439 protein-coding genes, 3 tRNA genes and 1 pseudogene (2 of these 443 running past the window's edge) are annotated in these 461,373 nt (G+C 37.9%); 225 read left to right on the top strand and 218 right to left on the bottom strand.

Going from position 1 to position 461,373, the window contains the following annotated elements; all coding sequences use genetic code 11:
- Positions 1–208, bottom strand: the start of a protein-coding gene (locus AC6H0V_RS02435; protein ID WP_497562120.1) for a CinA family protein. 212 nt of this gene lie to the left of the window's left edge; the window shows 208 of its 420 coding nt (coding positions 1–208); its start codon is at positions 206–208; the stop codon falls past the left edge of the window.
- A 169-nt stretch (positions 209–377) separates the two neighbouring features.
- Between AC6H0V_RS02435 and AC6H0V_RS02430 the strand changes: the two genes are divergently transcribed.
- Both AC6H0V_RS02430 and AC6H0V_RS02425 read left to right on the top strand, forming a co-directional pair.
- Positions 378–1,280 carry an SDR family oxidoreductase gene (locus tag AC6H0V_RS02430; protein WP_497562119.1) on the top strand — a complete coding sequence of 301 codons (903 nt, stop codon included), beginning with the start codon at positions 378–380 and terminating at the stop codon, positions 1,278–1,280.
- A 157-nt stretch (positions 1,281–1,437) separates the two neighbouring features.
- Entirely contained in the window at positions 1,438–1,599 is a 162-nt protein-coding gene (locus AC6H0V_RS02425) for a hypothetical protein (RefSeq protein WP_497562118.1), read from the top strand.
- Positions 1,600–1,894: 295 nt separating this feature from the next.
- On the opposite strand, the gene AC6H0V_RS02420 is transcribed toward AC6H0V_RS02425, so the two are convergent.
- Positions 1,895–2,254: a response regulator transcription factor gene (locus AC6H0V_RS02420; protein WP_497562117.1), complete on the bottom strand. Its 360-nt coding sequence runs from the start codon at positions 2,252–2,254 to the stop codon at positions 1,895–1,897.
- Between the two features lie 103 nt (positions 2,255–2,357).
- Between AC6H0V_RS02420 and AC6H0V_RS02415 the strand changes: the two genes are divergently transcribed.
- From AC6H0V_RS02415 to AC6H0V_RS02375, 9 genes are all read left to right on the top strand, one after another.
- A complete protein-coding gene (locus AC6H0V_RS02415; RefSeq protein ID WP_497562116.1) occupies positions 2,358–3,905 on the top strand; it encodes an FAD-dependent oxidoreductase in 1,548 nt (515 codons plus the stop codon).
- 109 nt (positions 3,906–4,014) lie between these two features.
- Entirely contained in the window at positions 4,015–4,215 is a 201-nt protein-coding gene (locus tag AC6H0V_RS02410) for a KTSC domain-containing protein (protein ID WP_497562115.1), read from the top strand.
- 1 nt (position 4,216) lies between these two features.
- Positions 4,217–4,972 carry a DNA-formamidopyrimidine glycosylase family protein gene (locus tag AC6H0V_RS02405; protein WP_497562114.1) on the top strand — a complete coding sequence of 252 codons (756 nt, stop codon included), beginning with the start codon at positions 4,217–4,219 and terminating at the stop codon, positions 4,970–4,972.
- A gap of 137 nt (positions 4,973–5,109) precedes the next feature.
- Positions 5,110–5,649: a YciE/YciF ferroxidase family protein gene (locus AC6H0V_RS02400; RefSeq protein ID WP_497562113.1), complete on the top strand. Its 540-nt coding sequence runs from the start codon at positions 5,110–5,112 to the stop codon at positions 5,647–5,649.
- Positions 5,650–5,704: 55 nt separating this feature from the next.
- Positions 5,705–6,376 carry a DUF6766 family protein gene (locus AC6H0V_RS02395; RefSeq protein WP_497562112.1) on the top strand — a complete coding sequence of 224 codons (672 nt, stop codon included), beginning with the start codon at positions 5,705–5,707 and terminating at the stop codon, positions 6,374–6,376.
- Between the two features lie 183 nt (positions 6,377–6,559).
- The gene (locus AC6H0V_RS02390; protein ID WP_497562111.1) at positions 6,560–6,928 is read left to right on the top strand and encodes a SpoIIAA family protein; all 369 of its coding nucleotides are present in this window, start codon (positions 6,560–6,562) and stop codon (positions 6,926–6,928) included.
- 5 nt (positions 6,929–6,933) lie between these two features.
- Positions 6,934–7,377 carry a hypothetical protein gene (locus tag AC6H0V_RS02385; protein WP_497562110.1) on the top strand — a complete coding sequence of 148 codons (444 nt, stop codon included), beginning with the start codon at positions 6,934–6,936 and terminating at the stop codon, positions 7,375–7,377.
- 6 nt (positions 7,378–7,383) lie between these two features.
- Positions 7,384–7,944 (top strand): pyridoxamine 5'-phosphate oxidase family protein, encoded by a 561-nt coding sequence (locus AC6H0V_RS02380; protein WP_497562109.1) that lies wholly within the window; start codon positions 7,384–7,386, stop codon positions 7,942–7,944.
- Between the two features lie 176 nt (positions 7,945–8,120).
- Entirely contained in the window at positions 8,121–9,596 is a 1,476-nt protein-coding gene (locus AC6H0V_RS02375; protein WP_497562108.1) for a glycoside hydrolase family 130 protein, read from the top strand.
- A gap of 12 nt (positions 9,597–9,608) precedes the next feature.
- Here AC6H0V_RS02375 and AC6H0V_RS02370 read toward each other — a convergent pair whose 3' ends face one another.
- Positions 9,609–11,897, bottom strand: coding sequence for a glycosyltransferase family 4 protein (locus AC6H0V_RS02370; protein ID WP_497562107.1), 2,289 nt, complete (start codon positions 11,895–11,897; stop codon positions 9,609–9,611).
- A 93-nt stretch (positions 11,898–11,990) separates the two neighbouring features.
- Entirely contained in the window at positions 11,991–12,278 is a 288-nt protein-coding gene (locus tag AC6H0V_RS02365) for a hypothetical protein (RefSeq protein ID WP_497562106.1), read from the bottom strand.
- A 340-nt stretch (positions 12,279–12,618) separates the two neighbouring features.
- Between AC6H0V_RS02365 and AC6H0V_RS02360 the strand changes: the two genes are divergently transcribed.
- Positions 12,619–12,698: transfer RNA gene (locus tag AC6H0V_RS02360), tRNA-Leu, on the top strand.
- A gap of 450 nt (positions 12,699–13,148) precedes the next feature.
- Here the strand turns inward: AC6H0V_RS02360 and AC6H0V_RS02355 are convergent.
- On the bottom strand, positions 13,149–14,171 hold the full coding sequence (locus AC6H0V_RS02355) for a S41 family peptidase (protein WP_497562105.1): 1,023 nt from the start codon (positions 14,169–14,171) through the stop codon (positions 13,149–13,151).
- A 321-nt stretch (positions 14,172–14,492) separates the two neighbouring features.
- On the opposite strand from AC6H0V_RS02355, the gene AC6H0V_RS02350 reads away from it, so the two are divergent.
- Positions 14,493–15,965, top strand: coding sequence for a serine hydrolase (locus AC6H0V_RS02350; RefSeq protein ID WP_497562104.1), 1,473 nt, complete (start codon positions 14,493–14,495; stop codon positions 15,963–15,965).
- Between the two features lie 17 nt (positions 15,966–15,982).
- A pseudogene (gene chrA, locus AC6H0V_RS02345) lies at positions 15,983–17,022 on the top strand (chromate efflux transporter).
- A gap of 46 nt (positions 17,023–17,068) precedes the next feature.
- Here the strand turns inward: chrA and AC6H0V_RS02340 are convergent.
- Positions 17,069–17,980, bottom strand: coding sequence for a winged helix-turn-helix domain-containing protein (locus AC6H0V_RS02340; RefSeq protein WP_497562103.1), 912 nt, complete (start codon positions 17,978–17,980; stop codon positions 17,069–17,071).
- A gap of 159 nt (positions 17,981–18,139) precedes the next feature.
- Between AC6H0V_RS02340 and AC6H0V_RS02335 the strand changes: the two genes are divergently transcribed.
- From AC6H0V_RS02335 to AC6H0V_RS02310, 6 genes are all read left to right on the top strand, one after another.
- A complete protein-coding gene (locus tag AC6H0V_RS02335) occupies positions 18,140–18,457 on the top strand; it encodes a DUF6660 family protein (RefSeq protein ID WP_497562102.1) in 318 nt (105 codons plus the stop codon).
- A gap of 70 nt (positions 18,458–18,527) precedes the next feature.
- Positions 18,528–22,901, top strand: coding sequence for a CusA/CzcA family heavy metal efflux RND transporter (locus AC6H0V_RS02330; protein WP_497562101.1), 4,374 nt, complete (start codon positions 18,528–18,530; stop codon positions 22,899–22,901).
- A gap of 1 nt (position 22,902) precedes the next feature.
- Entirely contained in the window at positions 22,903–24,090 is a 1,188-nt protein-coding gene (locus tag AC6H0V_RS02325; RefSeq protein WP_497562100.1) for an efflux RND transporter periplasmic adaptor subunit, read from the top strand.
- On the top strand, positions 24,090–24,503 hold the full coding sequence (locus AC6H0V_RS02320) for a Fur family transcriptional regulator (RefSeq protein WP_497562099.1): 414 nt from the start codon (positions 24,090–24,092) through the stop codon (positions 24,501–24,503). The genes AC6H0V_RS02325 and AC6H0V_RS02320 overlap by 1 nt, the downstream gene beginning before the upstream one ends.
- 120 nt (positions 24,504–24,623) lie before the next feature.
- Complete coding sequence (locus AC6H0V_RS02315) at positions 24,624–26,624, top strand: heavy metal translocating P-type ATPase (protein ID WP_497562098.1); 2,001 nt, start codon at positions 24,624–24,626, stop codon at positions 26,622–26,624.
- Between the two features lie 202 nt (positions 26,625–26,826).
- Positions 26,827–27,684: a hypothetical protein gene (locus AC6H0V_RS02310; RefSeq protein ID WP_497562097.1), complete on the top strand. Its 858-nt coding sequence runs from the start codon at positions 26,827–26,829 to the stop codon at positions 27,682–27,684.
- A 102-nt stretch (positions 27,685–27,786) separates the two neighbouring features.
- On the opposite strand, the gene AC6H0V_RS02305 is transcribed toward AC6H0V_RS02310, so the two are convergent.
- From AC6H0V_RS02305 to AC6H0V_RS02295, 3 genes are all read right to left on the bottom strand, one after another.
- Positions 27,787–28,926 carry a hypothetical protein gene (locus AC6H0V_RS02305; RefSeq protein ID WP_497562096.1) on the bottom strand — a complete coding sequence of 380 codons (1,140 nt, stop codon included), beginning with the start codon at positions 28,924–28,926 and terminating at the stop codon, positions 27,787–27,789.
- 160 nt (positions 28,927–29,086) lie between these two features.
- A complete protein-coding gene (locus AC6H0V_RS02300) occupies positions 29,087–29,809 on the bottom strand; it encodes a LytR/AlgR family response regulator transcription factor (RefSeq protein WP_497562095.1) in 723 nt (240 codons plus the stop codon).
- Complete coding sequence (locus AC6H0V_RS02295) at positions 29,806–30,582, bottom strand: sensor histidine kinase (RefSeq protein ID WP_497562094.1); 777 nt, start codon at positions 30,580–30,582, stop codon at positions 29,806–29,808. The genes AC6H0V_RS02300 and AC6H0V_RS02295 overlap by 4 nt, the downstream gene beginning before the upstream one ends.
- 480 nt (positions 30,583–31,062) lie before the next feature.
- On the opposite strand from AC6H0V_RS02295, the gene AC6H0V_RS02290 reads away from it, so the two are divergent.
- The gene (locus AC6H0V_RS02290; RefSeq protein WP_497562093.1) at positions 31,063–32,514 is read left to right on the top strand and encodes a serine hydrolase; all 1,452 of its coding nucleotides are present in this window, start codon (positions 31,063–31,065) and stop codon (positions 32,512–32,514) included.
- A 172-nt stretch (positions 32,515–32,686) separates the two neighbouring features.
- Here AC6H0V_RS02290 and AC6H0V_RS02285 read toward each other — a convergent pair whose 3' ends face one another.
- Together AC6H0V_RS02285 and AC6H0V_RS02280 are read right to left on the bottom strand one after the other, a co-directional pair.
- On the bottom strand, positions 32,687–33,403 hold the full coding sequence (locus AC6H0V_RS02285) for a M15 family metallopeptidase domain-containing protein (RefSeq protein WP_497562092.1): 717 nt from the start codon (positions 33,401–33,403) through the stop codon (positions 32,687–32,689).
- A 197-nt stretch (positions 33,404–33,600) separates the two neighbouring features.
- A complete protein-coding gene (locus AC6H0V_RS02280) occupies positions 33,601–34,260 on the bottom strand; it encodes a response regulator (RefSeq protein WP_497562091.1) in 660 nt (219 codons plus the stop codon).
- Positions 34,261–34,358: 98 nt separating this feature from the next.
- Here AC6H0V_RS02280 and AC6H0V_RS02275 point away from each other — a divergent pair, with 98 nt between their 5' ends.
- From AC6H0V_RS02275 to AC6H0V_RS02265, 3 genes are read left to right on the top strand one after another with little or no spacing between them, the layout of a single operon-like run.
- On the top strand, positions 34,359–34,772 hold the full coding sequence (locus AC6H0V_RS02275) for a hypothetical protein (protein WP_497562090.1): 414 nt from the start codon (positions 34,359–34,361) through the stop codon (positions 34,770–34,772).
- Complete coding sequence (locus tag AC6H0V_RS02270; RefSeq protein WP_497562089.1) at positions 34,769–35,413, top strand: hypothetical protein; 645 nt, start codon at positions 34,769–34,771, stop codon at positions 35,411–35,413. The genes AC6H0V_RS02275 and AC6H0V_RS02270 overlap by 4 nt, the downstream gene beginning before the upstream one ends.
- Positions 35,403–36,185, top strand: a complete 783-nt coding sequence (locus tag AC6H0V_RS02265; protein ID WP_497562088.1) for a sensor histidine kinase — start codon at positions 35,403–35,405, stop codon at positions 36,183–36,185. Before AC6H0V_RS02270 ends, AC6H0V_RS02265 begins: the two co-directional genes overlap by 11 nt.
- On the opposite strand, the gene AC6H0V_RS02260 is transcribed toward AC6H0V_RS02265, so the two are convergent.
- Positions 36,174–37,043 (bottom strand): cyanophycinase, encoded by an 870-nt coding sequence (locus tag AC6H0V_RS02260; RefSeq protein ID WP_497562087.1) that lies wholly within the window; start codon positions 37,041–37,043, stop codon positions 36,174–36,176. The genes AC6H0V_RS02265 and AC6H0V_RS02260 overlap by 12 nt on opposite strands.
- A 196-nt stretch (positions 37,044–37,239) precedes the next feature.
- Between AC6H0V_RS02260 and AC6H0V_RS02255 the strand changes: the two genes are divergently transcribed.
- Positions 37,240–38,592 carry a sulfatase family protein gene (locus AC6H0V_RS02255; protein ID WP_497562086.1) on the top strand — a complete coding sequence of 451 codons (1,353 nt, stop codon included), beginning with the start codon at positions 37,240–37,242 and terminating at the stop codon, positions 38,590–38,592.
- A 490-nt stretch (positions 38,593–39,082) separates the two neighbouring features.
- On the opposite strand, the gene AC6H0V_RS02250 is transcribed toward AC6H0V_RS02255, so the two are convergent.
- From AC6H0V_RS02250 to AC6H0V_RS02190, 13 genes are all read right to left on the bottom strand, one after another.
- Positions 39,083–39,388, bottom strand: a complete 306-nt coding sequence (locus AC6H0V_RS02250; RefSeq protein ID WP_497562085.1) for a DUF3817 domain-containing protein — start codon at positions 39,386–39,388, stop codon at positions 39,083–39,085.
- 78 nt (positions 39,389–39,466) lie between these two features.
- Positions 39,467–39,988, bottom strand: coding sequence for a Fe-S protein assembly co-chaperone HscB (hscB, locus tag AC6H0V_RS02245; protein ID WP_497562084.1), 522 nt, complete (start codon positions 39,986–39,988; stop codon positions 39,467–39,469).
- A gap of 36 nt (positions 39,989–40,024) precedes the next feature.
- The gene (gene rseP / locus AC6H0V_RS02240; RefSeq protein ID WP_497562083.1) at positions 40,025–41,422 is read right to left on the bottom strand and encodes an RIP metalloprotease RseP; all 1,398 of its coding nucleotides are present in this window, start codon (positions 41,420–41,422) and stop codon (positions 40,025–40,027) included.
- A gap of 31 nt (positions 41,423–41,453) precedes the next feature.
- The gene (locus AC6H0V_RS02235; protein ID WP_497562082.1) at positions 41,454–42,608 is read right to left on the bottom strand and encodes a 1-deoxy-D-xylulose-5-phosphate reductoisomerase; all 1,155 of its coding nucleotides are present in this window, start codon (positions 42,606–42,608) and stop codon (positions 41,454–41,456) included.
- A 31-nt stretch (positions 42,609–42,639) separates the two neighbouring features.
- The gene (locus AC6H0V_RS02230) at positions 42,640–44,142 is read right to left on the bottom strand and encodes a GH3 auxin-responsive promoter family protein (RefSeq protein WP_497562081.1); all 1,503 of its coding nucleotides are present in this window, start codon (positions 44,140–44,142) and stop codon (positions 42,640–42,642) included.
- Positions 44,143–44,185: 43 nt separating this feature from the next.
- On the bottom strand, positions 44,186–45,061 hold the full coding sequence (locus AC6H0V_RS02225; protein WP_497562080.1) for a glycerophosphoryl diester phosphodiesterase membrane domain-containing protein: 876 nt from the start codon (positions 45,059–45,061) through the stop codon (positions 44,186–44,188).
- The gene (locus AC6H0V_RS02220) at positions 45,058–46,026 is read right to left on the bottom strand and encodes a glycosyltransferase family 2 protein (protein ID WP_497562079.1); all 969 of its coding nucleotides are present in this window, start codon (positions 46,024–46,026) and stop codon (positions 45,058–45,060) included. The genes AC6H0V_RS02225 and AC6H0V_RS02220 overlap by 4 nt, the downstream gene beginning before the upstream one ends.
- Positions 46,027–46,096: 70 nt before the next feature.
- On the bottom strand, positions 46,097–47,047 hold the full coding sequence (locus AC6H0V_RS02215; protein WP_497562078.1) for a glycosyltransferase family 2 protein: 951 nt from the start codon (positions 47,045–47,047) through the stop codon (positions 46,097–46,099).
- A 205-nt stretch (positions 47,048–47,252) separates the two neighbouring features.
- On the bottom strand, positions 47,253–47,828 hold the full coding sequence (locus AC6H0V_RS02210; RefSeq protein ID WP_497562077.1) for a DUF4199 domain-containing protein: 576 nt from the start codon (positions 47,826–47,828) through the stop codon (positions 47,253–47,255).
- Between the two features lie 18 nt (positions 47,829–47,846).
- A complete protein-coding gene (locus AC6H0V_RS02205) occupies positions 47,847–48,521 on the bottom strand; it encodes a hypothetical protein (protein WP_497562076.1) in 675 nt (224 codons plus the stop codon).
- Between the two features lie 98 nt (positions 48,522–48,619).
- A complete protein-coding gene (locus tag AC6H0V_RS02200; RefSeq protein WP_497562075.1) occupies positions 48,620–49,891 on the bottom strand; it encodes a dihydroorotase in 1,272 nt (423 codons plus the stop codon).
- The gene (locus AC6H0V_RS02195; RefSeq protein WP_497562074.1) at positions 49,888–51,927 is read right to left on the bottom strand and encodes a BatA domain-containing protein; all 2,040 of its coding nucleotides are present in this window, start codon (positions 51,925–51,927) and stop codon (positions 49,888–49,890) included. The genes AC6H0V_RS02200 and AC6H0V_RS02195 overlap by 4 nt, the downstream gene beginning before the upstream one ends.
- Positions 51,928–51,977: 50 nt before the next feature.
- Entirely contained in the window at positions 51,978–52,808 is an 831-nt protein-coding gene (locus AC6H0V_RS02190; RefSeq protein ID WP_497562073.1) for a TlpA family protein disulfide reductase, read from the bottom strand.
- Positions 52,809–53,107: 299 nt separating this feature from the next.
- Between AC6H0V_RS02190 and AC6H0V_RS02185 the strand changes: the two genes are divergently transcribed.
- A complete protein-coding gene (locus tag AC6H0V_RS02185) occupies positions 53,108–53,878 on the top strand; it encodes a murein L,D-transpeptidase catalytic domain family protein (protein WP_497562072.1) in 771 nt (256 codons plus the stop codon).
- A gap of 567 nt (positions 53,879–54,445) precedes the next feature.
- Here the strand turns inward: AC6H0V_RS02185 and AC6H0V_RS02180 are convergent.
- The 3 genes from AC6H0V_RS02180 to AC6H0V_RS02170 all read right to left on the bottom strand — a co-directional run bounded on the left by AC6H0V_RS02180 (position 54,446) and on the right by AC6H0V_RS02170 (position 58,270).
- Positions 54,446–55,984: a L,D-transpeptidase scaffold domain-containing protein gene (locus AC6H0V_RS02180; protein ID WP_497562071.1), complete on the bottom strand. Its 1,539-nt coding sequence runs from the start codon at positions 55,982–55,984 to the stop codon at positions 54,446–54,448.
- A gap of 96 nt (positions 55,985–56,080) precedes the next feature.
- The gene (locus tag AC6H0V_RS02175; RefSeq protein ID WP_497562070.1) at positions 56,081–56,554 is read right to left on the bottom strand and encodes a hypothetical protein; all 474 of its coding nucleotides are present in this window, start codon (positions 56,552–56,554) and stop codon (positions 56,081–56,083) included.
- Between the two features lie 138 nt (positions 56,555–56,692).
- The gene (locus tag AC6H0V_RS02170) at positions 56,693–58,270 is read right to left on the bottom strand and encodes a L,D-transpeptidase family protein (protein WP_497562069.1); all 1,578 of its coding nucleotides are present in this window, start codon (positions 58,268–58,270) and stop codon (positions 56,693–56,695) included.
- A gap of 268 nt (positions 58,271–58,538) precedes the next feature.
- Here AC6H0V_RS02170 and hisG point away from each other — a divergent pair, with 268 nt between their 5' ends.
- The 9 genes from hisG to AC6H0V_RS02125 all read left to right on the top strand — a co-directional run bounded on the left by hisG (position 58,539) and on the right by AC6H0V_RS02125 (position 67,180).
- Positions 58,539–59,390, top strand: coding sequence for an ATP phosphoribosyltransferase (gene hisG / locus AC6H0V_RS02165; protein WP_497562068.1), 852 nt, complete (start codon positions 58,539–58,541; stop codon positions 59,388–59,390).
- A 69-nt stretch (positions 59,391–59,459) separates the two neighbouring features.
- Complete coding sequence (gene hisD / locus AC6H0V_RS02160) at positions 59,460–60,767, top strand: histidinol dehydrogenase (protein WP_497562067.1); 1,308 nt, start codon at positions 59,460–59,462, stop codon at positions 60,765–60,767.
- Positions 60,768–60,855: 88 nt separating this feature from the next.
- Positions 60,856–61,911, top strand: coding sequence for a histidinol-phosphate transaminase (gene hisC / locus AC6H0V_RS02155; RefSeq protein ID WP_497562066.1), 1,056 nt, complete (start codon positions 60,856–60,858; stop codon positions 61,909–61,911).
- Between the two features lie 12 nt (positions 61,912–61,923).
- Positions 61,924–63,111, top strand: a complete 1,188-nt coding sequence (gene hisB / locus AC6H0V_RS02150) for a bifunctional histidinol-phosphatase/imidazoleglycerol-phosphate dehydratase HisB (RefSeq protein WP_497562065.1) — start codon at positions 61,924–61,926, stop codon at positions 63,109–63,111.
- Between the two features lie 285 nt (positions 63,112–63,396).
- A complete protein-coding gene (gene hisH / locus AC6H0V_RS02145) occupies positions 63,397–63,984 on the top strand; it encodes an imidazole glycerol phosphate synthase subunit HisH (protein ID WP_497563358.1) in 588 nt (195 codons plus the stop codon).
- 9 nt (positions 63,985–63,993) lie between these two features.
- The gene (gene hisA / locus AC6H0V_RS02140) at positions 63,994–64,743 is read left to right on the top strand and encodes a 1-(5-phosphoribosyl)-5-[(5-phosphoribosylamino)methylideneamino]imidazole-4-carboxamide isomerase (protein ID WP_497562064.1); all 750 of its coding nucleotides are present in this window, start codon (positions 63,994–63,996) and stop codon (positions 64,741–64,743) included.
- Positions 64,744–65,538 (top strand): imidazole glycerol phosphate synthase subunit HisF, encoded by a 795-nt coding sequence (gene hisF, locus AC6H0V_RS02135; protein WP_497562063.1) that lies wholly within the window; start codon positions 64,744–64,746, stop codon positions 65,536–65,538.
- A gap of 71 nt (positions 65,539–65,609) precedes the next feature.
- The gene (gene hisIE, locus AC6H0V_RS02130; RefSeq protein ID WP_497562062.1) at positions 65,610–66,209 is read left to right on the top strand and encodes a bifunctional phosphoribosyl-AMP cyclohydrolase/phosphoribosyl-ATP diphosphatase HisIE; all 600 of its coding nucleotides are present in this window, start codon (positions 65,610–65,612) and stop codon (positions 66,207–66,209) included.
- A gap of 71 nt (positions 66,210–66,280) precedes the next feature.
- Positions 66,281–67,180, top strand: coding sequence for a WD40 repeat domain-containing protein (locus tag AC6H0V_RS02125; RefSeq protein ID WP_497562061.1), 900 nt, complete (start codon positions 66,281–66,283; stop codon positions 67,178–67,180).
- A gap of 85 nt (positions 67,181–67,265) precedes the next feature.
- Here the strand turns inward: AC6H0V_RS02125 and AC6H0V_RS02120 are convergent, their stop codons facing one another.
- Entirely contained in the window at positions 67,266–68,000 is a 735-nt protein-coding gene (locus AC6H0V_RS02120; protein ID WP_497562060.1) for a carboxypeptidase-like regulatory domain-containing protein, read from the bottom strand.
- Between the two features lie 99 nt (positions 68,001–68,099).
- On the opposite strand from AC6H0V_RS02120, the gene AC6H0V_RS02115 reads away from it, so the two are divergent.
- The gene (locus tag AC6H0V_RS02115) at positions 68,100–68,750 is read left to right on the top strand and encodes a YceH family protein (RefSeq protein ID WP_497562059.1); all 651 of its coding nucleotides are present in this window, start codon (positions 68,100–68,102) and stop codon (positions 68,748–68,750) included.
- 337 nt (positions 68,751–69,087) lie between these two features.
- Here AC6H0V_RS02115 and AC6H0V_RS02110 read toward each other — a convergent pair whose 3' ends face one another.
- Complete coding sequence (locus AC6H0V_RS02110) at positions 69,088–69,870, bottom strand: C40 family peptidase (RefSeq protein ID WP_497562058.1); 783 nt, start codon at positions 69,868–69,870, stop codon at positions 69,088–69,090.
- A gap of 106 nt (positions 69,871–69,976) precedes the next feature.
- On the opposite strand from AC6H0V_RS02110, the gene AC6H0V_RS02105 reads away from it, so the two are divergent.
- Positions 69,977–70,423 (top strand): universal stress protein, encoded by a 447-nt coding sequence (locus AC6H0V_RS02105; protein WP_497562057.1) that lies wholly within the window; start codon positions 69,977–69,979, stop codon positions 70,421–70,423.
- Between the two features lie 96 nt (positions 70,424–70,519).
- On the opposite strand, the gene AC6H0V_RS02100 is transcribed toward AC6H0V_RS02105, so the two are convergent.
- Positions 70,520–70,870: a 4Fe-4S dicluster domain-containing protein gene (locus AC6H0V_RS02100; protein ID WP_497562056.1), complete on the bottom strand. Its 351-nt coding sequence runs from the start codon at positions 70,868–70,870 to the stop codon at positions 70,520–70,522.
- A gap of 76 nt (positions 70,871–70,946) precedes the next feature.
- Between AC6H0V_RS02100 and AC6H0V_RS02095 the strand changes: the two genes are divergently transcribed.
- From AC6H0V_RS02095 to AC6H0V_RS02045, 11 genes are all read left to right on the top strand, one after another.
- Positions 70,947–71,966 (top strand): acyl-CoA reductase, encoded by a 1,020-nt coding sequence (locus tag AC6H0V_RS02095; protein ID WP_497562055.1) that lies wholly within the window; start codon positions 70,947–70,949, stop codon positions 71,964–71,966.
- Positions 71,967–71,993: 27 nt separating this feature from the next.
- Complete coding sequence (locus AC6H0V_RS02090; RefSeq protein ID WP_497562054.1) at positions 71,994–73,904, top strand: T9SS type B sorting domain-containing protein; 1,911 nt, start codon at positions 71,994–71,996, stop codon at positions 73,902–73,904.
- Positions 73,883–75,793, top strand: coding sequence for a T9SS type B sorting domain-containing protein (locus AC6H0V_RS02085; protein ID WP_497562053.1), 1,911 nt, complete (start codon positions 73,883–73,885; stop codon positions 75,791–75,793). The genes AC6H0V_RS02090 and AC6H0V_RS02085 overlap by 22 nt, the downstream gene beginning before the upstream one ends.
- A gap of 48 nt (positions 75,794–75,841) precedes the next feature.
- Complete coding sequence (locus tag AC6H0V_RS02080) at positions 75,842–76,045, top strand: fructose-6-phosphate aldolase (RefSeq protein ID WP_497562052.1); 204 nt, start codon at positions 75,842–75,844, stop codon at positions 76,043–76,045.
- A 4-nt stretch (positions 76,046–76,049) separates the two neighbouring features.
- Positions 76,050–76,733: a cell division ATP-binding protein FtsE gene (locus tag AC6H0V_RS02075; RefSeq protein ID WP_497562051.1), complete on the top strand. Its 684-nt coding sequence runs from the start codon at positions 76,050–76,052 to the stop codon at positions 76,731–76,733.
- A gap of 151 nt (positions 76,734–76,884) precedes the next feature.
- Positions 76,885–77,466: a nucleotide exchange factor GrpE gene (locus tag AC6H0V_RS02070; RefSeq protein ID WP_497562050.1), complete on the top strand. Its 582-nt coding sequence runs from the start codon at positions 76,885–76,887 to the stop codon at positions 77,464–77,466.
- 42 nt (positions 77,467–77,508) lie between these two features.
- Positions 77,509–78,678, top strand: coding sequence for a molecular chaperone DnaJ (gene dnaJ, locus AC6H0V_RS02065; protein ID WP_497562049.1), 1,170 nt, complete (start codon positions 77,509–77,511; stop codon positions 78,676–78,678).
- Positions 78,679–79,312: 634 nt separating this feature from the next.
- On the top strand, positions 79,313–80,224 hold the full coding sequence (locus AC6H0V_RS02060) for an ABC transporter ATP-binding protein (protein WP_497562048.1): 912 nt from the start codon (positions 79,313–79,315) through the stop codon (positions 80,222–80,224).
- The gene (locus AC6H0V_RS02055) at positions 80,217–81,548 is read left to right on the top strand and encodes an ABC transporter permease (protein WP_497562047.1); all 1,332 of its coding nucleotides are present in this window, start codon (positions 80,217–80,219) and stop codon (positions 81,546–81,548) included. The genes AC6H0V_RS02060 and AC6H0V_RS02055 overlap by 8 nt, the downstream gene beginning before the upstream one ends.
- Positions 81,549–81,722: 174 nt before the next feature.
- On the top strand, positions 81,723–82,439 hold the full coding sequence (locus AC6H0V_RS02050; RefSeq protein WP_497562046.1) for an SDR family NAD(P)-dependent oxidoreductase: 717 nt from the start codon (positions 81,723–81,725) through the stop codon (positions 82,437–82,439).
- A 1-nt stretch (position 82,440) separates the two neighbouring features.
- Entirely contained in the window at positions 82,441–83,343 is a 903-nt protein-coding gene (locus AC6H0V_RS02045) for a Ppx/GppA phosphatase family protein (protein WP_497562045.1), read from the top strand.
- A gap of 6 nt (positions 83,344–83,349) precedes the next feature.
- Here AC6H0V_RS02045 and AC6H0V_RS02040 read toward each other — a convergent pair whose 3' ends face one another.
- From AC6H0V_RS02040 to AC6H0V_RS01975, 14 genes are all read right to left on the bottom strand, one after another.
- The gene (locus AC6H0V_RS02040; RefSeq protein WP_497562044.1) at positions 83,350–83,964 is read right to left on the bottom strand and encodes a peptidase associated/transthyretin-like domain-containing protein; all 615 of its coding nucleotides are present in this window, start codon (positions 83,962–83,964) and stop codon (positions 83,350–83,352) included.
- 178 nt (positions 83,965–84,142) lie between these two features.
- Positions 84,143–84,709, bottom strand: coding sequence for a Maf family protein (locus AC6H0V_RS02035; protein WP_497562043.1), 567 nt, complete (start codon positions 84,707–84,709; stop codon positions 84,143–84,145).
- A 188-nt stretch (positions 84,710–84,897) separates the two neighbouring features.
- Complete coding sequence (locus AC6H0V_RS02030) at positions 84,898–85,317, bottom strand: hypothetical protein (protein WP_497562042.1); 420 nt, start codon at positions 85,315–85,317, stop codon at positions 84,898–84,900.
- A gap of 157 nt (positions 85,318–85,474) precedes the next feature.
- Positions 85,475–85,999 carry a KdsC family phosphatase gene (locus AC6H0V_RS02025; RefSeq protein WP_497562041.1) on the bottom strand — a complete coding sequence of 175 codons (525 nt, stop codon included), beginning with the start codon at positions 85,997–85,999 and terminating at the stop codon, positions 85,475–85,477.
- A 59-nt stretch (positions 86,000–86,058) separates the two neighbouring features.
- On the bottom strand, positions 86,059–86,304 hold the full coding sequence (gene iscX / locus AC6H0V_RS02020; RefSeq protein WP_497562040.1) for a Fe-S cluster assembly protein IscX: 246 nt from the start codon (positions 86,302–86,304) through the stop codon (positions 86,059–86,061).
- A 64-nt stretch (positions 86,305–86,368) separates the two neighbouring features.
- Positions 86,369–86,701, bottom strand: a complete 333-nt coding sequence (locus AC6H0V_RS02015; protein WP_497562039.1) for a 2Fe-2S iron-sulfur cluster-binding protein — start codon at positions 86,699–86,701, stop codon at positions 86,369–86,371.
- A gap of 42 nt (positions 86,702–86,743) precedes the next feature.
- The gene (locus AC6H0V_RS02010) at positions 86,744–87,505 is read right to left on the bottom strand and encodes a Rossmann-like and DUF2520 domain-containing protein (RefSeq protein WP_497562038.1); all 762 of its coding nucleotides are present in this window, start codon (positions 87,503–87,505) and stop codon (positions 86,744–86,746) included.
- On the bottom strand, positions 87,502–89,970 hold the full coding sequence (locus AC6H0V_RS02005; protein WP_497562037.1) for a heme lyase CcmF/NrfE family subunit: 2,469 nt from the start codon (positions 89,968–89,970) through the stop codon (positions 87,502–87,504). Before AC6H0V_RS02005 ends, AC6H0V_RS02010 begins: the two co-directional genes overlap by 4 nt.
- Positions 89,970–90,386 (bottom strand): cytochrome c maturation protein CcmE domain-containing protein, encoded by a 417-nt coding sequence (locus AC6H0V_RS02000; RefSeq protein ID WP_497562036.1) that lies wholly within the window; start codon positions 90,384–90,386, stop codon positions 89,970–89,972. Before AC6H0V_RS02000 ends, AC6H0V_RS02005 begins: the two co-directional genes overlap by 1 nt.
- Before the next feature lie 178 nt (positions 90,387–90,564).
- The gene (gene msrA / locus AC6H0V_RS01995) at positions 90,565–91,212 is read right to left on the bottom strand and encodes a peptide-methionine (S)-S-oxide reductase MsrA (protein WP_497562035.1); all 648 of its coding nucleotides are present in this window, start codon (positions 91,210–91,212) and stop codon (positions 90,565–90,567) included.
- Between the two features lie 242 nt (positions 91,213–91,454).
- Positions 91,455–92,876: a Glu/Leu/Phe/Val family dehydrogenase gene (locus AC6H0V_RS01990; protein ID WP_497562034.1), complete on the bottom strand. Its 1,422-nt coding sequence runs from the start codon at positions 92,874–92,876 to the stop codon at positions 91,455–91,457.
- Between the two features lie 143 nt (positions 92,877–93,019).
- Complete coding sequence (locus AC6H0V_RS01985; protein WP_497562033.1) at positions 93,020–93,241, bottom strand: CcmD family protein; 222 nt, start codon at positions 93,239–93,241, stop codon at positions 93,020–93,022.
- A gap of 1 nt (position 93,242) precedes the next feature.
- The gene (ccsA, locus tag AC6H0V_RS01980; protein ID WP_497562032.1) at positions 93,243–93,899 is read right to left on the bottom strand and encodes a cytochrome c biogenesis protein CcsA; all 657 of its coding nucleotides are present in this window, start codon (positions 93,897–93,899) and stop codon (positions 93,243–93,245) included.
- A 64-nt stretch (positions 93,900–93,963) separates the two neighbouring features.
- A complete protein-coding gene (locus AC6H0V_RS01975) occupies positions 93,964–94,629 on the bottom strand; it encodes a heme exporter protein CcmB (protein WP_497562031.1) in 666 nt (221 codons plus the stop codon).
- 263 nt (positions 94,630–94,892) lie between these two features.
- Here AC6H0V_RS01975 and AC6H0V_RS01970 point away from each other — a divergent pair, with 263 nt between their 5' ends.
- Positions 94,893–95,384, top strand: a complete 492-nt coding sequence (locus AC6H0V_RS01970; protein WP_497562030.1) for a methylated-DNA--[protein]-cysteine S-methyltransferase — start codon at positions 94,893–94,895, stop codon at positions 95,382–95,384.
- A gap of 1 nt (position 95,385) precedes the next feature.
- Positions 95,386–95,901, top strand: a complete 516-nt coding sequence (locus AC6H0V_RS01965; RefSeq protein WP_497562029.1) for a DUF421 domain-containing protein — start codon at positions 95,386–95,388, stop codon at positions 95,899–95,901.
- A gap of 270 nt (positions 95,902–96,171) precedes the next feature.
- Here AC6H0V_RS01965 and AC6H0V_RS01960 read toward each other — a convergent pair whose 3' ends face one another.
- The 4 genes from AC6H0V_RS01960 to AC6H0V_RS01945 form a co-directional block, all read right to left on the bottom strand.
- The gene (locus AC6H0V_RS01960; protein WP_497562028.1) at positions 96,172–96,576 is read right to left on the bottom strand and encodes a hypothetical protein; all 405 of its coding nucleotides are present in this window, start codon (positions 96,574–96,576) and stop codon (positions 96,172–96,174) included.
- Positions 96,577–96,666: 90 nt separating this feature from the next.
- Positions 96,667–97,002: a gliding motility protein GldC gene (gene gldC / locus AC6H0V_RS01955; RefSeq protein ID WP_497562027.1), complete on the bottom strand. Its 336-nt coding sequence runs from the start codon at positions 97,000–97,002 to the stop codon at positions 96,667–96,669.
- Positions 97,003–97,165: 163 nt separating this feature from the next.
- Positions 97,166–97,432, bottom strand: coding sequence for a hypothetical protein (locus AC6H0V_RS01950; protein ID WP_497562026.1), 267 nt, complete (start codon positions 97,430–97,432; stop codon positions 97,166–97,168).
- Positions 97,433–97,506: 74 nt separating this feature from the next.
- Positions 97,507–98,850: a DEAD/DEAH box helicase gene (locus tag AC6H0V_RS01945; RefSeq protein ID WP_497563357.1), complete on the bottom strand. Its 1,344-nt coding sequence runs from the start codon at positions 98,848–98,850 to the stop codon at positions 97,507–97,509.
- A gap of 123 nt (positions 98,851–98,973) precedes the next feature.
- Here AC6H0V_RS01945 and AC6H0V_RS01940 point away from each other — a divergent pair, with 123 nt between their 5' ends.
- From AC6H0V_RS01940 to AC6H0V_RS01925, 4 genes are all read left to right on the top strand, one after another.
- A complete protein-coding gene (locus tag AC6H0V_RS01940; protein ID WP_497562025.1) occupies positions 98,974–100,308 on the top strand; it encodes a dihydroorotase in 1,335 nt (444 codons plus the stop codon).
- The gene (locus AC6H0V_RS01935; RefSeq protein WP_497562024.1) at positions 100,308–101,444 is read left to right on the top strand and encodes a DUF3810 domain-containing protein; all 1,137 of its coding nucleotides are present in this window, start codon (positions 100,308–100,310) and stop codon (positions 101,442–101,444) included. The genes AC6H0V_RS01940 and AC6H0V_RS01935 overlap by 1 nt, the downstream gene beginning before the upstream one ends.
- Before the next feature lie 153 nt (positions 101,445–101,597).
- On the top strand, positions 101,598–103,454 hold the full coding sequence (hscA, locus tag AC6H0V_RS01930; protein WP_497562023.1) for a Fe-S protein assembly chaperone HscA: 1,857 nt from the start codon (positions 101,598–101,600) through the stop codon (positions 103,452–103,454).
- A gap of 357 nt (positions 103,455–103,811) precedes the next feature.
- Positions 103,812–104,180, top strand: coding sequence for a hypothetical protein (locus tag AC6H0V_RS01925; protein ID WP_497562022.1), 369 nt, complete (start codon positions 103,812–103,814; stop codon positions 104,178–104,180).
- Between the two features lie 103 nt (positions 104,181–104,283).
- On the opposite strand, the gene AC6H0V_RS01920 is transcribed toward AC6H0V_RS01925, so the two are convergent.
- From AC6H0V_RS01920 to AC6H0V_RS01890, 7 genes are all read right to left on the bottom strand, one after another.
- Positions 104,284–104,751, bottom strand: a complete 468-nt coding sequence (locus AC6H0V_RS01920; RefSeq protein ID WP_497562021.1) for a hypothetical protein — start codon at positions 104,749–104,751, stop codon at positions 104,284–104,286.
- Between the two features lie 221 nt (positions 104,752–104,972).
- Positions 104,973–106,490 (bottom strand): RagB/SusD family nutrient uptake outer membrane protein, encoded by a 1,518-nt coding sequence (locus AC6H0V_RS01915; protein ID WP_497562020.1) that lies wholly within the window; start codon positions 106,488–106,490, stop codon positions 104,973–104,975.
- 20 nt (positions 106,491–106,510) lie between these two features.
- Complete coding sequence (locus tag AC6H0V_RS01910; protein WP_497562019.1) at positions 106,511–109,684, bottom strand: SusC/RagA family TonB-linked outer membrane protein; 3,174 nt, start codon at positions 109,682–109,684, stop codon at positions 106,511–106,513.
- Positions 109,685–110,230: 546 nt separating this feature from the next.
- Entirely contained in the window at positions 110,231–111,097 is an 867-nt protein-coding gene (locus tag AC6H0V_RS01905) for a helix-turn-helix transcriptional regulator (protein ID WP_497562018.1), read from the bottom strand.
- Positions 111,098–111,106: 9 nt separating this feature from the next.
- Positions 111,107–111,472 carry a VOC family protein gene (locus AC6H0V_RS01900; protein ID WP_497562017.1) on the bottom strand — a complete coding sequence of 122 codons (366 nt, stop codon included), beginning with the start codon at positions 111,470–111,472 and terminating at the stop codon, positions 111,107–111,109.
- 161 nt (positions 111,473–111,633) lie between these two features.
- A complete protein-coding gene (locus tag AC6H0V_RS01895; protein WP_497562016.1) occupies positions 111,634–112,260 on the bottom strand; it encodes a response regulator transcription factor in 627 nt (208 codons plus the stop codon).
- Between the two features lie 32 nt (positions 112,261–112,292).
- Positions 112,293–115,202, bottom strand: coding sequence for a ligand-binding sensor domain-containing protein (locus tag AC6H0V_RS01890; RefSeq protein WP_497562015.1), 2,910 nt, complete (start codon positions 115,200–115,202; stop codon positions 112,293–112,295).
- A gap of 219 nt (positions 115,203–115,421) precedes the next feature.
- Between AC6H0V_RS01890 and AC6H0V_RS01885 the strand changes: the two genes are divergently transcribed.
- The 9 genes from AC6H0V_RS01885 (at position 115,422) to AC6H0V_RS01845 (ending at position 124,035) form a co-directional block, all read left to right on the top strand.
- Positions 115,422–117,761, top strand: coding sequence for a DUF2339 domain-containing protein (locus AC6H0V_RS01885; RefSeq protein ID WP_497562014.1), 2,340 nt, complete (start codon positions 115,422–115,424; stop codon positions 117,759–117,761).
- Positions 117,742–118,974, top strand: coding sequence for a hypothetical protein (locus tag AC6H0V_RS01880; protein ID WP_497562013.1), 1,233 nt, complete (start codon positions 117,742–117,744; stop codon positions 118,972–118,974). The genes AC6H0V_RS01885 and AC6H0V_RS01880 overlap by 20 nt, the downstream gene beginning before the upstream one ends.
- A gap of 70 nt (positions 118,975–119,044) precedes the next feature.
- Positions 119,045–119,386 (top strand): YciI family protein, encoded by a 342-nt coding sequence (locus tag AC6H0V_RS01875; RefSeq protein ID WP_497562012.1) that lies wholly within the window; start codon positions 119,045–119,047, stop codon positions 119,384–119,386.
- Between the two features lie 40 nt (positions 119,387–119,426).
- Complete coding sequence (locus AC6H0V_RS01870) at positions 119,427–120,662, top strand: RNA polymerase sigma factor (RefSeq protein ID WP_497562011.1); 1,236 nt, start codon at positions 119,427–119,429, stop codon at positions 120,660–120,662.
- Positions 120,663–120,734: 72 nt separating this feature from the next.
- Complete coding sequence (locus tag AC6H0V_RS01865) at positions 120,735–121,238, top strand: DinB family protein (RefSeq protein WP_497562010.1); 504 nt, start codon at positions 120,735–120,737, stop codon at positions 121,236–121,238.
- 230 nt (positions 121,239–121,468) lie between these two features.
- On the top strand, positions 121,469–122,053 hold the full coding sequence (locus AC6H0V_RS01860; RefSeq protein WP_497562009.1) for a hypothetical protein: 585 nt from the start codon (positions 121,469–121,471) through the stop codon (positions 122,051–122,053).
- 1 nt (position 122,054) lies between these two features.
- Positions 122,055–122,453, top strand: coding sequence for a GNAT family N-acetyltransferase (locus tag AC6H0V_RS01855; protein WP_497562008.1), 399 nt, complete (start codon positions 122,055–122,057; stop codon positions 122,451–122,453).
- Positions 122,453–123,049 (top strand): hypothetical protein, encoded by a 597-nt coding sequence (locus tag AC6H0V_RS01850; RefSeq protein WP_497562007.1) that lies wholly within the window; start codon positions 122,453–122,455, stop codon positions 123,047–123,049. The genes AC6H0V_RS01855 and AC6H0V_RS01850 overlap by 1 nt, the downstream gene beginning before the upstream one ends.
- A gap of 29 nt (positions 123,050–123,078) precedes the next feature.
- Positions 123,079–124,035, top strand: coding sequence for a zinc dependent phospholipase C family protein (locus AC6H0V_RS01845; RefSeq protein ID WP_497562006.1), 957 nt, complete (start codon positions 123,079–123,081; stop codon positions 124,033–124,035).
- 42 nt (positions 124,036–124,077) lie between these two features.
- On the opposite strand, the gene AC6H0V_RS01840 is transcribed toward AC6H0V_RS01845, so the two are convergent.
- The 8 genes from AC6H0V_RS01840 to AC6H0V_RS01805 all read right to left on the bottom strand — a co-directional run bounded on the left by AC6H0V_RS01840 (position 124,078) and on the right by AC6H0V_RS01805 (position 131,389).
- Positions 124,078–124,731: a VTT domain-containing protein gene (locus AC6H0V_RS01840; RefSeq protein WP_497562005.1), complete on the bottom strand. Its 654-nt coding sequence runs from the start codon at positions 124,729–124,731 to the stop codon at positions 124,078–124,080.
- A 158-nt stretch (positions 124,732–124,889) separates the two neighbouring features.
- Positions 124,890–126,014: a DNA polymerase III subunit beta gene (gene dnaN, locus AC6H0V_RS01835; protein ID WP_497562004.1), complete on the bottom strand. Its 1,125-nt coding sequence runs from the start codon at positions 126,012–126,014 to the stop codon at positions 124,890–124,892.
- Between the two features lie 33 nt (positions 126,015–126,047).
- Positions 126,048–127,778, bottom strand: coding sequence for a gliding motility-associated ABC transporter substrate-binding protein GldG (gldG, locus tag AC6H0V_RS01830; RefSeq protein ID WP_497562003.1), 1,731 nt, complete (start codon positions 127,776–127,778; stop codon positions 126,048–126,050).
- Complete coding sequence (gldF, locus tag AC6H0V_RS01825; RefSeq protein ID WP_497562002.1) at positions 127,772–128,500, bottom strand: gliding motility-associated ABC transporter permease subunit GldF; 729 nt, start codon at positions 128,498–128,500, stop codon at positions 127,772–127,774. The genes gldG and gldF overlap by 7 nt, the downstream gene beginning before the upstream one ends.
- A 172-nt stretch (positions 128,501–128,672) precedes the next feature.
- Positions 128,673–129,200: a hypothetical protein gene (locus tag AC6H0V_RS01820; RefSeq protein WP_497562001.1), complete on the bottom strand. Its 528-nt coding sequence runs from the start codon at positions 129,198–129,200 to the stop codon at positions 128,673–128,675.
- A 210-nt stretch (positions 129,201–129,410) separates the two neighbouring features.
- Entirely contained in the window at positions 129,411–129,941 is a 531-nt protein-coding gene (locus AC6H0V_RS01815; RefSeq protein WP_497562000.1) for a hypothetical protein, read from the bottom strand.
- Positions 129,942–130,138: 197 nt separating this feature from the next.
- Positions 130,139–130,678, bottom strand: coding sequence for a hypothetical protein (locus AC6H0V_RS01810; RefSeq protein WP_497561999.1), 540 nt, complete (start codon positions 130,676–130,678; stop codon positions 130,139–130,141).
- Positions 130,679–131,389 carry an ATP-binding cassette domain-containing protein gene (locus AC6H0V_RS01805; RefSeq protein ID WP_497561998.1) on the bottom strand — a complete coding sequence of 237 codons (711 nt, stop codon included), beginning with the start codon at positions 131,387–131,389 and terminating at the stop codon, positions 130,679–130,681.
- A 385-nt stretch (positions 131,390–131,774) separates the two neighbouring features.
- On the opposite strand from AC6H0V_RS01805, the gene AC6H0V_RS01800 reads away from it, so the two are divergent.
- The 4 genes from AC6H0V_RS01800 (at position 131,775) to AC6H0V_RS01785 (ending at position 135,250) form a co-directional block, all read left to right on the top strand.
- A complete protein-coding gene (locus AC6H0V_RS01800; RefSeq protein ID WP_497561997.1) occupies positions 131,775–133,253 on the top strand; it encodes a glycine--tRNA ligase in 1,479 nt (492 codons plus the stop codon).
- Positions 133,254–133,270: 17 nt separating this feature from the next.
- Complete coding sequence (locus AC6H0V_RS01795; RefSeq protein ID WP_497561996.1) at positions 133,271–134,188, top strand: DUF6252 domain-containing protein; 918 nt, start codon at positions 133,271–133,273, stop codon at positions 134,186–134,188.
- 89 nt (positions 134,189–134,277) lie between these two features.
- Positions 134,278–134,766 carry a DUF6252 domain-containing protein gene (locus AC6H0V_RS01790; protein WP_497561995.1) on the top strand — a complete coding sequence of 163 codons (489 nt, stop codon included), beginning with the start codon at positions 134,278–134,280 and terminating at the stop codon, positions 134,764–134,766.
- A 1-nt stretch (position 134,767) separates the two neighbouring features.
- On the top strand, positions 134,768–135,250 hold the full coding sequence (locus tag AC6H0V_RS01785) for a hypothetical protein (protein WP_497561994.1): 483 nt from the start codon (positions 134,768–134,770) through the stop codon (positions 135,248–135,250).
- 86 nt (positions 135,251–135,336) lie between these two features.
- Here AC6H0V_RS01785 and AC6H0V_RS01780 read toward each other — a convergent pair whose 3' ends face one another.
- Positions 135,337–136,536 carry a C40 family peptidase gene (locus AC6H0V_RS01780; RefSeq protein WP_497561993.1) on the bottom strand — a complete coding sequence of 400 codons (1,200 nt, stop codon included), beginning with the start codon at positions 136,534–136,536 and terminating at the stop codon, positions 135,337–135,339.
- 475 nt (positions 136,537–137,011) lie between these two features.
- Here AC6H0V_RS01780 and AC6H0V_RS01775 point away from each other — a divergent pair, with 475 nt between their 5' ends.
- Positions 137,012–138,946, top strand: coding sequence for an LTA synthase family protein (locus AC6H0V_RS01775; RefSeq protein ID WP_497561992.1), 1,935 nt, complete (start codon positions 137,012–137,014; stop codon positions 138,944–138,946).
- A gap of 22 nt (positions 138,947–138,968) precedes the next feature.
- Positions 138,969–139,457: a GtrA family protein gene (locus AC6H0V_RS01770; RefSeq protein ID WP_497561991.1), complete on the top strand. Its 489-nt coding sequence runs from the start codon at positions 138,969–138,971 to the stop codon at positions 139,455–139,457.
- A 53-nt stretch (positions 139,458–139,510) separates the two neighbouring features.
- Here AC6H0V_RS01770 and AC6H0V_RS01765 read toward each other — a convergent pair whose 3' ends face one another.
- Complete coding sequence (locus tag AC6H0V_RS01765; protein WP_497561990.1) at positions 139,511–141,547, bottom strand: M13 family metallopeptidase; 2,037 nt, start codon at positions 141,545–141,547, stop codon at positions 139,511–139,513.
- A gap of 154 nt (positions 141,548–141,701) precedes the next feature.
- Here AC6H0V_RS01765 and AC6H0V_RS01760 point away from each other — a divergent pair, with 154 nt between their 5' ends.
- From AC6H0V_RS01760 to AC6H0V_RS01740, 5 genes are all read left to right on the top strand, one after another.
- Positions 141,702–142,406 carry a hypothetical protein gene (locus AC6H0V_RS01760; protein ID WP_497561989.1) on the top strand — a complete coding sequence of 235 codons (705 nt, stop codon included), beginning with the start codon at positions 141,702–141,704 and terminating at the stop codon, positions 142,404–142,406.
- A gap of 100 nt (positions 142,407–142,506) precedes the next feature.
- Positions 142,507–144,288, top strand: a complete 1,782-nt coding sequence (locus AC6H0V_RS01755) for an aromatic amino acid hydroxylase (RefSeq protein ID WP_497561988.1) — start codon at positions 142,507–142,509, stop codon at positions 144,286–144,288.
- A 99-nt stretch (positions 144,289–144,387) separates the two neighbouring features.
- The gene (locus tag AC6H0V_RS01750) at positions 144,388–145,089 is read left to right on the top strand and encodes an SDR family NAD(P)-dependent oxidoreductase (RefSeq protein WP_497561987.1); all 702 of its coding nucleotides are present in this window, start codon (positions 144,388–144,390) and stop codon (positions 145,087–145,089) included.
- A 97-nt stretch (positions 145,090–145,186) separates the two neighbouring features.
- Positions 145,187–145,720, top strand: a complete 534-nt coding sequence (locus AC6H0V_RS01745; RefSeq protein ID WP_497561986.1) for a C40 family peptidase — start codon at positions 145,187–145,189, stop codon at positions 145,718–145,720.
- A 73-nt stretch (positions 145,721–145,793) separates the two neighbouring features.
- Positions 145,794–146,207: a DUF1801 domain-containing protein gene (locus tag AC6H0V_RS01740; RefSeq protein WP_497561985.1), complete on the top strand. Its 414-nt coding sequence runs from the start codon at positions 145,794–145,796 to the stop codon at positions 146,205–146,207.
- 24 nt (positions 146,208–146,231) lie between these two features.
- On the opposite strand, the gene AC6H0V_RS01735 is transcribed toward AC6H0V_RS01740, so the two are convergent.
- The 5 genes from AC6H0V_RS01735 to AC6H0V_RS01715 form a co-directional block, all read right to left on the bottom strand.
- Positions 146,232–147,122: a flavin reductase family protein gene (locus tag AC6H0V_RS01735; protein ID WP_497561984.1), complete on the bottom strand. Its 891-nt coding sequence runs from the start codon at positions 147,120–147,122 to the stop codon at positions 146,232–146,234.
- 166 nt (positions 147,123–147,288) lie between these two features.
- Positions 147,289–147,579: a type II toxin-antitoxin system RelE/ParE family toxin gene (locus AC6H0V_RS01730; RefSeq protein WP_497561983.1), complete on the bottom strand. Its 291-nt coding sequence runs from the start codon at positions 147,577–147,579 to the stop codon at positions 147,289–147,291.
- A gap of 2 nt (positions 147,580–147,581) precedes the next feature.
- Positions 147,582–147,782: a DUF2683 family protein gene (locus AC6H0V_RS01725; RefSeq protein WP_497561982.1), complete on the bottom strand. Its 201-nt coding sequence runs from the start codon at positions 147,780–147,782 to the stop codon at positions 147,582–147,584.
- A gap of 62 nt (positions 147,783–147,844) precedes the next feature.
- Positions 147,845–148,840, bottom strand: coding sequence for a fumarylacetoacetate hydrolase family protein (locus tag AC6H0V_RS01720; RefSeq protein WP_497561981.1), 996 nt, complete (start codon positions 148,838–148,840; stop codon positions 147,845–147,847).
- Positions 148,841–148,956: 116 nt separating this feature from the next.
- Positions 148,957–149,412: a hypothetical protein gene (locus AC6H0V_RS01715; protein WP_497561980.1), complete on the bottom strand. Its 456-nt coding sequence runs from the start codon at positions 149,410–149,412 to the stop codon at positions 148,957–148,959.
- Between the two features lie 347 nt (positions 149,413–149,759).
- Between AC6H0V_RS01715 and AC6H0V_RS01710 the strand changes: the two genes are divergently transcribed.
- The 5 genes from AC6H0V_RS01710 (at position 149,760) to AC6H0V_RS01690 (ending at position 153,943) form a co-directional block, all read left to right on the top strand.
- Positions 149,760–150,926, top strand: a complete 1,167-nt coding sequence (locus tag AC6H0V_RS01710; RefSeq protein ID WP_497561979.1) for a homogentisate 1,2-dioxygenase — start codon at positions 149,760–149,762, stop codon at positions 150,924–150,926.
- A 68-nt stretch (positions 150,927–150,994) separates the two neighbouring features.
- Complete coding sequence (gene hppD / locus AC6H0V_RS01705) at positions 150,995–152,125, top strand: 4-hydroxyphenylpyruvate dioxygenase (RefSeq protein ID WP_497561978.1); 1,131 nt, start codon at positions 150,995–150,997, stop codon at positions 152,123–152,125.
- Between the two features lie 106 nt (positions 152,126–152,231).
- Positions 152,232–152,585 (top strand): DUF6970 domain-containing protein, encoded by a 354-nt coding sequence (locus AC6H0V_RS01700; RefSeq protein ID WP_497561977.1) that lies wholly within the window; start codon positions 152,232–152,234, stop codon positions 152,583–152,585.
- Positions 152,586–152,620: 35 nt separating this feature from the next.
- Positions 152,621–153,190 carry a hypothetical protein gene (locus tag AC6H0V_RS01695; protein ID WP_497561976.1) on the top strand — a complete coding sequence of 190 codons (570 nt, stop codon included), beginning with the start codon at positions 152,621–152,623 and terminating at the stop codon, positions 153,188–153,190.
- A 228-nt stretch (positions 153,191–153,418) separates the two neighbouring features.
- Positions 153,419–153,943 (top strand): glycosyl-4,4'-diaponeurosporenoate acyltransferase CrtO family protein, encoded by a 525-nt coding sequence (locus AC6H0V_RS01690; RefSeq protein WP_497561975.1) that lies wholly within the window; start codon positions 153,419–153,421, stop codon positions 153,941–153,943.
- A gap of 61 nt (positions 153,944–154,004) precedes the next feature.
- Here AC6H0V_RS01690 and AC6H0V_RS01685 read toward each other — a convergent pair whose 3' ends face one another.
- Entirely contained in the window at positions 154,005–156,998 is a 2,994-nt protein-coding gene (locus tag AC6H0V_RS01685) for a glycoside hydrolase domain-containing protein (RefSeq protein WP_497561974.1), read from the bottom strand.
- A 126-nt stretch (positions 156,999–157,124) separates the two neighbouring features.
- Between AC6H0V_RS01685 and AC6H0V_RS01680 the strand changes: the two genes are divergently transcribed.
- Entirely contained in the window at positions 157,125–158,054 is a 930-nt protein-coding gene (locus AC6H0V_RS01680) for a YihY/virulence factor BrkB family protein (RefSeq protein ID WP_497561973.1), read from the top strand.
- Positions 158,055–158,125: 71 nt separating this feature from the next.
- Here the strand turns inward: AC6H0V_RS01680 and AC6H0V_RS01675 are convergent, their stop codons facing one another.
- Positions 158,126–158,716, bottom strand: a complete 591-nt coding sequence (locus tag AC6H0V_RS01675; protein WP_497561972.1) for a porin family protein — start codon at positions 158,714–158,716, stop codon at positions 158,126–158,128.
- 130 nt (positions 158,717–158,846) lie between these two features.
- Here AC6H0V_RS01675 and AC6H0V_RS01670 point away from each other — a divergent pair, with 130 nt between their 5' ends.
- On the top strand, positions 158,847–160,610 hold the full coding sequence (locus AC6H0V_RS01670) for a sensor histidine kinase (RefSeq protein ID WP_497561971.1): 1,764 nt from the start codon (positions 158,847–158,849) through the stop codon (positions 160,608–160,610).
- 41 nt (positions 160,611–160,651) lie between these two features.
- Here AC6H0V_RS01670 and AC6H0V_RS01665 read toward each other — a convergent pair whose 3' ends face one another.
- From AC6H0V_RS01665 to AC6H0V_RS01645, 5 genes are all read right to left on the bottom strand, one after another.
- Positions 160,652–160,948 (bottom strand): hypothetical protein, encoded by a 297-nt coding sequence (locus tag AC6H0V_RS01665; protein ID WP_497561970.1) that lies wholly within the window; start codon positions 160,946–160,948, stop codon positions 160,652–160,654.
- Positions 160,949–161,057: 109 nt separating this feature from the next.
- Complete coding sequence (locus tag AC6H0V_RS01660; protein ID WP_497561969.1) at positions 161,058–161,516, bottom strand: DUF4268 domain-containing protein; 459 nt, start codon at positions 161,514–161,516, stop codon at positions 161,058–161,060.
- Positions 161,517–161,557: 41 nt separating this feature from the next.
- On the bottom strand, positions 161,558–162,142 hold the full coding sequence (locus AC6H0V_RS01655) for a riboflavin synthase (RefSeq protein WP_497561968.1): 585 nt from the start codon (positions 162,140–162,142) through the stop codon (positions 161,558–161,560).
- Entirely contained in the window at positions 162,143–163,660 is a 1,518-nt protein-coding gene (accC, locus tag AC6H0V_RS01650) for an acetyl-CoA carboxylase biotin carboxylase subunit (protein ID WP_497561967.1), read from the bottom strand. It lies immediately after the preceding gene.
- 2 nt (positions 163,661–163,662) lie between these two features.
- Entirely contained in the window at positions 163,663–164,688 is a 1,026-nt protein-coding gene (locus AC6H0V_RS01645) for a threonine aldolase family protein (protein WP_497561966.1), read from the bottom strand.
- Between the two features lie 1,023 nt (positions 164,689–165,711).
- Between AC6H0V_RS01645 and AC6H0V_RS01640 the strand changes: the two genes are divergently transcribed.
- The gene (locus tag AC6H0V_RS01640; RefSeq protein ID WP_497561965.1) at positions 165,712–166,569 is read left to right on the top strand and encodes an N-acetylglucosamine kinase; all 858 of its coding nucleotides are present in this window, start codon (positions 165,712–165,714) and stop codon (positions 166,567–166,569) included.
- Between the two features lie 46 nt (positions 166,570–166,615).
- On the opposite strand, the gene AC6H0V_RS01635 is transcribed toward AC6H0V_RS01640, so the two are convergent.
- Entirely contained in the window at positions 166,616–167,074 is a 459-nt protein-coding gene (locus AC6H0V_RS01635) for a T9SS type A sorting domain-containing protein (RefSeq protein WP_497561964.1), read from the bottom strand.
- Positions 167,075–167,221: 147 nt separating this feature from the next.
- Positions 167,222–167,911: an NUDIX hydrolase gene (locus AC6H0V_RS01630; RefSeq protein WP_497561963.1), complete on the bottom strand. Its 690-nt coding sequence runs from the start codon at positions 167,909–167,911 to the stop codon at positions 167,222–167,224.
- A 123-nt stretch (positions 167,912–168,034) separates the two neighbouring features.
- On the opposite strand from AC6H0V_RS01630, the gene pfkA reads away from it, so the two are divergent.
- Genes pfkA through gap (AC6H0V_RS01615) form a run of 3 tightly spaced genes read left to right on the top strand, consistent with a single transcriptional unit; the run spans position 168,035 to position 170,877 of the window.
- Entirely contained in the window at positions 168,035–169,021 is a 987-nt protein-coding gene (gene pfkA / locus AC6H0V_RS01625) for a 6-phosphofructokinase (RefSeq protein WP_497561962.1), read from the top strand.
- A gap of 6 nt (positions 169,022–169,027) precedes the next feature.
- Entirely contained in the window at positions 169,028–169,870 is an 843-nt protein-coding gene (locus AC6H0V_RS01620; protein WP_497561961.1) for a hypothetical protein, read from the top strand.
- A 5-nt stretch (positions 169,871–169,875) separates the two neighbouring features.
- Positions 169,876–170,877: a type I glyceraldehyde-3-phosphate dehydrogenase gene (gene gap, locus AC6H0V_RS01615; RefSeq protein WP_497561960.1), complete on the top strand. Its 1,002-nt coding sequence runs from the start codon at positions 169,876–169,878 to the stop codon at positions 170,875–170,877.
- 694 nt (positions 170,878–171,571) lie between these two features.
- On the opposite strand, the gene AC6H0V_RS01610 is transcribed toward gap (AC6H0V_RS01615), so the two are convergent.
- Positions 171,572–172,144, bottom strand: coding sequence for a hypothetical protein (locus AC6H0V_RS01610; protein ID WP_497561959.1), 573 nt, complete (start codon positions 172,142–172,144; stop codon positions 171,572–171,574).
- 153 nt (positions 172,145–172,297) lie between these two features.
- On the opposite strand from AC6H0V_RS01610, the gene AC6H0V_RS01605 reads away from it, so the two are divergent.
- Complete coding sequence (locus AC6H0V_RS01605) at positions 172,298–172,507, top strand: hypothetical protein (RefSeq protein ID WP_497561958.1); 210 nt, start codon at positions 172,298–172,300, stop codon at positions 172,505–172,507.
- A gap of 101 nt (positions 172,508–172,608) precedes the next feature.
- On the opposite strand, the gene AC6H0V_RS01600 is transcribed toward AC6H0V_RS01605, so the two are convergent.
- From AC6H0V_RS01600 to AC6H0V_RS01575, 6 genes are all read right to left on the bottom strand, one after another.
- Entirely contained in the window at positions 172,609–173,736 is a 1,128-nt protein-coding gene (locus AC6H0V_RS01600; RefSeq protein WP_497561957.1) for an alpha/beta hydrolase, read from the bottom strand.
- An 89-nt stretch (positions 173,737–173,825) separates the two neighbouring features.
- Positions 173,826–176,162, bottom strand: a complete 2,337-nt coding sequence (locus tag AC6H0V_RS01595; RefSeq protein WP_497561956.1) for a sensor histidine kinase — start codon at positions 176,160–176,162, stop codon at positions 173,826–173,828.
- Between the two features lie 286 nt (positions 176,163–176,448).
- On the bottom strand, positions 176,449–176,799 hold the full coding sequence (locus tag AC6H0V_RS01590) for a DUF6717 family protein (protein WP_497561955.1): 351 nt from the start codon (positions 176,797–176,799) through the stop codon (positions 176,449–176,451).
- Positions 176,796–178,766 carry a 1,4-alpha-glucan branching protein GlgB gene (glgB, locus tag AC6H0V_RS01585; protein ID WP_497561954.1) on the bottom strand — a complete coding sequence of 657 codons (1,971 nt, stop codon included), beginning with the start codon at positions 178,764–178,766 and terminating at the stop codon, positions 176,796–176,798. The genes AC6H0V_RS01590 and glgB overlap by 4 nt, the downstream gene beginning before the upstream one ends.
- 134 nt (positions 178,767–178,900) lie before the next feature.
- Entirely contained in the window at positions 178,901–181,375 is a 2,475-nt protein-coding gene (locus AC6H0V_RS01580) for a glycoside hydrolase family 31 protein (protein ID WP_497561953.1), read from the bottom strand.
- A gap of 367 nt (positions 181,376–181,742) precedes the next feature.
- Positions 181,743–184,646: a TonB-dependent receptor gene (locus AC6H0V_RS01575; RefSeq protein ID WP_497561952.1), complete on the bottom strand. Its 2,904-nt coding sequence runs from the start codon at positions 184,644–184,646 to the stop codon at positions 181,743–181,745.
- Positions 184,647–184,839: 193 nt separating this feature from the next.
- Between AC6H0V_RS01575 and AC6H0V_RS01570 the strand changes: the two genes are divergently transcribed.
- Genes AC6H0V_RS01570 through AC6H0V_RS01560 form a run of 3 tightly spaced genes read left to right on the top strand, consistent with a single transcriptional unit; the run spans position 184,840 to position 188,663 of the window.
- Positions 184,840–187,272 carry a penicillin acylase family protein gene (locus AC6H0V_RS01570; RefSeq protein ID WP_497561951.1) on the top strand — a complete coding sequence of 811 codons (2,433 nt, stop codon included), beginning with the start codon at positions 184,840–184,842 and terminating at the stop codon, positions 187,270–187,272.
- Between the two features lie 2 nt (positions 187,273–187,274).
- The gene (locus AC6H0V_RS01565) at positions 187,275–187,628 is read left to right on the top strand and encodes a hypothetical protein (protein WP_497561950.1); all 354 of its coding nucleotides are present in this window, start codon (positions 187,275–187,277) and stop codon (positions 187,626–187,628) included.
- Positions 187,629–187,682: 54 nt separating this feature from the next.
- Complete coding sequence (locus AC6H0V_RS01560; protein WP_497561949.1) at positions 187,683–188,663, top strand: LuxE/PaaK family acyltransferase; 981 nt, start codon at positions 187,683–187,685, stop codon at positions 188,661–188,663.
- Positions 188,664–188,900: 237 nt separating this feature from the next.
- Here AC6H0V_RS01560 and tyrS read toward each other — a convergent pair whose 3' ends face one another.
- Positions 188,901–190,217, bottom strand: a complete 1,317-nt coding sequence (gene tyrS, locus AC6H0V_RS01555; RefSeq protein ID WP_497561948.1) for a tyrosine--tRNA ligase — start codon at positions 190,215–190,217, stop codon at positions 188,901–188,903.
- A 122-nt stretch (positions 190,218–190,339) separates the two neighbouring features.
- On the opposite strand from tyrS, the gene AC6H0V_RS01550 reads away from it, so the two are divergent.
- The 4 genes from AC6H0V_RS01550 (at position 190,340) to dapA (ending at position 194,930) form a co-directional block, all read left to right on the top strand.
- A complete protein-coding gene (locus AC6H0V_RS01550; RefSeq protein ID WP_497561947.1) occupies positions 190,340–191,017 on the top strand; it encodes an ACP phosphodiesterase in 678 nt (225 codons plus the stop codon).
- A 59-nt stretch (positions 191,018–191,076) separates the two neighbouring features.
- Positions 191,077–193,095 carry an NAD-dependent DNA ligase LigA gene (ligA, locus tag AC6H0V_RS01545; protein ID WP_497561946.1) on the top strand — a complete coding sequence of 673 codons (2,019 nt, stop codon included), beginning with the start codon at positions 191,077–191,079 and terminating at the stop codon, positions 193,093–193,095.
- A gap of 121 nt (positions 193,096–193,216) precedes the next feature.
- Complete coding sequence (locus AC6H0V_RS01540; protein WP_497561945.1) at positions 193,217–193,600, top strand: GxxExxY protein; 384 nt, start codon at positions 193,217–193,219, stop codon at positions 193,598–193,600.
- Between the two features lie 448 nt (positions 193,601–194,048).
- Positions 194,049–194,930, top strand: a complete 882-nt coding sequence (dapA, locus tag AC6H0V_RS01535; protein ID WP_497561944.1) for a 4-hydroxy-tetrahydrodipicolinate synthase — start codon at positions 194,049–194,051, stop codon at positions 194,928–194,930.
- Positions 194,931–195,037: 107 nt separating this feature from the next.
- On the opposite strand, the gene AC6H0V_RS01530 is transcribed toward dapA, so the two are convergent.
- The 15 genes from AC6H0V_RS01530 to mraZ form a co-directional block, all read right to left on the bottom strand.
- Positions 195,038–195,214, bottom strand: a complete 177-nt coding sequence (locus AC6H0V_RS01530) for a BF3379 family histone-like protein (protein WP_497561943.1) — start codon at positions 195,212–195,214, stop codon at positions 195,038–195,040.
- A gap of 255 nt (positions 195,215–195,469) precedes the next feature.
- Positions 195,470–196,711, bottom strand: coding sequence for an aminotransferase class I/II-fold pyridoxal phosphate-dependent enzyme (locus AC6H0V_RS01525; RefSeq protein ID WP_497561942.1), 1,242 nt, complete (start codon positions 196,709–196,711; stop codon positions 195,470–195,472).
- Between the two features lie 307 nt (positions 196,712–197,018).
- A complete protein-coding gene (gene ftsZ / locus AC6H0V_RS01520; protein ID WP_497561941.1) occupies positions 197,019–198,677 on the bottom strand; it encodes a cell division protein FtsZ in 1,659 nt (552 codons plus the stop codon).
- A gap of 128 nt (positions 198,678–198,805) precedes the next feature.
- Entirely contained in the window at positions 198,806–200,161 is a 1,356-nt protein-coding gene (gene ftsA / locus AC6H0V_RS01515) for a cell division protein FtsA (RefSeq protein ID WP_497561940.1), read from the bottom strand.
- Between the two features lie 21 nt (positions 200,162–200,182).
- A complete protein-coding gene (locus tag AC6H0V_RS01510; RefSeq protein ID WP_497561939.1) occupies positions 200,183–201,337 on the bottom strand; it encodes a cell division protein FtsQ/DivIB in 1,155 nt (384 codons plus the stop codon).
- The gene (gene murC / locus AC6H0V_RS01505; RefSeq protein ID WP_497561938.1) at positions 201,330–202,682 is read right to left on the bottom strand and encodes a UDP-N-acetylmuramate--L-alanine ligase; all 1,353 of its coding nucleotides are present in this window, start codon (positions 202,680–202,682) and stop codon (positions 201,330–201,332) included. The genes AC6H0V_RS01510 and murC overlap by 8 nt, the downstream gene beginning before the upstream one ends.
- Before the next feature lie 135 nt (positions 202,683–202,817).
- Positions 202,818–203,921: an undecaprenyldiphospho-muramoylpentapeptide beta-N-acetylglucosaminyltransferase gene (murG, locus tag AC6H0V_RS01500; protein WP_497561937.1), complete on the bottom strand. Its 1,104-nt coding sequence runs from the start codon at positions 203,919–203,921 to the stop codon at positions 202,818–202,820.
- A 251-nt stretch (positions 203,922–204,172) separates the two neighbouring features.
- Positions 204,173–205,345 (bottom strand): FtsW/RodA/SpoVE family cell cycle protein, encoded by a 1,173-nt coding sequence (locus AC6H0V_RS01495; RefSeq protein ID WP_497561936.1) that lies wholly within the window; start codon positions 205,343–205,345, stop codon positions 204,173–204,175.
- Between the two features lie 3 nt (positions 205,346–205,348).
- Positions 205,349–206,692 (bottom strand): UDP-N-acetylmuramoyl-L-alanine--D-glutamate ligase, encoded by a 1,344-nt coding sequence (gene murD, locus AC6H0V_RS01490; RefSeq protein ID WP_497561935.1) that lies wholly within the window; start codon positions 206,690–206,692, stop codon positions 205,349–205,351.
- Positions 206,693–207,940, bottom strand: a complete 1,248-nt coding sequence (gene mraY, locus AC6H0V_RS01485) for a phospho-N-acetylmuramoyl-pentapeptide-transferase (RefSeq protein WP_497561934.1) — start codon at positions 207,938–207,940, stop codon at positions 206,693–206,695.
- Positions 207,941–209,398 carry a UDP-N-acetylmuramoyl-L-alanyl-D-glutamate--2,6-diaminopimelate ligase gene (locus tag AC6H0V_RS01480; RefSeq protein WP_497561933.1) on the bottom strand — a complete coding sequence of 486 codons (1,458 nt, stop codon included), beginning with the start codon at positions 209,396–209,398 and terminating at the stop codon, positions 207,941–207,943. It abuts the gene before it with no gap.
- Between the two features lie 56 nt (positions 209,399–209,454).
- Positions 209,455–211,554, bottom strand: coding sequence for a penicillin-binding protein (locus tag AC6H0V_RS01475; RefSeq protein ID WP_497561932.1), 2,100 nt, complete (start codon positions 211,552–211,554; stop codon positions 209,455–209,457).
- Complete coding sequence (locus tag AC6H0V_RS01470; protein ID WP_497561931.1) at positions 211,544–211,969, bottom strand: FtsL-like putative cell division protein; 426 nt, start codon at positions 211,967–211,969, stop codon at positions 211,544–211,546. The genes AC6H0V_RS01475 and AC6H0V_RS01470 overlap by 11 nt, the downstream gene beginning before the upstream one ends.
- A complete protein-coding gene (gene rsmH / locus AC6H0V_RS01465) occupies positions 211,966–212,871 on the bottom strand; it encodes a 16S rRNA (cytosine(1402)-N(4))-methyltransferase RsmH (protein WP_497563356.1) in 906 nt (301 codons plus the stop codon). The genes AC6H0V_RS01470 and rsmH overlap by 4 nt, the downstream gene beginning before the upstream one ends.
- Positions 212,861–213,331: a division/cell wall cluster transcriptional repressor MraZ gene (gene mraZ / locus AC6H0V_RS01460; RefSeq protein ID WP_497561930.1), complete on the bottom strand. Its 471-nt coding sequence runs from the start codon at positions 213,329–213,331 to the stop codon at positions 212,861–212,863. The genes rsmH and mraZ overlap by 11 nt, the downstream gene beginning before the upstream one ends.
- A gap of 205 nt (positions 213,332–213,536) precedes the next feature.
- Here mraZ and AC6H0V_RS01455 point away from each other — a divergent pair, with 205 nt between their 5' ends.
- Positions 213,537–213,989, top strand: coding sequence for a transposase (locus AC6H0V_RS01455; RefSeq protein WP_497561929.1), 453 nt, complete (start codon positions 213,537–213,539; stop codon positions 213,987–213,989).
- A gap of 43 nt (positions 213,990–214,032) precedes the next feature.
- Here the strand turns inward: AC6H0V_RS01455 and AC6H0V_RS01450 are convergent, their stop codons facing one another.
- From AC6H0V_RS01450 to AC6H0V_RS01415, 8 genes are all read right to left on the bottom strand, one after another.
- Positions 214,033–215,235 (bottom strand): phosphoglycerate kinase, encoded by a 1,203-nt coding sequence (locus tag AC6H0V_RS01450; protein WP_497561928.1) that lies wholly within the window; start codon positions 215,233–215,235, stop codon positions 214,033–214,035.
- 3 nt (positions 215,236–215,238) lie between these two features.
- On the bottom strand, positions 215,239–215,670 hold the full coding sequence (locus AC6H0V_RS01445; protein WP_497561927.1) for a GNAT family N-acetyltransferase: 432 nt from the start codon (positions 215,668–215,670) through the stop codon (positions 215,239–215,241).
- Positions 215,663–216,655: a type I glyceraldehyde-3-phosphate dehydrogenase gene (gene gap, locus AC6H0V_RS01440; RefSeq protein WP_497561926.1), complete on the bottom strand. Its 993-nt coding sequence runs from the start codon at positions 216,653–216,655 to the stop codon at positions 215,663–215,665. The genes AC6H0V_RS01445 and gap (AC6H0V_RS01440) overlap by 8 nt, the downstream gene beginning before the upstream one ends.
- Before the next feature lie 95 nt (positions 216,656–216,750).
- Positions 216,751–217,878 (bottom strand): MraY family glycosyltransferase, encoded by a 1,128-nt coding sequence (locus AC6H0V_RS01435; protein ID WP_497561925.1) that lies wholly within the window; start codon positions 217,876–217,878, stop codon positions 216,751–216,753.
- A 49-nt stretch (positions 217,879–217,927) separates the two neighbouring features.
- Positions 217,928–218,674: a glycosyltransferase family 2 protein gene (locus tag AC6H0V_RS01430; protein WP_497561924.1), complete on the bottom strand. Its 747-nt coding sequence runs from the start codon at positions 218,672–218,674 to the stop codon at positions 217,928–217,930.
- 136 nt (positions 218,675–218,810) lie between these two features.
- On the bottom strand, positions 218,811–219,317 hold the full coding sequence (locus AC6H0V_RS01425; protein WP_497561923.1) for a hypothetical protein: 507 nt from the start codon (positions 219,315–219,317) through the stop codon (positions 218,811–218,813).
- Positions 219,318–219,460: 143 nt separating this feature from the next.
- Entirely contained in the window at positions 219,461–219,787 is a 327-nt protein-coding gene (locus AC6H0V_RS01420; RefSeq protein WP_497561922.1) for a hypothetical protein, read from the bottom strand.
- 110 nt (positions 219,788–219,897) lie between these two features.
- The gene (locus AC6H0V_RS01415) at positions 219,898–220,248 is read right to left on the bottom strand and encodes a hypothetical protein (RefSeq protein ID WP_497561921.1); all 351 of its coding nucleotides are present in this window, start codon (positions 220,246–220,248) and stop codon (positions 219,898–219,900) included.
- A 642-nt stretch (positions 220,249–220,890) separates the two neighbouring features.
- Here AC6H0V_RS01415 and AC6H0V_RS01410 point away from each other — a divergent pair.
- The 45 genes from AC6H0V_RS01410 to AC6H0V_RS01190 all read left to right on the top strand — a co-directional run bounded on the left by AC6H0V_RS01410 (position 220,891) and on the right by AC6H0V_RS01190 (position 266,457).
- The gene (locus tag AC6H0V_RS01410; RefSeq protein ID WP_497561920.1) at positions 220,891–221,685 is read left to right on the top strand and encodes a polysaccharide biosynthesis/export family protein; all 795 of its coding nucleotides are present in this window, start codon (positions 220,891–220,893) and stop codon (positions 221,683–221,685) included.
- Complete coding sequence (locus AC6H0V_RS01405; RefSeq protein ID WP_497561919.1) at positions 221,682–224,078, top strand: GumC family protein; 2,397 nt, start codon at positions 221,682–221,684, stop codon at positions 224,076–224,078. The genes AC6H0V_RS01410 and AC6H0V_RS01405 overlap by 4 nt, the downstream gene beginning before the upstream one ends.
- Before the next feature lie 91 nt (positions 224,079–224,169).
- On the top strand, positions 224,170–224,394 hold the full coding sequence (locus tag AC6H0V_RS01400; protein ID WP_497561918.1) for a hypothetical protein: 225 nt from the start codon (positions 224,170–224,172) through the stop codon (positions 224,392–224,394).
- A complete protein-coding gene (locus AC6H0V_RS01395) occupies positions 224,391–224,897 on the top strand; it encodes a UpxY family transcription antiterminator (RefSeq protein ID WP_497561917.1) in 507 nt (168 codons plus the stop codon). Before AC6H0V_RS01400 ends, AC6H0V_RS01395 begins: the two co-directional genes overlap by 4 nt.
- A 107-nt stretch (positions 224,898–225,004) precedes the next feature.
- Positions 225,005–226,795: an asparagine synthase (glutamine-hydrolyzing) gene (asnB, locus tag AC6H0V_RS01390; protein ID WP_497561916.1), complete on the top strand. Its 1,791-nt coding sequence runs from the start codon at positions 225,005–225,007 to the stop codon at positions 226,793–226,795.
- Entirely contained in the window at positions 226,785–227,915 is a 1,131-nt protein-coding gene (locus AC6H0V_RS01385) for a glycosyltransferase family 4 protein (protein ID WP_497561915.1), read from the top strand. Before asnB ends, AC6H0V_RS01385 begins: the two co-directional genes overlap by 11 nt.
- Positions 227,916–227,923: 8 nt before the next feature.
- Positions 227,924–228,778 carry an ABC transporter permease gene (locus tag AC6H0V_RS01380; RefSeq protein ID WP_497561914.1) on the top strand — a complete coding sequence of 285 codons (855 nt, stop codon included), beginning with the start codon at positions 227,924–227,926 and terminating at the stop codon, positions 228,776–228,778.
- Positions 228,779–228,780: 2 nt separating this feature from the next.
- Positions 228,781–229,398, top strand: a complete 618-nt coding sequence (locus AC6H0V_RS01375; protein ID WP_497561913.1) for a class I SAM-dependent methyltransferase — start codon at positions 228,781–228,783, stop codon at positions 229,396–229,398.
- Positions 229,399–229,408: 10 nt separating this feature from the next.
- On the top strand, positions 229,409–230,653 hold the full coding sequence (locus AC6H0V_RS01370; protein WP_497561912.1) for an ABC transporter ATP-binding protein: 1,245 nt from the start codon (positions 229,409–229,411) through the stop codon (positions 230,651–230,653).
- Complete coding sequence (locus tag AC6H0V_RS01365) at positions 230,650–231,060, top strand: cupin domain-containing protein (protein ID WP_497561911.1); 411 nt, start codon at positions 230,650–230,652, stop codon at positions 231,058–231,060. The genes AC6H0V_RS01370 and AC6H0V_RS01365 overlap by 4 nt, the downstream gene beginning before the upstream one ends.
- The gene (locus AC6H0V_RS01360) at positions 231,057–231,809 is read left to right on the top strand and encodes a class I SAM-dependent DNA methyltransferase (RefSeq protein WP_497561910.1); all 753 of its coding nucleotides are present in this window, start codon (positions 231,057–231,059) and stop codon (positions 231,807–231,809) included. Before AC6H0V_RS01365 ends, AC6H0V_RS01360 begins: the two co-directional genes overlap by 4 nt.
- Positions 231,810–232,943, top strand: a complete 1,134-nt coding sequence (locus AC6H0V_RS01355) for a DegT/DnrJ/EryC1/StrS family aminotransferase (RefSeq protein WP_497561909.1) — start codon at positions 231,810–231,812, stop codon at positions 232,941–232,943.
- Positions 232,940–234,106, top strand: coding sequence for a glycosyltransferase family protein (locus AC6H0V_RS01350; protein ID WP_497561908.1), 1,167 nt, complete (start codon positions 232,940–232,942; stop codon positions 234,104–234,106). The genes AC6H0V_RS01355 and AC6H0V_RS01350 overlap by 4 nt, the downstream gene beginning before the upstream one ends.
- Before the next feature lies 1 nt (position 234,107).
- The gene (locus AC6H0V_RS01345; protein ID WP_497561907.1) at positions 234,108–234,956 is read left to right on the top strand and encodes an alpha-1,2-fucosyltransferase; all 849 of its coding nucleotides are present in this window, start codon (positions 234,108–234,110) and stop codon (positions 234,954–234,956) included.
- 3 nt (positions 234,957–234,959) lie between these two features.
- Positions 234,960–235,913 carry a nucleotide-diphospho-sugar transferase gene (locus tag AC6H0V_RS01340; RefSeq protein WP_497561906.1) on the top strand — a complete coding sequence of 318 codons (954 nt, stop codon included), beginning with the start codon at positions 234,960–234,962 and terminating at the stop codon, positions 235,911–235,913.
- 14 nt (positions 235,914–235,927) lie between these two features.
- Positions 235,928–237,139: a glycosyltransferase family 4 protein gene (locus tag AC6H0V_RS01335; RefSeq protein ID WP_497561905.1), complete on the top strand. Its 1,212-nt coding sequence runs from the start codon at positions 235,928–235,930 to the stop codon at positions 237,137–237,139.
- Positions 237,140–237,163: 24 nt separating this feature from the next.
- A complete protein-coding gene (locus AC6H0V_RS01330; protein ID WP_497561904.1) occupies positions 237,164–238,342 on the top strand; it encodes a glycosyltransferase in 1,179 nt (392 codons plus the stop codon).
- On the top strand, positions 238,335–239,102 hold the full coding sequence (locus AC6H0V_RS01325; RefSeq protein ID WP_497561903.1) for a class I SAM-dependent methyltransferase: 768 nt from the start codon (positions 238,335–238,337) through the stop codon (positions 239,100–239,102). The genes AC6H0V_RS01330 and AC6H0V_RS01325 overlap by 8 nt, the downstream gene beginning before the upstream one ends.
- On the top strand, positions 239,102–240,100 hold the full coding sequence (locus AC6H0V_RS01320) for a glycosyltransferase (protein ID WP_497561902.1): 999 nt from the start codon (positions 239,102–239,104) through the stop codon (positions 240,098–240,100). Before AC6H0V_RS01325 ends, AC6H0V_RS01320 begins: the two co-directional genes overlap by 1 nt.
- Complete coding sequence (locus tag AC6H0V_RS01315) at positions 240,100–241,266, top strand: glycosyltransferase family 4 protein (RefSeq protein ID WP_497561901.1); 1,167 nt, start codon at positions 240,100–240,102, stop codon at positions 241,264–241,266. The genes AC6H0V_RS01320 and AC6H0V_RS01315 overlap by 1 nt, the downstream gene beginning before the upstream one ends.
- Positions 241,253–242,407 (top strand): glycosyltransferase family protein, encoded by a 1,155-nt coding sequence (locus AC6H0V_RS01310; protein WP_497561900.1) that lies wholly within the window; start codon positions 241,253–241,255, stop codon positions 242,405–242,407. Before AC6H0V_RS01315 ends, AC6H0V_RS01310 begins: the two co-directional genes overlap by 14 nt.
- Positions 242,408–242,454: 47 nt before the next feature.
- Complete coding sequence (locus AC6H0V_RS01305; RefSeq protein WP_497561899.1) at positions 242,455–243,549, top strand: glycosyltransferase family 61 protein; 1,095 nt, start codon at positions 242,455–242,457, stop codon at positions 243,547–243,549.
- Positions 243,537–244,544: a glycosyltransferase family 2 protein gene (locus AC6H0V_RS01300; RefSeq protein WP_497561898.1), complete on the top strand. Its 1,008-nt coding sequence runs from the start codon at positions 243,537–243,539 to the stop codon at positions 244,542–244,544. The genes AC6H0V_RS01305 and AC6H0V_RS01300 overlap by 13 nt, the downstream gene beginning before the upstream one ends.
- A gap of 50 nt (positions 244,545–244,594) precedes the next feature.
- Positions 244,595–245,407, top strand: a complete 813-nt coding sequence (locus tag AC6H0V_RS01295; RefSeq protein WP_497561897.1) for an FkbM family methyltransferase — start codon at positions 244,595–244,597, stop codon at positions 245,405–245,407.
- Positions 245,394–246,539: a glycosyltransferase family 61 protein gene (locus AC6H0V_RS01290; RefSeq protein ID WP_497561896.1), complete on the top strand. Its 1,146-nt coding sequence runs from the start codon at positions 245,394–245,396 to the stop codon at positions 246,537–246,539. Before AC6H0V_RS01295 ends, AC6H0V_RS01290 begins: the two co-directional genes overlap by 14 nt.
- Positions 246,532–247,608, top strand: a complete 1,077-nt coding sequence (locus AC6H0V_RS01285; protein ID WP_497561895.1) for an acyltransferase family protein — start codon at positions 246,532–246,534, stop codon at positions 247,606–247,608. Before AC6H0V_RS01290 ends, AC6H0V_RS01285 begins: the two co-directional genes overlap by 8 nt.
- Before the next feature lie 30 nt (positions 247,609–247,638).
- Positions 247,639–248,343 (top strand): class I SAM-dependent methyltransferase, encoded by a 705-nt coding sequence (locus AC6H0V_RS01280; RefSeq protein ID WP_497561894.1) that lies wholly within the window; start codon positions 247,639–247,641, stop codon positions 248,341–248,343.
- A gap of 18 nt (positions 248,344–248,361) precedes the next feature.
- Entirely contained in the window at positions 248,362–249,330 is a 969-nt protein-coding gene (locus AC6H0V_RS01275) for a hypothetical protein (protein ID WP_497561893.1), read from the top strand.
- Positions 249,330–250,262 (top strand): glycosyltransferase family 2 protein, encoded by a 933-nt coding sequence (locus AC6H0V_RS01270; protein ID WP_497561892.1) that lies wholly within the window; start codon positions 249,330–249,332, stop codon positions 250,260–250,262. Before AC6H0V_RS01275 ends, AC6H0V_RS01270 begins: the two co-directional genes overlap by 1 nt.
- Positions 250,259–251,401 (top strand): glycosyltransferase family protein, encoded by a 1,143-nt coding sequence (locus AC6H0V_RS01265; protein WP_497561891.1) that lies wholly within the window; start codon positions 250,259–250,261, stop codon positions 251,399–251,401. The genes AC6H0V_RS01270 and AC6H0V_RS01265 overlap by 4 nt, the downstream gene beginning before the upstream one ends.
- Positions 251,398–252,609, top strand: a complete 1,212-nt coding sequence (locus AC6H0V_RS01260) for an acyltransferase family protein (protein ID WP_497561890.1) — start codon at positions 251,398–251,400, stop codon at positions 252,607–252,609. The genes AC6H0V_RS01265 and AC6H0V_RS01260 overlap by 4 nt, the downstream gene beginning before the upstream one ends.
- Positions 252,606–253,592 (top strand): glycosyltransferase, encoded by a 987-nt coding sequence (locus AC6H0V_RS01255; protein WP_497561889.1) that lies wholly within the window; start codon positions 252,606–252,608, stop codon positions 253,590–253,592. Before AC6H0V_RS01260 ends, AC6H0V_RS01255 begins: the two co-directional genes overlap by 4 nt.
- A gap of 13 nt (positions 253,593–253,605) precedes the next feature.
- The gene (locus AC6H0V_RS01250) at positions 253,606–254,616 is read left to right on the top strand and encodes a glycosyltransferase family 4 protein (protein ID WP_497561888.1); all 1,011 of its coding nucleotides are present in this window, start codon (positions 253,606–253,608) and stop codon (positions 254,614–254,616) included.
- Positions 254,617–254,643: 27 nt separating this feature from the next.
- A complete protein-coding gene (locus tag AC6H0V_RS01245) occupies positions 254,644–255,894 on the top strand; it encodes a glycosyltransferase family protein (protein ID WP_497561887.1) in 1,251 nt (416 codons plus the stop codon).
- Positions 255,881–257,104: an acyltransferase family protein gene (locus tag AC6H0V_RS01240; RefSeq protein WP_497561886.1), complete on the top strand. Its 1,224-nt coding sequence runs from the start codon at positions 255,881–255,883 to the stop codon at positions 257,102–257,104. Before AC6H0V_RS01245 ends, AC6H0V_RS01240 begins: the two co-directional genes overlap by 14 nt.
- Positions 257,101–258,396 carry a glycosyltransferase gene (locus tag AC6H0V_RS01235; protein WP_497561885.1) on the top strand — a complete coding sequence of 432 codons (1,296 nt, stop codon included), beginning with the start codon at positions 257,101–257,103 and terminating at the stop codon, positions 258,394–258,396. Before AC6H0V_RS01240 ends, AC6H0V_RS01235 begins: the two co-directional genes overlap by 4 nt.
- A complete protein-coding gene (locus AC6H0V_RS01230; RefSeq protein ID WP_497561884.1) occupies positions 258,386–259,204 on the top strand; it encodes an FkbM family methyltransferase in 819 nt (272 codons plus the stop codon). Before AC6H0V_RS01235 ends, AC6H0V_RS01230 begins: the two co-directional genes overlap by 11 nt.
- A gap of 8 nt (positions 259,205–259,212) precedes the next feature.
- Positions 259,213–260,097, top strand: a complete 885-nt coding sequence (locus AC6H0V_RS01225) for an FkbM family methyltransferase (protein ID WP_497561883.1) — start codon at positions 259,213–259,215, stop codon at positions 260,095–260,097.
- 3 nt (positions 260,098–260,100) lie between these two features.
- Positions 260,101–261,243 carry a glycosyltransferase family 4 protein gene (locus AC6H0V_RS01220; protein WP_497561882.1) on the top strand — a complete coding sequence of 381 codons (1,143 nt, stop codon included), beginning with the start codon at positions 260,101–260,103 and terminating at the stop codon, positions 261,241–261,243.
- Positions 261,230–262,684, top strand: coding sequence for an exosortase Y-associated Wzy-like protein (locus AC6H0V_RS01215; RefSeq protein WP_497561881.1), 1,455 nt, complete (start codon positions 261,230–261,232; stop codon positions 262,682–262,684). Before AC6H0V_RS01220 ends, AC6H0V_RS01215 begins: the two co-directional genes overlap by 14 nt.
- Positions 262,647–263,828, top strand: coding sequence for an XrtY-associated glycosyltransferase XYAG1 (locus AC6H0V_RS01210; protein ID WP_497561880.1), 1,182 nt, complete (start codon positions 262,647–262,649; stop codon positions 263,826–263,828). Before AC6H0V_RS01215 ends, AC6H0V_RS01210 begins: the two co-directional genes overlap by 38 nt.
- The gene (locus AC6H0V_RS01205; protein WP_497561879.1) at positions 263,815–264,438 is read left to right on the top strand and encodes a class I SAM-dependent methyltransferase; all 624 of its coding nucleotides are present in this window, start codon (positions 263,815–263,817) and stop codon (positions 264,436–264,438) included. Before AC6H0V_RS01210 ends, AC6H0V_RS01205 begins: the two co-directional genes overlap by 14 nt.
- Positions 264,439–264,441: 3 nt before the next feature.
- On the top strand, positions 264,442–265,311 hold the full coding sequence (locus AC6H0V_RS01200) for a glycosyltransferase family 2 protein (protein WP_497561878.1): 870 nt from the start codon (positions 264,442–264,444) through the stop codon (positions 265,309–265,311).
- Between the two features lie 10 nt (positions 265,312–265,321).
- On the top strand, positions 265,322–265,900 hold the full coding sequence (gene xrtY, locus AC6H0V_RS01195) for an exosortase Y (protein WP_497561877.1): 579 nt from the start codon (positions 265,322–265,324) through the stop codon (positions 265,898–265,900).
- A 2-nt stretch (positions 265,901–265,902) separates the two neighbouring features.
- Entirely contained in the window at positions 265,903–266,457 is a 555-nt protein-coding gene (locus tag AC6H0V_RS01190; RefSeq protein WP_497561876.1) for a WcaF family extracellular polysaccharide biosynthesis acetyltransferase, read from the top strand.
- Between the two features lie 101 nt (positions 266,458–266,558).
- Here AC6H0V_RS01190 and obgE read toward each other — a convergent pair whose 3' ends face one another.
- From obgE to AC6H0V_RS01165, 5 genes are all read right to left on the bottom strand, one after another.
- Complete coding sequence (gene obgE, locus AC6H0V_RS01185; RefSeq protein ID WP_497561875.1) at positions 266,559–267,557, bottom strand: GTPase ObgE; 999 nt, start codon at positions 267,555–267,557, stop codon at positions 266,559–266,561.
- Between the two features lie 40 nt (positions 267,558–267,597).
- Complete coding sequence (locus AC6H0V_RS01180; RefSeq protein ID WP_497561874.1) at positions 267,598–268,167, bottom strand: adenylate kinase; 570 nt, start codon at positions 268,165–268,167, stop codon at positions 267,598–267,600.
- A 60-nt stretch (positions 268,168–268,227) separates the two neighbouring features.
- A tRNA-Arg gene (locus tag AC6H0V_RS01175) sits at positions 268,228–268,301 on the bottom strand.
- An 84-nt stretch (positions 268,302–268,385) separates the two neighbouring features.
- Positions 268,386–268,850 carry a redoxin domain-containing protein gene (locus tag AC6H0V_RS01170; RefSeq protein WP_497561873.1) on the bottom strand — a complete coding sequence of 155 codons (465 nt, stop codon included), beginning with the start codon at positions 268,848–268,850 and terminating at the stop codon, positions 268,386–268,388.
- Between the two features lie 90 nt (positions 268,851–268,940).
- Positions 268,941–269,846 (bottom strand): SDR family oxidoreductase, encoded by a 906-nt coding sequence (locus AC6H0V_RS01165; protein ID WP_497561872.1) that lies wholly within the window; start codon positions 269,844–269,846, stop codon positions 268,941–268,943.
- A 187-nt stretch (positions 269,847–270,033) separates the two neighbouring features.
- Between AC6H0V_RS01165 and atpD the strand changes: the two genes are divergently transcribed.
- From atpD to AC6H0V_RS01080, 17 genes are all read left to right on the top strand, one after another.
- Positions 270,034–271,536 carry a F0F1 ATP synthase subunit beta gene (atpD, locus tag AC6H0V_RS01160; RefSeq protein ID WP_497561871.1) on the top strand — a complete coding sequence of 501 codons (1,503 nt, stop codon included), beginning with the start codon at positions 270,034–270,036 and terminating at the stop codon, positions 271,534–271,536.
- A 67-nt stretch (positions 271,537–271,603) separates the two neighbouring features.
- A complete protein-coding gene (atpC, locus tag AC6H0V_RS01155) occupies positions 271,604–271,849 on the top strand; it encodes an ATP synthase F1 subunit epsilon (RefSeq protein ID WP_497561870.1) in 246 nt (81 codons plus the stop codon).
- 133 nt (positions 271,850–271,982) lie between these two features.
- Positions 271,983–272,669 carry a TMEM175 family protein gene (locus tag AC6H0V_RS01150; RefSeq protein ID WP_497561869.1) on the top strand — a complete coding sequence of 229 codons (687 nt, stop codon included), beginning with the start codon at positions 271,983–271,985 and terminating at the stop codon, positions 272,667–272,669.
- Complete coding sequence (locus AC6H0V_RS01145; RefSeq protein ID WP_497561868.1) at positions 272,653–273,099, top strand: hypothetical protein; 447 nt, start codon at positions 272,653–272,655, stop codon at positions 273,097–273,099. The genes AC6H0V_RS01150 and AC6H0V_RS01145 overlap by 17 nt, the downstream gene beginning before the upstream one ends.
- Positions 273,100–273,552: 453 nt before the next feature.
- Positions 273,553–274,443 (top strand): branched-chain amino acid transaminase, encoded by an 891-nt coding sequence (locus AC6H0V_RS01140; RefSeq protein ID WP_497561867.1) that lies wholly within the window; start codon positions 273,553–273,555, stop codon positions 274,441–274,443.
- A 72-nt stretch (positions 274,444–274,515) separates the two neighbouring features.
- Positions 274,516–276,198: a dihydroxy-acid dehydratase gene (ilvD, locus tag AC6H0V_RS01135; RefSeq protein ID WP_497561866.1), complete on the top strand. Its 1,683-nt coding sequence runs from the start codon at positions 274,516–274,518 to the stop codon at positions 276,196–276,198.
- Between the two features lie 169 nt (positions 276,199–276,367).
- Entirely contained in the window at positions 276,368–278,035 is a 1,668-nt protein-coding gene (gene ilvB, locus AC6H0V_RS01130; protein WP_497563355.1) for a biosynthetic-type acetolactate synthase large subunit, read from the top strand.
- Positions 278,036–278,082: 47 nt separating this feature from the next.
- Complete coding sequence (gene ilvN, locus AC6H0V_RS01125) at positions 278,083–278,718, top strand: acetolactate synthase small subunit (protein ID WP_497561865.1); 636 nt, start codon at positions 278,083–278,085, stop codon at positions 278,716–278,718.
- Between the two features lie 145 nt (positions 278,719–278,863).
- Positions 278,864–280,345 carry a ketol-acid reductoisomerase gene (gene ilvC / locus AC6H0V_RS01120; protein ID WP_497561864.1) on the top strand — a complete coding sequence of 494 codons (1,482 nt, stop codon included), beginning with the start codon at positions 278,864–278,866 and terminating at the stop codon, positions 280,343–280,345.
- A gap of 53 nt (positions 280,346–280,398) precedes the next feature.
- Positions 280,399–281,799, top strand: a complete 1,401-nt coding sequence (gene leuC / locus AC6H0V_RS01115) for a 3-isopropylmalate dehydratase large subunit (protein ID WP_497561863.1) — start codon at positions 280,399–280,401, stop codon at positions 281,797–281,799.
- A 56-nt stretch (positions 281,800–281,855) separates the two neighbouring features.
- A complete protein-coding gene (locus AC6H0V_RS01110; protein WP_497561862.1) occupies positions 281,856–282,617 on the top strand; it encodes a class I SAM-dependent methyltransferase in 762 nt (253 codons plus the stop codon).
- A gap of 66 nt (positions 282,618–282,683) precedes the next feature.
- Entirely contained in the window at positions 282,684–283,265 is a 582-nt protein-coding gene (leuD, locus tag AC6H0V_RS01105; protein ID WP_497561861.1) for a 3-isopropylmalate dehydratase small subunit, read from the top strand.
- Positions 283,266–283,287: 22 nt separating this feature from the next.
- Positions 283,288–284,754 (top strand): ATP-binding cassette domain-containing protein, encoded by a 1,467-nt coding sequence (locus AC6H0V_RS01100; protein WP_497561860.1) that lies wholly within the window; start codon positions 283,288–283,290, stop codon positions 284,752–284,754.
- On the top strand, positions 284,751–285,845 hold the full coding sequence (gene leuB, locus AC6H0V_RS01095; RefSeq protein ID WP_497561859.1) for a 3-isopropylmalate dehydrogenase: 1,095 nt from the start codon (positions 284,751–284,753) through the stop codon (positions 285,843–285,845). The genes AC6H0V_RS01100 and leuB overlap by 4 nt, the downstream gene beginning before the upstream one ends.
- Positions 285,846–285,848: 3 nt before the next feature.
- Positions 285,849–287,009: a 2-isopropylmalate synthase gene (locus AC6H0V_RS01090; RefSeq protein ID WP_497561858.1), complete on the top strand. Its 1,161-nt coding sequence runs from the start codon at positions 285,849–285,851 to the stop codon at positions 287,007–287,009.
- Between the two features lie 96 nt (positions 287,010–287,105).
- Entirely contained in the window at positions 287,106–288,350 is a 1,245-nt protein-coding gene (ilvA, locus tag AC6H0V_RS01085; RefSeq protein WP_497561857.1) for a threonine ammonia-lyase IlvA, read from the top strand.
- Between the two features lie 411 nt (positions 288,351–288,761).
- A complete protein-coding gene (locus AC6H0V_RS01080) occupies positions 288,762–289,169 on the top strand; it encodes a hypothetical protein (protein WP_497561856.1) in 408 nt (135 codons plus the stop codon).
- A 40-nt stretch (positions 289,170–289,209) separates the two neighbouring features.
- Here the strand turns inward: AC6H0V_RS01080 and AC6H0V_RS01075 are convergent, their stop codons facing one another.
- The 16 genes from AC6H0V_RS01075 to hemA form a co-directional block, all read right to left on the bottom strand.
- Positions 289,210–290,202, bottom strand: coding sequence for an ABC transporter ATP-binding protein (locus tag AC6H0V_RS01075; protein ID WP_497561855.1), 993 nt, complete (start codon positions 290,200–290,202; stop codon positions 289,210–289,212).
- Positions 290,203–290,472: 270 nt separating this feature from the next.
- Complete coding sequence (locus AC6H0V_RS01070) at positions 290,473–291,273, bottom strand: outer membrane beta-barrel protein (protein WP_497561854.1); 801 nt, start codon at positions 291,271–291,273, stop codon at positions 290,473–290,475.
- 151 nt (positions 291,274–291,424) lie between these two features.
- Positions 291,425–292,174, bottom strand: a complete 750-nt coding sequence (locus tag AC6H0V_RS01065; protein ID WP_497561853.1) for a hypothetical protein — start codon at positions 292,172–292,174, stop codon at positions 291,425–291,427.
- Entirely contained in the window at positions 292,155–292,739 is a 585-nt protein-coding gene (locus AC6H0V_RS01060) for an RNA polymerase sigma factor (protein WP_497561852.1), read from the bottom strand. The genes AC6H0V_RS01065 and AC6H0V_RS01060 overlap by 20 nt, the downstream gene beginning before the upstream one ends.
- Before the next feature lie 99 nt (positions 292,740–292,838).
- On the bottom strand, positions 292,839–293,966 hold the full coding sequence (locus AC6H0V_RS01055; protein WP_497561851.1) for a lipid A deacylase: 1,128 nt from the start codon (positions 293,964–293,966) through the stop codon (positions 292,839–292,841).
- Positions 293,967–294,104: 138 nt separating this feature from the next.
- Complete coding sequence (hemJ, locus tag AC6H0V_RS01050; RefSeq protein ID WP_497561850.1) at positions 294,105–294,653, bottom strand: protoporphyrinogen oxidase HemJ; 549 nt, start codon at positions 294,651–294,653, stop codon at positions 294,105–294,107.
- 13 nt (positions 294,654–294,666) lie between these two features.
- Positions 294,667–294,948: a type II toxin-antitoxin system RelE/ParE family toxin gene (locus AC6H0V_RS01045; RefSeq protein WP_497561849.1), complete on the bottom strand. Its 282-nt coding sequence runs from the start codon at positions 294,946–294,948 to the stop codon at positions 294,667–294,669.
- Positions 294,949–295,164, bottom strand: coding sequence for a hypothetical protein (locus tag AC6H0V_RS01040; protein ID WP_497561848.1), 216 nt, complete (start codon positions 295,162–295,164; stop codon positions 294,949–294,951). It lies immediately after the preceding gene.
- 37 nt (positions 295,165–295,201) lie between these two features.
- Positions 295,202–296,227, bottom strand: coding sequence for a uroporphyrinogen decarboxylase (gene hemE / locus AC6H0V_RS01035; protein ID WP_497563354.1), 1,026 nt, complete (start codon positions 296,225–296,227; stop codon positions 295,202–295,204).
- Positions 296,228–296,231: 4 nt separating this feature from the next.
- Positions 296,232–296,750, bottom strand: coding sequence for a hypothetical protein (locus AC6H0V_RS01030; RefSeq protein ID WP_497561847.1), 519 nt, complete (start codon positions 296,748–296,750; stop codon positions 296,232–296,234).
- Positions 296,750–297,457 carry a response regulator transcription factor gene (locus AC6H0V_RS01025; protein WP_497561846.1) on the bottom strand — a complete coding sequence of 236 codons (708 nt, stop codon included), beginning with the start codon at positions 297,455–297,457 and terminating at the stop codon, positions 296,750–296,752. The genes AC6H0V_RS01030 and AC6H0V_RS01025 overlap by 1 nt, the downstream gene beginning before the upstream one ends.
- Before the next feature lies 1 nt (position 297,458).
- Complete coding sequence (locus AC6H0V_RS01020; protein ID WP_497561845.1) at positions 297,459–298,325, bottom strand: sensor histidine kinase; 867 nt, start codon at positions 298,323–298,325, stop codon at positions 297,459–297,461.
- Between the two features lies 1 nt (position 298,326).
- On the bottom strand, positions 298,327–299,718 hold the full coding sequence (hemL, locus tag AC6H0V_RS01015; RefSeq protein ID WP_497561844.1) for a glutamate-1-semialdehyde 2,1-aminomutase: 1,392 nt from the start codon (positions 299,716–299,718) through the stop codon (positions 298,327–298,329).
- Positions 299,719–299,785: 67 nt separating this feature from the next.
- Positions 299,786–300,751: a porphobilinogen synthase gene (gene hemB, locus AC6H0V_RS01010; RefSeq protein WP_497561843.1), complete on the bottom strand. Its 966-nt coding sequence runs from the start codon at positions 300,749–300,751 to the stop codon at positions 299,786–299,788.
- Positions 300,752–300,828: 77 nt separating this feature from the next.
- Entirely contained in the window at positions 300,829–302,406 is a 1,578-nt protein-coding gene (gene hemC / locus AC6H0V_RS01005) for a hydroxymethylbilane synthase (RefSeq protein ID WP_497561842.1), read from the bottom strand.
- Positions 302,407–302,535: 129 nt separating this feature from the next.
- Entirely contained in the window at positions 302,536–303,762 is a 1,227-nt protein-coding gene (gene hemA, locus AC6H0V_RS01000; protein ID WP_497561841.1) for a glutamyl-tRNA reductase, read from the bottom strand.
- A gap of 212 nt (positions 303,763–303,974) precedes the next feature.
- On the opposite strand from hemA, the gene AC6H0V_RS00995 reads away from it, so the two are divergent.
- Both AC6H0V_RS00995 and AC6H0V_RS00990 read left to right on the top strand, forming a co-directional pair.
- On the top strand, positions 303,975–304,373 hold the full coding sequence (locus tag AC6H0V_RS00995) for a DoxX family protein (protein ID WP_497561840.1): 399 nt from the start codon (positions 303,975–303,977) through the stop codon (positions 304,371–304,373).
- A gap of 39 nt (positions 304,374–304,412) precedes the next feature.
- Entirely contained in the window at positions 304,413–305,240 is an 828-nt protein-coding gene (locus tag AC6H0V_RS00990; protein WP_497561839.1) for an alpha/beta hydrolase family protein, read from the top strand.
- A 117-nt stretch (positions 305,241–305,357) separates the two neighbouring features.
- Here the strand turns inward: AC6H0V_RS00990 and AC6H0V_RS00985 are convergent, their stop codons facing one another.
- Positions 305,358–306,761, bottom strand: coding sequence for a sensor histidine kinase (locus tag AC6H0V_RS00985; RefSeq protein WP_497561838.1), 1,404 nt, complete (start codon positions 306,759–306,761; stop codon positions 305,358–305,360).
- 159 nt (positions 306,762–306,920) lie between these two features.
- Between AC6H0V_RS00985 and AC6H0V_RS00980 the strand changes: the two genes are divergently transcribed.
- Complete coding sequence (locus tag AC6H0V_RS00980) at positions 306,921–307,253, top strand: cupin domain-containing protein (protein ID WP_497561837.1); 333 nt, start codon at positions 306,921–306,923, stop codon at positions 307,251–307,253.
- A 184-nt stretch (positions 307,254–307,437) separates the two neighbouring features.
- On the top strand, positions 307,438–307,860 hold the full coding sequence (locus tag AC6H0V_RS00975; protein ID WP_497563353.1) for a secondary thiamine-phosphate synthase enzyme YjbQ: 423 nt from the start codon (positions 307,438–307,440) through the stop codon (positions 307,858–307,860).
- Positions 307,861–307,896: 36 nt separating this feature from the next.
- On the opposite strand, the gene ispG is transcribed toward AC6H0V_RS00975, so the two are convergent.
- From ispG to AC6H0V_RS00950, 5 genes are all read right to left on the bottom strand, one after another.
- Positions 307,897–309,903: a (E)-4-hydroxy-3-methylbut-2-enyl-diphosphate synthase gene (ispG, locus tag AC6H0V_RS00970; protein WP_497561836.1), complete on the bottom strand. Its 2,007-nt coding sequence runs from the start codon at positions 309,901–309,903 to the stop codon at positions 307,897–307,899.
- A gap of 118 nt (positions 309,904–310,021) precedes the next feature.
- Positions 310,022–310,630: an RDD family protein gene (locus AC6H0V_RS00965; protein ID WP_497561835.1), complete on the bottom strand. Its 609-nt coding sequence runs from the start codon at positions 310,628–310,630 to the stop codon at positions 310,022–310,024.
- A 125-nt stretch (positions 310,631–310,755) separates the two neighbouring features.
- The gene (locus tag AC6H0V_RS00960) at positions 310,756–311,721 is read right to left on the bottom strand and encodes a toast rack family protein (RefSeq protein WP_497561834.1); all 966 of its coding nucleotides are present in this window, start codon (positions 311,719–311,721) and stop codon (positions 310,756–310,758) included.
- A 78-nt stretch (positions 311,722–311,799) separates the two neighbouring features.
- The gene (locus tag AC6H0V_RS00955; protein WP_497561833.1) at positions 311,800–312,474 is read right to left on the bottom strand and encodes a PspC domain-containing protein; all 675 of its coding nucleotides are present in this window, start codon (positions 312,472–312,474) and stop codon (positions 311,800–311,802) included.
- Between the two features lie 24 nt (positions 312,475–312,498).
- Positions 312,499–313,191 (bottom strand): SDR family oxidoreductase, encoded by a 693-nt coding sequence (locus AC6H0V_RS00950; RefSeq protein WP_497561832.1) that lies wholly within the window; start codon positions 313,189–313,191, stop codon positions 312,499–312,501.
- A gap of 135 nt (positions 313,192–313,326) precedes the next feature.
- Here AC6H0V_RS00950 and AC6H0V_RS00945 point away from each other — a divergent pair, with 135 nt between their 5' ends.
- The 5 genes from AC6H0V_RS00945 (at position 313,327) to AC6H0V_RS00925 (ending at position 318,645) form a co-directional block, all read left to right on the top strand.
- The gene (locus AC6H0V_RS00945; RefSeq protein ID WP_497561831.1) at positions 313,327–314,061 is read left to right on the top strand and encodes an MlaE family ABC transporter permease; all 735 of its coding nucleotides are present in this window, start codon (positions 313,327–313,329) and stop codon (positions 314,059–314,061) included.
- Positions 314,058–314,810 (top strand): ABC transporter ATP-binding protein, encoded by a 753-nt coding sequence (locus AC6H0V_RS00940; RefSeq protein ID WP_497561830.1) that lies wholly within the window; start codon positions 314,058–314,060, stop codon positions 314,808–314,810. Before AC6H0V_RS00945 ends, AC6H0V_RS00940 begins: the two co-directional genes overlap by 4 nt.
- An 84-nt stretch (positions 314,811–314,894) precedes the next feature.
- Positions 314,895–315,782: a class I SAM-dependent methyltransferase gene (locus tag AC6H0V_RS00935; RefSeq protein WP_497561829.1), complete on the top strand. Its 888-nt coding sequence runs from the start codon at positions 314,895–314,897 to the stop codon at positions 315,780–315,782.
- A 245-nt stretch (positions 315,783–316,027) separates the two neighbouring features.
- Entirely contained in the window at positions 316,028–317,065 is a 1,038-nt protein-coding gene (locus AC6H0V_RS00930; protein WP_497561828.1) for a hypothetical protein, read from the top strand.
- 188 nt (positions 317,066–317,253) lie between these two features.
- A complete protein-coding gene (locus AC6H0V_RS00925) occupies positions 317,254–318,645 on the top strand; it encodes a hypothetical protein (RefSeq protein WP_497561827.1) in 1,392 nt (463 codons plus the stop codon).
- A 124-nt stretch (positions 318,646–318,769) separates the two neighbouring features.
- Here the strand turns inward: AC6H0V_RS00925 and AC6H0V_RS00920 are convergent, their stop codons facing one another.
- Both AC6H0V_RS00920 and AC6H0V_RS00915 read right to left on the bottom strand, forming a co-directional pair.
- Positions 318,770–321,760 (bottom strand): DNA gyrase/topoisomerase IV subunit A, encoded by a 2,991-nt coding sequence (locus AC6H0V_RS00920; protein ID WP_497561826.1) that lies wholly within the window; start codon positions 321,758–321,760, stop codon positions 318,770–318,772.
- A gap of 394 nt (positions 321,761–322,154) precedes the next feature.
- Positions 322,155–322,643 (bottom strand): cytidine deaminase, encoded by a 489-nt coding sequence (locus AC6H0V_RS00915; protein ID WP_497561825.1) that lies wholly within the window; start codon positions 322,641–322,643, stop codon positions 322,155–322,157.
- A gap of 45 nt (positions 322,644–322,688) precedes the next feature.
- On the opposite strand from AC6H0V_RS00915, the gene AC6H0V_RS00910 reads away from it, so the two are divergent.
- From AC6H0V_RS00910 to AC6H0V_RS00900, 3 genes are read left to right on the top strand one after another with little or no spacing between them, the layout of a single operon-like run.
- A complete protein-coding gene (locus AC6H0V_RS00910; RefSeq protein ID WP_497561824.1) occupies positions 322,689–327,782 on the top strand; it encodes a translocation/assembly module TamB domain-containing protein in 5,094 nt (1,697 codons plus the stop codon).
- Complete coding sequence (tamL, locus tag AC6H0V_RS00905; RefSeq protein ID WP_497561823.1) at positions 327,766–330,084, top strand: translocation and assembly module lipoprotein TamL; 2,319 nt, start codon at positions 327,766–327,768, stop codon at positions 330,082–330,084. The genes AC6H0V_RS00910 and tamL overlap by 17 nt, the downstream gene beginning before the upstream one ends.
- 4 nt (positions 330,085–330,088) lie before the next feature.
- The gene (locus AC6H0V_RS00900; protein WP_497561822.1) at positions 330,089–331,087 is read left to right on the top strand and encodes a YihY/virulence factor BrkB family protein; all 999 of its coding nucleotides are present in this window, start codon (positions 330,089–330,091) and stop codon (positions 331,085–331,087) included.
- 243 nt (positions 331,088–331,330) lie between these two features.
- Here the strand turns inward: AC6H0V_RS00900 and AC6H0V_RS00895 are convergent, their stop codons facing one another.
- The gene (locus tag AC6H0V_RS00895) at positions 331,331–333,223 is read right to left on the bottom strand and encodes a DNA topoisomerase IV subunit B (RefSeq protein ID WP_497561821.1); all 1,893 of its coding nucleotides are present in this window, start codon (positions 333,221–333,223) and stop codon (positions 331,331–331,333) included.
- 288 nt (positions 333,224–333,511) lie between these two features.
- Here AC6H0V_RS00895 and AC6H0V_RS00890 point away from each other — a divergent pair, with 288 nt between their 5' ends.
- The 6 genes from AC6H0V_RS00890 (at position 333,512) to AC6H0V_RS00865 (ending at position 341,102) form a co-directional block, all read left to right on the top strand.
- Positions 333,512–334,849: an APC family permease gene (locus tag AC6H0V_RS00890; RefSeq protein ID WP_497561820.1), complete on the top strand. Its 1,338-nt coding sequence runs from the start codon at positions 333,512–333,514 to the stop codon at positions 334,847–334,849.
- On the top strand, positions 334,849–336,009 hold the full coding sequence (locus AC6H0V_RS00885) for a trans-sulfuration enzyme family protein (protein WP_497561819.1): 1,161 nt from the start codon (positions 334,849–334,851) through the stop codon (positions 336,007–336,009). The genes AC6H0V_RS00890 and AC6H0V_RS00885 overlap by 1 nt, the downstream gene beginning before the upstream one ends.
- Positions 336,010–337,347 carry an MFS transporter gene (locus tag AC6H0V_RS00880; RefSeq protein WP_497561818.1) on the top strand — a complete coding sequence of 446 codons (1,338 nt, stop codon included), beginning with the start codon at positions 336,010–336,012 and terminating at the stop codon, positions 337,345–337,347.
- A gap of 161 nt (positions 337,348–337,508) precedes the next feature.
- Positions 337,509–338,492 (top strand): hypothetical protein, encoded by a 984-nt coding sequence (locus AC6H0V_RS00875; RefSeq protein WP_497561817.1) that lies wholly within the window; start codon positions 337,509–337,511, stop codon positions 338,490–338,492.
- Positions 338,493–338,706: 214 nt separating this feature from the next.
- Positions 338,707–340,059, top strand: a complete 1,353-nt coding sequence (locus tag AC6H0V_RS00870) for a DEAD/DEAH box helicase (protein WP_497561816.1) — start codon at positions 338,707–338,709, stop codon at positions 340,057–340,059.
- Positions 340,060–340,241: 182 nt separating this feature from the next.
- Positions 340,242–341,102, top strand: a complete 861-nt coding sequence (locus AC6H0V_RS00865) for a DUF6438 domain-containing protein (RefSeq protein WP_497561815.1) — start codon at positions 340,242–340,244, stop codon at positions 341,100–341,102.
- An 89-nt stretch (positions 341,103–341,191) separates the two neighbouring features.
- On the opposite strand, the gene AC6H0V_RS00860 is transcribed toward AC6H0V_RS00865, so the two are convergent.
- The 11 genes from AC6H0V_RS00860 to AC6H0V_RS00810 form a co-directional block, all read right to left on the bottom strand.
- Complete coding sequence (locus AC6H0V_RS00860; protein WP_497561814.1) at positions 341,192–342,430, bottom strand: class I SAM-dependent methyltransferase; 1,239 nt, start codon at positions 342,428–342,430, stop codon at positions 341,192–341,194.
- Positions 342,431–343,264 (bottom strand): DUF1365 domain-containing protein, encoded by an 834-nt coding sequence (locus AC6H0V_RS00855; RefSeq protein ID WP_497561813.1) that lies wholly within the window; start codon positions 343,262–343,264, stop codon positions 342,431–342,433.
- 11 nt (positions 343,265–343,275) lie between these two features.
- Entirely contained in the window at positions 343,276–343,635 is a 360-nt protein-coding gene (locus AC6H0V_RS00850; RefSeq protein WP_497561812.1) for a four helix bundle protein, read from the bottom strand.
- Positions 343,636–343,761: 126 nt separating this feature from the next.
- Positions 343,762–345,006, bottom strand: coding sequence for an NAD(P)/FAD-dependent oxidoreductase (locus tag AC6H0V_RS00845; RefSeq protein WP_497561811.1), 1,245 nt, complete (start codon positions 345,004–345,006; stop codon positions 343,762–343,764).
- Between the two features lie 214 nt (positions 345,007–345,220).
- Positions 345,221–346,255 (bottom strand): SAM-dependent methyltransferase, encoded by a 1,035-nt coding sequence (locus tag AC6H0V_RS00840; protein WP_497561809.1) that lies wholly within the window; start codon positions 346,253–346,255, stop codon positions 345,221–345,223.
- Between the two features lie 58 nt (positions 346,256–346,313).
- The gene (locus AC6H0V_RS00835) at positions 346,314–347,120 is read right to left on the bottom strand and encodes a DUF1295 domain-containing protein (protein ID WP_497561808.1); all 807 of its coding nucleotides are present in this window, start codon (positions 347,118–347,120) and stop codon (positions 346,314–346,316) included.
- A gap of 52 nt (positions 347,121–347,172) precedes the next feature.
- Positions 347,173–347,577 carry a DUF1475 family protein gene (locus AC6H0V_RS00830; RefSeq protein ID WP_497561807.1) on the bottom strand — a complete coding sequence of 135 codons (405 nt, stop codon included), beginning with the start codon at positions 347,575–347,577 and terminating at the stop codon, positions 347,173–347,175.
- Positions 347,578–347,596: 19 nt separating this feature from the next.
- The gene (locus AC6H0V_RS00825; protein ID WP_497561806.1) at positions 347,597–348,325 is read right to left on the bottom strand and encodes an acyl-CoA desaturase; all 729 of its coding nucleotides are present in this window, start codon (positions 348,323–348,325) and stop codon (positions 347,597–347,599) included.
- A 61-nt stretch (positions 348,326–348,386) separates the two neighbouring features.
- The gene (locus tag AC6H0V_RS00820; RefSeq protein WP_497561805.1) at positions 348,387–349,052 is read right to left on the bottom strand and encodes a DUF3667 domain-containing protein; all 666 of its coding nucleotides are present in this window, start codon (positions 349,050–349,052) and stop codon (positions 348,387–348,389) included.
- Positions 349,053–349,147: 95 nt separating this feature from the next.
- Entirely contained in the window at positions 349,148–349,645 is a 498-nt protein-coding gene (locus AC6H0V_RS00815; RefSeq protein WP_497561804.1) for a cupin domain-containing protein, read from the bottom strand.
- A gap of 125 nt (positions 349,646–349,770) precedes the next feature.
- On the bottom strand, positions 349,771–350,319 hold the full coding sequence (locus AC6H0V_RS00810; protein WP_497561803.1) for a hypothetical protein: 549 nt from the start codon (positions 350,317–350,319) through the stop codon (positions 349,771–349,773).
- A 169-nt stretch (positions 350,320–350,488) separates the two neighbouring features.
- Here AC6H0V_RS00810 and AC6H0V_RS00805 point away from each other — a divergent pair, with 169 nt between their 5' ends.
- Positions 350,489–351,151 (top strand): hypothetical protein, encoded by a 663-nt coding sequence (locus AC6H0V_RS00805; RefSeq protein ID WP_497561801.1) that lies wholly within the window; start codon positions 350,489–350,491, stop codon positions 351,149–351,151.
- Between the two features lie 29 nt (positions 351,152–351,180).
- Here the strand turns inward: AC6H0V_RS00805 and AC6H0V_RS00800 are convergent, their stop codons facing one another.
- The 3 genes from AC6H0V_RS00800 to AC6H0V_RS00790 all read right to left on the bottom strand — a co-directional run bounded on the left by AC6H0V_RS00800 (position 351,181) and on the right by AC6H0V_RS00790 (position 355,139).
- The gene (locus tag AC6H0V_RS00800) at positions 351,181–351,555 is read right to left on the bottom strand and encodes a glyoxalase superfamily protein (RefSeq protein WP_497561800.1); all 375 of its coding nucleotides are present in this window, start codon (positions 351,553–351,555) and stop codon (positions 351,181–351,183) included.
- 26 nt (positions 351,556–351,581) lie between these two features.
- Entirely contained in the window at positions 351,582–354,056 is a 2,475-nt protein-coding gene (locus AC6H0V_RS00795; protein WP_497561799.1) for a carboxypeptidase regulatory-like domain-containing protein, read from the bottom strand.
- A 219-nt stretch (positions 354,057–354,275) separates the two neighbouring features.
- Positions 354,276–355,139, bottom strand: coding sequence for a nucleotidyltransferase domain-containing protein (locus AC6H0V_RS00790; RefSeq protein WP_497561798.1), 864 nt, complete (start codon positions 355,137–355,139; stop codon positions 354,276–354,278).
- A gap of 364 nt (positions 355,140–355,503) precedes the next feature.
- On the opposite strand from AC6H0V_RS00790, the gene AC6H0V_RS00785 reads away from it, so the two are divergent.
- The 10 genes from AC6H0V_RS00785 (at position 355,504) to AC6H0V_RS00740 (ending at position 364,642) form a co-directional block, all read left to right on the top strand.
- Positions 355,504–357,423 (top strand): LTA synthase family protein, encoded by a 1,920-nt coding sequence (locus AC6H0V_RS00785; protein ID WP_497561797.1) that lies wholly within the window; start codon positions 355,504–355,506, stop codon positions 357,421–357,423.
- A gap of 240 nt (positions 357,424–357,663) precedes the next feature.
- On the top strand, positions 357,664–358,308 hold the full coding sequence (locus AC6H0V_RS00780; RefSeq protein WP_497561796.1) for a cytochrome b/b6 domain-containing protein: 645 nt from the start codon (positions 357,664–357,666) through the stop codon (positions 358,306–358,308).
- Positions 358,301–359,008 (top strand): VIT1/CCC1 transporter family protein, encoded by a 708-nt coding sequence (locus tag AC6H0V_RS00775; protein ID WP_497561795.1) that lies wholly within the window; start codon positions 358,301–358,303, stop codon positions 359,006–359,008. Before AC6H0V_RS00780 ends, AC6H0V_RS00775 begins: the two co-directional genes overlap by 8 nt.
- Positions 359,009–359,057: 49 nt before the next feature.
- The gene (locus AC6H0V_RS00770) at positions 359,058–359,495 is read left to right on the top strand and encodes a thioredoxin family protein (protein WP_497561794.1); all 438 of its coding nucleotides are present in this window, start codon (positions 359,058–359,060) and stop codon (positions 359,493–359,495) included.
- 40 nt (positions 359,496–359,535) lie between these two features.
- Positions 359,536–360,432, top strand: coding sequence for an FAD:protein FMN transferase (locus AC6H0V_RS00765; RefSeq protein ID WP_497561793.1), 897 nt, complete (start codon positions 359,536–359,538; stop codon positions 360,430–360,432).
- On the top strand, positions 360,429–360,662 hold the full coding sequence (locus tag AC6H0V_RS00760) for a DUF4266 domain-containing protein (RefSeq protein ID WP_497561792.1): 234 nt from the start codon (positions 360,429–360,431) through the stop codon (positions 360,660–360,662). The genes AC6H0V_RS00765 and AC6H0V_RS00760 overlap by 4 nt, the downstream gene beginning before the upstream one ends.
- A 14-nt stretch (positions 360,663–360,676) precedes the next feature.
- A complete protein-coding gene (locus AC6H0V_RS00755) occupies positions 360,677–361,867 on the top strand; it encodes a DUF3570 domain-containing protein (RefSeq protein WP_497561791.1) in 1,191 nt (396 codons plus the stop codon).
- A 40-nt stretch (positions 361,868–361,907) separates the two neighbouring features.
- Positions 361,908–362,585 carry a response regulator transcription factor gene (locus AC6H0V_RS00750; RefSeq protein WP_497561790.1) on the top strand — a complete coding sequence of 226 codons (678 nt, stop codon included), beginning with the start codon at positions 361,908–361,910 and terminating at the stop codon, positions 362,583–362,585.
- Complete coding sequence (locus AC6H0V_RS00745; protein WP_497561789.1) at positions 362,582–363,832, top strand: sensor histidine kinase; 1,251 nt, start codon at positions 362,582–362,584, stop codon at positions 363,830–363,832. Before AC6H0V_RS00750 ends, AC6H0V_RS00745 begins: the two co-directional genes overlap by 4 nt.
- A gap of 51 nt (positions 363,833–363,883) precedes the next feature.
- A complete protein-coding gene (locus AC6H0V_RS00740) occupies positions 363,884–364,642 on the top strand; it encodes a phosphatase PAP2 family protein (protein WP_497561788.1) in 759 nt (252 codons plus the stop codon).
- Here AC6H0V_RS00740 and AC6H0V_RS00735 read toward each other — a convergent pair.
- The 3 genes from AC6H0V_RS00735 to AC6H0V_RS00725 all read right to left on the bottom strand — a co-directional run bounded on the left by AC6H0V_RS00735 (position 364,639) and on the right by AC6H0V_RS00725 (position 368,717).
- Positions 364,639–365,238 carry an HD domain-containing protein gene (locus AC6H0V_RS00735; RefSeq protein WP_497561787.1) on the bottom strand — a complete coding sequence of 200 codons (600 nt, stop codon included), beginning with the start codon at positions 365,236–365,238 and terminating at the stop codon, positions 364,639–364,641. The genes AC6H0V_RS00740 and AC6H0V_RS00735 overlap by 4 nt on opposite strands.
- Before the next feature lie 624 nt (positions 365,239–365,862).
- Positions 365,863–367,365 carry a DUF4403 family protein gene (locus AC6H0V_RS00730; RefSeq protein WP_497561786.1) on the bottom strand — a complete coding sequence of 501 codons (1,503 nt, stop codon included), beginning with the start codon at positions 367,363–367,365 and terminating at the stop codon, positions 365,863–365,865.
- Positions 367,366–367,934: 569 nt separating this feature from the next.
- Entirely contained in the window at positions 367,935–368,717 is a 783-nt protein-coding gene (locus AC6H0V_RS00725) for a glycosyltransferase (RefSeq protein ID WP_497561785.1), read from the bottom strand.
- 91 nt (positions 368,718–368,808) lie between these two features.
- On the opposite strand from AC6H0V_RS00725, the gene AC6H0V_RS00720 reads away from it, so the two are divergent.
- Genes AC6H0V_RS00720 through AC6H0V_RS00695 form a run of 6 tightly spaced genes read left to right on the top strand, consistent with a single transcriptional unit; the run spans position 368,809 to position 373,341 of the window.
- The gene (locus tag AC6H0V_RS00720; RefSeq protein WP_497561784.1) at positions 368,809–369,375 is read left to right on the top strand and encodes a glycosyltransferase family 29 protein; all 567 of its coding nucleotides are present in this window, start codon (positions 368,809–368,811) and stop codon (positions 369,373–369,375) included.
- Positions 369,372–370,310: a beta/alpha barrel domain-containing protein gene (locus tag AC6H0V_RS00715; RefSeq protein ID WP_497561783.1), complete on the top strand. Its 939-nt coding sequence runs from the start codon at positions 369,372–369,374 to the stop codon at positions 370,308–370,310. The genes AC6H0V_RS00720 and AC6H0V_RS00715 overlap by 4 nt, the downstream gene beginning before the upstream one ends.
- Positions 370,307–371,083, top strand: a complete 777-nt coding sequence (kdsA, locus tag AC6H0V_RS00710) for a 3-deoxy-8-phosphooctulonate synthase (RefSeq protein ID WP_497561782.1) — start codon at positions 370,307–370,309, stop codon at positions 371,081–371,083. The genes AC6H0V_RS00715 and kdsA overlap by 4 nt, the downstream gene beginning before the upstream one ends.
- Positions 371,080–371,775, top strand: a complete 696-nt coding sequence (locus tag AC6H0V_RS00705; RefSeq protein ID WP_497561781.1) for an acylneuraminate cytidylyltransferase family protein — start codon at positions 371,080–371,082, stop codon at positions 371,773–371,775. Before kdsA ends, AC6H0V_RS00705 begins: the two co-directional genes overlap by 4 nt.
- Positions 371,776–371,797: 22 nt before the next feature.
- Entirely contained in the window at positions 371,798–372,640 is an 843-nt protein-coding gene (locus AC6H0V_RS00700; protein ID WP_497561780.1) for a creatininase family protein, read from the top strand.
- A complete protein-coding gene (locus tag AC6H0V_RS00695) occupies positions 372,637–373,341 on the top strand; it encodes a hypothetical protein (RefSeq protein WP_497561779.1) in 705 nt (234 codons plus the stop codon). The genes AC6H0V_RS00700 and AC6H0V_RS00695 overlap by 4 nt, the downstream gene beginning before the upstream one ends.
- A 5-nt stretch (positions 373,342–373,346) precedes the next feature.
- On the opposite strand, the gene AC6H0V_RS00690 is transcribed toward AC6H0V_RS00695, so the two are convergent.
- On the bottom strand, positions 373,347–374,351 hold the full coding sequence (locus tag AC6H0V_RS00690) for a glycosyltransferase family protein (protein WP_497561778.1): 1,005 nt from the start codon (positions 374,349–374,351) through the stop codon (positions 373,347–373,349).
- 713 nt (positions 374,352–375,064) lie between these two features.
- Between AC6H0V_RS00690 and AC6H0V_RS00685 the strand changes: the two genes are divergently transcribed.
- Positions 375,065–375,964 (top strand): type IV toxin-antitoxin system AbiEi family antitoxin domain-containing protein, encoded by a 900-nt coding sequence (locus tag AC6H0V_RS00685; RefSeq protein ID WP_497561777.1) that lies wholly within the window; start codon positions 375,065–375,067, stop codon positions 375,962–375,964.
- Here AC6H0V_RS00685 and AC6H0V_RS00680 read toward each other — a convergent pair.
- Positions 375,961–376,854: a nucleotidyl transferase AbiEii/AbiGii toxin family protein gene (locus AC6H0V_RS00680; RefSeq protein ID WP_497561776.1), complete on the bottom strand. Its 894-nt coding sequence runs from the start codon at positions 376,852–376,854 to the stop codon at positions 375,961–375,963. The genes AC6H0V_RS00685 and AC6H0V_RS00680 overlap by 4 nt on opposite strands.
- 142 nt (positions 376,855–376,996) lie before the next feature.
- Between AC6H0V_RS00680 and AC6H0V_RS00675 the strand changes: the two genes are divergently transcribed.
- Positions 376,997–377,743, top strand: a complete 747-nt coding sequence (locus tag AC6H0V_RS00675) for a hypothetical protein (protein WP_497561775.1) — start codon at positions 376,997–376,999, stop codon at positions 377,741–377,743.
- Here AC6H0V_RS00675 and AC6H0V_RS00670 read toward each other — a convergent pair.
- From AC6H0V_RS00670 to AC6H0V_RS00650, 5 genes are all read right to left on the bottom strand, one after another.
- A complete protein-coding gene (locus AC6H0V_RS00670; protein ID WP_497561774.1) occupies positions 377,740–378,015 on the bottom strand; it encodes a hypothetical protein in 276 nt (91 codons plus the stop codon). The genes AC6H0V_RS00675 and AC6H0V_RS00670 overlap by 4 nt on opposite strands.
- Positions 378,016–378,338: 323 nt before the next feature.
- Positions 378,339–379,004 (bottom strand): SEC-C metal-binding domain-containing protein, encoded by a 666-nt coding sequence (locus AC6H0V_RS00665; RefSeq protein ID WP_497561773.1) that lies wholly within the window; start codon positions 379,002–379,004, stop codon positions 378,339–378,341.
- A complete protein-coding gene (locus tag AC6H0V_RS00660) occupies positions 379,005–380,018 on the bottom strand; it encodes an adenylate/guanylate cyclase domain-containing protein (protein WP_497561772.1) in 1,014 nt (337 codons plus the stop codon). It lies immediately after the preceding gene.
- Complete coding sequence (locus AC6H0V_RS00655) at positions 380,015–380,512, bottom strand: Pycsar system effector family protein (RefSeq protein ID WP_497561771.1); 498 nt, start codon at positions 380,510–380,512, stop codon at positions 380,015–380,017. Before AC6H0V_RS00655 ends, AC6H0V_RS00660 begins: the two co-directional genes overlap by 4 nt.
- 1 nt (position 380,513) lies before the next feature.
- Positions 380,514–380,741 (bottom strand): DUF2188 domain-containing protein, encoded by a 228-nt coding sequence (locus AC6H0V_RS00650; RefSeq protein WP_497561770.1) that lies wholly within the window; start codon positions 380,739–380,741, stop codon positions 380,514–380,516.
- Between the two features lie 89 nt (positions 380,742–380,830).
- Here AC6H0V_RS00650 and AC6H0V_RS00645 point away from each other — a divergent pair, with 89 nt between their 5' ends.
- The 4 genes from AC6H0V_RS00645 to AC6H0V_RS00630 are packed head-to-tail and all read left to right on the top strand — an operon-like array spanning position 380,831 to position 383,633.
- Positions 380,831–381,478 (top strand): sigma-70 RNA polymerase sigma factor region 4 domain-containing protein, encoded by a 648-nt coding sequence (locus AC6H0V_RS00645; protein ID WP_497561769.1) that lies wholly within the window; start codon positions 380,831–380,833, stop codon positions 381,476–381,478.
- Positions 381,471–381,812 (top strand): hypothetical protein, encoded by a 342-nt coding sequence (locus tag AC6H0V_RS00640; RefSeq protein ID WP_497561768.1) that lies wholly within the window; start codon positions 381,471–381,473, stop codon positions 381,810–381,812. The genes AC6H0V_RS00645 and AC6H0V_RS00640 overlap by 8 nt, the downstream gene beginning before the upstream one ends.
- Positions 381,784–382,596: an ImmA/IrrE family metallo-endopeptidase gene (locus AC6H0V_RS00635; protein ID WP_497561767.1), complete on the top strand. Its 813-nt coding sequence runs from the start codon at positions 381,784–381,786 to the stop codon at positions 382,594–382,596. The genes AC6H0V_RS00640 and AC6H0V_RS00635 overlap by 29 nt, the downstream gene beginning before the upstream one ends.
- An 8-nt stretch (positions 382,597–382,604) precedes the next feature.
- Entirely contained in the window at positions 382,605–383,633 is a 1,029-nt protein-coding gene (locus tag AC6H0V_RS00630) for a restriction endonuclease (protein WP_497561766.1), read from the top strand.
- On the opposite strand, the gene AC6H0V_RS00625 is transcribed toward AC6H0V_RS00630, so the two are convergent.
- Genes AC6H0V_RS00625 through AC6H0V_RS00585 form a run of 9 tightly spaced genes read right to left on the bottom strand, consistent with a single transcriptional unit; the run spans position 383,591 to position 389,811 of the window.
- Positions 383,591–384,247, bottom strand: a complete 657-nt coding sequence (locus AC6H0V_RS00625) for a SagB/ThcOx family dehydrogenase (RefSeq protein WP_497561765.1) — start codon at positions 384,245–384,247, stop codon at positions 383,591–383,593. The two genes, AC6H0V_RS00630 and AC6H0V_RS00625, sit on opposite strands and share 43 nt — an antisense overlap.
- Positions 384,244–384,837, bottom strand: a complete 594-nt coding sequence (locus AC6H0V_RS00620; protein WP_497561764.1) for a 7-cyano-7-deazaguanine synthase — start codon at positions 384,835–384,837, stop codon at positions 384,244–384,246. Before AC6H0V_RS00620 ends, AC6H0V_RS00625 begins: the two co-directional genes overlap by 4 nt.
- Entirely contained in the window at positions 384,830–386,047 is a 1,218-nt protein-coding gene (locus tag AC6H0V_RS00615) for a PfkB family carbohydrate kinase (RefSeq protein ID WP_497561763.1), read from the bottom strand. Before AC6H0V_RS00615 ends, AC6H0V_RS00620 begins: the two co-directional genes overlap by 8 nt.
- The gene (locus tag AC6H0V_RS00610; RefSeq protein ID WP_497561762.1) at positions 386,044–386,385 is read right to left on the bottom strand and encodes a hypothetical protein; all 342 of its coding nucleotides are present in this window, start codon (positions 386,383–386,385) and stop codon (positions 386,044–386,046) included. Before AC6H0V_RS00610 ends, AC6H0V_RS00615 begins: the two co-directional genes overlap by 4 nt.
- Before the next feature lie 10 nt (positions 386,386–386,395).
- Positions 386,396–387,181: an 8-oxoguanine DNA glycosylase gene (locus AC6H0V_RS00605; protein ID WP_497561761.1), complete on the bottom strand. Its 786-nt coding sequence runs from the start codon at positions 387,179–387,181 to the stop codon at positions 386,396–386,398.
- Entirely contained in the window at positions 387,178–387,909 is a 732-nt protein-coding gene (locus AC6H0V_RS00600; RefSeq protein WP_497561760.1) for a DUF6088 family protein, read from the bottom strand. Before AC6H0V_RS00600 ends, AC6H0V_RS00605 begins: the two co-directional genes overlap by 4 nt.
- Before the next feature lie 32 nt (positions 387,910–387,941).
- Positions 387,942–389,006, bottom strand: coding sequence for a DUF932 domain-containing protein (locus AC6H0V_RS00595; RefSeq protein WP_497561759.1), 1,065 nt, complete (start codon positions 389,004–389,006; stop codon positions 387,942–387,944).
- A complete protein-coding gene (locus tag AC6H0V_RS00590) occupies positions 388,984–389,190 on the bottom strand; it encodes a hypothetical protein (protein WP_497561758.1) in 207 nt (68 codons plus the stop codon). Before AC6H0V_RS00590 ends, AC6H0V_RS00595 begins: the two co-directional genes overlap by 23 nt.
- Positions 389,191–389,241: 51 nt before the next feature.
- Entirely contained in the window at positions 389,242–389,811 is a 570-nt protein-coding gene (locus AC6H0V_RS00585) for a hypothetical protein (RefSeq protein ID WP_497561757.1), read from the bottom strand.
- Between the two features lie 463 nt (positions 389,812–390,274).
- Here AC6H0V_RS00585 and AC6H0V_RS00580 point away from each other — a divergent pair, with 463 nt between their 5' ends.
- Genes AC6H0V_RS00580 through AC6H0V_RS00570 form a run of 3 tightly spaced genes read left to right on the top strand, consistent with a single transcriptional unit; the run spans position 390,275 to position 392,256 of the window.
- Positions 390,275–390,610, top strand: coding sequence for a hypothetical protein (locus AC6H0V_RS00580; protein WP_497561756.1), 336 nt, complete (start codon positions 390,275–390,277; stop codon positions 390,608–390,610).
- Positions 390,585–391,547: an MvdC/MvdD family ATP grasp protein gene (locus tag AC6H0V_RS00575; protein ID WP_497561755.1), complete on the top strand. Its 963-nt coding sequence runs from the start codon at positions 390,585–390,587 to the stop codon at positions 391,545–391,547. The genes AC6H0V_RS00580 and AC6H0V_RS00575 overlap by 26 nt, the downstream gene beginning before the upstream one ends.
- Positions 391,510–392,256, top strand: a complete 747-nt coding sequence (locus AC6H0V_RS00570; RefSeq protein ID WP_497561754.1) for a hypothetical protein — start codon at positions 391,510–391,512, stop codon at positions 392,254–392,256. The genes AC6H0V_RS00575 and AC6H0V_RS00570 overlap by 38 nt, the downstream gene beginning before the upstream one ends.
- A gap of 74 nt (positions 392,257–392,330) precedes the next feature.
- Here AC6H0V_RS00570 and AC6H0V_RS00565 read toward each other — a convergent pair whose 3' ends face one another.
- The 18 genes from AC6H0V_RS00565 to AC6H0V_RS00480 form a co-directional block, all read right to left on the bottom strand.
- A complete protein-coding gene (locus AC6H0V_RS00565) occupies positions 392,331–392,507 on the bottom strand; it encodes a BF3379 family histone-like protein (RefSeq protein ID WP_497561753.1) in 177 nt (58 codons plus the stop codon).
- A gap of 60 nt (positions 392,508–392,567) precedes the next feature.
- On the bottom strand, positions 392,568–393,551 hold the full coding sequence (locus AC6H0V_RS00560) for a hypothetical protein (RefSeq protein WP_497561752.1): 984 nt from the start codon (positions 393,549–393,551) through the stop codon (positions 392,568–392,570).
- Positions 393,552–393,566: 15 nt separating this feature from the next.
- Entirely contained in the window at positions 393,567–394,610 is a 1,044-nt protein-coding gene (gene traM / locus AC6H0V_RS00555; RefSeq protein WP_497561751.1) for a conjugative transposon protein TraM, read from the bottom strand.
- Between the two features lie 24 nt (positions 394,611–394,634).
- On the bottom strand, positions 394,635–394,853 hold the full coding sequence (locus AC6H0V_RS00550) for a hypothetical protein (protein WP_497561750.1): 219 nt from the start codon (positions 394,851–394,853) through the stop codon (positions 394,635–394,637).
- 4 nt (positions 394,854–394,857) lie between these two features.
- Positions 394,858–395,472, bottom strand: coding sequence for a conjugative transposon protein TraK (gene traK / locus AC6H0V_RS00545; RefSeq protein ID WP_497561749.1), 615 nt, complete (start codon positions 395,470–395,472; stop codon positions 394,858–394,860).
- Positions 395,473–395,489: 17 nt separating this feature from the next.
- Positions 395,490–396,695 carry a conjugative transposon protein TraJ gene (traJ, locus tag AC6H0V_RS00540; RefSeq protein WP_497561748.1) on the bottom strand — a complete coding sequence of 402 codons (1,206 nt, stop codon included), beginning with the start codon at positions 396,693–396,695 and terminating at the stop codon, positions 395,490–395,492.
- Between the two features lie 6 nt (positions 396,696–396,701).
- Complete coding sequence (locus AC6H0V_RS00535; RefSeq protein ID WP_497561747.1) at positions 396,702–397,349, bottom strand: TerB family tellurite resistance protein; 648 nt, start codon at positions 397,347–397,349, stop codon at positions 396,702–396,704.
- The gene (locus AC6H0V_RS00530; RefSeq protein ID WP_497561746.1) at positions 397,333–397,980 is read right to left on the bottom strand and encodes a hypothetical protein; all 648 of its coding nucleotides are present in this window, start codon (positions 397,978–397,980) and stop codon (positions 397,333–397,335) included. Before AC6H0V_RS00530 ends, AC6H0V_RS00535 begins: the two co-directional genes overlap by 17 nt.
- On the bottom strand, positions 397,967–398,665 hold the full coding sequence (locus AC6H0V_RS00525) for a conjugal transfer protein TraI (protein WP_497561745.1): 699 nt from the start codon (positions 398,663–398,665) through the stop codon (positions 397,967–397,969). Before AC6H0V_RS00525 ends, AC6H0V_RS00530 begins: the two co-directional genes overlap by 14 nt.
- Positions 398,666–398,679: 14 nt before the next feature.
- Positions 398,680–399,048, bottom strand: coding sequence for a hypothetical protein (locus tag AC6H0V_RS00520; protein ID WP_497561744.1), 369 nt, complete (start codon positions 399,046–399,048; stop codon positions 398,680–398,682).
- Entirely contained in the window at positions 399,045–401,501 is a 2,457-nt protein-coding gene (locus AC6H0V_RS00515; RefSeq protein ID WP_497561743.1) for a TraG family conjugative transposon ATPase, read from the bottom strand. The genes AC6H0V_RS00520 and AC6H0V_RS00515 overlap by 4 nt, the downstream gene beginning before the upstream one ends.
- Positions 401,502–401,521: 20 nt before the next feature.
- Positions 401,522–401,842 carry a DUF4133 domain-containing protein gene (locus tag AC6H0V_RS00510; RefSeq protein ID WP_497561742.1) on the bottom strand — a complete coding sequence of 107 codons (321 nt, stop codon included), beginning with the start codon at positions 401,840–401,842 and terminating at the stop codon, positions 401,522–401,524.
- A 2-nt stretch (positions 401,843–401,844) separates the two neighbouring features.
- A complete protein-coding gene (locus tag AC6H0V_RS00505; RefSeq protein WP_497561741.1) occupies positions 401,845–402,159 on the bottom strand; it encodes a DUF4134 domain-containing protein in 315 nt (104 codons plus the stop codon).
- Between the two features lie 25 nt (positions 402,160–402,184).
- The gene (locus tag AC6H0V_RS00500) at positions 402,185–402,706 is read right to left on the bottom strand and encodes a hypothetical protein (protein WP_497561740.1); all 522 of its coding nucleotides are present in this window, start codon (positions 402,704–402,706) and stop codon (positions 402,185–402,187) included.
- 106 nt (positions 402,707–402,812) lie between these two features.
- Positions 402,813–403,706: an RteC domain-containing protein gene (locus AC6H0V_RS00495; protein ID WP_497561739.1), complete on the bottom strand. Its 894-nt coding sequence runs from the start codon at positions 403,704–403,706 to the stop codon at positions 402,813–402,815.
- Positions 403,707–403,941: 235 nt separating this feature from the next.
- Positions 403,942–404,736, bottom strand: coding sequence for a helix-turn-helix transcriptional regulator (locus tag AC6H0V_RS00490; protein ID WP_497561738.1), 795 nt, complete (start codon positions 404,734–404,736; stop codon positions 403,942–403,944).
- Between the two features lie 153 nt (positions 404,737–404,889).
- On the bottom strand, positions 404,890–405,465 hold the full coding sequence (locus AC6H0V_RS00485; protein ID WP_497561737.1) for a GNAT family N-acetyltransferase: 576 nt from the start codon (positions 405,463–405,465) through the stop codon (positions 404,890–404,892).
- A gap of 154 nt (positions 405,466–405,619) precedes the next feature.
- The gene (locus AC6H0V_RS00480) at positions 405,620–405,853 is read right to left on the bottom strand and encodes a helix-turn-helix transcriptional regulator (protein ID WP_497561736.1); all 234 of its coding nucleotides are present in this window, start codon (positions 405,851–405,853) and stop codon (positions 405,620–405,622) included.
- Between the two features lie 322 nt (positions 405,854–406,175).
- On the opposite strand from AC6H0V_RS00480, the gene AC6H0V_RS00475 reads away from it, so the two are divergent.
- The 3 genes from AC6H0V_RS00475 to AC6H0V_RS00465 are packed head-to-tail and all read left to right on the top strand — an operon-like array spanning position 406,176 to position 408,689.
- Positions 406,176–407,036 carry a HEPN domain-containing protein gene (locus tag AC6H0V_RS00475; RefSeq protein ID WP_497561735.1) on the top strand — a complete coding sequence of 287 codons (861 nt, stop codon included), beginning with the start codon at positions 406,176–406,178 and terminating at the stop codon, positions 407,034–407,036.
- A complete protein-coding gene (locus AC6H0V_RS00470) occupies positions 407,029–408,312 on the top strand; it encodes a hypothetical protein (protein ID WP_497561734.1) in 1,284 nt (427 codons plus the stop codon). Before AC6H0V_RS00475 ends, AC6H0V_RS00470 begins: the two co-directional genes overlap by 8 nt.
- The gene (locus AC6H0V_RS00465; protein WP_497561733.1) at positions 408,309–408,689 is read left to right on the top strand and encodes a LytR/AlgR family response regulator transcription factor; all 381 of its coding nucleotides are present in this window, start codon (positions 408,309–408,311) and stop codon (positions 408,687–408,689) included. The genes AC6H0V_RS00470 and AC6H0V_RS00465 overlap by 4 nt, the downstream gene beginning before the upstream one ends.
- A gap of 178 nt (positions 408,690–408,867) precedes the next feature.
- Here AC6H0V_RS00465 and mobC read toward each other — a convergent pair whose 3' ends face one another.
- Genes mobC through AC6H0V_RS00450 form a run of 3 tightly spaced genes read right to left on the bottom strand, consistent with a single transcriptional unit; the run spans position 408,868 to position 412,520 of the window.
- Complete coding sequence (gene mobC, locus AC6H0V_RS00460; protein ID WP_497561732.1) at positions 408,868–410,874, bottom strand: conjugal transfer protein MobC; 2,007 nt, start codon at positions 410,872–410,874, stop codon at positions 408,868–408,870.
- A gap of 6 nt (positions 410,875–410,880) precedes the next feature.
- The gene (locus tag AC6H0V_RS00455) at positions 410,881–412,128 is read right to left on the bottom strand and encodes a relaxase/mobilization nuclease domain-containing protein (protein ID WP_497561731.1); all 1,248 of its coding nucleotides are present in this window, start codon (positions 412,126–412,128) and stop codon (positions 410,881–410,883) included.
- Entirely contained in the window at positions 412,113–412,520 is a 408-nt protein-coding gene (locus tag AC6H0V_RS00450) for a plasmid mobilization protein (protein ID WP_497561730.1), read from the bottom strand. The genes AC6H0V_RS00455 and AC6H0V_RS00450 overlap by 16 nt, the downstream gene beginning before the upstream one ends.
- A gap of 301 nt (positions 412,521–412,821) precedes the next feature.
- Here AC6H0V_RS00450 and AC6H0V_RS00445 point away from each other — a divergent pair, with 301 nt between their 5' ends.
- On the top strand, positions 412,822–415,218 hold the full coding sequence (locus AC6H0V_RS00445; RefSeq protein WP_497561729.1) for a hypothetical protein: 2,397 nt from the start codon (positions 412,822–412,824) through the stop codon (positions 415,216–415,218).
- Positions 415,219–415,298: 80 nt separating this feature from the next.
- Entirely contained in the window at positions 415,299–415,586 is a 288-nt protein-coding gene (locus AC6H0V_RS00440) for a hypothetical protein (RefSeq protein ID WP_497561728.1), read from the top strand.
- Between the two features lie 8 nt (positions 415,587–415,594).
- On the opposite strand, the gene AC6H0V_RS00435 is transcribed toward AC6H0V_RS00440, so the two are convergent.
- On the bottom strand, positions 415,595–416,791 hold the full coding sequence (locus tag AC6H0V_RS00435) for a tyrosine-type recombinase/integrase (RefSeq protein WP_497561727.1): 1,197 nt from the start codon (positions 416,789–416,791) through the stop codon (positions 415,595–415,597).
- Between the two features lie 92 nt (positions 416,792–416,883).
- A tRNA-Ala gene (locus AC6H0V_RS00430) sits at positions 416,884–416,960 on the bottom strand.
- Between the two features lie 275 nt (positions 416,961–417,235).
- Between AC6H0V_RS00430 and AC6H0V_RS00425 the strand changes: the two genes are divergently transcribed.
- Positions 417,236–417,691 carry a response regulator gene (locus AC6H0V_RS00425; RefSeq protein WP_497561726.1) on the top strand — a complete coding sequence of 152 codons (456 nt, stop codon included), beginning with the start codon at positions 417,236–417,238 and terminating at the stop codon, positions 417,689–417,691.
- 130 nt (positions 417,692–417,821) lie between these two features.
- Here the strand turns inward: AC6H0V_RS00425 and AC6H0V_RS00420 are convergent, their stop codons facing one another.
- The 11 genes from AC6H0V_RS00420 to surE form a co-directional block, all read right to left on the bottom strand.
- Positions 417,822–420,116 (bottom strand): GH92 family glycosyl hydrolase, encoded by a 2,295-nt coding sequence (locus AC6H0V_RS00420; RefSeq protein WP_497561725.1) that lies wholly within the window; start codon positions 420,114–420,116, stop codon positions 417,822–417,824.
- A 48-nt stretch (positions 420,117–420,164) separates the two neighbouring features.
- Complete coding sequence (locus tag AC6H0V_RS00415; RefSeq protein ID WP_497561724.1) at positions 420,165–420,866, bottom strand: basic secretory protein-like protein; 702 nt, start codon at positions 420,864–420,866, stop codon at positions 420,165–420,167.
- 40 nt (positions 420,867–420,906) lie between these two features.
- Positions 420,907–422,328 (bottom strand): glycoside hydrolase family 125 protein, encoded by a 1,422-nt coding sequence (locus AC6H0V_RS00410; RefSeq protein WP_497561723.1) that lies wholly within the window; start codon positions 422,326–422,328, stop codon positions 420,907–420,909.
- Between the two features lie 15 nt (positions 422,329–422,343).
- The gene (locus tag AC6H0V_RS00405; protein WP_497561722.1) at positions 422,344–423,213 is read right to left on the bottom strand and encodes an ROK family protein; all 870 of its coding nucleotides are present in this window, start codon (positions 423,211–423,213) and stop codon (positions 422,344–422,346) included.
- A 410-nt stretch (positions 423,214–423,623) separates the two neighbouring features.
- A complete protein-coding gene (locus tag AC6H0V_RS00400) occupies positions 423,624–424,724 on the bottom strand; it encodes a formylglycine-generating enzyme family protein (RefSeq protein WP_497561721.1) in 1,101 nt (366 codons plus the stop codon).
- Between the two features lie 22 nt (positions 424,725–424,746).
- Positions 424,747–425,751 (bottom strand): LacI family DNA-binding transcriptional regulator, encoded by a 1,005-nt coding sequence (locus AC6H0V_RS00395; RefSeq protein WP_497561720.1) that lies wholly within the window; start codon positions 425,749–425,751, stop codon positions 424,747–424,749.
- A gap of 51 nt (positions 425,752–425,802) precedes the next feature.
- Positions 425,803–426,918, bottom strand: coding sequence for a hypothetical protein (locus tag AC6H0V_RS00390; RefSeq protein ID WP_497561719.1), 1,116 nt, complete (start codon positions 426,916–426,918; stop codon positions 425,803–425,805).
- A 262-nt stretch (positions 426,919–427,180) separates the two neighbouring features.
- Positions 427,181–427,825, bottom strand: coding sequence for a hypothetical protein (locus AC6H0V_RS00385; RefSeq protein WP_497561718.1), 645 nt, complete (start codon positions 427,823–427,825; stop codon positions 427,181–427,183).
- 204 nt (positions 427,826–428,029) lie between these two features.
- Positions 428,030–429,145: a lipid-A-disaccharide synthase gene (gene lpxB, locus AC6H0V_RS00380; protein ID WP_497561717.1), complete on the bottom strand. Its 1,116-nt coding sequence runs from the start codon at positions 429,143–429,145 to the stop codon at positions 428,030–428,032.
- A gap of 88 nt (positions 429,146–429,233) precedes the next feature.
- Positions 429,234–429,509 carry a stationary phase survival protein SurE gene (locus AC6H0V_RS00375; RefSeq protein WP_497561716.1) on the bottom strand — a complete coding sequence of 92 codons (276 nt, stop codon included), beginning with the start codon at positions 429,507–429,509 and terminating at the stop codon, positions 429,234–429,236.
- A 1-nt stretch (position 429,510) separates the two neighbouring features.
- Positions 429,511–430,350: a 5'/3'-nucleotidase SurE gene (gene surE, locus AC6H0V_RS00370; RefSeq protein WP_497561715.1), complete on the bottom strand. Its 840-nt coding sequence runs from the start codon at positions 430,348–430,350 to the stop codon at positions 429,511–429,513.
- Positions 430,351–430,530: 180 nt separating this feature from the next.
- Here surE and AC6H0V_RS00365 point away from each other — a divergent pair, with 180 nt between their 5' ends.
- Positions 430,531–433,464 carry a M16 family metallopeptidase gene (locus AC6H0V_RS00365; RefSeq protein WP_497561714.1) on the top strand — a complete coding sequence of 978 codons (2,934 nt, stop codon included), beginning with the start codon at positions 430,531–430,533 and terminating at the stop codon, positions 433,462–433,464.
- 318 nt (positions 433,465–433,782) lie between these two features.
- Here the strand turns inward: AC6H0V_RS00365 and AC6H0V_RS00360 are convergent, their stop codons facing one another.
- Together AC6H0V_RS00360 and acs are read right to left on the bottom strand one after the other, a co-directional pair.
- Positions 433,783–433,968 (bottom strand): CsbD family protein, encoded by a 186-nt coding sequence (locus AC6H0V_RS00360; protein WP_497561713.1) that lies wholly within the window; start codon positions 433,966–433,968, stop codon positions 433,783–433,785.
- Positions 433,969–434,161: 193 nt separating this feature from the next.
- On the bottom strand, positions 434,162–436,060 hold the full coding sequence (acs, locus tag AC6H0V_RS00355; protein ID WP_497561712.1) for an acetate--CoA ligase: 1,899 nt from the start codon (positions 436,058–436,060) through the stop codon (positions 434,162–434,164).
- Positions 436,061–436,173: 113 nt separating this feature from the next.
- On the opposite strand from acs, the gene AC6H0V_RS00350 reads away from it, so the two are divergent.
- From AC6H0V_RS00350 to AC6H0V_RS00315, 8 genes are all read left to right on the top strand, one after another.
- The gene (locus tag AC6H0V_RS00350; RefSeq protein ID WP_497561711.1) at positions 436,174–436,665 is read left to right on the top strand and encodes a hypothetical protein; all 492 of its coding nucleotides are present in this window, start codon (positions 436,174–436,176) and stop codon (positions 436,663–436,665) included.
- 90 nt (positions 436,666–436,755) lie between these two features.
- Positions 436,756–436,989, top strand: a complete 234-nt coding sequence (gene rpmB / locus AC6H0V_RS00345) for a 50S ribosomal protein L28 (RefSeq protein WP_497561710.1) — start codon at positions 436,756–436,758, stop codon at positions 436,987–436,989.
- Positions 436,990–437,029: 40 nt separating this feature from the next.
- Positions 437,030–437,212: a 50S ribosomal protein L33 gene (gene rpmG / locus AC6H0V_RS00340; RefSeq protein WP_015809322.1), complete on the top strand. Its 183-nt coding sequence runs from the start codon at positions 437,030–437,032 to the stop codon at positions 437,210–437,212.
- Positions 437,213–437,267: 55 nt separating this feature from the next.
- Positions 437,268–437,429, top strand: coding sequence for a DUF4295 domain-containing protein (locus AC6H0V_RS00335; protein ID WP_497561709.1), 162 nt, complete (start codon positions 437,268–437,270; stop codon positions 437,427–437,429).
- A 70-nt stretch (positions 437,430–437,499) separates the two neighbouring features.
- On the top strand, positions 437,500–438,462 hold the full coding sequence (gene ftsY, locus AC6H0V_RS00330) for a signal recognition particle-docking protein FtsY (protein ID WP_497561708.1): 963 nt from the start codon (positions 437,500–437,502) through the stop codon (positions 438,460–438,462).
- Between the two features lie 57 nt (positions 438,463–438,519).
- Positions 438,520–439,860: a 30S ribosomal protein S12 methylthiotransferase RimO gene (gene rimO / locus AC6H0V_RS00325; protein WP_497561707.1), complete on the top strand. Its 1,341-nt coding sequence runs from the start codon at positions 438,520–438,522 to the stop codon at positions 439,858–439,860.
- Positions 439,861–439,957: 97 nt separating this feature from the next.
- Positions 439,958–441,544: a bacillithiol biosynthesis cysteine-adding enzyme BshC gene (gene bshC, locus AC6H0V_RS00320; protein ID WP_497561706.1), complete on the top strand. Its 1,587-nt coding sequence runs from the start codon at positions 439,958–439,960 to the stop codon at positions 441,542–441,544.
- A 75-nt stretch (positions 441,545–441,619) separates the two neighbouring features.
- A complete protein-coding gene (locus AC6H0V_RS00315; RefSeq protein WP_497561705.1) occupies positions 441,620–442,705 on the top strand; it encodes an Ldh family oxidoreductase in 1,086 nt (361 codons plus the stop codon).
- A gap of 8 nt (positions 442,706–442,713) precedes the next feature.
- Here AC6H0V_RS00315 and lepB read toward each other — a convergent pair whose 3' ends face one another.
- From lepB to AC6H0V_RS00290, 5 genes are read right to left on the bottom strand one after another with little or no spacing between them, the layout of a single operon-like run.
- Positions 442,714–443,907, bottom strand: a complete 1,194-nt coding sequence (gene lepB, locus AC6H0V_RS00310; RefSeq protein WP_497561704.1) for a signal peptidase I — start codon at positions 443,905–443,907, stop codon at positions 442,714–442,716.
- Between the two features lie 46 nt (positions 443,908–443,953).
- Positions 443,954–444,694, bottom strand: a complete 741-nt coding sequence (gene dapB / locus AC6H0V_RS00305; RefSeq protein ID WP_497561703.1) for a 4-hydroxy-tetrahydrodipicolinate reductase — start codon at positions 444,692–444,694, stop codon at positions 443,954–443,956.
- The gene (locus AC6H0V_RS00300) at positions 444,691–445,359 is read right to left on the bottom strand and encodes a DUF5683 domain-containing protein (protein WP_497561702.1); all 669 of its coding nucleotides are present in this window, start codon (positions 445,357–445,359) and stop codon (positions 444,691–444,693) included. Before AC6H0V_RS00300 ends, dapB begins: the two co-directional genes overlap by 4 nt.
- Entirely contained in the window at positions 445,359–446,261 is a 903-nt protein-coding gene (locus tag AC6H0V_RS00295) for a ParB/RepB/Spo0J family partition protein (RefSeq protein ID WP_497561701.1), read from the bottom strand. The genes AC6H0V_RS00300 and AC6H0V_RS00295 overlap by 1 nt, the downstream gene beginning before the upstream one ends.
- A 10-nt stretch (positions 446,262–446,271) precedes the next feature.
- Positions 446,272–447,075 carry a ParA family protein gene (locus AC6H0V_RS00290; protein WP_497561700.1) on the bottom strand — a complete coding sequence of 268 codons (804 nt, stop codon included), beginning with the start codon at positions 447,073–447,075 and terminating at the stop codon, positions 446,272–446,274.
- 176 nt (positions 447,076–447,251) lie between these two features.
- Between AC6H0V_RS00290 and AC6H0V_RS00285 the strand changes: the two genes are divergently transcribed.
- On the top strand, positions 447,252–447,773 hold the full coding sequence (locus AC6H0V_RS00285; protein WP_497561699.1) for an NADPH-dependent FMN reductase: 522 nt from the start codon (positions 447,252–447,254) through the stop codon (positions 447,771–447,773).
- Between the two features lie 197 nt (positions 447,774–447,970).
- On the opposite strand, the gene AC6H0V_RS00280 is transcribed toward AC6H0V_RS00285, so the two are convergent.
- The gene (locus AC6H0V_RS00280; protein ID WP_497561698.1) at positions 447,971–448,426 is read right to left on the bottom strand and encodes a hypothetical protein; all 456 of its coding nucleotides are present in this window, start codon (positions 448,424–448,426) and stop codon (positions 447,971–447,973) included.
- A gap of 44 nt (positions 448,427–448,470) precedes the next feature.
- Here AC6H0V_RS00280 and AC6H0V_RS00275 point away from each other — a divergent pair, with 44 nt between their 5' ends.
- Complete coding sequence (locus AC6H0V_RS00275; RefSeq protein ID WP_497561697.1) at positions 448,471–450,102, top strand: ABC transporter substrate-binding protein; 1,632 nt, start codon at positions 448,471–448,473, stop codon at positions 450,100–450,102.
- A 204-nt stretch (positions 450,103–450,306) separates the two neighbouring features.
- On the opposite strand, the gene AC6H0V_RS00270 is transcribed toward AC6H0V_RS00275, so the two are convergent.
- Both AC6H0V_RS00270 and leuS read right to left on the bottom strand, forming a co-directional pair.
- A complete protein-coding gene (locus AC6H0V_RS00270) occupies positions 450,307–452,700 on the bottom strand; it encodes a TonB-dependent receptor (protein WP_497561696.1) in 2,394 nt (797 codons plus the stop codon).
- Positions 452,701–452,998: 298 nt separating this feature from the next.
- Positions 452,999–455,854: a leucine--tRNA ligase gene (gene leuS / locus AC6H0V_RS00265; RefSeq protein WP_497561695.1), complete on the bottom strand. Its 2,856-nt coding sequence runs from the start codon at positions 455,852–455,854 to the stop codon at positions 452,999–453,001.
- A 235-nt stretch (positions 455,855–456,089) separates the two neighbouring features.
- Between leuS and AC6H0V_RS00260 the strand changes: the two genes are divergently transcribed.
- The 8 genes in view from AC6H0V_RS00260 to AC6H0V_RS00225 are tightly spaced (at most 19 nt apart) and all read left to right on the top strand, a layout consistent with a single transcriptional unit that may run on beyond the window.
- Positions 456,090–456,968: a cell division protein FtsX gene (locus AC6H0V_RS00260; protein ID WP_497561694.1), complete on the top strand. Its 879-nt coding sequence runs from the start codon at positions 456,090–456,092 to the stop codon at positions 456,966–456,968.
- A complete protein-coding gene (locus AC6H0V_RS00255; RefSeq protein WP_497561693.1) occupies positions 456,968–457,195 on the top strand; it encodes a DUF3098 domain-containing protein in 228 nt (75 codons plus the stop codon). The genes AC6H0V_RS00260 and AC6H0V_RS00255 overlap by 1 nt, the downstream gene beginning before the upstream one ends.
- Positions 457,196–457,200: 5 nt before the next feature.
- Entirely contained in the window at positions 457,201–457,995 is a 795-nt protein-coding gene (locus AC6H0V_RS00250; protein ID WP_497561692.1) for an undecaprenyl-diphosphate phosphatase, read from the top strand.
- Positions 457,995–458,732 carry a tRNA pseudouridine(55) synthase TruB gene (gene truB / locus AC6H0V_RS00245; RefSeq protein ID WP_497561691.1) on the top strand — a complete coding sequence of 246 codons (738 nt, stop codon included), beginning with the start codon at positions 457,995–457,997 and terminating at the stop codon, positions 458,730–458,732. The genes AC6H0V_RS00250 and truB overlap by 1 nt, the downstream gene beginning before the upstream one ends.
- Before the next feature lie 10 nt (positions 458,733–458,742).
- Positions 458,743–459,603, top strand: a complete 861-nt coding sequence (locus tag AC6H0V_RS00240) for a YitT family protein (RefSeq protein WP_497561690.1) — start codon at positions 458,743–458,745, stop codon at positions 459,601–459,603.
- A 13-nt stretch (positions 459,604–459,616) separates the two neighbouring features.
- Positions 459,617–460,609: a bifunctional riboflavin kinase/FAD synthetase gene (locus AC6H0V_RS00235; RefSeq protein ID WP_497561689.1), complete on the top strand. Its 993-nt coding sequence runs from the start codon at positions 459,617–459,619 to the stop codon at positions 460,607–460,609.
- A gap of 19 nt (positions 460,610–460,628) precedes the next feature.
- A complete protein-coding gene (locus tag AC6H0V_RS00230) occupies positions 460,629–460,844 on the top strand; it encodes a cation:proton antiporter regulatory subunit (protein ID WP_497561688.1) in 216 nt (71 codons plus the stop codon).
- Between the two features lie 15 nt (positions 460,845–460,859).
- Positions 460,860–461,373, top strand: the 5' portion of a protein-coding gene (locus AC6H0V_RS00225; protein WP_497561687.1) for a YdeI/OmpD-associated family protein. Its footprint extends 92 nt past the window's final position; only the first 514 of its 606 coding nucleotides appear in the window; its start codon is at positions 460,860–460,862; the stop codon falls past the right edge of the window.

The raw sequence follows: 461,373 nt of genomic DNA, 5'->3' as shown, positions 1-461,373 counted from the left end.
GATCCATCAATTTTTGGGGAACACACAAAATATCCTCTTTTAAACCGGCATCATAGCATACTAAACCTCCCTTTAAAAATCTGCCTGCATTAGGAACCATAGCAAATTCAGCCACCATTCTTCCGGCTGATGCACTTTCGGCAAAAGCAATCGTCAGTTTCTTGGCAATTAAAACTTCACTGCACCTAATGATATCCTGGTTAAGCATTGGTTAATGATGATTGGCTTACAGCTAGTTAACAATTCACTAAATGAAATTGTTCGGCTAGACAAATTGTTGGATTGTTAAATTGTTAAATTGATGGGTTAACAATATAGCAATTGATTTAACTCGAAACAATTTTACCTACTTCGTGTTTTTTAGAAAAAACCTACCTATGGGAAAGATCAAGAAGCAAGAGTCGCCTAAAAAGCCAGATACAAAATATCCGGTTCCACCGTTTCCGAAACAAAAACAAGATCCGCCTGGCACAGAAGATCAAATGCGCCCCTTGGCCGATCATGGAGAAACCTCATACAAGGGATCAGGAAAACTAGCAGGTAAAAAAGCCATTATTACCGGTGGGGATTCGGGTATCGGGAAAGCCATCGCTATTGCTTTTGCAAGAGAGGGAGCTGATGTGCTGATCAGTTATTTAAGTGATGTAGAAACCAAAGATGCCAAAGATTCAGCAAGATACGTAGAAGAGGCCGGACAAAAAGCCGTATTGGTAAAAGGTGATATCCGGAAAGAAAGTCATTGTAAAAAAATTATTGAGAAAGCTGTAGCGGCATTTGGCCGAATAGACATTTTAGTTAATAATGCCGCATTTCAAATGGCAAGGGAATCCTTACAGGAAATCCCGAGCGATGAGTGGATCAAAACATTTGAAACTAATATCCATCCTATGTTTTATCTAAGTAAAGCGGCAGAACCACATATGAAAAAGGGAAGCAGCATTATCAATACTACTTCGGTAAATGCTTATAGTCCGAGCGAAGTACTACTCCCCTACGCTTCTACAAAAGGCGCAATCCAAAATTTTACCGCCAATTTGAGTCAGATTTTGCTTACATCAGGAAAAGGCATTCGTGTAAATGCGGTTGCACCGGGACCAATTTGGACCCCCTTAATACCATCAACCATGCCCGACGCCCATAAATTTGGAACGGATACCCCAATGGGGAGACCTGGGCAACCTGTTGAAGTGGCTCCAGCCTATGTTTTTCTGGCATCCGATGAAGCAAGCTATATCTCGGGAGCAACGATCCCGGTTACTGGAGGAAGAATAACGATTTAGAATGCCTGCCTGCCGGACAGGCAGGTAAAATGGAAGATGGAATGAAGATGGAAGATGGAATTAGAGGTTGAACTAGCCCCTCTCCTTCAGGAGAGGAGGAGGTGAAGCTGGGGCGAGGGTGACGTGAGAGTTGAAATTAATTTAAAAATTTACAGTTATGAAAAACGATAAAAAAGAAGCCGCTACTACCAAAACCAGTGGCGATGCAAAAGGAAAAGCCTCATTTGATCAGAACGGACAAGGTGCTGCTCCTAAATACGGTCAGGCAGGTGATAAACCTAACGAATCTAGCGAGAGAGTGAAGAAAGGAAAGAGTTAATTTGTAAGCCCTAGTCTCAACAGGCTATTAGTAGTCCGGTAAGACTGATGGCGGGTTAGACGCCATCCTCTCCCCCTTTGTCCCAAAGGGATTCCTTTGGAGGAGGGGTGTAGAAGAACGTGTAGTGGCAGGGGGAGGATCTGAAATCGTACTCCTGGTACTGTATTACAGTTTTTAGTCCTATAATTTGCTTACAGTTATCAACCCCTTTGATTCCCCCGCCAGCGGGAGACACAGGTCGCATATAGCGATGTCCAAAAATCTAATTAATTTTCTTTAAAAAAATCTGTTACTTCTATCCAATCAGTTGATGTACCCTTTTCAACAAATCATCTATATCAAATGGTTTGCTGATAAAATCATCTGCCAAACTTTCTGCACCAATATAAGCTACATTAGTATTCGCCGACATTAATAAAACGGGAATATCACTAGTAGCAGCTGAGGTTTTAAGCTCATTACAGATATCGACCCCATTACCGTCTGGAAGCATTACATCTAATACAAATACATCTGGTTGATCAACTATCTGGTGGTTTTTGAAATCAGTGGCGTTGGCGAAACTGCATACTGAAAAACCTTCGCTCTCAAATAGATATTCGACGAGTTCTCTGATATCATCGTTATCTTCTACAACGTAAATTATTTTCTTCAAAATTATAAGATTGTGGAGCGAATATAAGAATATAATTATTTCGAGCCACAAAAACTAAAACCATTTATTGGGATGCGTGTTCTCCAATACGTAAATTATTGTTATGGCAAATCATACAAAAACAAAAGTAGCAAGAGATAGCTATACCGAAAGTCTTTGGCAACAATTAGAGGATAATTCTTTAGTTGCACCATCTCCAAAATTAACTCCAGAAACCCCCTACGATGTGCTGATTGTAGGCGCTGGGATTACCGGTATAACCACTGCCCTACTCTTACAAAAAGCAGGCAAGAAATGCGTGATTGCCGAAGCCAATACCATAGGATTTGGAACAACAAGCGGAACAACTGCCCATTTAAATACCTTTTTTGATTTAACCTATCCTGAGATTGAAAGCAATTTTAATGCAGATGCAGCGAAGCAGGTTGCCCGAGCGGGGAAAGAGGCATTGGCTCTTATCAAATCTCACATGAACGAATACCAGATAAACTGCGATTTTGAAGAAAAGGACGGTTATCTCTTTTCTGAGAACGATACGGAAACAAAAGATTTGATCAAAATCCTACAATCCTCTCAAGAGGCAAATGTAATTGTGGAGGAAGTGGAAGATAATGGGGTTCCTATCCCATTTCAACACTCGATTTTATTTAAAAATCAGGCCCAATTCCATCCAACAAAATACATCATGGCTTTAGTAACCGAGTTTCAAAAACTTGGCGGAGTAGTGAGCGAACATACTTTTATTAGAGAAACAGAATTTAACGAAGGCATCCATACAGCAAAAGCAGATAATTTTACCATTAAAGCTAAACATATAGTGTACGCAACACATATTCCACCAGGAGTAAATGTATTTAGTTTTAGGTGTGCACCCTATCGAAGCTATGTTTTGGGCATAAAATTAACCGATGAAGCCTATCCTACCTGCTTATCTTATGATATGCAAGATCCTTATCATTACTTTAGAACGCATCAAATTGATGGAGAACCCTATTTAATTCTTGGTGGCGAAGATCATAAAACCGGTCATGGTGATCCAGAAGCAGCTTTTAAAAATTTAGAGGCCTATGCAAGAAAATACTTCAAGATAAAATCCATTCCTTACAAATGGTCTGCCCAGTATTATGTTCCTTCAGACGGGCTTCCTTACATCGGCCTCATGCCTGCTGCAGACGATAATATGTATGTAGCTACAGGTTTCAATGGAAATGGAATGCAGTTTGGAACATTAAGTGCCATGATCCTCTCAGACACTATTTTAGGCAAAGAAAATGAGCATGCCGAATTATTTAAAGCCTCACGAATAAAACCTATTGCAGGCTTTACTGATTTTATAAAGGAAAATGCGGATGTAGCCTTTCATTTTATCGCCGATCGCTTTTCTGCAGAAGAAATCAACTCATTAAAAGAAATTAAACCTGATGAAGGAATGCTGGTAGATTTCAAAAATCAAAAACTGGCTATCTATAAAAATAAAGAAGGAAAGGTTACCGCCCTAAATCCAGTTTGCACGCATGCCAAATGTATTGTAAATTTTAATTCATCGGAAAAAAGCTGGGACTGCCCCTGCCATGGTGGAAGATTTGACGTAAATGGAAAAGTGCTTACCGGCCCGCCCCGTAAAGATTTACAACAGATAGAGTTAGAATAAAAATTGTTTAATTGTTTAATTGCTTAATTGTTTCTAAATCCTACAAGCCTTTAATTCTATTAATCCTAGTCCTTATTAATCCTGGTCTCTATTAACCCTAGTCCTTGTTATGCCATCCTCAGTTATCAACCATTACCATTACGATGACAAGTCTCGCACCTTGACCATCACTTTTGTAACCGGAATGGTGTATCGATACCTTGAAGTACCAGAGAGGAGCTACAAATTATTTAAGGCATCAATATCTAAAGGCAAATACTTTAACTATCACATCAAAGATAAATTTGAATTCGAAAAAATAGAAGACTAATATGCCAGAAGGACCATCGATAGTAATTTTGCGTGAGCTAATTGAAGAACTTCATTTGGAAGGCTCAGAAATAATGGAGGTAACCGGTAATACCAAGATAGACAAAGACCGGATCCTTCATCAAAAGGTAATCGACTTTAAAAGTTGGGGCAAGCACTTTCTGATCTGCTTTGATGGCTTTGCGCTCCGCATTCATTTTATGTTGTTTGGCTCTTATAGAATAAATGAACAGAAAGACAGTACACCCAGAATTGGCCTCATCTTTAAACATGATGAACTCAACTTTTACGCCTGTTCGCTTAAATTTATAGAAGGAAAGCTCGAAGATACCTATGATTGGGAAGCGGATGTGATGAACGATGCCTGGAATAGCAAAAAAGCACTGAAAAAATTGGCAGACAAAGGCGACACATTAGTGTGTGATGCATTGCTTGATCAACAGGTATTTTCTGGGGTGGGCAATATCATCAAAAATGAGGTGTTGTACCGAATAGGTGTTAGTCCGCTAAATACTGTTGCACAACTACCAAAACCAAAATTAAAAGAGTTGGTTACAGAAGCACGGAATTATAGTTTTGATTTCTTAACGTGGAAGAAAGAATATACCCTAAGAAAACATTGGCTGGCACATACAAAAAGGGTTTGCCCTAAAGGACATGAAATGATTAAGGAATATTTGGGCAAAACCAATCGAAGAACTTTCTACTGCACTACATGCCAGAAATTGTATAAATCAAAATTAATCCCGGCAATGTAATCCCGAAGGTAGCCCTTTAGGCCAAGAGAGCAATCGTTAAAGCTCCCTGTTAAAGAAAATTTAAATTTAAAAAACATTATCTGTAAAAAGATGTTCATAGACTACAAACATCAAAATAAATACCTAAAAAAAATAGTATGAAAACAGGAACTAAAAAACCAGCTGGTAAAACTGGCAAAATGGAAAATTCAGAATTTCACGAATTTTTTGTTGATGAATTAAAAGATATCTATTGGGCAGAGAAACATTTAGCTACTGCATTGCCAAAAATGCAAAAAGCCTCAACAAGTGCAGATTTAGCTGCAGCTTTCCAAAAGCATGGCGAAGAGACTAAACAGCACATCGCAACTTTAGAGCAGGTTTTTGAGTTATTAGGAGAAAAAGCAGCAGCAAAAAAATGTGACGCAATGGCCGGATTACTTGAAGAAGCAAAAGGAATTATGGAAGACACCGATGCTGGTACCATGATCCGCGATGCGGGATTAATTTTAGCCGCCCAAAAAGTAGAGCACTATGAAATTGCTACTTATGGCACACTGCGCACATTTGCAGAAAACATGGGTCATACTGCAGTTCAAGATCTTCTACAACAAACTCTTGACAATGAAAAGGAAACTGATGTTGCTTTAACAGAAATTGCTTTAAACTATGTAAACGCAGAAGCAACGCAAGAATAAAATACACATTAGCTAATTAGCGTATTTGCTAATTAGCTAATTAACGCTTATCACCATGCCAAAAAATTACAAGAAAGGCTACTCTTTTTGGTATAGGAATAGCCTAACCATCGTTTTCATCGCTCTATTTATTGGAGCCTTGTGTGCACAAGCATTAACCGGCTTTAATGTACACAATCAAGAACTAAAGGAAGCAGGTAAGCCTGCTCTTCAATTAGGAACATACCTTTGTTCTGGTCACTTTATTTCTGCCACCTTCGAAAATTTTGAAAGTGAGTTTTTACAGATGTTTCTATATGTAATCCTTACCATTAAATTGAGGCAAATTGGCTCATCTGAATCTAAAAAGTTAGATGAGGCTGAAGAGGTAGATAGAGAACCTGTTAACAGTAAAGACGCACCTTGGGCAGTTAAACAAGGTGGATGGATTTTAAAAATCTATTCTAATTCCCTATCCATTTGTTTTGCCATTTTATTTTTTACCAGCTGGTACCTGCACTTTTATGGAAGTTGGCAAGATAATAATGTAGAGCAAGGACTAAAACATCTTCCAAAAGTAACGATGTTAAGCTATCTCTGCGATGCTAACTTTTGGTTCGAATCATTTCAGAATTGGCAGAGCGAATTTTTATCCGTTGCCAGTATTGTTTTCTTAACCATTTACCTCCGTCAGAAAGGTTCGCCAGAATCAAAACCCGTGGATGCACCGGATATGGAAACGGAATAAGGGTTGGGAGTTTGTAATCATCCGCAAAGCGTAATCTAATCGGTGTAATCTTTCAATCTATGTAATCATCCGCGAAGCGTAATATAAATCAGTGAAATCTTCAATTAATCTGTGCAATCATCCGCAAAGCGTAAAACATTAATCCCAAAATTGTTGTTATAAACATATACCAAGACGTATTATATGCTATCACCTATCGAAAATTTACCCCCCTATGTTTTTGGCGTAAAAGCCAATGGCGAAGTCTCTGCAGAAGATCTAAAGAATGTGCTATTACCGGGATTATCAGCTTTAACAAACAGATACAATGAGATCTATTATATCTTGGTTTTGGAAACGAATGTAGAGAATTTTACTGCCGGCGCTTGGGTTCAAGACGCTATGGCTGGTTTAAAACATCTCACACAGTGGAAAAAAATGGCCATCGTTAGCGACCAAAAAGCAGTTGAAAATTTTACTGATGTGTTTAGTTATGTTACCCCAGGCGAAGCGAAAGGATTTTCTTTAGACGAATTGGACGAGGCTATTGCTTGGGTAAGTTTAAAATCATAAAAGCTATGGGAGTAATTAAAAATATTGTTGCCGGATTTTTAGGCTCTGTAGCCTTAAATGTGCTGCATGAAACATTAAGAAAAAACGAAACGAATGTTCCGAAAATAAATCTGTTAGGTGAAGAAGCACTGAACAAAACCTTAATTGGGTTAGGTAATCAGCCTATCACAGATGATGAGGAACTCTACAAAGCTACGTTAAAGGCCGATCTGATAAGCAATACCATGTATTACAGTCTTATCGGCGGAAAATCAAAATACATTTGGCCAAAAGCTATCTTCTTCGGACTAACCGCAGGTATTGGCGCAATCAAACTGCCCAAACCCCTGGGATTAGATCCTGAGCCTGTTGCGGCTACCAATCAGATGAAAGCATTAACTGTTGGCTATTATCTCTTTGGGGCATTAGTTACCGGCCTAGTTCTTAAAACAATCACTAAAAAATCGTAATCTAATATGGAAAATAAAGAAAAATCACGCGATAGCAGTAACAATACACAAAATACGCAAGACCATATCAAAACATTAGAAGGTGCGGATGCAGTTAAAAAATTAAAGGAACTGGCCACGAGTGCCGAAAACTGTTTCTTTTGTACCAATATTAAAACCGGACTACCCCTTTCCGTTAGGCCAATGTCTGTTTTACAGGTAGATGAAGGCGGAAATTTATGGTTCATGAGTCAAAGTGATAGCAATAAGAATGGCGAAATTGCTGCAGATCCATTTACACATCTCTTTTTCCAAGAGAACAAAAATTCGGGTTTCCTAAATATTTATGGGATTAGTGAAATCGTAACCGACCAAGCTAAAATAGACGAATTATGGAATCCCCTATTAAAAGTATGGTTCCAAGGCGGAAAAGATGATCCAAAAATTAGCCTAATCAAAGTAGAACCTACTAATGTATATTATTGGGATACCAAACATGGTGAAGCAATCGCTTTCATTAAAATGGCCGCTTCCATTATTACCGGCAAAACGATGGATGATTCAGTTGAGGGCAATTTGAATTTTTAAACTAAGGTCAATTGCCTATGGTCGATAGTCCATAGATTGGATTCTAAAAAATTAGTTTAAAAAGATAACTTAGTTGATAATATTTTAAAACTGTGCTCAAACATCCAGGCTATCGTCTATTGACTATTAGCTATCGACCAATAAAAAAAATCGATTTTTAACGAAACCCACTACGAATGAGACTTCCCATAGAACGAAAACATGTTAAAGTTTATCCAGATCCAAAACGGGTAATTGCCCGATATTTTTTCAACGGGGAAGAACGTGCCAAATTGGTGATAAATAAGGTGATGGCTTTAACCGAAGTCCAGGTTTTCAACATCATATCCCCTCTTTTGCAGGAATACTCAAAAAGGCACCGAAATATTACCAAAATTTTAACTCGTCATTGTAAAAAGCTTAAACCTTTACTAGAAACGATGGATATCGATTATAAAGAAATCGATAACCATAGAAAACTGTTGATTGGTTCCTATTTCACACACGAATATTCCATCGAATCAGCTGCATTTTTTAATCCGTCTATTATTGAAGATCCCGATCAACGTGATTTAGAAGAAGGAGAAAAACGTTTAATTATTAGTTTTAGGGCCGTAGGCGAAGGGCACATTTCCTCCATCGTTTTCAGGAGAGCCTTAATTGATCGAAATAATAATATCACAGTAATCCCGGTAGGCAATTATATAGATGAAGCAGAGGTAATTAGAAACGCAACCTACAATAAAAAACTATTTTTAGAAAAAGGTCTATCCTCTTTAATTAGCGAAGAAGTTTTAAATGAGTTAAACGGTAGACTAGAGGATCAGTTTGATTATTTAACATTAAAGACCGTTATCGCCCAAACCCAGGAACAAGAACCGAGTGCTGCCAAAGATATAGAACTAGAAAAAGTATTGTGGCTGTCTGATTCATACTACGAGATCATCTTTTCTATGGATACCGATATTTCTGACCGGGTAATCTTTCCGATTTCAGAATTTGAAAGAAAGGGAATCGAAGATGCTCGTTTCACGAAATTCATTAATGATGAGGGCGCTATCACCTATTACGCAACTTATACCGCCTATGATGGTCAAATGATCCAGCCGAAACTCTTAAAAACAAAAGATTTTTACGATTTCAACGTAGGACCATTATTTGGAGCAGGTGCCCAAAATAAGAATTTAGCGCTTTTTCCACGGAAGATTAATGGAAAGTACGCCATGCTATCAAGAATAGATGGAGTAAACAATTACATCATGTATTCTGACAAGATCAATGTATGGGAAAATCCAATTAAATTACAGGAGCCGGTATACAGCTGGGAATTCGTACAAATAGGCAATTGTGGCTCTCCGATAGAAACGGAAGAGGGATGGTTAATGATTACACATGCCGTTGGTCCGATGAGAAGGTATTGTTTAGGTGCAAGTTTATTGAAACTGGATGATCCAACAATCGAAATTGGCAGATTAGAAGAGCCATTGTTAATTCCTAATCCAGACGAACGTGAAGGTTATGTACCCAATGTAGTATACTCTTGCGGATCGATAATCAATAATGGAGATTTGGTAATCCCATATGGCTTATCAGACTATTCATCTTCATTTGCTACCGTAAATTTGAAGGATTTATTGGATAGACTTAAATCTTCGTCAAGCTTTTCAATTTAGTCATCCGATGACTTAAGTCATCGGATGACTAAATGTATACTCTTTTTTAAGGCCTGTTAATTGTTGCTCATGTTTTAGCGCTTGTAAAACAACCAAGTGCGAAATTAAATACGCCAACGTACTTTCGGCACCTTGATTTCTATTCACGCCACCTGGCTGAAGACCATCTGCACATCCCTTGGTTTCTGAATCATATAACGGAATGCGCAGGGAATTTTCTCCTAAAAACCACAGGTAACTAGAGAACATTTTTTTCATGTATTCGCTTTCTCTGGTTACCATATAGGCTTGCGAATACATCAATACCATGGCCATAATTTCTATGGCTTGTTGATCATATAATGGCATCTTTCCTTCTCGACCACGAATATGCCAACCGTCATTTCCTACAGGATTAATCGAGTTTAAGCTAAACGTAATTTTTTCTAGGTAGATTAAAGATTCAAGCGCAATAGCTTTTACCTCTGGCTTTCCTGTTACTTCGGCCGCGTGAAATAAAGCCAATGGAAAAATAGCATTATCGTAGGTCATGTGATTCTCAAACCAGTGCCAGTCCTCACCTCTGGTACTTTCGTATGCTGAAATTAACTTATCGGTTAATAGATTTAACTCATTCAATACCCGCTCATCATAAGGATGGGTTTTAAGGTAGTAACTTAACCCAGTAATGGTGTTACATACGCCCCTTAAGTGAGTTAAATTTTTGAAATGTGGAATTGCTTTAAAAAATAATTCGTAGCCAAATTCTGCATAAGATCTATTTGGAGCAGCATTAATCAAATAACCGAGTGCCCAAATTGTTCTACCAAAAGAGTCATCTGTGCCTTCTTCGTCTAAAAACTGGCGACTAAAGCTCATGAAGTTTCTAAAGTTTCCATTCTCCAGTTGCATATCATGGATATAACTCAAATAAATGGGTAATAGATCCAATGCTTCCTGATCTTTGTTATTTTGATAGGCCATCAGTGCCAAAATCAGGGCCCTTGAGTTATCGTCTAAGCAATATCCTTCTTTACGGTTAGGGATTCCAAATTTAGCATGTTGAAAAATCCCCGTATCATCGGTTAGGCGCTTAACATAATCTAATTCAAAAGCAGGCATTAATCCCGGATCAATAATCTGGCGAAGAATTTTCTCGCTATAATCTGGGTGGTTAATCGCTTTTTCAGCAATGCTGATATAGGATTTACCAATTTTAGGCCATCTTAGCTGTAATCCATACTGATAGGCATTGTTTTTTAATGCAATTAACTTATCAGGATGATCTAACAACTGGTTCACAATTTCCGATAGGCCTAAATCATCTTTAAAATTAAACAGTCGACCACGGTTATCATCCAATAGTTCTTGCGCATGCCAATACGGTGTAGAAACCACTGCGGCACCAGCACCCACGGCATAAGATAACGTACCACTAGTAATTTGCGCTTCGTTAAAATAAGGGGTGATGTAAATATCAGCTGCAGTAAGGTAATTAATCAGCTCTTCTTCTTCAACAAATCGATTTAAAAATACTAAATGCTCGGATACATTTAAATCAGCTGCTAGTTGTTTTAGATATTCACGATATTCTTCTCCAGAATTTTTCACAATCCCAGGATGTGTATTTCCCAATACCACATATACCACATCCTTATGTTTAGCTATAATTTTTGGAAGCGCTTTAACTACGGTCTCCAATCCTTTGTTTCTACTTATTAAACCAAAGGTTAATAAGATTTTTTTACCTTTTAATGCAGGTATCTCCTTAACAGGATTCACAAGTGGCGCCTCTAAATTAGGTACTCCGTGTTCTATAACTTGTATCTTCTCTTTTGAAACTTGATAAATTTCGGTCAAAAAGCTTACTGCCCTATTACTCATCACCACAACTTTTGATGATTTCTTTGCTACCTCTTTAATGATTGCTTTTTGCAAGAACGTAGGCGAATTTAGGATAGTATGTAATATCGAAATGATAGGTTTTTCTATTTGATTAAGGAATGGCAATACATAAATACCGCTTTCTCCTCCATAAATCCCAAATTCGTGCTGCAGGATACAGGCATCTACATCGCTCTTATTTATAAAATCAGCAGCTGCACTATAATCTTCCTGAATATTTTGTCTAATTACGAATTTAACTTCTGAGGGATAGTTGTATTCATCCACACTATCAGAATTATTCATTGCTATTACAACGCTTGTTTCTGCTAGATCTTGATTAGGGAAATTAGCGTTAATGGCCTTAATTAGGTTATTATTAAATGTTGCTAAACCACATTCGCGAGGGGGATAAGTAGAAATATAGGCTATTTTCATAATAATATAATTAGGTAAAGTGCTAATAACTAGTCACGTAATACGAGAGCTAACCAATTAACAATGAAGCCAAAATGTTGTTTGGAATTATGCCTAAAAAGAGTAAACTTTTAAGATTTCTTGCCCAATTTTGACAATTGTGTCCGAGTTAAGCTCTATCTCAACCGCATCTTCATCCTTAATTCCAGTAAATGGCGGCAAATCTCCTGCAACTACCTCTGATGAATCCACTACACTCCACCTTTTGGTAGTTTTATCATAATTAATTGCCCCTAAAACCCCACCAAAGTATACAACCTTAAAATAATCATGATCGGTTGGTAAAATTGTTAGTGTTATTTCTTGGTCTTCAAGGGGAATTTTAATATTAAATGGTTGCATAAGGTGTAAACCATCTAATTAAGAAATTGTTTTATGAGGAGTGTATTGTTAAATTGTTGTATTGTGAAATTGTTGGCAATACGTACCATAATGTTCATATACAATAGGCTTTGATACACCTTCCCTCCTCTCTAATTGCTATTTTCAAATAAGTTTGCTAATTCGTTGCTTAATTGATAGATTTGCGTCCCGCTTAAAACAAATGCCCAGCTGGCGGTCCCGATAGCTATCGGGATGGTAGACGCGCTGGTCTGAAGAATGTTAAGTAAAATGCCCAGCTGGCGGTCCCGATAGCTATCGGGATGGTAGACGCGCTGGTCTGAAGAATGTTAAGTAAAATGCCCAGCTGGCGGAATTGGTAGACGCGCTGGTCTCAAACACCTGTGGGAAACCGTGCCGGTTCGACTCCGGCGCTGGGTACAAAGCCTCGACAATAGTCGGGGCTTTTTTTGTTTCGCAACTTATGGCATCAGTATATGTTTTATTTTCAGAAAAATTAGATCGATTTATATCGACAGTTGTAATGACATATCCTATAGGATACACCGACATCTAAACAAGGATTTTCCACTGAGTTTTACAACAAAAGCCGATGATCGGGCATCTTTTTTATTTATTGATAACCTTGATTATAAACAGGCAAGGCAAATCGAGGCCCATCTCAGGAAATGAAAAGCAGAACCTATGTCGAGAATCTCAAGAGGTTTTCTGAAATTAAGGACTAACTTATCGAGAAATATAAATAACTGGCGGTCCCGATAGCTATCGGGATGGTAGACGCGCTGGTCTCAAACACCTGTGGGAAACCGTGCCGGTTCGTCCCGATAGCTATCGGGACCGGCGCTGGGTACGGACAGAGTTAAACAATTATTATTGTTGCTTCATCCATTTTAGGGCAGCAATTACTTTGGTATCCTTGGATAAATCGTTAAAATTATCACCTTCAATAATACTGACGTCCGGAAATACCCTATCCAAATAGATTATTCCTTTGCGATCTGCCACAATACTTACTGCAATAACAAGTGTATTATTACCTAATTTAAAGGTGACATTCATGGTAGTAAGCCCAGCTGTAGGTTCTCCAATGAACAGTGTTTTTGATCTGCCTTTTAATCCCACCGCCATCATTTCACCAGCACTTGCGGTAATTTGGCTTGTTAGCACCACAATTTTAAGGTTAGCATTGGCCTTGCAGCGATTATAAATTTGATTTCGACCATATGCTCCATTCTCAACATTCCATTTCTGGAACACTTTTTTCTCAAGACTCATATTTGATCCAAAATATTTTGTGCCATATACTTGATTCAGCCCCCCAAATAAAGGATTTACACTCCCTCCCTCATGCAAACGGAGGTCTATTACCAACCCTTTCAAAGTTTCAATTCCTAAACTGCATAAGCTGTCTTGATATCGCTGGCAGGTTTCACGATCATATTTATTATTAGGTGGCAGAAGAATATAACCATAGCCCTCTTCAAGTAGTGTAGTTCTTAAATTTACTTTTTCAGGTAGATTTTCAGGTATTCGCAATGCTTTTGTCCATGACTGGTCCATACCTAGCCGCTCTCCATTATAAAAAAAAGCACCATGCTTGTCACCGATCGTTGTAAATATTAGCCTTATCTTATCCTTAAAATCTGCTTCAGTAATTTCTTCTCCATTAAAATCAAAAATCTTATGCTCTAATTGATCCCAACCTACAATTTTCCGAAAAACAGAGTATTGCCTCACTTTATCAAAAACTTCTTTCAATATGCCAGATAAACCATTTATTCCATGAGCCTGTTGTTGGCTAAAAGATGGTTTTGTACCGCATAAAATTATCATTAACAAAAATATTAGGGTTCGCATATGATAATTCCGTATCCATTGGTTTTTAGTACTCATTATGTAAAAATATACATTTCAATCTAATGCGAATAAAATTCTCATTCAACTCCTTTACTTCTTCGTGGGAAACTTCCTCATGGATTCAGAAACAAATATTTTATCGATTCAATCCCCGCAAGGGTATATGAAATCCAAGCCGTAGTAAAGTCTAACCGCCAGGGCGAAAACAATTTAAACTTCTATTTGATATTGCAATCTGCTTATAGCTTGAAATATTATTATTTACAAAGTTTACATTTTTATTTACAATCTAAATTCGTCGCGCCGAAATATATCAAAGTAATTTCGTTGGATCAATTTTACACGATATAAAAAAACATGAAAAGATTATTTGGCTTTATTCCGGCCATGGCGCTGGTGTTACTTCTACTAAATTCCTTTGTGTTATTTGGACAAAATAATAAAATCTATTCAAAAGAGGTACAGGCAAAAATCCAAGAGTTTGAAAACAATTTAGGTCTATGGGTGCAAATAGAGAATAAGCAATTTACACTTGCCGACAGAATGAAAAGTAATCATATAAATGGAGTAAGTGTCGCGTTGATAAAGGATTATAAAATCGAGTGGGCAAAAGGATATGGTTGGGCGGATAGTGCGGGGCAGCGACCTGTTACTACAAGCACATTATTCCAGGCGGGTTCAATCAGCAAATCATTAAATGGGGTCGGTATTTTAAAACTGATACAGCAAGGCAAATTGAGCCTTGACTCAGATATCAATCTTTATTTGAAATCATGGAAATTTCCTTATGACTCGCTATCAAAAGGAAAAAAAATAACGATAGCAAATCTGTTAAGCCATACAGCGGGATTAACAGTGCACGGATTTGACGGTTATGAAAATGGAGACACCATACCAACACTGATACAAATTTTAAACGGCGAAAAGCCGGCTAACAGTAAAGCCATCCGGTCAATGTATCAGCCATCTTTCAGGCATCAATATTCAGGTGGAGGAACAACCATATCGCAGCAAATATTACAAGATATAGTAGGGCAACCTTACGATACATACATGCGAAAAAATGTATTAAACCCAATGGGGATGAGCAATAGTTTTTATACCCAACCGCCGCCTGCAAACAAAGAAAAGTTATTAGCAACAGGTTATTATAATGATGGGAAAGAAGTGAAGGGTAAGTATCATGTTTATCCCGAACAAGCTGCTGCGGGCCTATGGACAAGCCCTACAGATTTGGCTAAATATATTATAGAAACGCAATTATCATTAAAGGGGAAAAGCAATAAAGTACTTTCATCAGCCACTACTACACTTAGGCTAACCCCTTATATTGATAAGTCTGCGGCATTAGGCGTATTTAATATTGAAAAGGGAAATGAAAAATATTTTAGCCATGATGGTTCTGATGAAGGCTTTGTGGCTGCATACTTCGGCAGCATGGAAAACGGGAATGGAGCCGTAGTGATGGCAAATACCGATAATTGGAGTATACTATCCGAAGTAATTAATTCGCTGGCTACTGTTTATAACTGGAAAGATTTTTATATCCCGAAATTTAAAAAGGTTGTTAACGTAAAAAACGAAATATTGCAATCATACGTAGGCAACTACAAACTATATAGAAATACATTTAATGTTACGCTGGAAAAAGACGGTTTAATGTTAAGGTTGAACAGTACAACTAAATACAAAATGTATTTTACTTCCGATACTGATTTTTTTATGTTGGAAATGGTCGGATCGGAAGTGAAATTTACAAAAGACAAAACCAATAAGATTACCAGCTTTGACATTGATGATAAAGGCAATAAGATGCAAGCGGGGATCTAGTTGAAAACAAAAAATGGATTACAGAGGAAGAATATAAAGAAGGACTCGCACTTGCACAACTTGCTCCTGGCCCATTGGCCGCGCATTAGGCATCTACATTGGTTTTGTACATTATGGGTTACTTGGAGCAACAATGGTGGGGCTCGCTTTTGTTCTCCCTTCCTTTTTAATGGTTGTACTATTGGGGATGGCCTACAAAATATATAGCGGGCTTCCATGGATGTTAGCTGTTTTTTATGGAGTAAGTGCATCAGTGATCGGTATTATTGCTATTAGCGCCTATCGGCTTAGCCTTAAATCAGTAAGCAAATTCACTATTACAGACTTCAAGGCAAAATGGCTCTTATGGGTTTTTTATTTTGTGGGTATCGTTGTAACTGTGGTTACTCAAAAGGAAGACATTCTACTTTTTGCTGGATGTGGAATTATTTATATGATCGTAAAAGCGCCACCAAAGTGGTTCAAAAAGCCTAGTACACTTTCTTTGGTACTTATAGTTGGAACAGGCTTTTGGCAATATGAAGGCAAAACCCTTCAAGAAATTGGGTGGTTCTTTTTAAAAGCAGGCGCCCTTGTTTTTGGTAGTGGACTTGCTATCGTTCCTTTCTTGCATGGCGGAGTAGTTGAAGAGTATGGTTGGTTGAGTGAGCGCGATTTCGTAGACTCAGTTGCAGTAGCCATGATTACTCCAGGGCCTGTGGTAATTACTGTAGCCTTTATTGGTTATCTTGTGGCAGGGTTTCCAGGTGCCTGTGTGGCTGCCATCGCTACCTTTTTGCCATGTTATCTTTTTACTGTGGCACTCGCCCCTACCTTTAAAAAGATTGCGAAGAACTCCAGCATCAAAGCATTTGTAGATGGCATTACATCGGTAGTAGTAGGTTCGCTGGTTGGCGCGGTACTAATTATAGCAACTCGCAGCATTGTTGATTTACCTACTGCTCTTATCGCGCTAACGAGTATAAGTGCATTAGTTTATAGTAAAAAAATAAAAGAACAACATATTATTGCTATTTCTGCATTTCTAGGTATCATCATCAAATTGTTTTTATTATAGCTTGATTTCATGTTTATTCCATTCAGTTCGAGGAAAAAGATTCTTCTTATTCACTAATTTCAAGCTTATAACCTTTGCCACGTATAACAACAATCCTAATATTCGGATCAAATTCCAGTTTTTTTCTAAGTTTTGATATGAACATATCCAAACTGCGCCCAACAATAACACCTTCATCTTCCCATATCTCTTTTTGAATTCGACTTCTCTCTATAATCTCGTTGGGAGACAAAGCAAAAATGAGCAATACACGGGTTTCGGTTCCGGTAAGGTTTATGGTCTTTTCCTCCCCGTTAGGCAGGTGGTTGTTCATCATCAGCTTCCGATTCTTCGCATCGAAAAACACCTCGCCTAAAGTTAACGTGTCGGGATACTGACCATCAGGCAAAGCTCTTCGTGGCTTAACAGACCTAAAAAAAATAAATCCAACAAATGCTAAAAATGGTAGGGCGCCCAAAAGATATCCATTCTTTGCTATATTTATGCCTGTCGGTTTAAATTTGATGTTGATCATGTAACATGCTCTGGGCTGAACTCTTCCCAAACATGATACAATATCATCTTTTTTATCGTTTGAAATAGCGTATCCGTAGGCTACACTGGAGTTGCCACAGTTCAGAACGTTAACAACATAATCACGGGAGAGCGGGTCTTTGGCCAATAAACGCCTGGTAGTATTAACCAATGAGTCGGATTGGAAGGTAAGCTCATTCTCAAACCCAATCTGGTACTCATTTTCTGCAATCTTTTTTACGGGTAGCACCCTCGATTTTTTATCGCCCGACTGTAAAAGCAATTCATGTCCGATCCTGCGGAGTAAAACTTCCCTTCTAGAGATCTCAAAGTTGTTATTGCCGGTTAAGCTGAAAGCCAAACAGATTACAGAGATAAACAACAGTGATATCAAGCCGAAAAAGTAGTATCGTTTTTCGGAAAGTACGTTCAGGCTATCTATCATGATGTCAGGATTTAATTTACAAAGTTTACATTTTTTATTCGTTTTAAGCAACTAAATTACCTCTAAGGTCAAGAATTGAGCACGCAACCCAACTAACAGAACTCTTTTTGGTTTAAATTAATAATAATCAATTCTTTAGTTTGTATATCTTTGCACCAGATGAAATACCTAATTATCATATTCAGTCTTTATATGACAATGCTTACCCTGCTTCCATGTCAGGATAGAGAGGATTCTGAAAAGAGTTCAATCGCAATTTCATCATTAAAAAAATCATCAAAAGACATCGAACACTATAATCAAGAAACTTGCACTCCCTTTTGTACATGTGCTTGTTGCTCAGTCTCGCGGCATTTTCCTTCTGTTAAAAATCAAGTGGCATTATTCTCTTACCACAGTATGTCCTATCCGATATACCGTATGCCTGTAATTAGCGAACAGCCAATTGATATCTATCAGCCTCCCAAAGTAGCTTAATACGTCTTTTTTAAAAAATGGTTTGCCGCAAATTTTTGTCGGCATTTTCTTCACGTATTAATAAATTTTCATGTTTGAAAAAATAATTTCGTTCTCCATTAAGAACAAAATAACGATAGGGCTGGCCACGCTTGTACTGATACTGGTAGGTATATATTCCGCCTATCATCTGCCAATAGATGCACAGCCCGACATCACCAACAATCAGGTGCAGATCATTACACAGGCACCAAGCCTTGGCGCACAGGAGGTGGAGCAGTTTATTACCGCACCTATTGAGCTCTCCATGGCCAATATCTCTGGTATCATCGAAAAACGTTCAATTTCTCGTTCGGGGATATCGGTAATTACCATCGTTTTTAAGGATGATGTAAATATCTACTGGGCAAGAACGCAGGTAAACGCCCAACTTAAGGAAGCGGAAGCCTCCATTCCATCAGGACTTGGCGAGCCGATACTTGCGCCAATTACGACCGGCCTTGGCGAAATCTACCAATATGTAATCCACACCAAAAAGGGCTATCATGATAAATATACCGCTACAGATCTAAGAACCCTTCAGGATTGGCTGGTAAGGACACAACTTGCCGGAACCGTTGGTGTAGCAGAAGTGAGCGGTTGGGGCGGTTATGTAAAGCAATATGAAATAGCGCTCGATAACGACAAATTAAATTCCCTAGGGCTTACCATTCCCGAAATCTATCAAGCACTGGAAAACAACAATGAGAATACGGGCGGCTCATATATCGAGCAACAAAAGAATGCATATTTCATCAGGGGACTTGGACAGGTTCAAAATCTTGATGACATCCGTAAGATCGTCGTAAAAAATAGTAAGGGAACACCAATTCTGATACGTGATGTGGCCACCGTTCAGTTTGGAAGCGCAACAAGATACGGTGCTGTTACCCGTAATGGCGAGGGCGAAGTTGTTGCAGGTGTGACGCTAATGCTAAAGGGAGAGAATTTTAGCGAAGTCATCCAAAACGTAAAGGAAAGAATGACACAAGTACAAAAATCACTTCCCGAAGGGGTGGTAATCGAACCCTTCATCGACCGTACAGAGCTAGTAGGACGGGCCATAGGAACCGTTAAGCAAAATTTGTTGGAAGGTGCGCTAATTGTTGTTTTTGTATTGGTACTGCTATTGGGGAATTGGAGGGCAGGACTTGTTGTAGCTTCTGTAATTCCACTAGCCATGCTTTTTGCCTTCTCTATGATGCAGCTATTTGGCGTTTCTGGAAATCTGATGAGCCTAGGAGCCATTGATTTTGGGCTAATCGTTGATGGGGCAGTGATTATTGTTGAGAGCGTGGTGCATCATATCACCACCGGAAGATATCGAAAGGAAGGAATCCTTAAACTAACTTCGGCACAAATGGATACCGAGGTAAAAGAAAGTGCCAGTAAGCTGATGAAGTCTGCTGCCTTCGGACAGATCATTATTCTGATTGTTTATTTGCCTTTGCTATCGCTTATCGGCATCGAGGGTAAAATGTTTAAACCTATGGCACAGACCGTAACATTTGCGATTTTGGGAGCATTTATCCTTTCATTAACTTATGTACCAATGGCAAGCGCTCTTTTTCTAAGTAAGAATACAACCCCAAAACGAAATATATCCGACAGATTGATTGAATTCCTGCAACGTATCTATCAGCGTGCACTGATCAACATACTTAAGGTTAAAAAACTGGCAGTGGCAATTGTTATATTGGTATTTGCCATTGCAATTTGGGCGTTTACCAATATGGGCGGAGAATTCATTCCCACCCTAGAAGAAGGAGACCTCACAGTAGAAATCTCAATGGCGCAGGGCACTTCACTTACCGAAGTAGTAAGCACTTTCGGAAAGGCAGAGAAACTGTTAAAGAACAAATTCCCTGAAATCAAACAAGCGGTAACCCGAATTGGGAGTTCAGAAATCCCTACCGATCCAATGCCAATGGAGCGAGGTGATATGATGCTTTCTATGGCACCAAAAAAGGAATGGAAATCAGCAGCTTCAAGGGAAGAAATGATGGAGAAAATGGAAGAAGAGCTTGCCATCATCCCAGGCATAAACGTAGAAATTTCCCAGCCCATGCAGATGCGCTTTAACGAACTGATGACAGGAATACGCCAAGATGTTGCCATTAAAATCTATGGCAGTGATTTGGAAGTGTTGGCTGCCCAAGCCAATAAAATCGCAAAAATGATCTCAACAGTTGATGGCGTAAACGAACCTTTTATAGAAAAAGTTGATGGTCTTCCGCAGATACAGGTTGCTTATGACCGTGATAAAATGGCGCAGTATGGACTCAATATCCGTGATGTGAATATGATCTTGAAAACTGCGTTCGCAGGCAGTGTTACCGGAGTTGTGTTCGAGGGCGAGAAACGGTTTGACATGGTCATTAGATTGAACAGGGATTTGCGGGAGAATATTTCAGGGGTTGAGAACCTATTGATCCCACTTCCATCTGGAAATAAAGTGCCACTTGATCAGGTCGCATCCATCGAATTTAAGGATGCACCGGCCCAGATTTCTCGCGAAGGCGGAAACAGACGGATTTATGTAGGCTTTAATGTTAAAGGTCGTGATATAGAAACGACGGTAAAAGAGATCCAGGCAAAAATAAATGAACTTCTCAAACTCCCCAGTGGATACTACATCACCTTTGGTGGACAGTTCCAAAACCTTCAGGCTGCTAAAATGAGATTGTCGATTGCCGTACCCGCTGCGCTAATCCTGATATTATTGTTGCTATACGTTACGTTCAGGTCCGTAAAAGATAGCCTTTTGATATTTACGGCGGTACCACTTGCTTCTATTGGAGGGATTGCAGCCCTATTATTGAGGGGAATGCCATTCAGTATATCTGCTGGTGTTGGCTTCATCGCGCTCTTTGGTGTTGCGGTTCTAAACGGCATTGTACTGATCGGATATTTCAACCAACTTAGGGACGAGGGTACTGAAAATATTTATGAGCGTGTTCTTGAGGGTACCAAAACAAGGCTCCGTCCAGTGCTAATGACTGCCTGTGTAGCGTCGTTAGGTTTTCTTCCGATGGCACTATCATCCAGCGCAGGTGCCGAAGTGCAAAAACCTTTGGCAACAGTAGTGATAGGTGGTTTAATAACGGCAACATTGCTAACCCTGTTTATCCTACCTTGCCTATATGTATTGTTCAATAAAAAAGAAACTATGAAAGTACCTTTACATAAGGGAATAACCACATTTTTGGTTATCTGTGTTCTAATTGTTGGTGGATCTTCAGCTTCAAATGCCCAACAATCTGGTGTATTGACTTTGGATAGTGCCATTTCAAGAGCATTGACCAATAATCTGCAATTGAAATCTTCTCGCCTTACTATAGAACAGTCCAGGGTGCTCCAAAAGTCGGGAACGGACATCGCAAAAACTGAGGTTTTATTAACCCAAGATCCTACTAGTGGGGGAAACATGGATAATTCAATCGGCATTAGCCAGAATATAGCATGGCCGGGTCTCTATAAGAACAATAAGAAACTACTTAATCAACAAACGATTTTAGCAGAAAAGGTAAACAACTCACTGGAATCAGAGATTATAAGGAATGTGAAGTTAGCTTGGTATAGTTATTTACTGAACAGGGAAACCTTGAGGGTGCTAAAGTTCCAAGATAGCATCTACAACAATTTTGTGAAAAAGGCAGAAATAAGGTTAAAGGCAGGAGAAACCTCAAAACTTGAACTCATCAGTGCAACTTCTAAATCACAGGAAGTGAGAGCGATGCTTGCCAATGCCGAAACAGAACTTAAAAACAGCGAATCTACCTTAAAGCAACTGTTAAATTTTGGCGGTCCGCTGATCATCGCTGAAAGCAATTTGATTGCCCCACTTGAGGTCGCATCTACCATTAACCCATCTAATAATGGGCAGTCAAAAATTGAACTCCAGCATATTGAGGTTGCTAGTGCAAGGCTTGCCGTAGAGAAATCAAAATCTCTCCCTGATTTTACAGTTGGGTATAGTCAACAACTTCTAATTTCTGGCTTTAATCCAGCCAATATTTCGAGAACCTATTCGCCGGGAACCCGAATTGCGGGTATCCAACTAGGAATTGCGGTGCCCCTGTTTAATGGTGCCAACCGTTCAAGAATAAATGCAGAAAAAATTGCGATCGAGGTCGCTAAATCTAATTACGAAAATACCCAATCGCAGATTAGTTTGGCCTACAGCCAAGAGCTGGAACATTATAGCACCTTCAAGACGCTTGTAGATTATTACAATAGTTCGGGCCTTAAGCTGGCTGATGAACAATCTCGGATTGCACAAGTATCTTTCAATCTGGGAGAAATCGGCTACCTAGAATACATTCAACATCTATCGGGTGCGATCCAAACTAAACTCGCCTACATCGAGGCATTGAGCCAACTTAATCAATCTGCTATTCAATTACACTATTTAAAAGGAAACTAAAATGTATCAATCTAAAATAAAATATTTCTTCTTTATCTTAATGCTTCTGTTTATTGCATGTGCAAATGATAGCAAGGACAACGCGAAAAGTGAGGCCCCAACCGAAGAGGGAAAAGAAGACACAAACGGTCTTGAACTTACTAGTGAACAGATGAAAACGGTTGGCATTACCATCGGCGAGATCGAACAGAAGAATCTAGACGCGGTGGTTAAAGCCAATGGACAGCTTGCCGTACCCCCACAGAACAAGGCCGATGTAAGTATACTTTCGGGAGGAATTATCACCAAAATTAACGTGCTAGAGGGGCAACAGGTTAGAAAAGGACAGATTCTAGCTACCATTAATAATCAGGATCTCATAAAAATCCAGCAGGATTATTTGGCAAGCAAGAACAGCTTTACCTATGTGCAAGCAGAGTATGAACGCCAAAAACAATTGCAGGCCGCTGATGCTGGAACGGGCAAATCATTCCAATCCGCACAGGCAACCTATAATGCCGAAAAGTCAAGATTGAATGCCTATGAAAGTCAGCTTCGGCAACTCGGGGTTTCTCCGGTAAGTATAGCACGGGGCAAAATTGCTTCTCAGTTCCCTGTATTATCTCCAATCAATGGTACAGTTGGCCAGATCACTGCAAATACTGGGGCATTTGTTCAACCTGGCACCTCCATTATGGAAGTGGTAGATAACTCTAAGATACATTGCGATTTAACTGTGTTCGAGAAAGACCTAATGGCGGTAAAGGTTGGACAAAAAGTAAGTTTCCAATTAACCAATCAAGAAAATCAATTGATCAGTGGCCGCATAAACGGTATTAATAAATCTTTTGAAAACGAGAGCAAAGGCGTAGTAGTCCATGCGGTTATCGATAATGCCAAGAACAAGAACTTGATCCCCGGAATGTACGTTACCGCATTAATCAGTACCGGAAGCAAACTTACTGCCGCACTACCAATTGATGCAGTAATCCGTTCTGAGGGTAAGCAATATATTTTTGTGGTAGTTGATGGAAGAGAAAACAAACCAGAAAATTTTAACTTTGCCAAAATGGAAGTTAAAACTGGAGTTGCTGAGCAGGGATACATTCAGATCATTTTGTTGGATGAGCTCCCAAAAAATGCAAAAGTTGTAACAAAAGGAGCATTTTATCTCCAATCAAAAGCAGCTGGTGGAGCGGAGGAGGAATAATGAAACATTTAGAACCAAAACTAATAGAAAAGAAAATAAAGCCCACCGCCATGCGGTTGGTTGTTCTGGATTTTATGCTGGGTCAATCTTCTGCCCAGAGCCTAACCGATATGGAGCTGAAAATGGAACGTACCGATCGCGTTACCCTTTACCGCACGATTAGAACCTTTGAAGAAAATGGTCTGGTACACCGGATTGAAGATGGAAGTGGCATTACTAAATTTGCCCTCTGTGCACCTGGCTGCGATATAGAAGGGCACCACGACCTGCACCTCCATTTCATTTGTATGGAATGTAAAGAGACCCATTGCCTTCCCAAAACCAGCGTACCTCATATTTCATTGCCAAGTGGTTATCAGTTATTTGAAACGCAACTAATTGCAAAAGGAATTTGCTGCAACTGTTCAGGCTAATGTTTGCAATACGATTGCAAAGGAAATCGGCGTAGATTTGAACATACGATAACAGCTTAATAAATAGTAAACACGGAGGCCGATTTTATTAACGGATCCCATTATAGTTATAGAATTGATATGAAAGATTGTTGCGACAGCGAAAATAAAGAGGTTTCAAAACCAAAAAGTGCCATAAAAGATGTTAAACCTTCATCTGTAAAAGGTAACCATACCCATGAAGATGACGATGATGGACATGATCACGATCATGGAAAATCTGAGGGACCCCAATGGAAACAACATCTAGGACTTTTGATTGGCCTATTTATACTAATTTGTGTGCTTGTTCTCGACTATGGATTTGGCATAAAACTTTCTAAATGGGTTTCTCTTGGAGTAAATAGTATCGCTTTCTTATTGGCGGGCTGGAATGTACTTGGTTTGGCCTTTCGTAAGGCTATAAGGGGCGATATTTTTAACGAGTTTGTGTTGATGAGTGTTGCTACTTTGGGTGCGTTCTATATTGGCGAATACTCTGAGGGCGTGGCTGTAATGGTGTTTTATTCAATCGGAGAATGGTTTCAGGATTCAGCTGTAGATCGGGCAACCGCCAGTATCAAGGCATTGCTGGATATCAGACCCGATGAGGTTACGGTTATCAGAGGCGGAAAAGCACAGGTAATCCCATCAGGTGACGTAAAATTGGAAGAAACCATTCAGGTAAAAGCTGGCGAAAAAGTGGCGCTTGATGGCGAACTTGTTTCTGACAAAGGTTCATTTAATACAGCCGCCCTCACTGGCGAAAGCCGCCCAGATAGTAAATATAAAGGCGAAGCGGTGCTTGCTGGAATGATTAACTTAAATACGGTTTCAGAGATTAAAATAACCGCGCTATTTAAAGATAGCAAGCTGAGCAAGATATTAGAAATGGTACAGGATGCTTCTGCGAGAAAATCACAGACCCAGCTTTTCATTTCAAAATTTGCGAAAATATATACACCCATAGTGTTCTTTCTTGCCTTAGCACTTGCACTGGTTCCCTACTTCGTGGTAGAAAATTATGTTTTCAATGATTGGTTATACCGGGCTCTAGTGTTTCTTGTAATAAGCTGCCCTTGCGCTCTCGTGGTGTCTATACCACTTGGCTATTTTGGTGGTATCGGACTTGCGTCTAAAAACGGAATTTTATTTAAAGGGGGTAATTTTCTAGATGTGATGACCAAGATCAACACCATTGTAATGGATAAAACCGGAACCCTAACCAAAGGTGTGTTTAAGGTGCAGAAAGTAATACCTGTTGGCTTTACCGAAAAGGAATTGGTTAGGTTGGTTGCCATCCTTGAGAAGAATTCAACCCATCCAGTTGGGCAGGCAATTATCGAGTATGCAGGAAAGGAGGCTGACGCTGATAAAGCAACTGCTGTGGAAGAAATCTCGGGACACGGATTAAGAGGAAAAGTGGGTGGTAAGGATGTGTTAGCAGGAAATCTGAAGCTACTGAAAAAATATAAAATTGAGTATCCCGCTGAGGTTGAAGAAATTGTAGACACTATTGTGGTGATAGCTGTAGATAATAAATATGCTGGCTACATTACCATTGCCGATGAGATTAAGGAAGATGCTGCTGAGGCAATTAAACAGATGCATGACCTAAATATTCGGACTGTAATGCTATCTGGCGATAAACAAACGGTTGTTGATAACGTAGCAAAGAAACTGGGTATAGACAGTGCTTTTGGAGACCTATTGCCAGAAGGAAAGGTCGAAAAAGTGGAGGCGCTGATTAAAGACGGAAGGCATATTGCTTTTGTTGGTGATGGTGTAAATGACGCACCTGTTATCGCACTCGCTGATGCGGGGATTGCAATGGGCGGGCTGGGCAGCGATGCGGCTATAGAAACAGCTGATATCGTAATCCAGAACGACCAGATTTTAAAAATCGTTTCAGCCCTTAAAATCGGAAAGCTTACACGTAATATCGTGTGGCAGAATATTATCCTGGCCATGGCAGTTAAGGTTGCCGTACTCTCTTTAGGTGCGTTCGGCGTAGCTAATCTTTGGGAAGCAGTGATTGCAGATGTCGGTGTTGCATTTTTAGCAATATTAAATGCGATAAGGATACAGAAGAAATCAATCTAATGTAGTGGTTAATAAAAGCGCAAAGGATCTACAGTAACCAATTAGCTTTTTTCTATGTTGGCTTGTTCCTTGCTCACCGCTAATTCGCGCTTTTTAGTTCGAGTATTCCTTGGCAGAAAAAAATCCGAGTGCATATACAGAATTAGTTAAAAGTTTCTTATTTTAGATTATCTCAAATAATTTAACCTTTAACGTTCTCATTATGAAACCTTTCTTGTATTGCTTAGGCCTATGTATCTTCTTTTTCGTTAATGAAGGCACAGCTCAGATTATTGATATCGATTACAACTTTAATCCCGAATTTTATCCCCAAAAGCCAACCACCCAAAAAGAAATTGGTACCGTACCTGAACGAAGTACCTCGAAAACACCACAATTACTAACGAGCGGCTTTGTTAACTACCTTAATAATGGCAACATTCAGGCTTCTGCAAATTTACTGCGCTTAAACATTGGCAATCCGAATAAATTTTATGTGCCTTTTTATATTTATACTGGGATTTCGGGTAATGGCTTAGGCGATGCCGATAGAGGGGCAACAAGCATCAACACTTTATTAAACCCGATAGGTGGTACGCTTAACCTATCATTTAATGGTTTGCAGCAAATTTTCCAACGCACAGGCTACACCAATTATAAGTTCACCTATCAACTTGGCGGCAGAATCAGCAGTGGTACAGACGCCTTGGCAAACAGCGATTTTACCTATTACAATACATTCGCCAATCTCGGACTTTTCTTTCAAACACAAGCTTGGAAAGAAGGATCAGCCGAAAATATGGGTATTTTCTTCGTGATGGCAAAGGCAATTGGTACCTATACTGAAAAAGGTAATTTTCAAAAGATATTTGGCAAACCAACTTTAGATAATCATTATTTGGTGGGCTTCTCAGTAGATGCTGGAATAGAAATCGACAAAGTAATCGATATGAAGATTGGTGTGTACAAATTTACAAACAGGCATATATCTCCTTTATTGAACAATCCAGTAGTTAGTTTTTCTTTGAACTATTCTTTTAACAAAAATCAACCTGCAAAAGCTAAATCCACAACCAAATAAGCAACAAATCCAAATTTAGTGATTAGGTTAATATGCTGTTGACATAGAAAATAGCATATAACCCACATCACGGCCAGGATAAGTAATAGGAGTTTGGAGGTTCTATTTTACCAATACAAATGCATTTTTATCATCGCCAACCCATTTGTATTTATGTAGGGTAGTTTCTTGTTGGCCATCTTTTGTTTTTTCGTTATGCGAAATATAAAACAATCCATCGCCCAATGGGCACAATCCTGTAGAGCCCCACTCAAAAGACCAGCCCCTAATACCCGATTTAGGATCTTTCGGACCGGCCTCTAGCAAAGAAAGAGTCTTTACCTTAATTTGATCGTTATCTGAGGTGATGTAGGCTTTTTCGGGTTTCTTTTTGCCATCAATTACAAATAGATCATAATTTGGAAATTGTGTTTTAGCTCCTTTATAAACCGCAGCAAATAAATTCCCTGTTGTGGGGTCATAGGCCATGTTCTGTACCCCGTATCGGCTATTGCCCGTTTTCACAAAATACTTTTCTAAAGGTTTTTTTGGTCCAGAATGATGCAGTTTGTCCTGTGATAGATTTTGCGCATATTTTGCCCAATCTGTAACATCGTATTTTAAAATAACTTGATTATCATTATCGTTTCTAGAAGTATCTCCATAAACACCGTAGGCTATGTAAAGAAACTTTTTACTAGAATTTGGGCTTCCTATCGACGGAGCAAAGGCTACTCCATCAATGCCAGAACAAGCAAACCTATGCTCAACTTTTTTATCTCCAACCTTTACGCTGGTAACATAATCATCTACAGCTTCTTTGATATATACGGTACGCAGCAAATCTTCTTTTTCTGCATTCATATTGGGGCGCACAATTCGCGATGGATCAAATATGGCGATGTAAAAACCATCTTCATTGTTGGTTTGAACCCCTAATTGTTTTTTTATCCCCTTGCCTATTGCATCATTTTTATATTCCAATGAACCATAGATCCTACCGTCATCTGCAAAATCCAAATCGCCCAAATGGCCAACAAAGCCGGTTACACTACCAATTAAATTTCCTTTTAGGTCCATTTTTATCAACTTATCCGTAAAAGAAAAATAAACAAATCCATTTACTTTATCTACCACTACCCCTTGAACATGCATCGGACCCTGTTTTCCCGAATAAATAGAGTTAGGCAGGTTTATAGTTTGCGCTTGGGCGCGAAGAACAAATCCTGAAATAATAAGGAGGGATATAATTAATTTTCTCATCTATCTATGGTTAAACTGAATTGGCAAATATGGAACTGTTTCAATAGAAAAGCAAATGTTTCAGATTTAATCCCTTTTTTTGTTTTTAATCTTTTCCGTCGCTGCCTAAAGATCGAGTATACGAATTGTTATCTCCCATTCAAGCTAAAATGATAGGAGATTAACGCTTTAAAAGACGGTTACTAATCTTATTTATTACTAATTCTTTATAATTTTTGCTTATAGGGAGAATAGTTGAACCAATCTTAACCTCCTTGGTGTCAATGCTGTCTATCTTTCTAATTGATACAATAAATGACTTATGGATCCTGATAAAGTCTTCACTGGGCAATGTTTCGAGCAAGCCTCCAAAAGTGAGGTAGGTTATAAATTTTTTATGTTCTGTATGTATGATCACATAGTTCGACATGCCTTCTATAAAAAGAATATCAGCTATTTCTACACGTTGGAATTTGAGATCACTCTTTACAAAAAAATAATTATCATTACTATTATATTCTAATTTTGAGGTTTGTTTTAATTCAAGCAATTCTTTAACCTTTATTGCCGCCTTCATAAAACGTTCGTACGAAACAGGTTTTAATAAATAATCAGATACATTCAGTTCAAAACCTTCCAATGCATACTCACTGTAAGCTGAAATGACGATAACTAATGGAGCATTATCTCCAAGAGATTTATAAAAATCCAGTCCATTCAACTTATGTAACTTAATGTCCAACAGCAATAGATCAATATTATCTTTATTTGGAAACTGAGAAAGTTTAACCGGGTTTGAATAAGAACCAATAAGCATTAGAAACTCTGTTTGCTCAACATATTTCTCCATTCCTTTTCTAGCAATGGGTTCATCATCAATAATAACCGTTCTGATACCTTTCATAAAATGATTTTTAGATATGCTTCATATATGCCGTTTGTATTTGCCATTTTAAGTTCATACTTGTTTATATACAACAATTCTAATCTTCTATTTAAATTTTTTAAACCAATGCCTCCTCTTTCATCCTTAGTTTCGTTATGAGAAAGTTTATCAACCGTGTTTGTTACTAGACATATTAATGTCTGGTTCTTCACGCTAACATTAATTGTTGCAATGTTAGGCTTGTCTGTAAATTGGGAAATATGTTTAAAGGAATTTTCGATTATTGGTAATAATAAAAATGGTGCGATGCTTGCATTTTCGGTTGATATATCAAAAACCGCTTCAATCTGATAGTCAGTATCGAAACGTTTTTTATGTAGTTCAATATATCCCTTAATAAATTCTATTTCTTTTGTAATCCCAACCTTTTCTCCATCAAACTCATAAAGTTGATAACGAAATATTTTCGCAAACTCTAACAAGGTATCTTTTGCCTGAGCTTTATCAAAATCAATCTGAAAGTAAATTGTATTTAAGATGTTAAAGAAAGAATGCGGGTTGATCTGATTTTTTAAAAACTCTAATTCTGTTTTTAGTTTTTCTTCGGATAATTTTCCAATTATTTGTTGACTACTGTACCAATCATTTGCCAATTTAAAGGTTGCTGCAGTTGAAGATAGAAAAAAAGTCAGTATATAACTCCCTGCTAAATCACGATAGTTTTTCCAAAAATTAGCTTTTTCTATTTTACTTAGGTAAGCATCCTGCATCCATAAATTTAATTGGAGCATAATGGTGGTAACTAAAAAAATTAATATCAGGTATGATGTTAAAAAGTTTAAATATTTTTTTTCGTAAACCAGCTTCGGTATTAAAAAAACGTTGGTGAGGACGGATACGACCCCAAAGCACATGAAATCTATGAAAGTGAAAAATGAATTAAATGACAGGTCATTAAAGGATTTCGAGTTAAATCCAAGCCAAAAAAGGTACATACTGGTCCAAAATAAAACAGTAGCACCCTTTTGATATGCACCTAATTTATCATCAACTATCCTTGTCGCCATTTTAATACTATGAGTGTTCAAATTAGCGAATTGCCACGAATTGGAATGACCTTTTTAAAAGTATACGCACTTAATAACTATGAATTCACATAAAAAACTCTTCAATTGGTGTAAAACATACTTTAATACAAAAATAACTAGCCATTTTAGACACTGATTTCTTTAGCGTACCCAATAAATTATTCAATTTTTAACAAAAATTATATGATGTATAATTCTAATCGCTTAAAATTAGTTCTTAAAATGTGCTTAATTCTAGCTGTGTTCAACTACTCCTCTTCTGCACAATCAAATAGCAAGAGCATTCAAATTAAAAAGATTCTATCCGCCTACCAAAAAGCTGGACAATTAAATGGTGCAGTATTGGTGGCAAAAGAGGGAAATATTCTATATGAGGGAGCTTTTGGCCTAGCAAATATGGAATGGCAAACTCCCTTAACAGTGAATTCAAAATTTCAAATTGCTTCGATAACAAAATCCTTCACTGCAATTTTGATTATGCAATTGGTAGAGAAAGGTAGGATCAATTTAAATGAATTCGCCTCCAAGTATGTTCCAAACTTACCTTCAGAAAACACCTCCAAGTTTACGATAGCTCAGTTATTGGAGCATTCGTCCGGCTTACAACGTGATATCGCGGATTTTCCTACTACAGGAAACAATTTTCCCGATGTAGTAGCAAAAATAAATGAGGAGTTCTATAATCTGGAAGAAATCAGTAAAATGATCGTTTCCAGAAAACTTGCCTTTGATCCGGGCTCAAGGTATGGTTACAGTAGTGATGGTTATACATTGCTTGGGTATATAGCGCAAGAAGTTACCGGCAAATCGTATGAGGAATTGCTTCAGAAGCAAATATTCGAACCTTTAGGAATGGTTCAAACCTTTTATAAAACTCCTTATGATATTATTAGCAGAAGAGCAGAAGGATATGTTTGGGATTTTGAAGGTTTAAAAAAGAGCAGGCAGTTGGCCATTGCACCATCTGGGGGGATACTTTCAACAGTAAGCGATTTATTGAAATGGGAACAGTCTTTTTATTCATCTAAACTACTTAACCAATCTTCGCGAAAAAGGATTTTTAAAGGCACTCCATTCATTGTTAGTTTTGGTTGGAAACATAGAAAAATGCCACTTGCACCAGGGGATACAGTGAATGTGCTAAGAACCGATGGAGCATTTCCCGGATATAATTCTCTAATCATTAGAGATACCCTATCAAAAACAACAGTGATAATCCTTGAAAACTTAAGGAAGGTGTCTTATAAACAAGAAGAAATTGCATTAAATATATTGAAGATATTGACTGGAAATAAAATTGAGATCCCAAAACCATCATTAGCTTTTGAACTATTTGATGAAAAAAAACTAACTACTGCGCAACATATCTTTGAAACAAGAAATGGGTATTATATTGATGAAATAGAAATCAATTCATTAGGATATCATTACTTAAAAAATGATCCGGCAAAAGCTATTATAATATTCGAATTAAATACCAAATTATTTCCAAATTCTGCAAATGCCTATGATAGTTTAGGAGAAGCTTATCTAAATAGTGGAAACAAGAGTAATGCCATAAAATGTTATGAAACCTGCTTAAAAATTGATCCTAAATGGGAAAATGCCAAGCTGATGTTGGAAAAATTAAGGTAAGCTTATCGCAAAACACTTATCGCCAAACGCTTATCGCTTATCGCTTAACCCCCATCGCCCTGCGCCAAACGCTCTCTGTCCCATGCCCCACGCCCAAAAAAAGCCCCCAGATTTCTCCGAGGGCCCAACGAGAGCATTGATAGGGATGGATCAATTTTTTTGGATTTATAATTTATAGAATAGCCAATAGATTGATGTTTTCTTTTTTTCTTCGGCAAAGCTCTTTTATCATTTCATTTTCTTTCATGCATACGGCCCAAGCGGGCCTGAGTTCGAATTGGGGCCCCGTACTAAATGTTTTGCGATCTCCTGCCCACGTTAGTCCGATTGATTCTCCTAAACGTGCTACCGTTGCATACAAAGGAGTGTTTGCTTTGTATGTATAGGTTCCATCTTCGCTTTCTTCATATATGCCAATGTTGAAATCTAGTCCGAAATCATGATTACAGCTGTTATCTTGTGGATCAGCTATTATTTTTCTCGCAGGGCGATGATCAATGGCATCGTCAGCAATAGTGGTCATTAATCGGATATGAATGCCTTCTTCTGCAGCCAACAGAATAAGCTCCTTTGCAAAAGGCACCACTTCTTTTGTCATGCTGCTTAAAATAATTTCATTATGGGGATCGCTACAATGTGCATTTTCTGTTCCATTATTTTCAACTACATGATTGTACAAGGCATCCCATGTTTTGGGCGATTCCCATCCATTTACCCTCGTATTAATTTTTTGTTGAATTGATTTAACCATTGATTGTATGTTTAAATCATATGGGATTGAGCCAAATAATTGATGATAAATAGCGATCCAAGTTTTAGAAGAGGCCACACCGTTTGCTTCAACTCCAACAACTTGTTGTATGGCTTTAATTTTGTCTGAACAGTCCATTGTTTTACAATTAGGGTTTTAATGCCAACACCTCCTAACCAAGACGGTGATGTTTAACAAGAGCTAATTGAGCACTTTTTTTATTCAGATTTTAGCGTGGTTTTGCCCGAAGAAAGAATCGGGTAATTTAACCCAGAGATCCAGGTAAAAATACGGGGTATGGGTTGGGAGTTTGGAGCTAAGAGTTTGGAGTGACCTTAATCCACAGTAATTTCGAGCAGGTTATGTTTCAGCGCATATAAAACCAATCCGGCTGTATTTCTGCTTGAGGTTTTGAGCAACAAATTATTGCGATGGCCTTCAACGGTACGGTGACTTAAAAATAACTTTTCGGCTATTTCCTGACTATTAAACTGTTTACAAATAAGCTGAAGCACTTCTTTTTCTCGGCCGGTTAAATTAACCTCATTATTTAGGGAAACCGGTTGGGCTTTTTTTATCAATCCTTTGCGCATAATTTCGAGCATCGGAAGGGTGAAATAAAAATCATTTTTAAACACTTCGCTGATGGCAATCTCTACCTCCTCTGGTTCAGCATTTTTAGCCAGATAACCATTTGCCCCTGCTTGGATAGTGGCCAGAATAAAATTATCGGCCTCATGGCTCGATAAAATAATTACCCGAATGGCCGAATACTGTTCTTTTAAAGTTTTTAGGGCCTCCAAACCATTCATCTCCGGCATCGAAAGGTCAAGCAAGATCACATGCGGTTTAGTGGCTGAAGAGGCACAACAGTCGAGGAGTTCTTTTCCATTTCCCGCTTCAAAAATAATCGACATGTTATCGAATGAATTAACAAGCGAAACCATTCCCTTTCTAAAGAGTTTTTGATCATCGGCAATGGCAATATTAATCATGAATAAAGTTTTTTGATGAGTTCAATGTATAAAAAAATGTTGTCAACCTTAGACATGATGCTGATTTTTTTTTAGATTTAAACAAAAAAATTAAAACCATGAAACCAATTAACGTTCCCAACATTCCCCTTCCTGCCGCAATAGAAAGGGTAACCCGTTTCAGACAAGAAATTATTCAGGAAATCCCAGGATTGCAAGCGCCAAGGGCTATTCTAATTCCGATTAATGACTTGATGGCAATTGTAGAAAAATATTCCTTTGTTGATGATAATGGAAACATTAGAAACACCTTAAAAGGAATACGTGCTTATTTTGCTATTAAAAGAGAAGAAGTTCCGAGTAGCGATAATGTAACCGCATTGATCGTAGCCGTTGACCTTAAAGGAAAAGACATTATCAATACAAATACAGACTTACTCGGGGAAGGTGATCCCTCTGAGATTTATGATTTCACAGTTCCTTGTCCGTCGGAATGTGATATAGAAAGTCCTTTATATGTGGGTCCTGAATGACACTAAAATTTATATATTATGGCATTATTGTTCCTTTAAGTATTCTATTTCCCATTTTTTTCGGAATATTAAATTGGAAAAAAGCTACACTAGGAGCTAGATTACTATTTATTTACTTAGTCATTTCCGGATTAATCAACTTATCTGGGATTATTTTAATTAAGCTTAAACATAATAACCTTCCACTATTACATTTATATACCATTGTAGAAGCAGTTTTCATTTTAAGCTATTTCAGAACCATATTTATAGATCCAATAGTAAAAAAAGCACTGCTGATCTCAACAGTGCTTTTTCCTATCTTATGTATTTTAAACTTCGTTTTTCTACAAAGCATCTATACTTTTAATACACATACAAGACCTTTAGAAGCCATCTTGATTACCTTTTTTTGCTTTTTATACCTTTACAAAAGCGAGTTTACAGAGAGTTGGCTCGAAAAATCTACAAATTGGTTTATTGCTGGAATATTAATTTATTTTCCAGCAGCTTGTATTATCTTCATTTTATCAAATTACCTCGTTTTTGTACAAGTAAACAAAGCCATGCTCTCACTGGTGTGGGTGGTGCATAGCACACTGGTTTTGATTATGTATTTATTATGGACAAAGGGTTTTAGTTTATTAAAAAATGAGCGATAACATATACCTACTTGTTTTTTACAGCATATTTGCCATTTTTTTATTGGTTACCTTTTTTCTGGTGCTCTACATCAGGAACCAAAATATGATCTGGAAACAACGGAGGTTATTCCAGGAAACCGAGATCGCCCAGCAAAAAGAATTACTTAATGCTGTAATCGAATCGCAGGAAATAGAACGAAAACGCATAGGGGAAGACCTGCATGATGAAATCGGCGGGACATTATCTGCCATAAAATTGATGCTTGGTTCGCTAAAAAAGCAAAACGAAACTGTTCAAGAGGTTATCGTTCCAGCAAAAGACCTTATCGACCAACTGATTTTGAATGTAAGAAGCGTTGCACATGATCTCTCCCCTCCCGGTTTAGCCATGTTCGGCCTTTTCCACGCTCTTGATAATTTTACAACATTGATAAGTGCTACCGGAGAAATTGAAATTATGTTGGCCCAAGGCGTGGGAGTTGCGGAAAAAAAATTACCTGAAAAAGAAGAATTGGCCCTGTTTAGAATAATCACGCAGTTAATTGCCAATACGTTAAAACATGCTGAAGCTACCAAAATTGAGGTTTTCTTTAAAATTACGGATGATCAATTAGAAATAGGCTACTTTGATAACGGAAAAGGATTTGACCAAACTATCCTTAAAGAAAGAAAAGGAATGGGTATGCAAAATATCACGAGTAGATTGCAAATGATAAATGCAACTTATAAAATAGAAACAAGCTTAAACAAGGGATTTAGGATGGATATTAGTGTGAAGTTAATTGGCTAATACCTCACGACTTTCCATATCAAAACTATTTCCCGGTTTTAAGATCAACCACCACCTTTCACCGTGTTTCTGGTTATCATAAATGGTTACTATACCTTTTCCAAAAATATGGAATTTGGATCCTTCAAAAACTAAACTGATATCATCATCCAAACCAATACCCAACAGATTTGGGAATCTGTCCAATACATTAACTAACTCGGTCTCTCTCTTTGCAGAGGTGAGATGTGGATTGATAGCGGTATTTTTCAAGTAACCAAAACCCGTATCGTGACCTTCGGCCATGAGAAGGGGTTTATCCGACCTGCCCCTTACAATGTAGGAACCTTGGATAATTGCTCCTGCAGAATTACCAGCAATGGTGCCACCTTTGATTAAAATGTTATCCAAGTATTTTTGGAATAATGTACCTAAAAATGCGTCGGCGTATCTACCTGCATTTCCGGGACCGAGCCAAACCGCATTTGCATCTTTAAGTGATTTTAGGTATGATGGCGAGTTTGCATTTTCTTTGGTTCTCGTATCTAGAACCGTAACTCTTTCTACTCCAAACGTCTTGGCCAGCTCCATTTCAAATTGATTTCTTTTTAAAATTGTACTATCGGTTTCTTGCAATGGAATATCATAAATAAATCCATTTTCTAATCTGATACTAGTTGATGCAGACGCTACAAATACAAAGTTTGCTTTAGTACCACCCGCAAATTCAACAAATTTAGCGATTGCTTCTTTGGGAAAATTAACTCCCCCACATAGGATTAAATGGCCCTTATATTTAGGGTCAAATCTACTTTGTGAAAAACTAGTTAACTCTAGAAACACTAATAAACAAAGTGATAGGAAAGATTTTTTAGACATGGTGCTAATCGTTCAATTAAGTTGTTAATGTTAAATTAAGAAACTCGTTACAAAAAGACATCTTTATTCAACAAATGTTGCATGTATATAGCGCAATGAAAACCTAAAGTCATTCAAACTATCTGTAATCTTGGCAAATAAGTTGCTTTTAAGCACACTATACCATAAATTTATAAAATCATAACTCTATCATTCTATGAAATTTGCAAGTACATTTTTAATTGCTTTGTTCTTTAGTATAAGCGCCTACACCCAACAACAGCAGTCGAGACCGAATATCATTTTTATCCTTACCGATGATCATAGAGCGGATGCTTTGGGAGTAGCTGGGAATAAGATTATTCAGACCCCAAATCTAGATCAACTTGCAAATAAAGGCAAATACTATAGAAATGCGTATGTTACTACCTCTATTTGTTGCGTAAGCAGAGCAAGTTTATTAACTGGGCAGTACGAATCCCGTCATCAGATCAACGATTTTAAAACAGATTTTAGTCCTCAAGCCCTCCAACAGACTTATCCCATTCTATTAAAAAAAGAAGGCTACAAAATAGGTTTTATAGGTAAATATGGGGTTGGCCTAAATCATCCTGTGGCAGAGTTCGACTATTGGTCGTGCTCAAAAAAAGAACAGCCGCCCTATACTTTCTTAGACAAACAGGGCAAACAAGTTCATAATACCGATAGTGTTGCCCATGATATTGAACTATTCCTTAATAAATTTGCCGGGAAAGCACCTTTTTGTTTGTCGGTTGGGTTTAAGGCCCCTCATGAATTGGATGGAAAACCACCCCAGTTTCCAACTCAAGAAAGATTTAACAGCTTATACCAAAACGTAACTATCCCTACTCCCGAAACAGCAAACCCTAAATATTGGAACTCTTTTCCTGATTTTTTTAGAACAGACCAGAATGTTGCTCGTGAAAGATGGATTCCCTTATTTTCTACCCCAGAACTCTATCAAAACACGGTTAAAAATTATTATCGGTTAATTACAGGAGTAGATGAAGCTGTAGGTAAAATGGTGGCCCAATTAAAGAAGTTGGGTATAGAAAAAAATACGATTATCATTTTTATGGGCGATAATGGCTTTTATCTTGGCGAGCATGGCCTAGAAGGAAAATGGTACGGTCACGAAGAATCGATTCGGGTTCCATTAATCGTATATGATCCACGCTTGCCCGCTGATAAAACCGGAAAGAAGATCGATGATATGGTGCTAAATATTGATATTGCTCCTACCATCCTTTCGTACGCAAATGCGGCAGTCCCTAAGACCATGCAGGGGAAAAGGCTAACTGACCCAACGGTTAGAAATGAATTTTTCTACGAACATACGTATGGTAAAAGTCCAAAAATCCCGAATGTTGAAGGAATTGTAACCAAAGATTTCAAGTACATGAAATTTATAGAGCACAATTACGAGGAGCTTTATAATATCAAAACAGATCCTAAAGAGAAGGTTAACCTGGCCAAAGACAAAAAATATGCGGCTAAATTAGCGGAGCTGAGAAAAGAATATGCGGCGCAGAAAAAAGCCGTAAAATGAACCACATAGGAACATAGAAGACATAGATTAGATTCATATTTCTATCCGCTGAAGGAGATATATGTGTACTATGTTTCTATGTGGTTAAAAATAGATAGAACTAAGGCTGAGAAAAGAGGATGCGGTGCAGAAAAAGGCCCTAAAATGAACCACATAGGAAAATAGAAGACATAGATTACATTCATATTTCTATCCGCTGAAGGAGATATATGTGTACTATGTTTCTATGTGGTTAAAAATAGATAGAACTAATGCTGAGAAAAGAGGATGCGGTGCAGAAAAAAGCCGTAAAATGAACCACATAGGAACATAGAAGACATAGATTAGATTCATATTTCAATCCGCTGAAGGAGATATATGTGTACTATGTTTCTATGTGGTTAAAAATAGATAGAACATAGAATATGGCATAGAATGAGGGAATTTCTCTTATATGCCCTTATATTTCTTATATGGTAAATTAACTCTGTTTCTATGTGGTTAAATGCAGCTAAAGTTCAGTATTTGAATATTCTTCTTCTAGCTTTAGTTTCTTATCCACTAAAAAAGGCGCATAGGGAAATAGCGATGCCAAGAAGATCAATAATGCTTTACCAAAAGTCCATTTCCTTTCTTGCCAAGCAAATATTAAGCACACTGCATATAAAATAAAGAGTAGACCGTGAACCCATCCCATGTACTTCACCGCTAAGGGTATATCCAACCAATATTTTAATGGCATTCCCACAACCAATAACAAAATGTAGGAAATACCTTCTGCTACTGCTACTTTTCTGAATATATGTAATGATGTCATAATTATTGATGTAAAATGGAATATGGAATATGGAATGTGTGTCTAAGCCCAACCATCTTCCATCTTACCTCTTCCATCTTACATTTTCTTAAGGCTTTCGTTTATCCTAGTTAAATATTTATTTCGATAATACAGGTCTTTAATCGATTTTAAGAGACTTTCTTGATCTGCGGCACTACTTGTATCATAACTAGCAGTTAATGCTTGTAGCTCGTCTATTAAGGATTTTTCTATTTGAGAAACTTCTTTACCTAGGGTAAGGAGTTTTTCTTCATCCTTATCAAACTCCAATTCCATTAAAGCTTCGTTAACATCCATCATCTCCATTAAGAAATCTTGGGGTAACGTATAGTTTTCGCCTTCCACTAGTTGTTCTTTTAACATAAGGATGTAGTGCAATCTTTTTTGGGGATCTTTTAAAACCTGGAATGCTTTATTGTTGAGAGTAGAAAGTTCTAAAACTTCTTCTTGTTTTTCTTCACTTTCGTTGATGTAAAAATCAGGATGATACTTTTTGCTCAGCTCGTAAAATTTTTGCTTTATCAAGTTTTGGTCCGGACTAAAGCTGATGGGCAAATCGTAAAGTTCGAAATAATTCATTTAAACGTAATTAATCTTATTAACGATTTTTGAGAGTTATATCCCGAATAGTTTTAAAATATCGCTACCAAAAGCGAAGACCATCAAACTCAATAAGATTACAAAACCTGCAATTTGTGCTCGTTCCATAAATTTATCGCTCAATGGCTTACCCTTAATCATTTCTATAATTAAGAAAACCACGTGTCCCCCATCTAAAGCAGGGATAGGCAATAAATTCATAAATGCTAAGGCAATAGAAATTAATCCAGTTAAGCCCCAGAATTTCTCCCATTCAAAAGTAGAGCCATAAGCTTGCGAAATTCCGATAGGGCTACTGATATTACGCGCATCTACTTTGCCAGTAATTATTTTCCAAATCCCTAATCCATTATCCTTAAAAGATGACCAAGCTTTAGTCGTTCCCACACCAAATGATTCGAAAAATGCATAATTCACATGTTGTTCGGGAAGTTCAACAGCGCTAAAGAAAATACCTAGGGTTCCATCTGGAGACACCTTTGGTAATAGCGTAAGGATTTGACCTTTACGATTTACATCTACAACAATTACTTTTTTCGACGATTTTGAGAGCTCGGTAGTAAATTCATCTCTAAAATGAATGGGTTTACCATTTACCGAGATCACCTTATCTCCAACTTTAAAGCCGGCATCAAAAGCGGGCGTTGGTAGTTTTTCCTCTTTTTTACCAAATAACCGCTTAATCCATGCAAAAATTCCTGTCTTAGGCTTATTAATTGTTGAGTCTTGTATAGATTCGATTTGCTTTAGAACAATACGTGGTGTTACAAAGTCTTTAATTCCATTCTTAGTGATGCTATTTAATATCGATTCTGGAACCTTAATATCGATTGCTTTCCCATCTCTAGAAATTGTTAATTTTGGACTACTTAACAGTACTTTTGCAGTAACCAGCTCTTCAAATTTGATAATCTTTTGACCATTAATAGCTAAAATCCTATCCCCTGTTTTTATCCCGATTTCTTTACCAACCTTGCCTGGACTTACGCCATTCACCAATTTATCATTAGGTGTATAGTTGTCTCCATAAACAAAAGTGAGCATCCAAAAAATAACTATACCCACAATAATGTTAACGATAATACCACCTAACATTACGATTAAGCGCTGCCAAGCTGGTTTAGCCCTAAATTCCCAAGGTTGTGGGGGTAAGGCCATTTGTTCGGTATCCATAGATTCGTCTATCATACCCGAGATTTTCACGTAGCCACCTAAGGGCAACCATCCTACTCCATATTCTGTATCTCCAACTTTGAAACTAAAAAGTTTAAATCCCCAAGCATCAAAGAAAAGATAAAATTTTTCAACTTTTATTCCGAAAGCACGTGCTGCTAAAAAGTGTCCTAACTCATGTAAAATAACCAGTATCGATAATCCCAGCAAAAGCTGGCCCGCCATAATCAGTCCGTTCATATAGTATGTAGTCTATTAATTCTTTTAGATGTTATAAAATTTGTTTTGTTACTTTTTCGTGTGCAAATATACGTGTATGCTTGTCGGTTTCTAAATAATTATTTAGCGTAGGTTGTGCAATAAATGGAATCATCTCCATACACTCCTCAATTACATCACTCATCTCCATGAAACCAATCCGGTCCTTTAAAAAAGCGTCAACTACTATTTCATTTGCTGCGTTAATTATACAGGGCATATTACCTCCTTTTTGCATTGCTTTAAAGGCAAGATCAAGGTTGCGGAAAGTACTTGTATCAGCTTTGGCAAATGTTAGTTCGGGATAGTTTAAAAAATTAAATCTTTCGAAATTGCTTTTTATGCGCTGCGGATAAGCTAATGCATAATGTATCGGCAGTTTCATATCAGGCAGTCCCATTTGTGCCTTGATAGACCCGTCTGTAAATTGTACCATAGAGTGGATGATAGATTGTGGATGCACAACCACGTCAATCTGATCACTTTCTAATCCGAAAAGCCATTTCGCTTCAATTGCTTCTAGGCCCTTATTCATTAACGATGCAGAATCTATCGTGATTTTAGCTCCCATCACCCAGTTGGGATGTTTTAAGGCTTCATTTTTGGTAACCTTTGCTAAAAATGAGTTGTCCTTACCGCGAAATGGTCCTCCAGATGCAGTTAAAAAGATTTTTTCAATTGCATTTTCTTCTTCGCCTACCAAACATTGGAAGATAGCTGAATGCTCAGAATCAACGGGGATAATTTTTACACCGTTTACCTTGGCCAATTGCATCACCAATTCGCCCGCCACCACTAATGTTTCTTTATTGGCAAGGCCGATGTCTTTTTTAGCTTCAATAGCCGCGATAGTGGGCTTTAAACCAACCGAACCCATAATTGCCGTCAGTACAAATTGTGTTTGCGGCAATTGCACCGCAGCAATCAAAGCCTCTTCACCACATAAAACATGGATGCCTGGAAGGGCCTGCTTTACTTTTTGATAATGATCTTCACAGGTAATTATTACCAATTCTGGCTTAAACTCCAAAGCCTGCGCAATTAAAAGCGCTGCATTATTCTGGGCTGTTAAAACATCAATTTTATATAAATTGGGATTAGCCCGCACCACTTCTAGAGCTTGCGTACCAATTGATCCTGTTGAGCCAAGTATGGAGATGTGTTTCAATATATAATTTGTTAATGGGCTAATTAGCTAATTAGCTAATAATGTATTTTTGAAGCCTTTCGGCTATCTTCCTATCATTACTCAATCGTGGTACTTTATTTTGCCCGCCTAATTTGCCTTCGGCTTTCATGTAATTTACAAAAGCATCTTTTTGGAGTGGACGAATAATTAATTGCTGCAATATCTTTCCTTCAATAAGGTCAAAATAGTAAATATTCTTTTGTTGTAAGGCTAAATCTACTTTTTTACTAAAATCTGTTAAATTGTTTGGTGCCTTTACAAACTCCACAAACCATTCGTGATAGGGAAGCTCGTTTTGTTGCGGATTAACTTGGGGAGCTACTGTAAACTCAGTAATCTCAACTCCTTCGGCATTTGCCACACTTAACATCGCCTGCTCTACCTCCTCACCTATAACATGCTCGCCAAATGCAGAAATAAAATGTTTGATGCGGCCTGTTACGAAAATCTTATAGGGGTTTTTAGAAACAAATTTAACTGTATCTCCAATGCTATATCCCCACAAACCGGCGTTCGTATTTAAAATTAAGGCATAATTTTTATCCAATTCTACTTCGGCCAAGCTTAAACGTGTGGGGTTATCGTTATAGTATTCGTCTGCCGGAATAAACTCGTAAAAGATCCCTGCTTTAACCAAGAGTAATAAACTTTTATCAGATTGAGAATCCTGGTAGGCAATAAATCCTTCAGATGCTGGATAGGTTTCGACGGCATCGATCTTTTTACCTATGCTGGCCTCAATTTTAGCTCTGTAAGGTTCGTAATTTACCCCGCCATATACGAATAGACTAAAATTCTTGAAAATTTCCTTGATTTTTTTCCCATTCGCTTTTTCGCTCAACTTATCAAAATACATTTGAACCCAAGGTGGGATACCCGAAATAAGGGTCATATCTTCAGTTAGTGTTTCCTCAACAATGGCATCTACTTTTTCTTCCCAATCTTCGATACAGTTGGTTTGGTAAGAGGGTAATCTATTTTTTTGGAGATAAGCGGGTACAAGATGGGCCACAATTCCCGATAGGCGACCTACATTTATCCCATTCTTTTTGGTCAACACTGGGCTACCTTGCAAAAAAATCATCTTTCCATTTACAAAATCGCTATTTCCTGTTTCATGAATATAGGTTAAAAGCGCATTTCGAGCAGCCTTAATATGTTCGGGCATCGATTCTTTAGAGATGGGGATGTATTTTACCCCAGAGGTAGTGCCCGATGTTTTGGCAAAATACTGGGGCTTTCCTTTCCATAACACATCCTCCTCTCCTGCTACAACACGATCTATATAAGGTCTTAATCCTTCGTAATCGCGAATAGGAACGTTTGCCTTAAAATCTTCATAATTTTTTATGGATGTGAAATGGTGGTCCTTTCCAAATGCGGTTGCCCTAGCTTCTTTTAAAAGCGATTGAAAAACATTCTCTTGTGCTTTTAATGGTTGCTTTTTCCATTTGTTAATCCCACTTATTACCCAAGCCGCAAAGGGTTTACTTAAAGCTGATTTTAGACCCATACCAATTAGCTAATAAAAAGAATGTGATAATTTGATGATGAGGTTAAACTATATTATGGATAATATCGGGGTGCTCTTCTCCTTTATAATCATTCATGATTTTACGATAGGCAACAGCAAAGAATGCCGTTGAAAAAGGTACGATTACAAACGAACTAAAGATGACAACAATTAATGATACATATTGGTTGATATCATAATCAAATAAATAATTAACCAATCTGAAACACATCAGTACCACAATATAGAAGAATGCAAAAACTGCTGCCTGTACCAGTACTAATCCCGCTAGAATAAATAAAAGTTTTACAAAATTGCCTTTAGTAGTAGCTAGGCTTAATTTTATCGATTCGAAGGGTGGGGAATGCTTATCAATTATAAAAAACGGAAAGAAAATAATTCTGATAAAGATAAAAAAGATGCTGAGCATAGCTATAGCCACGGCTATATTCACTATTAATTTTCCGGCTTCCGTAAAATTATTGATCAGGCCCTGACTAACAGCTAGATTTAACAGCCAATCCAATAGATAAAGGATCGGCATTAAAAAAATGGCGATCACAAATATGCTTATCCCAAAATATACGGTACCTACTAAAAATCGGGTTACCTCTACCCTGGTAGGCAAAGTTTCTATAATCTTTACTTCTTCAAGTTCGTGGTCTAATAAATGAAAAATATATTTAATCAAACACAGCTCAACAATACAGTAACTGATGATAAAAGTAATAAGCATAATTACCCTAATACCAATATTAAGCTCCTCCATAAAAAAGGCCATAAATGTTGATGTCGAAGCGGTTATGAATATGAGAAAGCACAAGGTTGCAATTGAAAAATAATTATCACGTGTTACTTTCCATGCCTGCACAATTACGTCTTTCATAGCGAAAGTACTCTCCTTCAAATAGTTGATCATGATCGCTTAAATATTATTCTTTTAATAAAATCTTGTATAAAACCCAAACCGTATGCTGTTAATTGAATAAATGAGGCTATAACACTCAAAAATGCAATTTTTATTGATTTGTTAACCTGCCATGCATGAAAAAATATCAACACAAAGAAACTCAGGAAAATAAAGTTACAAATATACGCCAAAGGCGGATAAAACACATTACATAAGAGCATAAAGCCCAGACCTAGAGTAAATAGTGCCGGAAAAAAATGTACAGCCTTTAGCTGGGAGGGAAAATGTGTGTAAATATTGATACGTGCTCTACCAAAAAAATGCAACTGTTTATAGAATTGAGAAAAACTGGTGCGTCTTTTATGGTAAACTTTAGCGTCTGGAATCAGTCCTATTTTAAACCCATTTTCGTGGATTCGAATACTATATTCAATATCTTCTCCCAATCGGGTTAAAATAAAACCGCCTACTTTTTCCCAAACTTCGCGAGATACACCCATATTAAAGCTCCGAGGATGGAACTGGCCAATGTGTTTTTTATTGCCACGAATGCCACCAGTTGTAAAAGGAGAAGTCATGGCATAGCTGATTGCCTTTTGCACCGGACTAAATGATTCATGCGCTGCATCAGGCCCTCCATACGCATCCAACTCGTGCTCAAAAAGATAATCTTTTACTATTTCGAGATAATCTGATGGGATTAAACAATCTGAATCAAAGATCACGAAGTAATCGCCTTTGGCATGTTCGAAACCAAAATTCCTAGAAAAACCTTGACCAGAATTAGGCTTAAAAAAATAGCTTACATCTAGCTTATTTGCGTATGAAGCTACAATTGATTTAGCATCATTTACAGAACCATCCTCTATTACCAAAACCTCAAACTGGGTATAAGTTTGTTTGGTTAGGGAATGCAAAAGCTCATCAATTTCTTGCGGGCGATTGTAGAGTGGGATAATGATGGAGAAAAACATGGTATGAGATGTAAAATGGTAGATGGAAGATGGAAGGATACATTTTCCCTCTTACCTCTTCCATCTTACATTATATTTCCTTTTCTATTAAATATTGATTTCTTTCTGGCGCGTTTCTACCCACTAATTCGGCGATAAATCCTGCCAAGAACATTTGAGAGCCTACTATTATAGCTACTAATGCCAAATAAAAGAGCGGCTGGTCAGTCGAATCCCGGTAAGGGAGGTGATTCCAGATTAGAATTTTCTTTTCGACCATGATGTATAAGGCCATGATTATACCTAACAAAAAACTGAGCACCCCCAGCAATCCGAAGAAGTGCATTGGGCGTTTGCCAAATTTGCCGACAAAGAAAATAGATAACAAATCGAGGAGTCCATTTATAAAACGACTCATCCCAAATTTGGTTACGCCGTATTTACGAGCTCGATGTTCTACAATTTGTTCGCCAATCTTGGTAAAACCAGCCCATTTTGCTATAACCGGAATGTAACGGTGCATTTCGCCGTACACTTCAATATTTTTAACTACTTCTTTACGGTATGCTTTTAACCCACAATTGAAATCGTGGAGATTATGAATTCCAGACATCTTTCTGGTGGCCGCATTATAAATTTTGGTGGGAATGGTCTTACTCAAGGGATCATATCGCTTTGCTTTCCAACCAGAAACCAGATCAAAATTTTCTTCAGTAATACGCCTGTACAATTCTGGGATCTCATCCGGGCTATCTTGCAGATCAGCATCCATTGTAATTACTACCTCACCTTGGACAGCTTCAAAAGCTACATTTAAGGCCGCCGATTTACCATAATTTCTCCTAAATTTTATCGCTCTGATGCTGGGGTAAGTTTCCTTGAGCTCGGAAATAACAGTCCAAGACCTATCATTACTGCCGTCGTCAATAAATAATGCTTCGTACGAGAAATTATGTTCTCGCATTACCTGGTCTATCCAAGCAATTAACTCTGGCAATGATTCTTCTTCGTTATATAAAGGTACTACTACTGATATATCCATTTTGTATTGCGTATAGCGTATTGCGTATTGAGACATGATGCCTAGCTAGATACGCTTTAAAAAACAAAGTGCAAATTTCATCAAATTATATGATAAAACCTGCACGGATATTTATCTTCGATAAAATTAATGTTTAAGATCTTTGGCTTGTTAACTTCGCAAGTTTAAAAAACTTGCGAAGTTTGTTTAAGAAGTTTTATTTTGATTATACCTGATCGCCTTCTACATAAAGTGGTCTATTTTTTTTGAAAATAGCTGCAAAGATCAAGGCGAATATAAAATAAAATATAGCTACAATACCAAAACTCATCACTGCCTGTCCAAATGTTGGATTGAATTGTTTATCCATACTTTTGGATGTTTCCTCCATAGCCTTTGCAATATCCTCATCTCCCATTCCAAGAGATTTAAGCATCGATTCGGTTTTAGTCATGGATAATTCTTTCATTTTAACAGGATAGGTCGTGTCGATAAATTTCCCGAAAAGAATGGTAAAGACAAAAACGATTAAACCTGAGAATATAAACATGACAAAAATATTCCAAAGCGCTTCGCCAAAACTCCAATAGCCTCCAGCCTTTTTTCGCATATCCATACAGAAAAATATGGCAAGCGCTAGTCCGATGGCGAATGATATTCCAGTTGAAATGTACCCCCCCATTAAATCGGGAACCACATACCAGGTAACTAAAAATATTACAATACTAATTACACCCCAAATTGCTCCGTTTTTTAAAGCTTCGGTTTTTAAATTTACTGCTGAAGTTGTTGTTGTTTCCATTTTAATTTAGTTTTTGGTTTATCTGTTTTTATTAAAGTTAGTAATTAAAGTATACACAGCAACATCAAAACTTTTATTGTTGCTATACTTAATTAAGTCTTGTTGTACCGCTTCACTTGTAGTAGGCTGTAAAAAGAAGGTCATAAAGGGAACAAAAAGCTCCTCCATTTCTTCGCTTAGTTCTAATAGATCAGCATTGCTACAAATATCTTCGACACTACTTTCGGCCAATTGTTGATTACTGATCAAATCTTCATAGATATGGAACTCATCCTGAAACTCATCCTCCTCTACCAATAAAAACTCTTTTAAAAAGTCTTCTAATCCGGGTTTAATTTCTTCGTCGTGACACTCATTGATATACAAAAGTAAGTTTAGGAGCTCGGTACCCCGATCAATGGTTTCTTCTTCAATACTTTCCCATTCTTTCGACTCCAAATAATCCTCTTCTAATTTCTTCACATCGCTTGTAAAAAAGTTGATCATTAACAGATCGAAATAAACTTCCTTTAGTTCATCAAAATTGGGATGCTCATCGAAAACTTCATCAAACTCCTCCACTTTTTCCAAAAAGTTCATATCCTTTCCAAAAACCTCTACTAATCTTTGTTCAATTGCTATCGAATCAACTTTGTTGGCTGCTGCATATTGATCCAATGATGCAATCAGCGCTTGTTCTACACTACTATTCATTTTATTTCTTTATTTTCTTTATGGTAAAGGAGTCTTTTTTGAAACCTTGTTCTATGAACTATTGGTTAAATGTTTGAATTGGTTAATTGTTTAAACTGTTAATTGGAGAGTTCAAATTGTTGAAATTGATTGTTATTACACACTAATTCGATTTTTCCCTTTAATATTTTACCTAATAATGGAGAATTACTAGATTTTGAAGCGTTATTAGAATTGCTATAAAGCCATTCTTTGGTAGGATGATAAACCGTAAAGTTTGCTTGCTCGCCCACTTTGAGAGTAGGAACTAACAAGTTTAGCAGCTTCCTTGGATTTATTGCGAGTTTCTCTGCAATTAAACCTGCATCCAACCCTCCCTCTAACACCAAAGGCAATACGGTTTGCAGCGCGATAATACCGAAAGATGCAATCTCAAACTCGACATCCTTAAATTCTATTTCGTGTGGTCGGTGCTGTGAAGAAATGGCGTCAATGGTGCCATCCTTTAAACCAGCAATTAGTGCCTTTTGATCTGCTTTACTGCGCAACGGCGGTTTAACTTTATAATTGCTATCGAAGTCATTTAATAGCTCTTCCGTAAACACCAATTGATGAGCAGCTACATCACAGGTAATTTTAATCCCATCTTTTTTAGCTTTTTTAATCAGTGCTACGGATCCCGCGGTAGAGATGTTGGCTATATGTATAGGAGCATTATGGTAGGTTGACAAGAAAATATCCCTTGAAATCTGCATTTCTTCGGCCAGTGCCGGAATACCTTTCATACCTAGCAGCACGTTATTTTTACTCTCGTTTACTTGGGCTTTTCCAGCAATTGCCTTGTTTTCGGGATATAAGATCAAGAGCCCATTAAAGCCTAAGCAATACTGAAGTGCCCTATTCACAAATCCATCATCGGCTAGGGCCCTACTCCCATCAGAAAAAGCAATAGCTCCTGCATTTTTCATGTCGAAAAGCTCTGCTAATTCCTTTCCTTCTAAATCTTTACTAATGGCTCCAATGGGATGGACATCAACCAGATTATTTTTAGCCTTATTTAGAATATAGGCTATTTCGCCTTTCGATTGTACAATCGGCTGGGTAATGGGCAATACCGCCAATCCGGTAAAACCCCCTGCCTTTGCAGCCGCGGTACCTGATTTAATATCTTCTTTGGTTTCTAAGCCAGGATCACCAATCATACAATTTAGATCGAAAAAACCAGGCGAGATTATAGACCCTTTGTATTCGAAAACGGTTTCGTTTTTAGTAGGATCTAATTTCTTTGCTATAGCTATAATCTTACCCTGTTCAACACGTATATCGCAGGTTTTCTGGTTAAACTCGCTATTTGGATCAGCGACGGTAATTCCCTTTACTAAGAGGTTCATGGATTTATAGGTTGAATATTAAAAAAACGGACCAAAACAATTTCAATGGCTAGAAAAACTATGCTCAAAATTAGACAAAGTTTCCATAACTCTATTCCGATATTCTTTCCAGCAATGCCTGAAGCAATGTGATCAGAATGTGGGTCTAAAAATGCCACCTGCTGTTTGCCAAATAATTTCTTGAGGTCCTTTTGAGCGGTATAATGCATATCTGATTCTAGTCTATTGTCGTTAAACGCAACAACGGCAAGGGTAGAATCGCCCTTTTTAACATCATAAAAACCAGCTCTTTTTACCTGATCGGCAATATATAACAGCGTTTTTCCATTTACTTGGCGAACAGCAGGTATAATTTCAAAGTTATCCGCCACTAATTTTAACGATTGATTTGCACCTAATTCTACTTTTTGGCTTTCCAAAACATTATCTTTCATTGCCGTATAGTATATAGGCTGTTCTTTGGCACTTGCAAAGGCTATTTTATACATCAAGGGAACAAATATTGGATGTTTAGCCAAATTACTATCCTCATTTGCCAAGCCCGTAGCCGAGAGATAGATTTGTCCGTTGCCCATAGAAAAACGGGCAAAGAACAATCGATTTGCTGGCAACTGCAATAAATTTTCTTTGCTGCTAGTATTGTTCTCATTAAAAGTAAAATACCGATTTACCTGTGGCAGATCAATGTTTTGGGGAAAGGTTTCGAAAACATCCTTAAATAATGGATGTTTAAGTTCCATTCGGCTAACTTTTGTGGGGTTTATATTTAGTTCGGCAACTGCCGGAAGATGGATTGCCGTTAAAAATTGAGTATAAACTGCGGGGCTCGTATCCAAATCGGGGAACACCACAACGGCACCACCATTGGCAACGTAAGATTTAAGTTCTTGCGCCAAGCCGCTTGATGGATTGGTTAGTCCATTAAGAACGATTACGCTAAACCGGGATAAGGCAGCATAATTGATATTTGATTCGGGCATTTCGGTAAGCTTAAAATAAGGATCGGCGGTAAATAATGCCCTAATGTATTTGCCTGCCCGAAATCCATTGATGCTTAGAACCTGTTGATCGGCACTTACTTTAAAGCTGAAATTGAGTTCATCATCAAAAGTTAGCGGAAAGTCTTTGATGCTAACCACCCCTTTCCGCCAACCATTTTTTAGGCCGCTATAAGAAATGGTATCACTTTTCGTTTTGCCAGCTTCGACGTTTAAACTGCTTATGGCCTTTTGCTGTTTATCTATGGTTAATTTTACGGGAATGTTCTTTGCATCTTCTTCACCATAATTACGCAATTGAACTACCAATTTTTCGGTAGCATTGGCTAAATGAACCGGAGATAACAGCCACACACTATCTACAGCAATATTTGGAAGATGGTTTGCATTTAATTTAACCAAAGATATAGTGGTATTAGGCTCTGTTCTAATAGGCTGATCTCCTGCAAAACCTTGTTGAAAATCTGAAATGATATAAGTAAACCGATTGTTTGCACCCGTAAAAACGCTCTGTTGTCTGTTAATTACTTGTTGCAATAAGCGGGTAGCCGCCGAAATTTTAACCTCATCCACTGCCTGCACCAGTTCATCGGCATTAAGCAATCGCTGATGCTTCCCCTCAAAATCATTGGTCAACAATTGAAAACGATCATTAAGTTTAAAGGCTTTCACCACTTCCTTGGCTTTGCGCTTCGCTTCATCCAGTAGGCTACCTTCTTTATTTACAGCTTCCATGCTATAAGAATTATCGATGTAGATACTAACCGTATTGCCTTTATTCTGGTCAATTTTACTTGTAGAAGGCAAATAGGGACGGGCAAATGCGAAAACCAAAAATATGAGGGCTAAGATTCTACTGAATAGAACGAGCAGGTTCTTCAGTTTTTCGCGAGAAGAATTCTGTTCTTTTATTTCTTTAAGAAAAGCAACATTGCTGAAATAAATCTTTTTAAATTTCCGGAAATTAAATAAATGGATGATGACCGGAATAGCGACCGTTAAAAGTGCAAAAAGAAAGCCCGGATAAAGGAAATTCATTAAAAATCAAAGATAGAAAAAATTAGCTAATTAGCTAATTAGTAAATAAGCTAATTAGCGGCAAGTTCTCTCTCGAGGTATTCTTCCAATAACTTCTCATCGTCCACTGCTTTTACCAATATTCCTTTTTTATTGATTATAAAATGAGTGGGGTAAACTTGCACATTCAGTTCATTTTCCATGTACTTTTTCTGATTTGGAATAGTTACATAATCAAACTTAGTAGTAGCTAAGAATTGTTTTAGGGGGTCTTTTTGATCAATCGTAAGACTGATGTAAAGTATGTCATCTCGATCCTTATATCGAGCTATAAGTTCATTTAATGCTGGCATTTCTTCTACACAGACCTGGCAAGTGATAAACCAGCATTTAAACAGTACAATTTTTCCCTTGGTACTTTCTGATGAATAGTATTTTCCATTTAGATCTTGGAAACTAAAGTGAGGGATTTTTTTCCCTTCCATTTGATAATAAACCATTTCTTTATTTGCATAGTTACTTAATGTTAATCCAATATCCTTAGGTGTTCCTTTGGGGATGAGAGCCAATTTAAAGTTCATCTCATCTTTACCATATACAACAAGCGGGAAATACTTGCCTGAATTTATCTTTTTTAGAAAAATACCCCGATCAATAGATTTTCCGTTTTCGTCTAGTGCTGCGAGCGGCTGACTTAGCTGTGCATATTTGGTATAATAATTCCAAAACACAGGAAAGCTTTTGGTTATGTCAACCAGTTTCATTACAGGAGTTCCAGTTAATTTATTTACTTGTTTTAAATTCTTAACTATAGGAGTACCCACTGATTTTTCTGCGCGCCGATTACAGGATTGGCCCATGGCAAATGTTACCAAATAACAAAGAAACAGGTATTTTTTCATTTTATTTAAGATTAATAAGGCAAGATAAATATTATCAACTAATAATTTAAGAGGATTTTAAGCCCTTTTTAAGGGGTGTAATTATGCGCTATACTCCTTTTGGGAATATATACTTAATATGCTATGTAAAGTATTGATTTACAGCACTTTACTTGTGTCATGGAAGCGTAATAAACAATTGTAAATTAGTATGGTTTGTAACTTTTTAGTATATTTGAATAGTAAATCATACTTAAACAAACAACTATTTGATAATACTCATACTTAAGATTATTGTGAACGAGATACCGAAAAAAACTATGAGAAAATACATTTTAGGACTAACAGGATTAGCATTTACTGCTTTAAGTTTAACATTTTTAAGTTGGAAACCAACTGAAGTAAACGTCCAAGCCCCAGAGAATCTTACTGTAAGTACCGATAGCCTTTACATTAACTATGTAAACTCGCTATACAGTGCAGCGCATTTAAAAGAAGCGGGATTAAGTTTTCGAGTATTTGAAAAAGCCGTTACAGGTTTTTATAACTTGAAGAAATCAGGCCACCTTTCTGAGAAATCAATTCTAACCATCGCTGATTTTGATCAGGCAAGCACTAAAAAGCGTTTATACATTATCGATCTTAACAAAAAGGAGATCTTATTAAATACCTGGGTTGCCCACGGACAACGTAGTGGAGATGATGAAGCGGTTAATTTTTCTAACAAAAATGACTCATTTACCAGTAGTTTAGGCTTTTACGTAACTGGTGAAGTATACAGTGGCGTACACGGTAGATCATTGAAACTAGATGGAATGGATTTTGGGTTCAACAATAATGCCCGCAGTCGCTCTATAGTTGTACATGGCGCGCCTTATGTAAGCTCAGGAACGATTAATGCTCTTGGCCGCTTAGGAAGAAGCCAAGGTTGCCCAGCCGTTGCGCCAGAAGTTGCAAACTTGGTAATTAACACCATAGGTGATAAAACAGTGTTGTTCATCAACAAAAGTACAGAACAGTATACATCAAAGTATTTAGACGAATCTTTAGCAGCAGGTTTTGCTGTTGACACTGCTTCTGCTTCAGAATAGAAAATTAATTTAGCGGGAAGTAATTAATCCCAATCGTCATCCGAATTTAACCACATAGAAACATAGTTAAGAAGCCTTATCTATGTTTTTATGTGGTTTTTATTATTAATAGATATTGCTTGAATTAACTACATAGCAATATAGTTAGTATGCTTTGGTTATGTAAGCTATATGCTAGTTGAACGATGCGTCTATGTGGTTTTAAATGATACGGCTGTTGCATCTGAAATAGAAATAACCACATAGGAACATAGCTCACATAGTTATGATGCCTTAGCTAAGTGTATATGTGGCTTAGATCTGCTTTAACTAACCACATTGAAACATAATTATATGCTTGGGCTATGTGCTATGAGAACTATGTCTCTATATAGTTTTATAAAATGATACGGCTGTTGCATCTGAATAGAAATAACCACATAGGAACATAGTTCACATAGTTTAAGATGCCTCAGCTACGTGTCTATTTGGCTAAGATCTGCTGGAATAAGCACATGAAACATAGTTAATATGCGTTGGCTATGTAAGCTATATGCTATGTGAACTATGTTTCTATGTGGTTTAATATTATGAGATAGCTATGGCTTTTTCTAAATAGGTGTACAACACAATATCCAACCCATAAACATCTTTCCGGTATTGCAATTTCCCTGCCTCGTCTGCCCAACAGGTAAAATACACCAAATAAACAGGAACCTTCTTAGGCAAACCAATATCTGTAGCTACAGGATCTTTGCTTTCCATTCCTTCTTTTATCTGATCAAATTTTGCGCCTCTGCCAAATAGCGCTTCAGCTAATTCCAATGGCCTTTCTACCCGCACGCAACCATGGCTTACTGCTCGCATGCTTCTGTTAAAGGCCGCTTTTGCGGGTGTATCGTGTAGATATACACTACTTTCATTATTAAATAAAAATTTAATCTTACCCAACGAATTATCGTCGCCAGGGCGCTGTTTAAAAGTATAGGTCTTACCTACAGATGCGCTACTCCAATCTATTGTTTCAGGGTCTTCTACTAATTTTCCGTCTAAAAAAACATCAATATTATTACTGGATAGGTAATAAGGATCTTTCGCAGCCAATTTACTAATTTCATTGGTTGCAATGCTTTCTGGGATGTTCCAAATCGGATTAACCTGAACGCTATGAATGATGCTTTTAAGTTGAGGTGTTTCTCTATTAAATGGTCTATCTTTCTTAAGGTCGTTCTCATCGTATTCCCTTAAACGATCAGCATTATCTTTATTTCTTCCCTCTCCTACACATACTTTCATATTTAAGACGGATTTTCCATTCTCTATAACGTCTAAGTTAAAATCGGGGATATTAACCCAAACATATTTTTCCTCAGTTGGTAGATTCTTCCAACGCAAGCGTTCAAGATTTACCTTTAAAATCCTTTCCGTTTCTTCAGGGGTGGAGCCTGGTATTTGAACATGAGCTTTTAGCGCCTCTTGTAAGGCCAAATATTGTTTATTTTTTGGTTGGATACTGTCTAAAAACTGTTTGATATCCTTGGTATTAAAAGCGGCTAAAAAACTTGCGCTATCTGGTCTCTTGGTGGCGGTGTAATATTGGGCAAATATTTTTCGTGGACTAACCACCCCAAACTGGATATCATCACTGTAGCTACTAAAGGCATTTGCTGAGGTAAGCTCCAGATCAACTAACAGCTGATAGGCCTCGTTTACATTTTTTATAGCTTTCTTATCGTAGATTTTAGCCGTTAGTTCATTTAATTTGGCTACATCAAACATTTTAGGGTCTAAACCATGCTCGCCAGCATTATTTAAAATCGCAATAGCATCTTTAAGCTTTTTCTTGGGCAAATTCTTCATCAGCATCACAGGCTCAAAGTCATTTGCCTCATAAAATGCTGCTAAAAATTTGGGATTTTTAAATTGGCTTTTCCTTTGCTCGAAAGTGCTTTTAAATTTTTCGACAAACAGCTCGGTTTCAATATCCTTGAAAACCTTGTTTCTTGTTTCCTTAAAAATGATTTGTCCGATATCAGAATGGCTTTTCTTACAGGATTGCGTTAAGCATAGCATAATAAATGCAGCTAACAGTATTGGGAGCCTTTGCGTTCGTAGTTTTAATTTCATAGTAGCTTAATGTTTTTTAAACTCATATTGTTTGAAAAAAATCAAATTTATTACGCAGCAAATGCTAATCTCCCAAAAATGACCATTTAGGCAATTTTAATCTTCTATATCATCTTCTAAATTAGGATCTACACAGTTGAAGTGCATCATCATCTCCGGCATACCTAAATCGTCTACTTGGAACTTAAAGAGTTTTTCGGTGATAAAAATATACTTATCCCTCGGGGTCTCATTTTTTGAGAAGGTAGTGAATATGCCATTTTTCGTAAATAAATTCTCCAACTCCAACTGCGCTATTTCAATTGCTGCATCATCAAGCTCACTTGCTTTCGCTAACGTTGGTTGTCCTAATTTATCAAACAGACTAATAGTTTCGCCATTAGCAAAAGCATGTTCTATGTTGATAATGTTTTTAAGGAAAAAATTTTCGATCTCGGGAGGAAGATCATTCACAGAGATATGCGAGGAACCAAATTCCGCTTGTATTTTCAATTTCAATAATTCATTTTCGAATGGAAGATCTCCTGAATTAGTGGTGCTAAAGTTTTGTGGGTTTTTATCGTTTTTCATCTTGTAAATTAATTAGCTTCATCACAAGATAGAGCGCCCCCATCAAACTTCAATTTTATTTTTTCAAACAGATTGAATTAGTTAATATTTTGTTATAAACTGATAATTAATTACTTACAAATAAAAATGAAGAATAATTTAGAGGTATTTTTTCATCGCTTCCCATAGGGTGCTATCATAATCATATACATCTGGTCTGACTTGTAGTTGACCATTCTCCGCCCATGCGGTATAATAGACTATAACTACTGCAACATTTTTTCTGGTTGCAAACCAAGAAGGCTTGAGCTGAAATGCGCGTAGCGTATCTGCTTTTTTAGCGAGTATCCTTTGGTATTGGGCGTTGCGACTGGTGTCAATGGGAGGGAGATTAACTTCCATCCTTAACTGATCGTATTGATATTTATCTCTTACCATCAGCTCTGCGAAGGCCAGGGGGTTTTCTATTCTAACACAACCATGGCTTATCGCTCTGTTTGATAATTTAAAGCCATTTTTATTATTAGTATCATGCAGGTAGATGCTAGAACTGTTGTCGAATATAAATTTGAATTTTCCAAGTGCGTTTCCCTCGCCCGAGCCCTGTTTAAACTGAAAGGGTAATTTCTCTCTGGGGTATCTACTCCATCTAATTGTATCGGGATCGCTAACCAGCTTTTCTTTATAATACACTTTAATGTTGTTGTTCGACAAGTAATAGGGATCTTTAACTACCTGATAATAAATTTCGCTCTTAGCAATACTTACCGGTATATTCCAAATGGGATTTACCTGGATAGAGTTAAAAATGCTTACTAATTGGGGTGTTTCATGATTTCTTGGTTTATCATCTAACTTACCCGATTTTAAAAAGGTTTTCATTTTATCGAGGTAACCTTCTTCACGTTTACCACCAACACAAACATTCATATGAGCCAATGTATCCTGTTTTCTGAACCATGTTAAAGAAAAATCAGGAATATTTACGACCACCGTTTCATCCATTTTTATGGGCAATTGCCAGCGCATCCGCTCCATATTTATTTTTATAAGTTTAATTGTGGGATCATTCTCGGTGGCCAATTTATTTCTATAATAAGCCAATAATTTTTTCATCTCCCGATAATTCGTATTGGTTTGCTGGGCATTTCTTAGCACCTTAATTAAACTTTCGCTATTGAGCATGGAATCTAACTTTGCACTATCCGGATGTTTGAGGTTAATGTAGAAACGGTTATTAAATTTCCGGGGATTAACTGTCCCAAATTTCATAAAAGTACTGTACTTGAGTAATGCATCCGCTGTTTTAATCTCTAAACCCGCAATAACGGGATAAACTTCATCAATGGTCTTAAAACGATTGGCGTTTAACGTATCCAGCAGTGCTGATATTTCCTTTAAGTTAAAAATAGCGGGATTAAATCCTTCTTCTCTGCTTCTAACGATGAAGTTCTTTAAACTGTCTAGTTCACCATTGCTATAAAAATGGGTAACCAGCACCGGATTACTTTGGTTGGCGCCATAAAAAGCAGTTATTACCTTCTTGTTTGAAAGATCTTTTAGCGAAGCGACCAGTAATTTATTGAAAATTGGATTATAAACTGCAGTGTCAAATTTTTTATAAAGTTTATTATCGAAATGTTTTGCCAACACTAAAGCTATTTCTGGCTTGGCATTAAACCAGCCACAAGAGCATATAAACAAACATAAGACCAGCAGAAATAGGGATTTTTTCAATTTTGGTAGAGCGTTATGTGAACAAAAGGTCACGAGCAATATTGTTTTAACTCAAATTAAATGCCATATATTTTTGAATTTACGTTTACAAAGCTATATTTGCGTCATCTTCTCCCCAAAATTACGGAAAGAATTAATATATGATCCAAGTTTTAAACCATCACGTACATTTACATCATCGCCATTGTGGCGATAGATAGATTAATCTTTTGTACGCAAAACGGTTTTTAAAACAGATACAATATTCTTATTCCTAATTTTATACAAAGTGAAAACACTTAAAATCGCTATCCAGAAATCGGGTAGGTTAAACGAAAAATCAGTAGAACTTCTTAAAAATTGTGGCTTATCTTTCGAGAACTACAAGAGCTCATTGATCTCAACAGTAACAAATTTTCCCTTAGAAATCCTATTTCTTAGAGATGATGATATTCCAGAATATGTTCAGGATGGCATAGCCGATTTAGGCATTGTTGGCGAAAACGTGATCGTTGAAGCAGGCGCTGAGGTGTCTTATTTGCAGCCTCTCGGATTTGGGAAATGCACCTTGAAAATTGCTGTTCAAAGCACTAATCCTATCACCGAATTAGCTGAGTTAAATGGCAAGGCGATCGCTACCTCCTACCCGATAATTCTAGAAAAATACCTGAAAGAAAATAACGTAAATGCCCAGATCAGAACGATCTCTGGATCAGTAGAAATTGGACCGGGCCTGGGGTTAAGTGATGCTATTTTCGACATTGTTTCTACGGGAGGCACGCTAAAAAGCAACGGGTTGAAACCATTCAAAAGTGTAATGGAATCCGAAGCGGTTTTAATCTGCAGTAAAGGTACCGAGGTAAATCCAGAAGTACTGGAATTGTTGCAGCGAATCCAATCGGTACTTAGGGCCAAAGCTACCAAATACGTTGTTTTAAATGTAGCAAAATCTAACCTACAAGCAGTGGTTGATTTATTGCCCGGTGTAAAAAGTCCTACCGTAGTTCCGCTCTTTGAAGAAGGTTGGGTAGCCGTCCATTCTGTAATTGCCGAGGAAGATTTCTGGGAAAAAATCAATGGTTTAAAATTAGCAGGTGCCCAGGGAATTGTAGTGATGCCGATAGAAAAAATCATTACTTAATTGTTACTATCTGTACTACATAAAGCAAAAATACATATTAACTAATAGTTAAATACAATACATAAAGCATTGAAAATCTATAATTATAAGGATTTAAATCAACTAAAAGTTGAAGAACTTTGTTCTCGTCAGGTTGAAGATGATAAATTGATCTTTTCGAAGGTACAACACATTATTTCGACGGTAAAATCTGAGGGAGATTCAGCGCTCCACTCCTACGCCCTTGATTTCGATAACATAAAATTAGATGCGCTATTTGTGGATGCCGATGAGCTATCTCTTTTGGCCGATGCTGTGCCGAAAGAAGTAAAAAATGCCATTGATGTAGCCTACCAAAATATCTATAAATTTCACGAATGCCAATTAAAAAAAGAAGATAAAATTGAGACTATGGCTGGGGTTACCTGCTGGCGCGAAGCTCGGGCAATTGAAAAAGTAGGACTGTATATCCCAGGGGGAACAGCAGTTTTGCCCAGTACTTTTTTAATGCTGGGGATCCCGGCAAAACTTGCGGGGTGCAAAGAAATTGTGGTATGTTCTCCTCCTCAAAGTAGTACCAATTTACCTAACGGCCAGGGGAAAATTAACGGGTATATTGCTTATGTTGCAATGCTTTTAAATGTTGAAAAAATTTATCTTGTTGGAGGGGCACAAGCAGTGGCGGCCATGGCTTTCGGAACAGAAAGTGTGCCTAAAGTAGACAAGATTTTTGGCCCTGGAAACCGATACGTAACCGAAGCAAAAAAGCAGGTTCAACACGCCGTTGCGATAGACATGCCCGCGGGGCCTTCGGAAGTTTTGATCGTTGCTGATGAAACGGCAAATGCGCTATTTGTTGCAGCAGATTTATTGGCTCAGGCAGAACACGGGGCAGATAGCCAATCCATTTTAGTTACTACTTCGCAACAACTTATTGCGGACGTAATTTGTGCCATTGAAAAACAGATAGCCCAACTACCTCGAAAAGAAATTGCTCAAAAAGCAATCGAAAATTCCTTTATTATTTATGCGTCAACGTTAAGCGAAGCGATGGCCTTTAGCAATACCTACGCCCCAGAACATTTGATTTTGGCGATAGATGATTTCGAGCCACTAATTCCACAGATTGTTAATGCCGGATCCGTTTTCTTGGGAAATTTAACACCAGAGAGCGCGGGCGACTATGCTTCGGGTACCAACCATACCTTACCTACCAGTGGTTTTGCAAAGTCCTACTCGGGAGTTTCGGTAGATACGTTCTTGAAAAAGATTACTTTTCAGCACCTAACAAAAGAAGGCCTACAAAATATTGGCAAGACAGTTGAAGTTTTGGCCACGGCCGAAGGATTATTGGCGCATAAAAATGCAATAAGTATTAGACTTACAAAGCTTGATTAGACTTACAAAGCTTGATTAGACTTACGAAGTTTGATTAGACTTGCGAAGTTTTACAAAACTTCGTAAGTCTATGTAAAAAATAACAAAAATGGATATTAAAGATTTACAAAGAGAAAATATAAAAACACTGAAGCCCTATTCTACTGCCAGAGATGAGTTCAAAGGGGAAGCAAGTGTGTTTTTAGATGCAAACGAAAATAGTTTCGGCTCTCCCCTTCCTGCCAAGTACAATCGTTACCCGGATCCTTTGCAATTGGATTTAAAAGATGCCATTAGCAAAATTAAAGGTGTGCCAATAGAAAATACGTTTTTAGGAAATGGAAGCGACGAAGCTATTGACCTTTTGTTTAGGGCATTTTGTAATCCAGGTAAGGACAATGTAATTGTATTGCCTCCCACTTATGGGATGTACGAAGTTTCGGCCAATATTAATGACGTAGAATTAAGAAAGGTAAATCTACTGCCCAATTTCCAGCTCGATCTAGAAAAAATTGCGGAGTCCATTGATGCAAACACTAAATTGATCTTTATCTGTTCACCAAATAATCCAACAGGAAATTCGATCAATAGAACCGATATTGAAACTATTTTAGCCAATTTCAACGGTCTAGTAGTAATTGACGAAGCGTATATCAATTTCGCGAAGCAAAAAACTTTCATTCAAGAGTTAACAGAATATGCCAATTTGGTTGTGCTTCAAACCTTTTCAAAAGCCTGGGGCTTGGCGGCTTTACGTTTAGGGATGGCATTTTCATCCCGTCAGGTAATTGATATTTTAAATAAGGTAAAACCGCCATATAATATTAATCAGGCTACGCAGGATTTAGCTTTAGCCGCATTAACAAATATTCAGCAAGTTAACGAGTGGATAAAGATTACGGTTGCTGAACGAGAAAGATTAAGTAATGCTTTAAAAAAAATACCAATTGTTAAATTGGTCTATCCATCGGATGCAAATTTCATTTTAGTAGCCGTAGATGATGCGATAGGCACCTACAATTTATTAGTGGGCAAAGGCATTATCGTACGCGACCGATCAAAAGTGTCACTATGTGAAGGTTGCCTTAGAATAACGATCGGAACTGTGGAAGAAAACAATCAATTACTAAATATCTTAACCCCTCTTGCCCCTACAGGAAGGTAGAAACCTTATATAATGATGGAGAATAATAAATTAGAAAATGCTTTACCTCTCCCTGTAGCGGGCGGGGGTGTGCGAGTTTTATTCATAGATCGTGATGGAACGTTGGATATAGAGCCTGAAGATGAACAGGTAGATAGTTTTTTAAAATTGAAATTTTATCCAAGGGCGCTGTATTTCCTTTCAAAGATTGCAAGGGAGTTAGATTTTGAATTGGTGATGGTAACCAACCAGGATGGTTTGGGAACAGCTGTTAATCCTGAAGAAAAATTTTGGCCCATACATAATTTCATCATTGATACTTTCGCAAATGAAGGGGTGGTTTTTAGTGAGGTAATTATAGATCGGACCTTCGCAAAGGATAATGCCCCAACCCGTAAGCCCGGAACTGCATTATTAACCAAGTATTTTGGAAAAGAGTACGACCTAAAAAATTCTTACGTAATTGGGGATCGGTTAAATGATGTGATCCTAGCAAAAAACTTGGGAGCCAAAGCCATTTTCTTGCGCCAGAATGATGCACTAGGATCAACAGAAGCTCTTGCGAAAAGAGAAACATTAGATGATATAATTGCACTAGAAACACAAAAGTGGGAAGACATCTATACTTTTTTAAGAGCTGGGGCGCGACAAGTAAACTATCAACGCAAAACCAACGAAACAGATATTAAGATTAAGCTTGATTTGGACGGGACAGGAAAGGCGACCATTAAAACGGGGTTAAATTTTTTCGATCATATGCTAGACCAGATTGCAAGGCACGGTAGTATGGACCTAGAAATTATAGCCAATGGCGATCTGCACATAGATGAACACCACACTATCGAGGATACAGGAATCGCCCTTGGCGAAGCTTTCGCCAAAGCATTAGGCAATAAACTAGGTATTGAGCGTTATGGTTTTTGTTTGCCAATGGACGATTGTTTAGCGCAAGTTGCCCTTGATTTTGGTGGTAGAAACTGGATTGTTTGGGATGCAGATTTTAAACGCGAAAAAGTGGGGGATATGCCTACTGAACTGTTTTTCCATTTTTTTAAGTCGTTTAGTGATGCTTCAAAATGTAACCTTAATATTAAAGCCGAGGGCGAGAACGAGCACCATAAAATAGAAGCTATTTTTAAAGCCTTTGCGAAAGCGATTAAAATGGCAGTTAAAAGAGACGCTGAAAAATTGGTTTTACCCAGCACGAAGGGGGTGCTATAATGGAAGATATAAAGGTAAAAGGGAGGATTGGGATTAATTATATACAATTGTCATCCTGAGCCTGTCGAAGGAAAGAGAATACTTAGGGCAACCTCACCTATAGAAAACAGGCTTCAGTTAATTAAACCCGATAGGACGAAAATATTTTGTTCAACAATAAATAAGTAAAAACACAAAATATTGTAGGGATAGCGGGGCTGCAGAAGCAATGAAAAACTGGCTTTCATTTTCGAATCAAATTAAAAATCAATGGAAGAAAATAATTTAGTTTCTAATCAGTTAAAAATCATCGGGATTATCAATTACGGTGCAGGAAATATTTTTTCGCTCACATCGGCTTTAGAAAGGCAGGACATCCCCTATGGTATGGTAAATACCAAAGAAGATTTGGAAAAATACAGTCATATCATTATTCCTGGAGTTGGGCATGCGGGTGCGGCAATGCAAAAATTATCAGGTACAGGTTTAGTTGAAGAAATCAAGAAACTGAGTAAGCCTGTACTTGGTATTTGCGTTGGCATGCAACTTTTAACCGAACATTCTGAAGAAGGTGATGTTAAAATGCTGGCCATTTTGCCCCTTAAAACTAAGCTTTTTGATAGTAAATTGGGCGTTAAAATCCCCCACATGGGTTGGAATACGATAGATTTTAAAAACAATCCCTTATTTAAGGATGTTCCAATTGGTACACAGTTTTATTTTGTGCATTCTTATTTTATCGAATATAACCCTATTTTTGATATTGCAGCTGTTAACTACGGAAATAGATTTTCGGCAGCAGTACAAAAAAATAATTTTTATGGCGTACAGTTTCACCCTGAGAAATCTGGCGAATCGGGCGAACGTTTATTAAAGAACTTCTCAAACCTATAATTTTTAAAAATGTACATTATCCCAGCAATAGATATTTTAGACGGAAAAGTTGTTCGTTTACGTGAAGGCGATTATAACCAGAAAACGGAGTACGATGTTTCTATTGAAGAAATGATCGAGCGTTACCGGTCAAATGGCACAGATTTTATCCACATTATTGATTTAAATGGAGCTAAAGGTGATTTTAGTAATCAAAAAACACTTTTCAGTATCATTAAAAAAACCGAAATGCGTGTCCAGTACGGCGGAGGAATCCGCACGATAGATCAGGTAAACAACCTGTTGGATTCAGGTATTCAGCGAGTAATTGTTGGGACACAGGCGGTTAGCAATCCAGATTTTTTACCAGCTTTAAGTGCAGCATTTGTGAAAAAGGCAGGATATGCCAATAGAATTGTAATTGCTATTGATGTATTGGATGAGGTAATTAAGTATTCTGGCTGGATGGAAAGTTCGCCAATTAAATTAATGGATTATGTTGATAAATGCCTTCAGTTGGGCTTTTTTAGATTTTTATGTACCGATATAGATAAAGATGGCAAATTGGAAGGGGCAGCTGTTGAGTTATACAAAAAGCTGTTAGACCATTCTCCTTTCATCAAATTAATAGCCTCTGGGGGCGTAAGTTCAATGGCCGACATCAAGGCATTGGCCAAACTCCCTATCCGAAGCGTTGTGGTAGGAAAAGCGATTTATGAAAATAGAATTTCCATTGAAGAAATAAAAGCGTGGAACTTGAAAGCGCTGAGTACAATTTAGATGGAAGAGGTAAAATGGAAGATGGAAGATGGGATGTCGACACTTTCTCGCCGGATAATCCCTTGCCTCGACGTTAAAGATGGCCGCACCGTTAAAGGTGTGAACTTTGTTGATTTGCGTGATGCCGGAGATCCGGTTGAACTTGCTGCCCAATATGCAGAGCAAGGGGCGGACGAACTTGTTTTTCTAGATATTACTGCTACGCACGAACGTCGTAAAACGATGATTGACATGGTCAAATCAGTTGCGCGTCAGTTAAATATACCTTTCACCATTGGGGGTGGCATTAGCGAAATAGCAGATGCTGATGCTTTACTAAACGCAGGGGCAGATAAAATAAGTATCAATTCTGCTGCAGTAAAAAATCCTCAACTGATCGAAGATTTGGCGAAGGCATTTGGGGTTCAGTTTGTGGTCTTAGCAGTTGACACCAAGCATATTAATGGTAAAAATATCGTTCACCTAAATGGTGGTCGCTTAATTACCGAACTTGAAACAGAAAGTTGGATCAAAAAAGCAGAAAATTTAGGCGCAGGAGAAATCTTGTTAACTTCAATGGATCATGATGGCACAAAACAGGGCTTTGATTGTGAGTTGCTTAGGGAAATAAATAAAATGATCAATATTCCGATTATTGCATCGGGCGGTGCGGGTAAAACCGCTGATTTTACTGAAGTTTTTCAAAAAGCGGGAGTTGATGCGGCATTGGCGGCTTCTGTTTTTCATTACGGAGAGATTTTAATCCCCGATCTGAAGCAGGAACTGAGAAAGAATGGGATTCAAGTGAGAATTTAGTTAAGCGTTTGGCGTCATGCGATAGGCGTACTGAACGCTTATGCCACGCGCCTAACTTAAAATAAAAGAAAATGATACAAGTTACATCCCTCGACTGGGAGAAATCAAACGGATTAATTCCGGTAATTGTTCAGGACGATCAGACTCTGGAAGTGTTGATGCTGGGTTATATGAACATGGAAGCCTTGGAAAGAACGCAACTAGAGGGAAAAGTCACTTTCTTTTCGCGAACTAAAGATCGTTTATGGACCAAAGGTGAAGAAAGTGGAAATTTCCTTTTTGTTAAATCCATTCATATTGATTGCGACAATGATACCATCCTAATCAAATCAACACCTGTAGGTAACACTTGCCACACAGGAAGCAGAAGTTGTTTTAAAACCGATTACAATCAAAACTTTATTTTCCAGCTCGAGCAGGTTATTAGTGATCGGTACCAAAATCCTACAGCCGACTCATATATCAATAGCTTACGCAAAAAAGGCATTAACAAAATTGCACAAAAAGTAGGCGAAGAAGGTGTAGAGACGGTTATAGCTGCACTAACGGAAGCCGATGAAGATTTTGTAAACGAGGCCTCAGACCTGGTTTTTCACCTTATGGTATTGTTAAAGGAAAAAGGGAAAACACTGGAGGATATAGCGTTGAATTTAGAGAAGAGACATAAGTAGTTAAGCGTTTTGCGTTAAGCGAGAGGCGGACTAAACGCTTTACGCCCTGCGCCAGACTTAATGCGAGAGAAATGATTACACACCTCCATACCCTTTCTGGCCACCAAAATCCAGTATATGCCTTGGCAAATGCGGATAATGATTCTACATTTTTTAGTGCAGGAAATGACAAGGGAGTGGTAGAATGGTCGCTCGAAACCATGGCTTTCGTTAAAGTTAAAATGCCGGTGCAAAGTTCTGTTTATTGTTTACACTATTATAATCAACATCTTTTTGTGGGCGAAAGAAGTGGGGCTTTTAGTGTTTACGATTTGATTGAGCAAAAAGTAACCCATAGAATAAACGCCCATACGAAGCCAGTTTTTGATATAAAGGTTAACAGGGGTAAGAGCGAACTAATTACTACAAGCGAGGACGGTACCGTTGCTGTTTGGTCATTAAGCGATTTCTCACTTATCTATAGGTTTCAGGCTGCTTACGATACGGTGAGATGTATGGCAATTTCGCCCGATGAAAGTGAAATCGCTTTTGGATGCAAAGATCATCTTATTAGAATCTATAATTTAAATGATTATAGTTTAAAGCAAACGTTAGAAGGGCATACTTTTGCTGTTACTTCTTTAGCTTATCATCCCTTAGGCAAATACCTCATTTCTGGGAGTAGGGATGCACAATTAAAAATTTGGAGTCTGCCCTCATATAGGCTTTTAGAAAACATTCCAGCGCATCTTTTTACGGTTTACACCATTGTATTTCATCCAACCCTACCCTATTTTGCTACGAGCAGCCAGGATAAGAGCATTAAACTTTGGGATGCTGAGAACTTTAAACTATATAAGATTTTAAGTTTAGAGAAAACGGGAGTTGGGCATAGCCATTCTATCAATAAATTAATTTGGAACACTAACGGAAAATACCTTATTTCTACTGGTGATGACCGGAAAGTAATGGTGTGGGAGATGGAGGGTTAACGTTTTTTTATTCTTAATATAACAGAAAAGCTGCTTAAAATTAAAATGTAAAGCCAACATCCATGTTAATCAATGCCGGATAGCATCACCGTATCCACTCTTTTAACTTGTAATATAAATTTAGAAAAAGATTTGGACTTCTTTTTACCACAACAATAGCCCCTAAAATCGTCTGCTCTGCTTCCATGGCAACCTCAATGTTGGGTTTTGTTAAATTGATTTCCTGTTCTATTGTATTGTAACCAATATAATTTAATACTAAGATTACTTTTTTTGTTTCGTTTGGTACCCTAATAGTAAATTGGCCTTTCTCGTCAGATATGGTACTTATATTTGTATCCTTAATTTTAATGACGGCTCCTGGTACAGGTAAGCCATCATCTTTATCTTTAACAATACCTTTTATCGTAATTAAAGAATCGAGATTAGGGCCATTTTTGTCATTAAAAGCATTTTTACCGATTTTACTTTCATAAAAATCAATAGGGTATTTGGGTGCAAGCGCATTTGCGGCACTGGTTTTTAAATGGGTTACCAAGGTTAAACAGGCGGCTACTGCAATCTTAGCTGCAATACCTCCTAGGTTATTTTTATACTCAGGTTGGCTATCTAAAGCGGCTAATTGTCGTGAAGTTATCCTACCACAAACCCTTCCTGTTGAGTTGCTGAACCAATCTGTTAATTGATGAGGCGACATCTTAGTAAAGTCGATTACTTCCTTTTCGCAATGACCGCAATATCTTCCACTTTGTGTGAGATCCATATCAGTCCATTTCTGGGAACAGGGTTCAGGAACAGTAATTTTTAGCGTTGAGGCCATCCGTTGTATTAAAGGTTATTACTAAGATACTTTTTTGGCTTATTTTCCATAAAAAATACTCATCATTTTATTTTTTGATGATTTGGATTACCTTTAGCCATGGACACACCGAAAAATTTACCACTACTTGATGCTGCACAGATTAGGGTTTTAGGCGCTTTAATGGAGAAATGCAAAACCACTCCAGACTATTACCCAATGACATTGAATGGGTTAACCGCAGCGTGTAACCAAAAAACTTCTCGCAAACCCGTAGTGCAATATGATGAATCTACAGTAATTGCCGCCTTGAATTCATTAAAAATTGCGGGATTAATTTCTACTGCTACAGGGGGGTCGATACGTAATATCAAATACAAACATAATTTCGCCATCGTATTTCCCGTCTTGCCATCAGAAGTGGCAGTGATGTGTTTATTGTTTTTACGTGGTCCGCAAACTCCAGGAGAAATTAATACCAACTCAGGGCGATTATATGAATTTGAGACCTTAGAAGAAGTACAAAACGTATTAGAAAAACTGGCCAATGAAGAAACTCCTTACCTAAAGCAGTTGGCTCGTAAGCCAGGTCAGAAAGAAGTACGTTATATGCATTTATTTGGGGATAATACTGAGGTTGTTGAAGAAGAATATCATACGGAACAAGCACCCAAAAACCATACAGATCTAGAACAACGCCTAGCTAAGGTTGAGGAAGAGTTAGCCGAATTGAAGGCAGCATTTGATGCGTTGATGAAGGAGCTTAGATGATTACACCGATTTATCGCTTCGCGGTTGATTACACAGATTAGATGATTACACAGATTAGATGATTACACTGATGAGATGATCACACAGATTACATTATTACACCTTTACCTGCCATCATGCAGAGATTTTACGTAACTTTATAATCCAAATTTTCCGGACTTCTGGACTTCTGGACTTCTGGACTTCTGGACTTCTGGACTTCTGGACTTCTGGACTTCTGGACTTCTGGACTTCTGGACTTCTGGACTTCTGGACTTCTGGACTTCTGGACTTCTGGACTTCCGGACTTTCCCTCTTCCATCTTCCATCTTCCCTCTTCCATCTTCCATTTTACATGTTACATCACAAATCGTTTAATGATCCTGAGCTTATGGGTATACCTCCCTAATTCGGGGTTAAAAATCCCTTGATCATCTATGGGATCAATGCGTACAAAGCCAGCGGAGTGGATAATTTTATCATTGCTTAGCATGAGGCCTACATGAGTAATTTTTCCCTCTTCATTATCAAAAAAAGCAAGGTCTCCTAATTGTGCCGAGGCCAAGAAATCTACCAACACCCCTTCTTCGGCTTGCTGGGATGCATCGCGTCTGAGCTGAATTCCATTGAGGCGATAGACCATTTGTACAAAACCCGAGCAATCTATCCCAAACAACGTTCTTCCACCCCATAAATAAGGGGCGTTTTCATAAAATTTGGCAATTTGTTCTACTTTTGTTTTAAAGTTTAATGGATCCGGAACAATAGGAATAAACTTTACTTCGTACTTTTTTGAGCCTAAAGAGCAAAATCCATTCTTATAAGATGGTAAGACACTGCCCGGACTTACATAATACTTCGTTCCATTTTCTCCAATCAAGGTATTATCAAGTTGGACCGGTGCAAGATGAGCGAAGTTTTGATCATCTGAATATTCAACTTTTGAAACTTTTTCCAATTGTTTATAGTCCATCCATCCCTCATAATTATCGGCTAAAGTTTTAACTAAACACCATTTCTCTGTCTTTTCTAGAACTTCAACACGATCTCCAAAAAGCAATTGGGATACGATCTCACTTCTGTCTGAAGGTTCTTTTCTTAAAGGTGCAATCGCTATGCGGCAAATATGGTAGATTTCCATTTTTTATCGTTAATTTCAAATTCTTCGAAAATACGGATTAACCTTAATAACCAAACATTCGGCATCAAAAATTGTTAATTTATATCATTAACCAATTGTTTTTATCATGGACTTTAAAAAGATTTTAATTGCTGTAGACAATAGTATCTGTTCAGAAAAAGCAGCAAAAACGGGTTATGAAATGGCCAAAAAATTTGGCGCTGAAGTAGCTCTTTTAAATATCATAGAACCTGTTCCACAAAACATAAATCCAGACTTTACATTGGCGCCTGTGTTTATGGAAGTGTATGACAATAGTGAAATCAATAGTCATGTTTTGCTTAAAGAAATAGAAAATAAGTACGCGGGAGGAATTTCGACAACTTACCTTACCATTTTAGATACAGCTACCCATGGAATTATTTCACAAGCTGAAGGTTGGGGGGCCGAACTCATTGTAACTGGAACCCACGGGAGATCAGGATTATACCACTTCTTAATCGGAAGCGTAGCTGAAAGTGTCGCAAACAGAGCAACTTGCCCGGTTTTGATCATACCGAATAAAGAGTCTTAAGTCTATAGTCCTTAGTCTGTTCTATACATTGCAAAAAAAAAGATCCACTTGTGAATCTCTTTTAAATTAACCTGACTAAAGACTTTGGACTCAGGACTAACCTTCTTGATGCAACCAAGCTTTTTTAGCCAACAATTCTTCTTCGCTTTCCCGTACATCTTCATCATCCACACAACAATCTACTGGGCAAACCGCTGCACACTGAGGTTCATCATGAAAACCTTTACATTCTGTACATTTATCAGAAACAATATAATATACTTCGTCTGATACCGCTTCTTGCGCTGCACCAGCATCTATTTGTTGATTGCCAAAATCTATGATGCCATCTAAATTGGTACCATCAGAAAATCTCCAGGCTGAACCTGCATCATATATTGCATTATTTGGGCATTCTGGCTCACATGCTCCACAATTAATGCATTCGTCTGTTATTTTAATCGCCATGTCTTCGTATAAATCTATTGCTAAGTTTACCTTTGCATGCAAATATAACACATAAACATTTATAATAGTTCTAAATATGTCATCACTTACTAAAGAGGGGTTAATTGTTGCGCTAGAAAAACTTGGGAAGTTTATGGCTAACCCTAGTATAAAATTTAACGAGACGATAGATTTGGCAAAACATAGCAATGCTTGGTTTACTAACGAAGAAGTAAAAAAAGCATTGGATTCATTAAGTAGAATGTTGAACCAAAAAGACTTGGCACATTGGTTTGAAACTATCCAATTTACAACTTCGCCCAAAAAAGTAGGATTAATTTTAGCCGGAAATATTCCCTTGGTAGGCTTTCACGATGTAATTTGTGTTTTAGCAACAGGGAATAAGGCACTCATAAAAATGTCATCATCAGATGATAAACTATTGCCTGCGGTATTGGATCAATTAATTGCTTTTGAACCGGAAATTGCCCAACATATCGAATATGTAGAACGATTATCCTCATTTGATGCAATCATCGCTACCGGAAGTAATAATACCTCTAGATATTTTGACTATTATTTTGGGAAAGTCCCGAACATCATTCGAAAAAATAGAAATAGTATTGCTGTTTTAAGTGGTAATGAAACTACAACAGAGTTGGAAGCTCTCGGACACGATATTTTCGATTTTTTTGGTTTAGGCTGTAGAAATGTAGCTAAGATCTATATTCCGAAAAACTATGATTTAAAACACTTTTTTGAGCCAATAGAGAGGTATAAGCCCATTATTAATCACTTCAAATACAATAATAATTACGATTATAACAAATCTATCTATCTTGTTAATGCAGTAAAACACTTCGACAATGGATTCGTATTGGTAAAAGAAGACGAAAATCTTGTGTCGCCGCTGGCTGTACTTTTTTATGAAGAGTATAATTCGATTGAGGAAATAGAAGAGAAATTAAACCATCAAGAAGAACAGATCCAATGTGTAGTTACCAATGTTGAATTAAAGATTGCCAAAGAAACCATCCCTTTGGGGCAAAGCCAAAATTCAAAACTTTGGGATTATGCAGACAACGTAAATACAATTCATTTCTTACAAACTTTGTAACTGCGAAACTTATACTTATTTTGTTGCATGTTGATTAAAGTGGCCTTAATTAGATCTTGCTTGTTGATACTTGCACTGGCTTTTTCTTTTGAAGAAATAAGTGCCCAAGTATGTCCAGGTGGAACTAGTACCCCTGTTATGGTAACAAATTTTGGATCTGGCCAACCGTATTATCGCGGCACTTTAAACCAACCTGTTCTATACCAATACGTTCCAGGAGTTCCTGCTGATGGTCAGTACACTATTGTTAAAAACACCTCTCTCATGGATATTTCCATTCATGGTTGGCACCAGGTATCAGAGCACACCCTTGAAAACCAAGATGGGTATATGATGATCGTAAATGGTGATCGAAATATAAATTCTTTCTTTGTAACTACGTCGATCGATGTTTGCCCTAACACAACCTATCAATTTTCTGCCTGGCTTCTTAACATGCTTACTTCTCCAGGTATCAAGCCAAATATCCGTTTTACAATAGAAACGATAGGTGGTGTGATTTTAAAATCTTATGATACTGGCGACATTCCTGAAACTGCTTCTGCAACATGGGCACAGTATGGGGTGACCTATAAAAACTTATTGGAGACGAAATTTATTTTAAGATTAACAACACTGGCACCCAAAGGCATAGGGAATGATTTCGCAATAGATGATATAGAATTTAGAGCTTGTGGGCCTCTAGCTACCGCATCAATTGATAACAATGGCCTTACTGCCGAAATTTGCACTAATACAACACACACGTTTACCTTAACAGGAAATGTAGGTCAAGGTTATGCAGACCCCGCCTATCAATGGCAGTACTTAGATGGGAACACGTGGATTGATATAAATGGTGAAACGAATCTCCAGACAACGGTAACTTTCGACAATAAAGCCCCTGGAATTTATAACTATCGGTTAACTGCGGCTGAACGCTTAAACATTGCTTCGATATTTTGCCGTACCTTATCTCCAGTACTTACCATAACCGTGAAAGAAAAGCCACTAGATGCCACAAATAGTGGTAGCGATTGTGAAGGAACTACGATCGAATTATTGGCAGGGCTTGGCGATACCTATCAATGGACGGGGCCCAATGGCTTTACATCTACCCTAAGAAACCCCAAATTAACCAATGTAACACTGGCAGACGCGGGTAGCTATGAAGTAACAGTAACCAATTCTCTTGGTTGTACAAGTACCAGTAAAACTGACGTAAATGTTTTACCAAAAGTTAATCCGGTTTTAAATTATACCACCGTTCAAATTTGTGAAAACCAAAGCATTCAGCTTAAAGCAAGTGGAGGAGTAACCTATCACTGGCTCCCTATTGATGGACTTTCAGATCCGTCTATAGCAGATCCGATAGCTTCCCCTAAACAAAGAACAACCTATACCGTAACGATATCTAATGGGCAATGTACTGAAAAATTGGATGTTACCGTGGATGTATTAACTAACCCTAGTGTTGATGCCGGATTGGATAAGAAGATTTTATTGGGTCAATCAACCTCGTTAGTTGGGAAAGTTGATGGAGATCAGATTAGTTATTTTTGGACCCCATCCACTTATCTTGATGATCCAACAAAATTAAACCCAGTGGCTAGACCCCCAGATAATATTACTTACACGTTACATGTAACATCAAATTGCGGAGATGTTAGTGATGAAGTGTATGTTAAAGTATATCAAAAACTTGAAATACCCAATTCTTTTACTCCAAATGGGGATGGCATTAATGATACATGGAACATTCCAGCAGTCGACTCTTTCGTTAATCCACGAACGCTTGTGGTAAATAGATATGGACAAACGGTTTTCGAAAGTTATGACAATAAGCCATGGGATGGAAAATCAAAAGGTAAGGACCTCCCCGCCGGGGCTTATTTCTATACACTTTACATTAATAAGGACTATAAAACATACGCAGGTTGGCTATTTATAATAAGATAAACCTAAGTTGGCTCGGCCTACTTGCTGTAATTTTTCTTTCTCAATTAGAAAGTAGGGCACAGGTATGTGCTGGTGCGCTAGGCGATCCGATAGTGTCAATTACCTTTGGCACGGGAGCAAATAGATTTGGAGCACCCATTCCCGAAACCAATTATACTTACATCGCTGGTACTCCTAATGATGGCCAATACACCATTGTACAAAGTACAGCAGGATTAAATAGTGGCTGGCACCAAGATGTTATTAATCATACGCCAAACGATGGCACTGGCTACATGATGGTTGTAAACGCAGATAACAATCCCGGAGTGTTTTATCAAACCACTATCAACAATCTCTGCCCCAATACCACTTACGAATTTTCAGCCTGGATCATTAATATCTTACGCAACAGCGGAATTAAACCGAATGTTAAATTTTCTATTGAAAACAACGCTGTTCCGATTAAAGAATTTTCTACAGGCGATATTCTTGAAGGAAGCAGCACTAATTGGATTCAATATGGAACTATTTTTACCACTCCGGCCAATGTTGGGGTAATTACGTTAAGAATAACCAATATAAATCCCGGAGGTAGTGGGAACGATCTTGCATTAGACGACATCACTTTTAGACCTTGCGGACCTATCGTTAAATCCGTGATTGCAAGTGTTGGAACCGATGCTTACTTATGTGTTAACGAAAGTGCTACTTACAATTTAACCTCAACAGTTTCTGCGGGATACACCAACCCAGCCTATCAATGGCAATTTTTTGATGGCCTAAACTGGAAAGATTTAACGGGCGAAAACAACCTTCAAACAACGGTTAATGTGTTAAGTGCAACCCCTACAATAATTAAATATCGCCTCGCAGTTGCCGAACAATCAAATATAGGATCTCCAACTTGCCGCGTAGTTTCACCAGAGTTAACTATTCGTATTAGCGACAAACCCACTCCTGTAGCAATGATAATAGGCCAAGCCTGCTTGGGCGGGACCTTAAAATTAGTTGCAACTGGGGGTACTACGTATTTATGGAAAGGTCCAAATGGGTTTTCGTCCACAGAAAAAGACCCGGTTATTCAAAACACTAGTTCCAATAATGCAGGTATTTATGAAGTTACCGTTACTAATGAAGGCCATTGTAGTGCTACGGCTCAATTAGAAATCAAACTATTGCCGCTTGTAAATGCTACCACAAATATCACCTCTGCTACCATTTGCGATGGATCTGCTCCGGTTCAGCTCGAGGCTTTTGGCGGTTCAGTTTATAGCTGGCTTCCTACAACAGGGCTTTCAGATCCAACTATTTCCAACCCAACTGCGCTCCCGTCATCAACTACCATTTACACCGTAAGTGTTTCAAATGGACAATGCGCTGTTGAAAAGCAAATTGAAGTTATTGTTTTAAAAGGAGGAGCAGTTTCGGCAGGGCCGGATAAAAAATTGCTTTCTGGCCAGGCAGTTACACTAGAGGGATTAGCCTCTGTTGCAAATGCGGCATATTATTGGACCCCACAAGATTATTTAGATGATCCAACATCTATTAATCCCGTTGCCACCCCCCCTCTTGATATCACGTATACACTTCATGTCGAATCGGATTGCGGGAGTGTAACTGATGATGTTTTTGTAAAAGTATATCCCAAAGTTGAAATCCCAAATACCTTTACCCCAAATGGTGATGGGGTGAATGACACTTGGTCTATTCCTTCAATCGCAGCATTTCCTAATCCTCGCATCGTAGTGGTAAACAGATATGGAAGGGTAGTTTTTGAAGGAAATAAAGAATCTAGTTGGAATGGTAAATCAGATGGGAAGGATGTTCCAATAGGAACGTATTATTACACACTTTACCTAGATAAAGATTTTAAATTTTATTCCGGATGGGTTTTAATTACCAGATAAATCAACATTTCAATTCAATTATCAGCTAGAAATGCTATTTTTGGACAAATGTATATCATCAAAGTTAAAGGCATAGCCAAAATACCAGATTACGTACAACTACGGGATGAAAAGTTTACGCTGCTGGCTTATTTTAGGGTAGATCGCCCAGATAAATCACTGATTAAACTAGGTTTTGAGGATAAACAAGATTACATTATGAATATTATTAATAATTTGCCTTTTGGGCAGGTTACCAAATTAGATCTATAAAAACATGGCAGAAAACGTAGTCATCAACTTACAAAACGTTGATGTTTTTCAACAAAAACATCTTGTTCTATCAAATGTAAACTTAGCTATAGCCAAAGGCGAATTTGTATTTTTAATTGGACAAACCGGCTCTGGAAAAAGCAGTTTACTGAAGATTATATATGGCGACTTGCACATTGGAAATGGAGATGGACAAATTGCAGGTTTTGACCTAAAAAAATTGGCGGACAAAGAAGTACCGTATCTCCGCAGAAAATTGGGAATTGTATTTCAGGATTTTCAGTTATTAAGTGATCGAACTGTAGAGCAAAACCTAGAATTTGTATTAAAAGCTACCGGGTGGACAGATAAAAACTTAATTAACGAACGGATCAAAGACGTGCTAGAAAAGGTAGGCCTACGATCAAAAATTAAGAAAATGCCACATGAAATTTCTGGTGGTGAACAACAACGTGTGGTAATTGCTAGAGCGTTGCTAAACAATCCCGAGATTATTCTAGCAGACGAGCCTACAGGTAACCTGGATCCTGATACTTCTGAAGAAATTGTATTGCTTTTAAAGCAAATTTCACAAAACGGCACCGCCGTGTTAATGGCTACGCACGACTATCATATCATTCGTACTTTTCCCTCTAGAATAATCAAATGCGAAAGCGGAATAGTGCACGAGGATGCACAGATAGCCTAGTAATAATTCTGACAAAATTTTAAATTTCAGCCATTCTGTTCAGCGATATTCATTTAAAACTGACAGCATGGCTGATTTTTGTTATTGGCAAAACTTTTGAGTTTGAACATTTCAAAGGAATCCCTTAGGGGCAAAACACGAGTATATAAACATGTTTAATAAGAAGAAAAAGGAAGAAGAACCGATTATAGAGAATAATCAGGCCGAGCAAGAAATAGAAAATTTACAAGGGGAAGAAGGGAAAATTGCTGATGATAGCAGTTCAGAACCTGTAGTAGAACTTTCTGTAGAGGAAAAGCTTAAACAAGATAACAGTAATTTAAACGATAAGTATTTACGCTTATTCGCTGAATTTGACAATTACAAACGTCGCACCCAAAAAGAACGGGTAGAACTCCTGCAAACCGCCGGAAAAGACGTAGTGGTATCTTTACTACCTGTTTTGGATGATTTTGAACGTGCCCTTAAAGCAACTGAAAATGCGACTGAAGTTAATGCCATACGCGATGGGATTATGTTAGTGCAAGCTAAACTTAAAAGCATTTTAAGTCAGAAAGGCTTAAAGGAGATGGAAAGTCTTAATACCGTTTTTGATACGGATATACACGAAGCTATTACAAAGATACCTGCACCATCCGAGGACTTAAAAGGTAAAGTGGTTGATGAACTGGAAAAAGGATATACCTTAAACGACAAAGTAATTCGCTTTGCGAAAGTGGTGGTTGGGGCATAATTAGCAAATTGGCTAATTAGCTAATTAGCAAATTAATACAAAATGAGCAAAAGAGATTTTTACGACATATTAGGCATTGCCAAAAACGCACCTGCGGAAGACATTAAAAAAGCTTATCGGAAATTAGCTATCAAATATCACCCTGATAAAAATCCCGATGACAAGGCTGCCGAGGAAAAATTTAAGGAAGCTGCAGAAGCTTACGAAGTTTTAAGCAATCCAGAAAAGAAACAACGTTATGATCAGTATGGTCATGCCGGTGTGGGTGCAAGCGGTGGCGGCGGCGGATATGGCGGTGGCGGAATGAATATGGAAGATATCTTTAGCCAGTTTGGTGATATCTTTGGTAGTGGCGGCAGCCCGTTCGATAGCTTTTTTGGTGGTGGCGGTCAATCTCGAGGAGGCGGCGGTCGTAGAGTGGCCAAAGGAAGCAATCTTCGAATCAAGGTAAAACTTACGTTAGAAGAAATTGCTAACGGCGCAGAGAAAAAAATCAAGGTTAACAAGCAAATTACCTGTAAAACCTGCGATGGAACTGGCGCCAAAGACAAATCCTCTGTAAGTACGTGTAAAACATGTGGAGGAAGTGGAGCTGTACGTCGGGTTACCAACACTATTTTGGGCCAGATGCAAACTAGTGCAACCTGTCCTACCTGTCAGGGTAGTGGCCAGCAGATTACTTCTAAATGTAATGCATGCCATGGAGAAGGAACTGTTCGTGGCGAAGAAACCATTACCATAAATATTCCTGCCGGAGTAAGTGATGGCATGCAATTAAGTATGGCCGGTAAAGGTAATGCCGCACCGAATGGTGGCATAGCTGGAGATTTGATTATCTTAATTGAAGAATTACCTCACGATACCCTAAAACGTGAAGGCAATAATATAGTTTATGATCTACATGTAAGCATTGTTGATGCTGCACTAGGCTACAGTGCAGAAGTGCCAACAATTGATGGAAAGGCCAAGATAAAAATCGAACCTGGTACACAAAGCGGAAAATTATTACGTCTCAAAGGAAAAGGTATTCCAGAAATTAATTCCTATCACCGAGGGGATGAAATTATTCATATCAACATCTGGACACCAAAAGTATTGAATGCAGAAGAAAGATCAATTCTGGAAAAATTACGGGAGTCTCCTAACTTTAAGCCACAACCCGGCAAACACGACAAGAGTTTCTTTGATAAAATGAAAGAATATTTCGAATAATAAAGGTCCTCATCGAAAGATGGGGATTTTTTTTTAAAAGATTACACCGATTTCGAAGTTTCGCTTCGCGTTTGATTACACTGATTAAAGGATTACACCGATTTTTGTTAACTTGTCTGGTTAAGCTTATTCGGACTTTCGGACTTTCGGACTTTCGGACTTTCAGACTTTCGGACTTTCTGACTTTCTGACTTTCTGACTTTCTGACTTTCTGACTTTCTGACTTTCGGACTTCTGGACTTCTGGACTTCTGGACTTCTGGACTTTTGGACTTTCGCTTCGCGTTTGATTACACTGATTAAAGGATTACACCGATTTTTGTTAACTTGTCTGGTTAAGCTTCTTCGGACTTTCGGACTTTCGGACTTCTTTGGACTTCTTTGGACTTCTTTGGACTTTTGGACTTTCGCTTCGCGTTTGATTACACTGATTAAAGGATTACACCGATTTTTGTTAACTTGTTTTGTTAAACTTCTTTGGACTTTCGGACTTTCGGACTTTCGGACTTTCGGACTTTCGGACTTCTGGACTTCTGGACTTTCGGACTTTCGGACTTTCAGACTTTTTTCTCAACACGTAACAATTCTCCAAAGCTTGTATCTTATATTTACTAAACTTAAAACAAACAACATCAATGCTAAGCGTAAGAAATATTGTAAAGCAATATGCCACGCACCGTGCTCTAGACCAGGTTAGCTTGGAAGTAGAACGCGGAAAAATATTTGGACTTTTAGGTCCAAATGGCGCAGGCAAAACCTCCTTAATCAGAATCATCACCCAAATTACCGCTCCAGATAGTGGAGAGGTGTTATTTAATGGACAGCGCTTAAACGCTAATCACATTTCACAAATTGGATACTTGCCCGAAGAACGCGGCCTGTATAAAAAAATGGAAATTGGAGAACAGGTACTGTATCTTTCTAAACTTAAAGGTTTAAGCACGGTAGAAGCTACCAAGCGAATTAAGTATTGGTTCGATAAGCTTGAAATGGGTAGTTGGTGGAATAAAAAAGTGGAAGACCTAAGTAAAGGAATGCAGCAGAAGGTACAATTTGTAGCCACAATTTTGCACCAACCAGAACTGATTATCTTAGATGAGCCATTTTCTGGTTTCGACCCTGTAAATGCCGACATCATAAAAAATGAAATCTTAGCATTAAATAAAGAAGGCGCAACATTTATCTTTTCTACACATAGGATGGAAAGTGTTGAAGAGCTTTGTGATCATATCGCATTGATCGATCGCTCTAAAAAAATCCTGGATGGAAGTGTAGACGAAATTAAAGCTACTTATCGAAATAATACGTATTGGATCGAATACGAGGGTGATTACAATCTAGCTACTGCAAGTTCCATTTTTGAGGTACTGCAAACCGAGCATATAAAAGGTAAAACATTAATTAAAGTACAATTGCAAAAAGATAGAACAGCTAATGAAGCTTTATCGACATTGCTTCCGTATGTAGCTATTAGTCGCTTTGATGAGGTTATCCCAACCATGAACGACATATTTATTGACAAAGTTAAAAGACAAGATTATGAATAAGATTTTACTCATCATACGCCGAGAATACTTATCAAGAGTAAAGAAAAAATCGTTCATTATCATGACTTTTTTAACGCCCTTGCTCATTGCAGGTATTTATGGCCTAATTGGTTATTTTACTTATAAGGGGATTAGCTCTACCCATGATAAAATTGCAGTGGTAAGCACCAATAAAACATTAACCGAGAAACTCGCTTCCGATAAAAATATCGAATACAAGTACGTAAGCGAATCGTTGGATGAAATGAAAAAAACACTCAAAAAGTCCGATTACGATTATGTGCTCTATCTTCCTGAATTTTCATTATCAGCGCCTAGTGGAATTGAATTGTTTGGCGAAAAACAGGCTGGATTGTCTTTAAATAGTAGAATTTCTGGTGATCTCGAAGAGTTGATTAGAAATCAGAAACTGAAAGAATCAGGCATTGCCCAAAAAGACCTCGATCACTTAAAAACAGAGGTTGATATTGATACCAAAAAAATAGCAGATACCGGTAAAGAGGAATCAAGTAGCGCAGGTGCAAGTACCATTATTGCTTTTATAGCCGGCATTTTAATGTTTATGTTCATTATGCTCTATGGAATCCAGGTAATGCGGGGCGTGATTGAAGAAAAGACAAGCCGTATTATCGAAGTGATGATTTCTTCCGTAAAACCTTTTCAGTTAATGATGGGCAAAATTATAGGTATCGCCCTAGTTGGTTTAACCCAATTCATTTTATGGATTGTATTAACCCTAACCATAAGTACTGTTGCGGCGACAGTATTTATCGATAAAGCCGATGTTAAAAAGGTGGTGGCATCCGCTAATGGACCGAGTAAAGTTGGTGCTAGTACAACGGTAACTGCACCTGCTCAAGGTCCGATGGCAGACATTCAGAAAAGTTTAGCGGGCTTAGATTTCGGTAAAATCATATCCGTATTTATCTTTTTCTTTATTGGGGGATATTTATTTTACAGCGCTTTATATGCCGCTATCGGCTCGGCTGTAGATAGCGAAACCGAAACCCAACAGTTTATGATGCCGGTAATGATGCCTCTGTTGTTAGGCTATGCCCTATCACTAAGCGTAGTTACCAATGATCCTTATGGTAATGTGGCATTTTGGCTGTCGATGATCCCTTTTACCTCTCCTATAGCAATGGTAGTACGTTTACCGTATGGTGTACCAACTTGGGAACTCGCACTCTCGATGGTGATTTTGGTACTTGGTTTTATCGCTACAGTTTGGGTGGCCAGTAGGATCTATCGCGTAGGGATTCTGATGTATGGTAAGAAAACTACTTTTAAAGAAATGTTTAAGTGGTTCACGTACAAGAATTAGCAGATAGCATGGGCGTGGAGCGAAAGTTTACCGTAGTGTAAAGCTATAATACAAAGCAAAATACTTGCTTCTGCATTCTAGGGAAGGGATTTATGGTGAATACGGTTTATACTAGATTTAAAGCTCCGCGTTCTTTGCGTAGTCTTTGCATCCTTTGCGTTTAAACATAGACAGATGAGAAAAGCAATCATTATTGGTGCGTCTTCAGGAATTGGTGAGGCTCTCGCTTTGTTATTAGCAAACGATGGCTTTAAGGTTGGAGTAACGGGCAGACGAGCAGATTTATTAGCTGATTTAGTTGGTAAAAAGCCCGATGATATCTATTCATCCGCATTTGATGTCACGGATAAAACTAACTTAAACCAAAATTTGTCGCAATTGGTAGAAAATCTTGGTGGATTGGACCTCCTCGTGTTTAGCGCCGGAATTGGTGAATTAAATGAGGCTCTTCTTATCGATCTCGAATTACCCACTATTGAGGTTAACGTAGCCGCATTAAATTCTGTTATTGTTTGGGCCTATCGATATTTCGAACACCAAAAACATGGCCAAATAGCCGTAATTACTTCTATCGCTGGCTTAAGAGGAGGTGCCGTGGCTCCCGCATATAATGCCAGTAAGGCCTATCAGATTAATTACCTAGAAGGATTGAGACAAAAAGCAAGAAAACAAAAACTAGAACTTACTATTACCGACGCTCGACCAGGATTTGTAGCTACTGCAATGGCCAAATCAGACCAAAAATTCTGGGTAGCCACACCCGAAAAAGCAGCCCTTCAAATTTATAATGCAATTAAAGCTAAAAAAAACGTTACCTATATAACTAAACGCTGGCGATTAATCGCTTGGTTGTTAAAATTGATGCCCCGATTTTTATACGAAAGAATGTAACATGAAGCTAGCCGTAATTGACCTTGGAACAAACACTTTTCACCTTATCATAGCAGAGCAAAATGCTACCGAACTGCAAGTAATCTATAAAACCAACCAACCCGTAAAGCTTGGAGAGGACATCACAAAAAACAATTTTATTATCCCCGCAGCATTCAAAAGGGGAATAACATGTTTGAAAGAATTTCGTACACTCATGGACAAGTATGAAGTGGATGCCGTGAAAGCAGTAGCAACTTCAGGTGTGCGCAGTGCGATAAATGGAATAGATTTTATTGAGAAAGCTAAAGCGGAAACAGGTATAGAGATTAATATAATTGATGGAGACGAGGAAGCACAGTACATTTACGAAGGCGTGAAATGGAGCGGTGCCATACAGGGGAAATCTCTTATTATGGATATCGGCGGAGGAAGTACCGAATTTATGCTCTGTGATGAGGAAACCTTGATCTGGAAAAAAAGCTACAATATTGGTGCGGCAAGGCTGATGCAGGCTTTTTTTAAATCAGACCCAATTAATAACGCTGATCAAAAATCTTTAACGCACCATTTAGCTCATGAACTAAAAGCGCTAAAAATTATTTGTGAGGAATTTGCCCCAATTACATTAATTGGATCTGCGGGGGCTTTCGAAACCTATGCCGAGATGATCAATCCAACCATTGATCTATCCTTAACAAGCAACATAGAAATACCTTATCCAGACTATAGAGCGCTGGCAGATCGATTAATCAACTCTACTCATAATGATAGACAAAAAATGGCGGGGCTCATCCCCTTGCGTGTTGATATGATTGTAATGGCGAGTATCTTAACCAATTACGTTTTAGACGAAACTAGGATTAAACAGATCCGCCTATCAACCTATGATTTAAAAATGGGGGTACTACAGAGCCTAAAATAACCCACCCTATTTATTTTTAGTTGCTTTTGGAGGAGTAATCATAACCATACCCATGGTTACGTAAGTTGATTCGGCTTTCAATTCATGTTGTGCAGCTTTGGTATAATCTAGAACAACAGAACCTTCCAAAGAACGCGAAGAAAGTCGAAGCAGATTGTTTGTAGTCGCAAGATTTTCATCAATTGTAAACTGATACCTTCCCATGCTATCGGTGGTTGCCAAAAGCTTGGTGTTTTCTATAACTACGTCTACTCCTGCAGCTGGAACGCCATAATCATCTATCACGTAGCCATAAATTGCCGAAACCCTTTCCGTATTCTCGGTTGACGCTTTTTTGGCCACATTTTCTACAGGTATACTAGTTTCTGCCTTTTCGCAACCCTGCATAAAAATACTCGAACCGATTGCCAGAACTCCCAAATATTTCATCCAGTTCCGTTGCGTAGGTACAACAATCAAATAATAATTTAACTCGTCCAATTGCCTTTTCGTTAATCTCCCGCAGATAGTGCTTGTTGCACTGCTTAGCAATTTTATAATTTCAGCATTGCTATGGTCAGAAAAATCAATAACCGATTTTTGACAAGATTCACAGAAGCGTTTTCCCTCTCGACGATCCATTGTTTCCCAATTTTGGGAACAGGGTTGAGGAATTGTAATGGATATGGAGCTAGTTTTCATCTAAATAATTTTATAGATGATGAAGGAATTACGGAAATTCCATAAGAGGAGTGCTGAGTACTTGGCGTTAAGTGGAAAACGTTTGGCGGAAAGCTAAAAAGCGTTTGCGTTGAGCGAATTAGAGCCTACTTAGTGCTTGATACAGTTTCTCCGTAGGCAAACCCATTACATTCGTATAAGAGCCATTAATTTTATTTACTACAGTTAACCCCCACCAATCTTGAATTCCATATGCCCCAGCTTTATCATAAGGCTTAAAATTATCAATATAGTAATCTATTTCTTCGGTGTTTACCTCATTGCAAAAGACATCTGATACATCGAAGAAAGAAAACATCACTTTATCGTTTATGATGGTAACACCCGTATACACTTCGTGGGTATGACCAGCTAATTTTTTCAGCATCTGCTGAGCATCTGCCCTATCTTTTGGTTTCCCTAAAATCTCTCCATTTAAGGCTACAATAGTATCAGCGGTTATAATAAGCTGATTATTGGAACCGCCAAAAGCCTTTGCCTTTTTTTCTGAAATATAAATGGCTATCTCCGACGGGCCTAATCCCTCAGGATAACTTTCATCAACCTCTTTTAGTTCGATGGTGAAATCTAGCCCCATTAATTTCATTAACTCTTGCCTCCGGGGAGATTTTGAAGCTAAAACGATAGGTTGCTGTTGAATGTACATGGATAAAATTTATACTAAATAACGATTTTTTGGTAAAAGTTTGGTTGGTAACCGTCTGATGTTTAACTGGTTAATTGTTTCATCGGTAACTGTCAATTGGTAACTGTAAACTGGCAATTGGCAACTGTTAAAATTAGTCATAAAAAAAGCGACTTAAAAGTCGCTTTTTTAAAACGTAGGTAAACTAATTATTGGTTACCACCACCGTTTGCTTGTCTTTCTTTCATTCTTTTCTCATTTGCTGCTTTAACTTCATCTTGCCAAGTTTTATAAGCAGTTTTTTGAGTATCAGTTAAGAATGCTGTGATTTTAGTATCAAGATCTGCTTGCATTTTTTGCATTTTAGCCATCATTGCATCTCTATCACCACCGCCACCAGCAGCCATCATTTCATCACGCATTTTTTTACGCTCTGCTGCAGCTGCAGTATACACTTCTGTAGCTTTGGTTTTTTGATCATCAGTTAACTTAACTTTTTCATCCAATTGTTTTACTCTGTCTTCAGGAGTTTGTTGCATTCTACCTTGACCACCTTGTCCACCTTGTTGTGCACTAGCGAAAGTTACTACACTGAATAATAATCCGCAGATAATTAATAATTTTTTCATGTTTTTTTTGTTTTTTTAATGTGTTGAAATTCTATTGCAGAATTTGGTTCGTTTTTATTTTGTAATTCTTAGAGCATAAATTTATCATTTAGTTTAATTGCTTGCAGTAACTTAATTGTTGCAATTTTAACTTCTTAAAACCCAAGGGAATAATTTACTATTTACTTGAATCCACCGCGGATGGATTGAGGTCGAACCAATTTTTTTGAACCTTTAACACTTTTTCGATCACATCGCGAACTGCACTATCTCCTCCTTTTTTTGGAGAGATGTAATGAGAGATCTGCTTAATTTCATCAATCGCATCGATTGGACAGGTTGCAACTCCAACCAGTTGCATCACATAATAATCGGGCATATCATCGCCCATATATAATACTTGATCTGGAGAGATCTTGTTATCTGTTAAGAATTGGTTAAAAACTTCAACTTTATCACTTACGCCTAAGTAAACATTGGGCATGCCCAAGTTTTCAAACCGTTTTTGAGTGGCCTGTCCGGTGCTTCCAGAAATTACACAAATGTGATAGCCTTTCTTCTTTGCCAACTGTAGCGCATATCCATCTTTGATATTAAAAGTACGCAACAGTTCGCCCGATTCTGATGCGATAGCCGTTCCATCGGTAAGAACCCCGTCTACATCGAAAATAAAGGTGCTAATGTTTTTAAGTTTATCTAACATAAGTTGAGTGCGGAGTTGGGAGTGGGGAGTTCGAAAATTCCAAACTCATTTCTCCAAACTCAATTTTGGTTATCCCTCCATTCGTATACCCATGCAGATTGGATCTGCTCTAGGTGGCCTTCATTGCTTTCCTCGCGGGTACCTTTAAAATTTGGCAAAGAAAGTACCCAATCTAGCAATTCGGTAAATCTGATCCGATAGATTTTACCTTCATTAAATTCATCTCCAAATTTTTCATAAAGTTCTTGGGCAATATCTTCGTGGTCGTTCCAGTAAATGGGTAGTGAGAATTTATCGTTGGTCATTGTTAATTGTTGAAATTGTTTGATTGTTGAATTGCTAACTGCAAAATGCCAATTGTAAACTGGATTAATGTCCTAAAAATTCAGATTGATCTGGGATCGTTACTTCAATATCTCCATCTAAAACCACGCACTGGCAAGCTAGCCTTGAGGTGATCCTAGGTCTTACCGCCCTATCAATAAAGTCTTCTTCCTTATCAGATATCTCTTGGATGTTATCCATTCCTTTATTCACATAAATATGGCAAGTACTACATCCACAAACACCTCCACAATTGTGCTGCAACTCTATCCCATTATCAAGGCAGATGTCTAAAACATCTTCTCCTGCGGCGATAGGCAGTTCGATTGGCGATTTACCTGTTTCTTCAAAATTTATTTTTAATTTAAAAATACTCATAATTAGTTGCAAAAGTAAGGAGCTAAAACCGCAATTGGGTAATTATCTTGTTTTTTTAATGCTCTCACTTAGTGTTTTATATATTTCTAACAGTTGAGGCTGTTCTATTAACAAAGCCTCATGTTTTTCCATGGTCAACTCGTCGTTTCTTATTGCCGGACCTGTTTGTACGTTTATAGGTAAAGCGTGTTGAACCTTAGCTGCAGTTTCACCGATCAGCGGTCTTAACATGTCGAAGTCTAACTGGTGCGAAGTTAAAATTTCATCCGCCAAAGCGTACAAATGATTGGTAAAATTACAGGCAAATACTGCCGCCAGGTGTAAGATTTTACGTTTATCGCTGTCAACTGTTACTACAGTACGGCTTAACTTATCACCTATAACTTTTAATTTCCCTAATGCCGTCCCGATATTTGCTTCGATACAAATGGGAATGTTCCCAAAATCTACTTCTTTTGTTTTTGAAAAAGTTTGAAGTGGGTAAAAAACTCCATAGCTTTCAAATCCCTCATTAAAAACCTCTAAACTAATTGCCCCAGAAGTATGGGCAATCAATCCCTTGAAACCTTTCAATTGATTTACTACTTCTTCAATGGCATCATCCTTAACCGCAATTAAACAAACATCAGCCGTTTGATCAAGCTGTGCCATATGTTCAATCGCCTCTGCATTTACCTCATTTGCAAGGAGCGATGCATTTTGATAATGAGCAGACCACACCTGTACTACTTGCATATTAGCCGCATACAATGCTTTAGCAAGATGGGTAGCTACATTTCCTGATCCTATAATTACGATCTTCATCTTGTTTGAGCCAGTTCTTTTTTTCTTCTAAAAATCGAAATCAAGAAACCAACAACCATAACGATCGTTCCTACCCAATATAAATTGATGAAAGGGAACTCAATAGATTTAAATACCAACCAATCTTTAGCCTGTTGTGGCTTTTCGTAAATATTAAATTCTACTTTTTGCTGTTCTGGAATAATCTTAACGAATCTAAATTTAAGGCCTAATTCTGGAATACTGCGATCAAACAAATAAGGTGTTGAGCCTTTTACTAAAATAAGAGGTTCTGCTGTATAAATTTTTCCAGCTACATTGATTTCCAGCTGCAAGCCGAACAACAAATCGCCAGCTGCTAATTTTAAATCTTTGATAGTAGGTTTATTGTTAATCGTTTTAACCGTTACAACACCATTGCTAGTGTGTACGGTATCCCCTACTTTTACTGATAAAACCCGTGGTGCCTTATAATTCTCTTCGTCAGAATGACCTTCGTGGTCGCCATGGTCGTCTTTAACCGCTACGGTTGTGAGGTGGGTATAGATATCGCTTGTTAAGTAATGTTTGGTATCGGGGCTAGCAATCATCCCCATTTTGTTATTTTCCTGAATGCTGGGATTTAACGAAAAATCTTCCTTTATTTTCCCGGTTTTTTCATCAATTACTTTAAAATTTATTTTATAAAAAGTATTTGGCGCTATACTGGTATCGCTAACATAGGTTATGGTGTACTTGCCCATTTTTTTAGGCTCATTCTTATACAGCATAATGTTCTCAGCAGGTTTTTCATTTTTTTCAAAGCCTATAACGGGAATAAATTTACTTTTGTTTATAGATACCGGAGTGCTTGTTGCTGCAGCTACCAAAGCTCCTAACAACAGAATGGCAAACCCAATGTGGGCTACTGCCGAACCTATCAATTTGTTTCCCTTACTTACAAATGCACCACTTAACAAGCGGGCATTAGACACTACGCCAAATACACAACTAAAAGTTAGGAAAATGTACATCAAATTAGTGTAGATGCCAGTTAGCCAAATAAATCCGGCTGAAATAACCAATGAAAAAATTAATGAGGATATTAAACTGGTATATAATTTTTTGGAATCTGTTCTCTTATATTTTAAAAATTGAGAAAATCCCATTATTAAAACTATTAAAACAGCAAAGGCAGATTGAATTTTATTGTAATACTGAACTGGATTGGGGATCAATTTTGCGGTGCCAAAAAGCTTGTTAAATACCGGATAAGAGGTGGTAATAATTACCTGCAAACAAGAAGTTGTAACAATTAAAGCGCCAATAAACATCCAAAATTCACGCGAATAGGTTTCCTCATCCTTATGGGTAATTGGTAACTGCTTCCACCTTGTGGCTACAAAGTAAATACAAATAACAACGAACACTAGGATGTAGGCAATTAAATGGCCAAACATCCCTAGATCTGTAAAAGCATGTACCGAAGTTTCGCCAAGAATTCCGCTTCGTGTTAAGAAAGAAGCATACAATACCAAAAGGAAACTAATTAATACTAAAGCCATAGCCGTAAAAAAGGCATGCCCGGTATTTTTAAATACGATTAATACGTGTACAGCAGCAATTAAGGTTAACCATGGAATGATGGAGGCATTTTCTACTGGATCCCAGGCCCAAAAACCTCCAAAATTCAAGGCTTCGTAGGCCCAAAAAGATCCCATGATAATCCCGGTACCTAAAATCATTACGGCAAATAATGCCCAAGGCAATACGGGTTTAACCCATTCTTTATACCTTCTCTGCCAAAGGGCAGCGATGCCATAGGCGAAAGGAACTACCATACTGGCAAAACCTAAAAATAAAGTTGGCGGATGAATTACCATCCAATAGTTTTGTAAAAGTGGATTTAATCCCTTCCCATCAGTTATAAACTTTAGGTAATTTTTAAAATTTTCCGGATCATTAAAAACAACAGGGGCCATTTCCTTTAGGTTAACCGCTTCTCTTAATAGAATGAAGGGAGAACTGCCAATCCGCTGTCCGAAAAATTCAACCCCAAGCAACATCGAGGTTAAAAAGACTTGAGAAAAAGCAACAACGGTCATTACTCCGTTTTCCCAAGTTTTGGCTTTCCATATCAGGATTGTGCCTAAAACCGATTGCCAAAATGCCCATAGCCAGAAACTACCCTCTTGTCCTTCCCAAAAGGCAGACACGATATAATAAATTGGAAGGGTTTTAGACGAGTGCGAATACACATAGTTGTACTCATTATAATGATTTAGGATAAGATAGAATAATGTTGATCCAATTCCGATTATACTGATTAGGTTAATCAAGAAGCCAATTCTACCTAATTTTGTCCAAGATTGATCTTGTAAATCTTTATTCTTTACGGCAAAGAAATAAGAGATCGTTGAAAGTAAAGAGGCAGCAAACGCCAAAACAATAAAAAACTGCCCTATTTTTCCAGGAAGGAGGTTTTCTCCTATAAATTGTATGTCCATTAAGATTTTTTGTATTGTTTTACCTGACCATCTTTGGTAATTTCTACCATTTCGTCGTTGTATTTAGAAGGGCATTTCATTAAGATTTTGGAAGCATAAAAGGTATCATTTTCCATTTTACCAATGATTACAAGTTTTTCTGAACGTTCAAAATCTTGAGGTTTGCTTCCGTTTAGCACTACTTTGTTTACTTTGCCTTTTTCATCCGTCACGTAAAATGCAAAATGATTTGGATCTTTTTGTGCATCATATTGTGTACCCTTGCTTTTTTCCCAATGGCCAATAACATGCTCTTCTTTATTTGATGTTGCTGCGTCAGTGAAGTTAGAATAGGTATCTGTATCTGCATTTAAGCTCACTAAAAAGCCTATGCAAATGGCAATGGTAATTAAACCAACGATTGCACTTTTTCTCATGGTGGTTTTAAATTAAAAATCCAGACCACAAAGATAAAAAAACAAAGCTAGCTGAGGTATTTTTGCAGCTAAGATATGCGTATCATGACAATTGGTTGATATAATTGACCATGGACGATGGACCATGGACGATGGACCATAGACTATGGACTATCGACTTTGGACTTTGCACTATCTACTATTTAAACTCATCTTTGAGCAACTCAGGCATGGCCGCCCTCAATTTCATCACTTTTGGTCCGCACACACTTTCTACATAGGCCTCATTAGGATGAAGGCGAAAATAGTTTTGATGGTAATTTTCTGCGGGGTAAAATACCATGATAGGTTTAACTTCGGTTACAACCTGTTGATCGGGTAGTTTTGAATTGTTAAACTTGGAGATTGCATCCTCAATTTGTTTCTTCTCTACATCATTACTATAAAAAGCGATTGACCGGTATGAGGTTCCAATATCAGGCCCTTGCCTATTTAATTGAGTGGGGTCGTGCATATGGAAAAATGCTTCTGTTAATTGCGCAAAGCTGATAACAGCTGGATCGTAGATCACTTGAACTGCCTCTGCATGGCCGGTTTGCTCTGAGCCAACCTGCTCGTAAGTAGGGTCTTTTGTGTTGCCTCCTGTGTAGCCACTGGTAGACTTGCTTACACCTTTTAATTCTGAAAAGGCTTCTTGGATAGACCAAAAACATCCACCTGCAAATATGGCGGTTTGTTGCTTGCCTGATGCCACAGGTAACTTCGCTTTTGTAGTATCAGTACCATCAGTACATGAGGTGTAAACCAGTAGGGTTAATATGAACCCAATAAAATTATAATTTTTCATGTCTATGAAATTTCAGTCTATCTATATACGCTATAAAAACCATAAAAGTTTGTTTTGGAATAATTAAGTTGGGCTTGGGGCAGGGAGCGGAGAGCGTGGAGCGGAGAGCGTGGGGCGTGGGGCGGAGAGCCGGTTTTAAATTAGAAAAGCTCACGATTAAGTCGTGAGCTTTTTTATGTGGTCTACTAATTGTTAACTGGAATCTGTTAACTGTCAACTGAAAACTGTTAACCGAAAACCGACTAAGGCCAAATCCCTAAGTTCATGTAAGAAATAGCTATTTTATCTATTGAATTAACAAAAGCCGCAGTTCTTAAGGTTTTGATTTCTGGCTTGTTCATCAACGTTTCTCTAATTTCGCGATAAGAATGGATCATGGTGTCTTCTAAACCAGAGTTTACCAATTCCATTTCCGATGCACCTTTTACAATCATTAAGCGATTTTCGGCAGGAATTTTCTTACCGGTTAGGCTCTCCAATGTATTGATCAAATTTGCATTAGAGTTTTCTGCGTATCGACTTTCCATGCGACCAAAAGCAACATGTGATAAGTTCTTTAACCATTCAAAATAAGATACGGTTACACCGCCCGCATTACAATACATATCTGGGATGATAATACCACCCATTTCGGTAAAGATCAATTCCGCTTCTGGAGTACACGGTCCATTTGCTCCTTCAGCAATAATTTTAGCTTTAATATTACGGATGTTTGTTTCGGTAATCTGATTTTCTAAAGCAGCTGGAACAAGGATATCACATTCCTGTTCTAAACCTTCCATAGAATTTTTAAAATCTGTAGCTCCAGGAAACCCTAAAATAGTGCCGTTATTTTTGCGATGAGCAAATACCTCATCAATATTTAATCCGTTGGCGTTGTAAACTGCACCTTCAAATTCGCAGATCCCTACTATTGTTGCACCAAATTCTGCCAAGAATTTTGCAGAGTGGTAACCCACATTACCCAAACCTTGTACAATTACCCTTTTTCCATCCAAACCTGCAGTTAAGCCGATTTTTTTCATATCTTCTGCAAATGAAACACACTCACGAACTGCATAAGCTACACCTCTACCGGTAGCTTCCTTTCTGCCACGAATACCGTGCAGAGCGATGGGCTTTCCTGTAACACAACCTAATGCATCCAAAGAACCTGGGTTCATCGTCATATAAGTATCTGCAATCCAGCTCATTTCCCGCTCACCCGATCCATAATCCGGAGCTGGCACATCGATGCCCGGGCCAATAAAATTCTTTTTAATTAACTCTGTGGTATAGCGGCGAGTGATCGTTTCCAATTCTGCAACGGTATAATTTTTTGGGTTGATACAAATTCCGCCTTTGGCGCCACCAAAAGGAACGTTAACGATCGCACATTTGTAGGTCATCAGCGCTGCTAATGCCATTACTTCATCTTCATTAACCATTTCGCTATAACGGATCCCACCTTTTGTTGGACTCATATGGTGCGAGTGTTCTACACGCCATGCATCAATTACTTCGAAACCATTACCCCTTCTGATTGGGAACTGAAAACGATAAACACTGTTACATGCTTTTATCTGAGCCAATAAACCTTCTGGATGAGAGGTAAATTGAGCGGCACTATCAAAGTTCTTACATACATCTGTAAAGAAACCTGTTTCGTTTGCTGTATTAGCCATTTTGTTTTTTTATATTTGGAATGTCTTCTTTTACGCGTGCAAAATTGCATTAAAATTAACCACTAATGCAAGTATAAAATTGCTTAGTGTAATAAAAACACAGTTAAAAAAGAGTTAAAAGATTAGGGTTATGGCATTTAAAATTAGTTTTTGCCGTTAGATTTTTTTTCTAACATTTTTAATCTTTTATCGAGAGTGAAGAGATAGATCAATAAACCAACCAAAATTACTACAACACAACCCACTACAACGTATATTTTTCCGTTGCTTCTTAGTGCATCGGCCATTTCAACTGTGTTGTTCTGGGCAAAGAGATTTAATGTTACCATTACTAACATTAAAGTAAAAACCATCTTTTTTGTCATTTTATAATTGTTTATCTATTAAAGTACGAATTCTAAAACGGATCGTATAAATCCAGTAGCCAATTATGATCCAACCTAAGCAGGCGGGATAGAACACCAATCGCATTCTACTATCAAGATCATAACTATTAAACCCAGGGTTACCCCCATTTCCAGGGTGCAGTGAGGCTTGCATCCGAGGTAATACAAAAAGTAGAACTACCATCATAGGAAAGGCAAATATGTTGTAAATGGCCGAAATCTTGGTTCTTTTTTGCTCTTCGTCTATCGCATTGCGCAATATTAAATAAGCAAAATACAATAAAATGGCTATAGCCGCAAAATTCTGTTTAGGATCAGAACTCCAAAATTGTCCCCATGTATATTTTGCCCAAATCGCACCAGTAATTAGTCCTAGTATACCAAAAATGATCCCAACATTTACACTTTCAACAGCTCGCCGATCATAGGCTTCATTTCTTGAATTTAATGACGCAATACTATTTACCACAGAAATTGCAAAAAGTGTAATCATTGCAAACCACATAGGAACGTGGAAATATAAATTTCTAATGGTTTCATTTAGGATATCCAGATGTGGAACCCCCATTAAAAAGCCCGCAACTGTTGAATAGATAACCAGCAATGAGCCTAAAATTTTCCACCAAGTTTTTTTCATACGTATTTTATTAGTTCCAAAGGAACGCCTTTGGCGCTAATTAGCTTATTTGATAATTAGCTAATTAATCGCGCCACAAATATGGGAATAATATTAAAGAAACACCCATTACAAGTCCATTTATCACTACCAATAAGCCAATATCATCCAGACTAACACTGGGATCTAAGCCATCTATTGCATTTTTCGACAACTTAATCAGAACAATAATCACCGGAAGGATCACCGGGAAACTTAAAATGGCCATCAGCATACTTCCATTCCCAGCCTTGGCAGCAATGGCCGAAACCATAGTAAAAATAGTGGCGAAGCTTAAACTTCCCAAAATAGTGGCCACCAGGTACATTAAAATATCAGTTTCTGTTGGAAATGGAAAAATAAAAGCATAGAAAAGTAAAGCAATTAATGTTAAGCTTACCATTAACAAGCTATTATAGATTGTTTTAGCAATTATCAAGGCAATCGGACTAACCAATGTATAAATGTATAAGTGCCTACCCTTACTTTCTTGCAAAAAACTTTTAGCAACTGCATTGATGGCAGCAAAAAGCATGATAATCCAAAATAGCGCATTCCACGTTAATTTGGCCGGGATGCTTAAAAAGGAAAGATAACACACAAAAATGGTTGAAACTACGTAGAGCAGTACCCCATTGATGGCATATTTAGAGCGCCATTCCAAGCGCATCTCTTTCTTAACAAGCTGAATAACCTGATTTGTTAGCTGCATCAGGGCAAAGATAAATAAAAGCAGAAAACAGAAAGGGCAAAGCGGAAAGATGGAGAACAAATGACATTTCAATAGTAGAACTATTCATAAACTTTAGACGATGGACAATGGACGATAGACTATGGATTGGATTCATAAGGAGAGATTAAAATTGAGCTTATGCATTTTGCATATTTACTTTGGACTATTGACTATGGACTATCGACTATCGACTGAAACAAATTCCCAATACAAGTTACTCCTAAATTCCTTAAATTAGCCTCATGGAAACCAGGTATTGCAGCATTTTAAAAAGTCCACTTGGCAATATTACGATCATAGCTGATGATAGCGCTGTCCACACCATTTCTTTCAGCGAAAAACAGGTGGAAGATTTAAGTTCTAATGAGATCAGTATAGTTGCAGCGACACAATTACAGGAATATTTTGATGGAAAATTGCAGGATTTTACCTTTCCGATTGCGCAAAAAGGCACTGATTTTCAGCAAACCGTGTGGGATGCATTAAGTACTATTAATTTTGGAGACACCCTTTCCTATCTTAAATTTTCTGAACAGTTAAATAATCCATTGGCCATTAGGGCGATTGCTGCAGCCAATGGTAAAAATAACTTAGCCATAGTGGTTCCTTGTCACAGAGTGATAGGTAGCGATGGTAAACTTGTTGGCTACGCAGGGGAACTCTGGCGAAAACAATGGCTGTTAGAACACGAAAAAGAGATCAGTGGGAAAGGTCAAATGATGATGAAGTTTTAATATGAATCCTTATTTAGAAATCGTAGGACGGAGCTTAGTTGTTTACCTATTTATCTTAGGAGCCATTAGGTTAACTGGAAAGAAAGAGTTATCACAATTAAACACAGTTGATGTAGTATTGATTTTACTGATCAGTAATTCGGTTCAAAATGCTATGGTTGGAAACAACACGAGTTTGCAGGGTGGATTATTGGCTGCAGCAGTGTTGTTTGTTCTAAATTTTGCACTTAAAAAAATTACTTTTAAGAATAAAAAAATAAGGGAATTCATCTTTCAACAACCTGAAATCCTAATTCATAACGGCAAACTAAATTTTGAAATATTAAGTCGCCTGGGTATCAATAACGACGAGTTGTTGGAAGCGATGAGAGAACATGGCGTTGAACACTTTAAAGACGTTAAGCTAGCTATTTTTGAGGTAGATGGGAATATCAGCATCATTAGCGGAACAGGGCAGTTAAGGGAAACGCATTACAAACGCAAGAAGGTTCATAAAACATTGGGGGTTAATTTATAAGAGTATGTTAGTTTTCACCACCTTAAACGCCTTAGCAACCTCAGGTGAAATTTTAGAAACTGACTTTGCGTCATTCGGGCTTTGGCGCTTATTTTTTTTTCACCATCCCTGCCTACCGGCAGGCAGGTAAGACATCTAAGAACATCTTAGTTTCATCACCTAAGACAGTTGATCTTCAAGTTTGTCAGTCTGAGCGTAGTCGAAGACTAGGTTGCACCCTTCGACAAGCTCAGGGTGACAAGATTTTCGGATCATACTGACTGGCAACTGTTAATTCTTAACTGTTAACTGTTCTTTCTTAACGCTTGAAATCAACAATAAAACAGCTACCAATAAAACTATCCAACCCCATTGGTAATGAATTGTTTTAGCCAAAACCTTATCAAAAAATTTAGACCCAAAGTAGTTGTTAGATTTAAAGTAGACCGCAGCGGCCATCAATAGGCTCCACACAAAACATACGATCGCAAAAAATCGAAAGGCCCTTAGCTGTTTCAAGAAAAGGCAAAATGCAGTAAGTGCAATAATGACAAATGAGATAAAAAATAATCTACTGTCGGTTTGGTATAAATTCCAATTGCCCTTAACTGGAACTTTTAAAATAGGTGAAATCGTGATGGCAATTATCGCTAAGATTAATCCTAGGTAAGCGTTGGTTTTCTTTACAATTAGCATTTGTTTCTAGTTCTTTTTAATACATGGTAAGTTAGTATTTATCGTTGAATTTTAAAACTCCAACCCCAACTCATTACTCCCAACTCAACATTATTTCCTCGGATCTATTCCCATTTTTTCAGCGAAGTGTGCACAGTAATCACGCAGGTCTTCCACGATATTTTCTTCTCCAGTAGCCTTTAAAAAACTGTCACCCATGGTTTGTAGGGTTTCGTAGAAAAAACGCTTCATTTCATCAACGGGCATATCTTTTGTCCACAAGTCTATTCGCATAGAATTTTTATAGCTATGGTCCCATAAGGCTAAAATCATCGACTTAACCGGCACCTGATCTTTTGTTTCTGCATCAGTACTTTCCCAGAGAATCTGTTCTGGCATATTTTGATCGTCTAATTCTACTGTTATTTTTATTTCTGCTTTCCTCATATATGATTACACCGATTTTGGATGATTACACTGTGCCGATAGCTATCGGGATTGATTGATTACAACCTGCCGGCAGGCAGGGATTATTTATTAATTGTACTGATTATAAATTTACGGTTGCAAAGATGCTATTTTTAAAAAGTAAAATTAAATGCACTCCGTTTTACTTTTGCAATATTAAAAATAATACAATGGTTATTGCAATTAATAGCATTTCAACTAACCAAATTCTTTTTAAATCTTTTAAAGTAAATCTTAAAATTAAATCGCTTATGAATGCTACTACAACAAGGGAGGCCAATATCAGCTCGTACATCCCACTCAAATCTATATGTCTTGGCCCGCTTGGTTTAGGTTGAAATAAAACCACGAAAAATAAAGCCAATCCAAATGCGGTGATAATGTTTAAAGGGGTTAATCTAAATTTCATTTGTCCTATTTTTATGCGTTCTTAACTCCAGACACCAACTCCCAGCTCCAATCCCGATAGCTATCGGGACTCAACTATTTCTTCTTATCGAACCTTTTTTTATTCTTAAACACTTTTTGCTTGTGCGCAGTAGATCTGGCTTTCTCTCTCTCTCGAGCTTCGATTTGTTTGGCATTTTTCTTTTCGTGAAAAGCCCCTTGAAAATCTGGATCTTCCTTACGTTTTTGAATATCGATTTCCTTTGCTATAAATTGTCGCTCATCATAAGGTGTTTCTTCTACAAAAACTCCTTCAGGAATGGGGGAAACCGGGATAAATTGTCTAATTAGTTTTTCAATTTTCCGAACATAGTATTTTTCTGCTTCGGTACAAAATGTGATGGCATCACCTGTAGCAAATGCCCTTCCGGTTCTACCGATTCTGTGCACATAATCTTCAATAATAATTGGTACATCAAAATTAATCACGTGACTAACATCGGTTACATCAATCCCCCTGGATGCCACATCAGTAGCCACTAATACCCTGATATTACCTTCTTTAAAACTATTGATGGAGTTGATCCGCGTATTTTGACCTTTGTTAGCATGAATAACCCTAACTGATTCTTCGCCAAAACGACGAACAATAAAACTATGGATATTATCGGCCACTGCCTTGGTTTTACAAAAAATTATAAGTCTATTAAACAGCTCATCATTCGAAAGTAAGTGTTGCAACAGATTGATTTTAGTCTTAAAATTTGGCACTTCATACAGCACCTGTGTAACGGTCTGTGCAGGAGTGGCCTGTTCTGAAGCCTCTATTATGGTGGGATGTTTTAAAAAATCTCCAGCAATTTTTTTTACCAGCTCGCTCATTGTAGCTGAAAAAAGCAAGTTCTGCCGTTTACGGGGCACTACTTCTAAAATGCGATGTATCGATCCGATGAAGCCCATATCCATCATTTTATCTGCTTCATCAAGCACCAAGAACTGAAGATATTTGGTATTGATATCCCCTGTTAAATACAAGTCTAAAAATCTTCCAGGTGTGGCAATAATAATATCAACCCCTGCTTTTAGCTGTTCTTTTTGACTTTTCGGTCCGATGCCGCCAAAAATCACAACAGAACGTAGATCAGTATAGGCAGCAAAAATTTTTGTTTGTTCGGCAATCTGCATGGCTAATTCGCGGGTAGGCGCCAAAATTAAGGCTCTGGCCGCATCACCCTGTGCATACTTAAGCTTCATCAGCATTGGCAAAACATAGGCAGCTGTTTTTCCTGTTCCGGTTTCGGCAATACCACAAATATCCTGACCGGATAAAACCGGAGCAATGGCTTTTTCCTGAATAGGTGTTGCAACAGTATAACCGGCATCGGCTACTGCATTTAGAATTTGCCTATTTAAATTGAATTCTTCGAAAGATTTTGCCATAACTGCAAAGATACGCATTTGCAAAGAGGTTAATTGTATGAATTGGTTAACTGGTTAATTGTTTACCACGATTAACCAATTCTACAATTTAAACAGTTAACCTAATTCACTATCTTTGAAATCATGAATACTTATCTCATTAAAGGGGCTACCCTAGTAAACGAGGGAATACAGTTTGTTTCGGATGTGTTGATCAAAAATGGCTTTATTGATCAGATTGGAAAAGATCTAACGAGTGCTGGGGCCCAAGAGATCAATGCTGATGGCTTGTATCTTTTACCAGGAATGATTGATGATCAAGTACACTTTAGAGAGCCTGGGCTCACGCATAAAGCGGATATCTTTACCGAAAGTATGGCGGCAGTTGCAGGCGGAATTACTTCCTTTATGGAAATGCCAAATACTGTTCCCAATACCTTAACGCAAGAATTATTAGCCGATAAGTATGCCATAGCGGCCGAAACCTCATTGGCCAATTATTCATTTTACATGGGGGCTAGCAACGATAATATCGATGAGATGCTCAAAACTGATCCAAAAAATGTATGTGGAGTTAAGGTCTTCATGGGATCTTCAACCGGAAATATGCTCGTTGATAATGAGCACACCCTTGAAAACATTTTCAGCAAGGTTCCGATGCTCGTAGCTACACACTGTGAAGATGAACAGACCATCAGGGAAAATCTTATCGCTTTTAAAGCAAAATACGGTGAAGATTTAACCATTGACATGCACCCTCTTATCCGCAATGCGGAAGCCTGTTACAAATCATCATCCTTAGCCGTAGAGCTAGCTAAAAGATATCAGACCAGGCTTCATATCCTACACATTTCAACTGCTAAAGAAATCTCTTTATTCGACAATACTATTGCGCTAAAGGATAAGAAAATTACTGCAGAAGCATGTGTTCATCACCTTTGGTTTAATGACCAGGATTACGAAAAAAAGGGTAATTTTATTAAATGGAACCCTGCGATTAAAACCGCTGATGATCAGAAGGGGGTGTTAAATGGAGTTTTATCAGATTATATTGATGTGATTGCAACCGACCATGCGCCACATACTCTGGCAGAAAAACAACAAGCTTATAGTATGGCACCATCCGGTGGCCCTCTGGTGCAGCATGCCCTACCTGCGCTATTAGAAATGCACCTGCAAGGAAAAATTTCTTTGGAAAAAATTGTCGAAAAAACCGCGCATAATTTGGCCATCTGTTTTGATATAGAAAAAAGAGGGTTTATCCGTGAAGGCTATTGGGCAGATTTAGTTTTAGTTAATCTTAATGATCCGTTTAAGGTTACCCCAATAAACATCTTCTATAAGTGCGGTTGGTCTCCTTTTGACGGAGATACTTTTAAAGCAAGTATTTCCCATACTTTCGTGTCGGGAAACCTTGCCTATCAAAAGGGAAGATTTACAACTAATGAGATTGGAAAAAGACTAACTTTCAATCGATAATGCGGCCCAATAAACAGCAAGGTCCATTACTTAGGACATCACTTATTTTAGTCGGAATTTCACTCTTATTGTTTATTTTCGGCCTATTTCCGAATTTGGTATTGGACCTTTATTCAAATCGCGTTTATCCAGTAATTTCTTCGGTTTTAAGATGGTTATCCTCTATTTTACCATTCGCATTAGGTGATATTTTATACGGATTACTGATTATTTGGGCCCTTATAAAGCTTTTTGGGTTTTTTAAAGGCCTTAAACAGAAAAAGTTGAAAAAGGAGGATCGCTGGATGGTTCCCGTTCAAATTTTCAACATCTTCTTGGTTTTATACATCAGTTTCAAACTCCTATGGGGCTTAAATTACTCTCGTCCCAGCATTTCGGAAGAGCTAAACATTAGCGACAAGAAATATACAGTTAAAGAACTTGTATTACTCGGCAACTATTTTATCGATAGATTAAATAAGCTGCAGCCAAAAATTGATCCCAACTTAACCTATACGATAGCTCAGGTTCGGGAAAAATCTATAGCGGAATACCATAAAATGGAGCAAAAAAATTCTTTTTTCCATTATAATCAACCTTCGGTTAAACCTGTTCTTAATAATTGGATGATTAGTAAAATCGGAATTGAAGGGTATTATAATCCACTTTCTGGCGAAGCAAACGTGAACATGGCGCTACCGGCATGGGTTTTACCTTTTGTTGCTTGTCACGAAATTTCCCACCAACTTGGTGTTGCTAGAGAAGATGAGGCTAATCTGGTGGCGTATTTAGTTGGCATTAATAGCACTGACGTTAATTTTCAGTATTCGGTAAACTACAATATGTTACGGTATATTTTATTCGAGATCAGATTTAAATCGCCAGACGATTACCTAAAAATGCGAGACCAACTTCATCCTGGGGTATTGGCAAATTTTAAAGCAGAAAACGAATTCTGGGAAAAATACAACGGACAAATGTCCAATTATATGGGTGTTGCATTCGATAAATTCTTAAAGCTTAACAATCAAAAAAGAGGCATAAAAAGCTATCAAAATATTGTGATTTGGCTGTGGAATTTACACAAGAACGAGATTATTAAAAGTCCAGAAGCCCAAGAGACGAAGAGTCCAATGTTTTACGGAGTGAAGAAGTGAGAGGGAAGAAAAATAAAGATAATGCGTTTTAGCAAAGCTATTATTTGATTCCCTGCCACTTTCTTTATTTGATCTATTGGACTCTTGGACTTCTGGACTTTGTTACATTTTACAGACTCTATCCTACCACATAAATTGTAAATTTGCGCTGTTATGGCAAAAATATCCATCAACCTGGCAACAGGTTCATTACAACAGGAAGAAATTATAGTTGGAATTGATTTGGGAACAACCAACAGTCTGGTTGCTTTTATAAATCCAGAAAAGAATCCCCAAGTTATAAATGACACTGGAAAAGGCCTGCTGGTACCATCAATTGTACATTTTAATGCCCAAGGTGATGCAGAAGTGGGTAATGAAGCCAAAGCATTTTTAACTACAGACCCATCAAACACTATTTTTTCAGTTAAACGTTTATTGGGCCGCTCGTACAAGGATGTAGCTGATCATCAATCCATTTTTAGCTATAAAATTATAGACGATGATACGGAATCTCTAGTTAAAATTAAAGCAGGAAATAAATTTTACACACCCATAGAGCTATCAGCTGAGATTTTAAAAGAGTTAAAGGCAAGAGCCGAGCATGCATTAAAAACACCTGTAAACCGGGCAGTAATTACCGTACCTGCGTATTTTAACGACAGTCAGCGGCAAGCCACGCGCGATGCGGGCAAATTAGCTGGATTAGACGTTTTGCGCATTGTTAACGAGCCTACAGCTGCAAGCTTAGCCTATGGTTTAGGTTTGGATCCTGCCCAGCAAAAAACTATTGCTGTATACGATTTAGGTGGTGGAACATTTGATGTTTCCATTCTTCAAATCCAAAATGGGATTTTTGAAGTTCTAGCCACAAATGGCAATACTTATCTAGGTGGAGATGATTTTGACCAGGCCATTTTACACTATTGGATAGAAAAAAATAAGCTTGATTTTAATGATATCGCTGCAGATCACGTACTGATGCAAACCCTACGTCTGCAAGCTGAAGCGGCCAAGAAAGCTCTTTCGACCCAAAATCTTTTTAACGAAAAAGTAGGCGAAATTTGGTGCACATTGGATAAACAAACCTTTGAGCAGCTAATTACTGCCAAGGTAACCGAAACCCTCGCCTGTTGTAAACAAGCATTAGCGGATGCAAATTTAACGATAGATGAAATTGATGAGGTGGTGTTGGTGGGCGGTTCTACCCGTACACCTTACGTAAAGAATGCGGTTAGCACGTTTTTTAACCGCAAACCCCATGATCAGATCAATCCAGATGAAGTTGTAGCCTTAGGCGCAGCAATCCAAGCTGATATCTTGGCAGGTAATCGTTCAGATATTTTATTACTAGATGTTACACCACTCTCTTTGGGAATTGAAACAATGGGTGGTTTAATGGATGTGATTATTGCCAGAAACAGCAAAATACCTACAAAAGCAGGCCGACAATATACTACATCTCTCGATGGACAAGTAAACATGAAAATTGCCGTTTACCAGGGCGAACGTGATCTGGTTAAAGAAAATAGAAAACTGGCCGAATTTGATCTGAAAGGAATTCCGGCTATGCCCGCAGGTTTGCCGAAAGTAGATATCAACTTTATATTAAATGCCGACGGGATATTAACCGTGCAGGCCATAGAGCTTCGTTCTGGTGTAAAACAAGAAATTGATGTGGTACCCAGCTACGGATTAAGTGATGAAACGGTTGAGAAAATGTTGATCGATAGTATTGAAAATGCCAAAAGTGATGTTGAACAACGGATGTTGATTGAGGCTAGAAGTGAGGGCGAACAGTTGGTTTATACGGCCGAACGCTTCATTGCTAAAAATGCACAAATTTTAACCGAAGTCGAAATAAGTGCTACCCATATCCATATCGAGGCGCTAAAGGAAGCATTGGCCAAAGGCGAAAAAGACCTTATCCTTAAAAAAGCTGATGAGCTAAATGAGTTTACCCGTCCATTTGCCGAGCGCCTAATGGATATGGCAGTTGGCCAGGCGATGAAGGGAAAGAGTGTGGAGTAATTTGACTTGGGAGTTCGGAGCTGAGAGCTGGTCTACTCCAAAGTGATGTCACCCCTGCCTACCGGCAGGCAGGCTGAGCCTGTCGAAGGGCATTAGATTAGCTGTTATCAAGAAGTTCAGAAAAGCAAAGACAATGCTGCTATCTTAATTCAGCCCTGCTTTTCGTTGCAATTAAAATTGTGGCTTTCTAAAAAATAAAATTCATTTCACAATTTTAATTTCCACTATAATCAGGTTTAGATAAGTGGGGCCTGTAGTTCATAGGAAAGGTCTTTGAGACAATTATGGAAATTTTTGGTTTCTGTCATCATTTTATTAGTTCATTGTTCCCTGGGACACTAACCGATGAACCAGATTATGAAACAGTTCAAAAATGTGGTGATTATCAATGCGATAGCGGTGATATTTGTGTTAATACCTGGCATTTTTAGCTTGGTTATTTTTTCAATACCGAATTATCGTAGAGATATCTATCAACTATATCTACAATGTAAAACCTGCCCAATAGCTAAGGAACAAGCCATAAAGGATTTCAACAGCTCAAAATTTAAAATCGTACGCTGGGGGCTCGATAGCGATTGCAGTAGTGATACTCTATTAAAAAAAGAGTTTAACATTAAGATAATACATGGCGGTTGCGTGCCTAACAAAGAAGTTGATTGTTACCGAATACAAATGATAGAACTCCTTCATAAGAAATTTGGAGATCGACTTTTCCCCTTATAATCATCTTCAATCTGGGGCTTTAATTCATCTAGAAGTGGTTTGGCTATCATAAAAAACAGCGCTCTAAAATAAAGCGCTGTTCTCCCCTATATTATCTAACAAATTATGATAATGTTGCTTTTTTATCTGCTTTAGAATTAGAATCAACAAACAGTTTATAGATTTGGGTAATGCGCCACTCGCCAACTTTATCTCTTTCAATCACTACAAAATTTTGTTGGTCGCCATTGTACAGGTCATATTTTACATCTACCCTAGCAATTACCAATGCATCTGTCTTTGATAAAATGGTAGCTTTAAGATGGCAATCCTGTTGCCTTGCTCCGTCATTTTTTTTCATCAGACCCAGTACATCAGCAGCATTGTTCTTAACCACATTAACGTCTCTATTTGATGTAAATACTGCGTCTTTGCTTAACACCTCCCTAAGCATCTTATAATCGGTATTGATATAACTTTCCATAAAGTAATCCAAAACTGATTTGTGACTGGCTGTAGGTTTAGTTGCAGCGAAAGATTGAGTTGTGATTGTAATACCTAGTAGTAAAATCACGAGGATTTTTAGTTTCATGTGCTTTTTTTTATTAAATATCGGAGCAAAGCCATTCGCAAAATATGCCAAATCCACTTTTAACATTCCGTTAACATATAGCCTTAAAACAACAACAGCCCCCAATTTCTGGGGGCCGGTGCGTTCGCCTTAAACTTACGAAGTTTTGAAGCCTTAAACTTACGAAGTTTTGAATGCCTTAAACTTACGAAGTTTTAAAAACTTCGTAAGTTTAGTTTAAGTTAAGGATTTTGCGGACCGATGTTTGGGTTGGCATCAATCTCAGATCTAGGGATAAACCACTCCCATCTCACATCACCTGCTGGCAAGGTTAAGAAGTTAGCCACCGAAGCAGCAACAAAGTTTGGCACGTTGGCCGTTGTTCTGTCTAATGGTTGATTTAAACGCTTCAAGTCTAAGTACCTGAACCCTTCGCCCCAAAGCTCAACTCGTCTATAAATTAAAGTCTCATTGATCAAAGCTGTACCCACATTTGATGACAATACATAGCTTGGGTTTCTTTTATTGTTTAAAGTAAACAATGCTGCTTGAGCCAAAGCGGTTTGAGGTACAGCAGATTTTGCATAGGCTTCGGCCAAGATCAAGTACATTTCAGAACTTCTCATCAACGGAACATCACCCAAAGATGGATCACCTACGGTTTTAACCGAAAATTTTCTGCTCATGTAGGGCTGTCTAACAAAAGTAGTTGCCGGAAGAGGAAAGTTAGCTGTTGTTGGCGCTGGCTCCCACATTTTAGCTCTTACATCAGTTGCAGGAATTTGGGCATATAAATTTTGGTTTATTCTCTTAGGCGTACCTCTTTCATAAGAAGTATTTGCATTATAGGCAATTTGCGCAAAGAATGAACCGAAAGTATCACCCTGCTCAAACGTTGGCATCATTGCCCACATCACTTCGGATAAAGCTGGTGCATTATTAAATCCAGATTGGTAGGCAGTGGCATCCATTAATGGATACTGGCCTCCATCTATCACCTGTTTAGCGTAAGTAATTGCCGTTGGATAATCCTGCATTGTCAAGGCAACCCTGGCTTTTAATCCTTTCGCAACCCAAACATCAGCATGACTTTTATTAACTTTAGAAGTAACATTTAACGCAATCGCCGCATCAAGGTCTGCGTTGATTTGGGCGTATACTGCTTCAACAGATACCCTCGGCATTTGGTTATCAGTTGATTTTAATACCAAGGGTACGGCTAATTGGTTATTTGGCTTTGCAGTTGCATCATATCTCTTGCCATAGAATTGCACCAGATATGAATAGGCATAGGCCCTTAATGTTAAGGCTTCGGCCTTAATTCTATTTTTCTCTGATGTGGTACCCGAGGCCGCCTCGATATTATCGAGAATGGCATTGGCATTACCGATCATTCTATAAAAGGTTCTAAATATCCAAAGGTTTGAAGAATGGGTATCTGTTCTAGGTGCAACATAATTGCCCTCACCTGTCGAGGTGTACCACGTTGCAGTTGCTTGATGCAAATCTTCGCCCATAAAATCTATGGCCAATAAAATGCCGCCAACACCAGGTTTATTTTGGACGTTTGTTGTTGTAGTAGTGGTTCTTTCGAACATGTATCTGTAGATGCCGTTTAACGCAATGTTTGCATTTGCGGTACTTGTAAATATCGCTGAATCGTCTACTTTATCGGTTGGCGAAACATTGAGGTAGTCTTTATTACAGCTAGAAACAGCTAATAATACTACCACACTTGAAAATAAAATAATTTTTTTCATCTCTTTATATATTAACTAGATTATAGTGAAAGACTTAAACCGAAACTATAAATCCTAGGAGCTAGATAGGTAGTATTATTTACCCCATCAAATGCTTCTCTTGGATCTAATCCTTTTCTTTTTGAAATCGTTGCTAAGTTCTCTGCGGTTGCAAAAATCCTTAAATTAGAAGCATCAAATTTGCTCAATAATGTTTTTGGCAAACGATATGACAAGTTCACGTTTGAAAAACTGATATAGGATGCATCAATCAACCATCGTGTTGAAGTAGCATTAATGTTGGTGGTATTACCGATATCAAGACGAGGAATCTGGCTTCCTTTATTTGTGGTTGTCCATGCATTTGCCGCATCAGCGTGAAGGGCCGAACCGTAACTTAAGCTCATCAATCCTTGATAGTTGGAATCATAAAACTTACCACCGATCTGATAATTTACCAAGAAAGACAATGATAAATCTTTAAACGAAAATGTATTGGTAAATGATCCCATCAGATCAGGAATTGCTGTTCCCGAATAGTCAAATTTAGCAAAGGTTTGGTTGGTTACGTATTGCACGCCGTTAACAGTTCTGATATTCGCCGCAGCAGTTCCATTATCAGGAATATACAAGGCAGATCCATCATTAGGGTCAACACCAGCATATTGTCTTAACCAAAACGCATAGAAATCCTTACCCACTTCTCTCCTTTTCGTTCCCGAAACAATGGTTGGTGTTTCTACAGGTAATTTGGTGATTTCGTTCTTAAAGATTGTCCAGTTGGTTACTAAATTCCATTTAAAATCTTTTGCCCTCAGCACATCTCCACCCAACTGTAATTCCCAGCCTCGGTTTTCCATAGATCCGATATTTTGAAGTACTGAAGTAACAGCATTCGATAAAGGTCTTGGAACACTGAAGAGTAATTTATCTGAACCTCTCTTAAAATATTCTAACTCTCCATTTAATCTGCCTTTAAACAAGCCAAATGACAATCCCAAATTCAAGGTTTTAGAAGTTTCCCATTGCAAATCTGGAGTGGCGACAGTTAATAACAATGCGCCTGGCTCAGTTCCGTTATTCCAACCAATATCATAGAACGCTTGATAGTCATAATAAGAATCTGTAGCATCTGTATTTAATATTCTATTGTTACCAACCTCACCGTAAGAAGCTTTTAACCTTAGATCGTTAACCCAGCTCACGTTCTTCATAAAATCTTCTTTAACGATACTCCATGAAGCACCCGCGGAGAAAAATGTACCCCACCTGTTCTGAGGTGAAAACCTTGAGCTTCCATCTCTTCTAAGCGATCCTTCTAAATAGTACTTCTCTTTGTAGTTGTAGGTTGCCCTTGACAGGAATGACTCGATTGTTTCGGCATCTCTATAACCACCCACATTTTGTGGAGTTACAAAGTTTCCAAACTCTGTGTTTCCTTGCAAAATTAACGAGGTTTTTGAGCCGCTAAAGTTCCTATAGGTGTAATCATAATTCTCGTGGCCAATTGTTGCCGCGATGTTATGGTTGCCAAAAGTTTTGTTATAGTTTAACAATTGATTAAGCGTGTATGATTTAATGGTCGTTGACGTATTAGACCCACGCCCCCCCAATGATGCACCATCACCTACCGTTGGATTTTGGTAAGTATTAGAGACATTATTTCTGATATCGATATTAATAGCAGGAATAAAGGTGAAATCTTTTAGGAATTTAACTTCAAAATACGTTCTGCCACCAATGTTATTTCTTCTGGCCAGGTTATCATTTAAAATGGTTTCATATACCACGTTTCTCCCTGGTGAAGCACCTGTTGGACGGTTAACGGATCCCGGATGTTGCCCATAATCGTAATATATTTCGCCAGTAGCTGGATTTAAGATAGTATTGCCAGCCGCATCTCTTGCAAATACGGGATAGATCGGTCCGATGCCCCTTGCAAAATTAAACGGATTGATGATACTGGTTGCACTACCCGCAGCCGCATCCTGTGCATTGTTCAGATCAGTAAATGAGGCCGATAGATTCAAGCCAGTTTTTAACCATGGCTTAACCTGACCGTTTACATTAACCCTACCGTTAAATCTTTTTAGATCAGATTTAAGAATGTATCCATTGTCATTTAGATAACCTAAAGACACGTAATAATCAGCTTTATCTGTTTTACCTGAAAAACTGGTATTTACATCCGTTCTTTTCCCGGTTCTTTGCAATGGCGCATACCAATCAAAATCATCATATAATAGAGATGCATTAGGATTAAGTTTTCCATCTATACCCACTATAGCGTTATTAGGAACATTAAATGGGTTATAAATCAAATTGGTTGCAACAGTATTTGTAGCATTTTGCGATGCAACAGCATCTGTTTGCGCAGGAGTTGCAGAGAACATCAGGTTATTTTTGATTGCTTGCCAATACGCAGGATAATAACCGTAGGCATCTAGACGATCATACTCTGGCGTTCCTCTTTCGGTATAGCCTTGATTAACGCTCGCATTAATGGTTCCCGCACCAAGGTTTTTTCCGCGTTTTGTAGTAATGATTATTACACCATTTGCTGCCCTAGCACCATATAATGATGATGAAGATGCATCTTTCAAGATAGAAATATTGTCTATATCGCTCACATTAATATCGCCGATACTTCCATCGTATTGCGAACCATCTAAAATTATAAGCGGACTGCTTGATGCTGCAAACGAACCAAACCCACGCAAACGTATGGTTGTACCCGAGCCTGGCTGACCATTTCCTGAAGTGGTAGCGATACCCGGCGAAGAACCCTGCAACAACTGAGTAGCATTAGTTACCGTACGCTTTTCGATATCAGCAGTGCCAATTGTGGCAATAGAACCCGTAATAGCTTCTTTCTTTTGTGTACCGTATGCAACTACCACAACCTGGTTTAAGTTGTTGGTTGATGAGGCCAGGGATACGTTAATTACAGATTGGCTCCCCACGGTTCTTTCAACTAGATTATAGCCAAGGGATGAGAAAATCAAAACCGCCGAACCTGGGGCGCTAATGGCATAATTTCCGTTAACATCAGTCTGGACGCCCGTAGTGGTGCCCTTAATTTTTACGGATGCACCGGGGATTGGGAGCCCATCATCGGCTCCGGTAACCTTACCTGCAATTGTCCTATTTTGCGCATCTGCGCTAAAACAAAACAGAACAGCAGCTACAAAAAGTAATAGTAATTTTTGTTTCATGTTCTAAAATAAATGTGAATAATTAGTTAATTTTTAGCTTATAGTGAAAGCTAAATCAATGCGCAAATTACCGTTAAGCAGAACCGAAAAATATGCGAAAATCACCATCTTAGCGCATTACATGCGAAAAACACCGATTTGAGTTGAGACGTTGGGCATTGGGCGTTGGGCGTCTATGGGATTGGATTCAAACAGCATGATGCGGGTTTAACTTAAAGACACAAATTGGAAGGTTGATCTGCGTATCTGCGGCTAAAAATACCAGCCTAACGCGCAGCTTATATGCCCTTATATTTCTTAGATGGTTAAAATCTTAGCTGCCCTAAGGCGTCTCAGGTGGTGAAAAGTAAAGCGTATACCCAGGGGAGTGCGTCGCGAAGGACTCGCAACAAAAAAGCAAACTCCAATCCTGGCAGTTTGCTTCTTTAATTAATCTATTAACTATAACTAACAGGTGAATAAAACTTGTACTAAAAATTTATCCTGTTTAATTATTCAAAATTAGCGGCCCCTTAGTAAAAAGAATATGCAAAAATCACTTTTAATCTAGTTAAGTCTGCTCTTTTTGTATTTTAAGGGCGTGATATTAAATGTAGATTTGAACAACCTGATAAATGAGCTTGAACATTCAAATCCGATCAGGCTAACAATCTCATGTAATGGGTAAGAAGTCGTTTGCAAGAGATATTTAGCCCTATTTAACCTCAGCTTCATTAAGAATTGATAAGGACTCATATCATAAGCTTCCTTAAATGTTCTTAACAAATGGTTTACAGAAAGACAGGCTTGATCTGCTATATCCTCCAGCGTTAATTTTTGGTTAAAATTACTACTGATGAATTCCTTTGCAAGCGTTAATCTTTTCAGGATTTCTTCCTTGGTTTTTGCCTTGGTAAAACTAAGCCGATCTAGCTTTTGTGTAAACTCTACATTATATATTTTATAGTAGTTGAATAAACAATGGTACATGTATTCGTTGATCAACATTTCATCGCTTTGCCCGTTATCTATTTGGGCTTTCAAATGCAACATATTAAAGCGCATATCACCTACAAAAGGATATAATGATTCTACAAACATGGGGCTAGATGAGCTTTGTTTATTATCCAATTGCTCTTCGTGGGTATTGCAATAGGTTTGATGAAAATCTGTTATGAATTGATGACCGAATGATACCGAAAGGGTATTAACGGGTGTAATGGAATCAACTCTACTTGAAAAATTACTTCCTTCATTAAAAACGGCAAAGGTATCTGGATAAATACTTAGCTTCCTTTTGTTGATTTCACAATCTTCAGAGCCTTTAAAAACAAATTTTAGGATACAACCTGTATTTTTTTGCTGATAGGCAGATTCACAGGTGGTTTCACTTATGATTTTGTTTTTATTTTTTAGTTCTTTAATAAGTTTCATGATCTGCAATTAAAATTCGCCATAACTTCTTTGCTCCAATAAGGTATAATCATTTCCGAACGGATCAGAAAACACAGCGCATAGCCCTTCGTTTAAATACACTGGTTCTTTTTTAAAAATGATACCCTTTGCTTTAAACCGGCAATAATCTTCTAGGCAGTCTTCGGTGTTTAAGGTAATCTGGCTGGTTTGGTTAGGGTTTTTAGTTTTCGATAAAAGAATTTGGGTCTCCGCATTTGGCTTAACCAAAATGCATTTCTCTTTATTAAGCAATAACGTATCTTCTACTGGCATCCCTAAGCGATCTTTAAAAAAAATCGCGGCATCCTCAAGCTGCCTTACCTTAACATAGAAAAATTTAGATGAGTGGTTCATAATCAGGTTAATTTGTGTATGATAAAATTAATCCTAATTATGCCTCAAAGAATCACCCCAAAAGGGGGATTTTTAATTGATATATCAATTAGTTTTGTGCTGGGATATGGTCGATTGCCGTAAAGCGTTGGAGTATCCAACCGAGCAACAAGTAACGCCGATTAGATAAATCGCTTTGCTTTGGCGGTTTTTATCGCGTCCGATTTGCTGTTTACATCTAGTTTGATGTAGATGTTTTTTACATGTGTCCTCACTGTTTCCTGATCGATAAAAAGATCATTTGCAATTTGGGCCTTGGTTTGCCCGTTCGCAATCCTATCTAAAATTTCGGTTTCGCGTTTAGTTAGGGGTGAGTTTAGGTTCTTCTGGAACGAATGCATCACAATTCTTGCCACATTTGTACTCATGGCCCCGCCCCCTGCACTTACTTCTCTGATGGCATCTATAATTTTGGCCGAGTTCATATCTTTGGTTAAATAGCCACTTGCTCCCATGGTTAATGCCTCAAAAACAAGTTCAGGCGAATCAAATACCGTAAGTATAATAATCTTGGTATGTGGTAAGGTCTTTTTAATAATTGGCAATGCCTGAAGGCCGTTTGTTCCCGGCATTTCAATATCCAACAAAATAATGTCTGGGCAATCTATTTCCAATTGCTTTTTGGCCAAATCAAATGAAGTGAAAACCCGGATAACCGAAAAGTCATCAATATCACCTAATAGGGATTGATATCCCATCCCTAAAATTTCGTCATCTTCAATAATTACAATTCGGAGCAGCTTATTCATATATGGTCTGTAATACTTAGATGCAATTACGGTTAATTTGTAACATTAATTTTTGTCCCAACAATGGATGTAGTACCTTTCCCTAGGGTAGAATTGATTTTGAAAGTTGCTTTGATCCTTTTGCAACGGGTTTGAATGTTAGTTAATCCACTGCCGTGCTCTACTGTTTTCACATCAAATCCGGTTCCATTATCAATTGTTAAAACATCTATTGTTTGTTCTGGAGTTTTAACCACCATAATTAAAACCTCCTCTGCTTTGGCGTGCTTTAACACGTTATTCAATATTTCTTTAAAAATCAGTGTAAAGTTTCTATTAAATTCCATCGATAAATGAAGGGATTGATATTCGCTTAAAATGCCTTCCATATTAAATTTTATGCCGGTATTTTGGAAAAGATCAATCCCAAAATTTTTGATATGCATCAGTATTTCAAACAGGTTATTGCTCTGTGGATTTAATGCCCATAAAATATCCTTGGTACCCGTATACAACAAGCCTGCATTCTCTTTAATTAGTCTGATCAGTTCTTTTTGCTCCACCTGATCCTTATCCATCTTTTTATCCAAAATCTCAGAAAGTAGGTTTATTCTGGTCAGTTTATTTCCGATATCATCATGGAAATCTTCGGAAGTTTGCTTTCTTATTTTATTCTGTTCATTATGCTTAATCTGCTCCAGCTGCCGTTTCTTACGCTCTTTAGATTTAAAGAACTGGTAAAATATAAGCCAAACCAAAAATAATATAGTTATTATAGCCAATAACATAAACCATAACGTATCATAAAATGGAGGCACAATAGTGAAGTTAAACTCGCTTACATTTGAACGTTGGCCATTGGCAATGGCATACACATAAAAAGTATAATTTCCAGGGCGCAGGGCCGAATATTCTACCTGGGTATTCTTAAGAGCCTTTCCATAGTCGGCATCAAGCCCTTTTAATCGATAGCGATAAACCACGCTTTGCGGATTGGTTAAAAAAACTCCCTTATAATTGATAGAAATGTGGTTCTGATTGTAGCCAAATTCAAAATCCTTCACCTCATCGGTAAAGAATATGGATTGGTCTTTCTTGTTATCTGTTTTATGGTAACTATTTACCTTGTAGATGTGAACAACAGGACGTTGAACCTTATCCTGCACCAGATTGGTCTTGCATTGGACTAGTCCGCTTATAGTACCAATTAAAATATTATCCTCATAATTTAATATGGCGCTTTGGTTGCATTCTATAATAATCGAATTATTACTAAAGACCTCATATCTATTTTCCGTTTTATTAAAGGTTAAGGTATTAATGCCTCTTCCTGTGCCTATCCAAAGTTTATTATAGTTGTCAACTGCAATGCTATATACGTCATTGGAGTTCAATCCATCGTTAATGGTATATTTTATTACTTTTTTGCTTTTAAAGTTCCAGGAGATCAGGCCATCCCCCAAGGTGGCAATTAATAAATTATCGCCCTGCTTAATAATGCTTAGGATACAGGCATTCTTAAGTTCAGGGATGACAAAACTTTTATCTAATTTTTTATTTTTCACCAGATATAGGCTGGTGGTAGTCCCTACTAAAATACTGTCTGTACTCATTTCGAACAAACACAAATTGTATCCTGAAAAACCAGAGATCTCCAGTTTTTTTCTCCCATTTATATAGCTACATGCGAAAGGGGTAGTAAACCAAAAACCACCTTGTTGATCCTCAAGCATCGAATTGAAATTATATCGATTTACTTTATAAACCAATGTAAAATTCTTTCCGTCAGTTTTCCAAATTCCACTGTCTTCAACAGAAAACCAGATATTTTGCTTCTTGTCTTTATATAAAAAATAAATATTACGGTCGGTAAACGCAGCGTTTTTAATAGCTTCAACATTATTACCATCATACTTTAGTAATCCGTTGTTAAATGTCCCAATAAATAGGTTATTGTTTTTATCTGCGCTAATTCCACTAACTGCGTACTCGAAATTCTGGCCCTTAAACTTATTGTATTTTATAAAGTTGTCTCCTTCATATTTAAAAATCCCACTGGCAAAACTTGAGATCCAAATGTTATTTTCCGCATCATTAAAAATTTCATAAACTGGATTATCTGCCAGCCCATTACTTCCATCAAAATAAATGGTTTCATTTTTCTTTAGCAGGTAAGCACCCTTTTCTGTACCTATCCACAAGTTTCCCTTAAAATCTTGTGCCAACGCATGATATCTAGTGCCAGATAAACGGAACAACGATCTAAATGCGGCACCATCATACACAAAAAGGCCATTAGAGAATGTGAGCAGGTATATCTTTTTTTGGTCTTCCCTATCAAAAACAACATTTAGGATATAATTTTTAGCAATTTCTGGTGTAAACCTTATAACCAATGCCCAACCATTCTTAACCTGTCGGTAAATTCCTTTGCCTCTAGCAACAATAAATAGTTCTCCACTAGCATTATCGCTTAAATTGATCAAATATTCACCATCAACGTTTACGAAAACCAACTTTCCATTTACCAGTTTAAAAAGCTTTTGGGAACTTAGTCCCCATATCACTCCTTGCTTGTCTTTTTTGAGCATGGAAATGGAACTATCAGAAAGGGTTTGGGTTACTTTCCCATCTTTTATAACATTAAGTCCGGCATCCGTACCTATCAGAATTTGGCCTTTTTTATCCTCCACGATGCTGGTGATCGAGTTTGAGATCAGCCCATCAGCTTTGCTGTAGGATTTAAAGTTTGCGCCATCATAATTGCTTACTCCTCCGTTAGTACCTAACCAAAGGGTTCTGTCTCTAGATTGATAGATAGTGGTTACCTGAGATTGTGGGAGGCCCTCTTTTAAGTTAAAATTTGAAAAATTATAGCTTTGGGCATAGATTAACTGGCCATAAAAAAGGGTAAACGAAAAGAAAATACCGATATATATTCTAAAAAGGAGTCTACTATGCATGTTAGTACAAATTAACCACAACCAACCATTTTTAATATCACCCTTTTGGGGGGATATTTTTAGGATCCATTTATTTTAAAGAAGAGGGCAAGCAAAAGAAGCTTTTTGTAAATATAGCTTTTGGATTGTGCAAAAAATAATCCTCTGGCCTTTCAATATATGCTTATATTTAAATATCAATAGATGCAATCTTTGCATGTAACCTGATAAACCTGAAGAATGGATAAAAACGAAAAAATAAACCTGCTTTTATTAAAGTTAGAAGAATTGCTGGCTAAACAGCAAGGTTTCGAAGCTGAAATTAATGCTTTAAAAGTTGAAGTTAAAAAATTACAATTTCCAGAAACCATTCTTCACCAACAGGAAAAACCAATTGAAGCCTTGCCTCCACTACGCGATACCACAACATATAGCTATCCGCCGCCGGCAAAACAACCAGCCTATAATTTTAGAGATAAATTTAAGCATTCAACTATCGGCAAATCTGATTTTGAGAAGTTTGTTGGAGAAAACCTCATCAGTAAGATAGGGATCCTGATTTTGGTAATTGGAGTGGCAATCGGAGCTAAATTGGCTATAGATACGGGTCGGATTGGTCCTCTTACGAGAATAATTCTTGGTTATTTAGTAGGCGTGGGTTTAATGGGATTCGCTATTAAGCTAAAAGCAAAATATGAAAGTTTCAGTGCAGTCTTATTAAGTGGTTCAATTGCAATACTGTATTTCATTACCTATGCAGCATACTCCTATTATAACCTCATACCCCAAATTTTAACCTTTGTATTGATGGTTATCTTTACTGGATTTACAGTCATTTCGGCCATTAAATATAATAAACAAGTAATTGCCCATATCGGTTTAGTAGGTGCCTATGCCGTACCATTTCTATTGAGTGATGGCTCTGGAAAGGTGGTAGTACTTTTTAGCTATATCGCGATTATAAATACTGGTATTTTAGTTTTAGCTTTTACGAAATATTGGAAACCTTTATTCTATACATCTTTTGCTTTAACGTGGATCATATTCCTGGGATGGAGAATTCCACTAGAGAGTGAACTGAGCTACCTTAAAGTTTCCCTGTTTTTCTCGGGAATCTATTTTGTTACCTTCTATGCTACCAATCTTGCTTATAAGGTTGTAAAAAAGGAGACGTTTGAACTTTCAGATGTAACCATCCTCTTGCTAAATTCCTTCATTTTCTATGGTGCCGGGTATTGGGTGTTACAGCAAAGTACAGAGGGAAGGGAGCTTTTAGGGATTTTTACTCTAGTTAATGCAATCATCCATTTTGTAGTTAGTTTAATCATCTATAAAAGGAAATTGGCCAATAAAAACCTCTTTTATTTTATTCTAGCGCTGGTTATCACCTTCATCACCATGGCCGTGCCGGTACAGTTAAATGGAAATTGGGTAACTATTTTTTGGGCTGTTGAAGCTGCAATTCTGTTCTCTTTAGGAAGAACGAAGCATATTCCTATTTACGAAAAACTTTCATTGCCATTGGTATTTCTGGCCTTTTTTAGCGTTACTCAAGATTGGGCGATTAATTATTTTAACGAACGAGGGTTTAATACCATTCAAAATGTTATTTTGATCAGACCTTTTTTAAACGTCAACTTTCTTACGGGATGTATTTTTAGTGTTGCCTTTTTAGCCATGTTTTTGGTAAGCAGAAAAAACAAAGGGCTAGCAGAACAAAAAGCTACCGCGATTAGTGCTACCTTATCTTATTTAATTCCAAGTATTCTTATTATCGTTGTTTATTTTACGTTTAGCATCGAAATTGCAAGGGTCTTTAATAATCTTTACGAACTTTCAAAAATTAAGTTTGATACGCAAGCTAAAGGCGTGTTAACCATATCAAACACTAACTATGAACTATTTGGAACCGTTTGGTTGTATATTTATACGCTTTTCTTTGCCACTTGCCTAACCTTATTAAATTTGAAAAGGATAAAGAGCATCACTCTTGCCATGGGCAATGTATTGATCAACTTAATCGTTATTTTATCTTTTTTAACTTATGGTTTATACATATTAAGCCAACTTAGAGAAGAATATATTTCACCTGTAAATACTCATTTTACGAGTGGGATAATGCTTATAGCAATAAGATATATCGCCTACCTATTTTTTGCTGCACTGCTTTGGGTATGTTACCGATTAAGCAAATCGGATATATTTCAATTTAAATTTAAAACAGCGTTTGATTATTTATTGTACCTAGCCGTATTGTGGATCTTAAGTAGCGAGCTCTTAAACATTCTTGAACTTAACGGACTTAAAACAGGCTATAAATTAGGTTTGAGCATTTTATGGGGCTCTTACGCGCTAATTCTGATTGTATTGGGTTTGTGGAAGAACAAAAAATACCTGCGCATCGGGGCGATTGTCTTATTTGGCATTACCTTAATCAAATTATTCTTTTACGATATTTCTTCTTTAGATATGATATCGAAAACCATTGTATTTGTTTCATTGGGCATATTGCTCCTTATCATTTCTTTCCTTTATAATAAATACAAACATTTAGTTAACGATGATGTTAAAGCGCATTAAGATATTAACTGTTCTGCTGTGTCTTGCCTTAGGTTTAAACGCACAGACTAACAAGTACCCCTATAAAAGGGTGTTAACAGGTGTTACCCAGAAATGGCATAGCCTGCCCATCCCGAACTCCGTTTTTAGTAAGGCGCAGCCGAGCTTAGCAGATTTTCGGATTTTTGGTTTTAAAGGGAAAGATACCATCGAAGTGCCCTATATCTTAGAAAAAAATGCCGACCAGATTATCGAGAAGGAAACACCTATCACCATTATTAATCAAAGTAATGAGATTAAAACAGGATCTTATTACACATTTCAGGCTGATAAAGAAACCATTATCAATCAGATCAGGCTTTCATTTAAAGATAAAAATTTCGACTGGCGGATTGCGTTAGAAGGCAGTAACGACCAAAACACCTGGTTTAGCATATTGAGTAATTACCGGATACTTTCTATTAATAATAGTTCAACAAATTATCAGTTTACCCAACTCAATTTTCCGGATTCGAAATATAAATTTTTCAGGATCTTGATCAATCAAATGCAGGTTTCGACATTAATTGCAGCTAAAATTTTAAAATCTGATACGTTAAGAGGAGTTGATACGCCAATTCTTTTCCAATCCTATAACTTAGAAAATGATGCTAAAAGCAAAGAAAGTATTATAAAAGTTAATTTGAAAGATATTACACCGATCTCATTTCTAAAACTAAATGTACAGGATGATGTGGATTTTTACCGGGCAATAAAAATAGAATATGCTGTAGATAGTTTTATCACGGATAAAGGCACCCAACATAATTACGCACTTCTTTATGAAGGCACCATAAGCTCATTAGAAAACCAACCCTTCAGGTTTAGCAGCAGGTTAACAAATCAATTAAAAATTACAATTAAGAATAACGATAATAAGCCACTGATCTTAAACTCTATAGAATTAAAAGGTCCAATTTATGAGCTAGTTGCTCGTTTTGGTAAACCCGATTATCACTATGCCCTCTATTATGGAAATCCAAAAGTAGAAGCACCGATATATGATCTAAAGAATTTTGAAAATAAAATCCCTATCAGTTTACTGCCATTAATTATTAATGATGAAGAGCATAATTCTGCCTTTATTCTTAAAATAGATAGACCTTTATTTGAGGCGAAGGCCTGGCTGTGGGTGCTGATGGGGATAATTATTGCCTTACTTGGCTATTTTAGCTATAAAATGTTAAAGAATTAATTAATGTTTTAAAAATGTCCAATTTCCAAATTTCAATCGTCATTGGTTTTTAAACATAAATTTAAACAACATGAAAGATTTTTTATTCGTATTCAGGGCTGATTTCAGTACTCAACCTAAAAGTTCTCCAGAAGAAATGCAAGCCTCCATGAAACTCTGGATGGATTGGATTGGTGGAATTGCAGCTCAGGGCAAACTAACTAATGCAGGCAATAGTTTGGCGGGGGCAGGTAAAGTTGTTAAGGCCGACAACACCATTACAGATGGCCCATACATGGAAATTAAGGAGGTATTGGGTGGATACACGATTGTACATGCCGATTCGCTCGAAGAAGCTGCCGAACTTGCTAAAGGGTGTCCGATATTTGCACTTGGGGGTACAGTAGAAGTTAGAGAAGTAAACAAAATGTAAATTACTGATGCCCTTGCTACAACGCAAGGGCATTTTTTTTATGGAACAGGCTACTTTAATTCCACAGTTATTTAGAACAGAATACAGAAAGATTGTTGCCGTTCTGTGCAAGGCATTTGGCATCGAGCACATTGAAATTGCCGAGGATATTGTGAGTGATATTTTCCTGTTGGCCTCTGAAGTATGGGGATTAAAAGGCCTTCCTGAAAATCCAACGGCATGGTTGTATGTTGCCGCCAAAAATAAGACCAAAGATTATCTAAAACGAAATTCTCTTTTCAACCAACGGATTTCTAAAGCAATCGCGGATCAAACCTCAGTTTATGAGGAAATGGAAATCGATTTATCTATCAAAAATATTAATGATAGCCAATTGGCCATGATATTTGTGGTTTGCCATCCCTGTAACTCGCCAGAAGCACAAATCGGATTGGCTTTAAACCTATTGTGTGGCTTCGGTGCCAATGAAATAGCCAATGCCTTTTTAACCCAAAAGGAAGTTATCTATAAAAGATTACAGCGAGCAAAGGAAAAACTTAAACTAGCAGAAGTAAAAATTATCCAGCCCACAGCTTCCGAAGTAGCCGATCGCCTACCAAATGTACTTACAACCTTATACTTATTATTTAATGAGGGTTATTACAGTGCAAATCAAAACATCACGTTAAGAAAAGAACTCTGCTTAGAGGCCATTAGACTTACCTACTTGTTGGTTGGGAGCGAACCAACCAATACAGCCCCCGCAAATGCATTACTTTCATTGATGTGTTTCCATTCTTCAAGGTTCGATGCCCGGATTAATGCAAATGGTGAAGTCGTTTTGTATTATGATCAGGATGTAACGCTTTGGAACCAAGAACTGATTGATAAAGGGGAATATTTTTTAAATCGTGCATCGCATGGAAATCAGCTTTCAAAATACCATTTAGAGGCTGGGATCGCTTATTGGCACACGATAAAAGCGGATACACAAGAAAAGTGGGAAAGTATTTTGCAATTATATAATCAATTATTGCTTATCGAATATTCTCCAATTACAGCGCTGAACAGAACATTTGCACTTTCTAAAGCAAATGGTAAGCCGTCGGCAATCCAAGAAGCTGAAAAAATAAAACTTGGAGATAACCATTTATACCACTCACTTTTAGGAGAACTCTATGAAGGTATAGATAATAAAAAAGCAATAACGCATCTAAAAATTGCGTTGAAACTTTCAAAATCAGAAGCTGAAAAAAAACTGATTTCAAAAAAGATTAAAACTCTTGTCGTCATTTAAGATGCGGACAATGATTCTATGTGCATATGTGGTAAAAAATAATGTATTTTTCAGTTTTAATTGTGTTGTGACATGTACAGAAAAAACGCCGTTGGCGCTATAATTGACATTTATGAGTGGGAAATTACTGCCTTACAACGTGTAATCGAAGTTATTCCAGATTCTAGATTAACCGTAATTATTTATCCTGAATCTACTAATGAATGCGAATCACTTCAGGCCATCTTATCGCACGTAGTGCATTCGGGCTATGGTTATGCCACAAGTATTCATAATTCTAAAGAAAATAATCTTATCCGTCCAGAAAAGAAATTTCATTTAACTATAAAGCAATACATAAGTGATTTATCGGAAATGTTTAAGTACACCGAAAAAATTTTTCAGGATATTAAAGATGAAGAACTGGAGCAATTAAATCCAGCGCTTAAAATAAAGACCAATTGGGGGCAATTGTATGATATAGAGCAATTAATGGAACACGCCATCACACATATCATGAGGCATAAACGGCAAATAGAACGTAGTATTAAGTTAACCGCAAAGGACGCGGGGAATGTAAACCTGGAGGCAGATTAGTAAACGCAAAGGACGCAAAGTATTTCGCTCCAAGGGAGACCCTTTGGAACAGAGAACGCAAAGCTGGATTCAAACGAGATGCAGGACACTAAACGCACAGTATGCAGAGTATATCGCTGAGAACGCAAAGCTGGATGCATAACTGCAAAGTAGCCGTGGTTAAAATAAATTATTTGAACACGATGAGGGAAAAGCAAGTAGCGGAAATAAAAACAACAAAATCTTCATTCATGAGAAAACTAAAGCTGTACTTAGTTGCCATATGTTGTTTAACCTCCTGCAATTTCACCGAGGGTGATAAAGTAATTGTATTGCAGCCGATGGGAAATTATCCAAAGCGTGAAGCCGAAAGGATACTTAATCAACTTCAGAGAATAAATTCCAAAACTACGTTAAGGAGTAATATCGATTTGCCAACATCAGCTTATTACCCGCTTAGAAATCGGTATCGTGCTGATTCCTTGATTAGTTTTCTACATCCCCTTGTGGGGATCGATACGGTAATTATCGGATTATCTGAGAAGGATATTAGCATTACGAAAGGAAAAATTGTTGATTTTGGTGTAATGGGATTAGGATATAGGCCTGGAAATTCATGTGTAATTTCTACTTTCAGGTTGTCGAAGGCCCAACTAGCAGATCAAACCTATAAACTGGCACTGCACGAACTCGGACATACCCAAGGTTTACCCCACTGCCTAAATAATACCTGCTTAATGAGAGATGCAGAAGGCAAAAACCATTTAAATCAGCTCATTGGCTTTTGTTCTTCGTGCAAAACATTCTTAAAAAACAAAGGGTTTAAATTAATATGATATGGAAATCACCTACAAAACCAACGTAACTCCAACACATCAACAAGTAATTGAACTCTATGAAAACGCTGCACTCCCTCGTCCGACGCAAGATGAAGAACGCATTAAATTAATGTACCAAAACTCTAATTTAATTGTTACCGCTTGGGATAATGAGCAATTAGTGGGTGTCTCACGGAGCATCACAGATTGGGTTTGGAGTTGCTATTTAGCGGATTTAGCGGTAAATAGCAATTATCAACAATTGGGCATTGGCAAGAAACTAGTAGCTATTACCAAAGAGAAAGTTGGGGAACAGACTATGATTTTACTCCTTTCAGTGCCAACAGCCATGACATATTATCCTAAAATTGGTTTTGACAAAGAAGATCGTAGCTTTGCCATACCTAGAACGAAGTAATGAAAAGAACCAGCTATTTTTATGGATTGATCCTATTTATTCTAATCTTCCCTTCCATTACATCTGCTCAAAAGAATGCACCAATAAAAGAATTATTCTTTAATCTGCCGATTGATTCTGCCGGCGAAATATTAATTAAGAGAATTAACGAAAATCCGATATTTAAAGATATCGTTAATCGTGACATTCGCTCTTCCGATCTACACGTAGGTTCCTATTATGAAGGTGAAATTAACCTAAAGGACTTCCCCGAAAACTTGCCGAAACCAGAAAAAGCAACAATAAAGTTAGAGGGACATATAGGTTTTAATGCTAAATCAAAACTGGATTTCACTTCTAGTGATTTAATCTTAGAATACCTCTTCGCTAATAGCCAATTAGCAGAAACTTACTTTTCTTATGCTTTTGATAAAATTAAATCGCTCTCCAAAGATACGAGTGATGCTCAATTTGGATTTCCAAGTGATGAAGATTATGCGTATGGAAAGTCAATATTATTACACAAAAGGAAAAAATTACCAGAGATCTATATACTTAAAAGAGATCTTGGAAACGGGCAATATGTTTCTATAATTTATCGAAGAGAAGGCTACTGATTGCGATCCATTTTTCCTAAATTGACGCTATGAAAAGATTAACGATCCTAACCGCGTTAATCATCCCTCTCCTATTTTGTACCGCTTGGGGCTTTTTCGCCCATCGTAGAATTAACCAACTGGCTATTTTTACCTTACCACCCGGTATGATCTCCTTTTACAAAAATGCCAACAAATATTTAATTGAGCACGCCGTAGATCCTGATAAGAGGCGCTACATTGATACACTTGAAGCTCCACGTCATTATCTTGACGTTGAAAACTACGAAGAAAATATAGATAGCATTCCCGAAAAATTTACTGATGCATTAGTTAAATACGGTCAAAAAAAATTAAACGAAAACGGCATCGTACCTTGGCAGATCCAGCGTATGTATTATGCATTGATCAAGGCCTTTAAAACGCACGATTCGCTTAAAATCCTAAAATATTCTGCCGAACTAGGTCATTACATTGGCGATGCCCATGTACCTTTGCACACCACCAATAACCATAACGGACAGTTAACCAATCAGGTGGGGATTCATGCCTTTTGGGAAAGTAGGATCCCAGAACTTTTTGCCAGCAAGTACGATTTTTTGGTAGGCAAAGCAATATACATAGACAATCCCTTAAAAGCGGCGTGGCAAATTGTTAAACACTCGCATAGTTTATTGGATACGGTTCTAAGTTTTGAAGCCGCTTTAAACCAAGTATTTCCATCCGACCAGAAGTATAGTTTTTCTAAACGCGGCAATGTAATGCTCAAACAATATTCTGAAGCATATTCAAAAGCTTACCAAGATAAAATAAATGGCATGGTTGAAAAACAAATGCGAGCTGCAATTTTAGCTGTTGGCTCGTTCTGGTTTTCGGCATGGGTAGATGCCGGACAGCCCGAACTGAAAAACTTAGTAAGAATAGATCCTGAGCCCTTCGAGAGAAAACAAAATGAGTTAACCGATAAGAGATATCAAGAGGGAAAAATTATTGGAAGAGAAAATTAATAAGACGACTAAGACTTACGTAGTTTCAAAAACTACGTAAGTCTACTCAGCTTTCTTCGGCGTAAATCTACTTGCAACCGCAGCATAGATGGCGGGTAAAAAAGTAACTACGGCAATAAGTACAATTACAATATCAAAGTTTTCTTTAAACCATGGAATTCTACCTAATAAGAAACCGGCAAACAACAAGCTAAAGATCCACGAAACTCCACCTATGATATTGAAGGTGGTATATCTCCCGAAAGGCATCTTTGCAATACCGGCCACAAAAGGTGCAATTGTTCTGAAAATGGGTAAAAAGCGACTAAAAATAATAGCTTTCCCCCCATGTTTTTCAAAAAACTCATGGGATTGATGGTAATATTTTAATTTTAGAATTCTATTTTTTTCTTTAAAAACACCTGCGCCTAACACGCTCCCAAGTTTATAGTTTAGGGTATTACCTAAAATTGCAGCGGCGGTAAGGATAAAAAACATTAACCAAATGTTAAGATCGGTTTTATCACCTGCGATTAGGGCTCCGGTAGCAAAAAGCAACGAATCGCCAGGCAAAAAAGGAGTAACTACAAAACCTGTTTCGGCAAAAATAATCAGAAATAAAATGAGGTAGGTTAACGTATGGTATTGATTAACAATTTCTGCCAGGTGTTTATCGATATGCAGAATAAAGTCAATGAGCTGTTGTAGTAAATCCAAGTTTTATAAAATTTTGCTCAAAAATAGGTATCTGAAACCGATTATCCACCACATTTTGAAATATGATTTTGAAATTAAAAAACAATGGCTCGGTAATAACCAAGCCATTGTTTAATTGTACCAAGCTTTTAGCTTTAGTCTTTTCGCTTTAAGTTTTTTTAATAGCTATTGTTTAACATAACCGGCATCACCAACATTAAAACATCTTCGTTTTCATCGTTGGTTTGTGGAATTAATAATCCGGCACGATTAGGGGTTGACAATTCCAAGGTTACTTCCTCGCCACTTAAATTGCTTAACATCTCAATTAAGAAACGGGCATTGAAACCTATTTCTAAATCTTCACCTTCATATTGACAGCTCAAACGTTCATGTGCTTCATTTGCAAAATCCAAATCCTCAGAAGAGATATTTAACTCGCTTCCGTTAATTTTCAATCGCACTTGATGTGTAGTTTTATTGGCAAAAATAACTACTCTACGTAGTGTATTTAAAAATAGTGCCCTATCAATTACCAATTTATTCGGGTTGTTGGCAGGAATTACGGCCTCATAATCAGGATAACGTTCGTCTATCAAGCGGCAAACCAAGTTGATGTTTTCGAATTTAAAAAAAGCACTTGTTGCATTATAATCAACCGATACATTTACGTCGGTACTGGGCAAAGCAGCTTTTAACAAGGTTAATGCTTTTTTAGGGAGGATAAATGATGAAGCTTTATCAGCTTTGCTATCCGTTCTACGGTAACGCACCAATTTATGGGCATCAGTGGCCACAAAAGTAATATGCTGAGGCGATAATTGACAATAAACACCAGTCATTGCAGGTCTAAGCTCGTCGTTACTAACAGCAAAAATAGTTTTAGTAATCGCTTCTGTTAAAACCGAAGCAGGTAAATTTACAGATGAGGCGTTTTCTACTACAGGTATTTTAGGGAAGTCATCACCGTTTTCGCCGCTTAACTTATATTTTCCATCACCAGCACTAATTTCAATAGAAAACGTATTATCGTCTATATGAAATGAAATTGGTTGATCTGGCAGTGTTTTCAACGTATCTAACAAAATCCTTGATGGAACAGCTACTTTTCCTTCTTCCTTAGATTCAACAGTTAAAGAGGTAGTCATGCTGGTCTGAAGATCTGTAGCCGAGATTGTTAAATTTCCGTCTTTAATTTCGAACAGGAAATTTTCTAATATTGGCAGCACAGTACTGCTACTAGATGCTCCATTAACAGTTTGTAAATGTTTTAATAACGTGGAAGTTGATACTATAAATCTCATAGTTTATTTTGTCGTTTCTCAAAAATATAAAAATTACTTCGCATACTTATGTTTACGGTAATAATGTTGAAAAATTGCGAAACATATTAACAATAAAAGAGGTACAAGTGCATTTATGAGCTGCCATTTTGTTTTTTCAGTTCTTAAGCGCGTCTTATCCAATAATCTTACTTTAATTTCTTTATTTCGCAGGGCGATTAGATTATCGTCGTCGGTAAAATAATCAGCAATGTTGAGCAAGAATGCCTTGTTTCCAAAATTTTGTTGGGTATAGCGATCATATCCCAACGGATAAGGAGAAGCATCTGATTGGTTTACTTGATTATTGAACATATCTCCATCGCCTATTACAATCATTTTAGTAGGTTTACTTAGCGCAGGAAGATCATATTTCTCGTTAATGCCTTCAGGCACTGGCCGATTTAAAAAAACCGACTTAAAGCTCCCCTCCAGCAATACTGCCGTTATTTGTGGTGCGCTAGTATATTCTTCGGGCCTGGGCTGCTCAGCTAAGCTCTGTAGCGAAAGCATTTTAGGGGTTTCGTAAATCTTATTGTATGGAGAAGTTTGGAGGAGAATTTTCTTACGCACATTGGGTATGGAAAGGGTGTCGACTGTACTGGCAAACTGACTTCTTATTCCATCTAGGTTTTTAACCACATTACTGTTGGTATCCGGTATAAAAACGGGATAATAAATCCATGGGGCAACATCTATCTGTGCCTGCTGACCAGGAGCGCCGGTAGCAAATGGGATCATGGCGCAGTTCAAATCGGTGATTAAGTTATAGTTAATCCTAGCACCATATTCAAAAAGCATATCATCTAGGTTCAGCTGCCTATTAACGGCCATGATTTGGCCTCTACCTTGCAAACTATCCAATTCGGCCTCTACCTGATCAATTGCCCACACCACTTTACCGCCGTTCATTACAAAATAGTTGATCTTATATTTTTCGGCTTCCGACATCGCTTTTTGCGGTTTGGCCACAATAAGTACGCTCAAAGCATCCAGTCCTTGCCTTGTAATCAGTTTGAGATCTACCCTCCCCACATAGAAATTTTGAGAAAGCGTTTTAATTGCATCGTATAAGTAAAGATTGGAAGGTTCGCCATTGCCTTCAGTAAAACCAATCCTTGGATTGTTCCCAATCAACAATCGTTTAATGGCTGAGGTAAAGGTATATTCTAAATTTTGAATAGAACTCGTAATATTTTCTTCATATCCACTTGCTGCACCGCCCGTTTTTTGCAAGAGGTTTACTGCAATCTGCTTTCCATCAGCTTCGATGAGCGCCATGGGGAAAATAATTTTTTGAGAATTCCCACCATCGCTTTTGATATTAACCTGGGTAGGATTAATCCCAATTTGAAGATAGCGATTAATCACCGTATCCTGTTCGTTTGCAGGCACATCTTTTAAAGGGTCTTCGAAAACTATTTTTAAATTGGCTTTAGAATAGGCCTTATAATCATTCAACAAATCTTTAGTCGCATTTTGCAGTCTTTTAAACGCAGCAGGCATTTCGCCCTCCAGAAAAACAGTGATGGTGATTGGTCCAGAAGTATTCCCTAAATTATCTTTGGTTTTTTGGGTTAAGGTATAGCGTTTTTCTTTAGTGAAATCAAATCGCGTATAAAAATATTGCGCTAACACATTAAACAAAATCAGAAAGGCTACGAAAGCCAAAAACCTCATTAGTTTAACACTCTTTGCACCCTGCCCATTGCCCTTTGTGCCCTGCTCTCTCCTCGTTCTCACCATTTCCTCCCTCCTATTGCCAATTTGGTTAAACCAAAAAATAAGACGATAAAAGTAATAAAGTAAACAAGATCCCTTGTATCTAAGACGCCTCTACTTATAGATTGGTAATGTTCGTTTATCCCCAAGTTAAGCAGTACGGTTTCTAAAGTTTGAAATTCGACTAGTTTACTCAACGAATCAAATCCGCTATACGCGAAAAAGCTAAGGAAAACAGCCACTGCAAAAGCAATAACCTGATTTTTAGTAATAGATGAAGCAAAAATCCCTATCGAGGTAAGAGCATTCCCTAGAAGAAACAGGCCTAAATAGGAACCTATAACCGCTCCTGAGTCGATATTTCCTTTCGGAAGACCGAGTTGATAAATGCTATAATAGTAAACTAAAGTAGGTACCAGTGCAAAAAGTAAAAGCGCTATACAAGCCAAATATTTACCCAAGATGATCTGAAGTATACTTAAAGGTCGTGTTGCCAGCAAGACATACGTTCCTTCTCTACGTTCTTCGGCAAAAGAGCGCATGGTGATGGCTGGAATTAAAAAAATAAATAAAAAAGGAACAAGGCTAAAAAATCCATTGAGTTCGGCATAGCCATAGTCTATAATAGAAGTATCCGGGAAAAACCAAAGCAGAAGTGCACAGGCCAACAAGAAAACACCTATAGTGATATAGGCCATCTGTGAATTTAAAAAACTAAATAATTCGCGTTTAAAAACTGCGTACATGCAATGTGATTAATGATGCCGAAGTTATGCAATAAAAAAGTCTCGACAAATATGTCAAGACTTTTCTTTGTTGTTAATTGTTCGTGGTCAATGTTTCATAGCCGAATTATTTAAACGTCCAAACAATGTTCCATGAACCATCAACTATGAACCATCAACTATGATCATTACCTTATAATCCAAACGCGTAAGCAGCACGCAAGCCAACAAATCTATAAGACGTACCTTTGGTCCACGTTTCGTATCGTAACCCAATATCCAAACTTGATTTTTCGCCTACAGAGAAAGAGCTACCTAAAGATGGAGCATATGCAAAAGCAGTATTACCGCCTGATGAGGTATTTATTCGGGCGCCTACTTCTCCGGCAGCATAAAAGTTTTTACCGAAATAATATTTTGCTCCAGCTTTTAAAACCACTGTTCCGAAAGTTGTTTTGGCCCCTATTGATTTAAAATAATCTTTGGCACTACCTGTCAAAATCGATGAAAAATAACCCGCCGAGACGGTGAGATTCAAAGATTTAGCGATGGGTTGTTCAAACTGCAATGAGCCTCCAACCATGTAATTCTTTGCATCTTTTTGAGCTGGTAAGCCAAATTCGGCTCCAATGCTTATTTTTCGAACTGCGCCTTCGGTTTGTGCGGAAGCCGCATACGTTAAGCCCAAAATAAGGGCGAATACTACTACTAGTTTTTTCATGTGCTGATAAATTATTTAATTATTTATAGCACAAGGTATACATCTTGCAAACTGCGAAAAGCATAATTAACGTTTTTTAACCTCATAATTAACATAATTTAACCACAAAAAAGCCCTAGCAAAATTGCTAGGGCATCTCATACCGGATAGGCCATGATTAAGTAGGTTTAGATATCCTAGTTATTAACCATGGTTCTAGAATCGAGCAATCTACAATCCAAAGGCAAAAGCTGCACGCAAGCCTACAAAGCTTGAGTTACTACCGCCTTTTGCCCAAGTCTCAAAGCGCACGCCGAAATCTAAACTAGACTTTTCTGATACCGAAAATGAAGCACCTAATGCTGGGGCAAAAGCAAAAGCTGTGCCGCCGCCTGTTTCTGTGCTAATCGTTGCACCAACTTCACCAGCGCCATAGAAATTTTTACCAAAATAATATTTGGCACCAGCTTTTAAAGGTACGAAGCCGAAACTGGTTTGAACCCCTAAAGATTCAAGCACATCTTTGGTATCACCGGTAACTCTATCAGAAAGGTAACCCGCATTTAAGGTTAGATTTAATGATTTAGCTACAGGGAGCTCGAATTGCAAGCTACCTCCAACTAATAGTTCATCTGAACCATTTGCTGTTGGGAAACCAAATTCTGCACCAACACTTAATTTTTTAACTGCGCCTTCAGTCTGAGCCGAAGCCGCAAACGCTAAACCTGCAATAAGGGCGAATGATAATACTAATTTTTTCATGTTTTTTTGTGGGATTTTTTTTGTGAGTAACTATTAATTTATTTCTGCTCCTGACACAATAACTCTGCCAAGTAGACCAAAAATTACAAAAAAGGAACAGAGATAAAAAATTACAAAGCCTAACGAGTTGACTTTCAGTAGATTAATTTCTAACAGAACACTTACCCAATGAAATGCAATAGAGGCCTTAAATTTCCTTAAAGGTTAAAGAAAGCATAGGCCACTCGTATACCGATAAAGCCGAACGTCGAATTACTAGAACCTAAAGTAGAAACGTTTTTGCTTGTCCACGATTCGTATCTAAGCCCAATATCGATACAGTTTTCAGAATTATTAGTTTTGATTAAAGTACCTAAACCAGGCGACCAAGCTACTCCTGAGCGACCTAAACCTTTAATTATTACATTACTTCCAGCCTGGCCTTCTATATAAAAATTTCTGGAAGTATAATATTTTAATCCTGCTTTTAAAGGTGCCGCAGTAATTTTTGCCCCTTTTAAGCCACCATTTCCATTTCCCGAAAACATAAGATAACTCCCATTAAAGGTAAGGGAGAACTTGTTCGACAAGCCAATTTCAAGCTTAGCCCCGGCACCATAACCAATAGTAGAAATGTTGGACGAGTTACCAGAGGGGATATCCAATTCTGCACCAATACCGAGATTGCTTTTCTGGGCACTAGCCTTAAAAATAAAGGATGCTAAACATATGGTGAGGATTAAGCTGTACTTTTTCATTTAATTTATAGTTAATTTTCTAAATATATCTTCCAAGGAATCCCCAGGGTAATGCGTTTTAAGTGTTTCAATTGGCGAATTTGCCACAATTTTGCCTTTGTTGATGATAATAACTTCGTCGCAGAGGGCTTCAACCTCTTGCATAATGTGGGTAGACAAAATAACCGTTTTAGCCCCTCCCAGACTTTTGATCAATGTCCTGATGTCAGTAAGTTGATTTGGGTCTAATCCTGAGGTAGGCTCATCCAAAATGAGTACTTGTGGATCATGGATAATCGCCTGCGCCAGTCCAACGCGTTGCTTATACCCTTTAGAAAGCATCCCAATTTTTTTATGCTGTTCCATTGTTAAACCAACTTGCTTTATTACTTCTTCTACACGATCATTAATGCGGTCGAGCCCATAAGTATGCGCAACAAAGGCCAAAAACTCCTTGATGTACATGTCTGTATAAAGTGGCGTATTTTCTGGGAGATAGCCAATCATTCTCTTCACTGCCATCTCATCGGTTAAGATACTCCTTCCACAAATAATAGCTTCGCCCGAAGTAGGTGTTAAATACCCGGTGATCATTCGCATAGAGGTAGATTTCCCAGCCCCATTTGGCCCCAAAAATCCTAAAATCTTACCTGGCCGGGCTTCAAAGCTTATTTGATCTACCGCTTTTTGCTTACCGAAATGTTTAGATAAGTTCTTTACGCTAATACTCACTGTAGGTGGATTGATTTAAGATTCAAAATTAACAAAAAATGTAAGAGGTAAGAGGTAAAATGGAAGATGTAATGAAAATTGTTGTATTGTTCTATTGTTAAATTGTTTGCGTGACGCTCAAACCCATTCCCAACATCAACTAAATGGGAAGAACGTTTTACTTTCATTCTTTTAACAATAACAAGGGCTTTCTGAATCATGCCCTTCAACAATACAACAATTTAACAATAAAGCAATCCCTTCTTAACCCTGCCCTTCAACAATACAACAATTTAACAATATAACAATCCATTTCTTAATATTCTCTTCAATCTAGCAATCAGTTCATCGCCATTTTACATCTTCCGTCTCTCCATCTTACATTTTTATTTATCTTTGCCCTACTATGGCTAAAACGAACGACGAACAATTTAAGAATGTAATCTCACACGCTAAAGAATATGGATTTGTATTTCAGAGTAGCGAAATTTACGATGGGCTTAGCGCTGTTTACGACTACGGACAATTGGGTGCCGAATTAAAAAATAACCTTAAAACATACTGGTGGAAGGCCATGGTACAGATGCATGAAAATATTGTAGGGATAGATTCCGCAATTTTTATGCATCCCAAAGTTTGGAAAGCAAGCGGTCATGTTGATGGTTTTAACGACCCGATGATCGACAATAAAGATTCGAAAAAAAGATATCGTGCCGATCAGTTATTGGAAGATAAAATAGCTCGTTACGAAAAAGATGGTAAAACCGATAAAGCGGCCCAATTACAGGCTGATATGGATGCTGCCTTAACGGCCGAAGATTTGCCTCAACTGAAAGTTTTAATAGAACAACATGAAATTGCCTGTCCGGTTAGTGGCACTAAAAACTGGACCGATGTACGTCAATTTAACCTCATGTTCAGTACACAGTTTGGGGCGATGGCCGAAGGAAGCGATGAAGTGTATCTTCGTCCGGAAACTGCCCAAGGGATATTCGTAAACTTTTTAAATGTACAGAAATCCGGTAGGATGAAAATCCCTTTCGGAATCGCCCAAATAGGAAAAGCCTTTAGAAACGAGGTAATTGCACGCCAGTTTATCATGCGCATGCGTGAGTTTGAGCAAATGGAAATGCAATTCTTTGTTCGCCCTGGCGAGGATAAAAAATGGTTTGCCTATTGGAAAGAGGCCCGTTTAAAATGGCATCAAGCATTAGGTACAGCCCCAGAAAAATACCGTTTCCACGATCATGTTAAATTGGCCCACTATGCAAATGCGGCTACAGATATCGAATTCCAATTTCCATTCGGATTTAAGGAAGTAGAAGGCATCCATAGTCGCACAGATTTCGATCTAACCCAACATCAGGAATATTCTGGCAAGAAAATGCAATATTTTGATAATGATCTGAATGAAGAAGGTAAACCATACGGCAATTATGTGCCATATGTGATCGAAACCTCAATCGGATTAGATCGTATGTTCCTTTTAACAATGATCAGCGCATTCGAAGAGCAGGATTTAAGTACTCCAGAGCGTGAGGATAGCAGAACCTTATTGCGCTTGCATCCTGCATTAGCACCAATTAAAGTAGCGATTTTTCCCTTGACTAAAAAAGACGGGCTACCAGAAAAAGCTCGCGAAATTATGGACCGGCTAAAATTTGATTTCAATTGCATATATGAAGAAAAAGATGCCATCGGTAAACGTTATCGCCGTATGGATGCAGTTGGTACTCCTTTTTGCGTAACAGTTGATCACCAAACCTTGGAAGATGATACAGTAACCATTCGCCATCGCGATAGCATGGAACAAGAGCGTGTGGCAATTACCGATCTAGAAAAAATTATTGGTGATAAAGTTAGTTGGAAAAATTTATTAGCTTAGTGTATACCCTTAATAAAATGAAAAAATTACGCGCTCTCCTCTCATTGGTTGCTATTTTGAGTTTAGCATTAAATTCTTGTCAAAAACCCATTGTATTTGTGGCGGGTTCTGGTCCGGGATCTGGCTCATCGGGCTCACAACAATTTAGTTTTAAGGGCAAAATTGATGGCGTATTGTTAGAATGCCCTATTTCTAACGCTACGTTTTATCCAGCTGCTGCAGGGGGCGGACTGCAAATTATGGGAAACAAAGGCGTGGAAGGCTTCGGTTTTACCATTATGGAATATAAGGGGGCTGGATCTTATGATTTAACAGACATCACCAAGGCATCTGGAGTATATTTAAAAGATTCGACGGATCCTATCAACGCTGCTTATACCTCTACTTCTGGAACCTTGGTAATTTCTATTGTTACCGATAAGGTGATAAAAGGAACTTTTAATTTTAAAGGTACTTCAATGGCTGGGCAAAGTAAAACAATTACCGACGGCTCGTTTGTGATTAACCTTGCGCCAGTAGTTGCACCTCCTCCTGCGGCTGGAGACAAAAGCATGAGTGCAAAAATAGATGGGACTTTAATGAGTTTTACAGCTGAAGGCCATAATATTAAAGGACCATTGATCGGCAATACAATGAGTGTGATTGGTACTAACGGCGTGAAAAGTATGGCAATCGCGATTGATGGCTATAATGGTGTAGGAACCTATGAATATCAAGGTGCTACTTCGGCTTCCTATAACATTGATTCGAGCTTTAGCGGAATTTATGAAGCTGAGTTTAAATCAGGAAAAATAATTATTACTAGTGCTACAGCAACCAATATCAAAGGCACTTTTAGTTTCTTGGGTAGAAATCCTGACCCTAGTATAAACGACACTAAAAATATTACCGAAGGCAAGTTCGATGTAAAAGTTACTACCATGACTATGCCTTAATAATTTAGGCAAAAACAATTGGAGCCTACAGCGCGATGGTGAAGTAAATATTTTAGCAAGAATTTCTGTACTATTTGTTAATTTAGTACATGAAAAAATCTAGGCTTTTCATTTATTTAGTTCTAATGTTAACTGCTTGCCTCAACGCATGTCAAAAAGATATAGACTTTATTGAAGGATCTGGCCCTGGCAGTTCATTACCACCCGTTACAATCAGCATGAGCGCAAAGGTTAATGGTACATTGGTAAGCTGTGATATCATAAATGCCACACTAGAAAATAGCACCAATTACCTCTCACTAAGCGGCGAAAAAGGGGTTGAATCCTTTCAGTTTCAATTTCAAGATTTTAATGGCGTAGGTGTTTACAATGCTGCAGATTTATTCTCATCAGCTCTCTATACCAACGGCATTGATCCAGTAACCCAAGTCTTTTTTGCCGATTCGGGAAATATAAATATTACGCTGTTTAACGACACTTCAATAAGAGGAACATTTGATTTTATTGCCATCAACTCTGTTGGGGATGTAAAAAATATTACAGAGGGAAAATTTTTGGCCAAGATTATTAAGAACTAAAATGAGCAAAAAACAGACAACTGATCTCCTTAACTTCTTGGCGCCATTCGATTTGGAAATTCAGGAAATCGCCTTATGGCTAAGAGATTTTGTATGGGATTTGTATCCAGATAGCAACGAACTTATCTACGATAATTACAATGCCGTTGCCTTTGGATGGTCGCCCTCAGATAGAATGAGAGAAATTTTTTGTTCCATTGCCGTTGGAAGCAATAAATATGTACATTTTGGCTTTTATTGGGGAAGCAAAATCGATGATCCAAAGAAAATTTTGCTGGGAAATGGAAACCAATACCGGTACATTAAAGTAAAAACCGAGCTCGATTTTCCTAAAGAAGATATTAAAAAATTGATTGAAAACGCTTACCAATACTCACTTTCCATCAGTAAAGATGATGCCCAAACCTTAAAAGGCGAAACCATAGTGAAATCAATCTCTCCTAATAAAAGGCGACCAGGGATGGTTATTAAAAAGAAGAAATAACAAGTTAACGGTAGGAGACTAACGTTTTAGTGAACTCTACACTGGCCCTTGGAACAAATTTTTTGTGGCAAATGGTTGTTTTAGGCTCAATTTTTCCCATACCAGTTATGCTCTTGCACACGTGTAATTTCTGGCTTCCCTATTTCCGTTAAAATTCTTCTTGCCCCAACCAATGTGCCGGTTTGTACACCATCATAATTAGGATCGGTAGCAATTATGCTACTTATTCTTACCATTCCCGCACTCTGAATAAATTGGCCATTACCCATGTATATTGCAGTGTGGGAAACTCTTCCCCCATTAACGCCACGTCTTTTTACGGCTGAGAAAAACAGCAGATCACCGGGCTGAAGATTCTTTAGGGATTTAGCAATGCTGATGGTATCACCTTCCAATACATCTACTGCGTCTCCAACCAGCGCTTGTTGTGAGGCGTCTCGTGGAATTATAATACCATTTAAAAAGTAGGCCGTTTTGGTAAATCCGCTACAATCAACTCCTTTGATAGAAGTACCTCCCCACAAATATGGAACACCCATTAAAGTTTGTGCGGTAGCTAATATTGATCTTGCGTCGGGATTTGGCCTTCTCACCCAGTGCTGATAAAGATCTAATTGCGTTTTTGGTACGAAAGCAACTCTACCATCGGGATAACCGACTTTATAAAACTCGCCCTCTTTACCTAAGAGCAACAAGATATTACCGCTCACCAAATCAGATAGTCTGTCAGAATTTACATCAGCTGCGCTAAATCCGTGTCCGTAATCTGCTGTAAATATTACTTTTTCTGCTCTTTGCCATGCTTCAAACTGTTGTTTATCCATTAATTTAATGGCACCCCCATCGGTCCATGAGAGATAACCATCAGGAGTTTTTACCAGATAAAATCCGCCTTGTTTTTTTAAGATCTGTATAGGAGTACCCAATAGCATTTGTGTCATCAGTTCTGCTGCATGCTGTGGATTTGCCCTATTATTGCCTACAGAAAGATTAGCTACTCCATATTCCAAACCATTTAAAGATTTGGAAGGCAATTGAATAGCTACAAATTTTGATAAGAGCATGGTAGATTTAAGCCCTTCAAAAGCACTGATAGCTTCTGGAGATGTGGTTTCGAGTATCAGTGAATCTTTCTTAACCTGAAAGTTAAAGTATACGGAACGTTTATCCGGCGCATATTTCTTTTGAAGTGCAAATACTTCAGCATTGAATGTTACCGTATCCGTTTGGGCGCAAACTGTTAATGTAAAAACACTAAAGATTAAGGCATTAACTAATTTCTTCATTTGAAAGGCTAAGATATAAAATGATTACACTGATTTTAAATGATTGTACCGTTTTTTCACTTTGTGGATGATTGCACCGATTAAAAGATTACACTGATCCTCACATTGTGGATGATTGTACCGTATTCTCACTTCGTGGATGATTACACCGATTAAAAGATTACACTGATTCCCACATTGTGGATGATTGCAACGTTTTTTCACTTCGTGGATGATTACACCGATTAAAAGATTACACTGATTTCTCACTTCGTGGATGATTGCACCGTTTAAAGAGGATTACACTGATTACCTTAGCTCAGGCTGTCCCTAAGAGAGGAGCTAGTTTAAGGTACGCGTTGCGGATGATTAACCAATTTCTGGATTAACTTATTGCTATTTTTGGACTTCTGGACTTCTGAACTTTCGTACCTCCCGACTTCCCGACTTTCGGACTCTATTTTCTTTTCCTTAAATTGCCCCGATATTTAGTGCAATGGTTAAAAAGCAGTTAAAAGAACAATCAATCTACGGGGTATTAGCCTATCATTTCGTGCTGCTGCTGGGCCTATATTCATTGTGTAGGTTAGGGTTTTATCTTACAAACCGATCTTTATTCGCTCATCTCAGTTTCAGCGATCTAGTTTCTATATTTATTGGGGGGATAAAATTTGATCTGGTTGCGCTCCTCTATATCAATTCGCTTTACATTTTGTTACAGGCCATTCCCTTTCCGTTTAAGTACCGACATGGATATCAACGCTTTTGCAAGTGGTTATTTATCGTTTCTAACAGCATAGGTTTCTTGGCAAACTTTGCAGATTTCGCCTATTATAGATACACGTTAAAACGGACCACGGCCAGTGTTTTTACCCAATTTAGCAATGAGCAAAACAAATTTAAATTAGCTCTGGATTTTTTAGGCGATTATTGGTATTTAGTGCTCCTTTTAGCTTTGTTTATTTATGTTTTCATTAAACTCTATCCATTTGTTAAGCTAAAAAAACAGCCGAATTTTTCTTGGAAAATCTATGTTTTCCAGACACTAATGCTAGTACCTATTGCTGGGCTGGCTGTTATTGGTATGCGGGGAGGCTGGCGGCATAGTACCCGCCCCATTACAATGAGCAATGCGGGCGACTATGTAAAATCTCCAAGTGATATCGGTTTGGTGCTCAATACTCCTTTTAGTATCATGAAAACCTTAAAGGCTGTGAGTTTAAAACCCGTACATTTCTATTCGCAGCAAGCGCTTGATAGTTTATATACTCCCATCCACCTACCCTCAAATAAAGCGCCTTTTAAAAAGTTGAATGTTGTTTTCTTAATCATCGAAAGCTTGGGCAAAGAACATATTGGTGCCCTTAATAAAGATTTACTTAACGGAACATACAAAGGCTACACTCCATTTATCGATAGTTTAGTGGCCAACGGTTTTACCTCATCGCATACCTATGCCAACGGCCGAAAATCGATTGATGCCCTACCGTCTATTATTTCTGGAATTCCTTCTATCCGGGAACCCTTTGTGCTATCTGCGTATTCGGGCAACAAAACCAGCAGTATAGCCAAAATATTAGGTGATGAAGGCTATCAAACCGCCTTTTTTCATGGGGCTCCAAATGGGTCTATGGGATTTTCTGCTTATACCAATCTGGCAGGCATTAAAAAATATTATGGTAAAACAGAGTATAATAACGATGAAGACTTTGACGGAATTTGGGGCATTTGGGATGAGCCCTTTTTACAGTATATGGCCCATACAATAAATACGTTTAAACAACCTTTTTTCTCTGCATTTTTCTCTGTTTCGTCTCACCATCCATTTAAGGTCCCTCAAAAATATATCGGAAAATTCCCAAAAGGGCCATTGCCAGTTCAGGAGCCAATGGGCTATACAGACATGTCTCTCCGCAAGTTCTTTGCAACTGCTGCTAAAATGCCTTGGTACAATCATACCTTATTTGTTTTAGTTGCCGATCATGCTACCGTTTCCTACCTTCCCGAATACCAAACTACACCCGGATTCTTCTCCATACCTATTTTGTTCTATTATCCTGGAGGTAAATTAAAGGGTACAACAGATAAATTGATACAGCAAATAGACATTATGCCAACTGTTTTGAACTATTTAAATTATAATAAATCATATTTTGCGTTCGGCTTTGATGCTTTTGACCCAAAAACAAATAATTTTGTAGTGAATAATAACGATGGTACTTATAATTTGTATCAGGGCGATTACCTTTTAATTAATGATGGGCTAAAATCACTCGTTTTGTTTAACTTAAAAACCGATCGCTTAACTAAAAACAATATCGTTAACAAAGCGCCAGAGGTACAAGCCGGCATGGAAAAATACCTAAAAGCATTTATTCAACAATACAATAACACAATGATTAACGATAAGTTAACCGTCGGCTCCCGATAACAGCAAGCACTAACCACATACAATGCGAAAAGTAATTTTAGCCCTGATAGATTTTTTCTACCCGCCTTTTGAAAAGTACATCTCCCTCCATAACTTCAGGTACTTGGCTACTGGAGGGAGCACGTTGGTTTTTGGATACGCTGTATTTTATTTATCATTTAAATTTCTTTTCACCACCGAAGAAGTTACTTTTTGGTTTGTAACACTAAAACGTGGAACCGCAGCCTTAGCCGTTGATTTTGCTTTTACAATTCCATACAGCTTTATTCTAAACAGGTATGTTGTTTTTACACATAGTGAAGTAAGGGGAAGGATCCAATTGTTTCGTTTTTTAAACCTACAGTTGATCAATGTGTTATTGAACATTTTTCTTTTTAAATTCTTTGTAGAAATACTTCAAATTTATGAAACGGTAACACGGTTGATAATTATGATATTAATTGCCGTTTTTAGTTATCTATACCAACATTACTTTACGTTTAGCGTAAAGAAGTTTGGCACAAAGAAATAAATCGGTTAGCTAACCTCGTAGGTTCTGTAGAACCTACGAGGTTAGCCACACACCTACCAAATCATCACCCTTAAACTATCCGGTTGGTACATCTTGTTTCCTGGTTTAACACCAAAAGCTTTATAAAATTCGGGAATATTGGCTAATGGCCCATTGATACGATACTGCTCCGGAGAATGTACATCGGTCATGATTTGATTTGCCAATGCCTCTTTTTTCCGTTGCACCATCCAGGCATAAGCGTAGCCCATAAAGTATCGTTGCGTTGGTGTTAGGCCACTAATCTTTTCACCTCCTTTGTATTGTGGGCTTTTCTTAAACGCTTCCAGTCCCATCACAACCCCGCCTAAATCGGCAATATTTTCACCTTGAGTAGCATCACCATTTACAAATTTTCCTGGCAGAGGTTCAAATTTGTTGAACTGTTTCACTATCAACTTTGTTTTTATCTTAAATTTCGCCAAATCTTCGGCCGACCACCAATTGTTTAAGTTACCCATTTCATCGTATTGGCTCCCTTGATCGTCAAATCCGTGAGTAATTTCGTGGCCGAACGTTGACCCTCCGATAATCCCATATAAAATGGCATCATCAGGCATTCTGTTTTCGAAACCAGGAACCAAAATATTACATGCCGGCACAACAATTTCATTATTGCTGGCATTGTAATACGCGTTATATGTTTGTGGATACATATTCCATTCGGTACGATCAACGGGTTTACCAAATTTATTTGCCATTTCTTGGTATGCCCATTTGTTGGCCGCCATTACATTGGCACAATAAGAGTTCCTATTAATAGCCATACTACTTAAATCTTTCCATCTATCCGGATAACCAACTTTCATGGTAATTTTACTGAGTTTTAGCAATGCTTTCTTTTTCGTAGCCTCGCCCATCCAATCCAGGTTTTTGATATGGTTTGCATACACATCACGAATATTGTTACCTATTTCTAGCATTTTCTCTTTTGACCCTTTTGGCAGATAGTCGCTAACGTACACCTGCCCAACAAGTTCTCCTAACGATCCATTGGTTTGCTCAACCACCCGTTTCCAGCGGGGCTTTTGCTCGGTTACACCGCCCATAATCGTAGAATAAAAATGGAAGTTCTGCTTATCCACAGCGCTGTTCAGGTAATCGGCATAAGAGTTTATCAAATTCCATTTCAAATAGGTTTTCCAACCTTCAATTGGACAGCTTTTTATCATTTTATTTAAGGCCACATAAAATTCTGGCTGACCAATAATAACCGTATCTGCTTTGGCAACACCCAATTCGGCTAATACGGCTGGCCAATTGATATTTGGTGCTAGAGCCTTGAACTGACCCACACTCATTTTATTGTAGTTCTTAATTGGATCCCTAAGTGCTTCCAACTTGCGTGAAGATTTGGCCAATTCTGTTTCTAATTTCATAATTATAGCCGCATTTTTTTGGGCTGTAACCGAATCATTTCCCATCAGTTTTAGCATCGCATTTAAATGCTTCACATATTCATTTCTTATGGTAACCGTTTCCTTGTCTGTGTTAAAATAATAATCACGGTTTCCCATTCCCAATCCTCCTTGATGAAAGAAAACGGCATATTTGCTGCTATTTTTATCATCCTGCCCTACACCATAATTAAAGGCTGCGGATACACCTATGGTATTGAGGTGGGTTATGGCAGTTAATATCGATGCTTCATCTTTAATCTTGTCAATACGCTCCATTTCAGCGGCTAAGGGCTTCAACCCTTCCTTCTCAATCGCAAGCGTATCCATTCCAGAAGCATAAAAATCGCCTATCTTCTGCTCATTGCTTCCATTTGCCGCATTGGTGTGCTGAGCAGATTTCTCGCAGATATTTTTTATTTGTGCATTTATCGTGTCTTGAATTGTTCTAAAAATCCCATTACTTCTTTCGGTACTTGGAATGGGATGGCTCTTAAACCATCCTCCGTTTACATAATGATAAAAGTCGTCGCTTGCACTTACCGTAGTATCCCGGTTAACTAGCAAGGGGTCTTTAAAATCTGCTTCTTTATTCTTACATCCAGCAAGAGCTGCAAAAGATGCAATTACAACGATTAATTTAATTGTCCTCATTATTTGTTTGTTTTAATTGTAAGTTAAATCAAATTCTATTCTTTTTATAATTCCTACATCTTTGATACAATCACAATAATTGATATTTTAATCTTAAAGTATTAAATTGTATAATCATTTTAAATCACTGCAGAAAGCGAGATACATTCAACTTATGAGACAATTTTTAATCTTACTACTTGTTTTAAACCCTGCTTGGGTATTCGGACAGGGCTTCTCTTATCCTATAATTAAATCGGAAGGAAAAGTTGCCTCTAACTTTATCCCAAACGGTTGGAAGGTGAAGGATTCAGTAAGTGGAGATTTAAATAATGATAAAATCAACGACCTAGTATTGATTATTCAACATAAGGATAATGTAAAGCTTGCGCTAGACGACGAATTTGCTGGTCCAGTAGTAACTCAGCCTAGGATTTTGGTGATTTTATTTAGGGATCAATCAACCCAAAAGCTATGGGTGGTAGAGCAAAGTAATTCATTTATCTTAAATGATGATAATCCAAACTCGGAGGATCCTTATCAATCCATTAAAATCGACAAAGGAATTCTGCAGATAAATTTCCAACTTTTTTACAATACAGGCAGTTGGATCATCAACAATTCGTCTTATAAATTCCGTTATAACGAGCGTCGTTTTGTGTTCATTAGCGCTGAAAATAATTCGTTTAATAGGGCATCCCACGCCTTCGAAAGTTACAGTTATAATTTTTTAACAAAACAATGGCAGCTGAGTAAAGGAAAGGGTTCGTTAGAAAAATTAACTACAAAATGGCATAAGCTGGAAATAAGGGAATTAAAAACTTTCCAAACATTTAAAAAACCATACTCTTGGGAAATTGCAAAAGACACTTATTTGTAAAAAGGGCCTCTTAAACAATCATTTAATACCCTAACCTCATACTTTTTTTGGATTAGAAGCAATAACAAGCTAATTTAGCCATAATCAATTCAAACTACCCATGAGTGATTTTAATGACTTTAACAATGCACAAGTAGCTAAATTGCCTAAACATTTGAGGCAGTTTATCGTTGAGCAGCATTACGAAAAATATACGCCCATAGATCAAGCAGTATGGCGTTACGTGATGCGTCAAAACTACAGTTATTTAAAACACGTAGCATTTTATCCATATATCAAAGGTTTACAGAGGGCGGGCCTTAGTATCGAATATATTCCGGATCTTCAAACGATGAATGATAACCTTGGTAAAATTGGCTGGGGTGCAGTTACGGTTGATGGCTTTATCCCTCCAGCAGCATTTATGGAGTACCAAGCTTGTAGGGTCTTGGTAATTGCAGCAGACATTCGTCAAATTAACCATATCGAATACACACCTTCGCCAGATATTATTCACGAAAGTGCTGGTCATGCACCAATTATTGCTGATACCGATTATAATAATTACCTCAGTTATTTTGGTTCAATCGGCGCAAAAGCAATGTTTAGCAGTAAAGATTACGAATTGTATGAAGCCATTCGAAAGCTTTCCATTTTAAAAGAAGCAGTGGGTGCCGATGAGGAAGAAATTGCCGCAGCAGAAAATAAACTACAGCAAACCGCCGAAAACATGGGCGAATCTTCTGAAATGGCTTTATTAGGACGCCTACATTGGTGGACAGTGGAGTATGGACTGATTGGGACCTTAGAAAATCCAAAAATATATGGCGCTGCATTGCTTTCATCTATCGGCGAAAGCGCAACCTGTATGGATCCAGCAATCAAAAAAATCTGGTATTCATTAGATACCATCAATTATCAATACGACATTACAAAGCAACAGCCCCAATTATTTGTCACCGAAAATTTCCAAAATCTAATCGATGTACTTGAAGCCTATGCTGATACCATGGCCTTTAGAAGGGGTGGTGCCGAAAGCATTCTTAAAGCAATCGAATGTAAAAACCCAAGCACCGCTGTTTACAGCTCTGGATTACAGGTTACAGGTATTTTTACAGATCTGGGAATGGATAAAAATGATGAGTTAACCTTCATCAAAACTACTGGACCATCTGCATTGGCCTTTAACAACAAGGAGTTGCCCGGCCATGGAAGAAACTATCATGCTGATGGCTTTTCTTCGCCGGTTGGCAAGCTTAAAGATAGTGATCTACCGCTAGAGGATCTTGGCTTAACTTTGCTTGAATCTAGGGGAATTAGTAAAGGAAAAGTAGCAAAGCTTGTTTTTGAAAGCGGAATTGAAGTGAATGGAAAGGTTATGGAAATTAACATTCAGGAAAAAAAGTTAATTTTAATCGCCTTTGAAGAGTGTACTGTTAAAGAGAGTAACGGAAATATATTGTTTAAGCCAGAATGGGGCACATACGATATGGCCGTAGGCGAAAAGATAGTTTCTGTATTTAATGGCGCTGCCGATAAAGATGCCTATGAAGAACTTGTTTTTGTAAGTAAAGAACAAACATATAAAGTTGTTTACGACGAAAAAACACTCCACCTGCATACTTTGTACCAAAAAGTTCGTGATATCCGCGAAAAAGAAAGTGGATATGAAGAGCTGCCCTCAACTTTCGAAACCTTAAAAACCGAACATCGTACAGATTGGTTGTGTGTACTCCAAATTTTGGAAATAGTACATCATAAAGCCTTGGACGCCGCATTTGAAAAAGAACTGCGCATCTATCTCGAAGTAAAAGCAGCTACAGAAAAAGAATATACAAAATTGATCAACGACGGACTGCATGTAATTGCTAACCCGGTAACACAGTTGATTACCGAAGAATAATTGCTTTATTGTTTGATTGTTGGCCGGATGGCGATACCGCAATTTAACAATACAACAATTTAACAATTTAACAATTAAATTCCTTGAGGGGTTTTAACTATGAACATCATCATCACCGGAGCAAGTAGTGGAATTGGCTTTGAAACTGCCTTAGAATTTGCGTTAGATAGCAAAAACAAAATTTTGTGCATTGCAAGATCTGCTGATAAGTTACGTAAGCTCCATGAAATCGCTAAAGGAATTAATCCTGATTGCACGTTATTACCTGTTGCCTTTGATTTGGTAAACGATGATTATTCGGTACTTATTCCATTTATTAAAGATCGATTGGGAACAGTGGACATCCTGATCAATAATGCGGGAAATCTTATTAACAAGCCTTTTACAGAAACTACGGAAGCCGATCTGGCAGAAATGTTAGAACAGAACGTAATGAGTCATTTTAAGATGATCCGTTATACCTTATCTTTTATGAAAAGCGGAAGCCATATCGTCAATATTGGGAGCATGGGAGGGTTTCAAGGAAGCGTTAAATTTGCAGGACTTGCTGCTTATTCGGCAAGTAAAGCCGCCTTACATACCTTAAGCGAGTGTTTGGCATTTGAACTTGCTGAAACCGGGATTAAAGTAAACTGTCTCGCTTTGGGTTCTGCCCAAACAGAAATGTTAGAAGCAGCATTTCCGGGATATGAAAGTCCGGTATTAGCATTCGAAATGGGCAAGTATATCGCAGATTTTGCCAAAACCGGGCATAAATTCTTTAACGGCAAAGTGTTGCCCGTTGCAGTAACAACCCCCTAGTTCAGTTCGCCGTGGGCAGTGGGCAGTTTTCAGCTAAGCTAACTGTCGACTGTAAACCGAGAACTGAGAACTTTTTATTATGTTTGTAATCCAAACAATGAAGAAAATTCTACTGATTTTTTGCTTCCTTACTTTCTTTGCCCTTGCAAGCCGAGCGCAAGATAACTTATCATTACCTGAGCAATATCAGAAAGCGATGGGGAAGATCTTAGGGAAGATACCTACTGTTACTACATCCCCTGCCTCACAATTGTTAGATTTGGCGAAATCAATGTTGGGTACTCCTTACCGATATGCATCAAGTAATCCAAGTAAAGGATTTGATTGTTCAGGCTTTGTGAGTTATGTTTTTAGTAGTTGCGGATTTAAAGTTCCACGCTCATCAACAGAGTTCGCGACAGCTGGAACTCCAATAAAACTAGAGGATGCTAAGGTAGGTGATGTGCTTATTTTTACAGGAACTAATCCTAGAATTAGGAAAATTGGTCATGTGGGGATTATTTATGCCATCGATAATGGGGAGATTAAGTTTATCCACTCTACTTCTGGAAAGGCAAATGGCGTAACAATTACTGACTTCAATGCCTATTACAAAAGTAGGTTTATGAAAGCGGTGAGTATTATGGAATAGCGATGAGCTTATTCGCAGAACGCTTTACACCATACGCTCTACTTTTCGTATCTTCATACTTCAGTTTTACACTATGGCCGAACTTAAAACCAGATTAACAGATCAATCTGTGAGCACATTTCTCAACAAAATTCCCGACGAAACCACCCGTATAGATTGCTTAAAAATTTGTGAGCTCATGGAAGGAATTACCCATGCCCCAGCCAAAATGTGGGGCTCGGCAATTGTTGGTGTTGGAGATTATCGTTATACGTATTCAACTGGACGTGAGGGCGATTGGTTTATGATGGGCTTTTCGCCACGTAAGGCAAACATTAGCCTTTATATCCTAGGCTGTAAAGCAGCAGAAAGAGAATCAGTTCTATCCCGGTTGGGCAAACATAAAACTGGTAAAGGTTGTATCTATGTGAAAAAACTTTCGGATATCCATTTCGACGTACTAAAGGAAATGTGTGAAATTTCTTATCAGAATCTGAAGAGGGATTAATTAGTGGATGCGATAAGGAGATAATCAGCCCATAAGCACTATTTTCAACGCATCAACCACATTGCCTACACCTAAAAACCGATGTGCTAATTCATGGAGTTCTCTTTCTTGGTTGATATGATCACCAATTGTTGCATCTAAAATATCTTTCACTGCACTGTTGGATCGCATCGCATCAATTTCGTCAGCTGTTGGCAATTGCTCTACATTACCCAATATACCTAGATCATTACCTGTTAATACATTTGAATTTCTAACTGAACTTGGCAAAGCATCTACTCCAATCCCCAAAGTAGTTAATGGCTTGGCGACTTTAAATAAACTTTCTGGAGTAACCCTACAGTACCAATCGCCTCCCAAACGGGCAACCAGATCTATTTTTGCCTGATCTATTTTGCCATCCACATCCAATATTTCTTCTCTAATGTGGATAAGCTTTATTTCTGCAAGGACCAAGTTTCCGGCACCATGTTGGTTGCCAAGGGCAATTACTTCTTTAACCGTGCATTCTAACTGAACGGGAGCTTCGGCAACCCGTGGCGGTTTAACCAACTGCGATGGGATCATTGTAAATCCAGCCTTTTCAAATTCATTAACTCCTTTTGCATATTCGGTACTGGCCAAACTGGTTTGCTGTACCATCGCGTAATTAACAATGTTGATGACACATTCCTTAACTTCTAATACATTTTCTAGGCTATGCTTCGTGGTATTATCCCTCACTCTCCTAGCCGGAGAAAAAATGCACATAGGTGGATTTGTGCTAAACATGTTAAAGAAACTAAACGGACTAAGGTTGATATTACCGGCTTTATCAATAGTTGAAGCAAAGCATATTGGCCTAGGCGCAATGGCATATTGTAGGTAGTTTTGGAGCTGGAGGGGTGTAAGATCTTTTGTGTTTAGGGTTAACATGGTTTAGTTGGTGGGTTGTAATGTTTTATGTTCCACCTCCGGCAGGTGGAGACACCAGCCGGCAGGTAAAAATTTATATTGGTAGGTGTCCTCACCTATAGCGGGTTATACTTATCTTCACTTCCGGCAGGTGGAGACACCAGCTGGTAGTTAAAATAAGTGTTAATCATTTAAATAGCGTTTCTTGGCGATTATCCCAAAAGAACAATAAGTTTATGTTATTTTCAATAATTTGATAAAATATGGCCGATTGTTTCGTGATGAAACCTACTCTTACATGTTCGTCAATTGGTGAAGATTTAAACATGTATGGATTTTGAGCAATTAATTGAATGGTTTTTTCCGCTTTTGAGATAAATTTATTAGCAGTAGCTTCACTAAACCTATTTCTTATCGAATTATAGATAACATTCAAGGTCTCCTTTGCAGTTGGTGTATAAAAAACAGTAAAAACCAAAACTAAACCAGCATGTCCTTCAACCCATTATAGGGCTTTAACTCTCCAGCTTTTGCTTGGCGCAGCGATTTCTTTACTCCATCAAGCACATGTTCAGGATACATTTCGGCCTTTTTTTCAAAAGCAATTTTCATGGCCTTCATCACTGCTTTTACCGCAATTAACTGCTCTTTATTTTCAGGATAAATGATAAGTGCTTCCATATACAAATTTAACATTTATACCGAACTTTTCAACCTTCGAACTATACAACATTTCAACATTTCTATTTCTTCAGCTCAAGTATTGAAAAATCCGTATCTATTTTCTTAATCACATTGGTTAAGCACCCGAGGCCTGTAACCTCCATTTCAACATCATCTCCATCTTGTAGCCATTGTGCCTTATAATTTGGATCGTTAAGTAAACCGGTCCCATTTAATTCCAAGAGGCATCCTGTACCAACCGTCCCCGAGCCGATCACATCCCCTGGTAAAATATCAACTCCGTAAGCGCAACGCTCGATAATTTCGGCAAATGTCCAATCCATATCAGCCATGTTTCCCGCTGAAAGCTCAATACCATTAACTCTACATGTCATTTTTAAATTATAGGCATTGCCCACATGATTAGGTTTTGGTGCAACTTTATATTTTTCAAGTTCATCTGGGGTAACCAACCACGGGCCAATCACCGTTGAGAAATCTTTTCCTTTTGCCGGACCTAAATTTAGCAGCATTTCTTCCATTTGTAAGGTTCTCGCACTCATATCGTTCATCACCATGTACCCAGCAATGTATTCATCAGCCTCTGCTGCCTTGATATTACGGCCCTTTTTACCAATAACCACCGCAACTTCCAATTCGAAATCTAATTTTTGAAAATGATCAGGCATGCAAGGAATTTCTCCTGGCCCTTGAATGGCATTATGATTGGTAAAATAGAAGATGGGATATTGGTCAAACTCGGTAATCATGTCTACCTTTCTATTCCGTCTGGCAGCAGCTACATGTTGTCTGAAAGCATATCCATCTCTGCACGAAGTGGGGTGGGGAACGGGAGCTAATATTTCGTAAAAGATCTCCTCCTTGGGTTTTAGTTTACCCTCAATAATATCCTGATTAATCAGCCTTGCCCTTTCCATCAGCGCGTCTCCACCTTGCAAAAAGGCATTCATTTCATCGGGGATTAACTTATTGCAAGAATTGAGATTATAAATGTGTCCATCTACAAACACGCCCAAGTGCTCTCTATCTTCAGTTTTATAAGATACTAATTTCATATAATAGTTGGCTAAATACAGACTAAAGCTAGTGTTTTACATTAATATACCTTGCTTTTGCATTAGAAAATTAAGAACAGCCTGACTATTATACAATTAGCCTAATTCCGAACAAACTATTTAATTTCGGTATATCTCTGCAGATCATCTTTGATATTCGGAAAATCTTTGGCTTCTAGATTTCTATAATTTTGTTTGTTTGAGACCAGCTCTCCAAGAACATAACCTAAACCGGTACCCACTGGAACAGTAAGTAAGACTAAATCACCCGCCCTGAAAAAACCGCTCCATTTAATCGCACAATAAATTCCTAGCGCAGCACCAACTACCATTAATGGAGCTATTATTCCTTTTCTTCGAATGTGTAGAGAAGAGATCTTCTCGGCAGCTAATTTAAGGGTATCTAAATTATTGGTCACTAGAGTTATACCATCATCGGCAGCCGCATAAAAAAAACCTCTAGTTACCAGGTGTCGTTTATCCTTTACTTTAATTTTATATTTCGCTTTACTTTGAGCATAACCGGAAAGACCGATCATCAGACTTAGCAAAAATATAAAGATAATTTTCATAAGAGCTTCAGTTTGGTTAAAGATAATAAAGTTTTTAGTTCTAAATTATATCCTTAAATTTATCAAAAATTATGAGGCTAATTGCATTATATATCAGTTTAATCAGAGACATGATCGCATGTTATCGGTATAAAATGCTCGCAAAATTAGTGCTCGCTCAATATTCTATTAAAAGACTACACCGATTTTAAAGATTACACCGCTGATAATAATAAATCGAGCAGATATCATTTCAAACAAATTTCCCAAAATAGACTTATTATATAAATAATTGTGTAGATAATCGTTAATCTGTATAATCAAATTAATCTGTGTAATTATAATTCTAACCAAATTACCCTAACGCTATGCCCATTTACCATACTTTAGGAACTATTCCTCCCAAAAGACATACGGTTTTTCGTAAACCTAATGGCCAGCTTTATGCCGAGGAACTGGTTTCTACCGAAGGTTTCTCTAGCCTATACTCACTGGTATACCATTGTCATCCACCAACCATTGTAAAATCATTGGGAGAACCCTATAGTGTGGAGCCTAAAATTGCCCGTGAAAAACATCTTCGCCACACGAGTTTAATTGGTTTTAATATCAAACCAGAAGATGATTATTTAAAAAGCCGTAAACCTGTTTTGGTAAATAGCGATCTACACATTTCTTTGGCAGCACCAAGGCAATCGATGACAGATTACTTTTACAAGAACAGTCAGGCAGATGAGGTTATTTTTATCCATGAAGGTACCGGCACATTAAAAACCGGTTTCGGTAAAATTAAATTTGCCTATGGCGATTATTTGGTGGTTCCCAGAGGTACAATTTATCAATTGGAGTTTGATACCACACAAAACCGCTTATTTATCATAGAAAGCTTTAGTCCCATTCGTACACCAAAGCGTTACCGCAATTCGTTCGGACAATTGGAAGAGCATTCTCCCTATTGCGAACGCGATATTAAGCGCCCGATGGATTTGGAAACGATAGATCAGCTTGGTGATTTTAAGGTTTTGATCAAAAAGCAAGGAATCATGTATCCATATACTTATGGTACACATCCATTTGATTTTGTGGGATGGGACGGCTTTCATTATCCATGGGCATTTTCTATTCATGATTTCGAACCCATAACAGGACGTTTGCATCAGCCACCGCCAGTTCATCAAACTTTTGAAGGACATAATTTTGTGATCTGTTCTTTTGTTCCACGAAAATACGATTATCATCCGCTTTCGATTCCCGCCCCATATAACCATAGCAACGTAGATAGTGATGAAGTCCTATATTATGTAGATGGGGATTTCATGAGTCGTAAAAGTGTAGTTAAAGGGCAGATTACCCTGCACCCAGGAGGTATCCCCCACGGACCACACCCCGGTACGGTAGAAAAATCCATCGGAAAGGAAAAAACAGAAGAGCTGGCCGTAATGATAGACCCTTTCAGACCATTGATGTTAACGCAGGATGCTGTTGATATCGAGGATGAAAGCTACCATACCAGTTGGCAAATTAACGTAGAATAGCGCAAAGCGCTTGGCGGTAAGCGTGCAGAACGCTATACGCCATACGTCAAACTTTAAAAATTTTAAAAATGAGCACACAAACATTCGCAGAAAAAATAGCAGCAGCACAAGATTTCCTTCCAATTAATGGAACGGATTATATAGAATTTTATGTGGGCAATGCCAAGCAAGCCGCACATTATTATAAAACAGCCTTCGGATTTCAATCCTTAGCCTATGCTGGTCCCGAAACTGGAGTAAGGGACAGGGCTTCTTATGTATTAAAACAAGGGAAAATCAGGCTGATATTAACTACCGCTTTAAAATCTGACCATCCAATTGCCGAGCACGTAAAAAGACATGGTGATGGGGTTAAGATTTTGGCCCTTTGGGTAGATGATGCCTATAGCGCATTCGAAGAAACCACCAAGAGAGGGGCAAAACCCTATTTGGAGCCACAAACCCTTACCGACGAAAACGGTGAAGTGAGAATGTCTGGCATCTATACCTATGGCGAAACCATTCATATGTTCGTTGAACGTAAAAATTATACCGGGATTTTTATGCCCGGCTATCGCGAATGGAGAAGCGATTATAGTCCAAGTGAAGCTGGGCTCCTATACATCGATCATTGCGTGGGCAATGTAGGCTGGAACAGGATGAATGAAACCGTAAAATGGTATGAAGAAGTAATGGGATTTGTAAACATTCTTTCTTTTGACGACAAGCAAATCAATACCGAATATTCTGCCTTGATGAGTAAGGTAATGAGCAATGGCAACGGATTTTCTAAATTCCCCATCAACGAACCCGCTGAGGGCAAAAAGAAGTCGCAGATTGAAGAATACCTGGAGTTTTATGAAGGTGAAGGGGTGCAACATATTGCCGTTGCCACCGCCGATATCGTTACAACTGTAAAAGAACTGAAAACCCGTGGAGTAGAATTTTTAAGTGCTCCGCCCGAGGCCTATTATGAGATGATGCCTAATCGCGTGGGTAAGATAGACGAAGAGATCGAACTGCTAAAAACTTTGGGGATCTTGGTTGATTGTGATGAAGAAGGTTATCTCTTGCAGATCTTTACCAAGCCAGTTGAAGATCGGCCAACCTTGTTTTTTGAGATTATCCAAAGAAAAGGTGCGCAATCTTTTGGGGCGGGTAACTTTAAAGCATTGTTCGAATCTTTAGAACGGGAGCAGGAACTTAGAGGAAATCTTTAAAATTGGGAGTTAGGAGTGGGGCGTTACTAGTTGAGCCGGAAGGATCCATTCGGGAGGAGTTGGGTTTAAACCAAACTAAAACTTTAAACCTTAGTAAATTATAATCATGGCATCACCATTTAAATTTATATTGGTTGCGTTTGTACTTTTACAGGCAAAAACCTGCAAAAAAGAAGATTTTGCAGGTATTCCGCCTTGCCTCTCCGAAAAAATTCAACAGACTAAAAGCGAAGAAGTCGCCAATCCCCCATCCAGCATATGGCAATATGAATATAACGGGAAAACTGTTTACTATATTCCCGCAAAATGCTGTGATATCCCCAGTTCGCTCTTCGATAGCGATTGCAACCTAATTTGCCAACCAGATGGTGGGTTTAGTGGCAAAGGTGATGGAAAATGCAAAGACTTCTTCGAAAAAAGAACAAAAGGAAGATTGGTTTGGAGGGATAATAGAAAATAAAGTATTGCAATTCTTAAATTATCAATCTTAATTGAATGAAAACTTCTTTTGATACAATTCGAAAAGTGTTAATAGGCTTGGTACTAATCTTATTAGCTATAGACGGCAAAGCGCAAAAATCTCCAGAAAAAGCAATTCAGAAGCTTGGCGCGAATCCAATATATATTATAGATAATGTAAAAGTGGGGAAAGATGAACTTTCTAAACAAGATGCAGAAGAAGTTACTTATGTGCAGGTTTTGTATAACAAAGATGCAATCAAACAATTTGGGAGTGAGGCCAAAGATGGTGTTGTAATTGTTGAAACCAAAGCATTTGCCAGAAAAAAGTATATTTCATATTTAAGAAAAAAATCACCTTCATTCGATAGTTTATATGTCAAAATCGGAGATGATAAGAATTTTGTCTATATACTGAATGACAAGATACAAACTGGTAATTATGAAGGTAATTTGGGTATTATTGATGATGCGATTTTTATTGATTTAGAAATTATTAACCAAGCAAACCTCATAGAAAAATATCAGGTCACCGATAAATTGTATGGCATTCTAATCAGGTCTAAAAAGCCAAAAGACCTTTACAATAAAAATGACAAGTTTTAAAGAGGCAATTGCATTAGCAATACCCCAGCGCGTAATAAATAATTACAAAGATTACAATAGTGGAAAGGCATCCCCCGCCTAATTTTTTTGCGCTGTATCCAGCGATGATGGTTCTGAAAAAGTTATTCATAATTGCGTTTTTTAATATAACCCATTTGGGATAAAAATGTTTGTTTTTGATTTAAAACTTACGAAGTTTTAAAAACTTCGTAAGTTTGGACAAAAAAAATGAAACGGACGATATTCCTTTATCACGCCATACCAAGTGTATTTTGGTCTATTGTGAACCTCGTTCCCATTTCAATTTATTGCTATCAACCCCAAAATCGTTCTTCTGTTTATTGGATTGTTGGACTAAGCTTTTTGGTTTATCTTTTACCAAACTCCTTTTTCAACCTAATTCAATTCAGTAAGAGTGTTCAGTTTTACAAAAAATTGGGTGTAAAAATTATAAGAAAATTTGCCCAAGAGGGCGATTTGGCAAACCAATTCCTCAGAAAAAAATATCCTGATTACAAGATTATTCAAACACCAAAATCAATAAAAAATTACCTCTCCAAAACCTATCATTTTGAAAGGTTTCACTTCCAACTTTTCTTAATCTTTCTATCCGTTGCTGTTATTGCGATTGTAAACAAGGATTATGCGTGGGCATCGTTAATTACAACCAACAACATTATTTTTAATGTTTATCCCAATTTATTGCAGCAATACAATAGGTTAAGGTTAGAGAAATTTACGAAGCTTTCTTAAAGAACTTTACGAAGTTTTCTTAAATAAACTTACGAAGTTTTAAAACTTCGTAAGTTGGGTTTTAGTTCTCCCTCACCACAATCATCAATCCCTTACCCTTAGGGATATTAACTTCACTTTGAACACTTAAAGACGCAGCCCCCTGGAAATTTTGGATCTCTGGAACACTGATCACTGCTTTTGCAGGGTCGATACCCAATTTACCCCAATCAATAGTTAGCGCAATTTTTGCATCCTTGTCATCCCAACTGGCAACAACAATTAACGCGGCACCCTGTTTTTTATAAACTGTTGCCAATATCTGCGGATTGTTGGTTTTAACCGGGCAGTTTTCAGACCAATACCCAACCATTTTCGTTCCTTTCATTCCAAAATCATCCCATGCCTTCCAAATGGGCCGTGGATCATTATTGCCCGACCAGGGTAATCGATTGGTCATGCCGTAGATCATTCCACGCCACGGATTACCTCCATCCTGAAGCATCTCACCCATTAAACCGAACGGAATTCCACTCACTTCAGTAAGATAGAAATCGGGTTTATTCTTTTCGTAATCAAAATATTCGCCAAACCATAAGCGGTTTAAATAGGGGAAATGCTCCATATATAGGTTGGCACTATTATTAAAACCATCACTCTTATTGTACTGATTGGCCGAATGGAGATCGATAATTCCAGGATGTCCATTTTGGGTTAATACTCTTTTTACCCGTTTCATCGTAATGCGATCAAATGCAACATCATCAAGGTAAATACCATCAATCCCTACGTTTTTCGTTAACCAGTTCATACCCTCTACATAATAGTTATGCCATCTGCTCATTCCGCTGTTTACAATGGCCGCATCTTTAATTTCAGGGACAAACCAGGCAGCAATATAATCGTCTTTTACATGTTCTTGCAGCCACGAGAAGCCCCCACCTTTACCTGGCGAATAAATCTCATGCCCTAGACTGCGCATTGGAAAAGTTTCGTAGGCCCGGTTAGAAAGTTCTCGAACCGTATTATAAATCTTTACCTTTAGTCCTTTCTGATGTGCTTCATCAATATAACTTTTCATCTTCGCATGCTCAATAAACGGATAATTTATCCAGGGGTTTATGGGCGTGGCATGATGAATATTTACTACCGTTGCCCCAGTAGCTTTTATGCTATCAACAGTACTGTATTTATGGTAAAACCGATTCTGCCATTGAAAGTCGGTATCTATGGTATGAAATGGAGTAATTAACAGAGTGAAATTATAATAAAGTACTTCTCCCTTTTTCATCTGCCGTTCGCCAGTATAATTATTGGCCAGCATTGAACTTCCTTTGATCGCGATCGTAACGCCCCCCTTATCTCCATTTCCCCATGAACTAGGCAATAACAACGGTTTTTGCAGATAAAAATTTGTATTTAAAGGCCTAATGTATTTTTCGTCCCTTAAGCTATATTGGAGTCCGGCATTAACATTACCCAACCAGGCTCCATCCTGATTTTTTGTAGCCACATCCCATTTCCATTCTACTTTTTCGGGGCGTAATCCCCCTTTTTCTCCGAATCCCATCATGTATGTGGCTGCAGTTTTATTAAAAGGGATATGCATGGTAACATCTTTCAAGTTTACCTCCTTTAAGGCTGTTACTTTAACGGTATAGGCTAAGAAACCATCAAATTCTAAACTACCAGTTACATCTACCTGTAGACTATCATTTGTGCTTTTAGTTTTCCATTGTGCTGTACCTGCTTCTTTTTTAGTAAATTCAACTCCCCCATCCGTAAATTTGATATTCTTGCCATCGGCTTTGCGCACAAAGTGGAAGTGGATATTTTCGGCAAGTAGATTATTCGGTATGGAGGTATAATCAGTCATTTCTGGACTGAAGAAGGTTTGGATCTGTTTTGGAAAGCCATTTTTATCCAATTCTATTTTCCTCCCTAAAAAACTGATCACATTCCCGTTTATTTGAAGAGGGGCATAAGGTTTAATCACCTCATTTTTTTGAGCTAATGTAGAGTTTAGCCAGTTTAAACGGGTTTGTTTCCAAGGTTCATTAATGCCATTTTCCTTGCTTAGTTGTGGATCAACCTGTAGATTTATCTGAATGGTTTGGGAAGGTGCATTGCCAACCGAAACGATTACATTTCCTGTATATTTCCCAGGTTTTGTTGAAGTAGGAATTTGCACCAAACACCATAAGGCCTGAACCTGGCTTTGGGCTACATTTACTTCTTTTTTTAGTATTGACCCATCATACGAAATACCATCGGTATTTAAGCAAGAAAATAGAGTTTCGCTAATTTTGTTTCCAGATCCATTCTTTAAATCACCAAACTTAAGCCTTACGTTTTGCAAGTCTTTGAGCGCCCATACCCCTAACTGAAAAGAAAAATTTTCTCCTCTTTGGGCCTTGTCGGCAAAAGTTTTTTGAATTCCTTTGAGAATCCATCGCTGTGGAATCTCATTTTTCATTACAATGGGAAAATTTCTTTTCTCAGGAAAAACCAAATATGCGGGCTGTAATTGCTTAATTTTTAAATTATTTAGTTCTGCAGCTGTGGCGATTACCTCCATGGGATAAACGCTATTAAAGGAGTTGATCGATTCTATCTGAAGTACGTCAGAGTTTACGGGCAATGCGTCTATTTCTTTTTTGGAAACCCAATCCAGAACTTTTTCTTGTTGTGGGTAAACACCTTTGGGATAATTAGATCTTCCTTCATTTTTGTAGGGTTGGTAATAAATGTAATACATGCCCTGTCCGCTTGTTGGCTCGAAAGCAATAATCCCTTTTTCATTGGTAATTGATAAGGGCAAAACACGATCAACTCTTTTTCCTGTTTTAGCATCCTCAACAATAATTGCTTTTAGTTCTAGATTAGGGTCACTACGTCTCCATAACACGTTAACCTTTGCAATTTTGCCGGTACCCACAAAGCTCACCAAGGCCCGTTGGTTCCCTAATGAATCGGCATTCCAATTGTTATGGGCATTAACATATTTAAGTTCCTGGCTAAAAGCAACCGAATGAAGGGCAATTAGAAGTAGAAAAAGGGAGTGTATTCGTTTCATGTGTTGATTTAGAATTTGTAGTAAATTTAATTTTTTTTCATGGTCCTTTTCGTATTCCGGGTAAGGAGTAGCTAAATATGGGGAAGATCTATAAAAATTTCGTAATTTTGTGGATTAATCCCTAAAATGTACGCAATAACCGTTAAAAGGACAACCCAATTTTATAAACACTTAAAAATAGCCTTCAAGTTATTAAGAAAAAATGATCCTTTACGTTTAGCGGGAGCTACAGCCTTTTTTGCAAATTTCGCCATCCCACCTATTTTATTAATCCTTATTCGTTTATTTGGTTTTTTTGTTGATCGGAAAATCTTAGTAAGACGTTTATTTGAGCGTTTAGCCAGTATTCTCGATGACAGCAGCATTTCTCAGATCCGCGAAACAATGAGAAATATTAGAGGGGTTGATTACAATTGGTGGGCTACAATCCTAAGTTTTGTTTTCTTTATTTTTGTAGCTACTACCCTATTTAGCGTAATTAAAAATTCGATGGACCAAATCTGGAGCATTGGGTTAAATGAAAAATTAGGGATTGTTTTTAACCTAAAGTTAAGAGGACGCTCGTTAATAATCATCTTGTTAGCTGGAATCCTGTTTTTTGTTGGATTATTAACAGATAGTATCCAGGCGCTTATAGGAGCTTACATTAATACCGCATCACCTACTTTCGGAAAGGTGTTTATCTCCATTTTAAACCAGTTAATATTTGTTATTATTGTAACTACATGGTTTACGGTATTGTTTAGATTTTTAACCAATGGAAGACCCGCATGGAGAACAGCGATAAAGGGTGGTTTATTGACTGGAATTTTATTCACTTTGGGTAAATATATCTTGCGGATCATGCTTCCGCTTAGCAATATCGGAAGTGTGTATGGAGCCTCAGGATCAATTGTATTGGTTATGCTTTTTGTATTCTATTCTTCCTTTATTTTTTACTTTGGGGCCTGTTTTGTAAAAGTGCTAAGCGATTGGAGCAAAAAGCCAATACGGCCAATCAAAGGTGCATTTCAATACGAACTCAAAGAAATAAAAAAAGAAAAGACGAGCACATAGGCCTTTCCGCTCAAAACAAAAAAAATGGACAGCCTTAAAAAGACTATCCATTTATAATTTAGAAATACATTCTAAAATAATTTATAAGCTAAGCCTAGCGTATATAGATTTAACTTCGTTGAAGAATAGTTACTAGAATTAATTTTTGATAGGCCTAATTCATAGCGCAAATCAATTCCCACTTTACCTAGATCAACTCCCGCCCCAAATTGCCATGCAATATTCTGGTTTTTGAAATCTCCCTTAAAAGCAGAGGATGCTGCCTGAGAAAAGTTCTGGTCATCACTAAGTACAAAAGAAATCACTGGCCCGGTATTCAACCGTAATCCAACTCCAGCGGCACCAAGTTTGGTACCCAACAATACCGGAATATCCAAACTGGTAAATTTAACTTCATTTTCAAAGCCAGTAGTAGGATCTACCAAGGTGGCATTTTTACCAGAGAGATAAAGTTCTGGTTGTAAATGAATACCTGCAGCGCCAATTCGAGTCCATACACCGACAAAATAACCTGCACGATTATCACTACTAAAAGTATTTGAAGTATTGAATTTCGATAAGTTAACGCCTCCTTTTAAACCAAATTGAAAAGAAGGAAGTACCTGGCTGAATGCTAAAAAACTGCAGCAAACGAGCAATAAGGATAAGCTAATTTTTTTCATAATCACTTAACAACAGGTCTTACCGGATTGTTTACGTAAATCTAATAATATTTTTAATTGAAAGCTAAATTGCGTAGTTTTATTTATTCCATAGAATAAAATTCATCCATATTGATTCCTTCCCCATTGAATGAACTTTACGTTTAACGCTTTTGCCCTTGTTCTGTTAGTTTGCGGATCGGCCACAATTCTCTTATCCAGTTACATTTATAAAAGAGGTGGCAATGCAGTGCGTTGGTTTACTTTAATGATGCTTTCGAATGCCGTATGGTCTATCGCCTATGGTTTCGAGTTGGCAAGTACTAGTCTAACACAGATCAAGTTTTTCATTAACATAGAATACATCGGGATAGCTACTTTGCCCTTAAATTGGTTCATATTTTGCCTCAATTTTTGTGATAAAGAATGTTGGTATAAAAAGCCATTAAATCTTGCTTCAATCCTTATTTTCCCTATTGCAACTATGCTAATGGTATGGACAAACTCCTATCACCATTTACATTACAAAAGTATCACTGTGGCCACCGACGGGCCCTTTCCAATGGCTGATATCACCCAAGGAACCTGGTACTATATATTTTTAGCTTATTTTTATTTGTTGTTAGCTTCTGGATGTTACCTGATTTTAAATAAATTCAGGAGATCAGATCCTATTTTTAAGAAACAAAACTACAGTATCGTTATCGCGGCTTTTATTCCATGGTTAGGAAATATCGCCTATTTACTAGATTTGAGGCCCTTAGGACATATTGATGTAACTCCTTTTGCTTTTATTATCACCTCGTTTTTTATTCTCATTGGGATCTATCGTTTTAAGCTCTTTGATATTATCCCTATTGCCAGAGAGAAGGTTTTAGAATTAATGAGGGATGGTTTTTTTGTACTGGATCAAAAAAATAGGGTTATCGATTATAATAGATCGATAACGCAGTACATTAATTTGCCGAAAAACAAAAGTCTGATTGGTGCTGACCTAGAAGAAATCTTTCCTGAACAATATGAATTTTTTGAGCGGATTAAAAATCACCAACATGGGAAAATGGAACTTAACCTGTTTCATCAAGGCAATCAGTTTTACGTAGAAGCAGATATTCTGTTTTTAAACGACAATAAAATAAATAATGATTTTAGTATCATTAAGCTCCAAGATCTAACGCATTTTAAGCAGGATGCGATAAAAAGCAGAGAACAAGCAAATGAACTCGAAAAACTAAATCAGCTAAAAGACAGGATATTCTCTATCATTGCGCACGATCTAAGAGGACCCTTGGTAAATTTATCCGAAGTTTTAAAAATGATTGCAAATGATCAAATTACAAACGACGAGTTTAAGAGTATTTCTCCAACGTTAAGTAAAGACATCATTTACACTACCGACCTTTTAGAAAATATCCTTCATTGGTCTAGAAGTCAACTGAAAGGCTTTGGCATTAAAAAGGAGTATTTTAACCTCCGCAATCTAATTATCAACGAAATAAATTATCATTTGCCGGCTGCAACTACTAAGAAGATTAAAATTGTTCATGATGTTTTTCCTGGTGAAATGGTATTTGCTGATATTCTGATGATCCAGATCGTAATGCGCAATATCCTTAATAACGCTATAAAATTTTGCAATGAAAATTGTGAAATCCACATCACGGCAGCTTACCAAAAAAATAGCACAATGTTAGTCTGCATTAGGGATAACGGCATTGGAATTCCTACCATTGTACTAAATAAACTCTTTAAGGATGAAAACATCACCACCCGAGGTACCTTTAACGAAAAAGGAACCGGCCTCGGATTAATGGTTTGCAAAGATTTTATGAAAAGAAATGATGGCGATATTACGGTAGAAAGTAAGGATGGTGAAGGAGCAAAGTTCTGTATTTCGCTGCCAACTAATAAATAACAAATCAGCCAATTAACACATTAGCTGATTTGTTAATGAGTTTAGCTCGTAGCATCATCAAATGCCTGTTGTTCTTTTAAAGCATCAACATTGTTTTTATTTCCAAAATTTTCGGTTTTTTCAGCAAAATACGCTAAGATATCCACAATTGTATCTAGATTATCTGCAACGCGCTGGTGCATATCTGGCAAGTCTGTATCTAGCTTTTTATCACCTAATTCAATATTATCTACTTCAATTTTTCCAAGCTTCTGGATAATTGCCTGTTGCGAATGTTGCAAATCTTCCAATTCTCTAACGATCTTCTCCATTAGATCAAATTTCTTTATCGTATCCATATTAATTATTTTAAACTATTTTATAGTATCGACCCAATTACCCTGCCAAGATTATTCATTTATCAATAATAGTTGGAATAGACTTACGAAGCCTTAAGATTTCGTAAGTCTACAAGGCCTCAAAGATAGGTTTTGCATCCTCCCAGAATTGATCTAAGGCGATAATCCGAGGCTTTAGAAATGAAATTAGTGCTGGCCAATCCTGTTGATTATAGACACTAACATTAGATAGGCTTTTCGAAATTTTTGTAAAAGGCACACCAACACTGGTCGTAGCATTTAACTCCCAATCCCACTCCTGGCCCATGGCTTCCACAAAAAGATCTTTTAATGATTCAAACTGCTCAATAAACTGATATCTAAGTGATTGATCAGCATGGGTAATGGCTATGGAAATAATTGCGTGCTTTTGATCAGCATCCATCCTAAAAAAAAGCTGCTTAACCCCAGTCTTATAGTTTATCCAATTTACGGGCAAACCATTTGCTGATGGAATTGGCTTCATGTACTTGCCAAAATTAATCCAGAACTGTTCACGAAGTTTTGTTGCTTCTAATTTACTATACATGGGCGTAGGGCGTAGGGCGTAGGGCGTAGGGCGAAATTCGATTATTTGCCGATTAATCTAGCCACATACTTTCCGATGATATCAAACTCTAAATTAACAGCATCCCCTACATTAACCTGATGTAAATTAGTGTGCTCAAAAGTATATGGAATTATGAATACAGAAAATTCATCCGCAGTAGAATTTACAACTGTTAAGCTTATTCCATTTACGCAAATAGATCCTTTCTCTACGGTAACATTTCCTAAAGAGGGATCATAATTAAAACGGTATTCCCAACTTCCATCAAGTTCATTAACTAAAATGCACGTAGCAACCTGATCTACATGGCCTTGCACAATATGACCATCTAAACGACCATTCATCTGCATGCAACGTTCTAGATTTACTTTACTTCCTACCTTTAATTTACCCAGATTTGTCTTTAGCAGTGTCTCTTCTATAGCGGTAACCTGATAGGTATGATCAGAAATGGCAACAACCGTTAAACACACACCGTTATGCGCTACACTTTGGTCTATTTTTAGCTCTGCACTAATTGCCGAGCCTATTGTAAAATGGATATTGCTTCCTTCAGTAACAATAGCTGTTACCTCGCCAAGCGTTTCTATAATTCCTGTAAACATTTAACTGTATTTCTTTCTGTTTTTGATCCAGCTCGCCCCATTACTGGTTATCTCTGCGCCGTTTGTGACCATCGTTTTCTGCTTTCTCAATTGTGTTACCGCAGTAAGCGCAGCCAACATTGCTTCAACTTCATCATCGGTTTTTAAGCTGTTTGCATTAAAATACTTACTTACAAAATGGGTGTCAAATTTACCTGATGTAAAAGCGTCATGTTGCATTACAAACTTACCAAAGCTCAGTGTGGTTTGTATGCCCGTAATGTCATATTCATCAATAGCGCGGATCATTCTAGCTATAGCCTCAGCTCTTGTTGCACCAAAGGCGATGAGTTTGGCTATCATCGGATCATAATAGATTGGGATTTCCATTCCTTGTTCAAAGCCATCATCAACCCTAACTCCATTTCCTTTTGGTGTTTGATAGGTCTGTAAGGTGCCAATATCGGGTAAAAAATTATTTAGGGGATCTTCGGCATATACCCTTAACTCTATCGCGTGACCAATTATGCTGAGGTCTTCTTGCTTATAGCTTAAGACTTCACCTTGGGCAATCTTGATCTGCTCTTTTACCAGATCCAATCCCGTAATCATTTCTGTTACCGGATGTTCTACCTGCAAGCGGGTGTTCATTTCTAAGAAGAAAAAATCAAGATTTTCATCCAATATAAACTCAACCGTTCCTGCCCCAACATAATTTACCGAGCGGGCAACATCCACAGCGCATTTTCCCATCTGCTCTCTAATAGCAGGGGTTAAAATAGACGATGGTGCTTCTTCTACAACCTTTTGGTGTCTTCGCTGAACTGAACATTCACGTTCAAATAAATGTACAATATTGCCATGGGTATCTCCTAATACCTGGATTTCGATATGCCTCGGTGAAGTAACATAGCGCTCGATAAATACGGCACCATCACCAAATGCCGATGTAGCTTCGCTTACCGCTAGATGCATCTGCTCTTCAAAATCATCAACCTTTTCTACAATCCGCATCCCTTTTCCGCCACCACCAGCAGCAGCTTTGATCAGGATCGGAAAGCCAACTTCAACTGCCCTTTCTTTAGCCTCGTTTAGATCGGTAATCGCCTCTTCAGTGCCGGGAACCATGGGAATATGGTATTTTAACGCCGCAGCTTTTGCAGAGAGTTTATTTCCCATAATTTCCATCGCCTCTGGTGTAGGCCCCACTAAGATAAGTCCGGCCGAGCGCACTGCCCTGGCAAAAGCCGCATTTTCAGATAAGAAACCATACCCAGGGTGAATAGCCTGAGCACCCGATATCCTGCAGGCTTCAATTATTTTATCGATCACCAAATAAGATTGATTGGAAGGTGCCGGACCTATACAAATCGCCTCATCAGCATACCGCACATGCAAAGCCGATCGGTCTGCTTCAGAAAATACCGCTACTGTTTTTATCCCCATTTCTTTTGCAGAACGCATAATGCGCAGGGCGATTTCCCCTCTATTGGCAATCAGTAGTTTGGAGATATGAGTTGGGGATTTTGAATGCTGCATTACTAGTTTAATTTTAACTTTGAGATAATTGCTACCGCTTCATCAATCATTGAAGAAGAGATATCTAAATGAGTTACAAATCTAATGGTCCGATCAGAGGTAGAATTGCATAAAATTCCCATATTGGCTAAGGCGTTAATAATGGTTTCTGCTTTTAGCGAAGGGATTACGTCAAAGAGTACAATATTGGTTTCTACCGGCATCACATCGTGTACAAAACTTGCTTTGCTCAATGCATCGGCCAAAGTCTGTGCGTGGAGATGATCATCTGCCAAACGATCGATATGATGATCCAATGCGTAGATGCCCGCAGCAGCTAAAAACCCAGCTTGTCTCATTCCACCACCCAATACTTTCCGGATCCTAACCGCCTTTTTTATGGTAGATGCGTTGCTCAAGAATACCGACCCAACTGGGGCTCCCAATCCTTTTGAAAGACATACAGAAATACCGTTAAAATAGCTGCCATAACTAACGGATTTATCTCCAGTAGCCACCAAGGCATTAAAAATTCTTGCTCCATCAAGATGGAGTTTAATTCCTTTTATTGCACACAAATTATGGATGGGCTCAATCTGATCTAACTTGTAACATTTCCCTCCACCCTTATTAACTGTATTTTCTAATACAACCAAGCTAGAATTTGGATAATGAATGTTATCTGAATTTATTTCTGGCTCTATCATTTCGGGAGTTAAAATACCCCTTTGGCCATTTAACAACCGAACAGAAGCCATAGAGTTATAAGCGATCCCCCCGCCCTCATAGCGATAAACATGGGCAGTTTGATCACAGATTACCTCATCCATTGGCTGCGTAAAACATTTAATGGCAATTTGATTGCTCATCGTTCCTGATGGACAAAAAAGTGCAGCTTCCATGTTAAATAATGCGGCTAACTTTTTTTCCAGCGCATTTACCGTTTCATCTTCTCCAAAAACATCATCACCAACCTTTGCGCTCATCATTGCATCAAGCATTCCTGGTGTTGGTTTGGTAACTGTATCGCTTCTAAAATCTATCTTCATTACTATTGATTATACCATTAAGAAATTAAGACAATTAAGCTATTTGTCTTTTAATATTCGAAAATAGTCATTAACAACTCTTCAATCTTAATACTGATTTTTATACCATTAAGAAATTAAGTTAATTAAGTTATTCGTCTTTTAACATTCGAAAATAGTCATTAATAAACGGTTTCATCTTAAATGAATTGTTTATACCATTAAGAAATTAAGTTAATTAAGCTACTCGTCTTTTAACATTCGAAAATAGTCATTAACAAATGGTTTCAAAGATTTTGTAATATTATCTGTAAAAAAATTACCAAACATATGAGAAAAAGACAAATTAAACGACACGATCGTTCAGTTGTTAGGAGTTAGCAATCGTCCACTCCTCAAGTATGTCACCCTTGTGGAAGTTAGGTAATTCGGTAATAGAATCTCAGCATGTGTTTGGATTAGATTATGGGTGGGTATGCGTCGTGCTGTCCCCCGCTGGAGGGGGGCGCGTTGGCCATTGTAGGGGCAGGGGGAGGATTAGAATGCTGTAAAGTTATTTTTGGACAAGCCAAATTCACATCCACCCCCTTTGATTCCCCCGCCAGCGGGGGATACTGGGCGCCTATAGCGATGTCCAAAAAACCTAAATTAATGCTCCTCAAAAACCTAATTCTGTTTACCGAAATATTTAACCTTTACAACCCTGAATTTGTAGAAGGGCTTAACTTGTCTTCGACAAGCTCAGACTGACCGCTTAGCCAACTTGTATAAGGGTTCTAAAGTTGATGAATACGAAAATAGATAAAATTATTTTGCCTTGTTTATTCCTTTATAGTAACCTATACCAAAGCTAAATTCGGTATGATTTCAGCGTTAATAGTGTAAAAGATACACTTTCTAAGAAATATTGCTCTAGGCTATTGTTTTAATAGCATCACATAAAGTTATTGTTAAGAAAATAAAAACTAAATTTTAATTTTTTATTTCAAAAAACCCACATATATTGGTAGACTTTTTACTTATATCAAACCTAAAAAATATAAAATGATAGTTATTGCAGATGGTGGATCAACAAAAACAAATTGGTGCTTAATCAATGAAGCCGGAAGGAAAATTCATTTTAATACCGAAGGCTATAATCCTTATTTTTCGGACAGTGAGTATATTGAGAGCTCTTTAAAAAGTTCTTTGCCAGATCACTTAGAACCAGAAAAGTTAACCGAAGTTTACTATTATGGTGCAGGTTGCTCTACAGATGCCAAAAGAAAAGTGGTTTCTGACGCAATGGAAAAGGTATTTGTAAATGCTAAGATTAACATCGGTCATGATCTATTGGCTTCATGCCGAGCTTTGCTGGGTGATAATGAAGGATTTGCAGCTATTTTAGGAACCGGTACCAATTCATGTTTATATGACGGGAATGATATTTCATTGAACATCGATTCGCTAGGTTATTTTTTGGGTGATGAAGGAAGCGGAAGTTACATAGGAAAACGAATTTTGGCCGATTACATGAAAGGTTATATGCCAAAAGGATTAAGAGAAAGCTTTTATGATAATTATGCCTTAACAAACGAAGATATTTTTGATCATATCTACAATAAACCCCTGCCCAACCGTTTCTGCGCAAGCTTTAGCAAATTCATTTATGATTTTAAGGAAAACTACGAAGACTATACCCACTCTGTTGTAGATTATGCCTTTACTGCTTTCTTCGAAAATTTAGTGGTACACTATCCCAACTATAAAAAGTACGAACTAAACTGCGTAGGTTCTGTAGGTTATAGTTTCAGAGATATTTTAAGTTTGGTTGCCGATCGCTATGAAATGGGTGTTGGTAAAATTATCCGATCACCAATAGATGATTTGGTAGACTACCATTTGAGTAAAAAAATTAGCTGATTGGCAAATTAGCTGATTAGTGCCAAAGGCATCACTTTGTGGCTAATTATTGTACGATCATCTTTCTGCTAAAAATCTTGTTATCCACCTGCAAAACTAGGATATACATGCCCGATGTAATGTTGTTTTTAGAAAATTCCCAAAAATATTCCTGTTTACCTGCCGCTTGATCCTGTTTAACCAATACGGTAAGCTGCTTGCCAGCAAGATCCACTACGCGCAAGTAAACGTTTGCTTTTGCCGTGAGCGTATAGCTTATGGTTGTACTACTGCTGGCTGGGTTAGGAAAATTAGTGAAATTTATGACTTCCTTATCGGCATAAAGATTAGCAATGCCTGCCCAATCCTTACCATTGGCGGAAATTTGAGGGAGGATTATGGATTTTGTACTGGCATTCGCTCCTACAAAAAAATATGAAGAATACCCTCCCAACTGCGCCTGAACAGTAATATTCATCGCAATTAGCCCAACAAAAAATAAGATACTTTTGTAGAGTTTCTCCATATATTAGGGTTGATAGTGTAAATATAACACTTCCAGCTATATTTTAACAAACAAATATATATAAATTTTACAATTCTAAATTTTTATGGTGGCGGGCATTAGGAGTAAAATGTTCGGAACGCCTCTCCCTTTGCGCCAATCGCTTAACTAAAAAGAAATTTCTTTGCCAAATAGTTTTGCATATTTCCTTTTATCAAATTTATAAAGGGTTGCCGCCCTAAAAGAAACACCTTTTTGTTTTTCATTAAGTTCTTTCAGCACACCAAAGCTCAGGATCTTTTTTCTAAAATTCCTTTTATCCAATTTTTTGCCTAAAATTAGTTCATAAACATTTTGAACTTGGGTTAACGTAAATTTTTCTTGTAAAAGTTCGAAAGCAATGGGCAAATGCTTAATTCTCCGTTTAATTTTCTCAAGGCCCTTATCAAAAATATGCTGATGATCGAACGCAAGTTTGGGCAATTCCTTTACATTAATCCATTGTGCCTTTTTTGCATAAGAGGTTAGGGGCTTAAGTGCCTTATCCCCTCCTAGGCGCAGCATTGCATAATAGGCTACTGTAATAACCCTACCCTGGGGATGTCGGTCAACTTCGCCAAAAGTATAGTATTGTTCCATATAAATGTCGCTCAAACCCGTAAGCTCGTGCAAAATTCGCGATGCAGATTGGTCTACACTTTCGTTCTCTCCAACCAAATTTCCTGGCAATGCCCACCAATCTTTAAAGGGCTCTTCATTCCGCTCGATCAATAAAATTTTAAGCTCCCCACTATCAAACCCAAACAGCACGCAATCAATAGAGACAGCAGAATTAAACACAGGTAGTACTTCTTTCAAGATAAATCAGTTTTATATGGTATAATATTAGGACAAAATAAATACACTTGTTCTGTTAATTCATAAAAATAATAAAAAAAAATTACTTAGTGTAAAAAATACACACTATATTCGTATATTATAATGGAGCCAAATATTAAAAATATTGCAGTACTAACTTCTGGCGGGGATGCCCCCGGAATGAATGCATGTATCAGGGCTGTAGTCCGTACCGGCATTTATCATGGAAGAAATATGTTTGGCATAATGCAGGGCTATCAAGGCCTTATCGATGACAACATTGTCCCAATGGATGCCCGTTCTGTAAGTAATATTCTGCATTTAGGAGGTACCATTCTAAAAACTGCCAGATGCCTAGCTTTTAAAGAGGATGCCGGAATGGAATTGGCGTTTAAAAATCTTAAGGCCAAATCAATTGATGCCTTGATAGTTATTGGCGGCGATGGAACTTTTACCGGTGCTAAACGCTTTGGAGAAAAATATAAGATCAATGTAATTGGCGTACCCGGCACAATTGATAATGATTTGTACGGATCGGATTTTACACTGGGTTACGATACTGCTGTTAATACCATCATAGAAGCCATAGATAAAATTAGGGATACCGCTAATTCGCACGATAGGCTATTTTTTATAGAGGTTATGGGAAGGGATTCAGGATGTTTAGCCTTGAGAACTGCCGTTGCCAGTGGTGCTGAGGCGGTATTACTTCCAGAAAAAGAAACCTCGTTAAAAGACCTCATAGTTAAGCTAAAGGAAGGAGCTTCTACCAAAAAATCGTCGAGCATTGTTATTGTTTCTGAAGGAAATAAATATGGTGGTGCCTACGATATTGCCAAAAGTGTAAAGAGAAAGTTTACGCATTACGATACAAAAGTAACTATCTTAGGGCACTTGCAACGTGGCGGGAGCCCTAGCGGTTTTGATCGTATTTTAGGAAGCAGATTAGGCTATGCTGCCGTGAAGGAAATACTTAAAGGAGAAACGATGAAAATGGTTGGACTTCGAGGCAACGAAATTAAATTAACCAGTTTAGAAGAAGCTTTACATGCTCATACTTATAAATTAGAAGATGATTTATTAGAAATGACGCATGTCTTATCAATATAAAATAAAATGATAGCAGTTGTGTATAGTGGGTCTAAAAGCGCTTTCTGGAAAATCTCCAATGAAGGGAAGACGGTTGCGGAATGTACGATCCCTGGTATCAATCCTACTTTTAACGACCATAAGCATATCCTTTATTTGCTGAACAAGAATATCGTCTTGATTAATTATGCCGAAAGCATCAAGAAAATCTATGTTTTTGCTGCTGGCGCTTCTTCTCTTGCGATGCAGGAATCATTGGCCAATACCTTGGGCGTATTTTTTAAAAACAGCAAAATTAAGGTCAAGGATGATATTTATGGCGCATCTATTGCCGCCTGCTTCAATCAAACCGGTATTGTCGGTATTTTGGGCAGTGGAGCTAATTGTGCCTATTACGATGGAAAAAGTCCCGAACAAAATAATTTCGGGTTAGGCTTTATCCTCGGAGATGAAGGTTCTGCTAATTATTTGGGCAAAATGTTGTTAAAGAATTACCTAGAAGGAAAATTGCCTGTCGAATTGGATAAGCAGCTAGAGGAAAAATATAATGTTGATAGGCCCATAATTTTAGAGCGCATTTACAAGAAGCCTAATGCCCAGAATTACCTAAGTTCCTTTTTAGATTTTTATATCGAAAATAGAACACATAAATTTATCGAGCAACTCATAGATCAAGGTTTTGAGAAGTACTTTAACACCTATCTATTGCCAACAGTTACTAAGCATCCAAATGAGGAAATCCATTTCGTGGGAACAGTAGCAGGTACTTTCCAGGACAGACTTAGGTTAGTGGCGAAACAGCACAACATACATATTATCACAATTACTAAAGAACCAATATATAATTTACTGAATTATTACTCAAATTAAATAAAATGACTAAAGTAGGAATAAATGGATTTGGCCGTATCGGCAGACTTGTTTTTAGAGCTGCATTAAAAAGAGGCTTGGATATTGTTGCCATCAACGATTTGATCGAGCCAGACTATATGGCTTATATGTTAAAATATGATACTACCCATGGACGCTTTGATGGTACCATTGAAGTAAAAGACGGCCATTTGGTAGTAAACGGAAAAACAATTAGAATTACGGCCGAAAGGGATCCAGCAAACTTAAAATGGGGCGATGTAGGTGTAGAGATTGTAATCGAATCAACAGGGTTGTTCTTAACCCGTGCGGATGCTGAAAAACATATTGCAGCTGGAGCTAAAAAAGTGGTGTTCTCTGCCCCTGCGAAAGATAGTGATATCCCAACTTATGTAATGGGGGTTAACCACCATAAATTAACTGCAGATCAAACTATTGTTTCGAACGCATCGTGTACTACTAACTGTTTGGCACCAATTGCTAAAGTGTTGAACGACAATTGGGGCATTGTAGAAGGCTTAATGAGCACCATCCACGCTGTAACTGCTACGCAAAAAACAGTTGATGGTCCTTCGGCAAAAGACTGGAGAGGTGGGCGTGGAGGTTTCTCTAACATTATCCCTTCTTCAACTGGCGCAGCTAAAGCAGTGGGTATGGTTCTTCCAGAACTAAAAGGCAAGTTAACCGGCATGTCGTTTCGTGTACCAGTTGCTGATGTTTCTGTGGTAGATTTAACTGCCCGTTTAGAAAAACCAGCTACTTACGAGGAAATCAAAGCGGCTATGAAAGCTGCTTCAGAAGGCGAACTAAAAGGTGTGCTAGGATATACGGAAGATGAAGTAGTTTCTTCAGACTTTATAGGTGATGATCATGCTTCTATTTTTGATGCTAAAGCAGGTATATCACTAAACGATAATTTTGTTAAAGTTGTTTCTTGGTATGATAACGAATGGGGCTATTCATCAGCATTAGCTAAATTTGTAGAGTACTACGGAACGTTAAAATAGCCGAATAAAACCTCATAGGTTTATACTAATTGATGGCAATAGCTTTAGGGTTATTGCCATTTTTGGTTTTTAGGGTTTGCGAAGGTATTCCTTCATGACTTGAACATCCATTTAGGACAATCTCTTTTTTAGATAAATATTTTAACGCAAAGACTGCAAAGACTGTCGAAAAGAACGCAAAAGCTTGCATCCGGAAAGAAAGACATTTTCTTATACAACATAAATTACAAAGACCTAAGCTAAAAGTTCTGCATTTTTCTTTGTAGAAATGATACCCGACCTTTAAATTTTTTAACTCATTTTAACAATTTGTACAAATTTTATCTCAAAAAGTACAAAGGTTTAACATAAATTTAACGTTCACTAATAAATTTATTAAAAATTTAAAACTAATTTTGCCCTATAAATGTTGGTTAATTAGCAATTCGGATAGGTTTTGTCATTTTAATAACATGAAATAAAAAATAAATTAATTTTCCTTAGTGTATTTTTTACACTATTAAAAAATAATTTCTATATTTGTATCATCATTAGCTGCTAACACAATTGCGCTAAGATTAAACAAGAAAAACAATCGCCGAAAGGAGATTAAAGAATAACCCGTTCATACAGGTTTATATTTGGTTAGAAAAAGAGATCAGTCTGGATGGATGATCTCTTTTCTTTTTTATTAAATATTCATCCGATGAGCATATTAGTTATCGGTCCTTGTTTTTTCGTCTATATAGATTAATAGTGTTTCTAAAATATTTTCAAAAACCAAGTCCAATTTTTCATGAATGGAACGGAAAAAATAATATGAATTAGTATCATTAAAAATAGATCCAAAATTTTCTTCGGAGTTTTCCTTCCCTTCATAAATTTGTTGCATTCGGATCATTAACTCCTTTCCCGTCTTTGTTTTACTGATACTATCAATAGCCTTCAAATCACCAGTCGTCAGTGCTCTCGAATAAAGAGAGAGGATGTAAATCGAAAACACTTTTTTATCTAGGGATTTTATTATACCGATGGGCACTGTTTTTAAAGTATCTGCTTCAAGATCTAATATCATATACAATGTTGGATCAAGACTTTTTTGCATGGGGTCAAAATTTTTCCTGAAACTTGAAATGCTTTTTTCGGCCGTCGTTTCAACAGCAAAAAAATCACTGAATTTAATTAATAGGATCTTTTTCTCCTTTGGAATGGTATCCAAAGGTTTGTATAATTGGGCATTTACATTAACATTCCAAAGGAGCAAAAATATACATGGGTATTTTATCATTCTATAGGTTTTATCAAGATATTATTATCCTTGGTGCATTGCATTACAATCTATGATAATTTTGTTTTAATCTAAAGATACAGTTACTTAGCTTCCAATTTTCTAAACTTCTTTATCCCTACATTGTTATTACCTTACACTAATCCTAAAGTTATGATAATTCCAGAAAACAATATTCCATTAGACGATTCGCAAAGCTCAGAAGCTGATGATCAGCAAAGTCAGAAAGATATTCATTCTAATGGCTTAGAAAGCACTGAGGAGGCTCCGAAGGAAGAGCAAGCAGACACATCAATGTTAGACCAAGCTTATGAAGCTTCAGAACCTTCGTTTACGCTTAAGATAGATGAAGATAAGTCGTAAGTCGATAGTCTAAAGTCAAAAGTCAAAAGTCCGTTTAACGTTAAAAAGGGATAAACTATAAAGTTTATCCCTTTTTTATGAGTTAGCTCAAGACTGATGACTTATTTACCAAACGCTTTTTTCAGTTGATCAGCCGCATAACCCATAGCATCCTTAGCTTGGGGAACTACGGCTCCCATTCCAAAAAATTCATGGGTAACACCATCGTAGTTTTTACTATCAACAGCTACTCCTACCGTTTTTAACATCTCGGCCAGGTGCATGCCTTCGCTTTGAAGTGGATCAAACTGTGCGGTGATTATTGTTGTTGCTGGTAATCCATTGAGGTTGGCCGCCAGTAAATTAATTCTTGGATCTTTGGCTTCAGCCATGTTGTTAAGATAATTTTTCACGAACCACATCATCATAGGTTTATCCAAAGGTTTTGCTTTTGCATTTTTGGTATATGATGGGGTAGCCATATCAGAGCCTGCAACAGGATAAACGGCCAAAATAGCTGTAGGTATCATCATTTTTTGGTCTCTTGCTCTAATTGCCGTGTTTATGGCCAAATTGCCGCCTGCACTTTCGCCGGCTACGGCGATTCTTTTCGGGTCGCCTTTAATTGATGCGGCATTTTTAACTACCCATTCATAGGCTGAGAAAGCATCGTTATGCGCAGTTGGAAACTTATGCTCTGGAGCTAATCTATAGGCTACGGAAACCACTACAGCACCAACCTGATCGGCCAATGCCTTTGCAGAAGCATCGTACACATCGATATTGGCAATTACGAATCCTCCGCCATGATAGTACACAATAACCGGAAATGGTGCATATCCACCTTGTGGAGTATAAATCCTAACATGAACGGTTCCGCCACTAACGGGAATTTCTTTGCCCATGGTATCTATTTTCATAACCGGCATTTGGATGTTATTTTCTGCCATTAGATCCATCACCGCATCAGTGGGAGTATGGTTTTTACGTGCTTCAACTGCGGTTAATGTAGGAATTGATTTATCGCCATAGCTCGCTAATTTTTCAATTACAGCTTGCATTTCAGGTTTAATTCCTGGCGCCCAATCTGGCTCAGGGCCTGTAGGTTTTATAGTTTTTGCGCTTGTGTCTGTAGCAGCTGGATTGGTAGAGGTACTGTCTGTTGCTGAATCAGTTTTAGTATTGCTTTGGCACGCTGCAATCATTAATAATGCACTAGTGGCCAAAGACAAAATAATTTTTGTTTTCATAGGGTTAAATGTTTTTAATTACATTAACAACCAACATGAAATGGATTTGTTTGTAATATAGTGATCGGATGACTTAAGTCGTCCGATCACTAGCCTTTAAAATAGATCTTAAAAGTGGTGCCCATACCTACAGAACTTTCTACTGCAATTTTACCACCCATGGCTTCGATTTGGTTTTTAGTAATAAAAAGCCCAAATCCACGTGCATCAGCGTTACCGTTAAATGTTTGATAAATACCAAACATCCTTTCGCCGTGTTTCTTTAAATCGATCCCTATACCATTGTCTGAGACCCTCAGTACCAATTGGTCGTTTTCTGTAAAACAGGTGAGGGAAATTACGGGCTTCCTATCGGGATGGCTATATCGAAGCGCATTAGAAATTAAATTGAGCAAAATACTTTCTAGGTAGGCCCGATTATAGTTAACCCTGATATCATTTGGTACTTTATTCACAATGGTGGCTTCCCGAAGCAGAATCTGAGAATTTTGGGTAGCTATTGTCTTTAACAAATATTCGTTCAGATTTAACGGCTCTACAATAATGTCGATGCTGTTTTGAATATTTACGATATTGTTGAGGTTAAATAGGGTTTCGTTTAAGTTTGTTGCTACTTTTTTCAACAATTGGATCATTTCATCTCTATCCTCTTCGCTTGATGCATTCTCTATTAAGACAGAAATTCCTTGGATATTGCTCGCATGCGACCTTAAATTATGGGAAACGATATAAGAAAAATTAAGTAATCGTTTATTTTGTTCGGTTACAAGATTAAAAGATTTATTAAGTGCGTCTGTAGCTTGGATTTTGCTGGTAACGTCAATCATTATACCCCGAAGCCTTAAAGGTTGACCAATTTCATCAATAACTGCAACGATGTCTCTAATCCACACGATTGATCCATCTTTAGCGATCATCCGATATTCAAAGTCACGTTGTGTTCTTTCCTCTGTAGACTTGGTGACATACTCATCAACCCAGTCCTTATCATCGGGATGTAAATGATTAAACCAGAACCTTGGGATTGTCATCCATTGTTTGGGAGTATAGCCCAAAATATCATATACTTTTTTACTGATAAAGGTGCAGGTATTTTCACTAATGTTCCCCTCCCATACAATTCCATCTATCGTATTAATTAATGATTCTATCCTTTGTTGGGATGCTATTAAGATCTGTTCTTCTGCTTTGCGTTTTGTTACATCTTCAACAATTATAATATGGTTACTGGGCTCATCTCCTTCGTTCCATAATGCCGTAATATTTACATTGCCCCAAAGAACACTGCCATTTTTATTTACATATCGCTTCTCCCTATCAAATTGTCTTATTTCTCCGGTTAAAAGTTTATTAAATAAAATTGCATCTTCTTCCAAATCTTCAGGATAGATAATTGATTTTATTTTTTTATCCATTAGCTCGGTTTTGGTATATCCTAAAAAAGCACACAGATGAGGGTTTACTTCTAAAATATCTCCTGTTTTAGAGTTAATCCTGGCTATTCCTATAGCTGCATGGTCAAAAATCTTTTTAAATTTACTTTCGGTATCAATTAGCGAGTGTTGCAATTGCGCCTGTTTTCTCAGTAATCGGGTAAGTAAATAACTCGATAAGCCCGTTAAACTTAATCCGAACACCAATGCGCCAATAATGGTAAACCAAGTGCTATGAGGCTCGATATTGATTACATATAATTTCCAATTGCCTTCCGGAAAAGTAATGGATTTAGACTGGCTAGCAGTGAAATTATTCCCGCCGGGAAGAAAAAATTCTTCCTTATGTGTTACTTGATTGATTTTGGAAAATTGGAAACGAAAATTTTCATATTTTTTATTATCGATTCCCGCTTGTTTAAATAGGGTTTCCAATTCAATAACAATAGCCGAAAACCCCCAAAATTTATTATTTATGAACAAAGGCAGCCTACCTACCACACCCATACCGCCCTGGGTTAGTTTAACAGGTCCTTGGTAATACATTTTGCGGGTATCAATAGCTTTTTTGGCCTCAAGTATAGTTACAGGCGGACTTTTAAAAAGATCTAGATTTATAACTTTCTCATTTCCTGCAATGGGGTAAACATATTTAATTACACCATTTGGAACTAGCTGTACCGCTTTTAAATCAGGATTGGAACGCACTAATTGCTCCGCTACCTTTTCGAAATTTTGTGGAACTCCATCATTATCAATAGTTAGCGCCAAGGTAAGTGCAACCGTGTACCCATTTTTTAAAGATTGTTCGATATTTTTTTCTACACTATTAGCAATATTGGAAATTTCACGCTCTTTATTTTCTTTAAAAATTTGGTAACGTTGGCTAACAATCAGAATGATAAGGCACAACAGGAAAAGAAAAAATATAAAGCCCGTGGTTCGAGGTCTGGCTAAAAACCAGTCGGATAACTTTTTGGATTTTTTCTCCATAATTAGCTAAACAGACTTATTTTCATGATCCACATGCGTGATTATTTAGAGCGTTAAAGGTTAAATATAGTAAAATTGATTATATGAATGTTATAACGCTTAAAAAATATGCAATGTGCCAATAGGCTTGCTATATAAATGAAATTTTAAAACAAAAGTGATAGGGGGGCGCTCTACAGTTCTAAAGCTAGAGAAGAGGTTAATTTTAAATAGTTAAGATAAAAGCTGGGCTAATATTTTCTTTTATTAGTTAAAAACTTCGAAATTAAAGTGAGTTATCTTCCTATTACAGTGCAAAATATAGGCGTTGTGGATAGGCGCCAAAAACAAACTCAGTGACATTGCAAAACCAAATTTTGAGCTCTATTTTCTGATTTTTGTAAGTTTCTAAATAATAGCTTCCCCCTCCACCTAAATTCTGTTCCCTAATGTGCAATAAGGTTAAAATTGAAGCCCCCTCAAAACTTTCATCAGACATCCAAACTGATAGCTTAGATGCATGGTTACTAATCAGATCCAACCACTTATCTCCTCCCTCTACCATCTGTAGATCTTCGGGATCACCATCCCATTCTGGAAGTGCTAAATACCATTCAGCTTTGCTGTTCTTATAGAAATCAAACTTTCTTTTGGTCATTTAGCAACACTAGATTTTTTGAAGATACACACTCCAAGAGGCGGAATGTTAACCGTAATAGACTGTTTCTGATTATGGGAAGGCTGATTTTCGGTTTTTGAAAGTCCATCATTCAATTTCCCTGAACCATAGAACAATGTATTGTCGCTATTAAAAATTTCCTTCCATTTTCCTTTCGAAGGCACACCAATGGTAAATGCAGTTCGGTAAACCGGGGTAAGATTAAGTACGATAATCAGGGTGTCTTTTGCTTTATCAGATTTTCTTGAATAGATAAATATCGAACTATCGGCATCATCGGCATCAATCCATTCGAAGCCTTCATAAGAGAAATTGTATTTGTATAAAGCTGGTTCCTTGCGGTAAAGTAGGTTAAGTTGCTTAACTAATTGTTGCATCCCTGCGTGGGGTGCGTGTTTAAGTAAATCCCAGTTTAAGGATTCCGTAAAATTCCATTCGGTGGTTTGGGCAAATTCGTTCCCCATAAAGAGTAGTTTAGTACCTGGATGGGTAAACATATAGGCGTATAAAACACGGAGATTTGCAAACTTCTGCCATTCGTCTCCAGGCATTTTATAGATCATAGACGACTTACCGTGTACCACTTCATCGTGCGAAAAGGGCAACATGAAATTTTCCGTAAAAGCGTAGGTCATGCTAAATGTAAGCTGATGATGATGGTGTTTTCTGGCTATCGGGTCATTTTTAAAATATTTTAGGGTATCATTCATCCAACCCATCATCCATTTCATGCCAAAGCCTAATCCACCGGCATATACTGGTCGGGTAACTCCATCAAACGTGCTGCTTTCTTCTGCAATGGTCTGCACTCCCTTGTAACTACTATAGATAGCTTCGTTCAAATCTTTGAGGAAAGCGATGGCACCAAGATTATCGCTTCCGCCAAATTCATTGGTGCCTGATTCCTCGGCTGTTCTCGAAAAATCGAAATACAACATTGAAGCTACAGCATCCACACGTAATCCATCAGCATGGTATTGGTCTAACCAGAACATGGCATTGCTGATCAGAAAAGAGCGTACCTCGTTCCTATCATAATTAAAAATATAGGATTTCCAATCGGGATGAAACCCCTTGCGCATATCTGCATGTTCAAACAAGTGTGTTCCATCAAAATTAAATAGGCCATTTGCATCGCCTGGAAAGTGTGAAGGCACCCAATCTAAAATTACGGCAATATCGTTTTTATGAAGTTCTTCTATCAGGAACATTAGATCTTGGGGCGTACCATGACGGGAGCTGGCGGCAAAGTATCCTGTAATCTGATATCCCCATGATGGGTAATAGGGATATTCCATAATAGGCATCAGTTCTACGTGAGTAAAACCCATTTCTAAAATATAGGGCACTAAGCTTGTAGCAATTTCGCCATAGCTCAATACTCTTTCTGGATTGCTAGGATCGCGCTGCCAAGAACCTAAATGGAGCTCGTAAACAGACATCGGCTGGTCTAATGCGTTTAGTTTTGGACGTTTTGTAAGCCAGCTTTTATCTTTCCAACTGTAATCTGTATCCCAAACAATGGAAGCTTTTTGGGGTGGATGTTCCCAGCGCAACGCATAAGGATCACCTTTTTCTATATCCGAGCCATCAAAACCTTTGATATAATATTTATAAACCTCCCCTTTGGCCACGTATGGAATAAAGCCTTCCCAAATTCCCGAAGCATCCCATCTTTTATATAATTGATGTTTTTGTCGGTCCCAATTGTTAAAATTGCCCATTACGGCTACTTCTTGGGCATTGGGTGCCCAAACCGAAAAGTAGGTTCCATTGGTTTTATTTACAGTGAGCAAATGCGCTCCCATCTTTTCGTATAACCGAAAGTGCTTTCCAGAAACAAAAAGTGAGATATCAAAATCCGTTAATATGCTATGGACCCAAACACTTTTCTGGTACGCATCAAAAGGGTTTTGCGCAATCTCTATGGGGTTTCTTCGTGCCATTTTAGGAGTTAAAATACATATTGTTGTATTGCTGTATTGTCCCAAAGGAATCACTTTGTGATTATATTGCTAGGTTGAATCCCATGCAACAATGCAACAATTTAACAATTTAACAATTAATAATGATTATCCTCCTATCCCCCTATTATCTTAATATGAATAAAATTCTTATTCGATTTAAATCTCAACCGTTTCTTATCATCAATATGGTATGTAGTAACTTCCTTATCGTCGACAAAAATTTTGGTGATTTCAAAAGGTAATCCGATTACATTATAATCATAGAGTTCATAATTCGGCGTATATAATCCTTCTGTAGCTTGTTGGATTACCAGGTTTTTTCCATCGCCTTTTACGCTAAACTTCTTTTCTAGGTAAATATCCTGTTCATAGGCGAAAGTATCGCCATGATCTTCAAAAAGGAAAGAGTTTACTTCAAAATCGGCATAATATACGTTTAACCAAACTTCATCTATTGGTTTTTCTCCAACATATTGCATTACAGGATACTCTGGAATTACAGATCCTGCCCTCACAAACAAAGGCATATCTTCTAAAGGCGCTTCCACATTATATTCGTTTTCTCCGTTTAACAGTTCGTGGGTCCAGAAGTTGTACCATTGGCCTTTAGGTAGATAAACGATTCTAGAAACGGCACCTTGTTCGAGCACGGGGCAAACCAAAATCTTATCGCCAAAGCTAAATTCGTCCTGTCTGAAATGATTGCTGATTTTATCCTGTTCTAACATCACCAAAGGCCTTAAAATAGGAAAACCATAGCGGTGATGCTCCCAAAATACCGAATAAATATAGGGCATTAAGCGATATCTCAATTCGATAAATTTCCTATTGATACTGGTATAAGGTTCTCCGAAACTCCAAGGTTCACGTTCTGAGGTATCTCCGGCAGAGTGAGCCCTCATAAAGGGTGAGAACGTTCCCAATTGGATCCAACGCGTAAATAATTCGCCATCAGGTTCGCCGCTAAAGCCACCTATATCGGTTCCACAAAAGGGTACTCCAGAAACAGACATCCGTTGACATTGGATATTACCCAATTTGAGGTGTTCCCAAGTTGCCACATTATCTCCTGTCCAAACACAGGCGTATCGTTGCATACCCGAATATCCTGCTCTTGTAATGGTAAATGGCCGTTTATTTCGTTGTAATTTTTTTAAACCTTCATAGGTAGAGCGCACCATTTGCATTCCATATACATTGTGTGCTTTTCGGTGCGAACCGCGATAACCATCATAATTATGCCTTACATCATTCGGGAAAGTACCTGCACCAAAAACAGCCGGCTCATTCATATCGTTCCAAAAGCCTGCTACTCCGATATCCACTAATTCTTTGTATAAACCGCCCCACCAATCTCTTACGGTTGGGTTGGTAAAATCAGGAAATTGACATCTTCCAGGCCAAACATGACCTTCCATAAAATAGTCATCACTACGGCGGCAGAAATAATTATTCTCCTTTCCCTCTTTAAATACCCAATAATTATCATCCACCTTAATTCCGGGATCGATCATCACAACGGTTTTCATACCGATATTTGCGAGATCCTTGATCATTTTTTTTGGATCTGGAAAGTATTTTTTATTCCAAGTAAAACAGCGATAGCCATCCATGTAATCGATATCAAGATAGATGGCATCACATGGAATATTGCGTGATCTGAATCCATCCGCTATCTCTCTTACCTTTTTTTCAGGATAATAGCTCCATCTACATTGATGAAATCCCAAAGCCCATTTTGGGGGTAATTGGTGGGTACCCGTAAGTGTTTGATAGCGTTTAACTACGTCCATCATATGCGGGCCATGGATATAATAGTATTGAAGTTCCCCACCATCGGCCCAAAAACTCGTTTTATCGTTGGCTTCCATCCCAAAATCAAAATAGGATTTGAAGGTATTATCAAAAAATATCCCATAGCTGGCCTCTTGGTGAATGCCTATGTAAAACGGAATGGTTCGATATAACGGATCTTGGTCCCAACCAAAAGAATAAGCGTCTGTATTCCAGTTTTGGAATTTCCTTCCACGCAAATTCATATTACCAGATTTATCTCCTAAACCGAAAAAGTTTTCTTCTGGAGAATTATCTTTAGTTGCATAGACATAATAGCCTCCGAACTCCACATTTTCTTCCCAGTGCATTGGGGATTCGTCTTTGCTCATTACCATACCAGAGGTGACATCAGTAAAAGAAATTAGAAAATCTGCTTTACTAACCTTACAGGTAACGGTATTGGTAGAGATGGAATAAAATTCTTCGTCTTCTTCTAATCTAAAAGTGGTTACCTTCTGGTCTACAACGGGAACCGCGTAAGAGAAATCGTCAAGGAAAACACCATGTGGGGCTAACCTCACTCTGATGATTTCATCGCTAACTATCCTTACTTCTACTTTCGCACTATCATCCGAAAAATAAAACTTATTGCCTTCTTTTTTAACTTTTGTTACTGAAGTTAAATATTGCTTAACTATAGGCTTAAGATCGGTTACAGGATTATTAAGATGCTGGATGATATCGTCTTGATGATGTTCTGATGCTGCGGCTGCTATAATTTCCTCTTTTTCGGTGTTATTTCCTTCTTCCATAAGTTAATTGTGTATAAATTAATTCAAATCTTGTTTGAGATTAATTTCCTATCTGATACGCTAAAAATATTAAAAATCCATTATAAAACACGATTTAATTAAAAGCAATTTTATAAAGGCCTTTAGAATCTGAGGATCATTGCCATAGCATTTCACTAAAGGTCGGATTTGATCTAATAATCAAGCTAAAGTTCAATATGAACTAGTATTAAAAGAAATAGTTTCAATAATTGTTTTATCTATGCACAAAAAGTTAAGAAATACCCTCAATTAATTCTATAAATCTTAAAATCCTTACAATTCTGTTAATCTTAGCGCAAAAAAAAGCCCCGACATTGTCGAGGCTCTCTTTCGAAATATAAAAATATTATGGATTAAATGTAAATGATAAATAGTAAAGTGCACCTACAGATGGGTTACCAAATGAGGTCTCATAATATTTATTCAAGATGTTTGATCCACCTAATTTAACAACAGATTTTACTGCAGGTAATTTTAGGTTAACTTGTGCATCAAATGTTGAGTATGATGGTACGGTTCCCGTAGCAAAGGTAGAGCTCCATAAGAACTCATCCTGCCAGCGGTACTGAACATTAAACCCAAAGTTTTTAATAATTTCTCTGCTTCCAATTCCTGCATTAAATCTCCACTCAGGGGTATTAAAGTTATTGTCGAAAGTAGCTGGGGTATCTCCAAGCTTGTTATATGACGTATTTCCGTTCACATTAAATTTACCCATCTGATAATCTAATCCGAAAGCACCACCATAAGCTTTAACTTCGCCTGGTACATTTACAGGTACGCTAAATTTAACGGCAGTAGTAGTAGGGTTCTGGAACAATTCTACACCACCGATAAAATCTTTGTAAATATTATAGTACGCATAAGTATCGATTAACAATCTACTAGTGGCCAGTCCTTTATAACCTAACTCAAAAGATTTAACGCTTTCTGGACGTAAACCTTCTGCATCAAAAGTATAAGGTTGTAGTAAAGTAGGGTTTGGTGCTCCAGCGGCAGCTGATGCCACGAATGCCCTATAACTTGCAGAGGTAACTCCCTTATTGCTATTTAATCCATATTTGTTAAGTGATTCAGGTAATCCACCTATTAAACGGGTTGAACCACCTCCTACCGCCAAATCTATATATTGATCTTGTGTAGTTGGGTTGCGGTAACCGGTTTGGAAAGATGCCCTAATGTTATTGTTTTTGGCAATAGTGTATACACCAGTGATACGGGGTGTAATTCTACCTTCAAAATTTTCGCTCTTATCATAGCGACCAGCAACAGTCATTTTAAACCTATCGCCCAATTTTTTGCCTAATTGAACAAATGCCCCGTATTCGCCAATAGTGATATCACGATTAGCATCATCGAAGATGGTACCATCAGAATGCAAGAAATAATCACGGTAAGAAGCGCCAACTTGTAGTTCAACTACATTATTTAATGCATTTGAAAAATTATACATTCCCTCATAGTGGAAGAGGTTGGTTTTATCACTGAATTTAGCACCATTAGCCGGGCCGATGTTAAGCTTGGTAATTGCAGTTTTAGCAGCGTTAAAACCTGCAGATCCTGGCTCTAGTCTGCCTTGGTCTGCAACACCTCTGGCGAAAGTTTGAGCAGCCGCATCACTTTGTCCGGCGCCTCTTGCACCAATATAATTACCAATATATTGAGGAAACCAAGTGGTTGATGGCTTCCAAGCTTCGTTGATAAACGTACCTAATATAGTTGCATTGTAAGCTTCACCAGAACGTTCTTGGGTGGTATATCCTCTTAAGAAGAAATCCTGGCCCTTAAGTTCCAATTTGTATTGCCCAATTTTAAAGTTTCTTAAAGAGTAACGATCAGTACCGGTATATACCGAAGTACCCATTCCCCAGTTAGCTTGAGCTATTGCTTCAATAGTATTATTAAATCTATAATGTAAAGAAGTTGACGTTTTTAATGATTTGGTATTATAATCCACAAGATCTGGTTCGGCATAGCCTGTTCTAGAAACAAATTGATTTGGAATTAATCCTGGAACCCTTAAACCTACATAAAACGGCAAATAATTCTGCACAGCTGGTCTTAAGGCTGCCGGCAACGCGCCTAAAGCAGCGGCTTGTTGGGCTGCACTTGGAGCTGCAGTTGCACCAACACCCATCGAACCAAATATAGCATCTAATTGCAGCTTAATATTCGGAATTGCGCCTCCTGTTGCAGTTGCAATCCCAGTAATGGTTTGATTTTGCACACTTTGTGAAACGTTGATCATATTCTGGCTGATCTCATCACCATAAATATTGATACCATCATAGTTTGGATCACTGTTTCTATCACCACCTTTTAGCTGACGGGCCGTTCTATCAAAATTTCTTGTATCTGTAGCAATCCAATCTTTAGCCTGTAAGAACCCAAAAGATGATTTAAAGCCAAATTTATTATTCCATGATTTAGCTACGCGCACATTTAACTCTTTATATTCTTGTAAACCCGCTGCGTCATCATTAACATGGTTAATCCCCGTTTTGTATTGAAAACTCGCACCTTGATATTGGTAAGGGTTTTTAGATGTCATTAATAACGTACCGTTAATACCACCGGCTCCATATAATGCTGATGCTGCGCCTGGCAATAGCTCTACATTGTCCACATCAAGTTCTGTCATACCCACTACGTTACCAACAGAAAAATTTAAACCAGGTGCCTGGTTATCCATTCCATCAATATATTGATTAAAACGAACGTTACCATTGGCATTAAAACCACGCGTATTAACAGACTTAAAGGTTAAACTTTGCGTGCTCATTTCAACACCTTTCAAATTATTTAAAGCATCATAGAATGAAGATGCCGGAAGTTCTTTAATAGCAGAAGCGCTAATACGTTCGATAGAAACAGGCGATTCGAGAATACGCTCAGGTGTTCTTGATGCCGATACTACTACTTCCTGACCTAAAATCGCACCACTTTCCAACTCAAAAGTTAAGTTAGACGCAGCCCCTGTAATTTCTCTTTCTATAGAAGTATAACCTATATAAGAAACCATTAAGGTAAATGGCGTTTTTTCGGTAGTGCTAAAAGAGAATTGCCCCTTCAAATCTGTAGAAGATCCAATGGTTTTCCCCTTTACAGTTACACTTACGCCCGGAATCGGCTCTTTAGTTAGCTTATCTGTAACAGTACCACTAACCACTATGCTTTGCGCATGCACTGCCAACCCCGTTGCCAGTAACATACAAAGCATAAAAATGACTTTTGTAAAGATTTTGTTCATACTTAAGTAGTTTATTTTTGTTTATTTAACATAAACTTACCACAAATTTTGATACTAACAAATTCTATATCGCATAAATTTTATTTGCCAAAATATAATTTCATTACGATTGAAATCAATTTAATAGTAAATTGCACAGATATGTTTCTGGTTTTGAAACAAGTAAATAACCAAATAAAAACTTTAATACATAATGAATAGAGTAAAAGCCCTCATCTGCATTGTTGTACCTATTTTATTGGCTTACGCATTAAACACCAAATTTGGAGATTTACCCCCAATTCTTAAGTTCTTGAATCCTTTTACCGGTTTTTGGCAAAATGCCGAAAGCAGTATGGTAAAATCTAACCATAAATTGGCGTTAAAAGGCGCCCAAGATAAAATTGAGATCTTTTTTGATGATAGGATGATCCCACATGTCTTTGCTCAGAACGACCACGATGCCTATTATGCTCAGGGCTATGTTACGGCTATGCATCGCCTTTGGCAAATGGATTTCCAAACCCGCTTCGCCGCAGGAAGGATCTCTGAAATCGTGGGCAAAAAAGCTATCGAAGTTGATCGTTATCAACGCCGGATGGGAATGGTTTATGGAGCAGAGAATTCGTTGAAAGGAATGATGGAAGATCCTAAGGCAAAAGAGATGATTTTGGCCTATACGCAGGGTATTAATGATTATATCCACTCGTTATCAAACGCTAAATTGCCTTTAGAATATAAATTACTGGATTTTAAGCCCGAAGATTGGACCCCTATTAAATGTGCCCTACTCTTAAAACAGATGTCTGCAGTTCTAGCAATGGGCTCTGATGAATTTTACATGACCAACATTCTCAAAAAATTTGGTCCTGAAGTAACAAAAGACCTTTTCCCGGATTATCCTTTTAAAGAAAGTCCGATCATCCCGGTAGGCACAAAATGGGATTTTACACCTCTACCCATCCCACCAACACCATCTGGGTATACCGAAATGCTTACCGGAAATGTGAAAACCAAGCAAAAAATTGAAGGTATTGGCAGTAACAACTGGGCATTATCTGGAGCAAAAACAGCTTCAGGCTATCCTATCTTAGCTAATGACCCCCACCTTGACCTTACTCTTCCTTCTATTTGGTATCAGATCCAACTCAATGCCCCGGGTTTAAATGCATACGGCGTTTCGCTTCCTGGTGCACCTGGAATTATAATAGGTTTTAATCAAAACATAGCGTGGGGCGTAACCAACGTGGCAGCTGATGTGCTAGACTTTTATCAGATTAAATTTAAAGATGATACGCACAATGAATATTGGTATAACAACAGTTGGAAAGAAACCCATAAACGAACAGAAAAAATTATAATCAGAGGGGCAGCAGATACTACAGAAACGGTGTATTATACGCATCAAGGACCAGTAGTGTACTTCCAGAAACCTAAGTACGCAAGGGCGAATAATGTGCCCATTGGTAATGCGTTAAGATGGATTGCACATGATAAGTCTAATGAATTAATGACCTTCTATTATTTAAATAGAGGAAGAAATTATGCCGATTACAGGAAAGCATTAACCTATTACACGGCACCTGCTCAAAATTTTGTATTTGCTAGCGCAGATAATGATATCGCGATTACGCCAAACGGTAAATTTCCGCTGAAATGGAAAGATCAGGGGAAATTTATTTTAGATGGGTCAGATCCTGGAAATGATTGGCATGGTTGGATTCCTGCCGCTCAAAACCCCACCGTTAAAAATCCTCCGCGCAACTTTGTAAGTTCGGCCAACCAATCTTCAACCGACCCTTCTTATCCTTATTATATCAATTGGGAGTTTGCCCCCTATGAGCGGGGCAAAAGAATAAATGATAGGCTAACGGTAATGAAAAATGCAAATGTGGATAGCATTCGGAACCTTCAAAGCGACAGTTACAGTATTACCGCTCAAGATTTATTGCCTAGTATTTTACCGCTAATTGATGCAGGCCAATTAAATGCGACCCAAAAAGAAGCATTAAGTATCACCACAAAGTGGAATAAATTTTTTGAAGCTAAAGAAGTTGCCGCAAGTATTTTTGATTTGTGGACCAAAAGGTTAAGTTTTGATATCTGGGATGATGAATTTACGATTGCCGATATTCCGATGCGTTACCCATCAAGGGATAGAACGGTAGAACTTATCCAAAAAGACCCCAACTCTAGGTGGTTTGATAATATTAAAACTAGTCAAAAAGAAACCCTTGCAAATTTGGTAAACGAATCATTCAAGTTTGCCTGTGATAGCTTAGAAAGAAAATACGGACCGATTGGAAAAAATTGGAATTGGGGAAAAGTAAAAAATACCAATATCCCCCACCTTGCAAAAATCCCGGGTTTTGGCTCTAAAAAATTATTGATCGGCGGTGGAAAAAGTACGGTAAATGCATTGAGCGAAAGTAATGGCCCCTCATGGAGGATGGTTATAGAGCTCGGCAAAACGCCTAAAGGTCATGGCGTTTATCCAGGTGGACAATCTGGAAATCCAGGAAGTCCATTTTATGACAATATGATCGACACGTGGGCACAGGGCAAATTATACGATCTGTTTTTTATGCAATCAAAAACAGATAAATCCGGAAAAATCATCTCTCACTATACCATCTCAAAAAAATAAATATGGTCTTTATAGTTATTATTATTGCTTCATTTTTATTACAGCTCGTTTTACCATGGTGGGTTGTAATTGTAATCTCATTCGCAACTTGTGGTATTATTGGTAAAACTGGAAAAATTTCATTTTGGCAACCATTTTTAGCAGTCAGCGTGCTTTGGCTCGGAATGGCACTTTTTAAAAGTTTCCCCAATCACCATGTGTTGGCCACTCGGGTAGCAGAAATGCTTGGTGTAAAAATGTGGCCCCTTGTATTACTAATTACAATACTTATTGGCGGACTAGCAGCGGGCATTAGTGGCTATTGTGGCTATCATTTCAGAAAAGCGATGATCAGCATGAAACCGCAGACAAAGTAAAGACTTACGAACTCTTAAGACTTCGTAAGTCTAATTTTTTCGTATTTTTGCGCAGTGATTACTGCCAAGCAAATTTTTTCTATATCCGACGAGAACTCTTTTAATGAAGCTGCATTGGCGGTTTTTAAACACCAAGCAAAAAACTGTAGCGTTTATAGAGATTATATTAGTCACTTAAATCTTAACCCCACTTCTTTAACACATTACAAAGAAATACCATTTTTGCCAATTGGTTTTTTTAAGACCCATGAAGTGTTAAGTACCACGGATAACCCAGCTATTATTTTTAGTAGTTCGGGTACAACGGGACAAACCACCAGCAAACATTTGGTTACCAATGTGGCCATATACGAAGAAAGCTATAACAAAGCATTCCAGCAGTTTTATGGTGATCCCAAAGAAAGCTGTATCCTAGCCTTGCTTCCATCCTATTTAGAACGAGAAGGTTCATCATTAATCTATATGGTTGATGATTTATTAAAGCAAAGTAAACATGCACTTAGTGGTTATTTTTTGCATGATCTTCATCAACTCTACTCAGTGCTAACAGCGTTGAAAAAAAATCAGCAAAAAACTATCCTGATTGGTGTAACCTATGCACTTTTAGATTTTGTTGAACAATTTCAGGTTCACTTCCCAGAACTAATTGTAATGGAAACCGGGGGGATGAAAGGCAAAAGAAAAGAAATGGTTCGTGAAGAGCTTCATGAAGCGCTAAAAAAGGGTTTTAGTGTGAAAAAAATCCACAGTGAATACGGCATGACCGAGCTTCTCTCTCAAGCATATTCTTACGGGAACGGCGTTTTTAACTGTCCACCTTGGATGCGGATCGTACTTAGAGATACCTCAGATCCACTTAGTCTGTTGCAAAACAAGCAAAACGGAGGCATTAATATCATTGATCTGGCCAACCTTAATTCTTGCTCTTTTATTGCAACACAAGATTTAGGTAGGAGCTATCCAGATGGAAGTTTCGAAGTATTGGGCAGGTTTGATCATGCGGATATCAGGGGGTGTAATTTGTTGGTTCAATAACCTTTATACCACCTAAGGCAACCTAGGAACCTAATTTAAAACCTCAGATTGTCAGTCTGAGCTTGTCGAAGACGATATAAGCCCTTCGACAATCTCAGGGCTACACACTTTAAAGACTAGCTAATTCTTAACTGTTAACCGATAACTGCCTTTGCGTTCTCTGCGTTAAAATATTTTCACCATCTTAGACATCTTAGAACACCTAAGTGCGGGTGAATGTACAACATCAAACAGCTACTAGCCAACCCAGTTCTCTAGCTCTTCATCGCTTTTAGCTACAATCAAAAAATAATTCTTTTTGCCTTTTTGCACTACAATAAACTGATCGTTAATTAAATCAGCTATGCTATAAACAGCTGTCATTTCTAAAACTTTAGTCCTATTTATGCTTAGGCCACCGCCTTGAATTGTTTTTTTCACTTCTCCCTTTGATGGGAATATGGTGCTTTTTTCGGCCAAAAGCGAGGCAATATCGATGCCGTTTGCCAGTTCTGATTTAGAGATGTTGAACTGTGGAACTCCCTCAAAAATTTCCATCACACTTTTCGAATCCAATGTTTTTAAGAATTCTAACGAACCATTTCCGAATAAAAATTCAGAAGTCTTAATGGCTGTTTCTAGGGCTTCGGCAGAGTGTGTTCGTATGGTAATATCTTCGGCCAATGCCTTTTGCAATATGCGCAAATGGGGAGCGGCATCATGTTCTTGCTCTAATTTCTCTATTTCTTGCTGGTGTTTAAGCGTAAAAATTCTGATCCATTTTTTAACATCATCATCGGACGCATTTAACCAAAATTGATAAAATTTGTAGGGCGATGTCCTATCCGCATTTAACCAAATTGCCCCACTCTCGGTCTTTCCAAACTTGGTTCCGTCTGTTTTTTTGATTAATTGTGTAGTTATCGCGTATGCAGTTCCGGCGTCTTTCCTTCTAATCAACTCTGTTCCTGTTACAATGTTACCCCACTGATCCGAACCGCCCATTTGGATTACGCAATTATAATGTTTCCATAAGTAATAAAAATCGTATCCTTGAACAAGTTGATAGCTAAATTCGGTAAAAGACATTCCTGTATCACCCTCCAAACGCTTTTTAACGCTATCCTTGGCCATCATATAATTAACGGTAATGTGCTTTCCAACATCACGGATAAACTCGAGGAAGTTGATGTTTTTAAACCAATCCGCATTATTAACCATTACAGCTCCGTTGCCAGCGTCTTCAAACGTTAAAAATTTGGAGAGCTCTTTTTTCATTCCAGCTAAATTGCGCTCAACCATTTCCTCGGTCTGCAGATTTCTTTCGTCTGATTTTCCGGAAGGATCGCCAACCATACCGGTAGCGCCACCCACTAGGGCAAAAGGTTTATGACCGGCATTTTGAAAATGAATTAAGGTCATAATTTGGGTTAGGTGTCCAATATGCAAAGAATCCGCAGTAGGATCAAAGCCGATATAACCTGCTGTCATCCCCTCCTTTAACTTTTCTTCGGTATTTGGCATGATATCATGCAACATTCCCCTCCAACGCAATTCATCAACAAAATTTTTCATTATTCGTAAACTTAGAGGGCAAAGATAATAATTAGCTAATTAACTAATTTGCTAATTACCTATGATTGGAAAATTAACCAATAAGCTTTGGTCTTTTGGCTTTAATCTTTTAGCTTCACAACATGAACTTCCTCTCGCATTTTTATTTTGAAAGAGAAAACCTTGATGAAAATAAGGTTATAGGAACCGTATTGCCAGATCTGGTCAAGAATGCGCATAAAGACTGGAACCTTTACCCACAGAAAAAGCCAGATCTCTTTACCGATAATCTGAAGCTAGATTCGTTATTACAGGGTTGGAAGAGGCACTTGGAAGTTGATCTTTTGTTTCACTCTTCTCTTTTTTTTGATGTCGAAACGGCTAGGCTAAAAAAGTTACTGCTCCCTATTTTAGGAGACAGTAAGGTAAGACCTTCATTTTTAGCCCACATTGGGGTCGAATTGGTTCTTGATCACTTATTGGTTGTAAATTCGAAGATAGATGTCAATGCATTCTATGGGCATTTAAACAAAGTTGATGACGAGGCGATTGATACTTTTCTTAAAAAATGTGGGATTAGCGATACCGATAAATTCTTTCATTTCTTAACGAGCTTCAGATCAAGCAGGTATTTGTTAAGTTATCAAAAAATAGAAAACATCAGCTATGCGCTGCAGCGAATCTGTATGCGTTTATGGCCTCATCCCTTTAGCGAAACTACTGTTGGATTGTTAACAGAACAATTAGAAATCTATAAAGTAAAACTGCAGGATAATTATTTGGAAATCTTTGACGAGATTGAAGAAAGATTAGTGAGTTAACTGGCTCAAATCTCACATCCCACATCTCATATCTCACATCTAATATTTATCTTTGTTACATGTCGATTTCTGCCGTAAAAGAACAAATGCACGCTTTGGTTGCTGAGTTAAATCAGCACACGTATAATTATTATGTTTTGGCCATGCCAACCATTGGAGATTATGAATTTGATCAAAAATTGGAAGTCCTGGCCAAATTGGAAAAAGAATATCCTGAGTTTGCAGATCCCAATTCGCCAACCCAAAAAGTTGGGGGCGATATTACCAAAAATTTCATCACGGTAAAGCATAATTGGCCTATGCTCTCATTGGGCAATACCTATAGTGAGCAAGACCTTCGTGATTTTGACGAACGCGTAAAGAAGGCCATTGGCGAGGATTTTGAATACGTGTGCGAACTTAAATTTGACGGATTATCTATAAGTTTAACTTACGAAAACGGCAGTTTAATAAGAGCCGTTACCCGTGGCGATGGTACACAGGGTGATGATGTAACAAGCAATATCAAAACCATCCATACCATCCCCCATCAGATAAAAGGGAAGGGAATTCCAGCAATCTTTGAAATTCGCGGAGAAGTTTTTATGCATCGGGCAGCATTCGAAAAATTAAACAGAGAGCGAGAGGAACTTGGAGAGGTAGCTTATGCAAATCCACGGAACTTTGCTGCTGGAACCGTTAAAATGCAGGATTCAAAAGAAGTAAGAAAACGCCCGCTCGACTGTTTTTTGTATGCGGTTAATAGCAACCACCAATTGTTTAAAACCCATTGGGAAAGTTTGCAAGCGGTGAAAGAATGGGGATTTCATGTATCAGAACATTCTAAACTAACCCATACCATAGACGAGGTGCTCGCCTTTATCTCCTATTGGGAGCAAGAACGCTTTAAATTGAGCTATGACATAGATGGTATTGTGATTAAGGTAAACAGCTATGCGCAGCAGCAAGAATTGGGCTTCACGGCCAAATCTCCACGTTGGGCCATCTCCTATAAATATAAAGCAGCAGAGGTTCAAACTGTGTTAGAGAAAGTTACCTACCAAGTGGGCCGAACCGGAGCGGTAACACCGGTAGCCAATCTTAAACCCGTTTTATTGGCCGGAACAACCGTTAAAAGGGCAACGTTACACAATGCCGATGAAATTATCCGCTTAGATCTGCATGAGCATGATACGGTTTACGTAGAGAAAGGGGGAGAAATTATCCCAAAAATCATTAAGGTTAATTTATCTGCCAGAAAGAAAAATGCATCACCAGTGGTATATGTGAGCCATTGTCCAGAATGTGGAGCTGCATTGATTAGGAAGCAAGGAGAGGTGGCTTATTATTGTCCGAATGATGAGGGTTGCCCCCCTCAAATTGTAGGAAAAATACAACATTATATTGGTCGCAAGGCGATGAATATTGATGGCTTAGGTGACGAAACTATTGAAGCATTCTATCAAAGAGGTTTGGTAAAACACATCAGCGATTTATATACGTTAGACCAAAAAGCTAACGAACTCAAATTAATTGAACGATTTGGGGAACGTTCTATTGAGAATATGCTCAAAGGGATTGAGGATTCGAAGCAGATGCCTTTTGAAAAACTTTTATTCGGTTTAGGAATACGATATGTAGGAGAAACGGTTGCGAAAAAATTGGCTCGAGGAGTAAAAAATATCGATAATCTGGCCAAAGCATCTATTGAAGAGCTTACAAGCATTGATGAAATTGGGGAACGTATTGCAGAAAGTATTCAAGAATATTTCAGCAAACCTGAGCACTTACAACAAATTGAACTTTTAAAGGCGGCCGGATTAAGATTTGAAGTGCAGGAAAATGCGATCACCCTACAGAGTGATGCATTAAGTGGAAAAACATTTGTAATTTCTGGGACTTTTGAAAAACATAGTAGAGAAGAGCTAAAGGCATTAATTGAAGAAAATGGAGGTAAAATACTAAGTGGTATTTCGGCCAAACTTGATTTTTTGGTAGCCGGCGATAACATGGGACCCTCGAAGTTAGAGAAGGCGACGAAGTTAAATGTTCCAATAATCAGTGAAAATAAAATTATCGATATGATTGATAAATTGTAGTTGTTCCATCACAACTCTTCTACTAAATGGTACATTTTAACCGTATGGGTTGATAAGGTCATTAAACCACAAAGACACAAAGGACACAAAGGGTAGAAATCTTATGTATTTTGTGTGAATTATGACAGAAAATGAAATTGCCACTATTGTTATAGATGTGGCTTATACAATTCATATGGCACTAGGGCCTGGCTTGCTTGAATCAGCATACGAGGCATGTATGATTTACGAACTGCAAGAATTGGGATTAAAAGTTTCCTCCCAGGTAAATTTACCATTAAAATATAGAAACGTTTTTTTAGATTGCGGTTATAGAATTGATTTACTAGTTGAAGATAAATTAATTGTTGAATTAAAGGCTGTTCAAGAATTAAATAATGTGCATTTGGCTCAGACCATAACTTATTTGAAATTGTCGGAATGCAAATTGGGATTGTTAATTAATTTTAATGTATACAAGATTAAAGATGGAATTAAAAGGATTATAAATGGTTATATAGAATAACATCTTTGTGTCCTTTGTGCTTTAGTGGTTAAAATAAAATGTTACACCTTTCAATGTATACAAGATTAAAGATGGGACGAAAAGATTATTAATGGTTATTTAGATTAATATCTTTGTGTCCTTTGTGCCTTTGTGGTTAAAGAAAGATAATGAATAATACTAATTTTAGCGATACCGCTATAGCCATTATTATGCCTTTCAATGTATACAAGATTAAAGATGGGACGAAAAGATTATTAATGGTTATTTAGATTAATATCTTTGTGTCCTTTGTGCCTTTGTGGTTAAAGAAAAGATAATGAATAATACTAATTTTAGCGATACCGCTATAGCCATTGTTACGCCTTTCAATTTATACAAGATTAAAGATGGGACGAAAAGATCATTAATGGTTATTTAGATTAATATCTTTGTGTCCTTTGTGCCTTAGTGGTTAAAAAAAAAGATAATGAATAATACTAATTTTAGGGGTACTGGTGTGGCGCTTGTTACACCTTTTAATGCAGATGGGACGGTAGATTACCAGGGATTAAGAAAACTGATTGATCATTTAATTGATGGCGGCATCGATTATATGGTTTCATTGGGTACAACAGGGGAAACCGCTACATTAAGTAAGGACGAGAAGAAAAAAGTATGGGAGTATACCGCGGAAGTTAACAACGGCCGCTTGCCCCTAGTTGCCGGTATTGGCGGTAATGATACTGCTGAGATTGGCAATACGATAAAAACATTTGAGAGCAATCAATATAGTGCGGTGCTATCCGTTAGTCCGTACTATAGCAAGCCCACCCAAGAAGGGATCTATCAGCATTACAAGTATTTAAGCGAGTTAAGTGCCTTGCCCATTATTTTATATAATGTTCCAAGTAGAACGGGCAGCAATATGAGCGCAGAAACCACATGTAGGCTTGCGCACGACCTTAAAAACATAATAGCAACCAAGGAAGCCTGTGGTAATTTTGAGCAGTTTAATCAGATCATGAGAGATAAACCTAATGAGTTTTTACTCATTTCTGGTGATGATCCTATAGCTATGCCCATGATGTCTATTGGGGCGGTCGGAGTGATTTCTGTAATTGGAAATGCCTTACCAAAACAGTTATCAACCATGATTGATCTTTGCTTAAAAGGAGATTATGCTTCGGCCTTGCCAATCCATTTAAATCTTTTGGAAATTACGAGGTTAATGTTTGCTGAAGGAAATCCTGCAGGTGTAAAAGCTACATTAAAGCGTCTAGGTATTTGTGATGATGTGGTAAGATTACCTTTGGTAAAAGCTTCTGCAGAGCTTACCAGTAGTTTGGTAGGGCAGCTTCAACTTATCTAAGTCATCGGATGACTTGAAGTCATCTGATGAGTAAACAAAAAAAGCGCCTTGGTTATGGGCGCTTTACAACAAAGATTCATCGGATGACGTGAAGCCATCCGATAAAACTATCCTTTGTTTTTAGTTTCTTGAATCTCTAAACGAATGCTTTGAGCTAAGTTTTTAAGATCTTGCATACCTTTACGTACACGTGTACCAGCAGCACTGTTTGCTTTGTTGTAGAATTTGTCTGCATCAGCTTCTAAAGCTGCAACAAGTGACTTCACATCGTTAAATTTTTTCATTTTTTAAATACTCCTTTTTAGTTTTTTTTAAGGTTTTGATTAATACTCTAATACTAAAGTAAGATGTTTATTTTAATAAAAAAATTTTTGCTACAATTAAAAAGGGCGCAAATAGCTGTTTTTTTCCACATTTTGAGAGGTTATGAACAAGTTCATATCACTTAAAATATGTTAAAATACTGATTTACAATTGCTTAACGGATTATATAATAAAAAATGCCCTCTAGCGTATTGTGAAGGGCATTTTTAATTTTTTTAGGTTGTTGGAATTTGAGCAGTTGCGTAATGACCGCTTTTTAGTTTTTCTGACACCTCACTAAACGCATCTAAAGTTTGCTGAACGTCGCTCATTGAATGCGCTGCCGTTGGGATTAACCTCAGTTCAATCATTCCCTTCGGGATTACGGGGTAAACCACAATTGAACAGAATATTCCGTAGTTCTCACGTAAATCCATAGTTAGTGCTGTAGCCTCTAACAATTCTCCTTTTAAGAAAACTGGAGTAACAACGGTATCGGTAACACCAAGATCAAAACCTCGATCGCGTAGTCCTTTTTGTAGGGTTGTAGCTACTTTCCATAGTTTTTCTCTTAGCTCAGGATTATTTTTGAGTAGTTCTAATCTCTTCAACAAACCAATTACCATTGGCATTGGCAATGCTTTGGCATAGGTTTGGGAACGGAGGTTATACCTAAAGTATTTGGTCAGTTCTTCTGTTGAGGCCACAAAACCCCCTATACCAGCCATAGATTTTGCAAAGGTTCCAAAGTAAACATCAACTCCATCAATACAATCCTGTGCCTCGTGCGTACCAGCTCCGGTTTTTCCCATTGTACCAAAGCCATGGGCATCATCAATTAATAAGCGAAAATTAAAATCTTTTTTAAGTTCAATAATCTCTTTTAACTTTCCTTGAGCCCCCGACATGCCAAAAACACCTTCGGTAATTACCAAGATTCCGCCACCAGTTTGCGCAACCAATTTAGTGGCTCTTTCTAATTGTTTTTTGCAGTCTTCAATGTTATTATGTTTGTAAACAAAACGTTTGCCCATATGTAAACGCAGGCCATCAATAATACAGGCATGCGATTCTCCGTCATACACTACAACATCGTTTCTATCTACAAGCGCATCGATAATAGAAACCATGCCCTGATATCCGTAATTTAGCACAAAAGCATCCTCCTTGCCTACAAACTCTGCAAGTTCCTGCTCTAATTGTTCGTGATACTTCGAATTACCCGACATCATACGAGCGCCCATCGGATACGCCATGCCAAAATCTGCAGCCCCTTGTTCATCAGCTTTTCTCACTTCAGGATGGTTAGCTAAACCTAAATAGTTGTTTAAACTCCAAACTAAAAGCGATTTGCCCCTAAAATCCATATGTGGTGCAATCTCCCCTTCTAATTTTGGAAAAGAGAAATATCCATGAGACCATGCATAATGTTCTCCAATCGGACCCATGCGCTTTGCTACTTTTTCGAAAATATCCAATGTTATTATATTTAGTTAATCTATTGTTACTTTGCCGCAAATTTAAGGTTAAAATAGGTATTATACAAGGCGTATTTTAGTCTTGGGGTGAGAGTTGTAAACTCTAAATTGATAACTCCAAACTGATAACTGAAAGAGGGCTAGCATGATTCCTAAGGGAGCCCAAAAGACCAAGAGTCCAAAGTCAAAGGATTTAAACATGTAATCCCTACTTCTGGTCTTCTGGACTTTTCGACTTCTGGACTTTTTTATAAAAAAAGCCCCAACAATTTTCATCGCTGGGGCCGCAATTTATATTTGGTTTGGTTTAATCTACGTTATCGTGCAGAAAAGAATTATTAGGTCTAATTTCGGTGGCACCATCTTCATCATTACTCAAGGTGAACCTAGAAACTTGTGATTCAGACGAATGTTGAACCTGTTGCAATTGCATTTGCTTACGTTTATAAGCAGGTTCATTTTCTAATTCCTGCAGGCCATTTGTAGTGCGCAATTTCATGCTAAGATCTTTTAATCTTAATATTCTTTCTTTAGATTTTTTTAGTTGATCTTCAATAGAATCATCATTCTTATCATCATCTAATCCTATTTCAGCTACAGGCTCCTCAATCGCTATTTCTTCTTCGATCTCAAATTGGGTAGTTGGAACTTCAAACACGAAATCTGTTTCCGACAATTTAACTTCAAACCCGATAGCTATCGGGTCAAAACCTGCTTCTTGGGCTTCTGCAACAGGGGTCTCTTCTTGTGGAGCCTCTTCCTCAACCAATTGGCGCATAACAGCTGTATTTTGTTCTGCCTGTACTGGTCTATTTGGATTAAAAAGGTCGCCAAATAGATCAGATTGTTTTGGTTCATCCTGCACTTTTAAAACAGGCTCGTTTGAAACCGGCGCAGGTTTAGCTTCAAAAAAGGAATTAATCGGTTCAACAGGTCTTACTAAAGGGGCTTCTTCAGGTGTTAATAGCGAGATTTTTTTAATGTTCTGTTTGTCTTTAGCACGTTGTTCTGTGGTTTGAAAACCAGTTGCAATAATGGTTACCGATAATTTATCTTCTAAACTTTCATCGATACAATTACCCCAGATCAGATCTGCAGAAAGCCCAGCTTTTTCCTGGATAAAATCAGTTATAATGGTTACTTCGTCCATCGTTACTTCACGCACGCCCGAACTGATATTTAACAGGATATACCTTGCACCTTCGATTTCGTTATCTTTTAGCAGGGGCGATGCCAAAGCACCTTCAACTGCCGCTAATGCACGGTTTTCGCCTTCGGCCGCATAACTTCCCATGATGGATACGCCACTGTCTTTCATCACAGTACGTACATCTTTAAAATCAACGTTGATATAACCAGGAACGGTAATGATTTCGGCAATCCCTTTGGCAGCAGTGGTCAAAATATCATCAGCTTGAGCAAAAGCAGAGCCGAGGGTTAGGTTTCCAAAAATTTCACGAAGCCTGTCATTGGAAATCACCAGGTAAGAATCGACGTATTTTTTAAGCTCATCTAAACCATCATCAGCTTGCATCTTACGTCTTTTGCCCTCAAAAGCAAAAGGGGTGGTAATAATCGCAACTGTTAAAATATCAAGCTCCTTGGCTGCTTGGGCAATGATCGGACTCGCACCCGTACCTGTACCACCACCCATTCCGGCAGTAATAAAAAGCATTTTTGTCGTGCTGCCCAACATGGCTTTTATGTCATCTATATTTTCTATAGCGGAGTTTTTTCCCACTTCAGGTATGGAGCCTGCGCCCATGCCTTCGGTTAAGCTAGAACCTAATTGTACCTTGTTAGGAATAGGACTAAACTCTAATGCTTGCGCATCCGTGTTACAAATGATAAAATCTACACCTGTAATTCCTTGACGGTACATATGGTTTACCGCATTACCGCCGCCACCGCCAACACCAATAACTTTGATGATGGATGACTTATCTTTTAACATTTCGAACTTCATATCGTTATGAATCAGTTGTTTAAAAATTGAAATTTGCTGTTCATCTCTTTTGTAATATTAACACTTTTTTAACAGGCGTTTTCCACAAGTGTTAATAATGTGGAAAAATCCCTTTTTGTGGAAAAATATTACGGCTTAATGTAATCTTCGTCGCTTACATTCATGTCATCCTTGATGAAATCTGTTGTTTTTTTAAGTAGCTTATCAAACAATCCTGCACGTTTTACCTTTTCCTTAGCGATGGCAGGTTGTTCAACAAAAACACCTGGCTGTTTCATTTCTTCCAACAGTTCTTCGGCTTTCTGGATTCCTTTGATCAACAATCCAACGCTTGTTGCATACATCGGACTTTTCAGGTCGTCATAAACTGTTTTAGGCATATCTTCATATTTGGATAAGTGCTCATTTGGATATCCCACTCTACAGTCTAATCCTGTAACATACTCAACCAATTGATTTAAATGTTTTAGCAAAGCACCGCCCCCTGTTATTACCACACCCCCAATTAATTTTTTCTCGTAGCCAGAAGATTTGATTTCGTAATATACATGCTCAACTATTTCTTCCATACGGGCCTGGATTACATAAGCTAAGTTTTTTACAGAAATCTCTTTGGGCTCTCTTCCACGAAGGCCTGGAACACAAATGATCTCATTTTCTTTATTTTCTTCGGCCAGTGCAGAGCCGAAACGAGTTTTTAATAACTCCGCTTGGTTACGCATTACCGAGCAACCCTCTCTAATATCTTCGGTTACACTGTTTCCACCGAAAGGGATTACCGCGGTATGGCGAATGATACCCTCATGGAAAATCGCAATATCTGTGGTACCACCACCAATATCAACCAAACAAACACCTGCTTCTTTTTCTTCGTCGCTCAACACCGATTCTGAAGAAGCTAAGGGCTCTAAAATAAGCTCTTGGGTTTGTAGGCCCGCATTGGTTACACAGCGCATAATGTTTTTTACGGCTGTTACCTGACCAGAGATGATATGGAAATTTGCTTCCAAACGTACTCCAGCCATTCCAATTGGGTCTTTTATTCCTGGCTCATTGTCTATGGTAAATTCTTGTGGCAATACATGGATAATTTCTTCGCCTGGTGGCATTACCAATTTAAACATGTCATCAATTAATTTATCGATATCTTTTTTACCGATTTCATAATTTTGGTCTCTACGCGTCAAAATTCCACGATGTTGTAAGCTTTTGATGTGTTGACCGGCGATCCCAACGTTAACTACGCGAATTTCTACGTTGGATTGGCTGCTTGCTAATTCTACAGCAGCTGCAATACCCTGAACAGTTTTTTGAATATTAGACACAACTCCGCGGGTAACACCAGCAGATTCTGCCTTTCCAATTCCTAAAACTTCAATTTTGTCGTGTTGTGTTCTGCGGCCAACAATAACACAAATCTTTGTGGTACCAATGTCTAATCCTACTACGATTGGAGATTGGATGGTAGATTTTTCTTTGCCCATAACTTTATTATTTTGTTGAGTTTACTTATTTGTTTTCTTGGTATCTGTATTATTTATTTTCTTGGTATCTGTTTTTTCCTTAGTTGTTGTAACTGGTTTCTGCTTAGCAGAACTAGGGGCAGTATTGGTTTTATTTGGTGTTGCAACCAATGGTTTTATCGTAACAGTAGGTTGTGTTTTGGGTGCTACTTTTACGGGTGTTTTAACATCCTTTTCTTTAACTATTGATTTTTGTGCGGGTGGATCTTGGATTGTTCCGGCTTTCTTTGGCCCGGCTGATGCTTCGGCCGCTTTTTTTATTTCATTGTTGATCACATCTTCAACCACAGAATCAACTGCTTGTTTAAGTACTGCAGTACTATCGGTTGCCACAACTGGAAGTTTACCTTTAACAACGAGCGAATCCTGTTTTTCGCAAACAATCTGGTTGATATATTTTAGGTTAATGGTCTTGTACATATTCCAGCCCACCAATGGCATAGCCTGTTTGTAAAAAGCCAACAGGTTATTCATTTTAGTTTGGAGCGAATCTGCATTACCTAGGATAATGCGCTGGCTACCTACTCTAGGGATGAGCTCAATATCAAATTTATCCGTTACGAAAATCTGTTCTATTTGTGCATCCCATAAGGTATCTTTCTTCATGAATACAGCTGTGCGATAGAGATTAACAGCTAGTGGGGTTAAGAGGGTATCAACCTTACCGCTAAAACCTTCTAAGATATTTCCTGTTGCCACCAGTACATCGGCGGTAAAATTAGGCGACATCGGCATTTTGAATCCGTCTCTATCTATATAATAGTCCTGTCCTCCTGCATTTAAAATTCTTAGCACGGGCTGACGCTGCTTCACCTCGATATGAATAGCGCCGTCCATATCCGTATATACTTTAGCAAATGCGATGTATGGATTGGATTTTAATGATTTCTCTATTTCATTGATATTGATCGATGCTAGATTTTTTCCGATCAATTGGCCATGGCCTTGTTTTAAAATAGCATCAATTTCTTCTCTTTCAATAAAATTATCTGCGCCTGGAATCAATATTTTTATGGTTGTACAGGTTACTTCGTGTTTTTTAACTTCGATAAAACTCATCAGCACAACCACACCCGCCAAGCAAACGAGCCAAGCAAAACCTTTAAATATAGCTTTCCAATTTATACGCTTAAGCATGGCTCAACAAGTTTTTTAGTGGTTCAACCAATGTATCAATATCTCCTGCCCCTACTGTTAACAGCAGTTCGGGATTTTTATCTTTAATTAATGCAAGCAAATTCTCTTTAGCACATATAGATTTTGCTGCAATTGTAATTTTATCCAACAACATTTGCGAGTTTACACCTTCAATTGGGAGTTCTCTTGCTGGATAGATCTCTAAAAGGATCACCTCATCAGCTGTGCTCAGTATATTGGCAAATCCAGGGGCAAAGTCGCGCGTTCTGGTAAACAAATGAGGCTGGAATACAACAGTTAGTTTTTTGTTTGGGTGCAATTGTCTAACTGCATCAAAACAGGCCTTCAGTTCTTCCGGGTGATGAGCATAATCATCAATATAAATGTGTGAAGGTGTATTTACTTGTGTTTCAAATCTTCTTTTTACACCTTTAAATGTGGCTAATGCTTTTTTGATGCTCTTAGGATGGATACCTAAGCTCAGTGCTACACCAACTGCTGCAACCGCGTTTTCTACATTATGTTTGCCGGGCATGGCCAGGTTTAACCCCGTGATTGTAGTAAAACCATCCTCAAAATCAAACACAAAGTTTCCGTTTTCAACGCTAATATTGCTAGCTTTTAATGCAGCATCTTCGCTAGAGCTATAGTTGATTCCGTAAATTGGCAAACCCTCTCTTACAAAAATCTTTCCTTCGGGCTTTAATTGGTTGGCAAACATATGGAACGATTCGTGAAGCTGGCTTTCATCTCCATAAATATCTAAATGATCTGCATCCATGGAGGTAATTACAGCCACATCTGGGTGCAGGGTCAAAAACGAACGATCGTATTCATCAGCTTCAACAACAACTACATTATTTTTACCAAAGAGCACATTGCTATTGTAATTACTTGTTATGCCACCTAAAAATGCTGTACATCCGAAACCTGTATCAGTTAGGATATGCGCAATCATGGATGATGTGGTAGTTTTACCATGTGTACCAGCAACGGCGATACAGAACATGCCCTCACTTATGATACCAAGTACTTCTGAACGTTTTTTTAAGCTAAATCCTTTTTTCCTGAAGTGGTTTAATATTTTCGAATCTTGAGGGATTGCAGGGGTGTACACCACTAAAGAATCATCGTGGCTTTCATGAAAACATGCAGAAACATTTGATTCTTCATCTAAATAGGAAATCAAAATCCCTTCCCGTTCTAACGCTATTGTTAAACTTGTTCGGGTTTTATCGTAACCACAAACTACCACACCCCGTTTAGCAAAATATCGCGCAATCGCACTCATACCGATCCCGCCGATACCTACAAAATACACTCTGTTTATTTTACTTAATTCCATTTTAGTATTGAGTAGTGAGATATGAGTATTGAGACAGGATGCATAGGCAAAGTTTCAATTTCATATTTCATTTTATCATTTTTCTAATTCTTGGCGCTTGCTTTTGGCAGTTGTCCCAATACGCTATACGCAATTCTACTTTATTAAATTCAACACTTCTTCTGCAATCACAATATCTGCATCCTGTAATGCCATCTTCCCAATATTTTCGCTTAGCTTTTCGCTACGTTCTGGATTGTTTAATAAATTTAAAGCCTCTATTACCAATGTATCTTCCGCAGAGCGATCACTGATCATTATTGCAGCATCGTTTTTAACCAATGCCAAGGCGTTTTTAGTTTGATGATCTTCGGCAACATTTGGTGACGGAACCAAAATAACAGGTTTTTCGATTAAGCAAAGCTCTGCGATCGTCCCGGCGCCGGCTCGAGAAATAATCACATCAGCTGCTGCATAAGCTAAATCCATGCGGTTTAAAAATTCCATGATCCTCACATTTGGATGAAAATTAGCTCCTAATCTTTCTATAATTCCATTGTAATAGAATTTCCCCGTTTGCCATATAACCTGTACATCTTGTTCGATAAATCGGCTAATGTGCTTCTCAATGCTTTTATTTAGTGTACCCGCTCCTAAGCTTCCACCGGTAACCAAAACTGTTTTCTTTAATGGATTAAGTTTAAGAAGTTCTGCACCTGCATGATGCTTATCTTTAATATCAACAATGGATGTTCTAACTGGGTTTCCGGTTTTTAGGATCTTATCTGCTGGAAAAAACTCGTCCATCCCATCAAAGGCTACGCAGATTTTAGCTGCATTTTTAGCTAAAAACTTATTGGTAATCCCCGCATAAGAATTCTGCTCTTGAATGAGGTAAGGGATTTTTTTTAACGAAGCCGCGTACAGCAAAGGTCCTGACGCGAACCCCCCAACTCCTACAACAGCATCAGGTTTAAAATCCTCGATTAATTTCATCGCCCTGCGCACACTAGCTATCACTTTAAATGGAAGTCCTATATTTTTAAGGATCGACCCTCTTTGTATTCCGCTAATATTTAAGCCCACAATTTTGTATCCGGCGGCTGGAACTTTTTCCATTTCCATCCTTCCCACTGCCCCTACAAAAAGGATCTCGCAATTTGGCGAAATGCTTTTCAGCGCATTGGCAATGGCAACTGCGGGAAATATATGTCCGCCTGTGCCACCTCCAGATATAATAATTCTTGGGAAACTATTCATTTTATTTATTATGATTACACCCCTGCCTGCCGGCAGGCAGGGATTAAAGTGATTTCACTGATTGATTTAAGTTTTTAGCCCCTCCGACATCCTCCCCATTTGGGAGGACTTTCGGCGAGACAGGGTGTTTATTTGTATTACGCTTCGCGGTTGATTTCACCGATTAGATGATTTCACCGATTTTTTAGTTAACTTATTGTTCTCATTTTTCTTCAACTCTCATCCCGATAGCTATCGGGACCCAACTCAAATTAGCCCATCGCTGGTATTTCTCCTACAATTACTTTTTCTTGTTTACTGCTATTTTCTTCTACATCCCGACTTACACTTAAAATAATTCCGAATGCGATACTTGTAAAGATCATGGAGGTTCCTCCCATGCTTACCAAAGGTAATGGCACCCCCGTTACCGGACCTAACCCTACTGCTACCGCCATGTTTGCAAATGCCTGGATGGTTAAACTAAAGCTTAGTCCCGCAGCTAAAAGGGCTCCAAATGCCTTCGGACTTCGGGTTACTATCCGTACGCATCGGTACAGTAAAACCAGGTATAGCACCATTATAACCAATCCGCCAACCGTACCATATTCTTCGATAATAATGGCAAAAATAAAATCAGAATACGGGTGCGGTAAGAAGTTGCGTTCAGTGCTATTCCCTGGACCTTTACCAAATAATCCGCCAGAAGCCAATGCAATTTTCGAATGGTCCGACTGGTATGTTTTATCAGAACTTTGTTGTTCTGGATGCATAAACGTATTAATCCTCGACTTATAGGTATCTCTTCGAGGCCCTAAAAACACGACAAACATTAACAGTACTATTCCGCCCATGCAAACAATGGCAATTTGTTTAATGCTGATACGACCGATGATCAGAAGTAGAATACTTACTCCAAATAACATTAAGGCAGTAGATAAATTGGCGTAAGCAATGAGTACAAATACCACGCACACAGAGCCCATAATAGGCAAAAAGGCATTCTTAACATCTTTTATGCTTTCTTGTTTTTTGGTTAACATCCTCGCCAGAAAAGTTATGAGTGCTAACTTTGCCAAATCTGAAGTTTGAAAGGTTAGCCCTATAACAGGAATTTTAACCCAGCGGGAGGCATCGTTTATATTACTGCCAAATACAAGCGTATACACCAATAAGGGCAGGGTGATAATCATTAAAACCTTCGAAATTCCAGAATAGTATTTATAGTCGAGCAAATGGGCGATGTAAATCATTCCAATGCCTAAGAATACAAATATCACGTGCTTAAAAAGCAAATACCTCTCTACGCTTACCCCTTTTCTATAGGCAATTCCTGCCGTTGAACTATAAACGGCCATAATAGAAATCATGGACAGCATAATAATGATTAGCCAAATCCAACGATCTCCTTTCGTTCTTGCGAGAAGTGCATTTATATTAAACATTGTCTATAATTCTTTAACCGCAGCTTTAAATTGATTACCTCTATCTTCGTAATTTTTAAATAAATCGAAACTTGCGCAAGCAGGAGAGAGTAAAACCGTATTTCCTTTTTTCGCTAAATGGTAGGCTACCTGAACCGCTTCATTTGCAGAAAATGTATTTACAATTATTTCCACATCATCTTCAAATGCTTCGTGGATACGTTTATTATCTTTGCCTAAACACACAATAGCCCTAACTTTACTCCGTACCAGATCCTTTAACATCGCGTAGTCATTTCCTTTATCAACACCTCCCATAATGAGCACCACATCGGTACCTACACTTTCAAGTGCATACCAGGTCGAATTTACATTGGTAGCTTTTGAGTCGTTGATATAGGTAACATCTGAGATCTTGGCCACAAACTCCAACCGATGTTCGATATTTTTAAAGTTGCCCATGCTTTCGCGAATGGTTTCATTACGTAACTCTAGAACTTTGGCAACTATGCCCGAAGCCATAGAGTTGTAAATGTTGTGCTTACCTTGTAAGGCTAACTCTGAAATTGACATGGTAAATGGTTTAGTTAGGTGTGTGTTAATGTGTATGGTATCATTTGATAAATAAGCTCCAATTGCAACTTTTTCTTTAATAGAAAATGGGTACTGTTGGGCAGCTATGTTAACTTGTTCCAACGCCTTTTTTGTTTCTTCATCATCGGCACAATAGATGAAACTATCAGCTTCTGTTTGATTCTGAACAATACGCATTTTTGATGCAGCGTATTTCCCCATCTGGTAATCGTATCTATCCAGGTGATCTGGAGTAATGTTCAAAAGCACTGCTATATCTGCTTTAAATTCAAACATATCATCAAGCATAAAGCTCGAAATCTCCAAGACGTACCAATCGAACTCTCCTTTGCTAACCTGAGCGGCAAAACTTTGTCCGATATTACCCCCCAAACCTACTTTTAGTCCCGCATTTTTAAGGATATGATACGTTAACAAGGTGGTGGTTGATTTGCCATTGGAGCCAGTGATACAAATGGTTTTTGCGTTGGTATATCTTTTGGCAAACTCAATCTCAGAGATTATAGGGATGCTCTGTTTAACCAACGCTTTAATTATAGGCGCAGTAGCAGGAATTCCAGGGCTTTTTATTACTTCAACAGCATTTAATATTAACTGTTCGGTATGCTGGTTTTCTTCAAAAGAGATTTGCAATTCTTGCAAAGCAGTTTTATAGCGATCGGCAATGCCCCCAAAATCAGACACAAAAACTTCAAACCCATGTTTTTGCGCCAACATTGCTGCACCCACTCCGCTTTCGCCGCCACCAAGAATTACTACTCTTTTTGTTTCCATTTAGCGTAGTTTTAAGGTTACGAATGTGATAATTGCCAACATTATTCCGATAATCCAAAAGCGGGTTACGATTTTTGCTTCATGGTACCCTTTTTTCTGGTAGTGATGATGCAATGGCGACATCAAGAAGATCCTTCTTCCTTCGCCAAAGCGCTTTTTCGTGTATTTGAAATAACTTACCTGCAGGGTAACCGATAAAATCTCAACCATGAAAATACCGCATAAAATAGGGATCAATAGTTCTTTACGGATCATGATCGCAAAAACCGCTATGATGCCACCGATGGTTAAACTTCCGGTATCGCCCATAAATATTTGGGCTGGATAGGAATTATACCACAGGAAACCTACACACGCACCCACAAATGCACCCGCAAAAATAATCAGCTCGCCAGAATTAGGGATATACATGATATTGAGGTAATCCGCAATTACCGTATTACCTGATACGTAGGCCAAAATACCCAGGGTGATGCCAATTATAGCAGATGTGCCCGTTGCCAATCCATCAATTCCATCGGTTAGATTAGCGCCATTTGATACAGCGGTAACGATAACTATTACGAAAAACAGGAATACGATTAGCGTATATTTCTCATATCCCGTTCCTAAAAACTTGAGTACTTTAGCATAATCGAACTCGTTATTTTTATAAAAAGGAACATTTGTTTTAGTTGATTTTACGTCTTGTGTATAATAATAATGACCATTTTTCTCTCTTTTGATCATAGGTGCTGTATGATCAGCAACCATATTAGTTTCAACCGTTTGCCTAACCACAATATTTTGGCTATTTAACATCGTTAAACCTACAATTATAGCCAATCCCACTTGTCCGATAATTTTAAATTTGCCGGCCAATCCTTCCTTATTTTTTTGAAAAACTTTGATATAATCATCTACAAAGCCTATTATGCCCATCCAAACTGTGGTTATGATCATTAGGATCACATACACGTTGGCTATATTGGCAAATAGTAAGGTGGGGATTAAAATCCCAAGCAAAATCATGATTCCTCCCATGGTTGGGGTACCTTGTTTTTGCATCTGACCTTCTAATCCTAAATTTCTAACGGTTTCTCCCACTTGTTTACGATGGAGATAATCGATAATTCGTCTACCATAAACCGTAGTGATGATTAGCGAAAGGATAATTGACAACGACGCTCTAAAAGTAAGGTACTGGAACAGCCTTAATCCCGGAAAATCATAGTGCTTATGTAGATATTCAAATAATAAATATAACATTTAGTTAATCTGGTTTAGTTGTTCGGTTAATACTTCTTTATCGTCAAAATGGTGTCTAACTCCATTTATTTCTTGGTACTTTTCGTGGCCTTTTCCTGCAATAAGAATAATATCTCCCGGATGTGCGAGGTGGCAGGCCGTTTTAATAGCTTCTTTCCGGTCTAAAATGCTCATCACTTTTCGCTGATTGGTGGGCGAAACGCCCTTTTCCATTTCAGTTATAATAACTTGTGGATTTTCTGTTCTTGGATTATCAGAGGTTAGGATTACCTTATCACTCCAGTCGCAGGCAACCTGAGCCATAATTGGCCGTTTGGTCTTATCCCGATCGCCACCGCAACCGATAACGGTAATTACCTGCTCTGTTCCTTTTCTAATATTGCCAATAGTGCTCAACACATTCTGTACTGCATCAGGAGTGTGCGCATAATCAACAATACCGATAATTCCTTTTGTTGAAACGGTATAATCAAATCTTCCCTCAGCTCCGGTTAAACTGCTCAAAATGGTAAGCACTGTTAATTTATCCTGGTCTAATAAAATAGCAGTCCCATAGGCGGCCAGTAAATTATAGGCATTAAATGAGCCTACCATTTTAAAGTAAACATCGATGTGGTCTACTGATAAATTGAGGCCACTAAATCTATTTTCTATAATTTTAGCCTTAAAATCAGCCATTTGCTTTAAAGCATAGGTTTTTTTGCTGGCCTTGGTGTTCTGCACCATCACTTTGCCATTCTTATCATCTGCATTGGTAAGCGCAAATGCTGTTTTCGGAAGGTGATCAAAAAATTCTTTCTTCGCTTTTAGATAATTATCGAAAGTGTGATGAAAATCCAAGTGATCGTGCGTAATATTTGAAAAAACACCTCCGCTAAACGTTAATCCCGCAATGCGATGTTGGACTACCGCATGAGAGCTCACTTCCATAAAGCAATATTGGCAATCGGCATTTACCATATCCTTTAATAAACCGTTTAGGGCTATCGGATTGGGTGTAGTGTGTGTTGCAGGTACAACTTCATCATTGATATGGTTTTCTACCGTCGAAATCAGTCCAACGTTAAATCCTAACCCCCGAAACAACTGAAATAACAGCGTAGCGATAGTAGTTTTACCATTTGTACCAGTAATCCCGATTAATTTAAGCTGTGCTGATGGATTTCCGTAAAAATTACTGGCTACTATTCCCAGCGCAACCGACGAATTTTGAACCTGTACGTAGGTTACTTCAGTTGATAACTGCTCAGGCATGGTTTCGCAAACGATTACGATTGCGCCATCAGCTATAGTCTGATCAATATAGAGGTGTCCATCCGCCTTTGTACCTCTAACAGCAAAAAACAAGGATTTTGGATTTATTTTACGCGAATCAAAAGCTAGAGCATCAACCTTTGGATTAGGTTTGCCTACTAAGCTTTGGATTGAAACACCGTAAAGTAAATCTTGTAATTGCATATGTTTTATGTGATAATGCGCTAATTAGCTAATTAGCTAATTACCACATCGTCTAATTATTGTAACTCTAACTCCACCATCAATCCCTTACCAATTCTACTCCCCGGTTGTATAGATTGACTTGTAACCTTTCCACTTCCTCTCACTCTTGCTTTTAATCCGGCATTGCCAATCAGATACATCGCATCTTTAAGACCCATACCATTTACATTTGGCATCACGCCTTTTACGGGCGAGCTTTCTTCGTATGCGATACCATTTACGGTATCAATAGAATTGAAATAAGGCGATTTTGCGGCGTAGAGTGCTTTAATACCAAAAGCATTATATACTTGTTTGGTGGCTTTACTTTGCCCGGCCTTAGCCTCTGGGGCAACGGTATTGCCAACTTCATTCTGTTTTACTTTGCTGTACATCTTTACGTCACTTGCATAAATGCGATCGGCAATTTCTCTGAAAACCGGCCCAGAAACCAGGGCTCCATAATACTCACCTATGGGATCATTGATTACTACAATCATCGAATATTTCGGATTTTCTGCCGGAAAGTAACCTACAAAAGAAGCTTGATATTGTTTCTTTGCCTTATAGCCCAAATTGCCATCTGCCACCTGTGCAGTACCCGTTTTTCCGGCAATTTTATAGAGTGGGTTATAAACAATTTGTTTTCCGCTTCCTTCTAATACCACGCCTTCGAGCATGTTCTTGATTTTACTGAGTGTTACATCAGAGCAAATTTTGTCTTTGATTACTCTTGCTTTAAACTGTTCTATGGGGTTACCTAATCGTCTAATTTCTTTCACAAAAAGCGGAGCGATATATTTTCCGTTATTGGCTACGGCGTTATAGAATGAAAGCATTTTTAAGGGAGTAAGCTGCATTTCATATCCATAGGCCATCTGAGGCAAGGTCATGTTCTTATTCCAGCTTTTAAACGTGTTGGGATTTTTGATCACCGGTTGCGCTTCCCCATAAATTTGCAATCCCATCTTCTCATTCAAATGCCAATCGTACAAGTGATCGGTAAATTTGGATTGATTTTCACGGTAGTTTGTATTTATCAAATAGGCGATAGCTGCATTAGAAGATTGTTCAAATGCTTTTTTAACGGTTACCCTACCAATGCTCCCATGCGAGTCCTTAATGGTGTGGTTTGGAATTTGATACTCTCCAGTGTTTACCATTGTATTGGTGTCTACCAGTTTATCCTCAAGCAATGCCATATACGAAGCCAACTTAAACGTAGATCCGGGATCCTGATTACCAGCGATGGCGTAGTTAAAGTTCTCTTTATACACACCCTCTTCAACTTTGGTGTAATTTGCGATCGCCCGTACTTCGCCTGTGGCAACATCCATAATGATTACGGCTCCATGGTGTGCTTTACTTCTGATCAATCCTTTTTGCAGGGCGCTCTGAGCCAGGTCCTGAATATTAATATCGATGGTAGAGATTACATCTGCACCGTCTTTGGGGGCAACTTCCGCATCGCTATTTACCGGCACCCAAAAGCCACCGCTAACCCTTTGCATCAATTGTTTGCCACTTTCACCATTGATATAATTTCCATATGCACCTTCTAAACCAACTACATTTTTTACATTTTCATTTGCGTAACCAATGGTTCTTGCCGCCAAATCTTTAAAAGGCAAAATTCGTTTGTTCTTTTGTGTAGCAATTAATCCTCCGTGCCTTCCCAGATTAAATAAGGGAAAGGTTTTAATGATTTTTAGATCCTGATAGGTAACGTTTTTCTTGATCAACAGGCTTCGCGACTTTTCTTGACGCGCCTTCCTGAGGTCACGTTCGTAATCCTTTGCACTTTTATTGCCAAAAAATGCGGATAATTTCATGGCCAACGAATCCACTTTCGCATTAAACACTTCGTCTTTGGCAATTCCACCCGCAATCATATCCATACGCAATTCATATTCGGGAACCGAAGTAGCCAGTAAGCTTCCATCATTAGAATAGATATTTCCTCTGGCCGCTTCGATTTCAAATTCCTTTGTAGAAAGACTATCGGCTTTCGCCCGCCATTTGGCACCTTGTATAAATTGCACATCTCCAAGCCTTAACACTACAGCTAGAGCGAAAAGCACAATTAACCCAAAGGCTAAATACACACGTAGTAATATGTTTGCTCTAATGTTCATTGCTGTTCACTATAATTTTTTTTGGTGGTTCTATCAATTGTTTTAATCCTAATGTATCAACCTTGGCCGCTACCTGGCTTAACTTGCTTTTGAACATCAGATCAGATTTTAACGATTTATATTCCCAACTTAATTCTTTAACCTCTTTACTTAACCTGTCTATATCACGCATATTTGTGGTGGCCATGTGGCTATTTGCGATATAAATCATTCCTAATACGCACAAAAAGATCAGATAGGGAAGCATGTCTGTAGCCGCTTCTTTGCTAACAACACCTTCCGTAAATAATTTTCTAAAAAAAACAGTCGCGCTTCCTTCTTTTTCAGGTTTTTTTGAAACTTCAACTTCTTCCTGATCTACAATTTCTTGCTCTTGTTCTTCTTCTTCGTATCGTTTTTTGAACTGGTTGTTCATAATCTCTCTCCAATTCTTAATTTTGCACTTCTCGCTCTGCTATTTATAGCTAATTCCTTTTCACCAGCAATAATCGCTTTGCGAGTTATAGACTTGAAAGGCTTTTCTTCATTCCCGTAAAAATCTTTATCAACTTCGCCCCTAAATTTTCCTTTTGCAATAAAATTTTTAACTGGCCTATCTTCTAATGAATGATATGACATCACCACTAATCTTCCACCTTGATTTAATACCACAGCACTTTGCTCCAAAAAGCTTTCTAAAACTTCTATTTCTGCATTTACTTCAATGCGAAGGGCCTGAAATACTTGGGCCATATACTTATTTTCTTTGCCTTTAGGGATATGTGCGGCTATAGCAGTTTTGAATTCTGCGAGGGTTGCGATGGGCTTTGTCATTCGGCCCGTTACAATTGCCCTTGCCAATGATTTTGCGTTCTTAACCTCCCCATAAATTCCGAACATTTTATGGAGTTTATCTTCAGTGTACGTATTTAAAATGCCGGCAGCGGTTACTGAACGCTGCTTGTCCATCCGCATGTCCAAATCTGCATCAAAGCGAGTCGAAAATCCGCGACTAGGTTCGTTAAACTGGTGGGATGAAACCCCAAGATCGGCTAAAATGCCATCTACGTGCTTATAGCCTAATAAACGCAGGTTATTTTTAAGGAAGCCAAAGTTTTGATCTACGAAAAGAAAACGTGGATCGTTGATTTTGTTTCTCTGTGCGTCGGGATCCTGATCAAATGCGATAAGCACGCCATCCTTCCCTAAGTTTTTTAAGATTTCTTTGGAATGGCCGCCCCCACCAAAAGTAACATCAACATATACTCCGGAAGGCTTGATATTTAATCCCTCGATGCATTCTTGCAACAGCACTGGAACATGGTAATTATTTTCCATCATCATCCCTCCTATTCTTATTGCCCATTACCTCTTCTGCTAGTTTCGCAAAATTTTCTGGCTCATTATCCAATAATTGATCATAGGCCACCTTAGACCAAAGTTCTATCTTATTGAATTGGCAAACCAGCACTACATCACTCTCAATTTTAGCCCAATCAAGCAAGCTTTTAGGCAAGAGCACTCTTCCAGAAGCATCTAAGGTTAATTCTGACACCCCACGCAAGAAAAATCGATTAAATTCTCGGGTTTTTTCCTCGAACTGATTGAGTTTACTTACTTCGGCAGCAATACCGTTCCACACTTGTTTTGGATAAATGGTTAAGCATTTTTCAAAGCCTCGGTTGATGATAAGACCCTCATCCTCAATCTTAGGCAATTGCTTTTTAAGGCCAGAGGGTACCATTAACCTTCCTTTGGCATCAATCTTACAAGCAAATTCTCCTAAAAGTTGAATCATTTTACCACCTACACATTTTATGTAGTGTAAAAATAAATACTTCTACCACAAATCCCCACTTTCTGACACAAAAAGTTTTCAACATACCCTTATAGTCATCGGATGACTTAAGTCATCCGATGACTATAAGAAAATTTTATTAAGTTTATGAGATCATAAACAAATGATTATCAAATAGTTAACTATATTAAGTTAAAATTAAATTATGAAATTTGAAGAAAACAAAGTTTATCATGTTTACAACAGGGGAAATAAACAGCAAAAAATATTTTTCAATGATGAAAATTATAGATTCTTTATAAAGAAGATTCAAAAAGAACTATTTCCACATTGTGAGTTACTAGATTATTGCTTGATGCCCAATCATTTTCATTTGATTGTAAACGTCAAGAACAAGATAGAATCAAGCACAGGCCTAAGAAAAAAAACCTTAAATGATGCCATTGCAATCTTATTAAGGTCTTATACCAGGGCCCTTCAAAAACAGGAAAATTTCACTGGGTCTTTATTTCAGCAGAAAACAAAGGCTAAAGAACTAGTTGATGAGTATGCTTTATTAGCCTGCTCAAAATATATTCATAACAACCCTTTAAAAGCAGGCTTAGTGAAAAACTTAAACGAATGGCCGTATTCATCTTATGCCAATCGGATGACTTAAACCGATACTCATCGGATGACTAAACCGATACTCATCGGATGACTTAAGTCATCCGATGAGTAAGTATCGCCTTAACCCCAGGCAATTCTTTACCTTCCATGTATTCTAATAGCGCTCCGCCGCCTGTAGAAACGTAGCTTACTTCATCTTCTAAACCAAATTTTGCGATGGCAGCGGCAGAGTCGCCCCCTCCTATCAGAGAGAAAGCACCATTTTTCGTAGCTTCAACTACTGCTTCAGCAATTGCTCTAGTACCCTGCTCAAAATTGGCCATTTCAAAAACACCCATTGGTCCGTTCCATAGTACTGTTTTTGATTTTTTTACGGTTTCACTAAATAAAGTGATGGTTTTTGGGCCAATATCCAGGCCCATCCAATCTGCCGGAATTTTACCCGTATCAACCTGATCTTTATTTGCATTATTGTCGAATTTATCAGCAATTATCGTATCAACGGGCAACAGAAGGTTTACCCCTTTTGCTTTTGCCTTATCGATTAACTGCAAGCAAAGCTCCATCCGATCTTCTTCCAAAAGGGATGTTCCAATTTCTCCACCCTGTGCTTTTGAAAAAGTATAGGCCATGCCACCTCCGATGATAAGGTTGTCTACTTTATCCAATAAGCTCTCGATCAGCAAGATTTTATCTGAAACCTTCGCGCCTCCCATAATGGCCGTAAAAGGTTTAACCGCGCCGTGGTTTACTTTTTCAGCATTTTTAAGTTCTTCGGCCATTAGATAACCAAAATATTTTGCATCAGGAAAAAATTGAGCAACGATAGTGGTCGAGGCATGTGCCCGATGGGCCGTACCGAACGCATCATTCACGTATATATCGCCCAGTTGGGCTAGTTTTTTCGCAAATTCAACATCTCCTTTTTCTTCTTCTGGATGAAAGCGTAGATTTTCTAGCAATAACACTTCCCCAGGCAAAAGATTTTTGGCTTGTTCGATCGCATCATTGCCTATGCAATCTTTCGCAAATTTCACGGTTAGCCCTATCATTTTAGAAAGGTCTTTTAAAATATGTTTCAACGAGTATTTCTCTTCTGGACCACCTTTTGGCCGCCCTAAATGCGACATTAAGATTACTGAACCACCGTCTTTTAATATTTTGTTGATTGTTGGCAAAGCCGCGGTCATTCTTTTGTCGTCGGTAATCTTAAAATCTTTGTCTAAGGGAACATTAAAATCAACTCTTACGAGTGCTTTTTTGGCTGAGAAATTACATTGGTCTATTGTGTTCATATGTTAGTATAAATTTAAAATCATTTCATAATGTGGTCCAACCCCAGCAATTTCAAACTCTTCGGAAACAAGTTCAAACCCTAATTTCTGATAAAACGTTAACGCTGATGTCCGGGCATTGCACCATAAATACAGTGCATTGGTTTTTTTTATATATTCAATGGCAAATGCAATTAATTTGCTTCCATACCCTTTCCCGGCATAATCGGCGTCGGTCGCCATTCCGCGAAGCTGATAGCCCAATTCACTTTTTTCTCTGTAATTTTTAGGAAAAAACGAGGCGATGGTTGCGATCTTATCATCAGTATAATAGGCTAAATGAAAAGCTCCGGGCACCTGATCTGTTGGGAAAATACATTCTCCAATGGGCAAGCCATTTCTCAAAATTTTACTTCTAAGCTCCAAAGTAAGCTCAAAGGGAATAAACTTAACCATGTGCTATTGCTATTTTTTCTACCAAGTCTACTAATCGGTTCGAATATCCAGATTCGTTGTCGTACCAACCCACCACTTTTACAAGATCGCCAACAATAGACGTAAGTAAAGAATCAAATATACAAGAATGGGTGTTGTTGATGATATCTACTGAAACGATGGGGTCATCTGTATATTCAACTACATTTATAAATTTCCCCTCAGCTGCTATTTTAAATGCGTTGTTAATCGCTTCAATGGTAGCTTGTTTTTTTAGGATGCAAGTAAAATCGGTTAAAGATCCATTCAAAACCGGGACCCTGATGCCCGCACCTCCCAGCTTGCCCTCTAAATGCGGGAAGATATGGGTGATGGCTTTTGCTGCCCCGGTACTGGTAGGGATGATGGATGATGACGCTGCTCTTGCTCTTCTCAGGTCATGGTGCGGCGAATCATGCAAATTTTGATCACCTGTCATGGAATGCACAGTGGTGATATAGCCCTCTTCAACTCCCCAATTATCATCAAGGATCTTAACCATTGGAGCAACATTGTTTGTGGTACACGATGCATTAGAGATAAGTGGCGATTTTAGGTCAACCGCATCATCATTTACCCCAATTACTACCATTGGAATTGAAGGATCACTAGCTGGAGCCGAAATTAGTACCTGTTTCGCTCCTGCCGATAGGTGTAATGCTGCATTAGTATCGGTAAATTTACCTGTTGATTCGATTACCAAATCAATTCCTAGTTCTGCCCATGGCAAATTTGCAGGATTTGCTTCAGCATAAATGTTAATCTTTTTGCCATCAATAATTAAAAAATCGCCGTCAAAAGAAACTGTACCTGCATAAACGCCATGTACCGAATCATATTTAAATAAATGGGCTAAGGTTGCAGGCGTAGTAAGGTCGTTAATGGCAACAACATTTAGCTTACGCTTTAAAGCAGTTCTCAGAAAAGTTCTTCCTATCCTACCAAAGCCATTGATTACTAATTTCATGGCACAAAACTACCTATATTCTTTTAAAGGAAATGTTATTTTTTGTCGTTTTTTGAAACTTAGGGTAGTTAAATGGGAGTAGTAATTAGATGTTCTTAATCGTTGGTCGCTTTAAACGTATCCCTAAAAAAAATATCAATTAAGCGATAATTAGGATTGGTTTTTCTTCCGATAGAGAAAGTGATAACGCCGTTCATCACCACACAAACCGCAATGAGCAATGAGATTAGTACAAAGTTACCCAAATGCTGAAGTCCAACAGCGAGAAAAATCATGGTAACAGTAAAACCACTTAACGAAATTACTATGGTATTAGGATTGAGGCCTATTCTTTGCAATCGGTGGTGGATGTGGTTTCTATCCCCCTTAAATGGTTGTTTTCTGTGAAGGATCCTGACAAAAAATATCCTTAGCGAATCAAAAATTGGCACCAGTAAGACCGCAACCGCAATGGAAGGTGCTGAATAGAAATTAGGCTTAGGCAAGGATCCAACTTTGTTAAGCTCAATAAACTTAATGGCTAAAATCACGCTAACGAGGCCTATTAGTAAAGATCCGGTATCGCCCATAAAAATTTTTGCGGGGAAAAAATTAAACATGAGAAACCCAGCAATAGCTCCAAACATGGCAAAAGCAATAAAAGCATAAGGATAGGCATTTGCTATGGCAAAAAATATCCCAAAGCTCAATGTGGCTAGTGCACCCAATGTACCGGCTAACCCATCAACCCCATCGATGAGGTTGAATGCGTTGTTAACGAATATTATTACAATTATTGAGAACAGACTGCCCCAAAATAAATTTACCTCCCAAATGTAAAATACACCGTATAAGCTCGATAACCTAAACTCGCCTGCAACCACCAAAATAAGGGCCACTACCAGTTGCAACAGGAACTTGGTGCTGGGATTTACGCCATATAAATCATCCTTGATACCAAGAGCAAAAAGAATAATAGAAGATGTAAGTAAAAAATTCGCTTGCTTATAATCAACCATTGCGGCAAACAATAGCGTTGTAATGGTAAAGCTGCAAAAGATGGCCACTCCGCCCAATCTTGATATATGAATACGGTGAGATTTTCGATATCCATCAGCTTTATCAAATAGCCGATGTTTAATGGCTGTAAATATAATAGAAGGAATACCAGCTATAGACAATAAAAATGCTAAGCCCACAATTGCGATGTAGTATATTAAGTGCCCTTGTAAAAAATCCCCCATAGATGTAAAGCCAAATGTAATATAATTATTACAAAATAATAAATAAAAGTTAGCCAAAAAACTGGGTTATTTTTCTGAGTTTTTTTAGCAGTACTGCCATAAATGCAAAAGGAATGCCATTATATTTTAGCGCATTATAATCATTTATGAAAGCCTTGTAACGTTGGTGATGGGATTCGTTACTCATTCCACCAATTCTCATATTAACGATCAGTTCATCCAAGTAAATTGCTTTAATGTTTGATTGATATAAAAGCCTCAGCATTAAGTGATAATCCGCCGCCGTTCCATAATCCAGTGCAAAGACCCCGTATTTTTGATAGACCTCTTTCTTTACATAAAATGTAGGATGGGCAGGCATCCAACCCCACTTTAGGCCTTGTCTGGTATGCGTTTTTCCAATCCATTTTCTGATGATGCGGGAAGGGTTTTCTGCATCCACATAATTGAGATTACCATAAACTGCATCAGGATCATACAACTCAAACGCCTCTACTATCTTTTCAATCACCTGTGGTGAAGCTAGCATATCATCAGCATTCAAGATCCCGATTACATCTCCAGTTGCTACCGCGATGCCTTTATTTAGTGCATCGTACATACCCTTATCCTTTTCCGATATAAAATAATGTATATGTTGCTTATAGGTATCGATAATCTCTAAAGTTCGATCAGTAGAGCCCCCATCAATTACTAGGTATTCGATGTTAGCATATGTTTGTGAAATGACAGATTCAATGCAATCTTTTAAATAGCGATCTGCGTTGTAAACTACCGTGATTAAGCTTAACTTCATGAAATAGATTATTGGGATGCCTCTTGATTAAATGGAACCCATCGCGTAAAGATAAATAATGTAAAGCTATTCTCATTAACCGCGGCGATAACCCATGGGTTTCTAACTTTTTTAGAAAAAAGCTGCAGGAAGAACCTTAAACTTGACTGATTACATTTCTTCTTAAAACATAGAAACCTAGTATACCAAGAGGTATTAGCATTAACCAAATATAATCATCAAGCGGTAGTGGCGCAGGGGGCACGATCGTACATTTAGAAGTCCTATTGTAAGTGTAGCCCACATAGTCGCCATTACTGATTACCGAGCCTCCTAAGGTTGTAGCAATTACACAAGAATTAAACTGGCTCGAAGTGATTTCGTTTTCAGCTGGGATAGGCACCTCATTTTGCCCATCGTAATAAGAGCTAGCCGGATAAATATTGATATAGCCACATTTATATCCTTGATTTTCACTACCATAATATATGGGAATGTAAGAGGTGTTACGGTAATATTTTGATGATGGATTTTCCGGACCGTAAGGGTACGCTGTTCCCAGGTATTCAGTATATACCTTATCCTCAATCCTACAGCCATTACCCGAGTCGGTTGCCAAGCATTGAGTAGAAATAAAAATTAAAAAAAGTATTAAATATTTCATTGAGCCCCCTTGGATATTCCTGTAAGTGTTCAATATTAACTCCAATATATGCAATTTAAGTTGAAACGATAACCTATTAACTTACAAACAACCCAGCCCAAATCCTGTTTGCACGGGATTCGCAATTATTCTGTTACTTTGATTTAGGAATTAAAAACGTATTTATTATTTCTAATAAAGAAAAAACCTATACCGCCCAAGGCAACTACAAGGTAGGGAATATAATCATCAATAGGGCAGGCCAAGCCGATATATCCTCCAGCTACTCCCCCATAGCTACTGCACTGGTTTTTTAAAGTAGTAGACCAAGTAGATCCAGTTACTGCCGGTGTACGCCAGCCGCAAGCGGTTGGGATGGTTGCACCTGTATTGTCATAAAGTACTCCACTCAAATAGCATCCCTGAGTTTGGGCATTTGCAATATAAAAAAATGGAACCAGCATTAACACTAGGAATAATCGCTTTAACATATAGTTAAAATACACAAAAATAAAGCCAATACTTATTATCCACAACTCTTTGTATAGCATACGATGGAGATAAGGGGCCTGAATGGATGGTAAGTCTTATTTTGAATAATTTAAAGTTGATTAGTTGAGGCGGCTAGATGTTGTTTCCTCAGATAAAACAATCCTATACTGGCTAGGATCCCTCCAAAAAAAGGAAGGTAATCATCAAGTGGGCATGCCGAGCCAATCCAAGATCCCGAAGTGCCGCCTCCACTGGTGCACATATTCTTCTGCGCCGTTGTCCAAGTACTTGCTCCTACAGCCGGGGTACGCCAACCACAAGCTGTTGGGACCAATGTTCCTCCCGTCGTGTAAACCCACAATTGGCCACTGATTAAGCATCCTTGCGTTTGGGCATTACCTGAATTTATTCCAAGAAAGAAAAAGAGTGTAGCGAGCAACCAGAAAGAGCGTTTTAGCATTTATTGTGCATTTATAACAAATTAACGTCCGTGATATAAAAACCTTGTGGGATAGATTCCAGTTAAGAATTAATTAAAATCAATTGAACTAAATTATCTTGAGGATTAAAATTTTTCATTTGACGAAACACTTCCTCTTGCAAGATCAATTTAAAATAAATAGACACTACATTAAACATAATGCAATCAAATTTACCAAAGCTACCTTATCACTGCTCAACACAAATTTCTGTGCATTGTCTTGTTCTTTTTAAATAACGGGGCTTAAAGTATAAGGCATTGGGACGTTTAGATTTGACCTATCAAACCCTATAGGCAAGCCTTTATTTTTCGGTTTTTCAAATTTAGCGTCCCGAACCACAATTCAAACCCGAACAAAAAATCACCACCCCTAGGCCATTGCTATTTAGCTCGATGTTGGCCTTTTCTATTTCGGTAAAATCTGTGTTTATAATTTTTTGAACTATTAATTAATTTTTAATTAAGGCCTTAAAAAAAAAGCAATTCTAGGGGTATGAAGGGGGAATTAATTCCCTACACTGTAGAAGCAATTGCCCAATTTATTAAATGAAAAATGTGGTTTTGTCACTTTGAAAAACTAAAATTAATGTACATCTTTAACTTTAAAATAATAATATCATTTTGAAGAAAATATTTAATCTTAGCATTCTATTTTTTGTCTTAGTTATTTCTCTTACCTCGTGTTCTGTAAGAAGAGAAAAAAGTCTGTTTAATTCGCCCTCCGATATCGTTACCGATACGATCAAACAAGTTTACGTGGTAAATGATAAGGGATTAAGTGATTTATATTACAGGATAAAAGTGGACGATCTGATTGCGGTCCGAAATCTTCAGGATTTTAATTTTAACGGAAAAGCAGCAACAACAAGCGCAAGCACCTCGTTGGGATCTGTAACTACCTATCAAGTTGATAAGGATGGAAACGTTACTTTACCCGCTATAGAAGGTAAGGTTAAGCTTTTAGGTTTAACGCGTAAAGAGGCCACTGCAAAAATCCAGCAACTTTATGAATCAAAGCAAATAAAGGATCCAATCATGGAGATCACCATTGTTAATACTAAGGTTACTCTCCTGGGAGAGTTTACCAATCAGGGTAATTATTTGCTAGAACGAGATAACACAACCTTGATTGATATTTTAGGAGAAGCAGGTGGGATTCCTAAAAGTGCAGATCCTAAAACATTAAAAATATTTAGAGGAGATAGAAGTGACCCAGAAATTATTTATGTAAACTTAAATGATTACAAAAGCTTGGCAAGCAAAAAATTAATCCTCCAAAACAACGACATCATTACCATTCAGCAAACTAAAAGCAATGCCTTGAGCGAAAAACTGCAAAGTTACAACAGCATCGTGCAGCCACTTCTCGTTCTGATTAATTTAGGCGTACTAATCTTCACATTTACAAGTAAATGAGTTCACAAGAAAATTCTTTTAACCCAAAAGCTATAAAGCAAGACATAGATTTCTATAAAATATTTAAGGTATTTTTTAGTAGGTGGTATTGGGTGGCATTTTGCATACTTGTTGCTTTAATAATTGGAAAAATTAATTTATTGTATACACCGCCAGTTTATCAAACTTCTGGCTCATTAAAGTTACAAGAAAGCAATCCCACTATAAGCACTGTTGGGCTCGCCGCTCAAAATTACAGCTATACCGATAAAATTCAGGCAGAAGGATTTGTAATTAAAAGCAACGATGTACTCTTAAATGCGATTTCAAATTTGGATTATAGAATCTCCTACTTCTTAAAAGGCAGGATCAGGACATCAGATATCTATCCTAACAAACCTTTTGCAATTGATATTATAGAACAGGATTCCGTTAAATTTGCAAGGAATACCTACAGTGTAGACTATATTAATGATAAAATCTTTGCGTTAAGGCAAACCGAGAATGGGCCCAAAAAAGAATACAAGTATATGGATACCATTTGGTTGGGGGATATGGCCTTTAGAATTAGAGGCAAAATTCCTCAACGTGGCGAGTATAGTTTTAAATTTAACTCAAAAGAGGATTTTATTGGACGCGCCAGCAATGTTGATATTGGTGAAGCTGCAAAGTTTACCAATATAATGAACCTAACTGCTAGAGATTCAAATCCCGTGTTTGCAGCTGATGTATTAAATGCCATCATGAAAGAATACGTGAAATATGATGTTATCGAAAAAAGAAAATCCGCCCAACAGACCATCGAGTTCATCGATAGGCAACTAGGATTAGTAAATAAAAAGGCAGACACGGCTGGAAACAATTTTGCAGACTATAAGGTAAAAAACAACATTATTGATTTAAACAGTAGTAACGCTGTTAATACGAGCAAGTTAAGCGATTTCGAAAAACAAAAAAATGATTTAACAATAGAACTGGTTGGAATAAACAAACTTGAGCAACAGATCCTTGATAATAGGAATAAAATTGATATAAATCTTAATTTGGAGGGCAATCTTTCAAATTTGCTAGGGAGCTTAATCTCCCAAGTTAATGCGCTGATAGCAGATCGAGAAAACCTGTTAAAGGAATATAAAACCACTTCTCTACCTGTGAAAGAGGTGGATAGGCAGATTAAAGAAGTTAAAACCTCCATTAGAAATAATATTAGCTCTATGAAAGATAGAGTTCAAAAAACGATGAAAGTAGTGGATGGTCAAATCGCCGCAGCCAACCAAGCGCTCAGCCAAATACCCGGAAAGACTAAGGATTATGTACGTTATGAGACAAAATTTGAGGTTAACAACAAAGTAATCACCTACCTTTCTGAGAAAAAATTAGAATCAGAAATGAATGCTGCCGCAATAGTACCCGGAGCAGCGATTGTAAATCTAGCCTACCCAAATTTCAATGAAATATCGCCACGACCGTATAGTGTTTATTCGTTTGCGGCCATGATGGGATTTGCATGTGGAATTGGATTAATTCTGCTTGTACGCTTTTTAAATCCTTACATTTATGATAAGGAAACGGTTGAATCACTAACCAATACTCCTATCATCGGCGTAATTCGAAAATTCCCTGAATTTATTGATAAGGATAGCAGACAAGCACTCTCATTAGCTAAACCAAAATCTGTTTTTGCTGAGTCTGTTCGTTCCGTAAGAACAAACCTGAGCTTTTTAGCCGCTAATAAAAAGAGCAAGACTATTTGTGTTACTTCAGAAATTTCCGGTGAGGGAAAATCTTTTGTTACGGTAAATTTGGCCGGTACATTAGCTCTCATTGATAAAAAAGTGATTTTAATTGCTGCAGATTTACGTAAATCCAAACTACATAAAGTTTTTGGTAGCGATAATAAAATAGGCTTAAGCAGTTTCTTAACTGGGCAAAAAACCCTTGAAGAAGTAATGATCCACGATAAGGTACACAATATAGATTTTATTCCTTCGGGCCCTGTACCTCCAAACCCTTCAGAGCTATTGCACACTGAAGCCATGAAAAAGCTCTTGGATCTGCTAGCGCCCCAATATGATTATGTATTGGTTGATACGGCTCCCGTTGGATTAGTATCGGATGCCATACCTTTAATCCGTCAATCTGATGTGAATTTATTTGTGATCAGGTCTGGCAAATCTCAATTTAGAGCCGCAGCCATCCCAGAAAGATTATCCAAAGAATATGGGCTAAGCAATTTGGCGATTGTACTTAACGCATTCGGCGATGATGCGCTCCACTCTAACTATTATACAACTGATTACTCAAGAGGAGGAGGCAATAGTACCTACTATTATTCTGATTATTCTGGTTATGCTGGCGCTGGATACTATGACAACGACCCTAAAAAATGGTGGGAATTTTGGAAGAAAAAGTAAGTTAGATGCAAAGTTTCGGATATAAATTTACTACCGCTCACAACGTTTAGGCAAGTTTGATTGAAAATGGTATAGCCTTTGTTTTAATGATGTGAAAAAGACCATCATAATCCCTGTAATGCATATCCATTCATTTGAAACGCCTGAAGTTTGGCAATTAAAAACAACCTGTAAGAAAAAAATCTACACTTTGGTTAAAAATTTCCCCATAGAAGGTCTATATCGTTTAACCACCAAAATAAAAAGATTTGCACGCATTAGTGGTGATGGCACCGAAACAGGTACAACGTTCTCAACAAACTTAATTTCCAAATGATCGATAACACCTATAGATGGTACCCACTTTATACCCGTTCTAGAGCAGAAAAGAAAGCACAATCTGAACTTACGAAAAAAGGAATAACCGCGTATCTTCCGTTAAGAAAGGTTTTAAAACAATGGAGCGACAGGAAAAAGATTGTAGAAGAGCCATTGTTAAAGTCTTATCTTTTTGTCTACATTTCTTCTAAAGAATATACCGAAGTTTTAATGACTGATGGAATTACCCGATTTATTTATTTCTCGGGCAAAATAGCTGCGATAGCCGATAAACAATTAGCAGATCTTAAACTTCTATTGGCAAATGCCGAAGATCTGGAAGTGATCGATCACGACATTTCTCCGGGAGAAAAAGTTTTAATTAAAGCCGGCCCATTTAAGGGAATTATAGCAGAATTAGTATCTTTAAAGAGCAAAAAAAGTATAGTTTTACGATTGCAGAACCTGGGCTATTCTATTCAAATAAATACTTCTATAGCTTATATTGAACCTATAAAGTAACTAACAAAGTATTAAGCAGTTACAAACTTTAATTGTGATTGAAAGGGCGAAGCTGTAGGCTGCCCAGAACGTATGTTGAATCCTAAACACCTTAAATCCACTCTATTATGTGCCGAATAGCGGGTATTATATCTAAAACACAAAATCCTGAAAAGATAAAAGACCAGGTGATTTTGATGTGCGATAGTATGGTGCATGGTGGACCCGATGATTTTGGGTGGCATATTGACGAAAATACGAACCTTTGCTTAGGGAACAGAAGATTATCTATTCTAGATCTGAGTGCTGCCGGTCATCAGCCCATGTTTAGTGATGAAAAAGATATTATTATCACTTATAATGGCGAAATCTATAATTTTTTAATCCTTAAGAAACAACTCATTAATGCAGGGATGCATTTCCATACAGGAACAGACACCGAAGTAATCATTAAATCTTACCAATACTGGGGCGAAGAGGCTTTTGAAAAATTCAATGGTATTTTTGCATTTTGTTTATTTGACAAGTCTAAAAACTGTTTCTATCTGGTTAGGGATCAGAGCGGCATCAAACCTTTGTATTACAGTAGACAGGGAGACCACTTTATATTTGCATCAGAAGTGAAAGCTTTTGATTTTTCTGGACTTACTCAATCTGAGAATGAGGATTGGAAAATTTATTACCTCGCTTTTGGCCATATTCCTGAACCCTTCACCACACTTAAAAATGTGTTTAGCTTACCAAAAGGGAGCTTTTTAAAATATCAGATCAACGACGGCTCTTACAAAATAGATGCTTATTTTGAGTTTAGCTCGGCAATTCAGATTGTTGAAGAAGACGAAGCCATTATCCGGATCCGTGAAGAGCTAACAAAAGCAATTAAGTTCCAGTTAATCTCCGATACGAGTATTGGTGTTCTTTTTAGCGGCGGACTGGATTCAAGTATCATCACCCTGTTAGCTGATACCTATGCAAAGGGCAATCTAACCTCGATATCAGCAAATTTTAACGAAATAGACTTTTCGGAAAGTGCACATCGAAAAATTATTTCTGAACGTGTAGAAGCCAGCCATCAAGAGCATATGATCACCTACCGGGATTTTGTGTATAATTTTGATGCCATCATGAAAAACATGGACCAACCCACTAATGATGGCATAAATACCTGGTTCATTTGTAAATGCGCTAAAGAAAATGGCATTAAATCAGTACTTTCGGGCTTGGGTGCCGATGAGCTTTTTGGCGGCTATCCCTCTTTTGATCGCATAAGAAAAATACAAAATCTTGGAAATGTAAGCAAAGAGCTGATTAAAGCGGCCCGCTTTTTAAAGGATACACGTTTACGGCGATTGTACTACCTCAGTTTCCAATCGCCTGTTGGCGAATATTTATGTTTAAGGGGGTTATATACGCCTGATACCATTGCTAAATTATTAGATATCGATATTAAAACCGTGATTGATTGCTTGCAAAACATACCTTTAGATAATAGCATAAAATATCTAAACGATGAAGAAAGAGCAAGCTGGTTCGAAATCAACATATACATGCAAAATCAACTATTAAAAGATACTGATTTCATGAGCATGAGCCATGGTGTGGAGGTGAGGGTGCCGTTTTTAGACATCAATTTTATTAATTTGGTTACCTCTATCCACCCGTCTATTAAGTTTGGTTTGCATCAGAAAAAACGCTTACTGATTGAAGCGTATAGAAAAGAATTGCCGGAAGAGACCTGGAACCGTTCTAAAATGGGATTTACGTTTCCTTTCCAAGAATGGATGATTAAATGTAAAGAAATATCTTCTCCAGATAATTATCAAAATAAAAAAGCAAAAAAATTAATCGAAGCCTTTAACAATAATAATCAGCATTGGTCATCGGCCTTTGCCCTCTATAAGATATTTCATGGCTCGTAAAGTATTGTTTTTAACCTTAAAGGTCTTCGGTTTTACCGGAGGGATAGAAAAAGTTTGCCGTACCATTTGCAGAAGCTTGTACGATCTAAGCGAAGAAGATATCGTAGAACCTTTGGTTTATAGCATGTACGACAAAAACCATGATAGGGATTCGCGTTATTTAAAAAAACAGCAATATCAAGGCTTTAACGAAAACAGAAAAATTTTTGTGCTCAAAGCATTTCTAAGAGGCGTACAGTCGGATACTGTAATCCTAAGTCATGTTAACCTGCTCTCTATTGGTTATTTTATTAAAAGATTTAGTCCAAAAACAAAGGTTTATCTTATCGCCCATGGTATAGAAATTTGGCGAAAATTTCCGGAGACTAAATTAAAGGCACTCAAAAGATTGAATAAAATTATTTCTGTAAGCCATTTTACGGCCGAAAAAATTAAATCCATACATGGAATAGATCCTTCTAAGATCGAAGTGCTAAATAATTGTCTGGATCCTTTCTACTATTTTCCAGAACATTTTAATAAACCCATAAATCTGTTAAAAAGATACGGACTAACGGAAGATAATGTTGTGCTGATCTCCTTATCACGGTTGTCATCATCAGAGAAATATAAAGGTTATGATAACACAATTGCCATTTTACCCCGTCTTGTAGAAAAACATCCTAACCTGATGTATCTTTTAGCGGGTAAATATGATGAGGAGGAAAAGATTAGGATTGATAAACTGATTTCAAAACACCAAATTTCAAAAAATATTAAAGTATTGGGCTTTGTAGATGAGGCAGAGGTTAGTGATCATTTTCTTCTATCGAATATATTTGTGCTTCCGAGTAAAAAAGAGGGGTTTGGCATTGTATTTATCGAAGCAATGGCTAGTGGACTCAGCGTAATTGCTGGCAATAAAGATGGAAGCGTTGATGCCTTGGATAATGGAAGATTGGGCAAATTGGTTGATCCCGATGATCTCTATCAAATAGAATCAACGTTAAGTAAACTATTAGAAGCGCCCGCGACCCACGAACAACGCGTTGAGCTGCAAGAAAAGGTTTATAAGGCTTTTAATTATGAAACCTATAAACATAGAATAAAGAATCTAATTTTAAACGGAACTACTTTGTAACCTACGAAATGAATAAAGAGCTCAGCACATGGGAAATTGCACCAACAAATAGCCTTTTTAAACTAAAGTTAAAAGATGTTTGGGAATATAGGGATCTATTAAGCCTCTTGGTAAGAAGAGATTTTGTGTCTTTTTACAAACAGACTATTTTAGGGCCACTCTGGTTTTTTATCCAGCCCTTATTCACCACCCTTACCTTTACTTTTATATTTGGTAATTTGGCCGGAATTTCTACGGATGGACTGCCAAAACCACTGTTCTACATGGCTGGGATCACTGCATGGAATTATTTTGCGGATTGCTTAACCAAAACGTCGAGCGTGTTTAAAGACAATGCGGCAATTTTCGGTAAGGTTTATTTCCCTAGATTGATCATGCCATTAAGCGTAGTGGTAAGTAATTTAGTACGGTTTGGAATCCAAATGTTATTATTCGTAGCATTTATGGTGTACTATTATTTAACTGGTGCACACTTTCACATCTCCTGGGCTATCCTGCTTTTCCCCTATCTCCTATTGATAATGGCCTTATTAGGCTTGGGTGCCGGAATGATTATATCTGCAATGACAACAAAATATCGTGATCTTGCTTTTTTGATCGGTTTTGGTGTACAATTATTAATGTACGCTACCACAGTAATTTATCCCTTATCAGAAGCAATAAAAAAGTATCCCGCATACAGCTGGATTATTGAATTTAACCCAATGACTCCCATCATAGAAACATTTAGATATGGTTTTTTAGGAGAAGGAGCCTTTACTTGGGCCAGTCTTATCTATGCTTCAGTGGTAACGCTTGTTTTGCTACTTATTGGAATAGTGGTTTTTAATAAGGTTGAGAAAAATTTTGTAGATACCGTTTAGTTATGATTAAAAGAGTGTTAAATTTTCTTGCTACGGCCAAATTTAAAGGATACAAGAAAATTAATGGATGGTTGTCGCAAAACGAAGCAATAGGCTTATATAAAATAGCAACTCTATTGCCCAAAAAAGCTATTGTGGTAGAAATTGGAAGCTGGCAGGGAAAAAGTACCTATTGCATTCTAAGCGGCCTAAAATCTGGAAGGCTATATGCCATCGACCCCTTCAACGCCTCTGGAGGAGATGATCTACAAAGTGAAAATGAATATCTGGAAAAAGCAAAAGACATCGATCTGCTGCAAATCTTCAAAAACAATTTGAATAAGTACCTTAAAAATGGAAGTGTTGAAATAAGGAAGGGGTACTCAAATCAATTTCACAACGAATTCCAACATATAGATTTTTTATTTATTGATGGTGATCATTCTATTAAAGGAGGTACAGAAGACTATAATTTATATGCGCACAAAATAGTGAAAGGTGGATTTATTGCTTTTCACGATTACTATGAAGACAGGTCGGACCTCGGTTCTACCTATGTGATTGATCAGATTATCCTAAAAGAAAACCTATTTACTTTTTTCGGAAGGCACGATTCTCTTTGGATAGCTAAAAAAAATTAGATTTTTTGATATGAGTAACCCAGTTATTATTGCTGAAAATATTTCCAAAGTGTACCAACTTGGACAGATTGGAACGGGCACCCTAACCAGGGATCTACAACGTTGGTATGCCCGAATGCGCGGTAAGGACGATCCTTTTTTAAGAATTGGGGAAACAAATGATCAAAATACAAAAAGTGAAAGCGATGTAGTATGGAGTTTAAAGGATATCAATTTTGAGATAGAGGAAGGTGATGCCGTGGGGATCATCGGCAGAAATGGCGCTGGAAAAAGTACCCTTCTAAAAATTCTAAGTAAGATTACTTCGCCAACCACTGGTAAAATTAGTGGAAGGGGCCGCATAGCCAGTTTATTAGAAGTTGGCACAGGTTTTCATCCCGAACTTAGCGGTAGAGAAAATATTTACCTGAACGGAGCAATTTTGGGAATGAGGAAAAAAGAAATAGCACGGAAAATGGACGAGATTGTTGATTTTGCGGGAATTGAACGTTATTTAGATACACCCGTAAAACGCTATAGCTCTGGAATGTACGTACGCTTGGCATTTGCCGTTGCAGCACATTTAGAAAGCGAAATCTTAATTGTTGATGAAGTTTTAGCCGTTGGGGATGCCGAATTTCAGAAAAAATGCCTTGGGAAAATGGGCGATGTTAGCAAGGGAGAGGGACGAACAGTACTTTTTGTAAGCCATAACATGGGTGCGGTAACAGAACTCTGCAAGTCTGGAATTGTTCTCGAAAATGGTGTAACCACCTTTATCGGGAAGGCACAAAAAGCGGTAGATTACTATTTAAAAAATCAAAGCCAATATCTGTTAAAGGTATACTCCACATCAGATCTTAACTCCAATCCGAAGTTTTCATATATCGAAATACAATTAATGGGCGATCAGCCATCCCATACGCTACAGGTAAAATTTAAGGTAAATAGAAGCATATATTCTACTTCAGCTTTTGCTGTATTTGGCATAAAAAATAGTGCTAGTGTTACCATCATGGAAGCTATTCCATCATTAGATAATTATATTAATTTCGATAATGAAGAAAAAATATATACCTGTTTAATACACTTGGATAACTTTATTCCGGATGAATACAGTGTATATGCCTGGATGGGTGCCAGTGAAGCAGAAACCTATGATTGGGTTGATGACAAGCTGGGTTTCGAAATTCATGATTCTCCAACCCCAAAACGGACCTTTCCATTCTCTACCAAAACAGGTTCTCAGATTGCTAATTCATATTTAATACGATGATAGAAGAAATTAGACATAATGCTAGGCTTTTATCTGTTATAATAAGAGCAAACTACCATAAAGAAGGGATTTCATTTTTTACGCCGAATGATTTTTCACAGCAATTAGGCTACATGAACAGACCTAGTGGTTATGTGATTGAGCCTCATGTACATAATTTGATCGAGAGAAAAGTTTCACTTACCCAAGAGGTGCTATACATCAAATCAGGAAAGGTAAGAGTAGATTTTTACAATGATGAGCAGGATTATTTAGAAAGCAGAACGCTTGAGAAAGGAGATGTAATTCTCTTAGCCGCCGGTGGGCATGGTTTTGAAATATTGGAAGATGCAGAGATGATAGAAATTAAACAAGGCCCCTATTGCGGGGACGAAGATAAAGTAAGATTTAATCCTACATCAAAATGAAAGATAATTTTAAACTGTATAGCGAATATTACGACCTGCTCTATCAGGACAAAGATTATCATGGGGAAGCAAAGTATGTGATCGATCTAATTAACCACTACCGACCGGGAAGTAAATCTATTCTTGAATTAGGTTCCGGCACTGGTAAACATGCCAAACTATTTTCTGCTCAGGGCTTTACGGTACTAGGACTAGAAAAAAGTGAGGAAATGGTTAACATAGCGAATTCCGAACACGCTAAAAATGTTGAATTTCGAATTGCAGACATTGCCGATTTTAAACTTGAAGAAGGATTTGATGTGGCCTTATCCCTATTTCATGTAATTAGTTACCTTACCGACAATGATAGCCTAATCAACTGCTTCAATAATGTAAGTGATAGTTTAAATGAAAAGGGACTTTTCATCTTTGATGTTTGGCATAGCGCCGCCGTTAATGATCAGGTGCCCGAAAAAAGAAATAAAACTTTTAATAACGAGTTAATTGAGGTTAATCGACAAGCAACTCCTACTATTTTTCATGAACTAAACACAGTTGATGTGGATTATACCATCCATATTAAAAACTTAGAAGATCAGACCACCAGTACCTTCCACGAAAAACATTCGATGAGACACTTTAGTAAACCAGAAATAGAACTGTTGGCTTACGCAACAGGCTTTAGCCTATTGGCTTACGAAGCGTATTTGACTAAAGACAAACCATCAACAGATACCTGGGGTGTTTGCTATATCCTTCAAAAAAAATAAATGGGAACCAATAAAATTGCAATTCCGGTAAATACCCCGCTGTTAAACGGAAATGAGCTTAAATACGTAACAGAGTGTATAGAAACTGGATGGATTTCTAGTGAAGGGCCCTTTATTACCAAGTTTGAAGAAAAATTTGCAAGCTATATTGGCCGCGAATATGGTGTGGCGGTTAGCAATGGTTCGGCGGCTTTAGATGTAGCCATTAAAGCCTTGCATATAGGAGAAGGAGATGAAGTTATCATGCCTACTTTTACTATTATCTCTCCTGCGCAGTCTGTAGTAACAGCTGGAGGGATACCCGTTTTAGTTGATAGTGATCCATTAACCTGGAACATGGATGTTAGCCAGATCGAAGAAAAAATAACTTCAAAAACAAAAGCGATATTGGTTGTCCACATTTATGGATTACCTGTTGATATGGATCCCATCCTAGCATTGGCCAAAAAATATAAGCTCAAAATTATAGAAGATGCTGCAGAAGTGCATGGACAAACCTACAATGGTAAGATGTGCGGGAGCTTTGGGGATATCAGCATTTTTAGCTTTTATCCCAATAAGCACATTACTACCGGAGAAGGCGGAATGATCTTAACGAATGATAAGGTTATAGCCGATCGGTGCAAATATTTAAGAAACCTGTGTTTCGAACCCAAAGGACCCCGATTTGTGCATCATGAACTAGGTTGGAATTACCGCATGACCAATCTTCAGGCTGCTTTAGGTGTGGCGCAATTAGAACAAATTGAAGGATTTATAAAAATCAAAAGAGAACATGGTTTAATGTATCAACATCAACTTTCTGCGCTAAAAGAAAGTGGCTATGTTCTCCCATTGGCAAAAACAGATTTTGCTGATAATATATACTGGGTATTTGGTTTAGTAGCACCATCCGAAAAGAAAAAAGACACGGTAACGGCCCATTTAACAGAAAACCAAATAGGCACACGCCCATTTTTCTGGTGCATACATGAACAGCCAGTTTTTCAAAAAATGGGATTATTTAAAAATGAAAGCTATCCCGTAGGAGAAAAATTAGCTAGAAATGGCTTCTATGTACCAAGTGGATTAGGTTTATCTGAAGACGCGATTAAAATTGTTAGTGAAATAGTATTAACAATATCGAATAAATGATTGGCCTGATAACCTACAATAAGGATACTTATTCGAACCCCACCCTATATGAACTTTTATTTCGCTTAAATTTATTAGGTAAAAAGGTTACCATTTTTTCTCCTTATCAAACCTATCATATCCCCAAACATTTCGATAATACAGGGCAATTCGTCATTAATCATTCGTTTATAAAACCCAAAAGGCCTATAAGACGCATAGCCTATTTGATTTCTTTTATCAAAACGGTGCTCTTTTTTAAACAAAATGGGATTAAAAATTTACTAGCAATAGACCCGGTCGGCTTACTTTGGGCTGGGAGATTGAAGAGAGTACTTAGATCAATAAATATTCATTATTGCTCATTTGAAATATTTTTTGAGGATGAATTTGGATCAGATATATTTTTAAAGGTAATCCGAGAAGATGAGATTAAAACTATCAATCAAGTTAAAAGCCTATTGATCCAAGACGAATATCGGAAGGCATTATTGATAGCCGAACTCCGCATTAAATCAGAAAAAATTAACTGGTTCTTAATTCCAGTAGCCCCTATCCCGCATAGGTCAATCCCCGAAAAAGTTGATTACAGAAAAGAATTGGGTTTATCCGAAACTGCTGTTGTGTATTTATATTCAGGCACCATTCAGGCTTGGTCCGGAGTATCAGATGTAATTGATGCCATTAAACAAGGTTTACCTGAAAATACATTTATACTGGTCCACAATCGTTACGGATTTGATGAGAATGATGTGCATCACAGCGAATTGATCCGCCTTCAACAAGAGGGATTTCCTGTTATACTTCACGGTAAGCATTTCGACATTGAAGAAGAATTACACTCGTTTGTTGAATGTTTCGACTATGGGATTGTTATTTATCGACCTGATCAAATTGGTGTAACAGGCAAAAATATTGTGGCCATTGGTTTGGCATCTGGAAAATTCTCATCTTATATGATGGCAGGGCTTCCTTCGCTACTTATTGCGTGCACAACATACGAAGAAATCTTAAAACGTTACCCCGTTGGAGAGCTGATTACAGACGTAAAGACATTACATTATCATATCATTAACAATACATTGGCAACTATTCCAAAAGATAATTGTAAAAAATTTTACAAGGAGGTCCTCTATCCAGAAGATACCATTAATGCATACGTAAATTTGATAACGAGCTCGTAATTTGATAGGGATTATCTTAAATGGTAGGTTAGGTAACCAATTGTTTCAATATGCATTTGCCTATACCGCTGCTAAAAAATTGAAAACAGGTTTTTATGTCGACAAAAGCATAGAACAGTTCTTACTTCCCAAATATTTTAACTTGCCCGATTCAAGGCTGCAATATTTAGATCAGCTTTTTACCATTAAGGGTTATAAAAATTTCTTCTCCTACTACGCAAGGCGAAGGTTCTACAAGTTAATCAGACAGATTTATAACCCGATGCATGTAAGATTTCATAATGAGCTTTATCCTGAAGATGAGTTAAAAAAAATTGGAGATAATGTGTTATTTGAAGGCTATTTCCAGTCAGAAAAATATTTTGAAGATGAAAAAGACTCCATCAAAAGAATTTTCAAAATCAAAGAAAACTACGTCGGCGATTACCTCACAATAAGAAGCCAACTTCCAAAAGACAAAAAGATAGCAGCTGTTCACGTAAGGAAAGGCGACTACAAAAATTTATCCTTTTACTTGCCGATGGCTTATTATCACGAAGCTATTAAAGCTATAGATCAGCAAGATTATCATTTTTTCTTTCTTTCTGACGAGCCTAAAGAAATAGAAAACGATTTTAATTATATCCTTAATAAAACCATTTCAAGTTATTCGGAAATTATAGATTTTCAATTTCTAATGAATGCCGATGTCTGTATCTTGTCCAATAGTAGTTTTTCGTGGTGGGCGGCCTACTTGAATGTTAAAAATCCACTTACCTACGTCCCCAAAAATTGGATGAATATTAATAATGAGGAATATCCCAAAGACGTAATCCCCAAAGAATGGAAGCAGTTAACCTATGAGATCTAATCCATGTTAGAGACACCTGTTCTTTTTCTAATTTTCAATCGGGCATCAACCAGTGCTATAGTATTTGAACAGATTAGAATTGCTAAACCTAAGCAACTTTTTATTGCTGCAGACGGACCGCGACCTGGAAATGAAAAGGACATCATAAAATGTGAAGAAACCAGAAATACCATACTAAACGCTATAGATTGGGATTGCGAGGTAAAAACCTTGTTTAGAAAAGATAACCTCGGCTGTGGTAGAGCGGTGAGCGGTTCAATAACATGGTTTTTTGAACAGGTAGAGCAGGGAATTATTCTCGAAGATGATTGTTTGCCAAGTCAGGACTTTTTTAAGTTTTGTGAGCTAATGCTCAATACACATAAGGATAATTTGAATGTTTATCACGTTTCGGGCTGTAATCAAAATGATAAAATATACGGAAATTCCCTCTATTATTTTTCAAAATACGCCAATATTTGGGGCTGGGCCACATGGAAAAGAGCTTGGCAAAACTACCGTTATCAAGTTGATCAAATTTTTGAAGACCCCATTGACCTAAAGCGTACTTTTAAAGACCCTTTCGAGAGGAAGTTTTGGCTCTCCGTTTATAACGTTCTCATAAATTACGGCTTAGATACCTGGGATTATCAATGGATTTTAAGCATCATCAGAGTTAAGGGACTATGTGTGAATACCAATTATAATTTGATCAGCAATATTGGCTTTAATGATGAAGCAACGCATACTACCTATGATGGACCACAAGCAAATAGGGAAATTAAAACTATACCTTGGAGCACCAATTTCGGTAAAGTAGAACAGAAGATTATAGAAGCGGCAGATATCGATTTGATGCGCAATATCCATGGTATAAAAAATCGGGGATATTTAGATCTTGTATTGCGAAAGTTTGTAAACCTGTTACATAAAATGAAATTGATTAAAAAATCACCTGCTTATTTTAAAAATAAATAAAATAAATGCCTAAAATGAAAATAGGAATTCCAATTGATGACTTGGACCCCCATGCAGGAGGAGGATATTCCTATACCCATCAATTGATTAATTCTATTGATGATTTTGAATTTGATGATCAATTAGAAATCATATTCATCGACATGTCTGGGAAATCTAGCCTAAATACAAAGAAAAAACTGCTGTCGTTCCATCCTTATAAAAACCCAACTATAACCGACCTATTTAGAAAGGTTTACATGTTGGGACTTCAAAAAATTAACGTGGGATGGTCAAATAGATGGCTGGAAGCGAAAGAAGTTCATCACTCAAAACGTAGAGATGTACTAATTACCCAAGAGCTAAAACTCAATCAAATTGATCTTCTTTTTTATTTGAGACCAGGCGGAAATGATTTTGATTATCCCTTTATAACCACCCATTGGGATATTGGGCATTATTCTACTTACATGTTTCCCGAGTTCGTTGAGGCATTCGAAAGCAGAAAACATTTTTATGAAACTGTTCTGCCAAAAGCACTAGCTGTAATTACCGAAACTGAAATGGGCAAAAAAGAGCTAATGCAGTATACCAAGTTAAATTCGGATAGAATAAAAGTAATGCCTCTCTTTCCTGGCAAGATTATTAATGAAAACGCTACTCTTACAGAACAAGTATCAATCTTGGAGAAATATGCACTCGAAAAAAACAAATTTCTATTGTACCCTGCCCAATTTTGGGCTCATAAAAACCACATGCTCCTATTAGAAGCATTTGATGAAGTAGGTAAAACACATCCTCTTTTAAAATTGGTTTTTACGGGTGCTGATAGGGGAAACTTAGCTTATATTCAAAATCAAATTTCAGCCAAAAATTTAGAGGAGAAAGTACATATTCTTGGTTTTATCCCAAATACTGAACTTTTCTCCTTGTACAAAAATGCCGCTGCACTAGTAATGCCTACATTTTTGGGACCATCAAATATGCCTCCTTTAGAAGCCGCCTATCTAGGTTGTCCAGTGCTTTTGAGCGATTTAGAAGGACACAGGGAATTAATGGGCGATTATGCTACCTATTTCAATCCTGTAAAGGTTGGCGAACTTACTACGGCCATCCTAACACAGTTATCAGTACCCAGAACAGAAAAAAACTTTGAGAATAGTGGACATTTTAGCACGGGTAATGCGATGAAAAACTTGCAAAAAGCACTTTTGAGTATTTCACACGTAAGAAAGACATGGAATTAACAATGATAAACCCAACGCTTAAGTTTGGCAGATAAGAAATTGAAAATTTGGTTGGTTGGGAGTATAACCCCAGTTAACGATGTGGCCGGCCCGTTGATTATTTATAGGCATTTCAAGTATTTTGAGGCCAATGGTCATACACTCAAAGTAATTACCCACCAAAAAGCAGGTTACCAAGCAGGTGAAGCATGGGAGACCATAAAACTTAAGCATACTTTTATCATTAGACTGATACGAAGAATTTTTTTTAGAAAATACTTGCATTGGATCGGTGAACTTATGATTTCTCGCCTTTTTTATTTCAAGGCAAAAAAAGAATTCGAAGGAAGCTTACCCGATATTCTTCTTACCACCTGGAGCGATTATCTGTTGCCATGTGCATATCGCATTGCAAAGAAAAACAAGATCCCTTTGGTTATATTCTGTCATGATGATATGGAAAACCAAATACGATCTGATTCTATCAACAATTTCCTTAAAAGAAAAAGCCTCAAAAAGATCTATCAGTTTGCCAACGTTAGATTATGCGTTGCCGAAGGAATGAATGAAGAATTCTTTAAAAGATACGATGCAATGGGAACTGTTCTTTATCCCATTGGTGGCGAGGTTAAATCATCCGATCTTAAACCTAGTGTGGATAAAAACCAGTTAACATTTGGTTATTTTGGTTCGATCAGCAATGGATATCTCCCTTTGCTTTTTTTTGCAAATTGTTTAGCAGAGGGACATCACGAATTACATATCAGCAGTACCGGTTTCCCACTAGAAGGGCCATATGTTAACACTGTTCAGATTAAAAACCTGGGCTTTTTTAAAAACCGTACTGATCTATTAAGCTATATAAAAAACCATATTGATGTTTGTGTTGTTGCCCAATCCTTTGATTTTAAAGATGAAATATTTCTTAAGACCAACTTCCCATCAAAATTAATAGACATGATGGGATTTAATTTGCCAATCCTAATTATCTCCCCTCCATACAGTAGTTCGGCAAGAATAGCGCTTGAAAATCCTGACACATTCGTATACATTAATTCTCTAGATGTAAATCTTATAAAGGCAAAAATTCTAGCGCTTCAAAATTCGACTACCCGCGAGGACTATGCAGAAAAAATAAAAATTTTATATCAAAAGAAATTTTCACCAGCTATTATACATCATCAATTGGAAACCATCTTACAAAACATCAGTATTCATGATTAAATGTAACCTCTGCAATAGTACAAACAACAGTAAATATCTGCAATTAGCCAGTAATCATGCGATTTATAATTGTAACAGTTGTTTAAATGGTTTTACCCAACCAGCCCCGAGTTACATTGAGTATACAGAAGAGGATTTTCATGAACAATTTGATTTCAAAAACATTGATGACCTACCTGCCCAATGGAAAGATGGCTTATACAAACAGTATGATCTGATCAAAAGGTATATCCCGGCAAATGGCAATATTTTAGAATTGGGGTGTGGACAAGGTTTATTTCTTTCGTTTTTAAAAGAAAAAGGGTATCAGACTTATGCCGTTGAACCTAGTCTCAGCGCATCCGCTATTGCGCAAAAAAAAGGATTGAACGTTAAAACAGGTTACTACCCTGAACAGCATTTTGAGGGGGTTAATTTTGATCTCATTATTATGGCACAGGTTTTAGAACATGTAGAAAAACCATTAACATTGCTTAAAGAAATTGCCGAACGAAATAAGGGAAAGTATCTCTTGTTAGTCCAAACAAATTTTAAAGGTATTGTTCCTCTTAAGTTAAAAACCATATGGTATGGATGGGTGCCCGATCAACATTATTGGCATTTTACTGCTAGTGGATTAAAAAATGTAGTTAAACAACTTGGCCTCAAGGTAGAAAAAATAGAGTACAGCACTTTAGAACATAATAATTACTGGCTTTCTAGGCTTTCATCATACATCCCTTTTGCGGGAGATCAAATGCATGTGTTAATTAAACTCTAATGGAAAGAAAAATAATTTGCCTTACCCCTGTAAAAAACGAAGCCTGGATCCTCCATACTTTTTTGAGTGCAGCAAGCTTATGGGCAGATCACATTATTGTCTCTGATCAAGGTTCAACGGATAACTCTAAAGAAATTGCTAAATCTTTTGATAAGGTAATACTGATAGAAAATAGCGGAACAAGTTACAATGAATCTGAGCGACAAAAACAGCTGATTGATGAAGCGAGAAAAATTCCAGGCGAAAACAATGTGTTTATGGCCCTGGATGCAGACGAAATATTGGTTAATTATCAAGAAAATCCTGAATGGGAACAGCTTAAAAATGAAAGTCCAGGCACTACAATTTGGCTACCTTGGTTAAACGTTTTACCGGGGTGCGAAACCTATTATGGTGCAAATGGAGGCGAAATGCTCTTTGGATACATCAATGACGGCAGGCCACATAAAGGAAATACCATTCATAGTCCAAGGGTTCCCTCAGATTTAACCGAAAATAGGGTCAAGTATAAAGAACTTAAAATACTCCACTTTCAATATGCTTTAAAGGAAAGATTATTAAGCAAACACAGATGGTACGAATGCTTCGAAAAAATAAAATTCCCCGATAGGAATAATATCGACATATATCGCCAGTACCACCATATTGATTTACCGATAAAGGACATCAGGAAAATTGAACCGGCTTGGTTAACAGATCTAACTACTCATCATATTTCGTTAAATGATATCAAAGACAATGGCGAGTATTGGTGGGATAAAGAAGTGTGTTTGTGGTTTGATAAATACGGAGTAAACTATTTTAGAAAACAGGCCATCTGGTATGTAGATTGGAAAAAGATTTATCAGCAACTTATTAGTGATAATAGTACACACATTTATGACCCCAGATCTAAATTTGACAAACTTGTTCATCAATGGCTTGCCACATCTCAGACCAATCGCTTTGGTTTCAAAAATAAAGTGATCAATAAATTATTAAGAAAGATAAATTGGTGATGAAGATTGTTTATTTAACAAACGGTAATCCTAATGATGTGCACAATTGGTCGGGCTTAACCCATTACATTTCAAAATCCCTGGTTAACGCAGGCAATGAAGTTGTTTATGTACATTCTTTTAATAATAAGCCTAGTTTCTTATTAAGGTTGATGCAGAAAATTGTCCCTAAGTTAACTGGTAAATTCCTGCAGCCGCATCGCTATCCATCTTACTATAACCAATATAAACCTCAAATTGAGGAGCAATTAAAAAAACATGATCATATAGATTTTATCTTCAGTAATTCTTCAGAGTTAATCGCTGTTGCCCCCTCATCAATTCCAAAAGCCTTCTGGGTGGATGCTTCATTTAACGCCATGCTGGGGTACTATCCCGAATTTTCTATTTTACACCCAGATACAATTAAAAAGGCTAATCAGTTAGAGCAAAAAGCGTATGATGCAGCAGAAGCTATATTCTTTGCTTCTAACTGGGCTGCAGAAACGGCAAAATCATTTTATAACATAGCCGAAAATAAAGTACATGTTGTTCCTTTTGGAGCCAATATGACCGAAGAATTAGCACAATCAGAAGTAGAAGAAATTATCGCCTCTAAATCTTTTGAAACCTGTAACCTGCTTTTTTCTGGGGTCGACTGGGAGCGTAAAGGAGGTTTAGTAGCCCTTAAAGTTGCTGAAGGACTGAACGAAAGTGGAATTAATTGTATACTCCATATCGTGGGCTGTACCCCTTTCTTAAATGGCGAAGAGCCAGCTTTCGTTAATCAGGTTGGATTTCTTTCCAAAAAAAATCCGGCCCATAAAAAGCAATATGAATCACTATTTAAACTTGCCCATTTTTTGATCGTTCCTTCAAAAGCCGAATGTTACGGCTTGGTATATTGCGAAGCCAATGCCTATGGATTACCAGCAATCGCTACCAAAACAGGTGGAATACCCACTATTATCGAAGATAATGTGAACGGAAAAACATTCGAATTAACGGCTTCGGCTAGCGAGTACATAACTTTTATTAAAACTTATTTTACCGATGTTGAAGCTTATCGTAAGCTTGCCAATAATTCATATATTAGTTATAAAAAAAACTTGAACTGGGATGTTGCGGGCAAAAAAGTCACTCAACTATTATCAAATCATCTAAAAGCAAAGATTGGAAACGCGTAAAAAATTATTGTTTATACATGATAGCCTACCAGCAGAAGGCATTTCTGGAATGATTGTTTTTTTAAGGCATTTTACTAGGCTAAAGGATTGGGAAATCCATATGCTAGTTCCAGAAAATGCTTATCGAGCTAATATTGTATCCAACTATCCCGAAAATTTTATTGTCCATACCTTTAAGCTAAGGAAAAAATGGTGGCCACCTTTCAGAGAAAACAGCCCTCTTTTAGTTCGCGTCCGACTTCTACTAATTGAAAAGGAATTTGCCAAACATGTAAAAATGATTCAGCCACAACTCGCCATTTCTGTATTATTTCATTATTACAGTGTGGCAATGGCACGGCTATCGAAGAAAACCAACATCCCTTTGGTATTATTTCTTCATGATCTATGGGATATTAAAAGTCCTGAGAAACAAATCCAACGTTTAAGGAAAGATTATGGCAAAGAGGCCATCTTAAAAAGTTCATTTATGCTGCCCGTAACCAAAGAGTTGGTCAATTATTATTTAGAGAGTCCAATCGGCAATTACGAGGTGCTATACCCCATACCCGATGGTTTTAAGCCACATGCAAAAAGGACCACAATCAAAAACATTGTATACGCTGGCACTATAGAGCAACATCACCTAAACCTATTTAATGATGTTTTAGATGTGCTTGAAGCACAAGGGTTTCGTTTAACGATAATTACAAATGAGCCTAAAAAGCTATTTCAACTTCAAGAGAAACACTCCAACCTAATTGTAAATAAACCATTTGAAACAAACCGGGATGCCTTATCCTATATTGCAGAAACTGCTACTGCAATTTTGGTAAACTATGGAACAAATAAAATTATTAACCCATTTGCCATGCATAGTTTTCCGAGCAAGTTTGTCGAGTTTTCGCATTTGGGATTACCTATAATTACCCTATCACCTACTGGAAGTCCTTTTTACAACTTCCTTGAAGAAAATAATTTTCCACTAATGGTTAAGGGTAATATTAAAGAAGGGTTAAATGCAATATTAACTAATTTACAAGATCCTCAACTTTATGCGGCCTACTGTAAAGCAAGTAGCGACTTAGCTGAATTACAATTTAATCCAGAGAAAATTCAAGCACAATTTGAAGCCGTTCTTTCGAGCATGATTAACAACTAATGCTTCAACATTTAAAATCAAGTTTCAAATCAGCTTTGCTCAAACTGTTGAGAAAGTTTAAAATTTATCATAAAATTTCAGGAGTTCCTATTGGCGAAGCTTCTCTAGCACAAGTGATAAATGATGTAGAGCTTATTTTATCAAAGAAAATCGCTCCCGAAAAAAATATACTACCCCTTTCCCTTAATGAACAAATCAATGCGAAATTTGCATTCTATAACAATTTAGATCCTTTCGAAAATTTTGTGATCAAAGCCAAAAATTGGAGGATCTGGGGTAACCAAGGGGCAGTAATTACAGCACAAAACTATCTCTTTAAGGATGTTTCTAGGGAGTACGACAACCCTAAGCATTCCATTTTTGAACAGGTTAAGCTCCAGCCAGATATAGCAATTAAGGAAACATTAGCCGTTCTAGCAGCTTCTGGTGCCGAAGTATATTACCATTGGATGCTTGATATCTTACCTAGAATTAATCTTTTGAAAGAAAGTAAACTAATAGATGATATCGACAAGTTTGTAATTAATTTTTCTCATCTTAATTTTCAAAAAGAAACTTTAGAAAGAGCAGGCATAGCCGAAAGTAAAATTATGCAAAGCGTTGATCATTGGAATTTCCACGTAGCCGCTCAAACCCTAATCATACCGTCACTGCCCTCTCCTATCAACCGCCCCTCATTAGAATCAGCCCTATATTTAAGATCTTTGTTTAGCAAAGAAATTAATAATGATGTTCAAGAAAAGCGAATTTATGTACAAAGGGCTCGCGGACGCACCATTATCAATGAAGAAGAATTGCTTGCAGTTTTACGGCCATTAAATTTTGAAATCATTGATTTGGAAGAGTTAAGTGTTGCTGACCAGGCTTCACTGTTTTCTAAAGCGGAAATAGTAATAGGCCCCCACGGATCTGGATTTACCAATATTGCCTTTTGTAAGCCTAAAACGGTAATCATAGATCTCTTTTCACCACTGTGGGTTAATCCCTGCTTTTGGATTTTATCCAATCATTTACAACTGAAATATGCGTATTTGATAGGTAAAAGCAATACTGTTAATGCTAACGAAATTAATAAAGGCGCAAATATGCACATCGAGGTAGAAGACTTTAAGGCCATACTTAAAAAGGCATGGATCAATTAAGTTTACAACCTCTAGTTTCGATTATTATACCCGTGTATAACGCTGAGCGATATTTGGCCCAATCCATCCAATCGGCCATAGACCAAACCTGGGGAAATAAAGAATTGATTATCGTAATTGATGGGGCTAGTGATCAATCCCTCTACATTGCCAATTCCTTTGCAGGTGAAAACATAAAAATAATCGAGCAAGAAAATCGTGGGGCATCTGCAGCCAGAAATAGGGGCATTAAAGAAGCTAAAGGTGCATATATGCAGTTTCTCGACGCCGATGACATATTAGATAAGGATAAAATTAAAGTACAGATTGAGCAGTTAAAAGATAAAAAGGGATGGATAGCTCTTGGTGCAACAACTTTTTTTAATGATGGAGAGCAACATTTTAAGGCCCACATCACGCATGGTTGGTTTAAAGGCCTGCACCAGCCTGTTCAATTTTTAACCAAACTCTACGGCGCAGAAATTGTGGGCGAAAATTTAGGTGGGATGATCCAGCCAAATTCATGGCTTGTTCCTGCCAAAATAATTGAAAAGGCAGGTTTTTGGAATGAAAATTTAACATTAGATGATGATGGTGAATACTTTTGCAGGGTTATCTTGAACAGTGAGGGGATAAAATATGTACCTGAAAGCATCAACTATTACCGAAAAATAAACCAGGTAACTACAAATCTAAGCGCATCAAAAAGCAAAAAAGCTTTCGAAAGTGCTATTTTATCAACTGATCTAAAGTATAAGCATCTAACTCCTTTTATTGAAAAAGAACTGTTAAATAAAATATTTGGTCGTTTGTATTGGGACGTAGCCGTTACACTCTATCCTTTACACCTTTCATTATTTAAAATAATAAGGAAAAAGATCAAATCTTTGGGAAATACCCAAGCAGAAAATTTTTATACGCATACTCCATTATATAGATTTACCACTAAATATTTTGGCTGGAAACTTTCAGCCTGGATAAGTTTTATAAAACAAGCAGTGTTTAAGCCTTCTTAAAATTTTTATCCTATGTTTGCCATCAAATTAACACTTACTTTCCTTCGTCCATGAAACATTTTATTGAAAGAGTTCTAATCTTTATCCTCAAAAAATTAGATGTTAGGTTACTTAGTCACGCCCACATTCAAATGGGTATTTCTGCTTTTAATAACTTTCAGGTAAGCGGTGAAGAACAGGTACTGAAATTTATAAAAAACAGCAACATAATTAGTGATTTAACCCTTATTGATGTTGGAGCAAATAATGGCGATTACAGTTTATTATTAGCAGGTATATTTCCAGAAGCTCAGATCAATGCATTTGAACCCATGCAAAATGTATATCAGGAAGCGAAAAAAGCATTAAGCATCCATCCAAATGTGAGGCTCTTAAACTGCGGACTCCATTCGCATGTGGGTAATATTACACTTTATAACAGCCTAGACCATCATAATGATCAGATTTCAACTTCGTATAAGGCCGGATTAGTTGATTTTTATAATGTAGAAAACCTGCAGGAATTTACAATTGAGGTTAATACCTTTGATAATTTCTGCGAGGAAAATAAAATCGATAAGGTTGGCTTTTTAAAAATAGATGTTGAAGGCGCCGAATTAGAAGTATTAAAAGGGGCGAAAAAAATGTTGGATAATGGCAAAATAAGAGTAATCCAATTCGAATTTAACGATTTCAATGTAAGTTCAAGAACGTTTTTTAAAGATTTCTACGATATCCTTCCTAACTTTAATTTTTACCGGATCTCAAGTAAAGGCCTTCATTATATGGGAAAATACAGCACATCACATGAGATATTTGTTTATCAAAATATTTTAGCCATTCAAGATTCTAAAGATCTATTTAAAAAGGATGTTAAATTCTAGTACACTTAAATATTTTTTAAAGCAATTCCCTTTTATTTATCCAAAGGGATTTTTGAGCTCTACAAAAAAATTTATCGATAAACAAAATTCTAAGTTAATTCCCTATTCAAAAAATAGGTATGCCCAATATTTTTTAATAGACGAGGAAGAAACTTACTTTTTACCAGCAGCAAAAGGTTTGCAACATGGAAAGTTAGCTGCTTTTACCATCAATCAGGCCTATAAAACCACAAAAAAATACCTATACTTTTTGCCAGATTCTTTTATCATCGGTAATGAAGGTATAACCGCGACCAATCGTAACTACATCTTCGAAGATTTTGCCCATTATTTTAATATCTCAACGATAAAAGGAAAACAGTACAATAAGCCATTTCAAAATTTTTCTCTTAACATTCTTCCCATTTCAGGTACAACGGCGTCTTTACTTTTTTCTAAGTCGGACAACATTTACCATTGGTTTTTTGACGTTTTAGCAAGGATTAGATTTTATCAACCTATCCTACATCAGCTTGATCATGTTTTGATCAGCGATACGGTACCCGATCATTTTATCTCCCTCTTGCCCCTTTTTGGGATCCCTATGGAGAAAGTGATTAAGGTGAAAGCAGATCAAAAATTGCATATCGAATACCTGTATATTAGCACTCTAGCAGGAAGTGAGGGAAGAAGTAGTGTGAAAGATGTAAACTACCTCATCCAAAAATTAAGTCCAACAACGGCCGGCACAGGGAATAAAAAATTCTACCTGAAAAGAGGCGAATTAGCCAAGCGAAATATCATTAATGAAAAAGAATTAATCGATGTATTAGAACAAAAAGGTTTTACTATTCTCGACCCAGGAAGCTTAACAATTTCCGAACAACACCAGTGTTTTAGTGAAGCAAGCATGATTGTTTCTTTCCATGGCGCAGCACTATTTAACCTTTTATTTGTGCCGCAAAATTGCCAGGTATTAGAATTGTTCTCTCCAGATTATTTTAGAACAGACTGTTATTATAACCTGGCAAGCCTAAGAAAGCTCAGCTATTGGTATCTAGTAGGGGAAAAAGATGATGCAAAATGGGGAAATGCACATATAGATATGGTCCTCTTTAAACAAACCATAGATCAAATGTTGGCCCGTGAATAAATTTATTGGGATAGATTTGTTAAGGGCCTTTGCTGCATTTGCTGTTTTTTATTACCATCAACAACTTGGTTTTATTGCTACAAAATACACTGGAATACAACTTTTAGGATATACGGATGTATTGGGTTCTACCTATGCGGTGCCCTTGTTTTTTTTACTTAGTGGTTTTTGTATTCATCTGTCGTGCCTAAAACAATTAACAGATAATAAACCTTTGCAACTTAAGAATTACTACTTGAATAGATTTTTCAGAATCTATCCTGCATATTTCTTTTCGTTAATCCTGTCAGTAATCATTATGTCCATAATTAATCCTAGTTTGCACATTTCAACTAGCGATTTAATTGTCCATCTATTTAATGGGCAAGGTTTTAGTAGGACTTACTTTAGTACGATCAACATTGTTTTATGGACAATTACTGTAGAAATGGCGTTCTATTTCATTTATCCTATTTATTATTACATTAATAGAAAATGGAACGCAAATATTGCCCTTCTTTTTTCTTTGGTAGTTACAGGTATAAGTATCGGCTTGTTTAATGCCAGTGGCAAAGAGTTAACTTTTCCGCAGTACCTTTTATTTACCAATTTATGGTTCGGTTGGTGTTTTGGCGCCTGGGCCTGTGATCAATATTTTCGAAATCCCCTGTTTTTTAAATCATTTAAGTGGGCCTTAATGGTAATTTTTATCATTAGTTTATTTATCGCTTTGCATTTTATCGATTACACCCAAGGAATTCTATTGAAGAATATATCTTATATTTTAATATGGTCGCCAATCTTAATCTTTGTAATGAAACAAGAAAATCATTTGGTTAAAATTAAAAAATGGCTAAAAATCCCCATTGCAATAGGTTTATCAAGCTATAGTTTATACCTTCTTCATGAGCCTCTAATAGCTATAAAGAACTATCTTATAAGCAGCTTTATAGATCAAAAATATAACTCATTGGTTATGGTTTTTGGAACGCTATTAATTCCAGTTATTTGTTACTTTAACTATCAATTAATTGAAATTCCATTTCTAAAACTGAGGAGAAATTTTACAAAGGCTAAGCCCCATAAATAGTTAGCTTTATAAATCGTTTTAAATAGAATAATGAATTTAAAAAATATTCCTTTCATCCATAAATTAGGAGTACAAGTTAAGCACAGCTTATGGGTACGAAACATGATCAAAAACCTATCATTATATTTAAAAAATGATGGATTAAAATCTTTGCAGCTCGGTGCGGGATCAAACGCCTTAAAAAATTGGTTCAATACAGATTATTTTGTTCGGCATAATATCTTTTTTCTTGATGTAACCAAAGTTTTTCCGATTCCATCAGATAGCTTCGACTATGTTTTTAGCGAGCATCACATCGAACACATCAACTATGTGGATGCTCAGTTAATGTTGAAGGAAATTTTTAGGGTGATGAAAAAAGGTGGGGTTTTGCGTATTTGCACTCCAGATTTAGAGCGATATATGAAAAGCTATTTTGAAGAAAATGCGATCAATACTCCGTTTGTTAACGAGGTATTAAACACATGGATCAAACCTGGATTTTACAATGCAAAAAACTATATTCCGGCTCCAGGACAAGAAAACATCTCGTTTTTTATCAACGACATATTTTTAAACTATGAGCATAAATTTATCTATGACGGGCCAACTCTTAGTAAGTTGTTGGCAGATACAGGCTTCACCAGATTTTATCTCTCAGAAGCAACGAAATCCACTATTCCTGCACTTAACCAAATTGAAGCACATCAGGGAAATGTGAGTCTATATACATTGGCCATTGAAGCAGTTAAATAAATTACGCCTAAATTAAAGATGGTAAAAAATGTTTTAACTATAGCTACCGGTAAAAAACTGTATGTTGATTTAGCAGTTAATCTGGCCAGGTCATTTTGGTACTGGAATAGGGATGCAGCGATCAATTTCTATTTAGTAACAGATGCTGAAGAATTTTTACCGGAAGATATCAAGTCTTTCACTAAAATCATTCCGGTAAAAAAAGATGAACTTGGCAAGGGTTTTACACCTAAACTATTCTTAGATCAGCTTGCCCCTGATGGGCAAACCTTGTTTATAGATAGTGATTGTTTGGTATATGGCAACCTCAACATCGTGTTCGAAAAGTTTAAGGGGCATGATGTATCCGTAGTTGGAACCTTAGTATCAAATACAGAATGGTTTGGTGATATTGCCAGTATCTGCAAAAAATTTAACATTGCCCATCTCCCAAAATTTAATGGCGGAGTGTATTACCTAGAAAATGGTGAAGTTGCAAGAAAAGTATATCAAAAAGCCCGAGAACTGGAGCAGCAATATGATGAAATAGGATTCGTAAGACTACGGGGCAGACCCAATGATGAGGTGCTGATGGCTTTGGCCATGCAACTCTATAACCAAAAACCAATTCAGGAAGATGGATCAATAATGGCCGAATTTGTGAACTTTCAGAGCGGAGTTAAATCTAATCTCCTTAAGGGTGAAGTGATATTGTACAATACCCCCACCCATAGCAAATACAATCCCCTTTGGCCGTTACAGCAGGCAAAACCCTTAATTGTTCATTACCTTGGAAACTACAACCAATTGCATCCCTACATTACAGAAGCAAAAATATTAAATCTACTAGCAAAAGGGAAAACCCTTAATGTTGCAAAGTCTCTAGCTCATTTGGGTGTGGCAATACCTTATAAAATGAAACAGTTTGCAAAAAGCATGTTCAGACCAGTTTATAGATTGTTCTTTGGATTTAGGCCCATAGAAAAATCAGAAAGGATTATAGATTAATGGACGTAAGCATCATTATACCCACCTATAACAGATTATGGAGCTTGCCCAAAGCCATTAGCTCTTGTTTTGACACCAAACTTAACATAGAGGTTCTCGTGATCGACGATGGAAGCAACGATGGTACTTTTGAATGGTTACAAACCCAGTCTAATCTTAAGATTTTCCATCAAAAAAACCAGGGTAAAGATTGGGCTATCAATAATTTTTTTGCTAAGGCAAAAGGAAAATATATTCGATTTCTGGATTCGGATGATTGGTTACTCCCTTTTTCAACCGATTTACTTTTCGCGGAAGCGGAAGCAAAAAACGCAGACCTGGTGGCTGCAGGGCACGAAGTATATTCGGAAGATGAAAAATTAATGCACCAAATACAATGGGCAAGAAATGATGATTTTATAGCCCAACAATTGGGCGAAACCGATTCTTCCCATTATTCGGCCTATCTTTTTAAAAGAGAATTTATTTGTGATATCCCCCACAGGCAAGAATTTGGGATACGCGACGACCGTCAGTTCATAATCGAAGTGGCATTAAGAGAGCCTAAGACCTCCTTTATAGATACCCCAACTTTAGCGCATAGGGCCCATCAGCAAGAAAGGTTACAAAGCGTATCAGGGCATAAGATGATGCTCGCTAATATGGCTAGTTTAAAAATTTACCAAAATGCATTTGCCCAATTAGAGAATTCCAATAAATTAACCCAAAGGAGAAAAGAGGCAGGAATTAAAATCTTATGGCCACTCTCTCATTGGGTAGCAAAGGATAATATTACAGATGGCAAACTTATTTACGATTGGATCAAAGTACTAGATCCAAATTTTGAGATCCCAGATCAAGGTTTGATGGGTTTCTGTTACAGGAATCTAGGCTTTAACGCTACGGAGAAATTACTTAAACTGAGAAGGATTTTACTAAAAGGAATAAATTGAAGATCTTCATTTCATTTTTACAATCAAAAGTACAACACCCCATTTCTGCCTATAGCTTCTGGCAATATTATATCAAAAATGGTATTGAAGAGGCCGGACACGAATGGTTGGAATGCGAGCAAATAGATTGGGCCTACGGATTGGTGCCACAATCTCAAGAAAGTTTAATGGAATGGAAAACCAACAGTTGGGAATTGACAATTGCCTACCTAAAAAAAAACAACGTATCGCTTTTTCTCAGCTACCTATACCCTCATCAAGTTGATGAGGGGGCCATCAAGGAACTCCAAAAAATGGGTATCTTCTGCGTTAATTTTTTCTGCGACAACGTAAGAAATTTCAGAAAAGCCCCAAAAGAATTTGGTGTTTTCGATTTAAACTGGGTTCCAGAATTTAAGGCCCTTAAAATGTACAACAATGCAGGGTTCCCGACCATACACCTGCCTATGCCGATGTGGGTTGAGCCCGGCCATAGGATACCAACAGAAGTAGAGAGCAACAAAGTTTCGTTTATCGGCTCAAAAGATATTCAACGACAATTATTTTTTGAAAACTTAGTTAAAGATTTTCCAAAGCTTGAAATTGATATTTACGGTTCAGGGTGGAAAAGTAAAATGGAAACAGAGACCAAAGTGGCCAGTTCAGCATTTGATAAAATTATAAATCAATTTAACTTTATCAGGGATTTCGGAATTAACGCCTTCATAAATAAAGTAAAAGATAACAACATCCCCACAACCTTATCAGAACAACTGGAATTATTAATTAAAACGAAACCAAGTTTTGAAGATTATATTAAAATTACCAGAGAAAGTTTAGTTACTATCGGAATAAACCGATATCCAAGCTTTCAGTTCCCATTAAACCAGCCTGACACCTATTCAAGACTTAGAGACATCGAAGCGCCTATGCTTGGAGCGTGCTATTTGACAGAAAACACTGAAGGTTTAGAGCAATTATATCAACTGGAAGAAGAGATAGAAACATATACTAACGGCGCAGAGTTGGTCGAAAAAATTAATATGTTAAAGCTGGATCCAAAAAAGAGAGCTAAATTACGCTTAAAGGGCCAAGCTGCCGCACTAAATGACCATTCTATAAAAGAAAGCCTGAGAAAGATAATGGAGCAAATGAAATGAGGTTTTTTCAGAAAAATCTTCAACCAAACTTAGTCGCCAGACCTTATAACGAAAATATCGAGTCGTACAGGGGCATATGTGCACTTTTCGTGATGTTAAATCATGGTACCGTACACAGCAGCCTGTTAATAGACGGCTTACACATGCCGCCATTCGTCTTTTATCTGAGTTCTCCATATTTATCGGTATTGGTTTTTTTCTGTATCTCGGGTTATGCTATAGGGGTATCTAACAATAAACCTCATTTCAGCATTTCAACTTATTTAAAGAAACGGGCCATCCGGTTATACCCCATACTAATTGCATCCATTTTATTATGTGTAGTTGCTACTCAACTATTCCCATGGAAAATCATTTTAGGTAATCTCTTATTCCTTCAAAATACACTGCCTTATTTTGGGCATTACTTTGCAATTTTTGAGAATTTCCCTATTTGGAGCTTAAATCATGAGGCGCTCTATTATTTGCTCTTTATCGTTATTGTTTTTATTAAACCCAGAATATGGTTATTATTAACTTTAATGATAATTGCAAGTATTCTTAGCATCCATACTCCCCCAGGTACAGAGTTTCTACCTTTCTACTTAAATGGGTTTTATTTTTGGTTAGTGGGTCTATTATTTGCTTGGGGCATAGTAGATCAAAAGCATTTTACAGGTAATAAAGTTAATTTAATCAGCATTGTGTTCCTTCATTTATGTTTAACACACCTAGCTTTGGGAAGTATTATCCTTAGCATTTTACATATTAATACGAACAATAACTTTTCCGCACTTTTTCACCTCCCATTTTGTGTAATGCTAATGGGCCAATTGATGGGGTATGAAAACAAATGGTTGAAGATAAATCGGATACTATGTTACGTACTCCCGACATTCCTTTTTGCCTATTTAGCATTCGCGGGAAGGATTTTCGATAATGAAAGATGGATCATGTGCTTCATATTTTGGATTATGGCTATTGCTTTCTATACAGAAACAAAATACTCTGCATGGGTTAACAAGAATTTACTGTTCTTTGGAAGAATTTCATATGGGCTTTATCTTTTCCATATCCCAATTGCAATGTTGGTTAAAAACTATTATCCGGTATCAAGCTTTGATGTTCCCGTAAAATATGCATTATGGATTTCGATCACTCTGTTATTGGCTTATTTTTTCGAATTAAAACTTCAAGATCGTATCAAAAATTATTTCTTTAAAAAATGATCGGAAGAATTTGCATTTACTATAAAAAAACACCAGATACCAACAGTTTTATTTATGGCGATAAATTTTTAAAGCCCATTTATCGTGCGCTATTTAAAAAAGAAAAAATTGGCAGCATAGAGCGGGTATTTTTGAACTTATGCAAGAGCTTTGATGAACTTAAAGTTGATTACATAAAAAATTTGCCTTTCAATCAGTTACAACCTAATGATGTAGTTATTGTACTTGGCTTAGGGAAAACTGTATTAGATGGCTACCGCAAAAAAAATAAAATCATAGCCGGAATTGGCTTAATGACACATCCCGCTGAGTGGCCCACACTATTTGATGATTATCCAATTGCAGTTTATCTCCAACACTCTAATTGGACAACGGCAATTTACAAACGTTGGTATGGAGAGGAGAAATGTACCCCCTGGCCTGCCGGAATAGATACCAATTTTTGGGCACCGCAACCGCGTGAAGAAAAAAATTATATTTTAATCTACGTCAAATTCTTATGGGATAAAGAAAGGAATAGAAAAGAAATGCTGGAGCCAATAATCCAATTATTAGAAAAACGTAACTGTAATCACGAAACGATAATTTATGGTAATTATGAGCTACACACTTACCAAAAGCTGTTGAGCAAAGCGAAAGGTATGATCTATTTGGCAGAACACGAGAGCCAAGGTTTAGCTTATCAAGAAGCAATGTCTATGGATATTCCAATTTTGGCTTATAATCAAGGTTATTGGCTTGATCCAAATCGTATTGAATGGGAAGGAGAAAAAGCAATAGCAGCCTCATCAGTTCCATTTTTTGATGAAAGGTGTGGAGAAACCTTTGCTAATTTAAGTGAATTTAAAGAAAAATTGCCCGTTTTCCTGGATAGCATAGCTGAAGGCAACTATAGTCCGAGGCAATATGTACTAGAAAACCTTAGTTTAGCAAAAAGCGGAGAACGCATGCTAGAATTGATTAACATCACCTATGGTAAATAAGTTAAGGTAAATTATGAGAATTGCGATTACTGCCGACCCATTTATTCCTGTTCCGCCTGTAAATTATGGCGGGATAGAGCGCATTATACATTTCTTAGCCGAAGGTTTGGAAAAATCTGGACACCAAGTTATTTTGGTTGCGCACGAAGATTCGAAGGCAAATGTAGAACTTGTCGCGTACCCAACTTTGCAAAATGGATTAACTGGTCATTTAAAAAATATGGCTGCCATCAATAAAATAAAAAAATGGAAGCCAGACGTTGTACATAGTTTCAGTCGATTAGCTTATTTATTACCATTATTGGGATCTAATCTCCCAAAATTAATGTCATACCAACGGGAACCTACCATTTCCCAAATTAAAAAAGCCCGATTCTTCGCCAAAAAAAATACGCTTTCATTCACAGGCTGTAGCGATTACATCAGTAGTCAAATTAAACCCTATGCACCCGCCTATACCGTTTATAACGGAGTTGATATAGAAATTTACAATTTTGTTAATGAGGTCCGTGCAAATGCACCGTTAATGTTTTTAGGGAGAGTTGAACCGATAAAAGGTCCACAAGAAGCGATTGCTGTAGCTTTGGCCACTGGAAAAAATCTCATCATCGCAGGAAATATTCCCCATGAACATCAGGGTTTTTTCGATAAAGAGATCAAACCATTCTTGGGAAAACAAATTGAATATGTAGGTCAGGTTAATGATCAGCAAAAAAACGAATTATTAGGTTCTTCGGCTGCGTTACTAATGCCTATATTTTGGAATGAACCTTTTGGTATTGTCATGGCCGAAGCAATGGCATGCGGAACTCCAGTAATTGGTTATCCAAAAGGTGCTGTACCAGAAGTGGTCTCACCAGGTATAGATGGATTTTTGGCTAAAGATTTCGAAGAATTGTGCAGTTCAGTTTTAAGGATTTCTGAAATTTCAAGATCAGCAACAAGAAACACGGCAGAAAAAAAGTTCTCAAGTAAAAAAATAGTTGATGATTATGTGGCTATTTACAAACAAATCAGTAGTTGAGCATATATTGGCCTAATTAAATGAAGAATGACAATTGAAAATTCTGATTTAGCTATAAAAATCGTGCTGATTTCTTCAGGGCAGCCCACATTAAATCCTCGATTAGTAAAGGAAGCCGATGCATTAACCGCTGCCGGATATAAGGTTGAAGTACTTTATCAATATTGGAATTATTGGGGGACCAAATTGGATGAGGCTCTTTTAACCGATAAAAAATGGACATACAAACGCATTGGTGGAAGCCCAATTCATGAGAAATTCGACTACCTCTATACGCGTATTCGCCACAAAATCGCTAAAAAATTAGTGAAGTACTTGGGTTTTAACATGAGTTTAGCCGAGCAGGCCATAGGGCGAAGTACCTATCTTTTAACAAAGGAGGCAAAACGTACAGAAGCCGCATTGTATATTGCCCATACCTTAGCCGCATTGCCTGCCGCAATAAAGGCTGCCTCAAAAAATAACGCCAAAAGTGGTTTTGATGCAGAAGATTTTCATCGATTTGAAGTTTCAGATAAAGACAACGCGCCAGAAGTTGGTTTGAGCATTTACATCGAAGATAAGTACATGCCCAAATTAGATTACTTAACCACGTCAAGTCCATTAATTTCTGAAGCATATCAAAATTTATACCCCGAATTAATTCCTGAAACCATTTTAAATGTGTTTCCGAAGCAAAAAATCCAATTAAAAACTGAAACTGGAGAAGCATTAAAATTATTTTGGTTCTCGCAAAGTATAGGATTTGAGAGAGGCCTCGAGGAGGTAATTACGGTGATGGGTTCTTTAAAGAATTATGCCATAGAACTTCATCTTTTGGGCGATTTTACTGAAAACACAAAATCAGCATTTGAAAAATTTGCAGAAGAGAAAGGTACAAACAGTAATATGCTCTTCTTTTACCCACCTATTGCGGCTTCAGAAATTTTTAATTTTGCCGCCCAATTTGATATCGGTTTGGCAACAGAAAGCGGCACCCCTAAAAACCGCGACCTTTGCCTAACAAACAAAATCTTTACGTACATACATGCTGGCTTAGCTATTGTTGCCTCGGATACCGCCGCCCAAAAACAACTCATGACAAAATATAACAAAATGGGCAAGGTATATGAGCGAAAAAATCTGGAAACGCTACAACAAATTTTTGTTGGGTATTTAGAGGACAAAGAACTATTGGCTAACCATAGAAATTGGGCTAAAACCATTGCCGATGAAGAATTAAATTGGGAGAACGAGCAGTATAAATTAGTCCAGGTAATTAAGAATGTCCTCAATTAATCCTGCCCAAACACATAAAAACAATCATCTAGAGGCGCTAAGGGGTATCGCTGCATCATTGGTTTTGCTTGGGCATATGCTTACCGCCTTCCCCGAACTTACCAGAAGGAAGGGTCATTTTACAAATCTGATCGGAAATTGGGGAACTGAATCTGTTATTATATTTTTTATACTCTCCGGTATTGTGATGAATGCCTCCATCCAGCACCGTCATCGCAGTACAAAAAGGTTTCTTCTAGAACGACTGATCAGAATCCACCCGATACTCATCATTACGCTGATATCCTGCCTAATCATAGAAAAATATGTGTTCAATACCTTGCCTGATTTAGCAACCGTTCTAGGGAATATCATCCCATTAGGAACGCTACAGGGGAACATTGTACCTATTTTCTGGAAAACAAATTCTCCAATGTGGAGTCTAAGTTTCGAAGTGTTCTTCTATGTCGTTTTTGCCATATTTGCCATTCGTGCAGTTAAATTAAATCAAATTAATATGGTAATCTGGCTTGGTTTAAGTTTAATCGGCATTTACTTTTATCATCATCCATTTACAGACCATGGGGTGATGAGTTATCTCATCATCATGTTGGCCTATTCTGCGTCTTGGATAGTTGGATTTTACATCTGGGAGTTTCGGCATAAATTTAACTCTTCATTTGCCTTAGGAATGTTAAGTCTTTGCTGCCTTCCCATCGTATCTAGAGCGCATTTTACGTCGAATTATTTCGATCCGGGCAGAAATTTAATTTTCGCGCTTTGCAGTATTCCGTTTTTTTTATTCCTAATCCAGGATAAGAGCAAACAAAATATACCTCGCAACACTAATCTTTGGCTATTTAGCTTCATAATAATCCCCTATTTTACTGCATTATTCTTTATCTATGATGATCCAACTTATGCGATGTCAATTAAAGCAATGTATATTTTATGTCCAACAGCAGTCTTACCGCTAATTTTTTTCAAACAGTTCATCATTAAATGTTATTACAATTATATAGGCAACTTTTTAGTTAAATTAGGTTCCATTTCTTATGCATTGTACTTAACCCATAATCCATTATTGGTTCTTTTAGCAAGTTTTTCATTTATACCCATAATTATTAGGATTATCTTATTTTTCCCACTTATTTATGGTGTAGCTTACCTACTGGAGAAAAAACTTCAGCCGGTATTCAATACCCTTTTAAAAAGAAGTAACATCCGTTGAAAAAAGTTTTAATCCTAACACCCTACTTTGCCCCTACAAATGCTGCTGATATGCAACGCATTAGGATGAGCTTGCCTTATTTTGAGAGCCAGGGTTGGGAAGCAGAAGTGGTTACAGTAGATGCGAGGTTTTCGGATTTGCCCACGGATCCGCTATTGTTAGAAACTATTCCTCCCCAAATTATTGTTCACAAAGTGGATGCTTTTTCAAAAAAATGGACAAGTAAATTTGGCCTCGGAAGCCTCGCATTAAGATCAATGTACTTTTATAAGAAAAAGGTTAACGAATTATTGAGAAACTCAACCTATGATCTGATCTATTTCTCAACCACACAATTTCCCATATGTATCTTGGGAGCTTATTGGAAAAATAAGTTTGGCATCCCCTATCTTATAGACATGCAAGACTTATGGCATTCTGAGTATTATAAGAATAAACCAAAAGCAGAAAGGCCTAAAAAGTACTGGCTTTCATACCGATTAAACAAATATTTGGAGCCAATTGCAATGAAAAATGTTGATGGAATTATCAGCGTTTCTAAAAATTACATCGAAATTTTAACGCAACGATACCCACATCTAAAGAACAAACCCACTGAAGTAATTACTTTCGGTGCATTTGATATCGATTATAAAATTGCTGCTCAGCATGCGAATGAACTCAAAACTGTATACAACACCCCTCCAGGACGCATCAATTTGGTATATATTGGTAGGGGCGGCTATGATATGAGGGAATCGCTCCAAATTTTATTTCAGTGTTTTAAACAATGTTTAAGCAGTGATGAAGATTTATTTAAAAGAATACACTTCAATTTTATAGGGACAAGTTATGCGCCAAACGGAACTGGAACCAAAACCATTAAACCCATTGCAAAAGAATGCGGTGTGGCTGACTTCGTTACTGAATTTACAGACAGAATAGGTTTTTTCCAGAGCATTGGAAATCTACAAAAAGCAGATGGCTTAATTATCATCGGTTCTAATGATGGCAATTATACTGCTTCCAAGTTATTCCCCTATATTTTAACACACAAACAAATCCTTGCCATCCTGCATTCGGAGAGCAGTGCGGGAGAGATTTTAGAATCCTGCAATGCTGGAGAATTAATTACCTTACAAGAAAATCTGGAAAGTAGTGTTAAGATTTTCAAAAATTTCGTGCATAAAATTATTCAACAAGAACCAGTTAATATAAATTTGCAAGAATTTGAGCCTTATACCGCAGCATATTTAACCGAGAAGCAAACAGATCTTTTTAATCGAATCATTAAATCTTTCCATGTCAATTAATCCACTAGTTAAAAAAATATTAAGGAGGCCCTTTTTCCATGGACAGGATAGGATTTTTAATTATTTTTTTACTCGCAACCAATTAAATGTTGGGGAGCAAGTGGTAAAACCGATTACTGGAAATTTTATAATCAATTGCGATACGAAAACGTGGATCGGTGCTAAAATTGCATTTCTTGGGGATTATGAGCCCCATCTAAAGGCAATTTTTAAATCTTTCATAAAAGTAGGAGATGTGGTGGTTGATATTGGGGCCAATATTGGATTTCATTCTCTATATTTTGCAGAGTTGGTAGGCGAAAGTGGGAAAGTAATTTCATTTGAGCCTGTTCCATATAATTTTTCCTCGCTTAACCACAATATATCACTCAATAAATTTAAGCAGATTGTCGCTCATAATATTGCACTAAGTGACAAGAACGAGGAGTTTAATATTGAAGCCGATCCCCAAAGTAAAAATCCTGGATCCTTTAATCTTTTCAAAAAAGGGGGAGATGCCATCGTGAAGAGCCGAATAGGCGATGAAATACTTGAAAATGAACGTATCAACTTTATTAAGATTGATGTAGAAGGTTATGAAAGTTTCGTATTTGCAGGGCTTTTAAAAACGATCGAAAAAAATGAGCCAATTTTAATCTTTGAGTACGACATTAATTATCACCATAAAACAGGACTTCCCAACGATTATATTTTTAACCTATTGAAACCTTTCGACTATTCCTTTTTCCAGGTTAGTAGAGATGGATTAAAACCTTTGGTACTAGAAAACGTACGATCTTGTAATATATTGGCCACACCAAATTCCTAAAATTGCTAATGATTTCAGCACTTAAAAGAACCTTAGGTTTTATACACCAGCACCCCTTGGCAAAAAGGCATTTGTTTAGTGCTTATTTAAAAGCTTTTTCATGGCAATTTAGAGCCATGATACTCAACAAGCCCGTGGCATTAAAATTTATTGGAGAGACAAAATTCTTTGCACAAAAGGGCCTAACTGGAATTACGGGTAACATTTATACGGGTTTGCACGAGTTTGAGGATATGGCTTTTTTACTTCATTTTTTAAGAGCTGAAGACATCTTTTTTGATGTTGGTGCAAACGTTGGATCTTATACGATTTTGGCTTCTGGCGTAAAAAAAGCCAAAACCATTGCTTTTGAACCTAGTTTGCAAACACACCGCATACTCGAAAATAATGTGATTCTAAACGGCCTGCAAAGTTTGGTTGATTGTGTAAATAAAGGCGTTGGTAAAAAAGAAGAAAAACTCAATTTTATTACCAATGAAGATACCACAAATCGCGTAGCAGAAGCTGATGATAACCAATCCACCACTGTAGATGTTGTACCCCTAGATCAGTTTTATCTTAGTTATAAACCAACATTAATTAAAATCGATGTAGAAGGCTTTGAGACAGAAGTATTGAATGGAGCACCAAAAATTCTAGCTGACCCTACGTTAAAAGCAATAATTATTGAGCTAAATGGAAGTGGCGAACGCTATGGTTTTGACGAAAAAAACATTCATTCAAAATTAACCTCTGAAGGTTTTGAACCCTATGTTTATAAACCCTTTAAAAGAGAACTTAACAAGTTGTCTTCTTTTGGTAGTTTTAATACCATATACATTAGAGACGTAGATTTCGTTAACGAAAGATTAAGATCTTCACCACCATTTATTGTTTTTAATGAAGCAATATAAAATGTGAAAAAGTTAGCCATCATTAGTACCCACCCCATTCAATATTATGCTCCAGTGTTTAAAATACTGGCAAAATTGGTACATTTAAAGGTTTTTTATAGCGGTGGAGAAAAACTTGTAAATCAATTCGACCGAGGGTTTAACAAACAGATCAATTGGGATATTTCTCTCTTGGGGGGATACGACTACGAGTTTTTAACCAACACTTCAAAAACGCCAGGAAGCCACCATTTTAAAGGCATAATTAATCCAAATGGAATAGCACAAATTAATTCATTTCAGCCCTCAGCACTATTAATTTATGGTTGGTCTTATCAAAGCCATTTAAAATTGATTAGGCATTATAAAGGCAAAATCCCGGTATATTTTAGGGGAGATTCTACCCTTCTCGATCAAAGTAAAGGCTTGAGAAGCCTGCTCAAGAATCTATTTTTAAGATTCGTATATAAGCATATAGACACCGCTTTTTATGTGGGAAATGCAAATAAAGCCTATTTTAAGGCCTATGGATTAAAGGATCATCAATTGATATTTGCCCCTCATGCAATAGACAATCATCGCTTTGCGGAAAATAAAAAGGAAGAAGCATTATCGATTAGAGAAAAAATAAAAATTTCGGAGAAGGACATATTAATCCTCTTTGCTGGAAAATTAGAACCTAAAAAAAATCCTACCTTACTGCTCAACGCCTTTATTGATCTAAATTTACCAAACCTACAGTTGCTTTTTGTGGGAAATGGGATATTAGAAGGCGAGTTAAAAGCCCAGGCTTCGAAAGAAAAACACGTTCATTTTATCGACTTTCAAAACCAAAGCCAAATGCCAAGTATTTATCAGGCCTGCGATCTATTTTGTCTTCCATCAAAAGGACCCGGAGAAACTTGGGGGCTGGCTGTAAATGAAGCAATGGCAAGCGGTAAAGCAATATTAGCGTCCGATAAAGTTGGCTGTGCCACAGATTTAGTGAACAATCAGAATGGCTTAATTTTTAAAAGCAATAACTTAGAGGATTTGAAGCAAAAATTGATAAATTTAACAGCAGATAGAGATGAATTAAAAAAGATGGGTGAGAATTCTTTTCAACATATTAAAAATTGGAGCATCGAACAGCAAGCAAAGGCAATAGCAAATTATGTTAACAGATAAATACCCCAATTTCTCTCGTCAAAAGGTGCTCATCTTAATCTATTGTCCATGGGTGGTATCTCTAATGGTTCAAATAGATCCCGTTGTATCCTATTTTATAGCATGGCTAGGATCCTTCTTCATCTTTTATTGGACACTTTTCTCAAGAGTTAAATACATCCCGCATGATTTGCCTTTAAGTAAAATGGTGATGCGCCCAATTGTATTGATCCAATTGATTTTTGCTGGATTTATGTGCTGTACTTCTGTTTTCTATTTTTTAGATCACTTGGGCTATGAGTATTTTACCAAGGTTACCATTGTTCCCTTCAGGGCTACAGAACTTACATACATCATTGCTAAATGTCAAAGAATGTGCCTATTAGCACACGCCGCTCTGGTAACGGGAATCATTGTACAAACCAACCAATTTCCGCTTACTAAACATAAGCTAAATCTGAATCTCGATTTTTTTTTAATCTGGTTATGCATTGTATCCTATATCTTAGGAGGAGTAACCTCCCGATTTTCAAGTATTATTCAATTCTCCTTCGGCTTAATTAATATTTCTATTACCTGTAGTGCATATGTCTTTGTAAGAGGTATTGTTCAAAAAAAAGTAGGTTATACGGCATTTGGAGGAGGCGTATTTCTTGTCAATTTCTTGGCCTCTACCTTAACGGGTTATAAGGAAAGTGTAATTATCAATGTGCTTATAATCGGCTTCCTACTCTTCCCTTATTACAAAAAATTGATCATAGTGCTTGCAATTCCAACACTTTACGTGATATTATATGTACTACCAACATTTGCAAGTATTGTTAGACATGAATCATGGTCTGGAGAAAAATCTGCTCATGAAGCTAGAACTGAGGCATTAGACGCTGTAATCCATAGTGAGGGGGGAGTAGACGAAACGAATTGGGATTTTTTAACTGGTAGGCTAAGTGAGCAATATATGTTTACTCAGTTTGTGAGATATATCCCCGAACAAAGGGGATATTATGGTTTAGAAATTGTCGAAAATTCTATCCTTGCCGTTATTCCGCGGGCATTTTGGCCTGGAAAGTTTATTACTGAAACCGTTTCAATGAAAAGGGTGTATGAAGCTGGGGTAGCTACAAGGTCTTCGAGTGTATCTGCTAAAACCCGCCCCGTGGTTGATGGGTATGTAAGTGCTGGGTTTGTTGGCGTGTTTATTTCCATATTTTTATATGGATATGTCACTCAGTGGTTGTGTAATAAGGCCGAGGAGTGGTTTGGAAGCTACGAGCTGGGCTGCATTGTTGTATTTAATGCTATTTTCCAAAACCTTTGGAGGGGTAACAATTTCGAATTTTTGGTTAACAATATCTTTTATGGCTACTTGTCCATGTTTGTTATCTACTGGGTCTTAAAAAGATCAAATACCATTACCGAATTAAATGTCTATAAAACTATTACAGATAACCGCAGCGTATAAGCCCGCGTATATTTACGGGGGGCCAACCATGTCTGTAGCGAAACTATGCGAAGCCCTGGCACATCAATCAATTGATATCCATGTTTTAACCACTACAGCCAATGGCAAAGAGGAATTAGCTGTGGCCGAAAATGAAACACAGGTGGTTGATGGGGTTAGCGTTACCTATTTTAAACGGTTAACAAAAGATCATACCCATTTTTCCCCCCAGCTACTTTGGGGTTTAAGACGAGAAATTAAACAGGCGCAAATAGAAAATACCCCTACACAAGCTATCGTAGTTCATATCCATGCCTGGTGGAATTTAGTTTCTATCTTGACCTGCAAAATGGCAAAATGGTATCATATTCCAGTTATTTTATCTCCCAGAGGGATGTTAACCAATTATACGCTGGGTAATAGAAACAGTGTGCAAAAAGGGATTATCCATTCATTATTAGGGAAAAATCTACTAAGATATTGCCATATACACGCTACTAGTGAAAAAGAAAAGGAAGATATTTTAGTGCATATTCATCCAAAAAGCATCACTGTGATCCCAAACTTGGTTGATCTACCAGTGCAACATATTTCGGCACCAAAACCTGACCACACTTTCTTTAACCTATTGTTTTTATCGAGAATTGAAGAAAAAAAAGGGTTAGAACTTCTCTTCGAATCGTTAAAAGAAGTTGATCTAAATTGGATATTAACCATAGCGGGATCTGGGGATGAAAGCTACATTAAAAGTTTAAAAGTCAAAATTGAGCACTTAAACCTAAAAGGACAGATTAAGTGGGTGGGCCAGGTAGATAATTCTATTAAATTTAATCTTTTGGCAGAAAATGATCTAACTATATTAACTTCATATAATGAAAATTTTGCCAACGTGGTAATAGAGAGTTTAAGTGTGGGTACAGCAGTTTTATTATCAAATGAGGTAGGCTTAGCCGAGTATGTAAGTGAAAAAGAATTGGGCTGGATTGCAGAGCTAAACATTGAGAGCATAAAGCAGGCCCTCTTATCCGCCTATCGCGATCGCCCAAAAAGAGATAACATCAGAAAAGAAGCACCCCAAATAATCAAAACCGACTTTAATTCGGATGCTTTAGTTCAAAAATATATAACCCTCTACAAACAAGTAATATCACATGTCAGCTTATAAAGATTTTGGTTTTAGAAACGCAGGACCTGTATATGTACATCAATACATAACGGCACCTCTCCTTAAATTGTTGAATAAGGATATAAACAAAAGCATTTTAGATTTAGGTTGCGGAAACGGGGCATTGGTTATAAAGTTAAGGGACCTAGGCTACAATGCCTATGGAACAGATGCATCGGTTTCTGGAATAGCACTGGCATCACAATCTTTACCTGAACATTTTGCCGTGCAAGACCTATCAACGGATGATCTCCCAGAAAAATTTGAGAAACTTAACTTTGATACGATTATTTCTACTGAAGTGGTTGAGCACTTGTATGATCCTAGGCAATTTATAGCGTTCTCAAAAAAAATATTGCTTAAAAATGGTGGTGGACAACTCATCCTTAGTACCCCATACCATGGCTATATAAAGAACCTGCTATTGGCTTTGGCCGGAAAATGGGACCAACATGCTAATCCACTGTTCGACGGAGGACATATAAAGTTATGGTCTAAAAACACCCTTACCCAACTCTTAACTGAACAAGGATTTAAAGTTACCGATTTTGTGGGTTGTGGCCGGGTTCCATATGTGTGGAAATCGATGATTATTAAAGCTATCATTTAAGCTATGAACAAGGAGTTTAGTTTCATCATTCTTACTTTCAACGAAGAACAACATTTACCACGATTGTTGAGCTCTATTGTAGGTTTAGAGGCTGAAATCTTTGTGCTAGATTCTGGAAGTACCGACCAAACTCTCGCTATTGCCCAAAGTTATGGCGCACATATTAAGCATAATCCGTTCGAAAATCACCCTAAACAATGGGATTTTGCGTTAAAGAATTTTGATGTCCAAACCCCATGGACCATAGGCCTAGATGCAGACCATGAGGTAACTCCCGAACTATTCAAAAGGTTAAAAGAATTCAAAAATGAAAACTTCACGAACATTAATGGGATTTATTTTAACCGTAAAAATTATTTTAGGGGCAAATGGATCCGGTTTGGGGGTTACTACCCTAAATATCTCCTAAAAATGATCAGAACCGATATCGGTTACTCTGATCTTAATGAAAATATGGATCACCGCTTTATCGTTAGCGGCGAAACAAAAATTTGGAAGGATGGCCATATTTTAGAAGAAAATCTTAAGGAAAACAAGATCAGCTTCTGGATAGAAAAACACAACAAATACAGCGATCTTATTGCACGCGAGGAAATTGAAAGAAGAAATCACCTAAGGCAACAGACCATAACGCCAAAATTTTGGGGTAGTCCCGACGAACGAATCGCATGGCTAAAAAGATTATGGTGGAAATTACCCTTAGGTTTAAGGCCTTTTATTTATTTTAGCTATCGCTTGTTTTTTAAATTAGGCATATTAGATGGATCAACAGGGATTTTATTCCACTTTTTGCAAGGTTTCTGGTTCAGGTTAATTGTCGATCTAAAAATTAAGGAAATTATAAAATCACACGAAATAAACTCAACTAATTAATTATCTCTCAATGAACGAATTACAGGATAAAAAGCAAGCAAATAGAATGGCTATCATCTTTGTGATTAAACTACTGTTTTTCTATTTTCTTTTTAGTCAGGGAAATCTTTTTATGAACAGTGTTCTAAATGGCGGAAAATATTATAACGAAACCCTCGCTACCCATTTTAATTATATCCAAGCCCTTAAATCAGCATTAATCGTGCCTGCAGCATGGCTGATCAAGCTATTTGGATTTTACACAATCCACAATAAAATGGACGTAATGGTTGTAAGCGGCCCTTATCTACGCATCAATTACGCCTGTCTGGGTATAGGCGTAATGTGTTTTCTTGTCGCTTTTGTTATCGCTTTTCCAGCTAAATTAGCATCTAAATGGAAACTACTTGTATTTGGTCTTTTGATGATCTATATGTTAAATATGCTCCGAATTGTAGCACTTGGCGTATTATTGGGACTGTTTAAATCGCAAAGGAGCAATTTCCAGTACCATCATGAAATTTTTAATATTCTGGTCTACATTTGTATTTTTATCGTACTTTATTATTGGATTAAGAAAAATACCACATTGATTGCTAAAGAGAAATAGAATTGAGTAATATAACCCAACTTAAAAAAGACTTTGATAAAAAAGATTTTGCTATCGGAGCATCTTCATTCAAGTTGTTTTGCTGGTACTTTACGAGTATGCTTTTTTTTCGTTCTGGATTAATTCCTTCAAGCAGCATCCTCATCGCTATACTTAAGCTTTATGGAGCTAAAATTGGCAAAGATGTACGGATTAAGCCATATATCTATATTCACTATCCTTGGAAATTAACTATTGGAGATCATTCATGGTTGGCAGAGTGCAGGATAGAAAACCTAGAACAGGTTACGATTGGAGCTAATGTTTGTATTTCGCAAAAGGCCATGTTGTTAACTGGCAATCACAATTATAAAAAATCAACTTTTGATTTAATAACAAAGCCCATTACGCTAGAAGACGGGGTATGGATTGGCGCAAATGCTACCGTTTGTCCCGGTATCACTGCATTTTCGCATGCTGTATTAACGGTAGGTTCTATTGCTACTAAGAATCTTGAAGCCTATAGCATTTATCAAGGCAATCCGGCAGTGAGGGTGAAAGACAGACTGATTGAATAAAAAATATACTTGTCACACTGAGCGTAGTCGAAGTGGAATCAAACTCAGTGGTTTGAACAAAGAAATTAAACTGGCTTCGACTACGCTCAGCCTGACAGTTTTTATTCCTCATTGATCGTTTTCCAAAGAAGATCTTTAAGTTCGGTGATGCCTTGTTGTGCTACCGAAGAAATAAATAAGGTGGGCACCTGTGGTAGATCTAAACTTATTTCTGCTTTTAGTTCTTCATCCAACATATCAGCTTTTGTGATAGCAAGGAGATGTGGTTTTTGCATCAACTCTGGATTAAACTGTTGCAGTTCGTTCTTTAAAATCTGGTATTCTTCTTTGATACTTCTATTGGTATCAGCCGGCACCATAAAAAGAAGCACAGAATTACGTTCAATATGACGTAAAAATCTAAATCCCAAACCTTTTCCTTTAGAAGCTCCTTCAATAATTCCTGGAATATCAGCCATTACGAAAGATTTGCCATTGCGATAGGAAACAATGCCAAGATTAGGGACTAACGTAGTGAAAGGATAATCAGCAATTTCTGGCTTAGCCGCAGATAATACAGATAACAGCGTTGATTTGCCGGCATTTGGGAAACCTACCAATCCCACATCGGCAAGTACTTTAAGTTCCAATACCATCCACTCTTCTTTCCCCGATTCTCCTGGCTGTGCAAAACGAGGGGTTTGTAAAGTTGGCGTTTTAAAATGCCAATTTCCAAGTCCACCCCTACCTCCTGGCGTTAAAATTTTGGTCTCCCCATCTTCGGTAATTTCGAAAAGGATATCCCCTGTTTCTGCATCACGGGCAATGGTACCCAACGGAACTTCCAAGATCTCATCTGCACCTGTCTTCCCGGTTTTCTGACTGCTTCCTCCGCTCTCTCCGTCTTTAGCTATAATATGTTTCCGGTATTTTAAATGCAATAATGTCCAGAACTGGGCATTTCCTTTTAGGATAATGTGACCACCTCTGCCTCCATCTCCACCATCAGGCCCGCCTGTAGATGTAAGCTTATCACGATGCAAATGTGCAGACCCTGCTCCGCCCTTGCCCGAACGGCAACAAATTTTAACGTAATCTACAAAATTTGATCCTTGTGACATTTCTTAATTAGCTAATTGGCTAATTAGCTAATTAGCTAATTTAGTACTTATCGATAACAGCGCAAAGCTTGTTAAAGATATCATCGATATTACCAATACCATTTATTTTGGTGAGTTTCTTTTGCTCGTCGTAATAAGGTAAAACTAGAATAATCTTATTGAAATATTCGTCAATTCTTTTTTGAGATTTAACAACTTGATCATCTACCCTACCTGTTTCTAATTGACGTTGAGCGATACGCTTAACCAATTCATCTTTAGCTACATCCAAAGCAATTACACCCGCAATGTTACTGCCTTTTCCTTCTAAAAATTTATCTAATTCTACAGCCTGAGGAATGGTTCTTGGAAAACCATCGAATACAAAACCCTTAGCACTAGGGTTTTTATCGATTTCTTCCTCCAACATATCAATTGTAATTTTGTCTGGAACCAATTCGCCCTCCGCAATCAGCTTGCTCACTCTCTTCCCTAAAGCAGTTTGATTTTTAATGTGTGCCCTAAAAAGATCTCCAGTAGAAATATGAACCAACTGATATTTATCAATCAGTTTCTGCGACTGGGTGCCTTTGCCTGCACCTGGAGGACCAAAGAGAACAAAATTTAGCATTAAGATTGGCTTTAAAATTTTAAAAGCCTTACCGCCTGTTGGCTGCAAGGCTTTAATTTGTGCACTTGTAGGGATTCGAACCCCAAACCTTCTCATCCGTAGTGAGATGCTCTATCCAGTTGAGCTACAAATGCGAAAGTCATTGTCCCGTATGGTTAACGGACTGCAAAAGTAACGCTTGAAAATCAATTTAACAATTTTTTTGAAGAATAAATCAATTAGGTACTTACTGCCTCTTTTATTTTCTCAAAATCCGGCAAATCTCCAGCATTTTCCAAGACCTCTGAATAAGTAATCGTACCCTTTTCATTTACAACAAACGCGGCCCTTTTAGATACCCCTTTTAAGTTAAATACAAATTGATCGTAAAGAGCACCATAGGCTTTCGAAATTTCCTTATTAAAATCAGATAACATTGGAAATTGATAAAATTGCTCTTCTTTAAACTTAGCTAACGTAAAAGGTGAGTCTACAGAAATGGCAACTACAGCTGCATTCATCCCTTCATAATACCCGAAACTATCCCGCATCGTACACAACTGCGTGGTACAGGTTCCAGTAAACGCCATCGGAAAAAAATGAATAACCAATTTCTTCCCTTTATAGTCGGATAACGAAATCTCTTTTAATTCTGAATTAAATAATGTAAAATCTGGGGCTTTATCGCCTGGTTGTAGAGACATATAATTAGGTTATAATTTCAATTGTTGCAAGGTTGGAAGGTTTGACGATACACTTCAGACTCGCGGACTTTCCGACTCTCGGACTGTTATTTAATTTCTCTCTAGCTGTTTCCTCACAATCTCCAATCCTTCCTCAAAGCTATGGGGTTGATAGTTTAATTCGGTCATGGCTTTGTCTAAAATAAATCCGGTTTTACCAGGACGTTTCGCTGCCTGATTTAATGTAGCTGCACTCACTTCATTAATTAAAGAATCATCCAGTTGCCAGAAACTGGCTACCCGAGCAACCAATTCGGAGATACTCATCATATCTTTCCCAGAAATATGGAATACACCCTGCGCTTCTCTCTCAACGCTCAACATACAGGCATCGGCCAAATCTTCTGCTAAGGTGGGAGTACGCCATTGATCGTTCACCACATTCAAAGAATCGCCTTTTTCTAATGCCCCTTTGGCCCAAACTACAATATTACTACGGCTCATGTCTCCTACAATACCATACACTAAAATGGTCCTCAAAATAGCCCATTTGCAAACAGCTTGCTTAACGATTTCCTCTCCAAGCAATTTGGTTTCCCCATAATAACTAACGGGATTTGGAGAGTCGTCTTCTACATACGGACCACTTGCCCCATCAAACACAAAATCGGTCGATAAGTGGATGAAATGTATAGAATAGGTTTCACAATAACTCACCAACGTTTGTACTGCAATTACATTTAACTGATAGGCCAACTCGCGTTGTACGTGGCAGGTATCAACGTTGGTCAGGGCTGCTGTATGGATAATTGCATCGGGTTTAAATTTTTCAATTACAGATTTCACCTGATCCGGATCCAGAATATCCATTTCGGCATACGTATAACCCTCGGCTTTAGGGTAACGATTTCTGCCTTTTGAAGTAGCGATAAGGTTTACACCTCCCTCCTTTATAATCTTTGCGGTAATTTTCTGACCTAAAAGCCCGTTGCTTCCTGTAACTAATACGGTTTTCATAGCCGCTAAATTACTGATAAAAAAACTGTTGAATTTTTTTTGATTTATGTATAATTTTTAACACGAAAAATCATAACTTTGCAAACCGAATTGCGGGCACTTAAAAATGCCTTAACTCCCGATAGCTCCGAGGGAGTCCCTGTGGGACTATCGGGATTGATTTTTATAATTTTACCAAAAACAATATATGCCTAACATTGGAAAGATAGCGCAGATTATAGGACCGGTAGTTGACGTAAGTTTTGCTAACGATGCTCATTTACCTAAAATTTTCTCTGCTTTAGAGATTACTAAAGAAAACGGACAAAAGATCGTTCTTGAAGTTCAACAACACCTTGGTGAAGACCGTGTACGTGCCATTTCGATGGATTCAACTGACGGTTTGGTTAGAGGTATGGATGCCATTGATACTGGCGCGCCTATCAAAATGCCTGTTGGAGATCAGATTAAAGGTCGTTTGTTTAATGTGGTTGGAGAAGCAATTGATGGTATTTCAGCAGTTGATAAAACTGGTGGTCGTCCAATTCATAATGCCCCTCCTAAGTTTGAAGATTTATCTACGGAAACTGAGGTACTGTTTACTGGTATTAAAGTAATCGATTTATTAGAGCCATACGCAAAAGGCGGTAAAATTGGATTGTTTGGAGGTGCGGGTGTAGGTAAAACTGTATTAATTATGGAATTGGTAAATAATATTGCCAAAGCATATGCAGGTTTATCAGTATTTGCTGGTGTAGGTGAGCGTACCCGTGAAGGTAATGACCTTTTACGTGAGTTTATTGAATCTGGTGTAATCAACTATGGTGATGAATTCCTTCATTCTATGGAAAAAGGTGGATGGGATTTAAAAACTGTTGATACCGAAAAATTAAAAGAATCAAAAGCAACCTTGGTATTCGGTCAGATGAACGAGCCTCCTGGTGCACGTGCACGTGTAGCCCTATCAGGATTAACAGTTGCAGAATATTTCCGTGATGGTGATGGCGAAGGCGCTGGAAAAGACATCCTTTTCTTCGTTGATAACATCTTCCGTTTTACACAGGCGGGTTCTGAAGTGTCGGCACTATTGGGCCGTATGCCGTCAGCCGTAGGTTACCAACCAACGTTGGCAACAGAAATGGGTTTGATGCAGGAACGTATTACATCTACAAAACGTGGGTCAATCACCTCGGTACAGGCAGTTTATGTACCAGCAGATGATTTAACTGACCCTGCTCCAGCAACAACTTTTGCCCACTTGGATGCAACAACGGTACTTTCACGTAAAATTGCTGAACTAGGAATTTACCCTGCGGTAGATCCATTGGATTCTACTTCTCGTATTCTTTCTCCAGCTGTATTAGGTGATGAACATTACAACACCGCTCAACGCGTTAAAGAAACTTTACAACGATATAAAGAATTACAGGATATCATCGCGATCTTAGGTATGGACGAATTATCTGAGGAAGATAAATTAGTGGTATCTCGTGCTCGTCGTGTTCAACGTTTCCTATCACAACCTTTCCACGTAGCTGAACAATTTACCGGCCTAAAAGGTGTATTGGTTGATATTAAAGATACCATCAAAGGTTTTAATATGATCATGGATGGCGAAGTTGACGAATATCCAGAAGCTGCATTTAACTTGGTTGGTAGCATCGAAGAAGCTATTGAAAAAGGCAAGAAATTACTAGCCGAAGCAAATTAAAACCTGTTTGGCGTTTGGCGTCTGGCGTTTCAGCACGCCCTACGCTCTACGCATAACGCTATAACATATGACATTAGAAATACTTACCCCGGATAAAAAAGTTTTCGAAGGCGATGTAACTTCAGTTACGGTACCTGGAACTTTAGGCTCTTTTCAGATTTTGAAAGGTCACGCTCCTATTATCTCCACTTTAGAGGATGGTCCGGTAATAATTAAAAGTGCAGCAGGCGAAGAAATCTTTAGCATTAAAGGTGGAGTTGTTGAAGTGCTTAATAATCAAATTATTGTATTGGCCGAAGCTGTAGTAGCTTAATAAAAGAAAAACACTATAAAAAAGCCTTTAGATTTTCATCTAAGGGCTTTTTTGATTCAGCCCCATTAGCTAATTCACTAATTAGCGAATTAGCTAATTGGAATTTCCTACTTTTACAAAAACGCTATTCTCAATGAAACAAGAAAACGAAGAAATTACCAAAGAGGAAATCAAGAAAGAATTCCAGCTAGAACGTATGATTTTATTTAGCGATGCTGTATTTGCTATCGTAATTACGTTAATGGCCATAGAAATCCATTTCCCCGAACATCCCAGATATCCAACAGATACCATGTTCTTTTCGGCATTGGGGCATATTGTGCCAACCATTTTCTGCTATGCGCTGAGTTTTTTCTTTATCGGGCAAATGTGGTACAAACACCTAAAAATGTTTAGCCTATTAAAAGATTATAACAAAGGATTAATTGTAAGAAATCTCATTTTTCTATTTTTTATAGGCCTCTTCCCCTTCGGTGCTTCTTTAATTTTTTCCAGCAAAAATGTCCTATCGCCCGCAATGATCTATTTCGTTATCTTAATTTCCTGTTTCGGCGCCCAACTTTTCTTGCACCATTACATCATCAATAAATCAAAAGGTATTATCATTCAAACAGATCTAACAGAAGAGAGACTGGACCTAAAGAAAAGAACCCTGATCATCATTTCCCTGATCATCGCGGCTGTGCTCGCTTACTTAACCGCTATGTTAATTGAAGACAAGGACGATAAACCGTTGGGATTTGCATGGATCTTAGTTTTTGTTATTATCTCCAGGGTAATTAATGCCAGGTTTAAGTCTCAACATGTTGGCAACAAATAGATCACTTGGCTTCGGGAAATGGGTTCTGATTGCTTTTTTGGCCTTTATTATTGGTTTCGACGGATATTTAGCCTTTACCGCACAAGCAGAATTTAATTACAGCAAAATCCTCCTACTTTTAACACTAATTGCCATCATTGCATTCAAAAATAAATTTACCTGGATTTTAGGAACCACCTTATTTGTATGGTCGCTCTATTATATCATTATAAAGACCATTAATACTCCAACACCTTCCTTTTACGAATTTACTTCTTCTCTTTACTTTTTAATTAATCAAGAAACCTACGCGAAAATTTATCTCTTCGTACACAGCTTTCCAGTTTATTTTAACTTCCTATCTTTACTAATATTCTCTACCTATCCCGTTCGAAGATGGTATGGTATCTCCGCTAAAAAAGCACCAAAAATAAAAACCTATCTGAAGTAGTTTTTGTCAATATTTTGTAAGCAGTCACAATTTTAAGCAGAAAAACTGTTATTTACAATGCATGCATAATATCTATACCGAATACCGATTCCATATTTAGTCTACTTATCACCATCTTTACGTCTAACAAAATAAGATTATTAAGAATTTAATACTGATATTAACTATAATTACAAAATTAAATTTTTTTTAAATTATTTTTCAATTACTATTGATAGTTTATGAACCAAAAACTAAATTGGTTTTTATAAACACGGACAATGTATAACCCAAGAATTTCAAGTTTAAGTAATGTAACTAACCTAGCGTACACCGCTTCTTTAGCTGTCATTCTTATTCCTATTCTGCTACTGCTAATCAAGCAGCAAGGGTCGCTATAAAATGAATATTTAATACTCAGATATAAGAAGCGTCCCCATAAAAAAGGGACGCTTTTTTTAAATAGAAAATAAGATGAACTACTACGATTCAAGCACTATTATTTACTTAAATGATCGGTTTGTGAAAGCCGAAGACGCTAAGACAGATTTGTACGGGCAATCTTTACATTATGGTTTGGCAGCCTTTGAAGGAATAAGAGCCTACAAAACCCACAATGCTACCCGTATATTTAAGATCAGAGAGCATTTTGAAAGATTGCAACGCTCATGCGAGTTGGTAGGCATACCATACCAATGGGATAACAATGAACTTATAAAGCAAACCTACAAGCTGCTGGAACTAAATAATCTTAAAGATGCATATATCCGTCCTATTGTATATAGCGAGCCAAATATGACTTTAATTGCACCAGAGAAAGTGTCGATTATGATCTGTGCTTGGGAATGGGGTGCCTATTTGGGCAATAAACAACTAAAGGTGGGCATTTCACCCTTTCAGCGTCCAAACCCAAAATCTACTTTCGTTGAAGCTAAAATCAGTGGGCATTATGTAAACTCGATATTAGCAACAACCGAAGCTAAGAAAAGAGGTTTTGACGAGGCTTTATTGCTTGATATGAATGAAAATGTTGCTGAAGGCTCTGGAGCAAATATCTTTATCGAAAAAGGAGGGAAATTGTTCACGCCATCCTTAGGAAATATTTTGGCTGGCATTACCCGGGCTACTGTAATAGAACTTTGTAAAGTACTGGATATAGAATTAGAAGAGAAAACCATCAGTGTTGCCGAATTAAAAAATGCAGATAGCGCTTTCTTTTGCGGCACCGCAGCCGAAGTAATCGGTATACACACCATAGATGATACGGTTTACAGACAAAAATGGAGCGATAGTCTTGGCTATACCATCCAACGCGCCTACAAGAACTTAGTACTCGAAAAAGTGAATTATGAAGTAATTATCTAGTCTGGGGCAGAGGGGATGGAGCACAAACGCTATGCCCCATGCGCCAAGCCTTAACGCCTAATCAAACCTTAAATGACCGAACTTAACAAGTATTCAAAAACCTTTACTCAAGACCCTACACAACCTGCCGCACAAGCTATGTTGTATGGCATCGGACTTACCGATGAAGACATGCAAAAAGCGCAGGTTGGTATTGCCAGCATGGGCTATGATGGAAATACCTGTAATATGCACCTGAACGATTTAGCTCAGATAGTTAAAAAAGGGGTATGGGAAACTGATTTGGTGGGCTTAATTTTTAATACCATCGGAGTAAGCGATGGAATGAGCAACGGTACCGAAGGCATGCGCTATTCTTTGGTGAGCAGAGATATCATTGCCGATTCGATCGAGGCGGTTTGTGGTGGTCAATATTATGATGGATTAATTACCATCCCCGGTTGTGATAAAAACATGCCCGGATCTGTGATGGCAATGGGACGATTAAACCGCCCCTCGATTATGGTATATGGTGGTACCATAAAACCTGGTCACTATAAAGGAGAAGATTTAAATATTGTTTCGGCTTTTGAAGCGCTAGGTAAAAAAATTGCCGGACAAATTGATGAAATAGATTTTAAAGAGATTATTAAACATGCTTGTCCAGGTGCTGGCGCCTGCGGAGGCATTTACACCGCAAACACAATGGCCGCAGCTATTGAGGCATTAGGCATGAGCTTACCATTTTCGTCATCCAATCCTGCGTTGAGCGACGAAAAACAGGCCGAATGCTTGGCTGCCGGGAAAGCTATCCGCGTTTTATTAGAAAAAGATATCAAACCCAGCGATATCATGACGAGAAAAGCTTTTGAAAACGCCATAGTAACGATTATGGTTTTGGGAGGCTCAACAAATGCCGTGCTACACCTTATTGCAATGGCAAAAAGTGTGGATGTCTCCTTAACACAAGACGATTTTCAGACCATCAGTAACAAAATTCCAGTATTGGCAGATATGAAACCAAGTGGAAAATACATGATGGAAGACCTCCATAAAATTGGTGGGGTGCCAGCAGTTATGAAATATTTGCTCAAAAAAGGATGGCTCCATGGAGATTGTTTAACCGTAACCGGAAAAACCATTGCCGAGAATATGCAAGCAATTCCTGACCTTGATTTTGAAACGCAAAAAATTATCTTTCCTGCCGAAAATCCGATTAAAGCCACTGGCCATTTACAGATTTTGTACGGCAACCTTGCCGAAGGAGGAAGTGTAGCTAAGATCAGTGGTAAAGAAGGCGAATTTTTTGAAGGTCCGGCTCGGGTTTTCAATGGTGAATTTGAACTGATAGCAGGAATTTCAAGCGGCAAAGTGCGTCCAGGTGATGTGGTTGTAATAAGGGATGTGGGCCCTAAAGGCGCTCCCGGTATGCCCGAAATGCTTAAACCAACTTCGGCCATTTATGGGGCTGGATTGGGGAGCAGTGTAGCCTTGATCACCGATGGAAGGTTTAGCGGAGGAACCCACGGATTTGTAGTGGGCCACATTACTCCAGAGTACTTTGATGGGGGCCTGATTGCTTTTGTGGAAGATGAAGACCGAATAGAAATCAGTGCAAAAACCAATAGCATAACCCTAAAAGTGAGCAGTGAAATTATTGCCGAACGCAAAACAAAGTGGAAGCAACCAGATCTCAAAGTAAGAAAAGGTGTGCTGTACAAATATGCGAAAACTGTAACTACAGCTGCAGAGGGCTGTGTAACTGATGCTCCCTAAACCCCTAAAAGGGAATTTGAAACCTAAAGTATTTGTTATGGAAAATAATATAACTGAAAAAGAAGAAGTAATGGCACTACCTACGACTAAGGAGATGGATATAAAGGATAAACGAACAAAGTCCTCTTCTGAGGATTTAAGAACGGGCTTTAAAGGTACTGGGTCGCAAATGTTATTAAACGGTTTAATTGAAGAAGGGGTCCATACCATTTTTGGTTATCCTGGTGGTGCAATTATGCCCATTTATGATGCACTTTACGATTATAACGATAAATTGAAGCACATCCTGGTTCGCCATGAACAAGGGGGAATACACGCTGCGCAAGGCTTTGCCAGAGCAAGCGGCGAAGTAGGGATAGTTTTTGCCACAAGCGGTCCGGGTGCTACAAATCTGGTTACCGGTTTGGCTGATGCCCAGATAGACAGCACACCACTCGTGTGTATCACCGGGCAGGTTTTCGCCCATTTATTGGGCACCGATGCCTTTCAGGAAACGGATGTTATCAATATCACTACCCCGGTTACCAAATGGAATTATCAGGTTACCGATGCTAAAGAAATCCCAGAGGTGTTGGCAAAAGCTTTCCATATAGCAAAAAGTGGAAGGCCAGGCCCTGTTTTAATAGATATCACCAAAAATGCACAATTACAGGTTGAGGAGTTTCCCGAATATGTGAAATGCAACCATATCCGGAGTTACAGGCCAAAGCCAAAAGTTAGGATTGAATTTATAGAACAGGCTGCCCAATTGATCAATGCGGCTAAAAAGCCATTTGTACTCTTTGGTCAGGGCGTGATTTTAGGCTCCGCAGAACAAGAATTTAAAACATTTATAGAGAAGAGTGGCATACCGGCAGCATGGACCATTATGGGCGAAGGTGCTATACCTACAAGCCATCCCCTAAATGTAGGTATGTTAGGCATGCATGGCAATTATGGACCAAACGTGCTCACCAACGAGTGTGATGTATTAATAGCTATTGGGATGCGTTTTGATGATCGTGTTACCGGTCGTTTAGACAAATACGCAAAACAGGCTAAAGTGATCCACTTGGATATTGATCCGGCAGAAATCGATAAGAATGTAAAAGCGGAAGTTGGTGTTTGGGGCGATTGCAAGGAAACTCTACCCTTATTAACCAATTTGGTGAAAGAAAATAAACACGAAGAATGGTTGGGGAAATTCAGGGCTTATAATCAAGAAGAAATAGATCAGGTAATTACGCCAGAGCTTTACCCTAGCAGCGATGAAATGACCATGGGCGAAGTATTGCGCAATATTAATGAAATATGTGGTGGCGAAGCTATTATCGTAACCGATGTTGGTCAGCATCAAATGGTTGCCTGTAGATATGCTAAATTTAACCATACAAGAAGCAATATCACCTCTGGTGGATTAGGTACTATGGGATTTGGCTTACCAGCGGCGATTGGTGCAACATATGGCGCGCCAAATAAAACTGTAATTGCCATTATTGGCGATGGTGGTTTCCAAATGACCCCACAAGAGCTTGGTACCATTATGCAGTTTGGTGCGCCAGTTAAAATCTTAATCCTAAATAACCGCTTTTTGGGAATGGTACGCCAATGGCAACAGTTATTCCATGAAAAAAGATATTCGTTCGTGAACATTACAAGTCCTGATTTCGTGGCGCTAGCAAAAGCCTATTACATAGATGGGCAAATGGTTAACGAACGTAAGAACTTAAGGGCTGCACTAGAAACGATGATCAGCCATGAAGGATCGTACTTACTAGAGGTAATGGTTGGAAAAGAGAACAATGTATTTCCGATGGTGCCACAGGGATGCAGCGTGAGTGAGATTAGATTAAAATAATTAGCACATTAACCAATTAGCTAATTAGCTAATTAAAGAGATTAATCATGACAGAAGACACCCTCTTACACAAGCCTGCAACTCCCGATTACGAAGGAAAGCAGGAATATAACATTATTGTTTATGCAGAAAACAGGATTGGTTTATTAAACCGGATCGCCATCATTTTCTCTAAACGAAAAATTAACATTGAGAGTTTAAATACATCACCTTCTGAAATAGACGGCATCCATCGCTTTAACATCGTGATTACAGAAAGTTACGAAGTGGTAAGAAAGTTGGCTCGCCAGATCGAAAAACAGATAGAAGTGCTGAAAGTTTATTTCAATACAAACGATGAGATAATTTGGCAGGAATTAGCGCTTTACAAAGTATCAACAGATGAAATTACCGAAAAAGTAACTGTAGAAAGGTTATTAAGACAATATGGGGCTAGTGCGGTTGTGATCAGAAAGGATTATACGGTTTTCGCTGTAACGGGCCATAAAGAAGAAACCGATGCCTTGGTTAAGGCGCTCGAACCCTATGATCTGATCGAGTTTGTTCGTTCGGCAAGGATCGCTATCATCAAAGATAGTGCTGGTTTCCACGAAAAGCTGAAAGAGTTCGAAGCGGTTGAACCTGGAGATGAATTAGTTGAAAATGAGTTTTTGAACAAGGGTCAGAAAGTATTTACAATGTGAGCGTTTGGCGTAAAGCGTCTTGCGTTAAACGAGAAAAACATAAAATAATCGAAAAATATAAATAGAAAGAACAGCGATAAGCGAGAAGCCAATGCGTTAAACCAACGCCAGACGCCGAACGCCAAACGCGAAACAAAATCAAGACATGGCAAATTATTTTAACACACTACCACTTAGAGAACAATTAAATCAACTGGGCGTTTGCGATTTCATGGATAGCGCTGAATTTTTGGATGGGGTAAACGCACTAAAAGGTAAAAAATTAGTAATCGTTGGATGCGGGGCCCAAGGCCTAAATCAAGGCTTAAATTTAAGGGATAGTGGGTTAGATGTTTCTTATGCCTTAAGAAAAGAGGCTATTGAAGGCAAAAGAGATTCTTGGAAAAATGCTACCGAGAACAATTTCAACGTAGGCACTTACGAAGACCTGATCCCGAATGCTGATTTGGTAATTAACCTTACACCGGATAAGCAACATACATCGGTAATAAATGCAATCATGCCCCTGATGAAGGAAGGAGCTACATTATCATATTCACATGGTTTTAACATTGTAGAAGAAGGAATGCAGATCCGTAAAGATCTTACGGTAATTATGGTAGCACCAAAATGCCCAGGAAGTGAAGTGAGAGCCGAATATGTTCGTGGTTTTGGGGTGCCAACACTTATCGCAGTACATCCAGAAAACGACCCCCAGGGCAAAGGACTGTCACAAGCGAAAGCGTATTGCGTAGGTACGGGCGGGCATAAGGCCGGCGTATTAAAATCATCTTTTGTAGCCGAAGTAAAATCTGATTTAATGGGCGAACAAACCATCTTATGTGGTTTACTACAAACCGGATCCATCCTATCCTTTGATAAAATGATAGAAAAAGGAATTAACGCCGGCTACGCATCTAAATTAGTGCAATATGGTGTTGAAGTAATTACAGAAGCATTAAAGCAAGGCGGAATTACGGCAATGATGGATAGATTGAGCAATCCCGCAAAAATTAAGGCATTTGAGATTTCGGAAGAGTTGAAAACAATTATGCGTCCACTTTTCCAAAAACATCAAGATGATATTATGAGTGGCGAATTTAGCAAAACCATGATGGAAGATTGGGCCAATGGCGATAAAAATCTCTTGGCATGGCGTGCGGAAACCGGAGAAACAGCTTTTGAAAAAACACCAGCGGGTGATGTAAAAATTGGTGAACAAGAATATTTTGATAATTATACTTTAATGGTGGCTTTTGTAAGGGCCGGAGTAGAATTAGCATTCGAAACTATGGTTGATGCGGGAATAAAGCCCGAATCTGCTTATTACGAATCGCTGCACGAAACTCCACTTATTGCAAATACGATTGCCCGTAAAAAATTATTCGAAATGAACCGTGTAATTTCAGATACCGCCGAATATGGTTGCTATTTATTTGATCAGACCTGCAAACCATTGTTGGGCGATTTCATGAAAAAAATTGATGTCGATCTGGTTGGTAAAAACTATAATGAAGGTAAGGATGGGGCTGTAGACAACAGAACTTTAATTGCGGTAAATGAGGCCATCCGCTCTCATCATGTAGAACAGATTGGGTCAAAGTTGAGAAAAGCGATGACAGCAATGAAGGCAATTAAAACAGCATAACGAGACTAGACTTACGAAGCCTTAAGACTTCGTAAGTCAAAAAAATACGAAATATGTCACAAACACTAGTAGAAAAAATTTGGGATGCTCACTTGGTCAAAAGCGAACCGGGCTTTCCTGATATTTTATACATTGATACACACTTAATCCACGAAGTAACTTCACCACAGGCCTTTGACGGTTTGCGCAAAAGAGGGCTGCCCGTTTTTCGTCCACAACAGACCGTGGCTACGGCAGACCATAATGTACCCACCTTAAATCAACTTTTGCCCATTAAAGAAGAATTATCGCGTTACCAGGTAGATATGCTTACCAAAAACTGCGCAGAATTCGGCATCGAATTATATGGTCTTGGGCATCCATTTCAAGGCATTGTGCATGTAATTGGTCCAGAATTAGGAATTACCCTGCCAGGCAAAACCATTGTGTGTGGGGATAGCCATACCTCTACCCATGGCGCATTCGGTGCAATAGCATTTGGAATTGGCACTTCCCAGGTAGAACAGGTGTTTGCTACCCAATGTTTATTGCAGCAAAAGCCTAAAACCATGAAAATTGAGGTTAATGGGGAGTTGGGAAAGGCGGTTGGTGCAAAAGACATTATTCTTTATATCATCTCTAAAATATCGGCTGCAGGTGGAACCGGTTATTTTATAGAATATGCAGGCTCCACGATCCAAGCGTTAAGTATGGAAGCGAGAATGACAGTTTGCAATATGAGCATAGAAATGGGCGCCAGGGGCGGATTAATTGCACCCGATCAAACTACATTCGATTATATCAAAGGTAGAGAGTTTGCGCCGGCGGGTGCCGAATGGGATAAGGCTTTAAACTACTGGAAGACTCTATATAGTGATGTTGACGCACAGTTTGATAGCGTATTAACATTTGATGCAGCTGACATTACCCCAATGATCACCTATGGCACAAACCCTGGAATGGGAATGGGAATCCAGGAGAGCATTCCATCAACCGGCGCACAACCCGAAACAGAACGGCGCTCCTATCAAAAAGCATTAAATTATATGGGCTTTGATGATGATAGCTCTTTGATCGGCAAGCCCGTAGATTATGTTTTTATTGGCAGTTGTACCAACTCAAGAATTGAAGACCTACGTGAAGTAGCAGAATTTGTCAAAGATAAGCGCAAAGCGGATAATGTTACCGTATGGATTGTACCGGGATCAAAACAAGTAGAACAACAGGCCATAAATGAAGGATTGGATAAAATTTTTGAACAAGCTGGGTTTCAATTACGTGAACCCGGATGTAGTGCTTGCTTAGGAATGAATGAAGATAAAATCCCCGCAGGAAAATATTGTGTTTCAACTTCAAATAGAAATTTTGAAGGAAGGCAAGGCCAAAATGCAAGAACATTATTAACCAGTCCGCTTACCGCTGCAGCAGCAGCAGTTACGGGTAGGATTACTGACGTACGTGAACTGATTAGCTAATTCACTAATTAGCCATCCCGATAGCTATCGAGAAGCTAATGATTTAAATAAAATTTATGCCACAAATCAATTGGGATAGCAACTTATACAACAAGCAACATCACTTTGTTTCAGATTATGGAGCGGATGCAGTGCAATGGCTTGCACCCAAAATGGGAGAACATATCCTTGATGTAGGCTGCGGAACGGGCCAGTTAGCTGCTAAAATTGCTGAAAGTGGGGCATTGGTTTTTGGAATAGATGCTTCATCAAGCATGATCGCAACAGCAAAAGCCCAGTTTCCCCAGTTGAAATTTGAAATAATGGATGGCACTAAACTGCCCTACCATGAAGATTTTGAGGCAATTTTCAGCAATGCTACTTTCCATTGGATAGACGATCAGGAGGCATTAACCAAAGGTCTTTTTAATAGCTTAAAAACCGGAGGCAAATTGGTAGCAGAGTTTGGAGGTAAAGGAAATGTTAAGAGCATAACGGATGCTATCGCTGTGGCGGCTGAAAACTTGGGTGTAACGTCGCAACTGAACAACGATTTTTGGTTTTTTCCATCTATCAGTGCCTATACCTCACTCCTTGAAAAAAATGGTTTTGAAGTAGAACAAGCTTGGCTTTTTGATAGACCTACCCCGTTAATTGGTGAAAATGGCATGTATGATTGGATTAGTCAATTTGCCCAACATGCCTTTAAAGATCTATCAATGGAAGAAGCAGAAGATATTAAAAATTTGGCTGTAGAAATATTAAGGCCAACCAATCTTGTAAATGCAATTTGGATGGCAGATTATAAACGACTTAGAGTTAAAGCTTACAAGAGATAGAAGCGTTGAGCGTTAGGCGATAAGCGCCCTGAACGCTATACGCCATTCGCCAAACGCAGTACTAATATGAAAAAATTCACAAACCTAACATCGGCCGTTGTGCCATTAAACATCGAAAACATAGATACCGATCAGATTATTCCTGCTCGATTTCTGAAAGCTACTACAAGGGAAGGTTTTGGAGAAAATCTCTTTTGCGATTGGCGCTACGATGAAAACCATGAGCCAAAACCAGACTTTGTATTGAATGATAAATCATATAGTGGTAAAATCCTATTGGCCGGAAAAAATTTCGGATGTGGGAGCAGCAGGGAACATGCCGCATGGGCAATCCAAGATGCGGGCTTTGATGCGGTCGTAAGTAGTTTTTTTGCGGATATCTTTAAAGGTAATGCATTAAACAATGGACTTTTGCCTGTGCAAGTAAGCGATGCCTTTTTGTTTAAACTGTTTACTGCCGTTGGACAAGATCATCAAACTCCCGTAGAAATCGACTTAGAAAACCAAACCATTACTTCGCTAGCTTCGGGCGAGCGAGAAACCTTTGAAATCAATCCCTATAAAAAATCATGCTTAATTAATGGTTATGACGACATTGATTTTATTTTAAACCAAAAACAGTTAATAGAAGAATTCGAAAAACGCTAATCGCCAAACGCTTACGCATAACATGAAACCATTAGTGCAAATCCATAACCTCAACATACAATACCAGTCGAAATTGGTATCGAAGGATTTGCATTGGGTAATAAACCCTGGCGAAAATTGGTTGTTAGATGGCGAAAGCGGAAGTGGTAAAACAACCTTAGCTAAAGCTATCGCGGGTTTGGAATATAAAGAGGTGAGCCTCCATTTCAATTTAGAAAGTTCATTGCCAGCAAAGGCCTTCTACGTGGAAAATTGGTATCAATTTAAAAACAAAGAAGGGGCCGCCAATTTTTATTATCAGCAACGCTACATCAGTATACAAACAAAAGATACCCATACCGTTAATACCGAATTAACCCACTATGGCCACGAAAATAAATTAGATTTTAAAGAGCTTGGACCCATTTTAGCTGGCTTAGGATTTGCTAATTTAAGGAACGCTACATTACTTGAGCTCTCAAGCGGCGAGCACAAAAAGTTGCAGCTGGCAAAGGCAATATGGTTAAAACCTCAGTTATTAATACTTGATCAGCCCTATACAGGCTTAGATCAGGTATCTCGTAAAAACTTGAATACATTATTAGATAAGGCTTCACAAATAGGTGTTCAGCTTATTTTGATCAGTAACGAAAAAGAACTCCCTACAAGCATTAATCAGTTCGCAACGCTTGAAAATGGAAGCCTGAATGTTTCAGCTAAAAGACCAGTTCATAATGTTCGCAAAAGAACCGTTTCAGCTATTCCTTCATTTTTATTTCATACCCCTAATTTTTTGTCAAATCCTATTGTTAGCATGACGGACGTGAATGTAAATTATGGCGATAAACAGGTTTTAAAGAACATTTCGTGGGAAGTTAATGCTGGCGAAAAGTGGTTATTACAAGGCCATAATGGGTCTGGAAAATCAACCTTGTTAAGTCTTATTAATGGCGATCACCCTCAGGCCTATGCCAATACCTTATCCTTATTTGGGAAAAAAAGAGGCACCGGCGAAAGTATTTGGGATATTAAAAAACAGATCGGATTAATTTCACCAGAGTTTCATTGGTATTTTGATCCCTCGGCAACGGTATGGCAAAGCATAGCCTCTGGACATACAGATAGTGTTGGCTTATTTAGCACGCTAACAGAGAGCAAAAAAAATCAGGTTAACGAACTCATCCGTTTTTTTGAATTAGGAATCTACAAAGACGAAATCCTAAAGGTACTTCCGTTAGGCAAGCAAAGATTGGTGTTGTTAGCCAGAACAATTATAAAAAATCCAGCTTTGCTGATACTAGACGAACCTTGTCAAGGTTTGGACAAGCAACAAACGGAAATTTTTAATCAGTTGGTTGATGATTTGTGCAGTTATGGCATCACCTTAATCTACGTGGCACATACCGATGATCAACTCCCAAAATGCATCACCCATAGGCTGGTGCTGGCCGAAGGAACAATTTTAAGCAGTACCAACAATTATCATAAACAAGAAGAATTAGTACAATGAAGAAGCACATTTTAGTTATCCCGGGAGATGGGATTGGCCCAGAAGTTACCCAATGGGGAAAAGCGGCATTAGAACATATAGCTGCAGCCTTTGATCATGATTTTACTTTTGATGAGGCCTTAATGGGGCATGCTGCTATTGAGGTGAGCGGCAATCCTTTACCAGACGAAACACTAACAAAAGCTAAACAAAGTGATGCTATTCTATTCGGTGCCGTTGGCCATGCAAAGTATGATAACGATCCTTCTCTAAAGGTTAGACCAGAACAAGGGTTGCTTAAAATTAGAAAAGAACTTGGTTTATATGCTAATCTTCGCCCTATCCTATTATTCGATGAACTTTTACATGCTTCGAGCATTAAGCCAACTATTTTAAAAGGAACGGATATCTTGTTCTTTCGAGAACTAACTGGTGATGTTTATTTTGGAGAAAAAACCCGTTCGGAAGACCGCAATACGGCCTCAGACCTGATGATATATCATAAATATGAGGTAGAGCGAATCGCGCACAAGGCCTATGCAGCCGCACGCCAAAGGAGAAAAAAACTGTGCTCGGTTGATAAGGCGAATGTATTGGAAAGTTCCCGTTTATGGCGAGAAACCGTACAGGAAATCGCAAAGCAGTACCCTGATGTAAAAACGGAACACATGTTTATCGATAATGCAGCTATGCAATTGATTAAAGACCCCAAACAGTTCGATGTTGTTTTAACGGCAAACCTTTTTGGTGACATCTTAACGGATGAAGCTTCCCAAATTGCTGGCTCAATGGGTATGTTGGCTTCTGCTTCTATTGGTGATGGAACTGGATTTTTTGAACCTATCCATGGTTCGGCACACGATATAACAGGCAAAGACTTAGCTAATCCTCTAGCTTCTATCCTATCGGCAGCACTAATGCTCGAGATAAGTTTTGGACTCAAAGCGGAGGCCCAAGCATTGGTATCAACAATAAATAAAGTGTTAAAAGAGGGCTTCAGAACCAATGATATTGCAGACCCCACCACAAATAGATATAAAGTGCTAGGCACCAAAGAAATGGGAAAACTAGTTTTAAAATTTTTATCACAGCAATTCACTATTAAATCATAAGCGATGTTACATGATCCGAATAAAGTTTACATTTTCGATACCACGTTACGTGATGGCGAACAGGTGCCTGGCTGTCAGTTAGACACCCATCAAAAAATTGAAATCGCTAAATCTTTAGAACTGCTAGGGGTTGATGTAATTGAAGCAGGATTTCCTATTTCGAGTCCAGGCGATTTTAACAGTGTAATTGAACTATCCAAAGCCGTAAAGGATCCAATAATCTGCGCGCTAACACGAGCAAATAAAAATGATATTGATGTTGCAGCCGATGCGTTACGTTATGCAAAACGTCCTAGGATCCATACCGGTATCGGTGCATCTGATATGCACATCAAAACTAAGTTTAACAGCACAAGAGATGAAATTTTAGCCCGCGGCATTGAAGCTGTCCGATATGCAAAAACATTTGTTGAGGATGTTGAATTCTATGCCGAAGATGCTGGCAGAGCTGATATTGAGTTTTTGGCCAAAATGATCGAAGCGGTTATTGCCGCTGGTGCAACCGTAGTTAATATTCCAGATACGAATGGCTATTGTTTGCCAGACCAATATGGATCAAAAATATTATACCTTAAAGAAAACGTAAAAAACATCCATAAAGCTATCATTTCGGTGCATTGCCATAACGATTTGGGATTAGCAACGGCCAACTCTATAGCTGGATTGCAAAATGGCGCTCGCCAAGTAGAATGTACCATTAATGGTATTGGTGAGCGGGCAGGAAATACATCAATGGAAGAAGTGGTGATGATCTTAAAAACACACAAAAGTTTAAATCTCCACACCCATATTAATACCCAGAGTTTCTATAACATTTCAAGGCACGTTAGCGAACAAATGCATATGCCGGTACAACCTAATAAAGCAATTGTTGGAAGTAATGCCTTCTCGCATAGTTCTGGAATTCACCAAGATGGCTTCTTAAAAAACAGAGAGAATTATGAGATCATCAAACCAGAAGATGTTGGTTTTCCATCAGCTGCAATTGTTTTAACCGCTAGAAGTGGTAGACATGCGTTAAAACATCATCTTGATAGGTTAGGGCATCAATTAGAAAAAGAAAACTTGGATAAAGTATATCAGCAATTTTTAATCTTGGCCGATAGTAAACAGGGAATAGATGATCAGGACCTTAACCAATTGGTATCGGTACATCTTGGGTAAGATGGAAGAGGGAGGATGGAAAATGGAAGATGGAAGGTGGAGATAATGGTCACAATCGGTGTAATCAACCACGAAGCGAAATGAATTAATGAACTAATGAACAACACTTATACATTTGATTTCCTAGCGGCCGCAGCAAGGCTGAAAGATACCGTGCTCCATACTCCCTTAGAGTATAACGAGCGGCTTTCGGAAAAATATCAGGCAGAAATTTATTTAAAACGCGAAGACAAGCAGGTTGTGCGTTCGTATAAATTACGAGGGGCCTATAACATGATGAGCCAGATACCTGTAGCGCAAATCCAGAATGGCGTAGTGTGCGCAAGTGCCGGTAACCATGCACAGGGCGTAGCCTATTCCTGCAAAAAACTGAAGATTAAGGGCACCATCTTTATGCCTGAAATCACTCCAAAACAAAAAATTAGTCAAACAACTTTATTTGGCAACGGTTGGATCAACATTGTGTTGGTAGGCGATACTTTTGACGATTGTTTAGCTGAAGCATTACGGTTCACTGCTGATCAGGGGATGATATTTGTGCCCCCTTTTGATAATTATCACGTAATTGAAGGTCAGGGAACAGTGGGTGTAGAGATTTTACAGGATCTACCAGAAACTGAAGTGGTAATTATGCCTATTGGCGGAGGTGGATTAGCGTCGGGCTCTGGTACATATTTGAAACAACAAAATCCTCAAATTCAATTAATAGGAGTAGAACCTGAAGGAGCTCCATCAATGGAAGCTGCGTTTAAAGCGGGAAGACCAATTAAATTGGAACAGATTAACCGTTTTATCGATGGCGCAGCCGTTAAGTCGGTGGGCTTACTCACCTATCCTATCTGTAAAGAAGTGTTGGATCAAATTTTATTAATCCCAGAGGGAAAAGTATGCACCAGCATTTTAAAACTATACAATGAAGATGCCATAGTAGCTGAACCTGCGGGAGCGTTGGCCGTGGCTTCACTAGATTTATGTGCAGCACACATTAAGGGCAAAAAAGTGGTTTGTATTGTGAGTGGGGGCAATAACGACATTGAGCGTATGCAGGAGATCAAAGAAAAGTCCTTGCTTTTTGAAGGGTTAAAGCACTATTTCATTGTTCGTTTCCCACAAAGACCGGGAGCGTTGAAACTCTTTGTTAATGATGTGTTGGGACCGCATGACGATATTACACGCTTTGAGTTTATTAAAAAAACGGAGCGCGAAAACGGACCTGCTTTAGTTGGCATCGAACTTAAAGACCCTGAAGATTATAAAGGTTTGCTAGAGAGAATGAAAGCTTTCAAATTTGATATTATCGAATTGAACCAAGACCAGACGTTGTTTGAGTATTTGGTTTAAGCAGGGGGCAGAGGGCATAGAGTGATAAGACACTGGCACAAATCTATGCATCTTTGGCCATTTGTTATCTGACTGTTTAATGTCCAAAGCGATCATAACAAATTTTTATCGGTCGGTTTCTCCACCGACAGAAAATGATTCATCGGCCGCCTAAATTATTAGTAATAGATTATGTCCACACCTTTGTAATCTGTGGTTTTCAATTTCAACCTACGTATCTTTTCCATTTATCTATCAATATCTATCTGACGGCGTTTCCTCCCACGAAAAACAAATTGTATACATGGCATGTGACACCAGCCTCTAGGTAATTCATTTTTAATGGAATATTGTAAAGGCTGTATTTTTTCTATGCATGCATATCATTTTTGGCAATAGTTTTGCATTAATATGAGCAAACACACACACAACATGAAAAAGTTAACTTTCCTATTCATTTGCATCGCCTCACTAGGTTTGGCGTCTTGCAAAAAAGACACTATTGTCTCCCAAACTACACCTAACATTACAATTGTTAGGGATGTATCGCCAAGTCAATGGATTTTAAGCCCAAATGGTCAGACTTACAGTGCAGAACTTTCAATTTCTGCAATTGATCAATACCACTTGGACAATGAGGGTACACTAGTTTACATCTCTTACAACAACGGAGGCAGCTATATCCAGTTGCCATTCGTATACAATGTAGATGCCTATAGTTATGAGATTTATCCAGGTAAACTTGCGATTGACATTCAAAGTTCTGATTTTCAGAACAGAAATCCACTTAGGCCAACTTCTAATGTTAGGATTAAAGTTGTACTAATTGCTTCGGAGTAAAGCGTTTGGCGAAAAGCATTGAGCGTTGGTTCAAATACGATTAAAACTCTAAAAAACGACTAATATTCGCTTGAATATAGTCGTTTTTTTTATGTTCTCCACTGTTGAGTTGGAGGGCCCTGATTTTTACCCCATTACGTTCCAATAAAAGCTCGTCGTAAAAACCTTTGTAATATACTTCTAGCACTTCAAACCTTTTACTATTCCAACTGCGCTTAAGTTCTACCCATTCTGGATAAAAAACTACACTTGGTTTGGTTGCTTTAATTCCTAGCTGCATCGCTTCCTGTGAGGTTAGACTTATGGCATTGCCTAAGATTTGTGCCGTATATAAATTAGAAGGATGCTGATATATGTTTTCTGGCCTATCATTCTGCAACAGTTTGCCTTCTTTTAAGATCAATAACTGATCAGCCAGGAAAAGCCCATCTGTAGGATCATGAGAAACCAATATAATGGTGAGCCCAGTTTCTTTAGCAAGGCGCTTGATATCGGCACGCAGCTGGTTTTTCAATAGATAATCTACCTGACTAAAGGGTTCATCCAGGAGCAGGATTTTAGTATCGCTCACCAAAGCCTTGGCTATCGCTACCCGTTGCTGTTCTCCCCCACTTAACTCGGTTATTTTTTTGTCTTTTAAATGGTGGATGTGCAGGTGGTGCATCACTTCCAACGTTTTAGATTCCTTTGCCGCTACATCTGTATTAGCCAACATTGATGCAATATTATCGTAGACCTTGGCGTAAATGTTTAGCGAAAAATCTTGGGTAACCATTTTCATTTCCAAGTTACCTGGAATGAGCTGTTCGTCTGGTCCCAAAACGCGATTGTTATTAAAAAGAACCTCCCCTTCATCAGGCTTTAGCAAACCATAAATACATTTTAACAATGTTGATTTACCACTCCCACTTTCGCCAATAATGGCAACAATATCTCCTCGTTTAATCGAGAAGCTAATATTTTTTACACCTGAAGCTTGTGTTTCCTGATACTGCTTTGTTAAATTCTGTACGGTAAGAAGTTGATCATTCACGTTGTAAATATAAAGAAGAAAGTTGAGAGTTTGCAGTTTGACAGTTTGGAGTTGGCAGTTTCAGTACACCAAAGGAAATCGCTGTAATCAATATATCTGTGAAATCATTTCTCCCGATAGCTATCGGGACGGTGTAATCATTTAAAAAAAATCCCGCAACTTGCGCTGCAGGATCTGGATTTATTTGTGTGTGTTTGGTTTATTGGTTCATTAGTCGTTTCAAGTCGCAACTACCAACTGAAAAATGAAAATTGATAACTGATAACTGGTTTAGTTCAACCCAAAGGTTAATCCGAATGCCATATTTTTCAAGCCTTTTTGTGGTGCACTATCAAACATATCGTTTGCGTAGTATTTGGCGAATACGGCTAGTCCATTGGTTCCCAAGCGCAGTGTGCCACCGTAACGGAAGGTTGTGAAATTATAATCATCATTAAATTTCTGTTTTCCATTCTCATCGCTGATCTGTTTAACCTTACCATCAATCAAGAAGCCAACTTCTGGACCAACTACTACGTAAAATCTTCTGCCCTTGTTGCTTTCTTTAGTCCTGAATTCGAAGTTCAACGGAATATGGAAATAGCTGCTTGAAAAACGATTTTTGCTAAAAATAATGTTTTCTGTTTTATAAGTCAGTACTGGTTGATCGGGCTGGATGGTAATGTTTTTCCTCAATCTAATTAAAGTCCAGTCGAAACCACCTGCTACATAAATTTTAAAGTTTGGATTAAATCTGTAGCCCATTTGGAGAACATCGAAAGATACATTACTTGTTTTCCATGATCTATAATCTAAAAAATCATTTGTTGGAGATAGCTTAAAGCTGCCGTTATCAACTAATTTGGCAAAACCAAGATCAAAGCGGGTAAAGGTTATACCACCTACAAAGTGCCCTTTACGTGCAACGTAATTTCCTGCACTATCTTTTTTTGTTTTACCTATAGAGATACTTACCCCATAGTTAATGTCCTTGTTTTTGCGTTTAACGCTATCCTGTTGTGCACTTGCACTTGTTGCTGCGAAGAAGGTAAGCCCGCTTACCATTACTGCTGTTAATATAAAGGTTTTCATCTGTGTGTTTGTTTGTTGGTGTTATATGTGTTTGTTGTAATGTTTAAATGTTGTAACGTTGAAATGTTAAGGCTACCCTCTCATCCTCAATCCTCTCATCCTTAAATCCTATTAATCCTAGTCCATCCTATTAATCCTAGTCTATCTTAGTCTATTTGTTCTTTTTGTTCAATTTTAAAAAACCAATGTTTATTCCAATTATCGATGAGTTATCATCATCATCAGTATTAAATCTTACTAGTTTTTTGTCTCTTTTATCCACTTTATCTACCACGTAATTAACCAAATCACCTACATTTCTAATTCCTTTTCGTTCAGAAACAACTTCGGTTCCTTTGCTAGCGATATCTTCATCCTCTTGTGCTATTGCTGCAATCACCACCTTATTCTCTAGTTGTGCTTCTTTGATCGGCAACACGTCTATTGGTTTTGGATCTTGTTGTTTAATAGGTAGACGCTCGGTTGCATTGTTCGGTTGCACGGCCAATTGATTATTTTTAAGGTTATTTTCGATCACATTGTATTTTGATGCCTCAGCTGGTTTAGCCTCCACTTTAGTGGCTTTAGCTCCAGTTTTGGCAACCAATGGTTTTACTGCACTGGGTGTTTCAGAAGCCACACCAGTGGTAATAAGTGTATCCTTTGGGGCAACTGGTGTTACTTGTGCAATTGGATCGGTGCCTCGCATATACTTCACCTCTTTCTTTTGTAGAACTAAAATTGCGGTAAACGCAATAGCTACTGTTGCCGCTGCCATCCAGTAAATAGGAAAGGTGCGTTTCTTTTTAGGCTCCAAATCTTTTTCTATACTGGCCCATAAATTTGTAGATGGTTCTATTTCTGCATCTTTGAATTTGTCTCTAAACAGATTATCGAATTCTTTATCCGGCATGTGTTGCATAACCAAAGCCCTCCATTTTAATAATTTCTTGTTGCAATATTGCTCTCGCTCTTGATAATTGCGATTTGCTGGCACCTTCTGAAATGCCTAGTGTTTCTGCAATCTCTTTGTGCGAATAACCTTCAATGATATACATGTTAAACACCATGCGATATCCATCGGCCAATTTTTGTATCACTTTCATTAAATCCTGCATCCCTAAGCTACTGTAAGCGTCCCGATAGCTATCGGGACCAAGCGACGGCTGTTCGTAGGCATCTTCAATAGGCACAATGCTTAATGTGCGCAAATTTTTTCTATAACTTTCTATTGCTGTGTTTACCATTATCCTACGTATCCAACCTTCAAAAGAACCCTCTCCACGATACTCCTTAACTTTCTGGAAAATTTTAACGTATCCCATTTGCAACACGTCCTCAGCTTCCATCCTGTCTTTGGCGTAACGCATACACACTGCTAACATTTTGGATGCAGTTTGCTTATACAGCAATTCCTGCATCTGCCTGTTGCCAGCCTTGCAGCCTTCCATCAAGTCGTTAATTGTATATGTTTTTGTCACCTTCATTTGTTGTTTGTATAAGGTAGATGAAGATCGGAAAGAAAAGGTTGCATGGTTGGAGAAAAAAATTAGCTTATTAGAAAATTGGCTTATTAGCTAATTATTTTATTTCCTCTTGAATAGTCGAAAATCTTCCTTATACGTTAAAAATAAACTATGATTAAATTGGAGTTGCGAATCAGAATGATCCAAATCAACATGCGGCTCAAAGCGTACATCCAGGTACAAATTCGGGATCAACTGTTTCTGGTACACATAGCGCAATGCCAAAATACTTCGACTCTGCTGTTTAAATCCAGCATCATACAAAGTTTCTGAAACAGATTGATAAAGTTGCATCCCTTTTATAGTGATAAAGTTATTGCCCTTCCAATAGGAGGCAATCAGATTTCCCCACTTGGTATCAACCCCGGCATTTAGCCAAATACCAAATCCACCCTGATAAGCACGTACTTTTGTGGGCGAAAAATCTTTATAAACAGCAATATAATTATCGGTGTACACTTCTTTTACTTTCGCGCCTATTGTTTTGTGCAGTTTAAATCCTGTAGCACCATTAAATAACGTACTAATTGGAATAGATTTCAATACATCAATCTGCCCCCCTTGATGGTAGGCCAGGAATTGGACAGGTATACTCAGTTTCAAGTTACCAGTCTTTAATACGGTCGATTCTAGGTTTACCCCACCAATAATTTCTTCTTTTTGGTCATCACCCTTGTAGATCATTTTTTGCCAGGCAATCCAACTATCCAATTTAAACTTCTCCCGATCAACCAGCAATTGCGTTCCGTATTCGATAGGCGTGGTTATTTTCCGTTCAAAATCATAAATAGGTTCTATATAATTGTGCTGGATATTTCCCTCCAAACTTCCAAAGATCAGTGTAAGGTTGCGTTTGTGATATTTAAGACTAAATAAGGGCTTGGCATCATAAATGCCTTCGTTACCAAAATCCTTGCGTAAATAAGCACCCGCAGTTAGTGCTAAATTGGGATTTGCATAGTAAACCACTTGGGGTTCGATCTGTGTACCATACAGGGTATAACCATCATGGAACTTGTTCGAATACTCGTAATTCCTAACGTAGTTGAAATTGTAAAAATTGAAATGAAGTTCTTGGCTTAGGGTATCTGATGGACGAATACGGTTAAAAAGGGACTCATTGTTTAATTGAGCTTTTGTAGAAACCGAAAGCAGAGAGATAAAAGCTAAAAGTAGTGTTTTCTTCATGACGCTAATTTAACTTAAATCTACAAGATTAATTCCTTGTATTGTCACGAACTAATAAGTTGTCAGTCTGAGCGTAGTCGAAGACCAAATTTTTCTATTTAACCATAAATCCTTCAACTACGCTCAGGATGACATCTTCTAACTGCTTTTTTTCTCTCTGTATCTTTTATAAATCTTTACAGCAATCATTATCACAGCCGAGAAAATAATCAAGCCCAACAATCCATAGATCCAGTTTACGGCACTTTTTAAAATTACGGTAAATACAATGGCTACCAATAGGATAGTGGCTACTTCGTTCCACAATCTAAGTTGGGTAGAAGAATAGGTAAAGATCCCCTTTCTCATCTGCTTCATGATGTGTTGGCAAATAAAATGATAGATTAACAATAAAACAACAAAACCTAGCTTTACCTGCATCCAATTTTGTTGTAATAGGAAAGGGCGGGTATAGAGCATCAATGCACCGGCCAAAACGGTTATGCACATTGCAGGTATAGTAATAATGCTCCACAAACGTCCTTCAATCTTCTCGAATTCTTTTTGGAGGATGTTTTTTTCTATTTCTGGCCTATCATTGGCCTCAGTATGATAAATAAACAACCGAACACTATAAAACAATCCAGCCATCCAGCTTACAACGAAGATGATGTGGGTAGCGAGGATGTAGGCGTAGTAGTCTTCCATTAACAGTTAAGCATTAAAAAAGGTCAGAATGTGAGCCAAGCCTCAATAGAATAATCTCTTTATTATCAATTATTTCAAACCAAATGATGAGTAGATCTGGCTTGATATGAGCTTCCCAATCATTATCATAATTACCACTTAATTTGTGAGGTCTATGTTTTTTGTCAATACCAGAAACTCCTTCGATTTGAAGCTTCTCTAAAAAATCAGTAATGTAGGTTGCATTTTTAGCAGAACGTTTTAAAATAGTCTTAACATCCTTCTTAAATTGGTTTGTTGGTCTTAAAACAAACATTTATAACGAATTTATAAAAGATTTGATGTCTTGGATAGGTTCCCCTATTTCCTTGCCATTATGAGCTTTTTCAATTGTTTTTAATGTTAGAGCATTTGGAGTTTTAGCATCTTTTTTTCCAACTGAATGGCTATGAATTTTAACACCAAGTTCAATTAAAAGTTGCTTCACGAGAGCGCTTTTTTTGTCCGGAATATTTATAATCAGCGTTTCCATATACAAATATAATAAATTTCGATTATTAGGCGTGGGTTTAATATTTAAATTCCTTCACCACCTCTATCGCATATTTAACATTATCGAAAGGAATATCAGGCATAATGCCATGACCTAAGTTAAAGATAAAACCTTGTTCGCCACGCATCCGTTCAAACAACTGTAAGATGTGCTTTTTAATCACTGGCTTATCGGCATACAGAATATGTGGATCCAGATTTCCTTGAACTGCAATTCCTTTTGGCAATGCATTTTTAATATTCAACAAGTCTGCATTCCAATCAACCGAGATTACATCAGGTTTCGATTCAGCCATGATCGGCGCAAAAACCGAGCTTCCTTTGCAGAAAGAAATCACTGGAATATTTGTTCTGTTTAATCCGGAAATTATCTGTTGGTTATATTGGTGCGAGAATTCCTGATAATCATTCCATGACAAGGCCAATGCCCAACTATCAAACAACTGCACGGCATTTACACCTGCTTCAATTTGCAAGTTCAAATAATCTGTAGTTACTTTTGCGATTTTTGCCAACAGGCGATGTGCAAGTTCAGGATGATTGTGAATTAATAATTTGGTTAACTTAAAATCTTTAGAAGAACCGCCTTCAACCAAATAGCTCATCACGGTAAAAGGAGCCCCTGCAAAGCCAATTAATGGAATACTTCCATTTAAACGTTGCTGGATAACCTTAATTGCCTCGGCCACATACTGTAAACGGTGCATTACATCAGTTTCTAATTGCTCGATGTCGTTTTCGGTACGAATTGGGTTGGCAAATTTTGGGCCTATACCTTGGGTAAAACTCAAATCGCCTCCCATGGCTTCGCCCGTTACCAGGATATCACAAAATAGAATGGCTGCATCGATGCCTAGTAAATCAACGGGTAACATTGTAACATCAGCAGCTATTTCAGGTGTTTTGCACATCTCTAAAAAGGAATATTTGTTTTTAATTTCCCAATATTGAGGCATGAAACGACCGGCTTGGCGCATCATCCACACAGGTGGACGTTCGGTAGTCTTAGAAAATGCGGCATCTAAAAATAAGTTGTTCTTCATCATGTTATGCCAAACTATTGGCTTCCTTCTCTATAATTTTAATAATTTCTTTCGCTCTTGACGTTACGGCCAGTTCTTTTGCCCTTTCTAAATAAGTTTTAGCACGTTCAACATCTTTTTTACGCAAGGCGAGATTAGCTAAATGGATCATTACAAAAGCTTTATCATTTTTTCCTCCCAAGGGGAAGCGGCTCGCAATCTGAAAATGAAATTCGGCGGTTTCAAAGTCCTCTCGTTGCAGTGCGATGTTCGCCTTCATAAATTCGTAATATCCGCGGCGATTTTTAGCCAATCGGTCTGGATTGCCAACCTCTGCTAAGATCTTTTCGGCCCTATCGTAATCTGCATCCTTAAAATGTTTGGAAGCCAACAATATAGAACTATGTTTAAAGTGGCTCCACAATATAAAAGCAAAGAGAAAACTGGATATCGCGGCGAGCTGATATTGTACATAAACTAAACTTACCAATGCAGAAATGGCAAAGATTGCCATCAAAACATACCTACTTTTTGTATTATACATTAATTGGCTACGTCTGTAAATTTATACCCTACTCCTCTAATCGAGTGAAAATATACTGGGTTTTTCTGGTCTGGCTCAAAATACTTACGGAAAGTGAGGATAAAATTATCTATGGTTCGTGTTGATGGATATACATCGTAGTTCCACACGGTTTCGAGAATTTGTTCACGGGAAACCGCATCATTTTTACGCTCAATTAAGAGTTTAAGCAACATGGTTTCTTTTTTGGTTAAAGGCACAATGGTTCCATCATCCTGTTTTAACTCGAAAGAATTAAAATAAATGGTTTTATCCCCAATCTTATACGAATTCAATTCTTTCAGGTCATCAGATTTTAGGCTACGCTTAACCAAAATCCCTACGCGTAAAATCAGTTCTTCTAAGTTAAATGGTTTAACAAGATAATCGTCTGCACCTTTTTTAAGGCCCATCACTCGGTCTTCACTTGTATTTTTTGCTGTTAGGAACAAGATCGGCACTTCGGTATTTTCCAAGCGAATGGTTTCACAAACTTGGAAGCCATCCATTTCTGGAAGCATTACATCCAAAATAATCAGGTTGAAACGCTCTTCCTTAAATACTTTTAATGCAGTTTTGCCGTCTTTAACAGCATGAACTTTATAACCCTCAAGCTCGAGGTTTAATTTTATGGCATCTAATAAATGATCTTCATCTTCTACCAATAATATTCTTAATTTTTGTGGCATATCAATTAAATGTTACTTCAAAAATTGCACCTTGCGGTACGTTATCTCTAACGCTGATGTCGGCGTCGTGGTTTTGTAATACTTCTTTAACAATAAACAAGCCAAGACCCGTACCTTTAGATTTACGTACATTTTCATCACCAACACGATAAAATTTATCGAAAATTAGCATTTTTTCTTCGTCGGGAATGCCAGGACCTTTGTCAGAAACGATTAAAAGAGGCTTACCGTCATTTTGACAGAGTTCTACTGCAACTTCGGCACAAGGTCCAGAATATTTCACCGCATTTTCTATGAGGTTAGTTACTACGGACGATAAGGCAAATTTATCTCCCATCACTTTAATTTTACCTTGAATTTTGGCATTGATAATTTGTTGGTTACCACAGGAATGAACCTGTAATCGATCGGTAATTTTAGCTACAAGTTCTGAGAAGTCAAATTCTTCTTTTGGAAAAGAATAGGTCCTACTTTCTATCTTGGTAGCCAATAACATATTCTCCACTAAATCATCCAATCGCTCTATGTCCTTTAATGAATTATTGAGCAAAGAAAGTTGCATGGACTTTTCTAGATCTCTTTTTACAATGGTTTGTAAAGATAATTTAATAGCCGCCAAGGGCGATTTAAGTTCATGCGTAACTGATAGTAGGAAATTTTGCTGTTGCTCATGCAATTTATCTTCTTTTTTAATTGATGCATGAATAAAATAAGCACCAACACAGAGCAAAAACAAAAATACAGAGCCCTCGCCCATAACCATCGCTAACTTCTGCGGTTGCAGGCCAATAACAACAGATCCCCACCAAAACATCTCTGCTAAGGCATAAAGGAGAAGGAAATAAAATATGAGAAGAGACTTTTTCATGTTAAGCGTTTGGCGTCTGGCGTTTGGCGTTGAAGACTAAATCTAACGAATCAAATATCGCTCTTTTTGCTTTTTCTAGTTCTATTTTTGTGTGGGCAGCCGAGATAAAACCTACTTCATAACCTGATGGCCCTAAATATATGCCTCTATTTAATAACTCACGGTGCAAGACCTTAAATTTTTCCATACTTGCAGGATCAATAGCTTCGGCAGTTTGGATCTGTGTTTGATCTGTAAATGCGAACCAAAAGATAGAACCAATAGTAAATACTTTAAACTTGTAATTTCTTGCGGTGGCGAAGCGTTGGATACTAGCTGTAAATTCCTGCGTTTTTAACGCTAGCTCTTTATAAAACCCCGAACGCAATAGTTCAGTTAAAGTAGCAATCCCTGCTGCCATAGCTACCGGATTGCCAGAAAGTGTTCCCGCTTGATATACTCCGCCATCAGGCGAAATGTGTCCCATAATTTCGGCCGATGCCCCGTACATTCCAACAGGTAAGCCTCCACCTATTATTTTGCCATAGGTTACAATGTCAGGCATAATACCGTAGTGTGCTGCTGCACCTTCGAAACCTAATCTAAATCCGGTAATTACTTCGTCGAATATTAATAGTGATTGATTTGCAGTACACGCTTCCCTTAAAAACTCGATATACACTTGATCCTGAATTAACAATCCATTATTTGCAGGAACTCCCTCAATAATAACCGCAGCGATCTGATCTTTAAATTGTTCAAAAGCAGTGCTGATGGCTGCTGGATCGTTCAACGGAATTACAATGGTTTCTGCAGCAAAAGAGCTTGGCACGCCGGCCGATGAAGTTTCTCCAAAGGTAACAAGGCCCGACCCAGCCTTTACTAATAGCGAATCGCTATGGCCATGGTAACAGCCCTCAAATTTGATAATTTTATTTTTTCCGGTAAAACCTCTAGCCAATCTAATGGCCGACATTACAGCTTCGGTACCAGAGCTCGTAAACCGAATTTTCTCTACAAAACTATTGTTCTTTATGATCAGTTCTGCCAATTCGTTCTCTAACGCTGTAGGCGCACCGAAACTCATGCCATTTTGCATTACTTCGATTACCTTCTCTCTAATTTTAGCGTTATTATGACCTAAAATTAATGGACCCCAACTTGCGCAAAAATCAATGAACTGATTGCCATCTGCATCCCAAATCATGCAACCGTCGCCTTTTTGAATAAATAATGGCGTCCCATATACTGATTTAAAAGCCCTAACGGGAGAGTTAACCCCACCCGGGAAATAGGTTTTGGATTTTGCATATAAAGCTGCCGATTTCTCCCTACTGATATCCGGTTTGCTCCCCGTATTAATAGGAAGCTCTTCTTCGTTGCCTGAAAATATTTTTTTTAATGATTCTAACATGCTGTGCGTTTGGCGTGGGGCGTGGGGCGTTGGCGCTCGTTTATCACAAGACGCTTAGGGCATTCGCCTACATCCACTTGTTCTCAACTATATCTCTAATATGATACGTAGTAATGATACTTGCTCCTGCTCTAGCAAAGGCATGCATGGTTTCCATTACCACCTTTTGTTCATCTATCCAGCCTTTTTGGGCGGCTGCCTTAACCATCGAATACTCTCCGGATACATTATAACAGGCAATGGGCAGATCTGAGTTCTGTTTTAATTTACTAATGATATCCAAATAGGCCAAAGCCGGTTTTACCATCAACACATCTGCTCCCTCATTTTCGTCTAATAATGCCTCTCTAACTGCTTCGGTGGGATTTCTGAAATCCATTTGGTAAGCTTTTCTATCACCTTTGTTTGGCGCACAATCTGCCGCTTCACGAAAAGGACCATAATATGCCGAAGCAAATTTAGTGGCATGGCTCATGATCGCGGTATTTACAAATCCAGCACCGTCTAATTTATGCCTTATGGCCCCTACTCGCCCATCCATCATATCTGAAGGCGCCAACATATCAGCACCCGCCTCGGCATGATTTAGCGCCATTTTTGCAATCAGCTCAACCGATAGATCATTTTGGATGTAATCATCCTTCATAATCCCACAATGCCCGTGGGTGGTATAAGAACACACACAAACATCTGTTACTACATATAAATCGTCGCCAAAATTTTTCTTTAGCGCTCTTACTGCAACTGGTACCAATGAGTTGATATCGTAGGCGGATTTTGCATCTTCGCTTTTCTCATCACCAACGCCAAAAAGCATGATTTTGTTAACCCCAAGTTTTAACCCTTTCTCTACATCATTTAGTAAAGTATCGGTCGAAAAATGGTTCACACCAGGCATGGCATCAATAGCTTTAACCACTCCAGTGCCGGGCACCACAAAGTAAGGATAGATAAACATATCCTTTGATAATCGCGTTTCGGCAATTAGTTCTCTTACAACTGGGTTCTTTCTTAACCTACGTGGTCTTTGCATACTATATGTGATTACACAGATTTTTAATGATTACACAGATTTTGGTTAATTTTGTTAGTTCAAACTCCTTCCAACCTTTAAACCTCTATCCCAAAAACCGCCTCAGCCAATCCAATCTCATCGGGCGAATAAGGTGTGATATATTTTACACCCATTTCCTCAAATTTTTTGCCCGTAGAATTACCTATGGCGATTACCTTTTGCTCTGGATCTAACAGATTGGCCACAAAGTACGCATCTACATTAGAGGGACTTGTAAAAATGAGCACTTCTGCAGTTGTACCATCTATTTTGTCTTCAATTAAAGTCTCGTAAATGGGTAGATCGATAATCTTAGTGTTTGGGCCTAAAGACTTTTGAATAGTCAATAGCGAATCCTGGGCTCTTGGAAACATTACCGTTTGGCCAATCACCAATTTTGCAAACTCTTCGGCAACTTCAACAATGTCGCCACTTTCGCCCACGAAATCTGCTAGATGCCCAAATTTCCTTAGCGTATCTTCAGAACCTCGCCCAACCACACCAAATTTTACTTTTTTGGCCAACTTCGGATTAAGTTTGAAGAAATATTCTACACCATTCCTACTGCTGAAGAAAATCCAATCTATATTTTTTAAATAAAATGGATCTAGGATATTTACGATGGGAAAGGTTCGGATTAATGATCTTCCCTCGATTTCGATATCGTGTTTTTCGAGAGCCTTTCTGAAATAGCTGTGCTCTCCAATTTCTCTAGAAATGAAGACTTTTGTTGGTTTCTTTCGTTCGGGATCAAATTTAGCAACGATTTTTTCTGCTAAACCCTCTGTATGCGCTGCCCTCAAAAACAAACGATCAGGAAAATCTTCATCAGTTTTGGCCTTCGAAGTCCATACCTCGAAAAACCCATTCTCTTTTTTACAGTAACAACCAAGCGGCATGTGGCATCCACCTTCAAATAGGTTCAATACCTTACGTTCAACCGCTATTTCTTCGGCCGTTGCCGCATCATTGATCTGTTGCAACGCAGTAAAGAGCTCAGTGTCACTCTCCCGTATTTGTATGGCCAAAGCACCTTGTGCGGGCGCCGGTATCAACTCAGTTGTATCTACAACTTCAACATGAAACTCACTTAGGTCGATATTTAACCTGTTCACACCAGCTTTTGCCAATAAGATGGCATCGTAATCTTCATCACGTAATTTTTGGATCCGCGTAGGTACGTTCCCTCTCAGATCTTCGATGTTAAGGTCAGAACGTAGGGAAAGCAATTGCGCTTTACGTCTGTTAGATGAGGTGCCCACCATTGCTCCTTTTTTAAGTGACAATTTCTGGCTGATATCTACGGTATCTTTTAAGATCAATAATAGTTCTGATGGATCTTCGCGTTCGCTTACAGCGGCGATAATCAACCCTGGCGGATTAGTGGTAGGCAAGTCTTTGTGAGAATGTACCGCAATATCAATCGTGCCCTTGATCAGTTCTTCTTCCAGTTCTTTAGTAAAAAAACCTTTTCCTTCCAGCTTATCTAACCTAAGATTTAAAATTTTATCGCCCTGCGTTTTTATTATTTTTAGCTCTGCTTCAATTCCTATGCCGGCCAACCTATCTTTGGTATGGTTAGCTTGCCATAAGGCTAAATCGCTGCCGCGTGTACCGATAATTATTTTCTTCACAGTTGTTTAGTTTTCTGCTAAATTAATAAAATTGAAAGAGATCTGCTTAGAATTAACCCCAAAGACAAAAGACAGAAAGATTTATTAGTAAAGCGTTTGTATTATCTCCAAACTCTAAGCTCCAAACTCCTAACTATTTTTTACGAGTATCTCTTTAGCCATTACCATCGGAATAGTAATACATTTTTTCTCCATATAATCCATCACCCGCTCTAACACTGCTCTAGAGTTATCGTCTAATGTATTAATCTCATTGGCAAAAACACCGTTAATAGCCGTATGTTTAATTTCTTTGATTTTTTTAGGTACATCGCTCATCGCGATCTCTATTTTACGCTGACGAAGCACAGATTCGAATTCTTTGATATTTTCATCGATAATATGTTCAGCATTGATCAGTTCATCATAGCGTTCTTGGATATTTTTACGGGCAGTTTCTTTTAGCGATTCTACCTCGATATAATGTATAGGGAAATTCTGAACAACTGCAGGCGCGGTATCATTTGGGATAGCTAAATCTACGATCACTTTTTTAGCGGTACATCCGTTTAGCAATTTGGCGTAAACTTCTTCGGTAAGAATCGGTTGTGTAGCACTTGTACAAGTAATAATTACATCAAAACCTTTAGTGTAATTTGCCAATTCGCTTAATGGATAAGCAGTTCCGTTGAGTTCTTTGGCAAGCAATTCGGCTTTTGCTAATGTTCTGTTAAATATAGAAAAATTAGAATATTTATGTTTTTTTAAATATTGGGCTATGTTTTTATTGGTTTCTCCGGCGCCGATAACCAACAACCTAGGGTTAGGGCACATGTTCAGCTCCCGCAGCTTACGGTAAGCTAAAGAAACTATTGAAACAGGATTTTTAGCGATATTGGTATTGGTATATACTTCTTTAGCGGTCTTAACAACCCTGTTCATGATCATTCTCATGTAATCGCCCGTAAAACCGGCTATTCGGCAACATTCGTAAGCCTTACGTACCTGAGCTAAGATTTCTTTTTCTCCAACAACTAAACTTTCTAAAGAACAAGAGGTGCGCAAGAGGTGGTTGAATGCTTCACCTTTTTCATATACAGAAACATTCTCTACAAACTGTTCCATGTATTCTTCGGGCAGTCCCATATCCAGAACACGCAAAAAGCGATAAATAAAATTCTTATCAATCTCCTCTCCCGAAGTAAAAATAAATTCAACACGGTTACATGTACCGACATAAAATATCTCTTTGATATTTAATTCCGATTGGATATTATTCAACCTATCATCCAGCGTATGCTCGCATATTACCAGTTTACCTAATGCTTTTAGGTCTATCTGCTGATGCGTAAATGCAATAATCTTTAAATATTCCAAAATGGTTACAGCGTATTATTTTTTGCGTAACAAAAGTATCAACCTAAAACCTCAAAACTGTCATTAGGCTGTAATTTAGGCTAATTTAGAAAGGTTTTAAATTATAATACGTGTTGACTAAGGCCATGGTAAATCTTTCAAAATGCTTTGACAATAAACTGACAAAAACTAACTAGCTTATTAACTAATTTGTAATTAGCTAATCTAGTTCAATGATCATCAAAAAAATAGCATTAGGTTTGCTTATCGGCTTTTATTTTCTTGCTGGAGTTAATCATTTCAGAAACCCTTTTCCCTATCTCAGTATTATTCCGCCCTATTTACCCGCACCAGTTGTGCTAAATTACTTGGCTGGTTGCTTCGAAATCTTATTTGCTTTATTACTTTTTCCGCCAACAACCAGAAAGTATGCAGGTTGGGGCATCATTTTAATGCTGATAGCTTTTATGCCCGCACATATTTATATGATTAGCAAAGCAAATCAGGGTCCTTACTTGTTAGGAAAATGGACGATAACTCCATTTTTAGCTTGGCTAAGAATCCCCTTTCAGATTTTATTCATCTTGTGGGCCTATTGGTGTTCGAAGTTTAGGTTTAAGTTGATTAACTGAGATAATTGGTTAATTGGTTAATTGTTGATTAAACTTGTTATGATTAAAGTAGAAAACCACCGCATTATTGGGAGTAGTGAAAAGCCCATTTTAATGGATCTCACCTTTGATGAAAGGCAACCAAATGCTCCTTTAGTAATTTTTGTTCACGGCTTTAAAGGTTTTAAAGATTGGGGAGCCCATCATTTAACTGCCCGTTATTTTGCTCAGAATGGATATCGTCACCTAAAATTTAACTTGTCGCACAGTGGTGTTCCTGCAGACAAACCAACAGATGTGAGCGATATGGAATCATTTGCATCAAACACCTTTTCTAAAGAAATGTTAGATATTGATGTTGTAATTGATTATGCGTTAAAAAATTTAAGTGCTGATGCGGTAATTTTAATCGGCCATAGTCGCGGTGGCGGACTAAGCATTCTGCAATCGGCTGAAAATCCTCACATTAAAGCTTTGATCACTTGGAGCTCAATTGCCGATTTTAGTAGCCTATGGGCGAAAGAAAAGGAAGAAGAGTGGAAAAAAGATGGAAAAATCTATGTGGTGAATGCCCGGACACAAGAAAAAATGCCCTTAAATGTTACGCTGCTAGATGATTTCGACTCAAATAAAGACAAACTAAACATTGTTGATGCCGCAAGAAGAATTACTATCCCTTGGTTAATTGTGCATGGCGATGATGATGTGAATGTTCCGTTCGAAACCGCAGAAAAATTGGCCAACGTAAATCCGAACAGTAAATTAATTAAAATTAAAGGCGCTAACCATGTATATGGTGCCTCTCATCCATATACCAGTGAAACTTTACCGCCACAACTATTTCAGGTCTGTGAGAAAAGTGTTGGTTTTTTGAACAAGGTTGAATAATTTTTAAAAATTCTTTATGTAAGTTTCCCTGATAGGAATAAGAATAGTAACTCCCGAAGAAAGAAAAATGTATAAAAAAGGAAAGGGATTCCTACAGAAATGCAAATGGCATATGAGCTAATCCAACTTAGGCAGATACAAAGAGAATTTGCTCCCTTTTCCTTTGGTAGATTCTAATTGAATTGTACCACCTAATTTTTCAACTGCTTGTTTAATAATGTACAACCCTAAACCTGTCCCTCTTTTCTTAGCATTTAGGATATAGAACATTTCAAAAACCTTATGATGATACTCCTTAGCAATACCAATCCCGTTATCCTCAATCTCAATAACAATTTGATTGTCTGAACTTCTAACCATTACTGTGATGTTTTGGGTCTCCTTTTCATGATCGCAATACTTAAATGCATTTGAAATTAAGTTGTTAATTATCATTTTAATAAAAACAGAATCACTATAAATCTCTTCTAAACCATCCTGGATTTTAATCTCAGATTTAACGTTCTGGTTAAGAACAAGATGGTTGTTTAAGGCAAATGAATCTTCAATGATAGCTTTTAAATTAATCTGCTTTGGTTGTGGTGATAGGTTCCTCCTCTGTAATAAAGAAATCACGTCTTTAATAAACAGATCTTGTTTGTCTAGTAAATTATCCATTAAAAGAATATTTTCTTTTATTGAAACCATATCTGTATCAAGAGATGCAATCTTAACAAGACCCTGCAGGGAGGTTAATGGTGCTCTTAAATCATGAGACAAACTATACACGAAAGTATCGAGTTCAAGATTTAGATCAGAGACTTTATCATAGCTTACTTTAAGTTCATTTTTTGATCTATGTAGTTTTGCTATTATCCACATTAGATAAGCAGACAGACTTCCCACGATTGAAATAGTTAAGAATACATTTAACCAATTTAATGACCTTTCAATGTCTCTGGCCAAATTGCTTAATGTTCGAGAAAAATCTATTTCTAATTCAGTTAGTTCAAAATTAGATCTAGAAATATTAAAATAAAGCTGGCTTTTCATCTCATTATCAACCGCGCCTTTGTCTATTGTAGCCTTAAGATTCACAGCCTGCTTTTTGATATCCGTAAGTAAGACCTCAGATTTGATCCATAAACCTACAGCGTGTTTAAACTCCTTAACGTTACTAAAATTCTTGAACAACCAAATGATGTTCGCAATATCATCAGGATGGATTTTACCGTGAATAAAATGATTATATGCAACCGAATCAGGTTCGTTTTTCGACATCGAATGACGAGCCAAATTATCACTTTCTGGTACTAGCAACGATACATTATATCTATCAAAGTAAAAAGGATCTTGAGTATTTAAGTAATAGGTTAAATTTAATAAAGCATCCTTTTGGCCTTTAGAGTAATTGGATTCGCCATTTATGTAGGACCTGATTCCCGACTTAACCTTAGAGGAGTAATAATTGGATAAAATAAGGATGATTGAAGCCAATGATACTAATAGTACAATTACCTTACTTTGAGCTTTAAAGGACATTATTAAGATGTTGAATATAGCAAGTTATATAACTATTTCTTTATATTTCATTTAAATAAGAATTTTAACTAAAAGACAATACTCTTTTCTAACCACGAATCAGTACTTATTTAGTGCTTAGATAATGAAAAATAGTATTTTTGGCATTATATTTTTATTATGAATAAAGAAATATTCCGCTTATTTAATGAGATTGAAGTAAAAGAAATGACCCCGGGTTTTTTTTCCAAATTAATCCACACAGATAATAATACCATCAATTTTCTGGAAATCAAGGCGGGAAGCGATTCGCCAATTCACAGCCATCCCCACCATCAATGTGCTTTTGTGTTGAAGGGCCAATTTGAAATGACGGTTGGAGACGAAACGCAAGTGTTAGATACAGGTAAGTTTGTTGTCATCCCTGGTGGCATCCTACACGGTGGAAGAGCAATTACAGATTGTACCTTGTTGGATATTTTTAGTCCGGGAAGAGAAGATTTTAAATACTAAAGGCGAGAGCCTTCGGCGTGGAGCGGAGGGCGTTGGGCGGGCAGCGTTTCGGGTTTCGTTAATAATCCCGGAGGATTATATATTTTAGATCATTTAATATGATATTCGACCCCAGCTGGGGTCGTACCAACAGGGATAGTTTTTATTAATATATGGCCTCTACGAGGTCTTTAGCTATACCATGATGCACATTTTTCAAAAAGAACTTACATTAAGACCCCGAATTCGTGGATTTCATCTTATTACCGATGAGATTTTAAGGGCTATTCCAGAAATCGTCTCTATAAAAGCAGGACTGATACAGGTTTTTATCCAACATACGTCAGCTTCGCTTACCATTAACGAAAATGCCGACCCCACTGTACGCCAAGATTTTGAAATGTGGTTTAACAAGGCGGTCCCTGAAAATGATCCAAACTATCGACATGATTATGAGGGAAGCGATGATATGCCGGCACATTTAAAATCAGCTTTGCTAGATACATCGATAACCATTCCCATCACTAACGGAAACTTAAATCTTGGAACTTGGCAGGGAATTTACCTTTGCGAACACCGAAACCACGGAGGTAGCCGGAAGGTGGTGATAACCGTTTGGGGAATTTGAACAGTTTTCTTCCGATAGCAATCGGGATCGCAGTTATCAGTGGGGGGTTTCCACCCAATTTCCATCTTCTTTGATAATCTCAATCAGCTCATCTAATGCAGATGGGGTATTCACATTCTTTTTGATCACTGATTTACCTCGGTACAGCGTAATTTTTCCTGGGCCTGTACCTACATAGCCGTAATCTGCATCGGCCATTTCTCCAGGACCATTTACAATACAGCCCATAATAGCGATCTTAATTCCTTTTAAATGATCGGTTTTGGAACGAATGTATTGAGTGGTTTCCTGCAGATCGAATAACGTACGGCCACAACTCGGACAAGAGATATACTCCGTTTTAGAGATCCTTGTACGTGTAGCCTGCAAAATACCGAAACTTGTGGCGTTTATAATGTTCAATCCAATGGTTGGGGCTGCGGCTATCCAAACACCATCACCAAACCCATCGGTTAGCAATGCCCCTAAATCAGAAGCTGCTTCAAGCATCAGTTGCTCTGGATTGTCGGAGAAATAGCTTCTTTTTATCAATATAGGAACATGGATCTGCCTTTGCTGTAAAGCATTAAACACTAATCGCTGTGCCTGTACCCCTACTTGTTGATTAGTTTCAAGAATTAATACGGTTGTGTTAGCAAATCCTAAAGTTGACAAATTGCTGAGGTCTATTTCATCAGCATTGATAAGTACAAAATTTAGCACATTATCCTTAAGCCCCACATTTTTATATTCAGCAAAATTTAATAGCGGATAACAATTGGTTTTATCTTTTAAGCTTAACCAAGTTTGATAATTATAGACCTGTTTTAAATTCCCTGGAAATGAAAAAGAGGGCAATGAGTCTCCCAGATAAACAAGATCGCAAGCCTGATCTGATAAGTTATATTTATCTAATCCCGCACTATAATTATACCCTACTGCACTTAAAAAATAAGGGTCTTTTAAATTCTGTGTACTAACATCAATCATTACTACGGGCGGGTGATGCCCTCCTATTTGCGCTATCGGAGTGGTTGTTCTTCGTGAATAAGAGTACGGATCGTAGGTAAGAGTGGAAGGTTGGAAGGTTAAAGGGTTGGAAGGTTGTATTTCATACGAACTGACTTCGGGCTTCTGACTTTGGACTTCCGACTGTTTTTCGTATCGATCTGCCAATGCTCTCGCTACTGGAGCCTCAAATTCTGGATCTTCGGTTAACGAAACCCTTATGGTATCTCCAAGTCCATCGGCAAGTAGCGTTCCAATGCCAACTGCCGACTTAATCCGACCATCTTCTCCATCTCCCGCCTCGGTTACACCTAAGTGCAAAGGATAATTCATACCCTCTTTAACCATCGTTTCTACCAAGAGCCGATAAGCTTGAACCATAACTTGGGTATTACTGGCCTTCATTGAGATTACCAGATTATAGTAATTTTGGTCTTCGCACATGCGGATAAATTCCATCGCAGATTCTACCATCCCACGTGGGGTATCACCGTAATGACTCATGATTCGATCTGAAAGAGAACCATGATTGGTACCAATCCTCATCGCCGTACCATATTCTTTACAGATCTTAACCAGTGGCGTAAATTTTTTATATATCCGCTCTAGTTCTTCCTGATAGGCACTAGAGGTGTAGGCTAAATTCTCAAAACGCTTTTTATCTGCGTAATTACCTGGATTTACCCTTACTTTTTCTACAATTCTAGCGGCTGATTCGGCTGCATTTGGGGTAAAATGAATATCTGCAATAAGAGGTACATCATAACCACGTAACCTCAGTTCTTTTTTAATGTTGGCTAAATTTTCAGCTTCTTTAATGCTTGGGGCGGTGATGCGTACATATTCGCAGCCAGATTCAACCATTCGAATGGTTTGTTCAACAGTGGCTAAGGTATCCATCGTATCAGTGGTAGTCATAGATTGGATCCGTATAGGATTTGATCCACCCATGGGGATATTGCCAATCGTTACCTCACGACTTAAAAACCTCGAATAATGGGTTAAACTATTGCAATATCCGCCCTCTAGCGCAAAAGATTTAATTTCTGGTAGCATCGATACAAAGATAGGTGAAAAGTTTGTGAAGTGGAAGGGCGGAGGGCATGGAGCTTAGGCTAGTAAGAATGCCCAACTGAAAATTGAAACCTAAAAACTGTCTAATTGCCAAACCGCTCTACAACAGCCGTTCTTTAACCACCAGCGCATCAGCAAATATATCATGAAAGCACTGTTGTTTCTTATTGAGGAAAAGATAAAAATAACCGAAACACAATGATAAAATAGAAATGAGTTTCCCAAAGTTCCTTCCAAAAGAGTTTCCCACAGACAATGGGCTTCCGAGTGTATCCGTAACCTTGATATTCATCATTCGTTTGCCAATCGTGGCTTGTTTTGAGGTGGCTTCGGCAACACTTCCATATATCAATTTTGCCCAGGGCATAATGATTAAACCTATTAATGCGCTGATCCGGAAGCCCGTCTTGTCTAATACAATGTATAGCAAAAACAGGATAATAAGATAACAGGCAAATAAAACAAGATAATCAATAACAAGTGCAACTGCCCGTTGATCAAAAGAAGCAAAATACTGGGGCATAACCTGTTGGAATTTAAACCCTAAAAGTTCACGGAGCTCGGGAAGTTCATGCGCCTCTTTATAGTCGTCCATTCCCGGTTTCCTTACAAAAGTACCAGCCTTAATGTTTATACTTTTAAGTTCATCGAAATGATATGGACCTGTGGGTTTACCATCAACAACTACGGTATATACTGCTTTCTCCAATGTTAGATGTGAGATATGAGATGTGAGATATGCGATTAAATTACAAAAAAAATGTGATCCTAACCTAAGAATCACATTTAATAGTCTTACGGTGCTTTTGGCTTACGCTTTCACCTATTGGTTTATTAATATTTGTTTACTTCGAAACTGGTTAATCCCCCATTAAAGTTTATAAAGACTTTATTTATTGAAGTACTATAATTTGGAGTTTCGTAGGTATCGTCGTTAATTTTAGTGAAACCATCAAAATCTCTAGAGGATAGTCCTGTTTTTGTTTTAATCCGGCATCCTGAACCTTCCGGGATTTGAACTTTAACACTGGTTACCCCACTTTTAACATTAACGTCTGTGATTGGCAATAGGCTTCCGATTTTAACATCAAGCTCTGCAACTCCTCCATCAAAATTAAAGGTTCTTACTTTATAGTTGGAGAGGTCAAAATCTACCGATCCGGCACCCATGTTCACATACATGCTCCAAATTGGGCTAGTATTTAAATGAAAGTCTACGTCGTTACCATTGCCCATAGACCATCTGCCTTTTCTATGGTCTTTTGTTCTAAATGTTAACACATTAGTACTGTCTGAAGTGGTATTTGTTAATGAAAAATCTCCCCTTCTTTTTTTTACATCAGCTGCAAATAAGCTATCTGTTGCTCCCTTAATTGAAAAAGAAGTTACTTCTCCGAAGACATTGAGCACCGCTTTTTTATCTGCATCACCTACTACGAAGGGTGTTCCAAATTTAAGTTTGGTATAGCTTTCATCGCTGTCATTGTCATCATCGTCATCATCATCACTTCTATACGTATGACTAATGCCATTACCCCACCAATATTTTCTATCGGGTCTTTGTTGTCCTTTCACAAATAGAAAAGAAAGTGCGATGATCAAAATACCTAAGGAAATGATATTTCCGGCTTGCGAATTATTTCTACTAAACAGGATATTGATACCTAAAATAATGATAAGCACGGGAATAAAACTCCAGGCATTACTCCAATAAAAATCAATTACATCAAAATTATCTAACAATACCACTCCGCCTATAAACAAAAGCAGTATGCCCCATATTACTCTATCTAATTTCATCTTTTTAATAATTTAATGGCTCGGTGTAGTTGCATGAAACCACTGACCGCAATTTTATTCATCATGCTATTTGGTTTACTATAGATTTGGTGTTGTCGAATCCTTGTTTTCTTCTATAATTACCACCTCATCAACTGGGGCAGCAGCGGTTGGTTGTTGTGCTTCTGCGGTGGTTTTTTTAAATTTTTCCCACTCAGATTTGCGTTGATTTCTAAAAATCAGGCTTATTCCGACAGCTACCAGAGCCAACGGCCATAATTTGTAGATATTCCAGATACTAAACCAATGTGGAATAACGCCAAATGTATATTTCAACAATAAATATAGGCCGAAGATCAAGAGAATTAATCCACCGATCGTTCTACTGGTATCATTTGTTTTAACTAGAGGCTTAAAATTGGTGGGATCTGCACTTTTAAAATCAGGGCCAACATTCTCAGTATTCCATTTAGTCTGATCGCCACTGTTTGAGGGGTTACTAAATGCATTTGGGGAATTAAACATGGCTGCATTTTGTTGATTTTTCTGATAAAAATCATTGAACTTTTTTAAACGTGCAGCCGGATCATTATTTACTGGGGCTACTATCCATATAATGATATAGATTACCAAACCCGTTCCGGCTAAAAAAATAGTGCTCAATACAAACAGTACTTTCATCATCGTAACGTCTATCTGCATATAATCAGCTAATCCCGAGCAAACACCTGCAATAACTTTATCGTGTTCGTTTCTATACAATCTCTTTTCCATAACAATATCTCCTTCTATTTCCTTTTAAAAATTTAAAGGCGTCAAGATCATTTCATCAACGTTTACCCCACTGCTCAAAGTTAAAATGGAGTATAAAGAATTGGCGATATCTTCGGGCTGTACAAACTTATCTGGACTAATCTGGGTACCTGACCAAGAAGCTGTTAGTGTTGAGCCTGGCAAAATTGCCGTTACCTTAACGTTGTATTCAGAAAGTTCCTTCCGCAATACATGATTAAGACTTAACATGGCTGTTTTTGTTACAGAATAGCTACCCGCATTATCTACAACCTGTGTACTAGCTACAGAGCAGATGTTAAAAATATGTCCGCTGCGTTGGTTACGCATAATTTTGCCGAAATATTTGGATAAATAATAAACAGAATTCACATTAACCATCCCTTGCTGCTCGAAATTTCTATCATCCTCATCGAGTAAACTCCCTGGCATAAATATTCCGGCATTATTGATCAATACATCAACGGTCTTAAACACACCGTTAACTTGCTCACAAAAAGAATAGGTTTCATCCTTGCTTCCCATATCCGCCTTGATGGCAATTATAGTGGTTTTATATTGGGCCAACTCAGCTTTAAAATCCGACAGATCTGCGTCGTTTCTGGCACAGATAGCGAGGTTGTATCCTTTAGAAGCTAGTTTAATTGCAATCGCTTTTCCGATTCCTTTTGTGGCACCTGTAATTATTGCGTTCATCATGTTCAATGTTATTTTATACAAAAAAGGATATTAATATTCGAAATCGATAATATTTTTGCTAATTACACAAAGCCAGAACATTTTTTGTTGTTTCTTTGTATAATATTGTAATATACTCTAGTAAATCTCAGTTAAATGAACTTTACCAATTTTGGCAAGTACATCCTGCTATTAAAAGCAGCTTTCAGAAGACCCGAAAAAACAAAAATATATTTAAAGGCCATTTTCCTTCAAATGGATTTTATCGGTATAGGTTCTTTAGGACTTATAAGCATTATTTCATCTTTTATTGGGGCTGTTATGACTTTACAGATCGCCTTTCAGTTAACCAGTGATTTTATTCCCAAAACAATTATCGGACAAGTTAACCGGGATTCGAGTATTTTAGAGTTAAGTCCAACCATTAGTGCGATCGTATTGGCCGGAAAAATTGGATCTGCAATTTCATCAGAGATTGGCACCATGCGGGTAACAGAGCAGATAGACGCACTAGAGATTATGGGGATAAATGCACCGGGATACCTTATCCTGCCTAAAATTCTTGCAGGTATTACTATGGTTCCTGTACTTGTGATTTTCGCAATGATCCTAAGCATTACAGGTGGTTATTTAGGAGGAACGTTATCAGGAGCTGTTACTGCCGCTGAATATATCCAAGGAATTACCACAGATTTTAATGCGTATACCCTTACGGTGATGTTGGTTAAAGCATTCGTGTTTGGTTTCATCATCACGTCAGTGCCTGCATACGAAGGTTTTTATGTAAAAGGAGGTGCTGTTGAGGTTGCACAGGCAAGTACAAGGGCAGTTGTGGTAAGTTGTATAAGTATTTTAGCGTGTGATTATATTGTAACCCAATTATTATTATGATCGAGATAAAGGATATCCATAAATCATTTGGCGAAAATGAAGTGCTACAGGGCATTTCAGGGAAATTTGAGGAAGGAGTTACCAATCTGATCATTGGGGGCTCTGGTTCAGGAAAAACCACATTATTGAAATGTATGATCGGACTGCACCAACCAGACAAAGGAACGGTGTACTATGATGGCAGAGAGTTTACCCAATTAAATTTCGAAGAACGAATAGAAATAAGAAAAGAAATTGGCATGCTGTTTCAAGGATCTGCATTGTTTGATTCGATGACAGTTGAAGAAAACATCATGTTCCCATTAAACATGTTTACCGATCAGGATCGTGCCGAAAAATTAGAGCGGGTTAACTTTTGTTTAGAGCGAGTTAACTTAGAGGGAAAAAACAAACTTTTTCCAGCGGAGCTTTCAGGAGGAATGAAAAAACGTGTTGGAATTGCCAGGGCGATAGCAATGAACCCAAAATATCTCTTTTGCGATGAGCCCAACTCGGGTCTGGATCCAAAAACATCCATTGTAATTGACGAACTGATCAAAGAAATTACCGAAGAATACAACACAACTACCATTGTAGTAACCCATGACATGAATTCGGTAATGGGTATTGGAGATTACATTATCTTCTTGCACGAAGGAAAAAAATTCTGGGAAGGCTCTAACAAAGAAATCTCTAAAACAGACATTCAAGAATTAAACGATTTTGTTTTTGCAAGTCGTTTTATGAAAGCAGCCAAAGGCAAATTATAAATGTAAGATGTGAAAGGGAAGATGGAAGATGTACTTCAACCTTCCCACCCTCCCACCTTAAAACCTTCCAACCTTCCAATCAATATGATACACCTCCTTACCCCCACCCACTGGAAAGATTATGAACTTCTCGATTGTGGCGACTTCGAAAAATTAGAGCGGTTTGGTAATTTGGTACTTGCTCGTCCAGAACCTCAAGCGGTATGGAAAAAGGCATGGTCTCCCCAAGAGTGGAAGAAGAGAACGCACATTATTTTTAAAGGCCGATCGGCAACAACAGGAGAATGGTTAAAAACCGATAAAAGTATTCCAGATCGCTGGAATGTAAACTATAAAAATGAAGATATCAGCATCAATTTACGATTGGGTTTAACCTCTTTCAAGCATGTGGGGGTTTTTCCAGAACAGGCTGTAAATTGGGATTATATTTCTTCATCTATTAAAAAATTTAAGACCAGCACACCAAAGGTGCTCAATCTCTTTGCCTATACCGGTGCTGCATCTTTAGTAGCTAAGGCCGCAGGTGCGGATACCACACACGTTGATTCTATTAAACAAGTGGTAAACTGGGCCAACGAAAACCAGGAACTTTCCCAACTGAAAGATGTACGTTGGGTAGTTGAAGATGCATTGAAGTTTGTGAAAAGGGAATTGAAACGGGGTAAAAAATACAACGGTATCATTTTGGATCCTCCAGCTTTTGGACACGGGCCTAACGGCGAAAAATGGAAATTAGAAGATCATATCCAAGAAATGATGCAGGATGTAGTCCAATTATTAGATGAACAAGAGCATTTCCTGATTTTAAATACTTATTCTCTTGGGTTTTCTTCTGTAATCGTTGAGAACCTGATCAAAACCTCCTTCCCTCAGGTTCAAAATCTCGAAACCGGAGAGCTATATCTACAGGCCACTTCTGGGGTTAAATTGCCCCTTGGAGTTTTTGGAAAATTTGGGATTTGGAAAAAATAACACCTCAGGCACCTGAAGTCACTAATTTTAACATTCCTTCCCACAACAGGTAAACAAGACATCTTAGAACAGTTAAGTTTTGCCGAGGCTTTATACACCATACAATAGGCATCCAAAACGCCAAACGCCAAACGCTAATCGCTCCATTTGCAAGCAAAATGTTAATCTGTTGATAATTATTAATACTTTGGGATTTGAATTGATGTACTTTTGAAAAAATAGAATACTAACAGCTAAACTTATCTATGAAATTCCCAAAAATTGCCGGCGCATTGCTTATCGGCGTGGCCACCCTAACTACTTTTGCGTACTGCACATCAGATGCTAAAAAGAAATCAACAAAAACTGTTGCTGCCGATGGAACGGTGGTTGAACAAGAAGATACCGTTCGTACTCCTGTTGATACTGCAAAATACGATGCGCTGATGAAAAAATTGGCCAATGGCGATACTACAGGAAAATGGCCAGTAAAAAAACAGCCGTATCCATTAGCAGGAGCAATTTTACCGTTCAAAAGAATAGTAGTTTATTATGGCAATCTCCACTCTAAAAAGATGGGAGCTTTAGGCGAATATCCGCCAAAAGAAATGTGGTCGCGCTTAAATAAAGAGATAAAGCACTGGGAAAAAGTTGATCCGAGCACACCCGTACAGGCAGGTTTGCATTATATCGCTGCAGTAGCTAGTGGTACAGCCGGAAAAGACGGAAAATACATTAACCGAATGGGCAATAAACAAATTGATTCGGTATTAAAAATTGCTAAGATGCGTCCTAATACGATCGTATTTTTAGATCTTCAAGTAGCATTGAGTACCATTAAAGCGGAGTTACCACATATCGAAAAATATTTACAAATGCCAAATGTTCATTTAGGTATAGACCCCGAATTTTCGATGAAAGATGGTACACTTCCTGGAAAAAAAATCGGCACCTACGATGCTGCTGATGTAAATTATGTGACAGGATATTTGGCAGACATAGTTAAAAAATATAACCTGCCTCCAAAAGTTTTCGTTCTACATCGTTTTACGAAGAAAATGGTAACCAATTCGCAAAACATTAAGTTAAGACAAGAAGTACAAATCGTAATGCACATGGATGGATGGGGCGAACCAGACTTAAAGCTTGGGACGTACCGCCACTTTATCTTCGGCGAACCGGTTCAATTTACAGGCTTTAAATTGTTCTACAAAAACGACTTGAAAAAAGCTCCAAATCGTTTAATGACCCCAGAAGAACTGATGAAATTAAAACCAATTCCTAGCTATATACAATATCAGTAAGCGGAGAGCTCAGAGCGTTTGGCGATAATCGCAAAGCGATAAGCGGAAAAGCTAAAGACTAAAGCAAGAGCTGGATTCAGAACTGAATTAGCTTTAAGCTTTGGTCTTTTTGCTTTTTATGGAAAAAACTTCGTTTTAACATCTAACTTTAAATGCTTTTTTTATATTTAAAAAATTGTTAATCTCCTATGAGAAACCTTTGCAAATTACTTTTCCTCTTCCTTGTTCCAATTAACTTATTTGCACAAAAAATTACTGTTGAAAGTAGTTTGGACAACGCATTTGAACTAGCAGCTAAGCAACACAAAAACGTGCTTGTTTGTATTGAATCTCCCAGTTCTGTTGTCGCAAATGTGGGTGGTTTAGCTGATCCCGAAGTTATTGCTCTGATCAATAAGAATTTCGTGGTTTTCAAAACCTCCCTTATCGAAAGCGATGCAAGAACTTTAATCAGAAGATATCCAAGTATAGACAAGTATCCCGCGTTTGTATTTCTACACCCGGATAAAGAACTGTTCTTCTACGATTTTGGAAGCTCTTCAATTAAGAACAAGTACTTAAAGATGATTAATGATGCTTTAATGGCATCCACTCAAAAAACATTAAAAGATTATGAGAGCGAATACTTAGCCAATAAAAATGATATCAAAAAATTAACTGCCTTTATTGATGCGCGAAAAAAGCAGGGCATAACCACTAACGCTGATCTTATAGAGCAGTATGTAAATTTGCTCACCATTGCGGATTTTAACAAATACGAAACTGTACTTTATATTTTAGAGGCTGGGCCCTACCTGGATGGTAACGCTTATAAGTTTAGCAGAACCAACTATAAGTTAATAGATAGCATCTACAAAAAGGAGCCTTTAGCCAAACGTGTTGTTATTAACAACGCGATGATGAGTAATACCATGGCAATGGCCATAAAAACAAAAAATATAAGCAAAGCAAATTCAGTAGCAAGCTTTGCAAGTACAAGTTGGGGAAAAGATTACACCAAAGGAACCAAAGCGTATGCCAGCGAAATGTTAAGGTTTTATAAGGCCATAAAAGATACCGCCCAATATTTCAGAAATGCTATTCATTATTATGATAGCTATTACATGACGATCAGCGCCGATTCTATCAAGAAACTTGAAGCCCAAAACAGAGTTGAAATGACTGAACGGATGAAATCGCAAATGCCTACTCGCCCGCAAACGCTTAGCAAAGAAAAAATAGATAGCTTGGTTAAAATTGGCAAGCTAACTAGAAGCGTTGAAAGCGTTGCCATAACAACGGGCGTAGCCTTAAGTTATGCAAATGAACTGAATAACGCCGCATCAAGCTTTTATGAGACTGGCACAAAAAACCTCAACCATTTATCTAAGGCATTAATTTGGAGCAAACGCGCGATAGACCTCAAGCCGGTATGGGCCTATTATGATACGTTAGCACACGTTTATTATGCCATGGGAATTTACAATGAAGCTTTGTCTACCCAAAAGATAGCCTTAGAAATGGCGGCTAAATCAAATCAGCCCAACGCTGTTGTGAAACTCCAAAAAGACTATGAGAAGATGAAAGATAGGACATTGTAGAATAACAGATTCTCGAGTTTCTAAATCATATTAGCCACATATTTAAGAGGGTTAATCGTCTTTTAATCTGTGGCTATAAATTAAATGCAGAAGTTGAATAGTGGTCCTGCAATTATATGATTTATCAAAACAACAAGGATTGCCCTTTATCATCTATCTTAATATCATCAGGGTTAGTTATTTCTAGGTCAATTTTTTGGATGGGTTTAGCCTCCTCAGCCTTTGGCTCAATGGCCCCCTCCTTTTTTGGTTTTCCTTTGGTGCCTGACTTTAATTCACCGCTTTCCGCTTTGCGCTTTTCGCTTTCAGCTTTAATAGCAGGCTCAGATTTAAAAGCAGGCTTCTTTTTTGGGGCTTCATCTAGTTCCGTATCTTCCTTTATTTCTGGTAATTCCGGAAGCTCAACTGCTTCAACGGCTTCAGGAACAACTTCCTCTATGGTCATTTCTTCAACAAAGTTATCTTCAGCAACATCGTTTTCACCTGCATCATCCATGCTTTGGGCACCTTTTTCTTCGGAAGTAGCTATTTTTTCATCGGGTGGTTCAATCGAGGTAGGTTCAGGTTTAGGTTTTTCTATTAACACTGTTCCGATCTCCGACTCGGCATTAACCAAACTTACATTTTTAACTTCATGCTGAGATAAGCGATTACCATTGGCCTTTAATCCTTTCACATCAATCAATCCCGCCAAGTCTACCACTAAGGTCTCCGGAGTTTTGGATTTTCCTTTTTCTACATCGATCTTAACTTGTGCATCAGCTTTGCCCGTAATCAATATTAATTTTGAGCCTGCTTCCTCGCTAATTATACTTACTTCTTTTCCGGCAGGTTGAAGTTCAAATACAAATCGTTTTACGAAATAATTTTTCGCCTTATTATCGAAATGTACCAATCCGTACACATGGTCTGGATCAAATTTTTGCATCAGCACGATTCCTGGATCGAAGTGGTTGCTTAAATCGAAGGAAGTTAGTTCATACCAACCAGCGGCATTTACCTGTAAGATTTTATCATCACCATCAAATTCTCCCAGGTATTTTCCTCTTCCGTCCACATTTAAGCGTTTCAACAATTCGTCATACCAAATCTTTAATCCCGACAGGGTAGAAACGCCCTTGCTCTTGAACACTACTTTTTTAATTGGATATTTGGATACGATATTACCCATCGAGCCACGTCCTTTAATGGCTATCTCGGCAAAATCCAGATCAAATTGTAATTTCTTTAATTTCGAATGTGGTTTAAGCTGTATGGTAATAACTTCTGCTTCCCCATTGGGATTTGCACTAAAATATAAAATTTTTGAGCCCTTGGTTCCTTTGGTAAGATCATATTCCTTATCACGGGTAACACCCAAAACAGAGAAGCGTTTAATGTACGTGGTGCCATTTGTGCCATCACGGTAGATAAGATTATACACTGTCCGGTCATCGTTCTTTTTAAACACTCGTGCATGAATAATGCCTTTACCTACAAATGTCTTCTCGGCCACTTTACTTACAATACATTTCCCGTCTTCCCTAAACACGATAATTTCGTCTATATCTGAACAATCGGCTACAAATTCATCCTTACGTAATCCTGTACCGATGAAACCATCCTCACGATTCATATACAATTTTACATTGGCAAGGGCTACCTTACTTGCTTCTACTTTATCAAATAAACGTATTTCCGTTTTACGTTCTCGGCCTTTGCCATATTTATCTTTTAATTTTTGATACCAAGCAATTGCATAGTCGGTTAAATGACGCAAGTTCCCTTTAACCACTTTTATCTCATCCTCTAAGGCTTTCATTTGCTCATCGGCCTTTTTCACATCGAAACGGGTGATGCTACTCATTGGTTTATCGATCAGCTTTTTAAAATCTTCGGGTAGGATTTCACGGTAAAGCGAGGGTTTAAATGGATCAAAAAGAATATTCAATACCGTAACCACCGCATCAAAATCACTTGCATTTTCATATTCAGGGTTTTTGTACATCCCCTCTTGTATAAAAATCCTTAACAAAGAGCTGAAGAAAATCTTCTCCTGCAGTTCGTGCAAGCGGATTTCGAGTTCGCGTTTAAGCAAAAACTTGGTATGTGCTGTATTTTGGGATAAGATATCATTTACCGTTAGAAACTGAGGCTTATCATCTTTAATTATACAGGTATTTGGCGAAATGGAAACTTCGCAGGCGGTAAAGGCATATAGTGCATCAATAGTTACATCAGGAGAAATGCCGGGCGCCAACTGGATTACAATTTCTACATTGGCGGCGGTATTATCTTCGATCTTTTTAATCTTGATTTTACCTTTATCATTGGCAGCTAAAATGCTATCTATAACAGAACCTGTAGTTGTGCTGTACGGAACTTCGGTGATTACCAATGTTTTTTTATCTTTTTCGGTAATTTTTGCCCGAACTCTAATCCTACCACCACGCATCCCTTCGTTGTAGTTAGAAAAATCGGCCATGCCTCCTGTAAAAAAGTCGGGCAGGATATTACTCCTATTGCCTTGCAAAATTCCGATTGATGCATCCAACAGCTCAATGAAATTATGGGGCATTACCTTTGTAGCCAAACCAACCGCAATTCCTTCGGCCCCTTGGGCCAATAACAATGGAAATTTAACAGGAAGTGTAATGGGCTCGCTATTTCTCCCGTCGTAACTTAATTGCCATATGGTGGTATCCGCATTAAAAACAACGTCGTTAGCAAATTTAGAAAGCCGGGCTTCAATGTACCGGGGAGCAGCTGCGCTATCACCGGTAATGGGATCGCCCCAGTTTCCCTGGCAATCGATCAGAAGGTCTTTCTGACCAATCTGAACCATCGCATCGCCAATGGAAGCATCACCATGTGGATGATATTTCATAGTATTGCCAATTACGTTGGCTGCCTTGTTGAAACGCCCGTCGTCCATTTCCTTAAGCGAGTGCATAATTCTGCGCTGTACAGGTTTTAACCCATCATGGATATGCGGAACCGCTCTATCTAGAATTACATAAGATGCATAATCGAGAAACCAATTTTCATATAGCCCATTAATTGGAGTAACTGTATGTTTATTTTCTGTATCGCTAGAAAGGTTATCTTCGTTTAAGTTGTCTAATTCTTCACTCATTTCGCTATTAAGGTATTGGGATGCGTAAATATAAGGGATGCGATTAAAATTTTAGAGAGAAGTTTTTAACAAAAAACGGTTAACTGTTGAAGGGGTTAACTGGTTAATTGCAGTTTATGTCACAGTTCAAATTGTCGACTCCGCTCAGACTGACAAGTAGAGGTTTACTTAGGTTTCTAAGCACCCTTAGGTGGTGAATATTAACCGCAAAGGCCGCAAAGAACGCAAAGCTGCAAAGCAACATGAATGGTTCAACCAGTCTTATATTTCCTTATATGTCTTATATGGTTTAACTCTTAGCTGTTCTAAGGTGTCTTAGGTGGTGAGAAAATTAATGATGTTTAGGAAAATCGTTATTTGAATCCAGTCCCAAAAACGCTTTTCGCCAAACGCTCTACCCCTGCAGCCTATCCTCTACAAACCCGAAAGGAAGCAAACAACTAACCCCTTTAACCTTTAGGATTTTTCCATCGATGCAATAGAACAGGATCTCTATTGGTGAATTCTGTTTTTTCTCATATTCAGACATGGTTTGTAAACAGGCACCGCATGAAGTAACTGGATTTTCGATCTTAAAATTCTCTGTCTGAGCAGTAATAGCCATTGCTTTAATGGTTATATTGGGATAGTTTGAACCTACATTAAATAAGGCTACACGTTCTGCACAAAGTCCGGATGGATAAGCAACATTTTCTTGATTACTTCCGAGAACTATTTGCTCATCAGCTAATAAAATAGCTGTACCTACTTTAAATTTAGAATATGGCGAGTGTGATGTAGCGAGAGCTTCTTTTGCTTTTAAACATAACATCTGATCAGTTGCGGATAATTCATTTAACCCATTATAGGTCTCGTAACTGATATTAAAATTTTGCGTGTTCATAAACTAAACTTACAGATTATTTGTGGATTTATTAACGCAATGTTGATGCCATTAGTTTTTTTAAACTTTAGAGAACTTTTTTACTCTCAGGTTGTTTACAAAGTATCGTGTACAATACATGATTATTCATCGGTTACATCTCAATTTATTCATTTGAACAAGTATCTACGTAAAGGATTAAAGATTTTTTTATGGGTTATTGCCAGCATCATTCTATTGGTAGTGCTCATTGCGCTTTCATTAAATATTCCAGCGGTCCAGAATTTTGTAAAAGATCGGGCCATTACCTACCTTAAAAATAAAACCAAAACCGAGGTACGCTTAGAAAGCATTAAAATTGCTTTTCCCAAAGATGTAGTGCTCAATAAATTTTATATTGAAGATCGTAAAGGGGATACCTTATTGTATGCTGAGAAATTACAGGTTGACATTAGCTTATTTAAGCTTTTAAAAAACACAGTTGAAATCAATAATATCGACCTCAAAAATATAAGAGCAAATGTGAAGAGGGTAAATCCGGATACGAGTTTCAATTTCTCGTTCCTGGTTGATGCATTTATGTCTGAGCAGAAAAAGCCAGAGGATAAAGTTGACAAAGACAGTACCTCAACGCTCAAGTTTTCGGTTGATAAGGTACTATTTACAGATATTGGTATCACCTATCGGGATGATGTAGCAGGAAATGATGTAAAACTGCACTTGGGCGAATTTAGCAGTAAGATCAAAGATTTCGATCTAGTAAATCAGCATTATGTAATCAAAACTTTAAGTTTAAAGAACACGAATCTAGATTATCTGCAACAAAAACCATTAACGCAGTTTGTACAACACCTAAAAAATAGTGTAGATAGCAGTAAAAAATCTACAGGCAAACTGCCATTAATTGAAGTACAGGATTTTGCATTCAACAATGTTAAAATAAATTATGACGATCAGTTAACAACCACAAAAGCAATTGCCACGCTTAACAACTTAGGTTTGGTTAATCTAAAGGTTAATTTAACCGATGGGAAATATGAGGCAGATGATGCTAACCTTAACAATTCGAATATCCTGTTTGCCTTTAAGCCGGCTCCTTCCAATAACCTCAAGAAGATCAAAGATACCGTGCTGCCAGAACCTGCTAAATTTGCTTTATCGTTAAAAAATATTAATCTAAAAAATAATAGCCTACAGTTTGATAATCTCAGCACCAAACCTGTAAAGGGGCTAGATTTTAATCATTTAAATATTAAAGAACTTAATTTAGGAGCAGGAAATATAACTTTTAGTAATGGCGGGATTACAGCTAATGTGAAGAATGGATCGCTAAAAGATAAAAGTGGTTTTGTGCTAAATGAACTTAAAGGAGATGCTATCTATAATGACAAACAAATCAAATTAAGTAACCTCATATTAAAAACGCCTAACACTACTATTGAGAACGCAACGGAATTAACCTTTAATTCAATAGACGATTTAACAAAGCATCCTGAAAATGTAAGGATGAGTTTAAATTTGAAGAATACAACTATTGGTTTAAAGGATGCCGTATTTTTTAGTGATGCCATCCCGGCAAACTATCGGAGTGAGAAAATCAAGATCAATGCAAATGTGAACGGCTACCTTAATAATTTAACTATTAATCAACTCCAGATTAGTGGTTTAAAAAATACAAAGATCGACATAAGTGGAAAAGCGAAAGGTTTACCAGATATCAATAAAACCTATCTTGATTTAAACATTAAGAAATTTGCGTTAACGAAAAGTGATCTATTGGTAGTTATTCCTAAAAAATCATTGCCTCCCACTATCGAACTTCCCAATGCCATTAGTGCGAGAGGTACTTTTAAAGGATCTATATCGGATTTTAGCACCAACCTAAACATTCAAACTGATATGGGCAATGCCAGTATCGTAGCTACACTAAAAGGTCCAAAAGGAAAAGAAAATTATAAGGCAAATATCAGTTTAAACAACTTCAACATAGGCAGATTAATCAAACAACAGGCTAAATTGGGGCGTATTACAGTTAAGGCCGATGTTGTTGGAAGAGGCTTGGATCCCAAAAAAATCAATGCTCGATTTAATGCTAAAGTATTAAGCGCACAATACAATAAGTACAACTACCATAATCTAAGTGTATCCGGAACTTATGCCAATCAGCTTGTTAGCGTAAAAAGCAATATGCCAGATAGCAATGCCAACTTTAACCTAAATGCACAGATTAACTTAGCTGGAAAATATCCATCTGTAAAAGGAACAGTAGAGTTAAAACAGGTAGATCTTCAAAAATTAAACTTTAGTACAAGTGAATTTAAACTTGCAGGAAATATTAAAGCAAATATTACCACTGCCGATGTTGATTATTTAAATGGGAGCGTTTTTGCCACAGGACTACAAGTTGTTAAAGAAGGCCGAAGGTTTAATGTAGATACCGTTCAACTCACTGCTTCATCAACGGCCACAGCGAATAAACTTGACCTGAAATCAGAATTGTTAAGCATAAAATTAGACGGCAAATATCAGTTAAGTAAAATAGGGAACGCCGTAATTAACCAAATCAACAAATATTATCAATTTGGTGAAGTAACCTCCATTCCGGACCAGAGAATCAGGTTTGCGATTAATGTTTATAATCCTAAATTTTTGAAGGATTTTGTTCCGCAACTAACCACTTTCGTTCCTTCACGCATCAATGGATTAATTGATACGCAAAATGATAGCTTAATCCTAAATGCTACTTTCCCTAAATTAGTTTATGATGTTTACAATGTAGACAGCATCCGCATTGCGGTTAATAACGATGCTAGAAAGTTAAATTATAACCTAACTGTTAAAAGCATTGTGAGCCCATCAATTGCCTTATTTAACACCGAGGTTTCGGGCAGCGCTGCAAACAATCTATTGGATTTAAATATCTTTTTACGCGACAGGCAACGTAAGGATAAGTATGTGATCGGTGGGATTTTCAAGTCCATCAATAAAGATTTCAGGTTTAATCTAGATCCAAACAAACTAATGCTAGACTATCAAAAATGGTCGGTATCTCCAGAAAACTTCATCCAGTTTGGTAAGTCAGGCATTTTGGCAAATCAATTTAATTTAACCCAAGGTGGCCAATTGTTGGGCATCAACAGTACCAGCAGCACACCAAATTCGCCATTAAGAGTGGAGTTTAAAAATTTCCAGATCGAAACCATCACTCGTTTTGCAGAAACGGATACTACCTTAGTGGGCGGCACCATTAATGGCATGGTTGATGTTAAAGATCTAATTTCTAACCCAAAATTCGAAGCTAATCTGAACATCAGTAAGTTGCGTTATCAAAAAGATGAACTGGGTGACCTAAGCCTTTTGGTTAACAACAACACGGCCAATGCCTTTCAGGTAGACGCCAGGTTAAAAGGGGTACATCAATTAAGGGCGAGCGGCTATTATTACACCGCTCCAAACAGTGCCCTAGATCTGGTGGTTGACATTGATAAAATAGATCTTAGGGAAATTGAAAGCGTAAGTATGGGGCAGATTAGACAAGGGAAGGGAACAGTTACGGGAAAATTTACGGTTAAAGGCGAATTAACCTCCCCTAAAATACTTGGCGCAGTTAAATTTAACAATGCGGGCTTTAACGTAGCCTATATCAATTCGTATTTTACGATGCCGGATCAGCAAATCACATTTAACAATGAGGGCATCAGATTTGATGATTTTACATTGATCGATTCGCTGAATAAAAAAGCAGTTATAGACGGAATGATTTATACCAGCAACTTCAAAGACGTAAGGTTTAACCTAGACATAAAAACCGACAACTTTAGAGCATTAAATTCTACCGCAGCTGATAACGACATGATCTATGGCACGGTTTATCTAACCAGTACAATTAAAGTACGTGGAGATCTTAATCAGCCTGACGTAAACATGAACATCAAGATCAACAAAGGAACCAAATTCTTTTATGCGGTACCTATCTTTGATCCTTCAATAATTGATCAGGACGGGATTGTCCAATTTATTGACGCCGATGCACCACCTTTTAATGGTCAAAAAGCATTAAAGGTTGATAGTGTAAGTAAATCGCCGATTAAAGGAATAAACCTTGTTGCAGCAATATCAATTGATCCTGAAGCCGAATTAAATGTAGTGGTTGATCCGGCGAACGGTGATATGCTTTCGATAAAAGGTGACGCAGATTTGAATGCATCAATAGATCCAAGTGGGAAGATTAGTTTAACTGGTCGCTATACTGTTACAGACGGTTCTTACAATCTTTCGGTGGGTCCTTTTGCGAAGAAACAGTTTAAATTAGTGAAAGGAAGTACCATAGTTTGGACTGGAGAGCCCACTGCAGCAACGGTTAACTTAACGGCTTTATATGAAGTATTGGCTGCTCCTATCGATCTAATCAACGAGCCTGATAATTTTATGGCGAAAACAAAATTGCCGTTCCAGGTTTATCTTTACATGAAAGATGAGCTGTTAAAACCAACCATTTCTTTCAAAATTGATTTGCCAGAAAACCAACGCAACGCGCTACAGGGAACCGTTTACACCAAACTACAAAACGTAAATAGAGATCCCAATGAATTGAACAAACAAGTTTTTGCGTTATTAGCATTGAATAGATTTATAGCCAATAATCCTTTCCAAAGTCTAGCAGGTGGTGGTGGAGGTGTTTCTACCTTGGCCCGTTCAAGTGTAAGTAAACTATTAACAGAACAATTAAATAATTTAGCTTCAGATTTAATTCAAGGTGTTGATATTAACTTTGGAGTTAATTCATCTGAAGATTATTCGACTGGTTCCCTAGAACAGCGAACAGACCTAGAAGTAGGCCTTTCTAAAAAACTTTTGAATGATCGTTTAACCGTAACAGTGGGTAGTTCATTTGGTATTGAAGGTCCAAAAACACCTAATGCCAGCTCATCAAATATTGCAGGAAATATAAATATCGATTACCTTTTATCAGCCGATGGTAGGTATAGATTAAGATTTTACAGAAGGAATAATGAGGTGGTGCTTGATGGGCAAATCGTAGAAACGGGCCTTGGCTTTACATTAGTTGTTGATTACAACAAATTCAGGGAGATTTTGCAAAGCCGTAAGAAAAAAATAAGAAATCTAGAACAAAAACCAACAAATGAAAAGATTAATTAAACTCTCAGTATTTTTATTGGTTTGTATAGTTTTATCAGGTTGCAGTGCCACCAGAAGGCTTAAACCTGGACAATACTTATATACTGGTGCCGAAGTAATTATAAATCCCGATTCCTCAGCTAGGATAGACGACAAAAACCAGGTGAAAAAAACCTTGGAATCGAAAACAAGACCAAGGCCCAACAAATCGATTCTTGGTTTTAAGTACAAGCTTTTCCTCTATAATTTAGCACCCGATACCGTAAAACCGAAAGGATTGGGCAACTGGCTAAAAACAAAAATCGGAGAGCCTCCTGTGCTCATGAAAGATGTTAAAATTAAATACAACAACGATGTTTTAAAAAGTTATTTAATAAGCCAAGGGTATTTGCAAGCGGAGGTTACCGGAGATACCGTTCTAAAAAAGAAAAAAGGTAAAGCGATTTATACAGCTAATACAGGTATTAGATATAAGATTAACAGTATAACTTTTCCAAAAGATACCGGTACCCTTACTAATATCATTAATAAGAACAAAGATAAGACTTTATTAAAGGTGGGTGATTTCTATGATCTTGACACCTATAAAAATGAGCGGATAAGAATTGATAACGACCTGAAAGAAAGTGGGTATTTTTATTTCAGTCCAGATCTACTGATCTTACAGGTTGACAGCACCATTGGTAAAAATTTGGTTGACGTGCGGGTTAACATAAAAAATACTGCTCCGGATGCAGCCTTGAAGCCATATACCATAAAAAACATCAATATTTATCCAAACTATACGTTGAGGAGAGATAGCGTACTAAGAAATTTAAAGCCAATTGAATACAACGATTTCAGGATTTATGATAATCGGAATACCTTTAAACCTAAACTTTTTGATCGATTGGTGTTCTTCAAAAAAGGCGAAAATTACAATCGTAAAGACCACAATCAATCGCTTAATCGTTTGGTAAATGTTGGTGCGTTCCAAGATGTAAGAGCAGAGTTTTTACCTGTTGACAGTTTTAGGAACAACCAGTTAGATCTAAACATCTTCTTAACTCCCTTAAAGAAAAATTCACTAACGTTTTCGGTTACGGGAACAAATAAGTCTAATGGATATGTGGGTTCAGAAGTAAAAATTACCCAAACCACCAGAAACCTATTCCGCGGGGCCGAGCAGTTAGATGTAAGTTTAGGGGCGGGGACCGAAACACAGGTTAGCGGAAGAGGGCGTGTTAATTCTTATTCTTTCTCGGCCGAAGGAAAATTAACTTTTCCTCAGTTTATTGTGCCATTTTACAAACCAAAGGTAACTAATGCATTCATCCCTAAAACCGTTGCTTCACTGTCTGCGCAATTATTAGGCCGGGATACGGTTTATAGTTTAGTGTCATTTAAAGCAGAATTAGGGTACAATTGGAAGGAAAGTTCACGAAAAGAACATAATTTAAATCCCATTTCTGTTAATTTGGTACAACCAACTGAACGTGATTCGGCAGCATTGGCTGATTTGATTAAGAAAACCCCAGGGCTAGAAAACACGCTCGAAGAACAGTTTATTATAGGCAGCAATTATAATTTTACATATTCTAACCAACAAGAGGATCGCAGAAGAAACAACAGCTATTTCTTTGGCAGTTTAGAAACTGGTGGAAATGTCTGGGGGGCATTTGTGCCCAAAGATGGAGATGGGAAAAAAACGTTATTTGGAGTTCCTCTAACACAGTTTATAAGATTTGAAACTGATCTAAGAAATTATCACAAAATAAATACGAATGGACTTGTTTTTGCAAATCGATTAAATATTGGTTATGGTTATGCCTATGGAAACAGCACTTCCTTACCTTTTATACGTCAGTTTTTTGCTGGCGGAAGTAATGATATCCGTGCTTTTAGGGCAAGGTCTTTGGGCCCGGGCACCTACCAGGTTGATCAGACCCAAACTTATGCCGATCAAGGTGGGGATATAAAATTGATGATAAACTCAGAACTAAGGTTTAAAATTGCTGGTCCACTTAATGGGGCACTATTTGTTGACGCAGGAAACATTTGGTTAAGAAAGGAAGATCTTGGTGATCCTAATATCCCGAATAGTGCAAGACCTGGATCTGGTTTTAAATTAAGTAGAGCACTGAGCGAATTGGCAGTTGGTACGGGTGCCGGACTTAGGATTGATGCACAGATTTTTGTGATCAGATTGGACGGAGCATTCCCGCTCAGAAAACCGTACCTTCCCAAAGGTGAACGTTGGGTTTTAAAAGACGTAGATTTCGGCAGTAAAACCTGGCGAAGAGAAAATTTTATTTTAAACATTGGCATCGGATATCCGTTTTAAATACATGATTAATCCTATCAAAAAAGCAAAGAATTTTGTAGTTGGCATTTATCACCTGTTTATAGCAGCGGGAAAAGGATTTATGGAAGACCGCGTGATGAAATTAAGCGCAGCGCTGGCCTACTACACCATATTTTCGCTCACTCCTTTAATCATCATCATCATTTCGGCCGCTAGCCTCGTTTTGGGAGATAATATGGATCCCAACACGAAACTGTTTGGCGAAATCAGTAAAATGGTTGGTGTAGATACGGCAAACGAATTAAGAAACTTCGTAAGCAACGCCAACCTATCGGGGAAAAGCACATTCGGTTTAATTATTGGAGTAATTACTTTGATAATTGGTTCAACTGCTATTTTTATAGAAATACAGGATAGCATCAATTTAATATGGAAAGTACGGGCTGTTCCTAAAAAGGGATGGAAGAAACTGATTACCAATAGACTACTTTCCTTTTCTCTGATCGCATCCTTAGGATTTCTGCTCTTAGTATCCCTGGTTATTAATAGTATAGTGGTTGGCGTCGGCAATAAACTAGAAGTTTATGCTGGGAAAATAGGAATTTCGGCCATATCCGACGTGGTGATGCTGGTTATTACCAATGCATTAACCTTGGCCGTAGTAACCACTATCTTTGCCATTATCTTTAAAGTGCTGCCAGATGTAGAAATAAAATGGAAACCAGCCTTAATGGGAGCGCTATTTACTGCCATCTTATTTAGTTTAGGTAAATACTTGATCGGGATATATATCGAAAAAGGTAATCCTGGTTCTGCATTTGGAGCAGCTAGTTCTATTATTGTGATCTTGGTATGGATTTACTATACGTCAATTATCCTCTATTTTGGCGCTGAGTTTACCCAGGCTTATGCCGAGAAATACGGCGTTGCCATAGCGCCTTCCAAATATGCGGTACACCTGAAAACTATCATTGTAGAAAAAAAGGTGGATGTGCTTCCCCCTCAACATCCAGAAGATACCGTTGATTGCCCTGAGGGTTAAGACACTTTGCGGTTGATTACACCGTCCCGATAGCTATGGGGATTAGGGATTACACCGATAGGAGATTATCTCGTCCTTCGACAGGCTCAGGATGACAGCTATGAGGTAGCCAAACAGATTTGTCAGGCTGACATGAAAAAAAGCCCAATAATTATTTAGCCACAGATTTTTAAAATGATTAATCCTCTTAATCAGTGGCTATCAATTTTATAAGCAAGTTAGGCAACTCCCAACCCAAACTAACTACGCACTCTCTAGCTCCACTTCTGTATTCGCTTCATTTCGTTCCCTTTCTTCTTCTTTAATCTCATCTTTTTCTATTCTCAGGTTCTTAATGATGTGCTGTTGTCGTTCAGGTGTATTTTTGCCCATGTAATATTCTAGCAGACTTTTAATGGTTTGCTCTTTTAAAATCACCGGATCCAATCTGATATCCTTGCCTATAAACAAACCAAATTCATCTGGAGAGATCTCTCCCAAGCCTTTAAAACGAGTAATCTCTGGACGTCCTCCTAATTTTTCAATAGCATCCCTTCTTTCTTCTTCACTATAGCAATAAAAAGTTTCTTTCTTATTCCGTACTCTAAAAAGTGGCGTTTGGAGGATATAAACATGCCCTGCCTTAACCAAATCAGGAAAAAACTGCAAAAAGAAAGTCATCATTAACAAACGTATGTGCATACCATCCACATCAGCGTCTGTTGCAATTACAATATTGTTATAATGCAAACCCTCTAATCCATCTTCAATATTTAAAGCATGCTGTAGTAAATTAAATTCCTCGTTTTCGTAAACCACCTTTTTGGTAAGTTCATAGCAGTTTAAGGGTTTTCCTTTCAAACTAAATACGGCCTGGCAATCCACATCTCGTGATTTGGTGATCGAACCAGAAGCCGAATCACCTTCGGTAATAAACAGGGTTGTTTCGTAGCGCTTATCGTGGGTAGTGTTAAAATGGACTTTACAATCTCTTAATTTTTTGTTGTGTAACGATGCCTTTTTTGCTCTATCATTAGCTAACTTCTTAATGCCGGCAATATCTTTTCGCTCTCGTTCAGATTGAAGTATTCTTTTTAACAGCGCATCAGCCACATCGGAGTGCTTATGCAGATAATCATCAAATTCTTTCTTTACAAAATCGTTGATAAACGTACGCACGGATGGTCCTTCTGGGCCCATATTCTGCGAACCTAATTTAGTTTTCGTTTGCGATTCGAACACCGGTTCCTGTACTCTGATTGAGACCGCAGCAATAATTGATGCCCTAATATCGGAGGCATCGTATTCTTTTTTATAAAATTCCCGAATGGTTTTCACCACTGCTTCTCTAAATGCCGCTTGGTGGGTTCCCCCTTGTGTGGTATGCTGACCGTTGACAAAAGAATGGTAATCTTCACCGTATTGTTGACCATGGGTCATGGCAATTTCAATATCATGACCTTTTAAATGAATAATCGGGTAGCGAATATTACCTACATCGGCAACTTTGTTCAACAGATCGTACAATCCACGTTCTGAGAAATATTTTTCGTTATTAAAATTGATTGTTAACCCTGTATTTAAAAACACATAGTTCCAGATCATGCTTTCTACAAAATCAGGAATGTAGTGGTAATTTCTAAAGATGCTATCGTCTGGAAAAAAAGTAATCGCTGTTCCGTTTCTCTGCGTAGTTTCAATTTCTGGGTGGTCCATTACGATCTCACCTTTGCTAAATTCTACTTTTTTAGTTTTGCCATCGCGATAAGACTGAACGATAAAGCTGGCTGACAATGCATTAACGGCTTTGGTACCTACGCCGTTTAGCCCTACCGATTTCTGGAAAGCATTACTATCGTATTTGCCGCCAGTATTGATCTTAGAAACACAATCGATTACCTTACCAAGGGGGATGCCCCTCCCATAATCCCTTATATTAACCTTATGATCAGACAACGTGATATCTATCGTTTTCCCAGATCCCATTACAAATTCATCAATAGAATTATCTACAATCTCTTTTAACAATACGTAAATTCCATCATCCTGTGCAGAACCATCACCCAATTTTCCGATATACATACCGGGACGTAAGCGGATGTGTTCTTTCCAGTCGAGGGATCGGATACTATCGTCGTTATAGATTGGTTCTGCCATAATTGTATGCTTTTTAATTGCCGAAATAAGGATAAACCAATTGGTTTTATCTTAGCATTACAAATTTAATTTAATCTCTGGGCAAATCAATCACAAAGTTTCCACAATTGAACAATGGCGGGCAGCGTTAGGCGTTTGGCGTTGAGCGTATGGCGAACGATTAATCTATGGACTTCTGGACTTTTCGGTTTCTGGACTTTCTTTCGGACTCCCCGACTTTCGGACTTCCCCACTCAAGACTTTGGACTTAAGACTAAAATCCCTATCTTCCTAGCCAAATACATTTCGATGGAAAACAAAAAGCAACTCTCTCTCTTCGATCTCTCCATGATTGTTGTAAGCCTGGTAATTGGGATGGGGATATTTAGAAATCCTGCCTCGGTTGCGGCCACTTCAGGCGACAGCACCATCTTTTTTACCGTATGGGTTGTTGGAGGTGTTATCGCACTTTGTGGTGCCCTAACCTATGCCGAAATTGGTCTTCGCCTTCCTGCAATGGGCGGCTATTACAAAGTTTTTGCTCATTGCTATCATCCCGCCATCGGATTTTCTGTAAATGCAATTATATTAATCAGTAATGCAGCTTCTTTGGCTGTGGTAGCCTTAATTGGCTCTGATTACGTAAGTGATCTTCTGTTTGGAAAACCAAGCAGCACACTATTTAATACCACCATGGCTATTTCTGCTGTTGGCATCTTTTTTTTCGTGAACCTTTTTGGACTCAAAACAAGTAGCAAAACACAAAACGTTTTGATTATCATTAAAGTTGGACTGGTTTTATTGCTGATTGCGAGCATTTTTAAAGGGGTTGTAGTAGAGCCACATGGTTATGAAACAGGATCACCATTGTATTCTTTATCTAACCGCAGCGCGCTTTCGCTATTTTTAGTTTCTATGATTCCGGTCTGTTTCGCCTATGGCGGATATCAGCAAACGATAAATTTTGGTTCTGAGGTTAAGAAACCAACCATTATACCTAAAGGAATTTTCATAGGAATTATCATCGTTGTTTCGCTTTACTTATTAATTAACGTTGCCTATATCGATGTGATTGGATTTGATAAAATGAAAAATGCGTCGGCCATTGGCGCGCTATTGTGTGAAGCCTGGTTTGGTCCATTAGGAGCCAAGGTTTTCGATGGCCTGATGTTTCTATCGGTACTTGCTTATGTAAATATTCTACTTATGAGCAACCCAAGAGTAATGTTCGCGATGAGCGTAGATAAGGTTTTTCCTAAAATATTTTCTTACATGCACCCTAAAACCGGGGCTCTTATAACAGGTTTGGCTACATTTTCTTTAATTGCAATTGTGGTTACCTTTTTTGGCAAAGGTGTAGATAGCATTCTAAATTTTACCATGTTTTTAGATAGCATTGGTATGAGCACTTCTGCAGCAACGCTGTTTATACTAAGAAAAAGAATGCAGGGCAATGAGGTAACCCAAAACACATGGAATAAATTTACCCCAATGTTAGCGGCGTTTTTTGTGTTCAGTTATTTTATGATTGCTATTGGTGTGGTAATAAAGGATCTTAAAGCTGCTTATACTGGCGTTGGCTTATTGTTGCTATTTTTGTTATTGTACTACATTTTCTACGCTAAAAAATCAACATCGTTGAGCTAATGGACTTATCATATATCTTAAATGAACTAGGTGAAGAACGCGAAAACTATTTTAACGCGATAGCACCACCCATTATACAGACAAGTAATTTCAAGTTTAATACCGTAGCTGATTTTAGGGCAGCATTGGCTGATGAATATCAAGGCAATCTATATTCTAGGGGCTTTAATCCTACGATTGATATCCTACGTAAAAAATTAGCTGCTTTAGACGGAGCGGAAGATGCATTGGTTTTTAGCAGTGGAATTGCGGCAGTTACCGTTCCGGTTTTGGCACTATTACAAAGTGGTGATGAAGTGGTTTGTGTAGAAAATCCTTATAGTTGGACCATCAAACTATTTACAGAGTTTTTACCAAAATTTGGAGTAAAAACTACTTTCGTTGATGGAACTAGTACTACTTCAATTGAAAAGGCAATCACGCCAAAAACAAAGTTGATTTACCTCGAATCGCCAAATACCTTTAGTTTTGACGTACAGGATCTGGAGGCTATTTCGGCCATTGCCAAGAGCATGGGAATTTTAACCCTGATAGACAACAGTTATTGCTCGCCGCTTTACCAACAACCTATAGCCTATGGAATTGACTTGGTTGCACAATCGGCCACCAAATATCTTGCTGGGCACAGCGATGTTGTGGCAGGGGTTTTAACTGGTAAGAAAGAATTGCTCGAAAAGATTTTTAATAAAGAATACCTAAATATTGGTGCGGCATTGGCCCCTCAAAATGCATGGTTATTGTTACGTGGCCTTCGAACCCTAGAAATTAGGCTCGAAAAGATTAGCGAAACCGCTGAGCAGGTTATTTCTTACCTAGGAAAGCACCCAAAAGTGGCGCAGGTTTTACATCCTTTTAGTAGTACTAACAAAGATTTGGCATTAGCTAAAAAACAGATGAAAAAGTGCGGGGGTTTATTCAGTATCGTTTTAAAAGATGCTGGGTTGGTGCAGATCGAAACTTTTTGTAACAGTTTGCAGCACATTTTAATGGCTGTTTCTTGGGGAGGATATGAAAGCTTGGTTATTCCTGCTTGCGCCGGGATTAACAAGGCCGATTTTGATCCGACCAACAAACGACATGTATTAATTAGGCTATATATAGGTTTAGAGGATGCTAATTACCTGATTAAGGATATTGAACAAGCCCTAGCACAACTCTAAATGCCGATACAAACACTACCTTTTAAGAAGCAATTGGCCTACGCAGCGGGGATGATGGGCTGGAGCATAATGACCAACATCATTATTGTAATGGTTAATTATTTTTATCTTCCTCCAAAAAATGCTGGCTTAACTCCGCTTATCCCACAGCTATTGATTTTCGGGGTCGTTAATATTTTATCATTAATAATGGCATCAGGACGATTGTTTGATGCGGCGTATGATCCGTTTATTGCATCGGTTAGCGATCGGAGTTCCAATCCGAAAGGCCGGAGATTTCCGATCATGAAATGGGCGATCTTACCTGCAGTACTATTTTGCAGCTTAGTTTTTCATCCAATAGTTAAAGGAGAAAGCGTCACTAATGCCTGGTGGTTAACTTTTATTCTTGCAGGATTTTTTATTTCAGTTACCACTTACATTATTCCTTATAATGCACTATTGGCAGAGCTAACACATACCCCCGAACAAAAGGTTAAACTCTCTACCTTTCAGCAGGTTGGTTTTGTTTTAGGAATGATATTAGGGGCACTTTGCAATAACTTCGCAGATTTGATCCAAACCTATTTTAATGTTACAGAGCGGTTTGAAGCTTTACAATATACCATTATTGGGCTAAGTGTATTGTCGGGCTTGGTGATGGCCCTCCCCATTCTGTTTATCAATGAACGCGATTATGTTAAAAGCAAGCCTTCACATACCCCATTGTGGCCCGCCATCCAAAACACCTTTCGCAATTCAAATTTTAAGTATTATTTAATATCCGATTTCACGTATTATACCGCATTAAGTTTGATGAGTAGCGGATTGTTGTATTATGTAACCGTGCTACTGGTACTCCCTGATTCCGATGGTGGAATGTTTATGGGCTTAATGGTTGTTTTGTCGCTCTTATTCTATCCATTTATAAATTATGGGGCTACTCGTTTTGGCAAGAAACCCTTGGTCCTTTTTGCTTTTGGGATATTGAGCCTAATTTTCGTCACCATTTTCTTTTTGGGCAAACTACCTTTTGCACCGAGAGTCCAAATGTATATTTTGGTGGTTTTTGCTTCTTTCCCTTTAGCCGCCCTAGGCATATTACCAAACGCAATTTTAGCAGATATTGCTCAAAAAGATACCATCGAAACTGGCGAAAACCATGAAGGTATGTTCTTTGCGGTTAAATACCTTTTCGTAAAATTGGGACAAACATTAGGTATTGCCATTTTTGCCATGCTCACCATTTATGGTAAGGATGTTGGACATGATTATGGATTGAGATTAAACGGCGTAGTTGGGTTTGCATTGTGCGTGTTGGCGTTACTATTTTTTACGAGATTTAAAGAAAGAAAATAACCGAAATATCTAATCTAAACACCCTAATTCAATTGCAACAATTATTTGCAGTCAAGAAAAAAGAGAATAAGATATTGGTAAAACAGTTCTTCAACCCATTGTAGAAATTGAACAGTTTCGTATATTTAAGATAAGAATTATACGAACCAAACCCTCTCACAATGAAAAAAATAGTTGGAATTTTGTTAGTGGTATTCACCTTGTCAAGCTGCAAGTTGGGGACTTCCGGAATGTGGAGAAATGACAGAATCAAAGAAGATAAACGAGAACAAATTAAATTTCTAAACGAAAAATTGTGTAAAGCAATCCAAAAGAATGATTCCGTAGCCTTGAAAGCGCTGATGTCGCAGGCGCTGTTGGACAAAGGAAGTGGAAACATCACACAACTCCTTAGTCAAATAAGCTCGTCTTTTCAATCAGGTTATCGCGTTCTGGACGAGTATAACGTCCAAAATTCTACCACAGGATTAAGCAATACACTTATTTCAGGAGTTTCGGGCTATAACGATTACGTAGTTAATTATCAGGCGATGAACGATGAAATGTATACTTCTCTGTTGGTCTCCAACAGTTCGGACAATGAGATTTTAATTCTGATCGTTTATGGAAAATACGAAGATCAATGGAAAATTAATATTCTGCAACTAGGTTCGTATAGCCTCTTTAATAAAACTGCACCAGACTTCTATAAAATAGCGCTAGAGAAGTATCAGAAAAATTATTTAGTTGATGCCGTCGATTATATTGGTTTGTCTTTACAGTATCTCAAACCTGCTAGTGATTTCTTTCACTATCAAAAAGAAACAGAAATAAAAGAATTTTACGATAAAGTGATGAAAGAGGTAAACTCCAAATATAAGTTCCCTCTCACCTTGGTTAATATTAATACCAAGCCGCAGGTATTTAGAATATATCCAGAAATGATAGAAGGAGATATTTTCCCAGCGGTTTGTTATGTATCAACCGTAAAACTTAGTGATGTTAACGCCCTTAAAGCTGAAAATGAGCAATTAAGGCAAGAAGTATATAAACTTTTCCCTGGGATAAACAAAGACAAAAAAGCTGTTCTTTACGCGGCATTTAATGAGATACCGAAAGGACCAAAGGCGATGAACTACCGTTTTGTAGATAAGGTAAACGATTAAATTATTTAATAGAAGAACTAGGGAGCAATTTATAATTGATGCGATAACATCGACCATGAACTATCAACCAATGGTTAAGTTCTTACTTTAAGATAATTTCCTTATCTTTGCAGCGAAGCAGAATTTCTTTATCATTTAAAGCAACTCGCAAGTTAGTCCTCCCAGCAATGATTGTTCTAGCTTCTTCGTTATTATTACACTTAAAATTTATACTTTGTTATTTTCAGAATTAAACCTGATAGCTCCTATTTTAAAGGCGCTTGAAACCGAAGGTTATACACAACCTACACCCATACAAGAACAATCCATCCCATCTATTTTACAAAAACGCGATCTTTTGGGCTGCGCCCAAACAGGAACTGGTAAGACAGCCGCCTTTGCTATCCCAATGTTGCAGCTATTAAACCAGCCACATGGAAATATAAAAGGCCCAAAGCCTATTAAAGCTTTAATATTAACCCCTACTAGAGAATTAGCGATCCAAATTGAGGAAAGTTTTAAGGCTTACGGTAGGAATTTACCTTTACGTCATTTGGTAGTATTTGGTGGTGTTGGGCAAAAACCACAAACGGATGCCTTACATCGCGGCGTTGATATTTTAGTAGCCACACCTGGGAGATTGTTAGATCTAATGAACCAGGGTTTTGTTAACCTACGCGAAATTGAAATTTTCGTTTTAGATGAGGCAGATCGTATGCTTGATATGGGTTTCATCCACGATGTGAAAAAAATTATTGCTAAACTACCAGCAAAAAGACAGACGTTGTTTTTCTCAGCAACGATGCCTAATGAGATTAAAAAACTTTCGGACACGATTTTAACCAATCCGATAAGAGTTGAAGTTACCCCTGTTTCATCAACAGCCGAAAAAATTCAACAAGCGGTTTATTTTGTGGAGAAAAACGATAAGAGGAATTTATTGGCACATCTGTTAAAAGATAAGGCCATCGAAACGGTACTTGTTTTTACCCGTACCAAGCACGGTGCAGATAAAGTGGTAAAGGATTTAACCAAAATCAATGTTCGTGCTGAAGCCATTCATGGTAATAAATCGCAAAATGCACGTCAAAGAGCACTGACCAATTTCAAGGCCCGTACTACCCGTGTTTTAGTGGCTACTGATATTGCCGCTCGTGGTATTGATGTGGACGAACTGGCGCACGTAATTAACTACGAGTTACCAAATATTCCGGAAACGTATGTTCATCGTATTGGTAGAACAGGAAGAGCCGGATTAAGCGGAATTGCTTATTCATTTTGCGATGGCGAAGAAAAAGAATTTTTGGATGATATTGAAAAATTAATTGGACTTAAAATTCCAGTTAACGAAGATCATCCCTTTGCAATGAGCTGGCAAAGTTTAATGAGTGCCGCAGCCGATGCAAAAGGGAAGGGAAAAAAGAAACCAAATCAACGTGAACCAAGAGAACGTGAGCCTAATCTAAGTGGAGCCAAAAAGAAACCTCATGGTGGAGGAAAACCCAACCATACCGGGAGCACAGCAAGTGCGCATAGTACTGGCGGTGGTAATAGAAGGTTTAGTAGTGGCTCTAGAAGGAGAGACTAACTCGCAGTTTTAAGTTTTCAGTTAACAATTTTAAGGTTCGTATTTATACGGACCTTTTTTTTGCGCTGGGCCAATAAAAAAAGGCCAGATTTTAGGGGCTTATAGAATTACCAATGTGTTCGGCAAAGCTTACTATTAGTTTTGAACGTATGGAAATCCGTTTATACAAGCATCATAAGTTTATGAACAGAACATTTTTTATTCTATTTGCTATGTCGTTGTTGTTTTCTTGTCATCGAAAAGAATTGGGATCTAAAAAATTAATTCTAGGTGAATGGAAATTTGTTAGTCAAGTGAACAAAACCGAAGGAAAAGCAACAGGCCCTTTAATTGTTACTCCCGTTTTCGCCTCAACTAGTTACTCTTTTTTACCAAACAACGTTTGCGAGGATAAAAAGGGTTTTTTTACTGAGCGGAGATATAACCTAACCGATCCGAGTTATTGGAAATATTTAGGTACTAGCACCACTTACAAAATTGAAGGCGACAGCTTAAAAATATTAGATCTATCAGAAAATAAATGGAATGCTAAAAAAATAATAAGCGTTACTCAAGATACGTTGATACTTGAGCAAGATACCACACTTGTTCTTAAATTTTCAAAATTTCAATATACGATTAGACCGGAACCTTTGTTCGATCAAATTATCGTCTCAGCTTCTGGTTGTTTCGGAACTTGTCCGGTTGACGAGGTTTCTATCCGGCGCAGTGGTGAAGTACTCTATAATGGACGATGGTATACTGGTATTCTTGGTTTTTATCAAGGTAAAATAAACGAAAAAGACTTTGCGAAAATAGAATTTGACTTTAAAAAAGCTAATGTTTTAGCACTTAAAGACAAGTATGAGGCAAGTTGGACCGATGATGAAGAAATATCAGTAACATTTATCAAAAACAATCGAATTGTAAAGACAATACGTGATTATGGACGGGTTGCTCCTGCTGAGTTTAACTGGGCATATACACCCGTTAGATATTTATATCAAAAATTAAATCTATCAAAAATTTCTAAGCAAGAATATATAGCCATATTGCACAAATGAAATGGAGAACCCGAATTAAGGACATGCCAACTACCAACTGTTCTTAAGTAACCCTTCGGAAAATCTTACATTTACATTTCCCATCCATCCTACCTTTCCGTATTATTGGGCCTTGCATAAACCATCTGCATTACATTGATATTTCGCATGGCGAAAGCTGCTTCACAATAATTTAAGTAATAGTTCCATTTCCGGATAAAACGATCATCAAAACCTAAAGCTTTTACTTCATTTAATTTATAGTTAAATTCCTCGAACCAAAACCTAAGTGTCTTCGCATAATCTAGTCCTAAGTCTTTCAGATCAACCAAGGTTAGATCGCCGGTAGCGTTTATGGCTTTGTTTAACTGCGAAACTGAGGGCAGTAAAGATCCCGGAAAAACATGTTTTTGGATCCAATCAACCCCTTTCCGTAAATGATCATACCTACTATCTGGACTTGTAATAACCTGAAAAGCCAAAATCCCGTTGGGTTTAAGGAGTTGATTGCATTTAGCAAAATACGCTTCCAAATAATCATGACCAACGGCTTCTAACATCTCAATAGAAACAATCTTATCAAATTCGCCATCTATAGCCCGATAGTCCCTAATAACTATCTCAACTTTATGAGTTAATCCAGCTGCTTGTACCCGCTCTCGGGCTAATTTTTGCTGTTCTTTAGAAATAGTGACCGACGTTACTTTACAACCATAATTTTTAGCAATAAAAATTGCGTTAGCACCCCAACCACTTCCAATTTCGAGTACATGATCAGTGGCTTTAAGATGCAGTTGTTCGCAAAGTCTGCGATATTTTGCTTCCTGAGCGGCAGCCAAAGAAAGTTCTTGAGTTTTGAAATAGGCTGAAGAATAGGTCATTGAGGGATCCAAAAAAGTCGCAAAGAAATCATTATTCAGATCGTAGTGTTCGGCTATGTTTTTTTGTGAACCAGTAATACTATTAGATCTATTATTATGATAGATCCGATTAAGCCATTTGAAAAGGTTTAATCCAGCAATTTTTACCTTACTTCCAGAAACGGATGGTGCATTTTCAATGTTCAGGATGATCCACTTAATTACATTGGTAATATTCTGGGTTTCCCACAGGCCTTCTACATAGGCTTCCCCAAAACCAATATCCCCATACAAGACTACACATTTAAAAAACTTAGGATCACTAACCAACAAATCTGCCTTAATTGTAGCATTCGGATTGCCAATTTCTATTGTCTCGCCACTTGGTAAGCTTAATTGTAAAAAGCCTTTTGTCATTTTACCAAGTAGATTTAAGACTACATTTTCGTAAAAACCCGATTTATTTTTGACTAATGAGAGAGATGACATTTACTTACTTGATTGGTTATACCGTTTATATACGTTTTTTTGCATTGCTTGGTTTGCAGCTTTTGGATGATACTTTATTTTTTTCAACCACAATTTTAATGCTTGAAAATGGATGAGTCCCATTACTTGTAAAGGGATTAGCGGTATAGAAAAGAAATAGCGTAGCATGCGTGCATCGGTTAATTCTTTTTTAGTTCCCTTTAATGTACTCAAGAAAAATTTTTTCCCTTCCTTATCATAATCATCAATTTTAATATCCAACTTTTCATTCGGTATGGCAAGTTTAAAATCAAAAAAAGTATCCAAATCTATAAAAGGAGAAACATAAAATAGTTTCTCTGTTAGCTGTTCAAATGTATTTCCAATTAAATCTCCCCTCCCAAAGAAGAACAGCTTCATTTCACGGTAAGTATTACTAATTTCGGCCACTGCACAAAGCGGATTACCTAAACTGTCAAAACAAAAATAAAAAGAAACAGGATTAAAATTGTATCCTAAAACGGATAAATTAGTCAGCAGCATGATTTTTCCGTCGCCAATGTTAACCCCATGCGTTTCTAAATAAGAGGTAATCTGCTGCTTTACTGTTTTACTACAATCCGGATTTTCTTTCGGCAACTGCAAATGATCCTTATCTCTAAAATTAAATAAATTGAAGCGATTGTAACTGAACCAGCGGAGTTTCTTTGAAAGCAATTCTATTTCATCCAAATCGAGATAGAACATATAGACGTTATACCAAAAACTGTGCTTTTTAGGAGCAAGCCTGTGGTGCATGACTTTAGCCAAATATATGGAAGAGGTAATATGGAATATGGAATATGGGCCTGTCATCAGATTAACAATTATTTGCTAGAAGAAATTTTAATCGCTGCGAATATTTTTTTAAGTTCATTAGCCTCATCTTTATACTCTTCGAACTCATGTTTGAATCTGTCTTCACTATATAGCTCGTTTAAAATGCGAAGCCAATATAAACTTTCCCTAGCTTCTCTATAAGAAATTCCTATTTTGTAACTGAAATCTCTTTTGCTTGTAGCTCCCTGAGCCTCTTCATAATTCGCTCCAACCGAAGTTGATGACTTGCTTAATTGCAATATTGGTACTTTATAAACGGCATTGTAAGGTAATTTATTCAAGAACTTCAGAATATTTACACCAAAGTAAAAAGTCCTGTCCAAAAGTTGGGTTGTTTTTTCATTCATAATTAGATGTTTTAATGCCATCTAATCTAACAACCCGGTGGATCAAAATCTATTAGGAAATCTTAAGAAATTAAATCTCCATTCTTATCCCTTCCATCTTCCATCTTACATCTCACATCTTACATCTCACATCTGTTCGCACAAATCAACCGCACTCTTATATGCATCCTCGTGAAAACCGTATTTAAAATAGCTGCCACAAAAATAGATTGGCCCATTTTCATTTAATTTATACAATTCTTGTTGAGCCTGCATGGCAGGTACGTCAAATAATGGATGCTCATAGTTAATTTCTTTAATAATCTTACTTTGGTCAAGCGAAGCTGATGGGTTAATAGAAACGAAATAATCTATCTTTTCAGACACACCCTGCAATTTATTCATCCAGTAAATCGTGCTGGCCGTTAAGTTTTCTCCTTTTTTTTCCACACGATAGTTCCAGCTGCTCCATGCCAATTTTTTCTTTGGCATTTGTCCTTTATCCGTATGTAAAACAGCTTTGTTCAACTGATATTTAAATTTAGACAATAATCTCTCTTCGTCCGCTGTTTTGTGTTTCAAAATTTTATAGGTCTGATCGGCATGACAGGCCATTATTACTTTATCGAACAACATCTCTTCCCCTTTGTCGGTTACTACCAATACTTTACCATTTTGCAGCTCTTCTACAGAGGTAATTTTGGTGTTTATCCTAACCTGGTTTCTGAAAGGAGCGATTAATTTTTCTTTGTAAGCTTGACTTCCTTGGTGCAACGTATACCATTGATGTTGGGTGTCGATACCTAAGAAGCCATGATTTTTGAAAAATCGAATAAGGGACACGGCCGGAAAATCAAGAATCTGATCCATTGGTGTAGACCAAACCGCTGAACTCATGGGTATAAGGTACTTCCATACCATGTCATTACTGAAATTAAATTCTTTGATATACTTTCCCAGCGAATAATCTGCATAGTCAGGATCATCCAAAATTGCTATGCTCTGCTTGTTGAAGCGATCAATCTGCATTAACATTTTTAAAAAAGATGGATTAAAAATATTCCGCTTTTGCGCAAACAGATGCCTGATACTCGAACCACTATACTCTAATTTATTGGGCATATATTGCACGCTAAAAGACATGTCTGTTTTTTTGATAGGCGCGTCTATTTCCGTAAAAAGTTTACATAAATGAGGGTAGGTCTGGTAGTTAAACACCATAAAACCGGTGTCTATATAAACTGTCCGATCTTCTTCTTCAACACTAACGGTATTTGTATGTCCACCAATGTAATTCAGCTCTTCAAAAAGGGTAACATCATACTTTTGATGCAGCAAATGGCCGCAGCCCATCCCGGCTATTCCGGTACCGATAATTGCTAAGGTTTGCATAAGTGGGAATGTAAAATGGAAGATGTAAGATGCCTGCCTGACGGACAGGCAGGGAAGATGGGCATAGCATGGTTCCGAAGAGATCGTATTTTATTTTCTTTACGCAATCTTAATAGATGCCAAAACCTGCTTAAGTTCATTATATTTATTCTAAATTGTTGAAATCACACTTATCGTACCCTTCCCGCCTCCAATCCATCCTACATCTTCCCTCTTACATCTTACATTTCTCAAATAGATAGTGACACACCATCCATTCATTTCCTTTATTATAATTAAATAATTCGGCACAGGCCATGTAGAATAATCGCCAGTACACCCAACATTTCACTGCGTTATCCTTACCATAGGTGTTTTCTAAAATTGGCATAATCTCTTTTTTATGCTCGTCCATTTTACTTAGCCATGCCTCGGAGGTTTTTCCATAGTTAGTGCCATTAACCACCCAATGCTTAGTTATTTTTAGATGATCATGGAAATAAAAAAACAAATGATTGGAAGGCATGATCCCACCGGTAAAAAAGTACTTGCTCATCCAATCGGTTTCATCAACTACTTCATATTTATAGGCCAGTGTTTTATGGGTGAAAATATGCACGAATAACTTCCCTTCTGGTTTTAGAAAAGAGGAAACTTTAGCCAAAAGCAATTGATAATTCCGCATGTGCTCGAACATCTCAACAGATACTACGCGATCAAAAGTATCTGCAATGGTAAAAGTATTCATATCCGCAGTAAGCACGGTTAGGTTCTTAATGCCGCGTTGCTTTGCTGTATCATCAATAAAAACCTTCTGCGTTGTGGAGTTCGAAACAACAGTAAATGTACTTTCAGGAAATTTTGCCGACATGTAAAGTGAAAGCGAGCCCCAACCACAGCCAAGTTCTAGAACGTTTTGACCATTGGTTAACCCTGCCCTTTCGCAAGTTAAAGCCAGCATATCATCTTCTGAAGTATCAATATTAGTAACACCAGGCTTCCAATAACCGCTACTATATTTTAGGTTTTTACCCAAACAATATTGAAAAAAAGCTGTGGGCAGTTCGTAATGTTGTTCATTCGCATCTGCAGTATTTACAGCTATAGGCGATGCTTTTAATTCTTCAAGTAATGAATTAAATTTTTGTTGCTGCTGCTCTTCATCACCTATGGTTTCGTCGTTTAATCGCTTTTTGAGCAACTTTCTAATGCCCAATCGAAGCAATGGGTCTGGTAATTGGTTGTTTTCTATCAGTTTATCGTACCACATTTGAGTTTGGAAGGTTGAGTTTGGAGCTTGGGGCATGGAGCTTAGAGTTTGTAGGAGCCTAGAACTCTCGACTCCCAACTTTTTTAATCCATGGAAAAAAGGAACTTGTTGTTTTTTGATATTTTTTATACGCTACAGGTTTACTTCGCAAATTTTGTTCTTCATTATTAGGTATACCTGTAACCTTTAGTAAAAGATATAAAATTATAGCGGGGCTGATAATGGCCAACATACCCCATGGTGATGCCAGTGCAAATACGAAATAAGCCATCCAGGTTAACCATTCGAAAAAATAGTTTGGATGCCGGCTGCAATACCATAGTCCTACATCGCAAACCTCACCTTTATTTTTAGGGTCTTTTTTAAATGATGCCAACTGCCGATCAGCGATCATTTCCCCAAAGAAAGAAACCACCCAAATTGCTATTCCAATATATTCAACGATTGAAAACTCTGAGGTTGGATTTGCGGTAATGATAAAAAATGGAAGTGCCAAAATAACATTTGAAATCGCCTGAAATTGAAAAAAGAAGAAGAAATTTCGATCGGCATTTTTTCCCCATTCTTTCCTCAACTGTTGATACCTTCCCTCTTCTTCCTTTAAATGACCAATTACACGTTGCCAAAGATGGACTCCTAGTCTCAATTCAGCCACTAAGAATAAACTGCAGATAACCATTTTTCTAAGTTCAAAACCCTCAGAAAGGAAGAATGTGATTAGTGTGATTACCGGAAAATTAAGCGCCCAAAAAACGTCGACAACACCAGCATTCTTGATTTTTTTTGCCCAAATCCATACCAAGAACATGATGGTACAACAGGCAATAAGAGAAACGAGAGCGATAAATAGTAAATTTTGGTTCATGGTTCAGTTTTCCTTGATCATAGTTCCTGGTTCATAGTTCATGGATCATGGGTCATGCCCTACTTCCGACTAATTCGTTCAGCCCCTCACCTGGTTTTAGTTTAAATAACTTAATTAAAACGTAAGTACAAGTGGCTATACTACCTAGACATACGAATAAAATTAACCAAACGATTTTAAGAAAAGTTGATTTTTCTTTATAAAACATCCACAGGGTGATAATGAAGATATTGGCGTAGAAATCCCACAAAGTGGCTATCATCCAAGGAATTGATCCTAAAAAGTCCCATTGATCAAATAATGAGCTTTGTAAACTGGTGCTGATTACAATGTAAGTTACCCAGATCAAAAGGGCAGAAAAGATTATTTTTAAAGCGGATATCATAGAAGGATAGGTAAAAGGGAAGAGGGAAAATGGAAGAGGGAAAATGCCTGCCCTCCATCTTCCATTTCCCATCTTACATCTTACATATTAGTTAGATTTTTCTGATCTTAATTATTCTCATCCAATGCAGTATCTTCATCATGGGATAGGTTGGGTCAAACTCCCACCATCGGGTCGCAAAATTAGGACTGTTTGGTTTTTTATGGTGATTATTTTGAAACAGCTCTCCCATCAACAAAAAGTCCCAGGGCAATGAGTTTTTACTGTGATCTTCGTTATCATGGTTCGAATATCCATATTTATGACCGCACCAATTTACAATAGCACCATGAAGGGGACCCATTAAAAAGTGGAGTGGCAATAAGATAAACATCCACCAATGTGTGGCAAAGAAAACATAAAAGGCGATATAAAATAAGCCACACCCTACTCTCCAGATCCAGGAATCTCCTAACCTATCAATTAATGGCCACTCGGGATAATTACCTCTAAAAGCAGGTTCAGGCTCTATTTTATAACGTAAATAGTTCAGATACATATTTTTTGTGGCGAGCATCATTCCAAATACATCCTTAAAAAAATGAGGCGAATGTGGATCCTTCTCGGTATCGCTATACGCATGGTGCATCCGGTGAAGGATGGCATATGCCCGCGGATTTAAGAAGGAAGAGCCTTGAGAAATTAAAAGAATGAGATAAAAGAAACGCTCCCAAAATAGCTCCATTTTAAACATCTTGTGTGATGAATAGCGGTGCAAAAAGAAAGTCTGACTAAAAAGGGATAAGAACCAGTGAGCTAAGAAAAAAAGTAGAATTATCATGTAGTATATATTGTATTATAAACGTAAAAACGGGGGAAATGGTTTGAATTCTATGAACTAATTAAATCTTATAGAAGATGACCAAGACAATGCCCACTAGTATAGAGAAGAAGACCATTAACGTCATCATGATTATATAACTAAGCAGGCTGTAGAGTATAGTTTTGATTTTGGATAATTTATTAAAAAACTGACAGTAGGTCCATATGGCAATAATGAGGTAAAGCAAGCCGCTTATGCTTATTATTAGATCTTGTGTTGGTGTATTTTTATAGTAAAAGGTTAACGGGAACAGCAAAAGTTGAATAACCAATGCTTGCACAGTGATATAAGAATTGAGCACAAAATGCTCAATAAAATTATACCGTTGTTTTAAAAATGAGAGATATGAACCTACGGTCCAAAGCGGTAACATGAGCAGCATAGCACCCACATAGTGTGCGTTGATCCAGTCCGTTAACTGATTTTGTTGAGCGAGTTGTTCGGGGTCTTTCGTAAACTCTACACTTGTAATTTTAACATTAAAATAGAGAGATATTACGCCATATAACGACGCCAATAATACAATTAAAGAAATGGGCTTAAAAAACCTAACCCGTTGCCCTTCGATGTATGCCCTAATGGCATGGCCGGGTTTAGTAAAAAGTGCATAGACGGTGTAAAAGATTCCCTTATCAAAATGAAGCAGGCTATGCTGAACATCGTGCCATAAAAAATGGAAATTCATGGGATGTGTATGTGAACTTTGCCCACATTGATAACAGAAATTACCCTCAAACTCGGTCTTGCAGTTCTTACATTTGATCATGCAACTGAATCTAATTATCTGCCAAAATCGTCTTGTACACGAACAATATCATCTTCATCAGAAGGATTAGAAGCATCGGTATGTTGCCAAATTTCGGCTACTACACCCCAATCATCTAGCCCGATTAACCGATGACGCTCTCCCTGTTGCAATTTTATCTGTTCTGTGGCATGGTAGTTTTTGGTTTCTCCTTCAACGTCGGTATCACTGGTTTTAATACCAACGGTTCCTGTAATTACCTGCCATATTTCGGCCCTACGGTGATGGTATTGCCATGAAAGACGTTTTCCAGGCGCAACGATCAACACTTTAGGACTTAACTTACCGCCTATTTTTAAGCTATTTACATCTAAGCCATCAAAGTAGGTATCCGCAAATTGTTGTGCCTGTGCCTCATCTATTACAAAGAAGCCGCCCCAAGGACGTGTTTCGTCGCGATTAACTACTTTAAAACCTTCGATCTGTAAGCGTTGCGCAACGGTATCGAATATATCTTTTTTTTGAGTTTCCATATTGACGCAAAAATACGGGTTCGAAATTAAAAAGTCTTATTCGGGACTTGTTTTTTTTGGTTGAGCGCTTAGCGTTAAGCGTAGGGCGTTTAAACCGCCGTTCGCTTATCGCCATACGCTTAACTTTACTTGATATCGGTAACTACCATATCTATCGGCATACCGGCGGTTTGCACGATAAAGGGAAGGCTAGGATTGTTTAAAATCCATAATTGTATTTTGCCATCTTCTGTAACTACGCTGGTGACGTCTGCTTCCTTGCCGTTTATTTTCATCGTATTGGCATCTGCTTTAAGGTTAAATTTCATCCCATTGTACGTGAAAGTTTTCGTTTCCATTAAAGTTTTATAGGCCGCTTTAGAAATCAATCCGTAGGTTTCGACATCCGATAATTTAGTGGATCCCAAACCAGGTTGCGCCATGTAGATCGCTGTACCTGATTCTAACCCTTTTTCGCTAATCAAGAATTCTCCATCGCCATATCCATCTACAGACCAAGCTATACTAACCGGTGCTTTGGTTGATTTAACTGTAAATGTTAAGGGATATTCTTGTCCAGATACAAAAACACTTGCGGTCATTTTTGATCCATCTTTAATCTCGGGTAGTGTTTTTTGTGCAAATACGATTGTAAATAAACTTAAGCTTAATAAGGTGAGGAATATCTTTTTCATGGGTTTTAATTTTTAATGGTTATGTTATCATTTGTTAGATGCGATGAAGATAATTTTTTTTGAGCGTAAAGAGAAATTTAAGTTACTCTAAAACTTTCATTCACAATTAATCATAATTGGAGTATTTTTATACATCCTAAAACTCCCAAAGATAAAAAAGGAGGATGCTATGATGAAACGAATAATTGTAGGACTTCTATGTTCAACATCCAGTTTAACACTTAATGCTCAGGGCATACATGGAACATATAAATCTGTTGCCGTAGCTGATGCAGGTAGTAGAGAAATTACCTTTACTAAACCATCATTTACTGAGAAAACCAACGGTCATTTGGTGGGCAAAAAAGGCGCAGGAAAGTTTTTTGTTAAAAATAATACTCTTACTCTAATCTATGAGCAAATTAAAAATGCGGATACCTCTAGATATGAAATTCAATCGGACATTAATGAAACTGAGATCGGAAACATTGAAGTAAAAGTTTTAGACGACGCTGGAATGCCCATGCAAGCATATATCGGACTTAGAGATAATGTAAACGCTCCAATTGGACTTTCATTTACAAATGAAAAGGGCATTGGTCATCTCATTCTGTTTAAGCACAAAATTTTAGGCTATTTTATGATAGATGCCATAGGTTACGAGCGGGTCCTTATTCCTGCTAATAAATTGTTAGGCAAAAATTCTGTGATTACAGCCTATCTAAAGCAACAAACTACTTTTAGAATTGAGCCTCATAAAGAAGTCTATACTATTGTTAAAAATGCTAATCGAGAGCTTATATTGTCAACTAACAATAAAAAGAATATAATAAAAATGATAAGGACTGAATAGCACAGTCTAAAATCTGCACATGGGGATTTTCAATCGATTACATATTGACAAAAACGCAAGGTGTTCCCATCATCATCAGTAACATAAAATTCCCTCCTGCCCCAAGTCTGATCAACAGGCCCCTGATGTACCGGCGAATTTGGCTTGTTGGAAGTATCAAGGCCCCTACTTTTATATTTCGCGAACAGAGAATCAACATTTGGCACGTAGACATAAATCACCGAACCGAATAGTCTGTCGCTTTCATGAGTAGTGATCTGCAGCTCCATCCTCTCATGACCTAAATCTACAACCTCCGAATCCGGGGTATCTTCAAGCCATGTCATCACAAAATCCAATACCTCGGTATAATGACGAATAGCTTTTCGCATATCGCTAACCTTTAATAAAGGGATAATCTGCATGAGACAAAATTAAGAATTACATTATTTTATTTCACCACAAAGTAGTTCACCTTCCTACAAAGCTCACCATTAGCTCCTATTCCCTCAAGCGTTATTTGGTAGTTGCCGGTTTCGTCTGATGTATAAAAGTTAATCTCTGCTTTCCCATTTTCACCAGTTATGATATCAGATTTCCAGAACAGTATATTGCGAAAGTCGGTCTTCGGCAGCTCTTTCTGCTTGTCATACTGTGGTGCATAGAATTCTCGGGCATAAGTATAACCGGTCATTTCATATTGTAGAAAGCCGGGAGGTCGATTCGGTTTAATATATTTCTTATCCACTCCTGCCATGGTTAAAAGTACAATCCCAAAGCCCGGATTTTGGTCATATGCATTTGGAGTCTCAATTAATAATCCTGTGGCCATGTTTAGCGCCTGCACACCTCCTTTCACGATTTGAACCCCAGTTAGTGCCTTTGGATTTATTCCAGAAACATCTTCGATCATATTTCCGTTCAGCAATATTACCATTGGACCTATCTTCCCGTGGTAATATCCATATAGTTTATCTCCATTAGCTACTACACCTGAAAATCGATTTTTTAAATAGAACTGTAGGTCATTAATTTCCTGTAACTTATCCGGTTCGAGGGTATAGTCTGGGGGCGGAGCCGCAAAAGGATATAGCGAACCTTTGATCTCGGGTCTTCGCTTTGTTGTGATATTAACGGTTTTAAGCGTTGTGCCCTGAACAATTTTGCCTGGCGGTTGAGGTTGTGTTGGGTCGGCCGCTTTTTCTATCGATGAACTACTTGTCGTGGTGTCTATCGGTACCGTTAATTCAGCTGTTTTAAAATCCATCATTCCCGCACTGTCAATATCCAGCGTTATCTTTGCATTGTTGTTGTCCTTCAGGCCCTTTGCCCTTAGAATAATCGTTGCGGTATCGCCTAGCTGTAGATCTTTAAAGGCGAACCTGCCCTGTGCATCGGCAACCGTATCTAGGATCAGCATTTCCTTGGTGACCAAAAAATTGATCTTTGCCCCGGCAATGGGCTTGCCACCTAGGGTAGTGATCCGGCCGCTGAGCCGCAGTCCTTCCTCTGCGCTATACTTCGGCTGCTGCTGCTTTTCGGACATTACCTCCGTCCAGTTGAACCGCCGCCAGCCCTGGGTCAACAGCAGTGCATCCAGTTCTGCATCCTTCTGGGCAGTTGGGCCGGTAAAATAATAGTTGGGGCTTTCGATATTCCCTCGAAGGTCTGAACTTAGCAGGAGATTTGAGTAGATGCTCAGTTGGTTCTCTTCAGGCAAGGCCACATCTGCTTTTGCCACCGATACCGAGTAGCCGCCAATGATACCCGCTCCTTTTTCATCGGTGATCGAAAGGCTCAGCTTTACCTTATCCCGTGTTCCGTACTCCTGTTTGTCGCTTTCTAGCAAACTCTTTCCCTGCTGTTCCTTCCGTACGAATACCAGCCGCTCTGCCAAAGGGCGATTATCCGTCGAGAAGAGCGTGAGCTGATTGATTCCCTCCGCTAGTTCGGCCTTTGGAACGGTGAACGTAATGGTGGATGTGCTCATGGGCAGTTTAAGTGCCTGCTGAACTTCTCCATTAGACTGTACCATTAACCTGACTTCAGTATCTGCCTCCATACCCCCAGAGCGTGAAATCCTAACCTGTAGGCCGTTAGCGGCTTGGCTCACAGAAAGTACATACCCATTGTTCAATGCTTTGGTAAGGTCAAAGCGCTGCCCCTCATATTTCCCTTCGTCTATTACGGCCCTATAGTCTGTTCCCACCTGTGGCAACAGCGCCAGGATCCCCATGCCCGCATGGCCGCTCTCGAACATGGCGACCCTTTCGCCACTGCTGTTTTCTATGTGCCCCTTTACTTTTGTGCCGAGTCCGTTTTTATCAACAGCCTTGAATCCCACCTTGGAACGGATGCCCGATACCAGCGAGCCGCCTTCCGGAAAGAAATCAAGATAGAGCTTCTCTTTTTGCTGTGGCGGCACAGGGACCACGTTCTTTTTATTTGTCGCTTTTTCGGGAGCGATACTGGCGACAGGTGCGGTAGCCGGTCCTGCAACCCTGAACGTGTGGTTAAAAAAGTAGTCCTCGCCCGCGTTGCGCATCAACTTGGTGTAGGCCCTTAACGTATAATTTCCGGCCTGATAGAGGCTATCGGTGAGTGCCAGTTGTGCTGAGGCCATTCCTACACTAACGGGAAGTACCATCTGCTTTACCGTCCCACTTGGACTTTTAATATCGATATGTACTACCTTGCTTATCCCCGATAATCGGTTCCCTATAGGATTTACAAGATATACCTTGAACCAAATCGTATCGCCTATGCTGTAGGATGAACGGTCGAAATGGATGTGGATCTTTTCCTGCGGGCTCAAGGACATGTAATTGGCCAAGGAAGTGGCCACCTTATCAAAATCCTTCTGTTGGGCCATCAGCTGTGCTGCAAGGCAAAATAGGATGACGAAGGTTAAAGCACTCTTTTTCATAGGCACAACGCAAGGGAGATAGTTATATAGTTAGATAACCTAAAATAGCAAAAAACTCTGACAAGAAATTAATTAATTTTAATTTAAGATCTCCTATTGCCATTAAACATTTCCATCAAGGCCTAGCTTATTGTATAAGCCGTAGGCTGAAGTGATACATCGTTACATAGCAATTATTTCACTAATTCTTTATAGTGATGATATGTAAATCCCAGCACATCATGGGTTTTCTTTCAATAGATTTGAACAGAGCTGCTTATAAGATTCGTTGAATACATGAATCATGAAATTTCCACATTTTATCGTTTCGTTTAGTCGGCTGAACGATGGTTTTATGATGTAAGATCCTAGGAATGGGTAGGTCCTATGGTCTTTTCTAATGTGGATTGCCTCCCTAATAATAGGATGGAATTTAGCGGGCAATTGTGACAAGCAATATTCACCAGCAACCGTTTTTGAAACGATTTTCCCAGTTTGGAGCGTACAAAGTTGGCGTGCTATGCCCAAGATCGTCCATTCGGTAAGCCGCGGAAAAAGCAACAATAGTATTTTTCGATTAAAAAAGGAAGCATGTTGCTTTATCCATTTAGTCCAATAGGAGTTGATGTTTTTATAGAGAAATTCATTTACCCTTTGAGGGCTTACATTTATTTTTAAAGTTGCCCCTTCCGGTCCGGATAGTGTTAGAGCATGAGATTTTAATTCCGTCAGGCTTATTGGCCCCATTGCAAAAGCTACCTTTCGTAAAGTGCCCTCCAGCAATGAGAGCACTTGGATATGCTCAGGTTGATCCACTTCTATTTTCTCTATCGGAAAGTATTGACCGTTCAACTCAGGCTTGCCAAACCGCTGCTGAATAGAGCGGTGTATATTTTTAAGCTGAAGTTCAATTTCTTTCGAAGGAAACTCATTGCACAATACCAAAAAGTCGATATCGCTCTTATCAGGATTAAAGTCCTTCATAGCTAGAGAGCCTGTTAAATAAATACCTTCCACAAATTTTGGTTCGACATTAGAGATTTCGTTCAGAAAGTAGGCAACGATCTCATTGGCTGGTGAGGGAAGATTATTGATGTCGGTCATTTCCTATTGTTATAACGATTTAAGGTAAACCTCCTTTTTCTTTGGTGAAGATGCCAAAAATCAAGTAAAATCTTTAAATGGCATTGATCATAAAAGTGGCTTGAATGAGTTTTTACTCTTTGAGCCAGAAATTATAGCGATTATTTTGAAATAAAGATCATCAAAAACATCATCCAAACCAACTCAAAACCATGTTTTTTACCTATATCGTGTAGGATATACGATTCTCCATGCCCATAATATCCAGTTCGTAGACAGGGTTATGCCTAGAATCTGTAGCAATGTCGAAGCATTTAAAAATTCAGATTCTCTTCAGAATTGAGAGGTAGCTTTGGCCTATCGGCCAAAATGAATGTCATTACTAATGAACGTATTAAAAAAAACAAACACATTTTTCCAGTACAGGTTCGGGCCTGTTCTTCTTTCGGTGTTGTTGCTTTGCGCCGCTTCACTACTTACCAGGATTACGCTTTTAGTTTATTCTTCGGCATTGTTCGAATGGAGTCTGATCAATCTCCTTAAAGTATTTTTTATTGGATTATTATATGATCTGGCCGCAGCATCCTACGCAATTATTCCACTTATTCTCTACTTGTGGCTTTTTCCATCCAGATGGTACGATAAAAAATTAAATAAGATAGTGTTGATTATCTATTTTTTCGTTGTGATAGTCACGCTCCTATTTAATGCGATTTCAGAATGGATTTTTTGGGAAGAATTTTCTGTACGCTATAACTTCATTGCGGTTGATTATTTAGTCTACACCACCGAAGTGATTGGAAATATCAGACAATCTTATCCCGTTAACACCCTTATAACGATTCTAGTTGTTGTGTCGGCGCTGATAACGTATTTGTTGAGGAAGAAAATATGGGAATCTACACTTGTTCCAATGCGGTTTAGCAAGCGCTCCAAGTTTCTGTTGCTTTTTTTAATCGCTCCGATTGCTACCTATTTTTTGGTTAGCCATGATTGGAAAAGCAACAGCCGAAACCAATATGTAAACGAACTTTCTGGCAACGGGATGTACGATTTTGGCTTTGCGTTCTGGCACAACCAATTGGATTATAATACATTCTATAAGACTATTCCAATTGATAGTGCATTAGCTATCATTAGGAAAAATCTTGGATTTGTTCCAAGTAGCGAAAAAGATCAGAATACTATGAGAAATATTACAGCTGATTCATCAGAAAAACGGATGAACGTTATCATGATCAGTGTAGAAAGTTTGAGTGCAGAATTTTTGGGCAGTTATGGCAATGAGCAAGGCATTACACCAAATCTGGACTCGCTAGCTAAGGGGGGACTTTTATTTACTAATCTGTATGCCTCTGGAACAAGAACAGTACGTGGTCTAGAGGCATTATCACTTTGTATTCCACCAACACCTGGGCAATCAATTGTTAAACGTCAGGACAATAAAAACCTGTTTACATTAGGTAGTGTATTCCGATCAAAAGGCTACAATAGCAGGTTTATTTATGGAGGGTATGGCTATTTCGACAATATGAACGAATTTTTTTCACAGAATGGTTATGAGGTAACCGACCGAAATGCATTAAGCGAAAAGGAAATCCATTATGAAAATACTTGGGGTGTAGCAGATGAAGATCTTTTTACCCTTTCATTAAGGGAATTAGATAAAGATTATATCAACAAAAAGCCATTCTTTGCACAGATCATGACCGTTTCTAACCACCGCCCTTACACTTATCCAGAGGGAAGGATTGATATCCCATCCCATACCGGAAGAGAAGGCGCAGTAAAATATACAGATTATGCTATTGGCAGATTTATTAGGGAAGCAAAGCTTAAGCCTTGGTTTAAGAATACACTTTTTGTAATCGTTGCAGATCATTGTGCATCAAGTGCTGGAAAAGTTGAACTACCGATAGACAAATACCATATCCCGATGATTATGTATGCTCCAGAATATATCAAGCCTGGAAAATTTGAAAAACTTGTTGCGCAGATTGATATCGGTCCATCAATACTTGGATTGCTCAATTTCAGCTATCAAAGTAAATTTTTTGGCCAGGATGTGTTTAAAATGAAAGATGAACAGCAAAGAGCATTTATTAGCACCTACCAAAGTTTGGGTTACATCAAGAATAATAAACTGGTTATTCTAGATCCAAACAAGAAATTGAGCATGTTTACACCTAATTTCAAAACAGGGGCTTCGAAACCAGTTCCATCCGAAGACTGGCTAACAAATGAAGCGATTGCTAACTATCAATTAGCTTCTTATCTATATTCGAGTGGTGGGTATGGGTTTTAGGACTAGTTGAGACGAAGACCCATTCCGTCACCATAGATAAGGATATAATCCTGAACGGTTTAAACAAAAAATATCGGAGTGGATATCTCTTCAATTGGGTGTTCAAAACGTTATTTTTGATAGTCTAAAAAGGGGTTTTATTTGTCATTTTTGGCTATCGCGGGACGGCGAACTTCAAAATGTCTTCAGAATTGAAGTATAATTTAGTAACCTAAAGGAACTTTTTCCGGAGCGTTGTCTATGGAAGCGAACAAATCGGTGGTTAAAAAATATTCTCCCCATATTAGGTTATGGCATTGGCTTAGCGCGTTAATGATTTGTGGATCGCTTATCACCGTTATGCTCAATGCAACAATTTTTGATGTCCGTGAAAACACTTCATCTATCAAGGCAGAACTTGATCATGCTAAAGCAACTGTTACACAAGACCAGGCCAAAGCGGTAGCACACGCACTAGAAGATAAGGTGTGGGATTTTCATATTTATTTTGGTTATGCGCTTGCTGCATTATTTGTTTATAGGCTGCTTTTTGAGCTATTTGGGAAACGAGAAAACAGTTTTGCAAAAACACTGAAATACAATTTAAACCTCTATTTCACAAAAAGAGTAAAAGCTGCACGCCACGAACTGGGCATCAAGTTGCTTTATCTTCTCTTCTATGCAGTACTTTTAATTATGGTAATTACCGGCCTGTCGATAGCATTCGACAATGAAATCGGCATAACAAAATCTTTCAGCCACACGTTAAAAGAAATTCATGGCTTTTGCATGTACCTTGTTTTGGGCTTTATCGTTCTTCACATAGGGGGCGTGTTTTTTGCCGAAAGAAAAGATAAGAAAGGAGTTGTTTCAGACATGATTAATGGAGGAAATATAAATGATTAAAGCAGTTCATTTAGCTGCACACAAAGAAGCTCATTTAAAAAGCTCAGATTTCATTACCGATGTGGTAATTGGGATGAGCGATGGCTTAACTGTTCCATTTGCCTTGGCCGCTGGTCTTAGCGGAGCAGTTGCCGACAATTCTATTATCATAACTGCTGGCATAGCAGAAATCGTAGCAGGTTGTATTGCGATGGGTCTGGGCGGCTATCTAGCTGGCAGAACAGAACTGGAGCACTACCAAAGCGAACTAAAAAGGGAATACGACGAGGTAGAGCGGGTACCTGAGAGGGAAATGCAGGAAGTAAAGGATATTTTTGCAGATTATGGTATCAGCCCCCATGGACAAGATTTATTGGCCAAAGAACTGGCACTGGATAAAACAAAATGGGTGCAGTTCATGATGAAATTTGAACTTGGCCTCGAGCAGCCGAATCCGAATAGGGCAAGAAATTCGGCCCTAACCATAGGGATAGCCTATTTTATTGGGGGCCTGCTCCCACTCTCAGCTTATTTCTTTACAAATACACCAGCAAATGGACTTATCGTTTCCGCCATTTTTACCACGCTTTGCCTGTGGGTTTTCGGGTATTTTAAAAGCAAGGTGACTGGCCAACCACCGTTAATGGGTGCGCTAAAAGTAACCATGATTGGATTGGTCGCGGCAGCCGCGGCATTTGGTATCGCTAAACTAGTTGCCTAAAATTTGATCGTACGTATGAGAAAATAACTACCTAATTAATCTATCAACTATGAAACACTTACTATTCATCACACTTGTTGCGATTTCATCTACGATACCTTGGGAATCCAATTATGAGGTAGCTAAAAAGACAGCTGCTGTTCAGCATAAGCTAATTTTGCTGAACTTTTCTGGATCAGACTGGTGCGGACCATGTATCAGGATGCACAATGAGATTCTCTCGGATCAGGGCTTCCTAAAAATGGCGAACGCTAACCTGATCTTGGTTAATGCCGATTTTCCAAGAAATAAGAAAAAATTGCCCACTGCAACTATCAAGAAGCAGAATGAACTATTGGCCGACAAGTATAACCCGCAGGGAAAATTTCCTTTCACAGTACTACTTGATGCAAACGGAAAAGTGCTCAAAACTTATGAAGGTCTTCCAGATCAATCGGCAGAAGCCTTTACAGACGAGATCAAAAAGATATGTGATGCAAACAGGTAAAATACAAGCGCTTCAAATATTTAAACGGTCCCAGCGCTTAATGGGTAACACATTTGAGCTTACCGTGGTGGCGGCCAATGAACAATGGGCAAAGGAGAAACTAGATTTAGCCACTAATGAGATCAAAAGAATCGAAAAACTGCTGACCACCTTCGACGAAAACAGCCAAACAAATCAGATCAATAAGCACGCTGGCAGTGCTCCTGTAAAGGTAGACATCGAGGTATATCGCTTGATAGAAAGATCTATGCGCATTTCAGCAATTACCGATGGCGCCTTCGATCTTAGTTATGGATCGGTAGACAAAAAACTTTGGAACTTCGACAGCAACATGACCACTTTGCCCGATGGAGAAACGGCGAAGTCGATGGTGAGGCTCATCAACTATCAGAACATCCTATTAGATGATAAAAAATGTACTGTGATGCTGATGGAAAAAGGCATGCGGATTGGATTTGGAGGAATTGGTAAAGGATATGCAGCTGAAATGGCAAAATCGCTATTAAAAGCAGAAGGCGTAGCTGCAGGAATTATCAATGCATCTGGAGATTTGGCCACTTGGGGCTGTCAACCTAACGGCTCTCCGTGGACAATCGGCATTGTTGATCCCGATCATAAACATAGCCTTTTTTCTTACCTGAACGTTACAGACATGGCTGTAGCCACCTCTGGAAATTATGAAAAGTTTGTAGAGATTGAAGGCAAAAAATATTCCCATACCATTAACCCGAAAACAGGCCTCCCTGTTACAGGGATCAAAAGCGTAACCATTATTAGTCCGAATGCTGAAATAGCCGACGCCATGGCCACCCCAGTAACTATTATGGGCATTTCAGCTGGCCTGAAGATGATCAATCAGATCAACTATCTAGGCTGTATCATCATAGATGACCAAAATAAGATTTATACCAGTAAAAATATCAACCTTAAAAAATGACAAATAAAAAAAAACAGTCGCTGATCTTCGCCATAGGACTGGCAAGTGCCTCTGCCTCAATGCAGGCTTGTACTACGGTTAAAGAATACCAGAAGAACAGATTGAATGATGCAGAAATGATACTGGGCAATAGAAAGATCGAAAAGACCGAGCTCAGTTTCCAAGCTTATCGCGAAGGCGCTTCTGGAGCAAATTCCGGCAAAAGTGGCGGTGGTTGTGGTTGTAATTAACTAGTGGAAAAAACATGAAAAAAATATTCCTCACCGCGGCGGCTGTTTTTGCCATCCTCCATTCTTTTGCACAAACATCCCCTAAAGATACGACAGGTTTTAAGAGCAGGAAACTAAAATTGGATGAAATCAATCTAGTATCCAGTTATTATACCCAAGATGGGAATAATGCTGCGGTAACAGGTGGAATTGGCACCCAGAAATTAACTGATATGGCTAATGTTTTTGATATTAAGATGATAAAATCTGATTCTAGATCTCGCAAGCATAGCTTTGGCTTAGAAGTTGGCATAGACCATTATACCTCAGCTTCATCAGACATGATCGATCTCCAGGCCAATTCTTCTGCCTCGCATGCCGACACCAGAATTTACCCATCGCTGAGCTGGAGCGTGGAAAACGAAAAAAAAGGAACCACCTTAGCACTAGGTCTTTCCTCATCGACAGAATTCGATTATCAATCTTTTGGGGGAAATATTAGTTTATCTGCAAAAACCAAAGATAGGAGTGGTGAATTTACTGCGAAATTTCAAACTTATCTAGATCGGGTATCGCTCATCCAGCCCGTAGAACTGAGAACGAACTTAACAGGCCGTGAGCATGAAGGTTCAGCGGCAAGAAATACATTTGCTGGCTCGATTTCCTACTCGCAGATCGTAAACGAGCGTTTACAGCTCATGCTATTGGCCGATGTGGTGCAGCAAAGCGGTTACCTCAGCTTACCATTTCATCGGGTCTATTTTAAAGACAATTCTGTGCATCAGGAAAATTTGCCAACTAGCAGATTTAAAATTCCCTTGGGTTTTAGGGCCAATTATTTTGCGGGAGATTTCCTCATTGTGAAGACCTACTATCGTTTTTATACCGACAATTGGGGGCTTATTTCGCATACGGCAGATATTGAGGTGCCGATCAAATTAACGTCATTTCTATCTTTCAGTCCATTTTATAGATACTACACCCAAACTGCAGCCAAATACTTTGCTCCCTACCAGGTGCGTACCGGAGCGGACCAATATTATAACAGCAATTACGATCTTTCTAAGTTTAACAGTAATTTCTATGGAGGGGGCATCCGTTTTGCGCCTCCAAAAGGAGTGTTTGGACTTCAACATTTCAGCATGTTAGAACTGAGATATGGACATTATACAAAAAACATTAACATGAGCTCCAATATCATTTCGTTGAACATTAAATATAAATAAACAATCACCGCTCAGTTTGCTAAATTGCAGTACAAAATCCATGAAAATACTGGTTATAGAAGATGAAGAAATCTTAAGGTCGAACATTATCGACTACATGACCGCTGAGGGCAATGTGTGCGACTTTGCAGCCAGCTTTATTACCGCGTCGCAAAAAATTGCGATTTACGCGTATGACTGTATTCTGCTCGATCTTACTTTGCCGGATGGCGATGGATTGCAATTATTGAAAGAGCTTAAAAAAACTGGGCGCGCTGATGGCGTAATTATTATTACCGCGAGGAATGCTGTTGATCAGCGTATTGAAGGCCTAAGTTTAGGCGCCGATGATTACCTTATCAAGCCCTTCCATCTTTCAGAACTCAGTGCCAGGATAATGGCCATCATCAGGCGCAGAACCTTCAATGGAAGCGATAGATTGGTGTTTAATGAACTGAGCATCGACATTCCAGCAAAAGAAGTGAAGGTTGGCAACAATCTTATCAACCTTACCAGAAAAGAGTTCGATCTGCTTCTTTACTTTGTGTCCAATAAATCAAAAGTGATTTCAAAATCTGCTGCAGTAGAACATATCTGGGGCGACCATGCCGACATGGCCGATAGTTTTGATTTTATATACACACATATCAAGAACATCCGGAAAAAACTGGTAGACGGCGGAGCAAAGGACTATTTCCATTCTGTTTATGGTGTTGGCTATAAATTTGCTGATCAATGAAGCTTTTTACCAGATACAACCAGGTATTGGCCATCACCGTCGTTGTGGGGCTATGCCTAATCGGTTACCTGTTCTATCTTACCATGGGCCAATACCTTAACCAACAGGTAGACCGTTACCTTATCGAAGAACAACTTGAAGTTAAAGACAATGCCCATGTTTTAAAAGGAAATAACGCCCACGAGGTTTTTAAGGATCTGGTGGTTGATTATCAGCCCGTCGCACGGCTTAGCCAGAAAAAAACTTTTTCTGATACCATTTTCTTCAACCCGAAGAAAAGGGCTAGAGAGTCGGCAAGATATTTAAAGGAAGACATCTTATTAAACGGCCAGCCCTTTAGGGTAACCGTTATCGTGTCGAAAATTGCCCATAAGGAGCAGATTAAAGGCGTTTTCATAAGCATCTTATTGCCCGTACTGGCTTTGTTTGTGGTGCTTTTATTGATAAACAGATTCTTGATGGCTAGGCTATGGAAACCATTTAGGGAGCTTTTGGTGAATTTAAAATCTTTTAACTTGAATCAAGAAGGAAATTTTCGTCAAGTTGATACCCCGATCTTAGAATTTCGTGAGCTTAACAATGCATTACTTGAAATTTCCCAGCGAATCAGATCCGAGTATCGGGAGATTAAGCTTTTTACCGAAAATGCGTCCCATGAAATGATGACACCTATAGCAGTAATCAATTCCAAGCTCGAAATTATGTTACAGTCTAACGAACTTGGTGAAGAACAGAGCAAGAACATTCAAGATCTTTATAAGGCAACAGCAAAACTCACCAAATTAAACCAATCTTTATTGTTGTTGGTAAAAATAGACAACAACTTGTTGAGAGATCAACAAGAAGTAGATTTGAAAAAATTGATCGAGGAAAGGATTACTTATTTTCATGAACTAATACAGAACAAACAAATTGTGCTCGAACAGCAGTTGCAAAGCAAAATGGTGGTCATGAGCAGGTTTTTAGCTGAAACGCTGATCGACAACCTTATTGGCAATGCCATACGGCATAATTACCATAGTGGCAAGATCAGTATCTCGTTAAGCAACGACAGTTTGATAGTAAGCAATACCGGTAACCAGGAAGCGCTCGATCCTATTCATGCTTTTGAACGGTTTTATAAAGCCCCTTCTTCTGACGGTATGGGTCTTGGGCTGGCCATTGTTAAACAGATCGCAGCGGTTCAAAAATTTACCGTTAGCTATCACTATCAAAAAGGGCTGCACAACTTTAAGATTACGTTCTAACTTCAAGATTTCTTCAGTTTTCTGTACTACATTGCGTTTAAATATGTAGTGATGAAATACTGGTTTATTGTTTTAGTTTCTATTTCCTGTCATTTACATGCGCAGGTGCTCGATACCAGCAGCATGAAAACTAACGTAGACTATAGTTTTTCTAATCCTAAAAAAATTCATTCTTATCTCGTACCCGCGATATTCATTACCTACGGCGCCGTCTCTTTAGGGAACAATGTAGTTAGAGAATTAGACCTGAGCACGAAGTCTGAACTTAGTGAGGATCATCCTACTTTCGCATCGCAAATAGACGACTATAGTAAGTTTTTACCTGTAGTTGCGCTATACGGGCTCGACTTGGTGGGCCTAAAATCAAAAAATAAGGTGTTGGATCAAACCGCCATGATATTGATTACTGCGGGTATAACTGATGCAGTGGTTTCTAACCTTAAAAAAGGTATTGGCCGTCAAAGGCCAGATGGTTCAAGTTATACTTCCTTCCCCTCGGGCCATACGGCTACTGCTTTCGCAGCCGCAGAATTTTTGCATCAGGAGTTCAAGGGGCGTTCTCCATGGATTGGTTACGCGGGTTATGCAGTAGCTGCATCCACCGGTATATTGCGCCTGTACAACAATAAGCATTGGGTAAGCGATATTGTAGCTGGTGCAGGTGTGGGTATGCTTTCTACGAAACTTACCTACTTGCTTTACCCCTATTTAAAAGGCATGTTAGGCCAACATTCCGCTAATATTTCTATTACTCCAAGCTATAATACCGGCACATTTGGTATACACTTAGCTTACCACTTTAGCGACTAGTCCAAATTGTAACGCTTTTTGATTGCCATGATATGTTGTTCTTTTCTTTGCTGGAGTATCGTTTGTCCGTAGGGCGTAAAATACTGGTGCGAACTTAACATCTCTAGATTAAGCATGTCCCATTCCTCGTCACTATAAAGAAGTTTTAGCTCAGTTTCCCACTCCAAGCGTAGCGCTTTTGCGAAAACAAAATAATCAGGTCTTGAAAGATGGTAAAAATCTGCATCACAGACGATTTCTTCCAGACTGCTATTTGGTCGTTGTGGAATTTGCGTAGCTAATATGCAGTTAGTTATATTGGTTGTAGTGGCTTTATTAATTCGCATTCCCTTTAAGTATTGAAAGGCATTTTGCGCACTGATGGCCTCATGTCCATTATATATCTTGGCATAGCCTGTATCATGGAACCAGCCGGCGATTTTTACAATATTCATGTCGTTTTTGTCTAAATCGCACCACATTCCTATTTCTTCTGCCGCGGTCACTACATTTTCAGTATGTGAAAGATTATGAAAATAAAGACTTGATTTTACTTCTTCGTTAAATAAGCGTCTAACATAATAGGCTACATCGCTGATCAATTGATTTGAATCCATAATTGTCGCTATATTACAAGTCGATTCTGAAGACAATTTGAAGCGCACTATTTCCTTGGTTGGTGTTTTGAATAAAAAACCTGCTCTGATTAAGAACAGGATTTTAGGAGAATATCGGTCCCGATAGCTATCGGGACGAACCGATCACCTCTTTACTGCTGCTAAGAATCTTACACAATCCGCGACCAGTTTAAACAAAAAATCCCGCTCTGATCAAGAACAGGATTTTGTGGAGAATATCGGTCCCGATAGCTATCGGGACGAACCGATCACCTCTTTACTGCTGCTAAGAATCTTACACAATCCGTGGCCAGTTTAAACAAAAAATCCCGCTCTGATCAAGAACAGGATTTTGTGGAGAATATCGGAGTAGAGACCGCATCAATTGCGTGCTCCAAACGCTGTTTTTGATAACTTAAAAGCTGTTTTTTATTTGTCATTTTGAGTAATTTGGCAGAGTTTTGGCAGAGTTTTTTATTAATTATTCAAACTAAAGATAATCAAAAAACAGTACTAAAACTAATTCTAAGCCACATTTTATATCTATAACGTGTCGATTATATTATTATCTACAACTATTATTTGGCTAACTCATAATTTTATGTAAAAAAACTTCAATAACTTTCAAATTTTTTCAACCATGTAAATCGCATTCATACCACACGCAAGATTAAGTCGAATATAAATCTTATCATGATAAATAAAAATCGCATTTAACTTGTTTTTAATGTCTGTTACTTTGAGCTGTATTTTATCAACTTGCCTATTAAAACCATCATTAAGCGCTTTGGCAAAACTTTCTACTTTGTCATCAATACTATAGGTAGATTTAGCACTAAGAGTCTGTAGTATATCGGTGTTTGCTATCCAAGGCGATTTGCGATCTATCTGATATTTGGTTTCTTTATCGAAGGATAGATTTTTAATACTAAAAATAGTGGTTGTAGAATCCATTCCTAAAGTTCCCCTAAAATAAAGACTACCATTTTTACGATAGAATAATTTTTCTGCCCAATAAACCAGCTCACGGAATACTTTAAAGCGAATTGTTTTCGAGCGAACCGGTCGAAGCTTCGCATTCACCTGTAATATAAGCTCCTGCCCACTACTATAGGATTCAAGGGAATTTAATATGAGCTTTCTTCTTCCGTAAGTATAATTAATCGCTCCATTTGATAACTCTTTGTTTAACCTTACATCTAAATCCCTCAGTGAAAAACTGAATTCGGGATTAACCTCAAATATTGGACTACAGTTTTCTAACGAAAGCTTAGGAAAAGGAATATTGGTTGGTGTAGGCATCCCACCTTGACGGATTTCAGGCTCAAACTCAAAGCCAATCGTAGTTGCAACAATCTGAGGGCTGCCATCGCTAACTACTATCTGTCCTCCTGAAAGTTTTTTTAAGCCAAGAGTGAGCCAACTTCCTTCTCCAACCTTAACGGGCTTTTGCAGATCTGTCCAAAGTTTCTCGGTAGGAATCTTGAAGTTCGTCAAGTTAGGCACAATTTCGTCCACTTTGTTAGCTCCAAAATCCATGAAACTTTCAATAAGATTAACAAGGTTAGACGTAACATCACGATTGGCAATTGTTACCAAACAACGATTTGGGGTAATCACAGGACGTCTTTTAGTCTTCGTAAAAAGTGAATAGTTTTCTGAAAAACTTATTTTTGAATCAAATCCAATAATTACTTCTCGAGCAGCCTCATCATCCCAACCGCATTGGCCTGATAATGGAATAACATTAACAGATGCGAAGCCATCTGCACTATAGTATAATTTCTCTTGCATTGAAAAAGTATCACCACTCAATCTGAATTCATCAAATTGTGCATCTCTCCATATCTTATAATCAACGTCAACTGTATAAACTAAAGGGATTGGAAAATCAAGTTTAATATTACTATCATCATAATGTCCGCCATAGTATTCACAAATATTTTTCTCAAATGTTTGAAGATAAGGAATCGGGAAACGTATAGGGACGCAAATTCTAGAAAGTCTCTTTTCTGTGACAGGAAATATAGTTTCTTCAGTTTCGGTAGGCGCTTGTGCCCGAAGTTGAGCAACACAATCAGTGCAACAAATCAGCGCTAAGCAAAAAATAAATAGATTTATTTTCATTTGAGAATTAATTACATTCACACCTTCGACGGTCGGTATACATGGAGTCATGGGTTTCCGGATTCCTTTTCGATTTAATATATCGCACGCTCTCGCCGTTAAATAACAAACAGATTTGTATTTCAATATCGCGCTGCAACGTTTGGGCTCGAAGCCATATTTCCCTTGCATATCGGATTTCGATCGGCAATTGGAACTCAGTAGGATCACCTTGATTCCAAACAACTTCGAAAACTTTACAACCATCACATCCTCCAATTCGATATTTGATTTTCAGGCTCTGAGCTTTTGTCTGTGGAATACAGATTTTTATTGACCAACCCCTAGGAGCAGGGGGACAGTCTTGGCTGAATACCAGACTGGAAAAGCAGAGCAGAGTGAGAAGCGGTAGGTAGAATTTCATATTACCAATTGATAATCAACCAAGTAAAGATATCAATAAATATTTTTAATTTACTCTAAAAATTTCCACTATTACTAAGCAAATGATATTTCTCTTCAAACCTAACTCATAGTATAGGCTCCTTGAGTCTAAACCATTTCCCATAAACTTATCATTAGATATGGCTTTAAGTTAAACTAATAAAATTTTCAAATAGCAATTTTTCATTTACTTCTTTATATTGATAATATGTATCTAAGAAGTTTCTGTCGTGATATCGATGAATTAATATTAATTGTTTTCTATTTGTTTTTTGGTTAAGAATACCACATATCCTCCGAGCCTTAATTAAATTAAAATTAAAAAAACTAAGATTAGGATATTTAAACTTTAATAATTTAATAATTAGCCAAAAATCTTCATAGCCATGCCCAGTAAACTTAGTGTCATGACCCCCAATCTGACTATAGAGATGCCTTTCCAAGACAAACATAGTTCCAGTTGGATATTTAGCTAAAGAATTCATTTCATATTCGAGCTTTTTATAAATCCTCTTAGAAATTGGGGCTGAATTAAGATGCTTTTTTGAAAAGGCATCTGTGGCATAAAACACACTGATAAGTAGAAAGTCCTGACTTTTAAGAAATGGGAGTTCGTTCAATAATATCTTAAAAAAGCCCCTATAGAATACACAATCCACATCTAGTTTCATTATATATTTTTCTTTACAATGGTCGAATCCTAGATTAAATGCATATCCTAAGTTAAATGTTGATTCGTAATTGATAAATACGTGTTTTATTTCTGCCTTTTCACATAATTCGCTTATCAATGGATTTTTATCTCCTAAATTTATAAGATAAAACGATATTCTAGAGGAGGCTGCCTCTGCAATAATGCACTTTGATAACATTTCTAAATTTTTAATCCTATTTCTATAAGTGATAATGACACCCAGCACTTTTTCCATATGGTACAAATTTCTTTTATAGTAAAGTTTATTAAATTGATGGTTTTTTTTATATAAATTTAAAACTATATATGATTTCTATTCAAAACCTATGAATAAAAATGATCTTATTATAGTAGGAAATGGCCCTTCTTTATTGAAAGCAGAACTAGGAAACAGAATAGATTTATTTCCTAATATTCTTCGATTTAATAATTTTAAAACTTTAGGCTATGAGCAAAATGTAGGAATGAAAACGACTATTTGGTCGAAGTGGCATGCTATACCTAATCATACGGATTTAAATTCTTTTAAAACCATCTGGTTAAATGTTCCTTTAAGAGATAGGACTTATGGTAAATTAAAAAACTCTATTAGAATGTTGGGAACTTGTTGCAAGATTGAGTTAATTCCTAATTTCTCTATTGCTGAAAAATTGCAAATGGAACTTTTTGATGATATTGATTCAAATTTATGGCCTTCTAGTGGCTTGTTGGCCATAGTACACGCCATATCCAAAAAATATAATGTACATATTGTGGGCATTGATTCCTGGGCTTCAGAACCTTTTCATTATTATGAACATCACGACCGGAGTAATAGCCATCATAGTGCCTCACTGGAAAAAGATTATATTAATAGTCTAGTTAAGAGGAAACTTATTTATGTAGTTAGATGAGACAAGATCATGGCCCGATATTTCCGATACCAGTTCCATTTAAAAAAAATGGAAAAATAGATTATTTTTTTTTGGAGAAATATTTAGAATATCTATTTAATTGTGGAGTAAGCAATGTTTTAACTACATCAGGAACTTCGTCGTTTAGTCTGTTAAGTTCAAGTGAAATTATTGAGCTAAACCATTTCGTTTATAAAAATTTCTCAAACAGAGTCATCCTTGGAGTACCATTCCTTAATCAATTTGAACTTGGAAGTATGCTTAGTAAGTTAAATAATATGGCTCCAAATGCAGAAATAATGATTCAATATTCGGATAAGGTTACACCAACAATCAGCATAAAAAAATTTTTTAAATGGGCGTCTTCTTCAATTGCGGGAAATTTTCATTTTCACGGTTTGCCTATGAAATCGGGAGGCAATACTGGGTTTATAAATTTCGATTCTGTACTTATCAATGATGTAAGATTAGAGTGTAAAAATTTAATCGGGATGAAAGAAGAGCATACTACTTATGAAGAGGGATTTAAATTCTGTGCTAACTTATCAAAAGATACCGAGTTTGAGATTATTGTCGCAGGAGGAAGTATGCGTAGGTTTTGGTTATTGAAATTAGCGGGAGCACAATCTTTTTTAACTGGAATTGGGAGTATTTTCCCAGAAGTTGAAGTTGCTTTTTATAACTATTTAATAAAAAATAAATATTTAGAAGCAGAAATAATTTTGAAAGAGCTAGAAGTACCATTATTTGATTGTTTTATGAGGATTGGTTGGCATGCGTCCTTACGATTTGCGTTGATAAATGAAAAAATATTTCCGCCATTTCAAAAATTCCCAATGGAAGCCCCTACAAAAAGCGAACAACTTACTATAATAAATACTTTAAACAGGGTAAAAGAAACTATCAATATATTAACTAAAAAAGGTATTCTATGAAAGAGGTTTGGATACTAGGCCCATGTTCCTTAGAAAGCAGGGAACTATACTTTGAATTGGGGAAAAAATTAGATGTTGTTATGGATGGTAGGGATTGGTATTACAAGGCATCATTTGATAAAGCAAATCGTTCTTCGATACATGGTAATAGAGGGTTAGGCTTGACCAATAGCATCGAGATTTTTAAAGACTTCAAACAAGAATTCCCGCATATTAAACTCACCACAGATGTACATGAATGTCATCAACTTGAGAAATTACAGCAATATATTGATTGTATTCAAATACCAGCATTCCTTTGTCGTCAAACCGATTTAATTGTCGAGGCTTCAAGGATTTTTCCTATAGTTAATATCAAAAAAGGTCAATGGGTTAGCCCTACTAATATTTTAAAGTCTTTAGATAAAATTAAATCTACAAACCAGGATACAAAAGCGTGGATATGTGAAAGGGGAAGTCAATTTGGGTACGACAAACTTTTGGTTGATTTTAGTTCCGTTAAACTTTTAAAACAGGGGTTTGACAAAGTTTTGTTAGATTGCACGCATTCTACACAATATCAAGATGCAGATGGCCACACATCAGGAGACAGCGGTCTTGCCGCAAATTATTTAGTTTCATCATCTATTTTTGGTTATTCAGGGGTATTTGCCGAAATTCATTTACAGCCTTCAAAAGCAATTTCTGACTCGGGATGTCAAATAAAATTCGATGATTTTGAAAAAGCATTAATAAGATTTGATAAAGTAAAGGATATATTTTCACATGAATGAAAAGATTAGTTATTATTCCTGCTAGAGGCGGGTCAAAAAGATTTCCAAATAAAAATATAAAGCTTTTGGATGGGAGGCCGTTAATTCAACATACAATTGATACTGTATCCCCATTTTTTGATAAGGTAATTGTAAGTTCAGATAGTGAAGAAATATTAAATATAATCACCATCAATGAGAAAGTGCAGCCCTATAAAAGACCAAAAAATCTTGCAACAGACACTTCTAAGGTAATTGATACAGTAAGATTTCATTTTAATGAAAATGAACATTTAAATTTTGATCAAATTTGGCTGTCCTTACCAACTTGTCCACTTAAAAGTGAAAATGACGTGATATGTTGCCAAAATCTGCTTACTAAAGAAATAGATGGGATAATTAGCATTACAGAATATGAATTTCCTCCCGATCTTGGTCTACTTAGGAATAATAATGATTTAATTTCAGGATATTTACAATCTTTCCCTCTATCAAGTGGAAATTCTAGATCTCAAGATCAAAGAATTGCATACAGGCCCAATGGAGCTTTGTATGGAATGTGGACATCTTCATTTAAAAACAGAGAAAATTTTTATCAAGGAAATGTCAAGGGCTATATTATGCCAAGAGACAGGTCAATAGATATTGACTCTTGTTTTGACTTATTTTTGGCTGAACAACAGATAAAGTTTCGACTTAAATTTGATTTGTGAGATTTAAATTTATTACGGATATATGAAATGGGAAGAATTAACTAGTACAGAATTCCTACAAGCCACAATCAAAGCTGATGGCGTATGTATTATACCATTAGGTTGTTTGGAGCGTCATGGAGATCATTTGCCTTTAGGAACAGATATTTTTATTGCAAGGGAGCTATGCAATCGAGCTGCACTCATAGAACCTGTTATTGTATTTCCAGATATCTACTTAACTCAAATTTTCGAAGCTAAGCATTGTCTTGGAACGATAGCTGTAAGCCATAATCTATTTTTTGACATGCTTAATGCAGTTTGCCATGAAATAGCTAGGAATGGCTTAAAAAAAATAATATTATTAAATGCTCACGGCGGTAATAATAGTTTTTTACAGTTTTTTTGCCAGTGTCAGCTAGCTGATCAAAAGGACTTCGTGGTATATCTTGCTAAACCTAAATTAGACGATCAAGATAAGGAGAATATCAAGAAACAATGGGATTCACAAGTTGATGGACATGGCGGAGAAAATGAAACAAGTATTATTTTATCTATAAGACCAGAATTAGCAAAAAAAGATCTGATTAATGGGCTAACAAATGAGGGAATTCCGAAGAAAAGATTAAAAGAGATTAGTGACGCTGGGTTATATACAGGGATTTGGTGGTATGGAGATCATCCGACTCATTATTGTGGCCAAGCAGAATATGCCACCGAAGCTAAAGGAAATAATATCTTAGACGCAAAAGTAAGATCTTTAGTAAATTCTATAAGGGCTGTTAAAGAGGACAGTAAAACTTCTTTGCTTCAGTCCGAATTCTTTGAATTAAGCAAAAATCCAAAGTCGTTTTCCACAGATTCTCATACTGAGTTAAAAAAATGATTGGCCTCCATTTCACAATGACTGCAATGCCTCGACCAGGCATATTAAGGAAAACTTTACAGTCTTTCAAAAATAACCTATATAATTGTGATTTTGGTAAGTCTACATTGTATATTAACATAGATCCTTTTATTGATTCTAATGCAAATAAAGAAAGATTAGTTTGTATAAAATTAGCAAGTGATTTTTTTGGAACTGTAATATCAAATTTACCAAATACGCCAAATTTCTCTACTGCACTAAAATGGTGTTGGCAAAACGCAAATGAAGATATAATATTTAATCTGGAAGATGATTGGGAATTACTAGAGATTATTAATGTTGAAGATTTATATAGAACACTAGTTGCTTCCGAAGCAAAACAACTATTGTTAAGGGGATGGTCTTGGAATCGATATCCATTTTGTCTTTCTCCAGGATTAATAAAAAGAGACTTTTATAAAGACTGTCTCACTATAATATTAAGTGATGTAAATCCTGAAGCAACAATTCAAAGAAGTTTATTAAATAGTAATTATAAGAATTTGGTTTTTCCAAATGATAGAGTAATTCTGAAAGATTTAGGTAGAAATTGGATAAAAAACTCGGGGTATGTTAGAGGAAAGGGAGATTTTATTTGCTGGCAGAAAGAGACAAAGTCGAACAAAATCTTTCATTCCCTGTTAGCAGACCAAAATCAAGAAATAGCTAAAAAATTTTAATATACCTATAATGATTTAATATATTCATTTGTTATATATATATAGCTTCTTCCCTCATCAAGATGCATTTTAGGATAATGATTTGCTGGGGTTCTAAGAAATATTTTTTGCTTTAAGTTGTATTCCCTTTCAAAAAGTAGATCTAAGGTTTTAGCTTGTTCCAAAGTTAGGTAGATATTTATTTTTTTTAAATTTTCAACAAAAATTAGTTCTAGCAGTAAATTGTCGATGCAGTAAGTAGGTGGAACTAATAAATTTTCCCCTAAATAAATGACAGGAAAGGTTAATTGAATTCTATAAAGATTAAACCTAAAAGGAAAATGCTTAGGAAGGATAAACTTTTCATTGAGAAATTTTTTAAGGGCTAGCTCCTCACTTGGGCCGCTTTTTCTATTTTCATAGTTACGTCCTATTATTCTATTTATTAGATCGTAAAATCCCCTTGAAGCAAAGTGATAGATAAATGCATAGTCGTATTCAAAAACTAAAGTTTCTTCTGCCCCACTAATTAAAGAATCATGAATCCCTAGAACTTCTATTTCTTTAACTGAAGACATTGTCTTAAATGTTTTCGAGATGAACTTTTCACCCTTGCTTATTTCATACACTGAAGATTCAGAGTAACTGGTAGATAAACAAATTATCCAACTAAACTTAAATTTATTATATCCTAAATTATTTTTAATTACCTTTTTTATATCACAGTCCTTCAAAACTAGATATTCGTCCATGTCAATATTTAAGACCCAATCCTCGGATATGAAACTTCTTGCATAATTAAGTGACAAATCTTGCCAGTCATTAATCAAATTAGAATAGTGAATAATTGTTATTCTTTCATGAAATTCAGCAGCAATGCATCTCAGATAATCAAGTGAAATTCCCTGAGTGGCGATAAAGTATATATGATCAAATTTTAATTTAAAGTAATGATCTAAAAATTCATTGAGATAAGGCCGTTCATCTAGCATTATTCTAACGAGAATTGCACAGGAATTAATGTTATTCATTTGATGAGCTATTAAAGAAATCACACTTATATTCTAATACTAAAATAAAAATAACGAAAAATCATAGTTATGAAAAGAATCCACCCCATTCATAAAGTCCATAGCCCAATAAACATGCGTTCTTAAACCTTATTGTAGTAACTTCAATATTACTTTCGAGAACGAGTTTCCGAATGGCAAAAAAGCATTTACATCCATTAGTCATATTATATATATAATATACAAAATCTTAAATATTCTATGTATATTGCAGATAACAAAGTATATATACTTTGTTATCATAGTAAGCAATATACTCAACAAACTCCAAATAGTTTCCATTCTTATCGCTAGCTAACTTGACATTGTCATTTTAAATCATTATCTTTGTAATACCAAAAGTATATATACTTTTGGTAGTTGACACTAAATGTACAATCTCCTCCTACGTAACTTACAACAGGATTTCTAATTGAAGGGTTTCTAGATATTCACTCCTTAATTAATTACCATACATCAGTCTTAATTTCCGTCTTTATATTTTTTTTAAAATTTCACAGGGTACCCCCTAATTTTTCAAAAAAATGTTGTAACTTTGATAGTAAGGTATATATACCTTACTATCTTTAAACAAAATAAATACCTATTATCTTTAATCTCCACTTGACAATGTCATTTTAAATCATTAACTTTGAAATACAAAAAGTATATATACTTTTTGTAAAAGACATAAAATGGCTGGTATTTCACGATTTACGACTTCCTTAAAAAGCATCGTTAAGCAATTTACCGATAGCAAGAAAAACATATTCACCTATTCAGAAATTGAGGGGATATTTGAAGATGGAAAGCAGTCATGGCGATTACCCCAATCGATGACAACCGATAAATTCTTAATGCAACTTATTGAGAAAACTGATTTTCGAGAAATCGAACTGAACTTTGCAAGTGTTGAATCTAGGAGGCTGTTCATGTATGGAAATGCCACACCTGAAGAGATTGCATCTGCATCATTTAATAAAGCCTACCTATCTCATTTTACAGCCTCAAGTATGAATGGTCTTACTGAACAAATACCAAAGACTATATATGTGACAGTCGAGCAATCAGCTAAGCACGAAATTGTGCCGGAAATAGCTAGACGTGGGTTAATACAAGAAAATATTGACAAAGCTTTTAAAAAGCCACAACGAACGTCAGAGGCAATAGCAGATTGGGAAGGTATTAAAATCGTATTACTTAGAGGCAAGTCAACTGGCAACCTGGGTGTAAAATCTATAGGTTCAGCTAGAAACTTGCGTGTAACAGATATTGAGAGAACTCTAATTGACATGACAGTTAGACCTTCCTATTCCGGAGGAATATTTGAAGTCCTCAAAGCTTACCAAAATGCAGGAGAAAACGGTAAAATATCTGTCAACAAACTATTAAGCTATCTCAAAAGAATGGACTTTATTTATCCTTATCACCAAGCAATAGGTTTCTATATGGAAAAATCAGGCGCATTTAAAGAGCAACAATTAGAAAAATTCAGGGAACTTATCGGAGAATATAAATTTTACCTTGGATACAATATGCAGGAAATGGAGTTTTCAGAAGACTGGAATATTTATTATCCAAAAGGACTTCGCTAATCCAATACATTTTCGAACAGGTCTAAAACGTAATCGAAGTAAAAATCAAATCCATTCTTTTTAACATCTTCGTCCTTAAGTGTATCAATCAGTCCCTCAAAATCCAGTCTATGGATATCTTTCATCGTCCTTATTTTTTTCAGGTAAGTATGGGGAACTTTTTTGGCGTCAAAAACATTCCCTAACACTTCCTTAAAAGATGATGATGATGCATCAAACGGTGCGTATTGCGTAAGTATATAAATATCATAAAAATCACGGGCCCTAGCACGATCCTTTTCAGGCTTACTTTGCTGTAAAATATCGGTGGTATACTCGGGCAATTTCTGACAAAGTGCCCTGATTTTTTCGGCAACAATCAGCTCGGGAGCATACAACTGATATTGGATGTGGTCGATTTCCCTAGTTACAACATGGCCTCCTAAATATTCAAACTTACTGATATCGATGCTAAACTTAGGAGAGCCACCCTGACTTAAAGGCAATGCAAACTTTGATCTGGCCAAACTCAAATCCCCATTAATCTCTTTAAATTTTTTCTCTTCCACAAGCTTGAAAAGAATATTATAGCCACCCCAGAACCCAAAGTTCTGAGTCTGTGTTTTAGGCCTGTCTATAAATTCGTAATCAAAGCATATATAACCATTTAAAGCAAAACCTTCAACTAATAGCTCTTCTATTCTAGACGCAACTTGATCCCTATCGGGAAAATCCTCTTCCAACGAATAATCTAAATCGTAAGATGCACGGTCTTCTAGACCATAACCTAGGCTAATAGCATTGCCCCCTTTGAGGATCAATAATTCATACAAATCATCATCTGAAACCAGCGATGTGATTACAATTTTCTTTATTTTGTTAATAAGGTCTAGATCAAGTTTATTCGCCATATAAATTCGGAAGAGTCATTAAGGCTTCACCTGTAAAGATAGGATTATGTTCGCACAAAGAATCTATTAGCTCTTTCTTCAAGATATATTTCAAAAAATCAGCCGAGAGTAGCACAATGCTATTTTATATTTAATTTTAATTATGGAGAAACAAATACTTGACGAACTGAAGGAATTAAGAGTGGCGCTAGTAAAATTGGTGGGCACAACGGACCTTCCTAAAAGCAAACAGCTATCATCCACGGTATTGGACAAGGCTGCGGATGAGTTTAAAAAACTGCAAAAGCAAAGCGATGGATGGTTAACCGAGCATGAGCTGGATAAGTATTTCAAAGATGTTTTTTATGGCGCAGGTAAATTCATACGAGAGGAGTTCGGATTCAGCAATTTCTTCATTAAGGGGAAATCACATTATTATAACAAGGCCGATATCCAAGCCTTAGCTAAAGAGCTGAAAGCAAGGAACATTAACCTTAAAAGGTACATGGAACTCAAAGTAGATAAGGAAAATTTCAACAAAAAGATAGCTTCTGCCCTATCAAATAAAAAGCAACACAAGAACAGGCCTTACCTGCTAGAAGAAGAACTATCCGACATCAACACTTCCAATCCACCCAGACCTTCGGCTGAAATCATCAAGGAAGATCTAAAACGATTGGAAGAAGAGTTTTTTGAATATAAACTGGAAGAGTACATAGATATATACAAGGGAAATTATGCCATGGTCAAATTTGAATATCACTTTTCAAAATACATGAAAAGCGAACTAAAGTCGCGAACTAAAAAATGGTGCGAAAATTTCAATTACGCCAATAAGGCACTTGAACTATTGATCAGCAAAAAATCAAATTTCATTCCCGTAAAGGACGAAGAAAGATATCAACTTTAATGCTCGGCCCTCCTTCGGCGGACTTGTATCTTAAGCACTTCCGACTCCAGATACATTGCTTTTTTTCTGCCCTTGACCAATTGTGGCTTGACTATCCCGTCATTGATTGCCTTTAAAAAAACGACATTGCTTGCTCCCGTTACTTTCAGTGCTCCTTCTTTTGTCAATAATTGATCCTGTTGTAGTGCACTTTTGAGTTCCTCTTTGATAATCGACCTCATTTTTTCGAAAAATTCATCCACCGTAATGGATTGCAGCAATATAGTCTCCATTTGATTATTGATTAATAACCTAAGATATAAATTTTCAATAGTACAAAAAATCCCCATTTATTTTATGATGACTGAGTAATGGCTGAGTGTATAATAACTGGATCTTTTAAGGACTGATTATAAACTTCTTGCAAACAAATGGTTTTCAATGCAATATTCTCCACTAACTATATTAAGTCTAGAAATATTATTTTAATTCACTGACGAAATGATTCGGTTCGATCAGGAACTATCAGCTATACCGATCAAAGGGCTGCGACTGCTACAAGCTGTGCTGAATTTTTCTGATGTTGAAGTACCCGCTAACCAAACATATTTCTTAATTAATTTCGTCTGGCGTTGCGAGTATTGGTTAGTAGCTGAAAGTCTTTCGCTATGATTTCTAAACCTAAAGACTTAAGACTTTCAATGGAATCTAAATGGCAGTGTTTTAATTTTTTTCCACCGCCACATGGACATAAATCGTTCCTGCCAACCTTCGCTCCTGAAGAAACCGTTTTTAGCACTTCATATAAGACGTGTTCGTCCCTGAATCCAAGTTCTTCAATGTAATACTGAACCGTCCCGTCAAAGTGATGTCCATACTCCCTGCCGGCATATTTACCTTCATTTATCTTGTAGAGTTGGTTTGCAAAATAGCTATAAACCTTCTTCACAATAAAATCGCTTAGTTCTATTCCCTTTGTGGCAGCAATCTGGAGGCTGTAAGAGAAATCTAAACAGCACATACCCTCCGGAGAAATATGCCAATCAATCTCTCGTGGAATTAGTTCGCTTTTTTCAATTGCAATGGGAACGCAATAGGGATAGGCCTTCGGAAAGATTATAATAATATCGAACGTTCCCCAATAATTCCCCATGGTATCGCAAATATCAAGTTCTCCAGATACTAGCCACCCGTTTACTTTCGTGCTCCATTGTGACGACAGCTTTGGGAACCTTGTAATTGCTGCCTCGAAGTCCCTTTCAAAAAGGCTTTTTCCTTTCATTTAGAAATTATAGTATGGCTTGCTAACCTCCGCAATTGGCGCCAAATATGCCGGATTCCTATTATTAAGTACCGTAGCCTTGCTTTTGAGCTGGAGGTTACCCATGAGATCAGTGGCTATAAACTCCTGTTTCTTTAAAAACCGAAACCAATCAAAATCATGTTGTGTATAGTTAAACCGTTCCTCTGGTATCTGAAAAATATACCTATCCTTTTCATCACCGGTCCTTAGGCATACCGGCGTATAAAAATCGTTCAGGGCAAGGCTTTCATTCCTGATATGGTCGCCTATGACAACCCCGTTGCTGATTGCGTGGCCCTGCATCTTACTCGCAAGGCTTGTATGCAGGCTACAGGTAGTCACCTCGCTGATCTTTCCGATTCCAGCCATTCCCCAAACAACATCTCTATCATAGCCCAGGTCGATTCCAATCCTAGTGTAGACTCTTTCAATCCCCTGCTCGGTAAACATATTCTTAAGGTCTTCTTTCACGAAGTATGTAAAAACACTAGAAAATTGAAGTGAGCGCTGAACGGCGACTGTTTCGTTCATTCCTTTTTTACCAAAGTATACAAAAAGGCCATCGCCCTGTAAGCGGTGTACATAACCCCCAAAAATCAAACAAGTATGTATAGCCGCTCGCTGTATAGTATTGGTGATCAGCCAAACCGTTTGTGGAGTATACTTCCTAAACAGATTGGTCGACCCCTTGATGTCAACAAACATAGAGACAATGTAATGGTTCTCCACATAGTCTGAATGTTTAAGATGGGCAAAATCAGGATGGAGCCCCAGTTCCTGATCGAAGTTTGGGACCATACCTATCGTTCTGGCAAAATCCTCAAGACTTGGCAAAAGTCTTTTTTCGGGTACCTGTTGGTTAAACGCCCTGATGTTAAACGCCTTCTCGAAATTATCGCGAGTTGCCGATAGATTTAGGTTCAATCGATGTGCCTTTGGATCTGAGGCAATGGCCTCACGTATTGGTTTTAAATAATCTTCAAAAATCTTCATAGTACTTTTAGGTTTAGAATTATTAATATCAGTAATGGAATAAAAAGGAAAAACTGAATAGAGAAAAGTATGCCTGCAAGCTTCAACCTCTTGAATTTTTTGGAAAGGCCTATAGATAGTTGATGTGCCTGGTCTCTTAGATCTACTAGTTCTTGCTCATCAGTGCAGCCAGCTACAGACTTTTCATGGTAGTCCTTACTAGTGATGCATGATACGGTCCCAAAATACAATAGCGAATCAACGTCATTTGTTAAAAATGGCGTCGATGCCAAAACAACGATGATCATGATAGAGACCCCGATGCCAATCAATGTTAACATCAATGTATGAATCCACACATTACAGTCCACTAAGGCATGTATAGTCGGATATGCTGCTATCAGACCGCCAACAATGAAAGTGCCCAGCGCCAGAAAAACAGCACTTTTATTATTTATGCTGTCGTAATAGTGGTCCCATCTTTCGATACAGAACTTCAGTCTTTCCTTTTCCATATCAGCCCCTTGATTTTGTTGGGTCATTGCCATAAGAATTCTTTTCTCTAAACTGACCGTGTCTATTCTGTATTGTTAGTTCGGATGCATTATTTATGGCTTGTTTCCTGCCAGCATTAATTGCTTCTTTTTGGGTATCATATACTTTTGCCACCCTTTGGCTACCTGCAGTTCTGGTTGCCCAATCATCACCGTGCTTCACGACGAATACGTCTTTGCTCTTTTTCATGTTTTTTATTTATCTTTTGTGAAAATATTACACCTTTTATAACCAAAAAGCGTTACCTAACGCTTTTTGGTAGAGAGGTTAGAATCCAAATGAACTGGGAAGAATTAAAAAACGAAAACACTGTTGATCTTGTAGAATATATTAATTCTATACAGGACCCCGATTATAAAGAGTTAGGGGAAGCTGCATTTATTACAATAACATTTAGATACCGTGAGGACCTTATCAAAAAATGCATTGTACTTGCTAGAAAGTGGAAGAGAGATGATGACGACGGGATAGAACTCGCAAACAGGGTGTTTGCACGTTTCTTAAAATACCCTCGATATCGTCATGGAGAATGCAAAAGCGGGGATGTTGATAAATGTTTTAAACGATATTTATATAAGATAGCCGATCGTGAAGTAATAGGTTTGTTTAATCCAAAAATGTCACCATATGATGGAACTGAAACCGTGATTAATTCTTTGATCGATCCGGACATTAATTACGAACCAGAGAAATTGAAAGCATTGATAGAGTACGAGAAAAGATTGGATGAGATCTTTGCTAAACTAACCCAGAAACATAAAATCATTTATTTAACATATCTGTATCATGAAAAAGAGGGTCATAATTTACCAGGCGCCTTGTTAGCGGAGTTAAGAGAAATTCTTGGAGGACTTTCTCAAACAACATTAAGGATATATAAAAAAGAAGCAATAGAACTTGTGAGAAAGGAGTTGCAAAATGCCTAAAATAAATGTTAATATTAATGAAGAAAACATAACTGAATGGATTCATTCTGTCGGTTATTTTCTTCCAAGAAATGATAAAGAAGAAGCTAGGTTTGAAAAGCTCTATGCTGAAATTGTACATAAATTAGATATAAACGCCGTTGACCCTTTTGCAATCCTAAATGGCAGTTGGAAACCTAAATACATGCTTCATCTCGAAAATCCTGAACTCGATGAAGAAGTTTTTCAGTTAAGAATGGCAGCCCGAAAACATGAAGATATTCCAGACGACATATTCGAAAAAATGAAAAAGAACCAAGAAGGCAATGATTCACCAGATATCACCGAAGATTAAAAGTGAAATTTTAAAAGTAACTGATTTTCTTGCTGGGCAGTTTCGTGATAAAAATGAAACGGATTTAGTTGCTATATGTGCTGATGAAGGCATTAGAGTTTCTGTAGATAATTATGGGAAGTATTTCGACGGGATGTTAGTTTGGGATGGCAAAAAATTCAATATCCATCTAAATTCAGCAAAAGGAAATGATTTAGGCACTAATCGAGGGCGCTTCACTTTATCTCATGAACTTGGTCATTACTTTTTAGAAGCACATAATTATGCTATAAAGAATGGCGATATTAAACCGCATCCCTCTAACATTTCATTATTTCATCAAGAAAAAATGGAAGTTGAAGCGGACTATTTTGCTTCATGCCTTTTAATGCCCCGGGAGCGACTTCGTAATTTTACTGGCGGGAAGAAGTTTTCGCTCGATATAATAAAAGAAATTGCTGCCTCATTTAAAGTTAGCCTTACAGCTGCGTTAATAAGATTTGCGGAAGTGGGAACACATGGAATATTAGTTACTTTCTGCGAAAATAATCGTGTAAAGTGGTATTCTAAAAGCCAAGATTTTCCAATGTTAGCTCATCGGTTCAAAGTCGGGGAAGCGCCACCACCAACAAGTGTTTTAGGAGAATCTTTTCTCAAATCTGATGCTAAATATACGAGTATTCAGAATGTTGATTTGGAAGACTGGTTTTACGATCGGAAAGGAGCACCAACTTGGCCACTATACGAACAATGTTTTTACTCGGACGAACATGGATATGCAATTAGCATAGTCTGGTTTAAATAAGTTATTGTATGAATTGGAATGAATATCAAGAGGCCGTGGCCGCTTTTTTTATCACAATTGGGGCTGACGCGCAAACCGACGCGACAGTAACTGGCGTAAGGGGCAGCCATCGGGTAGATGTGTTGGTCACTTTGAAACATTTTGGCGTAGATGTGATTTGGGTTATTGAATGTAAACTTTGGAAAACCTCAGTGCCGAAAGAAAAAATACTTACCCTTCAGCAAATCGTACAGGACATTGGGGCAGATCGCGGGTTCCTAATGTCGGAATCCGGTTTTCAGGCTGGAGCAATCAAAAGTGCTGCTACATCAAACATTAGCTTAAGTTCATTAGCTGAACTTCAAGAAATGGCAGGTGACGCAGTGTTAAAGCTAAAACTTAAGAGTGCATCTGCAAAGCTTGAGGAGTTGACTCACAGATACCATAAGTTTATCCCGTGGGACAGCTTTAACAAAATTAAGCCGGTTAGTTTGACCAGGGATTATTTACCGAATTTATTTATGATCCGAATGGAGATTTTCAAGGTTCATAATGACAATTTTCCGATCAGACTGCTATCGAAAATGATTCATAATACGACAGATTTCATACTAGAATGCGAACGCATATTTAAAGAATGCGAAACTGAAATCGTAAGAATTGAGGCAAAGTATAACACAAACCATAAGGCTGGGCAAATTGTAAGTCAGCAGTTTAGAAACTTAATTGATAAACTTATCGTACTGGCGTTTGAAATAGTCGGGCAAAGTTCAAATGCTGTAAAACAGGATCAAATCAGGATAAAGGCTGTCGCGATAATGAAAAAGATTGGTGCCGCTTCTATAAAACTCAGAGCTTATACCATTAATACGTCACTTCCTTATCTCACTGCAATCAATAAGGTGTTGATAGACGGGCTTTATTTGGACTTGATGAACTTGGAGTTGCTAGAGGATAAAGTGCAATTAACCTCCGATAGTTTGATAGACGCTTTGTCTGCATTTGACAAAGTTTTTCAGCCGATCAGCAGCCCCCCTGCTCCAAAGATGCCGTCCTGATCGTTAAAAAAATCGGAAATATAAGGCTCACCTAAACTGCCGATCGGACAGGAGTTTAATCGCATGGCTGTACAAGTCAATTGGATGCTGTTGATCAGTGCGCCACAATCTCTCCATATCAGTGATTCTGGATTCTCGTATTTAGCGGCTGTACGCTGGGGATGGGCCACGAACCAAATCAAAGTACCATTGCCAATAGGAATAAGTTTCTCAACATGGTTGATCACGGGTGAAATATTTGTATCAGCGATTTGGTTGACGCTATGCTCGAACGGGTTGTAATAATAAAAATGTGCATCTCCAAATATTTTAGGATTATAGACAATGATATCAATAGGGTGACGTGCTCCTGCAGATGGCGCTCCACGATAGGTCAGAATATATCCGTTTTCCTGCATCTGCAAAGATTTTACTTTGGCTGTATGCCAAAGCAATTCGCTTAGTTGTTCTTTGCTGATCGTGTGAAATTTTCTGGTCGATCGACGATCGTTAATTACTTTGCCAAAGGCAGTTGTGAGTGGTTGGGTAGGCTTGCCTAGTTTTATACGCTTCTTCAGCTTATAATCATAACCCGCGACAGATAGTTCTTCTGATCTCAAGGTTGGATTTTTCACTGCTCGCTGTATAAGGTTCGGAGGGTATACTGATATTTAAGACACCCTCTGCATTTACCACAGGCAATGTTACCGGTATGACAAGAATGCGCCCAATGCAGCAAAGAGTCTGGAATGCCCGACGTCTTGATCAGCTCTACCGATGACAGTCCGATTGCAGGCGCAGTAATTTTGATATTACCTTCCTGATAGTTCATTAAGGTACTGATGTGTTTATAAAAGTCAGCAGTGCCGTCTTTGTGAAAACCGTCAGATAGCACCGATCCGACCATTAATTCGTTGATATTTAAATCGATTCCTTTCATGCAACCGAGTGTAATTAGTAGTTGGTTACGGTAAGGCCACCATTCCGAAGACGGTGAGCCTTCTATGGAAACGCCATTGATCAGATCACCGCTACCTAAGGTGCTGCAATCGACCTCAATTATTTCGTGTTGTATTCCCATTTCACCGGCGATGATCGCACTGACCTCGATTTCTTTTTTCGCGGCGGCTTGACCATAATTGACGGAAATAGCAATGTCGGGTCTTTTCCAATATGCCAGCGACACAGAGTCTAGTCCCCCTGACAATAATATACCCTTAATCATCGATTTTAGCTAGCGCCCACAGGCATTTATACAGCGCAGTGGTCAAGTCTTTTTCAATGATACAATCTGTTCCTTGCAGCATTTTTATACTTTCCGACGATTCGTTCTCAACATAGCCGATAACGGTACATTCTTTCGCGACTCCAAATCCGATTTCAAACAGCGTTCCTGAGTCCAGGCCATCTAATACGGCAAAAATCACTTTGGATTCATTCAGGCCTTTGATATCAAGCGGTACGACCATTGAGGCCTCTCCAAGGCCTACATCATGCCAGGGTGAAAAGACACTGATGTTCATCGAGCGCAAACAAAGAAATATCTCATTGATTAGCCAGCGTTCAGAAAAAGTGAAGAATGGTCCAGCTAAATATAATTGTGCCTTCGGATAATCGTTGATCAAAAAAGGTTTAATATCCGGATCACTCTCAAAAGGCAAAAAATTAAAGTTACGGGTATTGCAATAAACTGCGGTGTCCCAGGAGGCATTCCTTGCCGCAATAATGGGGTCATCAAGCAAATCCCAATAATGAGCGAACGAGGCAGCAAAGACGTCCCCAGAGCCTATAGGCCAAATGGCCTTGGTTTCGTACACAGGGATCATAGCCTCAGTCCCAGCTTTTGTTTTGACACAAGCTCCTTTTGCCCCCATTTTAAGAACTACCACTTCAGCGCCCTCATTTTCAAAAAAGAAGTCCTGAATTGCCTGTACATCATTGGTATTAATATTACTGATCTTTTTGGCTTCAGTCATATTAATCACTATTGCCAATCTTTGAGCTGTCGATCCGGTCGCTGAAAACAATATAGGGTTTGAAGGCGATTGCGGGTCATAAACCACCTTATTACCAGAAATAACCGCTTTGCCTTCAATCATACCATAATATAGGATCATTTCTCCGTTTACCTCAATAACATTCTCATGATTTTTAAGAGTATCAGGCCTTGGAATAACCAATGGTTCAGCCAATGGATAATCGTAACGGAACTGCACTAAATGTTGTATGGGTGACACCGTATATTTAAAATTGATCTCTTCACGAACCTGTGATAAATAATCTTCGGTACGTTGGTTGCCAAAAGTAAAAAAGTCTATGGTGCGGTCCGGCCGTAAACGCGATAGCGTCCAACATGCGCGCAACCCAGATCCATATGTTTTGTCCCATCTCGGTTCAAAACAATACTCATCGTACGTACCACCTACAACTATCATCGAGCAGAAATTACTAATTCACAGGAACCGCCAACCAAAGAAATAATGCGTCCCTGATATTCAAACTGCTCATTAATGCAGTATATTATAGAGGTCGAAAAAGTGCTAGACAGTAACACACTGCCGACTAATTGTCCTGCAATCGTAAAAGCCTGTACTGGCCCTGTTGCGGCACGCAAACTAATCGTTAGGGTATCACCAACTTTTAATGTCGCTAAGACCGAAGCAACAGGAGACATGATAGTTCCTCTACCACTAAGGGTAGCACAATTTGGGGTGGTATCTGACCCACCTCCGCCAATAGCGGTATCGTGATCACTGTTGTTGTTTCCGGACATCTTATTTGGTTTAGTTGATGTGCTTCAAAGCACTGAGTGCTAATCTATTGGTTTTTTTCATAAAATCCCAAATTATCGCATCCATAATCGCAGATGATGCCCCGAGCGCTTCACAAAAAGACAAATACTGCTCCTCCAACAATAAATAATACTTGGTCAAATCATAGTTCTCATTCTTGTAAAAGCCCGCCAGTTGTCCCGCTCTAAGAATATGGATATCGAGAATAGCGACTCTATCGCTGTCTAGCCAGTTTCTGGTTATCCAAGATGCGGTTTTTAAGCCGATTCCATCTACGCTTAACAACCATCGACGTAATTCGATATCGTTCTGAAGTGGGATCGCATTGAGGTCCTCTCTGTCCAGCAGGTTAAAAATGTACTTGCTTTTTTGGTTGTAAAACCGGTATGTCATTTGCCTGCCATTGGGGAATTCAAATGGCTTGACTAAAGCCTGATACAAAAGTTCGTGCGATATCTTCGGTCGGATCAACTTTTCACGCTTGAGACGTTCAAACGCCGCAAGTCCCACCTCGGCTGGCATTCCAAAACCGCCAAGCAGGCAAACCACGATTTCTTCCAGAATCGTATCGCCCAGTTTATAGATTTGGCGGGGTTCCAATTTCTGCATGTAGGAAATATATTGCACTTTCCAGAATGCTGGCGTATAAAGTTGAGCGCAATCGCCCCATTTTACGCCAGGTAGCAGTTCCTGTTCTTCGCTGGGAATTTGACGCGCAGCCTCACACAACATTCGCCACGCTACATCGGCTTCATTTATTTCATTCGTTGCCTTCATGTCGTTGTTTTTTGATGTAGTTTAAATAGTAAGTTATATATCCAGCCTGGGGCTAGCAGTAGGTCTAAAAGCCATATCTTTTGATCGATACCAATTATTTTTTCACAGATTTGCTGGGTCAATTGCTCTGTGACCCTATCCTTTCCTAGTTCGTCCAAAGCCAGTACGAGGAGCCCACTGGTCCCCTGCGATAGGGCGAGCTTTTTGCAAGTTGTTGATTTGAAGATCAGGCGTTGGCTGCCAATCTTTATATTACGTGGTTCGCCGTTTGTCAAATAGACTAAATCATTTGGCTTCGACTTGTTCAGACCTAATTGATATAATGCAAAATCGCCAGCCGGTCTAATCTTGACTTTTTCCTTTTTGGCGATAGCATTAGCAACTATTTCCAACTCGGGGGCTTTAAAGGATTTACCGACCTTAAGATAGATGCCATGGCCCAATCGTTCCAAGTTATTTTCTTTTGCATGACGGCTAAGGCTCATTTTAATCGAATCTTCAGAACCTAACCCGCGAAAATCAGTGGGAAATACCAAATCACCCGTGGTAAGGCGGCTAATTCTATTGGCAATAAGTTGATGAGTTGATTTCAATTCCGTTACAAATATAACTAAAAAGGTAACAAAAAAATTATTGAAATAATTAATGCGTAACTTCCATACATTTGTAATTATTGCCCGCAAGGGCCGCCCGAAAATTTGGCATGGCAAAGCACTAAGAACAAACATGCTCTTAGTGCTTAATCTGATGTGTCACGCTGTTAGTTCAATGCATCCACGCCATTTTTCGCAAACTCATTGCATAAATTAAACGTTGCTTGCGCCTTAACTAATGCGTTGCCCGTCATTATGGATATAAACTTTGTTTCGGTGTCTTTGTAATTTTTAACATTCTGAAAATATCCTGTTACTCCGTTGTATGCACCAAACAAATTGCCCTTGGTCGATTCCATTAGCTGGCTCGGACTTGTGGCGGTATATTCCAAAACATTATCAACCATATTCGTAAACATACTTGAAAATTCATCCTGTTTACCTTTTTGTAAATTCTGCAACGTTTCCCTATTGGGTGCCATTGCAATCTGCACCAATTTTTTAACTTGCTTATCGGTAATTCTAACTTTAGACCACAAGTTAAAAACTTCCTCCATTTCTTTTGCCAAAAGGTTGGAAATACCTAGCAGTTTATGTGCTTCTTTTAGCCTTTCGGGTGCGCTAGCTGTATGCCGTATTTTAATAGCATTACTCTGATTTTTCAAAACGGCATTCAATGTATTTTGACAACAAATCCGAATTGGTGTAAATGATGCGGTAATGCTCCCAAAACCATCGTGCGAAGTTGTCAAAAACAAAAACTGCTCAATTAAATCGTTCTTTCCTACCTTGATGTATTCGGGCAATTTTGCGGTTATAAAAATACGTTCCCCATTGCCCAATGCTCCTGCCGTTTCATATTTTATACCCTCTTTACCCCCTATAATACTATCAAAAAATGAAAAGGCTTCTATATTCTGTACAACGTGGTAGTCCCTGCCAACTACGCCCAAAACTTCGTCGGTATCTGTTCTAACAGTTGCATAATGGTTTGGCACATCAACACGCCACTCCATTACAATGTCGTTATCTTCGGTTTCGGGCGTGGTATCGTCACCATAGGTAAACAGGTTTCGTTTTTCAACTGTATAATCTAAACCTGCGTATTTTATGGCTTCTGCGCTTGTTGGATAATTTTCTATAATTGTGCCTAGTCCGTGCCAGGCTTTTTCTTTAACCGAAAAAAAGCTGTGCTTTTCTGTCTTTTGGTTATAATTTAGGTTGTGTGCCATAATTGATTTTTTTAATGTTCCTAACTCTAGATACTAAAATCTCGGTTTCCAAAATGTTGACGTTTGCCGTATCGGTTAATGTCAGTTTCGATTGGGTTTCTATTTCGTGAACAATATCTCCCAATTCTGAATGGTCGGCTTGAACTGCCACCCGTACCATTAAAAATATAGTTTCGTATTTCATGATTCTGAATGAATGAACGCCCCTTACAGATTGCAAGGGGCGTGATTAAAACTAAGCAGGGATAAAGATTTCGCCCTCGATTTCTGCCAATTTATTTACACAAAGTGTGTTTACCATTTTGGCAACTGCGTTAATGATAAATGGGTTTTTAGTGGTAAACTCCCTTCCTTTATCATCTTCAATTGTTAATTCGCAACGCTGAAAATTTGTGCTGTCCGTTTCTTCCGCATCATCTTTTTGCGCTACCTCAAAAGTTTCTAGCGTTCCAATAGTTTCCAAAAGTTTGCCCCTTTGATTGATGCGACGATTTAAATCCAATGCTAATTTAATAGTGGCTTCTAAATTCATCGCAGGTTTTTCTTCTTTCAACTGCTCTTTGATTTCAATTTTTGTAGGCTCTGCCTTTAGTGTTTCGGCTGTTAAAACGTTTGCTTTTGATTCTTCTTTTGGCTGTTCAACTTCGGCGGGTGTAGCGTTTGCCGTTTCTGATTCCAATTTTAGTTTTTCATTGTCTTGCTGATTGGCATCTTTCAAAGCTACTGCCGGACGGATTGCCGATTTATCCGTTGTATTTTTTACTGCTCCGTTTTCTTTTCCGCTTGTGATTACTGTAGTTTTCATAACTTCTATTTTTTAAATTGTTTTCGATAATGATTTGAATAATTTGCGCTAATAAATGGGTTCTGCTTTGTGCTGTGGGTGGGCTTCTGCCTTTTGTTTCGTTCATGGGTTTTCTCTTTTAAAATTCAGTCGGCAGGAGCCTCCTGCCTTTTTGTTAAACACAATCACCTGACTACAATCCAATAGGCAGGCAAGACTTTGCGAAAAAAAATACGACCCGAGCGCAGCGAGGTGTGGAGATTTTTTTTCAGCAAACCCGTAGGGCTTGGTCTTGACTAGGCTAAGGGATTGTTCAGAAATTTTGGCACAAAAAGGTTGGGGGTAATTTTCAATCTCTTCTGCGACCTTTCAAGCGTTAGAACCGATTTGACACAGCGCACATTCAGTTTATTTGGAGGTAATTGATGATCGAAAAAATCATTTGCATTGTTTATCTTTGATTGATAAGCCTAACCAAATAAACATGAAACACCTCATCCTTGACTACATCGTACGTCGCAAAGAAGCCATAGGCGACGTACCTTTTGAATATGATCATTTGAAAGACCTAAACGTTGTCGCTTTAAAAAACGGCGAGAAAATGCCATTTATTGATTTAGATACTATCGGTTCCGAATCGATGACTACGACGAAAGTAGCGCGCGAAAGCAATGATGACAGTTTAGTTTTGGAGTTAATGACGAAGACCCTTGCGGATAGAGAACGGGACGATGATCGCAAAGAGTTGTTGCTGGAAATGATGACTAAAACGAGAATGCAAAGAGAAAGAGACGATGAGCATCTTGCTATTAACCAATAAATCTGATGTTACGACAGATTTCATTGTCAAACATTTACGCTCAAAAAATTTAAAGTACTACAGGCTAAACACTGAAGAAATCGGCAACAGTGTTAGCTTGAAGTTTGATTTCAGCACGCTCTCATTTACCTTATCTGACAGTCAAATAGGACAAAAATTTGACCTTCTAGAGTTCCAGTCAGTTTATTACAGGAGACCTGAACTAAATTGTGATTTTAGAGAGGTCAATACCAGTGAAGCTAACTTCCTAAGATCTGAAATGCTTTACACCCTTGAAGGTCTTTACAAGATACTGGACAACAGATTTTGGCTGAATAAGGTATCCTCGATACGGAGTGCTGAGAACAAATTATATCAGCTAATGATAGCAAAAGACCTAGGGTTTAAAATCCCAGACTCGCTTGTCAGTAACCAACCGCAAGAAGTATTGGATTTTTACAAGGAACACGAGGGGAATTGTATTATCAAACCAATAAAATCCGGCCTGGTAGAGGGTGACGGGGAAAGAGGTGTAATTTTTACAACTAGAGTGGAGCTAGATGAAGTTAACGTTAGCAGAATTGTTTCTTGTCCGATTTACATTCAGCCGCTAATAGCAAAAAAGGCAGATATTCGTGTTACCGTGGTTGGCAAACAAGTTTTTGGCGCACTTATACACTCAGCAAACGTGGCTGATGCGGTTAGCGATTGGAGGCAGTCAGAACAGGAATTGGAATATTCTCGTCACGACCTACCCCTGGATTTGTTGGACAAATGCCATATGCTGATGGAAAGGTTAGGATTGAATTTTGGTGCAATAGATTTCATATTGGATCAGAATGCTCAATATATTTTTTTAGAGATCAACCCGAATGGCCAGTGGGCTTGGATTGAAAAACGACTTAATTTCAAAATATCAGATGCAATTACTAAAATTTTGGAAGAACGAACGGTTTAAAGATTTCCGGGAAATTTTTTGGCCTATACTCGACCCTTTGGAAGAGGAAGATGAGACACAACGGCCAAAATTTGCCTTGCAAATTGATGATGAAAACATTGATACAGTTCTTGATCTTGCAAAAAAAATATCTGACACAGAAGAAGACCGACGCAAGGGAATCGAGTCTAAAGCAGCGCTTTTTTTAAGCACCATTAGTATCGCAACGACACTTGTGGTGGCTTCAAATACAATGATGAATGGTAAATCTGAAAGTGCACTAGCAATAAATATTTCAGTGGTAATTTCATTTGTGCTGTCGATATATACAGTCCGAACAGTTTGGTTTTCTGTTAAGGCATTGGAAAGAGGGAGTTATCATATATTAGGATTTAAAGATATCAATGTCAAAGGGAATGAGAAGGAATATAAGAAGAAATTAATAGTCACCATTGCAACCCATACTAAAGCGAATTATAATACTGTCGATGAGAAAGTTGATAACTTATCAATGGCTCAAGCTTATTACAAAAGAGCTATTGTCATTATAAGCTTATATGCTTTGTGGGTTGTATGCTTTTCGCTGTTTCTAAAAAAAAATGGTCAAGAACAATCAAAACAGCCAATTAGTAAGTCAATAACTATTATCAATCAGCATGAAGCAACAATTAAAAGTAATCTAAAACAGGCAGATACCATAGAAAAAACCTTCCCAAAAAAGGCAAAATAGAATACCAAACGCGGCAACAGTCAAAAAAACGGGCCATGCTACTAACACGGCCCGTGACGTTTTTCCAACCAGACTTATTTCGCGGTCTTTTTTTCAGTAATCTCTTTTCTGATTTCGCCAGCGAGTATCTTTAACTCCTGCATAGCTTTACGAACCCTAGTGCCCGCTGCACCATTGTTTGCGTTATAAAATTTGCCTGCATCGGTTTCAATGCTTGCGATAAGTTGTTTTAGTTTTTCGAATTTTTCCATGATGTTTATTATAAAATGAGTATTAGTGAATTATGAGTTTATGAGATGAATTCAGATTTCTTACCTGCCTAAACCTGCGCTTTGAGCAACCTCTTTATCTTGCCCATTTTTTTTCTGCAAGATATTTGCAACCTCAAGCCCTGTTTCTTTTTGGAACTGCTCCCTTTTCTCAGGCTTACCATCTTCCCTATAAAAGTTTAGCTTGCCATAACGTACGGCCGTTTCCAAGTACATTTTTGCTTCTTGCCCATCTTTTTCTACTGTAACAAGTGGACGGTTACCGTTAATCAAAGAACTTTCCAAAGCCGCCGCTTTTTTGGGATCAGCCATTTCTTTGATTTTAAAATCATCTAACAATCCTTTAATATCGAAGCCATAAGCATCAGTAAATTGGCGAAAGGTTAGGTTATTCTGACGATCCCTTTCTTTTTCAGTATCAAGCTGCATCCATGCTCTGTATGGAGTTCCTTCCCTACTCAATAGGTCATCGCGATAGACTGCCCTTCCCTGAACAAGATTAGAGGCTTGCTCTTTTGTAAAGCCCTTTCCGTGATCAAGCCAAAAAGTTTGCGGAATGGATGGCGAATAATATTCTCGGTTAAAATCCTTCGATACGTAATTTACCTTCCCTTCCTCCATATTGGCAAGCATGGTCTTGTGAGCGGCATCTTTACCGACTGCCAACTCACTATTGCCGTTCTGTTTCTTGAAAAAATCGATAGCCTCTGCTACATTTTCCAATTTCTTAACAATATTCTTGCCGTCGTCTGTCTTTGTAATTACCATATACTTTTGCCCCTCTTCTAAGGCTTTTCCCTGGTTATGCACCGCCTCAAGTTTATTCAGATAATAATACTCCGATTGACCCGATTGTTTAAAATGCAAGGTGATGTCTACCTGACCCCTGCTCGCCTTCACTTCATCGTAGAGCTTAAATGCCGGATCGTCATTTTTCATATGCTCTTCCATTTTTGTGATTAGCGCTTCATCGAAGCCTAATTTCTTCATCTCATCTTTGAGATCTTCCAGATTGTTCAAATTCATAATAATGTTTTTTAGTTAACGAATTGATTGATTAGGCTTATTATCCCGCAACAGAATTGGATGGTTAGCTTTAAGCTTCACCTTGATGCGTTTTACCTTTTTTGAAAAAAGGCTCTTTGCAGTTTCTATTCCTGCACCAGCTATTTGCGCACCCATCGATTGATCTAGGACCATGAACTGCAAGTTTCTAACCGCATCATCTGAGCCGCCATTGATAGCATCCGTAAGCAGAGCTTCCGGGGCTTCAATTCCACGAATCCCATCCAAGCTGTAGACAGAAAGGTCGACAGGAATAATGCGATTGCCCAAACGGATCGTTTTTATATCGAGCAGCAGCCTTTGGTTTGCGATATTGCAGATACCAAAAACAAACTGCCCCTTTGGTATTATCTGCCCGTTCAATACTACAGAGTCGAGCAGGCGCAGTTTTATGGTTGCTCCCTGCACAACTCGTTGATCGTCTACAACAACTGCGGGTATCGCCATAAACAGACTATCGGGGCTATCAGAAATTCGATTAATATATTTTTCCCTGATACGTTCGGGATGTTGTATATCCATGATACTTTGAAGCATCGTGTTCAATTGTTCCATCTCTGGATCTGAACCTTTGTCGGACTGCATTGATCTCATCAGTGTTTCCAATCGGTCAACGTCAGTTTTAATTCCATCTGACTGCTGAATTGTTGCTCCAGAAGAGCTGTGGTCTTTGACGGATGGTTTCGTTAACTCCTTATTGAGCTCATCCAGTTTTTGATTAATCTGTGCGGTCTGTGGATCGACATTTGTAGGGTCAAAGCCCAGCCGATCAGCTGCCCTTGCGATGTCAGTTCCCGAAGTATCATTGCGTTTTAGGTTATAAATTCCCAATTTGTCCGTTGGGTCTTCACCTTTGAAGGTCGCATCAGGTAGCGTACTATTGATACCTTTTGTTGGTGGAAGGGAAGCTGTGGTGCCTGTTCCTCCGCCCATTGCATAAAATGCCAGCGCCATGAATGGTAGCACCAGTATTGGTAGTACCAGCAGCACTTTTCTTTTGTCTTTCTGTTTTCTTTCCATTTTGAATATTTGTTTAATTAATATTTAATTGATTGCGGTTAGCAATAAATAGGTACAATAGCCAGCAAAAGCGATACACAACCCAAACAATATATAGGCAAGCGATTTTGATGAAAGTGTTCTTGATCTAGAATTGAGGTAATCAGCAAAACGGTGCTGCTTTTCGACAATCTCTTTCGCAATTTTCTCGGCAATTGCATCGTTTGAATAAATTTCCGTCGTTTGTTTTTTAAATAGCTTCATTGCATTATGGATTAAGTGGTTCATCCCGGTTTTCCAAAGTTTCCCATCGCTGTATCAAAAAACCGTGCGGATTATTATCGCTTCGTGTTACGTTCCGGATGTAGCCCTGTGTGACCAGTTTTCTGGTGGTTACCGATGTGGATCTGATCAGCTTTTGGGTTGCATAACATTTGAAGTAAAATGGGTACTGGTCTATATCAAGCTGTACGCTATCCGCAGTTATTTCCTGTGAGATATTAGCAGAAATGAGGTTATTGTAATAACCCTGTTCACGGAGATTATCATAAGCTTTTTTTGCACTTTCATCCGCAAGGTTCAGTGCTCTTGAAATGTTATTTTGGATAACCTTGTCATCTGGGTCGAGGGTAAAAAATAGATAATGGAACGTTTTGATATGATCCCTAAGCTCTACCGGAAGATTATCTTTCCTTTCGGTACTAAAAGCTTCAATGGCCTTTCCATTGGCAAGGATATAAATCTTTGCCTGAATGTTATTTACCATATCGAAGCTTTTGTAGATAGAAAAACCAGAGATAAGCACACAGGCAACTATCAGGAAAATGCTAAATTTTTTGATATGGCTAAATGCTGTGTCGATGTTTTTAAATTGTGTAAACATTGCTTTGTTTTTTAGATTTATTTACCAGAAAGCTTATCTTTTTGATGGCTTGACCCGCCCTGTTGGTCGGGGAAATAATCAGAATTACTCGCATTCGCATAACCTTGGCTCATATTACGGCCACCATCCCCTAGCATGTCCATTGCCATTCCCGCACCAGCAGAACCCGCACGCATGCCCGTATGACTAGTGGTGCTGATTATGGCATTTACCTTTTGAAGGATTGTGTTTCCACCACCTGCGTGTACCACATAATTTGCAACATTAGGTACAGAAAAATATCCTACAATACCGATTACAAGAAAGATGAGGTAGGCGGTATCAGTACTGCTGAAAAACGTATCTCCCTGCTGGTCGATCTGTGAAATATCCAGTTTTAGCATATTCTCCTGTATCTTTCCCAATATGCTCCCAAAGATGTTCGCGATGGGAAGCCATAGAAAAATGTTTATATATCTAGCAAGCCAGACGGTCAATGTGTTCTGAAAGCCATCAAAAACTGCAAAGCCGAAAACAAGAGGGCCTAGAATCGCAAGCACGATCAGAAAGAAAGTCCTAATGGTATTGATACACAGGCTCGCCGCAGCATAAAGAACTTCCAAAACTTCGCTCATCCATTGCTTGATCGAATTTCTAAAATTATAGGACTGTTTTTCCATGAAAAACTTGATGTCATTCCCAATCCCTTCAAACATTCCCTCGTCGCTACGGTCAGGATCTTTTGGATGCGTATATTTATACCATTTATCACTATCGCCACGGCCATCATCACCAACATACATTTCGTAATATTTGCTTTTTTTAATAGCCTGCTCCTTGCGCTTTAGCAAAACTTCGATTGCCTTGTTCGAATCTTTTACCATCGAACCCGTAGCAGAAACAGTTGGCTGTAGGATGCCATTGATTACCGTAATCACCAACGGGAACATGAGTATGGCCAAACCCAATGCGAAAGGGCGCAGCAACGGATAAAAGTCTATAGGTTCGGCCGATGCCATTTGGCGCCAAACCCGACTGGCAATGTACCAAAGTGCACCGAATCCAGCTATCGCTCGGGCTACTGCAATAAGCCTACTGCAAAGCGGGAGCATTTCGTTGTATACCCTGTCCAATATGGGCTGCATGCCAGTAAGTGTTTCCGCCATGCCCTGGGCGCTGGAATTTTTGGGCAAGAGCAGGGTCGCTACCACAAATAATGTGGTTAAAGAAATAAGTTTTTTCATAGCTTTTTAGTTTATCCCAAAATAGCCTTGGGTAGTTTTCAGATCAGCATTTTCCTTCATTCTTTGAAGGTTAAGGATGCTCGCCTCCCTATTAAAATTTCGGAGAAAAGTTAGCTTATCTTCTGTATCCGCAAATATTCGATCAATAGCCTGTAGCCGTTCATCATCGCTCATTCGAAGTTTTGACGAAGTAATCACCGTAGTCAGCTCCTCCAGATTGTCCAAGCTTTGGTCAAAGAGTTGTTTATATACCTTGCCCAGATAATCAATTTCCTGCGGACTGAAGTTGGAAGATGCCCTGAACCTTTTGAATGCCGATTTATATTCGGTTATGATATCCTTCTGATAGTTGATGATATCAGCCACCCTCTTGTATTTTTTGATTTCCGGATTGACTAGCATCAAGCCATTCAAGAAAATTTCGTGAATTGAAAAATTACCCTGTGCAATGTTCTTGACGGAATTATACCCGTTTGTGATAACCGTATAGCCACGCTTCATATCAGAGAGGATATTTTTAAGTTGGCTCAATTTTTCGACATTCAGCAACAATTGCTGTGTCTCCTGTGATTGTGCATTTGCAGACTGTAGATTTAAGAAACAAACCAGTCCAAATGCCAAACAGGCAGTCCTAAGTTTAATTATTAGTTCCATAAAGCTTTTTTAATTGGTGAATAGATTGTTCTTCGCTCCATTTCTGTTGACCCATAATATTGATCTGGTTGATGAAATGCTGAACAAACGCTGATTTATCGACCATATTTTGATATATGTCCTCCAATCGTTTTAGCCGTTCGTCATCTTTCATTTCGACTTTTCCTGATGAGATCACAAGTAAAAGTTCATCAAGATCTTTTCCGCACTCCTCCATTACGTTGTCACGGACCTGATCAACATAAGAAAGTGTTGCGATTCCCAAAGGGCTGTTATTTTTAATGCCTTTGAAAGCTTTGCTGATCTCAAGCTGTAGGATGATAATATCAGCAACTTTGCTATTGTTCCTGATTACTGGGCTAACCGTCTTTAAGGAACCGATAAATGAATTATGAAGGCTAAATTCTCCCTTTGAAATATCCTTTATGGTATTCAGCCCATCACTTGCAACATCGTAACCTTTTTTAAGGTAGCCTGCATAAACTTTCAGTGCCATGATTTGCTCAATGAGGTATTTCTTTTGCGTGTTCTTTTGCCTAAAGAATTCAGCGTATGTCTGCGCATTTGTTGCAAGGGAACAAAACTGAACAGCTATGAAAAGCAAGATTGCTTTTAGTCTATTGAATTCCATAAATCTCCTTTAATTTTGCTGTTTCATCCAGTGACATGGATCGTTGTATGCTCAACTGGATATTCTCCATATTGAACCGCTTAAGATCGTTGTAGTTACCGTCCATTTTATTTACTGCCTCGTTAATAATCTCAAGCCGCTTAGCGTCGCTCATCTGGGTTTTGAAAGAATTAACTACTAGGATAATAAGATCCAGGTTCTTAAAGCTCTCGTCGAGAATGCCTTTATAAACCTTTTCCATTTGCTCCAGTTCCTCTGGCCGGAAGTGCTTATCCTTATTAAAGAGACCCCAAGCCCATCTATATTCATCGACAATTGCAACCTGTTTAGTGGTAAGATCTTTTATCCGTTTATAATAGGCAATGGCCGATTTAACCTTCCATAGCTCTTCGTAGTACTCGCTGTAAAGGTTCTTCTGTTTCTCAGTCCAGTCGGATATCTCGGTAAGCTTTAATTTTGATAACTGGTTTTCCAGCACCTTCTGTGCATTTTGTAGCCAAATGGTCTGGTTCTGCAATCGCTGAACTTTCAGGTCAACCGCCTTGATTACTTTTTTCACTCCTGCCTTGATAACCTCAAGCACTGCCACCTGTGCACTCGCCCCTTTGGGCAAGGCAACGAACAATGTCATGGCGCTCAATGGTAGAATGACCATGTACGTTTTCATATATTTTATAAGCTTCATGGTGATAAATTTTGTTAATTGATTTTTTCATAAGTCCTGTTGCCAACCATCAGTTTTGCTGAATCAGGATAGAATGTGATCAGTTTTCCTTTTTTGGTTTCGGTCAATGTTTCGGCAGCATCATCAAAGACCGCATTCCAATTTTCCGTTTCGTATTGGCGTTCTCCAACCTTGCCATCTGTTACCAGATTGAAACCAGTTTTTCTTTGGATATAGAAAATATTGCTTTCTGACGGTTCGATAACGAGCGTGTCATTAGCGATGCTAAACTCACTTCCTGCATTATTGACATAAGTACCTGGGATAAAAGAGCGGATGCTGTCGGACTTGCAGGCAGTAATGATTGATACCGCAACTGCGCATAAAATGATTAGTTTTTTCATAAGAATTCTCGGTTTTGGTTTCTAATTTCTGAGGCTAATACTGCTATGCCTTTTTGAATGCTGCCATACTTTTCGGCATATTGATGAACTTTCAGTTTTTCACTTTCTTCAGTTGTGTAAGCGAGATATTCTTCGGTAGAAACTTCAGTTCTGTAAACTTTGCTAAACTGCCCTCCAAGGGAAATGAATACCTCTTTATATTTTCTCTTTGGATCATTTGCCTTGTTCATTGAAAGTATCTGTGCCTTTTCCTTTTCGGTAAGCCCTAGTAGTTCCTGTATTTGATTGAAATTATTCTGGTACTTTCTTTGATCCAGCAGTATCTTACAGTCAGAACTATTGATGATTGCCTGCTTTACGATGGGGGATGAAATGATATCTTCTACATCTTGTGTCACCACAACTGCCTCCCCAAAATGTTTTCGTACGGTTTTAAATAAATACCTAATGAAATCTGCCATCCCTTCTTTGGCAATTGCCTTCCAGCATTCTTCGATGAGTATCATCTTACGAATCCCCTTAAGCTTGCGCATCTTGGAAATGAACACCTCCATAATAATCAGCGTTACCGCGGGAAATAGGATTGGGTGATCTTTTATTGCATCCAGTTCAAAAACAATAAATGGTTTGTATAAAAGATCAAGGTTTTCTGTTGCATTGAGGAGGTAGTCAAATTCCCCGCCTCTATAATATGGATTAAGCACATATAGAAAATTACTGATATCAAAGTCCTTTTCCTTTACCTTGGCATCTTCAAGAACCTGCAAGTACTCAGACATCAGAAACTCATAGAATGTATTGAAGCAGGGGAAAATATCTGGATTCTGTTCCAGATGCTCGAAATAAAGGGTAAGTGCATTGGAAAGTGCTACGTATTCCGAACGTCGAAATGCTTCATCGTCCTTTTTCCACAGTGCCAGCAAAAGGGTTTTGATGCTTTCCTTTTTCTCGGTATCAAGTATGTCACCATCAACTAGATAAAATGGATTGAATTTTATTGGATCTTTTTCCGAATAGGTAAAATAATAGCCTCCAACGAGGTCGCATAGGCCTTTGTAGCTGTGTCCTATATCAACCAAAACAACATGGGTGCCCTGCTCATAATAGCTCCTGACCATGTGATTGGTATAGAATGATTTGCCGCTACCGCTAGGGCCAAGAATAAACTTGTTCCTATTTGTGGTAAAGCCTAGCTTCATTGGTTCGTCGGAAATATCTACATGTACCGGTCTTCCAGACAACCTATCGCCCATGCGGATACCAAATGCACTGACACTTGAACGATAATTACTTTCGAGGTTAAAAAAACAGGTAGCCTGCTCTACAAATGTGTCAAAAGTATCGTTCATTGGGAAATCGGCCTCGTTGCCCGGAAGACCCGCAAACCATATTTGCGCTTGGCCATCTGTTTCCTGTTTTGCCGTTGCATCCATCTGAGCCATAGCAGAGGAAACCAGATTTTTTAGGTCTCTGGATTTTTCTGAATCATCCGACCATACCAACACATTAAAATGTGCTTTCACCGGTAATCGCTGCGATGCAACCGCTTCATTTAGAAAATCATTTACCGCATCACGACTAATAGCGTTTTCTCTAGAATAGCCCGAGAGAGACTGTAGCCTTAGTTTTTTGGATTCAAGGCGTTTTATAGTATTTTGGGCATCCTCAATAAAGACATATTGGTTGAAGATGTGGTTGCAATTGAGCAGGGTTCCCAATGGACTTGCAAACCCAATGCTGAATTTTGTACGGTCTGTACTATACTTTTCATAGTTGATCCGACTACCGCAAAGTGAGGGAAGATCTTCGGTATTCGAGAGTGTGTAATGCTCAGGATGCTTATCGCCAATCCTGATTTCGCCTTTGATGTGTATATCCCTTATAATTGGCTGTTCGTTCGGATTCTGAAGGAAGCAATAACGTTCAATGACCCCCGCATAATTTGCGGTTCCTGCAAGCTCATTATCATCTAAGCGTTTAAGTGATACAAATCCCCCATCAGCCATAATCCTTTCGAACTGGCCTGCACAATCCATGAAATCTTTATAAAGTATGGGGCTTATAGTCTGAAGAGGTACAATTGATTTTCGGAGGATGTTACTGTATATAGAACTCGATAATTTCCTGTCCTTTGGTTTTTTGGTCAGAAAGATATAGCACCTGTGGCTCAGACACTCTCGTTCATTAAAGAATTTCTCACTACTACGTGAAAGGAAAGTATCTCCCGAACTTTCAAAGTTTGCCTTAAAGCTTCCTACAGTAAACCAGTCCTGTTTATGAAATACCGAATGCTGGGGCAATACTTTTATAGCCTTTACCCATGTCTGGTGATAAGCCTCGTAATCCCTATCGGAAAGGGTAAATATTTCTGGCAGTGTAACTTCATAGGCTATGGTAATATCGCCTTGAACCGAAAGGATGCAATTGTTTTCTACCTTATATATTGGTAGCATGTTTTTTGCCTCTACCATAATTATTTTGATTTTAGTTTAAGGAATAGTTGTCTCGAGCGAAATTTCAGACAGGTAGGCAGACTACGTTTAGCAATGAACTTGCTTAGCCCATGTTCCCCAAAGCGATGGCTCAATCGGAACGTAAGCATAAATAATGCTGTTCCAGCTACGCCGATCAATGGCAGAATGATAAACAGGCTTACCCGAGAAATGTAAAGAATGGCGAATGCAATGAGCAACAGCACAAGTCCAATTGCCAAGTAAGCTATATACTGTGCTTTTAGCCCCTTGAACATGATCGGCTTCGAAACACCTTTATTGATTTGATAAATGCTGGCCATGACTAAATTCCGAAAAATGATTTAAGCACTGTAGCAACCACCACTAAGAAGATACAGCTACCAAACCAAGCAGCAGCCACCTTATTAGTGTCAGGTTCTCCGCCATTCCATTTGGAGTAAACCTTAACAGCACCTATAATGCCGATAACTGCGCCAATAGCATACATAAGATCACACCCAGTATCGAAATAGCCCTTAACTTTATTTGTTGCTTCCTGTATTCCAGAATTTCCATCTTGGGCATTAGCGGTAAATGAGATCACCAATAGGCAGAAAAGGGAAATGAAATTGATTATTGATTTGAAGATAGTTTTCATAGTGATTGTAATTAAATGACGGATTTTAGTCCCAAAGATTTTCCAGTTCCTCCTGAGAAAGATGAAAGGGAGCATGATCACTGATAAACTGATTGATGTGGGTAATATTAGGGTTAGAGCCGACCCTAGGATAATTCTCCTTCACTACCTCCATTAGGTTAAAAAAATCATTTTTCGTTCCATCTTCCTTTTCAAGAATTGCAAAGACTTCTTTAATTTCTTGAAGTACATCGGGCACCAACCCAATCTGGTCTGCCCTGTCATTTTCTGTCGGAGCAAATGCGAAATTCGCAATACCCACCGATGAAATCCCTTCTGGAAGCTTTGCCTTTCCCATAAGTTCCTCTTCTTCTGAGGTTTCATCCAAAACACTTACATCTTTTTCCCATCGGTGCTGAAGTCTTTCAGAAGTTGGACCAACGGCATTTTTCCCGAAAAGTCCTAAAAGTTCAGTTCGATAAAAGATCAGGATTATTCCTACATACCAGATTAGGCTGATAATAATTGAGGCAACCAAGAATTGCTGCCATGTAAATTGTTGTAACATATTCTTTGCTTTTATCCCAATACTTCATTGTACTGGGATTTTCAAAAGCAAAATTTCATAGACACCGAATTTTTATATCGTCACCATAACGGTAGGTGCGTGATTTTTATGGCTTGTTGCCCAAAAGTTTAGCACCGCGATTAGGCTTATAAGTATTGTCTTCATCAATTCTTTGGAGTATGCAATCACGCATCTTGTCTAAAAAGCGAGTGGGGCTGTCACGCTTCCTATTTCGGATATCGATGAAATTTCTGTAAGAACGGCTTAGATCTATCTGCATGTTAGCTTCCATCCATTTAATAATATCTGCCACAGTTGCATTTCCATTATTAAGCTGTCCGGTATAAAAAAGGCCATAGATAACCTCAACAAGATTTGTCTTATCGCCCGTCCAAGTAAGTTTAGTACCATCGTTTTTTAAGGGGGTTATCAATTGTGGTGAATGGGTTACATCAAGCAACCGTAGTTGGGCTAAAATGTAGTCCTGTAAAAGTTCGTATGCCCTTATTTTTGAAAAGACATAATCCTGGGTAGTTGAGAATTCACAATCCTGTTCGGGAATATCTGGCACCAATACGCTCTGAATTTCTACTCCTCTCAAAAAATAAATTCTATCCAATTCTGTCGCACCAAATTTATAGTACTGATAAACAAAAGCATTGTGTTGAAAAAATCGCATTATTGCTGTCAGCTCATGGTGGTAAAACTGCTTGACTTTTTTGGGAGTGGCGGACGGAACCGCAGTTAGGAGATCATATCTTTCCAGATAAAAAAGCTTCAGACTGTAAAACTTTGGTTTTACGAACTTAAAAAACCAGATCTGTTCCTCATCATCCCTAAAGGGATTGTTATGGACATAATCTTTAAGTTTTTTTAATGCCTCACGGATAGATTTAAGAATCTCCGCTAACGACTTAAATGGGTCTCCTTGTTCAGTAAGCACCCGATTAATTTTCTCAATGAGCTCGGCATATAGCTCTTCACTTAAATTAGTTAACATAGGGATATTGTTAAATAACTCCCGCTGTCTACCAGCTTTCCGGTTACCTCGACATGCGGGAAATGGATAATTGTGTAATCATGGGTTTCTTCAATTTGTCGAGCAGCCAGAAAATTTTACTTGCAGGCAGAACAAATTTGCTAAGGAATAATTTCCAGCACAATAAGGGGCGACACGTATTTTACTACGTGGTAACTACGTATTTTATGGAAAAGGGGAATTGGAGAACATGCTGTTAGAGATCGTTCATCTTCCTGATTAGCTCTCCACGGGTGCTGACGGCAACTTTATGATAAATGTTTTCTGCATGCTTATCTACAGTTCGTGGTGAAATGAAAAGCTTTTCTGCAATCTCTCTGTACTTGAGCCGTTGGCAGATCAACTCTACAATTTCCAACTCTTTATTGGTGAGTCCATAACGCTTAGCGTTGATTGCAATAATACGTTGGTCACATTTTGCAAAATCTATTTCCATTAAGAGTTCATTTTCTCGTCTTGCTTTCCTGACAGATTTTGAAATAAAAATTATGGTAATGATCAGGAACCCTATGTTGGAAAAAAGTGCTTCGGTCAATTGACTAACGTGAATATAAGTTATGATGGGCATAGATGCCCAAGGTATGATAGCACAAAATACCGCAGTCATTTCCATATAATTTTCCGAACCAAAAGATTCTGCATATTTAAGACGAATCGCCCTCAATATTGCAACCAGGATAATTAATGCGTAGAAAAAAGGAATTATAATGCCATAGTTAATGGCCACATCTAGATTGCCATTAAGCGAATATCCCACAACAAAAAATATGAAATAGGGAACAAGTAGAAAAATTGGAACACCATATAGTGCATGGAATTTTAGTCGGGTCAATTCAAAACCTTTGTAAAAATAAAATGGAAAATAAGAGGCCATTAAAAACCCACTACCGTAGGCTACAATGTTTTGGGCAACTATTGGAACAGGAATGTTTTCGTCAGGGAATAATCCACCAGTAATATTATAAATTATGAGTAGAAGGAGCAGGATCATATACCATAGCCGCCCTTTGTCTTGTGGACGGCATAGGTAATATATAACTTGATAAAAGAACATAGCTATCTCCAAAATCACAAATGTGAAGGTCACAATATGCATCTGTGTGCCGAAGACTAGCATAATTAATATTCCTTTTTAACATTGTTATCAATTGTACATCTTTCTTAGAAAGAATAATTTATAGCCTAAATCCAATTCATTGTAGATGGTGAAACCAAGTTTTTGATACCATGGCAAATTCTTTAGGGTTGATGTTTCTAAGTACATCGGTCTCTTTAATAGATGGCTCTCCTCTATTAATTCCATAAGTAACTTTGTACCTGTACCACCGTTTTGGTATTGAGGGTCAACACCAATGAACCATAGATAGTACATTTTTTCATTTGGCTGTAGCTTTTTAATCTTAGATTCCCTTGATGTAGCCTTTTTTAAATTGGCGAATCCAATACAAGAAATTATAAGCTCGATATCTAAAATAATAGACTTCAGTGAAGTTTTCTTTTTATCCGGAAATAGAATTAGTGCGCAGGCTTTCAAGTCATCTGAGAGGTAAACTTCGCCATAGGTATGGCAAACCTCAAATGAATACGCCATGAGAGCCTTAATCCTTTTTGCCCTATCGCTATCCTGTTGCACAATGAAGTTTACACTCTGATTGGCATCAAATGCTTTAGATAAAATCTCAATTACAAGATTCTTATGATCGTAAGTAGCTTTTATCATGACTCCAGGGATGAAAGAATGATAACTATAGAATTAGTAGATACAAAAATAGTACCACGAACAGTTCAAAATGTTTTGTTTTCTTAAGTTCTTAAAATAAATAAATTAAGAATATCTAATTTAATGAGAAGATTTAACCTCTTGGGTATATCGTCTATAATGGCTTTTCGGGGAAAAAGTCTTTGATAGAACATTCAAGAATTTGCGCGATTTTATTTAAATGATTAATGTTATACTTCGCGTTAGTTTTGGCGCTCTCTACATTACCTACAAATTTTGAACTAATGTCCATAGCAATAGATAAGACAACTTGTGTAAGGCCAGCTTTAATTCTTTTCTCCCTTACTTTATCAATAACATATTGCTCAATAGTAGTTATTTCGACCATTTCCTAGCTAAGTAAATCATTAATAAAATATTTCTACCCAACTATAGTTGGGTATTTGTTTTTTTCGTATATTCGTTTCATAATTAAATATTAAGAGTCTTGCGGATACAGAAACTGAGGCCGTTATGCAGGACAGCAGAGTAATACCATATCTATGGATAGATGTGCTATATTTGTGCATCCACATAGATGTGGGATCTGCTGTAAATCCATGTAACGTAAGGCCTCAGAAACTTTCATGTATCCATGGTTGGCAGATCCCACATTTATGAATCTCCTACGCAAGGCTCATTCTAGTTAGTCATCAACTAAAATGAGAAATATGGAAACACAAATCTTTTCTGCGTTAGAGCGCCACAACAGTTATTTTAAAGCGTTTATTGGCTTACTAGTAGACAAGTTTCATCCATTACAAATCTTTTGTTTTTCGAAGAGGCATATCTTTTCTGGATTGGAAGGCATCTTTACAAACAGCAGTATTGACTTCAAGGTACATTACTGTTTGTTAATGGTAACGGAGACTAATACCCGTATAGATCATGAGGCACAAGACTACGCAAACTCAATGTACGAAGATGGTAAAATCACATTACTTTGTCATGGTCAATTGTCAATTTCAGAAGCAATACAGCAAAATAATAGGTTTTTTACGACAGTATATTCTAGTGGAGAGCTACTCTATAATCTTGGTGGAATTAACATTCTAAATCTTACCAAAAATTACAAGTTCGACGATGCCCCAGCAAAAGCACGCAAGCATTATAATCATCGAATTTCACTTGCAGAGGCCTTCCTAATGGGAGCAAAAGAGTGCTTAATCAAAGAGCAATATAACGTTTGTGCATTTTTATTACATCAAGTAGTTGAACAATGCTGCATTGGAGTAATTAGGGTTCATTTAGCCTATCGGTCAGAGTTTCATAACTTGAAACGCCTACTAACATTGTGCATTGCATTTTCATGTGCGCCTTATAATGTATTTATAACGGGAGAGGCGGACAATGACAGATTGTTTGAGATATTGGTTAAAAGCTACTCGCAAGCACGATATGGGAATAATTTTATAGTGGCAAAAGAAGATGCCGACAAATTATTTAGAAAAATATCTTCGTTTGTGATTTTGATTTCCCAAATGTGTGAGCGAAAGATAGCTGAACTGGAAAGTGAGGTGGTTTATGAATAATCAAATTAAACAGATTGCAGAAAACAATTTTTACGTTTTGCCCTTTGAGGAAAACACCTTCAGACTAACATTGAAAACGCTGGATAACAATTCTGAGTTTAGAGTTACAACGAAACCACGTCAAAAAATCCAAACCAGAAAAATCTCATATATAAACGAATTGTTGACGCTTGGGATTATAGTGGACGATGAAAAGGAAGAGCAAATATATCTAAAGGTAACGCTTGAAAATCTCTTAGTTAGCTGTAGCGTAGACACAAGCTTAAGTTACTTGAGTCGATATGCATACTTTGCTTTGTTTGATTTGATGTCCATATACAATTATCAAAACTTCGACAAATATTATTGGCCAGATTTTTTCGATGCAAAAACTGGAAAGAGCAAATATCTTAAAATTATAAATGATAGACAGGGACTAGACATCGGCTTAAAGCCAGAGTATAACTTCTTTTATAAACCAGGGAATCAGCTTTACTTTCCACCTATTGAACCTAAGATCAATCGACCAATAATGATTTTTGTAGATAAAGCATCCATAGATAAGCTTAATAACAATGGCATTGGGTTTTGTATGGCAGATACTTTCCTATTTTCTTGGCATTCGAACCATTTCCCATTTCTGATTACTTATAAGGGTTTGCTCACTCGTGATAAGAAAAAAATGAAGACCATTCTAGGTTTTGTCTTCACCAATGGAGAAAGCCCTGAATATTCAGCAATGCAAGCAAGCTTAGCTAAGATATGTCAAGGAATGGCGCTAGGTGCCCAAATCGTAGGCAGGGAAATTGAAGGTCCACAATACAGAGTTGACGTGTTCGATAAACAAAATTTCGCCAGATTTAAAATGGTATTTGAACTATGGCAGGACGCCATACAATTTTTAGTACATCAGCCCCATACGCACCACTTGAATACCTATGGCTTTAATAACATTAAAATGAGGCCAAGTAAGAAGTATATGATTCCCTGTAAGTTCTTATATGAAGTGCCAAAAATATGTTTTTTATGGAAGGAACATAATGATTATTACGAGTTAACATATCGATTCAAGGTAGGTAACAAGTTGATGGTTCCCTACGAAAGAAACACGGCATTTTTGATTAATAACCAAGAAAACCCGAGTGAATTCTATCTTTTTAACCGCCTTTCTGATTGCTTAATTACCATGTTTTTTGCAGAACGAAAATTTAAGATTCCAGTTCTCAAAGCACATTTCAATGACTTTCAAAGCTATTTGAATAGGCTTAGAGCACATTTTGAGGTGGAGGATATATGAGTATATGTTTATTGAATAGTGGTTTTGTTTTTATAAAAGCAACATCGGAATATAATACCTTATATAAGGTCTTTTTTGAAGAGATAATTGCATTTGAGGCTCAGCGTAATCATGTATTGATACACTTGAAAGGACGACGAATTAAGACTTATCTCTCTCTTTCAGATGTGGAGGAGCAGATTTCGAAATACCAACATTTTGTACGTTTACATAGGGCGTTCATAGTGTCAATACCTTTAATAAAGCAGATGAAAAGAGGTCAGATTACTATGGAGAATGAATTGAGTTTTATGGTTGGCGATTACTATAGAGACGTTTATACGAAATTATTAAACACTTATTTACTTAAAGGCAATCTAGGTAACAACGATATCTGATACTTTAGATGTAAACACGTTGCATCAAATTATTGAACTAAAAAGAAAGCGGGAAGTAGCCAAAGGCTGTTCCCGCTTATCTAAATTAACGCTCTCGATATAAATAACGCAAAAAATTGGAAATAGTGTCGATTGAATAAAGAATTTGCGAAATATATCTAATAATATTGATTTATAATTACAGAGAAATAACTGCTCCATTAGAGGAATTGTCATCTTTTTCCTTTTTAAGTTCATTAATGTTGCCGATTTTCTTCAGCTCAACTTGAAAAATTTTATTAATATCAAATTTTATCTTAAGATAGTTTTCTTGGATATCGGTTTCGCTAACGTGCTTTATTATGGGGATCGTTCTATAATTTTCTTCCTCTTTTTTAATTGCTTGATGGTCATTTTGAATCTCACAATGAAAAACCTTAAGCTTAATTTTCTGTTCAGGATTGTCAGCTACAATACCAACAAATTCACCAGATGACAGGGATGAGATTTTAGAGGCAGGTATGGCAGATTCTAATTGTAGAGACTTTGAAATCGAAGTATCAGAACTGTTAATGCTCAAACTCGTTCGATCCTGCATAATCTTGCCAAAAGTTTCTGATAACTTTTTGGCTGTACTACCAGTTACCTGTCCGCTAATGATATTTCCAACTATACCACTGATCACGTCAGCCTGCTCAGAACCGTAATCTTTCTTAAGTTGGCTAAAATCTTGAACCGCTAATGTCGTAGCAACTTTATTGCTTCTTGCCGTTGCAATTAAACTATCCATGTTATTGAAGTAAATTGTCGGAAACTCATCAAAGACTAAACTGCTTTTCAATTGGTCTTTTCTGTTTACAAGCTTGATCATTCTGGATATGTAAAGTGAAAGAACCGCACCATAGGTTTGGATTTTTTGCGGATTATTGCCAACGCAAACTATTTTTGGCTCTAATGGATTGTTTACATCAAGCGTGAAGTCATTACCGCTCAGTACATAATAAAGTTGGGGCGATGATAATCTAGCCAATCCGATTTTCGCACTAGCAATTTGTCCTTCGAGCTGCTCCTTTGCTTTATTTTGAAAGGCGGAAACAAATGGATTAATTAGCACCTTAATTTCTTCTTCTTGTTGCAGTATTGCGAACAAAGGATCATATTCTGCCTGCATCAGTTCAATCACATGCGGTAATGTACAGTACTTTCCATCTTCATATTTCCGCAGGAACCAGATGATCCCCGTCAAAAAGTTGATTGGACTTTCGACAAAAAAATCGCCCTGCTTTTTGATCCAGTCCCGGTTAAGACCCAGCATAATGGTTCTGCTCGCTTCCGTTGCATCGGTAATATCCTCCATTCCTGCGGGATCAAGTGGATTGCATCTGTGCGTCCGATTCAGATCATCAAAATTGATGACATAGAATGACGGTTTAATTGAATAGTTCTTGTGATATGCCAAGAGTTTGTTATAGGCTATCTTGCTGAGATCATCGTATTTAAAATCATAAAGAAATATAGAAAAGCCTTTTTTGATATGTTGATCAATGATATGCCTGATGACGAAATAACTCTTACCAGCACCAGGAGTTCCTGCAACCAATAATCCCCTAAAGGGATTGATAAAATTTATCCAGCTATCCCTAACCTTGTCCTTTAGGTGATATTTAGCGGGAAGATTAATGGAATATTCGTTCTCCAAAAAGCGTTCTTCCTGTGGAAAGGTTTCATTTTCATCATTGAAGATATCTTTGTTCAGATTTTCCTTGATTAATCTTGATAACAGAACTCCACCCGTAAGGATTAAGATATAGCCAACCGAAGTGGTGGTGATGTACGCTATCGCAATAACAATTAGTTTGCTACCGATATAGAAATATAGGAAGCTTGTGAAATACAGGAGCAGTCCAGAAACCAAGTAAGCTAGTATCGGTTTTATGGTAATCTTCTCATCCTTTTTGCCTTTAGCACCAACCAATGAAATGAATAAACAGAGTAGTGCCGCCGCTTTCGGAAAGAAAATATTTTTGAAAAGGCCTGTCTTGGAAATATTGGCTATAATCTTGTCCGTAATTTCGGCGGTAAAGCCAAACTCCGCAAATGCGGTGTAGCAGCATAAATAAAAATGGATGCTTAATATAAAGAGGCTTATCAATCTCGTAAAGTCGATAATCTTTCTTAGCCCTTGAATGTCTTCCCCTGTATTCATGATGTTTTATCTGGTTAAACCTTTCCGTTTTCTCTTTTTTTTGTTTCCGACTGTGGCCGCATTATCATCTTCTGCTTTTCCAAGCAGGCCATCTAAAAAATTGCTTTGTTGCTTTGGTTTGAGAAAGGGGGTGATGGCATTCTGTCTCTGAAGATAGTTTTGGCTCTGTTTCTTCGGTTGGAGGTAGGTCTTGGCATGATCGATTCCAATAACTGAGTTAATTGAACTGGCACTATAGGATTTCCCCAAATCACTGCCGTTAAAAACAGTCTTATGGACATGGTCAATAAAAGTTGTACCGTAGCTAAATCCTTCCGCGTTTTTTCTTAAAATGAGATTTATCCCTCGTTTGTTCAGTTCACGCGATAAGGTGACTTCAGAAATAGAATTATATTTATTCAATACTTCGTCTATGCGAAGTATCAAATCCTGTTTGTAAGGCTTTCTTTTGGCGTGGTTCTGGGTAAATTTCTTCTCCAGGTTTCTTAAAGTCGGCGTGCTGTAAAATGAACTAGCCTTTATTGGAACCCCTATATTATTTCCGTCCCTATCGAGAATAGAATACTGTAGCCCCTGCTTTTTGTACATTTCGGTACCCTCACTGCCCCTGTTTGCAAAAACATTAAACTGTTTCAACACAGCGTTGAATTCAGCTAGTGAAGTGAATTTGTAGGTATCAACCACTACGCTGATAAGATTACTGATCGCACGTTTTGTTGGGATATGTCCGTAATCAATGATCTCCGGATTTACTGGCTTAATTGCTGGTTGGGGCTTAAACTTTTTGTTTTCTGCAATAATAAGCTTAAAGTCTTTTTCGATCTGCTTTCTAGCTGGATCAGAAAGTTCTCTTCCTATGTTATGCAGATTAATGGCCTTGCCATTGCGCTTTATGCTTGTTGTGGCAATATGGACATGTTGATGCGCCACATCGTTATGCCTGTACACCAAAAAGGGTTGTTCATCAAAGCCTATTAGCTCCATATAACTGATGGCTATCTGTTGCATTTTAGCGTTGTCAATCTTCTCGCTTGCCTCGAAATTAAGTGAGATATGGAGGGCATTAGTTTTTACGCTGGGCTTCAGGTCGGTGAGGTACTGGAATCTTCTGGTCTTATTTTGGATGTTCATTTTCTCAATATCCCCGGCAAAACCACTCGCCAAAATGAGGTTTGCCTTCCCTTCTGCAACCTTGTTTTCGTTGTAGTGCAGGATGCCCCGAATGCTTTTTCCGATCTTTATTTTTGCAACCATTTTTCTGCTAGTTCTGAAATAATAACCAATAATCTTTCTACTCTTGCATCAACATTTTTATACAGGTCAGCCACTTTCATCACATAAAATGAACGATGCGTCCCGGCCTTGTCCTGATTAAAAGTTCTGGTAATCTGGTTGATATTTATTCCGATTGCCTTCAGTTCTTTTCTGATCAGTGCCATTTCCTCCATTGGAGCATTCATTGAAATATCCTGATGGAAGAGTTTGATTTTTCTATTGGAAAGAATCCTGCGTATTACTTCAGCCACCGATGCATATCCACTTTTCACCCGCATTTTATCCAGCTTGTTGAACGTCGTTTCCGATATCCTAACGATAACACTTTTTGTTAATAATGCTTCTTGATTTTTCGCTTTTTTCCTTGGCATAAACAGCACATTTAAGAAAGTTCAGACTTCACGAGTTCCGAGTGAAGTCCTGGCCGTAAGGACAGCAAAGATATTTTTGCATGCAAAAATACATCTTTGCTAAGTCCACGCGGACTATAACACTGAACTACCGAAAGTGGAGGCTGAACTTTGGGTTATGGTTTAAATACACTGCAAAGGTTGCGAGGTAAAGAATGGTTAATGCGACAGTAAGGCGGTAGGTGCGAGAAATTACCTCAATATTAGGAAAAAAGCATCGCTGCAACTTTTTCTATATTTACATAATTAAACTCTTGAACTTATGAATGTTGGTATACATCAAAAGGCATCTCCAATTCGTTTCGCATTTCTTATCAAACCGGATGATGAAGAATCCATAAAATTGGCAATACAATTGTCCTACTCTATTTGGGGTGGAATCTATTCTCCAATATTATTTTTCTATGATGACCTTCCTTCAAAATTTAGACAAGAATATAATATCAACTTGCAAACACTTGACTATTATATAAGCACCATTGACAATTTTGATCCTGATGTTATTTTATTTGATGACGGGTTAGATGAGGAAAAAATTAGAAGAATGATTTCCGATCGTGAAATGATTAATATCAAACAGTTCTGTCAAGAATTAGAGGAGGATTCTCTAAGTTATGGGATTAGCATTACCAAGTTGCTTGAAACAACAATTGAAAAGGAATTCAAATTTAAAAGAACTGATGAGCTGAAGATATCTATTTCAAAAAATAGTGGCTCGGACTTGTTCATTCAGGCATTAACAGGAAGTATTAGCGACGCTTTAGAAGAAAGAATAAGCTTATTTCTGAAAGGAAAGGACTTCTTCCAAGAGCCTACAATTAATTATACCAATCTAAATAGCAATTATCCAACGGGCAATGTCGATTTGTATAATTTAAATATCTCGCATTTACATTCATGGGGTCGAAGCTGGTTAAGAGGCGAAGGGATATATTTTCTGAATGAAACAAGCCCTTGGGATATTGTCAATTTTTGGAACCTTCGGGCTTTAGGCTGGAATATTGCCGCAATTCCGATTAACAAGATAGAAGATCAATATTTTAAAGGTCTATTTTTGAGAGTTATTAATTTCGTGTCTGAAAAAGGGACAGCTATGTCTAGCCTTCGTTACCTGGTAAGCACATCTATTACGAAAGAGCAGGGCACACTTTTAGACAAGTACATAAGAGATGTAGCTAATGAAAAACGAGTACTTCTATCTTATCAGGGTTGGTTTCCTAGATATTGGTCTGAAAAAAGAATCCTAGATGCCGATCAGGCTGGAAGTTTAAATGTTGTTGCTGAGACAAGTTTTAAACACATTGAATCCAAGGAGAATTCAATTGAATTTGTTGCCCTGAACTTGCCTTTTAAACTTGATGAACAACTTGGCAATAGCGTTTCTTACAAACTGAACTTTTCATTTTCATATTATGATGAGTTTTCTGAAAATGCTGGTGTAATCTCTGGAATACAAACGAAAGAATGGAGAAGCCTTACGTATAGTCATGGATTTAAAAAGTGGAGATTATCTAAAAATGGCGTCAACTACTATACTGGCAGAGATGATGATCATATTCGTTTAAACATTCCACGGTCAATAGATTTCTTTAGGTACTATTTTGGAAACAGAAATCACTCGCTCGAAGAAACTTCTAATGGCAAATTGGCTAAGGAGGTTTTAAAAAACATTGGTGGAATCAGAGGTACCTATCTTTTTAACAAACCATCGTCTTTGAAAGTAATTGAGTTGTTCGAAAACGGAAAGATTATTCCAATGGAGCAGCTTATCGCCGAAATAAAAAAAAATAGCGGCAAGAGTAATGATAATGATTATTCAACTTCATTTATTGAGAGACTTCTTGATAACAAAATTGTAGAAGTAGGGGCCAACATTAAGTGTAATGTGTGTCATCAACACGGCTTTTTTCTTCCTAGAGAATTAAACGATAATCTTTCATGTCCAATTTGTAGAAACACTTTTGGATTTCCAGCAAAAAAACCTTCCGAAATCAAATGGGCATATAGAGGTATTGGACCTTTTTCAAGAAATAATAAAGTGGATGGCGTTCTAGCAGTATTTTTATCACTTCATTTTTTTAACGAGCATTTTGCGGGAGCTACAGATCAAAGCTCATCCATTATTGGTTTTAGGCTAATAGAAAAAAAGACAAAAATTGAAAAGGAAGTAGATCTGGCAGTACTTGTTGGAGATAAACATGATGAAGGGCAAACATCTGATTTGCTACTATGTGAATGTAAAACTTACAAAAGACTCACAGCCAAAGATACTGAAAGACTAAAACAATTGGCAGACTCTTTTCCAAATGCAGTAATTGTTTTTGCAACTCTGAATGAATCACTTGAACCAGATGAAATCTCAGAATTAGTAAAATTAGTAACGCACTTTCGAGAAGGTGAAGGAGAGCGACCGAAGAACCCATTACTAATTTTAACTGCTAAAGAATTATTACCTAAGAATGATTTCCAAGAACTATCGGATTATGATGATAAGTTAAAGCCGTATCACCATTATAATGATTACATAGGGAACTTGTGCGAATTTACCGTGGAAAAGCATCTTCAATTAGAAACTTGGGGTGCCATTCAGGGAAAAAAATGGCAAGCCGAAATGGCTCTATTGCAAGAAGAACGTGAAAAAGAAAAAGCTAAAAAATAATTTATATCGCACCTCACGTCTTTATCACGATTAAAAACCCAGAAAGCACACCACATTTATCTTTTATTAAATTGGTTTAAATGGGCAAAAAAAAGCATAACACCATTTCCGACCTACTCAATAAAATCGAGCAGGGAGATATCCCATCGGAAGTAATTATTAATCGTTTGTTTGAAATGGTAGTTGAATTGAATTATAAGATGGATAACCTGAGCCAAAAAATTATCCATCTCTCCGATATCTCCCGAAAGATTACAGAAATACACGCTCTCCACTTTCCTAAGGATGCCCTTGAGAAAGAGAAAAATCTAACTGATAAATTCCTCGCGGAAATACTGCTCGGAATGCCAAGAAAACGTAAAAGGTAGTTACATCGCTAGATTTTTGGTATGGTCTTGTCGTTCTTTACAAATTTTAAAAGATCCTTTAAATAAGTTTCTGTTTCCACTAAACTTCCGTGCCTGTTGGCAGAGCAGATTTCTGCTAAAGTCCATCCCGCCTTGAATTTCTGCACGTTTGAAAAATGCTTAAAAGAATATAACGTGTAGTTCTTCTTATCAAGCTTTGTCGCTTTCAGGCATTTTTGAAATCTATTATATGGCGTATTCTCGCCAACCCTTTTTTCGCCAACGATATTATCAGTTGAGCCTAAGAGATAGTATGTATCAGCATATGAGGAAAGCTTAAGTTCTTTTAGCTCTTTACGTAAGCTTGCATCTATACTGACGGGTAGCGACTTCTTATTCTTAGCAATACTTGCTGGCACGGTAATAACATTTTGCTCAAGGTTGATGTGTTTAAGCTGAAGATGGCGCAGCTCTTTTGGTCTGATACAGGTGTAATAGATCATCTTTACAAAGAAGAGGCAGTACGGGTCATGATCATTCAGCCACTTCATGATGGTCTTAAAGTCTTTATCTGAAAATATCTGATGTGATTCTGTCGCTATCTTCGTTCGGGTCTCAATATCCGTTACCGGATTCTCGGAAATATATTTGTTGACTTTTAGGTACTTGAAATAGTTGTTTAGGATTATCCTTGAACTGTTATAGGTCACACCAGACCACTTTGATTCCTTTTCCATAAAGTTCAAGAATTCCGTGATTTCATAATCAGAAATCTCGCTGACTTTTTTATCCTTCCCATAGTACGCAATGAACTGGTTCACCTTTGAAAGATAGGACTGACGGGATTTCTTCCTCGTTCCCTTTGCAATATGGTATTCCTCAAAAAGTGTCTTGGCGGATTCAAGCGTAAGGGAAGATACCTGCCTTTTTAACTTATCATTCGCCTTTTCGTCGATTGGGCTCCATCCGCCTTCTAAAGCTATTTTATATGCCTCACATAATCTGGTGAACTGAATTAGCTTTTCTTTTGTGTCTTTGAGCCTGTTTAGGTTCTTGGTTAACCTAAATCGTTCCATCTTACCGGTTTCCGGATTGTGGAAAAAGAATTCTACATACCAATTCTGTTTGGCATCTTCTTTTGCCCATGTACTGCCCTTTGGAACGGTTGTAGTCCGTTTTCCCCTGACCAACTTTGGAATGGTGTAAGGTATTTCTGGAAGTGCCATGTAATTCGAAGATAAGAATTTTGGCAGACTTTTGGCAGAGTAAGTATCTGATAATCTACTAAAACGTTGATTATCAGATACATTAGTTGTCTTGGTGGAGAATATCGGATTCGAACCGATCACCTCTTCACTGCCAGCGAAGCGCTCTAGCCAAATGAGCTAATCCCCCTAATAATATACAGGTAACTTCTTCAAGGTCCTGCTCTAGCCATCCCGATAATTATCGGGAGAGCTAATCCCCCTAATAATATACAGGTAACTTCTTCAAGGTCCTGCTCTAGCTCTCCCGATAATTATCGGGAGAGCTAATCCCCCGGGTGGGCAACAAAAGTAATTAAAAGTTCATGCCTAGCAAATTTTATTTTAACATCTATCAGCTTACTCCTTTTAGGAATATTTTAGTAGTGTAATTAATATGACTCCTGTTATTTATTAGTACTTTAGGTGAAGTATGCGATTATTCTCGAAATTAGTGGCGATGAAAGTCAAAACATAACCGATGATCATATGGATATTAGCCATTTAAAAATTCTGGTTGCAGAAGATAATCCAATGAATATTTTTTTAATGAAAAAATTATTGGCAAAATGGCAGATCGTACCTGATTTTGCAACAAATGGTGTTGAGGCAATTGAAGCCTTCAACATAAATAATTACGATCTGATCTTAATGGATATCAACATGCCCATTATGGATGGGTACGAAGCAACAAATCTAATCAGGAATTCTAAAGATGAGCATAAATCTAAGGTTGAGATCATCGCACTCACCGCATCAATAGCTCAGGCCATCCGCACAAAAATAAAAGATGCGGGCATTAATGATTTCGTGTGTAAGCCCTTTGAGCCCGAAGAGTTGAAAATAAAGTTAGAAGGTGTTGCTTTAAAACTGATTAGCTGATGTGATAATTGTTTTACCACATAGATACATAGAACACATAGTTTTTATCGCTTTTCTATGTGATCTATGTATCTATGTGGTTATTATTGCCGCTTTTCTATATAAACTATTGGGTCTAATTTTTAGCATATTATTTCTTCTCCGTTGAATAAGAATAGGGAAACGCGCTTTCTTTTACGCCCCTTGTTTTATTTGGCGTTGCCGACATCCCAAAATCTAACACCGCACCATTTAGTAGGGTTTTATGGCTTAACCAATTCTGGTCACGTAATACACCATTTAATTTTAAGGATTGGATGTATTTATTGTTCTCACTATTTGAAGGGGCATTGATTACTATTTTTTTCCCATTCTCTAGATTTACGGTTACTTTTTTAAATAAAGGAGCACCCAATACATATTGATCGGTTGCGGGGGTAACAGGATAAAAGCCCATCGACGAAAAAACATACCATGCAGAGGTTTGTCCGTTGTCTTCATCACCACAATACCCATCCGGAGTAGCTTTGTATAACCTGTTCATCGCTTCTCGAACCCAATATTGTGCTTTCCAAGGGGCGCCACCATAATTGTACAAATAAATCATATGCTGAATAGGTTGGTTCCCATGTGCATATTGCCCCATGTTGGCAATCTGCATCTCTCTAATTTCGTGGATTACTCCACCATAAGCGCTTTCATCAAAGATTGGGGGCATAGAGAAAACGGAATCCAACTTGTTTACAAACTCTGCATTCCCTCCCATCAGCTTTGCTAAACCTGCTACATCCTGAAAAACAGACCAGGTATAATGCCAGCTATTTCCTTCTGTAAACGCACCTCCCCATTTAAAGGGGCTAAATGGCGATTGGAAAGTACCATCAGCATTTTTGCCGCGCATTAGTCCAGCTGCAGGATCAAAAAGATTTTTATAGTTCATACTTCGCTTTGCGTAAATACCAATTTCACTTTCGGGTTTGCCCAATGCCCTTCCCAATTGATAAATGGCGAAATCATCATAGGCGTATTCTAAGGTCTTGGCCGCATTTTCATTTACTTTCACATCAAAGGGAACATAGCCCAACTCATTGTAGTATTTAACGCCAGAGCGACCAACTGCTTCTATGGGTCCTTCATTATTAGCGCCATGTTTTACGGCCGCCCATAAGGTTTCGATATCATAGCCACGCAATCCTTTTACATAGGCATCAGCTACAACGGAAGCAGAATTATTACCTATCATGATGTTTGCATAACCCGGACTGCTCCATTCGGGCAACCAGCCCCCCTCGTTATAATCGTTGATCAGGCCTTCCTGCATTTCTTTGTTTATAGAAGGATAAACTAGGTTTAGGAAAGGATATAATGCCCTAAATGTATCCCAAAATCCTGTACCTGCAAACATGTATCCGGGCAGCACCTGTCCATTATACGGACTCCAATGCACTATTTTATTATTGGCATCAATCTCATACAGCTTGTTAGGAAAGAAAAGTGTGCGATAAAATGAGGAGTAAAAGGTACGTGTCTGGTCTACCGTCCCTCCTTCTACCTCTATTCTGCGCAATGTTTTATTCCAGATCGCTTTAGCTTTAGCCTTGGTTACATCAAAATTATCGTTGGCCAATTCTCTTTTTAAGCTAATTTCTGCTTGCTCAAAACTAATGAATGATGAAGCTACCCTCAAATTTACTTTTTCGCCATTTGAGGTCTTAAAACCAATTACCGCACCCGTATGGTCCCCTTTAATTTCGAGCGTATCCTTAACCAGTGTTTTTGCCCTAAAGGTTTTGGTTACCGTAAATGCTTTATCGAAATAGATCACGAAGTAATTTTTAAAATTACCAGGTAATGGTCCACGAGCATATTTCATGGTATACCCCATAATTTTCCGCTCCTGCGGGATGACTTTAACGTACGAGCCCCTGTTCAGTGCATCAACCACAACGAAAGCACTATCTGTTTTTGGAAAGGTAAAACGAAACTGTGCTGCTCTTTCGGTTGGCGTAATTTCGGTGGTTACATTGGCATCTGCCAAATAAACACTATAATAATAAGGCTTGGCAACTTCTGATTTATGCGTGAACCAACTCGCCCTATCGTCTTCGTTAAACTTTAAGCTTCCCGTTACGGGCATGATGGCAAACTGACCATAGTCGTTCATCCAGGGTGATGGCTGATGTGTTTGTTTAAAGCCCCTGATCTTATCTGCATCATATTGATACGCCCAACCATTTCCCATTTTGCCCGTTTGGGGTGTCCAAAAATTCATCCCCCAGGGCACGGCTATAGCTGGATAGGTATTTCCGTTTGAAAGATCAGGCTTTGATTGTGTTCCCATAAGTGGATTGATCCACTCTACAGGGTCTGTAATTTTTCCAACAGTTTGAGCCGAAAGCCCTAAACTGGCTAAAATTAATGTCGAAGTGAGGATTTTTTTTATCATTTCTATGGAGAGAATTGTTGAATTGGTAAATTGTTACATTGTTGGGGCTTAACCCGGGTTTGATGAGTAGCTGGCCCAAAGTTCATCAATGGTTTTTCCGGTAATTTTTTTCCAGATCGAATCAGAATAAGTGTGTAAACGCATAGCTGAATCTAGTTTTACAACAATCCCTTGATTACCATTTAATTCTAACCAATTTAAAAATCGAGCGGTAACCCGGTATGCATTCGTGTAGCTATGTTCTGGTTTAAAGGCGGGTAACGACCAATTTGCTTCGGCGTTAGCCACTCCAAATTTATAACGTACATAGTCGGCAATACCTTCGGTTAACCAACCTGGCCCGGCACTATCGCCATAATTTTGTACAATGTGCATTATTTCGTGAGTTACTACATCAATATCTCCCGGGTATTTTTTAAACCATTCGGGATTATAGACCACCATTCCACCACCTGTAGCGGCAACTCCTTTATAAGCAGTATCAATGCTAAAAATAACTTCCTTTGCTGTATTTTTATTATACGCTGCTGCCAATTGTGGATAAACCTCGAAAAATGTGTTGGTTAATCTATCTTTTAGCCTGGGATCCAAAGTTGGAGAGTTATTGATAAATTTTAGGGTGTATCCATTTTTACTAACTATTTCTTCTGTTTGCGCATTGGCCACATTTATACCTATTATAAAAATAAAACTGGTAAGCATCACTTTTCTTAAAAAAGGCGTTAAATAAACGGTAGATAGATTGTTCATAGTAAGTTTATTAAGTTTATGAAAGAGGCGACCTGTTTGTTCATGATGTTTTTAATAAAGCAGGCTTTTCGTTGTAAACTTTCCACAGAAATTCGCCGAACAAGGTATTTGCCCATGCAAACCAACTCCTGGTAAATTTACTGGCATCGTCTTTATGAAAGCTTTCGTGCATAAATCCTTTCCCCGCATGCGATCTTTTAAGCATGGCGATACAGTTTTTTATTTCAACATCGCTTACAGAAGTTAGGCCCTGCATGATGATAGACATCGGCCAGATCATATCAGGTCCGATATGGGGGCCACCAACGCCTTCAGCTACTTTTCCTTTAAAGAAATAGGGATTATTGTTTGAAAGTATAAATTTTCTTGTGTTTTTATAAACGGGATCATCAACGTTAATTGCCCCTAAATAGGGCATGGATAATAGGCTTGGCACATTGCTATCATCCATTAAATAGGCGCTCCCAAAACCATCAACCTCAAAAGCCAACATTTTACCTACGATAGGATGTGCTACTGTGGCGTGTTTTTTTAGTGCAGCATCCACCTCCGTAGCCAAAGCGAGGAGCTGATTGGCCAGCATTTTATCCTGATGGATGGAACTAACCATTTCTGCCGCATGGTTTAAACTGCTCACCGCAAAGAAATTGGAAGGGATTAAAAAAGGATAAACAGTAGCATCATCGCTTGGGCGGAAAGAACTACAGATCAGGCCAACGGGCTTAACGGGAAAGCCGTAACCATTCATTGAAAGAGTATCTGTGGGGTACATGCTTTGTCGTTGGAAACGGTATGGTCCCTTATCCGCTTTGCGTTGCTGTTCTGTAAATGTTTTTAGCGTATGTTGAATGGCCTTTTTCCACTCGCTATCAAAGGGAGTTTTGTCATTAGTTTTTTTCCAATAATGATAAGCCAATCGTATCGGGTAGCACAATGAATCGATTTCCCACTTCCGCTCATGTACGCCCGGTTTCATATCCGTTTTATCATTTTTCCATTCGCCTACCTTGTTGGGGTCGTTGTAAAAGGCATTGGCATAGGGATCTTTCAAAATGTATTGGGTTTGGCGATTGATTACACCAGCTATCAAATCCTTAATTTTTTGGTCTTCATTAACAAACTGCAGGTAAGGCCAAACCTGTGCAGAACTGTCTCTCATCCACATCGCATCAATATCTCCCGTAATTACATAGGTATCTGGTTTGCCATTAATGATTGTATGTGTTACCGTTGTGTCCAATGTATTTGGAAAGCAATTTTCGAAGAGCCAACCCAGTTCTTTATCAGCAACATTGGCTTTAAAGGTGTGGATTGCCTTTTCTACCGAGGTACTCGTAAAATGACGTTTAGCCATGTCCACCCTTACGGTTGGATAATCAGGCGATTCGGCAAACGAAAATTTAGTTGCTAAAATTCCAGCTCCAAGCAAACCAGTATGTTGAATAAACTTTCTTCTTTTCATGCGCATTTAATTTAATTATCCGTTATTCCACTGGCTTGCGGCACCGATCAATGCGGCGTGCTCACTTAATTGGGCAACCTTAACCTGCGTTGTCAAATGATAGGCCTCTAAATTACCAATTAAATGTGGCGCAAATAGCGGATAGGCCTGCGCAATGTTACCCCCTAAAATTACAATTTCAGCCTTATTTTCTCTAATCACATCTGCCAAAAAATGTCCAAGTCCACGACCAAATTCATTAAATATCTGTCGCGCAAAGGGGTCTTTCTTTGCAACCTCCGCAAGTTCCTTAACACCGGCAAAAGTATTCCCTGTTAGGCTTTCGTATTTATTTACAAACCATCGGGTCGAAAAGTAGTCTTCGGCAATGCCACTTAAAAAACGTGAATTCCAGAGCGAAGCGTCTTTTGCAACACCATTGGTGGCAACTGCTGCACCCAATCCGGTACCTAAAGTTAGTCCGAGCACATTTTGATACCCTTTACCTGCACCCGAAAAAATTTCGCCCTGCAAAAAACCCGCCGCATCATTAATAAAACGAATAGATGGGGACGGGATGTCAAGGCGTTTTGCTAACTCATCCTTCACATTAACCTGATATAAGGATTGAAACTTATCTTGGTCCTTAATTAAACAGATCCCATTTTCATAATCGAAGGGTCCTGGCATGGCAATTCCGATCTTGATGTCGCCCACCTCACCATGGCTCAACACCGATTGGATAACCTCAGTCCATGCGCCCAATAATTGGGACGCGCCACGTCGCGAATCAACAGCGATGCGTGTAAGCGACCTTTCAATAACTTTTCCCGCAGCTAAATCAACTATTGCGGCAGTAATATGCGAACCCCCAATATCTACCCCTAAAACTGTAGATTTCTTCATTTTTCTCGATTTTATATTTGATTTGTAAACCACGACTAACTAAAAAGACGTTAGTAAAACGATTTAGTAAAACAATAATAAGAATTTTCTAGGGTATTAAAAAAGCGGAGGTATAACTTTAATGTTACAGAGCATGGGGCATGGGGCAGAGAGCGGAAACGCGCAGCGATAGGCGTAGAGCGGAAAGCGTAGAGCGGAAAGCATAGAGGTGAAAGCGGAAAGCGGAGAGCGAGGAGCGTGGGGCGGAAAGCGCACAGCGTTAAGCGCAAAGCGAAGAGCGAAGAGCAGAAAGCTAAGAGCGGAAAAGCGAAAAGTGTTAAAGATATGGAGGACAGCATTCTGCTATCGGGTTTAGGCATCATGTTCGCTCAACGCTTAACGCCAAACGCCAAACGCTAAGCGCTTAACCCCTACTTACTGCTTACGCACCTAAACCCAGTATGTTCCAAACCTGTATCCCTTGTAGTTTTCATGCGTGATGTTACGCGATAGCCTTTGCAATAGGAAGCATTGCACATAAACGAACCTCCCCTAACCACTTTTTTGGGGGTGCTGGGCTCCATGGGATCAAAACTATCTGGCGGACCTTGGGGATTGTTGCTCGGACCTGTTTGATAATAATCAGGCCTATACCAATCACTGCACCATTCCCAAACATTACCAGCCATATCATAGAGTCCGTAGCCATTTGGGCGATACTGTTTTACCGCAGCCAAGCCATTAAAGCCGTCCCAATTTGTATTTTTAACTGGGAAGTTACCTTGCCAGGTATTTGCTTTTGCCTTGCCTTTTTCGATATCTTCATTGCCCCATGGGTACAGTGCATTACTTAGTTTACCCCTACTTGCATATTCCCATTCTGCTTCTGTGGGCAATCTTTTTCCGGCCCATTTACAGTAGGCCATGGCGTCGTCCCATGAAACATGGACAACAGGAAAATTATCCTTTCCGCGTAAATTACTTGTGGGTCCATGGGGGTGTTTCCAATCTGCACCCTCTTTCCATACCCACCATTGTGAAGCATCAGTTAGGTTGGCTACTTTTTTAGGTGCCGAAAAAACCAGGGATGCCGCAACGAAAACACTATCTGGGGGTTTGGGAGTGCCGGGAGGCAATTGCTTTTTTAACTCCTCCCAATCGGGTTTTCTCTCAGCAGTAGTAACATAGCCTGTTTCCTTAACAAATTTGTTAAAACTAGCATTGGTTACTTCTGTAACATCCATCCAGAAGCCATTCACTTTTACCTTATGTTGAGGATATTCATCATCCCTCCCAGCGGCATCTGATGCTCCCATTAAAAATTCGGATGCAGGAATATAAACCATACCAGTGTGGTCTGTTTTGCCAGTTTTAATGCCAACGGTATCTAAGCCCGCACCAAAACGTTTAGGCAAATTACTTTCGCATGAAGCAGAATCCTTAACCTCAACTTTCTTTGAATTGTTATTACACGCAAAAAAAAGAAGCAGGATGGAGAGGGCTATGGTATTTACTATATAGTGTTTTGACATCTTTATTTTGATCGTTGTTTTTTTAATGCCTTAAAATTAATTTGGCCGGGATAATAATCTGTTGGTCTGGGAGTTTAGTTTTTGATCCCAATTGGGTTAAGAGCAGCTTGATAATGGTTTCTGCTATTTCTTCAAGCGGTTGCTGAATGGCAGAAATAGCTGGAGTGTGCAATTCAAACGCTTCATGGTCATCATAGCCGATCACACTTAATTCTTGATCCAATTTTTTATTCAATTGTTTTAACACTTTTAATCCACTAAGGGCTAAATAATTCGTGGCAAATAAAACCCCATCAATAGTTGTGTTTTTAAACAGTTGTTTTAGCTGTTTATTGGTATTTATTTCTTCTTGGTTAAAAGGTAAACTTAGAACTACATGTTGATCGAAGGGTATGGCGTAATCGGCTAATGCCTTTTTATACCCATCGAAACGTTCTTTAATTTGTTGTACATCAATATCAATGGTAACAAAGGCAATATTTTTTTTACCTTGTTTTATTAGGCTTTCTACCGCTTGGTAAGATGCCACATAGTGATTGGCGCCCACATAATTGGTGTTCAATTTGGGTAAATTCCGATCAAATAAAATCACTGGTTTGTGCTCATTCAACAAAATCTGGATGTCGTCTTCAATACCTTTAATTGGCGAAATAATATAGGCATCGACTTTTCTTGATTTAAACATATTGATCAGATCTTTCGCTTTTTCTACATTATTTTCAGTGCTCGAATAGATAATCTTATAGCCCTTTTTGTAGGCTTTATCTTCAATTAGGCGGGCAATTTTAGAAAAAAAAGAGTTGGATATGTCTTCTACTATCAGGCCGATAATATTAGAATTGCCCGTGCGAAGGCTACGGGCAATCTGATTTGGTTTATACCCACTATCGAGAATGATCTGCTGTACCTTCTTGATAACGGCTTCGCTGATCGATTTTTCTTTGGCTTTCCCATTGATAATGAAAGATACCGTCGTAATAGACACATTTGCCTTTAACGCGATATCTTTTATTGATAGGGTTTTCATCTGATCACTAATCTAAGGTGAACAATTTAGGCAAAAAAATTTCATTCCCAATCAATTTGGAGCATAATTGTATTTAAATAGCCCGAAACTGATCCCGATTTTATAAAACCAGCTTGATTGTTGGTAATAGATATTATAGAGATCTTGTCCATAATATCCTCCTTCGGCAAACAGGCCTGCCGAAGTAAATCCTGGGATCCGGTAATGTCCCGTAACATGAAAATTAATTCTATCGGCAAACGTTGCTTTTTTCAGATCATAAATAGAGCCAACCATCATGGGATTAGTAATTAGGCTTGCATATAATTCAACCCTTGTCCGTTCTACATGAAAATCCCTACCTCCAGTTTCAGGCCTGCCATTAATGAAGACTCTATATTTTGGCATGTAGGCCCAATTTGCAAGCAAGTTGATCCGCCTAGTGCCGTAAACATTATAAAGTTTAAGTCCTTCAGAAAGCCCAGTTGAAGTGGAAAAGCCAAGTTTGCCAGAGAAATTGTGAAATTCTTCCTTGCTTTTATGAAAACCAATTACATTAAATCCCAGCAAGAAATCATCCGCAAAATCGCCATTATAGGTATTTGCATAACCTCTCTTCCCCCAGGGCCTATCAACACTGTTGAATTCTTCGCCATCCTGCCCATCAGAGTGGTGATTAAATTTAAACGAGACTGCAAAGCGACTCTTTTTGCTTTTATCATATAGCTTCAAGGTACTTAGAAATAATTCTCCACCCGGTCTAAAAGAGGCCGTCCTAACGGGGTGTGAGCGATCACCTATCCGATAATCATTTTCCAAAATTCGAACTTCGAAATCGGGATTAAAATACAATGCAACCATTACCGAGTTTTCTGCACTGCCGAAATTCCAGTTTTCTGAAGAAATATCGATATATGGGCTTACCCTTGCATCCAATACAAAAGGGTATCGATCTGGTAATTCGGCGCTGGCCCATCGTTTATTTGAATAAAAAGATGCCTTTGATAAAAAAACACTTGATGAAATGTCTTCATTAAACCGGGCGTGTGTGTCTCGACGTTCCAGAAATACTGCTGTCGTACGTTTTGTTTTTGCCTCTATATTTGCTAGAGTGGGATCTTGCGATTTTACCTCAGTAAAAATCAAGCAAAATAAAAAAATTGAAGTGAGAGAGAATGATTTAAGCATAACGTTAATTTTTTTTATACTTAAATATAAAAATTACCTAATGAAAAATCAATAACAAGGTCATAATGAATAAAATATAAGAAAGATAAAATCTTGCGCTAGAATTAGCTTACAGCTAATAGATCAATTTGGGCATTCTTTCGGTGCTCCAAATTCCCACTGCTGATAAAAGATACCGCAGTATTAGACAAATTTGCCTTTAACGCAAATACCTTTTATCAATAGGGTTTATTTTAAAAATAACGTGCAGTTAAAAGCGGGCCTATTTTGTATATGGGAAATTTCTAGAAACTTTGCGCATCATGCGCTCTATCAAATCATCAGTAGAGGCAGTGATGTTATCATCCATAGTTTTGAAAAAGCGCCATAATAATTCGCCATCTGCAGCATTATTTAACGTTAGGGTTAAGCTTCCCGAACCTGTTTTACCTCCAAGACCTCCAAATAGCACCGCAGAAGCAATGGCACCCGCTTCAGATTTTGTCTGTTCTGTTTCAAAACGACCGCCGAGTACTGCATCAACTCCTAAAACTTTTGCAATTTCATCTTTTGTAAATTCGCCCAACTTATCAAGCATTCCTGCCTTTCTGAGCAACGTATTGGTTTTACTCACCTCCTGAAAAGTTACTGAATAGTCACTACCTTTTCGCAATAGGAAAGTATAAAGGCTGGATTGGATAGAGAATGACATGCCTTTTTCTTGTGCGGCATTTCCACTTTCGCTGTAGTTTTTTGGTGGTTTCTTGTAACTGATTTTGGTATCGAAAGGTAAAATAGCCACTACTTTATGCAGTGCAATTACACTTTTTAACTTCGGACTTTCAAAAACTTGCTTGGAACCTTCTAGCTGTGCCTTCGCACCAATGCTTAATACAATCATTAAGCATAATAATTTAAATTTTTTCATTTGTTAGCGTTTATTTAGGCTGCAATAATATCTAATCCATTACAACTTCACAAATGCTAAATGTTAAAAAGTCTTAAATTTTCAAATTTTCTAAAAAATCTACAAATCAAGAACCTGAGGCACTCGATGTTCTCTTGCTTTAGAAAAATTATAACAGTTAGCCCTCTTCAAGAATATGTTGGCTTCTAGAATTTCAGGCTAACTTTAAGGAGTGATTTGAGTTAAATAAGCGACGATCAGTTTCGCTGTCCGCTCTGAGGCACCAGCTGTTCCCATTTTTAGCGCCAATTCCTCATAACCCTCCATCATTTTATGCCTACCAGCGCCATCTACAACTGAGCTTAACTCGGAAGCAATATTTACACGGTTACAATCCTGTTGGATAAGTTCAGTGACCACTTTTCTATCCATTATTAAATTAACCAGTGAGATAAATTTGATTTTAACTAACAATCTTGCAATTCCCACCGATATTGCTCCCCCTCGATACAATACCACCTGAGGGATTTTAAACAAAGCTGTTTCTAAAGTTGCCGTTCCCGATGCCACTAATGCTGCATGGGCATAATGCAATAAATTATAGGTTTGTGAAAACACAAGTTTAACTTTTTTATCGCCAATATACTGTTGGTAATATGCTGCGGTAAACGTAGGAGCTGCGGCAACCACAAACTGATAGTCGGGAAATTGATCGATAATACTGAGCATATCTGGCAACAAACGTTCTATTTCCTGCTTTCTGCTCCCAGGCAAGAGCGCTATTATTTTTTGATGTGATAAAGTGTGATTGGAAATAAAATTTGGATCCGGAGAGAATTGATCAATTTCGTCTAATAATGGATTGCCTACATATGCCACATCCATCCCCCATGATTTGTAAAACTCTACTTCAAAGGGTAGGATGCAAAATAACTGGTCTACCACACGTTTTATTTTGAGTACTCTTTTTTGGTTCCATGCCCATACTTTTGGCGAAATATAGTAGCAAACTTTCAGTTGATGTTTTTTTGCAAACTCGGCAATTTTCAGATTAAATCCTGGGAAATCAATCAATACCAATACGTCTGGTCGATTTGCCAAAATATCCGCTTTGCAAACACTTAGGTTTTTAAGAACAGTTTTTAAGTTTAACACCACCTCGGTAAAGCCCATAAAGGCCATATCCGCATAATGCTTTACTAATACCCCACCCTCGGCCTGCATTTTGTCGCCACCAAAATACCTAAAATTCGCATTTTGGTCCTCAGTTTTAAGCGCCTTCATTAAATTAGCACCGTGCAGATCGCCAGAAGCTTCGCCAGCTATGAGGTAGTAATTCATTGTACTAGATTTGAGATGTGAGAGATGAGATGTAAGACATAGTTATATTATTGTCAGCTTTTGGCTTTTTGCTTTGAGCTTTAAGCTTTTACCTTAATACCTTATAATAAAAAAAAGCAAAGGCCCATAGAAACGTAACACTGATAATGCCCCTTGCGATATTATCCTTGTTTATTTTAAAAAAGTAGTTCATCAAAACTGCATTTATGGCGATACATGCTATCAGCAATAAATCCGCATTGCGTAATGCGATAACTTTTTGCATCAGCACCCATGCTCCTATTCCTGGGATGATCGGCGCAATAAACCCAATTGCAATGCCAATCCAAACACTATCTATTATTGACCTGATCTTTTCTATCATATTAACCTAGGTTATTTCCATCAGGGCCATTAGTTTGCCTGGTTTTGGCACTATTATCTAAAATTTCTGTAAAGCCCCAGGTATTTAAAATTGGGATGGCATGATGTGCGGTTAGATCAAATTGTACAGGAACAACAGAAACAAAACCATGATCTAACGCCCAAACATCTGTATCTTCTCCTTTATCATAGTTTTCGAAAACTCCAGTGAGCCAATAATAATGACGTTTATAGGGGTCGGTTCTTTCTTCAAAGTCTTCGGCCCATTTTGCATTTGCCTGTCTACAAATTTTAATTCCCTTTAGATCAGCACCCTTTGGAAAATTCACATTCAACAAGGTTGCTTCCGGTAAGCCGTTGGTTAAAACTTTCAAAGCAATAGTTTTAATAAATTTTTTACAATGGCTAAAATCTGCCTCCTGCGAAAAATCATCTAAGGAAAATCCAATGGAAGGAATTTTCTCGATGGCACCTTCAACCGCAGCAGACATGGTGCCAGAATAAATTACATTGATAGAATTATTTAATCCATGGTTAATACCCGAAACACATAGGTCTGGCTTTTTTCCCTTAAAGACTTTATTTACTGCCAGTTTCACACAATCTACGGGAGTACCTGAACATTTGTACATCTCTACGCCTGGGTATAGGTCAACCTTATCAAAACGTAGGGGTTTGCCAATGGTAATCGCATGTCCCATTCCCGATTGCGGACCATCTGGAGCTACTACCACTACATTTCCGATTTCTTGCATTACTTCAATCAGGCTTTTAATGCCAGGAGCCGTAATTCCATCATCATTAACCACTAAAATAGTTGGTTTCTTTGCAGTTTTATTCATAGCGTAAAAATACAAGATTAATTCCGATTAGCTAATTAGCAGATTAGCTAATTAGCTAATTATTTTTCGTCCATTTCTTAGGAAAGTGAAATCTAGCAACTATATTTGATTAGCTTATTGTTTAAACTGATCCTATTCATTTATTAGTGATACGGTCGACCACTTAATTTTATCAAACGAATGAAAAATAAACTACTTTTTTTAGTCTGTTTACTAATTACAGGCTCAAGCTTGATGGCTCAATCCACTTACCAATGGAAAACTGCCACAGCCAATGGGTACACTTACAAATATGTAAGCAATGACCCTTCTAAAACCCGTTTTTACACCTTGAAAAATGGATTAACAGTAATTTTATCGCCTAATAACAAAGAACCGAACATCGAGTTCCGTATGGCTGTTAGAGCAGGCAGTAATACTGATCCTAAAAATGCAACAGGATTGGCGCATTATTTAGAACATGTTTTATTTAAAGGAACCGATAAATACGGAACCAATAACTGGGAAAAAGAAAAACCATATTTGGATAAGATCGATGCGCTTTACGAAAAGTACAATAAGACAACCGATCCAGCTCAACGCAAGGAAATTTATAAAGAAATTGACAAAACCTCTGGAGAGGCTTCTAATTATTCTATTGCCAATGAATACGATAAATTGATGTCGGCTATTGGAAGCACCTCTTCAAATGCGCATACCTGGTACGAAGAAACGGTATATAACGAAGACTTCCCGTCAAACTCTGTTGATCGCTTCTTAGCCGTTCAAGGCGAAAGGTTTCGTAAACCTATTTTCCGTATTTTCCATACAGAATTAGAAGCTGTTTATGAAGAGAAAAATCGTGGCTTAGACAGTGATCCTAACAAATTAGATGAAGCGATGATGGAATTGTTGTTCCCCGTACACAACTACGGACAACAGACTACGATCGGCACAATAGAACATTTGAAAAACCCATCTTTAGTAGAAATTAGAAATTATTACAATAAATATTATGTTCCAAATAACATGGCGGCTATTTTCACTGGCGACTTTAATCCGGATGAAATGATTAAAAAGGTTGATAAAACCTTTGCCTACATGGTACCTAAACCTGTTACCCTATATAATCCTGCTCCTGAAAAACCGTTAACCAAAATCCAACAGGTTGAAGTTTTAGGCCCTGCAGCAGAAATGGTTGAGATTTATTACCGTGGTTATGCAGAAAACACACAGCAAAGCCTGATGTTAGACCTTATCCGTAGTATCTTAGTAAACGGTAAAGCAGGATTGATCGATATCAACCTTAACAAACAGCAAAAAACCTTAAGATCTAGCGCGGGTTATCAGCAAATGAAAGATTATGGAGTTTTCAATTTGTCGGCAACTCCTAGAGCTGGTCAAACCTTAGAAGAAGCTGCCCAATTACTTTTAGGCCAAATTGAGCTTTTAAAACAAGGGCAATTTGATGATGGCTTATTAAAAGCCATAGTTGCCAATCAAAAGCTAGGCTTCTTACAAGCATTTGATAGTAACGGTAATAGAGCTGAAAATTTATCTACCGAATTTATTTTAAATAGAGGAACCAAATGGGACAAAAGTTTGGGAGATATTGAAGATAAGGCTAAAATCACAAAGGCACAGGTTGTTGCCTTCGCCAACCAGTTTTTCCAAGACAATTATGTAATTGGCTATAAACGCAAAGGTGTAGACAAAAACACGGTAAAAGTAGAAAAACCGGCAATCACGCCGATAAATGCTAACGCGGGTTTAACTTCTCCATTTGTTAAAAATACCTTAGCAATGCCAGTTAAAGCCATTGCTCCTAAGTTTCTAGATTATAAAAAAGATATAGTTTTTGGTAAAGCGGGCTTAGCCGATGTATTAACTACCAAAAATTTGGACAATTCTATCTTTAGAATGAGCTATAGAATTAACATCGGCGCCAATAATTACAAGTTATTACCGTATGCATCAACTTATCTTACATTTTTGGGTACCGATAAATATACTGCCGAAGAGTTGAGCAAGGCATTTTACGATATCGCCTGTAGCTATAGTGTAAATGTTGGAGCTGAAGTTACTACAATTAGTATCAGTGGTTTACAAGAAAACTTCGACAAAGCGGTGAGCTTAGTTGAACATGTTTTAGCAAATGTTAAACCGAATGAAAAAGCATTGGCTGATTTGAAGGGAACAATCTTGAAAAGCCGTGAAAATAATAAATTGAATAAGGCACAGATCATGAATGCATTAACCTCTTACGCCCAATATGGCGCTGTTAATCCGTTTAACAACGTGTTAAGCAATGATGAGGTTAAAAACATCAAAGCAGAAGATCTGATTTCATTAATCCATAACCTTACCAATTACGAGCATGCAATCACGTATTATGGACCAAAAGATGTCGCCTCATTTACTGCAGATGTTAAAAAAGTACATTTGATGCCTAAAGAGTTCACCCCTGCGGCACCGGCCAAAGTTTATACTTACACTACACAGAATGCAAATCAGGTTTATTTTGCCAATTACGATATGGTACAATCTGAAATCCGTTGGTTAAGAAACACAGGTTTGTATAATAAAAATGATGCGGCGAATATTCAAGTTTTCAATAATTATTTTGGTGGCGGAATGGGCTCTATCGTGTTCCAAACCATTAGAGAATCGAAAGCACTGGCTTACTCTACGTTTGCTCAATATGTTTCGCCAGACAAGGCAGAAAAACAATACAGTATGATTGCCTATGTAGGTAGTCAGGCCGATAAAATGACCGATGCCATAAACGGAATGAACGAATTGTTAAACGTATTGCCACAGAGTGATAAATCCTTTGAAGGCGCAAAAGCGAATGTATTAAACAGCTTAGAAACTACCCGTGTAACTAAAGACGGTGTATTTTTCTATTATTTCGCAGACAAGAAGTTGGGTTACGACTATGATTCAAGAACAGATCTTTACAAAGAACTAAAACCAATAGACTTTGCAACAATTAAAGCTTTTCACGCAGATAAAGTGGCCAACAAACCATATACGTATGTAATTGTGGCCTCTGATAAGAGAGTGAAATTGGAAGATATGCAAAAATTTGGTGCCGTAACCACGCTAACCTTAGAACAATTGTTTGGATACTAGGCGCTGAGCGCAAAGCGTTTGGAGTTGGAACATAGCAACTTATTACTCCAAGCTCAAACTAAAAAAAAGCAGTTCTCTGAGGAGGACTGCTTTTTTGGTTAGGTCTACTACGATTTAAATAGTGTTCTCTCAAGTATGTCATGCTGAGGCTCTCGAAGCACGTCGGGAGTATACTGTCAAATACCTCGTATCTTTCGCTCAGTTACCTAGGCCTTCGAGAGCCTCAGGCTGACAATATCAGGTTCTATTTGGATTATAGGGTCGTGATCTTAGGCGCCTTAGGTGTCTAAGGTGGTTAAAAAATTTACCAAAACTCTATTATAACGACTTAATCCACTTTACCAGTTCGTCTCTACCTTTACCGGTTTTTTCCTGGATTCTGCCTAAGAGTTCATCATCTTTGCCTTCTTCGTGTGCTAAATCATCATCAGTTAAATCGCCATAGGCCTGTTTAACTTTACCTTTGATTTCATTCCATCTGCCTTGCCATTCTAACTTGTCCATTGTTGTAGTTTTTAGGTTTTACAATTGATTGATTACCTAAAGAACACTTAGGAAAGGAGAATGTTTATATTAATAACTCTTTGAATTAGCGAATTATCACATTAGCTAATGACTTGAACCGACGAATCCATGCATCTAGCCACAATTAGCTAATTATCCCATCATCACATTAGCTTATCATCACATTGGCTAATTATCGAATTAATCGAGCATTATCTATAATTTCTTGTACAATAGTTGGATCAAGCAAGGTACTCACATCTCCGAGGCTTGAGGTATCACCTTCGGCAACTTTTCGTAAAATACGTCGCATTATTTTTCCCGACCTTGTTTTGGGCAGTCCTGAAACAAAGAGAATTTTATCTGGTTTTGCGATAGCGCCAATTACACGCGTTACCGTTTGGAGGATGTCTTTTCTGGTCAAATCTTCATCTTTACTTAACCCCGGATAAATTACAAAAGCAAAAATACCTTGGCCCTTTACATCATGGGGATAGCCTACAACTGCGCTTTCTATCACACCGGCATGCATATTTATTGCATTTTCTACTTCGGCTGTGCCAATTCTGTGCCCAGAAACATTAATAACATCATCAACCCTTCCGGTAATCCGATAATAACCATCTTCATCACGTAAACACCCATCACCCGTAAAATATAAATTTTCGTATGTCGAAAAATACGTAAGCTTACAACGTTCATGATCGCCATAGGTAGTTCGCAACATACCTGGCCATGGAAATTTGATACATAAATTCCCGTTTACACCGTTTCCTTCAATCTCTTTACCGTTTTCATCAACCAAAATTGGCTGAATACCGGGTAGGGGCAACGTAGCAAAACTAGGCTTGGTTGGGGTAACGTAGGCAATTGGAGAAATCATAATCCCTCCCGTTTCGGTCTGCCACCAAGTATCAACTATCGGGGCGTTCTTATGCCCAACTTCTTCGTTGTACCAGTGCCAGGCTTCTTCATTAATCGGCTCACCTACAGAACCTAATACCCGAAGACTACTTAGGTCGATGCCTTTTAGTGGTTCGGTACCAAAGCCCATCAATGAGCGAATAGCGGTTGGGGCAGTGTATAAAATATTTACTTTATGCTTCTCTACAATTTCCCAAAAACGGGATGCATTAGGATAAGTTGGGATCCCCTCAAACATTAATGTAGTTGCACCTTGAGAAAGGGGGCCATAAACAATATAAGAATGTCCGGTAATCCAGCCAATATCAGCCGTACAGAAAAACACTTCGCCTGGTTGATAATTGAAGACATTAGAGAAAGTATAGCCTGCATATACCATATACCCACCACAGGTATGCACCACACCCTTTGGTTTACCGGTTGATCCAGAGGTATACAAAATAAATAGGAGATCCTCCGCATCCATTTCTTCGGCTATGCAGTTAGCATCAACCAGTTTCACTTCATCTTCCCACCAACAATCCCGCCCTTTTAACATGGATACTGGAGTTCGGGTATGGGTAAGAACAATTACTCTTTCGATGGTTGGGCAGCCTATTAAGGCGTCGTCTATTACCTCTTTTAATTGGATCTGTTTATTGCCTCGGAAAGCGCCATCAGCGGTGATCACCAGTTTGCAGGCGGCATCATTAATGCGATCTGCTATAGACTTGGCCGAAAAACCACCAAACACAACCGAATGTACTGCACCAATTCGAGCACAGGCCAGAACAGCTATTGCCAACTCCGGGACCATCGGCATGTAGATACAAATCCGATCGCCCTTTTTAACGCCATTCTTTTTCAACACATTAGCAAACCGGCAAACGCGATCATGCAATACTCTATAGCTTAACGTTATGCTATCCTTTTCAGGGTCATTTGGTTCCCAAATAATGGCTGGCTTATCACCATCGGTTATAATATGACGATCCAAACAATTGTCAGTGATATTTAATTTCGCTCCTTCAAACCACTTGATATTAGGTTCGCTAAAGTTCCAAGAAAGTACATTATCCCATTTTTTTTTCCAGAGAAAATTATCCGCAATCTCCGCCCAAAATTTTTCTGGCTCATTTACGCTTTTCTGATAGGTTTCCTGGTATTCTTTAAAGGAAGTGATCTGCATTTTAATCTGGTTGTGAGTTGATGACCCAAATATAGTGTTATACCAAAGTTTAAAAAAAATAATACTTAAATAAATCAAACGTTATATTTGGGTTGCACAAATTGATACTCCCTATGAAGAAATCCCTATGCCTGATGGCTTTTTTAGCTTTGATCAGTTTACAATCGTCGGCTAAAATCGGTTTTATAGACAAATCCTCCTTAGATACCCTAAAAAAAGGTAAAAACTATTTGCTCTTCAGCAAATCTGAAAATATAGGTAACGTAACCTTTAGTAAAGACAAGAAATCGAATGAAAATATAGTTTATATTCGTTTTGGTTATCCCACTCCCATCCCTTCTTCCAACTCTGTTAACGGCACCGTAATTACCAGTAAAAGGTATAATGAAGATGGTTCTGTGCCGATTTTTGATAAGATCGATATCATTAAGGGCAACTACACCGAAATAAAAAATAGCAAGGAAACAAAATATCGTAATCTATTCACTTTTACAGGGGTAGAATTTCCATTGAGATTAAAGCTATTTAGCGGAGCTGAAAGTATGGATGTAGAACTTACAGAAGCTGGCGAATGGAATATTGGAATTGAATTAAAAAATAATTAGCATTGCCCTTGACGATTACAAAAATAATGCTGATATTTGCACACTCTTAAAAAAATTAAGTAGCGAATAATCCATATAATAAATAAAGTCATGTCAAGAGTTTGTGATTTAACCGGAAAAAAAGCGATGTCAGGATTTAATGTTTCTCACTCAAACGTTAAAACTAAACGCAAATTTTACCCAAACCTACAACTTCAGAAATTTTATATCCCTGAAGAAGATAGCTGGATAACACTAAAAGTGTCTACATCAGCTATTAAAACCATCAATAAAATTGGTATTTCGGCAGCGATTAATCGCTTCGTGAAAAAAGGACATTTGTAATAACAATTGCTGACATCCATCAGCTACAATAATAAATAAAATGGCAAAAAAAGGTAACAGAGTACAGGTTATTCTAGAATGTACTGAGCATAAAACTAGTGGCATGCCAGGTATGTCTAGATATATTTCTACAAAAAACCGTAAAAATACTACTGAGCGTTTAGAATTGAAAAAATTTAACCCAGTATTGAGAAAAGTAACTGTACATAAAGAAATAAAATAATTAGCTATCCCGATAGCTATCGGGAGGCTAATTAGCTAATTAATTTAAAAAAGACATGGCAAAGAAAGTAGTTGCAACCCTAAAAACGGGTACAGGAAAAGAATATTCGAAAGTTATTACAATGACGAAATCACCAAAAAGTGGTGCATATTCATTCAAAGAAATCATTGTGCATAACGATCACGTTAAAGATGCGATTGCTGGTATCAGCAAGTAATCTTAGTAACGAATAGCATTAAAGCCGTTCCGTATTAAACGGAAGGGCTTTTTTATTTTAATATCATTCTATGGGTCTATTCGATTTTTTTAAGAAAAAAGAAACTGCTCCTGAAGCACAACAGGCTTTAGAAAAAGGGCTAGAAAAAACTAAAGAGGGTTTTTTAAGTAAAATAACTAAAGCTGTTGCAGGTAAATCATCAGTAGATGATGATGTATTGGACAATCTAGAAGAAGTATTGGTTACTTCCGATGTTGGCGTAACTACTACGTTAAAAATCATAGATAGAATCCAAGCCCGTGTTGCAAAAGACAAATACCTTTCTACAACAGAATTAAACCACCTTCTTCGGGATGAAATCCAGCTGTTATTGGCCGAAAACAACAGTAATGATTTCAGAAATTTCGAATATGGCGATCATAAACCGTATGTGATAATGGTTGTTGGTGTAAACGGCGTGGGCAAAACAACCACTATTGGAAAACTTGCCCATAAACTTAAGAATGAAAACCTTAAGGTAGTATTAGGTGCCGCAGATACGTTTAGAGCTGCTGCTGTAGAACAGATTAAACTATGGGGAGAAAGAGTAGGCGTTAGAGTAGTGGCGCAGGCAATGGGATCAGATCCAGCTTCAGTAGCTTTTGACACCCTGCAATCAGCGGTTGCGAACAATGAAGACGTAGTAATTATAGATACTGCCGGACGATTGCACAACAAAGTGGGATTGATGAATGAACTCGGTAAAATAAAAAATGTGATGCAAAAAGTTATTCCCAATGCCCCACACGAAATTTTATTGGTTTTAGATGGCTCTACAGGGCAGAACGCTTTTGAACAATGCAAGCAGTTTACCGAAGCAACCGATGTTAACGCATTGGCCATTACCAAATTAGATGGTACTGCAAAAGGTGGTGTAGTAATTGGAATTTCAGATCAATTTAAAATTCCGGTAAAATATATCGGAGTAGGCGAAAAAATGGATGACCTCCAGTTGTTTGATAAGAAAGCCTTCGTAAATAGTTTATTCAATTAGAGATGTGGTAATTAGCTAATTGGCTAATTCACAAATTATCACATTAATTACCACAACATGGACACTAAAAATTTTAAAAAAGACCTTATCATAGCTAAACCTAAAATTAACGTAATTACCTTAGGTTGTTCCAAAAACACCTATGATTCGGAAGTGTTGATGGGGCAATTACGTGGAAATAATTTGGCAGTTGAACATGAGGCAAGTTCCATGGGCAAAAACGATATCGTTGTAATTAATACCTGTGGATTTATAGATAACGCCAAACAGGAATCAATTGATACGATTTTACAATACAGTCAGCTTAAAGACGAGGGTAAAATTAGTAAGGTTATCGTAACCGGATGCCTTTCTGAACGCTACAAGCCCGAATTAGAATCTGAAATCACAAACGTTGATGCCTATTTTGGTACCAATGATCTCCAAAACATACTTCATAGTCTTGGTGCAAATTACAAACATGAGCTTATCGGCGAACGATTATTAACCACACCTTCGCACTTTGCCTATTTTAAAATAGCTGAAGGATGTAACCGCCCATGTTCATTTTGCGCCATCCCGCTGATGCGTGGCAAGCATGTGTCGAGAGACATGAACGAACTGGTTAACGAAGCTAAAATTTTAGCAGCCAATGGCACAAAGGAACTTATCTTAATTGCTCAAGACCTTACCTATTACGGGCTTGATATTTATGGCAAAAGAAATTTAGACGAATTATTGCGTCGTTTATCCGATGTTAATGGCATTGAATGGATCAGACTGCAGTACGCTTATCCTTCTGGTTTTCCCATGGAAATTTTGGATGCGATGAATGAGCGTGAAAACATCTGCAAGTACTTAGATATGCCCTTACAGCACATCACCGATCAGATGCTTAAATCTATGCGCCGTGGCATAACTAAACAAAAAACGATAGATATTGTAAGTGAAATCCGTGCCAAAGTACCTAACATCGCTATGCGTACCACATTAATTTGCGGCTATCCGGGAGAAACAGAGCAAGATTTTGAAGAAATGTACAATTGGGTTGAAGAAACACGCTTTGATCGCTTAGGTTGTTTTACTTATTCTCACGAGGAAAAAACCCATGCCCATCAGTTAATTGATGATGTACCCGAAGAAACCAAACAAGCCCGTGTGGATGCCATAATGGAGTTACAACAAGGGATTTCATTTGATATCAATCAAGAAAAAATAGGCAAAACGTTCAAGGTATTGATCGACAGGAAAGAAGGAGATTTTTTTATCGGAAGAACAGAATTCGACTCACCCGAAGTAGATAATGAAGTTTTGATTGATGCCTATTCTGGCTATGCTGCCAATGGAAGTTTCGTAAACGTTAAAATAGATCGAGCAGAAGATTTTGATCTATATGGCCAAATTGTCCATAACTTGTAAATCTTTAAAATATTAACAAATTATTTGCGAAAGGCATGAGCGCTTTGACAAACTTATTGTGCAAATTGCCTAAAGTTTGTCAAAGCTTATATAACACATGAAGGCAAAATATATCTCTTATCAGGATACGCATTCTTTTTCTAAACTGGTTTTAGATTATGTAGACGATGATCCTTTTCTAAAGTCTTTCTATAGCTTTCGCCCTGATTTGGAGGGATTAAAAAAAGCGGTCGAGAATAGAGAGTTTAAGGGGAATAGAGCCGAATTGGTGGAAGTTTTAACCCAGCAATACCAAAACGTAAAAACTAACAAATCTGTAAATCACAATATTAATTTACTGGCGGAAGCGAATACCTTTACCATCACTACGGGTCATCAGCTTAATTTATTTACCGGTCCGTTATATTTTATCTATAAAATTGTAACTGCAATTACACTCGCGCTCGAGCTAAAAATTGCCTATCCCGAAAAGAATTTTGTACCTATTTATTGGATGGCCACTGAAGACCATGATTTTGAAGAAATTAATCATGTAAGTGTTGACGAAAAAGACATTAGTTGGATCCAGCAAACAAATGGAGCAACAGGAAGGCTGAGCACTAAAACCGTTGAGGCAGCAGTTATGGCCTACAAAGGTTATTTGGGCATCAGCAAGAACGGAAAAAAGCTGGCCAAACTTGTAGAGACTGCATATTTAGAAAACGATAATCTTGCCGATGCTACCCGTGTTTTGGTAAACAGCCTATTTGAAAGGTATGGCCTTGTAATTATTAATGCTGATGATGTTAAGCTGAAAAAGCAATTTAGCGGAATTATTGAAGAAGATATTATTGAACAACATAGCTCCAGACTAACGGAGAAAACAAGCGAAGAATTAACTAAGAGAGGTTATAAAACGCAGGTAAATGGCAGGGAAATTAACTTTTTTTATTTAAAAGAGAATCTCCGTGAAAGAATTATAGAAAAAGATAATCATTACAACGTAAACCATACAGAGATAAGCTTTACAAAAGAAGAACTGAAACAGGAGATCAAAAATCACCCCGAGCGGTTCAGTCCGAATGTAATTATGCGCCCCTTATACCAAGAAGTTATTTTACCTAATATTGCATACATAGGAGGTGGTGCAGAAGTTTCTTATTGGATGCAGTTAAAAGCAAACTTTGATCATTATAAGATAGACTTCCCGGTATTATTATTAAGAAATTCTGCCTTAGTTATAGATAAACGCAGTGCTGAAAATCTAGCTAAATTAGGTTTCAGGCTAGAAGATGCATTTTTACCAACCTCAATCTTACAAGATACTTGGGTAAGAGCAAATAGCAAATTGTCATTGACTTTAACAGAAGAGAAAGACACTTTAATTGCATTCTTTGAAAAAATTGAAAATAAAGCCGAAATAGTCGACAAGACACTAGGTCTATCTGCTGAGTCGGCCAAAGTAAAAACCATTCGATTATTGGGTAACCTAGAAAAAAAATTACTGCGAGCAGAAAAAAGGAAGCATGAAATCTCTTTAAAACAAATTGAAAACGTAAAAAACAGACTTTTTCCCACTGGTGTGCTGCAAGAAAGAGTACTCAACATTGCTCCTATGTATGTAAACTATGGAGAAGATTTTTTATCTACCCTGATTGAAAATTTCCAGCCCTTAGGAGGAGATTTTACGTTAATTTTGCCTTAAGGGAGTCGGAAAGTCCGGAGTCCGAGAGTCCGAAGGTAGACCCCATCTCCATATGCATTACTCAATACTGTTAAAATGAATTTCATCACCTTACCCGAACACATACTTAGAACTTTTACACACACTGTTTTTAAAAAAATGGGCTGTTCTGACGATCATTCGGCCTTGGCAGCTGATGTTTTGATCCGATCAGATCTTCGAGGCATCGATTCTCATGGGGTGGCAAGGTTAAGTGGATATGTGCGGCTGTGGGAAAAGAAAAGAATCAATCCAAATCCAACCATTAAAATTGTACACGAAACTCCTACCACGGCAACGGTAGATGGCGACGGAGGATTAGGGTTGGTTGTTGCTCCTTTTGCAATGCGGATAGCTATCGAAAAGGCAGAAAAATATGGGAGTGGATGGGTAGCAGTTAAAAACTCGAATCACTTCGGCATCGCTGGATACCATGCGCTTATGGCCGTAGAAAAAGATATGATCGGCATAAGCATGACCAATGCAAGTCCATTGGTTGCCCCCACCTACGCCAACGAGCGTTTATTGGGCACTAACCCTATGTGCTACGCTTTTCCGGCGGGACAATTCCCACCTGTTGTGGTTGATATGGCTACGGCGGCGGCGGCGAATGGAAAACTGGAGATTGCCCAACGGGCAAACAAAAGCATTCCTGATGGTTGGGTGCAAGATAAAGGAGGCAAGATTTCTACAGATCCAAACGAACTTAAAAATGGGGGCTCATTGTTGCCGTTGGGCAGCGACAAGGACCATGGAAGCCATAAAGGATACGGATTAAGCGCCACTGTTGATATCTTATCAGCTGTGCTATCTGGGGCTAATTATGGTCCATGGGTTCCACCGTTTGTATCCTTTCTCGAACCACCTACCGATCCCGTTGGCGAAGGGATTGGTCATTTTTTAGGCGCCATGCGGGTGGATGGTTTCAGGCCTGTTAGCGACTTTAAAGCCCATCTCGACAATTGGATTACTCGATTTAAGAATGCCAAAACCATAGATCCTGCTCAACATGTTATTATCCCTGGAGAACCCGAGCATGCTTTTGAACAGGAACGAAAGAACACTGGTATCCCTATTATCGATGTGGTTGTTAATGATCTGAATGAATTAGCGGTTAAATTGGGTATTCCTAAAATTAGCTAATTGGTTGATTAATTAATCCCCTTAAAAATCCTGTTCCAGCGAATTTTGCTAAACCAAGAACCTTCACTGTCAAAGCTCATCCAAATAAATAAGGCTTTCCCTACGATGTGATCTTCTGGCACAAAGCCCCAGTAGCGCGAATCAGCAGAACCATGACGATTATCACCCATCATCCAATAATAGTCCATTTTGAAGGTATAAGAAGTAGCTAATTTATCATTGATATACCAATCCTTTCCCTTCTGTTCAACTTTATTTCCCTCGTAGGTCCTAATTGCCCTGTAATACAAAGGCATAGTTAAACTGTCTAGTTGTACCATCCATCCCTTAGCTGGGATTTTTATCGGACCAAAATTATCCAAATTCCATTTCCTGTGCGGATCATGTGGAAATAACCCACCTGGAAGCTCATCCGTTGGGGCTGCAACCATCATTGTTGCGCTCTTTACATAATCCTTCTTTTTAATTTCATCTATCATTTCTGACGTAGCTGTTGCAGCATAAGTGTCTGGGGATACCTGTTGAATTTCGGTTAGCCCCAAGTCTTTCAGTACTTCGAAGTTGATATCATTCGTTGTAAATACGATGCTATAAGGCATTAAACCTGTATTTTTTATCGGTTCGTCCTTACCATTTATATTGGCAACCCCATTTTTCATGCTTACTACGTCGCCAGCAATACCTATGCATCGTTTGATGTAATTTTCTCGTTTATCTACCGGCCTGCTTATAATGGTATATTTTTGATTCACATCCCTCCATCCATTTACCCTAATTAGATCATAATAACTCGGATTTTGGTATTCTAGAGCAACCGTATCCCCTTCTGGGAAATTAAATACTACTACATCATTACGTTTTATCGCTTGCAATCCAGGTAATCTTCTGTATTTCCACTGCACACCATCCCAATAAGCTTTAGTGGTTTGAGTAAAAGGAAGTGTGTGGTGCGAGAAAGGAAAGGCAATAGGTGTCATAGGTACACGAGCCCCATAATTAACTTTGCTTACAAACAAAAAGTCGCCAATTAATAACGATTTTTCCATTGATCCTGAGGGAATGGTATAAGCTTCAATAAAAAATACCCGGATAATAGTAGCTGCTACAACTGCGAAGATAATAGCATCAGTCCATTCTCTCGTTTTACTTTTTTTCTTTTTTGGTTCGGCATTCTTATTTTTCTGCCAGAATTTGTAGTTCATATATTTTGTTTGCTAAGCGCTTAGCGCCAAGCGCCCTGCGTTATTATTATTTAAAGTTAAAAACATCCGCAATATTATAAAATCCTTGCTTATTTTCTAGCCATTCGGCGGCAATTACAGCACCTAAAGCAAAGCCGGCCCTATTATGTGCCGTATGTTTAATTTCTATTTCATCTACCTCACTACTATAAAGCACGGTATGTGTACCTGGTACATTTTCTAGGCGATGTGATTCGATAAGCAATTGTTCATTTTTAATCACATCAGGTATAGGAGTACCTACCACTTCATTTAACCATTCTGATTTCCGATCTAATTCATCGATTATACCTTCGGCTATGGTCATTGCCGTACCACTTGGTGCATCTAGCTTCTGTGTATGATGAATTTCCTCAACCTGAACCTCATAAGCGGGATAATTATTCATCAGCCTTGCAAGTACTTTATTTAAATGAAAGAAAAGGTTAACCCCAACACTAAAATTAGAGCCATAAAGCAAGGTATTGTTACTATCTAGACAATCATTTTTGATTTCCTGCAATTTTCCGTACCATCCTGTTGTGCCTACTACCACGGGAACGCCTGCATCAAAACATTTGTAAATATTATCCACTGCGGCATCTGGTGCGCTGAAATCTATCGCAACATCTGCCTTTTGAAGGTTAGAGGTGGTAAAATCTTCCAAATTATCGATATTAATCTTCAGCACCACATCATGACCTCTTTCTTGTGCAAAACGTTCAATGATCTGACCCATTTTGCCGTATCCCAATAATGCTATCTTCATAATTTAATAGTGAGTTTTAAGGATGGTGCGGCGTTAAAACCGTAAAGGGTTTTAGAATTAATTAACGATGGGGCCACTTTAAACGATAACGTTTCGGTAACATTAAAATACTTTAAACGGGCGGTAACATAAGCATCTAAAGCATTTAAACCATATAGGCCTACCAAACTAATCAATACAATCTGACTATTTCTTTTATAGATATTCTTTGCCACATTGAGTGCATCTGTATTATCATAAAGATAAAACCTTCCAGTGGGATTAGGTTTCTTAAATTCTTGTCGATACTGTAGTTCTGCCAACACTTCCTTATACAGCCCTCTATTATCGCCATATGACATTACCAAGAATGTTCCTCCCACATATAAACCTGTGATTTTGGCAATGATATAAATCTTTTGAGCCACTTTTTTCCCGTTTACTGCACCGCTTTTTACATCATTAACTACCAGCCCGTAATTGTAGATTTGCCCCAATCCCGGAAATATCAATGAGCGGTGAAAGGCTTTTCTCCCAGCTATTTTACCTTGATTAATGTAGACCGGGGCGGCAAGCGTATCGTCCACACTTTTTTTAACGCTGTCTATTGGTTTTCGAACAGGGGTTTGGGCTCTTGCCGAAGCAAAAGAGATTCCGATTACGATCAAAATCAAAAGTGCGCGCATTACCAATCCAAAAGTTCTAAAATGCGGTTAAGATCATCATTAGACACAAAAGGGATTTCAATTGCACCTTTTCCATTATCGTTCACCTTTAATTTTACTTTGGTCGCAAATTTACTGGCAAGATCTTTTTGAAGTTTCTGATATTCGAATGAAACGCCTACTACATTATTCTTTGGTTTGATCTGCACATGGTGGATGCTCCGAACCAATTCTTCAACTTTGCGAACGGATAGTCCTTTATCTAGAATTTCTTGGTGGATATACAGTTGCTTATCACTCTCCTCTACACTTATTAATGCTCGGGCATGCCCCATAGAAATTTTATTATCGCGGATAGAAGCTTGTATAACTGCGGGCAATTTCAACAAACGGAGGTAATTGCTTACGGTTGTCCGATTTTTACCCACGCGTTCGCCCAATTGTTCGGGTTTTAGGCTACATTCATCGATCATCATCTGAAAACTTAAAGCTACCTCTAGGGCGTTTAAATTTTCTCGTTGGATGTTTTCGATCAAGGCCATTTCCAGCATCTGCTGATCATCTGCACTACGGATATAAGCAGGAATTTGGGTTAATCCAGCTAATTTAGCTGCCCTTAACCTACGCTCACCAGAGATTAGCTGATATATTGATCCGTTTTTCCGTACGGTGATCGGCTGGATTAGTCCTTGAATTTTTATTGATTCTGCAAGTTCATTTAGCGCAACCTGATCAAATTCTGTCCGTGGTTGGTAAGGATTGGTTTCGATATCACTGATATTTACTTCACTAATGCTTCCAATCTGGGTGGTTTGTTCAAAGGAATCGCGTTCACTCTTTTTTGAGGGATGAACCGAATCAGTATCATCTAAAAGCGCACTTAATCCTTTTCCTAAACCTGTTTTTCGCTGAAAAGATGTCATCTATATCTCGTTATAGGGTTGCCTTATTAATAGATTCTTCTTCGGCTACCAAACCATTTTTGCGAACAATTTCACGGGCCAAGTTTAAATAGTTAATTGCGCCCTTGCAATTGGCATCGTGCATAATAACAGAAACCCCATAACTCGGTGCCTCGCTCAAACGTGTATTACGCTGAATGATGGTATCAAAAACCAAATCCTGAAAATGTGTTTTCACTTCTTCCACAACCTGATTAGATAAACGTAATCTTACGTCGTACATTGTGAGCAGGATACCTTCAATTTGCAATTCAGGGTTTAACCTGTTTTGAACAATCTTAATGGTATTCAATAATTTGCCCAATCCTTCTAATGCAAAATACTCGCATTGCACAGGAATGATTACAGAATCGGCAGCAGTTAGGGAATTGATCGTAATTAAGCCCAAAGAAGGTGAACAATCAATGATGATAAAATCATACTGGTCTCGCACTTTTTCCAGAACGGCTTTCATTTTATATTCGCGGCTGGTTAAGTTTATCATCTCAATCTCCGCACCTACAAGATCAATGTGCGCAGGTAATAGATCTAGATTTGGAGTTTCCGTTTTTACGATCGCATCTAGCGGATCAACATCATTAATAATGCATTCGTATATGCTATTTTTAATATTTCGAGGATCAAAACCTATCCCAGAAGTAGAATTTGCTTGAGGATCCGCATCAACCAATAATGTTTTATATTCTAAAACCGCCAAACTGGCCGCTAAATTTATAGACGAAGTAGTTTTACCTACACCGCCCTTTTGGTTTGCTAAAGCAATAATTTTACTCATCTATCTTTTTAAAAATCGCCATCTGAATAACGGCTTTATTTTACAATAATTAGCTGAAAAAAATGCTATTTTTGTAGTTAAATAGGCAATTTTAACAATTAGCTAAGATACAAACTAAATCATAATTATAGTATTAAAGCCATAAGTGTTTTGAACATCTTATCAACAATTTTAGCATGATAACCCTCATCTCAGGTACCAATAGACCCTCCAGCAATACCCTCAAAGTAGCGAAATACTATCAGAAACAATTAACCAAAAAGGGTGTAGAAACTACCTTGCTCAACCTACAGGATTTGCCAGCAACTTTGATTGCTACAGATTTATATGGCAAAAGAAGTGAGGCTTTTGAAGAAATCCAACAATTAATTACCAAAACGAGTAAATTTTTATTCGTTATTCCCGAATATAACGGTAGTTTTCCGGGGGTGCTTAAAACTTTTATAGATGCCTGTTCATTTCCCGAAAGCTTTTACGATAAAAAAGCTTGCTTGCTCGGAATTTCATCAGGAAAATATGGAAATATTAGAGGAATTGAGCATTTTAACGGAGTGTGCGCCTATCTTCATCTAAATGTTATGCCTTTAAGATTGCATATCTCCGATATCAAAACAGAGTTAAATGAAAGTGATGAGCTTTTTAAAGAAGATACGTTAAAGTTTGTTGAGCAACAAATGGATAAGTTTATTAAGTATTGAGACGTGAGATATGGGATAGGGAGTAGATAACACTATGTAAATAACGCTTCGCGGATGATTTCACACCTGCATGCCGGCAGGCAGGGATTAAAAATGATTTCAAAGATTTCTGAAACTTGACCGGCTAAATTTTAACGGACTCTCGGACTTCCATCTTCCATCTTCCCTGCCTGTCCGGCAGGCAGGCATTTCACCTCTTACATCCCAAACCTAATCCACTTATCCCCTTCGTATCCAAACACAAAATACCCTGGATGCAACATTTCTGCGAAATCCTCTATCAACATTACCGCATTGGAAGCAGTTCGTGTTTTTTGAACATCGTCATTTAGTAAAATAATCCTGCCATTTTTTACCGCTGGCCAAGTCGGATCCAACAAAGCAGGTACTTCACGCATCAAATCGTTTAACGTTTTACCGGGTTGATAATAGATCAAATAAACTGCACCTATAATATCGGTTTCCAAAATCCCTCCAGCGGCATAAATTTCATCAGCCAATGCTACATGCGGAAAATTGAATGTATCAAGGCAAGCAACAGGCACTTTATCCATGAATTTGATTTTGTGGGAAACAATTTCTACACGTTCGTGCAATTCCTCCCGTAAAACCTCATCATTTTCACTATTTATCAGCTCATTTAAAAAAGACATCTGAATTTATTATTAATTTGTACAAAAATACTATTCCTAAACTGATGCGTAGAATTATAAGTAACATATTTTGGACTTTTATCGTCCTCACATTCATTTCTTGCCAGTCGAAAGACAAAACCGACCATAAAAAAGTATTTAATATAAATCTTGATCAAAATGTAACCTCCTTAGATCCCGCCTTCGCACGCAATCAGAATGCAATTTGGATGATCAATCAAATTTTTAATGGATTGGTGCAAGTGGATAAAGACCTGAATACCATTCCTTGTATCGCAAAAACATGGCAAATGAGCAATGATGGACTAACCTATACGTTTAACCTTCGTAATGATGTCTATTTTCAGGACCACCCTTTATTTAAAAATGGCAAAGGCCGAAAAGTGGTTGCAGCTGATTTTGCCTATAGTTTTTATCGTTTAATAGATCCAAAAGTGGCGTCATCTGGAGGTTGGATCTTTAGTGATAAAGTAAAAGACGCAAGTGGATTTAAAGCCTTAAATGATTCTACCTTCCAAATTAGCTTGCTCAAACCTTTCCCGGCATTTATGAATCTCTTAACTGCACAATATTGCTCCGTAGTACCAAAAGAAGTGGTAGAACATTATGGGAAGGATTTTAGGAACCACCCGGTTGGTACCGGACCGTTTAAATTCAAATATTGGAAGGAAGACGAAATTCTTGTATTGCTAAAAAATGAACACTATTGGGAAAAAGATGGTAATGTACCCCTACCCTATCTGGATGCTGTAAAAGTTACTTTCATTAGTGATAAGCAAAGTGCCTTTATGAATTTCATTAAAAAGGAACTCGATTTTTTTAACAGCGTAGATGGCAGCTATCGCGATGATATCCTTACCAAAAGCGGCAAAATGACAAGCAAATACAAGGGTAAATTTCAATTGATCAAAGGCCCGTATTTATGTACAGAATACGTAGGCATTTTGGTAGACACAAGTAGAACCATTGTAAAAAATTCGCCTTTAAGATTTAAAAAAGTAAGGCAAGCTATCAATTATTCCATAGATAAACCAAAGCTAATCAAATACCTTAGAAACAGTGTTGGTACGCCAGCTACATCGGGTTTTATCCCGAAAGGAATGCCAGGATTTGATAGCACCAAAGTAAAGGGATATAGCTATAACCTTCCGCTCGCGATGAAATTACTTGCCGAGGCTGGTTACCCCAATGGAAAAGGCATGCCCGAGCTTACATTAAGTACTTCTACTACCTATCGTGATATTATCGAATTTATTCAGGGCGAATTAAATGCCATTGGTATTAAGGCAAAAGTTGATGTTAGTCCGAGTGCCAGCCTAAGAGATATGATGTCTAAAAATGAAGTAAACTTTTTTCGGGGTTCGTGGATTGCGGATTATCCGGATGGAGAGAATTATCTATCTGTTTTTTATTCAAAAAATCGGGTACCCTTCGGACCAAATTATACGGGTTATTTTAACGATGAGTTTGATCGCCTTTTTGAGCAAAGCTATTTTGAAAGTGACGCTAAAAAACGATATGAAATGTATCATAAAATGGATAACATGATCATGGAACATTCTTCGGTAGTTCCTATTTTGTATGATCAGTCTGTGGTTATGCTACAGAATAATATTAGTGGGTATCCCATTAATCCACTGAGTTTGATGATTTTGAAGAGAGTGAAGAAGAGGTAAAAACAGATTGTTAAATTGGTAATGGAAGTTATAAAAACAATTAAAAATAACGACTTCACAATGTTCTTTCCTAGCCCTAGCTAGATTACATTTTTGGATTGCTATGACCTGGCCGAAGCAAAAAAGATCGCAGTGTTACCAGTTTTAAATAAAAAGCCCCTGCTCAAAAACTGGCAGAGGCTTTAATTAAAGCGGCATTATTTTTTATTGTTGTACACCACCCATTTGACCACCTTGTTGGTTTTGGTCTTGTTTAATATCGTCATTTTTAATCTTCTTTTTCTCCGTAAATTTCAACTTCCCAAATTTATAGCTAAAGTTTAACCCAAATGAACGTAGAGGATAGTAGATATTTTGGGTTTGATAGTTATTTTCCCCTTGTGTTACTGTTTCGATATGTAAATCGCGTTTTAATGGATTTAGAACATTTAAACCAATTGTTCCTTTTTTATTAAGGATGTCTTTTTTTACTGCACCACCATAAAAGAACATAGGTTCGGTTTTACTTTGAAAGGTATAACGAGGTGAATTAACTACACCAAAAAACTCTAAGTTCCAGCCACCTTTAAATGAATTTGCAGAACGCATAAAGAAGTTATAGTTTAAAAACGTTCCTTCGTTCATTCCCTGAATATCTGGTCTACTTTTAACTTCATATGTGTTTAACGCAATATTACTCATCAATGTCCATTTTGGAAGAGGATTGTAAGAGGTAAATAAGTTAAAGCCAAAGCTCTCGGTTGTACCTACGTTTTCGAAAGTTGATAGAATTCGACCGCCTACATTCTTATTAAGCGCCTCTATGATATTTTGAGTATTGCGATAAAAAATAGAGGCATTGATAATTGAGCCCTTAATATAAGTAGTATAACCAAACTCAAAATTATCACTTAACTCTGGTGCTAAGTCTGGGTTTCCCTGAAAATCGAAACTAAGGTTGCTTTTATTTAGAAATGGATTTAAATACGCTAAACTTGGCCGTTGTACCCTGCGATTATAGGCCAATTTTAACGTGGTTGTACCTTTGATAGTTTGTGATAAAATTGCACTAGGGAATAAATTAAAATAATCGTTTTTACCAACAGTAGAACTAATATCCGTGTATTCTGCCCTAATACCACCTTTAAACTGTATTTTCTTGGTTAAATTAAATGCAATTGTACTGTAGGCTGCACCAACGTTTTGGGTATAATCAAAATCATCCCCTGCTCCATATTGACTTTGGATATTTCTAAAAATACCTTTTCCGCCTGCCTCCAGAGTTACCGTTTTACTAAAAGGATATACATAATCTGTTTGGGCAGTGTACTCTTTATTTTCTCCAACGTTGTTACTTGCGATATAACTAAGTGGCGTACCAGACGCAGTTTTGTAATCGTTCACAAATTCGTTTGTATTTTTGCCGGTAGTTAACTGTCCAGATATAGAAAATTCTTCCCCGGGCTTTTTGGTAGTTAACTTGTAATCCATGTTCCAATCCAAATTTCCATTGCTCATATCTGTACTACTGGCAATATTTCCAGCTGCCGCATTGTTATTAAAAATAGCCGAAGATCCGGGACCGCCATTGTAAAAACGAGTATATTTAGCATTTGTGCTAATGTTATTGTAAGCGTTAAAGTCGTAGTCCAAACCTAAACTACCATTAAAGGCTTGTCTAGTCCAATCTGACAGACCATCTTGAAGAACACCTGTTGTTACATTATTTAACGTAGTCTGATTAAAAAACACCACTCTTGATTCTTGTGGATAGGCCAATTGAGTTCCTAATGCAGTATTTACACTAAAACGTCCAGTTTTAGCAGTTAAATTAAAAGCACCAGCATTCTGGCGTGTTCCGGTCGTTGCATTGATACCTCCACTCACTCCTTCAGCATTGCTTTTTTTGGTAATGATATTGATGATCCCACCAGAGCCTTCTGCATCGTATTTAGCAGATGGATTGGTAATCACTTCGACGCTTTTAATTTGGTCTGCAGGCAGCATCTTCAAGGCATCAGCTACGCTATTTGCCATTGTACCAGAAGGTTTTCCATTAATTAAAACACGTACAGAACTTCCACGTAACTGAACATTACCATTAATATCAACCGAAAGCATTGGCACTTTACGCATTACATCAGTTGCGTCGCCACCGGCATTTGTGGCGTCTGCTTCTGCATTATAAACCATACGATCTATTTTATTTTCGATCACTGCCTTGGTTCCCACAACATTTACTTCCTTTAAAAGGCTGGCTGTTGCCGAAAGACTGATGGTACCCACATTGTTGTCTGGACGTTCGGCGGTGGTTTTAATAAGCATGGTTTTCGCCTGATAGCCCATAAATCCAACTGATAATTTATAGTCGTCTGGCGCTACATTTGTTAATATCACTTTCCCTTTTTCGTCGGTAACCCCACCATTAATCGTTTTTCCATCTTTCGCTTTCGCCAAAGAAACCGTAGCATAATCAATTGGCTGTTTAGTTAGTGAATCTATAATAATTGCTGTTATACGGCCGGTAACCGTTGTCTTCTGCGCACCCCCCATAGGGAATTGTGCTTTTGCACTTAACATGATTATTAATCCTGCACATAAAAGTAAAATTCGTTTCATTGTATTATTGCGTTTGTTTTATATTAGTCCTTCAAAAATAGATTTTGTTACAATTCAAGCCTATTGATTTCTGATGATTTGACAAGAAAGAACGGCGAATGGTGTATTTTTCACGGCGAACGAATAAGGAAAAATCTCTGATAGGGATTTCTATGAAAAGAGATGTAATAGGAAAGGTAGGCCGTACTGCCCAATACCTTTGCCTTTATCAAAATAATGCCACAGATGCACAGATTTGGATGTTCTAATCTGCGCATCTGTGGTTAAGGCTATCAAACACATTCGCTTTGCGCCAATGCTACACCACAATATTCACAATCTTTCCTTTTACGAAAATGATTTTTTTAGGAGTTTTACCTTCCAAATAGCCCTGGATCTGTTCGTTAGCTAAAACCATTGAGCTAACTTCAGCTTCGGCCAGGCCTAAACTTAGATTTAAGTTCATCTTCATCTTGCCATTTATAGAAATAGGATAGGCAAACTCACTCTCTTCTAAATAAGCTGGATTGAATTTTGGATAGGAGGCATTTGACAAATCTGTGTTGCCCAATAACGACCATAGTTCTTCGCATATGTGCGGTGCATATGGTGAAAGTACCAGTACCAAATCTTCAAGTACCTGACGGTTTTTACACTTCAGATCGGTTAATTCGTTTACAGCGATCATGAAACTCGATACCGAAGTGTTAAACGAAAATCTTTCTACATCATCCTGTACTTTTTTTATGATTTTGTGCAATGCTTTTAGTTCAGCTTTGCTCGGGATTGAATCTTCTACATGAAACGTCCATTCTTCATTATGGAACAAACGCCAAAATTTGCGCAAAAATTTAAATACCCCTTCAATACCGTTAGTATTCCATGGTTTGCTCTGCTCAAGCGGTCCTAAGAACATTTCGTACATGCGCAATGTATCGGCGCCATAATTTTCAATCAAAACATCTGGATTAACCACATTGAATTTTGATTTCGACATTTTTTCTACTTCAACCCCGCAAATATATCCGGCGCCCTCCCTTCCTCCCTCAGTTGGAGAGGAGATAGAACCGTCTTCTAAGATCAGAACTGCTTCTTTATATTCATCCCTCGACGCCCTAAACTTCTGGATATTTAATTTATCGTTTTCTACGATATTAACGTCAACATGAAGTGCTGAAGTTTTATAATCATTTCTTAAACCATAAGAGACGAAGGTATTAGTGCCTTTTCCTTCGTCATCTACTACACGATACACAAAATTACTCCTCCCCTGGATCATCCCTTGATTGATCAGCTTTTTGAAGGGTTCATCTTCATTTACGTAGCCTAAATCTTTCAAAAATTTGTTCCAGAAACGACTATACAGTAAATGTCCGGTTGCGTGCTCAGAACCACCGATATATAAATCAACGTCTTTCCAATAGTCTATAGCTTCTTTGGAAGCAAACTGGTCATCATTTTGAGCGTCCATGTAGCGGTACCAATACCAGCTGCTACCTGCCCAACCTGGCATGGTACTCAATTCGTATTCGTACTGGTTTTCGTAATTCCAGTTTGTTGCTCTTCCCAAAGGCGGTTCACCACTTTCTGTTGGTAAATATTTATCAATCTCTGGAAGCACCAATGGCAATTCCTCTTCTTTAATCAAATAAGGTAAGCCTTCTTGGAAATAAACAGGGATAGGCTCTCCCCAATAGCGTTGGCGACCAAAAACCGCATCCCGCATTCTATAATTTACTTTAGCTTTACCCACTCCTTCTCTTTCCAACCAATGGTTTAAGTAAGAAACCGCCTCTTTATAGCCAAAATTATTGATGAAATCAGAATTGATGTAGCGGCCTTCCTTGGTAGGGTCCGCTTCAATGGAAATGTCTTTTTGCGCATCCAAGATCGGGATAATCGGCAAATTAAAGTGTGTTGCAAAAAGCCAATCGCGTTGATCGCCGCTTGGCACGCCCATTACCGCTCCGGTGCCATAGCCCGCCAATACATAATCGGCAATCCAAATCGGTACACGTTCGTTGTTAACAGGATTAATCACATAGCTTCCGGTAAAAGCACCAGAAACTGTTTTTGTATCGGCCATGCGATCTAACTCAGACTTCTTTTTGGTTTGGGAAATATAATTTGCAACATCCTGTTCCTGTGCCGGAGTGGTTAAACTTTGCACCAATTCGTGTTCTGGTGCCAACACGATAAATGAAACACCGAAAATGGTGTCTATTCTTGTGGTGAAAACCTCAATGTATGGCGTATGGCGTTTAGCGTTTGGCGCATCATCACTGATTGCGAAACGCTCTACGCTAAACTTAACGCTGGCTCCAACGCTCTTACCAATCCAATTGCGCTGCATTTCTTTAATCGGTTCTGGCCAATCTATGGTATTTAAGCCTTGCAACAAGCGTTCGGCGTAGGCCGATATGCGCATGCTCCATTGCATCATTTTCTTTTGTTCAACTGGATGGCCACCTCGTTCAGAAAAGCCATCTTTTACTTCGTCGTTAGCTAAAACGGTACCCAATGCCGGACACCAATTTACGGTACTCTCTCTTAGATAGGTTAAACGATATTTTAAGAGCTCTTGCTGTTTTTCTTCGTCAGTAAACGTAGCCCAGTCTGTTGGCATAAATGTACGTGTATCTTCATCGCATACAGCTTTAACAGTTGCACTTCCGGCAGCATTAAACTTGGCAATTAAAGTCGAAATGTCTTCTGCCCTGTCTGTCTCTAGATTATACCAAGAGTTAAACAGCTGCATAAAAATCCACTGTGTCCACTTGTAATAAGATGATTCGCTGGTGCGTACCTCACGGCTCCAATCAAACGAAAATCCAATCTGATCCAATTGCCTCCGGTAGGTAGCAATGTTAGCTTCGGTAGTAATTGCAGGATGTTGCCCGGTTTGAATGGCATATTGCTCTGCTGGTAAACCAAAAGAATCATACCCCATTGGGTGCAGCACATTAAAACCCTTTAACCTTTTGTATCTAGAGAAGATATCCGAAGCAATATAACCAAGTGGATGGCCAACATGCAGACCTGCGCCAGATGGATAAGGAAACATATCCAACACGTAATATTTAGGCTTGCTCGAATTTGTTTCTGCCTTAAAAGTTTGGTTTTCTGCCCAAAACTTCTGCCACTTCTGCTCTATCTCTTTAAATTGATAATCCATTGATCTTCTCTTTCTTAAAACGACGCGAAAATACGGAAATTTAGTTTGAGATAGTTTGACAATCTTTAAAAGATTGTCCAACTTAAAAAAGTTAAATTTTGTTAAGCGGCTATTTTTTAGGCAAAGATTTGTTAATTTGCTGCCCAAGATTTAGGCTTTTGTGCAAAAACAAAACCATATTATTTACGTTTTTGCTTATCTTTCCTTATTTTCGCAGAAACAAAAACATAGCTACATGGAAGAATTTGAAGTAAGCGAGGCTGCTAAGAAGACAAAAACAATATACATTTCTACCATTTTCAGCATTGCCCTGGTTTTGTTGATGTTGGGTATGTTGGGTTTGATTTTAGTTCATGCTAAAAACCTTTCCAACTATGTAAAAGAAAATATTGTGTTAAACATTATTGTTGACGAGGGCGCCAAAGAGACAGACATCTTGGCTTTTCAAAAAGAATTGAACAATACGATTTCAGTTAAACAAACACAATATGTAAACAAAGAAGTGGCCCAACACAATTTGACCAAAGATCTCGGCGAAGATTTCGTTAACTTCTTGGGTTATAACCCATTGCTCTCTACCATAGATGTATACATGAAAGCTGATTATGCCAATAATCAAAATATTGATGCCCTCAAGAAAAAAATTAGCACTAACCCCATTGTTAAAGAGGTAGTATATCAAAGTTCTTTAATAGACGATGTAAATGCGAACATCAGTACCATTAGTCTTATTGTATTAGGCTTTGCAATTATCTTAATGGTTATTGCAATTGCATTAATCAATAACACTATCCGTTTGGCCATTTTCTCGCAGCGCTTTTTAATTAAAAGTATGCAGTTAGTTGGCGCTACAAAAAACTTTATTAGAAAACCTTTCATTTTAATGGCTGCGCTGCACGGTATTATTGCCGCATTTATTGCCATAATTATATTGTTGGGCCTGTTAACCTATGCTCAAAAAGAGCTTAAGGAAATCATCATATTAGGAAATTATACCGAATTTGCTATTGTATTTGGTTCACTCTTGGTAATTGGTATTTTCATTACCGCAATAAGCACTTGGTTTGCAGTTAGCAGGTATTTACGTTTAAAACTTTACGATCTTTATAGATAATGACAGAAAAACACTCAGTTCCCGGTAAACAGGAGCAAAAAACAGAAATGGTCTTTAACAGAAAGAACTATCAATTGCTTTTAATCAGCATTGCTATAGTAGTTTTTGGTTTTATATTGATGATCGGCACAACAGGTGATATCTACGACACCAGAAGAACCTTAATTGCACCAATGGTTGTGCTGTTTGGTTTTGGCTTCTGCATCTACTCCATCTTAAAGAAGTAATCTTAATGAATTTCTTACAAGCCTTGATCCTTGCAATAATTGAAGGATTAACAGAGTTTTTGCCAATTTCTTCTACGGGGCATATGGTTATTGCCAGTTCTATTATGGGAATTGCAACAGATGATTTTGTAAAACTTTTTACAGTAGCCATTCAACTTGGTGCCATTTTAGCCGTAGTTGCTGTGTATTGGAAAAAATTTATCGATTTCAGCAGCTTCGATTTTTATATTAAACTCATCATTGCAGTAATTCCAGCATTAGTGTTTGGATTTCTATTAAATGATTTTATTGATAAAGAGCTGGGCAACCCCATATTTATAGCGAGTGTGTTATTAGGTGGAGGTATCCTACTTCTCTTTGTAGATAAGCTCTTTAAAAACCCTACAGTAAACACTGAGACTGAAATAACCAAACTTACTGCATTTAAAATCGGATTATTTCAGGTATTGGCCGTTGCCCTTCCTGGGCTAAGCAGAAGTGCCGCCACCATCTTAGGGGGAATGCAGCAAAAGCTGACCAAAACTGTTGCCGCAGAATTTTCATTCTTTTTAGCTGTACCCACCATGTTTGCCGCTACAGGATACAAATTATTAAAAGGCCACGAACTACTCAATTCGTCTAATATCAAATTATTGCTCTTTGGTAATGTCATTGCCTTTATTGTAGCAATTTTTGCGATTAAATCATTTATCAATTTTTTAACCAAACACGGATTTCGTATTTTTGGCTGGTACAGAATTATAGTTGGGCTTTTAATACTTGGACTATATTTTGCTGGCATAGAACTTAATGTACTTTAATGCTTAAAGACAATAGTGCTACGATATCATTTCCCAATTTCAATTTTGCCGAGGGCGAACTTTTATTAATCAACAAGCCCTATAAATGGACATCTTTTGATGTTGTTGGTAAAATCAGAAATTCACTTAAACCTTTAAAACTAAAAGTGGGTCATGCCGGAACGCTTGACCCGCTTGCTACTGGATTGTTGATCATCTGCACAGGTAAGCTCACCAAAAAAATTGATACTTTCCAAGCAGAAGAAAAGGAATATACCGGTACTATGGTTTTAGGTGCAAGTACACCATCTTTTGATATGGAAACCGAAGTTGATGCTAAATTTCCGATCGAAAAGCTAACGAATGAAGCGATATACCAAGCTACTCAACCATTCAAGGGCGATATTGAGCAATATCCCCCTGCCCATTCGGCTGTTAAGGTTAATGGCGAACGGCTCTATGTAAAAGCTCGTTTAGGGGAAGAAGTTGAGTTAAGAAAACGATATGTAAATGTTAGCGAGTTTGAAATAACCCGGATACAATTGCCTGAAGTTGATTTTAAAATCGTGTGTAGCAAGGGCACATACATCCGCTCACTCGTTTCTGATTTTGGGAAACAATTAAACAACGCAGCTTACCTTTCAAAATTAACCCGTACCCGAAGTGGCAACTTTTTACTTTCTAATGCATTTGAAGTAGCAGATTTGGTTCAGTATCTTCGCACTAAGCGGGAACAGGAATCAATTAAACAGTCTTAAACTAATTATCATGGCAAATAGTAAGAATAAAAACAAACGATTGGTCAAAGAGGGTGCATTAATTATGTGCGGAGTGGTTTCGGCTTGCTTTGGTTTAAAGAGTTTTTTACTGCCAAGTCATTTTATTGATGGAGGGGTTACGGGGATTTCACTTTTGGTTAGCACATTAACCGGTTGGAAATTATCCTATCTAATCGTGCTCATTAACATTCCATTCATAATAATGGGATACAAACAGATTGGGACTGGATTCGCGATCAAAACCACGATTGCGATAACGGCACTTTCTTTTGCCTTAACTTTTTTACCTTTTCATCCCATCACCCATGATAAACTACTGATCGCATTTTTTGGTGGATTCTTTTTGGGAGGCGGCATTGGATTGGCCATGCGTGGTGGTTCCGTTATTGATGGCACGGAGGTATTGGCCCTTTATATCAGTAGAAATAGCATGTTAACAGTAGGAAATATCATCCTTATCTTAAACATTATAATTTTTGCTTTTGCGGCATATTTTTTAAACATTGAAACTGCATTATATGCGATATTAACCTATTTATCAGCATCAAATACCATAGATTTTATAGTTAACGGATTGGAAGCTTATACTGGCGTAACGATCATTTCTGACAAAAATGATGAAATTAAAAATTTCATTATCAATGACATGAAAAGAGGCGTCACCATTTATAAAGGCGAAGGTGGATATTTGGAAAAGAAGGATATTGACATTATTTATACGGTGGTTACGAAACTCGAAATGAGTAAGCTGCAATCAGAAATTAGACAAATAGATCCTGATGCCTTTGTTGTACAACAACAAATTGCCGATATTAAAGGAGGCGTAGTTAAACGCCAAGCTTTACATTAATTCCTATTTCGTTTTGAAGATATACCATCACCTTACAGATTTCAAGAAATTAAAAAATGCCACTGTTACCATCGGCACATTTGATGGCGTACACTATGGGCACCAAAAAATAGTGAAACGTTTATGCGAACTGGCCAAATCTTCTGGTGGTGAGAGCGTAATCTTAACTTTTTTCCCGCACCCGCGGATGATTATTGATCCTGAAAACCAAGACCTTAAACTGATCAATACCATTAAAGAAAAAGCCGAAATCTTAGAAGATCTGGGTGTTGATCATTTGATCATTATTCCTTTTACCAGAGATTTTTCAAATTTAAGCGCAGCCGATTATATCAAGAACATATTAATAGATACCATTGGGACCACACAGATTATTGTGGGTTACGACCATCGTTTTGGTAAAGACAGAAAAGGCACTATGGCCGAATTGATCGCGTTTTCTAAGATATACAATTATACCATTGAAGAAATCCCTGAGCAGGACGTTAATGATGTAGCCGTAAGTTCAACTAAAATACGAACTGCCTTGTTAACGGGAAATGTAGCATTGGCCGCGAAATACCTTGGCTATCACTTTTCGATTAGTGGTCCCGTGATTAAAGGAGATAAAATTGGAAGGACCATCGGATTTCCAACCGCAAATATTTTTGTAGAAGAAACCTATAAGCTCATTCCCAGTGATGGGATCTATGTAGTAACCGTAGAAATGAGCATGGAGAATGGGGCAGAGAGTGCTGGCCAACGCTCCAAGCTCCGCGCTCCGCGCTCCACTTATCGTGGAATGGCCTACATCGGGCAGCGCCCAACCATTAATGGGATGACACGAAATATTGAAGTGAATATATTCGACTTTAATGAAGAGATATATGGTCAGACCATTAAAATGAATTTCTTGGAATTCCTTCGTCACGATGTGAAATTTACTGGACTGGAAGCCTTAACGGTTCAACTTCATCAAGATAAGATCGACTCGTTAAATTTCTTCAAGGAAAATCCTGACTTGTAAGAAAGTGCCTCAAAGCTATATGTCATTGCAAAAAATTGTGATCAATAGCAGGTCTCCTGTATTTGGGCAGACCATAAGAAGTTCCGGTATTAGAGGAAAAACCCAGGGACTTGTAGTGGGTATTGAAAGAAATGGCCAAAGGATTTTAAATCCAGATTCTAATTTGATATTTGAAAATGACGATATTGTTTGGATAGTGGGAAATAATAAAAAAATACCTGACTTATTGAAATAAGTAAAATTTAACCATATGAAAAAGTATGATGAACGCGTAGATGTTTACATCGCGAAGTCGGCCCCCTTTGCACAACTAATCTTAAACCACATAAGAAAATTGGTTCATGAAGCGTCTCCCTTAATCAATGAAACCATGAAATGGAGTTTTCCGCATTTTGTGCATAATCAAACCATATGTTCTATGGCATCTTTTAAAGCCCATTGTGCCTTCGGTTTTTGGAAAGCATCGCTGATGGCAGATCCTTATCAATTATTTGGAGAAAAAGAGAGCGCAATGGGTCAATTAGGACGAATTGGCACCTTAGAAGATTTACCATCTGATAAAATCCTAACTGAGTATATATTGGAAGCATTGAAGCTTGATGAAGCTGGCATAAAGCTCAAAAAAGCACCCACAGCCGTAAAAGCAGCTATTGAAGTTCCGATTGAACTCTCAACTGCATTGGATAAAAATCCGCAAGCTAAACAGACTTTTGAAAGCTTTAGCCCGTCGCACCGAAGAGAATACCTGGAATGGATTACCGAAG

The organism is Pedobacter sp. NO84 (assembly GCF_059703915.1).
Note: the sequence above shows the minus strand (reverse complement) of the source record. Positions and strands in the feature narration are given on the sequence as shown.

Bases quoted from the DNA above. Each gene is read 5' to 3' on its own strand.
- AC6H0V_RS02430 (WP_497562119.1), top strand. From the start codon at position 378: ATGGGAAAGATCAAGAAGCAAGAGTCGCCTAAAAAGCCAGATACAAAA.
- AC6H0V_RS02425 (WP_497562118.1), top strand. From the start codon at position 1,438: ATGAAAAACGATAAAAAAGAAGCCGCTACTACCAAAACCAGTGGCGAT.
- AC6H0V_RS02415 (WP_497562116.1), top strand. From the start codon at position 2,358: ATGGCAAATCATACAAAAACAAAAGTAGCAAGAGATAGCTATACCGAA.
- AC6H0V_RS02410 (WP_497562115.1), top strand. From the start codon at position 4,015: ATGCCATCCTCAGTTATCAACCATTACCATTACGATGACAAGTCTCGC.
- AC6H0V_RS02405 (WP_497562114.1), top strand. From the start codon at position 4,217: ATGCCAGAAGGACCATCGATAGTAATTTTGCGTGAGCTAATTGAAGAA.
- AC6H0V_RS02400 (WP_497562113.1), top strand. From the start codon at position 5,110: ATGAAAACAGGAACTAAAAAACCAGCTGGTAAAACTGGCAAAATGGAA.
- AC6H0V_RS02395 (WP_497562112.1), top strand. From the start codon at position 5,705: ATGCCAAAAAATTACAAGAAAGGCTACTCTTTTTGGTATAGGAATAGC.
- AC6H0V_RS02390 (WP_497562111.1), top strand. From the start codon at position 6,560: ATGCTATCACCTATCGAAAATTTACCCCCCTATGTTTTTGGCGTAAAA.
- AC6H0V_RS02385 (WP_497562110.1), top strand. From the start codon at position 6,934: ATGGGAGTAATTAAAAATATTGTTGCCGGATTTTTAGGCTCTGTAGCC.
- AC6H0V_RS02380 (WP_497562109.1), top strand. From the start codon at position 7,384: ATGGAAAATAAAGAAAAATCACGCGATAGCAGTAACAATACACAAAAT.
- AC6H0V_RS02375 (WP_497562108.1), top strand. From the start codon at position 8,121: ATGAGACTTCCCATAGAACGAAAACATGTTAAAGTTTATCCAGATCCA.
- AC6H0V_RS02370 (WP_497562107.1), bottom strand. From the start codon at position 11,897: ATGAAAATAGCCTATATTTCTACTTATCCCCCTCGCGAATGTGGTTTA.
- AC6H0V_RS02365 (WP_497562106.1), bottom strand. From the start codon at position 12,278: ATGCAACCATTTAATATTAAAATTCCCCTTGAAGACCAAGAAATAACA.
- AC6H0V_RS02355 (WP_497562105.1), bottom strand. From the start codon at position 14,171: ATGAGTACTAAAAACCAATGGATACGGAATTATCATATGCGAACCCTA.
- AC6H0V_RS02350 (WP_497562104.1), top strand. From the start codon at position 14,493: ATGAAAAGATTATTTGGCTTTATTCCGGCCATGGCGCTGGTGTTACTT.
- AC6H0V_RS02340 (WP_497562103.1), bottom strand. From the start codon at position 17,980: ATGATAGATAGCCTGAACGTACTTTCCGAAAAACGATACTACTTTTTC.
- AC6H0V_RS02335 (WP_497562102.1), top strand. From the start codon at position 18,140: ATGAAATACCTAATTATCATATTCAGTCTTTATATGACAATGCTTACC.
- AC6H0V_RS02330 (WP_497562101.1), top strand. From the start codon at position 18,528: ATGTTTGAAAAAATAATTTCGTTCTCCATTAAGAACAAAATAACGATA.
- AC6H0V_RS02325 (WP_497562100.1), top strand. From the start codon at position 22,903: ATGTATCAATCTAAAATAAAATATTTCTTCTTTATCTTAATGCTTCTG.
- AC6H0V_RS02320 (WP_497562099.1), top strand. From the start codon at position 24,090: ATGAAACATTTAGAACCAAAACTAATAGAAAAGAAAATAAAGCCCACC.
- AC6H0V_RS02315 (WP_497562098.1), top strand. From the start codon at position 24,624: ATGAAAGATTGTTGCGACAGCGAAAATAAAGAGGTTTCAAAACCAAAA.
- AC6H0V_RS02310 (WP_497562097.1), top strand. From the start codon at position 26,827: ATGAAACCTTTCTTGTATTGCTTAGGCCTATGTATCTTCTTTTTCGTT.
- AC6H0V_RS02305 (WP_497562096.1), bottom strand. From the start codon at position 28,926: ATGAGAAAATTAATTATATCCCTCCTTATTATTTCAGGATTTGTTCTT.
- AC6H0V_RS02300 (WP_497562095.1), bottom strand. From the start codon at position 29,809: ATGAAAGGTATCAGAACGGTTATTATTGATGATGAACCCATTGCTAGA.
- AC6H0V_RS02295 (WP_497562094.1), bottom strand. From the start codon at position 30,582: ATGCTCCAATTAAATTTATGGATGCAGGATGCTTACCTAAGTAAAATA.
- AC6H0V_RS02290 (WP_497562093.1), top strand. From the start codon at position 31,063: ATGATGTATAATTCTAATCGCTTAAAATTAGTTCTTAAAATGTGCTTA.
- AC6H0V_RS02285 (WP_497562092.1), bottom strand. From the start codon at position 33,403: ATGGACTGTTCAGACAAAATTAAAGCCATACAACAAGTTGTTGGAGTT.
- AC6H0V_RS02280 (WP_497562091.1), bottom strand. From the start codon at position 34,260: ATGATTAATATTGCCATTGCCGATGATCAAAAACTCTTTAGAAAGGGA.
- AC6H0V_RS02275 (WP_497562090.1), top strand. From the start codon at position 34,359: ATGAAACCAATTAACGTTCCCAACATTCCCCTTCCTGCCGCAATAGAA.
- AC6H0V_RS02270 (WP_497562089.1), top strand. From the start codon at position 34,769: ATGACACTAAAATTTATATATTATGGCATTATTGTTCCTTTAAGTATT.
- AC6H0V_RS02265 (WP_497562088.1), top strand. From the start codon at position 35,403: ATGAGCGATAACATATACCTACTTGTTTTTTACAGCATATTTGCCATT.
- AC6H0V_RS02260 (WP_497562087.1), bottom strand. From the start codon at position 37,043: ATGTCTAAAAAATCTTTCCTATCACTTTGTTTATTAGTGTTTCTAGAG.
- AC6H0V_RS02255 (WP_497562086.1), top strand. From the start codon at position 37,240: ATGAAATTTGCAAGTACATTTTTAATTGCTTTGTTCTTTAGTATAAGC.
- AC6H0V_RS02250 (WP_497562085.1), bottom strand. From the start codon at position 39,388: ATGACATCATTACATATATTCAGAAAAGTAGCAGTAGCAGAAGGTATT.
- hscB (WP_497562084.1), bottom strand. From the start codon at position 39,988: ATGAATTATTTCGAACTTTACGATTTGCCCATCAGCTTTAGTCCGGAC.
- rseP (WP_497562083.1), bottom strand. From the start codon at position 41,422: ATGAACGGACTGATTATGGCGGGCCAGCTTTTGCTGGGATTATCGATA.
- AC6H0V_RS02230 (WP_497562081.1), bottom strand. From the start codon at position 44,142: ATGGGTCTAAAATCAGCTTTAAGTAAACCCTTTGCGGCTTGGGTAATA.
- AC6H0V_RS02225 (WP_497562080.1), bottom strand. From the start codon at position 45,061: ATGATCAACTATTTGAAGGAGAGTACTTTCGCTATGAAAGACGTAATT.
- AC6H0V_RS02220 (WP_497562079.1), bottom strand. From the start codon at position 46,026: ATGTTTTTCTCCATCATTATCCCACTCTACAATCGCCCGCAAGAAATT.
- AC6H0V_RS02215 (WP_497562078.1), bottom strand. From the start codon at position 47,047: ATGGATATATCAGTAGTAGTACCTTTATATAACGAAGAAGAATCATTG.
- AC6H0V_RS02210 (WP_497562077.1), bottom strand. From the start codon at position 47,828: ATGGAAACAACAACAACTTCAGCAGTAAATTTAAAAACCGAAGCTTTA.
- AC6H0V_RS02205 (WP_497562076.1), bottom strand. From the start codon at position 48,521: ATGAATAGTAGTGTAGAACAAGCGCTGATTGCATCATTGGATCAATAT.
- AC6H0V_RS02200 (WP_497562075.1), bottom strand. From the start codon at position 49,891: ATGAACCTCTTAGTAAAGGGAATTACCGTCGCTGATCCAAATAGCGAG.
- AC6H0V_RS02195 (WP_497562074.1), bottom strand. From the start codon at position 51,927: ATGAATTTCCTTTATCCGGGCTTTCTTTTTGCACTTTTAACGGTCGCT.
- AC6H0V_RS02190 (WP_497562073.1), bottom strand. From the start codon at position 52,808: ATGAAAAAATACCTGTTTCTTTGTTATTTGGTAACATTTGCCATGGGC.
- AC6H0V_RS02185 (WP_497562072.1), top strand. From the start codon at position 53,108: ATGAGAAAATACATTTTAGGACTAACAGGATTAGCATTTACTGCTTTA.
- AC6H0V_RS02180 (WP_497562071.1), bottom strand. From the start codon at position 55,984: ATGAAATTAAAACTACGAACGCAAAGGCTCCCAATACTGTTAGCTGCA.
- AC6H0V_RS02175 (WP_497562070.1), bottom strand. From the start codon at position 56,554: ATGAAAAACGATAAAAACCCACAAAACTTTAGCACCACTAATTCAGGA.
- hisC (WP_497562066.1), top strand. From the start codon at position 60,856: ATGGATATTAAAGATTTACAAAGAGAAAATATAAAAACACTGAAGCCC.
- hisB (WP_497562065.1), top strand. From the start codon at position 61,924: ATGATGGAGAATAATAAATTAGAAAATGCTTTACCTCTCCCTGTAGCG.
- hisA (WP_497562064.1), top strand. From the start codon at position 63,994: ATGTACATTATCCCAGCAATAGATATTTTAGACGGAAAAGTTGTTCGT.
- hisF (WP_497562063.1), top strand. From the start codon at position 64,744: ATGGAAGAGGTAAAATGGAAGATGGAAGATGGGATGTCGACACTTTCT.
- hisIE (WP_497562062.1), top strand. From the start codon at position 65,610: ATGATACAAGTTACATCCCTCGACTGGGAGAAATCAAACGGATTAATT.
- AC6H0V_RS02125 (WP_497562061.1), top strand. From the start codon at position 66,281: ATGATTACACACCTCCATACCCTTTCTGGCCACCAAAATCCAGTATAT.
- AC6H0V_RS02120 (WP_497562060.1), bottom strand. From the start codon at position 68,000: ATGGCCTCAACGCTAAAAATTACTGTTCCTGAACCCTGTTCCCAGAAA.
- AC6H0V_RS02115 (WP_497562059.1), top strand. From the start codon at position 68,100: ATGGACACACCGAAAAATTTACCACTACTTGATGCTGCACAGATTAGG.
- AC6H0V_RS02110 (WP_497562058.1), bottom strand. From the start codon at position 69,870: ATGGAAATCTACCATATTTGCCGCATAGCGATTGCACCTTTAAGAAAA.
- AC6H0V_RS02105 (WP_497562057.1), top strand. From the start codon at position 69,977: ATGGACTTTAAAAAGATTTTAATTGCTGTAGACAATAGTATCTGTTCA.
- AC6H0V_RS02100 (WP_497562056.1), bottom strand. From the start codon at position 70,870: ATGGCGATTAAAATAACAGACGAATGCATTAATTGTGGAGCATGTGAG.
- AC6H0V_RS02095 (WP_497562055.1), top strand. From the start codon at position 70,947: ATGTCATCACTTACTAAAGAGGGGTTAATTGTTGCGCTAGAAAAACTT.
- AC6H0V_RS02090 (WP_497562054.1), top strand. From the start codon at position 71,994: ATGTTGATTAAAGTGGCCTTAATTAGATCTTGCTTGTTGATACTTGCA.
- AC6H0V_RS02080 (WP_497562052.1), top strand. From the start codon at position 75,842: ATGTATATCATCAAAGTTAAAGGCATAGCCAAAATACCAGATTACGTA.
- AC6H0V_RS02075 (WP_497562051.1), top strand. From the start codon at position 76,050: ATGGCAGAAAACGTAGTCATCAACTTACAAAACGTTGATGTTTTTCAA.
- AC6H0V_RS02070 (WP_497562050.1), top strand. From the start codon at position 76,885: ATGTTTAATAAGAAGAAAAAGGAAGAAGAACCGATTATAGAGAATAAT.
- dnaJ (WP_497562049.1), top strand. From the start codon at position 77,509: ATGAGCAAAAGAGATTTTTACGACATATTAGGCATTGCCAAAAACGCA.
- AC6H0V_RS02060 (WP_497562048.1), top strand. From the start codon at position 79,313: ATGCTAAGCGTAAGAAATATTGTAAAGCAATATGCCACGCACCGTGCT.
- AC6H0V_RS02055 (WP_497562047.1), top strand. From the start codon at position 80,217: ATGAATAAGATTTTACTCATCATACGCCGAGAATACTTATCAAGAGTA.
- AC6H0V_RS02050 (WP_497562046.1), top strand. From the start codon at position 81,723: ATGAGAAAAGCAATCATTATTGGTGCGTCTTCAGGAATTGGTGAGGCT.
- AC6H0V_RS02045 (WP_497562045.1), top strand. From the start codon at position 82,441: ATGAAGCTAGCCGTAATTGACCTTGGAACAAACACTTTTCACCTTATC.
- AC6H0V_RS02040 (WP_497562044.1), bottom strand. From the start codon at position 83,964: ATGGATCGTCGAGAGGGAAAACGCTTCTGTGAATCTTGTCAAAAATCG.
- AC6H0V_RS02035 (WP_497562043.1), bottom strand. From the start codon at position 84,709: ATGTACATTCAACAGCAACCTATCGTTTTAGCTTCAAAATCTCCCCGG.
- AC6H0V_RS02030 (WP_497562042.1), bottom strand. From the start codon at position 85,317: ATGAAAAAATTATTAATTATCTGCGGATTATTATTCAGTGTAGTAACT.
- AC6H0V_RS02025 (WP_497562041.1), bottom strand. From the start codon at position 85,999: ATGTTAGATAAACTTAAAAACATTAGCACCTTTATTTTCGATGTAGAC.
- iscX (WP_497562040.1), bottom strand. From the start codon at position 86,304: ATGACCAACGATAAATTCTCACTACCCATTTACTGGAACGACCACGAA.
- AC6H0V_RS02015 (WP_497562039.1), bottom strand. From the start codon at position 86,701: ATGAGTATTTTTAAATTAAAAATAAATTTTGAAGAAACAGGTAAATCG.
- AC6H0V_RS02010 (WP_497562038.1), bottom strand. From the start codon at position 87,505: ATGAAGATCGTAATTATAGGATCAGGAAATGTAGCTACCCATCTTGCT.
- AC6H0V_RS02005 (WP_497562037.1), bottom strand. From the start codon at position 89,970: ATGGACATACAATTTATAGGAGAAAACCTCCTTCCTGGAAAAATAGGG.
- AC6H0V_RS02000 (WP_497562036.1), bottom strand. From the start codon at position 90,386: ATGAGAAAAAGTGCAATCGTTGGTTTAATTACCATTGCCATTTGCATA.
- msrA (WP_497562035.1), bottom strand. From the start codon at position 91,212: ATGAAAAATTATAATTTTATTGGGTTCATATTAACCCTACTGGTTTAC.
- AC6H0V_RS01990 (WP_497562034.1), bottom strand. From the start codon at position 92,876: ATGGCTAATACAGCAAACGAAACAGGTTTCTTTACAGATGTATGTAAG.
- AC6H0V_RS01985 (WP_497562033.1), bottom strand. From the start codon at position 93,241: ATGACAAAAAAGATGGTTTTTACTTTAATGTTAGTAATGGTAACATTA.
- ccsA (WP_497562032.1), bottom strand. From the start codon at position 93,899: ATGAAAAAAACTTGGTGGAAAATTTTAGGCTCATTGCTGGTTATCTAT.
- AC6H0V_RS01975 (WP_497562031.1), bottom strand. From the start codon at position 94,629: ATGCAGCTAACAAATCAGGTTATTCAGCTTGTTAAGAAAGAGATGCGC.
- AC6H0V_RS01970 (WP_497562030.1), top strand. From the start codon at position 94,893: ATGGAAACCAGGTATTGCAGCATTTTAAAAAGTCCACTTGGCAATATT.
- AC6H0V_RS01965 (WP_497562029.1), top strand. From the start codon at position 95,386: ATGAATCCTTATTTAGAAATCGTAGGACGGAGCTTAGTTGTTTACCTA.
- AC6H0V_RS01960 (WP_497562028.1), bottom strand. From the start codon at position 96,576: ATGCTAATTGTAAAGAAAACCAACGCTTACCTAGGATTAATCTTAGCG.
- gldC (WP_497562027.1), bottom strand. From the start codon at position 97,002: ATGAGGAAAGCAGAAATAAAAATAACAGTAGAATTAGACGATCAAAAT.
- AC6H0V_RS01950 (WP_497562026.1), bottom strand. From the start codon at position 97,432: ATGAAATTTAGATTAACCCCTTTAAACATTATCACCGCATTTGGATTG.
- AC6H0V_RS01945 (WP_497563357.1), bottom strand. From the start codon at position 98,850: ATGGCAAAATCTTTCGAAGAATTCAATTTAAATAGGCAAATTCTAAAT.
- AC6H0V_RS01940 (WP_497562025.1), top strand. From the start codon at position 98,974: ATGAATACTTATCTCATTAAAGGGGCTACCCTAGTAAACGAGGGAATA.
- AC6H0V_RS01935 (WP_497562024.1), top strand. From the start codon at position 100,308: ATGCGGCCCAATAAACAGCAAGGTCCATTACTTAGGACATCACTTATT.
- hscA (WP_497562023.1), top strand. From the start codon at position 101,598: ATGGCAAAAATATCCATCAACCTGGCAACAGGTTCATTACAACAGGAA.
- AC6H0V_RS01925 (WP_497562022.1), top strand. From the start codon at position 103,812: ATGAAACAGTTCAAAAATGTGGTGATTATCAATGCGATAGCGGTGATA.
- AC6H0V_RS01920 (WP_497562021.1), bottom strand. From the start codon at position 104,751: ATGAAACTAAAAATCCTCGTGATTTTACTACTAGGTATTACAATCACA.
- AC6H0V_RS01915 (WP_497562020.1), bottom strand. From the start codon at position 106,490: ATGAAAAAAATTATTTTATTTTCAAGTGTGGTAGTATTATTAGCTGTT.
- AC6H0V_RS01910 (WP_497562019.1), bottom strand. From the start codon at position 109,684: ATGAAACAAAAATTACTATTACTTTTTGTAGCTGCTGTTCTGTTTTGT.
- AC6H0V_RS01905 (WP_497562018.1), bottom strand. From the start codon at position 111,097: ATGAAACTTATTAAAGAACTAAAAAATAAAAACAAAATCATAAGTGAA.
- AC6H0V_RS01900 (WP_497562017.1), bottom strand. From the start codon at position 111,472: ATGAACCACTCATCTAAATTTTTCTATGTTAAGGTAAGGCAGCTTGAG.
- AC6H0V_RS01895 (WP_497562016.1), bottom strand. From the start codon at position 112,260: ATGAATAAGCTGCTCCGAATTGTAATTATTGAAGATGACGAAATTTTA.
- AC6H0V_RS01890 (WP_497562015.1), bottom strand. From the start codon at position 115,202: ATGCATAGTAGACTCCTTTTTAGAATATATATCGGTATTTTCTTTTCG.
- AC6H0V_RS01885 (WP_497562014.1), top strand. From the start codon at position 115,422: ATGGATAAAAACGAAAAAATAAACCTGCTTTTATTAAAGTTAGAAGAA.
- AC6H0V_RS01880 (WP_497562013.1), top strand. From the start codon at position 117,742: ATGATGTTAAAGCGCATTAAGATATTAACTGTTCTGCTGTGTCTTGCC.
- AC6H0V_RS01875 (WP_497562012.1), top strand. From the start codon at position 119,045: ATGAAAGATTTTTTATTCGTATTCAGGGCTGATTTCAGTACTCAACCT.
- AC6H0V_RS01870 (WP_497562011.1), top strand. From the start codon at position 119,427: ATGGAACAGGCTACTTTAATTCCACAGTTATTTAGAACAGAATACAGA.
- AC6H0V_RS01865 (WP_497562010.1), top strand. From the start codon at position 120,735: ATGTACAGAAAAAACGCCGTTGGCGCTATAATTGACATTTATGAGTGG.
- AC6H0V_RS01860 (WP_497562009.1), top strand. From the start codon at position 121,469: ATGAGAAAACTAAAGCTGTACTTAGTTGCCATATGTTGTTTAACCTCC.
- AC6H0V_RS01855 (WP_497562008.1), top strand. From the start codon at position 122,055: ATGGAAATCACCTACAAAACCAACGTAACTCCAACACATCAACAAGTA.
- AC6H0V_RS01850 (WP_497562007.1), top strand. From the start codon at position 122,453: ATGAAAAGAACCAGCTATTTTTATGGATTGATCCTATTTATTCTAATC.
- AC6H0V_RS01845 (WP_497562006.1), top strand. From the start codon at position 123,079: ATGAAAAGATTAACGATCCTAACCGCGTTAATCATCCCTCTCCTATTT.
- dnaN (WP_497562004.1), bottom strand. From the start codon at position 126,014: ATGAGATTTATAGTATCAACTTCCACGTTATTAAAACATTTACAAACT.
- gldG (WP_497562003.1), bottom strand. From the start codon at position 127,778: ATGGTGAGAACGAGGAGAGAGCAGGGCACAAAGGGCAATGGGCAGGGT.
- gldF (WP_497562002.1), bottom strand. From the start codon at position 128,500: ATGTACGCAGTTTTTAAACGCGAATTATTTAGTTTTTTAAATTCACAG.
- AC6H0V_RS01820 (WP_497562001.1), bottom strand. From the start codon at position 129,200: ATGAAAAAACTAGTAGTAGTATTCGCCCTTATTTTGGGCTTAACGTAT.
- AC6H0V_RS01815 (WP_497562000.1), bottom strand. From the start codon at position 129,941: ATGAAAAAATTAGTATTATCATTCGCCCTTATTGCAGGTTTAGCGTTT.
- AC6H0V_RS01810 (WP_497561999.1), bottom strand. From the start codon at position 130,678: ATGAAAAAGTACAGCTTAATCCTCACCATATGTTTAGCATCCTTTATT.
- AC6H0V_RS01800 (WP_497561997.1), top strand. From the start codon at position 131,775: ATGGCTAAAACGAACGACGAACAATTTAAGAATGTAATCTCACACGCT.
- AC6H0V_RS01795 (WP_497561996.1), top strand. From the start codon at position 133,271: ATGAAAAAATTACGCGCTCTCCTCTCATTGGTTGCTATTTTGAGTTTA.
- AC6H0V_RS01790 (WP_497561995.1), top strand. From the start codon at position 134,278: ATGAAAAAATCTAGGCTTTTCATTTATTTAGTTCTAATGTTAACTGCT.
- AC6H0V_RS01785 (WP_497561994.1), top strand. From the start codon at position 134,768: ATGAGCAAAAAACAGACAACTGATCTCCTTAACTTCTTGGCGCCATTC.
- AC6H0V_RS01780 (WP_497561993.1), bottom strand. From the start codon at position 136,536: ATGAAGAAATTAGTTAATGCCTTAATCTTTAGTGTTTTTACATTAACA.
- AC6H0V_RS01775 (WP_497561992.1), top strand. From the start codon at position 137,012: ATGGTTAAAAAGCAGTTAAAAGAACAATCAATCTACGGGGTATTAGCC.
- AC6H0V_RS01770 (WP_497561991.1), top strand. From the start codon at position 138,969: ATGCGAAAAGTAATTTTAGCCCTGATAGATTTTTTCTACCCGCCTTTT.
- AC6H0V_RS01765 (WP_497561990.1), bottom strand. From the start codon at position 141,547: ATGAGGACAATTAAATTAATCGTTGTAATTGCATCTTTTGCAGCTCTT.
- AC6H0V_RS01760 (WP_497561989.1), top strand. From the start codon at position 141,702: ATGAGACAATTTTTAATCTTACTACTTGTTTTAAACCCTGCTTGGGTA.
- AC6H0V_RS01755 (WP_497561988.1), top strand. From the start codon at position 142,507: ATGAGTGATTTTAATGACTTTAACAATGCACAAGTAGCTAAATTGCCT.
- AC6H0V_RS01750 (WP_497561987.1), top strand. From the start codon at position 144,388: ATGAACATCATCATCACCGGAGCAAGTAGTGGAATTGGCTTTGAAACT.
- AC6H0V_RS01745 (WP_497561986.1), top strand. From the start codon at position 145,187: ATGAAGAAAATTCTACTGATTTTTTGCTTCCTTACTTTCTTTGCCCTT.
- AC6H0V_RS01740 (WP_497561985.1), top strand. From the start codon at position 145,794: ATGGCCGAACTTAAAACCAGATTAACAGATCAATCTGTGAGCACATTT.
- AC6H0V_RS01735 (WP_497561984.1), bottom strand. From the start codon at position 147,122: ATGTTAACCCTAAACACAAAAGATCTTACACCCCTCCAGCTCCAAAAC.
- AC6H0V_RS01725 (WP_497561982.1), bottom strand. From the start codon at position 147,782: ATGGAAGCACTTATCATTTATCCTGAAAATAAAGAGCAGTTAATTGCG.
- AC6H0V_RS01720 (WP_497561981.1), bottom strand. From the start codon at position 148,840: ATGAAATTAGTATCTTATAAAACTGAAGATAGAGAGCACTTGGGCGTG.
- AC6H0V_RS01715 (WP_497561980.1), bottom strand. From the start codon at position 149,412: ATGAAAATTATCTTTATATTTTTGCTAAGTCTGATGATCGGTCTTTCC.
- AC6H0V_RS01710 (WP_497561979.1), top strand. From the start codon at position 149,760: ATGCCCATTTACCATACTTTAGGAACTATTCCTCCCAAAAGACATACG.
- hppD (WP_497561978.1), top strand. From the start codon at position 150,995: ATGAGCACACAAACATTCGCAGAAAAAATAGCAGCAGCACAAGATTTC.
- AC6H0V_RS01700 (WP_497561977.1), top strand. From the start codon at position 152,232: ATGGCATCACCATTTAAATTTATATTGGTTGCGTTTGTACTTTTACAG.
- AC6H0V_RS01695 (WP_497561976.1), top strand. From the start codon at position 152,621: ATGAAAACTTCTTTTGATACAATTCGAAAAGTGTTAATAGGCTTGGTA.
- AC6H0V_RS01690 (WP_497561975.1), top strand. From the start codon at position 153,419: ATGAAACGGACGATATTCCTTTATCACGCCATACCAAGTGTATTTTGG.
- AC6H0V_RS01685 (WP_497561974.1), bottom strand. From the start codon at position 156,998: ATGAAACGAATACACTCCCTTTTTCTACTTCTAATTGCCCTTCATTCG.
- AC6H0V_RS01680 (WP_497561973.1), top strand. From the start codon at position 157,125: ATGTACGCAATAACCGTTAAAAGGACAACCCAATTTTATAAACACTTA.
- AC6H0V_RS01675 (WP_497561972.1), bottom strand. From the start codon at position 158,716: ATGAAAAAAATTAGCTTATCCTTATTGCTCGTTTGCTGCAGTTTTTTA.
- AC6H0V_RS01670 (WP_497561971.1), top strand. From the start codon at position 158,847: ATGAACTTTACGTTTAACGCTTTTGCCCTTGTTCTGTTAGTTTGCGGA.
- AC6H0V_RS01665 (WP_497561970.1), bottom strand. From the start codon at position 160,948: ATGGATACGATAAAGAAATTTGATCTAATGGAGAAGATCGTTAGAGAA.
- AC6H0V_RS01660 (WP_497561969.1), bottom strand. From the start codon at position 161,516: ATGTATAGTAAATTAGAAGCAACAAAACTTCGTGAACAGTTCTGGATT.
- AC6H0V_RS01655 (WP_497561968.1), bottom strand. From the start codon at position 162,142: ATGTTTACAGGAATTATAGAAACGCTTGGCGAGGTAACAGCTATTGTT.
- accC (WP_497561967.1), bottom strand. From the start codon at position 163,660: ATGCAGCATTCAAAATCCCCAACTCATATCTCCAAACTACTGATTGCC.
- AC6H0V_RS01645 (WP_497561966.1), bottom strand. From the start codon at position 164,688: ATGAAGATAGATTTTAGAAGCGATACAGTTACCAAACCAACACCAGGA.
- AC6H0V_RS01640 (WP_497561965.1), top strand. From the start codon at position 165,712: ATGATAGTTATTGCAGATGGTGGATCAACAAAAACAAATTGGTGCTTA.
- AC6H0V_RS01635 (WP_497561964.1), bottom strand. From the start codon at position 167,074: ATGGAGAAACTCTACAAAAGTATCTTATTTTTTGTTGGGCTAATTGCG.
- pfkA (WP_497561962.1), top strand. From the start codon at position 168,035: ATGGAGCCAAATATTAAAAATATTGCAGTACTAACTTCTGGCGGGGAT.
- AC6H0V_RS01620 (WP_497561961.1), top strand. From the start codon at position 169,028: ATGATAGCAGTTGTGTATAGTGGGTCTAAAAGCGCTTTCTGGAAAATC.
- gap (WP_497561960.1), top strand. From the start codon at position 169,876: ATGACTAAAGTAGGAATAAATGGATTTGGCCGTATCGGCAGACTTGTT.
- AC6H0V_RS01610 (WP_497561959.1), bottom strand. From the start codon at position 172,144: ATGATAAAATACCCATGTATATTTTTGCTCCTTTGGAATGTTAATGTA.
- AC6H0V_RS01605 (WP_497561958.1), top strand. From the start codon at position 172,298: ATGATAATTCCAGAAAACAATATTCCATTAGACGATTCGCAAAGCTCA.
- AC6H0V_RS01600 (WP_497561957.1), bottom strand. From the start codon at position 173,736: ATGAAAACAAAAATTATTTTGTCTTTGGCCACTAGTGCATTATTAATG.
- AC6H0V_RS01595 (WP_497561956.1), bottom strand. From the start codon at position 176,162: ATGGAGAAAAAATCCAAAAAGTTATCCGACTGGTTTTTAGCCAGACCT.
- AC6H0V_RS01590 (WP_497561955.1), bottom strand. From the start codon at position 176,799: ATGACCAAAAGAAAGTTTGATTTCTATAAGAACAGCAAAGCTGAATGG.
- glgB (WP_497561954.1), bottom strand. From the start codon at position 178,766: ATGGCACGAAGAAACCCCATAGAGATTGCGCAAAACCCTTTTGATGCG.
- AC6H0V_RS01580 (WP_497561953.1), bottom strand. From the start codon at position 181,375: ATGGAAGAAGGAAATAACACCGAAAAAGAGGAAATTATAGCAGCCGCA.
- AC6H0V_RS01575 (WP_497561952.1), bottom strand. From the start codon at position 184,646: ATGAACAAAATCTTTACAAAAGTCATTTTTATGCTTTGTATGTTACTG.
- AC6H0V_RS01570 (WP_497561951.1), top strand. From the start codon at position 184,840: ATGAATAGAGTAAAAGCCCTCATCTGCATTGTTGTACCTATTTTATTG.
- AC6H0V_RS01565 (WP_497561950.1), top strand. From the start codon at position 187,275: ATGGTCTTTATAGTTATTATTATTGCTTCATTTTTATTACAGCTCGTT.
- tyrS (WP_497561948.1), bottom strand. From the start codon at position 190,217: ATGAAAAATTTTGTTGATGAATTGCGTTGGAGGGGAATGTTGCATGAT.
- AC6H0V_RS01550 (WP_497561947.1), top strand. From the start codon at position 190,340: ATGAACTTCCTCTCGCATTTTTATTTTGAAAGAGAAAACCTTGATGAA.
- ligA (WP_497561946.1), top strand. From the start codon at position 191,077: ATGTCGATTTCTGCCGTAAAAGAACAAATGCACGCTTTGGTTGCTGAG.
- AC6H0V_RS01540 (WP_497561945.1), top strand. From the start codon at position 193,217: ATGACAGAAAATGAAATTGCCACTATTGTTATAGATGTGGCTTATACA.
- dapA (WP_497561944.1), top strand. From the start codon at position 194,049: ATGAATAATACTAATTTTAGGGGTACTGGTGTGGCGCTTGTTACACCT.
- AC6H0V_RS01530 (WP_497561943.1), bottom strand. From the start codon at position 195,214: ATGAAAAAATTTAACGATGTGAAGTCACTTGTTGCAGCTTTAGAAGCT.
- ftsZ (WP_497561941.1), bottom strand. From the start codon at position 198,677: ATGAAGTTCGAAATGTTAAAAGATAAGTCATCCATCATCAAAGTTATT.
- ftsA (WP_497561940.1), bottom strand. From the start codon at position 200,161: ATGGGCAAAGAAAAATCTACCATCCAATCTCCAATCGTAGTAGGATTA.
- AC6H0V_RS01510 (WP_497561939.1), bottom strand. From the start codon at position 201,337: ATGCTTAAGCGTATAAATTGGAAAGCTATATTTAAAGGTTTTGCTTGG.
- murC (WP_497561938.1), bottom strand. From the start codon at position 202,682: ATGGAATTAAGTAAAATAAACAGAGTGTATTTTGTAGGTATCGGCGGG.
- murG (WP_497561937.1), bottom strand. From the start codon at position 203,921: ATGAATAGTTTCCCAAGAATTATTATATCTGGAGGTGGCACAGGCGGA.
- AC6H0V_RS01495 (WP_497561936.1), bottom strand. From the start codon at position 205,345: ATGTTTAATATAAATGCACTTCTCGCAAGAACGAAAGGAGATCGTTGG.
- murD (WP_497561935.1), bottom strand. From the start codon at position 206,692: ATGGAAACAAAAAGAGTAGTAATTCTTGGTGGCGGCGAAAGCGGAGTG.
- mraY (WP_497561934.1), bottom strand. From the start codon at position 207,940: ATGTTATATTTATTATTTGAATATCTACATAAGCACTATGATTTTCCG.
- AC6H0V_RS01480 (WP_497561933.1), bottom strand. From the start codon at position 209,398: ATGCAATTACAAGATTTACTTTACGGTGTTTCAATCCAAAGCTTAGTA.
- AC6H0V_RS01475 (WP_497561932.1), bottom strand. From the start codon at position 211,554: ATGAACATTAGAGCAAACATATTACTACGTGTGTATTTAGCCTTTGGG.
- AC6H0V_RS01470 (WP_497561931.1), bottom strand. From the start codon at position 211,969: ATGAACAACCAGTTCAAAAAACGATACGAAGAAGAAGAACAAGAGCAA.
- rsmH (WP_497563356.1), bottom strand. From the start codon at position 212,871: ATGGAAAATAATTACCATGTTCCAGTGCTGTTGCAAGAATGCATCGAG.
- mraZ (WP_497561930.1), bottom strand. From the start codon at position 213,331: ATGATTCAACTTTTAGGAGAATTTGCTTGTAAGATTGATGCCAAAGGA.
- AC6H0V_RS01455 (WP_497561929.1), top strand. From the start codon at position 213,537: ATGAAATTTGAAGAAAACAAAGTTTATCATGTTTACAACAGGGGAAAT.
- AC6H0V_RS01450 (WP_497561928.1), bottom strand. From the start codon at position 215,235: ATGAACACAATAGACCAATGTAATTTCTCAGCCAAAAAAGCACTCGTA.
- AC6H0V_RS01445 (WP_497561927.1), bottom strand. From the start codon at position 215,670: ATGGTTAAGTTTATTCCCTTTGAGCTTACTTTGGAGCTTAGAAGTAAA.
- gap (WP_497561926.1), bottom strand. From the start codon at position 216,655: ATGAAATTAGTAATCAATGGCTTTGGTAGGATAGGAAGAACTTTTCTG.
- AC6H0V_RS01435 (WP_497561925.1), bottom strand. From the start codon at position 217,878: ATGGGGGATTTTTTACAAGGGCACTTAATATACTACATCGCAATTGTG.
- AC6H0V_RS01430 (WP_497561924.1), bottom strand. From the start codon at position 218,674: ATGAAGTTAAGCTTAATCACGGTAGTTTACAACGCAGATCGCTATTTA.
- AC6H0V_RS01425 (WP_497561923.1), bottom strand. From the start codon at position 219,317: ATGAAATATTTAATACTTTTTTTAATTTTTATTTCTACTCAATGCTTG.
- AC6H0V_RS01420 (WP_497561922.1), bottom strand. From the start codon at position 219,787: ATGTTAAAGCGATTATTCCTAGTGTTAATGCTGGTTCCATTTTTTTAT.
- AC6H0V_RS01415 (WP_497561921.1), bottom strand. From the start codon at position 220,248: ATGCTAAAACGCTCTTTCTGGTTGCTCGCTACACTCTTTTTCTTTCTT.
- AC6H0V_RS01405 (WP_497561919.1), top strand. From the start codon at position 221,682: ATGAGTTCACAAGAAAATTCTTTTAACCCAAAAGCTATAAAGCAAGAC.
- AC6H0V_RS01395 (WP_497561917.1), top strand. From the start codon at position 224,391: ATGATCGATAACACCTATAGATGGTACCCACTTTATACCCGTTCTAGA.
- asnB (WP_497561916.1), top strand. From the start codon at position 225,005: ATGTGCCGAATAGCGGGTATTATATCTAAAACACAAAATCCTGAAAAG.
- AC6H0V_RS01385 (WP_497561915.1), top strand. From the start codon at position 226,785: ATGGCTCGTAAAGTATTGTTTTTAACCTTAAAGGTCTTCGGTTTTACC.
- AC6H0V_RS01380 (WP_497561914.1), top strand. From the start codon at position 227,924: ATGAATAAAGAGCTCAGCACATGGGAAATTGCACCAACAAATAGCCTT.
- AC6H0V_RS01375 (WP_497561913.1), top strand. From the start codon at position 228,781: ATGATTAAAAGAGTGTTAAATTTTCTTGCTACGGCCAAATTTAAAGGA.
- AC6H0V_RS01370 (WP_497561912.1), top strand. From the start codon at position 229,409: ATGAGTAACCCAGTTATTATTGCTGAAAATATTTCCAAAGTGTACCAA.
- AC6H0V_RS01365 (WP_497561911.1), top strand. From the start codon at position 230,650: ATGATAGAAGAAATTAGACATAATGCTAGGCTTTTATCTGTTATAATA.
- AC6H0V_RS01360 (WP_497561910.1), top strand. From the start codon at position 231,057: ATGAAAGATAATTTTAAACTGTATAGCGAATATTACGACCTGCTCTAT.
- AC6H0V_RS01355 (WP_497561909.1), top strand. From the start codon at position 231,810: ATGGGAACCAATAAAATTGCAATTCCGGTAAATACCCCGCTGTTAAAC.
- AC6H0V_RS01350 (WP_497561908.1), top strand. From the start codon at position 232,940: ATGATTGGCCTGATAACCTACAATAAGGATACTTATTCGAACCCCACC.
- AC6H0V_RS01340 (WP_497561906.1), top strand. From the start codon at position 234,960: ATGTTAGAGACACCTGTTCTTTTTCTAATTTTCAATCGGGCATCAACC.
- AC6H0V_RS01335 (WP_497561905.1), top strand. From the start codon at position 235,928: ATGAAAATAGGAATTCCAATTGATGACTTGGACCCCCATGCAGGAGGA.
- AC6H0V_RS01325 (WP_497561903.1), top strand. From the start codon at position 238,335: ATGATTAAATGTAACCTCTGCAATAGTACAAACAACAGTAAATATCTG.
- AC6H0V_RS01320 (WP_497561902.1), top strand. From the start codon at position 239,102: ATGGAAAGAAAAATAATTTGCCTTACCCCTGTAAAAAACGAAGCCTGG.
- AC6H0V_RS01315 (WP_497561901.1), top strand. From the start codon at position 240,100: ATGAAGATTGTTTATTTAACAAACGGTAATCCTAATGATGTGCACAAT.
- AC6H0V_RS01300 (WP_497561898.1), top strand. From the start codon at position 243,537: ATGGATCAATTAAGTTTACAACCTCTAGTTTCGATTATTATACCCGTG.
- AC6H0V_RS01295 (WP_497561897.1), top strand. From the start codon at position 244,595: ATGAAACATTTTATTGAAAGAGTTCTAATCTTTATCCTCAAAAAATTA.
- AC6H0V_RS01290 (WP_497561896.1), top strand. From the start codon at position 245,394: ATGTTAAATTCTAGTACACTTAAATATTTTTTAAAGCAATTCCCTTTT.
- AC6H0V_RS01280 (WP_497561894.1), top strand. From the start codon at position 247,639: ATGAATTTAAAAAATATTCCTTTCATCCATAAATTAGGAGTACAAGTT.
- AC6H0V_RS01275 (WP_497561893.1), top strand. From the start codon at position 248,362: ATGGTAAAAAATGTTTTAACTATAGCTACCGGTAAAAAACTGTATGTT.
- AC6H0V_RS01270 (WP_497561892.1), top strand. From the start codon at position 249,330: ATGGACGTAAGCATCATTATACCCACCTATAACAGATTATGGAGCTTG.
- AC6H0V_RS01260 (WP_497561890.1), top strand. From the start codon at position 251,398: ATGAGGTTTTTTCAGAAAAATCTTCAACCAAACTTAGTCGCCAGACCT.
- AC6H0V_RS01255 (WP_497561889.1), top strand. From the start codon at position 252,606: ATGATCGGAAGAATTTGCATTTACTATAAAAAAACACCAGATACCAAC.
- AC6H0V_RS01250 (WP_497561888.1), top strand. From the start codon at position 253,606: ATGAGAATTGCGATTACTGCCGACCCATTTATTCCTGTTCCGCCTGTA.
- AC6H0V_RS01245 (WP_497561887.1), top strand. From the start codon at position 254,644: ATGACAATTGAAAATTCTGATTTAGCTATAAAAATCGTGCTGATTTCT.
- AC6H0V_RS01240 (WP_497561886.1), top strand. From the start codon at position 255,881: ATGTCCTCAATTAATCCTGCCCAAACACATAAAAACAATCATCTAGAG.
- AC6H0V_RS01230 (WP_497561884.1), top strand. From the start codon at position 258,386: ATGTCAATTAATCCACTAGTTAAAAAAATATTAAGGAGGCCCTTTTTC.
- AC6H0V_RS01225 (WP_497561883.1), top strand. From the start codon at position 259,213: ATGATTTCAGCACTTAAAAGAACCTTAGGTTTTATACACCAGCACCCC.
- AC6H0V_RS01215 (WP_497561881.1), top strand. From the start codon at position 261,230: ATGTTAACAGATAAATACCCCAATTTCTCTCGTCAAAAGGTGCTCATC.
- AC6H0V_RS01210 (WP_497561880.1), top strand. From the start codon at position 262,647: ATGTCTATAAAACTATTACAGATAACCGCAGCGTATAAGCCCGCGTAT.
- AC6H0V_RS01205 (WP_497561879.1), top strand. From the start codon at position 263,815: ATGTCAGCTTATAAAGATTTTGGTTTTAGAAACGCAGGACCTGTATAT.
- AC6H0V_RS01200 (WP_497561878.1), top strand. From the start codon at position 264,442: ATGAACAAGGAGTTTAGTTTCATCATTCTTACTTTCAACGAAGAACAA.
- xrtY (WP_497561877.1), top strand. From the start codon at position 265,322: ATGAACGAATTACAGGATAAAAAGCAAGCAAATAGAATGGCTATCATC.
- obgE (WP_497561875.1), bottom strand. From the start codon at position 267,557: ATGTCACAAGGATCAAATTTTGTAGATTACGTTAAAATTTGTTGCCGT.
- AC6H0V_RS01180 (WP_497561874.1), bottom strand. From the start codon at position 268,167: ATGCTAAATTTTGTTCTCTTTGGTCCTCCAGGTGCAGGCAAAGGCACC.
- AC6H0V_RS01170 (WP_497561873.1), bottom strand. From the start codon at position 268,850: ATGTCTCTACAACCAGGCGATAAAGCCCCAGATTTTACATTATTTAAT.
- AC6H0V_RS01165 (WP_497561872.1), bottom strand. From the start codon at position 269,846: ATGAAAACCGTATTAGTTACAGGAAGCAACGGGCTTTTAGGTCAGAAA.
- atpD (WP_497561871.1), top strand. From the start codon at position 270,034: ATGCCTAACATTGGAAAGATAGCGCAGATTATAGGACCGGTAGTTGAC.
- atpC (WP_497561870.1), top strand. From the start codon at position 271,604: ATGACATTAGAAATACTTACCCCGGATAAAAAAGTTTTCGAAGGCGAT.
- AC6H0V_RS01150 (WP_497561869.1), top strand. From the start codon at position 271,983: ATGAAACAAGAAAACGAAGAAATTACCAAAGAGGAAATCAAGAAAGAA.
- AC6H0V_RS01145 (WP_497561868.1), top strand. From the start codon at position 272,653: ATGTTGGCAACAAATAGATCACTTGGCTTCGGGAAATGGGTTCTGATT.
- AC6H0V_RS01140 (WP_497561867.1), top strand. From the start codon at position 273,553: ATGAACTACTACGATTCAAGCACTATTATTTACTTAAATGATCGGTTT.
- ilvD (WP_497561866.1), top strand. From the start codon at position 274,516: ATGACCGAACTTAACAAGTATTCAAAAACCTTTACTCAAGACCCTACA.
- ilvB (WP_497563355.1), top strand. From the start codon at position 276,368: ATGTTATTAAACGGTTTAATTGAAGAAGGGGTCCATACCATTTTTGGT.
- ilvN (WP_497561865.1), top strand. From the start codon at position 278,083: ATGACAGAAGACACCCTCTTACACAAGCCTGCAACTCCCGATTACGAA.
- ilvC (WP_497561864.1), top strand. From the start codon at position 278,864: ATGGCAAATTATTTTAACACACTACCACTTAGAGAACAATTAAATCAA.
- leuC (WP_497561863.1), top strand. From the start codon at position 280,399: ATGTCACAAACACTAGTAGAAAAAATTTGGGATGCTCACTTGGTCAAA.
- AC6H0V_RS01110 (WP_497561862.1), top strand. From the start codon at position 281,856: ATGCCACAAATCAATTGGGATAGCAACTTATACAACAAGCAACATCAC.
- leuD (WP_497561861.1), top strand. From the start codon at position 282,684: ATGAAAAAATTCACAAACCTAACATCGGCCGTTGTGCCATTAAACATC.
- AC6H0V_RS01100 (WP_497561860.1), top strand. From the start codon at position 283,288: ATGAAACCATTAGTGCAAATCCATAACCTCAACATACAATACCAGTCG.
- leuB (WP_497561859.1), top strand. From the start codon at position 284,751: ATGAAGAAGCACATTTTAGTTATCCCGGGAGATGGGATTGGCCCAGAA.
- AC6H0V_RS01090 (WP_497561858.1), top strand. From the start codon at position 285,849: ATGTTACATGATCCGAATAAAGTTTACATTTTCGATACCACGTTACGT.
- ilvA (WP_497561857.1), top strand. From the start codon at position 287,106: ATGAACAACACTTATACATTTGATTTCCTAGCGGCCGCAGCAAGGCTG.
- AC6H0V_RS01080 (WP_497561856.1), top strand. From the start codon at position 288,762: ATGAAAAAGTTAACTTTCCTATTCATTTGCATCGCCTCACTAGGTTTG.
- AC6H0V_RS01070 (WP_497561854.1), bottom strand. From the start codon at position 291,273: ATGAAAACCTTTATATTAACAGCAGTAATGGTAAGCGGGCTTACCTTC.
- AC6H0V_RS01065 (WP_497561853.1), bottom strand. From the start codon at position 292,174: ATGCAACACATGCCGGATAAAGAATTCGATAATCTGTTTAGAGACAAA.
- AC6H0V_RS01060 (WP_497561852.1), bottom strand. From the start codon at position 292,739: ATGAAGGTGACAAAAACATATACAATTAACGACTTGATGGAAGGCTGC.
- AC6H0V_RS01055 (WP_497561851.1), bottom strand. From the start codon at position 293,966: ATGAAGAAAACACTACTTTTAGCTTTTATCTCTCTGCTTTCGGTTTCT.
- hemJ (WP_497561850.1), bottom strand. From the start codon at position 294,653: ATGGAAGACTACTACGCCTACATCCTCGCTACCCACATCATCTTCGTT.
- AC6H0V_RS01045 (WP_497561849.1), bottom strand. From the start codon at position 294,948: ATGTTTGTTTTAAGACCAACAAACCAATTTAAGAAGGATGTTAAGACT.
- AC6H0V_RS01040 (WP_497561848.1), bottom strand. From the start codon at position 295,164: ATGGAAACGCTGATTATAAATATTCCGGACAAAAAAAGCGCTCTCGTG.
- hemE (WP_497563354.1), bottom strand. From the start codon at position 296,227: ATGAAGAACAACTTATTTTTAGATGCCGCATTTTCTAAGACTACCGAA.
- AC6H0V_RS01030 (WP_497561847.1), bottom strand. From the start codon at position 296,750: ATGTATAATACAAAAAGTAGGTATGTTTTGATGGCAATCTTTGCCATT.
- AC6H0V_RS01025 (WP_497561846.1), bottom strand. From the start codon at position 297,457: ATGCCACAAAAATTAAGAATATTATTGGTAGAAGATGAAGATCATTTA.
- AC6H0V_RS01020 (WP_497561845.1), bottom strand. From the start codon at position 298,325: ATGAAAAAGTCTCTTCTCATATTTTATTTCCTTCTCCTTTATGCCTTA.
- hemL (WP_497561844.1), bottom strand. From the start codon at position 299,718: ATGTTAGAATCATTAAAAAAAATATTTTCAGGCAACGAAGAAGAGCTT.
- hemB (WP_497561843.1), bottom strand. From the start codon at position 300,751: ATGCAAAGACCACGTAGGTTAAGAAAGAACCCAGTTGTAAGAGAACTA.
- AC6H0V_RS00995 (WP_497561840.1), top strand. From the start codon at position 303,975: ATGATCATCAAAAAAATAGCATTAGGTTTGCTTATCGGCTTTTATTTT.
- AC6H0V_RS00990 (WP_497561839.1), top strand. From the start codon at position 304,413: ATGATTAAAGTAGAAAACCACCGCATTATTGGGAGTAGTGAAAAGCCC.
- AC6H0V_RS00985 (WP_497561838.1), bottom strand. From the start codon at position 306,761: ATGTCCTTTAAAGCTCAAAGTAAGGTAATTGTACTATTAGTATCATTG.
- AC6H0V_RS00980 (WP_497561837.1), top strand. From the start codon at position 306,921: ATGAATAAAGAAATATTCCGCTTATTTAATGAGATTGAAGTAAAAGAA.
- AC6H0V_RS00975 (WP_497563353.1), top strand. From the start codon at position 307,438: ATGCACATTTTTCAAAAAGAACTTACATTAAGACCCCGAATTCGTGGA.
- ispG (WP_497561836.1), bottom strand. From the start codon at position 309,903: ATGCTACCAGAAATTAAATCTTTTGCGCTAGAGGGCGGATATTGCAAT.
- AC6H0V_RS00960 (WP_497561834.1), bottom strand. From the start codon at position 311,721: ATGAAATTAGATAGAGTAATATGGGGCATACTGCTTTTGTTTATAGGC.
- AC6H0V_RS00955 (WP_497561833.1), bottom strand. From the start codon at position 312,474: ATGGAAAAGAGATTGTATAGAAACGAACACGATAAAGTTATTGCAGGT.
- AC6H0V_RS00950 (WP_497561832.1), bottom strand. From the start codon at position 313,191: ATGATGAACGCAATAATTACAGGTGCCACAAAAGGAATCGGAAAAGCG.
- AC6H0V_RS00945 (WP_497561831.1), top strand. From the start codon at position 313,327: ATGAACTTTACCAATTTTGGCAAGTACATCCTGCTATTAAAAGCAGCT.
- AC6H0V_RS00940 (WP_497561830.1), top strand. From the start codon at position 314,058: ATGATCGAGATAAAGGATATCCATAAATCATTTGGCGAAAATGAAGTG.
- AC6H0V_RS00935 (WP_497561829.1), top strand. From the start codon at position 314,895: ATGATACACCTCCTTACCCCCACCCACTGGAAAGATTATGAACTTCTC.
- AC6H0V_RS00930 (WP_497561828.1), top strand. From the start codon at position 316,028: ATGAAATTCCCAAAAATTGCCGGCGCATTGCTTATCGGCGTGGCCACC.
- AC6H0V_RS00925 (WP_497561827.1), top strand. From the start codon at position 317,254: ATGAGAAACCTTTGCAAATTACTTTTCCTCTTCCTTGTTCCAATTAAC.
- AC6H0V_RS00920 (WP_497561826.1), bottom strand. From the start codon at position 321,760: ATGAGTGAAGAATTAGACAACTTAAACGAAGATAACCTTTCTAGCGAT.
- AC6H0V_RS00915 (WP_497561825.1), bottom strand. From the start codon at position 322,643: ATGAACACGCAAAATTTTAATATCAGTTACGAGACCTATAATGGGTTA.
- AC6H0V_RS00910 (WP_497561824.1), top strand. From the start codon at position 322,689: ATGCCATTAGTTTTTTTAAACTTTAGAGAACTTTTTTACTCTCAGGTT.
- tamL (WP_497561823.1), top strand. From the start codon at position 327,766: ATGAAAAGATTAATTAAACTCTCAGTATTTTTATTGGTTTGTATAGTT.
- AC6H0V_RS00900 (WP_497561822.1), top strand. From the start codon at position 330,089: ATGATTAATCCTATCAAAAAAGCAAAGAATTTTGTAGTTGGCATTTAT.
- AC6H0V_RS00895 (WP_497561821.1), bottom strand. From the start codon at position 333,223: ATGGCAGAACCAATCTATAACGACGATAGTATCCGATCCCTCGACTGG.
- AC6H0V_RS00890 (WP_497561820.1), top strand. From the start codon at position 333,512: ATGGAAAACAAAAAGCAACTCTCTCTCTTCGATCTCTCCATGATTGTT.
- AC6H0V_RS00885 (WP_497561819.1), top strand. From the start codon at position 334,849: ATGGACTTATCATATATCTTAAATGAACTAGGTGAAGAACGCGAAAAC.
- AC6H0V_RS00880 (WP_497561818.1), top strand. From the start codon at position 336,010: ATGCCGATACAAACACTACCTTTTAAGAAGCAATTGGCCTACGCAGCG.
- AC6H0V_RS00875 (WP_497561817.1), top strand. From the start codon at position 337,509: ATGAAAAAAATAGTTGGAATTTTGTTAGTGGTATTCACCTTGTCAAGC.
- AC6H0V_RS00865 (WP_497561815.1), top strand. From the start codon at position 340,242: ATGAACAGAACATTTTTTATTCTATTTGCTATGTCGTTGTTGTTTTCT.
- AC6H0V_RS00860 (WP_497561814.1), bottom strand. From the start codon at position 342,430: ATGTCATCTCTCTCATTAGTCAAAAATAAATCGGGTTTTTACGAAAAT.
- AC6H0V_RS00855 (WP_497561813.1), bottom strand. From the start codon at position 343,264: ATGACAGGCCCATATTCCATATTCCATATTACCTCTTCCATATATTTG.
- AC6H0V_RS00850 (WP_497561812.1), bottom strand. From the start codon at position 343,635: ATGAATGAAAAAACAACCCAACTTTTGGACAGGACTTTTTACTTTGGT.
- AC6H0V_RS00845 (WP_497561811.1), bottom strand. From the start codon at position 345,006: ATGCAAACCTTAGCAATTATCGGTACCGGAATAGCCGGGATGGGCTGC.
- AC6H0V_RS00840 (WP_497561809.1), bottom strand. From the start codon at position 346,255: ATGTGGTACGATAAACTGATAGAAAACAACCAATTACCAGACCCATTG.
- AC6H0V_RS00835 (WP_497561808.1), bottom strand. From the start codon at position 347,120: ATGAACCAAAATTTACTATTTATCGCTCTCGTTTCTCTTATTGCCTGT.
- AC6H0V_RS00830 (WP_497561807.1), bottom strand. From the start codon at position 347,577: ATGGGAAATGGAAGATGGAGGGCAGGCATTTTCCCTCTTCCATTTTCC.
- AC6H0V_RS00825 (WP_497561806.1), bottom strand. From the start codon at position 348,325: ATGATAATTCTACTTTTTTTCTTAGCTCACTGGTTCTTATCCCTTTTT.
- AC6H0V_RS00820 (WP_497561805.1), bottom strand. From the start codon at position 349,052: ATGAATTTCCATTTTTTATGGCACGATGTTCAGCATAGCCTGCTTCAT.
- AC6H0V_RS00815 (WP_497561804.1), bottom strand. From the start codon at position 349,645: ATGGAAACTCAAAAAAAAGATATATTCGATACCGTTGCGCAACGCTTA.
- AC6H0V_RS00810 (WP_497561803.1), bottom strand. From the start codon at position 350,319: ATGAAAAAGATATTCCTCACCTTATTAAGCTTAAGTTTATTTACAATC.
- AC6H0V_RS00805 (WP_497561801.1), top strand. From the start codon at position 350,489: ATGATGAAACGAATAATTGTAGGACTTCTATGTTCAACATCCAGTTTA.
- AC6H0V_RS00800 (WP_497561800.1), bottom strand. From the start codon at position 351,555: ATGCAGATTATCCCTTTATTAAAGGTTAGCGATATGCGAAAAGCTATT.
- AC6H0V_RS00795 (WP_497561799.1), bottom strand. From the start codon at position 354,056: ATGAAAAAGAGTGCTTTAACCTTCGTCATCCTATTTTGCCTTGCAGCA.
- AC6H0V_RS00790 (WP_497561798.1), bottom strand. From the start codon at position 355,139: ATGACCGACATCAATAATCTTCCCTCACCAGCCAATGAGATCGTTGCC.
- AC6H0V_RS00785 (WP_497561797.1), top strand. From the start codon at position 355,504: ATGAACGTATTAAAAAAAACAAACACATTTTTCCAGTACAGGTTCGGG.
- AC6H0V_RS00780 (WP_497561796.1), top strand. From the start codon at position 357,664: ATGGAAGCGAACAAATCGGTGGTTAAAAAATATTCTCCCCATATTAGG.
- AC6H0V_RS00775 (WP_497561795.1), top strand. From the start codon at position 358,301: ATGATTAAAGCAGTTCATTTAGCTGCACACAAAGAAGCTCATTTAAAA.
- AC6H0V_RS00770 (WP_497561794.1), top strand. From the start codon at position 359,058: ATGAAACACTTACTATTCATCACACTTGTTGCGATTTCATCTACGATA.
- AC6H0V_RS00765 (WP_497561793.1), top strand. From the start codon at position 359,536: ATGGGTAACACATTTGAGCTTACCGTGGTGGCGGCCAATGAACAATGG.
- AC6H0V_RS00760 (WP_497561792.1), top strand. From the start codon at position 360,429: ATGACAAATAAAAAAAAACAGTCGCTGATCTTCGCCATAGGACTGGCA.
- AC6H0V_RS00755 (WP_497561791.1), top strand. From the start codon at position 360,677: ATGAAAAAAATATTCCTCACCGCGGCGGCTGTTTTTGCCATCCTCCAT.
- AC6H0V_RS00750 (WP_497561790.1), top strand. From the start codon at position 361,908: ATGAAAATACTGGTTATAGAAGATGAAGAAATCTTAAGGTCGAACATT.
- AC6H0V_RS00745 (WP_497561789.1), top strand. From the start codon at position 362,582: ATGAAGCTTTTTACCAGATACAACCAGGTATTGGCCATCACCGTCGTT.
- AC6H0V_RS00740 (WP_497561788.1), top strand. From the start codon at position 363,884: ATGAAATACTGGTTTATTGTTTTAGTTTCTATTTCCTGTCATTTACAT.
- AC6H0V_RS00735 (WP_497561787.1), bottom strand. From the start codon at position 365,238: ATGGATTCAAATCAATTGATCAGCGATGTAGCCTATTATGTTAGACGC.
- AC6H0V_RS00730 (WP_497561786.1), bottom strand. From the start codon at position 367,365: ATGAAAATAAATCTATTTATTTTTTGCTTAGCGCTGATTTGTTGCACT.
- AC6H0V_RS00725 (WP_497561785.1), bottom strand. From the start codon at position 368,717: ATGGAAAAAGTGCTGGGTGTCATTATCACTTATAGAAATAGGATTAAA.
- AC6H0V_RS00720 (WP_497561784.1), top strand. From the start codon at position 368,809: ATGAATAAAAATGATCTTATTATAGTAGGAAATGGCCCTTCTTTATTG.
- AC6H0V_RS00715 (WP_497561783.1), top strand. From the start codon at position 369,372: ATGAGACAAGATCATGGCCCGATATTTCCGATACCAGTTCCATTTAAA.
- kdsA (WP_497561782.1), top strand. From the start codon at position 370,307: ATGAAAGAGGTTTGGATACTAGGCCCATGTTCCTTAGAAAGCAGGGAA.
- AC6H0V_RS00705 (WP_497561781.1), top strand. From the start codon at position 371,080: ATGAAAAGATTAGTTATTATTCCTGCTAGAGGCGGGTCAAAAAGATTT.
- AC6H0V_RS00700 (WP_497561780.1), top strand. From the start codon at position 371,798: ATGAAATGGGAAGAATTAACTAGTACAGAATTCCTACAAGCCACAATC.
- AC6H0V_RS00695 (WP_497561779.1), top strand. From the start codon at position 372,637: ATGATTGGCCTCCATTTCACAATGACTGCAATGCCTCGACCAGGCATA.
- AC6H0V_RS00690 (WP_497561778.1), bottom strand. From the start codon at position 374,351: ATGAATAACATTAATTCCTGTGCAATTCTCGTTAGAATAATGCTAGAT.
- AC6H0V_RS00685 (WP_497561777.1), top strand. From the start codon at position 375,065: ATGGCTGGTATTTCACGATTTACGACTTCCTTAAAAAGCATCGTTAAG.
- AC6H0V_RS00680 (WP_497561776.1), bottom strand. From the start codon at position 376,854: ATGGCGAATAAACTTGATCTAGACCTTATTAACAAAATAAAGAAAATT.
- AC6H0V_RS00675 (WP_497561775.1), top strand. From the start codon at position 376,997: ATGGAGAAACAAATACTTGACGAACTGAAGGAATTAAGAGTGGCGCTA.
- AC6H0V_RS00670 (WP_497561774.1), bottom strand. From the start codon at position 378,015: ATGGAGACTATATTGCTGCAATCCATTACGGTGGATGAATTTTTCGAA.
- AC6H0V_RS00665 (WP_497561773.1), bottom strand. From the start codon at position 379,004: ATGAAAGGAAAAAGCCTTTTTGAAAGGGACTTCGAGGCAGCAATTACA.
- AC6H0V_RS00660 (WP_497561772.1), bottom strand. From the start codon at position 380,018: ATGAAGATTTTTGAAGATTATTTAAAACCAATACGTGAGGCCATTGCC.
- AC6H0V_RS00655 (WP_497561771.1), bottom strand. From the start codon at position 380,512: ATGGAAAAGGAAAGACTGAAGTTCTGTATCGAAAGATGGGACCACTAT.
- AC6H0V_RS00650 (WP_497561770.1), bottom strand. From the start codon at position 380,741: ATGAAAAAGAGCAAAGACGTATTCGTCGTGAAGCACGGTGATGATTGG.
- AC6H0V_RS00645 (WP_497561769.1), top strand. From the start codon at position 380,831: ATGAACTGGGAAGAATTAAAAAACGAAAACACTGTTGATCTTGTAGAA.
- AC6H0V_RS00640 (WP_497561768.1), top strand. From the start codon at position 381,471: ATGCCTAAAATAAATGTTAATATTAATGAAGAAAACATAACTGAATGG.
- AC6H0V_RS00635 (WP_497561767.1), top strand. From the start codon at position 381,784: ATGATTCACCAGATATCACCGAAGATTAAAAGTGAAATTTTAAAAGTA.
- AC6H0V_RS00630 (WP_497561766.1), top strand. From the start codon at position 382,605: ATGAATTGGAATGAATATCAAGAGGCCGTGGCCGCTTTTTTTATCACA.
- AC6H0V_RS00620 (WP_497561764.1), bottom strand. From the start codon at position 384,837: ATGATTAAGGGTATATTATTGTCAGGGGGACTAGACTCTGTGTCGCTG.
- AC6H0V_RS00615 (WP_497561763.1), bottom strand. From the start codon at position 386,047: ATGATAGTTGTAGGTGGTACGTACGATGAGTATTGTTTTGAACCGAGA.
- AC6H0V_RS00610 (WP_497561762.1), bottom strand. From the start codon at position 386,385: ATGTCCGGAAACAACAACAGTGATCACGATACCGCTATTGGCGGAGGT.
- AC6H0V_RS00605 (WP_497561761.1), bottom strand. From the start codon at position 387,181: ATGAAGGCAACGAATGAAATAAATGAAGCCGATGTAGCGTGGCGAATG.
- AC6H0V_RS00600 (WP_497561760.1), bottom strand. From the start codon at position 387,909: ATGTTTGTTCTTAGTGCTTTGCCATGCCAAATTTTCGGGCGGCCCTTG.
- AC6H0V_RS00595 (WP_497561759.1), bottom strand. From the start codon at position 389,006: ATGGCACACAACCTAAATTATAACCAAAAGACAGAAAAGCACAGCTTT.
- AC6H0V_RS00590 (WP_497561758.1), bottom strand. From the start codon at position 389,190: ATGAAATACGAAACTATATTTTTAATGGTACGGGTGGCAGTTCAAGCC.
- AC6H0V_RS00585 (WP_497561757.1), bottom strand. From the start codon at position 389,811: ATGAAAACTACAGTAATCACAAGCGGAAAAGAAAACGGAGCAGTAAAA.
- AC6H0V_RS00580 (WP_497561756.1), top strand. From the start codon at position 390,275: ATGAAACACCTCATCCTTGACTACATCGTACGTCGCAAAGAAGCCATA.
- AC6H0V_RS00575 (WP_497561755.1), top strand. From the start codon at position 390,585: ATGAGCATCTTGCTATTAACCAATAAATCTGATGTTACGACAGATTTC.
- AC6H0V_RS00570 (WP_497561754.1), top strand. From the start codon at position 391,510: ATGCAATTACTAAAATTTTGGAAGAACGAACGGTTTAAAGATTTCCGG.
- AC6H0V_RS00565 (WP_497561753.1), bottom strand. From the start codon at position 392,507: ATGGAAAAATTCGAAAAACTAAAACAACTTATCGCAAGCATTGAAACC.
- AC6H0V_RS00560 (WP_497561752.1), bottom strand. From the start codon at position 393,551: ATGAATTTGAACAATCTGGAAGATCTCAAAGATGAGATGAAGAAATTA.
- traM (WP_497561751.1), bottom strand. From the start codon at position 394,610: ATGGAAAGAAAACAGAAAGACAAAAGAAAAGTGCTGCTGGTACTACCA.
- AC6H0V_RS00550 (WP_497561750.1), bottom strand. From the start codon at position 394,853: ATGAAGCTATTTAAAAAACAAACGACGGAAATTTATTCAAACGATGCA.
- traK (WP_497561749.1), bottom strand. From the start codon at position 395,472: ATGTTTACACAATTTAAAAACATCGACACAGCATTTAGCCATATCAAA.
- traJ (WP_497561748.1), bottom strand. From the start codon at position 396,695: ATGAAAAAACTTATTTCTTTAACCACATTATTTGTGGTAGCGACCCTG.
- AC6H0V_RS00535 (WP_497561747.1), bottom strand. From the start codon at position 397,349: ATGGAACTAATAATTAAACTTAGGACTGCCTGTTTGGCATTTGGACTG.
- AC6H0V_RS00530 (WP_497561746.1), bottom strand. From the start codon at position 397,980: ATGGAATTCAATAGACTAAAAGCAATCTTGCTTTTCATAGCTGTTCAG.
- AC6H0V_RS00525 (WP_497561745.1), bottom strand. From the start codon at position 398,665: ATGAAGCTTATAAAATATATGAAAACGTACATGGTCATTCTACCATTG.
- AC6H0V_RS00520 (WP_497561744.1), bottom strand. From the start codon at position 399,048: ATGAAAAAACTAATCATTTTATGCGCAGTTGCGGTATCAATCATTACT.
- AC6H0V_RS00515 (WP_497561743.1), bottom strand. From the start codon at position 401,501: ATGCTACCAATATATAAGGTAGAAAACAATTGCATCCTTTCGGTTCAA.
- AC6H0V_RS00510 (WP_497561742.1), bottom strand. From the start codon at position 401,842: ATGGCCAGCATTTATCAAATCAATAAAGGTGTTTCGAAGCCGATCATG.
- AC6H0V_RS00505 (WP_497561741.1), bottom strand. From the start codon at position 402,159: ATGAAAACTATCTTCAAATCAATAATCAATTTCATTTCCCTTTTCTGC.
- AC6H0V_RS00500 (WP_497561740.1), bottom strand. From the start codon at position 402,706: ATGTTACAACAATTTACATGGCAGCAATTCTTGGTTGCCTCAATTATT.
- AC6H0V_RS00495 (WP_497561739.1), bottom strand. From the start codon at position 403,706: ATGTTAACTAATTTAAGTGAAGAGCTATATGCCGAGCTCATTGAGAAA.
- AC6H0V_RS00490 (WP_497561738.1), bottom strand. From the start codon at position 404,736: ATGATCCTGCTCCTTCTACTCATAATTTATAATATTACTGGTGGATTA.
- AC6H0V_RS00485 (WP_497561737.1), bottom strand. From the start codon at position 405,465: ATGATAAAAGCTACTTACGATCATAAGAATCTTGTAATTGAGATTTTA.
- AC6H0V_RS00480 (WP_497561736.1), bottom strand. From the start codon at position 405,853: ATGGTCGAAATAACTACTATTGAGCAATATGTTATTGATAAAGTAAGG.
- AC6H0V_RS00475 (WP_497561735.1), top strand. From the start codon at position 406,176: ATGGAAACACAAATCTTTTCTGCGTTAGAGCGCCACAACAGTTATTTT.
- AC6H0V_RS00470 (WP_497561734.1), top strand. From the start codon at position 407,029: ATGAATAATCAAATTAAACAGATTGCAGAAAACAATTTTTACGTTTTG.
- AC6H0V_RS00465 (WP_497561733.1), top strand. From the start codon at position 408,309: ATGAGTATATGTTTATTGAATAGTGGTTTTGTTTTTATAAAAGCAACA.
- mobC (WP_497561732.1), bottom strand. From the start codon at position 410,874: ATGAATACAGGGGAAGACATTCAAGGGCTAAGAAAGATTATCGACTTT.
- AC6H0V_RS00455 (WP_497561731.1), bottom strand. From the start codon at position 412,128: ATGGTTGCAAAAATAAAGATCGGAAAAAGCATTCGGGGCATCCTGCAC.
- AC6H0V_RS00450 (WP_497561730.1), bottom strand. From the start codon at position 412,520: ATGCCAAGGAAAAAAGCGAAAAATCAAGAAGCATTATTAACAAAAAGT.
- AC6H0V_RS00445 (WP_497561729.1), top strand. From the start codon at position 412,822: ATGAATGTTGGTATACATCAAAAGGCATCTCCAATTCGTTTCGCATTT.
- AC6H0V_RS00440 (WP_497561728.1), top strand. From the start codon at position 415,299: ATGGGCAAAAAAAAGCATAACACCATTTCCGACCTACTCAATAAAATC.
- AC6H0V_RS00435 (WP_497561727.1), bottom strand. From the start codon at position 416,791: ATGGCACTTCCAGAAATACCTTACACCATTCCAAAGTTGGTCAGGGGA.
- AC6H0V_RS00420 (WP_497561725.1), bottom strand. From the start codon at position 420,116: ATGATAAAAAAAATCCTCACTTCGACATTAATTTTAGCCAGTTTAGGG.
- AC6H0V_RS00415 (WP_497561724.1), bottom strand. From the start codon at position 420,866: ATGAACAATCTATCTACCGTTTATTTAACGCCTTTTTTAAGAAAAGTG.
- AC6H0V_RS00410 (WP_497561723.1), bottom strand. From the start codon at position 422,328: ATGAAAAGAAGAAAGTTTATTCAACATACTGGTTTGCTTGGAGCTGGA.
- AC6H0V_RS00405 (WP_497561722.1), bottom strand. From the start codon at position 423,213: ATGAAGAAATCTACAGTTTTAGGGGTAGATATTGGGGGTTCGCATATT.
- AC6H0V_RS00400 (WP_497561721.1), bottom strand. From the start codon at position 424,724: ATGTCAAAACACTATATAGTAAATACCATAGCCCTCTCCATCCTGCTT.
- AC6H0V_RS00395 (WP_497561720.1), bottom strand. From the start codon at position 425,751: ATGAAAACCCTATCAATAAAAGATATCGCGTTAAAGGCAAATGTGTCT.
- AC6H0V_RS00390 (WP_497561719.1), bottom strand. From the start codon at position 426,918: ATGCTTAAATCATTCTCTCTCACTTCAATTTTTTTATTTTGCTTGATT.
- AC6H0V_RS00385 (WP_497561718.1), bottom strand. From the start codon at position 427,825: ATGAAAAAATTTAAATTATTATGCTTAATGATTGTATTAAGCATTGGT.
- lpxB (WP_497561717.1), bottom strand. From the start codon at position 429,145: ATGAATTACTACCTCATAGCTGGCGAAGCTTCTGGCGATCTGCACGGT.
- AC6H0V_RS00375 (WP_497561716.1), bottom strand. From the start codon at position 429,509: ATGATAGAAAAGATCAGGTCAATAATAGATAGTGTTTGGATTGGCATT.
- surE (WP_497561715.1), bottom strand. From the start codon at position 430,350: ATGAATAAAACTGCAAAGAAACCAACTATTTTAGTGGTTAATGATGAT.
- AC6H0V_RS00365 (WP_497561714.1), top strand. From the start codon at position 430,531: ATGAAAAATAAACTACTTTTTTTAGTCTGTTTACTAATTACAGGCTCA.
- AC6H0V_RS00360 (WP_497561713.1), bottom strand. From the start codon at position 433,968: ATGGACAAGTTAGAATGGCAAGGCAGATGGAATGAAATCAAAGGTAAA.
- acs (WP_497561712.1), bottom strand. From the start codon at position 436,060: ATGCAGATCACTTCCTTTAAAGAATACCAGGAAACCTATCAGAAAAGC.
- AC6H0V_RS00350 (WP_497561711.1), top strand. From the start codon at position 436,174: ATGAAGAAATCCCTATGCCTGATGGCTTTTTTAGCTTTGATCAGTTTA.
- rpmB (WP_497561710.1), top strand. From the start codon at position 436,756: ATGTCAAGAGTTTGTGATTTAACCGGAAAAAAAGCGATGTCAGGATTT.
- rpmG (WP_015809322.1), top strand. From the start codon at position 437,030: ATGGCAAAAAAAGGTAACAGAGTACAGGTTATTCTAGAATGTACTGAG.
- AC6H0V_RS00335 (WP_497561709.1), top strand. From the start codon at position 437,268: ATGGCAAAGAAAGTAGTTGCAACCCTAAAAACGGGTACAGGAAAAGAA.
- ftsY (WP_497561708.1), top strand. From the start codon at position 437,500: ATGGGTCTATTCGATTTTTTTAAGAAAAAAGAAACTGCTCCTGAAGCA.
- rimO (WP_497561707.1), top strand. From the start codon at position 438,520: ATGGACACTAAAAATTTTAAAAAAGACCTTATCATAGCTAAACCTAAA.
- bshC (WP_497561706.1), top strand. From the start codon at position 439,958: ATGAAGGCAAAATATATCTCTTATCAGGATACGCATTCTTTTTCTAAA.
- AC6H0V_RS00315 (WP_497561705.1), top strand. From the start codon at position 441,620: ATGAATTTCATCACCTTACCCGAACACATACTTAGAACTTTTACACAC.
- lepB (WP_497561704.1), bottom strand. From the start codon at position 443,907: ATGAACTACAAATTCTGGCAGAAAAATAAGAATGCCGAACCAAAAAAG.
- dapB (WP_497561703.1), bottom strand. From the start codon at position 444,694: ATGAAGATAGCATTATTGGGATACGGCAAAATGGGTCAGATCATTGAA.
- AC6H0V_RS00300 (WP_497561702.1), bottom strand. From the start codon at position 445,359: ATGCGCGCACTTTTGATTTTGATCGTAATCGGAATCTCTTTTGCTTCG.
- AC6H0V_RS00295 (WP_497561701.1), bottom strand. From the start codon at position 446,261: ATGACATCTTTTCAGCGAAAAACAGGTTTAGGAAAAGGATTAAGTGCG.
- AC6H0V_RS00290 (WP_497561700.1), bottom strand. From the start codon at position 447,075: ATGAGTAAAATTATTGCTTTAGCAAACCAAAAGGGCGGTGTAGGTAAA.
- AC6H0V_RS00285 (WP_497561699.1), top strand. From the start codon at position 447,252: ATGATAACCCTCATCTCAGGTACCAATAGACCCTCCAGCAATACCCTC.
- AC6H0V_RS00280 (WP_497561698.1), bottom strand. From the start codon at position 448,426: ATGTCTTTTTTAAATGAGCTGATAAATAGTGAAAATGATGAGGTTTTA.
- AC6H0V_RS00275 (WP_497561697.1), top strand. From the start codon at position 448,471: ATGCGTAGAATTATAAGTAACATATTTTGGACTTTTATCGTCCTCACA.
- AC6H0V_RS00270 (WP_497561696.1), bottom strand. From the start codon at position 452,700: ATGAAACGAATTTTACTTTTATGTGCAGGATTAATAATCATGTTAAGT.
- leuS (WP_497561695.1), bottom strand. From the start codon at position 455,854: ATGGATTATCAATTTAAAGAGATAGAGCAGAAGTGGCAGAAGTTTTGG.
- AC6H0V_RS00260 (WP_497561694.1), top strand. From the start codon at position 456,090: ATGGAAGAATTTGAAGTAAGCGAGGCTGCTAAGAAGACAAAAACAATA.
- AC6H0V_RS00255 (WP_497561693.1), top strand. From the start codon at position 456,968: ATGACAGAAAAACACTCAGTTCCCGGTAAACAGGAGCAAAAAACAGAA.
- AC6H0V_RS00250 (WP_497561692.1), top strand. From the start codon at position 457,201: ATGAATTTCTTACAAGCCTTGATCCTTGCAATAATTGAAGGATTAACA.
- truB (WP_497561691.1), top strand. From the start codon at position 457,995: ATGCTTAAAGACAATAGTGCTACGATATCATTTCCCAATTTCAATTTT.
- AC6H0V_RS00240 (WP_497561690.1), top strand. From the start codon at position 458,743: ATGGCAAATAGTAAGAATAAAAACAAACGATTGGTCAAAGAGGGTGCA.
- AC6H0V_RS00230 (WP_497561688.1), top strand. From the start codon at position 460,629: ATGTCATTGCAAAAAATTGTGATCAATAGCAGGTCTCCTGTATTTGGG.